This window comes from Pseudomonas sp. IPO3749, assembly GCF_013386605.1.
Taxonomy (GTDB): Bacteria; Pseudomonadota; Gammaproteobacteria; order Pseudomonadales; family Pseudomonadaceae; genus Aquipseudomonas; species Aquipseudomonas azotoformans_A.
On sequence record NZ_JACARN010000012.1, the window covers coordinates 1 to 421,105 of the forward strand.

Annotated in this window: 394 protein-coding genes, 7 tRNA genes, 1 rRNA gene, 1 other RNA gene, 5 pseudogenes and 1 riboswitch; of the genes and pseudogenes, 188 read left to right on the forward strand and 220 right to left on the reverse strand. The window is 60.2% G+C overall.

Annotated elements, in window-relative coordinates; translation table 11 throughout:
- Positions 1–73 precede the first annotated feature (73 nt).
- The 6 genes from era to lptF all read right to left on the reverse strand — a co-directional run bounded on the left by era (position 74) and on the right by lptF (position 6,810).
- Positions 74–976 (reverse strand): GTPase Era, encoded by a 903-nt coding sequence (era, locus tag HX812_RS04680; RefSeq protein ID WP_038851274.1) that lies wholly within the window; start codon positions 974–976, stop codon positions 74–76.
- Positions 969–1,658, reverse strand: a complete 690-nt coding sequence (rnc, locus tag HX812_RS04685; RefSeq protein ID WP_033902449.1) for a ribonuclease III — start codon at positions 1,656–1,658, stop codon at positions 969–971. The genes era and rnc overlap by 8 nt, the downstream gene beginning before the upstream one ends.
- Before the next feature lie 150 nt (positions 1,659–1,808).
- Positions 1,809–2,663 (reverse strand): signal peptidase I, encoded by an 855-nt coding sequence (lepB, locus tag HX812_RS04690; RefSeq protein WP_033902450.1) that lies wholly within the window; start codon positions 2,661–2,663, stop codon positions 1,809–1,811.
- 5 nt (positions 2,664–2,668) lie between these two features.
- Positions 2,669–4,468, reverse strand: coding sequence for a translation elongation factor 4 (gene lepA / locus HX812_RS04695; protein ID WP_003210439.1), 1,800 nt, complete (start codon positions 4,466–4,468; stop codon positions 2,669–2,671).
- Positions 4,469–4,619: 151 nt separating this feature from the next.
- A complete protein-coding gene (gene lptG / locus HX812_RS04700) occupies positions 4,620–5,699 on the reverse strand; it encodes an LPS export ABC transporter permease LptG (RefSeq protein ID WP_033902451.1) in 1,080 nt (359 codons plus the stop codon).
- Positions 5,692–6,810: an LPS export ABC transporter permease LptF gene (gene lptF, locus HX812_RS04705; RefSeq protein WP_028618984.1), complete on the reverse strand. Its 1,119-nt coding sequence runs from the start codon at positions 6,808–6,810 to the stop codon at positions 5,692–5,694. The genes lptG and lptF overlap by 8 nt, the downstream gene beginning before the upstream one ends.
- 283 nt (positions 6,811–7,093) lie before the next feature.
- Between lptF and HX812_RS04710 the strand changes: the two genes are divergently transcribed.
- The 5 genes from HX812_RS04710 to rlmF all read left to right on the forward strand — a co-directional run bounded on the left by HX812_RS04710 (position 7,094) and on the right by rlmF (position 13,729).
- A complete protein-coding gene (locus tag HX812_RS04710) occupies positions 7,094–8,584 on the forward strand; it encodes a leucyl aminopeptidase (protein ID WP_038851273.1) in 1,491 nt (496 codons plus the stop codon).
- Positions 8,585–8,638: 54 nt separating this feature from the next.
- The gene (locus tag HX812_RS04715; protein ID WP_033902453.1) at positions 8,639–9,067 is read left to right on the forward strand and encodes a DNA polymerase III subunit chi; all 429 of its coding nucleotides are present in this window, start codon (positions 8,639–8,641) and stop codon (positions 9,065–9,067) included.
- A 7-nt stretch (positions 9,068–9,074) separates the two neighbouring features.
- A complete protein-coding gene (locus HX812_RS04720) occupies positions 9,075–9,446 on the forward strand; it encodes a hypothetical protein (protein ID WP_038851270.1) in 372 nt (123 codons plus the stop codon).
- 213 nt (positions 9,447–9,659) lie between these two features.
- Entirely contained in the window at positions 9,660–12,506 is a 2,847-nt protein-coding gene (locus tag HX812_RS04725) for a valine--tRNA ligase (RefSeq protein WP_038850049.1), read from the forward strand.
- Between the two features lie 203 nt (positions 12,507–12,709).
- Positions 12,710–13,729 (forward strand): 23S rRNA (adenine(1618)-N(6))-methyltransferase RlmF, encoded by a 1,020-nt coding sequence (gene rlmF / locus HX812_RS04730; protein ID WP_038850047.1) that lies wholly within the window; start codon positions 12,710–12,712, stop codon positions 13,727–13,729.
- Between the two features lie 64 nt (positions 13,730–13,793).
- On the opposite strand, the gene HX812_RS04735 is transcribed toward rlmF, so the two are convergent.
- Positions 13,794–14,075 (reverse strand): HU family DNA-binding protein, encoded by a 282-nt coding sequence (locus HX812_RS04735; protein WP_003188840.1) that lies wholly within the window; start codon positions 14,073–14,075, stop codon positions 13,794–13,796.
- Between the two features lie 396 nt (positions 14,076–14,471).
- On the opposite strand from HX812_RS04735, the gene yejK reads away from it, so the two are divergent.
- The gene (gene yejK, locus HX812_RS04740) at positions 14,472–15,476 is read left to right on the forward strand and encodes a nucleoid-associated protein YejK (RefSeq protein ID WP_038850045.1); all 1,005 of its coding nucleotides are present in this window, start codon (positions 14,472–14,474) and stop codon (positions 15,474–15,476) included.
- Positions 15,476–15,826, forward strand: coding sequence for a glutaredoxin family protein (locus tag HX812_RS04745; protein ID WP_038850043.1), 351 nt, complete (start codon positions 15,476–15,478; stop codon positions 15,824–15,826). Before yejK ends, HX812_RS04745 begins: the two co-directional genes overlap by 1 nt.
- On the opposite strand, the gene HX812_RS04750 is transcribed toward HX812_RS04745, so the two are convergent.
- Genes HX812_RS04750 through HX812_RS04770 form a run of 5 tightly spaced genes read right to left on the reverse strand, consistent with a single transcriptional unit; the run spans position 15,827 to position 19,575 of the window.
- Positions 15,827–16,804 carry a FecR family protein gene (locus tag HX812_RS04750; RefSeq protein ID WP_038850040.1) on the reverse strand — a complete coding sequence of 326 codons (978 nt, stop codon included), beginning with the start codon at positions 16,802–16,804 and terminating at the stop codon, positions 15,827–15,829.
- Positions 16,801–17,367, reverse strand: a complete 567-nt coding sequence (locus HX812_RS04755; RefSeq protein ID WP_038850039.1) for an RNA polymerase sigma factor — start codon at positions 17,365–17,367, stop codon at positions 16,801–16,803. Before HX812_RS04755 ends, HX812_RS04750 begins: the two co-directional genes overlap by 4 nt.
- Before the next feature lie 7 nt (positions 17,368–17,374).
- A complete protein-coding gene (locus HX812_RS04760) occupies positions 17,375–17,701 on the reverse strand; it encodes a DUF3325 domain-containing protein (protein ID WP_038850037.1) in 327 nt (108 codons plus the stop codon).
- Positions 17,702–19,276, reverse strand: coding sequence for a PepSY domain-containing protein (locus HX812_RS04765; protein WP_038850035.1), 1,575 nt, complete (start codon positions 19,274–19,276; stop codon positions 17,702–17,704).
- Positions 19,273–19,575, reverse strand: a complete 303-nt coding sequence (locus HX812_RS04770) for a DUF3649 domain-containing protein (protein WP_038850033.1) — start codon at positions 19,573–19,575, stop codon at positions 19,273–19,275. Before HX812_RS04770 ends, HX812_RS04765 begins: the two co-directional genes overlap by 4 nt.
- A gap of 170 nt (positions 19,576–19,745) precedes the next feature.
- On the opposite strand from HX812_RS04770, the gene HX812_RS04775 reads away from it, so the two are divergent.
- From HX812_RS04775 to fecA, 3 genes are all read left to right on the forward strand, one after another.
- Positions 19,746–20,234, forward strand: a complete 489-nt coding sequence (locus HX812_RS04775; RefSeq protein WP_038850031.1) for a sigma-70 family RNA polymerase sigma factor — start codon at positions 19,746–19,748, stop codon at positions 20,232–20,234.
- Positions 20,231–21,172: a FecR domain-containing protein gene (locus tag HX812_RS04780; protein WP_038850030.1), complete on the forward strand. Its 942-nt coding sequence runs from the start codon at positions 20,231–20,233 to the stop codon at positions 21,170–21,172. The genes HX812_RS04775 and HX812_RS04780 overlap by 4 nt, the downstream gene beginning before the upstream one ends.
- A 91-nt stretch (positions 21,173–21,263) precedes the next feature.
- Positions 21,264–23,600, forward strand: coding sequence for a TonB-dependent Fe(3+) dicitrate receptor FecA (gene fecA / locus HX812_RS04785; protein WP_038850028.1), 2,337 nt, complete (start codon positions 21,264–21,266; stop codon positions 23,598–23,600).
- A 64-nt stretch (positions 23,601–23,664) separates the two neighbouring features.
- Here the strand turns inward: fecA and HX812_RS04790 are convergent, their stop codons facing one another.
- Positions 23,665–24,075, reverse strand: coding sequence for an HPF/RaiA family ribosome-associated protein (locus tag HX812_RS04790; protein WP_016978251.1), 411 nt, complete (start codon positions 24,073–24,075; stop codon positions 23,665–23,667).
- Positions 24,076–24,287: 212 nt separating this feature from the next.
- Entirely contained in the window at positions 24,288–25,235 is a 948-nt protein-coding gene (locus HX812_RS04795) for a LysR substrate-binding domain-containing protein (protein ID WP_016978250.1), read from the reverse strand.
- A gap of 137 nt (positions 25,236–25,372) precedes the next feature.
- Here HX812_RS04795 and HX812_RS04800 point away from each other — a divergent pair, with 137 nt between their 5' ends.
- From HX812_RS04800 to HX812_RS04810, 3 genes are all read left to right on the forward strand, one after another.
- Positions 25,373–26,749, forward strand: coding sequence for an L-serine ammonia-lyase (locus tag HX812_RS04800; RefSeq protein ID WP_038850026.1), 1,377 nt, complete (start codon positions 25,373–25,375; stop codon positions 26,747–26,749).
- A gap of 62 nt (positions 26,750–26,811) precedes the next feature.
- Entirely contained in the window at positions 26,812–28,101 is a 1,290-nt protein-coding gene (locus HX812_RS04805; protein ID WP_038850024.1) for a serine/threonine transporter, read from the forward strand.
- A 217-nt stretch (positions 28,102–28,318) separates the two neighbouring features.
- The gene (locus HX812_RS04810) at positions 28,319–28,633 is read left to right on the forward strand and encodes a DUF3509 domain-containing protein (RefSeq protein WP_038850023.1); all 315 of its coding nucleotides are present in this window, start codon (positions 28,319–28,321) and stop codon (positions 28,631–28,633) included.
- Here HX812_RS04810 and HX812_RS04815 read toward each other — a convergent pair.
- A complete protein-coding gene (locus tag HX812_RS04815; RefSeq protein ID WP_016978246.1) occupies positions 28,630–29,118 on the reverse strand; it encodes a phosphate-starvation-inducible protein PsiE in 489 nt (162 codons plus the stop codon). The two genes, HX812_RS04810 and HX812_RS04815, sit on opposite strands and share 4 nt — an antisense overlap.
- Positions 29,119–29,392: 274 nt before the next feature.
- Between HX812_RS04815 and HX812_RS04820 the strand changes: the two genes are divergently transcribed.
- The gene (locus tag HX812_RS04820; RefSeq protein WP_016978245.1) at positions 29,393–29,653 is read left to right on the forward strand and encodes a YebG family protein; all 261 of its coding nucleotides are present in this window, start codon (positions 29,393–29,395) and stop codon (positions 29,651–29,653) included.
- An 89-nt stretch (positions 29,654–29,742) separates the two neighbouring features.
- On the opposite strand, the gene HX812_RS04825 is transcribed toward HX812_RS04820, so the two are convergent.
- On the reverse strand, positions 29,743–30,456 hold the full coding sequence (locus HX812_RS04825) for a dienelactone hydrolase family protein (RefSeq protein WP_038850022.1): 714 nt from the start codon (positions 30,454–30,456) through the stop codon (positions 29,743–29,745).
- A gap of 246 nt (positions 30,457–30,702) precedes the next feature.
- Here HX812_RS04825 and HX812_RS04830 point away from each other — a divergent pair, with 246 nt between their 5' ends.
- Entirely contained in the window at positions 30,703–32,010 is a 1,308-nt protein-coding gene (locus tag HX812_RS04830) for an acetamidase/formamidase family protein (protein ID WP_038850020.1), read from the forward strand.
- An 8-nt stretch (positions 32,011–32,018) separates the two neighbouring features.
- Here HX812_RS04830 and HX812_RS04835 read toward each other — a convergent pair whose 3' ends face one another.
- Complete coding sequence (locus tag HX812_RS04835) at positions 32,019–33,038, reverse strand: Glu/Leu/Phe/Val dehydrogenase dimerization domain-containing protein (RefSeq protein ID WP_038850018.1); 1,020 nt, start codon at positions 33,036–33,038, stop codon at positions 32,019–32,021.
- 187 nt (positions 33,039–33,225) lie between these two features.
- Here HX812_RS04835 and HX812_RS04840 point away from each other — a divergent pair, with 187 nt between their 5' ends.
- On the forward strand, positions 33,226–34,029 hold the full coding sequence (locus tag HX812_RS04840; protein ID WP_038850016.1) for a SirB1 family protein: 804 nt from the start codon (positions 33,226–33,228) through the stop codon (positions 34,027–34,029).
- Here HX812_RS04840 and HX812_RS04845 read toward each other — a convergent pair.
- From HX812_RS04845 to hmgA, 4 genes are read right to left on the reverse strand one after another with little or no spacing between them, the layout of a single operon-like run.
- Positions 34,026–35,393 carry an aromatic acid/H+ symport family MFS transporter gene (locus HX812_RS04845; RefSeq protein WP_038850014.1) on the reverse strand — a complete coding sequence of 456 codons (1,368 nt, stop codon included), beginning with the start codon at positions 35,391–35,393 and terminating at the stop codon, positions 34,026–34,028. The genes HX812_RS04840 and HX812_RS04845 overlap by 4 nt on opposite strands.
- A gap of 39 nt (positions 35,394–35,432) precedes the next feature.
- Positions 35,433–36,074, reverse strand: coding sequence for a maleylacetoacetate isomerase (maiA, locus tag HX812_RS04850; protein WP_038850013.1), 642 nt, complete (start codon positions 36,072–36,074; stop codon positions 35,433–35,435).
- Positions 36,075–36,086: 12 nt separating this feature from the next.
- Entirely contained in the window at positions 36,087–37,373 is a 1,287-nt protein-coding gene (fahA, locus tag HX812_RS04855) for a fumarylacetoacetase (protein WP_038850012.1), read from the reverse strand.
- A 3-nt stretch (positions 37,374–37,376) separates the two neighbouring features.
- The gene (gene hmgA, locus HX812_RS04860; protein ID WP_038850011.1) at positions 37,377–38,660 is read right to left on the reverse strand and encodes a homogentisate 1,2-dioxygenase; all 1,284 of its coding nucleotides are present in this window, start codon (positions 38,658–38,660) and stop codon (positions 37,377–37,379) included.
- Between the two features lie 120 nt (positions 38,661–38,780).
- On the opposite strand from hmgA, the gene HX812_RS04865 reads away from it, so the two are divergent.
- A complete protein-coding gene (locus HX812_RS04865) occupies positions 38,781–39,560 on the forward strand; it encodes an IclR family transcriptional regulator (RefSeq protein ID WP_038850009.1) in 780 nt (259 codons plus the stop codon).
- A 1-nt stretch (position 39,561) separates the two neighbouring features.
- Here the strand turns inward: HX812_RS04865 and dacB are convergent, their stop codons facing one another.
- From dacB to HX812_RS04905, 8 genes are all read right to left on the reverse strand, one after another.
- Positions 39,562–41,007, reverse strand: a complete 1,446-nt coding sequence (dacB, locus tag HX812_RS04870; protein WP_038850007.1) for a D-alanyl-D-alanine carboxypeptidase/D-alanyl-D-alanine-endopeptidase — start codon at positions 41,005–41,007, stop codon at positions 39,562–39,564.
- 51 nt (positions 41,008–41,058) lie between these two features.
- Positions 41,059–43,479 carry a TonB-dependent receptor gene (locus HX812_RS04875; RefSeq protein WP_080642435.1) on the reverse strand — a complete coding sequence of 807 codons (2,421 nt, stop codon included), beginning with the start codon at positions 43,477–43,479 and terminating at the stop codon, positions 41,059–41,061.
- Between the two features lie 109 nt (positions 43,480–43,588).
- Entirely contained in the window at positions 43,589–44,524 is a 936-nt protein-coding gene (locus tag HX812_RS04880) for a glutathione S-transferase family protein (protein WP_038850004.1), read from the reverse strand.
- A 75-nt stretch (positions 44,525–44,599) separates the two neighbouring features.
- Positions 44,600–44,875 (reverse strand): GIY-YIG nuclease family protein, encoded by a 276-nt coding sequence (locus HX812_RS04885; RefSeq protein ID WP_038850002.1) that lies wholly within the window; start codon positions 44,873–44,875, stop codon positions 44,600–44,602.
- Positions 44,876–44,912: 37 nt separating this feature from the next.
- Positions 44,913–45,383, reverse strand: coding sequence for a nuclear transport factor 2 family protein (locus HX812_RS04890; RefSeq protein ID WP_038850000.1), 471 nt, complete (start codon positions 45,381–45,383; stop codon positions 44,913–44,915).
- Positions 45,384–45,480: 97 nt separating this feature from the next.
- Positions 45,481–46,131, reverse strand: coding sequence for a DUF1120 domain-containing protein (locus HX812_RS04895; RefSeq protein WP_038849998.1), 651 nt, complete (start codon positions 46,129–46,131; stop codon positions 45,481–45,483).
- Between the two features lie 197 nt (positions 46,132–46,328).
- Complete coding sequence (locus tag HX812_RS04900; RefSeq protein WP_038849997.1) at positions 46,329–46,964, reverse strand: response regulator transcription factor; 636 nt, start codon at positions 46,962–46,964, stop codon at positions 46,329–46,331.
- A gap of 181 nt (positions 46,965–47,145) precedes the next feature.
- A complete protein-coding gene (locus HX812_RS04905; protein WP_235165494.1) occupies positions 47,146–47,901 on the reverse strand; it encodes a hybrid sensor histidine kinase/response regulator in 756 nt (251 codons plus the stop codon).
- Between the two features lie 385 nt (positions 47,902–48,286).
- Here HX812_RS04905 and HX812_RS04910 point away from each other — a divergent pair, with 385 nt between their 5' ends.
- The 10 genes and pseudogenes from HX812_RS04910 to HX812_RS04955 all read left to right on the forward strand — a co-directional run bounded on the left by HX812_RS04910 (position 48,287) and on the right by HX812_RS04955 (position 57,439).
- A complete protein-coding gene (locus tag HX812_RS04910; RefSeq protein WP_038849993.1) occupies positions 48,287–48,916 on the forward strand; it encodes a DUF1120 domain-containing protein in 630 nt (209 codons plus the stop codon).
- A 119-nt stretch (positions 48,917–49,035) separates the two neighbouring features.
- Positions 49,036–49,650, forward strand: coding sequence for a DUF1120 domain-containing protein (locus HX812_RS04915; RefSeq protein WP_038849991.1), 615 nt, complete (start codon positions 49,036–49,038; stop codon positions 49,648–49,650).
- Positions 49,651–49,686: 36 nt separating this feature from the next.
- Positions 49,687–50,307, forward strand: coding sequence for a DUF1120 domain-containing protein (locus tag HX812_RS04920; protein WP_038849989.1), 621 nt, complete (start codon positions 49,687–49,689; stop codon positions 50,305–50,307).
- 81 nt (positions 50,308–50,388) lie between these two features.
- Complete coding sequence (locus tag HX812_RS04925) at positions 50,389–51,015, forward strand: DUF1120 domain-containing protein (RefSeq protein WP_038849987.1); 627 nt, start codon at positions 50,389–50,391, stop codon at positions 51,013–51,015.
- Between the two features lie 2 nt (positions 51,016–51,017).
- Complete coding sequence (locus HX812_RS04930; RefSeq protein ID WP_177128128.1) at positions 51,018–51,764, forward strand: fimbria/pilus chaperone family protein; 747 nt, start codon at positions 51,018–51,020, stop codon at positions 51,762–51,764.
- Positions 51,765–51,901: 137 nt separating this feature from the next.
- Positions 51,902–54,337, forward strand: coding sequence for a fimbria/pilus outer membrane usher protein (locus tag HX812_RS04935; RefSeq protein ID WP_080642434.1), 2,436 nt, complete (start codon positions 51,902–51,904; stop codon positions 54,335–54,337).
- A gap of 11 nt (positions 54,338–54,348) precedes the next feature.
- Positions 54,349–55,472 (forward strand): annotated as a pseudogene (locus HX812_RS04940) (DUF1120 domain-containing protein).
- A 10-nt stretch (positions 55,473–55,482) separates the two neighbouring features.
- On the forward strand, positions 55,483–56,127 hold the full coding sequence (locus tag HX812_RS04945; RefSeq protein WP_038849985.1) for a DUF1120 domain-containing protein: 645 nt from the start codon (positions 55,483–55,485) through the stop codon (positions 56,125–56,127).
- 37 nt (positions 56,128–56,164) lie between these two features.
- On the forward strand, positions 56,165–56,785 hold the full coding sequence (locus HX812_RS04950; protein ID WP_038849984.1) for a DUF1120 domain-containing protein: 621 nt from the start codon (positions 56,165–56,167) through the stop codon (positions 56,783–56,785).
- A 30-nt stretch (positions 56,786–56,815) separates the two neighbouring features.
- Positions 56,816–57,439: a DUF1120 domain-containing protein gene (locus HX812_RS04955; protein WP_038849982.1), complete on the forward strand. Its 624-nt coding sequence runs from the start codon at positions 56,816–56,818 to the stop codon at positions 57,437–57,439.
- On the opposite strand, the gene HX812_RS04960 is transcribed toward HX812_RS04955, so the two are convergent.
- Positions 57,436–58,689, reverse strand: coding sequence for a CynX/NimT family MFS transporter (locus HX812_RS04960; RefSeq protein WP_038849980.1), 1,254 nt, complete (start codon positions 58,687–58,689; stop codon positions 57,436–57,438). The two genes, HX812_RS04955 and HX812_RS04960, sit on opposite strands and share 4 nt — an antisense overlap.
- Positions 58,690–58,865: 176 nt before the next feature.
- On the opposite strand from HX812_RS04960, the gene HX812_RS04965 reads away from it, so the two are divergent.
- Both HX812_RS04965 and HX812_RS04970 read left to right on the forward strand, forming a co-directional pair.
- On the forward strand, positions 58,866–59,177 hold the full coding sequence (locus tag HX812_RS04965; protein ID WP_038849978.1) for a type II toxin-antitoxin system MqsR family toxin: 312 nt from the start codon (positions 58,866–58,868) through the stop codon (positions 59,175–59,177).
- Positions 59,174–59,665, forward strand: a complete 492-nt coding sequence (locus HX812_RS04970) for a type II toxin-antitoxin system MqsA family antitoxin (RefSeq protein WP_038849976.1) — start codon at positions 59,174–59,176, stop codon at positions 59,663–59,665. Before HX812_RS04965 ends, HX812_RS04970 begins: the two co-directional genes overlap by 4 nt.
- 52 nt (positions 59,666–59,717) lie before the next feature.
- Here HX812_RS04970 and HX812_RS04975 read toward each other — a convergent pair whose 3' ends face one another.
- The 4 genes from HX812_RS04975 to HX812_RS04990 all read right to left on the reverse strand — a co-directional run bounded on the left by HX812_RS04975 (position 59,718) and on the right by HX812_RS04990 (position 63,887).
- Positions 59,718–60,482, reverse strand: coding sequence for an amino acid ABC transporter ATP-binding protein (locus HX812_RS04975; protein ID WP_003171943.1), 765 nt, complete (start codon positions 60,480–60,482; stop codon positions 59,718–59,720).
- An 11-nt stretch (positions 60,483–60,493) separates the two neighbouring features.
- Complete coding sequence (locus HX812_RS04980; RefSeq protein WP_038849974.1) at positions 60,494–61,591, reverse strand: amino acid ABC transporter permease; 1,098 nt, start codon at positions 61,589–61,591, stop codon at positions 60,494–60,496.
- Positions 61,592–61,601: 10 nt separating this feature from the next.
- On the reverse strand, positions 61,602–62,783 hold the full coding sequence (locus HX812_RS04985) for an amino acid ABC transporter permease (RefSeq protein WP_038849972.1): 1,182 nt from the start codon (positions 62,781–62,783) through the stop codon (positions 61,602–61,604).
- 72 nt (positions 62,784–62,855) lie between these two features.
- A complete protein-coding gene (locus HX812_RS04990; RefSeq protein ID WP_016978213.1) occupies positions 62,856–63,887 on the reverse strand; it encodes an amino acid ABC transporter substrate-binding protein in 1,032 nt (343 codons plus the stop codon).
- A 346-nt stretch (positions 63,888–64,233) separates the two neighbouring features.
- On the opposite strand from HX812_RS04990, the gene HX812_RS04995 reads away from it, so the two are divergent.
- Positions 64,234–64,890 (forward strand): alpha/beta hydrolase, encoded by a 657-nt coding sequence (locus HX812_RS04995; protein ID WP_038849971.1) that lies wholly within the window; start codon positions 64,234–64,236, stop codon positions 64,888–64,890.
- A 96-nt stretch (positions 64,891–64,986) separates the two neighbouring features.
- Positions 64,987–66,441, forward strand: a complete 1,455-nt coding sequence (rhlB, locus tag HX812_RS05000; RefSeq protein WP_200864551.1) for an ATP-dependent RNA helicase RhlB — start codon at positions 64,987–64,989, stop codon at positions 66,439–66,441.
- Between the two features lie 84 nt (positions 66,442–66,525).
- Here the strand turns inward: rhlB and HX812_RS05005 are convergent, their stop codons facing one another.
- The 7 genes from HX812_RS05005 to HX812_RS05035 all read right to left on the reverse strand — a co-directional run bounded on the left by HX812_RS05005 (position 66,526) and on the right by HX812_RS05035 (position 76,586).
- Positions 66,526–71,250: an RHS repeat domain-containing protein gene (locus HX812_RS05005; protein ID WP_038849967.1), complete on the reverse strand. Its 4,725-nt coding sequence runs from the start codon at positions 71,248–71,250 to the stop codon at positions 66,526–66,528.
- Positions 71,251–71,298: 48 nt separating this feature from the next.
- Positions 71,299–72,333, reverse strand: a complete 1,035-nt coding sequence (locus HX812_RS05010) for a hypothetical protein (protein ID WP_152514754.1) — start codon at positions 72,331–72,333, stop codon at positions 71,299–71,301.
- Between the two features lie 127 nt (positions 72,334–72,460).
- Positions 72,461–72,922, reverse strand: a complete 462-nt coding sequence (moaE, locus tag HX812_RS05015) for a molybdopterin synthase catalytic subunit MoaE (protein ID WP_038849962.1) — start codon at positions 72,920–72,922, stop codon at positions 72,461–72,463.
- Positions 72,923–72,924: 2 nt separating this feature from the next.
- Positions 72,925–73,167: a molybdopterin converting factor subunit 1 gene (gene moaD / locus HX812_RS05020; protein WP_038849961.1), complete on the reverse strand. Its 243-nt coding sequence runs from the start codon at positions 73,165–73,167 to the stop codon at positions 72,925–72,927.
- Positions 73,164–73,637, reverse strand: coding sequence for a cyclic pyranopterin monophosphate synthase MoaC (moaC, locus tag HX812_RS05025; RefSeq protein WP_038849958.1), 474 nt, complete (start codon positions 73,635–73,637; stop codon positions 73,164–73,166). Before moaC ends, moaD begins: the two co-directional genes overlap by 4 nt.
- Before the next feature lie 88 nt (positions 73,638–73,725).
- The gene (locus tag HX812_RS05030) at positions 73,726–75,120 is read right to left on the reverse strand and encodes a PhoH family protein (protein ID WP_016978207.1); all 1,395 of its coding nucleotides are present in this window, start codon (positions 75,118–75,120) and stop codon (positions 73,726–73,728) included.
- 341 nt (positions 75,121–75,461) lie between these two features.
- Positions 75,462–76,586, reverse strand: a complete 1,125-nt coding sequence (locus tag HX812_RS05035; protein ID WP_038849956.1) for a polysaccharide deacetylase family protein — start codon at positions 76,584–76,586, stop codon at positions 75,462–75,464.
- Between the two features lie 120 nt (positions 76,587–76,706).
- Between HX812_RS05035 and yaaA the strand changes: the two genes are divergently transcribed.
- The 13 genes from yaaA to HX812_RS05100 all read left to right on the forward strand — a co-directional run bounded on the left by yaaA (position 76,707) and on the right by HX812_RS05100 (position 94,616).
- A complete protein-coding gene (gene yaaA / locus HX812_RS05040; protein WP_038849954.1) occupies positions 76,707–77,486 on the forward strand; it encodes a peroxide stress protein YaaA in 780 nt (259 codons plus the stop codon).
- Between the two features lie 899 nt (positions 77,487–78,385).
- Positions 78,386–79,702: a nucleotide sugar dehydrogenase gene (locus HX812_RS05045; RefSeq protein ID WP_033899577.1), complete on the forward strand. Its 1,317-nt coding sequence runs from the start codon at positions 78,386–78,388 to the stop codon at positions 79,700–79,702.
- A gap of 83 nt (positions 79,703–79,785) precedes the next feature.
- Entirely contained in the window at positions 79,786–81,267 is a 1,482-nt protein-coding gene (gene alg8 / locus HX812_RS05050) for a mannuronan synthase (protein WP_161630253.1), read from the forward strand.
- 48 nt (positions 81,268–81,315) lie between these two features.
- Positions 81,316–82,482: an alginate biosynthesis protein Alg44 gene (locus HX812_RS05055; protein WP_038850058.1), complete on the forward strand. Its 1,167-nt coding sequence runs from the start codon at positions 81,316–81,318 to the stop codon at positions 82,480–82,482.
- A gap of 2 nt (positions 82,483–82,484) precedes the next feature.
- Positions 82,485–83,879, forward strand: a complete 1,395-nt coding sequence (gene algK, locus HX812_RS05060) for an alginate biosynthesis TPR repeat lipoprotein AlgK (protein ID WP_033899571.1) — start codon at positions 82,485–82,487, stop codon at positions 83,877–83,879.
- Complete coding sequence (locus HX812_RS05065; RefSeq protein ID WP_038849953.1) at positions 83,876–85,363, forward strand: alginate export family protein; 1,488 nt, start codon at positions 83,876–83,878, stop codon at positions 85,361–85,363. The genes algK and HX812_RS05065 overlap by 4 nt, the downstream gene beginning before the upstream one ends.
- Positions 85,363–86,952, forward strand: a complete 1,590-nt coding sequence (gene algG, locus HX812_RS05070) for a mannuronan 5-epimerase AlgG (RefSeq protein ID WP_038849951.1) — start codon at positions 85,363–85,365, stop codon at positions 86,950–86,952. The genes HX812_RS05065 and algG overlap by 1 nt, the downstream gene beginning before the upstream one ends.
- Before the next feature lie 11 nt (positions 86,953–86,963).
- Positions 86,964–88,412, forward strand: a complete 1,449-nt coding sequence (locus HX812_RS05075) for an alginate O-acetyltransferase (protein WP_038850057.1) — start codon at positions 86,964–86,966, stop codon at positions 88,410–88,412.
- 8 nt (positions 88,413–88,420) lie between these two features.
- Complete coding sequence (locus tag HX812_RS05080; protein WP_152514753.1) at positions 88,421–89,530, forward strand: mannuronate-specific alginate lyase; 1,110 nt, start codon at positions 88,421–88,423, stop codon at positions 89,528–89,530.
- Between the two features lie 133 nt (positions 89,531–89,663).
- Positions 89,664–91,205 (forward strand): MBOAT family protein, encoded by a 1,542-nt coding sequence (locus HX812_RS05085; protein WP_038849948.1) that lies wholly within the window; start codon positions 89,664–89,666, stop codon positions 91,203–91,205.
- 11 nt (positions 91,206–91,216) lie between these two features.
- Positions 91,217–92,386 carry an alginate O-acetyltransferase gene (locus HX812_RS05090; RefSeq protein WP_038849947.1) on the forward strand — a complete coding sequence of 390 codons (1,170 nt, stop codon included), beginning with the start codon at positions 91,217–91,219 and terminating at the stop codon, positions 92,384–92,386.
- Between the two features lie 16 nt (positions 92,387–92,402).
- The gene (locus HX812_RS05095; protein WP_021491856.1) at positions 92,403–93,059 is read left to right on the forward strand and encodes an alginate O-acetyltransferase AlgF; all 657 of its coding nucleotides are present in this window, start codon (positions 92,403–92,405) and stop codon (positions 93,057–93,059) included.
- Positions 93,060–93,164: 105 nt separating this feature from the next.
- Positions 93,165–94,616 (forward strand): mannose-1-phosphate guanylyltransferase/mannose-6-phosphate isomerase, encoded by a 1,452-nt coding sequence (locus tag HX812_RS05100; protein ID WP_038849944.1) that lies wholly within the window; start codon positions 93,165–93,167, stop codon positions 94,614–94,616.
- Between the two features lie 93 nt (positions 94,617–94,709).
- Here HX812_RS05100 and HX812_RS05105 read toward each other — a convergent pair whose 3' ends face one another.
- The gene (locus tag HX812_RS05105) at positions 94,710–95,168 is read right to left on the reverse strand and encodes a hypothetical protein (RefSeq protein WP_152514752.1); all 459 of its coding nucleotides are present in this window, start codon (positions 95,166–95,168) and stop codon (positions 94,710–94,712) included.
- Between the two features lie 129 nt (positions 95,169–95,297).
- On the reverse strand, positions 95,298–95,711 hold the full coding sequence (locus HX812_RS05110) for a hypothetical protein (RefSeq protein ID WP_152514751.1): 414 nt from the start codon (positions 95,709–95,711) through the stop codon (positions 95,298–95,300).
- Between the two features lie 180 nt (positions 95,712–95,891).
- On the opposite strand from HX812_RS05110, the gene HX812_RS05115 reads away from it, so the two are divergent.
- The 5 genes from HX812_RS05115 to HX812_RS05135 all read left to right on the forward strand — a co-directional run bounded on the left by HX812_RS05115 (position 95,892) and on the right by HX812_RS05135 (position 99,064).
- Positions 95,892–96,356 (forward strand): hypothetical protein, encoded by a 465-nt coding sequence (locus HX812_RS05115; RefSeq protein WP_038849941.1) that lies wholly within the window; start codon positions 95,892–95,894, stop codon positions 96,354–96,356.
- 14 nt (positions 96,357–96,370) lie between these two features.
- On the forward strand, positions 96,371–97,183 hold the full coding sequence (locus tag HX812_RS05120) for an SDR family oxidoreductase (RefSeq protein ID WP_038849939.1): 813 nt from the start codon (positions 96,371–96,373) through the stop codon (positions 97,181–97,183).
- Positions 97,183–97,584, forward strand: a complete 402-nt coding sequence (locus HX812_RS05125) for a hypothetical protein (protein WP_038849937.1) — start codon at positions 97,183–97,185, stop codon at positions 97,582–97,584. Before HX812_RS05120 ends, HX812_RS05125 begins: the two co-directional genes overlap by 1 nt.
- Positions 97,585–97,689: 105 nt before the next feature.
- Positions 97,690–98,616: a hypothetical protein gene (locus HX812_RS05130; RefSeq protein WP_050572488.1), complete on the forward strand. Its 927-nt coding sequence runs from the start codon at positions 97,690–97,692 to the stop codon at positions 98,614–98,616.
- The gene (locus HX812_RS05135) at positions 98,606–99,064 is read left to right on the forward strand and encodes a hypothetical protein (protein ID WP_235165492.1); all 459 of its coding nucleotides are present in this window, start codon (positions 98,606–98,608) and stop codon (positions 99,062–99,064) included. Before HX812_RS05130 ends, HX812_RS05135 begins: the two co-directional genes overlap by 11 nt.
- Positions 99,065–99,070: 6 nt before the next feature.
- Here HX812_RS05135 and HX812_RS05140 read toward each other — a convergent pair whose 3' ends face one another.
- Genes HX812_RS05140 through HX812_RS05155 form a run of 4 tightly spaced genes read right to left on the reverse strand, consistent with a single transcriptional unit; the run spans position 99,071 to position 103,834 of the window.
- Positions 99,071–99,934 carry an HlyD family secretion protein gene (locus HX812_RS05140; RefSeq protein ID WP_038849936.1) on the reverse strand — a complete coding sequence of 288 codons (864 nt, stop codon included), beginning with the start codon at positions 99,932–99,934 and terminating at the stop codon, positions 99,071–99,073.
- Positions 99,935–99,944: 10 nt separating this feature from the next.
- Entirely contained in the window at positions 99,945–100,145 is a 201-nt protein-coding gene (locus tag HX812_RS05145; protein WP_012722318.1) for a DUF1656 domain-containing protein, read from the reverse strand.
- A complete protein-coding gene (locus HX812_RS05150; RefSeq protein WP_038849935.1) occupies positions 100,135–102,312 on the reverse strand; it encodes an FUSC family protein in 2,178 nt (725 codons plus the stop codon). The genes HX812_RS05145 and HX812_RS05150 overlap by 11 nt, the downstream gene beginning before the upstream one ends.
- 10 nt (positions 102,313–102,322) lie before the next feature.
- A complete protein-coding gene (locus tag HX812_RS05155; protein ID WP_038849932.1) occupies positions 102,323–103,834 on the reverse strand; it encodes an efflux transporter outer membrane subunit in 1,512 nt (503 codons plus the stop codon).
- Positions 103,835–104,062: 228 nt separating this feature from the next.
- Here HX812_RS05155 and HX812_RS05160 point away from each other — a divergent pair, with 228 nt between their 5' ends.
- The 6 genes from HX812_RS05160 (at position 104,063) to HX812_RS05185 (ending at position 110,686) form a co-directional block, all read left to right on the forward strand.
- A complete protein-coding gene (locus HX812_RS05160; protein ID WP_038849930.1) occupies positions 104,063–106,264 on the forward strand; it encodes a hypothetical protein in 2,202 nt (733 codons plus the stop codon).
- Between the two features lie 97 nt (positions 106,265–106,361).
- Positions 106,362–107,330: a LysR family transcriptional regulator gene (locus HX812_RS05165; RefSeq protein WP_016974978.1), complete on the forward strand. Its 969-nt coding sequence runs from the start codon at positions 106,362–106,364 to the stop codon at positions 107,328–107,330.
- Between the two features lie 62 nt (positions 107,331–107,392).
- A complete protein-coding gene (locus HX812_RS05170; protein WP_038849928.1) occupies positions 107,393–108,367 on the forward strand; it encodes a D-glycerate dehydrogenase in 975 nt (324 codons plus the stop codon).
- An 86-nt stretch (positions 108,368–108,453) separates the two neighbouring features.
- A complete protein-coding gene (locus HX812_RS05175; protein ID WP_016974976.1) occupies positions 108,454–109,356 on the forward strand; it encodes a chemotaxis protein CheV in 903 nt (300 codons plus the stop codon).
- Entirely contained in the window at positions 109,353–109,835 is a 483-nt protein-coding gene (locus HX812_RS05180) for an N-acetyltransferase (protein WP_038849927.1), read from the forward strand. Before HX812_RS05175 ends, HX812_RS05180 begins: the two co-directional genes overlap by 4 nt.
- Positions 109,836–109,942: 107 nt before the next feature.
- Positions 109,943–110,686, forward strand: coding sequence for a YkgJ family cysteine cluster protein (locus HX812_RS05185; protein WP_038849926.1), 744 nt, complete (start codon positions 109,943–109,945; stop codon positions 110,684–110,686).
- Positions 110,687–110,737: 51 nt separating this feature from the next.
- On the opposite strand, the gene HX812_RS05190 is transcribed toward HX812_RS05185, so the two are convergent.
- The gene (locus tag HX812_RS05190; protein WP_038849924.1) at positions 110,738–111,508 is read right to left on the reverse strand and encodes a transporter substrate-binding domain-containing protein; all 771 of its coding nucleotides are present in this window, start codon (positions 111,506–111,508) and stop codon (positions 110,738–110,740) included.
- Between the two features lie 164 nt (positions 111,509–111,672).
- Positions 111,673–111,906 (reverse strand): hypothetical protein, encoded by a 234-nt coding sequence (locus HX812_RS05195; protein WP_038849921.1) that lies wholly within the window; start codon positions 111,904–111,906, stop codon positions 111,673–111,675.
- A 214-nt stretch (positions 111,907–112,120) separates the two neighbouring features.
- Between HX812_RS05195 and HX812_RS05200 the strand changes: the two genes are divergently transcribed.
- The 6 genes from HX812_RS05200 (at position 112,121) to HX812_RS05225 (ending at position 121,615) form a co-directional block, all read left to right on the forward strand.
- Positions 112,121–113,290, forward strand: coding sequence for an efflux RND transporter periplasmic adaptor subunit (locus HX812_RS05200; protein ID WP_038849919.1), 1,170 nt, complete (start codon positions 112,121–112,123; stop codon positions 113,288–113,290).
- Positions 113,287–116,385 (forward strand): multidrug efflux RND transporter permease subunit, encoded by a 3,099-nt coding sequence (locus HX812_RS05205; RefSeq protein WP_038849918.1) that lies wholly within the window; start codon positions 113,287–113,289, stop codon positions 116,383–116,385. Before HX812_RS05200 ends, HX812_RS05205 begins: the two co-directional genes overlap by 4 nt.
- A 31-nt stretch (positions 116,386–116,416) precedes the next feature.
- On the forward strand, positions 116,417–117,094 hold the full coding sequence (locus tag HX812_RS05210) for a heavy metal response regulator transcription factor (protein WP_033899495.1): 678 nt from the start codon (positions 116,417–116,419) through the stop codon (positions 117,092–117,094).
- Positions 117,084–118,448 (forward strand): heavy metal sensor histidine kinase, encoded by a 1,365-nt coding sequence (locus HX812_RS05215; RefSeq protein ID WP_038849917.1) that lies wholly within the window; start codon positions 117,084–117,086, stop codon positions 118,446–118,448. Before HX812_RS05210 ends, HX812_RS05215 begins: the two co-directional genes overlap by 11 nt.
- 264 nt (positions 118,449–118,712) lie before the next feature.
- Positions 118,713–120,035, forward strand: coding sequence for an OprD family porin (locus HX812_RS05220; protein WP_038849916.1), 1,323 nt, complete (start codon positions 118,713–118,715; stop codon positions 120,033–120,035).
- 86 nt (positions 120,036–120,121) lie between these two features.
- Positions 120,122–121,615, forward strand: coding sequence for a sensor domain-containing diguanylate cyclase (locus HX812_RS05225; protein ID WP_038849914.1), 1,494 nt, complete (start codon positions 120,122–120,124; stop codon positions 121,613–121,615).
- Between the two features lie 64 nt (positions 121,616–121,679).
- Here HX812_RS05225 and HX812_RS05230 read toward each other — a convergent pair whose 3' ends face one another.
- The 20 genes from HX812_RS05230 to rsmI form a co-directional block, all read right to left on the reverse strand.
- Positions 121,680–122,684 carry a hypothetical protein gene (locus tag HX812_RS05230; RefSeq protein WP_152514750.1) on the reverse strand — a complete coding sequence of 335 codons (1,005 nt, stop codon included), beginning with the start codon at positions 122,682–122,684 and terminating at the stop codon, positions 121,680–121,682.
- Positions 122,677–123,150 (reverse strand): CesT family type III secretion system chaperone, encoded by a 474-nt coding sequence (locus HX812_RS05235; RefSeq protein ID WP_050572487.1) that lies wholly within the window; start codon positions 123,148–123,150, stop codon positions 122,677–122,679. The genes HX812_RS05230 and HX812_RS05235 overlap by 8 nt, the downstream gene beginning before the upstream one ends.
- Positions 123,151–123,485: 335 nt before the next feature.
- Complete coding sequence (gene lpxC / locus HX812_RS05240; RefSeq protein WP_003171886.1) at positions 123,486–124,397, reverse strand: UDP-3-O-acyl-N-acetylglucosamine deacetylase; 912 nt, start codon at positions 124,395–124,397, stop codon at positions 123,486–123,488.
- Positions 124,398–124,509: 112 nt separating this feature from the next.
- Positions 124,510–125,715: a cell division protein FtsZ gene (gene ftsZ, locus HX812_RS05245; protein ID WP_016974964.1), complete on the reverse strand. Its 1,206-nt coding sequence runs from the start codon at positions 125,713–125,715 to the stop codon at positions 124,510–124,512.
- A gap of 64 nt (positions 125,716–125,779) precedes the next feature.
- Positions 125,780–127,042 carry a cell division protein FtsA gene (gene ftsA, locus HX812_RS05250; protein WP_010213031.1) on the reverse strand — a complete coding sequence of 421 codons (1,263 nt, stop codon included), beginning with the start codon at positions 127,040–127,042 and terminating at the stop codon, positions 125,780–125,782.
- A gap of 15 nt (positions 127,043–127,057) precedes the next feature.
- Positions 127,058–127,927 (reverse strand): cell division protein FtsQ/DivIB, encoded by an 870-nt coding sequence (locus HX812_RS05255; protein ID WP_033899483.1) that lies wholly within the window; start codon positions 127,925–127,927, stop codon positions 127,058–127,060.
- Positions 127,928–127,931: 4 nt separating this feature from the next.
- Complete coding sequence (locus tag HX812_RS05260; RefSeq protein ID WP_038849910.1) at positions 127,932–128,888, reverse strand: D-alanine--D-alanine ligase; 957 nt, start codon at positions 128,886–128,888, stop codon at positions 127,932–127,934.
- Positions 128,885–130,330: a UDP-N-acetylmuramate--L-alanine ligase gene (gene murC, locus HX812_RS05265; protein WP_038849909.1), complete on the reverse strand. Its 1,446-nt coding sequence runs from the start codon at positions 130,328–130,330 to the stop codon at positions 128,885–128,887. The genes HX812_RS05260 and murC overlap by 4 nt, the downstream gene beginning before the upstream one ends.
- A complete protein-coding gene (gene murG / locus HX812_RS05270; protein WP_038849908.1) occupies positions 130,323–131,393 on the reverse strand; it encodes an undecaprenyldiphospho-muramoylpentapeptide beta-N-acetylglucosaminyltransferase in 1,071 nt (356 codons plus the stop codon). Before murG ends, murC begins: the two co-directional genes overlap by 8 nt.
- Entirely contained in the window at positions 131,383–132,606 is a 1,224-nt protein-coding gene (ftsW, locus tag HX812_RS05275) for a putative lipid II flippase FtsW (protein ID WP_016974959.1), read from the reverse strand. The genes murG and ftsW overlap by 11 nt, the downstream gene beginning before the upstream one ends.
- The gene (gene murD, locus HX812_RS05280) at positions 132,603–133,949 is read right to left on the reverse strand and encodes a UDP-N-acetylmuramoyl-L-alanine--D-glutamate ligase (RefSeq protein WP_038849905.1); all 1,347 of its coding nucleotides are present in this window, start codon (positions 133,947–133,949) and stop codon (positions 132,603–132,605) included. Before murD ends, ftsW begins: the two co-directional genes overlap by 4 nt.
- A 6-nt stretch (positions 133,950–133,955) precedes the next feature.
- On the reverse strand, positions 133,956–135,038 hold the full coding sequence (mraY, locus tag HX812_RS05285; protein ID WP_028618893.1) for a phospho-N-acetylmuramoyl-pentapeptide-transferase: 1,083 nt from the start codon (positions 135,036–135,038) through the stop codon (positions 133,956–133,958).
- The gene (gene murF / locus HX812_RS05290) at positions 135,038–136,408 is read right to left on the reverse strand and encodes a UDP-N-acetylmuramoyl-tripeptide--D-alanyl-D-alanine ligase (RefSeq protein WP_038849903.1); all 1,371 of its coding nucleotides are present in this window, start codon (positions 136,406–136,408) and stop codon (positions 135,038–135,040) included. The genes mraY and murF overlap by 1 nt, the downstream gene beginning before the upstream one ends.
- Entirely contained in the window at positions 136,401–137,864 is a 1,464-nt protein-coding gene (locus HX812_RS05295) for a UDP-N-acetylmuramoyl-L-alanyl-D-glutamate--2,6-diaminopimelate ligase (RefSeq protein ID WP_038849901.1), read from the reverse strand. Before HX812_RS05295 ends, murF begins: the two co-directional genes overlap by 8 nt.
- The gene (locus tag HX812_RS05300; RefSeq protein ID WP_177074857.1) at positions 137,864–139,606 is read right to left on the reverse strand and encodes a penicillin-binding protein 2; all 1,743 of its coding nucleotides are present in this window, start codon (positions 139,604–139,606) and stop codon (positions 137,864–137,866) included. Before HX812_RS05300 ends, HX812_RS05295 begins: the two co-directional genes overlap by 1 nt.
- Complete coding sequence (gene ftsL / locus HX812_RS05305) at positions 139,606–139,899, reverse strand: cell division protein FtsL (protein WP_016974953.1); 294 nt, start codon at positions 139,897–139,899, stop codon at positions 139,606–139,608. Before ftsL ends, HX812_RS05300 begins: the two co-directional genes overlap by 1 nt.
- Positions 139,896–140,843 (reverse strand): 16S rRNA (cytosine(1402)-N(4))-methyltransferase RsmH, encoded by a 948-nt coding sequence (gene rsmH / locus HX812_RS05310; protein WP_016974952.1) that lies wholly within the window; start codon positions 140,841–140,843, stop codon positions 139,896–139,898. The genes ftsL and rsmH overlap by 4 nt, the downstream gene beginning before the upstream one ends.
- A complete protein-coding gene (gene mraZ / locus HX812_RS05315; protein WP_003171868.1) occupies positions 140,840–141,295 on the reverse strand; it encodes a division/cell wall cluster transcriptional repressor MraZ in 456 nt (151 codons plus the stop codon). Before mraZ ends, rsmH begins: the two co-directional genes overlap by 4 nt.
- Positions 141,296–141,649: 354 nt before the next feature.
- Positions 141,650–142,003: RNase P RNA component class A (rnpB, locus tag HX812_RS05320), an RNA gene on the reverse strand.
- Positions 142,004–142,099: 96 nt separating this feature from the next.
- A complete protein-coding gene (rsmI, locus tag HX812_RS05325; protein WP_161630252.1) occupies positions 142,100–143,005 on the reverse strand; it encodes a 16S rRNA (cytidine(1402)-2'-O)-methyltransferase in 906 nt (301 codons plus the stop codon).
- Positions 143,006–143,181: 176 nt separating this feature from the next.
- Here rsmI and HX812_RS05330 point away from each other — a divergent pair, with 176 nt between their 5' ends.
- The 4 genes from HX812_RS05330 to HX812_RS05345 all read left to right on the forward strand — a co-directional run bounded on the left by HX812_RS05330 (position 143,182) and on the right by HX812_RS05345 (position 146,628).
- Entirely contained in the window at positions 143,182–144,993 is a 1,812-nt protein-coding gene (locus HX812_RS05330; protein ID WP_038849897.1) for a penicillin-binding protein activator, read from the forward strand.
- Positions 144,993–145,364: a YraN family protein gene (locus HX812_RS05335; RefSeq protein ID WP_061435353.1), complete on the forward strand. Its 372-nt coding sequence runs from the start codon at positions 144,993–144,995 to the stop codon at positions 145,362–145,364. The genes HX812_RS05330 and HX812_RS05335 overlap by 1 nt, the downstream gene beginning before the upstream one ends.
- 92 nt (positions 145,365–145,456) lie before the next feature.
- Positions 145,457–146,050 (forward strand): phosphoheptose isomerase, encoded by a 594-nt coding sequence (locus tag HX812_RS05340; protein ID WP_007904374.1) that lies wholly within the window; start codon positions 145,457–145,459, stop codon positions 146,048–146,050.
- Positions 146,047–146,628, forward strand: coding sequence for a BON domain-containing protein (locus HX812_RS05345; RefSeq protein ID WP_016974948.1), 582 nt, complete (start codon positions 146,047–146,049; stop codon positions 146,626–146,628). Before HX812_RS05340 ends, HX812_RS05345 begins: the two co-directional genes overlap by 4 nt.
- A gap of 58 nt (positions 146,629–146,686) precedes the next feature.
- Here the strand turns inward: HX812_RS05345 and HX812_RS05350 are convergent, their stop codons facing one another.
- The 7 genes from HX812_RS05350 to HX812_RS05380 all read right to left on the reverse strand — a co-directional run bounded on the left by HX812_RS05350 (position 146,687) and on the right by HX812_RS05380 (position 157,353).
- A complete protein-coding gene (locus HX812_RS05350; RefSeq protein ID WP_012722283.1) occupies positions 146,687–147,460 on the reverse strand; it encodes an OmpA family lipoprotein in 774 nt (257 codons plus the stop codon).
- 192 nt (positions 147,461–147,652) lie between these two features.
- Positions 147,653–148,297: an MBL fold metallo-hydrolase gene (locus HX812_RS05355; protein ID WP_038849891.1), complete on the reverse strand. Its 645-nt coding sequence runs from the start codon at positions 148,295–148,297 to the stop codon at positions 147,653–147,655.
- An 85-nt stretch (positions 148,298–148,382) separates the two neighbouring features.
- Positions 148,383–151,112 carry a LuxR C-terminal-related transcriptional regulator gene (locus HX812_RS05360; protein ID WP_038849890.1) on the reverse strand — a complete coding sequence of 910 codons (2,730 nt, stop codon included), beginning with the start codon at positions 151,110–151,112 and terminating at the stop codon, positions 148,383–148,385.
- Between the two features lie 186 nt (positions 151,113–151,298).
- Entirely contained in the window at positions 151,299–152,663 is a 1,365-nt protein-coding gene (locus tag HX812_RS05365; protein ID WP_177074784.1) for a DUF1329 domain-containing protein, read from the reverse strand.
- 43 nt (positions 152,664–152,706) lie between these two features.
- Positions 152,707–154,575 carry a DUF1302 domain-containing protein gene (locus HX812_RS05370; protein WP_038849886.1) on the reverse strand — a complete coding sequence of 623 codons (1,869 nt, stop codon included), beginning with the start codon at positions 154,573–154,575 and terminating at the stop codon, positions 152,707–152,709.
- Positions 154,576–154,906: 331 nt separating this feature from the next.
- The gene (locus tag HX812_RS05375; RefSeq protein ID WP_016978296.1) at positions 154,907–156,589 is read right to left on the reverse strand and encodes a fatty acid--CoA ligase; all 1,683 of its coding nucleotides are present in this window, start codon (positions 156,587–156,589) and stop codon (positions 154,907–154,909) included.
- Between the two features lie 131 nt (positions 156,590–156,720).
- Positions 156,721–157,353: a LysE family translocator gene (locus HX812_RS05380; RefSeq protein WP_010213066.1), complete on the reverse strand. Its 633-nt coding sequence runs from the start codon at positions 157,351–157,353 to the stop codon at positions 156,721–156,723.
- Positions 157,354–157,438: 85 nt separating this feature from the next.
- Between HX812_RS05380 and HX812_RS05385 the strand changes: the two genes are divergently transcribed.
- From HX812_RS05385 to HX812_RS05395, 3 genes are all read left to right on the forward strand, one after another.
- On the forward strand, positions 157,439–158,404 hold the full coding sequence (locus HX812_RS05385) for a 2-hydroxyacid dehydrogenase (RefSeq protein ID WP_038849884.1): 966 nt from the start codon (positions 157,439–157,441) through the stop codon (positions 158,402–158,404).
- Between the two features lie 30 nt (positions 158,405–158,434).
- Positions 158,435–159,433: a class I SAM-dependent methyltransferase gene (locus HX812_RS05390; protein ID WP_038849882.1), complete on the forward strand. Its 999-nt coding sequence runs from the start codon at positions 158,435–158,437 to the stop codon at positions 159,431–159,433.
- A gap of 51 nt (positions 159,434–159,484) precedes the next feature.
- Positions 159,485–159,604: riboswitch (yybP-ykoY riboswitch) on the forward strand.
- 89 nt (positions 159,605–159,693) lie between these two features.
- Positions 159,694–160,278, forward strand: coding sequence for a TMEM165/GDT1 family protein (locus HX812_RS05395; RefSeq protein ID WP_016978300.1), 585 nt, complete (start codon positions 159,694–159,696; stop codon positions 160,276–160,278).
- A 135-nt stretch (positions 160,279–160,413) separates the two neighbouring features.
- Here HX812_RS05395 and HX812_RS05400 read toward each other — a convergent pair whose 3' ends face one another.
- Positions 160,414–161,232: a M48 family metallopeptidase gene (locus tag HX812_RS05400; protein ID WP_038849881.1), complete on the reverse strand. Its 819-nt coding sequence runs from the start codon at positions 161,230–161,232 to the stop codon at positions 160,414–160,416.
- A gap of 1,321 nt (positions 161,233–162,553) precedes the next feature.
- Here HX812_RS05400 and HX812_RS32305 point away from each other — a divergent pair.
- Both HX812_RS32305 and HX812_RS32310 read left to right on the forward strand, forming a co-directional pair.
- Positions 162,554–162,754, forward strand: a pseudogene (locus HX812_RS32305) (HAMP domain-containing protein); the annotation flags it as partial.
- 114 nt (positions 162,755–162,868) lie between these two features.
- Positions 162,869–163,612, forward strand: a complete 744-nt coding sequence (locus HX812_RS32310) for a methyl-accepting chemotaxis protein (protein WP_370590777.1) — start codon at positions 162,869–162,871, stop codon at positions 163,610–163,612.
- Here the strand turns inward: HX812_RS32310 and HX812_RS05410 are convergent.
- Genes HX812_RS05410 through HX812_RS05420 form a run of 3 tightly spaced genes read right to left on the reverse strand, consistent with a single transcriptional unit; the run spans position 163,609 to position 164,719 of the window.
- The gene (locus HX812_RS05410; RefSeq protein ID WP_016978303.1) at positions 163,609–164,229 is read right to left on the reverse strand and encodes an SOS response-associated peptidase; all 621 of its coding nucleotides are present in this window, start codon (positions 164,227–164,229) and stop codon (positions 163,609–163,611) included. The two genes, HX812_RS32310 and HX812_RS05410, sit on opposite strands and share 4 nt — an antisense overlap.
- 36 nt (positions 164,230–164,265) lie before the next feature.
- Positions 164,266–164,526, reverse strand: coding sequence for a putative signal transducing protein (locus HX812_RS05415; protein WP_033899411.1), 261 nt, complete (start codon positions 164,524–164,526; stop codon positions 164,266–164,268).
- A gap of 10 nt (positions 164,527–164,536) precedes the next feature.
- Complete coding sequence (locus HX812_RS05420) at positions 164,537–164,719, reverse strand: CPXCG motif-containing cysteine-rich protein (RefSeq protein WP_010213079.1); 183 nt, start codon at positions 164,717–164,719, stop codon at positions 164,537–164,539.
- Positions 164,720–164,851: 132 nt separating this feature from the next.
- On the opposite strand from HX812_RS05420, the gene HX812_RS05425 reads away from it, so the two are divergent.
- Positions 164,852–166,015: a 1-acyl-sn-glycerol-3-phosphate acyltransferase gene (locus tag HX812_RS05425; protein WP_177128126.1), complete on the forward strand. Its 1,164-nt coding sequence runs from the start codon at positions 164,852–164,854 to the stop codon at positions 166,013–166,015.
- Positions 166,016–166,018: 3 nt separating this feature from the next.
- Here HX812_RS05425 and HX812_RS05430 read toward each other — a convergent pair whose 3' ends face one another.
- Entirely contained in the window at positions 166,019–166,276 is a 258-nt protein-coding gene (locus HX812_RS05430; RefSeq protein ID WP_038849876.1) for a hypothetical protein, read from the reverse strand.
- A gap of 182 nt (positions 166,277–166,458) precedes the next feature.
- On the opposite strand from HX812_RS05430, the gene HX812_RS05435 reads away from it, so the two are divergent.
- Entirely contained in the window at positions 166,459–166,668 is a 210-nt protein-coding gene (locus tag HX812_RS05435; RefSeq protein ID WP_033899405.1) for a hypothetical protein, read from the forward strand.
- Between the two features lie 57 nt (positions 166,669–166,725).
- Here HX812_RS05435 and HX812_RS05440 read toward each other — a convergent pair whose 3' ends face one another.
- Complete coding sequence (locus HX812_RS05440) at positions 166,726–167,313, reverse strand: YajG family lipoprotein (RefSeq protein ID WP_038849873.1); 588 nt, start codon at positions 167,311–167,313, stop codon at positions 166,726–166,728.
- Between the two features lie 194 nt (positions 167,314–167,507).
- Between HX812_RS05440 and HX812_RS05445 the strand changes: the two genes are divergently transcribed.
- Together HX812_RS05445 and mqo are read left to right on the forward strand one after the other, a co-directional pair.
- The gene (locus HX812_RS05445) at positions 167,508–167,741 is read left to right on the forward strand and encodes a hypothetical protein (protein WP_033899399.1); all 234 of its coding nucleotides are present in this window, start codon (positions 167,508–167,510) and stop codon (positions 167,739–167,741) included.
- A gap of 718 nt (positions 167,742–168,459) precedes the next feature.
- Positions 168,460–169,968 (forward strand): malate dehydrogenase (quinone), encoded by a 1,509-nt coding sequence (gene mqo / locus HX812_RS05450; RefSeq protein WP_038849871.1) that lies wholly within the window; start codon positions 168,460–168,462, stop codon positions 169,966–169,968.
- A gap of 63 nt (positions 169,969–170,031) precedes the next feature.
- Here the strand turns inward: mqo and HX812_RS05455 are convergent, their stop codons facing one another.
- From HX812_RS05455 to HX812_RS05470, 4 genes are all read right to left on the reverse strand, one after another.
- Entirely contained in the window at positions 170,032–170,319 is a 288-nt protein-coding gene (locus HX812_RS05455) for a PA4642 family protein (protein ID WP_016976601.1), read from the reverse strand.
- Positions 170,320–170,393: 74 nt separating this feature from the next.
- A complete protein-coding gene (locus HX812_RS05460; protein WP_016976600.1) occupies positions 170,394–170,879 on the reverse strand; it encodes a hypothetical protein in 486 nt (161 codons plus the stop codon).
- Positions 170,880–170,914: 35 nt separating this feature from the next.
- Complete coding sequence (locus HX812_RS05465) at positions 170,915–171,382, reverse strand: WbuC family cupin fold metalloprotein (protein WP_038849869.1); 468 nt, start codon at positions 171,380–171,382, stop codon at positions 170,915–170,917.
- A 3-nt stretch (positions 171,383–171,385) separates the two neighbouring features.
- Positions 171,386–171,943, reverse strand: coding sequence for a hypoxanthine-guanine phosphoribosyltransferase (locus tag HX812_RS05470; protein ID WP_038849867.1), 558 nt, complete (start codon positions 171,941–171,943; stop codon positions 171,386–171,388).
- A gap of 164 nt (positions 171,944–172,107) precedes the next feature.
- Between HX812_RS05470 and upp the strand changes: the two genes are divergently transcribed.
- Entirely contained in the window at positions 172,108–172,746 is a 639-nt protein-coding gene (gene upp / locus HX812_RS05475; protein WP_010213094.1) for a uracil phosphoribosyltransferase, read from the forward strand.
- Between the two features lie 2 nt (positions 172,747–172,748).
- Positions 172,749–174,023 (forward strand): uracil-xanthine permease family protein, encoded by a 1,275-nt coding sequence (locus HX812_RS05480; protein ID WP_038849865.1) that lies wholly within the window; start codon positions 172,749–172,751, stop codon positions 174,021–174,023.
- A 130-nt stretch (positions 174,024–174,153) separates the two neighbouring features.
- Here the strand turns inward: HX812_RS05480 and hisC are convergent, their stop codons facing one another.
- The 10 genes from hisC to HX812_RS05530 form a co-directional block, all read right to left on the reverse strand.
- On the reverse strand, positions 174,154–175,206 hold the full coding sequence (gene hisC / locus HX812_RS05485; protein WP_016976595.1) for a histidinol-phosphate transaminase: 1,053 nt from the start codon (positions 175,204–175,206) through the stop codon (positions 174,154–174,156).
- 3 nt (positions 175,207–175,209) lie between these two features.
- On the reverse strand, positions 175,210–176,532 hold the full coding sequence (hisD, locus tag HX812_RS05490; protein ID WP_033899389.1) for a histidinol dehydrogenase: 1,323 nt from the start codon (positions 176,530–176,532) through the stop codon (positions 175,210–175,212).
- Positions 176,533–176,660: 128 nt separating this feature from the next.
- Entirely contained in the window at positions 176,661–177,296 is a 636-nt protein-coding gene (gene hisG, locus HX812_RS05495) for an ATP phosphoribosyltransferase (protein WP_003188599.1), read from the reverse strand.
- Positions 177,297–177,537: 241 nt separating this feature from the next.
- A complete protein-coding gene (gene murA, locus HX812_RS05500; RefSeq protein WP_010213103.1) occupies positions 177,538–178,803 on the reverse strand; it encodes a UDP-N-acetylglucosamine 1-carboxyvinyltransferase in 1,266 nt (421 codons plus the stop codon).
- 23 nt (positions 178,804–178,826) lie between these two features.
- Entirely contained in the window at positions 178,827–179,066 is a 240-nt protein-coding gene (locus tag HX812_RS05505) for a BolA family protein (RefSeq protein ID WP_003188597.1), read from the reverse strand.
- Positions 179,067–179,180: 114 nt separating this feature from the next.
- On the reverse strand, positions 179,181–179,486 hold the full coding sequence (locus tag HX812_RS05510; protein ID WP_016976200.1) for a lipid asymmetry maintenance protein MlaB: 306 nt from the start codon (positions 179,484–179,486) through the stop codon (positions 179,181–179,183).
- Complete coding sequence (locus tag HX812_RS05515; protein ID WP_016976201.1) at positions 179,483–180,130, reverse strand: phospholipid-binding protein MlaC; 648 nt, start codon at positions 180,128–180,130, stop codon at positions 179,483–179,485. The genes HX812_RS05510 and HX812_RS05515 overlap by 4 nt, the downstream gene beginning before the upstream one ends.
- Before the next feature lie 11 nt (positions 180,131–180,141).
- Positions 180,142–180,609 (reverse strand): outer membrane lipid asymmetry maintenance protein MlaD, encoded by a 468-nt coding sequence (mlaD, locus tag HX812_RS05520; protein ID WP_003171814.1) that lies wholly within the window; start codon positions 180,607–180,609, stop codon positions 180,142–180,144.
- Positions 180,609–181,406 carry a lipid asymmetry maintenance ABC transporter permease subunit MlaE gene (mlaE, locus tag HX812_RS05525; protein ID WP_028618862.1) on the reverse strand — a complete coding sequence of 266 codons (798 nt, stop codon included), beginning with the start codon at positions 181,404–181,406 and terminating at the stop codon, positions 180,609–180,611. The genes mlaD and mlaE overlap by 1 nt, the downstream gene beginning before the upstream one ends.
- Entirely contained in the window at positions 181,406–182,215 is an 810-nt protein-coding gene (locus HX812_RS05530) for an ATP-binding cassette domain-containing protein (RefSeq protein WP_003171811.1), read from the reverse strand. Before HX812_RS05530 ends, mlaE begins: the two co-directional genes overlap by 1 nt.
- Positions 182,216–182,512: 297 nt before the next feature.
- Between HX812_RS05530 and HX812_RS05535 the strand changes: the two genes are divergently transcribed.
- The 10 genes from HX812_RS05535 to HX812_RS05580 all read left to right on the forward strand — a co-directional run bounded on the left by HX812_RS05535 (position 182,513) and on the right by HX812_RS05580 (position 189,522).
- Complete coding sequence (locus tag HX812_RS05535) at positions 182,513–183,487, forward strand: KpsF/GutQ family sugar-phosphate isomerase (protein WP_033899378.1); 975 nt, start codon at positions 182,513–182,515, stop codon at positions 183,485–183,487.
- The gene (locus HX812_RS05540) at positions 183,488–184,012 is read left to right on the forward strand and encodes an HAD family hydrolase (RefSeq protein ID WP_010213109.1); all 525 of its coding nucleotides are present in this window, start codon (positions 183,488–183,490) and stop codon (positions 184,010–184,012) included.
- A gap of 8 nt (positions 184,013–184,020) precedes the next feature.
- Positions 184,021–184,593, forward strand: coding sequence for an LPS export ABC transporter periplasmic protein LptC (gene lptC / locus HX812_RS05545; RefSeq protein ID WP_038851048.1), 573 nt, complete (start codon positions 184,021–184,023; stop codon positions 184,591–184,593).
- On the forward strand, positions 184,580–185,113 hold the full coding sequence (gene lptA / locus HX812_RS05550; RefSeq protein ID WP_038851047.1) for a lipopolysaccharide transport periplasmic protein LptA: 534 nt from the start codon (positions 184,580–184,582) through the stop codon (positions 185,111–185,113). The genes lptC and lptA overlap by 14 nt, the downstream gene beginning before the upstream one ends.
- Positions 185,113–185,838 carry an LPS export ABC transporter ATP-binding protein gene (gene lptB, locus HX812_RS05555; RefSeq protein WP_003171806.1) on the forward strand — a complete coding sequence of 242 codons (726 nt, stop codon included), beginning with the start codon at positions 185,113–185,115 and terminating at the stop codon, positions 185,836–185,838. The genes lptA and lptB overlap by 1 nt, the downstream gene beginning before the upstream one ends.
- A gap of 185 nt (positions 185,839–186,023) precedes the next feature.
- Positions 186,024–187,517 (forward strand): RNA polymerase factor sigma-54, encoded by a 1,494-nt coding sequence (locus HX812_RS05560; RefSeq protein WP_038851046.1) that lies wholly within the window; start codon positions 186,024–186,026, stop codon positions 187,515–187,517.
- Between the two features lie 75 nt (positions 187,518–187,592).
- Positions 187,593–187,898, forward strand: a complete 306-nt coding sequence (gene hpf, locus HX812_RS05565; RefSeq protein WP_003171804.1) for a ribosome hibernation-promoting factor, HPF/YfiA family — start codon at positions 187,593–187,595, stop codon at positions 187,896–187,898.
- Positions 187,899–187,908: 10 nt separating this feature from the next.
- Positions 187,909–188,373 (forward strand): PTS IIA-like nitrogen regulatory protein PtsN, encoded by a 465-nt coding sequence (gene ptsN, locus HX812_RS05570; RefSeq protein ID WP_038851044.1) that lies wholly within the window; start codon positions 187,909–187,911, stop codon positions 188,371–188,373.
- Between the two features lie 2 nt (positions 188,374–188,375).
- The gene (rapZ, locus tag HX812_RS05575) at positions 188,376–189,233 is read left to right on the forward strand and encodes an RNase adapter RapZ (protein WP_028618857.1); all 858 of its coding nucleotides are present in this window, start codon (positions 188,376–188,378) and stop codon (positions 189,231–189,233) included.
- 16 nt (positions 189,234–189,249) lie between these two features.
- Positions 189,250–189,522, forward strand: coding sequence for an HPr family phosphocarrier protein (locus HX812_RS05580; protein ID WP_016974292.1), 273 nt, complete (start codon positions 189,250–189,252; stop codon positions 189,520–189,522).
- A 37-nt stretch (positions 189,523–189,559) separates the two neighbouring features.
- Here HX812_RS05580 and HX812_RS05585 read toward each other — a convergent pair whose 3' ends face one another.
- The 6 genes from HX812_RS05585 to pmbA all read right to left on the reverse strand — a co-directional run bounded on the left by HX812_RS05585 (position 189,560) and on the right by pmbA (position 194,817).
- The gene (locus tag HX812_RS05585; protein WP_016976208.1) at positions 189,560–190,453 is read right to left on the reverse strand and encodes a ZIP family metal transporter; all 894 of its coding nucleotides are present in this window, start codon (positions 190,451–190,453) and stop codon (positions 189,560–189,562) included.
- Between the two features lie 33 nt (positions 190,454–190,486).
- Complete coding sequence (locus HX812_RS05590) at positions 190,487–191,098, reverse strand: superoxide dismutase (RefSeq protein WP_038851043.1); 612 nt, start codon at positions 191,096–191,098, stop codon at positions 190,487–190,489.
- Position 191,099: 1 nt separating this feature from the next.
- On the reverse strand, positions 191,100–191,528 hold the full coding sequence (locus HX812_RS05595) for a hypothetical protein (protein ID WP_016976210.1): 429 nt from the start codon (positions 191,526–191,528) through the stop codon (positions 191,100–191,102).
- 27 nt (positions 191,529–191,555) lie between these two features.
- Positions 191,556–192,932 carry an aspartate ammonia-lyase gene (locus HX812_RS05600; RefSeq protein WP_038851042.1) on the reverse strand — a complete coding sequence of 459 codons (1,377 nt, stop codon included), beginning with the start codon at positions 192,930–192,932 and terminating at the stop codon, positions 191,556–191,558.
- Positions 192,925–193,320 carry a hypothetical protein gene (locus HX812_RS05605; protein WP_038851040.1) on the reverse strand — a complete coding sequence of 132 codons (396 nt, stop codon included), beginning with the start codon at positions 193,318–193,320 and terminating at the stop codon, positions 192,925–192,927. The genes HX812_RS05600 and HX812_RS05605 overlap by 8 nt, the downstream gene beginning before the upstream one ends.
- Before the next feature lie 150 nt (positions 193,321–193,470).
- Positions 193,471–194,817, reverse strand: a complete 1,347-nt coding sequence (pmbA, locus tag HX812_RS05610; RefSeq protein ID WP_038851036.1) for a metalloprotease PmbA — start codon at positions 194,815–194,817, stop codon at positions 193,471–193,473.
- A gap of 108 nt (positions 194,818–194,925) precedes the next feature.
- On the opposite strand from pmbA, the gene yjgA reads away from it, so the two are divergent.
- A complete protein-coding gene (gene yjgA / locus HX812_RS05615; RefSeq protein WP_033899348.1) occupies positions 194,926–195,447 on the forward strand; it encodes a ribosome biogenesis factor YjgA in 522 nt (173 codons plus the stop codon).
- A gap of 47 nt (positions 195,448–195,494) precedes the next feature.
- On the opposite strand, the gene tldD is transcribed toward yjgA, so the two are convergent.
- The 8 genes from tldD to mreB all read right to left on the reverse strand — a co-directional run bounded on the left by tldD (position 195,495) and on the right by mreB (position 206,685).
- Positions 195,495–196,937, reverse strand: coding sequence for a metalloprotease TldD (gene tldD, locus HX812_RS05620; RefSeq protein ID WP_038851034.1), 1,443 nt, complete (start codon positions 196,935–196,937; stop codon positions 195,495–195,497).
- Positions 196,938–196,953: 16 nt separating this feature from the next.
- Positions 196,954–197,802: a carbon-nitrogen hydrolase family protein gene (locus tag HX812_RS05625; RefSeq protein ID WP_038851033.1), complete on the reverse strand. Its 849-nt coding sequence runs from the start codon at positions 197,800–197,802 to the stop codon at positions 196,954–196,956.
- Positions 197,803–197,850: 48 nt separating this feature from the next.
- The gene (locus tag HX812_RS05630; RefSeq protein WP_038851030.1) at positions 197,851–201,666 is read right to left on the reverse strand and encodes a YhdP family protein; all 3,816 of its coding nucleotides are present in this window, start codon (positions 201,664–201,666) and stop codon (positions 197,851–197,853) included.
- A gap of 76 nt (positions 201,667–201,742) precedes the next feature.
- Positions 201,743–203,200 carry a ribonuclease G gene (gene rng, locus HX812_RS05635; RefSeq protein ID WP_003171790.1) on the reverse strand — a complete coding sequence of 486 codons (1,458 nt, stop codon included), beginning with the start codon at positions 203,198–203,200 and terminating at the stop codon, positions 201,743–201,745.
- Between the two features lie 70 nt (positions 203,201–203,270).
- A complete protein-coding gene (locus HX812_RS05640) occupies positions 203,271–203,867 on the reverse strand; it encodes a nucleoside triphosphate pyrophosphatase (RefSeq protein WP_038851027.1) in 597 nt (198 codons plus the stop codon).
- Positions 203,868–203,918: 51 nt separating this feature from the next.
- On the reverse strand, positions 203,919–204,407 hold the full coding sequence (mreD, locus tag HX812_RS05645) for a rod shape-determining protein MreD (RefSeq protein ID WP_016976217.1): 489 nt from the start codon (positions 204,405–204,407) through the stop codon (positions 203,919–203,921).
- Complete coding sequence (gene mreC, locus HX812_RS05650; RefSeq protein ID WP_080642464.1) at positions 204,407–205,507, reverse strand: rod shape-determining protein MreC; 1,101 nt, start codon at positions 205,505–205,507, stop codon at positions 204,407–204,409. The genes mreD and mreC overlap by 1 nt, the downstream gene beginning before the upstream one ends.
- 140 nt (positions 205,508–205,647) lie before the next feature.
- Positions 205,648–206,685: a rod shape-determining protein MreB gene (gene mreB, locus HX812_RS05655; RefSeq protein WP_002555108.1), complete on the reverse strand. Its 1,038-nt coding sequence runs from the start codon at positions 206,683–206,685 to the stop codon at positions 205,648–205,650.
- Between the two features lie 210 nt (positions 206,686–206,895).
- Between mreB and gatC the strand changes: the two genes are divergently transcribed.
- From gatC to HX812_RS05685, 6 genes are read left to right on the forward strand one after another with little or no spacing between them, the layout of a single operon-like run.
- Entirely contained in the window at positions 206,896–207,183 is a 288-nt protein-coding gene (gatC, locus tag HX812_RS05660) for an Asp-tRNA(Asn)/Glu-tRNA(Gln) amidotransferase subunit GatC (RefSeq protein WP_010213142.1), read from the forward strand.
- A gap of 16 nt (positions 207,184–207,199) precedes the next feature.
- Positions 207,200–208,651, forward strand: coding sequence for an Asp-tRNA(Asn)/Glu-tRNA(Gln) amidotransferase subunit GatA (gene gatA / locus HX812_RS05665; RefSeq protein WP_038851025.1), 1,452 nt, complete (start codon positions 207,200–207,202; stop codon positions 208,649–208,651).
- A 10-nt stretch (positions 208,652–208,661) separates the two neighbouring features.
- The gene (gene gatB / locus HX812_RS05670; RefSeq protein WP_033899327.1) at positions 208,662–210,107 is read left to right on the forward strand and encodes an Asp-tRNA(Asn)/Glu-tRNA(Gln) amidotransferase subunit GatB; all 1,446 of its coding nucleotides are present in this window, start codon (positions 208,662–208,664) and stop codon (positions 210,105–210,107) included.
- Between the two features lie 48 nt (positions 210,108–210,155).
- On the forward strand, positions 210,156–210,527 hold the full coding sequence (locus HX812_RS05675; protein ID WP_016976221.1) for a septal ring lytic transglycosylase RlpA family protein: 372 nt from the start codon (positions 210,156–210,158) through the stop codon (positions 210,525–210,527).
- A gap of 47 nt (positions 210,528–210,574) precedes the next feature.
- Positions 210,575–211,630, forward strand: a complete 1,056-nt coding sequence (locus HX812_RS05680) for a calcium/sodium antiporter (protein ID WP_080642463.1) — start codon at positions 210,575–210,577, stop codon at positions 211,628–211,630.
- On the forward strand, positions 211,627–212,007 hold the full coding sequence (locus HX812_RS05685) for a carboxymuconolactone decarboxylase family protein (protein ID WP_017530104.1): 381 nt from the start codon (positions 211,627–211,629) through the stop codon (positions 212,005–212,007). The genes HX812_RS05680 and HX812_RS05685 overlap by 4 nt, the downstream gene beginning before the upstream one ends.
- Here HX812_RS05685 and HX812_RS05690 read toward each other — a convergent pair.
- The 5 genes from HX812_RS05690 to kdgD all read right to left on the reverse strand — a co-directional run bounded on the left by HX812_RS05690 (position 212,004) and on the right by kdgD (position 218,565).
- Complete coding sequence (locus HX812_RS05690; RefSeq protein ID WP_033899317.1) at positions 212,004–212,945, reverse strand: AEC family transporter; 942 nt, start codon at positions 212,943–212,945, stop codon at positions 212,004–212,006. The two genes, HX812_RS05685 and HX812_RS05690, sit on opposite strands and share 4 nt — an antisense overlap.
- Before the next feature lie 182 nt (positions 212,946–213,127).
- Positions 213,128–214,681 (reverse strand): galactarate dehydratase, encoded by a 1,554-nt coding sequence (gene garD, locus HX812_RS05695; RefSeq protein ID WP_038844917.1) that lies wholly within the window; start codon positions 214,679–214,681, stop codon positions 213,128–213,130.
- An 11-nt stretch (positions 214,682–214,692) separates the two neighbouring features.
- Positions 214,693–216,057 (reverse strand): MFS transporter, encoded by a 1,365-nt coding sequence (locus HX812_RS05700; protein ID WP_038844915.1) that lies wholly within the window; start codon positions 216,055–216,057, stop codon positions 214,693–214,695.
- Positions 216,058–216,153: 96 nt separating this feature from the next.
- The gene (locus tag HX812_RS05705; RefSeq protein ID WP_038844913.1) at positions 216,154–217,599 is read right to left on the reverse strand and encodes an aldehyde dehydrogenase family protein; all 1,446 of its coding nucleotides are present in this window, start codon (positions 217,597–217,599) and stop codon (positions 216,154–216,156) included.
- A gap of 54 nt (positions 217,600–217,653) precedes the next feature.
- Positions 217,654–218,565, reverse strand: coding sequence for a 5-dehydro-4-deoxyglucarate dehydratase (gene kdgD, locus HX812_RS05710; protein ID WP_016976228.1), 912 nt, complete (start codon positions 218,563–218,565; stop codon positions 217,654–217,656).
- A gap of 234 nt (positions 218,566–218,799) precedes the next feature.
- Between kdgD and HX812_RS05715 the strand changes: the two genes are divergently transcribed.
- A complete protein-coding gene (locus HX812_RS05715) occupies positions 218,800–219,957 on the forward strand; it encodes a phosphatidylcholine-hydrolyzing phospholipase (protein ID WP_038844910.1) in 1,158 nt (385 codons plus the stop codon).
- A gap of 187 nt (positions 219,958–220,144) precedes the next feature.
- On the forward strand, positions 220,145–220,336 hold the full coding sequence (locus HX812_RS05720; RefSeq protein ID WP_152514711.1) for a hypothetical protein: 192 nt from the start codon (positions 220,145–220,147) through the stop codon (positions 220,334–220,336).
- 13 nt (positions 220,337–220,349) lie between these two features.
- Here the strand turns inward: HX812_RS05720 and HX812_RS05725 are convergent, their stop codons facing one another.
- The 8 genes from HX812_RS05725 to rplM form a co-directional block, all read right to left on the reverse strand.
- Positions 220,350–221,099: a FadR/GntR family transcriptional regulator gene (locus HX812_RS05725; protein WP_038844908.1), complete on the reverse strand. Its 750-nt coding sequence runs from the start codon at positions 221,097–221,099 to the stop codon at positions 220,350–220,352.
- A 158-nt stretch (positions 221,100–221,257) separates the two neighbouring features.
- Positions 221,258–221,677 (reverse strand): ClpXP protease specificity-enhancing factor, encoded by a 420-nt coding sequence (locus tag HX812_RS05730; RefSeq protein WP_038844907.1) that lies wholly within the window; start codon positions 221,675–221,677, stop codon positions 221,258–221,260.
- 17 nt (positions 221,678–221,694) lie between these two features.
- Positions 221,695–222,312 (reverse strand): glutathione S-transferase N-terminal domain-containing protein, encoded by a 618-nt coding sequence (locus HX812_RS05735; RefSeq protein WP_033899297.1) that lies wholly within the window; start codon positions 222,310–222,312, stop codon positions 221,695–221,697.
- Positions 222,313–222,461: 149 nt separating this feature from the next.
- On the reverse strand, positions 222,462–223,241 hold the full coding sequence (locus HX812_RS05740; RefSeq protein WP_010213166.1) for a cytochrome c1: 780 nt from the start codon (positions 223,239–223,241) through the stop codon (positions 222,462–222,464).
- The gene (locus tag HX812_RS05745; protein ID WP_003188526.1) at positions 223,241–224,452 is read right to left on the reverse strand and encodes a cytochrome bc complex cytochrome b subunit; all 1,212 of its coding nucleotides are present in this window, start codon (positions 224,450–224,452) and stop codon (positions 223,241–223,243) included. Before HX812_RS05745 ends, HX812_RS05740 begins: the two co-directional genes overlap by 1 nt.
- Complete coding sequence (gene petA, locus HX812_RS05750) at positions 224,452–225,045, reverse strand: ubiquinol-cytochrome c reductase iron-sulfur subunit (RefSeq protein WP_038844905.1); 594 nt, start codon at positions 225,043–225,045, stop codon at positions 224,452–224,454. Before petA ends, HX812_RS05745 begins: the two co-directional genes overlap by 1 nt.
- Positions 225,046–225,311: 266 nt before the next feature.
- On the reverse strand, positions 225,312–225,704 hold the full coding sequence (gene rpsI / locus HX812_RS05755; protein WP_002555064.1) for a 30S ribosomal protein S9: 393 nt from the start codon (positions 225,702–225,704) through the stop codon (positions 225,312–225,314).
- Between the two features lie 14 nt (positions 225,705–225,718).
- The gene (gene rplM / locus HX812_RS05760; protein WP_003188508.1) at positions 225,719–226,147 is read right to left on the reverse strand and encodes a 50S ribosomal protein L13; all 429 of its coding nucleotides are present in this window, start codon (positions 226,145–226,147) and stop codon (positions 225,719–225,721) included.
- A gap of 248 nt (positions 226,148–226,395) precedes the next feature.
- Between rplM and HX812_RS05765 the strand changes: the two genes are divergently transcribed.
- On the forward strand, positions 226,396–227,436 hold the full coding sequence (locus HX812_RS05765; protein WP_038844903.1) for an NADP(H)-dependent aldo-keto reductase: 1,041 nt from the start codon (positions 226,396–226,398) through the stop codon (positions 227,434–227,436).
- A gap of 113 nt (positions 227,437–227,549) precedes the next feature.
- Here HX812_RS05765 and HX812_RS05770 read toward each other — a convergent pair whose 3' ends face one another.
- A complete protein-coding gene (locus HX812_RS05770) occupies positions 227,550–228,686 on the reverse strand; it encodes an acyl-CoA dehydrogenase family protein (RefSeq protein WP_177128123.1) in 1,137 nt (378 codons plus the stop codon).
- A 220-nt stretch (positions 228,687–228,906) separates the two neighbouring features.
- On the opposite strand from HX812_RS05770, the gene HX812_RS05775 reads away from it, so the two are divergent.
- Entirely contained in the window at positions 228,907–229,827 is a 921-nt protein-coding gene (locus HX812_RS05775; protein WP_177074854.1) for a GlxA family transcriptional regulator, read from the forward strand.
- A gap of 130 nt (positions 229,828–229,957) precedes the next feature.
- On the opposite strand, the gene zapE is transcribed toward HX812_RS05775, so the two are convergent.
- The 3 genes from zapE to HX812_RS05790 all read right to left on the reverse strand — a co-directional run bounded on the left by zapE (position 229,958) and on the right by HX812_RS05790 (position 233,141).
- Complete coding sequence (zapE, locus tag HX812_RS05780) at positions 229,958–231,052, reverse strand: cell division protein ZapE (protein WP_038850901.1); 1,095 nt, start codon at positions 231,050–231,052, stop codon at positions 229,958–229,960.
- Positions 231,053–231,131: 79 nt separating this feature from the next.
- The gene (locus HX812_RS05785; protein WP_038850900.1) at positions 231,132–232,487 is read right to left on the reverse strand and encodes a tryptophan--tRNA ligase; all 1,356 of its coding nucleotides are present in this window, start codon (positions 232,485–232,487) and stop codon (positions 231,132–231,134) included.
- A 24-nt stretch (positions 232,488–232,511) separates the two neighbouring features.
- A complete protein-coding gene (locus HX812_RS05790) occupies positions 232,512–233,141 on the reverse strand; it encodes an alpha/beta hydrolase (protein ID WP_038850899.1) in 630 nt (209 codons plus the stop codon).
- Between the two features lie 147 nt (positions 233,142–233,288).
- On the opposite strand from HX812_RS05790, the gene HX812_RS05795 reads away from it, so the two are divergent.
- Positions 233,289–233,726 carry a YhcB family protein gene (locus tag HX812_RS05795; RefSeq protein ID WP_003171734.1) on the forward strand — a complete coding sequence of 146 codons (438 nt, stop codon included), beginning with the start codon at positions 233,289–233,291 and terminating at the stop codon, positions 233,724–233,726.
- Between the two features lie 66 nt (positions 233,727–233,792).
- Here the strand turns inward: HX812_RS05795 and HX812_RS05800 are convergent, their stop codons facing one another.
- The 3 genes from HX812_RS05800 to HX812_RS05810 all read right to left on the reverse strand — a co-directional run bounded on the left by HX812_RS05800 (position 233,793) and on the right by HX812_RS05810 (position 237,440).
- Positions 233,793–235,514, reverse strand: coding sequence for an ABC transporter ATP-binding protein/permease (locus HX812_RS05800; RefSeq protein ID WP_038850897.1), 1,722 nt, complete (start codon positions 235,512–235,514; stop codon positions 233,793–233,795).
- A 110-nt stretch (positions 235,515–235,624) separates the two neighbouring features.
- A complete protein-coding gene (locus HX812_RS05805; RefSeq protein ID WP_003171731.1) occupies positions 235,625–236,185 on the reverse strand; it encodes a response regulator transcription factor in 561 nt (186 codons plus the stop codon).
- On the reverse strand, positions 236,178–237,440 hold the full coding sequence (locus tag HX812_RS05810) for an ATP-binding protein (RefSeq protein WP_038850895.1): 1,263 nt from the start codon (positions 237,438–237,440) through the stop codon (positions 236,178–236,180). Before HX812_RS05810 ends, HX812_RS05805 begins: the two co-directional genes overlap by 8 nt.
- A 205-nt stretch (positions 237,441–237,645) precedes the next feature.
- On the opposite strand from HX812_RS05810, the gene HX812_RS05815 reads away from it, so the two are divergent.
- The 10 genes from HX812_RS05815 (at position 237,646) to HX812_RS05860 (ending at position 251,051) form a co-directional block, all read left to right on the forward strand.
- Positions 237,646–238,359: an SIMPL domain-containing protein gene (locus HX812_RS05815; RefSeq protein ID WP_033903376.1), complete on the forward strand. Its 714-nt coding sequence runs from the start codon at positions 237,646–237,648 to the stop codon at positions 238,357–238,359.
- A 90-nt stretch (positions 238,360–238,449) separates the two neighbouring features.
- Entirely contained in the window at positions 238,450–240,051 is a 1,602-nt protein-coding gene (locus HX812_RS05820; RefSeq protein ID WP_038850893.1) for an ABC transporter substrate-binding protein, read from the forward strand.
- Positions 240,052–240,309: 258 nt separating this feature from the next.
- A complete protein-coding gene (locus HX812_RS05825) occupies positions 240,310–241,938 on the forward strand; it encodes an ABC transporter substrate-binding protein (RefSeq protein WP_038850891.1) in 1,629 nt (542 codons plus the stop codon).
- A gap of 332 nt (positions 241,939–242,270) precedes the next feature.
- Positions 242,271–243,848, forward strand: coding sequence for an ABC transporter substrate-binding protein (locus tag HX812_RS05830; protein ID WP_370590778.1), 1,578 nt, complete (start codon positions 242,271–242,273; stop codon positions 243,846–243,848).
- 170 nt (positions 243,849–244,018) lie between these two features.
- Entirely contained in the window at positions 244,019–245,413 is a 1,395-nt protein-coding gene (locus HX812_RS05835; protein WP_038850888.1) for an OprD family outer membrane porin, read from the forward strand.
- Between the two features lie 80 nt (positions 245,414–245,493).
- Entirely contained in the window at positions 245,494–247,092 is a 1,599-nt protein-coding gene (locus HX812_RS05840) for an ABC transporter substrate-binding protein (protein ID WP_038850886.1), read from the forward strand.
- A gap of 76 nt (positions 247,093–247,168) precedes the next feature.
- Complete coding sequence (locus HX812_RS05845; RefSeq protein WP_017739471.1) at positions 247,169–248,179, forward strand: ABC transporter permease subunit; 1,011 nt, start codon at positions 247,169–247,171, stop codon at positions 248,177–248,179.
- A 10-nt stretch (positions 248,180–248,189) separates the two neighbouring features.
- Positions 248,190–249,101 (forward strand): ABC transporter permease subunit, encoded by a 912-nt coding sequence (locus HX812_RS05850; RefSeq protein WP_033903370.1) that lies wholly within the window; start codon positions 248,190–248,192, stop codon positions 249,099–249,101.
- A gap of 10 nt (positions 249,102–249,111) precedes the next feature.
- A complete protein-coding gene (locus HX812_RS05855; RefSeq protein ID WP_028618822.1) occupies positions 249,112–250,080 on the forward strand; it encodes an ABC transporter ATP-binding protein in 969 nt (322 codons plus the stop codon).
- Complete coding sequence (locus HX812_RS05860) at positions 250,080–251,051, forward strand: peptide ABC transporter ATP-binding protein (protein WP_016976250.1); 972 nt, start codon at positions 250,080–250,082, stop codon at positions 251,049–251,051. The genes HX812_RS05855 and HX812_RS05860 overlap by 1 nt, the downstream gene beginning before the upstream one ends.
- Positions 251,052–251,165: 114 nt before the next feature.
- Here HX812_RS05860 and HX812_RS05865 read toward each other — a convergent pair whose 3' ends face one another.
- The 6 genes from HX812_RS05865 to HX812_RS05890 form a co-directional block, all read right to left on the reverse strand.
- Positions 251,166–251,420, reverse strand: a complete 255-nt coding sequence (locus HX812_RS05865) for a hypothetical protein (RefSeq protein ID WP_038850885.1) — start codon at positions 251,418–251,420, stop codon at positions 251,166–251,168.
- Positions 251,421–251,516: 96 nt separating this feature from the next.
- Positions 251,517–251,762, reverse strand: a complete 246-nt coding sequence (locus tag HX812_RS05870; protein WP_038850904.1) for a hypothetical protein — start codon at positions 251,760–251,762, stop codon at positions 251,517–251,519.
- Between the two features lie 156 nt (positions 251,763–251,918).
- Positions 251,919–253,016 carry an MFS transporter gene (locus tag HX812_RS05875; protein ID WP_371318377.1) on the reverse strand — a complete coding sequence of 366 codons (1,098 nt, stop codon included), beginning with the start codon at positions 253,014–253,016 and terminating at the stop codon, positions 251,919–251,921.
- Between the two features lie 91 nt (positions 253,017–253,107).
- Positions 253,108–254,148, reverse strand: a complete 1,041-nt coding sequence (locus HX812_RS05880) for a hypothetical protein (protein ID WP_080642460.1) — start codon at positions 254,146–254,148, stop codon at positions 253,108–253,110.
- An 18-nt stretch (positions 254,149–254,166) separates the two neighbouring features.
- Positions 254,167–255,546 carry a DUF6002 family protein gene (locus tag HX812_RS05885; protein WP_218174313.1) on the reverse strand — a complete coding sequence of 460 codons (1,380 nt, stop codon included), beginning with the start codon at positions 255,544–255,546 and terminating at the stop codon, positions 254,167–254,169.
- 246 nt (positions 255,547–255,792) lie between these two features.
- Positions 255,793–257,376, reverse strand: a complete 1,584-nt coding sequence (locus HX812_RS05890) for a peptide chain release factor 3 (protein WP_010213196.1) — start codon at positions 257,374–257,376, stop codon at positions 255,793–255,795.
- A 295-nt stretch (positions 257,377–257,671) separates the two neighbouring features.
- Here HX812_RS05890 and HX812_RS05895 point away from each other — a divergent pair, with 295 nt between their 5' ends.
- The 5 genes from HX812_RS05895 to HX812_RS05915 all read left to right on the forward strand — a co-directional run bounded on the left by HX812_RS05895 (position 257,672) and on the right by HX812_RS05915 (position 262,790).
- Positions 257,672–258,424, forward strand: coding sequence for an ABC transporter permease (locus HX812_RS05895; RefSeq protein ID WP_306173374.1), 753 nt, complete (start codon positions 257,672–257,674; stop codon positions 258,422–258,424).
- 9 nt (positions 258,425–258,433) lie between these two features.
- Positions 258,434–259,330, forward strand: coding sequence for a glycine betaine ABC transporter substrate-binding protein (locus HX812_RS05900; protein WP_038850879.1), 897 nt, complete (start codon positions 258,434–258,436; stop codon positions 259,328–259,330).
- 11 nt (positions 259,331–259,341) lie between these two features.
- Positions 259,342–259,995, forward strand: a complete 654-nt coding sequence (locus HX812_RS05905; protein WP_010213201.1) for an ABC transporter permease — start codon at positions 259,342–259,344, stop codon at positions 259,993–259,995.
- The gene (locus HX812_RS05910) at positions 259,992–261,149 is read left to right on the forward strand and encodes a betaine/proline/choline family ABC transporter ATP-binding protein (protein WP_003171711.1); all 1,158 of its coding nucleotides are present in this window, start codon (positions 259,992–259,994) and stop codon (positions 261,147–261,149) included. The genes HX812_RS05905 and HX812_RS05910 overlap by 4 nt, the downstream gene beginning before the upstream one ends.
- 477 nt (positions 261,150–261,626) lie before the next feature.
- Positions 261,627–262,790, forward strand: coding sequence for a type III PLP-dependent enzyme (locus HX812_RS05915; RefSeq protein ID WP_010213203.1), 1,164 nt, complete (start codon positions 261,627–261,629; stop codon positions 262,788–262,790).
- A gap of 123 nt (positions 262,791–262,913) precedes the next feature.
- On the opposite strand, the gene HX812_RS05920 is transcribed toward HX812_RS05915, so the two are convergent.
- Both HX812_RS05920 and HX812_RS05925 read right to left on the reverse strand, forming a co-directional pair.
- Positions 262,914–263,666, reverse strand: coding sequence for a tetratricopeptide repeat protein (locus HX812_RS05920; protein WP_038844741.1), 753 nt, complete (start codon positions 263,664–263,666; stop codon positions 262,914–262,916).
- 1 nt (position 263,667) lies between these two features.
- A complete protein-coding gene (locus HX812_RS05925; protein WP_038844739.1) occupies positions 263,668–264,348 on the reverse strand; it encodes a Fe2+-dependent dioxygenase in 681 nt (226 codons plus the stop codon).
- A gap of 204 nt (positions 264,349–264,552) precedes the next feature.
- On the opposite strand from HX812_RS05925, the gene HX812_RS05930 reads away from it, so the two are divergent.
- Together HX812_RS05930 and HX812_RS05935 are read left to right on the forward strand one after the other, a co-directional pair.
- Positions 264,553–266,838, forward strand: a complete 2,286-nt coding sequence (locus HX812_RS05930) for a TonB-dependent siderophore receptor (protein WP_038844736.1) — start codon at positions 264,553–264,555, stop codon at positions 266,836–266,838.
- A 136-nt stretch (positions 266,839–266,974) separates the two neighbouring features.
- Positions 266,975–269,500, forward strand: coding sequence for a sulfite reductase flavoprotein subunit alpha (locus HX812_RS05935; RefSeq protein WP_038844734.1), 2,526 nt, complete (start codon positions 266,975–266,977; stop codon positions 269,498–269,500).
- A 131-nt stretch (positions 269,501–269,631) separates the two neighbouring features.
- On the opposite strand, the gene HX812_RS05940 is transcribed toward HX812_RS05935, so the two are convergent.
- Genes HX812_RS05940 through ptsP form a run of 4 tightly spaced genes read right to left on the reverse strand, consistent with a single transcriptional unit; the run spans position 269,632 to position 276,718 of the window.
- On the reverse strand, positions 269,632–271,173 hold the full coding sequence (locus HX812_RS05940) for an alkaline phosphatase (protein ID WP_038846813.1): 1,542 nt from the start codon (positions 271,171–271,173) through the stop codon (positions 269,632–269,634).
- Positions 271,174–271,217: 44 nt separating this feature from the next.
- The gene (locus HX812_RS05945) at positions 271,218–272,927 is read right to left on the reverse strand and encodes a PTS fructose-like transporter subunit IIB (protein ID WP_038846814.1); all 1,710 of its coding nucleotides are present in this window, start codon (positions 272,925–272,927) and stop codon (positions 271,218–271,220) included.
- 11 nt (positions 272,928–272,938) lie between these two features.
- Positions 272,939–273,859, reverse strand: coding sequence for a 1-phosphofructokinase (pfkB, locus tag HX812_RS05950; RefSeq protein WP_038846816.1), 921 nt, complete (start codon positions 273,857–273,859; stop codon positions 272,939–272,941).
- On the reverse strand, positions 273,860–276,718 hold the full coding sequence (ptsP, locus tag HX812_RS05955) for a phosphoenolpyruvate--protein phosphotransferase (protein ID WP_038846819.1): 2,859 nt from the start codon (positions 276,716–276,718) through the stop codon (positions 273,860–273,862). It abuts the gene before it with no gap.
- Between the two features lie 293 nt (positions 276,719–277,011).
- Here ptsP and cra point away from each other — a divergent pair, with 293 nt between their 5' ends.
- The gene (gene cra / locus HX812_RS05960) at positions 277,012–278,007 is read left to right on the forward strand and encodes a catabolite repressor/activator (RefSeq protein WP_038846820.1); all 996 of its coding nucleotides are present in this window, start codon (positions 277,012–277,014) and stop codon (positions 278,005–278,007) included.
- 2 nt (positions 278,008–278,009) lie between these two features.
- Positions 278,010–278,786 carry a TatD family hydrolase gene (locus HX812_RS05965; protein ID WP_038846822.1) on the forward strand — a complete coding sequence of 259 codons (777 nt, stop codon included), beginning with the start codon at positions 278,010–278,012 and terminating at the stop codon, positions 278,784–278,786.
- Here HX812_RS05965 and HX812_RS05970 read toward each other — a convergent pair.
- The 6 genes and pseudogenes from HX812_RS05970 to HX812_RS05990 form a co-directional block, all read right to left on the reverse strand.
- A complete protein-coding gene (locus tag HX812_RS05970; RefSeq protein WP_038846824.1) occupies positions 278,733–279,164 on the reverse strand; it encodes a hypothetical protein in 432 nt (143 codons plus the stop codon). The genes HX812_RS05965 and HX812_RS05970 overlap by 54 nt on opposite strands.
- A 126-nt stretch (positions 279,165–279,290) precedes the next feature.
- A complete protein-coding gene (locus HX812_RS32315) occupies positions 279,291–280,220 on the reverse strand; it encodes a methyl-accepting chemotaxis protein (protein WP_372848186.1) in 930 nt (309 codons plus the stop codon).
- Positions 280,197–281,288 (reverse strand): annotated as a pseudogene (locus tag HX812_RS32320) (methyl-accepting chemotaxis protein); the annotation flags it as partial. The pseudogene HX812_RS32320 and the gene HX812_RS32315, both read right to left, overlap by 24 nt.
- A gap of 146 nt (positions 281,289–281,434) precedes the next feature.
- A complete protein-coding gene (gene ampE / locus HX812_RS05980; RefSeq protein ID WP_028618802.1) occupies positions 281,435–282,271 on the reverse strand; it encodes a regulatory signaling modulator protein AmpE in 837 nt (278 codons plus the stop codon).
- On the reverse strand, positions 282,268–282,831 hold the full coding sequence (gene ampD / locus HX812_RS05985; protein ID WP_038846828.1) for a 1,6-anhydro-N-acetylmuramyl-L-alanine amidase AmpD: 564 nt from the start codon (positions 282,829–282,831) through the stop codon (positions 282,268–282,270). Before ampD ends, ampE begins: the two co-directional genes overlap by 4 nt.
- Before the next feature lie 61 nt (positions 282,832–282,892).
- The gene (locus HX812_RS05990; protein WP_038846831.1) at positions 282,893–285,016 is read right to left on the reverse strand and encodes a DUF1631 domain-containing protein; all 2,124 of its coding nucleotides are present in this window, start codon (positions 285,014–285,016) and stop codon (positions 282,893–282,895) included.
- 190 nt (positions 285,017–285,206) lie between these two features.
- Here HX812_RS05990 and nadC point away from each other — a divergent pair, with 190 nt between their 5' ends.
- Complete coding sequence (nadC, locus tag HX812_RS05995; protein WP_038846834.1) at positions 285,207–286,055, forward strand: carboxylating nicotinate-nucleotide diphosphorylase; 849 nt, start codon at positions 285,207–285,209, stop codon at positions 286,053–286,055.
- Positions 286,056–286,227: 172 nt separating this feature from the next.
- Here the strand turns inward: nadC and HX812_RS06000 are convergent, their stop codons facing one another.
- From HX812_RS06000 to HX812_RS06015, 4 genes are all read right to left on the reverse strand, one after another.
- Complete coding sequence (locus HX812_RS06000; RefSeq protein ID WP_010213230.1) at positions 286,228–286,533, reverse strand: DUF6388 family protein; 306 nt, start codon at positions 286,531–286,533, stop codon at positions 286,228–286,230.
- Between the two features lie 145 nt (positions 286,534–286,678).
- A tRNA-Thr gene (locus HX812_RS06005) sits at positions 286,679–286,751 on the reverse strand.
- Positions 286,752–286,799: 48 nt separating this feature from the next.
- Entirely contained in the window at positions 286,800–288,200 is a 1,401-nt protein-coding gene (locus tag HX812_RS06010; RefSeq protein WP_038846836.1) for an O-antigen ligase, read from the reverse strand.
- A gap of 35 nt (positions 288,201–288,235) precedes the next feature.
- Positions 288,236–288,649 (reverse strand): pilin, encoded by a 414-nt coding sequence (locus HX812_RS06015; RefSeq protein WP_038846868.1) that lies wholly within the window; start codon positions 288,647–288,649, stop codon positions 288,236–288,238.
- A gap of 202 nt (positions 288,650–288,851) precedes the next feature.
- Between HX812_RS06015 and HX812_RS06020 the strand changes: the two genes are divergently transcribed.
- The 4 genes from HX812_RS06020 to yacG are packed head-to-tail and all read left to right on the forward strand — an operon-like array spanning position 288,852 to position 291,740.
- Entirely contained in the window at positions 288,852–290,060 is a 1,209-nt protein-coding gene (locus tag HX812_RS06020; RefSeq protein ID WP_038846838.1) for a type II secretion system F family protein, read from the forward strand.
- The gene (locus HX812_RS06025; RefSeq protein WP_038846840.1) at positions 290,057–290,923 is read left to right on the forward strand and encodes an A24 family peptidase; all 867 of its coding nucleotides are present in this window, start codon (positions 290,057–290,059) and stop codon (positions 290,921–290,923) included. The genes HX812_RS06020 and HX812_RS06025 overlap by 4 nt, the downstream gene beginning before the upstream one ends.
- Positions 290,920–291,543, forward strand: coding sequence for a dephospho-CoA kinase (gene coaE / locus HX812_RS06030; RefSeq protein ID WP_038846843.1), 624 nt, complete (start codon positions 290,920–290,922; stop codon positions 291,541–291,543). Before HX812_RS06025 ends, coaE begins: the two co-directional genes overlap by 4 nt.
- A complete protein-coding gene (gene yacG, locus HX812_RS06035) occupies positions 291,540–291,740 on the forward strand; it encodes a DNA gyrase inhibitor YacG (RefSeq protein WP_003188437.1) in 201 nt (66 codons plus the stop codon). The genes coaE and yacG overlap by 4 nt, the downstream gene beginning before the upstream one ends.
- On the opposite strand, the gene HX812_RS06040 is transcribed toward yacG, so the two are convergent.
- The 4 genes from HX812_RS06040 to HX812_RS06055 all read right to left on the reverse strand — a co-directional run bounded on the left by HX812_RS06040 (position 291,737) and on the right by HX812_RS06055 (position 294,816).
- The gene (locus HX812_RS06040; RefSeq protein WP_003171680.1) at positions 291,737–291,952 is read right to left on the reverse strand and encodes a hypothetical protein; all 216 of its coding nucleotides are present in this window, start codon (positions 291,950–291,952) and stop codon (positions 291,737–291,739) included. The two genes, yacG and HX812_RS06040, sit on opposite strands and share 4 nt — an antisense overlap.
- Positions 291,953–292,018: 66 nt before the next feature.
- Positions 292,019–292,708: an energy-coupling factor ABC transporter permease gene (locus HX812_RS06045; protein WP_038846845.1), complete on the reverse strand. Its 690-nt coding sequence runs from the start codon at positions 292,706–292,708 to the stop codon at positions 292,019–292,021.
- A 52-nt stretch (positions 292,709–292,760) separates the two neighbouring features.
- Entirely contained in the window at positions 292,761–294,617 is a 1,857-nt protein-coding gene (locus HX812_RS06050; protein WP_050572443.1) for an autotransporter outer membrane beta-barrel domain-containing protein, read from the reverse strand.
- Position 294,618: 1 nt separating this feature from the next.
- Entirely contained in the window at positions 294,619–294,816 is a 198-nt protein-coding gene (locus HX812_RS06055; RefSeq protein WP_038846848.1) for a hypothetical protein, read from the reverse strand.
- 253 nt (positions 294,817–295,069) lie between these two features.
- Here HX812_RS06055 and HX812_RS06060 point away from each other — a divergent pair, with 253 nt between their 5' ends.
- From HX812_RS06060 to HX812_RS06070, 3 genes are read left to right on the forward strand one after another with little or no spacing between them, the layout of a single operon-like run.
- On the forward strand, positions 295,070–295,699 hold the full coding sequence (locus HX812_RS06060) for a DUF1780 domain-containing protein (protein ID WP_033903339.1): 630 nt from the start codon (positions 295,070–295,072) through the stop codon (positions 295,697–295,699).
- A 55-nt stretch (positions 295,700–295,754) separates the two neighbouring features.
- Entirely contained in the window at positions 295,755–295,928 is a 174-nt protein-coding gene (locus HX812_RS06065; RefSeq protein WP_016976295.1) for a DUF3094 family protein, read from the forward strand.
- A 60-nt stretch (positions 295,929–295,988) separates the two neighbouring features.
- Positions 295,989–297,287, forward strand: a complete 1,299-nt coding sequence (locus HX812_RS06070; protein ID WP_016976296.1) for an NAD(P)/FAD-dependent oxidoreductase — start codon at positions 295,989–295,991, stop codon at positions 297,285–297,287.
- Positions 297,288–297,478: 191 nt separating this feature from the next.
- Here the strand turns inward: HX812_RS06070 and HX812_RS06075 are convergent.
- The 7 genes from HX812_RS06075 to rluD all read right to left on the reverse strand — a co-directional run bounded on the left by HX812_RS06075 (position 297,479) and on the right by rluD (position 302,582).
- Positions 297,479–297,555 (reverse strand) — tRNA-Pro (locus tag HX812_RS06075).
- A 94-nt stretch (positions 297,556–297,649) separates the two neighbouring features.
- Positions 297,650–297,725, reverse strand: a tRNA-Lys gene (locus HX812_RS06080).
- 5 nt (positions 297,726–297,730) lie between these two features.
- Positions 297,731–297,807 (reverse strand) — tRNA-Pro (locus HX812_RS06085).
- 10 nt (positions 297,808–297,817) lie between these two features.
- Positions 297,818–297,893 (reverse strand) — tRNA-Asn (locus HX812_RS06090).
- Between the two features lie 308 nt (positions 297,894–298,201).
- Entirely contained in the window at positions 298,202–300,766 is a 2,565-nt protein-coding gene (gene clpB, locus HX812_RS06095; protein WP_033897004.1) for an ATP-dependent chaperone ClpB, read from the reverse strand.
- Positions 300,767–300,897: 131 nt separating this feature from the next.
- Positions 300,898–301,623, reverse strand: a complete 726-nt coding sequence (pgeF, locus tag HX812_RS06100) for a peptidoglycan editing factor PgeF (protein WP_038846852.1) — start codon at positions 301,621–301,623, stop codon at positions 300,898–300,900.
- On the reverse strand, positions 301,620–302,582 hold the full coding sequence (gene rluD / locus HX812_RS06105) for a 23S rRNA pseudouridine(1911/1915/1917) synthase RluD (RefSeq protein WP_016976299.1): 963 nt from the start codon (positions 302,580–302,582) through the stop codon (positions 301,620–301,622). The genes pgeF (HX812_RS06100) and rluD overlap by 4 nt, the downstream gene beginning before the upstream one ends.
- A gap of 149 nt (positions 302,583–302,731) precedes the next feature.
- Here rluD and HX812_RS06110 point away from each other — a divergent pair, with 149 nt between their 5' ends.
- Together HX812_RS06110 and HX812_RS06115 are read left to right on the forward strand one after the other, a co-directional pair.
- Complete coding sequence (locus tag HX812_RS06110; protein ID WP_038846854.1) at positions 302,732–303,757, forward strand: outer membrane protein assembly factor BamD; 1,026 nt, start codon at positions 302,732–302,734, stop codon at positions 303,755–303,757.
- A gap of 125 nt (positions 303,758–303,882) precedes the next feature.
- A complete protein-coding gene (locus HX812_RS06115) occupies positions 303,883–304,116 on the forward strand; it encodes a PP0621 family protein (protein WP_033896999.1) in 234 nt (77 codons plus the stop codon).
- Here the strand turns inward: HX812_RS06115 and thiO are convergent.
- The 5 genes and pseudogenes from thiO to pilV form a co-directional block, all read right to left on the reverse strand.
- Positions 304,103–305,212: a glycine oxidase ThiO gene (thiO, locus tag HX812_RS06120; RefSeq protein ID WP_038846856.1), complete on the reverse strand. Its 1,110-nt coding sequence runs from the start codon at positions 305,210–305,212 to the stop codon at positions 304,103–304,105. The genes HX812_RS06115 and thiO overlap by 14 nt on opposite strands.
- Positions 305,213–305,274: 62 nt before the next feature.
- Positions 305,275–305,676, reverse strand: a complete 402-nt coding sequence (locus HX812_RS06125) for a type IV pilin protein (protein WP_033896998.1) — start codon at positions 305,674–305,676, stop codon at positions 305,275–305,277.
- A gap of 11 nt (positions 305,677–305,687) precedes the next feature.
- The gene (locus tag HX812_RS06130; protein WP_038846858.1) at positions 305,688–306,218 is read right to left on the reverse strand and encodes a PilX N-terminal domain-containing pilus assembly protein; all 531 of its coding nucleotides are present in this window, start codon (positions 306,216–306,218) and stop codon (positions 305,688–305,690) included.
- Positions 306,219–306,225: 7 nt separating this feature from the next.
- Positions 306,226–306,933, reverse strand: a complete 708-nt coding sequence (locus HX812_RS06135; protein WP_038846861.1) for a PilW family protein — start codon at positions 306,931–306,933, stop codon at positions 306,226–306,228.
- A pseudogene (pilV, locus tag HX812_RS06140) lies at positions 306,930–307,415 on the reverse strand (type IV pilus modification protein PilV). The gene HX812_RS06135 and the pseudogene pilV overlap by 4 nt, the downstream one beginning before the upstream one ends.
- A gap of 192 nt (positions 307,416–307,607) precedes the next feature.
- Here pilV and HX812_RS06145 point away from each other — a divergent pair.
- Positions 307,608–308,180, forward strand: a complete 573-nt coding sequence (locus HX812_RS06145) for a GspH/FimT family pseudopilin (protein WP_038846864.1) — start codon at positions 307,608–307,610, stop codon at positions 308,178–308,180.
- Here the strand turns inward: HX812_RS06145 and ispH are convergent.
- From ispH to murJ, 6 genes are all read right to left on the reverse strand, one after another.
- Positions 308,143–309,090: a 4-hydroxy-3-methylbut-2-enyl diphosphate reductase gene (gene ispH / locus HX812_RS06150; protein WP_038846865.1), complete on the reverse strand. Its 948-nt coding sequence runs from the start codon at positions 309,088–309,090 to the stop codon at positions 308,143–308,145. The two genes, HX812_RS06145 and ispH, sit on opposite strands and share 38 nt — an antisense overlap.
- 179 nt (positions 309,091–309,269) lie before the next feature.
- Complete coding sequence (fkpB, locus tag HX812_RS06155; protein WP_177128135.1) at positions 309,270–309,707, reverse strand: FKBP-type peptidyl-prolyl cis-trans isomerase; 438 nt, start codon at positions 309,705–309,707, stop codon at positions 309,270–309,272.
- A 7-nt stretch (positions 309,708–309,714) separates the two neighbouring features.
- The gene (gene lspA, locus HX812_RS06160; RefSeq protein WP_016976310.1) at positions 309,715–310,224 is read right to left on the reverse strand and encodes a signal peptidase II; all 510 of its coding nucleotides are present in this window, start codon (positions 310,222–310,224) and stop codon (positions 309,715–309,717) included.
- On the reverse strand, positions 310,217–313,048 hold the full coding sequence (ileS, locus tag HX812_RS06165) for an isoleucine--tRNA ligase (protein ID WP_038844670.1): 2,832 nt from the start codon (positions 313,046–313,048) through the stop codon (positions 310,217–310,219). Before ileS ends, lspA begins: the two co-directional genes overlap by 8 nt.
- A 14-nt stretch (positions 313,049–313,062) precedes the next feature.
- Positions 313,063–314,001: a bifunctional riboflavin kinase/FAD synthetase gene (gene ribF / locus HX812_RS06170; RefSeq protein ID WP_010213269.1), complete on the reverse strand. Its 939-nt coding sequence runs from the start codon at positions 313,999–314,001 to the stop codon at positions 313,063–313,065.
- Between the two features lie 119 nt (positions 314,002–314,120).
- Positions 314,121–315,659 carry a murein biosynthesis integral membrane protein MurJ gene (murJ, locus tag HX812_RS06175; protein WP_038844672.1) on the reverse strand — a complete coding sequence of 513 codons (1,539 nt, stop codon included), beginning with the start codon at positions 315,657–315,659 and terminating at the stop codon, positions 314,121–314,123.
- Positions 315,660–315,912: 253 nt separating this feature from the next.
- On the opposite strand from murJ, the gene rpsT reads away from it, so the two are divergent.
- Positions 315,913–316,191 carry a 30S ribosomal protein S20 gene (rpsT, locus tag HX812_RS06180; RefSeq protein WP_003188401.1) on the forward strand — a complete coding sequence of 93 codons (279 nt, stop codon included), beginning with the start codon at positions 315,913–315,915 and terminating at the stop codon, positions 316,189–316,191.
- 285 nt (positions 316,192–316,476) lie between these two features.
- On the opposite strand, the gene HX812_RS06185 is transcribed toward rpsT, so the two are convergent.
- Positions 316,477–316,962, reverse strand: coding sequence for a peptidylprolyl isomerase (locus HX812_RS06185; protein ID WP_016976314.1), 486 nt, complete (start codon positions 316,960–316,962; stop codon positions 316,477–316,479).
- Between HX812_RS06185 and HX812_RS06190 the strand changes: the two genes are divergently transcribed.
- The 3 genes from HX812_RS06190 to HX812_RS06200 all read left to right on the forward strand — a co-directional run bounded on the left by HX812_RS06190 (position 316,961) and on the right by HX812_RS06200 (position 320,324).
- Positions 316,961–317,251 carry a DUF3565 domain-containing protein gene (locus HX812_RS06190; protein ID WP_080642382.1) on the forward strand — a complete coding sequence of 97 codons (291 nt, stop codon included), beginning with the start codon at positions 316,961–316,963 and terminating at the stop codon, positions 317,249–317,251. The two genes, HX812_RS06185 and HX812_RS06190, sit on opposite strands and share 2 nt — an antisense overlap.
- Before the next feature lie 79 nt (positions 317,252–317,330).
- Positions 317,331–319,430, forward strand: a complete 2,100-nt coding sequence (gene pta, locus HX812_RS06195; RefSeq protein ID WP_033896986.1) for a phosphate acetyltransferase — start codon at positions 317,331–317,333, stop codon at positions 319,428–319,430.
- The gene (locus HX812_RS06200; RefSeq protein ID WP_038845726.1) at positions 319,431–320,324 is read left to right on the forward strand and encodes an acyltransferase; all 894 of its coding nucleotides are present in this window, start codon (positions 319,431–319,433) and stop codon (positions 320,322–320,324) included.
- A gap of 58 nt (positions 320,325–320,382) precedes the next feature.
- Here HX812_RS06200 and cysN read toward each other — a convergent pair whose 3' ends face one another.
- The 3 genes from cysN to HX812_RS06215 all read right to left on the reverse strand — a co-directional run bounded on the left by cysN (position 320,383) and on the right by HX812_RS06215 (position 324,103).
- Complete coding sequence (cysN, locus tag HX812_RS06205; RefSeq protein WP_038845728.1) at positions 320,383–322,281, reverse strand: sulfate adenylyltransferase subunit CysN; 1,899 nt, start codon at positions 322,279–322,281, stop codon at positions 320,383–320,385.
- A gap of 9 nt (positions 322,282–322,290) precedes the next feature.
- On the reverse strand, positions 322,291–323,208 hold the full coding sequence (gene cysD, locus HX812_RS06210; RefSeq protein ID WP_005784641.1) for a sulfate adenylyltransferase subunit CysD: 918 nt from the start codon (positions 323,206–323,208) through the stop codon (positions 322,291–322,293).
- Positions 323,209–323,344: 136 nt separating this feature from the next.
- Positions 323,345–324,103, reverse strand: coding sequence for a Nif3-like dinuclear metal center hexameric protein (locus tag HX812_RS06215; protein ID WP_033896983.1), 759 nt, complete (start codon positions 324,101–324,103; stop codon positions 323,345–323,347).
- A 101-nt stretch (positions 324,104–324,204) separates the two neighbouring features.
- Between HX812_RS06215 and algW the strand changes: the two genes are divergently transcribed.
- Complete coding sequence (gene algW, locus HX812_RS06220; protein ID WP_028618771.1) at positions 324,205–325,359, forward strand: Do family serine endopeptidase AlgW; 1,155 nt, start codon at positions 324,205–324,207, stop codon at positions 325,357–325,359.
- Between the two features lie 112 nt (positions 325,360–325,471).
- Complete coding sequence (locus tag HX812_RS06225) at positions 325,472–327,568, forward strand: TonB-dependent siderophore receptor (RefSeq protein WP_038845731.1); 2,097 nt, start codon at positions 325,472–325,474, stop codon at positions 327,566–327,568.
- Here the strand turns inward: HX812_RS06225 and hemH are convergent.
- Positions 327,563–328,588 (reverse strand): ferrochelatase, encoded by a 1,026-nt coding sequence (hemH, locus tag HX812_RS06230; protein ID WP_038845734.1) that lies wholly within the window; start codon positions 328,586–328,588, stop codon positions 327,563–327,565. The genes HX812_RS06225 and hemH overlap by 6 nt on opposite strands.
- 14 nt (positions 328,589–328,602) lie before the next feature.
- Complete coding sequence (locus HX812_RS06235; RefSeq protein ID WP_038845736.1) at positions 328,603–329,502, reverse strand: TIGR01777 family oxidoreductase; 900 nt, start codon at positions 329,500–329,502, stop codon at positions 328,603–328,605.
- Between the two features lie 197 nt (positions 329,503–329,699).
- Here HX812_RS06235 and HX812_RS06240 point away from each other — a divergent pair, with 197 nt between their 5' ends.
- From HX812_RS06240 to HX812_RS06295, 12 genes are all read left to right on the forward strand, one after another.
- Positions 329,700–330,686 (forward strand): NAD(P)/FAD-dependent oxidoreductase, encoded by a 987-nt coding sequence (locus tag HX812_RS06240; protein ID WP_038845739.1) that lies wholly within the window; start codon positions 329,700–329,702, stop codon positions 330,684–330,686.
- Entirely contained in the window at positions 330,683–330,898 is a 216-nt protein-coding gene (locus HX812_RS06245; RefSeq protein WP_038845743.1) for a TIGR02450 family Trp-rich protein, read from the forward strand. Before HX812_RS06240 ends, HX812_RS06245 begins: the two co-directional genes overlap by 4 nt.
- A gap of 112 nt (positions 330,899–331,010) precedes the next feature.
- Positions 331,011–331,970: a DUF523 and DUF1722 domain-containing protein gene (locus HX812_RS06250; protein WP_038845745.1), complete on the forward strand. Its 960-nt coding sequence runs from the start codon at positions 331,011–331,013 to the stop codon at positions 331,968–331,970.
- A gap of 3 nt (positions 331,971–331,973) precedes the next feature.
- Positions 331,974–332,903: a MerR family transcriptional regulator gene (locus tag HX812_RS06255; protein WP_038845747.1), complete on the forward strand. Its 930-nt coding sequence runs from the start codon at positions 331,974–331,976 to the stop codon at positions 332,901–332,903.
- Positions 332,904–334,349 carry a deoxyribodipyrimidine photo-lyase gene (phrB, locus tag HX812_RS06260; protein WP_038845750.1) on the forward strand — a complete coding sequence of 482 codons (1,446 nt, stop codon included), beginning with the start codon at positions 332,904–332,906 and terminating at the stop codon, positions 334,347–334,349.
- On the forward strand, positions 334,342–334,764 hold the full coding sequence (locus tag HX812_RS06265) for a nuclear transport factor 2 family protein (RefSeq protein WP_038845752.1): 423 nt from the start codon (positions 334,342–334,344) through the stop codon (positions 334,762–334,764). The genes phrB and HX812_RS06265 overlap by 8 nt, the downstream gene beginning before the upstream one ends.
- On the forward strand, positions 334,761–335,543 hold the full coding sequence (locus HX812_RS06270) for an SDR family oxidoreductase (RefSeq protein ID WP_038845754.1): 783 nt from the start codon (positions 334,761–334,763) through the stop codon (positions 335,541–335,543). The genes HX812_RS06265 and HX812_RS06270 overlap by 4 nt, the downstream gene beginning before the upstream one ends.
- Positions 335,540–336,787 (forward strand): NAD(P)/FAD-dependent oxidoreductase, encoded by a 1,248-nt coding sequence (locus tag HX812_RS06275; RefSeq protein WP_038845757.1) that lies wholly within the window; start codon positions 335,540–335,542, stop codon positions 336,785–336,787. The genes HX812_RS06270 and HX812_RS06275 overlap by 4 nt, the downstream gene beginning before the upstream one ends.
- Positions 336,784–337,593 (forward strand): DUF1365 domain-containing protein, encoded by an 810-nt coding sequence (locus HX812_RS06280; protein WP_038845760.1) that lies wholly within the window; start codon positions 336,784–336,786, stop codon positions 337,591–337,593. The genes HX812_RS06275 and HX812_RS06280 overlap by 4 nt, the downstream gene beginning before the upstream one ends.
- Positions 337,580–338,851 carry a cyclopropane-fatty-acyl-phospholipid synthase family protein gene (locus HX812_RS06285; RefSeq protein WP_038845762.1) on the forward strand — a complete coding sequence of 424 codons (1,272 nt, stop codon included), beginning with the start codon at positions 337,580–337,582 and terminating at the stop codon, positions 338,849–338,851. The genes HX812_RS06280 and HX812_RS06285 overlap by 14 nt, the downstream gene beginning before the upstream one ends.
- Positions 338,844–339,329 carry a DUF2878 domain-containing protein gene (locus HX812_RS06290; RefSeq protein WP_038845765.1) on the forward strand — a complete coding sequence of 162 codons (486 nt, stop codon included), beginning with the start codon at positions 338,844–338,846 and terminating at the stop codon, positions 339,327–339,329. The genes HX812_RS06285 and HX812_RS06290 overlap by 8 nt, the downstream gene beginning before the upstream one ends.
- 52 nt (positions 339,330–339,381) lie before the next feature.
- Positions 339,382–339,687: a YkgJ family cysteine cluster protein gene (locus HX812_RS06295; protein ID WP_177128121.1), complete on the forward strand. Its 306-nt coding sequence runs from the start codon at positions 339,382–339,384 to the stop codon at positions 339,685–339,687.
- Positions 339,688–339,814: 127 nt separating this feature from the next.
- Here the strand turns inward: HX812_RS06295 and HX812_RS06300 are convergent, their stop codons facing one another.
- The 6 genes from HX812_RS06300 to hemA form a co-directional block, all read right to left on the reverse strand.
- Positions 339,815–340,333 (reverse strand): acyloxyacyl hydrolase, encoded by a 519-nt coding sequence (locus HX812_RS06300; RefSeq protein WP_038842863.1) that lies wholly within the window; start codon positions 340,331–340,333, stop codon positions 339,815–339,817.
- Positions 340,334–340,445: 112 nt separating this feature from the next.
- Entirely contained in the window at positions 340,446–341,240 is a 795-nt protein-coding gene (gene murI / locus HX812_RS06305) for a glutamate racemase (RefSeq protein WP_038842859.1), read from the reverse strand.
- A complete protein-coding gene (locus HX812_RS06310; protein ID WP_038842856.1) occupies positions 341,233–341,988 on the reverse strand; it encodes a molybdopterin-synthase adenylyltransferase MoeB in 756 nt (251 codons plus the stop codon). The genes murI and HX812_RS06310 overlap by 8 nt, the downstream gene beginning before the upstream one ends.
- Positions 341,982–342,812: a peptide chain release factor N(5)-glutamine methyltransferase gene (gene prmC / locus HX812_RS06315; protein WP_038842853.1), complete on the reverse strand. Its 831-nt coding sequence runs from the start codon at positions 342,810–342,812 to the stop codon at positions 341,982–341,984. Before prmC ends, HX812_RS06310 begins: the two co-directional genes overlap by 7 nt.
- Positions 342,813–343,895 carry a peptide chain release factor 1 gene (gene prfA / locus HX812_RS06320; protein WP_038842850.1) on the reverse strand — a complete coding sequence of 361 codons (1,083 nt, stop codon included), beginning with the start codon at positions 343,893–343,895 and terminating at the stop codon, positions 342,813–342,815. It lies immediately after the preceding gene.
- The gene (gene hemA / locus HX812_RS06325; RefSeq protein WP_033896957.1) at positions 343,892–345,181 is read right to left on the reverse strand and encodes a glutamyl-tRNA reductase; all 1,290 of its coding nucleotides are present in this window, start codon (positions 345,179–345,181) and stop codon (positions 343,892–343,894) included. Before hemA ends, prfA begins: the two co-directional genes overlap by 4 nt.
- A gap of 182 nt (positions 345,182–345,363) precedes the next feature.
- On the opposite strand from hemA, the gene HX812_RS06330 reads away from it, so the two are divergent.
- The 19 genes from HX812_RS06330 to HX812_RS06420 all read left to right on the forward strand — a co-directional run bounded on the left by HX812_RS06330 (position 345,364) and on the right by HX812_RS06420 (position 359,738).
- Positions 345,364–347,088, forward strand: coding sequence for a tetratricopeptide repeat protein (locus HX812_RS06330; RefSeq protein ID WP_038842848.1), 1,725 nt, complete (start codon positions 345,364–345,366; stop codon positions 347,086–347,088).
- Positions 347,089–347,092: 4 nt separating this feature from the next.
- Positions 347,093–347,710 (forward strand): lipoprotein insertase outer membrane protein LolB, encoded by a 618-nt coding sequence (gene lolB, locus HX812_RS06335; RefSeq protein WP_038842845.1) that lies wholly within the window; start codon positions 347,093–347,095, stop codon positions 347,708–347,710.
- A gap of 49 nt (positions 347,711–347,759) precedes the next feature.
- Positions 347,760–348,563: a 4-(cytidine 5'-diphospho)-2-C-methyl-D-erythritol kinase gene (ispE, locus tag HX812_RS06340; RefSeq protein WP_218174321.1), complete on the forward strand. Its 804-nt coding sequence runs from the start codon at positions 347,760–347,762 to the stop codon at positions 348,561–348,563.
- A gap of 36 nt (positions 348,564–348,599) precedes the next feature.
- Positions 348,600–348,674 (forward strand) — tRNA-Gln (locus HX812_RS06345).
- 45 nt (positions 348,675–348,719) lie between these two features.
- Positions 348,720–349,661 (forward strand): ribose-phosphate pyrophosphokinase, encoded by a 942-nt coding sequence (locus tag HX812_RS06350; RefSeq protein WP_003171603.1) that lies wholly within the window; start codon positions 348,720–348,722, stop codon positions 349,659–349,661.
- Between the two features lie 137 nt (positions 349,662–349,798).
- A complete protein-coding gene (locus HX812_RS06355) occupies positions 349,799–350,395 on the forward strand; it encodes a 50S ribosomal protein L25/general stress protein Ctc (RefSeq protein ID WP_038842836.1) in 597 nt (198 codons plus the stop codon).
- A gap of 168 nt (positions 350,396–350,563) precedes the next feature.
- Positions 350,564–351,148, forward strand: a complete 585-nt coding sequence (gene pth, locus HX812_RS06360) for an aminoacyl-tRNA hydrolase (protein WP_010213318.1) — start codon at positions 350,564–350,566, stop codon at positions 351,146–351,148.
- A gap of 21 nt (positions 351,149–351,169) precedes the next feature.
- Positions 351,170–352,270 carry a redox-regulated ATPase YchF gene (gene ychF / locus HX812_RS06365; protein WP_033896952.1) on the forward strand — a complete coding sequence of 367 codons (1,101 nt, stop codon included), beginning with the start codon at positions 351,170–351,172 and terminating at the stop codon, positions 352,268–352,270.
- Positions 352,271–352,575: 305 nt separating this feature from the next.
- Entirely contained in the window at positions 352,576–353,499 is a 924-nt protein-coding gene (locus tag HX812_RS06370; RefSeq protein ID WP_038842834.1) for a sigma-54-dependent Fis family transcriptional regulator, read from the forward strand.
- 161 nt (positions 353,500–353,660) lie between these two features.
- Positions 353,661–353,867 (forward strand): type III secretion protein, encoded by a 207-nt coding sequence (locus HX812_RS06375; protein ID WP_152514684.1) that lies wholly within the window; start codon positions 353,661–353,663, stop codon positions 353,865–353,867.
- A gap of 86 nt (positions 353,868–353,953) precedes the next feature.
- The gene (locus HX812_RS06380; RefSeq protein WP_152514683.1) at positions 353,954–354,361 is read left to right on the forward strand and encodes a type III secretion protein; all 408 of its coding nucleotides are present in this window, start codon (positions 353,954–353,956) and stop codon (positions 354,359–354,361) included.
- Between the two features lie 5 nt (positions 354,362–354,366).
- Positions 354,367–355,167 (forward strand): type III secretion system inner membrane ring lipoprotein SctJ, encoded by an 801-nt coding sequence (gene sctJ / locus HX812_RS06385; protein WP_038842872.1) that lies wholly within the window; start codon positions 354,367–354,369, stop codon positions 355,165–355,167.
- Positions 355,157–355,762, forward strand: a complete 606-nt coding sequence (locus tag HX812_RS06390) for a hypothetical protein (protein WP_038842829.1) — start codon at positions 355,157–355,159, stop codon at positions 355,760–355,762. Before sctJ ends, HX812_RS06390 begins: the two co-directional genes overlap by 11 nt.
- The gene (gene sctL / locus HX812_RS06395) at positions 355,740–356,333 is read left to right on the forward strand and encodes a type III secretion system stator protein SctL (RefSeq protein ID WP_038842826.1); all 594 of its coding nucleotides are present in this window, start codon (positions 355,740–355,742) and stop codon (positions 356,331–356,333) included. The genes HX812_RS06390 and sctL overlap by 23 nt, the downstream gene beginning before the upstream one ends.
- Positions 356,334–356,420: 87 nt before the next feature.
- Positions 356,421–356,639, forward strand: coding sequence for a hypothetical protein (locus HX812_RS06400; protein WP_038842824.1), 219 nt, complete (start codon positions 356,421–356,423; stop codon positions 356,637–356,639).
- On the forward strand, positions 356,640–357,032 hold the full coding sequence (locus HX812_RS06405; protein ID WP_038842822.1) for a hypothetical protein: 393 nt from the start codon (positions 356,640–356,642) through the stop codon (positions 357,030–357,032).
- A 14-nt stretch (positions 357,033–357,046) separates the two neighbouring features.
- The gene (gene sctC / locus HX812_RS06410) at positions 357,047–359,188 is read left to right on the forward strand and encodes a type III secretion system outer membrane ring subunit SctC (protein WP_038842820.1); all 2,142 of its coding nucleotides are present in this window, start codon (positions 357,047–357,049) and stop codon (positions 359,186–359,188) included.
- Positions 359,185–359,388, forward strand: a complete 204-nt coding sequence (hrpT, locus tag HX812_RS06415) for an HrpT family type III secretion system protein (protein WP_038842818.1) — start codon at positions 359,185–359,187, stop codon at positions 359,386–359,388. The genes sctC and hrpT overlap by 4 nt, the downstream gene beginning before the upstream one ends.
- Positions 359,385–359,738 (forward strand): transcriptional regulator, encoded by a 354-nt coding sequence (locus HX812_RS06420; RefSeq protein WP_235165391.1) that lies wholly within the window; start codon positions 359,385–359,387, stop codon positions 359,736–359,738. Before hrpT ends, HX812_RS06420 begins: the two co-directional genes overlap by 4 nt.
- Here HX812_RS06420 and sctU read toward each other — a convergent pair whose 3' ends face one another.
- Genes sctU through sctW form a run of 11 tightly spaced genes read right to left on the reverse strand, consistent with a single transcriptional unit; the run spans position 359,739 to position 369,875 of the window.
- On the reverse strand, positions 359,739–360,836 hold the full coding sequence (gene sctU / locus HX812_RS06425) for a type III secretion system export apparatus subunit SctU (protein WP_038842812.1): 1,098 nt from the start codon (positions 360,834–360,836) through the stop codon (positions 359,739–359,741).
- Positions 360,833–361,621 (reverse strand): type III secretion system export apparatus subunit SctT, encoded by a 789-nt coding sequence (sctT, locus tag HX812_RS06430; protein ID WP_038842809.1) that lies wholly within the window; start codon positions 361,619–361,621, stop codon positions 360,833–360,835. Before sctT ends, sctU begins: the two co-directional genes overlap by 4 nt.
- A gap of 9 nt (positions 361,622–361,630) precedes the next feature.
- On the reverse strand, positions 361,631–361,894 hold the full coding sequence (gene sctS / locus HX812_RS06435) for a type III secretion system export apparatus subunit SctS (protein WP_033896937.1): 264 nt from the start codon (positions 361,892–361,894) through the stop codon (positions 361,631–361,633).
- A 7-nt stretch (positions 361,895–361,901) separates the two neighbouring features.
- A complete protein-coding gene (gene sctR / locus HX812_RS06440; RefSeq protein WP_038842806.1) occupies positions 361,902–362,555 on the reverse strand; it encodes a type III secretion system export apparatus subunit SctR in 654 nt (217 codons plus the stop codon).
- Entirely contained in the window at positions 362,552–363,565 is a 1,014-nt protein-coding gene (locus tag HX812_RS06445) for a FliM/FliN family flagellar motor switch protein (protein ID WP_038842803.1), read from the reverse strand. Before HX812_RS06445 ends, sctR begins: the two co-directional genes overlap by 4 nt.
- Complete coding sequence (locus HX812_RS06450) at positions 363,562–364,020, reverse strand: type III secretion system HrpP C-terminal domain-containing protein (protein WP_038842800.1); 459 nt, start codon at positions 364,018–364,020, stop codon at positions 363,562–363,564. The genes HX812_RS06445 and HX812_RS06450 overlap by 4 nt, the downstream gene beginning before the upstream one ends.
- Entirely contained in the window at positions 364,017–364,445 is a 429-nt protein-coding gene (locus HX812_RS06455; protein ID WP_038842797.1) for a YscO family type III secretion system apparatus protein, read from the reverse strand. Before HX812_RS06455 ends, HX812_RS06450 begins: the two co-directional genes overlap by 4 nt.
- The gene (locus tag HX812_RS06460; protein WP_038842794.1) at positions 364,432–365,790 is read right to left on the reverse strand and encodes a FliI/YscN family ATPase; all 1,359 of its coding nucleotides are present in this window, start codon (positions 365,788–365,790) and stop codon (positions 364,432–364,434) included. Before HX812_RS06460 ends, HX812_RS06455 begins: the two co-directional genes overlap by 14 nt.
- Entirely contained in the window at positions 365,787–366,686 is a 900-nt protein-coding gene (locus HX812_RS06465) for an FHA domain-containing protein (protein ID WP_038842870.1), read from the reverse strand. Before HX812_RS06465 ends, HX812_RS06460 begins: the two co-directional genes overlap by 4 nt.
- Positions 366,687–366,720: 34 nt before the next feature.
- The gene (gene sctV / locus HX812_RS06470; RefSeq protein WP_038842791.1) at positions 366,721–368,814 is read right to left on the reverse strand and encodes a type III secretion system export apparatus subunit SctV; all 2,094 of its coding nucleotides are present in this window, start codon (positions 368,812–368,814) and stop codon (positions 366,721–366,723) included.
- Entirely contained in the window at positions 368,811–369,875 is a 1,065-nt protein-coding gene (gene sctW / locus HX812_RS06475) for a type III secretion system gatekeeper subunit SctW (protein WP_038842788.1), read from the reverse strand. Before sctW ends, sctV begins: the two co-directional genes overlap by 4 nt.
- A gap of 262 nt (positions 369,876–370,137) precedes the next feature.
- Here sctW and HX812_RS06480 point away from each other — a divergent pair, with 262 nt between their 5' ends.
- The 5 genes from HX812_RS06480 (at position 370,138) to idi (ending at position 374,830) form a co-directional block, all read left to right on the forward strand.
- Positions 370,138–370,689 (forward strand): RNA polymerase sigma factor, encoded by a 552-nt coding sequence (locus HX812_RS06480; RefSeq protein WP_038842785.1) that lies wholly within the window; start codon positions 370,138–370,140, stop codon positions 370,687–370,689.
- Between the two features lie 191 nt (positions 370,690–370,880).
- Positions 370,881–370,957 (forward strand) — tRNA-Met (locus tag HX812_RS06485).
- Between the two features lie 300 nt (positions 370,958–371,257).
- Positions 371,258–373,453, forward strand: a complete 2,196-nt coding sequence (locus HX812_RS06490) for a cytochrome P450 (RefSeq protein ID WP_050572372.1) — start codon at positions 371,258–371,260, stop codon at positions 373,451–373,453.
- Positions 373,450–374,256 carry a class I SAM-dependent methyltransferase gene (locus HX812_RS06495; protein WP_038842782.1) on the forward strand — a complete coding sequence of 269 codons (807 nt, stop codon included), beginning with the start codon at positions 373,450–373,452 and terminating at the stop codon, positions 374,254–374,256. Before HX812_RS06490 ends, HX812_RS06495 begins: the two co-directional genes overlap by 4 nt.
- Before the next feature lie 31 nt (positions 374,257–374,287).
- Positions 374,288–374,830: an isopentenyl-diphosphate Delta-isomerase gene (gene idi / locus HX812_RS06500; RefSeq protein ID WP_038842777.1), complete on the forward strand. Its 543-nt coding sequence runs from the start codon at positions 374,288–374,290 to the stop codon at positions 374,828–374,830.
- Positions 374,831–374,832: 2 nt separating this feature from the next.
- On the opposite strand, the gene HX812_RS06505 is transcribed toward idi, so the two are convergent.
- Positions 374,833–379,125 carry an AvrE-family type 3 secretion system effector gene (locus HX812_RS06505; protein ID WP_038842774.1) on the reverse strand — a complete coding sequence of 1,431 codons (4,293 nt, stop codon included), beginning with the start codon at positions 379,123–379,125 and terminating at the stop codon, positions 374,833–374,835.
- 179 nt (positions 379,126–379,304) lie between these two features.
- Here HX812_RS06505 and HX812_RS06510 point away from each other — a divergent pair, with 179 nt between their 5' ends.
- The 3 genes from HX812_RS06510 to pgeF (HX812_RS06520) are packed head-to-tail and all read left to right on the forward strand — an operon-like array spanning position 379,305 to position 382,702.
- A complete protein-coding gene (locus HX812_RS06510) occupies positions 379,305–380,084 on the forward strand; it encodes a PhzF family phenazine biosynthesis protein (RefSeq protein WP_038842771.1) in 780 nt (259 codons plus the stop codon).
- Between the two features lie 36 nt (positions 380,085–380,120).
- A complete protein-coding gene (ggt, locus tag HX812_RS06515) occupies positions 380,121–381,950 on the forward strand; it encodes a gamma-glutamyltransferase (protein WP_050572371.1) in 1,830 nt (609 codons plus the stop codon).
- A gap of 26 nt (positions 381,951–381,976) precedes the next feature.
- Entirely contained in the window at positions 381,977–382,702 is a 726-nt protein-coding gene (gene pgeF / locus HX812_RS06520; protein WP_038842769.1) for a peptidoglycan editing factor PgeF, read from the forward strand.
- Here pgeF (HX812_RS06520) and ddlA read toward each other — a convergent pair.
- Genes ddlA through HX812_RS06540 form a run of 4 tightly spaced genes read right to left on the reverse strand, consistent with a single transcriptional unit; the run spans position 382,692 to position 385,295 of the window.
- On the reverse strand, positions 382,692–383,786 hold the full coding sequence (ddlA, locus tag HX812_RS06525) for a D-alanine--D-alanine ligase (protein ID WP_038842766.1): 1,095 nt from the start codon (positions 383,784–383,786) through the stop codon (positions 382,692–382,694). The two genes, pgeF (HX812_RS06520) and ddlA, sit on opposite strands and share 11 nt — an antisense overlap.
- A gap of 44 nt (positions 383,787–383,830) precedes the next feature.
- Positions 383,831–384,469, reverse strand: coding sequence for a LysE family transporter (locus tag HX812_RS06530; protein WP_038842764.1), 639 nt, complete (start codon positions 384,467–384,469; stop codon positions 383,831–383,833).
- 33 nt (positions 384,470–384,502) lie between these two features.
- On the reverse strand, positions 384,503–384,724 hold the full coding sequence (locus HX812_RS06535) for a helix-turn-helix transcriptional regulator (protein ID WP_038842762.1): 222 nt from the start codon (positions 384,722–384,724) through the stop codon (positions 384,503–384,505).
- 7 nt (positions 384,725–384,731) lie between these two features.
- The gene (locus HX812_RS06540; protein WP_033898428.1) at positions 384,732–385,295 is read right to left on the reverse strand and encodes a DUF2975 domain-containing protein; all 564 of its coding nucleotides are present in this window, start codon (positions 385,293–385,295) and stop codon (positions 384,732–384,734) included.
- A gap of 198 nt (positions 385,296–385,493) precedes the next feature.
- Between HX812_RS06540 and HX812_RS06545 the strand changes: the two genes are divergently transcribed.
- Positions 385,494–386,315 (forward strand): AraC family transcriptional regulator, encoded by an 822-nt coding sequence (locus HX812_RS06545; protein WP_038842759.1) that lies wholly within the window; start codon positions 385,494–385,496, stop codon positions 386,313–386,315.
- Here the strand turns inward: HX812_RS06545 and HX812_RS06550 are convergent.
- Positions 386,292–387,629: an MFS transporter gene (locus HX812_RS06550; RefSeq protein WP_152514685.1), complete on the reverse strand. Its 1,338-nt coding sequence runs from the start codon at positions 387,627–387,629 to the stop codon at positions 386,292–386,294. The two genes, HX812_RS06545 and HX812_RS06550, sit on opposite strands and share 24 nt — an antisense overlap.
- 122 nt (positions 387,630–387,751) lie before the next feature.
- On the opposite strand from HX812_RS06550, the gene HX812_RS06555 reads away from it, so the two are divergent.
- Entirely contained in the window at positions 387,752–388,636 is an 885-nt protein-coding gene (locus tag HX812_RS06555) for a LysR family transcriptional regulator (protein ID WP_038842753.1), read from the forward strand.
- 3 nt (positions 388,637–388,639) lie between these two features.
- On the opposite strand, the gene HX812_RS06560 is transcribed toward HX812_RS06555, so the two are convergent.
- The 4 genes and pseudogenes from HX812_RS06560 to HX812_RS06570 form a co-directional block, all read right to left on the reverse strand.
- A complete protein-coding gene (locus tag HX812_RS06560; protein ID WP_038842750.1) occupies positions 388,640–389,215 on the reverse strand; it encodes a flavin reductase family protein in 576 nt (191 codons plus the stop codon).
- A 53-nt stretch (positions 389,216–389,268) separates the two neighbouring features.
- Positions 389,269–389,700: a methyl-accepting chemotaxis protein gene (locus HX812_RS32325; RefSeq protein WP_370590784.1), complete on the reverse strand. Its 432-nt coding sequence runs from the start codon at positions 389,698–389,700 to the stop codon at positions 389,269–389,271.
- Between the two features lie 108 nt (positions 389,701–389,808).
- Positions 389,809–390,627 (reverse strand): annotated as a pseudogene (locus tag HX812_RS32330) (PAS domain-containing protein); the annotation flags it as partial.
- 63 nt (positions 390,628–390,690) lie between these two features.
- Positions 390,691–391,023: a DUF2790 domain-containing protein gene (locus tag HX812_RS06570; RefSeq protein WP_038842744.1), complete on the reverse strand. Its 333-nt coding sequence runs from the start codon at positions 391,021–391,023 to the stop codon at positions 390,691–390,693.
- Between the two features lie 226 nt (positions 391,024–391,249).
- Here HX812_RS06570 and HX812_RS06575 point away from each other — a divergent pair, with 226 nt between their 5' ends.
- From HX812_RS06575 to HX812_RS06585, 3 genes are all read left to right on the forward strand, one after another.
- The gene (locus HX812_RS06575) at positions 391,250–392,569 is read left to right on the forward strand and encodes an OprD family porin (RefSeq protein WP_038842742.1); all 1,320 of its coding nucleotides are present in this window, start codon (positions 391,250–391,252) and stop codon (positions 392,567–392,569) included.
- A 344-nt stretch (positions 392,570–392,913) separates the two neighbouring features.
- Positions 392,914–393,588: a heavy metal response regulator transcription factor gene (locus tag HX812_RS06580; protein ID WP_010213373.1), complete on the forward strand. Its 675-nt coding sequence runs from the start codon at positions 392,914–392,916 to the stop codon at positions 393,586–393,588.
- Positions 393,585–395,021, forward strand: a complete 1,437-nt coding sequence (locus tag HX812_RS06585) for a heavy metal sensor histidine kinase (RefSeq protein WP_038842737.1) — start codon at positions 393,585–393,587, stop codon at positions 395,019–395,021. Before HX812_RS06580 ends, HX812_RS06585 begins: the two co-directional genes overlap by 4 nt.
- Here HX812_RS06585 and HX812_RS06590 read toward each other — a convergent pair.
- From HX812_RS06590 to HX812_RS06600, 3 genes are read right to left on the reverse strand one after another with little or no spacing between them, the layout of a single operon-like run.
- Positions 394,945–398,082 (reverse strand): CusA/CzcA family heavy metal efflux RND transporter, encoded by a 3,138-nt coding sequence (locus tag HX812_RS06590; protein WP_038842734.1) that lies wholly within the window; start codon positions 398,080–398,082, stop codon positions 394,945–394,947. The genes HX812_RS06585 and HX812_RS06590 overlap by 77 nt on opposite strands.
- An 18-nt stretch (positions 398,083–398,100) precedes the next feature.
- Positions 398,101–399,207, reverse strand: a complete 1,107-nt coding sequence (locus HX812_RS06595; protein ID WP_038842731.1) for an efflux RND transporter periplasmic adaptor subunit — start codon at positions 399,205–399,207, stop codon at positions 398,101–398,103.
- A gap of 18 nt (positions 399,208–399,225) precedes the next feature.
- Complete coding sequence (locus tag HX812_RS06600) at positions 399,226–400,446, reverse strand: TolC family protein (protein WP_038842728.1); 1,221 nt, start codon at positions 400,444–400,446, stop codon at positions 399,226–399,228.
- Between the two features lie 242 nt (positions 400,447–400,688).
- Between HX812_RS06600 and HX812_RS06605 the strand changes: the two genes are divergently transcribed.
- A complete protein-coding gene (locus HX812_RS06605) occupies positions 400,689–402,059 on the forward strand; it encodes a gluconate:H+ symporter (RefSeq protein ID WP_033898410.1) in 1,371 nt (456 codons plus the stop codon).
- 3 nt (positions 402,060–402,062) lie between these two features.
- Here HX812_RS06605 and HX812_RS06610 read toward each other — a convergent pair whose 3' ends face one another.
- A complete protein-coding gene (locus tag HX812_RS06610; protein WP_038842725.1) occupies positions 402,063–403,352 on the reverse strand; it encodes an MFS transporter in 1,290 nt (429 codons plus the stop codon).
- Between the two features lie 184 nt (positions 403,353–403,536).
- Between HX812_RS06610 and HX812_RS06615 the strand changes: the two genes are divergently transcribed.
- Positions 403,537–404,955, forward strand: a complete 1,419-nt coding sequence (locus HX812_RS06615) for a short-chain fatty acid transporter (RefSeq protein ID WP_033898403.1) — start codon at positions 403,537–403,539, stop codon at positions 404,953–404,955.
- A gap of 36 nt (positions 404,956–404,991) precedes the next feature.
- Here HX812_RS06615 and HX812_RS06620 read toward each other — a convergent pair whose 3' ends face one another.
- Together HX812_RS06620 and HX812_RS06625 are read right to left on the reverse strand one after the other, a co-directional pair.
- Complete coding sequence (locus HX812_RS06620) at positions 404,992–405,336, reverse strand: DUF86 domain-containing protein (RefSeq protein ID WP_038842723.1); 345 nt, start codon at positions 405,334–405,336, stop codon at positions 404,992–404,994.
- On the reverse strand, positions 405,333–405,623 hold the full coding sequence (locus HX812_RS06625) for a nucleotidyltransferase family protein (RefSeq protein WP_038842721.1): 291 nt from the start codon (positions 405,621–405,623) through the stop codon (positions 405,333–405,335). Before HX812_RS06625 ends, HX812_RS06620 begins: the two co-directional genes overlap by 4 nt.
- A gap of 240 nt (positions 405,624–405,863) precedes the next feature.
- On the opposite strand from HX812_RS06625, the gene HX812_RS06630 reads away from it, so the two are divergent.
- The 4 genes from HX812_RS06630 (at position 405,864) to HX812_RS06645 (ending at position 409,931) form a co-directional block, all read left to right on the forward strand.
- The gene (locus HX812_RS06630) at positions 405,864–406,184 is read left to right on the forward strand and encodes a hypothetical protein (protein ID WP_038842718.1); all 321 of its coding nucleotides are present in this window, start codon (positions 405,864–405,866) and stop codon (positions 406,182–406,184) included.
- 82 nt (positions 406,185–406,266) lie between these two features.
- Positions 406,267–407,967, forward strand: a complete 1,701-nt coding sequence (acpA, locus tag HX812_RS06635) for an acid phosphatase (protein ID WP_038842715.1) — start codon at positions 406,267–406,269, stop codon at positions 407,965–407,967.
- A gap of 122 nt (positions 407,968–408,089) precedes the next feature.
- The gene (locus HX812_RS06640; RefSeq protein ID WP_038842712.1) at positions 408,090–409,259 is read left to right on the forward strand and encodes a hypothetical protein; all 1,170 of its coding nucleotides are present in this window, start codon (positions 408,090–408,092) and stop codon (positions 409,257–409,259) included.
- 147 nt (positions 409,260–409,406) lie between these two features.
- Positions 409,407–409,931, forward strand: a complete 525-nt coding sequence (locus HX812_RS06645) for a hypothetical protein (RefSeq protein WP_038842710.1) — start codon at positions 409,407–409,409, stop codon at positions 409,929–409,931.
- On the opposite strand, the gene can is transcribed toward HX812_RS06645, so the two are convergent.
- Positions 409,928–410,572 (reverse strand): carbonate dehydratase, encoded by a 645-nt coding sequence (gene can / locus HX812_RS06650; RefSeq protein ID WP_003188288.1) that lies wholly within the window; start codon positions 410,570–410,572, stop codon positions 409,928–409,930. The two genes, HX812_RS06645 and can, sit on opposite strands and share 4 nt — an antisense overlap.
- Before the next feature lie 139 nt (positions 410,573–410,711).
- Here can and HX812_RS06655 point away from each other — a divergent pair, with 139 nt between their 5' ends.
- A complete protein-coding gene (locus HX812_RS06655; RefSeq protein WP_038842706.1) occupies positions 410,712–411,014 on the forward strand; it encodes a hypothetical protein in 303 nt (100 codons plus the stop codon).
- Positions 411,015–411,025: 11 nt separating this feature from the next.
- Here HX812_RS06655 and rimI read toward each other — a convergent pair whose 3' ends face one another.
- Positions 411,026–411,478: a ribosomal protein S18-alanine N-acetyltransferase gene (rimI, locus tag HX812_RS06660; protein WP_005784514.1), complete on the reverse strand. Its 453-nt coding sequence runs from the start codon at positions 411,476–411,478 to the stop codon at positions 411,026–411,028.
- Positions 411,471–412,217, reverse strand: coding sequence for a hypothetical protein (locus tag HX812_RS06665; RefSeq protein ID WP_050572370.1), 747 nt, complete (start codon positions 412,215–412,217; stop codon positions 411,471–411,473). The genes rimI and HX812_RS06665 overlap by 8 nt, the downstream gene beginning before the upstream one ends.
- A 187-nt stretch (positions 412,218–412,404) precedes the next feature.
- Between HX812_RS06665 and mksB the strand changes: the two genes are divergently transcribed.
- The 3 genes from mksB to mksF are packed head-to-tail and all read left to right on the forward strand — an operon-like array spanning position 412,405 to position 417,216.
- Positions 412,405–413,682: an Mks condensin complex protein MksB gene (gene mksB, locus HX812_RS06670; RefSeq protein ID WP_033898394.1), complete on the forward strand. Its 1,278-nt coding sequence runs from the start codon at positions 412,405–412,407 to the stop codon at positions 413,680–413,682.
- Positions 413,672–414,379 carry an Mks condensin complex protein MksE gene (mksE, locus tag HX812_RS06675; RefSeq protein WP_012722059.1) on the forward strand — a complete coding sequence of 236 codons (708 nt, stop codon included), beginning with the start codon at positions 413,672–413,674 and terminating at the stop codon, positions 414,377–414,379. Before mksB ends, mksE begins: the two co-directional genes overlap by 11 nt.
- Positions 414,376–417,216, forward strand: coding sequence for an Mks condensin complex protein MksF (gene mksF, locus HX812_RS06680; RefSeq protein ID WP_038842696.1), 2,841 nt, complete (start codon positions 414,376–414,378; stop codon positions 417,214–417,216). The genes mksE and mksF overlap by 4 nt, the downstream gene beginning before the upstream one ends.
- Before the next feature lie 61 nt (positions 417,217–417,277).
- On the opposite strand, the gene HX812_RS06685 is transcribed toward mksF, so the two are convergent.
- The 4 genes from HX812_RS06685 to rrf all read right to left on the reverse strand — a co-directional run.
- Positions 417,278–419,581: a PqiB family protein gene (locus HX812_RS06685; RefSeq protein WP_038842694.1), complete on the reverse strand. Its 2,304-nt coding sequence runs from the start codon at positions 419,579–419,581 to the stop codon at positions 417,278–417,280.
- Positions 419,574–420,197: a paraquat-inducible protein A gene (locus HX812_RS06690; protein WP_033898388.1), complete on the reverse strand. Its 624-nt coding sequence runs from the start codon at positions 420,195–420,197 to the stop codon at positions 419,574–419,576. The genes HX812_RS06685 and HX812_RS06690 overlap by 8 nt, the downstream gene beginning before the upstream one ends.
- Positions 420,184–420,843 carry a paraquat-inducible protein A gene (locus tag HX812_RS06695; RefSeq protein WP_038842691.1) on the reverse strand — a complete coding sequence of 220 codons (660 nt, stop codon included), beginning with the start codon at positions 420,841–420,843 and terminating at the stop codon, positions 420,184–420,186. Before HX812_RS06695 ends, HX812_RS06690 begins: the two co-directional genes overlap by 14 nt.
- A 158-nt stretch (positions 420,844–421,001) precedes the next feature.
- Positions 421,002–421,105, reverse strand: a 5S ribosomal RNA gene (gene rrf / locus HX812_RS06700); the annotation flags it as partial.

Below are 421,105 nucleotides of genomic sequence, written 5' to 3' on the forward strand. Positions count from 1 at the left end.
GCAAGCCCGCTCACCACAAACAGCCCGCTCACCACAGCAAGCCCGCTCCCCCATTTTTGGTCCAGCGGTGTTCTTACAGGTCGCCGTAGCCCAGGGAGCGCAATGCACGCTCATCATCGGACCAACCACCCTTCACCTTCACCCACAGGTTGAGCATGATCTTGGAGTCGAACAGCAATTCCATGTCCTTGCGCGCTTCGGTGCCGATACGCTTGATGCGCTCGCCCTTGTCGCCAATGATGATTTTCTTCTGGCCGTCACGTTCGACGAGGATCAGCGCATGGATGTGCAAGGTCTTGCCCTGCTGCTTGAACTCTTCGATTTCGACGGTGATCTGGTACGGCAGCTCGGCGCCCATCTGGCGCATGATTTTCTCGCGCACCAGTTCGGCGGCGAGGAAACGACTGCTGCGGTCGGTGATCTGGTCTTCCGGGAAGAAGTGCTCGTTCTCCGGCAAGTGCTCGGCGATCACACGCTCCAGAGCCTCCAGGTTGTGACCGTGCTGGGCCGAGATCGGGATTATCTGCGCGTTCGGCAGTTGTTCCTGCAGCCAGCTCAGATGCGGCATCAATTCGGCTTTGTCTTCGATGCGGTCGGTCTTGTTCAACGCGACGATCAGCGGGCCGGTGACGTACTGCACACGCTCCAGGACCATTTGGTCTTCGTCGGTCCACTTGGTGCGGTCGACCACGAAGATCACCACGTCGACGTCTTTCAACGCCGCCGAAGCGGTCTTGTTCATGTAGCGGTTCAGGGCTTTCTCGCCACCTTTGTGCATGCCTGGGGTGTCGACGTAGACCGCTTGCACGGTGCCTTCGGTCTTGATGCCCAGCATGTTGTGGCGGGTGGTCTGCGGCTTGCGCGAGGTGATCGCGAGCTTTTGGCCGAGGATGTGGTTCAGCAGCGTGGACTTGCCCACGTTCGGGCGGCCGACGATGGCAACATAGCCACAGCGTGTTGCGGTTGAATCAGTCATGGCCATTCTCCACGCCCAGGGCAATCAGTGCTGCAGCGGCCGCTACCTGTTCGGCAATACGACGGCTCACACCCTGACCTCGGCTTTTTTCGTTCAGTAAGGTGATTTCACATTCCACGAAAAACACGCGGCAATGGGGCTCACCCTGGATATCCACCACTTCGTAGCGTGGCAGTTCGCAACCACGGGACTGCAGGAATTCCTGCAGGCGGGTCTTGGGGTCTTTGTTGGTGTCGACCAGCGTGAGGCTTTCGATCTCGGAGGTCAGCCACGCGGTGACGCGCTCCTTGGCTGCTTCCATGCCTGCATCGAGGTAGATGGCACCGATCAGCGCTTCGAGGGCGTCGGCCAGGATCGACTCACGGCGGAAACCACCGCTCTTCAGTTCACCGGACCCCAGGCGCAGGTACTCGCCCAGGCCGAAGCCACGGGCCAGCACCGCCAGGGTCTCGCCCTTCACCAGGCGTGCGCGCAGGCGCGACAGCTGGCCTTCACGGGCTTGGGGGAAGCGTTCGAACAGCGCTTCACCGGCGACGAAATTGAGGATGGCATCACCGAGGAATTCCAGGCGCTCGTTGTTGCGCCCTGCAAAGCTGCGGTGTGTGAGGGCAAGGACCATCAATTCCTGGTCCTTGAAGGTGTAGCCGAGCTGACGCTCGAGACGACTTAGAGAAACGGTCACGGTTTACCCATATCTGTTTGGTGGCACCGGCGGCCATCGACGATTGACGCAGTGTTCAAATTCAAATCCTGGTTGGTACAGCATGAGGCAGGACAGATTTGTCCCCACCCCAGAAAAGCATTCGGCGCTGTGTTCACAGCGCCGCCTGTATTACTTGATCAGCCCGACCCGCGAGAAGTTCGGCAGGTGGCTGAGTTTGGGTTCCGGCCAGCTCATCCAGACCGCGAAGGCCTTGCCGACGATATTCTGGTCGGGAACCATGCCCAGCAGGTCCTTGGGAATGTTGGGATCATCCCAGTACCGGCTGTCATTGGAGTTGTCGCGGTTGTCGCCCATCATGAAGTAGTGCCCGGCCGGCACTGTCCACTGGCCGTCAGGCTGGGCACGGTAGCGGCTCATTTCCTTGCGGATTTCGTGCTCTACCGTACCGAGTTTTTCCTGATACAGCTCAGCGCTGCCCAGGCTGTTCGGCTCGGAGCCGATCAGTTTCTCGGCCACCGACTCACCGTTGATGAACAAGCGCTTGTCGCTGGTGTAGCGGATCACGTCGCCCGGCAGGCCAACCACACGCTTGATGTAGTTGACGTTCGGGTCGCTCGGATAGCGGAACACCATCACATCGCCGCGTTGCGGATCACCGACTTCGATGACCTTCTTATCGATCACCGGCAGGCGGATCCCGTAGGAAAACTTGTTCACCAGGATGAAGTCGCCCACGTCCAGGGTAGGTTTCATCGACCCCGAAGGAATCTGAAACGGCTCTACCAGGAACGAACGCAGCACCAGCACGATGAACAACACCGGGAAGAACGACTTGCCGTATTCAACCAGCAAAGGCTCTTTGTTCAGCTTCTCGATCACCACGCCATCGGGCTGGCTGACGCTGCCCTGATAGGACGCGATAGCCGCCCGCCGACGCGGGGCGAAGAACACCAGATCGAGCAACGCCAAGAGACCGCAAACGGCAACGGCGATGACCAGCAACAGCGGGAAATTTAGCGACATAGGACCTAACTATCCAACCTGAGCACCGCAAGGAAGGCTTCTTGTGGAATTTCCACGTTACCTACTTGCTTCATGCGTTTTTTACCGGCCTTTTGCTTCTCAAGCAGCTTGCGCTTACGGCTTACGTCACCACCGTAGCATTTGGCCAGTACGTTCTTTCTGAGTGCCTTGACGGAGGTCCGTGCAATGATCTGCCCGCCAATGGCGGCCTGGATCGCGACGTCGAACATCTGGCGCGGAATCAGTTCTTTCATCTTCTCGGTCAACTGGCGACCTTTGTAGTGCGCGTTGTCCTTGTGCACGATGAGTGCCAGGGCATCGACCTTGTCGCCGTTGATCAGCACATCCAGTTTCACCAGATTAGCCGATTGGTAACGGTCGAAATGGTAATCCAGCGAAGCATAGCCGCGACTGGTGGATTTGAGACGGTCGAAGAAGTCCAGCACCACTTCGTTCATCGGCAAATCGTAGGTCACTTGCACCTGGGTACCGAGGAACAGCATGTCGTGCTGTACGCCACGCTTTTCGATACACAGGGTAATGACGTTGCCCAGGTGTTCCTGCGGCACAAGAATATTGGCGCGCACGATCGGTTCGCGCATGTCTTCGATGGAAGACAGGTCTGGAAGCTTGGACGGGTTGTCGACGTAAATCGTTTCACCGGTTTTCAGCGCCAACTCGAAAATAACCGTCGGCGCGGTGGTGATCAGGTCCAGGTCGTATTCGCGCTCGAGGCGCTCCTGGATGATCTCCATGTGCAGCATGCCGAGGAAGCCGCAACGGAAGCCGAAGCCCAGGGCGTCGGAGCTTTCCGGGGTGTACTGCAACGACGAGTCGTTGAGGGTCAGCTTTTGCAGGGCTTCGCGGAAGTCTTCGAAGTCGTCGGAGCTGACGGGGAACAGGCCGGCGTAGACTTGCGGCTGGATGCGCTTGAAGCCCGGCAGCACGTCGACGTCAGGGGTGGAGCTCAAGGTCAGGGTGTCACCGACTGGCGCACCGTGGATGTCCTTGATACCGGCAATGATGAAGCCTACTTCGCCGGCTTTCAGATCAGTGGTCGCGGTGTGCTTGGGGTTGAAGACACCGACGCTGTCCACCAGGTGGATCTTGCCGGTGGACTTGACCAGGATCTTGTCGCCTTTCTTCACACGGCCATGGCGCACGCGGACCAGGGAAACAACGCCCAGGTAGTTGTCGAACCAGGAGTCGATGATCAACGCTTGCAGCGGATCTTCGTAGTTGCCGGTTGGCGCAGGAATGGTCTTGACCAGGCGCTCGAGCACTTCGTCGACGCCCAGGCCGGTCTTGGCGCTGCACTCGACGGCGTCGGTGGCGTCAATGCCGATGATTTTTTCGATTTCTTCTTTGACGCGGTCCGGATCGGCTTGTGGCAAGTCGATCTTGTTCAGCACCGGCATCACTTCCAGGCCCTGCTCGATAGCCGTGTAGCAGTTGGCGACGGACTGGGCTTCAACGCCCTGGCCCGCGTCCACCACCAGCAACGCGCCTTCGCAGGCCGCCAGGGAACGGCTGACTTCATAGGTAAAGTCGACGTGGCCCGGGGTGTCAATAAAGTTCAGCTGGTACTTGATACCGTCTTTGGCGGTGTAGTACAGGGTGACGCTGTGGGCCTTGATGGTGATCCCGCGCTCGCGTTCGAGGTCCATGGAATCCAGGACCTGGGCTTCCATTTCACGCTCGGCAAGGCCGCCGCACATCTGGATGAATCGATCGGCCAGCGTCGACTTACCATGGTCAATGTGGGCGATGATGGAGAAATTGCGGATATGACTCAAATCACTCACGGATCAACACTCAAAAAGGCTGCAGGCAGATTGCCCGCTGAAAAATAGCCGGGAATTGTACCTGATGCTCAGGCCAGACGTCATCTTTGCTGACCAGAACAAAAATGCCCCGATCTCTCGACCGGGGCATTTTTTGTTCATAAGCGCGGTATCAACCGGCCCGGCGCAGTAGCCAGAACCCGGCCAAGGCGCAGATGGCCGTGGGCACGAGCACCGCAAACAGTGGCGAAAAGCCAAACACCAGGCTCGACGGGCCAAGCAGGTCCTGGGCGATGCGGAAGGTGAAGCCCACCAGCACGCCGGTGAATACGCGCTGGCCCAAGGTCACGGAACGCAGCGGGCCGAAGATGAAGGAAATCGCCATCAGCACCAACGCGGCCGTCACCACCGGCTGCAACACCTTGACCCAAAATGCCAACCAGTAGCGGCCATTGTTCAGACCCTGGTCCTTCAAGTAGTGGATGTAACCCCACAGCCCGGAGATCGGCAGGCTTTCCGGGATCATCACCACGGTATTGAGCAATTGCGGCTTGAGGGCGATGTCCCACTCTTCGCTCGGCACATTGATCACTTCGGTGCTGGCGTTGGAGCCTTTGTCGATGTTGCGGAAATACGTAGTGGTAATGTCGCTCAGCTGCCACTTTTCGCCACTGTATTGCGCACGTTTGGCGAAACTCGACGACAGCAGGTGGCGCTCTTTGTCAAAGGTGTAACGCGTCACACCAATCAACAAACCGCCCGGCTGTACGGCGTTGATGTGGATAAATTCATCGCCCTGACGGTGCCACAGGCCGTGCTTGGAGCTTTGGGCGTCGCCCGAACCCTGGGCCAGGGCACGATTGGCCTGGGCCGTGGTTTCGGCCGGCGGCGCGACGTATTCGCCGATCAGCACGCTGCACGCCATCAGCAGCAGCATGGGCTTCATGACCGCCCAGACGATGCGACCGATGGACACCCCAGCGGCGCGCATGATGGTCAGCTCGCTGTTGCTGGCCAGGCTGCCCAGACCGATCAGGCAGCCGATCAGCGCGGCCATCGGCATCATGTCGTAGAGGCGGCGTGGCGCGGTGAGGGCCACGTAGCTCAGCACGTCCCACACGGTGTAGGTGTCGGTGACGTTGCCCACTTCATCGATGAAGGCGAACAACGACGCCAAGCCGAGGATGATGCCCAACACCGCCAGGATGGCGATCAGTACGCTGCTACCAATGTAGCGATCGAGCTTAGCCACGAGCCAACTCCTTCTGGCCACGACGGCTCATCATTTTCAAACGGATCGGTTCCCAATAGAGCAGGCCCAGGCCAATCACCAGGAAGATCCCGTGCACCCACCACAGGCCCAGGGTCGGCGACAGCTTGCCTTTCTCAAGGGAGCCACGGGCGGAAATCAGGATGGTGAGGTAAGCCATGTACAGCAGGATCGCCGGCAACAGCTTGAGGAAGCGGCCCTGACGCGGGTTGACGCGCGACAGCGGCACCGCCATCAAGGTCACGATAAACACCAGCAGCGGCAGGGAAATCCGCCATTGCAGCTCGGCAATCGAGCGCAGCTCCTTGCTGCCGAACAGCTCGGTGGTCGGGATGGCGTCGCGGTCGGTGACTTCGTCGCTGATATCCGGACGGGCCAGCATCACGCCATAGGTGTCGTACTTGATCGCACGGTAATCGGCCATGCCCGGGCTGCCATCATAGCGATAGCCATTTTCCAGGATCAGGTAGCGACTGCCGTCAGGACGCACTTCCTGGCGACCGGAATCGGCCACCAACACGGAAATGCCCCGGTCCTTCTTGTCCTGCCCCAGGCGCTTCTCGGAGATGAACACGCCGCCCAGGTTGGCGCGATCGTCGGTCAGGGTTTCGGTGTAGGTCACCCGTGAACCGTCATTGAGCGCCTGGAAGCGGCCCGGCTCGAGGGTGTCGAACTCGGTCATCGCGTCCTGTTTATTCAGTACCAACTGGAACTGCATGGCGCCCTGGGGAGCCAGGCTCAGGCTCAGCCAGGCCACGATCAGCGCGACGCCGGCAGCCGGAATCATGGTCATGCCCAGCAGGCGTTGCTGGCTCATGCCGGTGGCCGAGAGCACGGTCATTTCGCTTTCGAGGTACAGGCGGCCGTAGGCCAGCAGGATCCCGAGGAACAGGCCGAGCGGCAGGATCAGCTGCAGGAAGCCCGGCAGGCGAAAGCCCATGATCAGGAACAGCGAGCCCGGATCCAGTGCGCCGGAGGCAGCCTGGGCCAGGTATTTGACGAAACGACCACTCATGATGATGACCAGCAACACCGCACTCACGGCACTCAGGGTCAACAGGACTTCGCGGGACAGATAACGGAAGACGATCAAACCAGACACTCCAGGGTTGTCAGGCTAAGGCGGCCAAACAAGCAAGCATACCGAGTCAGCCCGTTTACACGGGCCGGCTAAAAAGATGGCGCATTATCCTGTGATTGACCGCGCCTGTCACGGAGCTTGCTCATACACGTGCACAAAGCGGGTGACAAGGGTTGTCAGGCTCCGCCGGCGAGGTTCAAACTGCGGCCTTTGTCGCCGGCGGTTTACACAGCTGCCTGGTATTAAAGCCGGAGTACAGACTCCTGGCTAACCGACCTTTATAAGGGACCCGAAAATGGAATTGGTTGTAAAAAGCGTTAGCCCCGAAACGTTGAAAACCGCCACCCTCGTGGTCGCCATCGGCGAAGGCCGCAAGCTCGGCGTTGCCGCCAAGCAACTCGACGAACTCAGCGGCGGCGCCATCAGCGCAGTGCTCAAGCGCGGCGACCTGGCCGGCAAAGTCGGCCAGAGCCTGCTGCTGCAGAGCCTGCCCAACCTCAAAGCCGACCGCGTATTGCTGGTCGGCGTGGGCAAGGACGCCGAACTGGGCGACCGTCCGTTCCGCAAAATCGTCAGCGGCATCCTCACCATCCTCAAGGGCCTGGGCGGCACTGACGCCGCGCTGGCGCTCGATGAAGTCGTGGTCAAAGGCCGTGACAGCTACGGCAAGACCCGCCTGCTGGCTGAGAGCCTGGTGGACGGCGGCTACCTTTTCGACCAGTTCAAGAGCACCAAGGCCGAACCCCGCGCCCTGAAGAAAATCACCCTGCTGACCATCAAGGCCGCCCAGGCTGAAGTTGAGCGCGCCGTAACCCACGCGACCGCCATCGCCAACGGCATGTCGTTTACCCGTGACCTGGGCAACCTGCCGCCGAACATCTGCCACCCGACTTTCCTCGGCGAACAAGCCAAGGCACTGGGCAAAGAGTTCAAGGGCCTGAAAGTCGAAGTGCTGGACGAGAAGAAGATCAAGGAACTGGGCATGGGCTCGTTCTATGCCGTGGGCCAGGGCAGCGACCAGCCGCCCCGCCTGATCGTGATGCAATACAACGGCGGCAAGAAGTCCGAGAAACCTTACGCCCTCGTCGGCAAAGGCATTACCTTTGACACCGGCGGCATCAGCCTCAAGCCGGGCCTGGGCATGGACGAAATGAAGTACGACATGGGCGGCGCCGCCAGCGTGTTCGGCACCCTGCGCGCGGTGCTGGAACTCAAGCTGCCGATCAACCTGGTGTGCATCCTGGCCTGCGCCGAGAACATGCCGAGCGGCGGCGCGACCCGTCCTGGCGACATCGTCACTACCCTGAGCGGCCAGACCGTCGAAATCCTCAACACCGACGCCGAAGGCCGCCTGGTGCTGTGCGATGCCCTGACCTACGCCGAGCGTTTCAAGCCACAGGCGGTGATCGACATCGCGACCCTGACCGGCGCCTGCATCGTCGCCCTGGGTTCGCACACGTCGGGCCTGCTGGGCAACAGCGATGAGCTGATCGAGCAACTGCTCAGCGCCGGTAAAGCTGCCGACGACCGAGCCTGGCAACTGCCGCTGTTCGATGAGTACCAAGAGCAGCTGGACAGCCCGTTCGCCGACATCGCCAACATCGGCGGCCCGAAAGCCGGCACCATCACTGCGGCCTGCTTCCTGTCGCGCTTTGCCAAGAACTTCAACTGGGCGCACCTGGACATCGCCGGCACGGCCTGGACCAGTGGCGGCAAGGACAAGGGCGCAACCGGCCGTCCGGTCCCCCTGCTGACCCAGTACCTGCTGGATCGCGCCAAGGCCTGAAACTGAAGACGCCGGGGTGGTGATTGTCTCACCGCCCCGGCCTCAGGAACCGCAATGACCCAAGTCGACTTCTATATATTGCCCAGCGCCGACCCGCTCGCGCGCCTGGACTTTGCCTGCAAACTCACCGAAAAAGCCTGGCGCATGGGCCACCGCATCTACCTGCATTGCAGCGATGCCGCCCAACGCGATGAGCTGGATGCCCGCCTGTGGCGCTTCAAGGGCGAAAGTTTTGTGCCTCACGGCCCCGCAGAATCCGAACCCGACGGCCTGGTTGTCCTGGGTTTGGGGGACAGCTGTGGCGATCACCAGGACCTGCTGGTCAACCTGGACCTGAAAGTACCGCCGTTCGCCAAGGCCTTCGCCCGTGTGGCGGAAGTGGTGGTGGAAGACCCGGCGATTCGTCAGGCCGCGCGGGAGAGTTTCCGTTTCTACCGCGAACAGGGCTATCCTCTGCAAGATCACCGGCTACAACGACTTTGAGTACATGATGGACAATCCCAACCCTATAAAAAAAGACGACCACCTGCTGGACGACCTGGAGTCGATCCGTCAGTTGCTCGGTGATGATGACTTGCAACCGCCGCTGTTGACCGAATCGGTCGAGGGTGAGGTACAGATTCCGCTGTTGTTCGACATGGTCGGCGGCAAACCCGTCGCGCCGGAGCCTGTGGCTGTCGAGCCTGCTCCCGCCGAAAAGGGCCCCGACGCCCTGCTGCTGCACCTGGACAACGAACTTCGCGCCGCTGCGCAGTTGATCATGCAAGACGTGATCGACGACTTTGCCCCGCATATCGAGACCGAGATCAAGCGCCGTTTGGATGCGCGGATGGAGCGGTTGCTGAGCCAGTACCAGAATTGAAGCCAACGCAGATCCCCTGTGGGAGCGGGCTTGCTCGCGAAAGCGGTGTGACCGTCAGCACATGCATTGGCTGATCCACCGCTTTCGCGAGCAAGCCCGCTCCCACATTTGCCGCCCATACATTTCAAGCCCGTCTTCGCCTCGCCCTGCGCCCTATCCCCCGTTATACTTGCCGGCTTTCCTGAATAAATGCCAACTAGGGTCCCGCCGCGCATGGATAAGACCTACCAGCCGCACGCCATCGAAACTTCCTGGTACAACACCTGGGAATCCGAGAATTATTTCGCCCCGCAAGGCGCGGGCGATTCCTACACCATCATGATTCCGCCACCGAACGTCACTGGCAGCCTGCACATGGGCCATGGCTTCAACAATGCGATCATGGATGCGTTGATCCGTTTCCGCCGCATGCAGGGCCGCAACACCCTGTGGCAACCGGGTACCGACCACGCCGGTATCGCCACCCAGATGCTGGTGGAACGCCAACTCGAAGCCACCGGCCAGAGCCGTCATGACCTGGGCCGCGAGAAATTCCTGGAAAAGATCTGGGAATGGAAAGACCAGTCCGGCGGCAACATCAGCCGTCAGATCCGTCGCCTGGGTTCGTCCGTAGACTGGAGCCGCGAGCGCTTCACCATGGACGACGGCCTGTCGGAAGCCGTGAAAGAAGCCTTCGTGCGCCTGCATGAAGACGGCCTGATCTACCGCGGCAAGCGCCTGGTCAACTGGGACACCAAGCTGCACACGGCAATTTCCGACCTCGAAGTGGAAAACCACGACGAGAAAGGTTTCCTGTGGAACCTCAAGTACCCGCTGGCCGATGGCGCCAAGACCGCTGAAGGCAACGACTACCTGATCGTCGCCACCACCCGTCCGGAAACCATGCTCGGCGATGCCGCCGTCGCGGTTAACCCGAACGACGAGCGCTACCAGGCGCTGATCGGCAAGTTCGTCGAGCTGCCATTGGTCGGCCGCCGCATCCCGATTATCGCGGACGACTACTGCGACCCTGAATTCGGCACCGGCTGCGTGAAAATCACCCCGGCCCACGATTTCAACGACTACGAAGTCGGCAAGCGCCACAACCTGCCGCTGCTGAATATCTTCGACAAAAACGCCGCCGTACTGCCAGCCTGCCAGGTCTTCAACCTGGACGGCACGCTGAACGAGAGCATCGACGGCAAGATCCCGGCTGAATACGCCGGCCTCGACCGTTTCGAAGCGCGCAAGCAGATTGTTGCCGCCTTCGACGCCGCTGGCCTGCTGGTCAGCGTTGACGACCACGGCCTGAAAGTGCCAAAGGGCGACCGTTCCGGTACCGTGATCGAGCCGTGGTTGACCGACCAGTGGTACGTGTCCACCAAGCCGTTGGCAGAACCTGCCATCGCCGCCGTGGAAGATGGCCGCATCCAATTCGTGCCGAAACAGTACGAAAACATGTATTTCTCGTGGATGCGTGACATCCAGGATTGGTGCATCAGCCGTCAGTTGTGGTGGGGCCACCGCATTCCGGCCTGGTACGACGAGTCGGGCAAGGTCTATGTAGGCCGCGACGAAGCCGAAGTGCGCGCCAAGCACAACCTCGGTGCCGACGTTGCGCTGCAACAGGACAACGACGTACTGGACACCTGGTTCAGCTCGGGCCTGTGGACCTTCTCCACCCTGGGCTGGCCGCAGCAGACCGAATTCCTCAAGAAATTCCACTCCACCGACGTACTGGTCACCGGTTTCGACATCATTTTCTTCTGGGTTGCCCGGATGATCATGCTGACCATGCACCTGGTGAAGAACGAGGATGGCACGCCGCAGGTACCGTTCAAGACCGTGTACGTGCACGGCCTGGTGCGTGATGGCCAGGGCCAGAAGATGTCCAAGTCCAAGGGCAACGTCCTGGACCCGCTGGATATCATCGACGGCATCGACCTGGAAACCCTGGTACAGAAACGCACCTCGGGCCTGATGCAACCGAAACTGGCGAAGAAGATCGAAAAGCAGACCCGCGAAGAATTCGCCGACGGCATCGCCAGCTACGGCACCGACGCCCTGCGCTTCACCTTCTGCTCGCTGGCGTCCACCGGTCGCGACATCAAGTTCGACATGGGCCGCGTCGAAGGCTATCGCAACTTCTGCAACAAGATCTGGAACGCCGCGCGCTACGTGCTGGACAAGGGCGAAGACTGCGGCCAGAACGGCGAAACCTATGAGCTGAGCCTGGCTGACCGCTGGATCATCTCGCAGTTGCAGCGCACCGAAGCCGAAGTGACCCGCCAACTCGACCAGTTCCGTTTCGACCTGGCCGCACAGGCTTTGTACGAGTTCATCTGGAACCAGTATTGCGACTGGTACCTGGAACTGTCCAAGCCAGTCTTGTGGGACGAAAACGCGCCGGTCGAACGCCAGCGCGGCACCCGTCGCACCCTGGTACGCGTGCTGGAAGTGGCGCTGCGTTTGGCACACCCGTTCATGCCGTTCATCACCGAAGAAATCTGGCAGCGCCTGGCGCCGCTGGCCGGTATCGAAGGCAAGACCATCATGCTGCAACCTTGGCCAGTGGCCAACGAAGCGCGCATCGATGAGGCGGCCGAAAGCGATATCGAATGGCTCAAGACCCTGATGATGGGCACGCGTAACATCCGTGCCGAGATGAACATCGGGCCAGGTAAGCCATTGGCGGTGTTTGTGAAGAACGCCAGCGCTGAAGACCAGCGTCGCCTTACCGAGAACGATGCGCTGCTCAAGAAGCTGGCGAAGCTGGAGTCGATCACCGTATTGGCAGCTGATGCAGAAGCACCGCTGTCCGCCACCGCACTGGTCGGCGAGATGGAAGTGCTGGTGCCGATGGCCGGCCTGATCGACAAGGGCGCCGAACTGGCACGTCTCGACAAGGAAATCGGCCGCCTGCAAGGCGAAGTGCAACGCGTGGGCGGCAAGCTGTCCAACGCGGCCTTTGTCGACAAGGCACCGGCTGAAGTGATCGAGAAAGAACGCGCCAAGCTGGCCGAGGCTGAACAGGCCCTGGGCAAGCTGGCGGAGCAACATGCGCGGATTTCCAGCCTGTAAGGTGTAAACCGTGTGAAAAAAGAGACCTTCGGGTCTCTTTTTTTTGTCTTTTGTGGGAGCTGGCTTGCCTGCGATGCAGGCAACTCGGTCCTTCAAGCAGACCGAGGTGATGCCATCGCAGGCAAGCCAGCTCCCACAGTTGACCGAGTTAGGTCCAAGATGTGTGACAATGCCCACCACTTTGAGCCAACACCAGAATCATCATGACCGCCCCCAGCACGCCAAAACCTCCGCGCAAGAAGCCTAAAACCGCCGCCACGGCCAAGCCCGTCGTGCCACGCAAAGAGGCCACCCTGCACCCGCGCAACCGCCACACAGGTCGTTACGACTTCCCGGCGCTGATCAAGACCACGCCGGAACTGGCGAAATTCGTGATCATCAACCCCTATGGCAAAGAGAGCATCGACTTCGCCAGCCCGGATGCGGTGCGGGTGTTCAACCGAGCGCTGCTGAAAGCCTTCTATGGCATCCAGCACTGGGACATCCCGCAGGACTACCTGTGCCCACCGGTGCCGGGGCGTGCGGACTACGTACACTTCCTGGCTGACCTGCTGGCCAGCACCAACGATGGCAAGATCCCGCGCGGTTCTATCGTCAAGGTGCTGGACATCGGCATGGGCGCCAACTGCGTCTACCCGCTGATTGGCTACATGGAATACCGCTGGAACTTCCTGGGCTCGGAAGTCGACCCTATTGCCGTGGCCGCCGCCAAGGCCATCGTGCAGTCCAATGACCTGAGCAAGGTCATCCAGCTGCGCCAGCAAACCAATCCCAAGCAGATCCTGCTGGGCCTGCTGGAGCCGGGCGAGCGTTTTGACCTGACGATGTGCAACCCGCCGTTCCATGCGTCCATGGATGAGGCCACCAAGGGCAGCGAACGCAAGTGGCGCGCCCTGGGCAAAGCCGATCCGAAACGCAAGTTGCCGGTGCTGAACTTCGGTGGCCAATCGGCCGAGCTGTGGTGTGAAGGCGGCGAAGCGCGGTTTGTGACGCAGCTTATTGCTGAAAGTGCGCATTTTGCCCACAAGGTGTTGTGGTTCAGCACCCTGGTGTCAAAAGCATCGAACTTGCCCGCCATCGAGACCGCCCTGAAAAAGGCCGGTGTCCTGGAAAGCCAGGTCGTGGAAATGTCGCAGGGTCAGAAGCAAAGCCGATTTGTGGCGTGGACCTTCCAGACCAAGAACGAGCAACAGATCTGGCGCCAGCGCTGGATTCGCGACTGACAAATCGCAGGCAACAAAAAACCGTGCCCGGATCGCTCCGGAGCACGGTTTTTTTTGCTGCGTCTTACTTGTTAACAGCGTCGGTCAGGCCTTTGGCCACAACCAGCTTGATAACTTTCTTGGCAGCGATTTCGATGGCAGCGCCAGTCGAAGGGTTACGGCCAGTACGGGCAGGACGCTCGGTCACTTTCAGTTTGCCAACGCCTGGCAGAGTGATTTCGCCGCCGTTTTCCAGCTGGTCAGCAACAACTTGGCTCAGTTGGTCCAGCAGAGCGCGCACGGTGGTTTTCGGTGCGTCTACTGCTTCAGCCAGGTCAGCGATCAGTTGGTCTTTAGTAATAGCCATTGTGGTGTTCCTTCCCTATCAAATTCATATGGATTGCAGAGTGCAGTGTCAGCCGTCGAGCCCGACCGTCTAGGCCTGGCACCCCCGGCTATAACCACGGAGATCGGGGTTATAGATGCTTGAAACGGGGATTGGTTCGACCTGACAGATGCTGAATGCACGCTTATCGCCGAGACTTGGCGTAAGACGGGGCAAAACTAGCACAGAGACGGGGAAATATCCGCTTCTACCTACCCATTTGGTCAGCTTTATCGCTCTAAACCGTGAAAAAAAGGCATATGGCCCGTCGGACGGCGACCAAAACACCCTTCGAAGCCCGTCTCGGCCAATGGTGCGGTACACTTGGCGACTTTTCGGGGAGGCCCACCGCTCCCCGCTCAACCAGCCGAGAAGCCTATGCCGATCCGTCATTGCATCGTCCACCTGATCGACAAAAAACCCGACGGCACACCTGCAGTTCTCCACGCCCGCGACTCCGAGCTTGCCGAGTCGGCCGCCATCGAGAACATGCTTGCCGACCTCAACGAGAGCTATAACGCCAAACAAGGCAAGGCCTGGGGTTTCTTCCATGCCGAGTCCGGCGCGCACCCGTTCAGCGGCTGGTTGAAGGAGTATTTCGACGGTGGTCAGGATTTCACCACCTTCAGCCGTACGGCGGTCGAGCATCTGCAGAAGCTGATGGAGGAGTCCAACCTCTCCACCGGCGGCCATGTGCTGTTCGCCCACTACCAGCAAGGCATGACCGATTACCTGGCCATCGCCCTGCTGCACCACAGCGAAGGCGTGGCGGTGACCGACGAGCTGGACGTGACCCCGTCGCGCCACCTGGACCTCGGCCAATTACACCTGGCGGCACGCATCAACGTGTCCGAGTGGCAGAACAACAAGCAGTCCAAGCAGTACATTTCCTTTATCAAGGGCAAGAACGGCAAGAAGGTCTCGGAATACTTCCGCGACTTCATCGGCTGCCAGGAAGGCGTCGACGGCCCGGACGAGACCCGTACCCTGCTCAAGGCGTTCAGCGACTTTGTCGAAAGCGAAGACCTGCCGGACGAATCCGCCCGCGAGAAAACCAAGACTTTGGTGGATTACGCCAGCAGCCAGGCCAAGCTCGGTGAACCGATGGGGCTGGAGGAACTCTCGGGGTTGATCGATGAAGATCGGCCTAAGGCGTTCTACGACCACATCCGCAACAAAGACTACGGCCTGTCGCCGGAAATCCCGGCGGACAAGCGCACCCTCAACCAGTTCCGCCGCTTCACCGGCCGCGCCGAAGGCTTGTCCATCAGCTTCGAAGCGCACCTGCTGGGCGACAAGATCGAGTACGACGAAGCTGCCGGCACCTTGATCATCAAGGGTCTGCCGACTCAACTGACTGATCAGCTCAAGCGCCGTAACTGATGCTCGGCGGGGTTTTCAAGAAAGTCCTGCTGGTGTTGCTGGTCGTGGTGGTGATCCAGAACTGGGGCAAGATCGAGCGGGTGTTCAACCCGTCCCAAGTGGTATCGGAACAAACCCGCGCTTCAGCGCGGGTGGTGCTTTATTCCACCGAGTGGTGCGGTTACTGCAAGCAGATCCGCCGCTTTCTGGACCAGAAAGGCATTCCCTACCAGGCGGTCGATATCGAGAAGGATGCCCAGGCGCGCAAGGCGTATGAAGCGTTGGGCGGCGGCGGAATTCCGTTCGTGGACGTGAACGGCACGCTGATTCGCGATTACGACCCCGAAAAGATCATGGCGGCGCTGAAATAATCAGCGCACCACGATCATCCGTCCCAATACTGTATGCAGCTCAAAGCCAAGCACGGCCTGCAAGGCATTCAACACCGCCTGCGGGTCCTTGCTCGGGAAACTGCCGCTGACGCGCTTGGCGCCCATCTCTTCGTTGAGCAACAGAATGCGGCCTGGGTAGTAACGCTCCAGGTCCTTGACCACGTCCGCCAACGGCGCCTTGTAGTAGTTGAGCCAGCCGTCGCGCCAGGCCAGGCGTGATTCGCTGTCCACCGCGTGCAGAGGGTCAGCAACGCCGTCTACGTAGGCCACTTGCTGTCCCGCCGTAAGAATTTGCTGCGCACCTTGCTTGGACGGCGTCACGCCAACCCGCCCGGACAACACCGTTACCTGAGCGCCTGCCGGTTGCAGGCGCACTTCGAATTGCGTCCCCAGCACCCGCGCTTCACCACTGCCCGCCTCCACCACAAAGGATTGCCCGGTGTGGGTCACGCTAAAAAATCCGGCACCGCGACGCAGCTGGATATGCCGTTCGCCATGGTTGAAATCCACGGCAATCGCACTGTCAGCATCAAGGGTGACTTGGGAATTATCCGCCAGCGTGACGGTTTTGACTTCACCCGGCGCAGTCACGTAGTCGGCACCGAAATCATCGACCCAGCGTGACGGCTGCCAGCCGGCGCCCATGGACACCATCAACAGCAGGCACGCGGCCATCGCCAAGGCGCCGGACCAACGCACCACCCGCGAGCGTTTCGGGGCGTTCATGGCATTGAGGTAGCCCTGCAACACCAACGAATCCTCGTCCGCCAGCTTGCGCGCTGGCACTTCGCTCAACTCCCACAACACCTGGGCCTGGGAATAGGCCTCGACGTGCGCCGGATCTGCCCGCAACCACTGGCTGAAAGTGGCCTGGTCGCCACTGCTGGGCTGGTCATGCAGCAGGCTCAACCAGGCCAGTGCGGCTTGTTCCTGGGCGGGCGTAGGAGTGACGTTCACGGTGCTTTCCCTGGCGATGGTTCGCGAAGGCTGGCTTTGCAGGCTTCGAGGGCACGCATCATATGTTTTTCCACGGCACTTCGGGACAGGCCCATGGCCTTGGCGATTTCTGCGTACTTGCGGCCGTGGATGCGGTTGAGCAGGAAAATCTGCCGCGTGCGTTCGGGAAGGCCGCGCAAGGCGGCTTCGACGTGGCGCAGGTCATTGCCGGCTTCCAGTGCCGCCTGGGGTTCAGAGCCTTGGTTGTCTTGCTGCTCAGGCAGCCAGCCTTCACTGCTACGCACCCGTGCGCCTTCGCTGCGCAGGTGGTCGATGGCGATATTGCCGGCGCAGCGCAGCAGGTAGGTGCTGAGTTCTTCGACCTGCACCAACGGCCGGCGCCAGAAACGCAGGAACAGATCCTGCACCAGGTCGGCCGCCGTGGCGCGGCAGCCCACGCGGCGACTCACCAAGGCTTCCATCTGCGAACGCTGGGACAAAAACACCTGCAGGAAATGCGCACGTCCACCCGCCGCGTCAGCGTGCGGGCTGTCCTGGGATTCGGGGGGCGTGCTGATCATCATGACGGGCTCAGAAAGTGGCGAAGGCTGCAACGGGGCTGGCAAGCAGGCCGACGCCCGCCAGGATCAAGGCCAGCCTTGGCCGGTACGGCAACAACAGCACCAGCAGCAACGCGCTGAGCATCAGCACGGCGCACCACTCCACCAGGCCCCGGCCCCAACCGGCGACATCCACTGCCGGCCAGATCGACACCACCAGCAGCAACCAACCAATTACACGCAAACCCAGGCGCCGACCGGGCGAGGGTTTGCTGTGCAGCAACTCGCCGTGGTGACGGTCAGTGGACAGACACAGTGCAGTGAACCCGGCGTAGCACATCAGCAGCGCGAGCAGCATTCAGTTCGCCTCCTGCTTCAGCGTCAGGGGGCGTGCGCGCTCTGCTTTAGGCGCAGGCGCGGTGCGACGCTGCATCTTCCAGGCGGCCCAGCCGAGGAAAACGCCACTGGCCAGACAGGTCAAGTCGAAGCCAGCCATGGCCCAGTCGCCGGTTGCCAGCGAAACGCCCAGGTGATGCGAAGTCGTCAATGCATTGAGCAGCGGGATCGCGATAAACAGCAACGCGCCGAAGCTCAGTTGCTCGACCCAGCCCTGGCGACCGCGACGCAGCATGGCGTGCAACAGGCTCAGGCCCCAGGCGATAAAGAAGGTTTGCACTTCCCAATCGGAACGCTCGGCAAAGCTTGCCGGCAACAAACGGTTGGCCCAGAAAAACGCGGCGATGGCGATCATCAGCCCGGACATGCTGGCGATGTTCAACACTTCCACCAAGCGCAACTCAAACGGCATGACCGCAGCCTTGGCATGTTTGAGCTGGCGCTTGCCGAGCCAGATCACCAGCCCGGTGCCAATCATCGCCGTGCCCGCCAGGCCGCAGATAAAGTACAACCAGCGCAACACCGGACCGGCGAAGTGGCCCATGTGCAGGCCATAGAAAGTACCGCCGATAGCAGAAGGCAACGACTGCCCGCCACTGACCCGCACCAGCTCGCCGGTGGTGCCGTTGAAGGACACGGTGCTGCCAAAATCATGCACCACGCTGTCGGAACCCGCGCGGAACACATTGACCGAGGCGTTCACATCGCTGGGGTTATTCACGGCGACGCGCCCCACATGACCACCGGCCCATTGCGCCCGCGCTTGCTCGTACATCGGCATCAGCGGCAGCAATGTGCCTGGCTGACCCGTCGCCGGCGCGTTGTTGGTATTCGGGAACACTTCGCTGAAGAACGCTCGGGTGTCTCCCCCATAGGAAGCCAGGATCGGCGCCGGCATCACCATGCTCATAAAGATCACCAGGCTGCTGTAGGTGATCATCAGATGGAAGGGCAACACCAGCACGCCGACCGCGTTGTGCCCGTCAAGCCAGGAGCGCTGGCCCTTGCGGGGGCGGAAGGTGAAGAAGTCCTTGAAGATTTTCTTGTGGGTGATGATGCCGGTGATCAAGGCGATGAACATCACCATCGCGGCGATAGTCGACAGCCAGCGGCCCCAGGGATGGGGCATTTGCAGCTGGAAGTGGAAACGATAAAAGAAATCGCCGCCCATGCTTTCACGGGCTTGCACGGCCTGGCCGGTGACGGGGTCGAGGGTTTTCTGGATGAAGTTTCCGCGTTTGCCAGGGTCGACCTTGTCTTGCCACATCACCGACAGGCCGGGGTCGCGGCTGTCCGGCAGGGTGATAAACCAGCGTGCAGCGGTCGGCGCGACTTGCTGCAGATAGGTCTGGGCGACCGTCAGGCTACGCGCGTCGTCCAGGGGGCGGGCCTGCACTTCAGGCTGCATCCAATGGCTGATCTCATCCTTGAAATACGCCAAGGTGCCCGTCAGGAAAATCGCAAACAGCAGCCAGCCAAAGATCAGCCCTGCCCACGTGTGCAACCAGGCCATGGCCTGGCGAAAGCCCTCTTTCATGTGCGTGCCATCCAGAAGCCCACACCCGCCAGGGTGGCAAATATCGCGCTCGGCAGCATCACGCCAAACCAGGCGCGCGCGGCGCTGCGGCAAGCGAAACACCAGAGCACGGCCAGCAGGTAGAACACGAAAGAACTCATCATCCCAGTGATCACTGCGTCAGTGCGGGACGTCGGCATCCACAGCGCCAGGCAGATGCTGGCCAGGGAAGCCATCAGATAGCCGCCCACCACGGCAGCCAGCACGCGCGAGGTAACGGCGAGGCGATAGGAGACAGGCAGCGAGGTTTTGCTTTTCATGCGGGAGGCGCCAGGTTCATCAGGCCGCAATATTAATGATAAATATTCTCATAAGCAAAACAGAACGGATGAAAGACCTGCCCCGACGGATTGCCGAAGCCCGTCGCGGGCCCTACAATGCGAACAATTCTTGTTCTCTAAAGCATGGCGATGCTTGTGGAGTGTCCGCGTTGAGCCCGTCCAATACCGTCGAAGTGTTGTACAACGACCATCACCACTGGCTCACCGGCTGGTTGCGTCGCAAGCTCGGCTGCCCGGAAAGCGCTGCCGACCTGGCCCAGGACACCTTCATCCGTGTGCTCACCGCGCGGGAAACACCCACGCTGGTCGAACCCCGCGCGTTCCTCACCACGGTCGCCAAGCGTGTGCTCTTCAACTTCTACCGCCGCCAGGACCTGGAGCGCGCCTACCTCGACGCCTTGGCGCAGATGCCCGAGCACGTGGCACCGTCGGAAGAAGAACGCGCCATCATCCTGCAAACCCTGGTGGAGTTGGACCAACTGCTCGACGGCCTGCCCGTCCAGGTCAAGCGTGCGTTCCTGCTGGCCCAACTCGATGGCCTGACCTACGCACAAATCGGCACTGAACTGGGTATTTCCATCGCCACCGTCAAACGCCACCTGAGCAAAGCGGCTATGCGCTGCTACTTCGCCCTATGAACTTCTCCACCCAAGTCGCCGAACAAGCCGTGCACTGGCTGATGGAAATGCAGCAAGGCGCGCTCAACCCGCGCCAGCAAGCCGCCTGGCAACAGTGGTTGAACGCCCACAGCGAACACCAGCGTGCCTGGGATCACATGCAGCGCGTCAATCAGCGCCTGCGCGGCATGCCCTCGCCCCTGGCCCATGCGGCGTTGAATGCGCCAACTTCCACCAGCCGTCGCCAGGCGTTGAAGTTGCTGTTGATCCTCGGCGCCGGTTCGGCTGCCGCCTGGAGCCTGCGCCAACAGCATATTTTGCCGCCGCTGACCGCCGACTACCGCAGTCCCGTCGGCCAGCGACGCAAGGTGCAATTGGCCGACGGCAGCCAGTTGCAGCTCAACACCGGCACCGCAGTGGATGTGCATTTTGATGGCCAGCAACGGCTGATCCGCCTGCTGGAAGGCGAGATTCTGTTGACGGGTATTACAGGCAGCACACCGTTGCAGGTGCTGACCGGCCAGGGCCTGCTCACTAGCCAGGCGGCGCGTTTTAATGTGCGGCAGTTCAACGATCACACCCAACTGGCGGTATTCGACGGACAAGTCGACGTGATGCCCAACACCTACACCGGCCTGCCGCTGAGCGTCCAGGCCGCGCACCAGGTCAACTTCACCCGCAAAGGCTGGGACACCCCGCGCCCCACCGACGCCAACAGCGGCGCTTGGGCCGACGGCATGCTGGTTGCTGCCCACATGCGCCTGGAAGATTTCCTCGGCGAACTCGGCCGTTATCGCCGTGGCCAGGTCAATTGCGACCCACAGGTAGCCAACCTGCTGATCTCCGGCAGCTACCCGCTGGATGACAGCGAGCGCATTCTCGACCTGCTGGAAGTGAGCCTACCGGTGAAGGTACGGCGCTTTACCCGCTACTGGGTGACCGTGCAGGCGCGCGCCTGAAATTAATTCAAAAAACAGTGAGCCGTTTTCCACCCCTCGCGTGACAGAGAAGGAAAGCCACCTTGATCCTTCCTTCTCAGGACCGCTCTTCATGCCCCAGCAACCGACGCTTCTTGCCCGCACCGTGCGCCAACTCCTACTCGGCGCCAGCCTCAGTCTGACTGTGCTGCCCCCGGTGATGGCGGCCGACGCCAAGCCCTATCACATCGCCCCGACGTCGCTGGAAGCAGCACTGAACCAGTTTGGCCGCGAAGCCGGCGTGTTGATTTCCTTCGGCTCCGAAGTCACGGCGGGTATGCAGAGCCGTGGTTTGTCCGGCAACTACGGCGCTGCGGACGGCCTGCAAAAATTGCTGGAAGGCACCGGCCTGCAAGCCCGTGCCGAAGGCGACAATGCCTACAGCCTGCAACCGACCACGGCACCGGCCAGCATTGAGTTGGGCACCTCCAGCGTGGTCGGCGACTGGCTGGGCGACGCAGCGCAGACCAATGTGTTCGAACACCCCGGCGCCCGCGATGTGATCCGCCGTGAAGAATTCGAACGCCAGGGCGCCACCCAGGCCAAGGACGTGCTCAACCGCATTCCCGGCGTCAACGCCCCGGACAACAACGGCACCGGCAGCCACGACATGGCACTGAACTTTGGCATTCGTGGCCTCAACCCGCGCCTGGCGTCGCGCTCCACCGTGCTGATGGATGGCATCCCGGTGCCGTTCGCGCCCTACGGCCAGCCGCAACTATCCTTTGCACCGATCAGCATGGGCAACATGGACGCGGTCGACGTAGTGCGCGGCGGCGGTGCGGTGCGCTACGGCCCGCAGAACGTCGGCGGCGTGGTCAACTTCGTGACCCGCGCGATCCCGGATGCACCGACGGTCAAAGGCGGCTTGCAGACCGAAACCAGCCCATCTTCCAGCCACGACGGCTTCAAGACCACCGGCAACCTGCTGGCCGGCGGCACGGCTGACAACGGCCTGGGCGGGGCGATTCTGTACTCCGGCACCCGTGGCGGCGACTGGCGCGAAAACAGCAATACGCGTATCGACGACCTGATCCTCAAGGGCAAATATCAACTGGATGACGCCAACAGCTTCAACGCCATGGCGCAGTACTACGAGGGCCAGGCCGATATGCCGGGTGGCTTGAACGTCGCGGACTACAAGGCGGATCCCTACCAGTCCACCCGCCCCTACGACAAATTCTGGGGCCGCCGTACGATGTTCAACGTCGGCTATCGCTATGAGCAGGACCGCCGCGAGTTCACCGTGAACAGCTTCTTCACCAAGACCTTGCGCAGCGGTTACCTGGACCAGGGCACGTTCCTTTCGCTGTCCCCGCGTGAATACTGGGTGCGTGGCATCGAGACCCGCTTCGCCCAAGGCTTTGACCTGGGCCCGACCAGCCACGAAGTCGGCGTCGGCTACCGCTACATCAACGAGGCCGGCCACGAACTGCGTTACCGCACGCCGATTGCCGCCAACCAGCAGATCCCCACCACCGACAGCCGCAACGACCGCGACACCCGTGGCGGCACCGAAGCCAATGCGTTCTTCATTGATGACCGGATCGATATCGGCAAGTGGACCATCACGCCGGGCGTGCGCTACGAGATGATCGAGTCCCAGCAGACCAACAACCTGACCAACGTCAAATACAAAGGCGACTACAACACCGCGCTGCCGGCACTGAACGTGCTGTACCACCTCAGCGACAGCTGGAACCTCTACGCCAACACCGAAGGTTCGTTCGGCAGCGTGCAGTACAGCCAGATGCCGAACCGCGTGACCAGCGGCGAAGTGAAACCGGAAAAAGCCCGTACCTGGGAACTCGGTACCCGCTACGACGACGGCGCCTTGCGTGCGGAAATCGGCGCATTCCTGATCAACTTCGACAACCAGTACGAAAGCAACCAGACCAACGACTCGGTGATTGCCCGTGGCGAAACCCGCCACCAGGGTATCGAGACCAGCGTCAACTACGCGCTCGACGGTTTGAGCCCGGCGCTGGCTGGCTTTGATGTGTACGCCACTTACGCCTACGTCGACGCGACCATCCGCGAAGACGGCCCGAACAAAGGCAACCGCGTGCCCTTCTCGTCCAAGCACAAAGGCACCCTTGGCGTGGGCTACACCGAAGGCCGCTGGAAGCTCAACCTGGACAGCAGCTACCAGAGCAGCCAGTTCGCCGACAACGCCAACACCGAGAAGGAAACCGCCAACGGCGCCAACGGACGCATCCCTGGCTACATGTTGTTCAGCAGCCGCGCAGCCTATGACTTCGGCCCGCAGCTGTCGGATTTGAATGTGGCAGTGGGTGTGAAAAACATCTTCAACACCCAGTATTTCACCCGTTCGTTCGACGATAACAATAAGGGTAAATACGTGGGAGAACCACGCACGGTCTACGTGCAGACCTCCATTGCGTTCTAACGCCACCCAAACGAAAACGGGCCTGCAAATGCAGGCCCGTTTTTAGTGGAGCGTGAGAAAGCTATCAGCCGTTGAACACGGCGCGTTCTTTTTCCAGAAACTCCTGCTCAAGCTCATCTTCGTTGACTTTGGTGGTCGGCTGGTTTTTCCCGGCAGCGCGTGGCTTGCCTTGCAGTTTGCCGAACAGATGTTCCAACGCATGGTCCAGCTTGGTCGCCGCACCGTCGATCGCCTGTTCCAGGGTATCGGCTTTGTGCAGCACGGACAGCGGTTGATGGCCTTTTGGCCGCGCTTCCAGGCGGCAACTTAAATCGTGGGGACCGGGCTTGTCGCCGTTCTCATCCCGCAGGTAGACCTCCACTCGGGTCAGGTCTTCTTCGTAACGTTCGAGCGTGCTCTCAATGGTAGTACGTACCCACTCCTCCAGTCGGATGCTGCTTTCAATATGGTTATCGCTATTGACTTGGATTTGCATAGTTCTTCCCTTATTTCAGCTAGCTCGCGAGAGGTCACAACTGCAACACCGGGTCGGTGAAACCATGACCTCTTGATTACACAATTGAGCAGTCAGCAGAACAATTCAACCCCTTTGCAAAGATAAATCCCACATTACAAATTAAGTCTGACTACGAGCAAAAACGCTGTTAGGGTGGGGAGTTGGTTACATCTTCTTATGCCCAGCCAACCTCACAATTGCCCCTCTCCCAACGGGTGCAATCCGCGGAAAATCCCTGCTTCTTCAACCAACCAATCGTGCACCGCGCGTACGCCCGGATGGCTCAGTGCGCCTGGTGCATACAGCAACACGTAACGTTTGTGGTTAGGCACGGCCAGGCCGAAGGGCACGATCAAGGTGCCGCGCTCCAACTCATCGTTGAGCAAGGTGCGCCGCGCAATGGCCACGCCCATGCCGGCGATGGCGGCTTCGATGGTCAGGTGGTTGCGGTTGAAGGTGTGGCCACGGCGCACGTCGGCGTGGTGATAGCCGATAGCATTCAGATAAAACTCCCACTCGGCGTACTCATAACTCCCACGCCAGGCGGTGATGTCGTGGAGCAGTGGGAAATGCACGAGGTCGGCGGGACCATGCAGCGGTGGCCGGCCGCGCAGAAGGCTCGGGGCACAGACCGGGAAAATCTGCTCATCCAGCAGGGCTGTGGATAACAGGCCAGGGTAGCTGCCGTCGTTCAAGTCAATGGCCAGGTCGAAGTCACCCTCATGCAGGGCGATGCTGCTGTCCTCGGCGACCATGCGCAATTGGATATCCGGAAAGCGCTGCTGCAAGCGCGGTAACCGAGGGGTCAGCCACTTGCCGAGAAACGAAGGGATCGAGCGCAGGCGCAGAGTGCCGCTGATCATCCCCGCGTCCAGGCGCTGCAACTCCGCGTCGATGCTGCCGTAGGCCTCCCCCACCGTTGTCGCCAATCGCTGCCCTTCGGCACTCAGCTCCACCCCACGCGCGCGCCGATGAAACAAGCGGAAACCCAATCGCTCCTCCAACTGACGGATCTGCTGGCTCACCGCGCCCGGCGTGATGTGCAGTTCCTCGGCGCAGCGGGTGAACGACAAATGCCGTGCAGCACAGGAAAAAACGTGCAGCCAGACATACGTCTGGCCATGAAGGGGCCGGGTCATAGCGTTTAGTCCTGCTAAAGGGTGTCTTAGGATAATTCGTTGGTCAGTGCCGTTCCAGAGGCTCAGTATCGCGCCAATTCCGCTCGCTCTACAAAACATGGCAGCGATTTCTACTCCATTGCTTGTAAGGCTTTAGCATGGCTATCAGTGTTTTCGATCTATTCAAAGTGGGCATCGGCCCTTCCAGCTCCCACACCGTCGGCCCAATGCGGGCGGCGGCGACCTTTTCCCAAGCCCTGATCGATCAACAACTGCTGAGCGACACCCGCCGTGTAGAAGTGCGCCTGTACGGCTCGTTGTCCGCCACCGGCGTCGGCCACGCCACCGACCGCGCCTGCGTAATGGGCCTGATGGGCGAATGGCCGGACCGGGTCGACCCCACCTCGATCAACGCACGTATCCAGCAACTGCGCGAATCCGGCCGACTGCTCCTCGCAGGTCAGCAGGACATTGCCTTCAACTGGAAGCACGATCTCCTACTGCTGGACGAAAGCCTGCCCTACCACCCCAACGCCATGTCCCTGCACGCCTACGGCGAAAACGGCCTGCTGAGCGAGCAGACCTACTACTCGGTGGGCGGCGGTTTCATCATCGAAGCGGCGGAAGCGGCCTCGGGCATTGCGCCGACCAGCGATGTGGAATTGCCCTACGACTTTTCCAGCGCCGTGGAACTGCTGGCCTTGTGCAACAAGCACGGCCTGCGGGTTTCCGAGCTAATGATGGCCAACGAACGCGCGTGGCGCAGCGACGCCGACATCCGCAGTGGCCTGTTGCACATCTGGTCGGTGATGCGCGAATGCGTGGAACAAGGCCTGCGCGATGAAGGCATCTTGCCGGGCGGTCTGGACGTACCGCGCCGCGCGGCGAAATTGCACCGCAGCCTGCTGGAAATCGGCAAACCGAATGTCATCACCTCGACCTTGTCGGCCATGGAGTGGGTCAACCTGTTCGCCCTCGCCGTCAACGAAGAAAACGCGGCCGGTGGGCGCATGGTCACTGCACCGACCAACGGCGCGGCAGGAATCATCCCGGCGGTGCTGCATTACTACATGAAGTTCAACGCCGACGCGTCTGACGACGACGTGGTCAATTTCTTCCTGGCCGCCGCCGCCGTCGGCATTCTCTGCAAGAAAAACGCCTCGATCTCCGGCGCCGAAGTTGGCTGCCAGGGCGAGGTGGGTTCGGCCTGCGCCATGGCTGCAGCAGGGCTTGCCGATATTTTGGGCGCTACTCCAGAGCAACTGGAAAACGCCGCCGAAATCGGCCTGGAACACAACCTCGGCCTTACCTGCGACCCGGTCGGCGGCCTGGTGCAAGTGCCGTGCATCGAGCGCAATGCCATCGCGGCGGTCAAGGCGATCAACGCCACGCAAATGGCCCTGCGCGGTGACGGCAAACACTTCATTTCCCTCGACCGGGTGATCCGCACCATGCGCGATACCGGCGCCGACATGCATGACAAATACAAAGAAACTTCACGGGGCGGCCTGGCGGTCAGCTGGGTGGAGTGCTGATCGGAGCACTGCTACCCGCCCCTTACGTGAGCCCGCGCAAAAATAATAACGAGGCAATAACGATGACCGATGTACGTACACCTGCTGCTGAAAATCCTGCTGCTACACCAACAACCGTGACCACCGGCTGGACCAAACACGATACCACCTGGATGCTGGGCCTCTACGGCACCGCCATCGGCGCCGGCACGTTGTTCCTGCCGATCAATGCCGGCGTCGGCGGCTTCTGGCCGTTGATCGTGCTGGCCCTGCTGGCCTTCCCGATGACCTTCTTCGCCCACCGTGGGCTGACGCGCTTTGTGCTGTCAGGCAAATCCGGTGACATCACCGAAGTGGTCGAAGAACACTTCGGTGTCGGCGCGGGCAAGCTGATCACCCTGTTGTATTTCTTCGCCATCTTCCCGATCCTGCTGGTGTACAGCGTGGCGCTGACCAACACCCTGAGCAGCTTCATGGAACACCAACTGCACATGGCCCCGCCCCCTCGGGCGATCCTGTCGCTGGTGCTGATCCTCGGCCTGATGGCTATCGTACGATGCGGCCAGGGCGTGATCGTCAAGGCCATGAGCGTGCTGGTGTACCCGTTCGTCGCCGCCCTGCTGTTGCTGGCGTTCAGCCTGATCCCCAACTGGAATGGTGCATTCTTCGCCTCCGCGGGTGATGGCATGCCCCTGCCGCTGTTCTTCAAGACCCTGTGGCTGGCGATTCCGGTGATGGTGTTTTCCTTCAACCATTCGCCGATCATCTCCGCCTTCGCCGTCGACCAGAAACGCGTGTACGGCGCCCAGGCCGAGCGCAAAAGCAGCGGCATCCTGGCCACGGCCCACGGCATGATGGTGCTGACCGTGATGTTCTTCTGCTTCAGCTGCGTACTTGCACTGTCGCCAGCCGACCTGGCAGCGGCGAAGGCGCAGAACATCTCGATCCTGTCCTACCTGGCCAACCACTTCCAGACGCCGGTGATCGCCTACGCCGCACCGTTGATTGCGCTGGTAGCTATCACCAAATCCTTCCTCGGCCACTACATCGGCGCCAGTGAAGGTTTCCAGGGCCTGATCGTCAAATCCCTGCGCGGGCGCAATCGCTCGATGTCGGCCAAATGGCTGGAACGCTGCACCGCACTGTTCATGGTGCTGACCTGCTGGGCCGTGGCTACCTTCAACCCGAGCATCCTGGGCATGATCGAAACCATGGGCGGGCCGATCATCGCCTGCCTGCTGTTCCTGATGCCGATGTACGCCATTCGTCGCGTGCCATCTCTGCGCCAGTATTCGGGCCAGGTGTCGAATGTGTTTGTAGTGGTGATCGGGCTGATTGCGCTGTCTGCGATCGTTTTCTCGGTACTGCCCTGAAATAGATCACCCAACAAAAAGGCGAACCTCGGTTCGCCTTTTTTTGTCCCGCAATAAAGGCTCGGCGCCTTATACGGCACGGCCTTTGCTGTACAGCTGTAGAGGGAAACGGACCTTGTGAAAACCTCAGCGACGGAGTGGCCGATGGTCAGGAGACGCGAACTAATCCCGACACCGGTCGTCAATGACTGCATGTTCTTATCAGGCGGTACGCACCATGGACAATCCTTTTCAGATCATCACCGACACCTTCACCCCTGAATACCGCGTCAACTTGAGCATCCAACGGCTGGACGGCAGCATCATGCTGACCCTCTCGAACGAGCAAGGCGTAGTGGCCAAGCGCATGATCAGCGCCGAACAACGCAATGATCCAAAGCGGCTTAAACGCTTGGTGCAAAGTATCCAGTTCGGTATTGCCATCGAGCAGGGCCACAGCGCCATGGAGATCCTGGCGGTGATGACGGATGGCGATCACAAAGTCCTGCAGCGACCGCCGACCCGCGCCCTGCCGTTCAGCGTCGGGCTTTAAAGCTCGCCCTTCTCGGTTTCCAGGCTCGCCTCGCCCTTGCGACGCGGGCCTTCGACCTTCACCGAAGGGAAGGCCGACGAGGCGTAGCGCACCACCAGAATCGCGAACGCCAACAGCAGAATCCCACCGCACAGGTAGATGATTCCCACGTCCGGCGGATTGTGGTGCGACACGTTGGAGATCAGCAGTCGCGTCAACGCGGTGATTGCCACGTAGATCAGGAAGCGTACCGGCATGTGGTTGGTCTTGAAGTAAATCCCGACCATCGCACCCAATTCCAGGTAGATGAACAGCAGCAAGATGTCATCGATCTTGATGTGCCCGTTCTCCAACATCCCCAGAAACTCCATCACCGCCGCCCAGGCCGTCACCGCACCAATGGCGAACAGCGCCAGGTAGTGGAACGACTCGACGAACAGGTTACCCAGGGATTCGGCCAGCCCGTGGACTTGCTGACGCAGCCTTTCGGCCCAGTTGATTTTCACGATGATGCTTCCTTAGGTCGACTCGACCGGATAATGCGGGTTGGACGTGACGGTTGTTCTGCATGCAGAAAAAAGGCCAGGGGCAGGTATATGATGATGGCGGGGTGACATGAGGCACTCCAAACCTGTATTTACGGACTACATTAAAAAACTGCTATCCAAATCCGATGGTTTGGCTTAACCTTTTTACTGTATATAAATACAGCATTCCAGCAACACCCGAACACAAGGGCTACTCCCCTTCACTACTGCACCCTGATGACGAGGCCAAAAAATGGCTGTTGAAACCCTGTATCGCAGTACCCGCGACTTGGAGACTACATTCGTGGATCGCAAACTTGCCGACGCACACGACCAGATGCTTGAACTGGCAGAGTCTCTGATGGATGTCCTGTTGAAAAACGTGGAAGGCTTGACTGAAAAGCAGGCAGAAGACGCCGGTATTTTCATGGCCAAGAACCGCGCCGCCTTTGCAGCAGCATTCAAGAACAACGCCAGCGCCCTGGCCGAGATCGGGCAGCCGGAGGCAGAGTAAGGAGGCCGGCCCGCCTCCGTTGATTCAGGGTGAACCAATGGGTTCAGGCAGACCGGCGATTCATGGTTTTACCAAAGGCTATTCGCGCCTTACGCCTGCCACAAGGTTTTACCGAAGAAGGTCAACGTGCGGTCCCACGCCAGTTGCGACCATGCGGCGTCGTATTGCGTGTCGGGGATACGGCCATGGCCGATCGCCGTTTCGTTGGCAAAGGCATGGCGCGCCAGGTAGCGATAAAACGTAGCGTCAACACCGGCCGCGTGCAGCGTTGACTCCAGCTCCGCGACGGTTTCGATATTGAAAAAAGCATCCTGCGTGCCCCAATGGCCAATCAGCGGTGCTTTGATTTTTGCCGCATCCAGGTACTCAAGCGGCGGGAAGCCATACCAGACCACACCCGCGGCCAGTTCTGGAATTGCATTGAGCGCCAACAGTGTCAACGCCCCGCCCATGCAGTAGCCGGTCACGCCCACTTTTTTCGAGTCGGCCTGCAGGTAACGCACTGCGCCTGTGATGTCCTGGGACACCGCATCGCCAAAATCCAGGCTGTCCATCAGGTGATGGGCTTCTTCCTCTTCCACGGTCGAGGCGCCGCGATAAAGGTCCGGCACCAGCACCCGGTAACCGCATTCGGCCAGGCGGATGGCCACGCCCTTGATCTGCTCGTTAAGCCCCCACCACTCTTGAATCAATACGATGGCCGGCGCCCCTTCCAGCACAGCCGGGCTGGCCAGGTAGCCGTTGACTTCGGCACCGTCAGGGCGCTTGAACGTTACGGAATGCGCTGTTGCTTGATTGGACATGAAGACTCTCCGCGGCAAGTAGGAAAACGATGGCGGGCAAGCACCGAAAAGCGCCCGCCTTCAGAACCCTATCAGGATTTTCAAGCTGACAAACCCTCCTCTCCCCTCGTTATGTACCACTGTGTATTAGCGCACCCGCGCGACATATTCGGGATACAAATCACCGGTCTACTGGGCCTGCCTGAACCTTCACTGATCAATACGCCGTGACCGAAGGTTCAATCACATAGGACCCGGAGAATAAAAATGCACGACTCAACACCGGTTGATCGCCTGATCGTCAACACCTACACCAATGGCCTCATCGGCCCCAGCCAGAAGATGCTCGGCCCGCTCGCCGATGGCGGCACCCTCATCACCGGAACTCCACCCGGGTGTTGGGGCCCGATGATCACGCCCGCGTTTGAGGGCGGCCATGAGGTGACTCAACCCGTATTCATCGCCGGCGCCGAAGTCGGTGACGCCGTGGCCCTGAAGATCAAACGCATGCGCGTAACGTCGCTGGCCACTTCGTCAGGCGTCATGCGCTTTGTTGAGGGGCGTTATCACGGCGATCCCTTTGTCGCCAAGTTCTGCTCCAACTGTGGGCAGGAGCATCCCGCCAGCCATGTCGACGGAATCGGCGCCGACGCCATTCGTTGCAACGCCTGCGGGGCGGAGGTCAGCGCGTTTCGTTTCAGCCATGGCTACGTCATCGTGTTCGATGCCGAACATCAGGTGAGCCTGACCGTGAACCAGGCGGTAGCCGACCGCCTCGCCGGCCAGGCACCGGATATGGCGGCGTTGCCGGAGATGTCCGCGCAACATTCGATTCTGTCCCTGGCCCGCGCCGATATCCCCGGCCTTGCCGCGCACATGCGGCCTTTCCTGGGCAATATCGGCACCACGCCTTCACGGGATCTGCCGGATTCCCACAACTGTGCCGACTTCGGCCAGTATCTGGTCGGCGCGCCCCACCGCTACGGCATGACCCATGACCAACTGCATGCGGCGAAAACCGACGGGCATATGGACACCAACTCCGTACGCGAAGGTTGCGTGCTGATTTGCCCGGTGAGAGTCCCCGGTGCCGGGGTGTACATGGGCGATATGCACGCCCAGCAAGGCAATGGCGAAATTGCCGGGCATGCCACCGATGTGTCGGGCGAAACCGAACTCACTGCCCACGTGATCAAGGGGTTGAACCTCAAAGGCCCGATCCTGCTGCAAAACCTCGATGACCTGCCGCCCATGGCTCGCCCGATGACCGCCGAGCAACGGCTGCACGTCAAGGCACTGGGCGAGCACTGGGGGCAGTTCGAGATCGAAGACAACGGGCCCATTACCTTTATCGGCAGCGGCGCCGACCTCAACCTGGCGACGGAAAACGGCCTGGAGCGCGCGGCGGAGGTCACGGGCCTGTCGATGGACGAGGTGCGCAACCGCGCAACGCTTAACGGTTCGATTGAAATCAGCCGGTTGCCGGGAACCGTTCGCGTCACGCTCCTGTGCCCGATGCACATTCTGGATCGCATGGGGGTCGGCTCACTGGTGCGTGAGAAGTATCAACTCTGATCGGTGTATCAGCGGTACAGCAAGCGCTCGGCCAGCTCATCCGCCACCCGAGCGGGTGAGCGTTTTTCCGCCTGGGCGTGGGCGAAGATCTCAGTGAGACGCGTGCCGATGTTGGACAGGTGCGCGGTGATGGTCGGCAGTTCCGCCCCGCTGTGCTTGAGCGCGACGTAGATCAGGCCGCCGGAGTTGATCACATAGTCGGGCGCGTAGAGGATGCCGCGCCCTTCCAGTTGATCGGCCACTTGCAGGTTGGTCAATTGCGCACTGGCGGAACCGGCGACGGCGGCGCAGCGTAACTGGCCGACGCTCTGGCGGTTGAACACGGCGCCGAGACCACAGGGCGCCAGGATGTCGCACGGCGTGCTCAGTAACGCGTCGTTGGCGATGGGGTGTGCGCCCAGTTGTTCCATGGCCAGTTGCACCTTGCCGTGGTCGATGTCGCTGACCAGCAATTCCGCACCGGCAGCGTGCAGTTGTTCAGCCAGGGCGTAGCCGACATTGCCCAGGCCTTGGATCGCCACACGCAAGCCTTCAAGGTTATCGCTGCCCAGGCGCGCCATCGCGGTGGTGCGAATGCCGGCGAACACGCCCATGGCGGCATGGGGCGATGGGTCGCCTGCGGCGGTGGTGCTGGTGACGTAACGGGTGTGCTGGGCGATGCAATCCATGTCGGCCACCGAAGTGCCGCTGTCGGTGGCGGTGATGTAGCGCCCGTCGAGTTGTTCGATGCAACGGCCAAAGGCTTCAAACAATGCCGCGCGGTTTTCCACGTGGCCGGGACGCAGGATCACAGCGGTGCCACCGCCCACCGGCAGACCGGCCAGTGCCGCCTTGTAGCTCATGCCTTGGGCCAGGCGCGCGGCATCAGCCACGGCACTTTCGTCGTCGGGGTAGGAAAGGTAGCGACAGCCACCGAGAGCAGGCCCCAGGCGGCTGTTATGAATGGCGATGACCGCCTTCAGCCCAGTGGCCGGGTCGATGCTCAAGTGCAGCGATTCAAGGCGGGTGCTGTGCATGAGAGCAAACATCGTCAAGCTCCCGAATCACTTCTAGTAGTGGGCCAAGTATAGGCTTGCGGCAGAAAACTGCCGGACCAGGCTGGAATAAGCCGCCCGATTTCGCAGATCTTGCGACATAAGCACGCAGGATATTTTCCAAGCCACTGGACGAAAATTCCCAGCAAGGCTAAAACGGGAGCATCTGCCGGAGAATGCAATGAATCCCCGCAACGCCTTTTTCGCCTGCCTGGAACGCTCCCCTCCCGCGCTGTTTGAAGCGGCGTTGTGGATTGCTGCCGAGCACGATCCGGCCGTAAAGCCCTCGCAGATCCTGCAGGAACTGACCTTGCTGCAACAACAGGTGAGCCTGGGCATGCCGCTGTTGCCGGCGGATGAACTGGGCCAGCCGCTGTTACGGCGCTTGAATGACCTGGGGTTTGCCCAGGATGAATTCACGCCCCTGCGCCCCGCCGCCGCCCTGCTGGACAAAGTCTTGCAGCGCAAACGCGGACAACCCCTGGCCATGGGCCTGATTGCCCTTGAGCTGGCGCGGCGCCTGGAGATTCCCATGGTTGGCGTGAATTTCCCCGGCCATTTCCTGTTGCGCGTGCCCGGCGCCGATCATCTGCTGGACCCCTGCGGCGGTCGACGGTTGTACCCCAACGATTGCCGCGACCTGTTGCAGCGCCAATACGGCCCCAACCTCAAGTTGCAGGCTGATCACCTGCACACCGCCGACCCGCGTTCGATCCTGCAACGGTTGTCCCGCAACCTGCGCCAACTGCACCTTTCCAACGACGTTCCGCTCCAGGCCTTGATCGACGCCGAACGCGTGCTGGAACTGGGCAACGCCAGCGCCGCCGACTACCTCGCACGGGCCAGCCTGTATCAGCGCCTGGACTGCCCCAACGCCGAGCGCTTCGACCTGGAACACGCGCTGATGCTCAGCGAAGACCCGATCCAACGCCTGCGCCTGACCGAACGCCTGGGCCACCTGCCGCCCAATTCAGTGGTGCATTAAGCCTGCGGTGTCTTGAGAATATCGCCCGGCAGCGGACTCTTCGGCACCTCGATTCCAGGCGAACGCACCTGAATGATCAACAACGCCGCAATCACCGCCGGTATCGCGCAGAAAAAGAAAATCTGCTGCACCGGAATATGCATCGCCAGCAACAGACTGCCAAACAGCGGCCCCAGGATTGAGCCAAATCGCCCTACACCCAGCGCCCAGCCTGTGCCGGTGGCGCGCACGTGCGCCGGGTAGAAGTTACTGGCGAAGGCATTGAGGGTCAGTTGACCACCGATGATGCAAAACCCGGCCGCAAATACACAGGCCACCAGATAGCGCGGGTTGTCATGGTTGAGGCCGAGCAGAAGAGTGCACGCCGCAGCCGCGGCCAGTACGCAGGACAACAGGCGCACTTTGCTTTTCAAGCGGTCGGCGAACCAGGCCATACCAATGGCGCCCACGGTGCCGGCGAACAGGAACATCGAGGTCACCAGGTTGGCTTCTTTCAACGCCAAGCCACTTTCCAGCAGCAGCGACGGCAACCAGCTGATCATGAAATACAGCAGGATCAGACTGACGAAGAAAGTCGCCCATATCAGCAACGTCGGGCGTGCGTAGCCATTACGGAACAACTCCACCACTGTTAGCTTGCTGCCCTGTTCCTGCTGGTTTTGCGCCTCGGTCGCCAGAGGCGGGTGCCAGCCCGGCAACATGCGTGAGGTCACTTTCTGTAGCCTTGCGTAGGGCGGCGCATCACGCAGCAAACGCGGCAAGGATTCCGGCAACAACCACACCAGAAACGGGAACAACAGCAATGGCGTCACGCCCCCCGCTAGAAACACCGCCTGCCAGCCGAAGCCTTCGATAAACCCCGCCGCCACGAACCCGCCCGCTGCGCCGCCGAACGAAAAGCCACACGCCGCCAGGGTCACCATCAACGTACGCAGGCGCGGCGGCGAATATTCCGACATCAAAGCCATCGCACTCGGCATCGCGCCGCCCATGCCGATGCCGCAGATAAACCGCGCGGCCATCAGCGTGTTCAGCGAATTGGCAAAGACCATCAGCACCGTCAGCGTGGCGTAGATCAGAACGCAGCCAAGCAGGATGCGACGCACGCCGAACCGATCCGCCAGCGGCGTCACCAGCAACGAGCCCAAGGTCAGCCCCAGCAGGTTGGCGCTGAACACCGGGCCGAATGCAGCCTTCTCCAGCCCCCAATCCTGGGCCAGCGCCGGCACCACGTAACCCAGCACCTGGGCGTCATAGCCGTCGGTCACCAGCAGCAGCGCCAGCAACAGGAGAATCAGCCACTGATAGCGCGACACCGGGCGGGCGTCGAGTGCCGCGCGAAAGCTGGCAATCTGATTGTGCATCGCAAGTACCTGTTTTTTATTGTTATGGAACAGCAAGCGTCAGGCGGCAGGTGTATCTGGCTGGTTGGCCGGATGAGCCTGCACAAAGGCCGGATGCTGCGCTGCCAACGCCGCGACCCGACCAATGCGCGGGTACGCCGCCAGCGGCACCTTGAAACGCTCGGCCGCATACAGTTGCGGGATCAGGAAGGTGTCGGCCAACCCCGGATGCTCGCCGAAGCAAAACCCTTGGTCGCCGATCAACTGCTCCACCGCGCCCAATCCCTGGCTGATCCAGTGCCCAATCCACGCCAACAGTTGCGCCTCGTCATGCCCCCATTGGCGTAGCAGGTTCTGGGTGCTGGAGTTATGCAGCGGATGGATATCGCAGCCGATGATCGAGGCCACCGCACGCTCATGGGCGCGGGTCGCCAGGTCCTTGGAGAGCAGCGGCGCCTGTGGATAACGTTCCTCCAGGTATTCAATGATCGCCGGCGACTGAATCAACAGTTCGCCCTCCTCGGTACGCAAGGCCGGGACGCGACCTTGCGGGTTGATCGCCAGGTACTCGGGCTGACGATTGGCGCCGCCCGCCGGCACAAGCAGGTTGACCGGCACCGCGGTGAAATCCAGGCCCTTGAGCGCCAGGGCAATACGCACCCGGTACGACGAAGTGGAACGATAGTAGGTGTAGAGTTCCATTACCCTGCCCTCCTAGCGCGCCGCGATCACGGTGCCACGGCATTCGCCGAAACCGATGGAGGCAAACCCCTCACGGTTGCAGCGCGCACGCAGGATGATTTCGTCGCCATCTTCAAGGAACTTGCGCACTTCGCCGGACGGCAATTCAACGGCTTTTTTGCCGCCTTCAGTCATTTCCAGCAGGCTGCCGAATTGACCGGCTTGCGGACCGGACAAGGTGCCCGAACCAAACAGATCACCCGCCTGCAATTGGCAACCGTTGACGCTGTGGTGGGCCACCAATTGCGCAACCGTCCAGTACATGTGCAGGCTGTTGCTCAAGGCCAGGCGATGGGCCGGCAGGTTCTGCTCGCGCATGGCGGCGGTGGTGAGCAGCACTTCCAGCTCGATGTCCAGGGCACCTGCGGCCTGGTCACGTTTATCCAACAGATACGACAGCGGTTGCGGGTCGCCCTCAGGGCGCGCCGGTTGCGCTTTGCGGAACGGTTCCAGGGCTTCAGCCGTGACCACCCAAGGCGAAATGGTGGTGATAAAGCTTTTCGACAGGAACGGCCCCAACGGCTGGTATTCCCAGGCCTGGATATCCCGTGCCGACCAGTCATTGAGCAGGCAGAAACCGGCGATGTGATCGGCCGCGTCACCAATGGCAATCGAATCGCCCATCTCGTTGCCCTGGCCGATCCAGATGCCCAGCTCCAATTCGTAGTCCAGGCGCGCACACGGGCCGAAGGTTGGCTCGGTTTGCCCGGCCGGCAGGGTCTGGCCTTTGGGGCGGCGCACGTCGGTGCCCGAGGTGCGAATAGTCGAAGCGCGGCCGTGGTAACCAATCGGTACGTACTTGTAGTTCGGCAGCAGAGGATTATCGGGACGGAACAGCTTGCCGACGTTCTGCGCATGCTCGATGCCGACGTAGAAGTCGGTGTAGTCATTAATCCGCGCCGGTACCTGCATCTGGCAATCGGCGGCGCGGTGCAGCACCTGCGCTTCGCGGGTGTGCAGCTTGCTGCCTTCGGCCAGCAGTTCCAACAGGCGCTCGCGCAAGGCCACGCGCGGGCCGCGGCCCAGTTCAAAAAAGGCGTTCAATTGGCCACCGGCGGTCGCTTCGACGGCGCGACGGGCTTCACCGTCGAATTCATCGATGGCGGCGTGCAGATCCAGGATCGAGTCGCCAATCGCCACGCCCGCGCGCGGGGCCGAGCCGTTGATGCTGAACACGCCCAACGGCAGGTTTTGCAGGGGAAAATCGGTGTGACCATTGGCGGAGGCCACCCAGCTGCGGGTAAGTGTGGGCTGAGTCATGGGTTATCTCCGGTTCGGGTTGAAGGTGGCGGGCAGCGAGGCCCAGCACGCGTCATAAGTGGTTTGCAGTTGTGGGCAGTCCAGGGCGAACTGGGTGGGACGCAGCACTTGGCTGGTCTCGAACATGAAGGCCATGGTGTTGTCGATCTTGTGCGGTGCCAGCTCTACGTTGATGGCCTTGGTACAGGTCTCGCCGTCCGGACCATGGGCGCTCATGCAGCTGTGCAGCGATGCGCCGCCGGGCAGGAAGCCTTCGGCCTTGGCGTCGTAGGCGCCCTGGATCAGGCCCATGTATTCGTTCATCAGGTTGCGGTGGAACCACGGCGGACGGAAGGTGTTCTCGGCCACCATCCAACGCGGTGGGAAGATCACGAAGTCGAGGTTGGCCAGGCCGTGGGTGCTGGTGGGCGAGGTCAGGACGGTGAAGATCGACGGGTCCGGGTGATCGAAGCTCACGGTGCCAAGGGTGTTGAAGCGGCGCAGGTCGTATTTGTACGGCACGTTGTTGCCGTGCCAGGCGACTACGTTGAGGGGTGAATGGTCCAACTCACAGGCCCAGAGTTCGCCGAGGAATTTCTGCACCAGCGTTGTCGGTTTCTTCACGTCTTCGTAGTGGGCGACTGGCGTCAGGAAGTCGCGCGGATTGGCCAGGCCATTGCTGCCAATAGGGCCCAGGTCCGGCAGACGCAGTGGCGCGCCGTGGTTTTCGGCGACGTAACCACGCGCCTGAGCATCCAGCAGCTCGACGCGGAATTTGAGGCCGCGCGGCAGCACGACGATTTCCAGCGGCTCCACGTCCAGCACACCCAACTCGGTGGCGATGCGCAAGCGACCTTGCTCGGGAACGATCAACAACTCGCCATCCGCGTTAAAGAACACACGCTCCATGGACCGGTTGGCGCGGTAGTTGTAGACGCTGATGCCAGAGGGCTTTTCTGCCGCCGAGTTGGCGACCATGCCTACAAGCCCATCAATGAAATCCGTCGGTTCACTCGGCAAATCCAACGGGTTCCAACGCAAGCGATTGGGCGTCACCGCCCCCAACGGCCCACCGGCCAATTGCCGCTCCAACTTGATGAAAGCAGGATGATTGGCCGACGGCTGGATGCGGTACAGCCAGGTGCGCCGAGCTTCGCTGCGCACCATGGTGAACGCGGTGCCGGAGAACAGTTCGGTGTACAGCCCGTAGGGCGCTTTTTGCGGGGAGTTCTGGCCGACCGGCAGTGCGCCGGGCAAGGCTTCGCTGGCGAATTCATTGCCGAAGCCCGACAGGTATTCGAGGTTCATGGATCGTCCTCTGTACGGAAGTTGTTTTTATCGTAATCCAGTTACGCATAACGTAATTTGATCACTATCGACCGTCAAGCTATAAAGACGCCCATTCATCTCTCGGATTCTCGCCCCTCCATGGAAAAGCCTCGCGACACCGGTAAACAAAAAGTCCGCTCGGCCGAAGTGGGCACCGATATCCTCAAGGCCCTGGCCGAGTTGTCCCCGGCCACTTCGCTGTCGCGCCTGGCCGAACATGTGCAGATGCCGGCAAGCAAGGTGCACCGCTACCTGCAGGCGCTGATCGCCTCGGGTTTCGCCGAACAGAACACCGCCACCAACCACTACGGTTTGGGCCGCGAAGCCTTGCGCGTGGGCCTGGCGGCGCTGGGCAGCATGGATGTATTGAAGGTCGGCGCAATGCCCCTGGCGGAACTGCGCGATGAGTTGAATGAAACCTGCTTTCTGGCGGTATGGGGCAACCAGGGCGCGACCGTGGTGCAGATCGAACCCGCCGTGCGCGCCGTCACCGTGGTGACGCAATTGGGTTCGGTGCTGCCGCTGCTCAGTTCGTCCACCGGGTTGGTGTTCAGCGCCTTTCTACCGTCGCGGGAAACCGTGGAACTGCGTGAACGCGAAATCCAGGCCGGCACTGCCCATGCCCTGGCAGACGACCAGGCCTACGCTACCGCCTGCGAACAGATCCGCCAGCGTGGCCTGCATTTTGTGCATGGTTTGCTGATGCCCGGCGTCGATGCGTTATCCGCGCCGGTCTTCAACGCCATCGGCCAAGTGGCGGCGGTGATGACCGTGGTCGGCCCCACCTCGTTGTTCCATGCCGATGAAGACGGCCCGGCGGCGCAGCACTTGCTGGCAGCGACCCGGGCCGTGAGTTGGCGCATGGGCTATCAGCCCTGAATTAGTCGTGCCACTGCACCAAGGCCAGTGCCACACGGTTTTCCAAGGCGCGGATCGGTGCGGCAGTGCTCAGGTAGTTGTTGCTGATCATTGAAAACACCAGGCGCCGGCCCTGGGCGTCGCTGATGTAGCCACTCAACGAAGACACGCCGGCCATGGAGCCGGTCTTGGCGTGCAGGTTGTTTTCTGCTGCCGTCCCGCGCAGGCGATACCGCAAGCTGCCGCCGCTCATGCGATCGGTGTTACCGGCGATTGGCAAGGCGTTGTACCAGACGTCGAACCAAGGCTGCTTGGCCGTCGCCAACAGCAGATCGGTGAGATTCTGCGACGACACCAGATTGCGCCGCGACAAGCCCGAACCGTCGACCTGGCTCAGCGTCAGCGGGTCCAAGCCCTGGCGGCGCATGAAGTCCGCCACCTCTGCGACACCGGCCTGCGCCGTCCCTGCATTGGACGCCTTGCGGCCCATGGTCTTTAGCAACGCTTCGGACATGTTGTTGTTCGACAGCTTGAGCAGCGGCGTGATCAGTTCTTGCAACGGCGCCGATTGGTGCTCGGCCAACACCCTGGCCGTTACTGGGCTGACCCCACCGATCACACGTCGCCCAAGTACCTGAATGCCCTGCTGCGCCAACGCCTGCTCAAACAGATTGGCCACCAGCTGCGTCGGCTCCCACACGCTCACCCACTGCCGGCTTTGCTTGCCCGGCGCCAATGCGCCAGTGAGTTGCAGCAGATTGGTACCGTGCTGGCGAGTGATGCCGTAATTGTTGCCGGGGCCGCTGACAGCACGGTTGCTCAGTTGCACGTAGTCGGTAGACGGGCTCACCACCACGCTGACCGGTTGGCCAACCATGGCGGGCGCTTTTGCCGTGACCAGTAGCGTGCCCGCATCAAAATCCGTGTTGGGCGATACGGTCAGCGCGGAAATCTGCGCGCCGTAGTAGGTGCTTTCATCGTCGTGTGCCCAGTCCACACCCAGGCGTTCGGCGTCGAAGAAGGTATCGTCGAATACCAAGTCGCCCTGGATCTGGCGCACGCCTTGGGCTGCAAGTTGCGCCGCCAACGCCTGGTAATCGGTGAATTGCGTGGTCGGATCGCCTAACCCTTTTAGATACAAGTTGCCGGTAAGGCGCTCGCCTTGCTGCGTGCCGTTACTCAGCAGCTGTGTGGAGAAGCGATACTGCGGCCCCAACACATCCATCGCCGCTGCGGTGGTGAGCAACTTGAGATTGGAGGCGGGAATCAGGCGGGTTCGCGGGTTGTGTTGATAGAGCGTGCTACCGCTACGGGCATCACGCACCATCAGGGAAACCGTGGCGCCGTTGAGGGCCGGGTCAGCCAGGAGTTGCTCCAGGGTTGCCGGGGTGGAAGTCGGTGAAACACTCGCGCACCCCCCCAGCAAAACGCTCAAGCACAGCAGATGTAGCCATCGTCCAAAATGCATCAGTATCGTTTCCGCCAAGACATCAGTGGCGGCAACGCTACCACAAACCCTTTAGAACTCCAGGGTGCTGGACACCGACACCTGCCGCGCATCGCCCATGGACACAAACAAGCGGCTGGCCGCCGAGGTGTAGTAAACGCGGTCGAACATGTTCTTCACGTTGAGCTGGAACTTGACCTTTTGCCCATCGATCTTGGTGTCGTAGGTGGCGAACGCATCCGCCACCGTGTAACCCGGCAAGGTGAAATCGTTGGCCGCATCGCCTGCCCGTTCACCGACGTAACGCGCACCGGTGCCCACCCGCAACTGGTCGCCGCCAAAGATGTTGCCGAAGTCATAAGCCACCGCCAGCGAGCCGGTGTGCTTGGCGACGTTTTGCAGGCGGTTGCCTTCCAGGGCCGGGTCCTTGTCCTTGACGTCCAGTGCATCGGTGTAGGCGTAGCTGCCGATCAGGCTGACCTTGTCGGTCAGTTGGCCGGTGGCATCCAGTTCCAGGCCACGGGAACGCACTTGGCCGGCGATGCTGTAGACGGTGTTGGCACCGGAACCAACGGAGACCAGCACGTTGCGCTTGTCGATATTGAACAACGCGGCGCTGGCGGTGATACGTCCCGGAATGTCGAGCTTGGCCCCCAGTTCCCAGGACTTGGATTCCTCGGGCGTCAGGTCGCCGGTCAAGGTGCTGCCATCGGCCAAGGCGGCGATGGTGGAGTTGGGTTTGAACGATTCGGTGTAGCTGCCGTAGAACGACAGTTCATCGGTGTAGCGATACACCAGGCCCGCACGCGGCACCCAGGCTTGGCCGTTGCCGTTGGTGTTGGCCTTGAACGGCACACCTTTGCCAGCATATTGGTCGTACATCTGGTAGCGCGCACCGGCGACGAAAATCCACTGTTCGTTCAGGTGGAGGGCGTCCTGGAAGAACAGCGAATCGCTGCGCAGCAGGTCGGTCTGCGCGCTGTCCGCGGGGCTGACGGTAGTGCCTGCGACTTCGTTGCCATACACCGGGTTGTTGTAGTTGAAGCTGGTGGCACGCGAATTCTGGCGAATCAGGTCGGCGCGGTAGATCTTGCGGTACTCGTCATCCAGGCCGAACACCACATCGTTTTGCAGGCCGAACACATTGACCTTACCTTCCAGGCTCGCCGTGGCGAAACGGTCCGTGGTGATTGCCCCTTTGGTGCCGTCCATCTTGCGGGTCAGGGTGCCGTTGGTGTTCACCGCGCTGACGCGCACTTGGCTGGCGTCGTAGGTCTCGCGGTTCCAGCTGTAGCCGAAATGGGCTTTCCAGTCATCGTTCAGGTCGTGATCAGCCTCGAAGCGGTACAGGTCGGAGCGGCCTTCCATATTGTTGAAAGGTTCATCCAGACGCCGAGTGGCCGGGATATCCAATGGGTGGTTGGACTTGTCGATGGCCGTGCCACGGTCGAACGGCGTGAGAAATTCACGGTGTTCGTAGGCAAACAGCAACTTGGTGCTGTCGCCATACCAGGCCAGGGACGGCGCGATCAGGCTCTCACGGTGAGTACCGAAGTTACGCCAGTAGTCTTCATCTTCATGGTCGACGATCAGGCGATACGCCAGGCCGCTGTCGCCAATCGGACCAGTGGTGTCGAGGCTGCCGCCGCTGCCGTTCTTGCCGTCGCCAAAGGTAGAGCCGCGCACGGTCAGGGCAGTGGACTGCACCAGTTCCGGCTTTTTGCTGACGATATTCACCACGCCGCCCGGATCCTGAATACCGTAGAGCAGCGACGACGGGCCCTTGAGCACTTCCACGCGCTCCGCCGTAGCATTCAATGCACGCCCCTGCACGATGGGCATGCCGTCGCGCATGATCGAGCCGTTACGGTTATCACCAAAGCCGCGCAGCATGACCGCGTCCTGGGTGCTGGCCAAGGTGTTGGCCTGGGTGATACCGCTGACGTTGGCGAGGGCATCATCCAGATTGCGCGGGGTCTGGTCGCGCAGTACTTGGGCGGGCACCACGTTGACGGTCTGCGGGGTTTCCAGCAGCAGCGCGTGGGAGCGCATCACCGAACTGGTGGGCGGCGGCTGGTAGCTGGTGTTGTCCTGGGCCTGGCCGACACCGCTGATGGTGGTGGCGCCGAGGTTGACCGCGCCTTCGGTGGGCAGCGGTTCAAGGGCCAGGGTGCGGTCATCGATCTGACGGAAAGTGAAGCCACTGTTGCCCAGCAGGTGTTGCAGCGCCTGGTTTGCACTCATCTGCCCGCTGACTGCCGGGGCGCTGAGGCCGTAGGGCGCTTCGTCAGTGTAGATCACGCTCATGCCGGTGACCCGGCTGAAGTCGCTCAAGGCCTGGGGCAGCGGTTTGGCCGCCAGGGCAAAGTTGAACTGGGCGCTCTGCTGCTCCTGCGCCTGCGCAATGCTCAGGGGCAGCAACGCCAACCCCGATACCGCCAATACCGAGGCTCCCAGCCACTGTTTAACCCAACCGCCCGCCGTCGACTTCATGCTGTGAGAACCCGTGTAGAAAACGCTGTTAATGCGAATAGATCGCAGTTTCAAGCACTACACGGATGGGCGGTGGATTTACCTCACCTTTATTTGCAAAATATTTTATTTATTGCGCCTGGATACGAAACCCCATGCGTGGGAAATGCACATGCACGGTGCCGGCACGTTCGTCGCTGCGGCGCAGGATCAGCTCTTCGCGCCCGGCAAACAACAGTTCGCCCGCGACCGGGTCGGTGCCGTAGTCGGTGGCGCAAATGGTCACCTGCTGGCCGGCCTTGAAGCCGTTCAAGTCCTCGAAGACTTCTTCAGGCAAAACCGCCGGTGCCGCATTGCGCGATACATCCAAGGCCTGTTCGGCGCTCATCTGGGTGCAAGTGCCATAGCCGAAACCCAGCACGCGATCCAGCCAGGCGGCGACGGCGGGATAGGCGTCCACCAACGGCGACGTCACCGAAGAGCCTTTGAGGAACCACAGTGGATGGGCCAGGGCAAAGTCGGCAATCGACGGCTCGCCGAACAGGAAATCCCCCGCCTGGTGCTGCAATTGCTGATGGATGCGATGGATGATCGTCGGCCATTGGTGCTTGGCTTGCTCCAACTCCACACGGGTTGCCGTGCCTGCGCTGAACAATTTGCTGCGGTCAGCGACTAGCACCTGAAGCATTTCCGGTGGCACCTTGGCGAATTTCACCGCCAGGGATTCCGGCTGGAACACCAATGCCACGGCATGGGAAAACACCACCGAATCGGCCCAGGCGGCGAAGCCTTGGGTGACCAGTTCCAGGCCCTGGGGAAACAGCGCCGGTGCGGATTTTTCCTGCTCCAGGCGTCGCGCGATCAAGGCGGTGTCGCAGTAGATATCCGCGCCGACTTGCAACACCGGCGTCTTGCGATAGCCGCCGGTGAGGGCGGTGAGGTCCGGCTTGGGCATCACCGGCGAGATGTGCACCGAGCGCCAGGACAAGCCCTTGAAGCCCAGCAACAGGCGGGCTTTTTCCGCGAAGGGGGATTGTGGGTAGTGGTGCAAAATCAACTCGGACATGCCGGACTCCGCTTTAGAAGTGAGCCGCTAGCTTAGCCTGTCAAAACCTGATTGGGGACGATGGGAACCCATCAGTCAAATCAATGAGCCACTGGCCGCGAGGCATTCCTTGGCGCTTTTCTTCAACTTCTTGATCAATCGTTCCTGGCGCAGCGCCTCGCCCTTGCTTGCGCATTGCTCGGTGTATACCAGCGCCACCGCCGGGCTGGACAGGAAAAACCGCGCGCCCTTGCCGCTCTGGTGAGTGGCAAAGCGGCGCACCGGGTCATTGCTGATGCCGCAGTAGAGCGAGCCATTGGCAGCGCGCACCAGGTAGACGAACCAGGGCTTGGGTTCAGAAGGATCAGTCACGAGTAGATTCGGCTAAAACACAGGAGCGCCAAGCTTATCAACGACTGGCCTGGAATGCCTTCAAACCACGCAGCGCCTGGGTACGCACGGCGTTTTTGACGACAGGCGTCCAACCCAGCAACAGGCCTTTGGTACCCAGGGCCTGACGCGACCAGCGCCATAGGTCAAAGCTGTCATGGTGCTCGCAGATCTTGCCGTCGCGAAACACAAAACGCGCCTGGATGTCGTTGACCACCGTGTTACCGGTGGCACTGAACAGGTAGGTGGCGACCCAATGCGCACCGCCGCTGCGTTCATCGCTGCGCACGTTGTCGAAGGTCAGGGAGAAGTCCTTGGCGCGGGTGGTGAGCATGCGCCACATATCGCCGGCGTCGCGCCCGTGCAGTTCGCCGAAGGCAGGGTCGCTGAACACCACGTCGTCTGTGTAGCAGGCCGCCATGGCCTCGGCGTCCAGGCGCTGGAAGGCCTGGTAGAAATGGTTGATCAGGGCGGTGTGGGCATCACTCATGGGCAGACTCCGGGCGCTGTTGTTATCCGGTTTGCACGATAGTCTGCCCATGGGCGCAAAGCCATGCCCATTTGCTGCGTAAATGAGGAAGGTGCGTTTAGAGGTAGACCACGTCCAGGGTGGCGCTGCCGTCCAAGGGAAGTTCCTGGCCCAAGGATGGTAGATGTTGAATCCTGACGATCGTCGTTTCGACCTGAATGTCCATCGTCATCACTTGCAGGGGCAAAGGCGTCGCGACACCTCCAGTCAGCGTCCCCAGGGTTCGCATGCCATTGACCTGCCAGACCAACCCCGGGTGCGTGGCATCCGACCAACTTGTACCGTTGTTGGATTCAATCATCGGCCGTCCCACGCCATCGGCCATTCCATTAACGGTTTTCAGCAGGTACCAGCCAACTTTTTTATCACCATTGACCAACCCCAGGCCAAAGTTACGTCCAATAATTGTCTCCTCGCCTGAACTGCCGGCTCGATTGTCGTGACTTTTGACGGCTAGCAATGTTGGCCCGGTGCAATCGACACGTAATTGCAAGGTTGCGACCGGCAGAGGTGTTGGCTTGTTCTGCTGGTCCAAGTCTTTACGGGATATTTTTCCGTGATCCACCACTCCAGCGTTGGATAAAGCCGGCGTACACGCCGCCGGCGTAATACTCCCCTTCACGCTCAAATCCACACTAGAGGCCGCCACGACCTGCCCAACGCTGGCAAATGCAATAACGGCCGTCATAAAGCTTACTAACTTCTTCATTTTTTAAGTGCTCACAGGCGCTCGTTGTTATTGCCGGGCATCCGGCACATCACTGCACAAGACGCCGCAATAAATACGAAGCTTTTAATTGAACTAGGGATTTATGCCCCACCACCATGAGTGCTAGAACATGCACGCACTTTACCCCTTGCACCCTACGCACCCAATACACGTTTTACGACTAACCACTTACTTAACTAAGGCACCATCCCAACATCCCGCGCATAAGCATATAAGTCCACATCAGTGGATATACACAACCGATTCATCGCCGTGCTCTTCTGCTTACTGATCGTGGAAATACTACGATTGACCCGCGCCGCAATCTGGCTGACGGTCATGCCACTGGCGAGCATGCGCACCACCTCCTGCTCCTTGCCAGACAACTTGGGTGCCTGGGTCGGCTGCTCCAGGCAGGCCTGGTCGAGTTGTGCGCGCAGGCACTCGCTGACAAATTGGCGCCCCTGCACCACGGTTTTCAGCGCCATGGGCAGCTCCCGGGCCGACGCGCTCTTGGCGATGACCCCTCGCGCACCATGGCCAAAGGCAGCCCGTAGGGTGGCGATATTGGCGAACATGGTCACCAAAATCACCGGCACATCCGGGTACTGACGGTTCAGCAAACCCAATAACCCGTAGCCGTCGGCTTGTTGATTACCGGGCATGGCAAAATCGGTCACGATCACGTCACACGGTATACGGCTGACCAACTCCAAAAGCTGATCCGGGCCATCGGCCTCGCCCACTACTTTGTACTTACCACTCGCCTCAATCACCACTTTCTGGCCTACACGAACAATAGGGTGATCGTCAGCAATAATGATGCGGATCATCGGCTTTTCCATGATGGCAATTTGAGACTGGCAAAATAACGCGATCGTGTTTTTGCAACAATAGGTAATAAATCATCGATTTAGTGTTCCGCCCCGCATTTAAAGGGGCTGGCACAATTGCCTACACAATTAAGAGAAATTACATACGGAAAAGTACTACATCACAGAGGTATATATTCCTTCACAGATGCGCCAGATAATTCAGATACTGCTCGACATCATGGCGAAACTCTTCCAGCGCCGACCGGCTCAGCGCCATGCCGGTCAACTGCACATTCTTGATCAGCTCCACTGCCCCCCCTTCCAGGCCGGTTTCCCCCAGAAACGCCACGCTGCCTACCAGGCGATGCAAACACTGGGCAGCCAGCTTGGCATCCAGAACGACTTGGGCATGAATCAGCAAAGCCAGGTCTGCATGCGCCTCCTGGATCAGGCTGAACAGCATCGGCTCGACTACGTCCCACGAACCAAAGGCGTCAATCAGACTGGTACGGCTGGGAAAAGTACTGTTAAGCCTCGATGGGGCAACGGTAAGCCTGCCGGGTTCAAGCGGTAGCCAGCAACGCAACACCTCGCGCAATTGCGCAAAGCCGATGGGCTTTATCAACCAACCGTCCATCCCGCACGCCACACATTGGCGAATTTCTTCCGGCCCCAGGCTGCCGGTCAGGCCCAGAACGACCGTGGCCGGTCGGCGCTCAGCCTGCTCGCGCAGGCGCAATTGGCGGGTCATGGCGTAACCGTCCATCACCGGCATGCGACAGTCGCTGATCACCAGGTCGAATCGCTCTGCTGCCAGTGCATGCAACGCCTGTTGCCCATCACTACAGCACAGATGGGCGACGCCGAGTTTTTCCAGCAGTGAGCCTAATAGCAGGCGATAGGTGTAATGGTCGTCCACCACGAGCACCCGGACTTCAGGCAGTGGCCCGGACAAACATCGGTCTGGAAAGTGGCCAGGCATGCAGCCCCAAAGAGAGCGATCCGCTCACCCTAATTTTTCGCAAAATAAGACGACTAACCAAACCCAAATGAATGGTTTCAGAAAATCAAAGATCGCGAAAAATATCCGAACGAGTGACCAGCAGCGATACAAGAACTACGACAACCACGGCGTAAAACGCTTTTTTTCACGCCACAACCCCTTTATGTCATTGCCACCCTGTCATTCGTAATAGTTGCATTTGCGCCCCTCCCTCCCGGCGCTAAATTCCTCCCCGCTTCTCCCTGAAGCGGCGCGCGCCCTCCACAACCATAAAACCCATGGGCAACTTCACCGCGCCAATCTGTCCCCTAGTCCCTGCATAGGAATACCTGTTGTGATGAAAGACTCTCTCGCGGCCCTTGCGGGCCTCCTACTGATTGCCCACACCACCGTGGCGCTCGCGGCCAGCAGCGTGGACTTATCAGTCAAAGGCGCCATTACCCCAAGCGCCTGTACACCCAGCCTGAGTAACAACGGAGTGGTGGATTACGGCAAGATTTCTGCACAAGACCTCAACCCGACCGGTCTCACCGAACTGCCAAAAACCTTCTTCAAATTGGCGGTCAATTGCGAAGCACCGAGCTTGTTTGGGCTGGTCCCCCAAGACAACCGATCATCAATAGCAGGCTCCAAAGTCTCATTCGTACTGGGCCGTATCAGCCCGACAAATTGGATTGGTACCTATTACCTGAGCATGGAAAACGTCATTACTGACGATCCCACCGCTTATCCGATCTACTCCGTCGATAACGGATCGACCTGGCTGTTCAACCCTTACAACGACGTACCGGCAAATACGATTACTGCTTTCGGCAACCAATTGTCAGGCACACGGGCACCGATTCCTCTCGCTGACGTGTCTCTGGACTTGGTGGTCACGCCCTATATTTTTCCGAAAAACCAGATCCCCGCGGGTGAAACCATCCCGCTCGACGGCTCCGCCACCTTTGAGCTGCGCTACCTATGAACCGCTGGCTCCTGCAGCCTTCGCCGCCTGCAGCGTCGACCTATCGATCCGCGACGGCTCCGCCACGCTGGACATGATCTACCTGTAACGCCCCTCCACACTCACAAGGAACTGTGCCCATGGATAAACCCACCCTCGCCTTACTGCTCGCGACGCTTGCGCCCGGCGCCTTTGCCGCCAGCAGTACCGACTTGAATGTCTCCGGGACGATCACCCCCAGCGCCTGCGCGCCCGTGCTGTCGAATGGCGGCGTGATTGACCACGGCAAGATGACCTCCAAGGATTTGCTGCCGTCCTCCCCCACCCGGCTCAATCCGGCGGAGATGCACCTTGAAGTGCTGTGCGAGGGTGAGACCTTTTTCACCCTGACCACCGTGGATAACCGCGCGGGCACTTCCGCCATCAACCCGAGGCATCACGGCCTGGGGATGACCGCCGAAAAAGAAAAACTCGGCAGCGTGGCGTTCTCGCTGTTCGACCCGGTGGCCGATGCAAGGCCGGTCAAAGTCATCACCTCCAGCAATGGCGGCGCCACCTGGGCGCCATCGATCTACCTGGGGCACGAGGCGCTGACCTCGTTCGCCGCCCTCGACGGGCCCAACACCCCCATCGCCCTGAAGACCCTGAATGCGCGGCTGCGCGCATTCACCATCATCGTGCCCGCGACCGACCTGACCCTGCTCGATGAGGTGCCGCTCGACGGTCAGGCCACGCTGCAACTCAAGTACTGGTAAGCCACTTTTTTGTCCCCCCTAGTTAGGAGTAACACCATGAAAACCCTCAACGCCCTGTTCGCCACTTTGCTGCTCACCGGCGCAAGCCAAGCCTTCGCCGCGTCCAGTGTGGACTTGACCGTGCGCGGGTTGATCACCCCGAGTGCCTGCGAACCGACCCTGTCCGGCGGCGGCAATGTGGAGGTCGGCAAGATTTCCGCCAAGGATCTCAATTCTGATAACTACACCCGGCTGGCCGACCAATCACTGCAACTGACCGTCACCTGCGACGGCGCAACCTTGATGGCGATCGAGCCCAAGGATAACCGCGCGGGTTCGAACTCCGAGGTCGATGACGCGGCCTTCGGCCTGGGCCTGGTCAACGGCAGTGAGAAACTCGGGTTCTTCAACATGATCCTGCAGGCCGCCGTAGCTGACGGTACGGAAGTCGATCCCATCGCCTCCCGTGACAACGGCCTCACCTGGACCAGCCTCACGTACCTGATCAACAACGGCATCACCTCTGTGGCCAATACCACGGCCGTCGCGCCGGTGCCGGTGCAGATCCTGGTCGCCGACCTGCTGATCAACCCCTTCATCGCCCCGGCCAACAGCCTGACCCTGACCGAAGAAGTGCCCATCGATGGCTCGGCGACCCTGACCGTCAAATACCTGTAACGGAAAACCGGCGCAGCGTCGTGCGTTGCGCCCATCGCTGTTCCCACGGATGTCTCCTCAACACGGTTCCAACCACAGACCATGAACACGCTCTCACGCCGCTTGATGACGCTCTGTCTATGCCTGACCGCCACGCCCGCGCTGTGCGCCTCGAAGGTCGATGTCACCTTGACCGGCAGCATCACCCCCAGCGCCTGCACGCCGACCCTGTCGCCCAGCGGCACCGTCGATCACGGGCGGGTGCCGGCCCGTTCGCTCAATCAATATGAGTTCACTGAGCTGCCCCTCAGGACGCTAGACCTGACCGTGAGCTGCAACCAGCCGGTGCTGTTCGTGTTGGTGGGTGTGGATAACCGTGCCGAGTCATCCGTGGGCCCCGGCTTCTATTACGGCCTGGGCAACAACGTCCATGCGCCGACTGAACGCCTGGGCTCGGTCGCCCTGGCCATTCGTGAAGCGATGGGCGACGGGCAGCGGGCGATTGTGCTGGCCTCAAGCAACCGGGGCCTGACCTGGTTTCCCGAAAGCAACGCCTACCCGGATAACTACATGGGCTTTGCGCACCCCGGCACCCTGGTCCCGGACCCGCACAGCGAGCTCACCGCCAAGCTGGAAATCAAAACGTCCATCAACGCTGCCGTCTACCTGACCCTCGACCAAGAGGTGCCGCTGGACGGCTCCATCGTGCTAGACCTGAGGTATCTGTAGTCATGCTCCCTTCTCCTAGCGCTGCCTTGATAACACGGGTGTTCAACCTGGTTCGCTATACCTGTCTCTACCTCGCGGCATTGGCCCTGACGCTGTGGGGGCCAACGCTGGTACTCGCCGACGGCATGGTGCCAGACACCTCGGTAGTGATCGTCAACGAGGCCGATGGCGAAGCCTCGGTGTCGGTGACCAACACCGACGCCAAACTCGCCCTGCTGCACGTCACCCTGGAAGACATTCCCGAAGACCCGGCGCCGTTGCTGTTCGTTACACCACCACTGACGCGGGTCGAGCCGGCCAAGAGCCAGCTGATTCGTTTTATTCTGCAATCGCCCACGCCCCTGACCACCCAGCGCCTGAAACGGGTGATTTTCGAGGGTATGCCTCAAGGTCGCGCCGCGGGCCAGGCCGGCCATGCGCGAGTGGGTGTGACGGTGCGCCAGAACCTGCCGGTGATCCTGCACCCCAAGGGGCTCGCGCCCAATCGAACGCCCTGGACCGGGTTGGTCTGGAGCCTGAAAAACCAGCAACTGAGCGTAAATAACCCGACGCCCTATGTCGTGCGGCTGGCCCAGGAGCTGACACTGCTGCCCGGCAAAGGCTCAGCGTTGCTACCGCGCACCTACGTACTGCCCGGCGAGACCCTGAGCGTCGCTGCCAGCCAATCCCAGGCCAGTACCGTGCAGATGCAACCCGCCACCGTCTACGGGTTTGCGGTAGCGCCGTACGAAGCACCGATCACCCTTTGATCGCAGCGCCGGCGGGATCAATGCCGGCGCCTTGATAACGAAGTGGCCTCCCATTGAAGGCCACCGGGAGCTTGCCCCTGCGAAGGAGTGGCGCGGGCCTGCCTCCACCTATTCGAGTACGACTTGTGAGCACAGTTATGACTGATCGCGACGGCGAAGCCGTGCCTGGGGTTTCATCCCCACGGGTACGTAGACTGCTGGCGAGCCTTGCGCTGACCCTGGGCACCGCGCTGCCAACGAATGAACCCTTGGCCGACGAAACCGCCGGCTCGTTTGACCCGCAAACCTTGTCCCAACGCGGCATCGACCCGCAACTGGCCAACCTACTGCTGGAAGCGCCACGCTTTGCGACGGGCCACCATGCCCTCAATCTCAACGTGAACGGCCAGCGACGTGGCCGCGTCGATGTGCTGTTCAACGGGCAGGGCGCGCTGTGTTTCAACCAGGCGCTGCTGGACGCGGGCAATTTGCGTGTGCCACCCGGTGAGGGCGAATGCCATGCCTTCCTCGACGCTTACCCACAGACCGTGATCGAACAAGACCCAGCCACCCTCAGCCTGTCGCTGGTGGTACCCACCGATGCGCTGCGCCCGGCCGTGCGCGACGTGTCCGGCTACCAGACCGGCGGCTTTGCCGGGTTGCTCAACTACGATTTGAGCGGTCTGTACAACGAGTACGGCGACGACAACAGCCGCTTCGGCTCGGCCAATACCGAGGTTGGTTTCAACGCCGGCGACTGGATCGTGCGCAGCCGCCAGGTGCGCACCTGGCAAGATAAGGTGTCGCGCACCACCCACCTGGACGCTTATGCCCAGCGCACCTTTGCCGAACAACAGGCGGTGTTCCAGGCCGGGCAGATCAACCTGTACAACCCGGTGCTGGCCGGCGCGCAAATCACCGGCGCCCAGGTGCTCACCGAAACCGCGCTGCAAGACCAGAACCAGGGCGCGACCATCACCGGCATCGCCAACAGCCCGGCGCAGGTGGAGATTCGCCAGAACGGCACGCTGATTCACTCCACCGTGGTGCCCGCCGGGCCGTTTTCCCTCACCGATGTGCGGCGCTTGAACAGCCGCTCCGATGTGGAAGTTACGGTCAAGGAAACCAGCGGCGAAGCGCGCCGCTTCACCGTGCCCGCCGCCATGCTTGGCCTGGGCTTGCCGGCGCCGGGTTACTCGGTGGCGGCCGGACGGGTGCGCAAGATCGGCGCCAGCGAAGGTGCCGAACCCTGGGTGGTCAGCGGCGGCTGGAGCGGCGCGCTGCACCCGCAGGTCAGCGTTGGCGGCGGCGTGTTGGCCGCTGAGGATTACCGCGCGGTGGGGGCGAACCTGGGCTGGCTGCCGTGGCAGGACAGCCAGTTCCAGGTGTCGAGCCAAATCGCCCAAGCCACCCGTGAGGGCAACGAGCGCGGCGTACAAACCGACCTGTCGTGGTCGCAGCGCCTGAGCGAAAACTGGGCGATTACCACCGCCGGTTCCTGGCGCACCTTGGGCTATCGCGACCTGGAGGACTCGACCTACACCACGCAAACCCGCGAGCAACGTCGCTCCCGGTATCGCGACCAGCAAAGTGCCACGGCGTCCTGGTCGCACCCGCTGCTCGGCGCGTTCAGTGCCGGGATCTCACGCTCGTCCTCGTTTACCGGCGAAAACAGCAGCCGCGCACTGGCGTCATGGGGCACCAGCTTCGGACGCGTGTCGGTTTCCGCAAGTGCCGAGTGGCAAGTCGGTGGCCGCCAGCAAAGTGATGACAGTGTTTACCTGAACATCAGCGTGCCCTTGGGCGAAAACCGCCGAGGCCGCGCCTGGGCCCGAAACTCCGGGGGTGATCACCGCATCGGCGCGGGGGTCAGCGAGCAGCTCAACGACCAGTTGAGTTACCAGGTCGGCGTTGAGCGCGACAGCCGCGACCAGGAAGTGGAGTCGTCCATCGGCGTCTCGGCGCTGCCCTATTACAGCCAGTTGGACTTCAACTACACCCGCAACAACCAGGAGCGTTCCAGCTATCAGGGCGGCGCGCGCGGCGGCGTGGTGCTGCACGGCGACGGCGTAACGTTTTCGCCCTACCCGGTGCGCGAAACGTTCGCGGTGATGGCGGTGGGCGACATGGCCGGGATCAAGGTCAGCACCCCCAGCGGCCCGGTGTGGACCGACTGGCAAGGCCAGGCCGTAGTGCCGCAACTCAGCCCGTACGGACGCAGCCCGGTAGAAGTGCAAACCCGCTCGTTGCCGCGCAACGCCGACATCAGCAATGGCCTGGCAGTGCTGTCGGCCGGGCGTGGCGCGGTGGACCGGGTCGAGTTTGGCGTGGCGCTCACTCGCCGTGTACTGCTCACCGTCACCACCGTAGACGGCCAGTCGTTGCCCCGTGGTGCAGCGGTCAGCACCGCCGACGGCGAGTTCGTGACCCTGGTACAGGAAGGAAGCCAAGTGTTTTTGCCGGACGTACTCGACCGCCGCGAACTGTGGATCAGTGCACCCGGCCAACCCCGTTGCCGCTTGAGTTACACACTGCCCGAGCGCGGCGACCCCGAGGTGTATTTCGAAACCGCACCGGCGCGGTGCCAACCATGAGGAGCCTCACCATGGGCCTGAAACCTGCCTTGTTGTCAGTGAGCCTGTTGCTGGCCGCGAACGCCTGGGGCGTGGACGAGTGCCAGTTGAACCTGAGCGAAACCCGCGTCGATTTCGGCCAGATGAACCGCGCCGTCACGCCGGGTACGCCGCCGGAACGCCTGCTGGGTGAACGCCGTGTGAGTCTGGCCTTGAACTGTCCCAACCCGACCGACTTGAGCCTGTTCTATCGCGGTTTGGCGGCGGGCAGCGAGCGCTTCCAGTTTACTCAGCGCGGCAGCTACAGCCTGCGGGCCAGCGATGCGCTGGTCGACGGCCAGGCTGTGGAGTTGGGGTTGTTGCCCGGCAGCGGCCAACCCCCCGTCAGCACCGGTTCAACGCTGCGCTGGCGTCCTGAGCACGGCATTGTGCCGATGCGCGCCGGCATACCGGTCAGCGGGCGAAGCCTGTCGCTGCAACTGGACCTCAGCGCCTGGGCCACGGACGACGCCTTGCGCGTCAGCGATGCGGTCACCTGGGACACCAGCGGCCTACTCGATGCGATCAACGCCGGCCGCTCGCGGGAGTTGCGCCTGCAAGCCCGCTTCGCCCCGGCAGCCTGCACACCGAGCCTGTCCAACGGCGGCACGGTGGCGTTCGGCAAGTTGTCGGTGATGGACCTCAATCCAGACAAGGAAACCGTCCTGCCCGCCCCCTGGTGGTGAGCGTGGCCTGCGACGCACCTGCCGCTTTTGCCCTGCGCATGCAGGACAACCGCCAGAACTCGGCCACCGGTCCCAGTGACGAAACCACTTACGGCCTGGGGCTCGATGCGCGCCAGCAGAAAGTCGGGCGCTATCGGTTGATCTTCGACCCGACGCGCGCCACCGCCGATAGCTACCCCCAGCTCTACGGCACCGACTCCCCCACGGGCGCACAGCCCTGGAGCAGCGCGAGTACCAGGTCGACAGCGATTGGTGCCAGCCGCTTTTTCGGTTTCAGCGACAGCGCCGGCAGCACCAGCGGCCCTGCGCCGATTCAACAACTCAGTGCCACGGCGAGCCTGGAAGCGGTGATCGCACCGCTGGGTTCGCTGGACCTGGGCAATGAGGTGCGCCTCGACGGCGCCGCAACCCTCGAAATCCACTACCTCTAGGAGCGTTTGCATGAACAACATCCTGCTGTCTTTGGCCTCTTTGGCCCTGCTCTGCGGCAGCGCGCACGCCGCGTCCACCGTCGACCTGGCCGTCACCGGCCTGATCACGCCCATGGCCTGTACGCCGCTGCTGTCCGGCGGCGGGCTGGTGGACTTCGGCAAGATCTCGCGCAACGACCTCAACGTGACCAACGGCACCCGCCTGCCCCACAAGTACCTGACCCTCACGGTCAACTGCAACGCCGCCGGGCGCTTCGCCCTGCGTATGCGCGATAACCGCGACGGCACCGCCCACGTCAACAGCGAGATTTTCTACGGCCTGGGGCTGGACACCAGCGGCAACAAGATCGGCGTGTACTCAGTGAGCTTCGACCCCAAGCAAACCGTGGTCGATGACCTGGCGGTGGTGTACGGCACCGAATCCACCACCGGTGGCCTGGCGTGGCGCACCGCCAACCTCAACCCCATCGACGTCGGCTCGCGCAGCCTGCTCGGCTTTACCGACGTGGTGGGCAGTACGGCCGGCCCGTCGGCCATTCAAACCCTGACCAGCACCCTGAAGCTGGAGGCCACGATCAACGCCCGGCAGAACCTGGACCTCAGCGTGGAAACGCCGATGGACGGGTCGGCCACGTTGGAAGTTGTGTACCTGTAACCCTTGTTTTTTCCCTAAACCCTGTAGGAGCAACACCATGAGCATCATCCGTAACGTTCTGATCACGGCACTGCTGGTCAACACCGGCCATGCCGTCGCGGCGTCCAGTGTCGACCTGAGTGTCAAGGGCACGATTACCCCGAGTGCCTGCACACCCGCCCTCTCCAACGGCGGCCTGGCGGATTTCGGCAAGATTGCCGCCAAGGATCTGCGACCGACGCTACCCACCTACCTGCCTAGGCAGGACATGGAGTTCAGCGTGACCTGCGATGGCGCGACGCTGTTTGCCATCGAGTCCAAGGACAACCGTGAAGGCAGCGAATACAACATCGACTACTACAACTTCGGCCTCGGCCTGATCAATGGCAGTGAAAAACTCGGCTGGGTCGGGGTAGCTATGTCGGGGCCGGTGGCCGATGGGGTGAATGTGCGCGCCATTGGCTCGCGGGACGGTGGCGTCACCTGGGACCGTGAGAGCTCATTCATGGACGACGGCATGAGTACTGTCGCCGAACTGAACACCTTGGTCCCGATCCCGGTGCAACGCCTCACGACAGCCCTGCAGGTCGCAGCCGGCATCGCGCCCGCCCAGAACCTGACCTTGACCAATGAGGTGCCTATCGACGGTTCCATCACCATGACGGTTCGCTACCTGTGAGCCTCGACTTTCCGGACATAGGAGCGACACGTGAGTAAGTCCCTCAATACCCTGATCGCCAGCTTGTTGTTAGCGGGCAGCGGCTCCAGCTTCGCGGCCTCCAGCATCGACCTGAGCGTGCGCGGTTTGATCACGCCCAGCGCGTGCGCCCCCAGCCTTGGCAATGGCGGCCAGTTTGATGTCGGCAAGATTGCCGCCAAAGACCTCAAGGTCAACGAATACACACTGATTGATGAAATGCTCACGCAACTGACTGTGACCTGCGAAGGGCCAACCTTGATGGCCATTGAGCCAAAGGATAACCGGGCAGGTTCGCAAGTTACGGGCGACCCACTCGACTTTGGCCTGGGGTTGATCAACGGCAATGAAAAGCTCGGCGCAATCTCGACACTTGTCGAGTATGCGACCGCCGATGGCGTCGCTGGCAGGGCAATTGATTCCGCCGATGGTGGCGTAACATGGGGCCGCCACCGCTCCCTGAGCCCAGGCCAACTCACTTCGGTTGCCAACACCACGACCTACGCCCCGATCCCGGTGCAAGTGTTCGAGACACGAATGAGCGTGACAGTGCTCATCGCACCGGCTAGCAGCTTGACCCTGACCGAGGAAGTGCCGATCGACGGTTCGATCACGTTGACCGTGCGCTACCTCTAAACCCTCTCGCTGGTCACCCCGACGTACAGGGCCCGACCCGCACCCAACCCGGCGATGATCGCGCCCAGGCCGATCACGCCGAACACCCAACCGGTGGCTCCCCAGCCACCGGTCCAGTCATGCAGCACGCCCACGGCCAACGGCCCCATGGACGCCAACGTATAGCCGATGCCCTGGGCCATGCCCGACAGGTTGGCAGCCACGTGGGAGTCGCGCGAGCGCAACACGATCAGGGTCAGCGCCAGGCTGAACGTACCGCCCTGGCCCAGCCCCAGCAGAATCGCCCAGCCCCACAACCCTTCCAGCGGCGCAAACAGACAGCCAAACAAGCCGCCGAGGGTGAGCAGCATCACCACCACAATCGCCAGGCGCTGGTCCTTGCCCCGCGTGGCCAGCCACGGTGCGGTCAACGCGCTGAGCAATTGCACGATGATCGAACCGGACAGCGCCAGGCCGGCTTCGGTGGCACTCAGGCCACGGCTGATCAGAATCGACGGCACCCAGCCGAACACGATGTAGGCCAGTGACGATTGCAGGCCCATGTACAAGGTGACCTGCCAGGCCAGCGGGTCCCGCAGCAACCCCTTCACCCGATAGGCCACTTGATGGGCGCCGTGTTTTTGCCCGACTTGCGGCAACCAGAACAGCGCCGCCACCAGCGCCGGCACGATCCAGAAGCCCAGCCCGAGGGTCCAACTGTCACCGAAATAATGACTCAATGGCACTGTGGCCCCTGCCGCCAATGCCGCGCCGAGGCACAGCGCCATGGTGTAGACACCGGTCATGGTGCCCGCCTGTTTGGCGAAGTCGCGCTTGACGATCCCCGGCAGCAGCACGCCGATGATACCGATGCTCGCGCCTGCGATCAGACTGCCGGCAAACAACCCGGCCTCACCGAACGCACTGCGCACAATGATGCCTGCGGCCAGCGTCAGCAAAATCCCCAGCACCACGCGCTCGGCGCCAAAACGCCGCGCCAGGATCGGCGCCAGCGGCGCGAACAGGCCCAGGCACAGCACCGGCAAGGTGGTCAGCAAACCGGCCCTGGCGGCCGACAGCCCGAGGCTGGCCGACACGTCACTGAGCAACGGCGACAAGCTCGACAGCGCCGGGCGCAGGTTCATTGCCACCAGGACCAGCCCCATGATCAGCAACCACGGGCGGCTCACCACCGGCGGGCGGTGTTGCACCACTTCGTCGTCGGCTTCGGCGTCGATCAACAGTTCTTCAAGCTTGGTTTCAGAGGTCATGGATCAACTGCCGGCAGAGGGATGGGCGTTTGCCCTGATCACTGGATGAAAAGCCCCACAGCCTATTCGGACGCGCCTACAAGAGCAACGCACTAGGGTTCTTAGGCAGGAAAAGGAGCAGTATTTTCGATTGGTAAAATTACCCTCTGAGGGTAATTATTGGACTCAGGTGTCTTATGGAAAAGTACACACCTCATTACGATTTGGCGGTGATAAAGGCGGATGTGAGGCGGCTTGGCAGGAGAGCGTTTACCCAGACAGCACAACGGTGCGGCCGGGAACTCCACTTCAGTATCAAGGAGATGCAGCATGCCATCTATGAGTTACAAAACTGGATGTTGTACAAGTCGATGACCACTCATAGGGACCATCGAATTTGGCAGGACGTGTATCACACGCACTCAAAAGATAGGGAGATTTACATCAAGGTCACTTACTCTCCGGACGGTGACCCTCCGGTGATCTCCTTCAAGGAGAAGAACCTATGAAGGTAAAAAATTGCTACATCTGTGGCGCCCCCGACGCGTTGCATTATTTTGAGGGCCGTAGTGAAACAATCAGGGTCAAAGGTATGGAGCGCCGGGTAGACAATCTTTCTGGCTGGGAATGTCACGTATGCGGCGACGGCTTTTGGGACCCTGATACCGATAGTGCGGACCGTTATGGAGAAGCAGGCGATGAACTCGTCATAGCTGCCCAAAAGATGATTGGCGCGGAGATGAAACGTATCCGCCGCAAATTGCACCTTACCCAAAAAGAGGCGGTGAAATTGCTGTCCGGTGGCGGCCACAACGCCTTCTCTCGCTACGAACGTGGCGAGCTTCTTCCCCCCAAGCCGCTGGTATTACTGATGCGGTTATTGGATCGTCACCCGCATTTGCTGGCGGATGCAGAAGTCTTAGCCGAAGGCGCTGACATGCGTGGCGCCTTCACCTACATCGTGGACAACGACGCAGAAGCACTCAAAGCGTCCTAGCCCCAAAAAAACAAACCCGGCACAGGGCCGGGTTTGTTTGTTCAACCCTCGATCAATGCAAAATCTGGCTCAAGAACAACTTGGTCCGGTCATTCTGCGGGTTGTCGAAGAAGTCATTCGGCGCCGCCTGTTCGACGATCTCGCCCTTGTCCATGAAGATCACGCGGTTGGCCACGGTGCGCGCAAAGCCCATTTCGTGGGTCACGCACAACATGGTCATGCCGTCTTCCGCCAGGCCGATCATGGTGTCCAGTACCTCTTTCACCATCTCCGGGTCGAGTGCCGAGGTCGGCTCGTCGAACAGCATGATTTTCGGCTTCATGCACAAGGCACGGGCGATCGCCACACGCTGTTGCTGGCCGCCGGACAATTGCCCCGGAAACTTGTGGGCCTGCTCCGGGATGCGCACGCGCTCCAGGTAGTGCATGGCGATTTCTTCGGCCTTGCGCTTGGGCATCTTGCGCACCCACATCGGTGCCAACGTGCAGTTCTGCAGGATGGTCAAGTGCGGGAACAGGTTGAAGTGCTGGAACACCATGCCGACTTCGCGGCGGATCGCTTCGATCTGCTTGAGGTCGTTGGTCAGTTCCACACCGTCCACCACGATGCGGCCCTGCTGGTGTTCTTCCAGGCGGTTGAGGCAGCGGATGGTGGTGGACTTGCCCGAACCGGACGGGCCGCACAGCACGATACGCTCGCCCTGCTTGACGTTGAGGTTGATGTCTTTCAACACGTGGAACTGGCCGTACCACTTGTTGACGCCCTGCATCTGGATAATGCCTTCAGGGCTCACAGGCTGTTTGATCGCTTCGCTCATAACATCAACTCCTAACGCTTGTGGCCTGTGTCGAGCTTGTGTTCCAAATGAATGGAATAGCGCGACATACCAAAACAGAAAATCCAGAACACCAGGGCGGCGAACACGTAGCCTTCAGTGGCCATGCCCAACCATTTAGGGTCGGCGGCGGCTTGCTTGACGCTGTTGAGCAGGTCGAACAGACCGATGATGATCACAAGGCTCGTGTCCTTGAACAGCGCGATAAACGTGTTGACGATGCCGGGGATCACCAGCTTCAGGGCTTGCGGCAAAATCACCAGGCCCATCGAACGCCAGTAGCCCAGGCCCATCGCAGCAGCCGCTTCGTATTGGCCTTTGGGAATCGCCTGCAAGCCGCCGCGCACCACTTCGGCCACATAGGCCGATTGGAACAGGATCACGCCGATCAGTGCGCGCAGCAGCTTGTCGAAGTTCATGCCTTCGGGCAGAAACAACGGCAGCATCACCGACGCCATGAACAGCACGGTGATCAACGGTACGCCTCGCCAGAACTCGATGAAGGTCACGCAGAGCACACGAATCGCCGGCATGTTCGACCGTCGCCCCAACGCCAGTACGATGCCCAGCGGCAATGCACCGGCGATGCCGACAGTGGCGATGACCAGGGTCAGCATCAAGCCGCCCCATTGGTTGGTAGGCACGTTGGCCAGGCCAAGGATGCCGCCGTGCAACAGGAAGAACGCGATGATCGGATACAGCACGAGGAAGCTCAGGCCATAAACCGCCTTGCGCTGGAAGCGCGAAATGAACAACGGCGCTGCGCCGACAATCGCCAGCCACACGGTGAGGTCCACGCGCCAGCGCAGGTCGACCGGGTAATAGCCGTACATGAACTGCCCGAAGCGCTGTTGGATAAACACCCAGCAGGCGCCCTCCTTGGTGCAATCGGCTTGGGTGGTGCCGATCCAGTTCGCGTCGAAAATGGCCCACTGCAAAAGCGGCGGTACCACCAAATAGACCAGGTAGATCGCCAGCAACGTCAGCAGGGTGTTGAGCCAACTGGAAAACAGATTGGCGCGCATCCATGCCATCGGGCCGAATACCTTGGCCGGAGGCTGCATGTCAGGTTTGAAAGTATGCGTACTCATGGGTGTTTCCTCACCGCTCAATCAGCGCAATGCGCTTGTTGTACCAGTTCATCAGCAGGGAAATACTGATGCTGATCGCCAGGTACACGCTCATGGTGATGGCAATGACTTCAATCGACTGGCCAGTCTGGTTGAGCACCGTGCCGGCAAACAACGAAACCATCTCCGGGTAACCAATACCGGCGGCCAGCGATGAGTTTTTCGCCAGGTTAAGGTATTGGCTGGTCAGCGGCGGAATGATCACCCGCAGGGCCTGCGGGATGATGACCTTACGCAGCGTCGGCCCCGGGCGCAGGCCCAGGGAGCGTGCGGCTTCGGTCTGGCCGTGGCTCACCGATTGAATACCCGAGCGCACGATCTCAGCGATAAACGCAGCCGTGTAGACGGTCAGCGCAAGGGTCAGCGCCAGCAGTTCGGGGATCAATACCCAGCCGCCGACAAAGTTGAAACCTTGTAACTTAGGCATTTCCCAGTGCAGGGGTGCACCGAACACCAACGCGCACAACGTGGGGATCACGATGAACAACGCCAGGCCCGCCCAGAATTTATGGAACGGTACGCCGGTGGCCTCAAAACGCTTGTTGGCCCAACGCGCCATCAGCACGATCGCCACGATCGCCACGACAACGCTGACCACAAACGGCCAAAAACCTTCAGCCGCCAGCGCGGCCGGCATATTCAAGCCCCGAGCGCTCATAAAGAACGTGTCGGCAAAGTTATGGCTGTTGCGCGGCAACGGCATGGTCAAAAACACTGCGAAATACCAGAACAGGATCTGCAGCAGCGGCGGGATGTTGCGGAACACTTCCACATACACGGTGGCGAGCTTGTTGATCATCCAATTCGGCGACAATCGCGCCACGCCAATGATGAACCCGAGCACTGTTGCCAGGATTACGCCGATAAAGCTCACCAGCAAGGTATTGAGCAATCCGATCACAAAGACTCGGGCATAGCTGTCCGATTCGGTGTAGTCGATCAAATGCTGCGCGATGCCAAACCCGGCACTGCGTTCAAGAAAGTCGAAACCCGAGGTGATGCCTCGGTGTTGCATGTTGGTCTGGGTATTGTGGAAGAGGTACCAGCCCAGCGAGACCACCGCCACAATCGTGATGATCTGGAAGAGCCACGCACGCACTTTAGGGTCGCTGAAGCTGAGCTTCTGCTTGGGTGCGCCGATTTGTTTTTGCATGAAATGCCCCGAAAATAATGGAACAGAACATCACCCGGCGGTTGGCCCACCGGGTGACAGAACCATCAGCGATCAGCGCACAGGGGGTGCGTATTGAATGCCGCCGTTGTTCCACAGCGCGTTCAGGCCACGGTCGATTTCCAGCGGGGTGCTCTTGCCCAGGTTGCGCTCGAACACTTCACCATAGTTACCGACTTGCTTGACGATCTGTACAACCCAGTCTTTCTTCACTTTCAGGTCTTTGCCGTATTCGCCGTCGGCACCGAGCAGACGTGCAACGTCCGGGTTCTTGGTGGACTTGGCTTCAGCTTCAACGTTTTTCGAGGTGATACCGGCTTCTTCAGCGTTGAGCATGGCGTAGCCAACCCAGCGCACGATGGCCAGCCACTCGTCGTCGCCGTTACGCACGACTGGGCCCAATGGCTCTTTGGAAATGGTTTCCGGCAGAACCACGTAGTCCTTCGGCGCGGCCAGCTTGCTGCGCTGGGCGAACAGTTGGGACTTGTCGGAGGTCAGCACGTCGCAGCGCCCGGATTCCAGCGATTTGGCGCTTTCGTCGGAGGTGTCGAAGGTGATCGGGGTGTATTTCAGGTTGTTGCCGCGGAAGTAGTCGGAAACGTTCAGCTCAGTGGTGGTACCGGCCTGGATGCAGATGGTTGCACCGTCCAGTTCCTTGGCACTTTTCACGCCCAGCTTGTTGTTTACCAGGAAGCCGATGCCGTCGTAGTAAGTGATGAAGCCTGGGAATTTCAGGCCCATGCCGGCATCGCGGGAGCTGGTCATGGTGGTGTTACGGGACAGGATGTCGACTTCGCCCGACTGAAGCGCGGTGAAACGCTCCTTGGCGTTCAACTGGCTGAATTTGACCTTGGTCGCGTCGCCGAAAACGGCAGCGGCCACAGCGCGGCACACGTCAGCATCGATCCCGAGGATCTTGCCGCTGGCATCCGGCACCGAGAAACCCGGCAGGCCGTCACTCACGCCACATTGCACAAAGCCTTTCTTCTGCACGGCATCCAGGGTGGCGCCGGCTTGGGCGAAACCGCTGACACCCAGTACAGCCGCCGCAGTGACGATGGCCAGGGTGGATTTCAATACCTTCATTCAAACCTCCAGTTTGCTCTTGTTGTGTCGGAGCTCGAACCTCAGCGCACCCTTATGAGGCGATATCGACCCGTGTTGGCTTTTTTTAGGGTCAAGCGGCATGAAGTTGTCGCAGTAATTCCAGTTGCTATCCCACAGGCGGCAGTCACTGATAGTGTTACCGTCCCGAGATAGCGCTGACATCGTTCAACACATAGCAAGGCGCGTACCAGAGTGTCGGCTGAGCCGATTCAGCCCACGGTCAATAGAAAAAGATTCAACCGTGCGACATCTTCTTAACAGATCAACCTGTCGCGCACCGTTCCGTCGCACTTAATCGGAGCGCGCGCACATTAATGGAGCAGACATGACCGACCCCTTGATTCTTCAGCCCGCCAAGCCCGCAGACGCCTGCGTTATCTGGTTGCATGGCCTGGGTGCCGATCGCTACGACTTCCTGCCGGTGGCCGAAGCGCTGCAGGAAAGCTTGCTGACCACCCGTTTCGTTTTGCCCCAGGCACCGACCCGTCCGGTGACGATCAACGGTGGCTACGAGATGCCCAGTTGGTACGACATCAAGGCCATGAGCCCCGCGCGCTCCATCAGCCTGGAAGAGCTGGAAGTCTCGGCCAAAATGGTCACGGATTTGATCGAAGCGCAGAAGAGAACCGGAATAGACGCGTCGCGCATTTTCCTCGCCGGTTTCTCCCAAGGCGGCGCCGTGGTTTTCCACACCGCATTCCTGAATTGGGAAGGCCCGCTGGGTGGCGTGATCGCCCTCTCCACTTATGCGCCGACCTTCGGTGATGAACTCGAATTATCCGCCAGTCAGCAGCGTATTCCGACGCTGTGCCTGCACGGTCAATACGACGACGTGGTGCAAAACGCCATGGGCCGCAGCGCCTACGAGCATCTGAAGACCCGTGGTGTCACCGTGACATGGCAGGAATACCCAATGGGCCACGAAGTGTTACCCGAGGAGATACGTGATATCGGTGCCTGGTTGACCGCTCGCCTGGGCTGAAAACCACGGTTTATGTAGCCGTATGACAGACGCACTACGCCGCGCCCGATTCTTGCATTACACTGGCCGGCGTACATTCCTTAACCAATTAATGAGATCACCGTGCTCGAAGCACTCAAGAAGATGTTCGGCAAAAGCGAGGCCGAGCCGCTCGCGCCTGTTCCCACTGCTCCTGTCCCTACTGCCGGCAGCCGCAATGACGGTAAACAGCCCGAGCGAGCTGCGCCTGTCGCCCAGCCGTCGACGCCTACGGTGACCGCGCCTGAACCGGCAACAGAAGCCGCACCGGCCCCCAAGCCACGCCGCGAACGTGCGCCCAAACCGCCCGTGATTCCTTGGAAACTCGAAGACTTCGTCGTCGAGCCCCAGGAAGGCAAGACCCGCTTCCACGACTTCAAACTGGCCCCGGAACTGATGCATGCCATCCAGGACCTGGGTTTCCCGTACTGCACGCCGATCCAGGCGCAGGTGCTGGGCTTCACCCTGGCCGGCAAAGACGCCATCGGCCGTGCCCAGACCGGCACCGGCAAGACCGCCGCGTTCCTGATCTCGATCATCACCCAGCTGCTGCAGACGCCGCCACCGAAAGAGCGCTACATGGGTGAACCGCGCGCGCTGATCATCGCCCCGACCCGCGAGCTGGTGGTGCAGATCGCCAAGGACGCCGCCGACCTGACCAAGTACACCGGCCTCAACGTCATGACGTTCGTCGGTGGCATGGACTTCGACAAGCAGCTCAAGCACCTCGAAGCCCGTCACTGCGACATCCTGGTGGCGACACCGGGCCGCCTGCTGGACTTCAACCAGCGCGGCGACGTGCACCTGGACATGGTCGAAGTGATGGTGCTGGACGAAGCCGACCGCATGCTCGACATGGGCTTTATCCCACAAGTGCGTCAGATCATTCGCCAGACCCCGCCGAAATCCGAGCGTCAGACCCTGTTGTTTTCCGCAACCTTCACCGAAGACGTGATGAACCTCGCCAAGCAGTGGACCACCGACCCGTCCATCGTCGAGATCGAAGCGGAAAACGTCGCCAGCGAAAACGTCGAGCAACACATCTACGCCGTGGCCGGTGCCGACAAGTACAAGCTGCTCTACAACCTGGTCAACGACAACGGTTGGGAGCGCGTGATGGTGTTCGCCAACCGCAAGGACGAAGTGCGCCGCATTGAAGAGCGTCTGGTGCGGGATGGGGTCAACGCTGCGCAACTGTCCGGCGATGTGCCGCAACACAAGCGCATCAAGACGTTGGAAGGCTTCCGCGAAGGCAAGATCCGCGTATTGGTGGCCACCGATGTGGCGGGGCGTGGGATTCACATTGATGGCATCAGCCATGTGATCAACTTCACCCTGCCAGAAGTGCCGGACGACTATGTACACCGCATTGGCCGCACTGGCCGTGCCGGGGCGGCGGGTGTGTCGATCAGCTTTGCGGGTGAGGATGACTCATATCAGTTGCCGTCGATCGAGACGCTGCTGGGGCGCAAGATCAGCTGCGAGACGCCGCCGACGCACTTGCTGCGGGCGGTGGAACGTAAGCGGCCTTAAGCTTTGCTCCTGATAGAAAAGCAGGCCTGTGAGCGCCTGCTTTTTTTCGCTTTTTTTCAGCCGCCATGAATCATACCGACGAGCTCATGACGTTTGTTGGTAAGCCTCAGCTACAATCGGCTTGCGGATACGCCTCGTCTCAGCCCAGAAGGACTGATAAAAGCGGCTGGCGCTATGCGACATATCAACGAATTGCCGCATCGTCATCTGTGGCTGTTGTTGTCCTCCACCCTCGTCAGCAACCTCCTGCGACTCTGACGCCAGGGCAACATAGCGCGCATTAAAAGAGCGCATCAAATTCGTCGTTCTAATGAAGGCTCGGATGGAACCAAACGCTTTGCTGCCGGGACTTATTCGATTATTGATTTTAAAAGTGCGACCGCTGAATGACTTGATCAGACTTCTCATGCCCTCGCGTGCTGGAAGGTCGGTCCCCGCCGAAAAAGCGCTTCGCCTCCCAACATCTACAGCTCTTTTCCCAGCCTGATAGGCTTTGCTCGCAGCCCCCCAAGCGTTGTACGTGCTGGCGCTCCATGAAGCCATTGAAAAGCCGAAAGCTGCCCACCCCAAATTACGGATGTGATGGGAACGGTCCCACCCATTCGCCCCATCTACCGCCTCGATGCCCAATGCCGCTACCCCTAACGTGCTGCCGATGACACCCATTGCCGTTCCGACGGTCCCCACTATCTGGGCTGCAGTAGCAGCGGCTAAACCGATTGCTGCAATGCCTGCCACACCAATCCCCAGCGCAACAACCCCTAATGCCAGCGCCGCGCCAGTGAACACCCACTTCAACCAATTCGGAAACAACCCGCTGGGGTCGCTTTGGTTGATCGGGTCACCGTTGCAGTAGCCGTATGCGTTGATGCCCGCATGGAAGGGGCTTAGCGGATCGGGGGACAAGAACATCTTTAGATCCGGGTCATAGGCGCGCTGCCCATTGCCCAGATGATAGAGGCTCACCGACAAGTCAAATCGCTCGCCGTTGAAACCGGGGACTTGAAGGTCTGCCAAAGTGCGCACCTTGCCATCGTTGAGGGGGATGGTCGTATCACCGTAGGCGGTGCAATTCCGGCTGACATGAGGCTGACCTGGCGCAACCAAACCACGCACACTTCCAGCAGCGTCGTTCACATGCAGTTGAGGGCCATCCACTCCCCCACTGCGTAACACCAAATGCTCCGCAGCCTCAAAATAACGCACCTTTTTACTGCCCTCGGCCAGCGTATCGAGACGATCGCCCACATAAGCCAGGCTCACGGCTGGCTCCGCGCCACGGGTAGCAACTACCTGGCGGCCTTCTGCGTTGTACTGGTAGCGAATGCTTTGCGTATTGTTTTGCACGTGGATCAACTGATCATACCCGTCGAATGTGTACACCTGACCTTGCTGGCCGCTTAGCAAGTTGCCCGCGGGGTCATAGGTCAGTGTCTTATCCTGAACAGGATTGGTATGGGTCAGACGCATCAGTTGGGTCGGATCCGGCCCTGTGAAAAAACGCTGACACACGTCTTGAGAGCCACCGACAAACGTCGTGACCACACGCGTGAGGTTATCGAGGGAATCAAAGGTAAACTGTTGCCCGGTAATACCACGCCCCTGTCGGTCAAGCGGGTGCTCGCTACCTTGGCACTTATAGTCCTTCAACCGTCCAAAAGCGTCGTACTCGTACGATTCACCAGTCACCACCGTCCCGTTCGCCCCCCGCATAGACCGCGTCGCCAATAAGCCACTGGGGTGATAGGTGCTGGTCAAGGTCTTTAACAAGACACCATTTTGCTCAAATCGACGTTCACCTTCACGCCCCAACAAGTCAAAGGTGATTTTAGTGTCAACCCGTGTGGTGCCATGCGTAGTGATCAGGGTATCGGGCTGTCCGAAAGCATTGTAGCGCTGCTCCACGATAAGCGATCCAGCAGTCATCTTGATAAAACGTCCTTGCAGGTCGTAATCATATTGACTGCGCTGACCATCAGCAGCGGTGTGGTGCAGCATACGTCCTGCTGGAGAGTGGCTATATCCAACCGTTAACACACTACCGTTGGCCGTATGAACTTCGCTCTTGGGAAAGCCGGATTTATCATAGAGCAACTCGTGGACCAAGCCTGCCGAAGTGGAGCGCTTCAGGCTGGCATCGGTAGGATTGAACAGAAAATCCTGGTCGGGATGCCCCGCCAGTTTCACCTGCTCAACCACATCAAGCTGTTTGTCATAGAGCAGCGTTTGGACAGCACCTTGAGGAGACGTCCGAGTGACCGGCTCCGTCCAGTTGGTTTCATAGCCGAAGGTTGTTGCAGCCGCCTTGCCCCTGGCTTGCGAGGTCAATCGCCCAAGGCTGTCGTAGCTGCGTGTAGCCACTTCTATGCCGTTGATCGTGATGGCTGTTACGTGATCCTCGCTGGTTCCGGACGCGTAGGCCATTACCTGCTCTCGCACCGGGCTCCCATCGGCGGGCACTTCACGGACCCGCACTACTCGGTCGAAAGCATCATAGAAAAAATGATCAGTACGTTTATTGCCTTTGTCTTCACGGGTAGTGCAACGGCCCAAACCGTCGTAGGTGCTGGACTCCATCTCAACGGAATTATCTTGGGTATCAAGGCGATTGACCTTAGCCGGTTGGCCAAATTCATTGAAAACCGTCTCTTGCCTTTCGCCACCGACGGTACCTGTCAGCCTACGGTTAAGCTGCGGATCGTAGTCGTCAATCGATACGCTGCCATCCGGATTAATGGTGCTGCTGCTATCGCCCCAAGGGTTATAGGTATAAAGGCTCTTCAGCGTCCTGGTGCCGTCTGGCAGATGATCCGTCTTTACTGACTCAACCTGTCGCCCTTGTGCATCATAAGCCCACGACCCCGCATGAACCTCTACGTCACCCGCCAGCAATTCAGCCTCCGATACCCGGCGGCCTATACCATCAAAATAGGTGATCGCACGATTGCCTTGCGCATCGGTTGTCACCAGATGGGCGTTTTTCTGACCTGCCTTGAAATGATAGGCATACGTGCGCCCAGCCTGCTGCGGTGTTCCGGCAGAGGTTATCTCCGACACCATCCGCCCACTTGCATCGAACACCATCGCCAAAGAGCAATTACCGTCCCCTGTCACCGACAGCAGATTACGGGTGACCAACGAGAGGGTACGCACCGACTCCAGCGATTGCCCCTCACGCCCCACCAGCTCGCGCGTTTCTGTCAGCGTGTCACCGGTAACGGTGTAGCTGAATTTGCTGCACAGTGACTGTCCGTCGATAGTGCAGGTGCTGGTCTTCAACCGACCGGCAAGTGCCACGGGCGTGTCGAAATAGGTTTGCTGCTGGCTGAACGCTGCGGCCTGAGTAATCGACTGCTGCACAACAACGTAGAGGGTGCCTGTCGCCGGCACGCGGGTGTGGGTGTACTCGGTGAGTCGGGCAGCAGGCGTGCCCCCTACAGGGATCAAGCGTTCTTGCTTTATGTAGTGCTGGAATAGATTGTGGGGATCGGCCGGGCACTTGCCGGCCTCTCCAGCGACCGGGTAATAGATGGATTCAGTGCAAACTCCAGATTCTTCAGTACGACTTATCTCATTACCGTAGTCGTCAATCGTTATTTCAACCTTTGTCTCCCGCACCTTACCGCCTGCCAAGAGTGCATAGCGTGTTGTAATGAGTTTGGGCAACTGGAAATTCACGGGCTGCGCCGGAAAGAGCCCGGGCACCACGTTATATTCAATGAGCTTAGTCGTCTCGGTGCCTTCGCGCAGAACGTATTGCTCGGTCAGCAGATGGTATTTGTTATAAGTGTTACGGGTGGTGACCAATATTGAGTCGTTGGGCCCTAAGCATTTCTCTTCAACCGTGTATATATAGTCGCCGCCTATCGTATACGCATTATCTTCATCTTTGTTATAACCACCTATGAAAGGATATCCCGTGAAGCCTTCAGGCGTGCTATAACCGTAGGTTCGAGTCATCGGCGGCTGAAAGGCAGCAGGCGTTACTACCCAACGATTAACCCGCGGAATAAACTGATTCTGCGCGTACGGGTGGCCTCGTTCAGTGTACGTTATCAGTTCGTCCCCACCCGTCGGCGACTGTACTCGCGTAATCGCAATCAAGCCATTGCTGAATTCCGCGTATTGAAACGCATAACCTGCACTTTCGGGCGCGCCACCAACTTCATAAGGTGCCGTGATATTCATGAGACGGCTGCCTGTTACCGTAAAGAGCATACGAGCATAACGACCACCATCGATGCGCGTATCAACGGACTGAATCCGACGCCCAGAATAAACCAACTTCAACAGTACAACTTGATCATCATCCAGCACCTGTTCAAGCGCATCATTGTCATCGTAACGAAAATGCAAGCGCTCTCCGCTTTCAAACTCGATTAACGAAGTTCTATAGGGTGCAACACTACTGGTACGTGTTAACACCTCACGAACACCATCTTTATAAACAACATGCAATGTACTAGCATCGGGCCGCGTCACGACCAAGTCTTTGAGCTTACGATCTTTGAACTGCAGTGTATTACCCACCGACGGAAGTCCGTGAGTGCTGAATCGCTCACCGGTGGACAAGGTAAATTTTGAGGTATCAAGTTCGAACTGAGTAATACCTATCCTCCATCCCGCACCATAGAATGTATGATTGGGGCTCATCATAGAGAACGATAGAACAACCTCCCGACTCAGCTCTAACGCTCCCTTGGGATAAAGCGTCGCCAGGAGAATACGGGACACATACTGGCCCGTACGGGGGTCAACCTGGCCCTGAAAATACCGACTATGACTAAATGCCTGAGAGTGAAGTTCCATACCACCTCCGAACAGTCGGCTAAGCACACCCACCCAGACGACGCATACTTAAAAACTAGTAAATTCGTAGGAAACCCCTTTATTCTGCGTCGAAATCCTAAGCCTAATTACATTACCAAAATTATCCACTGCACTTAACACCCCACGATTACCTGAATCAGTATAAGGAAAAAGCTCCTGAGTCACTCTTATCGCTCGTAGATTGGTATTAAATTTTCCGTAACTTACACGATGATGGGCTGGCGCCGGATATTGACTAGACCATATATCAGAAATCAGAATATCTTCAAATGAATTATCCTTCCCAAAAAGAACCCCCATCTTATTGGCTTTCTCACCGACAAAAGCGCCCTGATTGCAAAAAATACTCAGAAGATATTTACCCCCTTCACCATCAGCACTTATATATTCATCAAGCGCCAACGTCTCTAAAATCGTCAACCCTGCTGGCAGCAAAATATAATATACCGTAACATTAAAATAAGGACCAACGTATGCACTTTCATCAACATTAACTACAAGCCTGGAAGAGGGCAAAAAATATGGTCTGATGGGCGTAGCTGTAATCGATGAATCTGATGCAGTAGTATAAAAAAGATTACCTTCTATGGCCAGTCTACCCATCAATCGCTGGGGCGTTATAATCGCACTTTCGTCAGCCATCAGAAAAAAATCAAAGATTTCGATAGCAGGATCTATAACATCCAGATCTGCCTTTGCGCCTCCTTCTTCTACTCCACCATCCTGCCATAACCCCGTATCATAGCGATTTTTAGTACGCGATGACGTCCAGCCATCGGGGAGCGCATATGAGCCCGGAACTCCATACCTCAGAATCACTAAGAATTTTTGCTGTGACTCCGTTAAATACCTACGCACCCAGGCCCCATCTTCGAGTTGCTGCTCAATAATCAAATGAAGTTGAACGGGCAACTGATGCCGACCGTTAATATAGGGACCATTAACCACCGTACCACCACTAGGAAGCTCTATCCTAAAGTGCGGAAGCCTATATTTACCTACGAAAGAGTGAGGCACTTTTTTAGTTTTTTCTTTTTTAACGACCTGTTTTTTATTAGTCATATCGCCATCGCCATAGTTTTATTTATGACCTATTAAGCGGGGTGAATTAGACGACAACAACTGTCAACGTTAACAGCAGCCAAGAACCATTCGAAATAAAACCCACAACCGGAGCAGTATATTCGTCCTAAAGAACCCCATGCTTCCAACGATGTGCCGCCGCACGATCGCTGTCCCGCCCGTCCACCCAGCGCGGCCCTTCGCTAGTATTTTCCTTCTTCCAAAACGGCGCCCGCGTCTTCAGGTAATCCATCACAAACGCACAGGCATCAAACGCCGCCTGGCGATGGGCACTGGCGGCCGCCACAAACACAATCGGCTCCCCCGGCTCCAGCGCGCCAATGCGATGCAACACTTCCAACTTGAGCAACGGCCAGCGCTGCTCCGCTTCCACCGCGATCTTGGCCAATGCTTTCTCGGTCATGCCCGGATAGTGCTCCAGGAACATCCCCGCCACATCGAGGCCATCGTTGAAGTCGCGCACATAGCCGACAAAGCTCACTACCGCGCCAACGCCGACATTGGCCGCGTGCATCGCATTCACCTCGGCGCCCGGATCGAACGCCTGGGCCTGCACCCGAATGGCCATGATCAGCCTCCGGTCACGGGTGGGAAGAACGCCACTTCGTCACCCGCCTGCACCGGCTCATCGAGGCTGCACAACTCTTCGTTGCGCGCGCACATCAGGCTGGTCTCGTTGAGCACTGCAAACTCCGGGTCACTGGCCAGCGCGAGGCGAACCGCATCGACGGTGGCGAAATCACCTTCCACTTCCAGCGAATCAAAGCCTACCGCCTCGGCGTAACGCGCAAAAAACAATACGTTGATGCTCATGCCTGGTCCGCCTTGAAATGCCCGCTTTTGCCGCCCAGCTTTTCCAGCAGGCGAATGCTTTCGATGGTCATGCCGCGATCCACCGCCTTGCACATGTCGTAGATCGTCAATGCCGCGACGCTGGCGGCGGTGAGGGCTTCCATTTCCACGCCGGTCTGGCCGGAGAGTTTGCAGCGCGCCAGGATGTGCACCGAGTCTGCGCCGTCGGCGCTCAGTTCGACCTTGACGCCCGTCAACATCAACGGGTGGCACAGCGGGATCAAGTCACTGGTTTTTTTCGCCGCCTGGATCCCGGCGATGCGGGCCACGGCAAACACGTCACCCTTGGGATGGGCGCCGTCGACAATCATTTTCAGAGTCTCGGGCAACATGCGCACGCGCGCTTCGGCCACCGCCTCGCGGAACGTCACAGACTTGTCGGTGACGTCGACCATATGGGCGCGACCTTGGGAATCGAGGTGAGTCAGCACAGGGATACTCCTGATCAGGAGCAGCGATTGTAAACCTTACACACAATAAATGTGGGAGCTGGCTTGCCAGCTCCCACTGTGGCTGTGGTTACAGATGGGATTCGGCGTATTCAGCCAGGATCGAACGTGGAACCCCTTGCAGCGCAATGTGCACGCCGTTCGGGAAGTCTTTGAAGCGTTCCGTCAGGTAGGTCAGCCCGGAGCTGGTCGCGGACAGGTAAGGGGTGTCGATCTGTGCCAGGTTGCCCAGGCACACCACTTTGGAACCAGCGCCGGCACGGGTGATGATGGTTTTCATCTGGTGCGGGGTCAGGTTCTGGCATTCATCGATCAAAATCAGGCTCTGCTGGAAGCTGCGACCTCGGATGTAGTTGAGGGATTTGAACTGCAACGGCACTTTGCTGAGGATGTAGTCGACGCTGCCATGGGTGTTTTCGTCATCCATGTGCAAGGCTTCGAGGTTGTCGGTGATCGCCCCCAGCCACGGTTCCATTTTTTCCGCTTCGGTGCCGGGCAGGAAGCCGATTTCCTGGTCCAGGCCCTGCACGCTGCGGGTGGCGATGATGCGGCGATAGCGTTTGGTCACCATGGTCTGCTCGATGGCGGCAGCCAGGGCGAGGATGGTCTTGCCGGAACCGGCAGCACCGGTCAGGTTGACCAAGTGGATGTCCGGGTCGAGCAGCGCGTACAGCGCCAGGCTCTGGTAGATATCACGCGGTTTCAGGCCCCAGGCTTCCTGGTGCAACAGGGGTTCCTGATGCAGGTCGAGGATCAGCAGCTTGTCGACCTGGATCTCTTTGATCCAGCCCACGAAGCCCTGTTCGTCGACGATGAATTCATTGATATGCACCGCGGGCAGATTTTCGATCAGCTGCACCTGGTGCCAGGTACGGCCATGGTCCTGGCGGGTTTCGACCTTGCTGACGCGATCCCAGAACGAGCCAGTGATCATGTGATAGCCACGGGACAGCATCGACACGTCGTCGACCAGTTGGTCGGTACTGTAGTCCTCGGCCGCGATCCCACACGCTCGGGCCTTGAGGCGCATATTGATGTCTTTGGTCACCAGCACTACGCGCAGGTCCTTGTCGCGGGCGTGCAGGTCGATCAATTGGTTGATGATTTTGTTGTCGTTCAGATTCTCCGGCAGCAGGCTGTTGGGCTCGCTGCGCTTGCTCATCAGAATCGACAGCAAGCCCTTGGGCCCGCCTTTGCCGCGCTGGATCGGTACGCCGACTTCGACGTCCTCTGGCGACGCTTCGCCCAATGTCTTGTCGATCAGGCGGATGGCCTGGCGACATTCGGCGGCAACGCTGTGGTGCCCGCTTTTGAGTTTGTCGAGCTCCTCAAGCACGATCATCGGGATGGCGACGTGGTGTTCTTCGAAGTTGAGCAGTGCGTTTGGATCGTGGATCAATACGTTGGTATCAAGCACATAAAGGATTGGCTGGTCGGAAGAAGGGTTACGTCCATGATCATCCATACTCGGTCACCTTTTGTGGGAGCCAGTCGACGCAATACCTGGGCGGTGCTGCGCCTCGATTCGACCACCGACTGCACCTTAAGTGACGTCAAGCGCAGTGCCCACCTGAGGAGTCTTGGAAGACGCCACCTGTGCTGCAGGTTTCGGCGATCTGACTTCGTAATACCGCAAAACGTGTGACAGAAAAAAGCACTTTGACGCTTTTTTGAAGTTTATTTTTCAGGATGACGAATAGCACTAGCCGAGTACCCCGTACCCCGCTAAAGTCGGAAGTCCGCCTGCTTCGAAATGTCGCACAAAATCACCCCGAAAACGCCTCATCCCCAACAGGAACGGGCATTTCAGCGAAACGCCTCCCGGCAGTCCTGCCAACCCAGCCCACTCTGCGCCGTCGCCTGCAACAGCATGGGTAAAGCCACCCGCGCCTTGTCCTGGGTGTCGTGAAACACAATCACCCCTTTGCGCCACAGCAGCATCAAGGTCAGCACCCGTTGCGCCGATTCATCGGCCTTGAGCTTGCCCGGTTCGTCCTGGGAATCGATGTCCCACAGTGCCACCTGCAAGCCCTGGGCTTGAAAGAAGCCCTGGCTGTCCGCACGACGTTGACCATAGGGCGGACGGAACAGCGGCACGTAGTTTTCCGGCATGAGGTTTTGCGCCAGTGACGCACTGCGGGTGATGGAACTCTGCCAATCCACCCAATGGCTGTGTGAACGGTACTGCCAGCCTTGGGTGCCAACGCACTGGCCCTGGTACAACGCCTGCACATCGGCCACCGAACTGCGCTCGACACGGGTTTGCAGGCTGCTGCCGAGGGCGAAGAACGTGGCGTTCATCTTTTGCTTGCGCAGGTAGTCGGTGAGCCAGTCGGTATTGCCGCTGACCGGCGCGGGGCCGCCGTCAAAGGTAAGCAGGAACAGGCGATCGTTGAATTCATCGCCATTGCGCTCATGGTCGCCGAACCGTGCGATTTCGCTGCTGATCTGCGGGAACAGCGCGGCCTTGCGCAGCAGCTCGTCCAGGTAGCGCTCATGGAACACATGGCTGGGGTTGGCCCAGCCTATATAGAAGGAGTCTTCACTCACCTCGAACTTGCCGGCCTGCTCACGCAGGTCGTCCATGTTCTCTACCAGATAGCAGAACGAGGCGTCGACTTCGCAGCTCTGCTGGGCATACGTGTAGTTCTCCAGCAACCGCTGCCAGAGCTGGCGACGCAGGTCGTCGATGGCGGACAGGTTGATGATCTTCAGGCCCAGGCGCTGCTTGAGCGCGGCGTCATCCTGGTTCTCGCTGGCCAGCAGGCTGTGGGCGAACATGAGGATTTCGGCGCGTGAGGCCACGTCGAACAGCGCCGGGCTGCCGAGTTTTTCGGGCCAGGTGCCACGGTCCAGGCTCGCCACATCCATCGGCGCCGCCTGGGCATTCAGGCATAGCAGGCAAGCCGACAACAAAAGTGCTATTCGCACACGGGGTCTCCCTCTCCAGAGTCACCGGCCATCATAGCGGATCATGCCTATCGCCATCATAGGTGGAGTCAAAACGCCCCAGCCCCTAGAATCCCTCCCACGATTACAGGAGACGACTTCATGCTGATGGTGATTTCACCCGCCAAGACCCTCGATTTCGAGACTGCGCCTGCGACCCAGCGCTTTACCCAGCCGCAGTACCTGGACCATTCCCAGGAGCTGATCGAGCAACTGCGCGCGTTCAGCCCGGCGCAAATCAGCGAATTGATGCACGTATCCGACAAGATCGGCGGCCTCAACGCCGCGCGTTTCGGCAGCTGGACGCCTGCGTTCACGCAGGAAAACGCCAAGCAGGCGCTGCTGGCCTTCAAAGGCGACGTGTACACCGGCCTGAATGCCGAGACGTTCAGCGACGCCGACTTCACCTATGCCCAGGACCACCTGCGCATGCTCTCGGGCCTCTACGGTCTGCTGCGCCCGTTGGACCTGATGATGCCGTATCGCCTGGAAATGGGCACCAAACTGCCCAACGCCCGTGGCAAGGACCTGTACGCCTTCTGGGGCACGCGCATCAGCGAATGGCTCAACGAAGCGCTGGCCGAACAAGGCGATGACGTGTTGCTGAACCTGGCCTCCAACGAGTACTTCTCGGCGGTCAAGCGCACGGCGCTGAACGCGCGGATCATCAACACCGAGTTCAAGGACCTGAAGAACGGTCAGTACAAGATCATCAGCTTCTACGCCAAGAAAGCCCGGGGCATGATGAGCCGCTTTGTGATCGAAGAACGTATCAACGACCCGGCCAAGCTGAAGGAATTCGACGTGCAGGGCTATCGCTTCAATGCGGAGCAGTCGAAGCCGGATAACCTGGTGTTCCTGCGCGATCACGCACCGGAATAAAGCCGAACCCGCCTCTTAAGGCAATGAGATCCAAATGTGGGAGCGGCGGTGCGACGATTCGACTTGCTCGCGAATGCGGCGTGTCAGTCGATAGATTCTTCTCTGATCCACCGCATTCGCGAGCAAGCCCGCTCCCACAGTTTTGATTGCATTTCAACTTCCGAATCGCCATTTTTTTGGCGTCAAAAAATATCTTGATGCATCTCTAACAATTCTTTCACTCGACATCCGTCGTTTTTTTTCGTAGTGGCACCACTTTTTTTAAACACTAGTGGCACAAAACTATCTCCCTCGCCCAACTCCCCACAACTACTGGCCCAAATAGCAAGTGCTATCAATATAATACCAGTGCCATCTTTCCTAATATTTCAAGAAATTTCCGGAAACAGGATGAGCGGCCTGGAACTTCGTCTAAACGCACGGCTCATACCACCGGTAACGAAATTCTCTGTTTCTGTAAGAGATGACTTACATAACGACCCAAGGAAGTAGCGAAGTTGCCCCATCAACTTTGACTCATGGGTCATATCATCAACTGATATGAGTTGAGGGCGGCGATAAGGATGAATTGCTATCCCCTATAGGCCAAGGCAGCGCTTACCTAAATGTGTCAGTGATGACACCCAAGGTGCTGATAAATAAAGGCTTTAAGCCTCTATCTGCACCCTGCGGCACTGGCGTCGGCACCTTCCCCCAGGAAGGCCGGCTGCATTTCAGGGCAAGCCCCAATAACAAGGCCAAGTTGCGCACAACTTGAGTGCAATAGTTAGTCACTCACTAATTAACATGCCTGCACGCGGTAAGTCGGCGTCTATTCGCCCAACTTTCGTGGCATCAGTGACGCTTGCAAACATGAACTCCGGCCAATTATTGGCATGATTAACACAGAGGTAAATGCGATGCGCATCAGCATATTTGGTTTGGGTTACGTTGGCGCAGTGTGTGCCGGTTGCCTGTCTGCCCGTGGCCACGAAGTGGTGGGCGTAGACATCTCCAAGGACAAGATTGACCTGATCAATGCGGGCAAATCGCCAATCGTTGAACCCGGTCTGGGCGAGCTGTTGAGCCAGGGTATTCAGAACGGCCGGCTGCGCGGTACTACCAACTTCGCCGAAGCCATCCGCGACACCGACCTGTCGATGATCTGCGTCGGTACGCCAAGCAAGAAAAACGGCGACCTGGAACTGGATTACATCGAAGCGGTATGCCGCGAAATCGGCCTGGTCCTGCGTGACAAAACCACCCGCCACACCGTGGTCGTGCGCAGCACCGTGCTGCCAGGCACCGTGGCCAACGTGGTGATCCCGATCCTCGAAGACTGCTCGGGCAAAAAAGCCGGCGTCGACTTCGGTGTCGCGGTCAATCCGGAATTCCTGCGTGAATCCACCGCCATCGCCGACTACGACCTGCCACCGATGACCGTCATCGGTGAATTCGACAAAGCCTCCGGCGATGTCCTGCAGTCGCTGTACGAAGAGCTCGACGCACCGATCATCCGCAAGGACATCGCCGTTGCCGAGATGATCAAGTACACCTGCAACGTATGGCACGCCACCAAGGTGACCTTCGCCAACGAGATCGGCAACATCGCCAAGGCCGTGGGCGTCGATGGTCGTGAAGTGATGGAAGTGGTCTGCCAGGACAAAACCCTCAACCTGTCCCAGTACTACATGCGCCCAGGCTTCGCCTTCGGTGGTTCGTGCCTGCCCAAAGACGTGCGCGCCCTCACCTACCGTGCCGGTTCCCTGGACGTGGAAGCGCCGCTGCTCAACTCGCTGATGCGCAGCAACGAATCCCAGGTACAGAACGCCTTCGACATCGTGTCCAGCCACGACAAGCGCAAAGTCGCCCTGCTGGGCCTGAGCTTCAAGGCCGGTACCGATGACCTGCGCGAAAGCCCATTGGTCGAGCTGGCCGAAATGCTGATCGGCAAGGGCTACGACCTGAGCATCTACGACAGCAACGTCGAGTACGCCCGTGTCCACGGCGCGAACAAAGACTACATCGAAGGCAAGATCCCGCACGTGTCGTCCCTGCTCAACTCGGACTTCGACGACGTGATCAACAACTCCGACGTGATCATCCTGGGCAACCGCGATGAGAAATTCCGTGCCCTGGCGCAGAACGCACCGCACGGCAAGCAAGTGATCGACCTGGTGGGCTTCATGTCCAAGGCCACCAGCACGAGCGGTCGTACCGAAGGCATTTGCTGGTAACAGCAACGGCCAGTTCCAAGCTGCCAGCGTACTAATCCCCAGCGCTGGCAGCCTGGAGCCTTCTTCACCTTCGGATGACGCTTATGTCCAAGTTAAAACACATATTGCTCCAATCCGCCGGCTGGCTGTTCTTCCTCAGCCTGCTGATGGGACTCGCCCTGCTGCTACCGGCGAGTACGTTCGACTCCGAGTCGAAGAATTTTATTTTCCTGATTGGCGCCGTCGGCATCTGGCGCTACTCGATGGGTGCTACGCATTTCTTTCGCGGCATGCTGTTCCTGTACGTGGTCTACCCGCACCTGCGCCGCAAAGTGCGCAAGCTGGGCAAGGCTGCCGACCCGTCCCACGTGTTCCTGATGGTCACCAGTTTCCGGATCGATGCGCTGACCACCGCACAGGTCTACAGCTCGGTGATCCGTGAAGCCATCGAATGCGGCTTCCCGACCACCGTGGTCTGCTCGCTGGTGGAAATGTCCGATGAGCTGCTGGTGAAAAGCCTGTGGGAACGCATGAACCCGCCGGAACACGTGAAGCTCGACTTCGTGCGTATCGCCGGTACCGGCAAGCGCGACGGCCTGGCCTTTGGTTTCCGCGCCATCTCCCGCCACCTGCCGGATGACCGCGCAGTCGTTGCGGTGATCGACGGCGACACCGTGCTCGCCGAAGGCGTGGTACGCAAGACCGTGCCGTGGTTCCAATTGTTCGGCAATGTCGGCGGCCTCACCACCAACGAATTCTGTGAAGTACGCGGCGGCTACATCATGAGCGAGTGGCACAAACTGCGCTTCGCCCAACGCCACATCAACATGTGCTCCATGGCCCTGTCCAAGCGCGTACTGACCATGACCGGTCGTATGTCGGTGTTCCGTGCCAGCGTGGTCACCGACCCCGGCTTTATCGCCGACGTGGAAAGCGACTCGCTGCAACACTGGCGCCTGGGCCGCTTCAAGTTCCTCACCGGTGACGACAAGTCCAGCTGGTTCAGCCTGATGCGCCTGGGCTACGACACGTTCTACGTGCCGGACGCGGCGATCCATACCGTGGAACACCCGCCGGAAAAGAGCTTCATCAAGGCCAGCCGCAAACTGATGTTCCGCTGGTACGGCAACAACCTGCGCCAGAACTCCCGCGCCTTGGGCCTGGGTGTACGCCGCCTGGGTCTGTTCACCAGCGTGGTGTTGTTCGACCAACGCGTGTCGATGTGGACCTCCCTGCTCGGTCTGACCGTGGCAATCATCGCCACCTTCAAGTACGGCGGCGCGTTCATCCTCGCCTATCTGCTGTGGATCGGCATCACCCGCCTGATTCTCACCCTGTTGCTGTCGTGCTCCGGCCACACCATCGGCCCGGCTTACCCCGCGATTCTCTATTACAACCAGATCATGGGCGCGCTGGTGAAAATCTACGTGTTCTTCCGCCTTGATCAACAGTCCTGGACCCGCCAGGACACCAAACTGACCCGCGATTTGGCCAGCTTTCAACGTTGGTTCAACACCTGGTCGTCTCGGACCATGACCTTCTCCGCCGGCAGCATTTTCGTCGCCGTGTTGCTGATGATGGTCTGACAGCCAAGCCTGAATTAACTAGGAGCTACACCTATGAGTCAGAACACCATGAACAGCCAAGCAAACGTCAACGTTGTCCACGAATCCGAAGCCCAGCGCCAACATGCCCGCGTGAAAATCCCGGCCAAGCTGCGCTTCTTCAACACTGACCGCACGCCGACCGAAGCCCGGGTGATCGACCTGTCCGCCGGTGGCCTGGCCTTCACCTCGACCCAACCGTTGACCGTCGGCGAAGTGCACAAGGGCCGCCTGCAATTCGTGATCGATAACCTGGGCCTGGCCATGGACGTGGAGCTGCAGATCCGCTCCTACGACCGCCAGACCGGCCGCACCGGTTGCCAGTTCCAGAACCTGGAACCCCAGGATATTTCTACCCTGCGCCACCTGATCACCTCGCACTTGTCCGGTGACATCGTGACCATGGGCGACGTGCTGGCGACCCTGCAACGCGACAACTTCACCAAGGCGCGCAAGGTCAAGGACGGCGGCAGCAACATGACCGCCGCCGGCCGTCTACGCGCCGTGGTGTTCAGCGCAGGTATCTTCATCGTCGGCCTGGCCGCGTTCGGATTCATCTTCAAATCGGTGTACGGCATGTACTTCGTCAGCCACGCCCAGGCCGGCCTGGTCAGCGTACCCGGCATGAACGTGACCATGCCGCGCGACGGTACGGTGCAAAGCCTGCTCAAAGGTGACGGGATCGCCGCCAAAGGCGCGCCGCTCGCCACCTTCAGCACCAGCATGCTCGACGTGCTCAAGGGCCATTTGGATGAAGACCAACTGCAACCGGCCAAGGTCGAAGAGCTGTTCGGCAAGCAAATGACCGGCACCCTGACCTCGCCTTGCGATTGCGTGGTGGCCCAGCAAATGGTCGCCGACGGTCAGTACGCCAACAAAGGCGACGTGATCTTCCAACTGGTACCCCGCGGCAGCCTGGCCAATGTGGAAGCGCGCTTCACCTATCGCCAGTTCGCCGATGTTCGCCCAGGCACGCCGGTGAGCTTCCAAGTGGCCGATGAAGAACAGATCCGCACCGGCACCATCGTCAGCAGCACCAGCCTGAACAGCGCCGACCTGTCCTCCGACATCCGCGTGCAGATCAAGCCTGACGCACCGCTGGACAGCACCTACGCCGGTCGCCCGGTAGAAGTGACCAGCGACCGTGGCCCGTCGCTGAACTGGCTGATCGATAAAGCCATGGCTGCGGGTCTTTAATCATGAGCGCCCTTCGAAACCTGCCGGTGCCCCTGGCGCTGGCCATCGCCCTCGCCGGTTGCGCCGGCCTGCCCGACCAACGCCTGGCTAACGAAGCTTTGAAACGTGGCGACACCGTCACCGCGCAGCAGAATTACCAGCAACTGGCAGACCTGGGCTACAGCGAGGCCCAGGTGGGCCTGGCTGATATCCAGGTAGGCACCCGCGATCCGGCGCAAATCAAACAGGCCGAAGCCACCTACCGCGCGGCGGCGGACACTTCGCCCCGCGCCCAGGCCCGCCTCGGTCGCCTGCTGGTGGCCAAGCCTGGCAGCACCGAAGCCGAACACCATGAAGCCGAGGGCCTGCTGAAAAAAGCCTTTGCCAATGGCGAAGGCAACACCCTGATCCCGCTGGCGATGCTGTACCTGCAATACCCGCACAGCTTCCCGAATGTGAATGCGCAGCAGCAGATCAGCAAATGGCAGGCAGCCGGTTATCCGGAAGCTGGCCTGGCCCAGGTCCTGCTGTATCGCACCCAAGACACCTACGACCAGCATCTGGATGACGTAGAGCGCATCTGCAAGGCCGCGCTCAACACCACCGACATCTGCTACGTCGAACTGGCCACGGTCTACCAGAAAAAAGCTGAACCTGAGAAACAGGCCGAGCTGCTCAAACAGATGGAAGCCGGTTACAGCCGTGGCACCGTCACTGCACAACGCGTCGACAGTGTTGCCCGCGTACTCGGCGACGCCACGCTCGGCCAGCCGGACGAAAAAACTGCCCAGGCCCTGCTGGAAAAAATCGCCCCTGGTTACCCGGCGTCTTGGGTCAGCTTGGCGCAACTGCTCTACGACTTCCCGGAACTGGGTGACGTCGACCAGATGATGAAGTACCTGGACAACGGCCGCGCCGCCGACCAACCGCGCGCTGAACTGTTGCTGGGCAAGCTCTACTACGAAGGCAAGTGGGTGCCGGCTGACGCCAAGGCCGCCGAAGCGCACTTCGAAAAAGCCGTGGGCAAGGAAGTGGCCGCCGATTACTACCTCGGCCAGATCTACCGCCGTGGCTACCTGGGCAAGGTCTATCCGCAAAAAGCCCTGGACCACTTGCTGACCGCTGCGCGCAACGGCCAGAACAGCGCTGATTTCGCCATCGCCCAGCTGTTTTCCCAAGGCAAGGGCACCAAGCCCGACCCATTGAATGCCTATGTCTTCAGCCAGTTGGCCAAAGCCCAGGACACGCCAGAAGCCAATGACTTGGCCACGCAGCTGGAAACCCCGCTGACGCCTGAGCAACGCGCCCAAGGCCAACGCCTGGTGCAACAGGAACTGGCCGCCCGCGGCACCCTGGCCCAGAGCACGCTGCAACTGCACGCCCTGGATGAAGAAGACGACGGCGAGGAATCCCTATGAAGCTCAACCCATTCGTCAAGGCCGGTATCGGCCTGACCTTCGCCCTGCTGTGGTCGTGCCCGACCCTGGCTGCGCTGACCGAAGCCAAGAACTTCGGCCTGGAAGTCAAAGCCACCGCGCAGTCCGAAGACGACCGCGACCTGGGTACGCAGAAAGGCGGCGACGTCAACGGCGTCGGCCTCGACCTGCGCCCGTGGATCTACGGCGAAAGCGGCGCGTGGAGCGCCTACGCCATGGGCCAGGCCGTGGTCTCCAGCGACATCATCGAGACCGACCCGCTGCAGCAGTCGGCCGATGACGAAAACCAGCAGACTACCAACAACGACCGCAAGACCAAGAAAAACTACTTGGCCATGCGTGAGTTCTGGGTCGGCTACAGCGGCTTCACGCCCTACCCTGGCGAGATCCTCAAGCTGGGTCGCCAACGCCTGCGCAACGACGACGGTCAATGGCGCGACACCAACATCGAAGCGCTGAACTGGACGTTCGACACCACCCTGCTCAAGGCCAATGTCGGCGTTGCCGAACGCTTCAGCGAATACCGCACTGACCTCAAGGAACTGTCGCCCAAGGACAAGGACCGCCAGCACCTGTACGCCGACGCCGCCTACCAGTGGACGCCCGGCCAGTGGATCGGCCTGCGCGGTCACCATACCCATGACAACGGCAAGCTCGACTACCCGCAACCCGGCGTGCCGACCGATTCGTTGGACAAGCGTGAGAACGGCGACCTGAGCTGGCTCGGCATCGAAGCCAACAGCGACGCCTACAACTGGCGCAACACCAACACGGTCAACTACTGGGCCAGCGTCACCGGCATGCGTGGCGACCGCGACACCGTCAACGCGCTGAACGCCGATGGCACTCGCCCAACCAATGCCAAGCGCAGCGATGACGTGAGCGGCTGGGCCACCGACCTCGGCGTGCGTCTGCGCCTTGATCCGCAGTGGCAAGTGGGCGCGGCCTACTCCCGCGCCAGCGCCGAGTACGAGCAGAACGGCCTGCAGAGCAACCGTTCGAACTGGACCGGCACCCAGTCCCGCGTGCACCGCTTCGGCGAAGCCTTCCGTGGCGAGATGAACAACATGCAGTCCATGAGCCTGTTCGGTTCCTGGCAGCTGCGCGAGGACTACGACGCCAGCCTGGTGTACCACAAGTTCTGGCGCGTCGACGGCAACAAGCCGGTGGGCAGCAACGGCATCGATGCGGTGCAGAACAACACTGACGACGTGACCGGCGCGATCCTGTCCAGCACGTCCCTGCCGCTTGAAGACGGCAAGAAAGACCTGGGCCAAGAGATGGACCTGGTGGTCACCAAGTACTTCAAGACCGGCCTGTTGCCGGCTGCGCTGAGCCAGTCGATCGACGAGCCGTCGGCCCTGGTGCGTTTCCGTGCCGGTGTGTTCAAGCCGGGTGACGCCTATGGCAGCCAGGTCGATTCGTACATGCATCGCGCCTTTGTCGACGTGATCTGGAAGTTCTGATGGGAGCCTGCGCAATGAACCCTCAAGCCCTCAAAGGCTCGGTCCTGTTGGCGGCAGCGATGCTGCTGGCAAGCGGTGCTGCCCTGGCCGATGTCGCGCCGCAGGCGAAAGCGCCGACCATCGCCAAAGAGCTGCAACAGGCCAAGACCTACACCATCTCCAGCCCGCCGACCGCGCCGCTGGAAATGGCCAAGCCGACGCTGCCGGATCTGTCGGGCTACACCGATGCGGCAATGGAAAAGAAAATCGTCAGAGGCAAGCCAGGCAAGGTCAGCCTGCGCCGCATGATGCAGGAAGACGCCCTCAAGGACTTCATCGGCGGTGACAACAAGATGGCCGAATGGGTGGTGCGCCAGCACGGCATTCCCCAGGCGATCTTTGTCGACGACGGCTACATGAACCTCAAGGACCTGCTGGGCAAGGTGCCCAAGCAGTACCTGAGCGAGACCTCGCCGGGTGTGATCGTGGCCAAACTGCCGATCGTGGTCGGCCGCAAGGGCATCCTGGAAATCGACAAGAAGACCCAGGAGCTTCGCCTGTCCCAGGAAGCCGGTTCGTTCCTGATCAACGACGGCCAGTTGTTTGTGCGTGACACCAAAGTCACCGGCTGGAGCGAAAAGGCCAACGGCCCGGCGCTGTTCAAGTCGCCGAAAGAATTCCGCCCGTTCCTGCTGGCCTGGGGCGGCACCGAGACGTACATCTCCAACACCAAGATGGCCAGTTTCGGCTACGCCAACAGTAAGTCTTACGGGGTGAGTATTTCCCAATACACGCCGAACATGGCCAAGGTGCTCAAGCGTGCGGAGCCGACCGGCTGGATCATCAACTCCGAGTTCTCGGACATGTGGTACGGCTTCTACTGCTACGAGACCACAGGCTTCGTGATCAAGGGCAATACCTACAAGGACAACATCGTCTACGGCATTGACCCCCATGACCGTTCCCACGGCCTGATCATCGCGGACAACACCGTCTACGGCACCAAGAAGAAGCACGGCATCATCATTTCCCGGGAAGTGAACGACAGCTTCATCTTCAACAACCGCAGCTACGACAACAAGCTCTCGGGCTTGGTGCTCGACCGTAACAGCGTCAACAACATCGTGGCCGACAACGAGTTCTACCGTAACCACACCGACGGCATCACCCTCTATGAGAGCGGCGACAACCTGCTGTGGGGCAACAAGGTGATCGCCAACCGTCGCCACGGTATCCGCGTGCGTAACAGTGTGAACATCAAGTTGTACGAGAACACCTCGATGGCCAACGGCCTGACCGGGCTGTACGGCCACATCAAGGACTTGACCGACACCGACCGTGACATCGCCCTCGACCCGTTCGACGCCAAGGTCTCGCTGATCGTGGTCGGCGGTGAGCTGGCGGGTAACGGCAGCGGGCCGCTGTCCATCGACTCGCCGTTGAGCGTGGAGCTGTATCGCGTGTCGATGCTGGCGCCGACCAAATCCAGCGGCATCAGCTTCAACGGCGTGCTGGGCGATCGCCAGGAAGAGATTCTCGACCTGCTGGTGCGCCAGCAGAAAGCCGTGCTGATCGACCCTGTCGAACGCCAGACCGAATTGCAGGACTGAGGATGACCCTTATGCACCCACACATGATCAAATTGCTGAGCCTCTCGGGTCTGACCCTCGGCCTGCTCGCGGCCAGCCAGGGCGTGCGCGCCGACGAAATCAAGGCGCCGACCTTCACCGCCGAGCCGTGCTGCAGCCTGTGCCCGGCCGCCCATGATGCGAAGAACTACACCACGCGCTACCAGCAGAACTTCACCACCCTGGTGCAAGCCCAGGGCGACTGGCTGTTCCGGACTCAGGAAGACCTGCGCACCGAGTTCGACACCACCCCGTCCGGCTACAAGCGCATGCAGCAGTTGCACGATGCGTTCAAGGCCAAGGGCGTGGAACTGGTGGTGGTCTACCAGCCGACGCGCGGCCTGGTGAACCGCAACAAGCTCAACCCAGAAGAGAAAGCCAAGTTCGATTTCGACAAGGCGCTGGGCAACTACAAGACCATGCTCGGCCGTTTCGCCAAGATGGGCTACGTGGTGCCGGACCTGTCGCCGTTGACCAATGAGCAGTTGCCGGACGAGTTGCCGGCCCACGACTTCTACTTCCGTGGTGACCAACACTGGACCCCGTATGGCGCCCAGCGCACCGCGAAAATCGTTGGCGAGAAAGTACGCGCCATGCCTGAGTTCGCGGATATTCCCAAGCGCGAATTCGAGACCAAACGCTCCGGACGCATGGGCAAGACCGGCACCCTGCACAACATGGCCGGGCAACTGTGCGGCACCAGCTACGCGATCCAGTACATGGACCAGTTCACCACCGAGCCCAAGGGCGAAGCGGGCGACGGCGACCTGTTCGGCGACTCGGGCAACCCGCAGATCACGCTGGTGGGCACCAGCCACAGCGGCAAGAACTACAACTTCGCAGGGTTCCTGGAGCAGGAAATCGGCGCCGACATCCTCAACGTCGCCTTCCCTGGCGGTGGTCTTGAAGGCTCGATGATCCAGTACCTGGGCAGCGACGAATTCCAGAAGACCCCGCCAAAAATCCTCATCTGGGAGTTCTCGCCGCTGTATCGCCTAGACCAGGAGACCATCTACCGCCAGATGATGTCGCTGCTGGACAACGGCTGCGAAGGCAAGCCGGCACAGATGACGGCCAGCACTTCGTTGAAGCCGGGCAAGAACGAATTGATGGTGAACAGTTCGAACAAAGACCTGCGTAATGCCAATCACCAGGTTGATATCCGCTTCGCCGACCCGTCGGTGAAAACCCTGCAAGCCACCCTCTGGTACATGAACGGGCGCCACGAGGACATCAAGATCGAGAAACCCGAAACATCCGATACAGACGGGCGTTTCGCCTTCGAACTGCGTACCGATGAAGACTGGGCCTCGCAGAACTTGCTGGCCGTGGAAGTCCAGGGCCCGGAAGCGGGCCAGGCTGCGCAGAAGGTTGAAGCGAAAATTTGCACACGCAACGTATTCCCAGCGGGCGGTCAACAGACTGCCTCGACAGGGCAATGAGGTTACCTATGCAGAAGTTATTGATTCCAACGCTGCTGGGCCTGGCGATGTTCGCCGGTTCAGTCAACGCCGCCGCCCCACTGCGTCCACCCCAGGGCTATTTCGCCCCAGTGGAAGCGTTCAAGACCGGCGACTTCAAGAATGACTGCGACGCCATGCCGGCGCCGTACACCGGCTCGCTGCAATTTCGCAGCAAGTACGAAGGTTCGGACAAAGCCCGCGCCACCTTGAACACCCAGTCCGAAAAAGCCTTTCGCGACAGCACCTCCGACATCACCAAGCTGGAAAAAGACACCAGCAAGCGCGTGATGCAGTTCATGCGTGACGGTCGCCCGGAGCAGCTGGAATGCACGCTCAACTGGCTGACCAGCTGGGCCAAGGCAGACGCACTGATGTCCAAGGACTTCAACCACACCGGCAAGTCCATGCGCAAATGGGCGCTGGGCAGCATGGCTTCGGCCTATGTGCGCCTGAAGTTCTCCGACTCGCACCCGCTGGCCAACCACCAGCAGGAATCGCAGCTGATCGAAGCCTGGTTCAACAAACTGGCCGATCAGGTGGTGAGCGACTGGGACAACCTGCCGCTGGAAAAAACCAACAACCACTCCTACTGGGCCGCCTGGTCGGTGATGGCCACGTCCGTCGCCACCAACCGTCGCGACCTGTTTGATTGGGCCGTCAAGGAATACAAGGTCGGCGTGAACCAGGTCGATGACCAGGGCTTCCTGCCCAACGAATTGAAGCGCCAGCAACGCGCGTTGTCGTACCACAACTACGCGCTGCCGCCGCTTTCGATGATCGCCAGTTTTGCCCTGGTCAACGGTGTGGACCTGCGCCAGGAAAACAACGGCGCGCTCAAGCGCCTGGGCGACAAGGTGCTGGCCGGGGTTAAGGACCCAGAGATCTTCGAACAAAAGAACGGCAAAGAGCAGGACATGAAGGACTTGAAACAGGACATGAAATTCGCCTGGCTCGAACCTTTCTGCACCCTCTACACCTGTGCGCCGGATGTGCTCGAGCGCAAGCACGGGATGCAGCCCTTCAAGACGTTCCGCCTCGGGGGTGACCTGACCAAGGTCTACGACCCGACGCACGAAAAAGGCAACAAAGGCTCCTAAGGCTCAATGGATTACCTGTAGTGAGCGGGCTTGCCCCGCTCACCACAAAAAGCTGCATTGCCGTCCATGGAAACCATGGGGGGTTTGGGGGGGCTGTAGCCCTTGACTGTTGGTTAAACATGGAGAGATCGGGATGGTTTTCTCGTCCAATGTGTTCCTGTTTCTGTTCTTGCCGATCTTTCTCGGCTTGTACTACTTGAGCGGGCAACGCTATCGCAACTTGCTGCTGCTGTTGGCCAGCTACGTGTTCTACGCCTGGTGGCGAGTGGACTTCCTGGCACTGTTCGCCGCCGTGACACTGTGGAACTACTGGATCGGCCTCAAGGTCGGTGCGGCCGGCGTGCGCACCAAGCCGGCCCAACGCTGGCTGCTATTGGGCGTGGTGGTTGACCTGTGCATTCTCGGCTACTTCAAGTACGCCAACTTCGGCGTCGACAGCATCAACGTCATGATGAAGTCGGCCGGCCTGGAGCCGTTCATCCTGACCCACGTGCTGCTGCCGATCGGGATCTCGTTCTACATCTTCGAGTCCATCAGCTACATCATCGACGTGTACCGTGGTGATACCCCGGCGACCCGCAACCTGATCGACTTTGCGGCGTTCGTGGCGATCTTCCCGCACTTGATTGCCGGCCCGGTGTTGCGCTTTCGCGACCTGGCCGACCAGTTCAACAACCGCACCCACACCCTCGACAAGTTCTCCGAGGGCTGCACGCGGTTCATGCAGGGTTTCATCAAGAAGGTGTTCATTGCCGACACCCTGGCAGTGGTGGCCGACCATTGCTTTGCCCTGCAAAACCCGACCACGGGCGACGCCTGGCTCGGCGCGCTGGCCTACACCGCGCAGCTGTATTTCGACTTCTCCGGCTACAGCGACATGGCCATCGGCCTGGGCTTGATGATGGGCTTCCGCTTCATGGAGAACTTCAAGCAGCCGTACATCAGCCAGTCGATCACCGAGTTCTGGCGGCGCTGGCACATCAGCCTGTCCACCTGGCTGCGTGACTACCTGTACATCACCCTGGGCGGCAACCGCAAAGGCACGCTGACCACCTACCGCAACCTGTTCCTGACCATGCTGCTAGGTGGCCTGTGGCACGGTGCGAACATCACCTACATCGTCTGGGGTGCGTGGCACGGCATGTGGTTGGCGATTGAAAAAGCCATCGGCCTCAACACTTCGCCGCGCAGCTTCAACCCGGTGCGTTGGGCCTTCACCTTCCTGCTGGTGGTGATGGGCTGGGTGATCTTCCGCGCCGAGAACCTGCACGTCGCCGGCCGTATGTACGGTGCGATGTTCAGCTTTGGCGAGTGGTCGCTGTCGGAACTCAACCGCGCCAACCTCACCGGCCTGCAAGTGGCCACCCTGGTGGTGGCGTACGCAACCCTGGCGTTCTTCGGCCTGCGCGACTTCTACACCAACCGTCCTGCCGAGAAGACCGAGAAAGCCCAGCCAGCCGACCCGAGCCTGATCAAGGCCGTACCGGGCGACAACCCAGGCAGCATCCACGAACCCGGCTTCACCGTGGGCCAGGATGCCGCCGTGCAACCGGCCTACTGGACCGCTGACTGGCCACGCTACGCCATGCGCGCTGCGGTGCTGCTGCTGTTCGTGGCGTCGATTCTCAAACTGTCGGCGCAGAGTTTCTCGCCGTTCCTTTACTTCCAATTCTGAGGGAGCCGACCATGACCCGTTCATTACGCGTCCTCTATATCGGCCTGTTCCTGGTGCTGCTGCTGGCCCTGGGCGCATGGTCGCTGCGCAGTTTCTTCGGTTTCAGCACCAATGCCGACGCCACCGTGCTCAACGGTCGCTGGACCAAAGCCGTCGAGACCCACTACGACGACGAGTTCCCGATCAAGCGCATCGGCACCAACCTGTGGGCGGCGCTGGACTACAAGCTGTTCAACGAAGGCCGCCCTGGCGTGGTGCTGGGCCGCGATCACTGGTTGTACAGCGACGAGGAGTTCAACCCCGCCGTCAACGAAGACCAGAACCTGCAAGGCAACTACGCGCTGGTCGAAGGCGTGCGCCAGAAGCTCAAGGCCCAGGGTATTCAACTGGTGATGGCGATCGTGCCGGCCAAGGTGCGCCTCTACCCGGAACACCTGGGTGAAGTGAAACCGGCGAGCATCCACGCCAACCTCTACGACGACTTCCACGCCCGTGTCGCGGCCGACAAGATCATCGCCCCGGACCTGCTCGGCCCGCTGCAACAGGCCAAGCTCGGCGGTAAGCAGGTGTTCCTGCGCACCGACACCCACTGGACCCCGGACGGTGCCGAAATCGCGGCCAAGCAATTGGCCAAGACCATCGCCGACAAGACGCCACTGAGCGGCGAGCCGCAGCGCTTTGTCACCGAGGCCGAGCACACCGCGCCGCACAAAGGCGACCTGCGTCTGTTCCTGCCGCTGGACCCGCTGTTTGAAAACCTGATGCCGCCGAAAGAGCCGCTGGAAAAACGCGTGACGCACCTGGCCGAAACCAAAGGTGACGACGCCCTGTTCAGCGACAGCGAAACCCCAGTGGCCCTGGTCGGCACCAGCTACAGCGCCAACCCCAACTGGAACTTCGTCGGCGCCCTCAAGCAAGCCTTGGGCAGCGACGTGGTCAGCTACGCCGAAGACGGCCATGGCCCGATCCTGCCGATGCTCAGCTACCTGAAAAGCGATGACTTCAAGAACAGCCCACCCCAGGTGCTGATCTGGGAGTTTCCTGAACGTTATCTGCCCGTGAACAACGAAATCGGTGATGCCGACCCCGCGTGGGTTGCGCAGCTTAAACAAGCCGGTTCGCGCCAACAGAACATGGCTATCAACACTAAATCCGAGACGCCCGACCGGGCGCAAAACTGAAAGAGAGGTAACTCACATGACTTTCACTACAACTCCTCGTCGTCTCGCTAAAACCCTGGCTATCGCGGCCGGCCTGAGCTTCGTTTCGATGTCCGCCTTCGCCGGTGGCGACGCGGCCCTGTACGGCCCTACCGCGCCAAAAGGCTCGAGCTTCGTGCGGATCTACAACGCCAGCAACCAGGAAGTCAGCGCCACCGTCGGCGCCACCAACCTGAGCGACGTTGCACCACTGGCCAGCAGCGACTTCAGCTTTATGCCCGGCGGTGACTACAGCGCCAAGGTCGGCAGCCAGACCGTACCGGTCAAACTCGCAGCCGACCACTACTACACCCTGGTCAACAGCGGCAGCGGCCAGCCACAACTGATCGAAGAGCCACCGTTCAAGAACAAGCAGAAGTCCCTGGTGCGCGTGCAGAACCTCAGCGACAAGGCCCTGACCTTGAAGACGGCTGACGGCAAGACCGATGTGGTCAAGGCCGTTGCGGCCAAAGGGCGTGGCGAGCGTGAAATCAACCCGGTGAAGGTGAGCCTGGCGTTGTATGACGGTGACAAGAAAGTTGGCGATGTGAAGCCGGTGGCCCTGGAGCGTGGTGAGGCAGCGGTGCTGTACGTCACCGGTTCTGGGTCGAGCCTGTCGCCAGTCTGGGTGAAACGCCCCGTGTCGACCCGCTAAACCATTTTCCGGGTTGGTTAAGACCAACCCGGACCGAGACAAAAACAAGAGTGAAACGACAAACCTTCGTAGCTCTGACCCAAATCGATTCAAGGAGAAACACCCATGATTCCAGTAATCCTTTCCGGTGGTAGCGGCTCACGTCTTTGGCCGCTTTCCCGTAAACAGTTCCCTAAACAATTTCTGGCCCTGACCGGCGAGCACACGCTGTTCCAGCAAACCCTGGAACGCCTGGTGTTCGAAGGCATGGACACCCCGATCGTGGTCTGCAACAAGGACCACCGCTTTATCGTCAACGAGCAGTTGGCCGCGCGTAAGCTGGAAAGCCAGCGCATCCTGATGGAACCGTTCGGCCGCAACACCGCGCCGGCCGTGGCCCTCACCGCGATGATGCTGGTCAATGAAGGCCGCGACGAGCTGATGCTGGTGCTGCCCGCCGACCACGTGATCGACGACCAGAAAGCCCTGCAACGCGCGCTGGCACTGGCCACCGTGGCCGCCGAGCGTGGCGAGATGGTGCTGTTCGGCGTACCGGCCACCCGTCCGGAAACCGGTTATGGCTACATCAAGTCCACCAACGATTCGCTGCTGCCCGAAGGCGTGAGCCGCGTCGAGCAGTTCGTGGAAAAACCCAATGAAAAACGCGCCATCGAGTTCGTCAAAAGCGGCGGTTACTTCTGGAACAGCGGCATGTTCCTGTTCCGCGCCAGCCGCTTCCTCGAAGAACTGAAAAAGCACGATCCGGACATCTACGACACCTGCCTGCTGACGCTGGAGCGCAGCGAACAGGATGCAGACACCGTGTCCTTCGACGAAGCCACCTTTGCCTGCTGCCCGGACAATTCCATCGACTACGCCGTGATGGAAAAAACCCAGCGCGCCTGCGTGGTGCCGCTGAGTGCCGGTTGGAGTGACGTGGGTTGCTGGGCGTCGTTGTGGGCCGTCAACGACAAAGACGTGCACGGCAACGTGAGCAAAGGCGACGTGGTGATCCAGGACAGCCGCAACTGCATGATCCACGGCAACGGCAAACTGGTGTCGGTGATCGGCCTGGACAATATCGTGGTGGTGGAAACCAAGGACGCGATGATGATTGCCCACAAGGACAAGGTCCAGGGCGTCAAGCAGATGGTCTCGACCCTCAACGACCAGGGCCGCAGCGAAACCCAGAACCACTGCGAAGTCTATCGTCCGTGGGGCTCCTACGACTCGGTGGACATGGGCGGGCGTTTCCAGGTCAAGCACATCTCGGTCAAGCCGGGCGCATGCCTGTCACTGCAGATGCACCACCACCGCGCCGAACACTGGATCGTGGTCAGCGGCACCGCCGAAGTGACCTGTGACGAGAACGTGTTCCTGCTCACCGAGAACCAGTCCACCTACATCCCGATCGCCTCGGTGCACCGCCTGCGCAACCCGGGCAAGATCCCGTTGGAGATCATCGAAGTGCAATCGGGCAGCTACCTGGGCGAAGACGATATCGAGCGCTTTGAAGATATCTACGGTCGCTCGACGCCGGTTGAACGTGGCGTGTCGGTGAAAACTATCGCGCAGTAAAAGAGTCGTACAAGAAGCCCCCGTCCAGCCGACTGCGTCCCCTATCCGCAGCCGGTTGGGCGGGGGCTTTTTTAGTTCACAGGCCGTCTAAGCCTATGCGCGACCGCCCCAGTTATTGGGGTCATAGGCGTTGTAATTCCCTGTATTGTTAGTGCTGTCATTCGCGCTGCCATATTTATCCTTGCCATACTCCTCAACCGCCCTGCCCCCCCAGACCATCGCCCCGCCGACAACCTTCGCCGCTGCGCCACCACTGTTCGCAACTTTCGCTCCAAGCCCCTGCATTGCCGCGCCTGCCACCGTTATCGCTGCCCCCTTTGTCTCATCACTAACATGCATCGCCGTTGAAAAGTGCGAATTGACGTGGTTGCTGATGCCTCGCATAACCGTTTGGCGAAGGTTCGTCAGCCCCATATTTTGCATACGCGGTAAATGCGTGCCGACTTCTTCCTTCGGCGTTTGAGGAATTGCTCCCGGCGCAGCGGATGCGGGCACGGGTACAGGGGGGACAAAAGGAGTGAGTACAGCTGCAAGCGTGTTTGATACGGTCATAGAACATCTCACTTCGTAAGACTACGGTTGGTTTCCTTCATGGGCTACCATGCATGTCCGTGCTCAAACTAAGTGTAAAAATGTTCCAGACCAGTTCCTCGGATAAAGCCCTACGTGCTGTATAGGCCGTTACGCTCTTGCAGCGCCGGCGAATTTGTCGGCACCGACCTCCTGGGCAACCTTACCCCCCACGATCATCGCGGCGCCCAAGACTTTGGACAACGTACCACCGTTGTTGGCCATCTTTTGTCCCGCCTCTTGGGCTGCCATGCCGCCCACTGCAATACCGAACCCTTTGGCGTGCTTGACGTTCATGCCGCTGTTGCGTAGTTCCGTTGAAGGTGCTTGCAGCAGGGTTTGCCCCAAGCTTGTAAGCTTCTGGTTCTGCATACGACCAGACGGGAGTGAGCCCGGCTCTTTATACACTGGCTTGGACGCTCCGGCAGCGTCCGCCGTGGGCGCTCGCTGGGCTGTAATAAGAGAGGTCACTACCGAAGCAAGGGCAGTGGTGACGGCCGGTACAAGAATGGCTGAAGCAATCATAGTGAGTCTCGCTTGATCAGACTGTGGTTAACATCGTCCTGGATAATCTGGAATTTCCCTATGCTGGTTTTGTGGAACAGATCGGTTGTCAGGTTCCCTCACAAACGAAAACTGATACTGCGATAGGCGTCGGGCCCAACCCGCAGGTAGGATGTTTTATCCGCATATGAGGTTGTCATCATGTTCTTCGGCGTCCTACTGATCATCACCTGGCTGGTCCTGCTGCTGCGCTACCCAGCCAAAGCCTTGCCGGTGTCGTTGGCTGCCGCCGTCGGCCTGGGGTTCGTGGCGATCTGGGTGGTCTGGCTGGACAACCGCGAAGCCTCCCAACTGGCCCGCCTGGAGCTGCGCATCATCTACGCCGTCGACGAATGCCCCGCCGACCGCCCGCTCAAGTTGACCTTGAACAACGGCAACGACGTGCCGCTTACCGAACTACGCTGGCGCGTCGCCGCGTATGCGCCGGGCGATACGGTGAACCTCGCGGACAACGTCTATGCTGCCCCACGCTATCGCGGCCCCGGTGAGTTGCAAGCCGGCGCCACCTGGGAAGACTGCCTGCCCACTCCGCCCTTGCGCCCCGGCTACCGCGCGCAAACCCTGGAATTTCGTGCCGAGCACCTGCAAGGCAGTTTCTCGGACTGATTAAGGATCGATCCATGCCCAACGTACTCATCACCGGTTGTTCCAGCGGCATTGGCCGTGCCTTGGCGGATGCCTTCAAAGCAACCGGCTACACCGTCTGGGCCAGCGCCCGCCGCCCGGAGGATGTCGCCGCCCTCGCCGCCGCGGGCTTCAACGCCGTTGAACTGGATGTCAACGACAGCGCTGCCCTGCAACGCCTGGCCGAGCAATTGGGCGAATTGGATGTACTGGTCAACAACGCCGGTTATGGCGCCATGGGTCCGTTGCTCGACGGCGGCACCGAAGCAATGCAACGTCAATTCGAAACCAACGTGTTCTCCATCGTCGGCGTGACCCAGGCGTTGTTCCCGGCCCTGCGCCGCAGCAAGGGATTGGTAGTGAATATTGGCAGTGTTTCCGGTGTGCTGGTAACGCCGTTTGCGGGCGCCTACTGCGCATCGAAAGCGGCCGTGCACGCCTTGAGCGATGCGCTGCGCATGGAACTGGCACCGTTTGGCGTGCAGGTGATGGAGGTGCAGCCAGGGGCCATTGATACGAGCTTCGCCAAAAACGCCGGGGCCCAGGCTGAATTGCTGATCAACGAACAGTCCCCCTGGTGGCCGCTGCGCGACGGCATCCGCGCCCGCTCCCAGGCCTCGCAAGACAACCCTACCCCAGCCCACCGGTTTGCCGCGCAAGTGCTCAAAGGCGTACAGCACCTCGCGCCACCGCGTTTGCTGCGCGCCGGAAATGGCAGCCGAGCGTTACCGTTGATGGCCGCGTTACTGCCCAAAGGTTTATTGGAGCGCGTTTTGAAGAAACGCTTTGGATTGGAACGGAGTTTGTGATGATCGACTACAGCGACTTTTTTGAAGAAGTGATCCAGACGCACGTCGAGATCGAGCAATGGTTTGCCGGGGTTGCACCCGAGGGCACCTTGCAAAACCTGCTCGCCCGTTTCTCCCCGGAATTCAGCATGGTCGCCCCGGCCACTGGCGCTCGGGTCAACGCGGCCGGGGTCAATGCCCTGTTTACACGGTTGGGCGGCATGCGCCCGGGGTTGAAAATAACCTTGAGCGAAATGGCCGGCATTGATCGCCATGCGCGTGGCGCCACGGTGACCTATCGCGAACATCAGGTGGATGCCAGCGGTACACAGACGGACCGCCGTGCCACGGTGGTGTTCGAGAAGCAGGCCAGTGGTGCGTTGCTGTGGCGGCATCTGCATGAAACGTTTATCGCGCAATGACATAGCTATCAGGCCATGTCCTACAAAAAACAGCGAACAGCCTGACATCACTTAAAGGAATCAATCCCCAGGCTCTTTCACCTCTGTCTGCTCACAGGTGAAAGGATGCCTAGGGATTTTCTGCAAAGCGGTGTGCCGCAAGCGCACACCACCACTCGCCAGCGGCTGAACAGCCTGCTGGACCTCCCCAAACTCTATCGAACAATCGACGCCGACCCGGGCATCGTCGGCGCCGGCGTGGTGCATATCGGCAGTGACTACCAAGTGACGGTGCTGCGTGAATTTGTGCCGTTGTGCAGCATCAGGCCCAAACGTGTGATTTTGCGGGAGGTGTCGGGGCCTGTGATGACTGGGGAGGAGTATGCGCAGTTGGCGGCGGGGTCGCCGCGTGAGTCTCAGCTGTGGCGGGAGGCGTCGGGGATGGCTCTATCCTGCGCAGGGGCTGCGATTGGAATCGTGGTGGCAAAGGCAGGCATCGCGACGGCTCCACTCAGTGCAGGTTCCAGCCTGACCGTCTCTTATATTGCCTACACAGCCGCCGCTACCAGTGGTGTGCAATGTGCCAATGGCTTATGGCGAACCTACAAAGAACTCACTAACCCGGCAGAAAACGATTATTACGACAGCCTGAGCTGGTATCAGACAATGACCTTGGCCCTGGACGGCATCTCATTGGTGGGCGCAGGTAGCACGACATTTGTCACGATAAAGACAGTCATGATGGTCAAAAGCACAACGGGCCGCGATCTGACTGACATTTTGAGGCGAATGAGCCGCCAGGAACGCGCAAAGCTGACAAACGAAGTGCTGCGCCTGCAAAACCCTCGTCACCCCCGCGAAATGATCCGTTTAAAGCAGCTGGCCGGAAAACTTCCCAAACGTTTCAGCAATGCCCAGATACGTCAGGACATTCTCATTCAAATTGCCGATCAGTTGGCTGGCGCTTTTGCTGTAGCCGGCAGCGTTCTATCAGGAAACATCAACCACCTCGTCATCGCACTCTATGAGGAGTTCGACAGCCATGAGCACTAAAAACGGCCCGATGCCAGCACCGGGAACATTGAGCAGTTACACCAGGCGTTTTGCTTTCACGGCAGGGACTGCGGTGGCCATGATCTTGGCCAGCAGTTCAGGCAACCTGTCACATAGCCTGTCCTACTACGCCCGAATCAACTACCTGCCCAGCGAATATGCGATAGCGGCGTGCTTTTCATTGATATTGGCAATGTGCATCGGGTTAGCGCTGGTCGCGGCGGGCTTACGTTCAGGGCCTCCTCTACTGGTGGGCGTCGCAACATTGAACGCGTTACTGTCGACTGGCTACTTAGGGAATCATCCCATTACTCTGTTTGCAGTATTTCCGTTGTTTCAATCTCTGGTTTGCCTGCTGATGCTCAACACAAGAAACCACCGCCGATACGTCAGTATGTTGAGGGTCAAACGCCGTCGCAAAGTCAGAACCAAAATGCTCTGGCAATAACCGACCTCAATCTGCTGATAACTCCCGCACGATCACCGTGCAAGTAATCCCCGCCGCCAACAACACCCCTTCCGGCACTTCGTCGATATGAATCCGTACCGGCACCCGCTGGGCCAGGCGCACCCAGTTGAAGGTCGGGTTCACATCGGCAATCAGTTCGCGGCTTTCGGGGTTGTCGCGGTCGTAGATGCCTCGCGAGATGCTTTCCACATGCCCCTTCAAGGTCTCGCCACTCATCAGTTGCATATCGGCTTTATCACCGACCTTGACGTGGGGCAGCTTGGTTTCTTCGAAGAAGCCATAAACCCAGAACGAGTTCATATCCACCACGGCCATCTTGGCTTCGCCGATGCGGGCGTAGTCGCCGCGATGCACATTGAGGTTGGTGACGTAACCATCGACGGCCGCCACCACTCGGGTGCGTTTCAAATTGAGTTCGGCCGCTTCCAGTTGCGCCAGTGCGTGTTGGTAATCGGCCAGCGCCGAGTCGGCGATGTTGCTGGCGTCGTCGCGGTTTTCCTTGGAGATCACCAACGCATCGAGGTCAGCCCGACGGTGAGCATTGACCTTGCGCATTTCCCACGTGGCTTTGCGCGACGCCACCAGCGATTGCGCCTGCTTGACCGCAATGCGGTAGTGCTCGGGGTCGATCTGCATCAGCAGGTCACCCTTTTTCACCAACTGGTTGTCACGCACCGGTACGTCGACCACCTCACCGGTGACGTCGGCGGCGACGTTGATGATATCGGCACGCACACGGCCGTCACGGGTCCACGGGGTTTGCATGTAGTGCACCCACAGCGTGCGGCCAATCCAGATGGCCAAGGCCAATACCAGCAAGGTCGCGAGCAGGCTGAAAAACTTTTTCATCGGGGCATTCTCAACGGTAGACGGTCAGCGCCAGGGCGCCGAACAGGCAAACGAACAGGCTCAGGCGCAGCAACGCCGGGTGCCAGAAAAAACGGTACAGGTCGAAGCCGGCCAGGAAGCGATCAAGCGCCCAGGCCAATACGGCTGCGATCAGGAACATCAGGGTCATGGTCGGCATGTACACGCCGTGGAACGCGATTTCACGGGGCATGCGAGGATCCTTTTAGAGCGGCCAGCGGCGATTGCGGGTCCAGCAGCGAGGTGCGGATAAAGTGCAGGTAGCTTTTCACCCGGCGCAGGGCCGAGGTGTCGAAGTGCGGGGCGAAGGGTTCGTCGGTGGCCTGCACGCGGCTGATCGCATGGTCGACCGCGATCAGGCCACGCTCCAGGTTGCTCGCGCTCGGTTGCAGGAACAGCCGCACCAGCGAGCGGCCCATCACGCGGATCGCCTGGCGCCACGGCTGGGATTCGGCGTACGCCGGATGCACCGGCAGAATCGCCTGTTCCTTGCGCAACTCGATGATCGCGTGGCCGACTTCCAGCACCACGAACATCCAGCGCAGCAGGTCGCGCTGTACTTGCGGCTGGCCGACGGCAAGACCGTAGGCCTGGTGCAGCAAATCGCGAGTGCGGCTTTCGAAACTCGACGCCAGGCCCTTGAGCTTGCCGCTGATCGCGTATACCACTTGCTCGCGCAGGTCCTGCTCCAACCGGCGCCACAGCCAGCGGCTGTTGGGCGGCAGGATGATCGCCCCCGCCGCCGCGCACACCAGCATGCCGATGACCATGGCGATGTAGTCGTTGATGAAGGTGTAGGGGTTGTAGATCGTCAGGTTGTCCGGCACCGAGCCGGTGCTGAAGAAGATCAGCAGCCCCACGCCGACACCCGCGTATTGCGGGCGCGAAGCGAGGAACGCGCCAAAGATGATCACCGGGGCAAGCATCACGCACAGCAGTGGGAAACCGTCGATCCAGGGGAACACGAAGAACATTTCGACAAAGCCCACCAGGGCCCCGATCAAGGTTCCGCACGCCATCTGGAACGCCATGCGTTTCGGGTTCGGCGTGGCGGCGGACAAGCCCACCGTGGCGGCAGCGATCAGGGTCATGGTCGCGCCGCTAGGCCAGGCGGTGGCCACCCAATAGCTGCCCAAGACGATGAGGATGAATGACGCGCGAATCCCCGAGGCGGCGCAGGCCAGCCAGTTGGTCTTGGGTATGAAGGTTTCGTCCCACTGCTCGCGCTCATGGCTGTGGTCAGCCAGGGACGCGTGGGTTTGCGCGTAGTTGTGCAAATCATCTACGAAGCGATAAAGCAGCTCGTAGGCGGTGTGGAAATCCAGCTGTTCGGCTTCACTGGGATTCTCTTCCTGGAAAGCCGCACGCAGGCTGCGGACCTTGGCGGGCAGGCCGTCCTTGTAGGCGCTCAGTTGGTTGACCAAGCGTGCCGCGTCCGGGCTGGTGAGCGCACGGCCGGAGAAGCCATCGAGCAGTTCGGCAAGATCCTGCAGGCCGGGTTTGATGGCCGCGACCACATGGTCCGCCTCATCCGTGCGCAAGCGCTCCAGCAACTGATGCAAGGCATTGAAGCGTGTGGTGATGCTCATGAACTCGCTGTTGAGGCGACTGAGCCGGCCGTTGCGCCGACGCATGTGCGGGTCTTCAAACACCGTGATGCTGCGCAGCCCTTCCAGGCCCACGGCTTCGGCGATAAAACGCACGTTGCTGGCCTCGAAACCCTCACGCTGGCTGCGCCCACGCAGGCCGTCGGTGACGAACAGCGCAAACACGCCGAAGCGCTGGTACAAGGCGTTGCGCATGGCGGCACTGCTGGTTTGCGGCAGGATCGCGGCACTCACCAGGGTGGAACACAGAATCCCCAGGGAGATTTCCAGCACCCGCCACACCGCCGCCATGAAGGCGCCGTCCGGATGCGCCAGGGCCGGCAGCCCGACCATCGCCGCCGTATAACCGGCCAGCACAAAACCATAGGCGCGAAAGTTGCGGTTGCGCGTGGCACCGGCGGTGCAGATGCCCACCCAGATCGCCAAGGCGCCGAGGAACAACTCGGTGTTCTGCGCAAACAAGGCAATCAACAACACCATCACCGCCGACCCCGCCAAGGTGCCAAGAAAGCGATAAAAGCTCTTGGCGAACACCTGGCCGCTTTGCGGTTGCATGACGATAAACACGGTGATCATCGCTGTGCGCGGTTGCGGCAGTTCCAGGCGCATGGCCAGCCACAACGTCAGGAACGCGGCGACCAGTACCTTGAAGATATACACCCAGGTCACGCCGTCGCTGCGTGCCCAGTCGAAAAAGCCACGGCGCCACTCAAGGGCATGCAGCCAGCGCAGCGGTGCAGGCAAGGGAGTCATCGCATCCTACTCAGTGATCAAATACGGCCAGCGCCGCTGGGGTCTTGCTCGGAAGGGTCTTGGCGTCTTGCGGCACATCGTTGCCAGCGCCGAGGCCGCCGCCCAGGGCCGTCACCAGTTCGGCGTGGGCGCTCAGGCGAGCGGCCTGCACCTGTTGCTCGATCTGTTGCTGATGAAACAGCAAGGTCTGCGCATTCAGCACATTCAGGTAATCGGTGAGGCCACGTTGATAGGCGATCATCGCGATGTCGTAGGTCTTCTGCGCCGAGGCCACCGACTGCGCGGCGAAGGCGGCTTGCTTGTCCATCGATTCGCGGCGAATCAACTGGTCGCTGATGCCCTTGAGCGCATTGACCAGGGTCTGGTTGTACTGGGCGACGGCGATGTCATAACCGGCGCTGGCTTCGCCCAGTTCCGCACGCAGGCGGCCACCGTCGAAGATCGGCAAGGTGATCGCAGGTCCCACGTTGTAGTTGAATTTCTTGCCCGCCAGGAATTCCAGCATACCGCCACCGGTGGCCATGTAGCCGAGGCTGCCGACCAGGTCGACGTTGGGGTAGAAACCGGCGTGGGCCACATCGATGCCACGGGCCTGGGCCGCAACTTGCCAGCGGCGGGCAACCACGTCCGGGCGTTGGCCAAGCAATTGCGCGGGCAGGCTCGACGGTAATTTCAACGGTGCGGCCAGGGACAGGCTCGGGCGTTGCAACTGCGCGCCTTCCCCCGGGCCTTTGCCCGCCAGGGCCGCCAGCTGGTTACGGCTCAGGGCGATCTCTTCGTCGAGCGCGTCCAGTTGGCGATGGGTTTCCGGCAACGGGGTTTCGGCCTGGCTGACGTCGAAGTGGGTGCCGATCCCGGCATTCAAGCGCTTGTTGGCCAGGTCGAGGATCTGCTGCTGTTGCGCCAGGGTCGCCGCGACGATATCGCGGTTGGCGTAATGCAACGACAACTGGATATAGGCGCGCACCACGTTGTTCTGCAATTCGAGCTGGGCCTGGCGCGCTTCGGCAACGCTCATGTGCGCCAGGTCGACCGCACGCTCGGTGGCATTGCTTTCGCGGCCCCACAAGTCGAGGGCGTAACTCAGGCCCAGGGACGCATTGTTGTCCCAGGTGTTGGCACCGCTCAGCTCGCCGGGACCATAGAACTGATCCTTCGGCCAGTTGTGGCGCTTGAGGGTGGTGTCGCTGTTGATCTGCAGCGACTCGGCCGACTCGGCAACCCCGGCCATGGCCCGCGCTTCACGCACTCGCGCGGCGGCCATGGCCAGGCTCGGGCTGTGTTGCGTGGCCAGCTCGACCCAGCGATTAAGTTGCGGGTCGCCGTAGGCTTGCCACCATTGCCCGGTGGGCCAGCGGGCGTCCTGGGCGGCGCTCTGGATGGCTTCGTCGGTGGCCAGGTGGTTGGCGTCGAGAGACTGGCCTTGTGGGGCGATTCCTCCGGTTCCGATGCAGCCGCTGATTGCTAACGATAGAGCCCAGACACTGAGAGTCTTAAGCTCTCTGTTGATGCGACGCGGCACGGCAAGCGACTTCCTGAGGTGGTGGTGCGGGGTAGGTGGCGCAATTCTAGGGGGCGGCATGAAGGACGATAAGCGGGTATTCCTGTGAATCTTTGTTACCGTTCAGGCGATAATCCGGGCCGACTCGAAGAATGGGTATATTCATCCCGCCCCAGGCGCATTCCCCTACAGCGAGTTTGATCACCCGCCAGCAGAGTAGCGAGCATTCCCCCCTTCTGGAGTGCCTGAATGTTTTTAGCCGTCAGCACACAACCCGTCGTAGCGTCGAGACCTTCGTCCTCACAAGAAACCGCTGACGCGCTGAGCATACAGCTACATCGTTCGCCTGGGCGCCGTCCCCCCGGTAGTTGCCCCCTGCAACGTGATGCGCGCTGGATCGCCGACCTTGTGCTGGAAAAGCTGACGCCCCTTGCAAGCTTTCATCGTGATCAAGCGGCGATTGAGGCGCTGTACCAAAAACTATCGACCAGCGAGCCAAGCCTGGAGGTGTCAGTCGAGGAGCTATCGGACTACTACGCGTTGTTCAAAAAAGCCGAACACCTGCTTCGCCGACATCGCACGGACGAAACGCCGAACATCGAAGCCGACTACACCCTGTGTCGTGCCCTCAAATGGCAGTTTCGAGCAGCCGTCAGCGATGCCAGACATCAGCGCCTGACACAACAGTTATTGCCGGCACTTGCTTATGTTCGCAACGGCGGCGAACGCAGCAACCACCGTCAAATCGGCTACAACTACGCGTTGGACCCAACACTGCAGAACAGTACCGGGCCCCAACTGACAGTCGACTCTCGTCTGGAAATCACTGCCGACCAGCGCGTCAAAAGCACGCGTGCCATCAGCCTGAAGGCCCAGTTGAAGTCGTCGATCGATGAGCAATTCAAGACCCGCAGTCAACTCGGTATTGGCTATGTGTCGCTTCGCGAGTACGCAAACCTGGAACAGTATGCCGATGCCCGCAGCCATTCTGTGCGCACCTCTCTAAGTGAGAGCATTCGTCGCACCGTAAAACACCTGCCCCATTTACTGCATGACAGCCACAGCCTGCAGAGACACCTCGCCTACTCTGCGCTCAGCCAACCTTATGTCAGGGATGCCCTGTCCAGCGCCGGCCTGACCGATGTTGAATTACCTAGCGTGGAAAATACCTCCCAACCGCTTATCACCGAAAGAGGTATCACCCTAGTTGCGAGTAACAAGGTGACAATGGATGTCTTCGACACCCTAAAGGTCAACACCACCTTTAAGCCAACCCTGCAACACACTCACCGACACAGAACCCTGGATATCCTGGGCCTTTACGAAACAGCTCCTGAGCTTGCAAAACTTCGTCTGGCCTCGCACAAACACTACAACGATGACCCTGTGACACTGTTAACCGACATCAAAAACCATATAGCCACCAGCAGCAAACAATTCACCCAACGGATCTGCACACCCGTGCCAGCATTCAAGTTCTGCACCGCCCGGCACTCAAGAAACAAACAAGCCCAATCATTGTTGGAGCGCTATGTGCTGCTGAAGACACAATCGCGTCTCGATGTGCAACAGGGTAAGGAAATACGTACGCTGATTCAGCACAACCGTGCACACCTGCGACCCGACGCACTCAATGTCCACAAACTCACAGCTCGTGCCAAAACACTAAGTTTCTCTGCCGGAGTAACGGCTTCGTCGCAGACCGAAACAGGCAAAGGCATATCGATTGAAGTCAGCCATCGCACGCTCGACGATCCACACCTGAGCGGTGATTACCTGACAATCGATATCGCGCCTTTAAAGTCCCGGGAAATCGTAAAAAAGATGTTGCGCCAAGTACTCTCTATCATTGGCGAGCAGACGTTCGACTGGGAAACCCTGATCTGTTCAATCAGCGAATCGCTGCTTGATACCGTCAGGCCGTCTGCCACCCAAGTACTGGTCAAAATAAAGCACGGTCAACCGGTGATGTTGTATACCCGGCGCACAGTAGTCAAAAACCGCGACTTGGAGCTACCCGGGCCGTTTGCACAGATCAGTGGAATAGAGGCGCAGTCGTTGCGGGCTCGGCATACCTTGCGCAACGAACAGCTGGGCTGCGAGTCGTTGGATCACGTCTTACCAATCGCCCGCCGCTATCTGGAAAATCCTGATGAACGGCCGGGCTGGGACGATTACGTAGAACAGCACACCGATGATTTTCACACCTTGCTCGATACCCTTGGCGGGCAGGCTCACGCTACGATGCTGACCGCAGAGATTGACGCGCTCAAACGCATCAGCCCGGCACTCACCCGAGCCGCAAACACCCTGATACAACAGGCCCACACCGCCCTTCAAGCCCCTACCCGCGCAAATCGCGCCAACGCGCAGGCGGCATTTAATCAATTACTGACGGAATATATGCCGCACTACGGGGCTAAAGTCCGTGAGGCCTGGACCTTGTCCTGATTTTCCGCCAGCGATGTCCGGGGAGAGCAGCGCCCAGCGGATACACACCTGCGCGCAACTTCATGTCACAATTTGGCATCTCCCCTGAGAACACTCCATGGACACTTTGCAAAACATGCGCGCCTTCAGTTGCGTGGCCGAAGCCGGCAGCTTCACCGCCGCCGCCGTGCAACTGGATACCACCACGGCCAATGTGTCGCGCGCGGTCTCCAACCTTGAGGCCCATCTGCAAACCCGCTTGCTCAACCGCACCACCCGCCGCATCGCGCTGACCGAAGCCGGCAAACGTTATCTGCTGCGCTGCGAGCAGATCCTGGCCTACGTCGAGGAAGCCGAGGCCGAAGCCAGCGACGCCCACGCGCGCCCCGCCGGGCAGTTGAAAGTGCACACCATGACCGGTATCGGCCAGCACTTTGTCATCGATGCGATTGCGCGCTATCGCCGTACTCACCCGGACGTGACCTTCGACCTGACCCTGGCCAACCGTGTGCCTGACCTGCTCGATGAGGGCTACGACGTCTCCATCGTGCTGGCCAGCGAGTTGCCGGACTCGGGTTTTGTCTCCCAGCGCCTGGGCATTACTTACAGCATCGCGTGTGCCTCGCCGGATTACGTCAAGGCCAAAGGTTGCGCGCAGCGCCCACAGGACTTGCTCAACCACGCCTGCCTGCGTCTGGTCAGCCCGGTGATCCAGTTGGATAAATGGACCTTCAACGGCCCTGAAGGCCAGGAAAGCGTGGCGATCAACACCTCGCCGTTCCTGGTGAACTCCGCCGATGCGATGAAAACCGCGATCACCAGCGGCATGGGCGTCGGCCTGTTGCCCGTTTACGCGGCCATCGAAGGCCTGCGCAACGGCACCCTGGTGCGGGTGATGCCCAACTACCGTTCCCAGGAACTGAACCTGTACGCCATCTATCCGTCGCGCCAATACCTGGATGCAAAGATCAAGACTTGGGTGGAATACCTGCGCGGCTCGCTGCCGGAGATCCTGGCGGCACACCAGGCGGAACTGGTGGCGTATGAGTTGAGTGGCAGCCTCAGCGGCGTGCGGATGGCGAACTGACAATCCGCAACAGGAATGTTAGCGTGCTTGGCATTCTTCCGTAGTCGATGAGCCCGCCTGCAATGAAAAAGACTGTCCTCGCCTTCAGCCGCGTCACCCCGGAAATGATCGAACGCCTGCAACAGGATTTCGAGGTGATCGCGCCCAACCCCAAGCTGGGCGACCTCAACGCTCAATTCAATGAAGCCCTGCCCCACGCCCACGGCCTGATCGGCGTGGGCCGCAAGCTGGGGCGCGAACAGTTGCAGGGCGCGAGCAAGCTGGAAGTGGTGTCCAGCGTGTCGGTAGGCTACGACAACTACGATGTGGCGTACTTCAACGAACGCGGGATCATGCTCACCAACACCCCCGACGTGCTCACCGAAAGCACCGCCGACCTGGCCTTCGCCCTGCTCATGAGCAGCGCCCGCCGGGTGGCCGAGCTGGACGCCTGGACCAAGGCCGGCCAGTGGAAAGCCAGCGTCGGCGCGCCGTTGTTCGGTTGCGACGTGCATGGCAAAACGCTGGGCATCGTCGGCATGGGTAACATCGGTGCGGCCGTGGCGCGGCGTGGGCGCCTGGGTTTCAACATGCCGATCCTGTACAGCGGCAACAGCCGCAAGCCAGCACTGGAGCAGGAACTGGGCGCACAGTTTCGCAGCCTGGATCAGTTGCTGGCCGAGGCGGATTTTGTCTGCCTGGTGGTGCCGTTGAGCGACAAGACCCGTCACCTGATCAGCACCCGCGAGCTGGGCTTGATGAAGTCCAGCGCGATCCTGATCAATATCTCCCGTGGCCCGGTCGTCGACGAGCCGGCGCTGATCGAAGCCCTGCAAAACCAGCGTATCCGTGGCGCCGGGCTGGATGTGTATGAGCAGGAGCCGCTGGCCGAGTCGCCGCTGTTCCAACTGAGCAATGCCGTGACCTTGCCGCACATCGGCTCGGCCACCCACGAAACCCGTGAAGCCATGGCCAACCGCGCCCTGGACAACCTGCGCAGCGCCCTGCTGGGCCAACGTCCGCAGGACTTGGTGAACCCGCAGGTGTGGAAGGGCTGACTTTAAGGGCCCATGCCCCTAAAGCATGGGCCTCTCAAGTCGATAACCTTCCATAGATCGTCATCCCTGATCCACAGAAGGTTTTTATGTCCACCACCAAAGCCCGCGCAGACTCACTTTCGCTTCTGCTCTTTACCTTGCGCAGCGGCAAGCTGATGGCGATCAACCTGCTGAAAGTCAGCGAAATCATTCCCTGCCCGCCGCTGACCAAGCTGCCGGAGTCTCACCCCCACGTCAAAGGCATCGCCACCCTGCGCGGTAACTCGCTGGCGGTGATCGACCTGAGCCGCGCCCTCGGCGAAATGCCCCTGGCGGACCCTGATGGCGGCTGCCTGATCGTCACCGACGTAAGCCGCTCCAAACAAGGGTTGCACGTGCAGGCGGTGAGCAAGATCGTGCATTGCCTGACCACCGACATCCGTCCACCGCCCTATGGTTCTGGCGGCAACCGCGCGTTCATCACCGGGGTCACCCAGGTGGAAGGCGGCCTGGTGCAGGTGCTGGATATCGAGAAAGTCATCCACGGCATCGCGCCGGCACCGATCGAAGCGGCGCCGACCGACCTGACCATGGAAGAAGCCGAAGTGCTCGGCAACGCGCGCATCCTGGTGGTGGACGACAGTCAGGTCGCCCTGCAGCAATCGGTGCACACTCTGCGTAACCTCGGCCTCACCTGCCACACCGCGCGCAGTGCCAAGGAAGCCATCGATGTGCTGCTGGAGCTGCAAGGCACGGTCGAGCAAATCAATGTGGTGGTGTCGGACATCGAGATGTCGGAAATGGACGGCTACGCCCTGACCCGCACCCTGCGCGAAACCCCGGATTTCCAACACCTCTACGTACTGCTGCACACCTCCCTGGACAGTGCGATGAACAGCGAAAAAGCCCGGTTGGCCGGCGCCGACGCCGTACTCACCAAATTCTCCTCGCCGGAGCTGACCAAGTGCCTGGTGGTAGCCGCTCAAACGGTGGCGCAAAAAGGCCTGTGAGCGATTATTTCCAACTGCTGCGCCGCGACCTTACTGGCAGCCTGCCCGCCCCGCAATGGCCCGCCGGGGTGCAGCTGGACCACTACCGCGACGACCTGGCGCCAGCGATTCACGCCGTGTTGCGCCTGACCCAGGAACAGGGCGGCGGCCGCGTGCCCAACCTGGAAACCTGGCAGCACCAATTCACCACCGATGCCGAGTTCGATCCCACCCTGTGCCTGGTGGTCAGCAACGACGACGGCATTCTCGGCGTGGCCCAATGCTGGACCAGTGCCTTTATCAAAAACCTCTGCATTCACCCTTGCGCCCAAGGCCAAGGGCTGGGGCGTGCCCTGTTACTGCACAGCTTCCAGGTGTTCAAGCAACGCGGTGAGCCCTATGTAGACCTCAAGGTGCTGGAGAGCAATGGGCGTGCTCGCCAGCTGTATGAAAGCGCGGGGATGAAATTTGTCCTACGCGACGTAGTCGCTCAGGACTGACACGCACTGGCGTGTAACTTGCTTCCAGAGAGCGAATCGGTGAACAGAGGTAAAAACCCGTCACCGTTCTTGCGTGCCCTCTGACCTAGCCTGGTGACAGATCCGCCATGAATACTCAATTTTCCTGCGTCGGTTGCGGCAAATGCTGCTCCGACCACCACGTGCCCCTGACCCTCGAAGAAGCCCGGATGTGGGCGGCGGACGGCGGTAACGTCATCGTTCTGGTGGAAGGTTTCCTATGCAATGGCCTGGGCCTGCCCCAGCAGCAACGCGAACACGCCGAGCGCCGTTCGGTGGTGGTGCCCAGCGGCAATACCGAGGCGTTTGTGGCAATCACCTTTGCCGCCTACAACGCCGGACGCTGCCGGAATCTTGACGACGACAACCGGTGCCGCATCTATGAGCGCCGCCCATTGGTGTGCCGCATCTACCCGATGGAAATCAATCCGCATATCCCGTTGAACCCCGCCGCCAAGGATTGCCCGCCAGAATCCTGGGAACAGGGGCCGGCGCTGATCGTCGGCGGTGAGCTGATGGACCAGGAACTGGCTGAACTGATCCGCCGCTCGCGCCAGGCCGACCGCGACGATGTGCAGACTAAAGAGGCGGTGTGCGCTTTGCTGGGCATTCGCACCACGGCGCTCAAGGGCGATGGATTTACGGCCTATCTGCCAGACATGGGCGCCTTCGCCCAGGCTATCGAGTTGGCGGTGAATCAGCCGTGCGTGGCCAATGAATGGGTGTTCCATGTGTCGGGGCTCGATATCGCCGAACAAGTGCTGGATGCCGGGGCGCAGATTGCCACCGAGGTGCCGGCCAACTATGCGTTTATCCCGTTACGCGCGGCTTAGACCGAGAACGCAAACACCGATCCGGCTCATGCTCCGTGCAATCAACAGTCATCATTGTGGGGCCAATCGATAAGGCGCAAGGATCCGTTGGTATTCGCCATTGTGCTTGAGCTGTTCGAGGGCGCGGTTGAGCTCCGTGCGTAAGGCCGTGTCGGTGTTGCGCAGCGCAATCGCTACGCCATCACCCAACATCTCGGCGGATACGGCGGCGCCCATGAAGTCGAAATCCTCGCCGGCTGCTGTGTCGAGCAACGCGCTGCGCATTTCGACGGTGCCCTGCAAAGTTGCATCGATATCGCCTGCCACCAGACTGCGGATCAATTCGTCGTTGAGCCAGAAGCTTTTGATGATCACCCCTTTTCCGGCCCATAGAGTCCGAACGAAGGCTTCGCGATTACTGCCCAGCAGCACACCGACCCGCTTGCCTTTGAGGGACTTTGTGGTCGGCATCAGCCCTGAGTCTCGGCGTGCCACCAGCCGTGTCGTGAAGGGGTAGAGGATATCGGTGAAACTCACCCAGCGTCGTCGCTTCGGGGTTGGCGCGATCCCCATGATTGCGTCGAATTGGCGGGCCTCAAGGTCTGCGAAGTTCTCCACCAGCACCTGGTCGACCCAGGTACAGCGCACATTCAACTGCTGGCAAAGGGCATTTCCCAATTCGATATTCAGGCCGACCAACTGCCCTTGCGGGTTGCGGCTCTGGAACGGCGGAAATAGAGCGGCGACGGCGAAACGGATTTCACGTCGCGGTTGATCCAGGCCCGCGACGGCATCCACTGCAAGTAACAGGGCAAGCGCTACACACAGGCGTACAAAGGCCACAGGATACGTCCTTTTCCGGAAAGAGCTCCCTCCTGCCCAGCCGGGTAAAAAATCAGGGCTGGGCAGAAACTGTGCAAGCTTTCAAGAAAGGATCGCAGGCCTACAAGCAGAAAGTTCGGCGATCAGCGTAGGCAACGTCCGTGAAACATTGCAGCGAATTATTCTTAACGTTTACCCATGGAGCGGCGAGTGCCCGGCGGTGCCATGCCTGGAGTCTTGGTATGACCGTTCTTGGCGCCGTTCTTGTACCAGGGCTGGACGTTATTCTTGCTCCCCTCCAGCTCACCCGGTTTGAAAGGAAACTTGAACGCCGGGATCTCGGCTTTTTCAACGCCATCGGCGCTGGCCGAATCGACGAGATCGGTCGCTTCAACAGGGGATTGTGTCGGGGATGTCATGAAAGCTCCGGGGCGTGCAGGAAGTGATGCGGGCACACATTAAGGGCCACGTATGTAGGAAGTATACCTGCGCAACGCAAATCTTTGACCTGCGTCGTACGAGTGGTCAGGCCTTTACTGACGCGGCTGTCAGATAGCGGTCACTTTACTGACCGGGTCCGCAGGCTATAAATACTCACCCCATCTCTTTCCCTTCGTCCTGGCGCCTTACCGCATGCACATTCCTAGAAGAAAAACTGCAGTGATCGTGGGAGTCCTCATCCTGCTGGCCGTGGCGGCCTGGGCGCTGACCCGGCCTGCCAAGACCAAGCTGGTCGCCTCCACCGCCGTGCCGGTCCGCGTGATGAAAGTGGTGGAACAGGATTTGCCACGCTACGTTACGGGCATCGGCTCGGTGCTGTCGTTGCACAGCGTGGTCATCCGCCCGCAAATCGACGGCATCCTCACACGATTGCTGGTCAAGGAAGGGCAATTGGTCAAGGCTGGCGATCTATTGGCGACCATCGACGACCGCTCGATCCGCGCCAGCCTCGACCAGGCCAAGGCACAATTGGGCGAGAGCCAGGCGCAACTGCAAGTGGCCGTGGTCAACCTCAAGCGCTACAAGGAACTGAGCGTTGATGACGGCATTTCCAAGCAGACCTACGACCAGCAACAGGCACTGGTCAACCAACTGAAAGCAACGCTACAGGGAAATCAGGCCGCCATCGACGCGGCCCAGGTACAGCTGTCATACACGCAGATTCGCTCGCCGGTCACCGGCCGCGTCGGCATCCGCAGTGTGGATGAAGGCAACTTCCTGCGCATGAGCGATGCCCAGGGGCTGTTCTCGGTGACCCAGATCGACCCGATTGCCATCGAATTCTCCCTGCCGCAACAAATGCTACCGACATTGCAGGGCCTGATCGCGGCCGCTTATCCCGCACGCGTGGACGCCTACCTCGGTGCCGATACCGAAAGTGAAAACTCCGACCTGCTGGGCCAAGGCCGCTTGAGCCTGATCGACAACCAGATCAGCGGCACCACCGGCACCATCCGCGCCAAGGCCGAATTCAGCAACAGCACGCAGAAACTCTGGCCGGGCCAGCTGGTGACGATCAAGATCCAGACCGCCCTCGACCGCAACGCCCTGGCAGTGCCGCCCAGCGTTGTGCAACGCGGCCTGGACTCGCACTTCGTGTACCGCGTCAACGGCGACAAGGTCGACATCGTGCCGGTGCAAGTGGTGTATCAGGACAGCGACCGCAATATCCTCAAAGGTGTTCAGGTCGGCGATGTGCTGGTCAGCGATGGCCAGTCGCGGCTCAAGGCCGGCGCCAAGGTCGAAATTCTCAAGGAGCCACCCCAGGCGATCCAGACCGCTGACGCCAAGGTGCAGCCATGACAACATCGCGGGGCTCGATTTCCGCCTGGTGCATCGACCGTCCGGTCGCCACCCTGTTGCTGACCTTCGCCCTGGTGCTGCTCGGGCTGATCGCCTTTCCCAAGCTGCCTATCGCCCCGTTGCCGCAAGCGGAGTTTCCGACGATCCAGGTATCGGCACAGCTACCCGGCGCTAGCCCCGACACCATGGCGTCATCGGTGGCCACCCCACTGGAGGTGCAATTCAGCGCCATCCCCGGCATGTCCCAGATGACTTCCAGCAGCGCCCTTGGCACCAGCGTGCTGACCCTGCAATTCACCCTCGACAAAAGCATCGACACCGCAGCGCAGGAAGTCCAGGCAGCCATCAACACCGCCTCCGGCAAGCTGCCCAGCGACATGCCAAGTTTGCCGACCTGGAGAAAGGTCAATCCCGCCGATAGCCCCGTACTGGTCATCAGCATCAACTCCCATGACCTGCCAGGCACTCAGCTCAGCGACCTGGTGGAAACCCTGCTCGCCCGGCAAATCAGCCAGATCGACGGCGTTGGCCAGATCAACATCACTGGCCAGCAACGCCCGGCAGTTCGTGTACAGGCATCACCGGACAGGCTCGCGGCCATCGGCTTGACCTTGGCCGACATCCGCCTGGCGATCCAGCAGTCGAGCCTGAACCTGGCCAAAGGCGCGCTGTACGGAAAAAACAGCGTGTCGACCCTGTCGACCAATGACCAGCTGTTTGACGCTGAAGAATATGGCGACCTGATCATCTCCTACAAGAACGGCGCCCCGGTGCAACTGCGTGATGTTGCGAAGGTGGTCAACGGCTCGGAAAACGCCTATGTACAGGCGTGGGCCGGGGATGTTCCGGGCGTCAACCTGGTGATCACCCGCCAGCCGGGCGCGAACATCGTCGAGACTGTCGAACGCATCCAGGCTGAACTGCCTCGCCTGGCCGCGATGCTGCCAGCGTCTGTCGAGCTCAGCGTATTGATTGACCGCACCACAACCATCCGCGCGTCCCTGCATGAAGTCGAAATGACGCTGCTGATTGCTGTATTCCTGGTCATCGGGGTAATGGCGATATTCCTGCGCCAGTGGTCGGCAACCCTGATCGTATCCAGCGTACTCGGAGTGTCGCTGATCGCCAGTTGTGCCTTGATGTACGTAATGGGGTTCAGTCTGAACAACCTCACGCTGGTTGCCATCGTCATCGCCGTGGGGTTCGTGGTGGACGATGCGATTGTGGTGGTGGAAAACATCCATCGCCATCTTGAGGCCGGGCTGGATAAACGCGAGGCGGCGATCAAGGGCTCCAGTGAAATTGGTTTTACCGTGGTCTCTATCAGTGTATCGCTGGTGGCGGCATTCATCCCCCTGCTGTTCATGGGAGGTGTTGTCGGGCGGCTGTTCAAGGAGTTTGCCTTGACTGCCACTGCGACCATCCTGATCTCCGTGGTGGTATCCCTGACGCTTGCCCCAACATTGGCGGCGCTGTTCATGAAAGCGCCGAGCCATCGCCCCCACGACAAGCCGGGGTTTGGCGAACGTCTGCTGGCGGGCTATGAAAAGTGCCTGCGCAAGGCCCTGGCCCACCAACGCACCATGCTCGGCATCTTCGGCCTGACGCTGGGCCTGGCGGTTGCCGGGTACGTATTTATTCCGAAGGGCTTTTTCCCGTTGCAGGACACCGGCTTTATCCTGGGTACCAGCGAAGCCGCCGCCGACGTGTCGTACCCGGACATGGTCGACAAGCACAAGGCCCTTGCGGAAATACTCAAGGCCGACCCAGCGATCCAGGCGTTCTCCCACGCTGTGGGCGTGACCGGTAGCAACCAGACCATCGCCAACGGACGCTTCTGGATTTCCCTCAAAGACCGTGGTGACCGGGACGTATCTGCCAGCGAGTTCATCGACCGTATCCGGCCTCAGCTGGCCAAAGTGCCAGGTGTTGTCCTGTACCTGCGTGCCGGCCAGGACATCAACCTCAGCTCCGGTCCCAGCCGCAGCCAGTACCAATATGTACTCAAGAGTAACGATGGTGCGACGCTCAATACCTGGACTCAACGCCTGACCGAAAAACTGCGTTCCGTCCCAGCGTTTCGCGATGTGTCCAACGACCTGCAACTGGGCGGTAGCATTACCCACATCACCATCGACCGCCGCGCCGCCGCACGTTTCGGCCTGACCGCCACCGACGTCGACCAGGCGTTGTACGACGCCTTCGGCCAACGCCAGGTCAATGAGTTCCAGACCGAAATCAACCAGTACCAGGTGGTGCTGGAACTGGACACCCAGCAGCGCGGCAAGGCCGAAAGCCTGAATTACTTCTACCTGCGTTCGCCGCTGACCAATGAAATGGTGCCGTTGTCGGCGGTCGCCAGTGTCGATGCGCCCACCGTCGGCCCGTTGTCCATCAGCCACGACGGCATGTTCCCGGCCGCCAACCTGTCGTTCAACCTGGCGCCCGGTGTGGCGTTGGGCGATGCGGTGATCCTGCTCAACCAGGCGAAAAACGAAATCGGCATGCCAGCCTCGATCATCGGCAACTTCCAGGGGGCGGCGCAGGCGTTCCAGAGTTCGCTGGCCAGCCAACCCTGGTTGATCCTTGCGGCGCTGGTGGCGGTCTACATCATCCTCGGGGTGCTGTATGAAAGCTTCGTGCACCCGCTGACGATCATCTCGACGTTGCCTTCGGCCGGCCTGGGCGCACTGATCATGTTGTGGCTGTTGGGCCAGGACTTCTCGATCATGGCGCTGATCGGCCTGGTGCTGTTGATCGGTATCGTCAAGAAGAACGGTATCCTGCTGATCGACTTCGCCCTGGACGCCCAGCGCACCCGGGGGTTGTCGCCCCATGATGCGATCTTCGAAGCCTGCATCACACGGTTCCGGCCGATCATCATGACCTCATTGGCCGCATTGCTCGGCGCCCTGCCCCTGATGCTCGGCTATGGCGCCGGTGCGGAACTGCGCCAGCCGCTGGGCATTTCGGTGGTCGGCGGCCTGCTGGTGAGCCAGGCGCTGACGCTGTTCACCACGCCGGTCATATACTTGTACCTTGAGAAGTTTTTCCACAAGCCCAAACCAACGCCTGCGTTGGCGGCCACACAATGAGGCTGAGGCCCCGGCCTGGAGCAAAAGGCTCATGCGCGTCCTGATTATTGAAGATGAAGAAAAAACCGCGGACTACCTGCACCGCGGCCTGACGGAGCAAGGCTACACCGTCGACGTGGCGCGCGAAGGCGTCGAAGGCTTGCACCTTGCGCTGGAAAACGACTACGCGGTAATCGTGCTCGACGTGATGCTGCCGGGCCTCGATGGCTTTGGCGTATTGCGAGCGTTGCGTGCGCGCAAGCAGACGCCAGTGATCATGCTGACTGCCCGCGAGCGCGTGGAGGACCGCATCCGTGGCCTGCGCGAAGGCGCAGACGATTACCTGGGCAAGCCGTTTTCCTTCCTGGAACTGGTGGCCCGCCTGCAAGCCCTGACCCGCCGCAGCGGTGGGCATGAACCGGTGCAGGTGACCGTCGCGGACCTGTGGATCGACCTGATCAGCCGCAAGGCCAGTCGCAATGGCTTGCGCCTGGACCTGACCGCCAAGGAGTTCTCGCTGCTCAGCGTGTTGGCGCGGCGCCAGGGCGAAATCCTGTCCAAGACCGCGATTGCGGAAATGGTCTGGGACATCAATTTCGACAGCGACGCCAACGTGGTGGAAGTGGCGATCAAGCGCCTGCGCGCCAAGCTCGACGGGCCGTTTGACACCAAGCTGCTGCATACCATCCGGGGCATGGGGTATGTGCTGGAGAGTCGTAGTGTCGGCTAACTCCATCGCCCTGCGCCTCAGCAGCATGTTCACGCTGGTAGCGGCGTTGATCTTCCTGTTGATCGGCGGCGCGCTGTATCAGCAGGTGGACCGCAGCCTGGGTTTGTTGCCGGGCGCCGAGTTGGATGCGCGCTATAGCGTGTTGGAGTCTTCGGTCAACCGCTTCGGCACGCCGGACCATTGGGTGAAGATGCAGGCCAAGCTCAAGTTGCTGGGCGAGGAAGACAAACGCATCCGTTTCTGGGTAGTGAGCAGCGATCCGAACTACGAGTATGGCAACCCCGACGCGCAGATCCGCGCCTTTGCCGAGGGGCCGACGGGCAAGCGCGACTTGCGCTTGCCGGGGCGCGAATACCCGCTCAAGGTGCTGGTGAGCCAGTTCCCGGCCAAGGATCAGCGCCCGCCGCTGCGTTTCATGATCGCCATCGACACCGAGAATTTCCGAGCCACCCAGCACCACCTGTTGGTCGCGTTGGTCAGCCTCGCATTGGTCGGCGTGGTACTCGCTTCGTTATTGGGTTTCTGGGTCGCGCGCATCGGCCTCAAGCCGTTGGGCAAGCTCTCGGATGAGGCGCAGAAACTCGCACCGCCCAAGCTCTCCGGTCGTCTGCAGCTGTCGCCGCTGCCGCCGGAACTGAGCCAGTTCGTCAACTCGTTCAACTCCACCCTGGATCGCGTCGAGCAGGCCTATTCGCGCCTGGAGTCGTTCAACGCCGACGTGGCCCATGAACTGCGCTCGCCGCTGACCAACCTGATCGGCCAGACACAGGTGGCCCTGACCCGAGGACGGTCGGCCGAGCATTACTTCGAAGTGCTGCAATCCAATCTCGAAGAACTGGAGCGGCTGCGTTCGATCATCAATGACATGCTGTTCCTCGCCAGCGCCGACCAGGGCAGCAAGGCCACCAAGCTGATCGAAAGCTCCCTGGCCGATGAAGTGGCGACCACCCTCGACTACCTGGACTTCATCCTCGAAGACGCGCAAGTCGAGGTGCAGGTACGCGGCGATGCCACGGTGCAGATCGAAAAAGCCCACCTGCGCCGTGCCTTGATCAACCTGCTGAGCAATGCGGTACAACACACCGCACCCGGACAGGTCATCGTTGTGAACATCGAGGTGCAGGAGCACCAGGTGGCAATCGGCGTGACCAACCCCGGTGACGCGATTGCCAGCGAACATCTGCCGCGCCTGTTCGAACGTTTCTATCGAGTGGACGCGTCGCGCAGCAACAGCGGGGCCAATCACGGCCTGGGACTGGCCATCGTCAAGGCGATTGCCTTGATGCACGGCGGTGATGTGTTCGTGCGCAGCGAAGGTGGCGGGAATACGTTTGGCATCACCCTGCCGGTCTAACCTCTGACTGTTGCGATTTGGGCAACAGTCATTATCTTGTTACACTCTGTATCGTACCGCTCGCCTGCGTTAATTTGACGCATCGATGAGCGCGACGGCAAAGGCAGTCTCCGCTTACCCGAATTTCCCTCGACTTTTTTCCAGGGCTCTACACTGGGAATCTGTCTTAAAGCCGCTGACTTCAGCGGCTTTTTTTTGCCGTAAAAAAGGCCAGGCACACCCAACGACATTGGCCGTTTCCGATAGACCAAAGGAGCTCCACCGGTGAAGAACTCGCTGACGTTCACCCCGTTATTCCTCGCGATTGCAGCAACGATTGCCCCCCTTGCCCACGCGGCAGACACCACCCCCGCCGACGGTTTCGTCGAAGGCGCCCACCTCAATATCAACACCCGCAACTACTACATGAACCGCGACCGTCGCGACATTCACACCGACGACAGCAAGGAATGGGGCCAGGGCTTTCTCGGCACCTTCGAATCCGGCTACACCCAAGGCACCCTCGGTTTCGGCCTGGACGCCCACGCCATGCTCGGCCTCAAGCTGGACGGCGGTGGCGGCACCGACGGATCCAGCATCCTTCCTTACGGCAGTGGCAACGGCAAGGCGCCTGGCTCGTTCTCGACGGCCGGCGGCACCTTGAAAATGCGTGGGTTCGATACCGAGTTGAAAGCCGGCGACCTGTTCCTCAACAACCCGGTGATCGCCGGCGGCATGACCCGTATGCTGCCGCAGACCTTTCGCGGCGTGAGCCTGACCAACCATAGCTTCGACGGCTGGATGTTCGAAGGCGGCCAGGCCAGTTTCACCAAGCTCTATAACCAGAGCGGCCACCGCCGCATCGGCACCAGCTACGGCGCTCTGCCGAATAATACCGACAGCCAGCACATGAACTGGGCCGGTGTGTCGTTCAGCGGCATCGAAGGGCTGACCAGCAACCTCTACGCCTCCGAACTCAAGGACGTGTGGAACCAGTACTACTACGACCTGGACTACACCTACGCGTTGAATGACCTGATCAGCCTCAACCCAGGCCTTCACTACTATCACACCCAAGACACCGGCCAGTCCCTGCTGGGGGATATCGACAACAACACCTACAGCCTGCACCTCACCGTCGGCGTGGGAAACCATAGCGTCACGGCCACCTACCAGCGGGTCAACGGCAATACGCCGTTCGACTACATTGCCCAGGGCGACAGCATCTACCTGGACAACTCCCAGCAGTACTCCGACTTCAACGGCCCCAACGAACGCTCGTGGAAGCTCAAGTACGCCTACGACTTCGCCGGCCTCGGCATGCCCGGCCTGACCTCGGCCGTGTCCTACATCAGCGGTAAGACCGACCTGACCAAGGTCGATCCGCAAGGCCGTGGCTACAGCGCCTGGTACAGCGCCGATGGCAAAGATGCCAAGCACTGGGAACGGGATATCGACCTCAAGTACGTGGTACAGGGCGGCAAGGCCAAGGATCTTGCCGTGCGCCTGCAATGGGCGACCAATCGCGGCAGTAACGGCTACTCGGCGGTGGATCGCGACGTGGATGAATACCGGGTGATCGTCGATTACCCGATCAACGTGTTCTGACGGACAGATCTTTCTTTTTAACCAAGTATTTAATTTTCATCGGGTAGAACTAAACTGCCAGCATCCTCACCGCTGAAGTCTGCCCGATGAGTCAATCCAGTTCTCGCACCCTGCCGGCACGCCCGGAGCTGTTTCTGATGCTGGGCAGCGGCCTCACTGTCGTCCTGATCGTGGTGATCGTCGCGGCGCTGCTGATCCGCGAACACGCCAGCACCCTGCAGGCCGCCAAGCGCGCCACCAGCAATATCACCCAACTGATCAATGCCGATGTGCTGCGCAACGTCGAACTCTACGACTTGGCGCTGCAAGGGCTGATCGCCGCCACCACGCGCCAGGACTTGAACCAGGTTTCGCCGGACATCCGGCACCTGGTGCAGTTTGATCAATCCACGGCGGCCCCCTTCAAAGGTGAGGTGCTGTTACTGGACGCCAATGGCGCGGTGATTGCCGACTCTTCGACGCTGTGGCCGACGCCGCGCAACTTTGCCAATCGCGATTACTTCCAGGCCCATCAACGTACATCCCAGGCCGGGTTGTTCATCAGTCGCCCATTCAAGATCCACTGTGCCTGCGACCAGGTGTGGCGCATTGCATTCAGCCGCCGGGTGTCCGGCCCCAACGGTGAGTTTGCCGGTGTGGCCGTGGCGACCATGCGCTTGGCGTATTTCGATCAACTGTTCAACCGCCTGGCCATCGGCAATGGCAGCTCTGTCAATCTGCTGAATACCCACGGCATCCTCCTGGCCCAGCAGCCCTTGCTGGAACGCGACATGATCGACAAAGACCTGAGCGATCGCCCCAACTTCAAACGCATGCTGCGCGAGGGCGAAGGGAGTTTCCGGGCGATCTCCGCCCTTTCCGGCCAGGAACGCCTGTATACGTTCAGCAACGTCGGTGAGTTGCCGCTGATTGTGGTGGTGGCGCTCTCCGCCGATGACGTATTCGCGCCCTGGCAACGCGCCGCGCTGCTGGTCAGCAGTGCCACCGGCATCCTCTGTGTCGGCTTGCTCTGGCTGACCTGGATGCTGCGCCGGGAACTGCGCCGCCGTTATCGCACCGAGCGCGTGCTGTCAGAACTGGCAGCCACCGACGCGCTCACCGGCCTGGCCAACCGCCGTATCCTGGACGAGCGCCTGCGCCTGGAATGGGACCGCGCGCAACGTTCGACCGAGCCGCTGACGGTGCTGATGATCGATGTGGACCACTTCAAGGCGTTCAACGACCGCCACGGCCATCACGGCGGCGATGAAGCATTACGCACTGTCGCCCAGGTGATCGGTACCAATATCCGCCGCCCGGCCGACCTGGCCGCACGCTATGGCGGCGAAGAGTTTGCGGTGGTGCTGCCGGTGACCGATGCCAAGGGCGCCTGGGTGATTGCCGAGCATATCCGCAGCGGTATCGAGCACTTGCCGAGGGTGGGAGGAGATGAACAGCCGATTACGGTGAGCATCGGCATGAGCACTTGGGACAAGCGCAGCCGTCAGTCGCTGGAGGCGTTGTTGCTGAGTGCGGATCAGGCGTTGTATGAAGCCAAGCATACGGGGCGTAACCGGATTGTGGATGCCAGCACTTTGTAATACATCAGCGAGCCAAGGTGTATCGCATCACCAATACGGTGCCCCGAACATTTCAAAGCTGGCGCTATGCTTTGTCATCCTTTCTGACGGAGGCCTCCATGTAATTGTCCGAGAAAAAATGCCTGGCGACCTTGATCTCAGGCCGATAGAAACCGTTGACCAGTTTATTTATAGCCACTTCATCCGTATGTTCCAGTAAACGCTGGTTTGACGCCGGGGAAAAATTTCGCAGATCCCGAATGAGGGATAACCCAATGCCCGCCTTCATGTCTTCGCCAGAAAATACCGTTTCGAAGGGTTGGAGTTTGCGCTTTGATAGCTTGGCATATTCATCACTGTCCAAGCCCTCTATATGTCGATCCAAATTGGGGGTTTGCGCAAAGCGCATTTCCACCAGACTCATCCACGCTGCATCCTTGAACGCGGGAGCGTCAAATTCAAAACGATAAGTAGTGCCGCCCAAACGACTACTTGGCTTCTTGGATTCGCTACCAGCTTCTAAGGCAAAAAATACAAAATCGTCATTACCTAAAAGCTTTATATCTTCCTGAGGCGAATTATCAGTGTTAAAAATAATATGCCGATCAATCAATTTTTGACGCGAGAACAGTGCGACGCTGTCATCTTCACGTCTTACAGGTGCCGCTGTGCTATGAGTCGCGTATAGGGGCACTTCAAAAAAAGCACCCAAAAACTTACTTTCCTGAGTAGACAGTACACCCAGCTCTTTTCGGAGCGTATGAAGGTTGTTCTTAGAAATTCCATCAATGAGACTTTTCTCTGTTCCGATGGGTGCGCCCTTCCAAAGTGACCCATTTTGAATCATCCGCTCATGGGATTTGCCACTGATGAATCCACGTAATGCCTTTACGATTTGCCGAGTTGCAACATCCTTCTGAATCGTGGAGCCATTACCCCACAAATCAGGCAGCATCCCGCCAAAGTGGCCATTAGAATTATCGATTGTTACGCGGCGTTGTAATCCATTGTTTTCCAGAACACCAGCACCCCGTATTTCCGAAAAAAGTGGTTGGACAGCGGTAGTTTCGATTGGGCTGATACTAGGCATAGCGACCTCTGCTTAGGCTAACGACAGGCAAACGAGTGGACGAAGGCAGATCGACTAATGTCTGCCGTAACCGAGTGGAGAATTGATGGGAGCACTCCAACACCCATTCAATCAGCTCATTCGATTTCATACTGAGCTTCAAAATAGACAGTTCGTCATCGGTGACATGGTTCATCGCAACCATCTCTCCTGAGGCAGCGTTGAGTCCGACGACAGCCGTATCTTTTTGCAAAAAGCTAAATTGGGCACTGAACATAAACTTTTGCCATTCATCTACTTCTGCACGACTCATCGATTGATCCGAGAGTTCGCAGAGTATCGTGATACTCTTTCTAGCCCGATTATCATAGAGTGCCAACTTAAGCCCCTCCACTCTCAACTGGCAAACCCGAGAGTCATCAAACTTCAGACCCGGCAGTCCAAGCATGCTCCCAAACGCCTGCAAAACATTATCTTCTTTATTCATACTTGAGTACGCCAAGAGAAAACACTCAAGTATGTGCCGAACACTGAATCTAAATTTAAAATCACTAGCATGAAAAGCACTCCGAAATTAATTAATCACCATTCAGAGCATCCGTGCCACACATCGCAAGCCGGCATCAGATTACGCATTTAACTAAAGCAAAGAAAACAGGGCAATCATTACTAAAAAATTCTTCACCACGCCAAAGGAACCACACCATCTGCCAAACCACAAATGCCTGCCAGCTGTCAGAACAAATATAAAATACTGAAATACAGGAAAAAAAAAGGCCACCCGAAGGCAGCCTTTCAAAACTAAAGAAAGAGAGTTGTTACTTACACCGCCGCAACGGGACGCATGTAAGAGATCGGTGCGGTGCTGGCATCTTCGAAGGTCACGACTTCCCAAGCGTCTGTCTGCTCAATCAACTTGCGCAGCAGCTGGTTGTTAAGGGCGTGGCCCGACTTGAAGCCTTTGAACTCGCCTATCAGGCTATTGCCCAGCAGGTAGAGGTCACCGATTGCATCGAGGATCTTGTGCTTCACGAATTCGTCTTCGTAGCGAAGGCCGTCTTCGTTCAGTACACCATCCGCGTCGACCACAATGGCGTTTTCAACGCTGCCGCCGAGTGCGAGGTTGTGCTTGCGCAGGTACTCGATGTCACTCATGAAACCAAAGGTACGGGCGCGGCTGACTTCTTTTACGAACGAAGTGCTGGAAAAATCCACGCTTGCACTTTGGGTGCGGTCACGGAATACCGGGTGATCGAAATCGATCTCAAAGCTCACTTTAAAGCCTTCGAACGGGACGAAGGTGGCGCGCTTGTCGCCGTCTTCTACTGTCACTTCCCGCAGAATGCGAATGAACTTCTTGGCTGCGTCCTGTTCTTCCAGGCCGGCAGATTGAATCAAGAATACGAAGGGTCCAGCGCTGCCATCCATGATCGGGACTTCGGACGCGGAGAGCTCGACGTAGGCGTTATCGATGCCCAGGCCAGCCATGGCCGAGAGCAAGTGCTCCACCGTGTCCACTTTGACGTCACCGTTGACCAATGTGGTCGACATCGTGGTTTCGCCAACGTTTTCCGCGCGAGCAGGAATCTGCACCACAGGGTCCAGGTCGGCACGAACAAACACGATGCCGGTGTCGACAGGTGCGGGCTTGAGGGTCAGGTATACCTTCTCCCCGGAGTGCAGACCTACACCTGTGGCACGGATAATATTCTTCAGGGTGCGTTGTTTAATCATGGCTTGGACCGCTTGAGCGCAAATTGCGAACTGGTATCAACAAAGGCTGGCGATAATAGCAGACCAGACCTTTGCTGAACACCAATCACCTTCATAGCCCTGATACATTCCATTAATCGGCCTGACGACGCAGGAATGCCGGGATGTCCAAGTAGTCCAGATCATCTTGCGGATTCGGGCTACGAGACGCCGCAGCACCGGCCTGAGCCTGGTTGCGCATCACGGTCGGACGGTCCAGGTCACGGTAGTTCACCGACGGCAGTTCCTGGCGCGAAGGCGCTGGAGCGGCAGCCGCTTGGCTCGCGTGGCTGGCTTGGGCGTTGTGCAGGGTGTTGTCGATCACCTTCACAGGCTTCTCGATTTTTGCACCCAGGCCGGTCGCAACCACGGTTACATGCAGCTCGTCGCGCATGTCCGGATCGATCACGGTGCCGACTTTGACCATCGCGTGCTCGGAAGCGAAGGCTTCGATGATGCTACCCACGTCGGAGTACTCACCCAGGGACAGGTCAGGACCGGCGGTGATGTTCACCAGGATGCCGCGTGCACCTTGCAGGTTCACGTCTTCCAGCAACGGGTTGCGGATGGCCGCTTCAGTAGCTTCACGTGCACGGTTCGGACCGCTGGCGCAGCCAGTGCCCATCATCGCCATGCCCATTTCGCTCATTACAGTACGTACGTCGGCAAAGTCGACGTTGATCATGCCTGGACGCTTGATGATGTCGGAGATACCGCGAACGGCACCGGCCAGTACGTCGTCAGCCTTGGCGAAGGCGGACAGCAGGCTGGCGTCCTTGCCCAGGATGGTCAGCAGTTTCTCGTTGGGGATGGTGATCAACGAGTCGACGCTTTCAGACAGCAGACGGATGCCTTCGTCGGCGATCTGCATGCGCTTGCGGCCTTCGAACGGGAACGGACGGGTCACGACTGCAACCGTCAGAATGCCCATTTCCTTGGCCACTTCGGCGATGATCGGCGCAGCACCGGTACCGGTACCGCCGCCCATGCCGGTGGTGATGAACACCATGTTGGTGCCTTGCAGCACTTCGGCAATACGCTCGCGGTCTTCCAGGGCGGCTTGACGGCCGACTTCCGGATTGGCGCCAGCGCCGAGGCCCTTGGTCACGGCTGTGCCCAATTGCAGGATGGTCCGCGCGCCGATGCTTTTCAGCGCTTGGGCATCAGTGTTGGCGCAGATGAATTCAACGCCTTCAATGTTGCTCTTGACCATGTGGTTGACAGCGTTGCCGCCGCCACCGCCGACACCGATTACTTTGATAACCGGGCTTGCGGGGATGTTGTCTACGAGTTCGAACATGTTCCCTCTCCTTTCATTTCTCTAGTTTTTTCGCCTACTGCTTACAACGGTGTCGCGGTAAATCTTAAAAATTGCCTTTGACCCATGCCTGCAGACGCTCGAACAACGGCGCTTTCGCCTCGTCGTCGCTGCGGTAGCTGTCACGGTTGCTCGGGCCCGACAGGGAAATGCCGTCGGTCTGCTTTTGCAGCCCGTACAACAGCAAGCCCACACCGGTGGAGTAAATCGGGTTGCGCACCACGTCGCCCAGGCCTTTGACGCCATGGGGCACGCCCAGGCGGACAGGCATGTGGAAGATTTCCTCGGCCAGTTCGACCGCGCCTTCCATCTTCGAGGTGCCACCGGTCAGCACGATGCCGGCCGGGATCAGATCTTCGTAGCCGCTGCGGCGCAGTTCAGCCTGGATCAGGGTGAACAGTTCGTCGTAGCGCGGCTCGACCACTTCGGCCAGGGCCTGGCGCGACAGTTCGCGCGGTGGACGGTCGCCCACGCTCGGCACCTTGATGGTCTCGCCGGCACCGGCCAGCTTGGCCAGGGCGCAGGCGTAGCGAATCTTGATTTCTTCGGCGTACTGGGTCGGCGTACGCAGCGCCATGGCGATGTCGTTGGTCACCTGGTCACCGGCAATCGGGATCACGGCGGTGTGACGGATCGCACCCTCGGTGAAGATCGCGATGTCGGTGGTGCCGCCGCCGATGTCGACCAGGCATACGCCCAGTTCTTTTTCGTCGTCAGTCAGTACCGAGTAGGCCGAAGCCAGTTGCTCAAGAATGATGTCGTCGATTTCCAGGCCGCAGCGGCGCACGCACTTTTCAATGTTCTGTGCGGCGTTGACGGCGCAGGTCACCACGTGGACCTTGGCTTCCAGGCGTACGCCCGACATGCCCAGCGGCTCGCGAACGCCTTCCTGGTTGTCGATCACGTAGTCCTGCGGCAGCGTGTGCAGCACGCGCTGGTCAGCCGGGATCGCCACGGCCTGGGCAGCGTCAAGGACGCGCTCCAGGTCGGCGGAGCTGACTTCGCGGTCGCGGATCGCCACGATGCCGTGGGAGTTCAGGCTGCGGATATGGTTGCCCGCCACGCCAACGAACGCCGAGTGGATCCGGCAACCGGCCATCAGCTGCGCTTCTTCGATGGCGCGCTGGATCGATTGCACGGTGGACTCGATGTTCACCACCACGCCCTTCTTCAGGCCCCGGGACGGATGCGTGCCAATACCGACGATTTCGATGACGCCGTCTTCCCCGACCTCGCCCACCAGCGCCACCACTTTGGAGGTGCCGATGTCGAGACCGACGATCATTTTGCCGCTTTGCACGTTTGCCATGGGTCCTGCCTCTTCTTAATTCTTCGCGACAGCGGGTTGCGCTGCCGTGGGCGCTGCCGGTTCACGCCAGCCGACGGCCAGGCCGTTGGCGTAACGCAGGTCGACGCTCGCAATGTTCGTAATCTGTTCTTTCAAGGTCTTGTCATAGATGGCAATGAAGCGGCGCATCTTTTCCACCAAGCGGTCGCGTCCCAGCAACAACTGGATGCCCGGGCCGGAACTGCCTGCCCCGGTCGTCAAAAACCAGCTACCCCGTTCACGCAGTTCCAGGCGTGCAATGGAGAAGCCCATGGGACGCAGCATCTGGCTCAAGGCCTGGTACTGCTGCATCACTTGTTGCTGCGCCCGCTGCGGCCCGAACAGCTGCGGCAGGTGCTCATAGTTGGCCAGCTCACGCGGGGTGAACGCCTGGCCCTGGTTGTTCAACAACGCTTCGTCGCCCCAACGGGCCACGGGCAGTTGTTCTTCCAGGCGGATCGTCACCTGGTCCGGCCATACTCGGCGGACTTCGGCGTGGGCGATCCACGGCATCTGTTCCAGCTCCGAGCGCATACCGGCCAGGTCGATGGTAAAGAAGCTCGCCGCCAGGTACGGGCCGATGCGCTGCTGTACCGCTTGCTGACTGATGTAGCTCAAGTCGCCCTGCACGCTGATCTTGGTGATCGGCCGGTCGGCATACGGCAACAGACGCTGCGCGCCTTCGTAGGTTCCGAAACCCAGCACCACCAGCAACACCGGCCAGAACAGCGCCTTGAGGAAACCAAAGTTGGCTTTCGGCAGGCGCGCCGACATCGGCTCTTTAGCCACCATTCGGCTGGCACCCCGTGGCACCGGCTTGCGGCTCGGTGCTTGTGGGGGCTGATGACGAAGCGATGCGCCTTTCATGTCCTTAGCCTCTTGGCTCAATGCTGTCGGCCAGGATCGCCAGCACTAACTGCTGGAAGTCCAGACCGGCCGCACGGGCTGCCATGGGGACCAGGCTGTGGTCGGTCATGCCCGGTGCGGTGTTGACTTCCAGGAACCAGAAATTCCCTTGGTCATCCTGCATCACGTCTGCCCGCGCCCAACCGGCGATACCCAGCGCCTCACAGGCTTTCGCCGTGAGGTCCATCAATTCCTGTTCTTTGCTTGCGTCAAGGCCGCACGGGATCCGGTACTGGGTATCGGAAGCCAGGTACTTGGCGTCGTAGTCGTAAAAGGTGTGGGGCGTGCCCAATGCGATAGGCGGCAAAACCTGACCACGCAGGGTGGCGATGGTGTACTCGGGACCCTGGATCCACTGTTCCACCAACACTTGCGAATCGTAGGTACTTGCCGCTTTCCATGCGTCGATCAATTCGGCGGCCGAGTTCACTTTAGCCATGCCGATACTGGAGCCTTCATGGGCAGGTTTGACGATCAAAGGCAGGCCCAGTTCCTTGGCTGCAGAAATACAATCGCCTTCGCTGCACAGAACACTGTGACGCGGGGTGGGAATGCCCAGGCTGTGCCACACCTGCTTGGTGCGCAACTTGTCCATTGCCAACGCGGAAGCAAGGATGCCGCTGCCGGTGTAAGGGATGCCGGCGCACTCCAACAAGCCCTGCATGCTGCCGTCTTCACCGCCACGGCCGTGGAGAATAATGAAGGCGCGGTCGATCTTCTCGGCCAGCAGGCGGGCGAGGAAATCATCGCCCACGTCGATACCGAAGGCATTCACGCCGGCGCTTTGCAGGGCTTCGAGCACAGCGTTGCCCGACTTGAGCGACACTTCGCGCTCAGCGCTTTTACCGCCGAACAACACCGCGACGCGGCCGAAGTCAGCGGGTGCGATTGTGGAAAACAGGGAGCCGTAGTCGTTGATCATTTCGACTTCCCCTTCGCAGCAGCAAACAGCGGGCTCGCCAGTAATTTAGGGGCAAGGCCACCAATGTCACCGGCGCCCTGGCACAGCAAAATGTCACCGGCACGCAGCAGCGGCTTGACGATTGGCGCCAGGTCCACACCACGCTCGATGTAGATCGGGTCCAACTGGCCACGCTGACGGATGCTGTTGCACAGCTTGCGGCTGTCGGCGCCCGGAATCGGTTCTTCACCGGCCGGGTACACCTCCATCAACAGCAGCACGTTGGCATCGGCCAATACATTGACGAAATCGTCGTACAGGTCGCGGGTACGGCTATAGCGGTGCGGCTGGTAGACCATCACCAGGCGGCGCTCCGGCCAGCCACCGCGCACGGCCTTGATCACGGCAGCGACTTCGGTCGGGTGGTGACCGTAGTCGTCCACCAGCATCACGTCGCCGCCTTCTACCGGCAACTGGCCGTAGACCTGGAAGCGACGACCCACGCCGGCAAAGCGCGACAGGCCTTCGACGATGGCTTCATCGCTGACGCCCTCGTCGGTGGCGATACAGATGGTCGCCAGGGAATTGAGTACGTTGTGGTTGCCCGGCATGTTCACCGAGACATCCAGCGGCTCGCGGTCGGGACGCAGCACGGTGAAGAAGGTTTGCATGCCTTCCTGGCGCACATTGATGGCGCGCACGTCGGCGTCTTCGCTGAAGCCGTAGGTCACGGTAGGACGCTTGACCAGTGGCAGGATTTCGCGCACCACCGGATCGTCCAGGCACACCACGGCTAGACCATAGAACGGCAGGTTGTGCAGGAACTCAACGAAGGTTTTCTTCAACTTGTTGAAGTCACCGTCGTAAGTTGCCATGTGGTCTTCGTCGATGTTGGTGACGACGGCGACCAGCGGTTGCAGGTGCAGGAAGCTCGCGTCGCTTTCATCGGCTTCGGCGATCAGGTAACGGCTGGTGCCCAGTTGTGCATTGGTGCCGGCTGCATTCAGGCGGCCACCGATGACGAACGTCGGGTCCAGGCCACCAGCGGCGAACACCGAGGCGATCAGGCTGGTGGTGGTGGTTTTGCCGTGGGTACCGGCGACGGCGATGCCGTGGCGATAACGCATCAACTCGGCCAGCATCTCGGCGCGCGGCACCACGGGAATGCGACGCTCAAGGGCGGTGGCCACTTCCGGGTTGGAGGTGTTCACGGCGCTGGACACCACCAGCACATCGGCTTCAGCGGCGTTCTCGGCGCGGTGGCCGATATAGATCTGTGCACCGAAGGTCTTCAGGCGATCGGTGACCGGCGACTCTTTCAAGTCAGAGCCGGACACCTGGTAGCCCAGGTTCAGCAATACTTCAGCGATGCCGCACATGCCCACGCCACCGATACCAACGAAGTGGATACGACGGATGCGGCGCATTTCCGGTTGCGGCATGGCTTTCTGATTCTCAACCATGGGCCACCTCCAGGCAGATATCGACCACGGTGCGGGTTGCGTCAGGTTTGGCCAGGCGGCTTGCGGTGCTCGCCATGCTATTGAGTCGTTCCGGTTGCATCAAAACCTCGGTCAGGCGTGCGGCCAAATCGGCGGCGCCAGTCGTTCTTTGCGGCAGCAGGAAGGCAGCGCCCTCCCCGGCCAAATATTCGGCGTTGCGGGTCTGGTGATCGTCGATCGCGTGGGGCAAAGGCACCAGCAAGGACGGCAGACCGGCGGCCGCCAGTTCACTGACAGTCAGCGCACCGGAGCGGCAGACCACCAGGTCGGCCCAGCCATAGGCGTGGGCCATGTCTTTGATGAAGGGCTGTACGTTCGCCTCGACACCGGCTTCGCGATAACGCGCGGCGGTGACTTCACCGTGATCTTTGCCAGCCTGATGGAAGACTTCCGGGCGCAATTCCACAGGGAGTTGCGCCAGCGCTTCCGGCAGCAGTTTGTTCAAAGGCTCGGAGCCCAGGCTGCCGCCCATGACCAGCAGGTGCGGCTTGCGCCCTTCCAGTGCTTCACGGGCGATGTCCATAAACAGTTCGGTACGCACCGGGTTGCCAGTGGTGCGCAGCTTGTCCGAGGCACCAAAGGTTTTCGGAAATGCTTCACACACCCGCGCAGCCAACGGCACCAGCAGACGGTTGGCGGTACCGGCGACGGCGTTCTGCTCGTGCACGATCACCGGCACACCGGCGAGCTTGGCGGCAACACCACCAGGACCGGTCACATACCCACCAAAACCGAGCACACACACCGGCTTCAGCTCACGAATGACTTTGCGCGCCTGCCACACCGCCTTGAGCAACACGAACGGCGCCTTGAGCAGGGACAACTTGCCCTTGCCACGCAGGCCGGTGACGTTGATCAAGTGCAGCGGCAAGCCGGCATTCGGCACCAATTCGTTTTCGATGCCACGCGGCGTGCCCAACCAGTGCACGGTGTAGCCACGGTTCTGGAATTCCCGCGCACAGGCCAAGGCCGGGAACACATGGCCCCCGGTGCCGCCCGCCATGATCAGCACGTTAGCGCCCATGGGTCGGCTCCTCGGCAAAATCGCTTTCGCTGAATTCCATCTCTTCGCTGCCCAAGTGGGTTCGACTCTCCCACTCGATGCGCAGCAACAAGCCCAGGCACGCGCAGCAGATCACCAACGAACTGCCGCCGTAGCTGAGGAACGGCAAGGTCAGGCCCTTGGTCGGCAACAGGCCGACGTTCACCCCGATGTTGATCAGGAACTGGCCGATCCACAGGAACGACAAGCCGTACGCCACATAAGCAGCGAAATACTGTTTGGCCTTTTCGGCCCACAAGCCGATGTACATGCCGCGTACACACACGAACACGAACAACGCGACGGTGCACAGCGAACCCACCACGCCCAGCTCTTCGGCAAGTACCGAGAACACGAAGTCGGTGTGCGCTTCCGGCAGGTAGAACTGCTTCTGCACACTGTTGCCCAGGCCCACGCCCAGCCACTCGCCGCGACCGAAGGCGATCAGCGCCTGGGTCAACTGGTAGCCGGAGCCGAACTGGTCGGACCACGGGTCGGTAAAGGTGATCAGACGCGCCATCCGGTAGGGTTGCGCCTGTACCAGAATGGTCACGGCGGCCACGGCCAGCACCACCATCAAGGTAAAGCGGAACAGGCCCACGCCGCCAAGGAACAGCATCGCCGCCGCAGCCCCCATCATCACGACGGTGGCGCCGAAGTCGGGCTCCATCAGCAACAGGCCGGCCATCGGCAGCAGCACGATGAACGGCTTGAAGAAGCCCATCCAGCTTTCGCGCACTTCTTTCTGGCGACGTACCAGGTAACCGGCCAGGTAAATCACCACGAACACCTTGGCGATTTCCGACGGTTGCACGTTGAACGCGCCGAAGCCGATCCAGCGCATCGAACCGTTCACTTCGCGGCCGATACCGGGCAGGATCACCATGATCAGCAAGCCGAACGCACCGATCAGCATCAGCCAACCCAGGCGTTGCCAGGTGGCGATAGGGATCATCATGGTGACGATGCACGCGCCGAGGCCGATCACCAGGTACACCAGGTGACGGATCATCATGTACAGGGTGTTGCCCGACTGCACGGCGGCCACTTCGGACGAAGCCGAGGTGATCATCACCAGGCCAAGGCCCAACAGCGCCAGGCAACCGGCGAGCATCGGAAAGTCGAGGTCGATACCACGCCCGGTGATGATCGGCGATGGGTACGGCTTGATGATATTTCTGAAGTTGATACTCATGCCAAGGCCTCCACGGCGGCGGCGAACAGCTGGCCGCGCTCTTCGTAGTTCTTGAACATGTCGAAACTGGCGCACGCCGGCGACAGCAGCACCGCATCGCCCGGCTGGGCCAGGGCTTTGCATTGCGCGATGGCATCGTCCAGGGAGGTAGCGCGCGCTTGCGGCACGGCATCACCCAATGCGGCGGCGATCAAATCGGAGTCGCGGCCCATCAACACCACGGCGCGGCAATGCTCGGCGACCGGGCCTTTAAGGTCCTTGAAGTCGGCACCCTTGCCGTCGCCACCGGCGATCAGCACCAGCTTGCCGTCGATATCGGCGCCAAGGCCTTCGATAGCCGCCAGGGCCGCACCGACATTGGTGGCCTTGGAATCGTTGTAATAGCTGACGCCGTCGAGATCGCGCACCCACTGGCAGCGATGCTCCAAGCCGCCGAATGTACGCAGGGCCGACAACATGGCGTCGAACGGCAGGCCCACGGCATACCCCAGTGCCAAGGCCGCCAGGGCGTTGGACTGGTTATGCGCGCCACGGATTTTCAGCTCGCGCACCGGCATCAGGTTCTGGAATTCGAAGGCCAGGTATTTCTCGCCGTTCTCTTCGCGAATGCCGAAGGCTTTAAAGTCGGGTTTGCCCAGGCCGAAGGTCCAGCATGGCAGGCCCTCGCCCATCAGCGGACGGCTCAAGGCGTCCTGACGGTTGACCACCACTTGCTTGGCGCCACGGAAGATCCGGTGCTTGGCCAGGTGGTACGCCGGCAAGCCGCTGTAACGGTCCATGTGGTCTTCACTCACGTTCAACACGGTCGCCACTTCGGCCCCGAGGTCGTGGGTGGTTTCCAGTTGAAAGCTCGACAGTTCCATCACGTACAGCTCGACGTCGTCGCTGAGCAGGTCCAGCGCCGGCGTGCCGAGATTGCCGCCCACGGCCACGCGCTTGCCGGCCGCAGCCGCCATCTCGCCGACCAGGGTGGTCACGGTGCTTTTTGCGTTGGAACCGCTGATGGCCACGATCGGCGCCTGCGCGTTACGCGCGAACAGGTCGATATCGCCCGACAGCTTCACGCCACGGGCGGCGGCGGCTTGCAGGGCCGGGGTCGCGATGGCCAGGCCGGGGCTCACGTAGAGCTCGTCGGCACGGCACAGAAACTCGACATCCAGCTCGCCACAACGCACTTCCACGTGCGGGTAGTCACGGCGCAGCGTGACCAGCTCCGGTGGATTTTCCCGCGTATCGGCCACGGCAAACGGCTTGCCCCGGTTCGCCAGGAAGCGAACCAGGGACATGCCGCTCTTGCCGAGGCCGACAACGATGCGGAAGTGGTCTGAAGCGATCAGGGACACTCGTTTCTACCTCAGTTTCAGGGTGGCAAGGCCGATCAGCACCAGAATCACGGTGATGATCCAGAAGCGGACGATCACACGCGGCTCAGGCCAGCCCTTGAGTTCAAAGTGGTGGTGAATCGGTGCCATGCGGAACACGCGGCGCCCGGTCAATTTGAAGGAGGCCACCTGGATGACCACCGACAGGGTTTCCATCACGAACACACCGCCCATGATGAACAGCACGATTTCCTGGCGAACGATCACGGCGATGGTGCCGAGGGCCGCGCCCAGCGCCAGTGCGCCGACGTCACCCATGAAGACTTGTGCGGGATAGGTGTTGAACCACAGGAAGCCCAGGCCAGCACCGATCAGCGCACCGCAGAACACGATCAATTCACCTGCGCCCGGCACATAGGGGATCAGCAGGTATTCAGCGAATTTCACGTTACCCGACAGGTAGCAGAAGATGCCGAGCGCGCCGCCGACCATCACCGTTGGCATGATCGCCAGGCCGTCGAGGCCGTCAGTCAGGTTGACCGCGTTGCTGGAGCCGACGATCACGAAGTAGGTCAGCACCACGAAGCCAACGCCCAGGGGAATGCTGGCGTCCTTGAGCATCGGGATGATCAAAGTGGTTTCCACGGCGCTTGGCGCGGTGGTGTAAAGGAAGATCGCAGCGCCGAGGCCGAACACCGACTGCCAGAAATACTTCCAGCGGCTTGGCAGCCCTTTCGAGTTTTTCTCGATCACTTTGCGGTAGTCGTCCACCCAGCCGATGGCGCCGAACAGCAGCGTCACCAACAAAACGGTCCACACATAACGGTTGTGCAGGTCAGCCCACAGCAAAGTGCTGATGCCGATGGACGACAGGATCAGCGCGCCGCCCATGGTCGGGGTGCCGGATTTGGACAGGTGCGACTGCGGGCCGTCATTACGAACCGATTGACCAATTTGCAGGTTCTGCAGGGTGCGGATCATCCACGGCCCCAGGAACAGCGACAAACACAACGCAGTCAGCACACCCAGGATCCCGCGCAGGGTCAGGTACTGAAAGACCGCGAAGCCTTTGTGGAACTGTTGCAGATACTCAGCCAGCAGCAGCAGCATTAATATTTCTCCGTACTTGAGCCACACAAGGCCGCGACGACGTTTTCCATCACCGCGCTGCGCGATCCCTTGATCAAAATGGTTGTGTGTTTGTCGTGTTCAGCCGCCGTCAGCGCCTGGATCAGCTCGGCCTGGGTCGCGAAATGGCGGGCACCAGGGCCGAAAACGCTGACGGCGTGCGCCATGTGCGGGCCGACGGCGTAAAGCGCGTCGACTTTGCCGGCGGCATAGGCGCCGACTTCGCGGTGGGACTGTTCGGCCCACTCGCCCAGCTCGGCGATATCACCCAGCACCAGCACTTTGCGGCCGTCGAAGCTTTTGAGCAGGTCGATGGCGGCGCAGATGGAGGACTGGTTGGCGTTATAGGTGTCGTCGATCACGCGCATGCCGTTGCTGGCCAACTGCGCCACGGTGCGCCCCTTGACCGGCTGCACCGCACCCAAACCTGTGGCGATACCGAACAGCGACACGCCCAGGGCGTACGCGGCAGCGGCGGCGGCCAAGGCATTGGCGACGTTATGGTTGCCCAGCAGATTCAGCTGCACGTGTTCATTGCCTTGCGGGGTGTGCAAGGTAAAGGACGGGCAGCCACGCGCATCAACGGTAATGTTGGAGGCGTGGAAATCAGCCGCGGCATTGAGCACGGCAAACGTCAGGACCTTGCGACCGGCGGCACGCACACGCCAGGTTTCGAAGGCCTTGTCGTCGAGATTCAAGACAGCAGTGCCCGATGCATCAAGACCTTCAAGGATTTCGCCCTTGGCTTCGACGATTTTCTCCGGGCCACCGAACTCGCCAACGTGGGCGGTGCCGGCATTATTGATGATCGCCACGTGGGGCTTGGTCAGCGCCACGGTGTAGGCAATTTCGCCGACGCGCGATGCGCCCAACTCGATCACGGCAGCGGTGTGTTCCGGGGCCAATTCAAGCAGGGTCAGCGGAGCGCCGAAATCATTGTTCAGGTTGCCACGGGTCGCGAGAACCGGGCCGCGTGTACGCAACACACCGGCGAGCAGTTCCTTGACCGTGGTCTTGCCGCTGGAACCGGTGATGGCTGCAACAGGCTTGTCGAAGGCCGCACGGTTCAGCGCACCCAGTTGACCCAAGGCCAAACGGGTATCGGCAACCAGCAGCTGTGGCAGTGTGGAATCCGCCACTTCGCGTTGCACCAAGGCACCGACGGCACCTTTGGCGGCGACGTCATTCAGGTAGTCGTGACCATCGAAGCGCGGGCCCGCCAGGGCGACAAACAATTGCCCTGGCTTGATGGCGCGGCTGTCGATACTGACGCCGTCGAAACTGCAATCGCTCGACAGCACACGGGCCGACAGGGCCTGGCTCAGTTCGCTGAATGTCATTGCCTTAAGCATGGGCGACCTCCCAGGCGGTCAAGGCATGGTCGGCCTCGATCAGATCGGAGAAGGCGTGGCGCTCACCGTTGATTTCCTGATAGTCCTCGTGACCTTTACCCGCCAGCACCACCACGTCGTCAGCAGCGGCGCTGGCGATCAATTGGGCGATGGCGGCGCCGCGACCGGCGACAAAGGTGGCCTTGGACACGTCTTTGAAGCCGACACGGATGTCGTCGAAAATCTGGCTCGGGTCTTCACTGCGCGGGTTGTCGTCGGTGACGAGCACGCCATCGGCCAGGCGCTCGACGATCTCGGCCATCAACGGGCGTTTGCCGCGATCACGGTCACCGCCGCAACCGAACAGGCACAGCAGCTTGCCCTTGGCGTGTGGGCGCAGGGCCACCAGGACTTTTTCCAGGGCGTCCGGTGTGTGGGCGTAGTCGACCACCACCAGCGGCTGCTTGCCGCCACCCAGGCGCTGCATGCGACCGACCGGGCCTTCCAGCTTCGGCAGTACACGCAGGATTTCGTCGAGGGCGTAATCCAGGCCGAGCAGCGCACCGACGGCCGCCAGGGTGTTGCTCAGGTTGAAGCGACCGAGCAGGCTGCTGCGCAGATGATGCTCGCCCTGCGGCGTCACCAGTGTGGCGCGCACGCCTTCGTCATTGAACTGGGCTTCGCGGCAATACAGGTACGCGCTGGAATCCTCCAGGCTGTAGCTGATCAGGCGCGACTCACGGTCTTCGGCAGCCAGTTGGCGGCCGAACGCATCATCCAGGTTTACCACGCGGCACTTGAGGTCGTTCCAGGCAAATAGCTTGGCCTTCTCGGTAGCGTAGGCTTCCATGGTGCCGTGGTAGTCGAGGTGATCGCGGGACAGGTTGGTCATCACCGCCACATCAAACGCCAGCGCAGCAACGCGGCCTTGATGCAAACCGTGGGACGACACTTCCATGGCAACCGCCTTGGCGCCGGCCTTTTTCAGGTCAGCCAGGGTCGCTTGCACGGCGATCGGATTCGGCGTGGTGTGCAGGCCGCTTTGCAGCGCGCCATAGAAACCGGTGCCCAGTGTGCCGACGATGCCGCAATGCTGACCCAGCAGGTCAAGCGCTTGGGCGATCAGTTGGGTCACGCTGGTCTTGCCGTTGGTGCCGGTGACGCCGACCAGATTGACGTGTCGACTCGGATCACCGTAAAAACGCCCGGCGATATCCGAGAGCTGCTTGGCCAGACCTTTGACCGGAATCAACGGCACGTCGGTGATCGGCAGCACGGTGGCGCCTTCCACTTCATAAGCCACGGCGGCCGCACCGCGTTGCAACGCATCCGCGATATGCGCTCGGCCATCGAATTTACCGCCAGGCACCGCCAGGAACAGGTCACCGGCACGCACATTACGACTGTCCAGGCTCAACTCGCGAATCAGTAGATCGCGACCGGCGTGGGCAAAAATCTTGTTCAGGCTAAGAGACATCAGCCGCGCCCTCCATTGGCTTTTACGGCAGCGGCCGGTGGTCCGGCGTTCGCTTGTTGGGTCGGCGGCAGGTTGTCCGGCGTGATGTTCATCAGGCGCAGGGTGCCGGACATCACTTTGCTGAACACCGGCGCCGATACCAGGCCACCGAAGTAACCGGCTTTGCTCGGCTCATCGATCACCACGACGATGGCGTAGCGTGGATCGCTCATCGGGCCGAAACCGGCGAACAGCGAACGGTAGGAGTTTTCGGCGTAGCCCTTGGTGCCCACCGAGGTTTTACGCGCCGTACCCGACTTGCCGGCCACGTGATACGCCGGCACCTGGGCACGGAATACGCCGCGCGGTGCTTCGATCACTTGTTGCAGCATGCCTTGCATGGTCTTGGCGACGTTTTCCGGGATCACCTGGGTGGCTTTCGGCGCTTCATCGACGTGGATCAGGCTCAGCGGAACCATCCGGCCATTATTCGCCAATACAGAGAAAGCGTGGGCCAGCTGGATCGCCGTCACCGACAGACCGTAACCGTAGGAAAGCGTGGCGGTCTCGGCCTTTTTCCAGTCGCGGTAGTTCGGCAGGTTGCCCACGCGCTCGCCTGGGAAATCCAGGCCGGTGGGCTGGCCCAGACCGATCTTCTGCGCCAGGTGGTAGATGGTTTCGCCGCCGATATCGAAGGCGACCTTACTCATGCCCACGTTACTGGAGTTGATCAGGATACCTGTCAAATCCAGCACCGGACCTTCGGTGCGGGACACGTCACGAATGGTGTATTTGCCCAACTGCAAGGTGCCTGGATACACCTCGACCTTGTCGCTGGGCTTCCAGCGTCCGGTTTCGAGGGCAGCACTCATGGAGATGGCTTTCATAGTCGAACCCGGCTCGAACACGTCGATCATCGCGCGGTTGCGCATCATCGCCGGTTGCAGGTTGCGGCGGTTGTTCGGGTTGTAGGTCGGCTGGTTGACCATGGCGAGGATCTCGCCGGTCTTCACGTCCATGATCACCAGGCTGCCGGCCTTGGCGCCGTTCTCGATGATCGCGTTACGCAGCTCGCGGTTGGCCAGGTATTGCAGGCGCAGGTCAATCGACAACGCCAAGGGCTTACCGGCCTTGGCGTTTTTGGTGACTTGGACATCCTTGATCAGTCTGCCGCGCCGATCCTTGATGACTTGTCGTTTGCCGGGAACCCCGGCGAGCCATTCATCGTAGGCGAGTTCCACGCCTTCGCGGCCATGGTCATCGATGTCGGTGAAGCCGACCATATGCGCGGTGGTTTCACCGGCCGGGTAGAAACGACGGAACTCCTCGATGCCGTAGACACCAGGGACTTTAAGGTCGAGCACTTGCTGGCCTTGTTCGGGGGTCAGCCCGCGAACCAGGTAGATAAACTCTTTATTGGCCTGGGCTTCCAGGCGCTCAGCCAAGGCTTTCGGATCTTGTCCCAACGCAGAGGCAAGGGCCGGCCAACGATCCTTGGCGACCTGCAATTCCTTTGCGTTCGCCCACAGGGTGGTCACCGGGGTACTAACGGCCAAGGGCTCGCCGTTGCGGTCGGTGATCAGGCCGCGGTGTGCAGGAATCGGGATATGACGCAAGCTACGGGCGTTACCCTCGCCGATCAGGAAGTCGCGATCGACCACTTGCAGATCGACGATCCGCCAGGCAATCGCACCGACCATCAATGCCAGCAAGCCGAGCATCAGGCGGAAGCGCCAGGGGTAGAGTGCACCCTCGAGTTTCATCATGGCGCCACCATGCGGACTTCAGCCGCGCCAGGAATATGCATTTTCAGCTGTTCGGTGGCTAGCACTTCGATACGGCTATGGGCCGTCCAGGTGCTTTGCTCCAGGATCAACCGACCCCACTCCGCTTGCGCCTTGTCACGCACACTCAGTTCCCCGTACAGGGTATTGAGCAATTGACGGTTGTAGTGGGCGCTGTAGGACACCGCAATCGCGGAAACCAGCACACCGACAAACAGCAGCATCATAAAGAAGCTGCCGCCCGGGAGGGGCTTGGCAAAAAGCTTGCTCACCGCAGCTTCTCGGCAACGCGCATGACGGCGCTGCGGGAACGTGGGTTGGCCTTGAGTTCGGCTTCGGAAGCGAACTGCGCTTTGCCATGGATTTTGATTTTCGGCACAAAGGCTTCGAAACGTACCGGCAGGTTGCGCGGCAGGTTGTCGGACTCACCCTTGACCAGGCGACGCATGAACAATTTGACGATGCGGTCTTCCAGCGAGTGGAAGCTGATCACGACAAGGCGACCGCCCACTTCCAGCGCCTCGAGGGCAGCCTCAAGGCCGGCCTCCAGGTCGCCCAATTCGTTGTTGACGTGAATGCGCAGGCCCTGGAACGCACGGGTCGCCGGGTTCTTGCCCTTTTCCCACGCTGGGTTGGCGACTTTCAGCACTTCGGCCAGATCAGCGGTGCGTTCGAATGGCTGGATTTCACGGCGCTCGACCACGGCACGGGCCATGCGACCGGCGAAGCGTTCTTCACCGTATTCCTTGAACACGCGGGTGATTTCTTCATGGGGCGCGGTCGCAATGAACTCCGCTGCGCTGATACCCCGAGTCGGGTCCATGCGCATATCGAGCGGGCCATCGTTCATGAAACTGAAGCCGCGCTCCGGGTCGTCGAGCTGCGGCGAAGACACGCCCAGGTCGAGCAAAACCCCGGCCACCTTGCCCGCCATGCCACGTTCGGCGACTTCAGCGCCTAGTTCGGCAAAGCTGCGCTGCACAACGACAAAGCGGCCGTCTTCGGCCGCTAGCGCTTGCCCGGTGGCAATCGCTTGAGGGTCTTTGTCGAACCCGAGGAGTTTGCCGTCGGACCCGAGCTGGCTGAGTATCAACCGGCTATGCCCGCCCCTGCCGAAGGTGCCATCCAGATAGCAGCCATCCGCGCGTACGGCGAGAGCCTCAACGGCTTCGTCAAGCAGTACGGTGATGTGGTTAAAGCCGCTATCAATAGTCACAGGATCAAATCACGCAGTTCATCAGGCATAGCGCCCGGTTGTTGAATAGCAGCCAGGTCAGCTGCAGAAACAGCATCCCAGGCATCTTCGTCCCACAATTGGAACTTGTTCAGTTGACCAACCAGCATTGCGCGCTTATCCAGCTTGGCGTACTCGCGCAGACGCGGAGGCACCAGGAAGCGACCGCTGCCATCCAACTCAAGGTCGACGGCGTTACCAATCAGCAAACGCTGCAGGCGGCGGTTCTCTTCACGCAACGAAGGCAGGGCGCGCAGTTTGGTTTCGATCAACTCCCACTCATCGAGGGGGTAAACACATAAACAAGGGTCAACGGCATCGATCGTGATGATCAACTGTCCAGAACTTCGCGAAATCAGCTCGTCACGATACCGGCTCGGCATAGCGAGACGGCCTTTTGCATCGAGACTGATAGCGTTAGCTCCGCGAAACACAGATGCGTTTCTCCAAATTTTAGCGTTTTACGTTCAAAAAACCCACTTTGTGCCACTTTCCGCCACTTGCGCACACTATAGGAATGCGCCCACCACACCGTCAAGGCGCGGATTCAAGGAAAAGCCTTACAGAACGGAGATTTAGGAGCGTAAAAGGAGGAGAAACCAGAGTTCAGCGATGTTTTTGGCCCAACAAGCACAAATAGCTCAAAGAGCTATAGCTCGAAGTTAAAGTAATTTATTAAGAGTAAGATTTTTTTGGTATTACGAAGATGCATCTGCCAATGATTCGGCAGGGAGGGATTCTTGCGTTACTACCGGTTTTCTGCCCGAGATTCGGACAGAAGGAAAAAGGTGGAGAGTCGATCTGTAAGCCGGGTTCTGTCTTGAACAGTCATTCGTCTACGATGGCCATCACTGGACATCTTTAGCAACCTACCCGGTCCCAGCGCGGGCCACGCCTTGGGACCCTATTTGGTCTTGCTCCAAGTGGGGTTTACCTAGCCACGAACTGTTGCCAGTCGTGCGGTGCGCTCTTACCGCACCTTTTCACCCTTACCGGCACCGAAGTGCTTAGGCGGTTATTTTCTGTGGCACTTTCCGTAGGCTCACGCCTCCCAGGCATTACCTGGCACTTCGCCCTATGGAGCCCGGACTTTCCTCCCCCCCCTAATTTTCATAGAGGGCAGCGACTGTCCAATCGACTCTCCGCCGCGCAGGTTAACGGCACGGCGGACTTAGGACAAGTAATAAAAGTTCAGAATTGCCATCACGTTCAGACGCAATACCGGATTAACACCGGAACTATTCGGCTTTCTGCTTATCGAGCGCCGCTTGATACAAGAGGTTCTTGCGCACACCAGTAATTTCCGCCGCCAGGGCTGCGGCTCGCTTGAGCGGCATCTCATTGAGCAGCAGGTCCAGGATGCGCATGGCCTCGCTGCCCACGGCGTCTTCGTCCTCTGGCGCGGTCCAGCCCGCCACCAGCACCACGCACTCGCCGCGCTGTTGGTTGCTGTCGCCCTCGACGAACGCACGCAGCGCTTCCAATGGCAGGCCCTTGAGGGTTTCGAAGGTCTTGGTCAGCTCGCGGGCCAGCAGCGCCAGGCGTTCGCCGCCAAATACCAGCTCCATGTCCTGCAGGCATTCAAGGATGCGATGCGGGGCTTCATAGAAGATCAAGGTGCGGGGTTCTTCTTTCAGCGCTTGAAGGCGTGCGCGACGTCCAACAGCCTTGGCCGGCAGAAAACCTTCAAAGATGAAACGGTCGGACGGCAACCCCGCCGCCGACAATGCAGCGATCAGCGCGCACGCACCCGGAACAGGCACTACATTGATACCAGCGGCCCGCGCCTGGCGCACCAGGTGGTAGCCAGGGTCGGAGATCAGCGGCGTGCCCGCGTCGGAGATCAGCGCCACATCGTCGCCGGCCAGCAGGCGCACGATAAAGCGACTGCCTTCCTCGCGCTCGTTGTGCTCATGGCAAGCCGCTAATGGCGTGCTGATACCAAAATGCTGCATCAACCGCTGGGAGTGACGGGTGTCTTCAGCCGCGATCAATTTAACCTCGCGCAACACTTTCAATGCTCGCGCACTGATGTCGTCCAGGTTGCCAATGGGCGTCGCCACGACAAAAAGCGAGCCTGCAGTGGAATTCAAAGGACCTGGAGCAGTCAAAACGCACACCTCGATGGTTGGCAAAAGCGACATTGTAGCGCGTAGGCGCCTGGAAAATATGCCATCACGGCCGATGCCTTTTCAGCCGTTTAAAGCCAACTGCAACATTTGCACGACCTAAATCGACGGTTTCACGCCAGTAACATCGCGCCTGGGCCAGTGCTTGGGTACAATTCCACGCTAATTTGATCGGTATCAGGAACACTTACATGATCGCTTGCCTGCGGCTGCTCTCCGCCCTCTGCCTCGCTGCCTTGTTGGCCGCGTGTGCCAGCTCGCCCTCGTCCAGCCTTGGCGACCTTCCACGGACCCCGGACGCCAGTATCGAGCAACTGCTCGAACAGGCCACCACCGCCAAGACGCCAGAAAAGGCCGCATTGCTGCGCCTGAGTGCGGCAGACATGGCCTACAAGCAGAATAACCCCGGCCGCTCGTCGCAGATTCTTGCGCAGGTGCCCCTGGATGTCCTCAAGCCCGCCGCGCAAGTGTTTGCCAGTACCTTGGCCGCCGAACTGGCCATGGCGCGCAACCAGCCCAAGGCCGCGCTGACCGCCCTGAACCACCCGAGCCTGCAAAGCCTGAAGGACCTGCCACCTGAACAGCAGGTCCGCACCGGCAGCGTGCACGCCCGTGCCTATGAAGCGGATGGCCAGACCCTGGCCGCCGCCCGCGAACGTGTGGCCATGGCCCCGCTGCTCACGGGCGATGCCGCCAAAAGCAACCATGAAGCCATCTGGGTATTGATCGCCGCACTGCCGGCTGAACAGCTGCAGGCCAGCGGCAACCCGACGCTCGACGGCTGGATCACTCTGGCCCAGGCGGTCAAGGGCGCCGGCACGCTGGAGCAGCAACAGGCCGCCATCGATACCTGGCGCGCGCAGAACCCGGGTCACCCGGCGGCTGTGCAGCTGCCAACGCCACTGACCAAGCTCAAGGAGCTGGCGAGCCAGCCACTGACCAAGATTGCCCTGCTGCTGCCACAGGACGGCCCGCTGGCTTCCGTCGGCAAGGCGCTGCGTGAAGGCTTCATGGCTGCGCACTACCAGGCTGAACAAGCCGGGCAGAAGCCGCCGGTCATCGAGTTCTATGACAGCTCGCGCCTCAACTCCCTCGACGACTTCTACGCCAAGGCCCAGGCGGCCGGCGTGCAACTGGTGGTCGGCCCGCTGGAAAAACCGCTGGTCAAACAGCTCAGCGCACGTCCGCAGTTACCAATCACCACCCTGGCGCTGAACTACAGCGAGACTGATCGCAGCCCGGCGCAACTGTTCCAGTTCGGTTTGGCCGCTGAAGACGAAGCCCGCGAAGTCTCGCGCCGCGCCCGTGCCGATGGCCTGCATCGCGCGGCTGCAATGGTGCCCCGTGGCGAATGGGGCGAGCGTGTCTACAAGGCCTTCCGCCAGGACTGGGAAGCCAATGGCGGCCAGGTCATGGGGGTCGAGTATGTCGATCAGCCAGTCGCCCTTGCCCAGCAAATTGCCGACCTGTTCCAACTACGTAAAAGCGAAGGCCGCGCCAAGAGCCTGCAAAGCACCGTCGGCACCGACGTCGCTGCGCAACCTTCGCGTCGCCAGGACATCGAGTTCATCTTCCTGGCCGTGACCCCACAACTGGCCCAGCAGATCAAGCCAACCCTGAACTTCCAATACGCAGGCGACGTGCCGGTCTACGCCACGTCCCACGTGTTCAGCGCCAGCGGCGACAAAAACCAGTACCTGGACATGACCAACGTGATGTTCTGCGAAACCCCTTGGCTGCTCAACACCACCGACCCACTGCGCAACCAGGTTGCCGCACAATGGCCGCAAGCCAATGGCAGCCTCGGCCGCCTGTACGCGATGGGCGTCGATGCCTACCGCCTGGCGCCGCGCCTGGGGCAGCTCAAGGCATTGCCGGACACCCGTGTTGACGGCCTGTCGGGCAACCTGGGCATCAGCGCCAACCAGCGCGTTGATCGCCAGATGCCATGGGCCAAGTTTGTCGGCGGTGAGATCCAGCGCCTGCCGGACACCCCGCGCTGATGCCCGAGCGGTCCAGCGCACAAAGCGGCAAGGATGCCGAACTACAAGCTCTGAAACACTTGCAACAACAGGGTCTGCGCCTGCTGGCGCAGAACTGGTTGTGTAAACGCGGCGAGCTTGATCTGGTCATGCTTGACGGCGATACAGTAGTATTCGTCGAAGTCCGCTACAGAAAACACGCACAATGGGGTGGCGCGCTCGCCAGTATTGACGGGCGCAAGCGTCAAAAGCTGATACTCGCCGCGCAGTTTTTCCTGCAAAAAGAGCATCGCTGGGCCGACGCCCCCTGCCGTTTCGATGTGGTTGCCATAGAAAGCACACCGTCTGGTCAGGCTGATCTGAACTGGCTGAAAAATGCCTTCGACAGCTGATTCGCCGGACATCTTCACCACACACTTTTGCTCTTTGCTTTGCGGGCTGCACATTCCTGTGCCAAACAGCCGCGCTACTTAAGGTCACACAGATGGACATGCAATCCCGAATTCGCCAGCTTTTCCAGGCCAGCATCGACACCAAGCAACAGGCGATGGACGTACTTGCACCGCACATCGAGCAAGCCAGTCAGGTCATGGTCAATGCCTTGCTCAACGAGGGCAAAATGCTTTCGTGCGGCAACGGTGGTTCGGCCGGCGACGCCCAGCATTTCTCGTCCGAGCTGCTCAACCGCTTCGAGCGTGAGCGCCCTAGCCTGCCGGCCATTGCCTTGACCACCGACTCGTCGACGATTACCTCGATCGCCAACGACTACAGCTATAACGAAATTTTCTCCAAGCAGATCCGCGCCCTGGGCCAACCCGGCGATGTGCTGCTGGCGATTTCCACCAGCGGCAACTCGGCGAATATTATTCAGGCGATCCAGGCCGCACATGATCGCGAAATGATTGTCGTAGCATTGACCGGGCGCGATGGCGGCGGCATGGCTTCGCTGCTGTTGCCTGAAGATGTGGAGATTCGCGTCCCGGCCAATGTCACCGCACGTATCCAGGAAGTCCACCTGCTGGCGATCCACTGCCTGTGCGATCTGATCGACAGCCAACTGTTTGGGAGTGAAGAATGACCGTTAACCGCCTGAGCCTTTTGGCCATCACCCTGTGCCTCGCTATCAGCGGCTGCAGCACGGCCATCACTGCAACACGCGACACCCCTATTCAGGATGACAAGGGCACCCGTACCTTCGGCAGCAAGATCGATGACTCGCTGATCGAAACCAAGGTTGAAGTCAACGTCGCCAAGGCCGCCACCGACCTGGGCAACGGCGCCTCGCGCATTGTGGTCACCAGCTTCAACGGCGTAGTGCTGCTCGCCGGCCAGACGCCACGCGCCGACCTCAAGGCCCAGGCCGAACAAGCCGCCGCCGCTGTACAGCGCGTGAAGAAGGTGCACAACGAATTGCAGGTGATGGACCCGATCACCCTGCTGGCCATCAGCAACGACGCGCTGCTGACGACCAAGATCAAGGCGCAGATGCTCACCGATAACGCGATCCCTGGCTCGCGCATCAAGGTCGTGACCGATAACGGCATCGTCTACCTGATGGGCCTGCTCACCCAGGCCGAAGCCACTCGCGCAGCCAACTTGGTGCAGGGTGTGTCCGGGGTACAGAAAATCGTCAAGGTGTTCGAGTACATCGACTGACCGAAACGACAGCCACAAAAAAGGGCGCCGCACGGCGCCCTTTTTTATCAGCGAGTGTTTACTGGTACTGCGAGTACGGGTTGCCCTGGAACTGGTTGTTCTGTTGTGGCGCCTGTTGCTGGGCACCTGGCTGGCCATACTGCTGGCCTGGGATCGGGCCGAGGTTGACTTCTACGCGACGGTTCTGGGCACGGCCGTTGACGTCGGCGTTGCTGGCAATCGGGTTATCCGGGCCAGCACCGCGGGCGCTCAGGTTGGCGCCGTTGACGCCTTGGGACGTCAGGTAGTTGGCCACGCTCTGGGCGCGACGCTGGGACAGGTCCATGTTCAACTGGCGGCTACCCGTGCTGTCGGTGTAGCCGACGATCTGGATAGTGTTCTGGTTGAACTGCTTGAGCGAGTTGGCCAGGTTGTTCAGCGGCTGGTAGAAGCTGCTGGAGATCGCGTCCGAGTTGGTCGCGAAGGTGATGTTGCCCGGCATGATCAGCTTGATCTGGTCACCCTGGCGCTGAACTTCAACACCGGTGTTGGCCATGCTTTCACGCAGTTTCTTTTCCTGCTGGTCGGCGTAATAGCCGTAACCCGCAGCGCCGGCACCCGCTACGACGGCGCCGATCAGTGCGCCCTTGCCACGGTTGTTGTGGTCGATAGCCGCACCCGCCAATGCACCGGCCAGGGCACCCAGGCCACCGTACTTGGCGGTCTTGCTCATACCGCCGGATTCATTACTCGCCTGTCCCTGGCTGCTGCCGTCATAAGGGTTAGGTGATGCGCAGCCGGACAACAGGGCTACGACGGTAGCGACAACAAGCAGACGACGCGAAGTGAACATGAAGGGAGCTCCTACTTTTGCATTCTATGGTGCAAAGGACATTGGCAATGGACCTGTGCCGAGTTTGGAACGCGACAAACGGTAAAAATTCCGTGGCTACAGAAACCGTAGCAGACGCACGCTGAACACGACCTGAGTTTTTGCGACAAGGCTTGCCTGTTATAGAACGCGTGCTTCCCGGAAATTATTCCTTTACGCCCGCACAAAAGGGTTCTCACGCATTTCATCGCCCAGTCGGGTATCCGGCCCATGACCGGTCACCACCGTCGCGCCCTCGTCCAGGGTGTACAGGCGCTGCTTGATCGAACGCACGATGGTCGCCTGGTCGCCGCCCCACAAGTCCGTACGCCCCACACCTCGACGAAACAGCGTATCGCCAGCAATCAGCAGCTTGGCATCGGCAAACCAGAAGCTCATCGATCCCGGCGTATGACCTGGGGTGTGCAACGCCACGCCACAGCCGCAGGCCAACTCCTCATCATGCTCCAGCCAGCGATCCGGCGAAGGCACCGGGATGTAGGGCACGCGAAACATCTGGCATTGCATTTCCAGATTGTCCCAAAGGAATTGATCCTCTTTGTGCAGGTGCAACGTAGCGCCGGTCTTCTCTTTCAACTGGCCGGACGCCAGGAAGTGATCCAGATGGGCATGGGTGTGGATGATGCTCACCACCTTCAGGCCCAAGGCATCGAGTCGCGCCAGGATCAGCTCATGATTGCCGCCAGGGTCGACCACGATGGCCTTCTTGCTGATGGGGTCGCCGATGATGGTGCAGTTGCATTGCAACGGGCCGACGGGAAAAGTTTCGCGGAAGAGGGTCGGCTTGGCGGTTTCCATTCAGGGTCCTGTCGTGCAAGTGAAATGTCGATTCCGGGCAAATATCGCCAGAATAATCGCACCATTAAAACAGACTGGGCCCCTCCTAGCCGATCAACCTCAGCTCTTGAGCCCTAGCCACCGCCTGGGTACGCCGCTCCACACCCAGCTTGCTGTTGATGTGGCTCGCGTGCGTCTTGACCGTGTGCAGGGAGATAAACAACCGGTTGCTGATCTCTTGGTTGGAACACCCCTGAGCAATCAATTGCAGCACCGCCAGCTCCCGCGCGCTCAACGTCTCATGGGTTGAAACAGCCTCCACCACCACGACCGACGGCAACAACGCCAGCAGACTCTGGTTCAGCAGCCCATGGGGATCTTTGGCAAGTTGCTCGCGCATCCAGTCTGGATGAGTCTCCAGCAAACGCTGGAAGGGTTGCAACGCGCCACCCATGCCGGCCTCAAGGGCCTGGGCAAATACCGGACGCGCCTTGGCCTCCTGGCCGTCCTCCAGCAGCAGTTGCACCTGCTGGGTCAGGGCCATCAGCGCGATCATCTGACGCCCGCTGTTGTGCGCCTGTTGCGCCAGTTCTTCAAGGCGCTGCAACGCTGCAGCAGGTTGGTGGCGAGTCGCGTCCAACGCAGCCTGTTGCAGCCCGATGTGCTGCGGCAGGTGTGGGTGGAACTCCGGCGCCGCGGCGGCGTGTTCGCCATTGTAGGTTTGCCCCAGGCGCGTCAACCAGGCGTCGGCCAGGTCGGTACGGCCCTGGGCCAGCCACAGCTCACACTTGATCAGGGTGATCATTGCCAGGTAGTAGATCGGCGGCACGTCCCAGATATGCATCAGGCGTTCGGCCTCGGCCAGTTCGGCGAAGGCTTTGGCAAAGTCACCCCTGCGCCCCTCGAAATTGGCGATCACACAATGGCCGATCAACACACTGATATCGCGACACGCGCGGGCTTCAGCAAGACCGGCACGCAAGCGGGCAAGACCCGCTTCGGGCTGGAGCCGCACCAGCAACAAAAAACCCTCGTAAAGCGATAACCGTGCACGCACCGCGTACAAGCGCTGCGGCGCCAGACCGTGCAGGCGTTGCAGGCCCTGGCGCACTTCATCCAGGGAACGCAGGATTTCGCCGCGCGCCTGCAACACCCGCGCACGGTCGTAATGGGCCAGGGCTTCGAACAAGGGGTTGCCGACGCGCTGCGCCAGTTCCAGGGATTCACGATTCAAGCCACGTGCACGCCACAGGTCGGCATCGACAATGGCCAGGTTGGACAGGGTCGACAAGCACATCAACCGCTGGCCATAACGCCGTTGCGGCAAGCTTTCCAGCGCCTCGCTGCAATAGCGCTGGGTCAGTTCGCGATCGCCCCGGCCACGGGCGATGATCCCGCTCAACGCCAGCCACTGGGCCAGCATCGATTTTTGCGCAGTGGCCGACGGTGCCGGCAGGAAGCGACTGAGATAGCTGGACAGTTCCTCCGCCGCATCCAGCTGACAGGCCAGGCCCAAGGCCCAGCTGTAGAGCACGATCAAGCGCGGCGTGCTGATCAGCAGGCTGTCGGGCAAGTCCATTTTCCAGCGCAGCAACATGCCTACGTTCTGCTCGGCCAGCAGCTGTTCTTCGGAAAGGTTTTGTACCAGATTCGCAGCCACATCCAGATGACCGGCGCGTAACGCCTGCTCCACCGCTTCATCGATCAAGCCTTGGGCATTGAACCAGCGACACGCGCGCAGGTGCAGGCTGGCTGCCGGCAGTACGTTGCTGCTGGCACGTCGCGTGCGCAGCAAATCCGAAAAAAGATGGTGATAACGGTACCAATGCCCCTGGTCGTCCAGCGGCACCAGGAACACTTGGTGCGCCTGCAGGTAACGCAGGATTTCGGCGCTGTCGTGAGCTTCACGCACCGCGTCGCAGAGTTCGCTGCAAAAACGGTCCTGAGGCGCGGTGTCGTACAAAAACGCCTGCACTTCGGTCGGCAGGCAGTCGATGACTTCTTCCAGCAGGTAATCGCGGATCAGCCCTTCGCCGCCGTGCAGGCTCTGCGGCAAGGCGCCGTCGCTGCCAGCCTCGGAGGCGGCCAACAGCCAGAAACGCAGGCCGGCGACCCAGCCTTCGCTGCGGCGGATCAGGCTGTCGAGGGCTTCGCCGCGCAAGGAACTGCTGTGGCGATCCAGCACGGCCAGTGATTCCTCGTGCGTCAGGCGCAGATCCTGTTCGTGCAGTTCCAGCAGGTGACGCGACAACCGCAGCCGCGCGAGATGCCAGTCCGGCCGCTGACGGCTAGTGACCAATACCACCAGGCCATCAGGCAGATGATTAAGGAAAAATTGCAGGCAACGGTCAAGCACGGGCCCCTGGGCCAGATGGTAATCATCCAGCACCAGCAATAACGGCGTGCGGGTAGACAGCTGCACCGCCAGCTCGTCGAGCAGACCATCGAGCCATTCTTCAAAGGCAAAGGGTTGATGACGCTGACGCATTTTCAGCAAGCCCAGGGATTGGGCGCCGAGTTGCGGGAAGAATTGCTGCAAGCCGTCGAGCAGGCGTTCGAGGAAACGCCCAGGGTCGTTGTCCCGTGGGCTGAGGCCCAGCCACAGGCTTTGCCAATGGGCCGGCAAGCTCTGGCAGAACTCCACCGCCAACGAACTCTTGCCGAAACCTGCCGGTGCGCTGACCAGTAACAGCCGCCCTTCCAGCCCGGCGCTCAGACGTTCGCACAGGCGCGGGCGCAGCACATAGCCGTCAGGCAGCGGTGGCCTGTAGAAGCGACCTTCCAGGGTCGGGATTACCGCACTGGCAGGCCCTTGGATTCGGGACAGATCAGTCATCGCCGGGCTCTTGTAGAAGGCTGTTGTCGGCATTGCAGATGTCCGCAGACTAGCGGTAAAAGCCGCCGGTTTGTAGATCTTTGCTACAAATGACTGAAAAAGAACTGCGACAAAAAAATACGCGCACAAAAAAGCCCCGAACCGGTCGGGGCTTCTTTGCGAGGATGCGGCCTCGGTTAACGCACGTTAGCGAACACCATCCTGGCGCAGGGCCGCCGGGGTGAAGTCGCTGGTGGTGGCGGTGAAGCCAAAGTCATACGCCTGCTTCTCTTCGTTCTTCATGCCCAGCGCCAGGTAACGGCCGGACTGCAGGTCGTAGAGGGTTTCCAGGGCGTACCACGGCACTTGCTTGTCGTAGTAGTTCTCGGCATGGGCTTCCGCCACGCGCCACAGTTGGCCACGACCGTCGTAGTGGTCGATGACCGCTGCTTGCCAAGTGTCTTCGTCGATGAAGAAGTCACGCTTGGCATAGATGTGGCGCTGGCCTTCCTTCAAGGTGGCGACCACGTGCCAGACGCGACGCAACTCGTAGCGGGTCAGGTCCTGGTTGATGTGGCCGGCCTTGATGATGTCGGCGTACTTGAGCTTCGGATCGTCGATCTTGTAGCTGTTGGAGGCGATGTAGATTTCTTTCTTGCCGTCCAGCTTCCAGTCGTAGCGATCCGGTGCACCGTTGTACATGTCGAGGTTGTCGGAGGTACGCAGGCCGTCGGCTGCGGTGCCTGGCCCGTCATAGGACACTTGCGGCGCCCGGCGCACACGGCGCTGGCCGGCGTTGTAGACCCAGGCCGAACGCGGCTCCTTCACCTGGTCCAGGGTTTCGTGCACCAGCAGCACACCACCGGCCAGACGTGCTGGCGCGGTCACTTGCTGCTTGAAGTAGAACAGCACGTTGCCTGGATTTTTCGGGTCGTAGTCCTTCATCTTGTCGCGGAACACGAACTGGTCGCGGAAGTACACCAGGCTGTAGGAGCCGTTGGTTTGCGGCGTAGCCTGGGTTACCAGACGGGTTACGCTGCCGCCGCGATAGCGGGTGATGTGGTTCCAGATCACCTCAACACCGCTTTTCGGGATCGGGAACGGCACCGCGGTTTCGAAGTTTTCCAGACCGTTGCCGCCAGACACCAGGTTGGTGGTGGTGGCGTTTTTCTTGATGGACGCAAACACCTCCGCCGGCACGGTGGCACCGCGATGGGTCGGGTAGACCGGCATTTTGAAGGTTTCTGGGTAGCGCTTGAACATCGCGTACTGCCCCGGCGCCAGCTTGTCCTTGTACTGCTCGACGTTCGCCGCGGTGATGGTGAATTGCGGTTGTTCACTGGCGTACGGGTTGGCCAGGAATCCACGGGCGTCAACGGCGCCTGCGTTGGTGGGCAGCGGCGACCATTTAGGAATGGTGCCCGCAGCGTTACCAGCCATTTCGGCGCCCATCGGGGTCAGGGTCGTGCCCAGCTTGGCGGCTTCATCCGCCGACACTGCCGCCATGACGTTGCTCGCCAGGATCGACAGCCCAAGCACACCCACGTGCAACAGACTTTTAGTTATTTTCATGCTCTGGTCTTCCTGAAAATACATGCATCTAAAAAGAGTGTGCTTAGAAGTTCACGCCAAGGCTGAGCGCAACAAAGTCTCGGTCATTCACCGTAGTGAAATCGCCACCGAAGAAGTTGGTGTAGTTCAGGCTGGCGGTGTAGGTGTTCTGGTATTCGGCATCCAGACCCAGGCTGACGGCCTTGCGACCCTCTTCGAAGTTGGCGCCTGGGCCAGGGGAGTAACCCTTGACGTCATGGGACCAGGCCACGTTCGGCTTGAGGTTCACACCCGCGAAGACATCCGGGTATTCCCAGATGGCCCGACCGCGATAGCCCCACGAAGTGGCGGTGGTGAAACCATCATTGTTGCAGTTGGTGTTCAGGCCGTTCGCGCTACCCAAGCCAGCGCCTTGAGCGGTAGAGAAGTTGAGCGCTGCACAGGCATTGTTCGGAAGCGAGCCAGGACCGAAGACCGGGTCACGACCGTAACGCACGTCCGACTTGCTTTCCAGGCCACCCACATGGGTAACACCCACTTCACCTACCAGCGTCAAGCGGCTCGCGCCCATCACTTGGTCGAAGAAGTGAGTAAAGGTGGTTTGGAACTGGGTGATTTCCTTACGACGATAACCATGCAGGTCTTGGCCTGGGCTGCCATTGAGCAACGATGCATTGCCCAATACCGGCCCGCCAATCGGCTTGACGCCAGCAAAAAGGATATCGGTAGAGTTCAGCTGTACCGGCGCGTTTGGACGGTAGCTCAACTCACCACTCCACGCGGTGCCGGTTGGCAATGTGGTGGAAAAGCTCAAGCCATAGAGCCGAATGTCTTCTGGGTACTCGATGAAGTAATTGGAGTTACCCGCGACAACCAATGGGCGCAACTGTGGCGGCAGCCCAGGCGTAGGACCGGTGTAGGCCGACTGCGGAGCACCCTGAGCACTGAAAATCGGCGCACGGCTGTGATAGTTCATGAAGTAGGCGCCGAACTCTGTGTCCAACGGCTCGAAGTTGTAATGGAACGCAACGCCGAATTGGCCACTGTCGCGCGCATCACGGTCCGGCCCACGACGAACCAGCACGCCCTCGTTGTTGACGTCCACACCCGCAGCCGCCAATCCTGGGTTAAGTGCGGCCGGTAGTGTACGGCGGCTGTTCAGCACGCGAAGGTTGTCCTTACAGCCATCAGACACGATGTCCGGTTGCGAGAAGAACGTACCGCAGTTATCGGTAACCGTCTGGTCCCATTCCAGCTGATAGAACGCTTCCGCCGACAAGTTATCGGTCAGCGTCTGCGACACATAGAACATATTGACCGGAATCAAGCCTTCCTTGACTTCAGCCCCCGGACGACGGAATGCCGACACGTCGATCGGGTTGATGGAGTTGATGCCGCCACCGATGAAGGTACTTTCGCCCCAACTCACCACCTGCTTGCCGAATCGTACGCTGCCGGGCTGGTCGGCAATTGCGTAGTTGTGGTAGATGAACGCGTCGAGAATTTGTCCACCCGAGGACTTGGCGCCCTCCTTACGGTTGTTGTCGCTGATGTCCTTGAACTCACGACTTTCATCCTTGAGTTCGAAGTCATACCAGTACTTGCCACGCACAAATACGCCGGTGTCGCCGTATTTCAGCTCCAGATCATGGATGCCCTTGAAGATTTTCGAGAACGTCTCGCCACGCTTGAAGTTCAGGTGACCGTCATCGGAGGTCTGGGACAGACCATTGCCACCATTGTTGGCGCCGATCAGATCCTGATTGGGCTTGGCTGTCGACCAACTGGCACCCACGGAAAGCGACGAGTCAAAACTCCCTTCGATTTCACCGATGTTGAAACTGACGCCGAATGCGGGCCCGGCGAGCGTAGAAGCGAGACTGACGGCCAGGGGCAGTCTTGCCCGGCGCCAGAACTGGTTTACTGAGGTCATCGACGCTACTCCATGTGCATTATTGTTATGGCAGTGAGTTCTTTCTGTGATGCGTGTAACGGCCGGAATACAACGATTCCAATGCCGCTCGGCAGCCGAGCCCCCATGGCCCGAAGCGGAACATCCTTGAAAAACTCTGGAAGGGACTATAGCCAGCAGGGGGTAGTGCTTGATCCCTCTAAAGTGTGATTTGCATCACCGACCCGTCTGCCACGACCCTTTCGCCACGTCGGCGGAAGCCGACGCGGCAAGGATGGCTGAAAATCGGCAAATCACAAGTAAAGGTGCCAGATAGAGCATTGCCGTGCCCGAACGGGCACGGCGAGAGGCGTCAGAGGGTGGACAGGAAGGTGCTGTTATTGGCCTGCCATTCGATGATGTCGATGCGGATACGTTTTTTGTCGAGCTTGCCGACACTGGTCTTGGGAATTTCAGTAACAACGGCGATCTGGCTCGGAATCGCCCACTTGCTCAAGTGGCCCAGTTCCACGAACGGCTTGAGGTGTTCCTTGAGCTCGCGGGCCCCTATCACATGGCCATCACGCACCACCAGCAACGCAAACGGACGCTCGCCCCACTGCGGATCGGCGATGCCCACCACCGCTACTTCGCGTACCGCCGGGTGACGGCTGACCAAGTCTTCGAGGGCCAGGGAGGAGACCCACTCGCCACCGGTCTTGATCACATCCTTGATGCGGTCGCGGATGTCGATCACGCCAAAGGCGTCCAGCGTGGCGACGTCGCCGGTGTGCATCCAGCCGCCTTCCCACAGCTCGGCGCCTTTTTGCGGCTCGTTGAAATAGCCTTCGCTGAGCCACGGTGCGCGCAGCACCAGCTCACCTTGAGACTCACCGTCGGCCGGCAGGAAGTTGCCGTCGCCATCAATGATCGCGGCCTCCACCAACGGCCCGGGCACGCCAGCCTTGATGCGGTAAGTGGTGCGCTCATCCTCGCTGCCAGCCATCAGTTCTTCGTTGAGATGGGCGCAGGACACCAATGGCCCGGTCTCGGACATGCCGTAGGCGGCGGTCAACTGAATGCCACGGGCCTTGGACGCTTCGTACAGCGAACGGTTAAGCGCACTGCCGCCGATGACGATTTTCCAGCCACCGAAATCCACGTCCTGAGCCGCCTTGGCGTTGAGCACCATTTGCAGGATGGTCGGTACGCAGTGGGAGAAGGTGACCTTTTCCTTGCGCCACAGCTCCACTAGGTACTCCGGGTCGTAACGGCCGGGATAGACCTGCTTCAGGCCCAACATGGTCGCCACGTACGGCAAGCCCCACGCATGCACATGGAACATCGGCGTGATCGGCATGTACACGTCGTTGGTGCCCAGCAACCGCACGCTGTCGACGCTGCCCATGATGGTCGCCACGCCCATGGTGTGGAGCACCAACTGGCGGTGGGTGAAATACACGCCCTTGGGGTTACCGGTGGTGCCGGTGGTGTAGAAGGTGGTGGCGACGGAGTGTTCGTCGAAGTCCTGGAAGTCGTACTTCGGGCTGGCGGCGGCCAGCAGGGTTTCGTACTCGCCCACCAGGTTGGGCAGTTCGGCGGTCTTGGACTCACCGTCGGTAAGCAGCAGGGTCTTGTCGACCGTGGTCAGCTGCCCGGCAATCGCCTGGTAAAGCCCCACGAACTCACTATTGACCAACACAAAGCGGTCCTCGGCGTGGTTCATGGTGTAGAGGATCTGTTCCGGCGACAGGCGCACGTTGATGGTGTGGATCACCGCACCAATCATCGGGATGGCAAACATGCATTCCAGGTAACGATGGCTGTCCCAGTCCATCACCGCCACGGTATCACCGGCTTTCACGCCCGCTTCAGTCAGCACATTGGCCAGGCGCGCAACGCGCTCGATCAGGGTGGGGTAGGTGTAGCGCAGTTTGTCGCGGTAGACGATTTCCCGGGTCTTTTCATAGCGGGTGCCGGACATCAACAGGCGTTTGATCAACAGCGGGTATTGGTACGCACCTTCGGCGGGCGGAATGACGCGGGTCTGCAACATACGAATCCCTTTTATGACTGCACGGTCTTGGCTGAAAGAACTGCACTGTAGAGCGCTTATGTTTCAGCCAAATCAGCCAAAGGAATGATTTGCAGACCCCAATGAATGCTAGCTTTGCGCCAGCATCCAGCTTACTTCATGCTGGTGAAGGCCAGCTTGACCCCAATCGCAATCAACACCGCGCCCATGGTCCGATCAAACCAGTGCCCCATCCGCGCAAACCCGGCGCGCACGCGCTGTTGGCTGAACAACATCGCCACCAGGCAGAACCACAGCGCCGTCGCTACCGCCAGGTAAACGCCGTAACCGGCCTGGATCGCCAGCGGTGTGTGGGGGTTGATCACCACGGTGAACAATGACAGGAAAAACAGCGTGGCCTTGGGGTTCAAGCCATTGGTCACGAAACCAGCGGTGAATGCGCCACGCGGGGTGCGCTCGCCCGCTTCGCGGTGCAACTCGCCTTCGGCGGCAGGTTTGGCCGGCTGGGCGCGCAGGGCTTTGAAGCCGATGTACAGCAGGTAGGCGGCGGCCGCCCATTTCAGCGCGTTGAACAACACGATGGACTGGGACACGATCAAGCCGATACCGAGCAACGAATAACCCACGTGCAGGAAAATCGCCGAACCGACGCCCAGCGCAGTCCAGGTGCCGGCGCGACGGCCGTGGGTCACACTTTCACGTACCACCACCGCGAAATCCGGGCCGGGGCTGGCCACCGCCAATAAGTGAATCAAGGCTACGGTCAAAAATTCGGCGGCGTACATGCTCACTCCAATTAAGTAACTGATTATTTCATCTGATAGGCTCGGGAGATTACGCCTTCGAACCCTGTCGCAAAAGGTACAGTTGATGACGAACAATCGCCGCGCCGTCTTTCTTGATCACCCGTCCCTGGACCTGGGGGACCTCGACCTCAGCGAGCTGCGAGGCAGCTTCAGCGAGTTGCAGTTGTTTACCGGCACCACGCCGCAGAACGTGATCGAACGCGTGCAAGGCGCCCACGTGGTCATCAGCAACAAGATCGCGCTCAGTACCGAAACCCTGGCGGCTTGCCCGGAACTCAAGCTGATCCTGGTGTCGGCCACCGGCACCAACAACGTCGACCTCGACGCCGCCCGCGCCCACGGCATCACCGTGAGCAACTGCCAGGGCTACGGCACGCCGTCGGTGGCGCAGCACACGATCATGCTGTTGCTCAACCTGGCGACGCGCTTGACGGATTATCAACGGGACGTCAGCGCCGGCAAGTGGCAGGAGGCCAAGCAGTTCTGTCTGCTGGACCACCCGATTGTGGAGCTGGAAGGCAAGACCCTCGGCCTGCTCGGTCATGGCGAATTGGGCGGCGCAGTCGCGCGACTGGCTGAAGCGTTCGGCATGCGTGTTGTGCTCGGCGCTATTCCAGGCCGGCCAGCGCGGGCCGACCGCGTGCCGCTGGATGAACTGCTGGCGCAGGTGGACGCACTCACCCTGCACTGCCCACTCAACGAACACACCCGCGACTTTATCGGCGCCCGTGAATTGGCACTGCTTAAACCTGGCGCGTTTGTGGTCAACACCGCGCGTGGTGGCTTGATCAACGAGCAGGCCCTGGCGGACGCCTTGCGCAGCGGCCATCTGGGCGGCGCGGCCACCGATGTGCTGAGCGTGGAACCGCCGGTGAATGGCAACCCACTGTTGGCCGGTGACATCCCTCGACTGATCGTCACCCCGCACAACGCCTGGGGCAGTCGCGAAGCGCGCCAGCGCATCGTCGGCCAACTGGCGGAAAACGCCCGGGGCTTTTTCAACGGCGCCCCGCTGCGCGTCGTCAGTTGATAAACTGCGCCCCTTTTCAAGGAGCAGACCATGGATCCGCGCAGTGAAGTACTGCTTCGTCAGGCCGAACTTTTTCAAGGCAACCTGCTGCTGGTAGGGTTGCCTGCCGACGACCTGCTGGGTCGCCTGCCCAATGCCCACGGCTGGTGCTGGCATGCCGGCGATCAGGCGGCACTCGACGCACGTTTCCCCGAGCGCAGCCAGTTCGGCGTGAACGCGCCTGACCGGGCGTTTGATACGGCGGTGATCTTCCTGCCCAAATCCAAGGACCTCACCGACTACCTGCTCAACGCCGTGGCCTCGCGCTTGCCCGGCGCCGAGCTGTTTTTGGTCGGCGAGAAAAAAGCCGGTATCGAAAGCGCCGCCAAGCAGCTGATCCCCTTCGGCAAACCGCGCAAGCTCGACAGCGCGCGGCATTGCCAGCTGTGGCAGATCACCGTGGCCAACGCCCCGCAGGCGGTCGAGCTGGAGAGCCTCGCGCAGGTCTTCGACGTGCCGCTGGCCGAGGGCCCGCTCAAAGTGGTGAGCCTGCCAGGCGTGTTCAGCCACGGGCGCCTGGATCGTGGTACCGAGTTGTTGCTGGAGCACTTGGACAAACTGCCCAGCGGCCATCTGCTGGACTTCGGTTGTGGTGCCGGCGTGCTGGGGGCTGCGGTCAAACGTCGCTACCCGCACAACACGGTGACGATGCTCGACGTGGATGCCTTCGCCGCCGCCAGCAGTCGCTTGACCCTGGCCGCCAATGGTCTGGAAGCCGAGGTGCTGACCGGTGACGGCATCGACGCGGCACCCATGGGTTTGAACGCGATTTTGAGCAATCCGCCGTTCCATGTCGGCGTGCACACCGATTATTTCGCCACTGAAAACCTGCTGCGAAAAGCGGCGAAACACCTGGCAAAAGGTGGCGAACTTCGCCTGGTCGCCAACAGCTTCCTGAAGTACCAGCCGCTGATCGAAGAGCACCTGGGCGTGTGCGCAATCAAGGCCGAAGGCAATGGTTTTCGCATCTACCGTGCCAAGCGCGGCTGACGGGCGTTTGAAAAAGAAGGCTTGCCGAATGGATTTTGCCTAGGCAGAATCCGCTCCGTCCTAGGGGAGTAGTCTCCCACGAGCGCCACGCTCGTCCGGCATACGTCAACATACTTGGTCAGCAGACCATGGCGTATGCGACCCAGGAGTCCGCACAGACGGACCGGGGTTTGACAAGACCTATGACACGCACACCTTACCCGGGGCGGGAAGGCTGTACGTGTCATAGCCGTGTCGACCCGCCCCTGGAAACCTACCTGATGCTGGATTCACTACTCGTTCCTACCGCAATCGTTGCCTTGGCCGAAATCGGCGACAAGACGCAACTGCTCGCGCTCATCCTTGCCGCACGCTTTCGCAAACCCTGGCCGATCATCGCCGGCATCGTCGCCGCGACCCTGGCCAATCATGCGGCGGCCGGTGCCGTGGGGGCCTGGTTCGGCAGTTTCTTCTCGGATGCGGTGTTGCACTGGATCCTGGCGGCGAGCTTCTGCGCCACGGCCTTGTGGACCCTGGTGCCAGACAAACTCGACGATGACGAAGCCAGCACCACGCGCAAATTCGGTCCGTTCCTGACCACGCTGATCGCGTTCTTCCTCGCGGAAATCGGTGACAAGACGCAGATCGCCACGGTGATGCTGGCGGCGCAGTACCCGGAGTTGTGGCTGGTGATTATCGGGACGACCCTGGGCATGCTGATTGCCAACGTGCCGGTGGTCTTGGCGGGGAATTTTGCGGCGGAGAAACTGCCGTTGACGCTGATTCGTCGACTGGCGGCGTCGGCGTTCTTCATCCTGGCGATTGTGGCGGTTTACAAGGCCATGCAGAGCAGCGGTTGGATCTAAGGCTGCAAACCCGACCCAATGTGTGAGCGGGCTTGCTCGCGAATGCGGAGTGTCAGTCACCATATGTTCTGACTAATCCACCGCTTTCGCGAGCAAGCCCGCTCCCACATATGGATCTTCACCATACCTTTCGTATCAGGATTTTTTTGCCTGCTGGTACAGCGGCATCACCTTCGGAATCGCCGCCTGCAACGAGGCGATTCGGCTGTCGGACGCCGGGTGAGTACTCATGAACTCCGGCGGCGCACCTTCCGAGGCTTTAGCCATTTTGTTCCACAAGGTGATGGCAGCGTTCGGGTTGTAGCCGGCACGGGCCGACAGCTCCAGGCCGATCAGATCCGCTTCGTTTTCATTGCTGCGGCTGTTGGGCAAGGTCATGCCGTAGTTGGCCACGGTATCGGCCAATGCCAGGCTGTCCTGGCCGAGGCCGAACAAGGCACCGGCGCCCTGCTTGGCCATCTCGATACCGTAGGCCTTGGACATGGCTTCACGGCCGTGTTCACGCAAGGCGTGGGCGATTTCATGGCCCATCACGGCGGCCAGTTCGTCATCGGTGAGCTTGAGGTTATCGATCAAGGCGCTGTACACGAAGATCTTGCCGCCAGGCCCGCAGTTGGCGTTCATCTCGTCGCTCTTGATCAGGTTCACTTCCCACTTCCATTGCGCGGCATCCGCACGGAAGGTCGGCGCCTGGGCGATCAAGCGGTTGGCGATGGCCTGCACGCGCTTGGCGTTGGCGCTGGTCTTGTCCACCTGGCCCTTGCTATTGGCTTCGCCCAACGTCTGCTGGTAGGACTGGGCATACATCTGGTCGACTTCCTGGCTCGACAGCATGCTGAACATGTACTGCTTGCGCTCAACCCCAACGGCGCCGCCGCTGGTGGTGTTGACCGACTGACACCCGGCCAGCAGCATCGCTGCAACCAGGCCGCTAACTGCCAATGACTTCTTCATGAACCTCTCCCTGAAAAAACGCCCTTAAAACATGGCGCGTATCGTAGGCGCTCGTTTGTATCGACGCCAGATACACCAGACGTGTAACCGCTGATTTTCGGATACATCCCACCGCACCCACAACGGCGGCGGGCATTCCATTTGCGACACCCCAAACATTTTTGTAGGACAACCCCTAATGCCCTGCGCGCCCGTGGCCGATACAAAAAGGCGGATTCTCTCCCCTGTGCCCGGAGCCTTCATGAAATTCAAGTCGATCCAATTTTCCGTCGCGGCACTGGCCGGGGCGATTGTCCTGAGCGTGGTCGCAGTGCTGGTGCTGTACGCCTTGTTTGCCGGAGCGCGGACCCAAGAGATGGTGCAGGATCGCACCCAAGTGCAGTTTGAACAGATCATCGAGCAGCGCCTGACCGCCCTGGCCCAGACCCAGGCCACCCTGATCCAGCGCGAACTCGAAGCACCGCTGGTGACCGCCAAGAGCCTGGCCACCGCCAACGCCCTGCTCGGCATGAAAGACGCCAAGGGCGAGCCGGCCCTGCAAGTCGGCCGAGAGCAATTGATCAACCTGCTGCATGAAACCGTGGTGCGCAACCCGAAGATCCTCGGCGCCTACATTGGCTGGGAGCCCAACGCGATCGATCATAACGACGCGGCCTATGTGAACAGCCCCATTGTCGGCATGGCCGCCGACGGCCGCTTCCTGCCGTGGTGGTATCGCAACGCCGATGGCAGCCTAGGCCTGGACAAGCTTGCCGACGTCAACGACCAGAACATCCTCTCCACCGGCGTACGCGCCAGTGAGTACTACCTGTGCTCAAAGGAAAACAAAAAGGCCTGCGCCATCGACCCTGCCCCTTATAAGGTGGGCAACGCGATGGTGATGCTGGCTTCGTTCATCGAGCCGATCATGATCGACGGCGCGTTCCAAGGCATTGTCGGTGCCGACCTGTCGGTGAACTTCATCCAGGATATGCTCACCAGCGCCGACCAAAAACTCTACAACGGCGCGGGTGAACTGGCGCTGATCTCCAGCAACGGTCGCCTGGTGGCCTACACCAAGGACGCCAGCAAGCTCGGCGAAAAGGCCAGCGACCTGCTCGACAGCAATGAACTGGCCAACCTCGGCCAGTTGAAAGTCGGCGAAGTGCGCTACGACATCGACAAGGAACACGGGCACATCGAACTGTTCCTGCCGTTCAATATCGGCCAGGCCGACGCGCGCTGGACGCTGATGCTGCAACTACCGCTCAGCGCCGTGATGGCTGATTCGCAGAAGCTGCAAAGCGACCTGGAAGCCCAGCGCAAGACCGACATTTTCGGCATGACCATCGCCGGTCTGCTGATCGCGGGTATTGGTTTGCTGGTGATCTGGCTGGTCGGCCACGGCATTGCCCGTCCGCTCAAGCAAATGGTCGCGATGCTCAATGATATCGCCCAGGGCGAAGGTGACCTGACGCGGCGCCTGACCAGTGACCGTGCCGATGAACTGGGCGCGATCGCCAGCGGCTTCAACACCTTCCTGATCAAGCTGCAAGGCATGATTACTCAGGTGGTGAGTTCGGTGCAGAAGGTCAGCGATTCCTCGGAACACACTGCCGACATCGCGATCCGTACCAACCAGGGCGTGCATAAGCAGATGGTGGAAATCGACCAGGTCGCCACCGCCGTGCATGAGATGACCGCCACTGCGCAAGACGTTGCACGCAACGCCACCCAGGCCGCCCAAGCTGCCAGCCATGCCGACCAGGCCGCGAGCCAAGGCATGCGTATTGTGCGCGACACCTCCACCTCCATCGGCGCACTGGCCGAGGAAATCGGCAAAGCGGTGAGCGTGGTGCAAACCTTGGCCAAGGACAGCGAGAACATCAACGCCATCCTCACCGCGATTCGCGGGATTGCCGAACAGACCAACCTGCTGGCGCTCAACGCCGCCATCGAGGCGGCGCGGGCCGGTGAGCAAGGTCGTGGATTTGCAGTGGTCGCCGACGAAGTGCGCAACCTGGCGCAGAAGACCCAAAAGGCCACCGAAGAAATCCAGACCATGATCCAGCAGTTGCAACAAGGCACGCGGGACGTGGTGCGGGTGATGGAGGACAGCCAGAACCGCACCGATGAAAGCGTGCAACACGCAGCCAAGGCGGCCGAAGCGCTGGAGACGATCACCCAGGCCGTCTCGGTGATTAACGACATGAACACACAGATCGCCAGTGCCGCCGAGGAACAGAGCGCGGTGGCCGAGGACATCAACCGCAACGTGATCAATATCGGCCAGGTGGCCAATGAAGTGGCGGGCGGCGCAGATGAATCCAGCGCGGCCAGTGCGGACTTGACCAAGCTGGCGGAGCAGCAGCGCCGGCTGATCAATCAGTTCAAGGTCTAAGCCGGGGTCAGGCACTCCGGCCCATTGAGCTTGGGATCGTTGACCATGTTGGCCAGCACCCGTTCGCGCAGCGCGACGGGCTCACTGGCCAGCAGGCCTTGCAATACATGCAACGGCGTCTCGGGATCGAGCCAGGCTGCCTGCCCGGCCTCATCCAGAATCAGCGGGCGACGCTGGGCCTGCGCCGCCTGGGTCACCACCGCCGTGCTCAGCCACACCTGTTCCTGCACCGGATACGCTTCCCAGATCGCGGCGAAAAACAACGTGGAGCCCTCCCCCGGCGTCAGCCAGTACGGGCGTTTGCGCTGGGTGCCGCGCCATTCGTAGAACCCATTGGCGGGCAGCAGGCAACGGCGCTGGCGGAATGCTTCGCGGAACATCGGTTGTTCGGCCAGGGTTTCGGCGCGGGCATGGGCGGGCGTGCGGGAAAGATCGGTCAACCACGGCGGCGTGAGACCCCAGCGAGCGCGGGCCAGGGTGCGCTGGCCATCGGTGACGCGCTGGATCAGTACCGAATCATTCGGGGAAATATTCCACTGGGCCTGCTGATCGGCCGGGAAGCCCGGCAAGGCAGCAAAGGCAGGGTTCCAGCGAAACAGGGCATAACGTCCACACATGGGGCAACACGACTCTTGGGTAAACCGACCGACAGCCTAACAGACCAGCACATCGGGGAAGCTGTCGGGTTCATCACCGGGCAGCGGTTGTGCGCCGATATAAGCAGTAATCAGCTCACGGGCGTCCATGGCGCGGTCGTTGTCCACCTCCAGGCCCAGCAGGCCGAAAATAGGCAACTCGCCGGTGCCGCCGAGCAAATGACGGCCCACCAGATGCGCCTCGATGCCCTCGCTGGCGAGCATCTGTTGCAGCAGTTCGCCTTCCATAAGGTTTTCCGGTTCGTAGATTCGCTGCATGGTGTATCCGTTATTCGTTTTCGCTTCGGGTTTCGAGCATCCACTCTTCCCCATGTACCTGCAGATCGAAAATGATCGGCCGGCAACAGACCTGACAGTCCTCTATATAGGTCTGGTCACCACCGGACAAATCCACAGTTGTCTCGACCACTTCACCGCAATAAGGACAATCGTACGTCGCGTTTTCCAGCATCGCAGCCTCCAAGGTGACTTGTGCGTATAATCGCCGGTCTATTGACAGGGCTATTTTCGGCTGAGGCCATTCCTCAGTCCGCCCCCTGGTATTTCCTTTACTTACCCTAGCCGTTTCTAACAAGAGAGCATGATGGGCGAATTCGATACCATCCGACCTTACAACGACAGCGAAGTCCCGGCAGTGCTGGCACGTCTGTTCAGTGACAAGGCCTTTCTGGACATCCTGACCCACTTCCGCTTCCCGCGCTTTGCCGGCGCCCTGGGCTGGCTGCTCAAGCCGATGATCGCCCGCAAACTGCGCCGTGAGTTCGCTGGCGTCACCACCGTGGCCACGCTGCAGGACAAAGTCGAGTACTACGTCGACCACACCATTGATCGGGCGACCGACGGCGTGACCTACACGGGCGTCGAGCAGCTCAAGTCCGGCATGGCTTACCTGTTCCTGGCCAACCACCGCGATATCGTGATGGACCCGGCCTTCGTCAACTACGCCGTTTACCACGCTGGCCTGCCGACGCCGCGCATCGCCATCGGCGATAACCTGCTGCAAAAGCCGTTTGTCAGCGACCTGATGCGCCTGAACAAGAGCTTCATCGTGCACCGCTCGATCACCGGGCGCAAAGAGAAGATGGCGGCCTATCAACTGCTGTCGGCATACATCAACCATTCGATCCGCAACGACGTTGCATCGATCTGGATCGCCCAGGCTGAAGGGCGCGCCAAGGATGGGGATGATCGCACCGAGTCGGCGATCCTCAAGATGTTCCACGTCAGCCGCAAGGATGAGCCGTTTGCCGAGGTGATCCAGTCGTTGAACCTGACGCCGGTATCGATCAGCTACGAATATGACCCGTGCGACTCAGCCAAGGCCCGCGAGCTGTACATCCGCGCCACCACCGGCACCTACAGCAAGGCGCCGGGCGAGGATGACGTGAGCATTGCGCTGGGCATCACCGGCTACAAAGGCCGCGTGCATGTGAACTTCGCGCCGCCGATCACCGAGCGCTTCGAAGACACCAAGCTGCTGGCCGCAGAGATGGACCGGCAGATTCTCGGCGGATACCGTTTGTTCCCGGTGCATTACTTGGCCTACGCCCAGTGGAGCGACGCCGACCCGCAATTGCAGGTGCCGACCGCCGCCGAAGTGTTCCCGGCGGACGAACTGGCCAAGGCCAAGGCGGAGTGGGAGCGGCGCTTGAACGAATGCCCGGCCGAGCACCGACCCTTCCTGGTGGTGCAATATGCAACGCCGGTGCGTAATCAGTATCGGGTCAAGGCCGGGATTGCCCTTTAAGGCTTAGAGGCGGGTGCTGAGCCAGGAGATGGCCAGCGCCAGCGCCAAACAGGCAAACCCGATGCGGTAAGCCAGACGATGCGCCCGTTCGGTGCGCACATCCAGAAACAACATCGGCTGGTCGATCGCGCGGTCTTCACCTTGCGCGGTCAGGTCGGCCAGTGCGCGCTGTTCGCGCAGGCGAGTGATGAACAGCAGCGCAGCGCCCGGGCAGGCCACTGCTAACGCAACAACATTGGTCAATAATGCGGGCAGCGCCATCGCAAACCTCGGTAAAACAGTGTTTTGGTATCGGTTCAGATACAAACCTGAACGATAGTGGCCTCCGGCGCCGTAAATGCTCCCTCCCCCATTGACGGGTAATGTATCCAGTAATTTACGCCGTCACCTGAACGTCACCTTAACAAGCCACTCTGTTGCCCTTCGACGCTTAGGAGCTTGTCATGCTGCACGCGCAAAACCAGGATCGGCTGTACCTGATCGCCCAAAGTGATGAGCAAGAAGCACTGGTCGGCGGCCTCGCCTTCAACGTCCAGGACCGCCACTGGCTGGTGTATTGCGCCCTCGGCGGACATCAGCATGCGGACCTGCCGGAGACCGATCTGCTGACAGGGGTGAGCCTGCTGGATTTCTGTATCGACAGCGCCGCATGAAACTGGAGACGAAAAAAAGCCGGGCTCATCACTGAGCCCGGCTTTTTGCTGGATCGCTTATTGCGAGCTGAGCAACGAACCGATGCTTGGATCCTTGAACAGGCGGGTCAAGGCATCACTGAGGACGTCGCTGACCAGCTTGGTGTTGGTTTCCTGGTTCGGCGACATGCCGAAGCGCTGGTTCAGGGACGCGCCATAACGACCGCTGTAGCGACGGGTGCCGGCGCTGACATCGGACTTGAAGGTCGCGCCGATGGACGCTTCGGTCACGTACAGGCCGTCTTTAGGCGATTGGTACTTCAGTTCAGCCAGGGTGATGGTCAACTGCGGCGCACCCGGTGCATTCGCGCTCGGGGTGAAACCCAGCAGACGCACGGCGGCTTCTGCCTGGGCCTGCAGTTTGGGCAGCACGTCCTGGGCATTCACCGAGACCAAGGCGGTTTCCGGGTACAGGCCACCGCGCGAGCCGAGGGTCGGCGACGGACGACCATCCACCACACGCACCGACACCGGCTGGCCGTGGCCCACTGGGGCCAGCTGCGTGGTGATTTTCGGCTCAGGGGTCAGTTGTTGCGGGCTGTTGGCGCAGCCAACCAGAGTCAAACTGGTCACAGTGATCAAACCGAACAACAGGCGTTGCAACATGCGCTTCTCTCCAGAAATCAGGATCCGACAGGCCGGCAGTATAGCGGGGCGCCACTGCGGGGAACTAGCATCAGTTACAACCTGAGACCGGTTGGCTGGGCGGCGGTTCGATGTCACCGATATGTCACACCCGTTACATGGGCTCGTCATCCCGGCCAGGCATGCTGGGTCCCAATCTAAGGAGGTTGATCGCCATGCATTTTCTCTGGTCATTGTTTACGCGCAAGCCAGCCCTTCGTCAGTTCGCCCTGCTCGATGTGCAAGGTCGTTGCCAGGCCTTCAAAGAGTGCAGCCAGCCGCCTGTTGGCGACGGTTGGGTAGAAATCGATGAAATCCGCCTGAGCTGGATGCACCACCCGCTGCCGGCCCGCGCCCGCGTCAGCCCACGTCCTGCGCGGTCGCCCCGGCATCAGCCGTTGGCCGCCTGACCGAACGCCTAATAAAAGTCATAAAACACGCCCATTTCCCTGGCGTTCTTCGCTACAATCTCCCCCCGATTATAAGGACGTCTCCTGATCGGGCCTCGCAGCATCGTTAATGCCTCGGCACTAACCCCCCAATCGCCCACAGAGAGCCGCCCACACAGATCGAGTGAAGCTGGCGCGCTTGCTGTTTTCTTTGCAAACCACCCGCCTTTACCGAATCTGCCAGAGCTGCCATTGCGCTCGGCCACTTGAGTTGTTTGCCCGTTTTGCCGCGTGTCGGCTAGGGGCCAGGTGCCAGGCTGGGGCAGCCCTTTTTTGAGGTTCACGTCTTCAAAAGAGCGTGAAAAAACGGGTTTTCACAACTTCACAAGAGTGTGGCGAGCAAATGAATAGTTTGGCGTTTGTACAAGCACCATCAGCGTCTGGAACAGCCCAACCACACAGGACCGAGCACGCCTTAAAAACCGGAGCTTGAGCCTGTCCGCTACGGATTGGTTGCACGAATCGCACGCTTTGACCATAAGTCGAATTGCCACAGGCGCCCATGAATGCGTTCATAGGCAGATTAGCCCGGCAGGAAGCGTGCGCTGAACATGCAAAGAATTGCGAATCGGACATGGCGATCCTGGCCATGGGTAACCTGGGGCAACACGTGAACCGCCCCGTCACTCCTGGCAGCCATGCCGTCAATTTGGTGCTGCAGATTTTGGAGACGCGTTAAATGGCGCATAACGAAGCAGTCGACGTAGTACTGGTAGGGGCCGGCATCATGAGTGCCACCCTGGCCGTACTGCTCAAAGAGCTCGACCCCGGCCTCAAGCTGGAAGTCGTTGAGCTGATGGATTCGGGTGCCGCGGAAAGTTCCAACCCGTGGAACAACGCCGGGACCGGCCACGCCGGGCTGTGTGAGCTGAACTACACGCCGCAGGCCGCCGATGGCTCCATCGACATCAAGAAAGCCGTGCACATCAACACCCAGTTCGAGGTGTCGAAGCAGTTCTGGGCGTACCTGACCAAAAAGGGCACCTTTGGCTCGTCCAAGTCCTTTATCAGCCCGGTGCCGCACCTGAGCTTCGTGCAAGGCGACAAAGGCGTGGATTTCCTCAAGAAGCGCTTTGAATCCCTCAGCCAGCACCACGCGTTTTCGGACATGCACTACACCGAAGACCGTAGCGAAATGGCCGAGTGGATGCCGCTGATGATGCCGGGCCGCCCGCTCGACGAAAAAATCGCGGCCACCCGCGTGATGAACGGCACCGACGTCAACTTCGGCGCGCTGACCAACCAACTGCTCAGCCACTTGACCAGCTCGCCCGACGCCCAGGTCAAGTACTGCAAGCGCGTCACCGGCCTCAAGCGCAACGGCGCGGGCTGGACCGTGAGCATCAAGGACGTCAACAGCGGCAACAGCCGTGAAGTGGACGCCAAGTTCGTGTTCCTCGGCGCCGGTGGCGCGGCCCTGCCGCTGCTGCAAGCCTCGGGCATCGAAGAAAGCAAAGGTTTTGGCGGGTTCCCGGTCAGCGGCCAGTGGCTGCGTTGCGACAACCCGGACGTGGTCAAGCACCACCAGGCCAAGGTCTACAGCCAGGCCGCCGTGGGCTCGCCGCCGATGTCAGTGCCGCACCTGGACACCCGCGTGGTGGATGGCAAGAAGTCCCTGCTGTTCGGGCCATACGCCGGTTTCACCACCAAGTTCCTCAAGCACGGCTCGTTCCTCGACCTGCCGATGTCGATTCGCGCCGGCAACATCGGCCCGATGCTCGCCGTGGCCCGCGACAACATGGACCTGACCAAGTACCTGGTCAGCGAAGTGCGCCAGTCCATGGAACAGCGCCTGGAATCCCTGCGTCGCTTCTACCCGGAGGCGAAAGCCGAAGACTGGCGCCTGGAAGTGGCCGGCCAACGGGTGCAGATCATCAAGAAAGACCCGAAAAAAGGCGGCGTGCTGCAATTTGGCACTGAGCTGGTCGCGGCCAAAGACGGCTCGCTGGCTGCGCTGCTGGGCGCGTCCCCAGGTGCTTCGGTGACGGTTTCGATCATGCTGGAATTGATCGAGAAGTGCTTCCCAGGCAAAGCGGCGGGTGAATGGGCCGCCAAGTTGCAGGAAATTTTCCCGGCTCGGGAAAAGGTCCTGGAGACGGACGCCGAGCTGTATCGCAAGATCAACGCGCAGAACAACATCAGCCTGGAGCTGGTTGAACCTGCCGCCGAGACCGAAAGCTACGCTTGAGGCACCATAAAAAACGCCCCGCTCTCAACCTGAGAACGGGGCGTTTTTTTTTGTCTCGGATAATCAGCCGCGAGCGTTTTCGATCAGTTCGATGTACTCGTCCGCGTTGCGCTGGTCCTTGATCAGGTCGACAAAGGTCTGGCCATGCTCATCCTTGCCGTCGAGGTCCAGGCCCGCTTCCTTGAAAAAGCCCAGGAACCGCTCGAAATCGTCGATACGCAGGCCACGGTAGGCCTTGATCAGTTTGTGCAGGGACGGGGAAGTCGCGTCGACCGGCTCGAAGTCCAGGAACAACTTGATCTGATCGTCGCCGATCTCGTCACCAATCACCTGTTTCTTATCTTTACGCATTACCGACTCCAGCCTGCAGACATTTACACGGGGCTTGAAGTCTACCTGCGGGGCGCGGGCTTGTGTAGGCGGGGCTACCTGGCCTTTACAGCGCCGGTGTGCAGATCCGCCCAGATGTGGCCATTGGCGTAGCTGAGAAACTGCACGTACACCGTGTCATTGCGCAGCAGGTCGACAATCACGCGGTATTGAGCCACCGGGTAGGACAGTGTCAGGGTTTTGCTCTTGTCATCGTAGGCCGGTTTTTTCAGGCTTTTGCTTTCGGCGTCGAAATTGAGCACCACTTGGGCGATAGACGCGCCTTTGTTCAGGGACTTGCCCTTGAGGCGGATCATCAGCGGCGAAGTCACCGGGATCGGCTGCTGGCTGGACTGGCGCTGGTTGCCCACCACCACCGCGTACTCGGTGACTTGCAACAATTGCTGCTGGTCCGGCGCTTCGGCGCGCAGGTTCAGGTCGTCCGAGGGCAGGAATTGGCTGTGCATCGGTGCCGGCGCCGCGGCCAGCGGCAGGCTGAGGGTCAGCGCCAGGGCGGCGCAGGTGCGTATCAACAGACTCATGGGCCGCTCCGGCAAGATGGGCCCAGCACTGTAGCTCAATCGAACTGGGCAAGCATCCAGCGTTGATACTCGGCCACGCCAGCATCGCCTTCGCGAGGGGCCCAGTCGGCCAGTTCGCCTTCGCCCACAGGGCGATACGGGCCAGCCTTGCACTCGAACATCACCGTGTCGGGCGCTAGCACCACCAGGCCGTGGAACACGCCAGGTGGAAGATCGACCCCAGCGCACTCACCGCCAGCCTGCATCACGCGCTTGGTGAGCACTTCGCCGGACTCACTGAACACCAGCAAACCCAGGCTGCCCTGCAGCACAAGCAAGGTTTCCGCCTTGTCCGCACTCAGGTGACGATGCGGTGGTACATAAGTGCTGGGTTGCAGCCCTACGGCCAGACGGTGGCAAGGTTCTTCCATCTGGTGGAAATTGTGATGGTGCCGGCCACGAGGGCTGACGCCCGCTTTCTCGGCCAGTTCGGCAAACAGCCTCTGATCCAGAAAGCGGGCCATGACTTACATCCCTTTGACGGCGTAGATGCCATTGGCGTTGCGCCAGTAGCCTTTGTAGTCCATGCCGTAACCGAAGATGTAGCGGTCGATGCACGGCAGGCCGACATAATCGGCCTTCAGGTCTGGGCGGGCTTTGCGGTCGTGGTCTTTATCGATCAGCACAGCGGTGTGCACGTTGCGCGCGCCGGCGTGTTTGCAGAAGTCGATGATCGCGCCCAGGGTGTGGCCTTCATCGAGGATGTCGTCGATGATCAGCACGTCGCGGTCGATAAACGAAACTTCCGGCTTGGCTTTCCAGAACAGGTCGCCGCCGCTGGTTTCGTTGCGATAGCGAGTGGCGTGCAGGTAGGAAGCTTCCAGCGGGAATTGCAGGTGAGTCAGCAATTTGCCGGCGAAGATCAGGCCACCGTTCATCACGCAGAAGACCACCGGGTTGGTGTCGGCCATTTCGCGGGTGATGTGCGCGCCGACCTTGGCGATCGCCTCTTCGACTTGCGCTTCGGTGTACAGGCAGTCAGCCTCGCGCATGATTTGACGGATATGCTCGAGATCAGCGGACATGGCGCTCTCCAAGGGGGTGCTGTGGCAAGAAAAGCGGGCGAAGGTACGCTTCTCGTGCGCTCCGAGCAAGCCTTAATGGACTAACGTACTAGATGTCTATAGGACAACACCCTCGGATAGATTAATCTAGGCCGGTTTTTTTGCCCGCCGCCGGAGCCTTTCCCATGCCCACTCGCGAGATCCGCCACCCGCTGATCCGACACAAGCTCGGCCTTATGCGCCGCGCCGACATTAGCACGAAGAACTTCCGTGAGCTTGCTCAGGAAGTCGGAGCGTTGCTCACTTACGAAGCCACCAAGGATTTGCCCCTGGAAACCTACGAGATCCCCGGTTGGGCCGGTCCCGTCCAGGTGGAGAAAATCGCTGGTAAGAAAATCACCGTGGTCCCGATCCTGCGCGCCGGTATCGGCATGCTCGAAGGCGTTCTCAGCCTGATCCCGGGCGCCAAGGTCAGCGCCGTGGGCGTAGCCCGCAATGAAGAGACGCTGGAGGCCCACACCTACCTGGAAAAACTCGTTCCGGAAATCAACGAGCGCCTGGCGATGATCATCGACCCGATGCTGGCCACCGGCAGTTCCATGGTTGCCACCATCGACCTGCTGAAAAAAGCCGGTTGCCGGGACATCCGCGCCATGGTCCTCGTCGCTGCGCCCGAAGGCATTGCGGCCGTCGAGAAGGCCCACCCGGACGTGCAGATCTACACCGCGTCCATCGACGAGCGCCTGAACGAACACGGCTACATCATCCCAGGCCTGGGCGATGCCGGTGACAAGATCTTCGGCACCAAGCAGAAGGACGCGTGAGCATGCAGGATGAATTCAACGACCCGCTTTGGCGCCAGATCCTGTCTGGCGCACAAATGCTCTTCGTAGCATTTGGCGCGCTGGTGTTGATGCCGCTGATCACAGGTCTTGATCCAAACGTCGCGCTGTTCACCGCAGGCCTGGGCACGTTGCTGTTCCAGGTGGTGACAGGGCGGCAGGTGCCGGTATTCCTGGCGTCGAGCTTTGCGTTTATCACACCGATCATTCTCGCCAAAGGCCAATTCGGCCTCGCGGCGACCATGGGCGGGGTGATGGCGGCCGGTTTCGTTTATACCTTCCTCGGCCTCGCAGTGAAGGTCAAAGGAACCGGTTTTATTGACCGACTGCTGCCGCCTGTGGTGATCGGGCCGGTGATCATTTCCATCGGCCTGGCCATGGCGCCCATCGCCGCCAATATGGCGATGGGTAAAGCCGGCGATGGTGCCGAGCTGATCCATTACCAGACGGCGATGATGATCTCGATGCCGGCGCTGCTGACCACGTTGATCGTGGCGGTGTTCGGCAAGGGCATTTTCCGCCTGGTGCCGATCATCTCCGGCGTGCTGGTGGGCTTTGCCATGTCGTTCTACTTTGGCGTGGTCGACACGGCGAAGATCGCCGCCGCGCCGTGGTTCGCCCTGCCCCACTTCACCGCGCCAGAGTTCAACTGGCAGGCGATTCTGTTCATCGTCCCCGTGGCCCTGGCACCGGCGATTGAGCATATCGGCGGTGTGATTGCAGTAGGCAGCGTGACCGGCCGCGACTACCTGAAGAAGCCCGGCCTGCATCGCACCCTGCTGGGAGACGGTATTGCCACCACAGCCGCCGGCCTGTTTGGTGGCCCGCCTAACACGACCTACGCGGAAGTGACCGGCGCGGTGATGCTGACCAAGAACTACAACCCGAAGATCATGACCTGGGCAGCGGTGTTTGCCATCAGCCTGGCGTTTATCGGCAAATTCGGCGCACTGCTGCAGAGCATCCCTGTGCCGGTGATGGGCGGGATCCTGTGCCTGCTGTTTGGCTCGATCGCGGCGGTGGGCATGAACACGCTGATCCGCCACAAGATCGACCTGGGCGAAGCGCGCAACCTGGTGATCGTGTCGGTGACATTGGTATTCGGGATTGGCGGTGTGCTGGTCGGCACCGGCACCGGCCCGGATGATTTCGGCCTCAAGGGCATTGCCCTGTGTGCGGTAGTAGCGATTGGCTTGAACCTGCTGCTGCCGGGCAATGATGGTTGGAAGAACAAGAAGCCGGAAGAACCGCTGCTGTAACTAACACCGCAAAACCAAAAGTGGGAGCGGGCTTGCTCGCGAAAGCGGAGTGTCAGTCGATATAGGTTTGACTGATACACCGCCTTCGCGAGCAAGCCCGCTCCCACATTTTTTTGATCTTCAGTGTGGCTTAGAGCTCACCGAGGCCATCAATCAGCGCCTGGTTCTGCTCCGGCGTACCAATGCTGATCCGCAGGAACTGCGCAATCCGCGCCTGCTTGAAGTGCCGCACGATCACACCCTGTTCACGCAACTTGGCCGCCAGGCCGGCAGCGTCGTGCTTGGGGTGACGAGCAAAGATAAAGTTCGCCGCCGACGGCAACACTTCAAAGCCCTTCGCCTCCAACTGCCCGACCACCTTGTTGCGGCTGTCGATCACCAACTGACACGTCTTGTCGAAATACTCACGGTCCTCGAACGCCGCCGCCGCACCGACAATCGCCAGGCGATCCAGCGGATAGGAGTTGAAGCTGTTCTTGACCCGCTCCAGCGCCTCGATCAGGTCCGGATGGCCCACGGCCAGGCCCACGCGCAAACCGGCCAGTGAGCGCGATTTGGACAGGGTCTGGGTCACCAGCAGGTTCGGGTAACGGTCCACCAGGCTGATCGCGGTTTCGCCGCCGAAGTCGATATAGGCTTCATCAACCACCACCACCGAATCCGGGCTGGCCTTGAGGATCTGCTCCACCGCATCCAGCGCCAGCACGGTGCCGGTCGGCGCGTTCGGGTTGGGGAAGATGATCCCACCGTTGGGCTTGGCGTAGTCCGCCACACGAATCTGGAACTGCTCGTCCAGCGGCACCGGGTCGGATTGAATGCCATAAAGGCCGCAATACACCGGGTAGAAGCTGTAGCTGATGTCCGGAAACAGCAGCGGCAGGTCGTGCTGGAACAGGCCGTGGAAGATATGGGCCAGGACTTCGTCGGAACCGTTACCGAGGAACACCTTGCCGGCATCGATCCCGTAATACTTGGCGACCGCTTGCTTGAGCAGGTCGCTGTTGGGGTCCGGGTACAGGCGCAGGTTGTCGTTCAACTCCGCCTGCATCGCCGCCAACGCCTTGGGCGATGGGCCGTAGGGGTTTTCATTGGTATTGAGCTTGACCAGTTTGGTCAGCTTGGGTTGCTCGCCGGGCACGTAAGGCACGAGGTCCTTGACGAAAGGGCTCCAGAATTTGCTCATGTCTCAGTTCCCCTTCTCTTCAAGGATGCGGTATTCGGCGCTACGGGCGTGGGCACTCAGGGACTCACCACGGGCCAGCACCGAGGCGGTCTTGCCCAGCTCGGAGGCGCCCTGCGGCGAGCAGAAGATGATCGACGAACGCTTCTGGAAGTCATACACCCCCAGCGGCGACGAGAAACGCGCGGTGCCGGACGTCGGCAACACGTGGTTCGGGCCCGCGCAGTAGTCGCCCAGGGCTTCGCTGGTGTGGCGGCCCATGAAGATCGCACCGGCATGGCGGATCGACGGCAGCCAGGCTTGTGGATCGGCGACGGACAGCTCCAGGTGCTCCGGCGCGATGCGGTTGGCCACTTCGATGGCCTGCTCCATGTCACGCACCAGGATCAACGCGCCACGGCCATTGATCGACTTCTCGATGATCTCGGCGCGGTCCATGGTCGGCAGCAACTTGTTGATGCTGGCGGCGACCTGGTCGAGGAACGCGGCGTCCGGGCTGACCAGGATCGCCTGGGCGTCTTCGTCGTGCTCGGCCTGGGAGAACAGGTCCATGGCGATCCAGTCCGGATCGGTCTGGCCGTCGCACACCACCAGGATTTCCGACGGGCCGGCGATCATGTCAATACCGACCTGGCCAAACACGTGACGCTTGGCGGTGGCGACGTAGATATTGCCAGGGCCGACCACCTTGTCGACCTTCGGCACGCTTTCGGTGCCATAAGCCAAGGCGGCGACGGCTTGGGCGCCACCGATGGTGAACACACGGTCGACACCGGCGATGCACGCAGCGGCCAGCACCAGCTCGTTGATTTCACCGCGCGGGGTCGGCACCACCATGACCACTTCGGTCACGCCTGCCACTTTGGCCGGGATGGCGTTCATCAATACCGACGACGGGTAGGAAGCTTTACCGCCTGGCACGTACAGGCCGGCGCGGTCCAGCGGCGTGACCTTTTGGCCCAGCACGGTGCCGTCGGCCTCGGTGTAGCTCCAGGAGTCCTGTTTCTGCTTTTCGTGGTAGCTGCGCACCCGCGCCGCCGCGACTTCCAGGGCTTCGCGCTGAGGTGCAGTAATGCGCGTCAGGGCCAGCTCCAGGCGTTCACGGGGCAGGATCAGGTCGGACATCGATGCGACGTCCAGGCCATCGAACTGGCGGGTGAAGTCCACCAGCGCCGCATCACCGCGCTCGCGCACGGCCTTGATGATGTCGAGCACTCGCCCGTTGACCGACTCGTCGGACACGCTTTCCCAGCTCAGCAGATGATCCAGATGATGGGCGAAATCCGGGTCGGCAGCGTTGAGTCGGGCAATTGCAGTGGACGTGGTCATAGCGAGGGCCTCAATAGAATTGGCAAAAACTCAGGCGCCCTAAACTAGCAGTCGTTTCCGCTTGGGCACCTGAGAATTCTGGCTATGAGGCGGATAGACGGGCGCAGCCTTCCGGCTACGCGGGTAAGTCAACCGCGGTGTCGCGACTCCACTGCCTTGCGCAGGGTGTCGATCAACGCCTGGATACGGGCGTGCTGCATCTTCATCGAGGCCTTGTTGACGATCAGGCGGGAGCTGATGTCGGCAATGAAGTCTTGCGGCTCGAGGCCGTTGGCACGCAGGGTGTTACCGGTGTCGACCACGTCGATGATTTTGTCGGCCAGGCCGATCAGCGGCGCCAGCTCCATCGAACCGTAGAGTTTGATGATATCGACCTGGCGACCTTGTTCGGCGTAGTAACGCTTGGCAACGTTGACGAACTTGGTTGCCACGCGCAGGCGGCCTTTAGGCTCGACATCACCGACACGGCCGGCGGTCATCAGCTTGCACAGGGCAATACGCAGGTCCAACGGCTCGTATAAGCCCTGGCCGCCATATTCCATCAGCACGTCCTTACCGGCGACACCGAGGTCGGCCGCGCCATGTTCAACGTAGGTCGGCACGTCGGTAGCCCGCACGATCAACAGGCGAACGTCGTCCTGGGTCGTGGGGATGATCAGCTTGCGGCTCTTGTCCGGATTCTCGGTCGGCACGATGCCCGCTTCAGCCAGAAGCGGCAAAGTGTCGTCAAGGATGCGGCCCTTGGACAGTGCGATGGTCAACATGGGAAACGTCAGTCCTTCATCAGGCTATTGCTGCCCGGTCGCAAACGGCGCCGGACACAGATCGAGGCCATTACAGCCTCGATTTGGAACAAATTCAGCTAACAGCAAGCACAGCCCTGTGGCGAGGGAGCTTGTCGAAACGTCGAACCGTCCCGCTGGGTCGCGAAGCGGCCCCAAAAATCTTGGGAGCGCTTCGCACTCCAGCGGGAGCAAGCTCCCTCGCCACAGGTCACTCCGGGGACTAGCCCGGTACGCGGCGGATTTTTGCGCCGAGCATCTGCAGTTTTTCTTCGATGCACTCGTAGCCACGGTCTATGTGGTAGATGCGGTCGATCAAGGTGTCGCCTTCGGCGATCAGCGCCGAAATCACCAGGCTGGCCGAAGCCCGCAGGTCGGTGGCCATCACTGGCGCGCCTTTGAGTTTCTCGGTGCCGGTGACGATGGCGGTGTTGCCTTCGACCTGGATCTTCGCGCCCATGCGGTGCAGTTCATACACGTGCATGAAACGGTTTTCGAAGATGGTCTCGATCACGGCGCCGGTGCCTTCGGCAATGGCGTTCAACGAGATGAACTGTGCCTGCATGTCGGTCGGGAACGCCGGGTATGGAGCGGTACGCACGTTGACGGCCTTAGGACGCTTGCCGTGCATGTTCAGCTCGATCCAGTCTTCACCAGTGGTGATTTCGGCACCGGCTTCGCGCAGTTTTTCCAGGACCGCTTCCAGGATGGTCGGATCGGTGTCCTTGACCTTGACGCGGCCACCGGTCACGGCGGCGGCAACCAGGTAGGTGCCGGTCTCGATACGGTCTGGCATCACCTTATAGGTAGCGGTGTGCAGGCGCTCTACACCATCGATGGTGATGGTGTCGGTGCCAGCACCGGAAACCTTGGCACCCATGGCGTTCAGGAAATTGGCCAGGTCGACCACTTCCGGCTCGCGCGCAGCGTTCTGCAGCACGCTGCGGCCTTTGGCCAGGGCAGCGGCCATCATGATGTTCTCGGTACCGGTCACGCTGACGGTATCAAAGAAGAAGTTCGCACCACGCAGGCCGCCTTCCGGCGCCTTGGCCTTGATGTAGCCGCCTTCGACGTCGATGACCGCGCCCATGGCTTCGAGGCCACGGATGTGCAGGTCCACCGGACGCGAGCCGATGGCGCAACCGCCAGGCAAAGCGACTTCGGCTTCACCGAAACGGGCAACCATAGGGCCCAGCACCAGGATCGACGCACGCATGGTTTTCACCAGTTCGTACGGGGCGATCAGGGTCTTGATGGTGCGCGGGTCGATTTCGACGGCCAACTTCTCGTCGATCACCGGCTCAATGCCCATGCGACCGAACAGCTCGATCATGGTGGTGATGTCGTGCAGGTGCGGCAGGTTGGCCACAGTGACCGGGCCATCGCACAGCAGGGTCGCTGCCAGGATCGGCAAGGCGGAGTTTTTTGCACCGGAGATGCGAATCTCGCCATCAAGGCGGGCACCGCCGGTAATAATCAATTTATCCATAAGAATCTCGACGCCTTGGGGGCTCAGGTGCGCTCGGCCCAGGCCGCGCGGCTGAAAAATTTCATAGTGACCGCATGGATGCTGCCATCGGTGATCCACGGGTTCAAATGGGCATAGATCTGCTGTTGACGCTTGACCGGGCTCAGTGCCGCCAGTTCATCGCTAATCACGTTCAGCTGGAAGTTGCAGCCTTCGCCTTCAACTTCAACGGTCGTTTCCGGCAGCTTTCCTTCAAGAAAGCTCTTAACTTCTAGGGCCTGCATGCTCAACCTCTATCGGCGCCCAGTGCGCGCGGGTCGCACATCATACAAAAAAGCCCCGCGCCTGCGAACCCCGCATAGCAGGACTCTGACGGGGGGCCTCTTTAATAATGTGTATTAAGGGTGCGCCAGCAGCTCGGTCAACCCGGAAACTTCGGCGATTTCACGCATGTCTTCGGGCATTGCACGAATGCTGACCGGCTTTTTGGCCGCTTCAGCATCGCGCAAGAAGCACAGCAGCAAGGACAAACCGACGCTGCTGGACTTGGTCACCGCCGAACAATCCAGCACCAACGCGGGCGCGGAGCTGGTCTTGATCAGTGCCTGACCCTGCTTGCGCAGGTCAGGCCCGGTGCGGTAATCCAGCACGCCGCTGATGAACAGCTCGCCGGCATTGCCTAGACGAACAGCCGCTTCAGTCATTGCGCAGGCTTCCCGGCTTCTTTGTCGGACGTTTCCTTGGCCTTGGCGACTTCACCGGCCCAACCATTGATGGTCTTGTCCAGGTCGTTGCCATTGCGCTGCATGGCGTCGGCGAACTGATCGCGGAACAGCTTGCCGATGTTGATACCGTTGATGATCACGTTACGCAGCTTCCACTCGCCGTTGACCTTCTCCAGGGTGTACTGCACCGGGTAGACGGCGCCGTTGTTGCCCTTGACGCTCATGTTGACGCTGGTGCGATCACCGGACTCATCACCGGCGGGAGCGACGGTAATGCCCTGGTTGTTGTACTCAAGCAGCGCATTGCCATAGAACTGGAAGAGGCCACGCTTGAAGTTTTCCTGGAAGGTCTGCATCTGCGCCGGGGTCGCCTTGCGCGAATACTTGACGGTCATGATGCTCCGGGAAATGCCCTCGGCATCGACGACCGGGCCGACAATGGTGTTGAGCGCGTCGTAGAACTTGCTCGGATCTTGCTTGTACTGTTCTTTATTGGCAGTCAGGTCAGCCAGCATTTTGCTGGTCGTGTCCTGCACCAGGTCGTGGGCAGAACCTGCAGCGTTAGCCATCAGCGGCAGCGCTGCCAACAACACCAGCAGGCCACGTCGCAAGGTAGAGATCATGAACAGATTCCTCATTTGGCGTCTTTATTGACCGTATTAAGCAGGAATTTACCGATCAGGTCTTCAAGCACCAGCGACGACTGTGTGTCGTGGATTGTCGAGCCATCCTTGAGCAGGGCTGTTTCCCCACCCACGCTGACACCGATGTATTTTTCGCCCAGCAGACCCGCAGTGAGGATAGATGCAGTGGAGTCAGTCGGCAGATTATCTACCTTCTTGTCCAGTTGCATGGTCACTCGCCCGGTGAAGCTGTCGCGATCCAGATCGATTGCCGTGACCTTGCCGATGGTCACACCGGCCATGGTCACTTTAGCTCTGACAGTCAAACCGGCGATATTGTCGAAGTAGGCGTAAAGTTTATAAGTGTCGGCGGTGGGGCTGGCCGACAGACCACTGACTCGCAGGGCCAACAACAGTAAAGCCAGGATGCCAGCCAGCAAGAAAAGGCCGACACCGATTTCCACAGTGCGGTTTTGCATCAGAAATCTCCAAACATCAAGGCGGTCAAAATGAAGTCAAGGCCCAGTACCGCCAGCGAGGCGTACACAACGGTCTTGGTGGTGGCGCGACTGATCCCTTCTGAAGTGGGCTCACAGTCGTAGCCTTGGAATACGGCGATCCAGGTGACGACGAAGGCGAAGACGATGCTCTTTATGATGCCGTTGAGCACGTCACCGCTGAAGGTCACGCTGTTTTGCATGTTGGCCCAGTAGGAGCCGTCGTAGACGCCCAGCCAGTCCACCGCCACCCACGAACCGCCCCAGATACCCACCACGCTGAAGATCATCGCCAGCAGTGGCAGGGAAATGAAGCCGGCCCACAGGCGCGGGGCAACAATGTACTTGAGCGGGTCCACGCCGATCATTTCCAGGCTGGACAGCTGTTCGGTGGACTTCATGTTGCCGATTTCGGCAGTCAGCGCCGAACCCGCACGCCCGGCGAACAGCAAGGCGGTTACCACCGGCCCCAGCTCACGCAACAGCGTCAGGGCGACCATCTGCCCCACCGCCTGCTCCGAACCGTAGCTGGAAAGAATATTGAAGCCTTGCAACGCCAGCACCATGCCGATGAAGACCCCGGAGACCACAATGATCACCAGGGACATCACGCCGACCGAATGCAGTTGCTTGACCAACAGGCCGAAGCCGCCGCCAATACCGCCGCGACCGAGCAGGGCGTGGAACAGGAAAATCGTCGAACGGCCGAGCACTTCGACAATGTCGATACCCGAGCGACCGAAAAGGCGAACCTTCTCGATAAGAGATGTCTTGCGCATCAGCGCTTCCCCAGAAGATCTGAGCGGTAATCCGCTGCCGGAAAGTGAAAAGGCACCGGGCCGTCGGGATCGCCGGTCATGAATTGGCGAATGCGCGGGTTGTCGGCGTTCATCAGCTCTTCCGGCGTGCCCTGCCCCAGCACCTGGCCATCGCCTACTACATAGAGGTAATCGGCAATGCTCGCGGTTTCTGCAAGGTCGTGGGAGACCACGATGCTGGTGATACCCAGCGCATCATTGAGCAGGCGGATCAAGCGCACCAGCACGCCCATGGCAATGGGGTCCTGGCCGACGAAGGGCTCGTCATACATGAGGATCTGCGGGTCGAGGGCGATGGCGCGCGCCAGCGCCACACGGCGCTTCATGCCGCCGGAAAGCTCGTCAGGCATCAGGTCGATGGCACCGCGAAGGCCTACGGCCTGCAGTTTCAGCAACACAATGTCACGAATCATTTCATCGGACAGCTGGGTATGCACCCGCAGCGGAAAGGCCACGTTCTCGAACACATCGAGGTCGGTGAACAGCGCACCGCTCTGGAACAACACGCCCATGTGCTTGCGCGCATCGAACAGATCGCTGCGCGACAGCGTCGGCAGGTTCTGGCCATTGACCCACACTTCGCCGGCGCTGGGGCGCAATTGCATGCCCATCAGGCGCAACAGGGTGGTCTTGCCGCAACCGGAAGGCCCCATGATGCCCGTGACCTTGCCGCGCGGAATGCGGATATCGACGTTATTGAAGATGCTGCGCGTCCCGCGCTTGAAGGTCAGTCCCTTCAGCTCGACCGCGTAGGCGTTATCGGCACTCATCTAAACTCCTTGGGATGCAGCCTCTCACTCAGACACCACACTTGCGACAAACGTTTGCAACCGTTGTGCAATAGTTGGCACGTGGGCTGGGCGGACCGAACTGGCGGCGAACTATATCACTGCTGGTACAAGGCGCCCAAGGCCGGAACAGCGCTTGTTCAGATTGGGGACAGGGAAAAATCGTTGCTTAGGATGAATCTCAGGCGCATTGCGAACAAACCCTGACGAACTAGCGTGAGGGAATTGATCATTACCGCTATAATCGCCGACTTTTCGTCAGGCTATACGATTTCAGACATGAGCCAATCCAGCGACCTTATTCAATCCGCACAACGCACCATCCGCCTCGAGCTTGAAGCCGTAGAAGGCTTGCTGGCGCATATCGACGCAGATTTCGTACGCGCCTGCGAGATGATTCTGGCCAGCAAGGGCCGCGTTGTCGTGGTCGGCATGGGCAAGTCGGGCCACGTCGGCAACAAGATCGCCGCCACCCTGGCCAGCACCGGGACCACTGCGTTCTTCGTGCACCCGGCAGAAGCCAGCCACGGCGACATGGGCATGATCACCAAGGATGACATCATCCTGGCGCTGTCCAACTCCGGCACCACCAACGAAATCGTGACCCTGCTGCCGCTGATCAAGCGCCTGGGCATCCAGATGATCAGCCTCACCGGCAATCCGGATTCGACGCTGGCCAAGGCCGCCGAAGTGAACCTGAATGTTCACGTGGCCCACGAAGCCTGCCCGCTGAACCTGGCACCGACCTCCTCCACCACCGCCGCACTGGTCATGGGCGATGCCCTGGCCGTGGCGTTGCTGGAAGCCCGTGGGTTTACCGCGGAAGACTTTGCGTTTTCCCATCCAGGTGGCGCCTTGGGCCGTCGCCTGTTGTTGAAGGTGGAAAATGTCATGCATTCTGGTGATGAATTGCCCCACGTCCAGCGCGGCACCTTATTGAAGGACGCGTTGATGGAGATGACCCGCAAGGGCCTGGGCATGACCGTGATCCTGGAAGCCGACGGCCGCCTGGCCGGCGTGTTCACCGACGGCGACCTGCGTCGCACCCTGGACCGCACCATTGATATCCACACCGCAACTATCGACGCGGTGATGACCCCTCACGGCAAGACCGCCCGCCCCGAGATGCTGGCAGCCGAAGCCTTGAAAATCATGGAAGACCACAAGATCGGTGCGCTGGTGGTGGTCGATGGCAATGACCACCCGATCGGCGCCCTGAACATGCACGACTTGCTGCGTGCGGGAGTGATGTAAATGACCAGCGACCTGTTGCAACGTGGCAAGAACATCAAACTGGCGATTTTCGACGTTGACGGTGTGCTGACTGATGGCCGCCTGTACTTCCTCGAAGACGGCAGCGAATTCAAGACGTTCAACACCCTCGACGGCCAAGGCATCAAGATGCTGATGGCGTCGGGCGTGCAAACGGCAATTATCAGCGGCCGGAAAACTCCGGTTGTGGAACGCCGCGCACAAAACCTGGGGATTCCTCACCTGTATCAGGGCCGCGAGGATAAACTGGTGGTTCTGGACGAGCTTCTTGGCCAACTCAACCTAAGCTATGAGCAGGTCGCCTACTTGGGCGATGACCTGCCAGACCTGCCGGTGATCCGTCGAGTGGGCTTGGGCATGGCCGTCGCCAATGCGGCGGCGTTTGTTCGCGAGCACGCCCATGGCATTACCACCGCCCGTGGCGGCGAAGGTGCCGCCCGCGAGTTCTGCGAGCTGATCCTGCGTGCGCAAGGCAGCCTTGAAGCGGCCCACGCCGCCTACTTATAGAGCGTTTTATGCTGAGCAAAAAGATTCGCAACTTCCTGCTATTCGGGGTCATCGCCGCGTTGTTCCTGGCGGTGGGCTACTGGAATATCAGCCCGGAGCGCTTTCTCGACCAGCCTGCTGCGCAGGTTGACGAAGGCGCTATCGATTATTACGCCATCAACGCCAAGAGCGTGCAGTTCCTGCCGGACGGCAAGGTGCAGTACGAGATGACCTCGGACAAAGTCGAGCACCTGAAGACCACCGAAGTCACCCTGCTGACCAACCCCGACATGAACATCTACCGCGGCACCGAGTTCCCATGGCACGTCACCAGCAAGCGTGGCGAGGTCAACCCTGACGGGACCGAGGTAGAACTGATCGACTCGGTGCGCGTTGCGCGCACCGACGATAAAAACCGTGAGACCGTGATTACCAGCAGTCGCATGACCGTATTCCCGCAGAAGCAATATGCGCAGACCGAGCAAGACGTTAGAATCGACGGCGCTGGCGGTGTATCGACTGGCAAGGGAATGAAAGCGTATTTGAAAGAAAGCAGGATACACCTGCTATCGAACGTAAGAGGACAGTATGAGGCTCGTTAAAACTCTCCCTATTTTGCTCGGCCTGGGCGCAGCACTGGGAAGCGTGAGCGCCTGGGCTCTGCCGAACGATAGCCAGCAGCCGATCCACATTTCGGCTGACGATGCGCAGCTGGATGACAAACAAGGCGTCGCCACCTATACCGGCGGCGTGATCATCACCCAGGGCTCGATGAAGATCACCGGCAACACGGTGACACTGACTCGCACCCAATCGGGCGACATTGACGTGGTGACCTCGGTGGGTAACCTGGCTTACTTCGAACAGAAGCAGTCTGCGACCGATACCGGCCCGATGAAAGGCTACGGCAAGACCATCCAGTACCACGCCCAGCAGAACCGCATTGTCCTGATTGACCAGGCCAAGGTGCTCAGCCCCGATGGCAACTCCACGGAAGGTGAAAAAATCACCTATGACACCGTGAAACAGATCGCTAACGCTGGTCGCGCCAATGGCAGCAAAGTTACCGCGCCTCGTCCACGCATCGACATGGTTATCCAGCCGAAGAAGAAGGCCGAGTAATGGCAACCCTGAAAGCCCAGCATCTGGCCAAGGCCTATAAAAGCCGTCAGGTCGTGCGCGACGTCAGCCTGTCGATCGACAGCGGCCAGATCGTCGGCTTGCTCGGCCCCAACGGCGCCGGCAAGACCACCTGCTTCTACATGATCGTCGGCCTGGTCCAGGCGGACCAGGGTCGCGTGCTGATCGACGACCTGGACGTGAGCCACCAGCCGATGCACGGCCGTGCGCGCGCCGGTATCGGCTATCTCCCGCAGGAGGCGTCGATCTTCCGCAAACTGTCGGTCGCCGATAACATCATGGCGATCCTCGAGACCCGCAAGGAGCTCGACCGTGACGGCCGTCGCAAGGAGCTGGAAAGCCTGCTGCAGGAATTCCACATCAACCACATCCGCGACAACCTCGGCATGAGCCTGTCCGGTGGTGAGCGTCGCCGTGTGGAAATCGCCCGCGCCCTGGCCACGGCACCCAAGTTCATCCTGCTGGACGAACCGTTTGCCGGCGTCGACCCGATCTCGGTCGGCGACATCAAGCAGATCATCCATCACCTCAAGGCCAAGGGCATCGGTGTATTGATCACCGACCACAACGTCCGTGAGACCCTCGATATCTGCGAAACCGCGTATATCGTCAACGATGGTCAACTGATCGCCGAAGGTGACTCAGCCACCATCCTGGCCAACGAACTGGTCAAGGAAGTGTACCTGGGTCACGAGTTCCGCCTGTAAACACCGTGGTGTCACGGCCGTTTGCCGAGGTGCGCGGGAGTCAATGAAAACCTCCGGATTTTTATTGTTACCGCGCTCTAGGCAAAGCCCCCGACATCAGGCATATAATTTGCTTATGTTTGGCGCTCACGCGCCCTGTCGTGGATGGCGCATTGCGCCGGCGAATAAGGTGTTAAGCCCCTGCCATGAAACCATCGCTAGTCCTGAGAATGGGCCAGCAGCTGACGATGACACCTCAGCTGCAACAGGCCATCCGCCTGCTCCAATTGTCGACCTTGGACCTGCAACAGGAAATCCAGGAGGCCCTGGAGTCCAATCCGATGCTCGAACGCCAGGAAGAAGGCGACGACTTCGATAACGCAGACCCGCTGGCCGATAACATCGAGCAAAAACCCAATTCCGACGTGCAGGAACCCTCCTATCAGGAAACCGCCCCTACGGTGGATAACCTTGAGGAAGGCGAATGGAACGAACGTATCCCCAACGAGCTTCCCGTCGACACGGCCTGGGAAGACGTCTACCAGACCAGCGCCAGCAGCCTGCCCAGCAATGACGATGACGAGTGGGACTTCACTACCCGCACCTCCGCCGGCGAGAGCCTGCAGAGCCATCTGCTGTGGCAACTGAACCTGGCGCCGATGTCGGACACCGACCGCCTGATCGCCGTAACCCTGATCGACTGCATCAACAACCAGGGTTATCTAGACGAGACGCTTGAAGAGATTCTCGAAGCCTTCGACCCGGAACTGGATATCGAGCTGGACGAGATTGAAGCCGTCCTGCACCGCATCCAGCAGTTCGAACCCGCCGGTATCGGCGCGCGTACCCTGAGCGAATGCCTGCTGCTGCAATTGCGCCAACTGCCAGTCAAGACACCTTGGCTGGCCGAGGCCCAGCGCCTGGTTACCGATTACATTGACCTGCTGGGCAGCCGCGACTACAGCCAGTTGATGCGCCGCATGAAGCTCAAGGAAGACGACCTGCGCCAGGTGATCGAGCTGGTACAGAGCCTCAACCCGCGCCCGGGTTCGCAAATCGAGTCCAGCGAAGCCGAATACGTGGTGCCTGACGTGATCGTGCGCAAGGACAACGAGCGCTGGCTGGTGGAGCTGAACCAGGAGTCGGTGCCACGCCTGCGGGTCAATCCGCAATATGCCGGTTTCGTGCGTCGCGCCGACACCAGCGCCGACAACACCTTCATGCGCAACCAGTTGCAGGAAGCGCGCTGGTTCATCAAGAGCCTGCAAAGCCGCAACGAAACCCTGATGAAAGTGGCCACCCAGATCGTCGAGCACCAGCGCGGCTTCCTGGAATACGGCGACGAAGCCATGAAACCGCTGGTGCTGCATGACATCGCCGAAGCGGTGGGCATGCATGAATCGACGATTTCGCGCGTCACCACGCAGAAATTCATGCATACCCCACGGGGTATTTATGAACTGAAATACTTTTTCTCCAGCCACGTCAGCACCTCCGAAGGCGGTGAATGCTCGTCCACGGCGATCCGCGCGATCATCAAAAAACTGGTTGCCGCGGAAAATCAGAAAAAGCCATTGAGTGACAGTAAGATCGCTGGTTTACTGGAGGCACAAGGCATTCAGGTCGCCCGTCGAACCGTCGCCAAGTACCGCGAGTCCCTCGGGATCGCGCCTTCCAGCGAGCGTAAGCGTTTGATGTGACGGGCGGGCCACAGCGTTCCAGTGGTGGGTATTCCTGCCCACCGCTTTATGCACTGGCAACGAAGGAGAAGCTGTATGCAAGTCAACATCAGTGGACACCAGCTGGAAGTCACCAAACCCCTGCGTGAATACACCGAAAGCAAGCTGAACAAGCTGGCGGGGCATTTTGACAAGATCACCAACGTGCAGGTCATCATGGAGGTCGATAAGCTCAAGCAGAAAATCGAGGCCACCCTGCACGTACCGAATGCAAAGCTGGTCGCCAATGCGGAGCATGAAGACATGTACGCGGCGATTGACTCGCTCTACGACAAGCTTGACCGCCAACTCATAAAGCATAAGGAAAAGAATCTGCACCTGATGCAAGGTACAGGTCGTTAACCCTCCCCCCATGATCCGACTTGAAACCATCCTGACCCCCGGCCGTTCCCTCGTGAACGTGCCGGGCGGCAGCAAGAAGAAAGCCCTCGAACAAATTGCCAACCTGATCGCGCGCGAAGTGCCGGATCTGGAGATGCAAGATGTCTTCGACGCGCTGATTGCCCGTGAAAAACTCGGTTCCACCGGTTTTGGCAACGGCATCGCCATTCCTCACTGCCGTCTCAAGGGCTGCGAAACCCCCGTCAGCGCCCTGCTGCACCTGGAAGCCCCCATCGATTTCGATGCCATCGACGGCGCCCCGGTTGACCTGCTGTTCGTTCTGCTGGTCCCGCAAGCCGCCACTGATGCGCACCTGGAACTGCTTAGGCAGATCGCCAGCATGCTCGATCGCAAGGAAGTGCGCGACAAACTGCGCAGCGCCAGCAGCAACGAGGCGCTGTATCAGGTTGTCCTGGATGAACAGAGCGGGCAGTAATCATGCGTTTGATCATCGTCAGCGGCCGCTCCGGCTCGGGTAAAAGTACCGCCCTCAATGTGCTTGAGGACAACGGTTTCTATTGCATCGACAACTTGCCCGCCGGCCTGCTGCCGGAACTGGCGGAACGCGCGTTGATCCACACCGAACTGGCGCAACCGCTGGTCGCCGTTTCGATTGATGCCCGCAACCTGCCCAGCCACCTTGAGCGATTCCCGCAATTGCTCGAGGAAGTACGGGCCAAGCACATTCATTGCGACGTACTGTACCTGGATGCCGACGAAGAGACGCTGCTCAAGCGATTCTCGGAAACCCGCCGGCGTCACCCCCTCAGCAGCCCTCACCGCTCCCTGGCCGAAGCCATCGAAGACGAAACCAAGCTGCTGGGGCCGATCATTGACCTCGCCGACCTCAAGATCAACACCACCAGCCTCAACCTGTACCAGTTGCGCGATGCCATCAAGCTGCGCCTGCTGAACCAGCCGGAGCCGGGCACGGCGTTCCTGGTGGAGTCGTTTGGGTTCAAGCGCGGCATGCCAGTGGATGCCGATCTGGTGTTCGACGTACGTTGCCTGCCCAACCCTTACTGGAAGCCGGAACTGCGTGAACAGTCGGGGCTGGATCAGCCCGTGGCCGATTACCTGGCCGCGCAACCGGATGTGGAGGAGATGTTCCAGGACATCTCCAGCTACCTGCTCAAATGGCTACCGCGTTTTGCCGCAAGCAACCGCGCCTATGTCACCATTGCCATCGGCTGCACCGGCGGGCACCACCGCTCCGTCTACTTGACCGAGCGCCTGGGCCAGGTGTTGCAACAAACCCTCAAGAACGTCCAGGTCCGCCACCGCGACCTTAGCTGAAAGGAACACCTTCGCGATGCCCGCTCTGGAAATTGAAATCATCAACAAACTGGGCCTGCACGCCCGTGCCTCGGCCAAATTCGTCGGCGTGGCCGGGCAGTTTCCCTGCCAGATCCGCGCCGGTCGCACGCCAGAGTCCATGGTCGACGGTAAAAGCATCATGGCCATGATGATGTTGGCAGCCGGCAAGGGCACCAAGATTCATTTGAAGACAGAAGGCGAGCAGGAAGACGAAGCGATGGCCGCACTGGTAGCGCTGATCAACAATTTCTTTGATGAGGGTGAGTAAGCTCACCCTTTGAGACAGGCGTGAAGCCGCAACGGCTTCACCCCAACGCGGTATCCATCACCATCATCAAGCAGAACCCGATGCACAGCCCCAGGCTGGCGAGTTTTTCGTGACCATTGCGTCGCGACTCGGGGATCACTTCGTGAGTCACCACCAACAGCATCGCGCCGGCTGCCAGGGCCAGTCCCAGCGGCAAGAGCACCTCGGCCAGGCTCACCAACCAGGCGCAGAGCACAGCAAATACCGGCTCCACCAGGCCTGATGCTGCGCCGATCAGGAACGCCTTGACCCGCGACATCCCTGCCCCGGCCAACACCAACGCAATCACCAGCCCTTCGGGTACATCCTGCAAGGCAATGCCCATGGCCAGGCTGTCGGCATCCGGCATGCCGCCGCCCGCCGAGACGCCGACCGCCATACCTTCCGGGATGTTGTGGGCGATGATGGCAAACACGAACAGCCAGATACGCGGCGGAATCACCGGTTTTTCCGGTGTGCCCACCAACATTTCCGGACTGGCGCCGGAGACCTTGCGGTCCACCAGATACAGCCCGAAAGCACCCAACATGATGCCAAAACTGATCAAACCACTCGCGCCCCAGGGCGAAAGCCCCAGACCTTCAGCTGCGGCAATGCCCGGCACGATCAGCGAAAACGCTGTCGCCGCCAGCATGACTCCAGCCCCAAACCCCAGCAGCGTATCGCTCAACGCCACCGGCATCCGTCGAATGACCAGCACCGGCACCGCACCGAGCGCCGTACCGAGTGCGCAGATGGATCCGCCCTGCAGGGCGCGCAGAATGCGCGGTTCCAGGTTCAGCCAGGCCAGCCCATGGGCCACCAGCAATGCAGTACCTGCCAACAGCAACAGCGAGCCAAACGCATAACGAAACATTCTCCCGCTGCTGATCGCCAGTGTTTCAGTGCCCATAGTCGGCCTTAGATCTTGTTATGAAGGTGAATATCAGGCCACGGCGGCCTGATAGCGTGCGGCGACTTCTGGCCAGTTGATAACACTGTAGAAGGCATTGATGTATTCCGGACGGCGGTTCTGGTACAGCAGGTAGTAGGCGTGCTCCCACACGTCCAGACCGAGTATCGGCGTGTTGCCGTTCATCAACGGGCTGTCCTGGTTACCACTGCTTTCCACTACCAGGGTCTTTTGCGGGGTGACGCTCAGCCAGGCCCAGCCACTGCCGAAACGGGTCAATGCGGCCTTGGTGAAAGCCTCCTTGAAGCTGTCGAAACCACCCAGTTGTTCGTCGACAGCCTTGCCCAGTGCGCCTTCGGGCTTGCCACCGCCTTTGGGCGACATCACCGCCCAGAACAGCGAGTGGTTGGCATGCCCACCGCCCTGATTGATCACGGCTGCGCGCAGTTTTTCTGGCAGTTGCTGCACGCTGGAGACCAGCTTCTCGACCGGCCAACCGGCGAACTCGGTGCCCTCGACGGCAGCGTTGAGGTTGTTGATGTAGGTCTGGTGGTGCTTGGTGTAGTGGATTTCCATGGTTTGCGCATCAATATGCGGTTCCAGGGCGTCATAGGCGTAAGGCAATGCAGGCAGGGTGTAAGTCATATCAATGTGCTCCGTAATGAGGAGTGGCGGGTTGCGCCGCAGCGCCACCCAACAGGCGATGGGTACGCGGGTACTCGCCGTGATCGCTGATGAAATTCAATAGCTCGACGTAGGTCTTGCTGCTCTGACGCAACGCCGCTTCGCGCAATTGCGGGCTCAGACGCGAGTCCTGCATGGTCTGCAACAAGCGCTGATGGATAGCGCACAGGTACTCCGCGCTCTCCTCCGGCTGGTTCAGGCGCAGGTGCAGGTCCGCCAGGTTGTGATGGGAAATGACGCAAGCCGCCACTGCTTCGTCGGCATCCGCCCAGCGTTCGAACAACACTTGGGCCAGGGCCAGGGCTTGCAAGTAGGCCTCGCGAGCGTCAACCAACTCGCCCGCCATAAAGCAGCGATTGGCCCGTTCGATCGTGCGTTTCCAGTGCTCCATGGTGAGCCTCCAAAGCAGGGTCGGTGATTACACGCCGCCAGCGGTGAGCTTTTCCGGGTCCAGCAGGATCTCCAGTTGGCTGCGCGGCAAGTCCGTGTGTTCAAGGGCGACGTCAATCACCGGACGGCCTTGTTGATAGGCCTTCTTGGCGATTTCAGCAGCCTTTTGGTAACCGATGATGGGGTTGAGTGCGGTCACCAGGATCGGGTTGCGCGACAGCGCTTCCTTGAGCTTGGCTTCGTTGACCTTGAAGCTGGCGATGGCTTTGTCGGCCAACAAACGGCTGGAATTGGCCAGCAGTTCGAGGCTGCTGAGCAGGTTCTGCGCAATGATCGGCAGCATCACATTCAGCTCGAAATTGCCTGACTGACCGGCGACGGTGATCACCGTGTCATTGCCGATGACCTGAGCGGCAACCATTGCCGTGGCTTCCGGAATCACCGGGTTGACCTTGCCGGGCATGATCGAAGAGCCCGGCTGCAAGCCTTCCAGCTCGATTTCACCCAGGCCGGCGAGCGGGCCGGAGTTCATCCAGCGCAGGTCGTTGGCGATTTTCATCAGCGAAACGGCGGTGGCTTTCAACTGGCCAGAGACTGCGACGGCTGTGTCCTGCGAGCCAATCAGGGCAAACAGGTTCTTACCGGGTGTGAATTTCACGCCGGTCAGGCTGCTCAGTTGCTGGCTGAAACGCGCCGCGAACTCCGGGTGTGCGTTGATCCCGGTGCCGACTGCCGTACCACCTTGGGCCAGTGCCTGCAGGCTCGGCAGAAGGTCTTGCAGGTGACCGATATTGGCCTTGAGCTGCTGCGCCCAACCGTTCAGCACCTGGCTCATGCGCACAGGCATGGCGTCCATCAGGTGCGTGCGACCGGTCTTGATGAACGGGTGAACCTCTTCGGCTTTCCGCTCGATGACCTGTACCAGGTGCAGCAGGGCCGGGAGGGTTTGCTCATGCAGGACCAGCGCGGCACTGACGTGGATCGTGGTCGGGATGATGTCGTTGCTGCTCTGGCCGCAGTTCACGTGGTCGTTGGGGTTGACCGATTCGCCGAGCAAGCGGGTGGCCAGGGTGGCAATCACTTCGTTGGCGTTCATGTTGGAGCTGGTGCCGGAGCCGGTCTGGAAGATATCCACCGGGAAATGCGGCATGAAGTCGCCTTCCAACAAGCCTTGGGCGGCGTCGACGATGGCCTTGCCCTGCCCTTCGCTGATTTGCTTGAGGTCGACGTTGACCTTGGCCGCCGCAGCCTTGGCCAGGATCAGGGCGCGGATGAATTGCGCCGGCATGCGTTGGTGACTGATCGGGAAGTTGTTCACCGCGCGCTGGGTTTGCGCACCGTACAATGCCTCGGCCGGCACTTGCAGTTCGCCCATGCTGTCGCGTTCGATACGGGTGTTACTCATCGTTAGATCCTTGCACCAGGTCGGAGTGAGAAATGGACGGCAGCAATTCGCAGGTCGCCAATCGCCACGCAAAGGACTGCCAGCGCTTGAGGCGGCAGGCGCAGTGAGAGAGCTTTTCCAGGTCGCGCAGAGGGCGCCAGGCCTGGTCCAGGCACAGGGAGCGCCAATGCCAGGGCAGCGCGATGTCGCTGGCGGTGTCGAGCAGCAGGCGGAATGAGGTTTCTGCGATCGTCCACGGATGGGTGGCGGTGCAGCACGCCAGGTATCGACCTTCATTGAGGTAATGTTCGATCAGACGCGGCTCGTTGGGATCGAGGCCACAGCGAATCTGGCGACTCATCCAGCGCCAGCTTTCCAGATAAGGATCCTCATGCAGGACAGAACTCATGATCCACGCTCATTCGGTAATGATATTTATTATTAAATGATATTGAGAATCAAAACAATAGCGGCAGATTGATCCGCTTGCAAAACGCCCACAAAAAAAGGCGCGCCACCTGATAGATGGCGCGCCTTTTTGGCTTACGCGTTAGAGGGATCAGCTGCCGGCGACAGTCATTCGCTCGATCAACACCGAACCTGTGCGAATGTTGCTGCGCAATTCCAGATCATTACCCACGGCGACGATCTGCTTGAACATGTCGCGCATATTGCCGGCGATGGTCACTTCCTGGACGGCGAACTGGATCTCGCCATTTTCCACCCAGAAACCCGCCGCGCCGCGTGAATAATCACCGGTGACCATGTTCAAGCCATGGCCCATCAGCTCGGTCACCAGCAAGCCACGCCCCATGCGCCGCAGCAGCGCAGCTTGGTCTTCATCGCCATGGGTGACGAACAGGTTGTGTACGCCTCCGGAGTTTGCGGTGCTTGGCAGGCCCAGCTTGCGACCGGCGTACGTGCCCAGCACGTAAGACACCAACTCGCCCTTCTCAACGAACGGCTTTGCATAGGTCGCCAGACCATCACCGTCGAACGACGTACTGCCCATGGCGCGCATCAAGTGCGGGCGCTCATCAATAGTCAGCCATTCAGGGAACAGCTTCTGGCCAATCGCCCCCTCCAGGAACGAGGACTTACGGTACAAGTTGCCACCGGAAATCGCCCCCAGGAAACTGCCAAACAGCCCACCGGCCAGTTCTGCCGAAAACAGCACCGGCACTTCACAGGTCGGTACTGGGCGCGCACCCAGACGGCTCGCCGCACGCTGCGCGGCGCGCTGACCAATGCTGACCGGGTCCGCCAACAACTCGCCCTGGCGGTTCACGTCGTACCAGTAATCGCGCTGCATCTGGCCATCAGCCTCGGCGATCATCACGCAGCTCAAGCTATGGCGGGTGGACGCATAGCCACCGATAAAGCCGTGGCTGTTGCCATATACGCGGCAGCCCTGGTGCGTGCTCAACGTGGTGCCATCCGCATTCTTGATGCGGGCATCGGCGTCGAACGCGGCGGCTTCGCAGATCAGCGCCTGTTCGATGGCCTGTTCGGGGGTGATGTCCCAGGCGTGAAACAGATCGAAGTCCTTCAGGTCCTTGGCCATCAGCGCCTTGTCGGCCAGGCCCGAGCTTTCGTCCTCGGAGGTGTGCTTGGCGATGGCCAACGCAGCCGCCACCGTCTCGCGAATCGCCTCCGGACCGCTGGCCGAGGTACTGGCCGAACCTTTGCGCTGCCCGACATACAAGGTGATACCAAAACCCTGGTCGCGGTTGAACTCAACGGTTTCCACTTCCCGCTGGCGCACCGACGTCGACAGCCCCTGCTCCAGCGACACCGCCACTTCACAGGCACTGGCCCCCTGGCGCTTGGCCTCGGCGAGGATCTGCTCGACTTGTTCCTGCAGTGCCGGTAACGCTTGCGGACCGACGCTTTGGGCTGCACTCATGGTTTTCTCCACTCAAATTCTGCTTTCGGTTAAGGCCATCGAGCGACCGGGCCGGACAAGCGGCCCCCGACTGGTTATCATGGCGGCGTTTCTTTGCGGACTGCCACCATGGTTGATTCTTACGACGACTCCCTCGATGGGGAGAAAAGCAAAACCCAGGTCAAACGTGAGCTGCATGCTCTGGTTGACCTCGGCGAGCGCCTTACAACGCTCAAAAAAGACTTGATTGCAAAACTGCCACTGACCGACGAAATGCGTCGTGCCCTGGCCGATGCGCCCAAGCACACCGCGAATATCGCGCGTAAACGGCACATCTCGTTTATCGGCAAACTCATGCGCGATCAGGACATCGACGCCATTCTGACCTTGCTCGATCAAACCGATGCCTCGACTCGCCAGTACAACGAACGCTTCCATAACCTGGAACGTTGGCGTGACCGCCTGATCTCGGGCGATGACGCGGTGCTGGAGAAATTCGTGGTGGACTACCCGGACGCGGACCGCCAGCAACTGCGCTCCCTGATCCGTCAGGCCCAGCACGAACTGGCGCATAACAAGGCGCCGGCCACCAGCCGTAAAATCTTCAAGTACATCCGAGAGCTGGACGAGACTCAACGCGGCCTGCGCTGATCCTCTTCCCCGGGTGGCGGTTTTCGCCACCCGAAGCTCCACCTTTCTTACGACCCCGTGCCACCCACGGTGATCGCATCAATCTTCAGCGTTGGCTGGCCGACACCCACCGGTACCGACTGCCCGTCCTTCCCGCAGGTGCCTACGCCACTGTCCAGCGACAGGTCGTTACCGACCATCGATACCTTGCTCATGGCTTCCGGACCGTTACCGATCAACGTCGCACCTTTGACCGGCGCGGTGATCTTGCCGTCCTCGATCAGGTACGCCTCGCTGGTGGAGAACACGAACTTGCCGCTGGTGATATCCACCTGGCCACCACCGAGGTTGGCGCAGTAGATACCGCGTTTCACTGAAGCGATGATCTCGGCCGGGTCGCTTTCGCCACCGAGCATGTAGGTGTTGGTCATGCGCGGCATCGGCAGGTGCGCATAGGATTCACGGCGGCCGTTACCGGTGCGCGCCACGCCCATCAGGCGGGCGTTGAGCTTGTCTTGCATGTAGCCCTTGAGCACGCCGTTTTCAATCAGGGTGGTGCACTCGGTCGGGGTGCCTTCGTCGTCGACGCTCAGAGAGCCCCGGCGACCGGCCAGGGTGCCGTCATCGACGATGGTGCAGAGTTTGGACGCAACCATTTCACCCATGCGCCCGCTGTAGGCCGAACTGCCCTTGCGGTTGAAGTCACCTTCCAGGCCATGGCCGACCGCTTCGTGCAGCAGCACGCCGGACCAGCCCGAACCCAACACCACCGGCAACGTGCCGGCCGGCGCCGGAATGGCTTCCAGATTGACCAGCGCCTGGCGCAACGCTTCACGGGCGTAACCCATGGCACGGTCGTCGGCGAGGAAATAACGGTAGTCGGTACGCCCGCCGCCGCCATGACCACCGCGCTCGCGGCGACCGTTCTGTTCGACGATCACACTGACGTTGAAGCGCACCAGCGGCCGCACATCCGCCGCCAGGCCGCCGTCGGTGGACGCCACCAAAATGCGCTCCCACACACCGGCCATGCTCACGGTGACCTGCTGGATACGCGGGTCGAGAGCGCGGGTAGCGGCGTCGATACGCTTGAGCAGCTCGACCTTTTCCGCACGGCTGATCACTTCCAGGGGGTTATCCGGCGCGTACAACTGCGCCACGTCCTGAGTGCTGAACGCCTGCACCGTGCCATTCTGCCCTGCGCGGGAGATCGAGCGCGCAGCACGCGCCGCCAGGCCCAGGGCTTCCAGGGTGATCGCGTTGCTGTAGGCAAAACCGGTTTTTTCACCGGACTGCGCACGCACGCCCACCCCCTGGTCGAGGTTGAAGCTGCCCTCCTTGACGATGCCGTCTTCCAGAGCCCAGGACTCGGAAATCTGCCCCTGGAAATACAGGTCAGCCGCGTCGATGCCCGGCCCGGCCAGGTCGCCGAGTACGGTTTGCAAGCTTTCGATGGTCACGCCACCGGGTGCCAGGAGGTGATCACTGACTGAGGACAACAACTCGCTCATAGGTATGGCCTTAAATTCATCGTTCCGAAGCAGGTCGCTGTGCGCCCTGCGAGAAAAAGCGCCGATGGTTGACCACCGGCATGCGCGCCCTTATCGACGCTTGTTCACTGCTATCGCGTGCGGCCAGCAACACCGCTTCGCCTTGATCCTGTTGTGCCAGCACCCGCCCCCAAGGGTCGACAATCGCCGCATGACCATAGGTTTCCCGTGGTCCCGGATGCACACCGCCTTGAGCGGCCGCCAGCAGGTAGCACTGGGTCTCGATGGCGCGTGCGCGAATCAGCACATCCCAGTGCGCCGCGCCGGTCACCGCCGTAAACGCCGAAGGCGCGGTAATCAATTCAGCCCCTGCCGCGCGCAACTCGCTGTACAGCTCGGGGAAGCGCAGGTCGTAACACACTGTCAGGCCCAAGCGGCCGACGGGCGTGTCCGCCACCACCACATTGCCTCCGAAAGCATAGTCGTCGGATTCGCGATAACGGCCACGGGCATCGGCGACATCCACATCGAACAGGTGCAACTTGTCGTAACGGGCAACGATTTCGCCCTGATCATCGACCAGCAACGAGCAGGCATTGGACTTGGCGTTTGGCTGGTCCTTTGGTGGCAGCGGCAAAGTGCCTGCCACTATCCATAAGGTGAGGTCGCGGGCGGTCTGTTTCAACCACGGTAGGATCGGGCCCTCGCCCAGTGCTTCGGCGCGACCGATGTCGGCCACGTCGCGGCGGCCCATGGCGGCGAAGTTTTCCGGCAAGACCGCCAGCTTCGCACCACCCGCCGCAGCTTGTTCCAGCAGGCGCCGGGCCTGAGCCAGGTTGGCCAGCACATCGCTCTGGCTGACCATTTGAATTACCGCAAAGGACATGGGCCGTCTCTCCGTCATGGGCATGCGGCCATGCTACTCCACAGGCCCTCAGTTTGGCTTTTCAAATGGCTTGTCGAAGGTGATTTTCGGGTCCTTCCACGGGCCTTCCACCTTGTATTGCACACTGGCGAAGCGCGCAACACGATCACCGATCAACTTGTCGATCAGGAACAGCGCGCCACCAATAGCCGGCGCGCCCACGATCAGCGCGGCGATCGGCAGGTTATTGGTCACCGGCAAGGTGACCAGCAGCTTGGCGTCGACACGGTCTGCGACCAAGTCCAGGGTGCCGTTGAGTTCCAGGTTAGTGGAAGGCCCGGTCATGGTGATCGGCTCACGGGTCACGAACACGCCGTTGCTCGCCGCCAGCAAGCCCTTCACACGGTCATAGCTCAAGCCCTTGCCGAGCAAGTCCGAGAAGTCCAGGCGCAGACGGCGCCCAATGGAGTTGAAGTTCAGCAGGCCAAACACCCGTAGCGCCTGGGCGCCGCCTTCCACTTCGACGAACTGGCCATTTCGGAACGCCGCATCGAGGCTGCCGGAGAAGCGCTTGGGCCCGACATAGGCTGGCGAACCAGGCCAGCGACCATCGACATCCAGGTGGAAATCCTGGCTGGTGACGGTTGGCGCATATCCCCAGCCCTTGAGTACATCGCCGATATTCTTGCCATCCAGGCGGCCTTTATACCAACTGCTGCTGTCGCCGGCCGTCCCTTCCCAACCACCGGCGCCCTTGAGCTGCATGCCCTTGAGGCCGAGGTCCAGATTATTGAAAGCCAGGCCTTTGGCCGTCGGGCGGATTCTCAGCGACCAGGCACCGATCAGATCCGGTCCTTGGAACAATTGATCAATGGCGATATCCAGCGCCGGAATGTCCTTGGGGTCGATGCCCGCCAAGGGGTCTGGCGCGTTTTCGTCAGCCTGCACCGTCGGATCCACCGCCGGCAGCTTCACATATTGCAGGTTGACCGCAATCGGTGCGCCCTTGGCGTCCGGCAGGTTGACCGTGCCCTTGGCTTGCTGACTGTCGAGTTGCAAGCCCCAGGCCGCAGGCTTACGCGCCAATTGCAAATTGACCTGATCAAACTGGGTGCCAAAACCGGTCAGCTTGCCCACCTTGAAGTCAGCGCCGCTGAGCAACTGCTTGGCGCTGCCGCCCGGATCGTTGCCCGCGTAGCGGTCTACCAGCTTCTTCCACGGATCGATATCGAGCTCAGACAGCACGCCGCGAATGCGCAAGCCCTTGGCCCCTGGCAACACGGCATCGCCATCACCCAGGAAAAGCTCACCGCGCCCTTCATTGAATTTGTCCGGCGGCGCCGCAAAGGTGAAGTTGGCCAGTTCGCCATAGTCGAACCAATAACGCCGCTCCGCCCCCTGCAAGGTCATGCGGAACACACTGTCACGCCCCTGGCTGGCCGGCATACCGAACGGTGCCGGCAGGTCCACGGCAACGCCTTTCAGGTTGGAGTTGACCATCAATTGGCTATCGGCGCCGTCGAGGGTCAATTGCAGCTGGTAGGGAATATCGCCGGACACCGGCAACGGCTGGCTGATTTTCAACCAGTCCGTCAGCCGCTTGACCGTCACCTGGCCCTTGGCATTCACCCGCGTGCTGATATTGCCCGGCTTGCCATCGGCAACGATCTGCGCGGTGATCGGCCGGTCAAACGCCTGGGCCGTGATGTTCTGGCCACTGAGGCCTTTGGCGCTGTCGAAGCGGAAATCGCCCTTGAGCTGGGTGAGGTCCAGGGTCGGTTCGGTCAGTTGCAGGCGCGATTTATCCGTCTTGAAGTCCACCACAATCTTAGGATCAGTGCCCTTGGCCAACGGCACATCCAGGTCAAGACTGCCCTGCAGGTCGCCCTCGCCCTTCCAGCCGGCAAATGTCGATGCGGTGCCGATCGGCGCTTCCTGGAGGATTTTCAAACCATCGCCCAAGCCACCGGCAAACCCGCCGGTCAGCAACAGATGGCTGTCCTTGCCCTCCGGCGCGTGGGGGATATTGACGTAGATGTCCTTGACCTTGGTGTCGAGGAGCTGGCCCTTGCTGGCCAGGATGCGCACACCGCTCTCCTCGACAAACACTTCGCCAGTGACCTTGCTCACATGCGGCCAGCCCGGCTGGAACGCCAGTTCGGCGTCATGCACCTTGAAGAACAGACTGATATTGCGCGAGGCCGGCAGTGCGTCGTGGTTCAGCGAGCCCTGGTACTGGAAGAAACCCTGGTCCACCGCGCCCTTGAGAATCGCCGTGCGCAGCCACTCATCCAACGCCGGGCTTAACACCGCCGGCAGGTATTTGGGGGTGAATCGCCCATCGCCATCGACCATGCCGACCCGTAGGTCCATATAGTCTTCCTGGTTGTGGTCAAAGTGCAGGCGAATCAAGAAATCCGCAGCGACTTTGCCCTCCTCACCCAACACCTTGATGTAGGGCGCGATCAGGGTGAAGCCTTCCTTGTCGAGCTTCCATGTCAGGCGTGCGTTGGCCTGGATGTACTGCCACGGCTTGGCAAAGATCGGGTCGAGGTGCAGGGAAAAGTCCTTGCTGTCCATGCGCAACTCGCCGTGCCCCAGGTCACCACTGATGCTGCCGGACACGTTGCGCGCGGCCGGTGCGCCAAAGTAGGCATCAAAACCGATGCGCTCGAGGTTGGCGGCGAAGCTGACTTTTTGATCGGTGGTGTCTTGAGGGCGAAAATCCACCAGCACATTACGCAGCAGGCCCGTGGCCTTGAGGTGCTGAATGGTCTTGGCAAAACCTTCCGGCAGTGGCGCCAGGGCATTGAGCAGTGGCGTGATCGGCGTCAGATCCAGACGGTCGGCCTGGAGCTTCCAGACTTCCTGATCCTTGTCGGTGGCCAGGGTTTGCTGAAGTTGCAGGCGCGATTCCCAACGGGTTTCCCCCAGGTTCATCGCCAGCGAGTCGAACAGCACCTTCAGGCCGCTATCGCTGCGTTGCAGGTAAGCCGTGAGCGCCAGGTTCTCGATATGCACAGGTTTGCGATCGGCGTAGCTGCCTTTTACCTGCGGCGAGTTGAGGCGCACTACTGCGCTCTGCACGGTGCCTTTGGCCCAGGTCAGCCAGAATTCACCGCCGGCCTTGAATTGGGTGAGCTTCCATCGCTGGGTCAGCTTGGCTGGAATCCACTTGGCCCAGTCGCTTTGCGGCAGGCTCAGGTAAGCCTGGACCTCGCCGTCCTTCCACTGGCTGGCGCGGATACGGGTACGCAGGCTCACTGCCAAAGGCTGGCCGTCGGGCAGGGTCAGACGCGCATCCAGGCGTTGGCGGGTGACGCCGGTGTGCAGGCTCAGGCCGACATACGTCAGGGTCACAGGCGCCTGGTCAAACGGCTGCAAAGTCACCTGGCTGTCGAGCAGCGACACGCGCTTGACCTTTTGCATGTTCTTGAGCAGTTGCTCAGGGTCGACAGGTTGGTCGTCCTGCACCGGCAGGCCCTGCAACGCCCATTTGCCGTCCTTGTCTTCCTTGACGCTAAGCTGCAAGCCACTGACCTGCAGATGAGCAATACGCACTTCGCGGGCCATCAGGCTGGCCCACATGTCCGGCACCACTTCGACCTGGTCCAGGCGCAAGGCACTGCTGCCCTCGCCTACCATCACATCATGGGCCCGCAATACCGGCGCGAAGCCGCTCCAGCGGCCTTCAAGGCTGCCAATGTGCAACGGCATGTCCACCGCGGCCTGAGCCTTGGCTTCGATCTCTGCACGGTACTCGGCCACCAGTGGCGTCAACTCACGACCCAGGCTCACATACACCGCTGCCAATACCAGCAGCAAGGCACAGAGGCCCAGGCCCCAACGGGTCAAAGCGGCAAAAAAGCGCATCAGACGCTCCATGTCAGGCGACCCTCAAGGCAGTAGTCGGACGGCAGATCAAGGTCTGCCCGTCTCGTAAAAAGAAAACGATTGGGGATCAGAGCAGCACCACGTCGTATTGTTCCTGGGAATACATGGTTTCGACCTGGAAGCGTATCGTGCGGCCGATAAATCCCTCCAGTTCGGCAACGTTACCGGATTCTTCGTCCAGCAGCCGGTCGACCACTTTCTGGTTGGCGAGCACTCTGTAACCCTCGGCCTGGTAGGCTCGCGCCTCTCGCAGGATTTCGCGGAAAATCTCGTAGCAAACGGTTTCCGGGGTCTTCAATTTACCGCGGCCCTGGCAACTGCTGCACGGCTCGCACAGCACCTGTTCCAGGCTTTCGCGGGTGCGCTTGCGTGTCATCTGCACCAGGCCCAACTCGGTGATGCCAATGATGTTGGTCTTGGCGTGGTCGCGCTCCAGCTGTTTCTCAAGGGTACGCAGCACCTGGCGCTGGTGTTCTTCATCTTCCATGTCGATGAAGTCGATGATGATGATGCCGCCCAGGTTACGCAGGCGCAGTTGGCGCGCGATCGCGGTGGCGGCTTCAAGGTTGGTCTTGAAGATGGTTTCTTCAAGGTTGCGATGGCCGACGAACGCACCGGTGTTGACGTCAATGGTGGTCATGGCTTCCGCCGGGTCCACCACCAGGTAGCCGCCGGACTTGAGCGGTACTTTGCGTTCCAGGGCTTTCTGGATTTCGTCTTCGACGCCATACAGGTCGAAGATCGGTCGCTCGCCGGGATAGTGTTCCAGACGGTCGGCAATTTCCGGCATCAGCTCGGCAACAAATTGCGTGGTGCGCTGGAAGGTTTCCCGCGAGTCGATGCGAATTTTCTCAATCTTCGGGCTGACCAGGTCGCGCAGCGTGCGCAGGGCCAGGCCGAGGTCTTCGTAGATCACGCTGGGCGCGCCGATGGTCTTGATCTGGGCACCGATCTGGTCCCACAGGCGCCGCAGGTAGCGGATGTCCATGAGGATTTCATCGGCGCCGGCACCTTCAGCGGCAGTGCGCAGGATAAAACCGCCCGCCTCCTTGATGCCTTCGGCCGCCACGCAGTCGCTGACCACCTTCTTCAGCCGCTCGCGCTCGCCTTCGTCTTCGATCTTCAGGGAAATACCGACATGAGCAGTGCGCGGCATGTACACCAGGTAACGCGACGGAATCGACAGTTGCGTGGTCAGGCGCGCGCCTTTGGAGCCGATGGGGTCCTTGGTGACTTGCACCACCAGGCTCTGCCCTTCGTGTACCAGGGCGCTGATGCTTTCTACCGCTGGCCCTTCGCGCAGGGAAATTTCCGAAGCATGGATAAACGCGGCACGGTCCAGGCCGATGTCGACGAAGGCCGCCTGCATGCCTGGCAAAACCCGCACCACCTTGCCTTTGTAGATATTGCCGACGATCCCGCGCTTCTGGGTGCGCTCCACGTGCACTTCTTGCAGAACACCGTTCTCTACCACCGCCACGCGCGATTCCATCGGCGTGATATTGATCAGAATCTCTTCACTCATGGCTGGGTCTCGTTCAGGCGTTTTCACAATAGTGACCGATCGCTTAAGGCTGGGCGCTGGAGTACGGCGTTCAGCGCGCGGTAAGGTTTTGCCAACAGGGTATGCCGAATTGGCCGAGCAGTTGCGCGGTTTCGCACACCGGCAGGCCTACCACGGCGGAATAACTGCCATTGAGCCCTGCGACGAACACCGAGCCCAACCCTTGGATAGCATAGCCGCCCGCTTTGTCCTGGGGCTCGCCACTGTGCCAGTAGGTGGTTGCTTCCTCGACGGAAATCTCGCGAAACCGTACATGACTGCTTACACAAACAGTCTCGCAGCGCTGGCCATCGGTGAGGGCAATGGCGGTGAGTACTTCATGCTCACGGCCCGCCAGCGCCATCAACATGGCCAGGGCGTCGGCCTGATCGACGGGCTTACCGAGGATTTTTCCATCGACGATTACGGCGGTGTCGGCACCCAACACACAGGCGTCGGAGGTGTTTTCGAGCACAGCAAAACCCGCCGCTGCCTTGCCACACGCAAGGCGCTCGACATAGGAAACAGCGGATTCGTTTGTAAGAGGAGTTTCATCGATAGCGGCACTGACCACGGTGAAAGGCACGCCGATCTGGGTCAACAGTTCACGCCGCCTCGGGGAGCCCGAGGCCAGGTAAAGCGAATTCATTGCAGACTCTCCCTGTAGGGTTCGATAACCAGGCAGAGCCTCGCAATCCATTCAATTGATTTTATAGCGACGACGCAACCCACGCAGACCGAAGCTGATCCATGGCCACAGCAAGGCACTGACCAACGCCGGCAATACCAGTGCCAGGGTTGGCTGGCGGTTACCGGTCAACGCACTCAGCCATAGCTGAACCAACTGCGCCAGGCCGAAGATCACCAGGATCACCAGGCATTGCTGCCACATCGGGAACATGCGCAGGCGTTGTTGCAACGACAGCACCAGGAAGGTGATCAGCGTCAGGATCAACGCGTTCTGGCCCAGCAAGGTGCCATAGAGCACATCTTCCGCCAAGCCCAGGAACATCGCCGTGACCATGCCGACCTTATGCGGCAGGTTCAACGACCAGAACGCCAGCAACAGTGCCAGCCAGAGCGGACGCAGGATTTCCATGAACTGCGGCAGGGGCGAAACGCTCAGCAGCATACCGATAGCAAAGGTGAGCCAGACGATCCAGCCGTTGCGCGAATGAGTACTGGCCATTATTCCTCCCTCTGCCGCGTGGTTGCCGGAGCAGTTGCCGGTGGCTTGGCAGCCGGGGTCGCGGCCGGTGGTTTAGTCACGGCGGGCTTGGCGGGGCGCGTGTTGTGAGCGGCCGGCTTGACCGGGGTGGCGACGGGCGCTGCCGGAGCCGCCGTCGGTGCAGGCGGCCCGACGAATGCCGGCTTGGGCACAGTCGCCGGAACGATCGGCGCTGTACCGTTTTGCTTGTCTTCCGCTTCCTGGGCCTGCGCGGCGTCGTTGGCGCGCTCTTCCGGCGTACGGTTGTCGCTGAACACCAGCAGCAGGTAGCGGCTGCGGTTCAACGCAGCCGTCGGCACGGCACGCACAATGGCGAACGGCTGACCGGAATCGTGGATCACTTCCTTCACCGTCGCCACCGGGTAACCCGCCGGGAAACGCTGACCCAGGCCGGAGCTGACCAGCAGGTCGCCTTCCTTGATGTCAGCGGTGTCAGCCACGTGGCGCAACTCCAGGCGCTCCGGGTTACCGGTGCCGCTGGCAATCGCGCGCAGGCCGTTGCGGTTCACCTGCACCGGAATGCTGTGGGTGGTGTCCGTCAGCAGCAAGACCCGCGAGGTGTAGGGCATCAGCTCAACCACCTGGCCCATCAGGCCACGGGCGTCGAGCACCGGCTGGCCCAGGACCACACCGTCGCGCTCACCCTTGTTGATGATGATGCGATGGGTGAAGGGGTTGGGGTCCATGCCGATCAACTCGGCCACTTCGACCTTTTCATTGACCAGCGCAGAAGAATTGAGCAACTCGCGCAGCCGAACGTTCTGCTCGGTGAGGGCCGCGAGCTTTTGCATGCGCCCCTGCAACAGCAGGTTTTCGGTCTTGAGTTTTTCGTTTTCGGCGACCAGTTCGGTGCGGCTGCCAAATTGGCTGGCCACGCCCTGGTACAGACGTTGCGGCAGGTCGGTGATCCAGTAAGTCTGCATCAACACCAGCGACATCTGGCTGCGCACGGGCTTGAGCAGTGCAAAGCGGGCATCGACCACCATCAGCGCGACCGAAAGCACGACCAGCACCAACAGGCGCACGCCCAATGAGGGGCCTTTGGCGAAAAGCGGTTTAATAAGCCGCTCCTCCCAGGCAAATGTTCTCTTTATTCATACGGCATCTAACCGGCCTGGATGCAGATTGAAGAAGATAAACGCCAACAGGCAGCACTGCAAAGTGCTGCCTGCGGGCGAAACATGGGCTAACCAGCAATGACTTATTCGCTGGAGAGCAGGTCCATGGTGTGTTTATCCATCATTTCCAGTGCACGACCACCGCCACGGGCAACGCAGGTCAGCGGGTCTTCGGCAACGATCACCGGCAGGCCAGTCTCTTGGGCCAGCAGCTTGTCGAGGTCGCGCAGCAAGGCGCCACCACCGGTCAGCACCAGGCCACGCTCGGCGATGTCGGAAGCCAGTTCCGGCGGCGATTGCTCCAGGGCGCTTTTCACCGCCTGAACGATGGTAGCCAGGGACTCTTGCAGAGCTTCCAGCACTTCATTGGAGTTCAGGGTGAAGGCACGTGGAACACCTTCGGCCAGGTTGCGACCGCGCACGTCAACTTCGCGCACTTCGCCGCCTGGGTAGGCGGTGCCGATTTCCTGCTTGATGCGCTCAGCGGTGGATTCACCGATCAGGCTGCCGTAGTTACGACGTACATAGGTGATGATCGCTTCGTCGAAGCGGTCGCCGCCGACGCGGACGGATTCGGCATACACCACACCGTTCAGGGAGATCAGGGCGATTTCAGTGGTACCACCACCGATATCCACCACCATCGAACCGCGTGCTTCTTCAACCGGCAGACCGGCACCGATCGCAGCCGCCATTGGCTCTTCGATCAGGAACACTTCACGGGCACCGGCACCAAGGGCCGATTCACGGATGGCACGACGCTCAACCTGGGTGGACTTGCACGGAACGCAGATCAGCACACGAGGGCTGGGCTGCAGGAAACTGTTTTCGTGAACCTTGTTGATGAAGTACTGCAGCATCTTCTCGCAGACGCTGAAGTCGGCGATCACGCCGTCTTTCATCGGACGGATGGCGGCAATATTGCCCGGTGTACGGCCGAGCATGCGCTTGGCCTCGGTGCCGACGGCAACGACACTTTTCTGGTTACCGTGCGTCCGAATAGCCACAACCGATGGCTCATTCAGGACGATACCGCGCTCGCGCACGTAAATAAGGGTGTTGGCAGTGCCCAGGTCAATGGAAAGATCGCTGGAAAACATGCCACGCAGTTTCTTGAACATGGGAAAGGGACCCTAGGCAACGCGTGGGTAAAAAAGTGCGGCAAACTCTAACAACGACAGGGATTTTGGGCAAGGCGCCAATGTGCTAAATTGGCCGACTTTCTGTGCACCTAACCCCACAATCGCGGCCGTAAGACCGTAGAAATGCGGTAGTGTTCCGACAATCTAACACACGGACAGCCTCCGTTCTGTTTTCCACTGGAGATTCCCATGACGCTTGAACGCTCCGACGTGGAAAAAATCGCGCACCTGGCCTCGCTTGGCCTCAATGATGCCGATCTTCCACAGACCACCGCAGCCCTGAACAGCATTCTCGGGCTGGTCGACCAAATGCAGGCCGTGAATACCGACGGTATCGAGCCCCTGGCTCACCCGCTGGAAGCCAGCCAGCGCCTGCGCGCAGACGTCGTGACCGAGAGTAATAATCGCGAGGCCTACCAGTCCATCGCGCCAGCGGTCGAAAACGGCCTGTACCTGGTTCCGAAAGTCATCGACTAAAGGGAAAGAGCCTGCAATGCATCACATGACTCTGGCCGAGATCGCCCGCGGTCTCGCCGACAAAAAGTTTTCTTCCGAAGAGCTGACCAAGACCTTGCTGGCGCGCATCGCCGAGCACGATCCAAAGGTCAACAGCTTCATCAGCCTCACCGAAGAACTGGCCCTGAGCCAGGCCAAGGCCGCCGACGCACGTCGCGCCAACGGTGAAAATGGCGCGCTGCTGGGCGCTCCAATCGCCCACAAAGACCTGTTCTGCACCCAGGGCATTCGCACCAGTTGCGGCTCGAAGATGCTCGACAACTTTAAAGCACCCTACGACGCCACCGTGGTGTCCAAGCTGGCCGCCGCCGGGGCCGTGACCCTGGGCAAGACCAACATGGACGAATTCGCCATGGGTTCGGCCAACGAGTCGAGCTACTACGGCGCGGTGAAAAACCCGTGGAACCTGGAGCACGTGCCCGGCGGTTCGTCCGGCGGTTCTGCGGCCGCGGTTGCCGCGCGCTTCCTGCCCGCGGCTACGGCCACCGACACGGGCGGCTCGATCCGCCAGCCAGCGGCCTTCACCAACCTCACCGGCCTGAAGCCGACCTACGGTCGGGTTTCCCGTTGGGGCATGATCGCCTACGCCTCCAGTCTCGATCAGGGTGGCCCTTTGGCGCGCACCGCCGAAGACTGCGCAATTTTGTTACAAGGCATGGCAGGCTTCGATCAACAGGACTCCACCAGCATCGACGAGCCGGTGCCGGACTACAGTGCCAGCCTGAACACCTCGCTCAAGGGCCTGCGCATCGGCGTGCCGAAGGAATACTTCAGCGCCGGTCTCGACCCGCGCATTGCAGAGCTGGTGCACAACAGCGTCAAGACGCTGGAAAGCCTCGGTGCCGTGATCAAGGAAATCAGCCTGCCGAACAACCAGCACGCGATTCCTGCCTACTACGTGATCGCACCGGCAGAAGCCTCTTCCAACCTGTCGCGGTTCGACGGCGTGCGTTTCGGCTACCGCTGCGAAAACCCGAAAGACCTCACCGACCTTTATAAGCGCTCCCGTGGCGAAGGTTTCGGTGCCGAAGTCCAACGCCGGATCATGGTCGGTGCCTATGCCCTGTCGGCCGGCTACTACGACGCGTACTACCTCAAGGCGCAGAAAATCCGTCGCCTGGTGAAGAACGACTTCATGGCGGCCTTTGAGCAAGTCGACGTGATCCTCGGCCCAACCACGCCGAACCCGGCCTGGAAACTTGGCGCCAAGAACGGCGACCCGGTGGCTGCGTACCTCGAAGACCTGTACACCATCACCGCCAACCTCGCGGGCCTGCCGGGCTTGTCCATGCCAGCAGGTTTCGTCGATGGCCTGCCGGTCGGCGTGCAATTGCTCGCCCCGTATTTCCAGGAAGGCCGCCTGCTCAATGTGGCGCACCAGTACCAGTTGAACACCGACTGGCACACTCGCACCCCTACCGGCTTCTGAGGAGAACACTATGCAATGGGAAGTTGTGATCGGGCTGGAGATTCATACCCAGCTCGCCACCCAATCGAAGATTTTCTCCGGTAGCGCCACCACGTTTGGCTCTGAGCCGAACACCCAGGCCAGCCTGGTCGACCTGGGCATGCCTGGCGTACTGCCAGTGCTGAACCAGGAAGCGGTACGCATGGCGGTGATGTTCGGCCTGGCGATTGACGCCGAGATCGGCCAGCACAACGTGTTCGCGCGCAAGAACTACTTCTACCCGGACCTGCCCAAGGGCTACCAGATCAGCCAGATGGAACTGCCGATCGTCGGCAAGGGCCACCTGGACATCCCGCTGGAAGACGGCACCATCAAGCGCGTCGGCGTGACCCGTGCGCACCTGGAAGAAGATGCCGGCAAGAGCCTGCACGAAGAATTCCCAGGCGCCACCGGTATCGACCTGAACCGTGCCGGTACGCCGCTGCTGGAAATCGTCTCCGAGCCGGACATGCGCAGCGCCAAGGAAGCCGTGGCCTACGTCAAGACCATCCACGCGCTGGTGCGTTACCTGGGCATTTGCGACGGCAACATGGCCGAAGGCTCGCTGCGTTGCGACTGCAACGTGTCGATCCGTCCAAAGGGCCAAGCCGAGTACGGCACTCGCTGCGAGATCAAGAACGTCAACTCGTTCCGCTTCATCGAGAAGGCGATCAACAGTGAGGTGCGTCGCCAGATCGAGCTGATCGAAGACGGCGGCAAGGTCATCCAGCAGACGCGCCTGTACGACCCGAACAAAGACGAAACCCGCGCCATGCGCAGCAAAGAGGAAGCCAACGACTATCGTTACTTCCCCGACCCGGACCTGTTGCCGGTGGTCATCGAGGACTCGTTCCTCAATGACGTGCGCGCCACCCTGCCGGAACTGCCGCAGCAGAAACGCGAGCGCTTCCAGGCGCAGTTCGGCCTGTCGGTCTACGATGCCAGCGTGCTGGCCTCCAGCCGTGAGCAAGCCAACTACTTCGAAAAAGTCGTGAGCATTGCCGGCGACGCCAAACTGGCGGCCAACTGGGTGATGGTTGAGCTGGGCAGCCTGTTGAACAAACAGGGCCTGGAAATCGACGAAGCCCCGGTCACCGCCGAGCAATTGGGCGGCATGCTGTTGCGCATCAAGGACAACACCATCTCCGGCAAGATCGCCAAGACCGTGTTCGAAGCCATGGCCGCAGGCGAAGGCAGCGCGGACGAGATCATCGAGCAGCGTGGCCTCAAGCAAGTCACCGACAGCGGCGCGATTTCGGCCGTATTGGATGAAATGCTCGCGGCCAACGCCGAGCAGGTCGAGCAATACCGTGCGGCAGACGAGGCCAAGCGCGGCAAGATGTTCGGCTTCTTTGTGGGCCAGGCGATGAAAGCCTCCAAGGGCAAGGCCAACCCGCAGCAGGTGAACGAATTGCTGAAAAGCAAGCTCGAAGGCTGACCAGCACACGCGCCCCTTCGGGGGCGCACTTTTTCGGGGACACCTTGCATGAAGCGTCTACTCGGCCTCCTGGCCTTGTTCTCCCTGTTGGCCGGCTGCGCCAGCGGCGTCATCAACCCCAACGGCTACGACGAAACCGGCACCGCCTCCTATTACGGCGCCCGGCACCATGGCAAAAAGACCGCCAGCGGTGAACCCTTCAACCAGAACGCCCTGACCGCCGCCCACCGGCAATTGCCGTTCGGCACCCAGGTCAAGGTCACCAATCTCGACAACGACAAATCCGTGGTTGTCCGCATCAATGATCGCGGCCCGCATACCCGTGGGCGCCTGATCGATCTTTCACGCAAGGCAGCCGAGCAGCTGGGTATGATCAGCAGCGGTACGGCGCGAGTGCGCGTACAAGCGCTAAGCAACTAAACGGAGCCCAGGCCATTTTCGGATTAACCGCCCTCTCGCCCTGGAGCCTGCTGGAATTGGTCAGCGGTCTGGTGCTGCTGATCATCGGCGCCGAAATCCTGGTGCGCGCCGCCGTGCGCCTGGCCGCGAGCCTCAAGGTGCGACCGCTGATCATCGGCCTGACAATGGTCGCCTTCGGCAGCAGCGCGCCGCAGATGACCGTCAGCCTGCAAGCCACCCTGGCCGGCAACACCGATATCGCCGTGGGCAGTGTGATCGGCAGCAGCATCTTCAATATCCTGGTGACCCTGGGCCTGTCGGCGCTGATCATTCCGCTGCGGGTCTCGCGCCAGCTGGTGCGCCTGGATATTCCGGTGATGATCCTGGCCGGGCTGCTGGTGTTCACCCTCGCCGCCAACGAAGAACTCACGCCGCTTGATGGCTTGCTGTTGCTGGTTGCCTTGGTCGCGTACCTCGGCGTACTGCATTACCAGACGCGCCATTCCCGCCGCCCACGCACACTGGACACCGTGGCCCGCGCGCCCTGGCTGAGCAGCGTGTTGCTGATGCTCGGCGGGCTGCTGATCCTGGTGCTGGCCGGCCATTTGTTGTTGGGCGCGGCGGTGGATGTGGCGAGCGACCTGGGCCTGTCGGAACGTGTGATCGGCCTGACTTTGATTGGCGTCGGCACCTCGCTGCCATGCCTGGCGACCTCGCTGATTGCCGCCCTGCGCGGCGAGCGGGACATCGCCGTGGGCAACGTGATTGGCAGCAACCTGTTCAACCTGCTGGGCGTATTGGGCCTGACTGCCCTGCTCGCGCCCTCGCCGCTGTCGGTATCGCCCAATGCCCTGGACTTCGACCTGCCGGTGATGCTCGGCGTGGTGGTGCTGTGCCTGCCGGTGTTCTACACCTGCTACCGGGTGACCCGCGCCGAAGGCCTGGTGCTGCTGGGCCTGTACCTGGCGTACGGGCTGCATGTAATGGCGTTCACCACGGGCATGCCCCTGGCCACCAAGCTTGAAAACCTGATGCTGTATTACGTCCTGCCAGTGCTGGTGGCTTTTCTGTTGTTCAGCACGCTGCGAGCCTGGCGCCGCCAACACAAGAGGGAATCGCAATGACCGATCAGAAAAAGCCCGGGGTTGAGATGCGTCGCCAGGTCATGGGCGATGTGTTCGTCGACCGCGCCCTGGGCAATGCCACCGAGTTCACCCAGCCGCTGCAGGATTTCGTCAACGAGCACGCCTGGGGCAGTGTGTGGAACCGCGAAGGCTTGCCGCTGAAAACCCGCAGCCTGATCACCCTCGCCGCCCTGACCGCGCTCAAGTGCCCGCAGGAGCTCAAAGGCCATGTGCGCGGCGCGCTGAACAATGGCTGTACCGTGGAAGAGATCCGCGAGGCGCTGCTGCATTGCGCGGTGTATGCCGGTGTGCCGGCGGCGATTGATGCGTTCCGCGCGGCGCAGGAAGTGATCGACACCTACCAGAAAGAAGGCTAGATCCAGCCGCCGGCCTGCAACACGAAGATTCCGATATTCGTGGTCACCGCCGCCATCAAGGTGGTGATCACGATAATCGCCGCCGCCAGCTCATGATTACCCTCGGCCGCCCTGGCCATCACAAAACTGGCAGCTGCGGTCGGCGCACCGAAGTACAGGAACAGAATCCCCAGCTCCGGCCCGCGAAAGCCCAGCAACCACGCGCCCAAGGTCGCCGCCACCGGCAGCCAGACCATCTTCATCAAACTCGCGCTCAGCGCCCTATTGCCGCTCTTGCGCAACGCTGCCAGGGACAAGGTGCCGCCAATGCAGATCAGGGCCAACGGCAAGGTGGTATCGGCCAGATACTGCATGGATTTTTCCAACCAGCCAGGCAGGCCAATCTGAAAATAAGCGAACGGCGCCGCCACGATCACGCTGATGATCAACGGGTTGGCCACCACGCTTTTGCAGATGCTCCACGGATCGGACTTGATCACCGGGCTGTACACCGCCAACACGATGGTCGACAGCGTGTTGTAGAACAGGATCACCAGCGCCGCGAGAATCGCACCGAGGGAAATCCCATAGTCGCCGTACATGCTGGCCGCCAGCGCCAAGCCAATCACGCCGTTGTTGCCGCGAAACGCGCCTTGTGTGTAGATGCCCCGGTCTTCACGCGGGCAACGAAAGATCGCCCAGCCCCAGGCCAGGGCGAAGCTGAGCAAGGTCGCAACCGCAAAGTAGATCAGCAGCCCCGGTTTGAGCGCCGAGTGCAGGTCGGCATGCAGGATGCCGAGGAAAAGCAGCGCCGGCATGGTGACGTTGAACACCAGGGACGAGGCCGTGTGGATGAAATTGTCGTTGATCCAGTTGATGCGCTTGAGCAACACCCCCAGGAACAGCATGGCAAACACCGGCGCGGTGATGGTCAGGGTCGTGAGGAAAATTGCCAGCATGCCGGGGAGAACCTTGGTGAGCGTCGTTAGGTGGCTAATGATAAGCCAGTGTAGGCCGCTTCGTCTGGTCTAGCGCTTGTGGCGAGGGAGCTTGCTCCCGCTGGGGCGCGCAGCGGCCCTAAAAACAGGCCTGCTGCGCAGTCCAGCGGGAGCAAGCTCCCTCGCCACAGGTTATTGCGGGTTCAGGTAATCGGCGCAGGGTTGAACAGGGTGATGTCGTTATGCAGCTTGTGATGCTCCGCCCACGTCTGCTTCCTGCCACTGGCTACATCCAGGTAGAAGTGAAACAACTCCCAGCCCAGTTCCTCGATGCTCGCCCGTCCCGTGGCAATACGCCCCGCGTCGATATCGATCAAGTCCGGCCAACGCTGCGCCAGCTCCGTACGCGTCGAGACCTTCACCACCGGCGCCATCGCCAGCCCATACGGCGTACCACGCCCGGTGGTGAACACATGCAGGTTCATCCCCGCCGCCAGTTGCAAGGTGCCGCATACAAAGTCACTGGCTGGCGTGGCGCAAAAAATCAGGCCTTTGCCCTTGAAACGCTCGCCTGGGCCGAGCACGCCGTTGATTGCGCTGCTGCCGGATTTGACGATGGAGCCCAGGGACTTCTCGACAATGTTCGACAACCCGCCCTTCTTGTTGCCGGGCGTAGTGTTGGCGCTGCGATCCGCCTCGCCCTTGGCCAGGTAACGGTCATACCAGTCCATTTCGCGGACCAGTTCCTGGGCAACTTCCTTGTTTTGCGCGCGAGACGTCAGCAGGTAGATGGCATCGCGGACTTCAGTGACTTCGGAAAACATCACCGTCGCGCCGGCCCGCAACAGCAAATCCGAGGCATAGCCCAGCGCCGGGTTGGCGGTGATGCCGGAAAATGCATCACTGCCGCCGCACTGCATGCCCAGGATCAGCTCGGACGCCGGCACGGTTTCCCGGCGGCGCTGGTCGAGTTTCTTCAGGCGCGTCTCGGCCAGTTCCATGATCTGCTCGATCATCTCGGTAAAGCCGTGGCTGGAATCCTGCAGCCGATACAGCCAGGGCTCACTCAGGTCAACCGAGCTGTCGTTGTCGTGCATCACCTGCCCGGCCTGCAATTTCTCGCAACCCAGACTGATGACCAGGGCTTCGCCGCCCAGGTTCGGGTTGCGCGCCAGGTTGCGCACCGTGCGGATCGGAATGTAGGCATCGGTGGCGGTGATCGCCACGCCGCAGCCGTAGCTGTGGGTCAGCGCCACCACGTCGTCGACGTGCGGGTACTTGGGCAGCAATTCATCCTTGATGCGCTTGACCGCATGGTCCAGCACGCCAGTGACGCACTGCACCGTGGTGGTGATCCCCAGGATGTTGCGCGTACCCACCGTGCCATCCGCGTTGCGGTAACCCTCGAAGGTAAACCCTTCCAACGGCGCCTGGGCCTCAGGCACCTCGGTGGACAGTGGCAAGCTGTCCAACGGCGGCGCGGTGGGCATGCGCAGTTGATCCTCCTGCACCCAACTGCCGCGCGGGATCGGTGCCAAGGCGTAACCGATGGTCTGGCCGTAGCGAATAATCTGACCGCCTTCGGGGATGTCTTCCAGGGTCACCTTGTGGCTCTGCGGGATGAAATCCACGGTCACCAGGCCGTCCGGGAACTCGGTCCCGGCCGGAACGCCCTGGTCATTGACCACGATCACCACGTTGTCGCGTTCGTGCAAACGAATCGAGCGCGGCGAGTCGGCATGTTCAATCAACTGCATCACACGGCCCCTCAGGAATGCGCTTCGGTTAGGTTGGTCAACTCTGGCCCTTTGGTAGGCGGCTCTTTGAGGACTACACGTTTGATCGGCCCAACGATGACCAGGTAGCTGAACACCGCCACCAGCGCATTGGCGCCGACGAACACTAGGGCCCATTTGAACGAACCGGTGGTGCTGATGATGTAGCCAATAACGATCGGCGTGGTGATCGACGCTAGGTTACCGAAGGTGTTGAACAGGCCGCCACTGAGGCCGGCGATTTGTTTCGGCGAGGTGTCGGACACCACCGCCCAACCCAGTGCGCCAACGCCTTTACCGAAGAAGGCCAAGGCCATGAAGCCCACCACCATCCATTCGATATCCACATAGTTACAGGCCACGATGCTGCTGGAGATCAGCAGGCCACCAATGATCGGCGCTTTACGGGCGAAGGTCAGGGAATGACCTTTGCGTAGCAGGTAATCGGAAATCACCCCGCCGAGCACGCCACCGATAAACCCGCAGATCGCCGGCAACGAGGCGATGAAGCCGGCCTTGAGGATGGTCATTCCACGGTCCTGCACCAGGTACACCGGGAACCAGGTGAGGAAAAAGTAGGTGATACCGTTGATGCAATACTGGCCCAGGTAAACGCCAAGCATCATGCGGTTGGTCAGCAACTGGCGGATGTAATCCCACTTCGGACCGTCGGTTTTCTTACCCTTGCCTTTGTCCTGGTCCATATCGACCATCGCGCCATTGGCAGCGATGTGATTGAACTCGGCTTCGTTGATCATCGGGTGCTGGCGCGGGCTGTGGATAACTTTCAGCCAGATCCCCGAGAAGACGATGCCGATCACACCCATCACGATAAACACGTGCTGCCAGCCGAAGCGGTAGACGATCCAGCCCATCAACGGCGCGAACAGCACGGTGGCGAAGTATTGCGCCGAGTTGAAGATCGCTGAAGCTGTACCGCGTTCAGCGGTAGGAAACCACGCCGCGACAATACGGGCATTTCCGGGAAACGAAGGCGCTTCGGCCAGGCCAACCATAAAGCGCAGCATAAACAGCGCAACCACGGCGGTGGAGACACCAAACTCACCGACATAGCCTTGCAGCACAGTGAACAGGGACCAAGTGAAGATGCTCAGGGCATAGACTTTCTTGGAACCGAACCGGTCCAGCAGCCAGCCACCGGGAATTTGCCCGGCCACGTAGGCCCAACCGAATGCAGAGAAGATATAACCGAGGGTGACCGCGTCGATACCGAGGTCTTTTTGCAGGCTGGAGCCCGCGATGGCGATGGTGGCCCGGTCGGCGTAGTTGATCGTGGTCACCAGGAACAGCATGAGCAGGATCAAATAGCGGACGTGGGTCGGCTTGGTCGCTTGCATGTAGAAGTACTCCCACTAATTATTTTTTTTGCGGGTAATGGTTTTCTGTTTTCAGTGTCGGACCGGCAGGCATCCGGCCCCACAAGGTGTTGCGCGTTACGAACCGATGTAGCTGGTCTTCACCACGGTGTAGAACTCTTGCGCATAGCGACCTTGCTCGCGCGAACCATAGGATGAGCCCTTACGGCCACCGAACGGAACGTGATAGTCCACACCGGCAGTCGGCAAGTTGACCATCACCATCCCGGCCTGGGAGTGGCGCTTGAAGTGGTTGGCGTACTTGAGCGACGTCGTGGCAATGCCCGCCGACAAACCGAACTCGGTGTCGTTGGCCATGGCCAGCGCCGCTTCGTAGTCCGCCACACGCACAACGTTGGCCACCGGCCCGAAGATCTCTTCACGGCTGATGCGCATGGCCGCTTCACTGTCGGCAAACAGCGTCGGCGCCAGGTAGTAGCCTTCGGTGTCACAGGTGACCAGGCCGCCACCGCTGACCAACCGCGCACCTTCGCTCTGGCCGATGTCGATGTACTTGAGGTCTTGATCCAACTGCGCCTGGGAAACCACGGGGCCGATGTCGGTGCCGCTTTTCAGCGCGTGGCCGACCTTGATCGACTTCATGCGTTCGGCCATGGCCGCGACGAACTGGTCGTGGATACCGGCGGTGACGATCAAGCGGCTGGAAGCGGTGCAACGCTGGCCGGTGGAGTAAAACGCGCTCTGCACCGACAACTCGACGGCCTGCTTGAGGTCGGCGTCGTCGAGGATGATCTGTGGATTCTTGCCGCCCATTTCCAACTGCACTTTGGCCTGACGCGACACGCAGCTGACAGCGATCTGACGACCGACACCCACAGAACCGGTGAAGCTGATGCCATCGACTTTCGGGCTATTGACCAGCACGTCGCCGACCACACGACCGCTGCCCATCACCAGGTTGAACACGCCAGCCGGGAAGCCAGCGCGGGAGATGATTTCGGCCAGGGCCCAGGCGCAGCCCGGTACCAGCTCGGCGGGCTTGATCACCACGCAGTTGCCGTAGGCCAGGGCCGGGGCGATTTTCCAGGCGGGGATGGCAATCGGGAAGTTCCACGGTGTGATCAGGCCAACCACACCCAGGGCTTCACGGGTGACTTCGACGTTGACGCCCGGACGAACCGACGGTACGTAGTCGCCAGACAGGCGCAGGCATTCACCAGCAAAGAACTTGAAGATGTTACCGGCGCGGGTCACTTCACCGATGGCTTCGGGCAGGGTCTTGCCCTCTTCACGGGCCAGCAGGGTGCCGAGTTCTTCGCGGCGGGCGAGGATTTCGCTGCCGACTTTATCCAAAGAATCATGGCGAGCCTGGATCCCGGAAGTGGACCAGGCCGGGAATGCGGCGCGGGCTGCGTCGATGGCGGCGCTAACTTGGGCAACATCCGCCTTCGCGTATTCGCCAATGACATCGGACAACTCCGACGGGTTGAGGTTGACGCAATAGTCGGCACCGGCCACCCATTGGCCATTGATGTAGTTGTCAAAACGTTGGGCTTGGGACACGAATCTTCTCCTGACGCAAAAGGCCGCTGATCTCTCAGCGGCCTTGTAGATGGGTTATTGCGCGCCTTGCTTGTCGATCAGCGCGGCCAGGGCTTCATATTCTTCCGGCAACAGGTCGGTCAGCGGCGTGCGCACCGGGCCTGCGTCGTAGCCGGCGATTTTTGCACCGGCCTTGACGATGCTCACGGCATACCCGGCCTTGCGGTTACGGATGTCCAGGTACGGCAGGAAGAAGTCGTCGATGATCTTGGAAACGGTGGCGTGATCGTCCTTGGCAATCGCGTGGTAGAAGTCCATCGCGGTTTTCGGGATGAAGTTGAACACCGCCGAGGAGTACACCGGCACCCCCAGGGCCTTGTAGGCAGCGGCGTAAACCTCTGCCGTCGGCAGGCCGCCGAGGTAGCTGAAACGATCACCGAGGCGGCGACGGATCGACACCATCAACTCGATATCACCCAGGCCATCCTTGTAGCCGATCAGGTTCGGGCAGCGCTCGGCCAGGCGTTCCAGCAGCGGCGCGGTCAGGCGGCAGACGTTGCGGTTGTAGACCACCACACCGATCTTGACCGATTTGCACACGGCTTCAACGTGGGCGGCAACGCCGTCCTGGCTGGCTTCGGTGAGGTAGTGCGGCAGCAGCAGCAGGCCTTTGGCGCCGAGGCGCTCGGCTTCCTGGGCGTATTCGATGGCTTGGCGGGTCGAACCGCCGACACCGGCCAGGATCGGCACGCTGGTGGCGCAGGTATCCACGGCGGTTTTCACCACTTGGGAATATTCGCTGGCGGCGAGGGAGAAAAACTCACCGGTGCCGCCGGCCGCGAACAAGGCGGTGGCGCCGTACGGGGCCAGCCATTCCAGGCGCTTGATGTAACCCGCCTGGTGGAAGTCACCCTGGGCGTTGAAATCGGTCACCGGGAAAGACAGCAGACCGTGGGAAAGGATGGACTTCAGTTCTTGTGGATTCATTATTCGAACACCCTGGGCGAAGACTTTCTGTCGAAAGGTTGTTGTTGGTTTTGGTGATGTCGTACGTCATCGTACAACTATAAAAAGATTCGTCAACTGCAATTCATCAGACTTCATTGTGGGCGCTGTGGATGCACGCCTTCTTGACGTAGGAATTTTTTCCTCTATGCTCAACTTAACTGTATATGCATACAGTTATTACGGAAGATTCCTACGACATAGCAAGGAGCTAACATGTCAGGTCTTGAACTCGCGGCACCCGAGAAAAACCCACCGACTCTGCGCTTCGAAGGCGGTGAACACACCGCCATCGGCGATGAGACCCTGTTGCGCTTCGCCAAGGACGCCCCGGCGATTCCCGCGCATCAAATCGAGCTGCACCTGCCCAACGGGCTGGCGCTGACCTATGGCCAGGTGATCGCCTTGGGCGGCGACTTCTATGGCATCCCCGGCCAACCAATCAGCGATGGCGCCTCCCCTGCCGACCGCGTGCAACGCTTTACCGCCGCCTTCAACAGCCTGGCAGTACTGCCCGCCTCGCGGGAAGAAGCGCACAAAATCCTCGCGGTGATGCAAAAGGAGATCACTGCGGTCAAGCAGGCGATCAAGGATGGCAAACAAGCCCATGAAGCCTACGACGCCTTGGGTGATACGTTGTCCGAGGAATGGAATCGCATCACCGGCGGTGGCAGCGCAGTTTCGGCGCTGATTCCGTTGGGACGTTACCTGAAACTGGCAGCGGACAATGCCGACCACTTTGGCGAATGGGCGCTGTCGGCCTATCTGGCGGGGCATACGGCAGCGCTGCAACAAGCCGTCGTGGCTCACCAGACCGGCACCGACCAAGCGCTGGAACTGGCGTACGCCATGAACAGTTTTGCTGATCACTTTTTGACCGATCTGTTCTCGGCCGGCCATCTGCGTGTACCGCGTAAACAACTGGCAGCGGTGGTGACACCGGGTGAGCTGGGCTCGCTGATCAGCCGCTTCATGCATGACGAAGACAGCAAGTTCGGGCTCAAGGTGCGCAATGCCCTGGGCGATCAGTGGCACGCCTATGGGGACAAGCGCTACTTCGACGCGATTGATGCGGACAATCGGGTGCAGGTCAAACGTGCCGTGCAGGCTTCGGCGGATGAAATTTTCGAAACTTTCATCAGCGGTATCGCGCCCTCCCCGGCCAATTTCAAGGCGCCGTTATATGTGCCGGACCTGAATGCGGCGCAGAACCCGGCGAATAATTTTTCGCCGCTGTTCAAGACGGAGGGAGACAAGGTGCTGCGCCGCAAGGATGTGAATGACCTGAACGACAAGCACTGGACGAATGATTGGTGGGGGTGGAGTACGTATTTGTTGTTGAAGGACTACAAGCCGAATAACCCGCAATTTTGAGGTGACCATAACCCCATGCGTGCAATCGCACGCATGGGGCCGTTCGTCGCTACTGTTAATTCTGACAGTATCACCTCATTCGAAGTCCCAATAACGTACTTCGGACTTCCCGAGAAGATCTGAGAACGAGTGAAAAAAAGCGGTTTGCAAGGGAAGCACACTACTCTTTCAATGTTTGAGGTGAACCATGGCTAACAAACCGACAGTCAAACTTAACCAAAAAGGTAAAAAACCACGCACCGTAGTTTTTGACCCCCTGATTGGTGACGAAATTATTGACCCCGTAGCAGGCTTATTTATAGTCACACGAAGAATTTGGGATGAGGCAAATGATGAACTTACAATCGTTACCGAGCCTTCTCCGAACCCACCCGTTTGAATAAAGACTCATATTACCCCCGCTGCGCCTGCGCCTCTTCATGGGCATGGCGCAGCCGCTCCCGACTATTGGTCAGATGCAACCGCATCGCCGCCCGCGCCGCGTCCGAATCCTGACGTGCAATCGCTTCGTAAATCTCTTCATGCTCACGACTCAAGCGCCCCATGTAGTGCTGCTGGTCATCATGGGCCAGGCGCGCCGAATTCAGGCGGGTGCGCGGAATGATGCTGGTGCCCAGGTGCGTCATGATATCGGTGAAGTAGCGGTTGCCGGTGGACAGCGCAATTTCCAGGTGGAATGCAAAGTCGGAGGCCACCGCATCGCCGGCGTGGGCCGCGCTTTCATTCAGGGCATCGAGCGCTGCACGCATGGCGGCCAGTTGTTCGTCGCTGCGGCGTAACGCGGCCAGGCCTGCGGATTCGACTTCCAGGCTGATCCGCAGCTCCAGGATCGCCAGCACATCACGCAGGGTCACCACGGTGGCCGGGTCGATGCGGAAACCGCTCGGGCTCGGCGTATCCAGCACAAAGGTGCCGATACCATGACGGGTCTCGACCTGCCCTGCCGCCTGCAAGCGTGAAATGGCTTCACGCACCACCGTGCGACTGACCCCATGGGCTTCCATGATCGCCGACTCGGTGGGCAACTTGTCGCCCCGCTTGAGTTGGCCGTCGCGGATCTGCTCGGACAACACCGTGACCAATTCCTGGGCAAGGCTGCGGCGCTTGCGGGGAAGACGAGGGGCGGTGTTGGCGTTTTCCATGATGGATCATCTTTCTCGGTGAGCTTGAGCACGCATCATAGCCCATGGTGGTTGTACGATCACCGTCCAGGCGCGACTTTCATCCTTATCCTTCGCGCAAAAAAATACCCCGACACAGGTCGAGGCATTTTCTCAGCGCATCCCGAGAGGGACGCGCGTTATTTCACCACTTTCAGGCTCGGCCGGCCGCTGGGGCGCGGTGGCTCGGAATCCGGTGGCGGCAGGTCATCGCCATCTTCGTTTTCGATCGTTTCGTCATCCTCGAAAGGCGACTCCAGATCGAACACCATGCCTTGGCCGTTCTCCCGGGCATAGATGCCGAGGATGGCGCCAATCGGCACGAACAGCGTATGCGGCACGCCGCCGAAACGCCCTTCGAAGCTCACGGCTTCGTTGTCCATGTGCAGGTGGCGCACGGCACTCGGCGATACGTTCAACACAATCTGCCCATCACTGGCAAAACCTTCCGGCACCTGAACCGCAGGAAATTCGGAATTGACCAGCATGTGCGGGGTGCAATCGTTGTCCACAATCCACTCATAGAGCGCGCGGACCAAGTAGGGTCGACTGGAGTTCATCAGCGGCTCCTTAAGCCTTAGCGCATATCGCGTTCGACACCAGACAGACTCGCCTGGAAAGCCTCACGCGCAAACTGGCGCTCCATGTAATCAAGCAGCGGCTTGGCAGGCCGCGGCAGTTCAATACCGAGAATCGGCAAACGCCAGAGTATCGGTAATAGGCAGCAATCCACCAAGCTTTGTTCCTCACTGAGGAAAAAAGGCTTATCGGCGAACAACGGCGAAACGCCGGTCAGGCTCTCGCGCAATTCCTTACGCGCCTGTACCCGAACGGCTTCTTTTGTACGCGAATCCAGAATCACATCCACCAGCCCGCACCAGTCACGCTGGATCCGATGGATCAGCAGGCGGCTGTTGGCACGCGCCACCGGGTACACCGGCAGCAAAGGCGGATGCGGGTAACGCTCATCCAGGTATTCCATCACCACGGTCGACTCCCACAACGCCAGGTCACGATCGACCAGGGTGGGCAAGCTGCCGTAAGGGTTCACTTCGATCAGTTTCGGTGGGTGACGACCCGCCTCCACACTGATGATCTCGGCGCTGACACCCTTCTCTGCGAGCACGATGCGCACTCGGTGGGAATAGTGGTCGGCGGGGTCGGAGTAACAGGCCAACCGATTGGTCACGCCCATGGCGGTCCTCCTCGCTTGTTGAAATTATCGAAAGCTCAAAAACGAGCGCGCCCAGAGAGCATCTCTGTAACAACCGGTTAAACCAGGTCGCTACGTATTCAGAGATGCCGCTGGGCGCGCAAGATTAACAGCAATTGCTTACGGTTGGATCAATGCACATCCTTCCAGTATTCGCGTTTGAGCAGGTAGGCGAACACGAAGAAGAACGCCAGGTACAGCAGCACATAGGTACCAATGCGCTGATGCTCCAGTTTGACCGGGTTGGCCGAGTAGGCCAGGAAGGTCACGAGGTTCTTGACCTTCTCGTCGAACTGCTCGTCTGTCAACGAACCTGGGGTTTCTATCTTCAGTTGATCGCACGCTTCATGAGTCAACGGCGTGCCGGTCAACGGATCGTATTGCTTCTTGCCGTCTTCAACGACCTGAATCTGCTTGCATCCTACCACTTGCTTGCCTTGCAGGCCGACCAGAACGTTAGGCATGCCGACGTTCGGGAACACACGGTTGTTCACGCCATACGGACGCGCCGGGTCTTCGTAGAAGGATTTCAGGTAACCATAGAGCCAGTCGGTGCCGCGTACACGGGCGACCAAGGTCAAGTCTGGCGGTGCGGCGCCGAACCAGGTCTTGGCGTCTGCAGGCTTCATGCCGATGGTCATGTGGTCGCCGATCTTGGCGCCGGTGAACACCAGTTTTTCCAGCATCATTTCATGGGGGATGCCGAGGTCATCGGCCACCCGCTCGTAACGCTGGAACTTGGCGCTGTGGCAGCCCATGCAGTAGTTGGCGAAGGTGCGTGCGCCGTCCTGCATGGCAGCCTTGTCCGACACGTCGATATCGACTTTTTCCAGTTCCGGTCCGCCGTGCTCGGCAGCGAAGGACAGTAGCGGCAAGGCCGCAAGCATCAATGCAACGAATAACTTTTTCATCAGCCAGTCACCCTTTCCGGAACCGGTTTGGTCTTCTCGAGCCGGGTGTAGAACGGCATCAGAATGAAGTAGGCGAAGTACAGGAAGGTGCAGACCTGCGACAGCAACGTACGCTCAGGAGTCGGCGCCAATACGCCCAGCACACCCAGGATCACGAAGGAGATGCAGAACACCCACAGCCAGATCTTGCTCAGCCAACCCTTGTATCGCATGGACTTGACCGGGCTTCGGTCGAGCCAAGGCAACACGAACAGCACCGCGATAGCCGCACCCATGGCGATCACGCCCATGAGCTTGTCGGGGATCGCCCGCAAGATCGCGTAGAACGGCGTGAAGTACCAGACTGGGGCAATGTGCTCAGGTGTCTTGAAGGCGTTGGCCTGTTCGAAGTTAGGCTTCTCCAGGAAATACCCGCCCATCTCCGGGAAAAAGAACACGATCGAGCAGAACACGAACAGGAACACCACCACGCCGACAATGTCTTTCACGGTGTAGTAAGGGTGGAACGGAATGCCATCCAGCGGGATGCCGTTTTCGTCCTTGTGCTTCTTGATGTCCACGCCATCCGGGTTGTTGGAACCCACTTCGTGCAGCGCCAGGATGTGCAGTACCACCAAGCCCAGGATCACGATCGGCAAGGCCACCACGTGCAGGGCGAAGAAGCGGTTCAGGGTGATGCCCGAGATCAGGTAGTCACCACGGATCCACTGCGTCAGGTCGTTGCCGATCACCGGAATCGCACCGAACAGCGAGATGATCACCTGGGCGCCCCAGTACGACATCTGGCCCCACGGCAGCAGGTAACCCATGAAGGCTTCGGCCATCAACGCCAGGTAGATCAGCATGCCGAACACCCACACCAGCTCGCGGGGCTTCTGGTACGAGCCGTAGAGCAGGCCACGGAACATGTGCAGGTAGACGACGATAAAGAACGCTGACGCGCCGGTAGAGTGCAGCAGGCGCAGGATCGAGCCGTACTCGACGTCACGCATGATGTACTCGACGGAGGCGAATGCCTCTTCCGCCGACGGGGTGTAGCTCATGGTCAGCCACACACCGGTGACGATCTGGTTGACCAGCACCAGCAATGCCAGGGAGCCAAAGAAGTAGAAGAAGTTGAAGTTTTTTGGCGCGTAATATTTGCTGAGATGGTCTTCCCACATTTTAGTGGCGGGGAAGCGCGCATCCACCCAATCCATGAACTTGCTCATCACGCGTTCTCCTTATCGAGGCCAATGACAATGATGTCGTCAGATTCGTAGTTGTGCGGAGGAACCGGCAGGTTCAACGGAGCAGGCTGGGACTTGTAGACGCGGCCAGCAAGGTCGTAGTGGGAGCCGTGGCAGGGGCAGAAATAACCGCCGACCCAATCCTTGCCCAAATCGACAGGGGCCACTTCCGGGCGGAAGGTAGGCGAGCAACCCAAGTGGGTACAGAGACCGACCAGCAGCAGGATCTCTGGCTTGATCGAACGCACTTCGTTCTTGGCGTAGGCGGGTTGGTCGGACTTCTCGGATTTGGGGTCAGACAACTGGCCTTCGATCTTTTTGAGATTCCCAAGGATTTCCTCAGTACGACGAACAATGAAGACCGGCTGGCCGCGCCATTCAGCAATCATCTGCTGCCCTGGCTCGATCTTGCTGATATTCACCTTCACCGGTGCACCTGCGGCTTTCGCCTTGGCACTGGGAAACCATGACCCCACGAACGGGACCGCAGCCCCCACCGCTCCTGCAGCACCCACCACGGATGTGGCTGCTACCAAGAAGCGACGCCGGCCTGCATTCACGCCGTCATTGCTCATTCAGTCCTCTCCCATCAGCTTTTTGGCCTGTTAAATCAGGCGTCTACTAAGTGTTGAATCTTTACTTATAAAAATTTTGCCGAATGGTAATGAAAAGCCCCACGTCTGACAAGGGAATTGCCGGGAGCTCAGCCTCCAGGCCTTGTAGTATAGGGGGTCTACGGATGTGGCAAGTTGTCACGGCGATTTTTATGCATAAATCGCAGGCAATAAAAAACGCCCAGCTCCGTGAGGAGGCTGGGCGTTTTTGTGGAACGTAAAGCGAATTAACGCTTCGAGTACTGCGGACGCTTACGCGCTTTACGCAGACCGACTTTCTTACGTTCAACTTCACGAGCATCGCGAGTCACGAAGCCAGCTTTGCGCAGAGCGCCACGCAGGGTTTCGTCGTACTGCATCAGAGCGCGAGTGATACCGTGGCGGATTGCGCCAGCTTGACCACTTACACCGCCACCGATAACGGTGACGTAGATGTCGAACTTTTCAACGGTCTCGGTCAGTTCCAGCGGCTGACGAACTACCATGCGGGCAGTTTCGCGGCCGAAGAAGTTGTCCAGGGAGCGGTTGTTAATCGAGATGTTACCAGTACCCGGACGCAGGAAAACGCGAGCGGTTGCGGTTTTGCGACGGCCAGTGCCGTAATTTTGAGTCGCCGACATAATGAACTATTCCGTTAAAACTTCAGTTCTTGGGGCTGCTGAGCAGCATGAGGGTGTACAGCGCCCGCATAGACTTTCAGCTTGCGAAACATATCGCGACCCAGTGGGCCCTTAGGCAGCATGCCTTTGACCGCGATTTCGATCGGGGCTTCAGGCTTCTTGGCAATCAGGCCTTCGAAGTTGGAAGACTTGATACCGCCTGGGAAACCGGAGTGACGGTAGTACATTTTGTCGCTTGCTTTGTTGCCGGTTACACGAACCTGCTCAGCGTTGATGATGACAATGTAGTCACCAGTGTCAACGTGAGGGGTGTACTCAGGCTTGTGCTTGCCACGCAGACGGCTGGCGACTTCAGTGGCCAGACGACCCAGGGTCTGACCAGCGGCGTCGACGACAAACCAGTCGCGCTGAACTGTTTCCGGTTTTGCAGTAAAAGTTGTCATTCTTTAATAGCCTCAGGGGCCGCCCTGTAAATTAGACGGCGGATCTTACTGAATAGTGCGTACTTTGACAAGTCAAAGGCAGCCGGATACAGACGCTATCGGGGGCTCGGGTCGGCGCGTCCGTTCAACGGCAAGATTCTTCGGCAGGCGGCGCATCACTTCCACTGCAGAAAGAGGTGGGCAATTATGCAGATTGCGAAAAAAAATTCAACCTGCTTTTATGATTGTTTTCCCTGAAGGAGTACCCGATGGATTATCGACAGCTGGGCCGTACGGATCTGAACGTGAGCGCGATAGCCTTGGGCACCATGACCTGGGGCGAGCAGAACAGCGAGGCAGAGGCCTTCGCGCAGATCGAGCGGGCCAAGGGCGCGGGGATCAACTTCCTCGACACGGCCGAAATGTACCCGGTGCCGCCCAAGGCCGACACCTATGCCACCACCGAACGCTACATCGGCAATTACTTCAAAAGCCGTGGCGACCGTGCCGACTGGATCCTGGCCAGCAAGATCGCCGGCCCCGGTAACACCATCGACTACATTCGCGATGGCCACCTGCGCCACAACCGCAAGCACATCGTCGAGGCCCTGGATGCCAGCCTCAAACGCCTGCAGACCGACTGGATCGACCTCTACCAACTGCACTGGCCGGAGCGCAGCACCAACTTCTTCGGCCAACTGAGCTACAAGCACAAGGACGAAGACGACCTCACCCCACTGGAAGAAACCCTCGAAGCGCTGGACGAGCAAGTGAAAGCCGGCAAGATCCGCCACATCGGCCTGTCCAACGAAACCCCGTGGGGCACCATGAAATTCCTGGCCCTGGCCGAAGCCCGTGGCTGGACCCGCGCGGTGTCGATCCAGAACCCCTACAACCTGCTCAACCGCAGCTTTGAGGTGGGCCTGGCGGAAGTTGCGATTCGCGAGCAATGCGGCCTGCTGGCCTACTCGCCACTGGCGTTTGGCATGCTCAGCGGCAAGTACGAGAACGGCGCACGCCCGGCCAAGGCGCGCCTGACCGAGTACAGCCGCTTCAGCCGCTACTTCAACCCGCAGTCGGAAGCGGCGTGCAGCCGTTATGTGGCATTGGCACGGGAGCACGGCCTGGACCCGGCGCAGATGGCGTTGGCGTTTGTGACGCAGCAGCCGTTTGTGACCAGCAATATCATTGGTGCCACGTCGCTGGAGCAACTGGATAGCAACATTGCCAGTGCAGACCTGAAGCTCTCGAAAGAGGTGCTGGAAGGGATTGAGGCGATCCAGAAGGATCACCCAAATCCTGCGCCTTGATTGATCTGTAGACCGCTTTCGCAGGCAAGCCAGCTCCCACATTTCGATGTGTGAACACCGTCAAATGTGGGAGCTGACTTGCCTGCGATGGCGCCCTCAAAAGCACCACATGATCAAAGCGCCCGCGCAATAATCTCCTTCATGATCTCATTGGTCCCCGCATAAATCCGCTGCACCCGCGCATCCGCCCACGCCCGTGCAATCGGGTACTCCCACATAAAGCCGTAACCGCCGTGCAACTGCACGCACTCATCGAGCACCTTGCATTGCAGGTCCGTGGCCCAGTACTTGGCCATCGCCGCCGTAGGCACATCCAGCTTGCCTTCCAGGTGCAACGCCATGCACTGGTCGACAAATACCCGACCGATCTGAATCTCGGTGGCCATCTCCGCCAGCTTGAAGCGCGTGTTCTGGAAGTCGGCAATCGCCTTGCCGAACGCCTTGCGTTCGCGGGTGTATTCCAGGGTCCATTCCAGCGCCGCCTCGGCGGATGACAGCGCGCCAATGGCTACCGTCAGTCGCTCCTGAGGCAGCTCCTGCATCAAATACGCGAAGCCCGCCCCCGCTTGTCCCAACAGGTTTTCCTTGGGCACCCGCACATCCTGGAAGAACAGCTCCGACGTGTCCTGGGCCTTCATACCGACCTTCTCCAGGCGCTTGCCCTTGTCAAAGCCAGGCGTGTCGGCCTCCACCAGAAACAGGCTGGTGCCCTTGGCGCCGGCCTTGGGATCGGTCTTGGCGACGACAATCACCAGCTCGGCCAGATAACCGTTGGTGATAAAAGTCTTGGAGCCGTTGATCACGTACTCATCACCGTCCAGCACAGCGCTGGTCTTGACCCCTTGCAGGTCGGAGCCGGCGCCCGGTTCGGTCATGGCAATGGCCGTGACCATCTCGCCAGAAATCAGCTTGGGCAGGTATTTGTGCTTCAGCGTCTCACTGCCGTAATGCAGGATATATGGCGCAACAATATCCGAATGCAGGGAAAAACCGATGCCGGTCAGCCCCAGCCGGCTGATCTCTTCGATCACCACCGCGCTGTACAAAAAGTCCGCGCCCAGCCCGCCATATTCTTCCGGCAGGTGGGAACACAGCATCCCCGCCTCCCCCGCCTTGCTCCACAAATCACGGTCGATGTAGCCCTGTTTCTCCCATTGCCCATGGAACGGCGCGGCGTCTTTTTCGAGGAAGGTGCGCACGCTCTCGCGGAAGAGTTCGTGTTCCGGGCTGAACAAGGTTCTGGGAATCATGGGTCACCTGCGTGGATTGTCGGACAAGGACGAGCCCACAGAGCCTATGCCGCGAAGGCAGCACGGGACACTGGACACATGCGACAAAAAATAAGACGATCCAGCCGTCTGGTGACCACTTTCCCCTATAAGAATAAATGAAATTATGTCTAACCAAATCTCCACGCCCCTGCGGCGCGTCAGCATTTTGGCCATTGATCGGGTATTCGCTTCAACCCTCATGCAAGCCAAGGATTTCTTCCACCTCGCCAGCCTGCGTTACGGCAAGCAACTGGGCCAGGGCCTGACCCCAGCGTTTGAAACACGCCTGGTCAGCCCCGATGGACAATCGGTACGCAGCTTCAGTGATGTGATCATGCCGGTGGACGGCGGCCTGGAAGACGCCGACATCATCGTGCTACCGGCCTTCTGGGATGACTTCGATGCCCTGTGCACCCGCTACCCGCAAGTGCTGCCCTGGTTGCGTGAGCAACATGCACGCGGCGCCGTGTTGTGCGGCGAAGCCACCGGGGTGTTCTGGCTGGCCGAAGCCGGCTTGCTCGATGGCAAGGAAGCGACCACCTACTGGCGTTTCTTCAATGCCTTCAGCGAACGCTTCCCCAAGGTTCAGCTCAACCAGGACAAGCACCTCACTGACGCCGATAACCTGTATTGCGCCGGCGGCACCACTTCGGCATGCGACCTCTATATCTACCTGATCGAACGCTTCTGCGGCGCCAACATCGCCCAGGCCGTGGCCCGCGATATCCTCTACGAAGTGCAGCGCAGCTATTCACCGGGACGCATCGGGTTTGGCGGACAGAAGCTGCACCAGGATGTGATCATCCTGCAGATCCAGCATTGGCTGGAGGAACACTTCGCCGACAAATTCCGCTTCGAAGACGTGGCCCGGGAACACGGCATGAGCATCCGCAACTTCATGCGCCGCTTCCAGACCGCTACCGGTGACAAACCGCTGCATTACTTGCAACGGCTGCGTATCGAGACGGCCAAGGGACTGCTCTCGGGCAGCCGCAAGAGCATCAAGACCATCAGTTATGAGGTGGGGTATGACGATGCGAGTTTCTTTGCGCGGTTGTTCCGGCAGCACACGGAACTGTCGCCGAACCAGTATCGGCAGCAGTTTCAGCAGGCCGCATAGATAAGGTTGAACGCGGTAAAAAATGTGGGAGCGGGCTTGCTCGCGAATGCGGTGGATCAGTCAACACTTCAAGTGACTGACACTCCGCATTCGCGAGCAAGCCCGCTCCCACATTTGATCTACATCGTTCTTACGGCTTGTGCCCACGTGACAGGAACTCATGCGACTGCATTTCCAGCAAGCGGCTCAGCGTGCGCTGGAATTCGAAGTTCAAGCGCCCGCCGGTGTACAGGTCCTTCAACTCAACCTCAGCCGAGATGATCAGCTTCACGTTACGGTCGTAGAACTCGTCGACCATGTTGATGAAACGTCGCGCGATGTCGTCGGTGGTGACGCTCATCTGCTCCACACCGCTGAGGATCACGGCGTGGAAGATCTTGCCCAGTTCGATGTAGTCGTTCTGGCTACGCGGGCCGTCGCACAGCTGGCGGAACTCGAACCAGGCCACGTCATCGCAGGTACGCAGCGCGATGATTTCGCGGTTCTCGATCATCAGCTTGTCGTTTTCCACCGCCTGGGTGCATTCCGGCGTGAGGGCGCGGAAGCTTTTTTTCAGGCTTTCGTGGGCCGCTTCGTTCAGCGGGAAGTGGAACAGCTCCGCTTGCTCCAGGTGACGCAGGCGGTAGTCGACGCCGCTGTCGACGTTGACGATTTCGGTGTTCTGCTTGATCAGCGCAATGGCTGGCAGGAAGCGTGCGCGTTGCAGGCCGTCCTTGTACAAGCCGTCGGGCACGATGTTCGAGGTGGCCACCAGGGTCACGCCGTTCTTGAACAGTTCTTCCATCAGGGTGCCGAGGATCATGGCGTCGGTGATGTCGGAGACAAAGAACTCATCGAAGCAGATCACCCGCGCTTCTTCGGAGAAACGCTTGGCGATGATGGTCAGCGGGTTTTTCTCGCCCGGCAGGGTCTTCATCTCTTCGTGCACGCGCTTCATGAAGCGGTGGAAGTGCGTGCGCACCTTTTCCTTGAACGGCAGCGCTTCGAAGAAGGTGTCGACCAGGTAAGTCTTGCCCCGGCCTACGCCGCCCCAGAAGTACAGGCCTTTGACCGGCGTGTAGTCTTTCTTGCCAAACAGCTTGCTGAACATTCCCGGCTTGTTCTGCGAGGCCGCGATCAGGTCGTCGTACAGGCGCTGCAAATGACGCACCGCATTTTCCTGGGCCGCGTCATGGAAGAATTCAGGGCGTTTCAGATCAGCTTGATATCGTTCTAGGGGCGTCATAATTTCGTTAGCAAGGCAACAAAAACGGGCCGTCACTGTAACGACGGCCCCGGATAATGGCAATCAACCCTTGGTCGGGTTAATCCTCGATGGGGGTCAACGCAACGCGCAAGGCTTGGATGGCCGCATTGCGCGACACTTCGTCGGCGAACTCGGCACTGTCGGCCACCACGGCACCGTCCAGCCATACGCTGAAGCCTAGGGCCTCAGGGCGTACGTCCAGCGCGTCGCCGCTTTGCAGTTGCTTGGTCACCGCGCCTGCCGCCTTGCCGTCGGCAAAATTGCGCGACAACAGCAGTTGCTCGCCATCGGCCGCCAACAGGCGGAAGCGGAAGCTGCCGTCGTCCTCGCGAAAGCTCACGAAGCGCGCGGCTTTGGCGGTTTTCTTCTTGGCGGCGACCGGCGCCGCAGCCTGGTTGACGAACGAACGCAGACCCACGGCTTCACGCAGCTCAGCCAGGAACGGTGCAGCCACGGCGCGCGCTTTCTTGGCGCCGATCAGCAGCAGGTCTTCCATGTCCGAAGGACGCGACATCAACTGGTGATAGCGTTCGCGGGCTTCGCCCAGTTGGCCATCCAGCAGTTGGAACAGACGGTTCTTCGCCTCGCCCCAGCCCAGCCCTTGCAACAGGTCGGCGCGGAACTCTTCTTCCTGGGCCTTGCTGGCAAATGCCTGGTACAGGGTAAACAGGTGCGAATTATCCGGGTCCTTGGCTTCGCCCGGCGCGCGGGAATCAGTGACGATCCGCGAGATCGCGTCCTTCATGTCCTTGGCGCTGGTGAACAATGGGATGGTGTTGTCGTAGCTCTTGGACATCTTGCGGCCATCCAAGCCCGGCAAGGTGGCGACGCTTTCTTCGATCAGCGCCTCGGGCATGGTGAAGAATTCTTTACCGTTGCCGAACAGGTGGTTGAAGCGCTGGCCGATATCACGGGCCATTTCCACGTGCTGGATCTGGTCGCGACCGACCGGCACCTTGTGCGCGTTGAACATCAGGATGTCCGCCGCCATCAGCACCGGGTAGCTGTAGAGGCCCATGCTGATGCCCGCATCCGGGTCTTCGCCGGCTTCCACGTTCTTGTCCACCGAGGCCTTGTACGCATGGGCACGGTTGAGCAGGCCCTTGGCGGCCACGCAGGTGAGCAGCCAGGTCAGCTCGGGGATTTCCGGGATGTCGGACTGGCGGTAGAAGGTCACCCGGTTCACATCCAGGCCACCGGCCAGCCAGGTCGCGGCGATTTCCATGCGCGAGCGCTGGATGCGCTGCGGGTCATCGCACTTGATCAGGGCATGGTAGTCGGCCAGGAAGTAGAAGGAGTCGGCATTGGCGTCCTGGCTCGCGAGGATCGCCGGGCGGATCGCACCGGCGTAGTTGCCCAGGTGCGGCGTGCCGGTGGTGGTGATGCCGGTGAGGATACGGGTACGAGTCGTCATGGGTAATCGCTTATCAGACTGCTATCAATTCGAGAGTCGCGGCAGCACCAGATCCTTCAGATCGGTGAGCTTGCCGTGAAAAAAGTGTCCGCATTCTGCCACTTTCAGCAGCTCATGGGGGCGATTCAGGGCGGCAGACCAGTCGTAGACGGTCTGTGGGTCGACCACTTCGTCGGTTTCCGGCTGGATCAGGGTCAATGGGCAACCCTGTGGCAGCGCATCGGTATCGCGCAGGCGCATCACCGCTGCGGCAACCATGAACAAATGTGACAGCTTTTCACCCTTGGCTTCCAGGCGACCGCCGAGGCTGGCGGCCACGTAGCCACCGAAGGAAAAGCCGAGCAAGGTGATCGGCAGGTCCGGGTGTTTTTCCCGCAGCCAGGTGGCGGCCGCTTCGGCGTCATCCACTTCACCGGTGCTCATGTCGTGGGTGCCGGCACTGGCGCCGACGCCACGGTAATTGAAACGCAAGGTAATCAAACCGGCATCGCGGGCGGTGCGTTGCAGGGTCGATACGACTTTATTGAGCATGGTCCCACCCTGCACCGGGTTGGGGTGGCAGATCAGCGCCAGGCCACGTGGCTCGGGGTGATCCAGGTACAGGGCTTCCAATTGGCCTACCGGGCCATCGATCAAAACGGGGGTTTCACGCATGAGCAAGAGATGAACTCCGTGACCTCACAAAGGGTCGACTCGTCTAGCTAAAAGTCTGTGCTTGGCATCATTGCGAGCTTAATCGCGGTATACAGCGCAGGTTTGAGCCGTTAACGTAAAGCAAAGCCGTTTATAGAGGAAGGACTCGTGGAACACTCGCTCTTAGTTTGGTTGTTGCCGACTCTTGCCCTGGTTGCCGGTGTCGCCATTGGTTTCCTGGTTGCTCGCTTGCTGCCGAATGCCGCGCCTAACCGCACGCAGCGTCAGCTGGATGACATTCAGGAACGTTTTGACAGTTATCAGAACGAGGTTGTTACCCACTTCAACAGCACCGCGACCCTGGTCAAGAAGCTCACCCAGAGCTACCAGGAAGTACAGGATCACCTCGCCGATGGCGCAAACCGCCTGGCCCTCGACGACATCACCCGCCAGCGCCTGCTGGCCGCGTTGCATTCCGATGCACCGCAAACCCCACGGGAGCGCCTGACCCCGCCACGGGAAAACCAGGAGCCACCACGGGACTACGCGCCAAAAACGCCGAACGCCCCAGGCATGCTGGATGAGCATTACGGTTTGAAGAAGTAACTTAATCTTCAAGCATTAAAAAGCCCGGCTGATCGATGATCAGCCGGGCTTTTTGTTGGCTGGCGTTTACACCGGCTGTTCTTGCAGCATCCCACCCTCGATCCGCACATGCCGACCATGGAAGCGCTTGAGGCTGCTGCGATGGCCGACGCTGACGATGCTCAGCCCCGGCAGCTCATCGATCAGCGCCTGATACAGCGTGGCCTCGTCCTCTTCATCCATGGCCGACGTGGCTTCGTCCATGTACAGCCATTGCGGCGCGAACAACAAGGCGCGGGCGAACGCCAGGCGCTGCTGCTCGCCCGGCGAGAGCATGCGTTGCCAGTGGTTGGCCTCCTCCAGCCGCTCAACCAGATGCGGCAGGCGGCAGGTTTCCAGGACCTGTGCATAACGTTCGGCCGGGTAGACGCTGTCGTCCTGTGGATAACTCAACACCGCCTTCAGCGTGCCAATCGGCAGGTAAGGTTTTTGCGGCAGGAACAAATAACGTTCGGCCGGCAGGCGAATAGTGCCGTGGCCGTTGGGCCACAGGTTGCCCATGGCGCGTAGCAAGGTCGACTTGCCACTGCCGGAACGCCCACTGAGCATCAGCCGCTCGCCTTCAGCCACTGTCAGGTCGGCGCCTTGCAGCAAATGCCGGCCGTCCGCCAGGTCCAGGCTCAGGTCTTTGACCTGCAAGTCGCCACCCTGGTGTTGCAAGCCAATGCCCATCGTGCGGCTTTCGTTTTCCTGCATGGCCTGGCCGAAACTCAACAGACGATCACAGGTCGCGCGCCAACTGGCCAACAGCGTGTAGGCGTCGACGAACCAACTCAGGCTGCCCTGCACACTGCCGAACGCCTGGGCCACCTGCATCAGCACGCCCAGTTCGATCTTGCCGGAAAAGTAACGCGGCGCCGCGACCACAAAGGGAAAGATGATCGCGATCTGGGAGTAACCGCTGGTAAAGAAATTAAGGCGCTTCTTGAGCTGCATGATGTTCCAGAAGTTGCTCCACACCCGTCCGAAGCGTGCGCTCAATTGCTGGTGTTCGTTGGGCTCGCCATTGAACAGCGCGATGCTTTCCGCGTTCTCCCGCACCCGCACCAGGCTGAAACGCAAGTCAGCCTCAAAGCGTTGTTGGCGATTGCTCAAGCCGATCAGTTTTCGACCGATCAAGTGGGTCAACCAACTGCCGATCACCGCGTAGATCAATGCCGCCCAGAACATGTAGCCGGGAATGGTAATGCCCCAGATTTCGATGCTGCCAGACACGCCCCACAGGATCACCGAGAACGACACCAGGCTCACCAAATTGGCGATAAAGCCCAGCCCCAGCGTGAGCGTGCTGCTGGTAAACGCGTTGAGGTCTTCGGAGATACGCTGGTCGGGGTTGTCGGTGTAACCACCGTATTCCAGGTGGTAGTAATTCTTGTGGCCCAGCCACTGGGCGAAATAGGTTTCCGTCAGCCAGCGGCGCCAGCGGATGGTGAGCATCTGTTGCAGGTAGGAGGTGAACACGCCGGTCACGATCGACACCACCGCAATCACGCTGAAGTACATCAGCAGATGGGTAAAGGCGTCGTAGTCCTTGTTTTCCAGCGCGTTGTAGAAATCACGGTTCCAGCTGTTGAACCACACCGACACGGCGACACTGAACAGCGACAACCCCAGCACTACCAACAGCAGCAGCCAGGCCTTGGCCTTTTCTTCGCTGCGCCAGTAAGGCGTGATCAACCCCCACACCCGCCGTAAAAATTGCCCACGCACCGCGTCGTTGACCGCGGAATACTCAGCGTTCTGATTCATCGTTCAGGCTCTGTAAGAAAATGTGACAGGCGTTCGAACCGATCATAGTTGATCGGTTCGAGGCTCCGTGCGGCCTGAAGCAGATTGTTCAGCTGTTGTTCAGATCAGCCTCAGCGGCGTACCGGGCGCTTCTGCAACTTGCGCTGCAAGGTACGGCGGTGCATGCCCAGGGCGCGGGCAGTGGCGGAGATGTTGCCTTCGTGCTCAGTCAGCACGCGCTGGATGTGTTCCCACTGCAGTCGGTCCACCGACATTGGGTTTTCCGGCACCAGGGTGTCCAGGTCGGCGTGCTCGGAGAGCAAGGCGGCCAGTACGTCATCGGCATCCGCCGGCTTACACAGGTAGTTACAGGCGCCGCGCTTGATCGCCTCGACGGCGGTGGCGATGCTGGAGTAACCGGTGAGGATCACCACGCGCATTTCCGGGTCGAGTTCCAGCAGCTTGGGCAGCAGCACCAGGCCGGAGTCGCCGTCCATCTTCAGGTCGAGCGCGGCGTAGTCCGGCAGGTCGGCCTGGGCGATGGTCAAGCCTTCCTCGGCCGACCCTGCGGTGCTGACACGGAAACCGCGACGGCTCATGGCGCGCGCCATCACGCGGGTAAAGGTGGCGTCGTCATCTACCAGCAACAGGTGCGGCAGTTCTTCGCCTTCGACTTGGATCTCGTCACTCATCGATATCTCCTCGTGCGACACGGGGCAGGCGCAGCTCGGTGAGCGTGCCACCTTCCTCATGACTATAGAGCTTCACTGAGCCGCCCGCGCGGGTCACGCTGGCCTTGCTCAAAAACAGGCCAAGGCCGAAGCCTTTGCCCTTGGTGGTAAAGAAGGGTTTGCCGATCTGCTCGGCAATGGCCAGCGGCACGCCCGCGCCGTGGTCACGAATGCTGATGGTCACGTCTTCGGCGTCCCAGTCCAACTCTACGCCCAACCCCTCGGGACAAGCGTCGGCGGCGTTGTTCAGCAGGTTAAGCAGCGCCTGGGTCAGGTCCGGTGGCGGCGCCATGCGCGGCACGCTGCCCTGGCCCAGCAGGTGGAAACGGTAACTGGCTTCGGGGCGCATCAGGTGCCAGCGGTTCAGGGCTTCGTCGAGCCACTGGGTCACGTCCTGCATTTCCACCGCCAGGCGACGATTGGCTTCGGCGGCGCGCACCAGTTGCTGCAGGGTCTGCTTGCACTGCTTGACCTGTTCGCGCAGTACGCCGAGGTCTTCTTGCAGCGCCGGGTCGTGATGGTCCTGAGTCATTTCGTTGAGCAGCACGCTCATGGTGGCCAGGGGTGTGCCCAGCTCATGGGCGGCGCCGGCAGCCTGGGTAGCGACAGCCAACAGTTGCTGGTCACGCAGGCCCTCTTCACGGCGAATGGCACGCAGTTCTTCCTGGCGACGCAGTTCTTCGGCCATGCGCGCCGCGAAGAAGGTGATCACCGCTGCGGACAGCGCGAAACTCAGCCACATCCCGTAAATCTGCAGGTTTTCCCGAGCGATCGGGAAGGTTTGCAGTGGGTAGAACCGCGCCAACAGCAAGGTGTAAAGCGTCAGGGCAATACCCGACAGCACCACCGAATAGCGCCACGGCAAAGTCACGGCAGCGATGGTCAGCGGCACCAGGTAATACGAAACAAACGGATTGGTGGAACCGCCGGAGAAATACAGCAACACACTGTGGATAAACAGGTCGCAGGCCAATTGCAGGGCGTATTCCAGCTCGGTCACCGGCCACGTGGTACGCAACCGGATCGCGGTAAACACACAGAGCACAGTGGAGAAACCGAGGGTCACACCCAGTTGCAGCCACGGCAGCGGCAGCAGGTCGAACCAATAGGCAAGCCCGACGGAGCCGGCCTGTGCGGCCAGTACCAGGGTACGGATGAACGTCAGGCGCCAGAGGTTCTGGCGGGTGGCGGAAGTCAGTTTTACGGCGGCGAGCATGTGCTCTCCCGGTGAGCGCTGCAGGCGGATCGGCAGGAGTATAAACGAAGCAGGCGGGCTGGCACGGCGTGTGTGGCTCTTTGCCGCAGGCCGGGCGAATGACCGTTCGTCGGCATCACCACAACTTGTAGCTAATGTGTAAACCCGAAGAACCCGATGCCACCGTCTACAGTCATACCCAACACGACTATCTCAAGGAGCTTCCATGTCTCGTTTCACTCGCAGTGCAGCCGCCCTCACCCTCAGCGTCGGCACCCTGGTCAGCCTGCCAGCACTGGCCGCTGACGCACTGAACTACAACCAGATTTCCCTGCGCGCCGAGGTCAGCCAGGAGGTGGCCCGCGACAAGATGATCGTGACCCTCTACACCGAATCCCAGAACAGCGACCCGGCCAAGCTCGCCGCCGAAATCACCACCACCATGAACAAGGCCTTGGGCCAGGCGCGCGAAGTCAAAGCAGTGACCCTGCGCCAAGGCAGTCGCAACAGCTACCCGATCTACGACAGCAAGAACCAGAAGATCACCGGCTGGCGTGAGCGCGCCGAACTGCGCCTGGAAAGCGCGGACTTCCCGGCATTGTCCAAGCTCACCGGCGAACTGCAGAGCACCCTGAAAATGGACAACATGGAGTTCTCCATCGCCGACGCCACGCGCAAGTCCAGCGAAGATGCCTTGCTCAAAGATGCCGTCGCCGCGTTTAAAGCACGCGCGCAACTGGCCACCGATGCGCTGGGTGGCAAGGGCTACAAGATCGTCAACCTGAACTTCAACACCAACGGCTACCCGATGCCGTATGCCCGTGGCGGCATGATGATGAAAGCGGCCATGGCCGATTCGGCACCCACGCCTGAAGTGGAAGCCGGCACCAGCCAGGTCAACATGAGCGCCGATGGCGTGATTGAAGTGCAGATGCCGTGACCCCTACCTGATAAACCTGAACGGCGTTACCCTCGGTAGCGCCGTTTTCGTTCGGGCAGCTTATATATGCCTGCCACTTCAGGGGTCTCCATGGAAAGAATTGCCTTAAAACCGCTCCTCCTCGCCGCCGGCCTGCTGGCGTTTATGCCACTGGCCCAGGCGGCCAGTACCCTGGTCTACTGCTCCGAAGCCAGCCCCGCCGGTTTCGACCCCAGCCAGTACACCAGCGGCACCGATTTTGATGCGTCTGCCGAAACCGTGTTCAACCGCCTGACCCAGTTCAAGCGCGGCGGCACCGAAGTCGAGCCTGGCCTGGCGACGAGCTGGGACGTGTCCAAGGACGGCCTGACGTATACCTTCCACCTGCGCGATGGCGTCAAGTTCCACACCACCGATTTCTTCACCCCTACCCGCGACTTCAACGCGGATGATGTGCTGTTTACCTTCAACCGCCTGCTGGATGCGCAAAGCCCGTTTCGCCAGGCTTACCCTTCCGAATCGCCCTACTTCACCGACATGGGCTTGAACACCACGATCAAGAGCGTCGACAAACTCGACGAGCACACCGTGCGCTTCAACCTCAATAACGTCGATGCGTCGTTCGTACAGAACCTGGCCATGAGCTTCGCCTCGGTGCAATCCGCCGAATACGCCGCGCAACTGCTCAAGCAAGGCAAGGCCGAAGAGATCAACCAGAAACCGGTAGGCACCGGGCCGTTTGTATTCAAGCGCTACCAGAAGGATTCGCAGATCCGCTACGTAGCCAACAAACAGTATTGGAAACCCGAGGATGTGAAGCTCGACAACCTGGTGTTCGCCATCACGCCAGATGCGGCGTCGCGCCTGCAAAAGCTCAAGGCCGGTGAATGCCAGGTCAGCGGATACCCGCGCCCTGCGGATATCGAGGTGATGAAACAGGACCCGAATTTGCGCGTGCTGCAACAAGCCGGTTTCAACCTGGGTTTCCTGGCCTACAACGTAACCCACCCGCCGCTGGACCAGCTCAAGGTGCGCCAGGCGCTGGACATGGCAATCGACAAGCCGGCAATCATCAAGGCCGTGTACCAGAGCGCCGGACAATTGGCGCAGAACGCACTGCCGCCTGCGCAGTGGTCTTATGATCCCGGCATCAAGGACGCGCCTCACGATCCTGCGAAGGCCAAGGCGCTACTAAAAGAAGCAGGGGTTGCACCCGGTACCACCATCAACCTGTGGGCCATGACCGTACAACGCGCCTCCAACCCCAACGCGCGTATGTCCGCACAGATGATTCAGCAAGATTGGGAAAAAATCGGCATCAAGGCCAATATCGTCAGTTATGAATGGGGCGAATACATCAAACGCGCCAAGAATGGCGAGCATGACGCCATGATTTATGGCTGGACCGGTGACAATGGCGACCCGGATAACTGGCTGGGCGTGCTCTACAGTTGTGCTGCGGTCAAGGGCAGTAACTACGCCAAATGGTGTAACCCGGCCTACGACAAACTGGTGCAGCAAGCCAAGGTCAGCAACGACCGCGAGCAGCGCATCAAGTGGTATCAACAGGCACAAAAAATCCTTAAGGAACAAGTACCTATAACGCCTATCGCGAACTCGACGGTTTTCCAACCGCTGCGAAAGGAAGTCAAGGACTTCAAGATCAGCCCCTTCGGCTTGACGCCGTTCTACGGCGTGAGTCTAGAGAAGTAACAGCGACGCCCCAACCGAGTGCGCTAGACGCCTCGGTTGGTCATTTTTGGTGCGCCGCCTGCACCGAAAAAACCCTCGAAATAGACGCAAATATGTACAAACTTTCATAATTGCGACATTCCTGTACGTTCGTACCACTGTTTTACCTCTGTAACGGTTCAGCATCTTGCAATGGGTATGGCGCCTGCATCAGTATCCGCAGGCCGACTCACGAGGTCGCCCTCACCACCAAAAATGACAACAAATCATGAGGCCAACATGCTTAAACACGCAGTCATTCCGTTAATTGTTAGCGCTGGCCTTATGGCCGCAGCTCCTTTCGCCCAAGCGGCGACTAACCTGGTGTTCTGCTCCGAAGGGAGCCCGGCCGGTTTTGATCCAGGCCAGTACACCACCGGAACAGACTTCGATGCCTCGGCCGAAACCATGTTCAACCGCCTGACCCAGTTCGAGCGCGGCGGCACCGCTGTGATTCCTGGGCTCGCCACCAGCTGGGACGTGTCCCCGGATGGCTTGACCTACACCTTCCACCTGCGTGATGGCGTCAAGTTCCACACCACCTCGTATTTCAAGCCGACCCGTACCTTCAATGCCGATGACGTGCTGTTCACGTTCAACCGCATGATCAACAAGGACGATCCGTTCCGTAAGGCCTACCCCACCGAGTTCCCGTACTTCACGGACATGGGGATGGACACCAACATCAAGAACATCGAGAAAGTCGACGAGCACACCGTCAAGTTCACCCTTGGCACTGTGGACGCCGCTTTCATCCAGAACCTGGCAATGAGCTTCGCTTCGATCCAGTCGGCTGAATACGCCGCCCAACTGTTGAAAGAAGGCAAGGCCGCGGACATCAACCAGAAGCCGGTCGGCACTGGCCCGTTCGTGTTCAAGAGCTACCAGAAAGACTCGAACATCCGTTACACCGGCAACAAGGACTACTGGAAACCTGAAGACGTGAAGATCGACAACCTGATCTTCGCCATCACTACCGACCCGTCGGTGCGTATCCAGAAGCTCAAGAAAAACGAATGCCAGATCACCCTCTTCCCACGTCCGGCCGACCTCAAGGCGCTGGGCGATGACAAGGACCTGAAACTGCCGCACCAAGCCGGTTTCAACCTGGGCTACATCGCCTACAACGTCATGGACAAGGTCAAGGGCAGCGGCCAGCCCAACCCGCTGGCCGACCTGCGCGTACGCCAGGCGCTGGACATGTCGGTGAACAAGCAGCAGATCATCGACTCCGTGTACCAGGGCGCCGGCCAGTTGGCCGTCAACGCCATGCCGCCAACCCAATGGTCGTATGACACCACCATCAAGGACGCCAAGTACGATCCTGAGAAAGCCAAGTCGCTGCTCAAGGAAGCGGGCGTCAAGGAAGGTACCGAAATCGTCCTGTGGGCCATGCCGGTTCAGCGTCCGTACAACCCGAACGCCAAGCTGATGGCAGAAATGCTGCAGAACGACTGGAAGAAGATCGGTCTCAACGTGAAGATCACCAGCTACGAGTGGGGCGAGTACATCAAGCGCTCCAAAGGTGGCGAGAACCAGGCCATGATCATTGGCTGGAGTGGTGACAATGGTGACCCGGACAACTGGCTGAACGTGCTGTTCGGCTGCGACTCGCTGCAAGGCAATAACTTCTCCAAATGGTGCGACAAGAAATTCGACGGCATCGTAAAAGAAGCCAAGGCTACGTCGGACGTCGCCAAACGCACCGAGCTGTATAAGCAGGCGCAACATATCCTCAAAGATGCTGTCCCGATGACACCTATCGCGCACTCGACGGTGTATCAACCCATGCGTTCCACCGTGCAGGACTTCAAGATCAGCCCGTTTGGCTTGAACTCCTTCTACGGCGTGAGCGTCAGCGGCAAGTAAGGATCATTGGCGGCGACGTTTCCTAACGTCGCCGTTATTGCATCCGCCTAGACCGTAGGAAACAGACCACACCCGCAAACCGTTGCGTCCTACAGCAATGAACTGCGATGCGTGACTCCGTTGCCTACAAGGTCAATCCGATTTGGTGCATTTACTGCCAGGTCCGCGACCCATAACGTCGTAGGACAGCAGAGGCAACCAGTTCGGAATGGCACTTGCTGCGTGTGGGATCAGTGATGTCACCCTGGCCAAACGCCAGGGTGATTGCTCGCTGATGACAACTACAATCAAGGATCGGGATCGTCATGCGCCATACCACCGTTCTATCCGCAATGTTTGCCACCAGCCTGCTGGCTGTGGCCACGATGGGCCACGCCGCCGACAAGCAGAGCCTGGTGTTCTGCTCGGAAGGCAGCCCGGCCGGTTTTGATACCGCGCAATACACCACCGCCACCGATAACGATGCGGCCGAGCCGCTGTATAACCGCCTGGTTGAGTTTGAAAAGGGCGAGACCGGTGTCGTACCTGCGCTGGCAACCAAGTGGGATATTTCGCCAGATGGCCTGACCTACACCTTCCATTTGCGTGAAGGGGTGAAATTCCACAGCAACAAGGAATTCAAGCCAACGCGGGACTTCAACGCCGACGACGTGCTGTTCACCTTCAACCGCATGCTTGACCCCGACCATCCGTTTCGCAAGGCCTACCCCACCGAGTTTCCGTACTTCAACGGGATGAGCCTGAACAAGAACATTGCCAAGGTCGCCAAAACCGACCCGCACACCGTGGTGATGACCTTGAACACGGTCGACGCCGCGTTTATCCAGAACATCGCCATGAGCTTCGCCGCGATCCTCTCGGCCGAATACGCCGAGCAGTTGCTCAAGGCCGGTAAGCCGAGCGACATCAACCAGAAGCCGATCGGCACTGGCCCTTTCGTGTTCCAGCGTTATCAGAAAGATTCGCAGATCCGTTATGTGGCCAACAAACAGTACTGGGACCCGAGCAAGGTCAAGCTGGACCAGTTGATCTTCGCCATCAACACCGATGCGTCGGTGCGGGTGCAAAAGCTCAAGGCCGGCGAGTGCCAGGTGACCCTGCATCCGCGTCCGGCTGACGTCGATGCCCTCAAGGCCGACCCGAACCTGCAACTGCTGACCAAGCCGGGGTTCAACCTTGGCTATATCGCCTACAACGTGCGTCACAAGCCCTTCGACCAGCTCGAAGTGCGCCAGGCGCTGGACATGGCGGTGAACAAGCAGAGCATCCTGAACGCCGTGTACCAGGGCGCCGGGCAATTGGCCGTCAATGCCATGCCGCCGACGCAGTGGTCCTACGACGACAGCATCAAGGACGCCGCCTACAACCCGGAAAAAGCCAAGGAACTGCTCAAGGCCGCCGGCGTGAAGGAAGGCACCGAAATCACCCTGTGGGCGATGCCGGTACAACGTCCGTACAACCCCAACGCCAAGCTGATGGCCGAGATGCTGCAAAGCGACTGGGCCAAGATCGGCCTCAAGGTCAAGATCGTCAGCTACGAGTGGGGCGAGTACATCAAGCGCACCAAGAACGGTGAGCACGATGTGAGCCTGATCGGCTGGACCGGCGACAACGGTGACCCGGACAACTGGCTGGGCACCCTCTACAGCTGCGACGCCATCGGCGGGAACAACTACTCCATGTGGTGTGACCCGGCGTACGACAAGCTGATCAAGCAAGCCAAGGTCGTGACCGACCGCGAACAAAGGACTGTTCTGTACAAACAGGCGCAGCAACTGCTCAAGCAGCAGGTGCCGATCACGCCCGTCGCCCACTCGACGGTCAACCAGCCGTTAAGCGCCAAAGTCGAAGGTTTCAAAGTGAGCCCCTTCGGCCGCAACGTGTTCTCGGGCGTCAGTATCACCCCATAAGAAAATAACCGGATTGCGCAAGGCGGATACCGCCTTGCTGCAAACGCGCGGCCTTTTGTTGGGAATTTTCCTACGCCAAACGTTTGCAAAGGCTTGAACGAGTTACACACCCAATAGCCGGATCACCAAAAAAGACCGGCATTAAAAAGAGAACCAAAGGAGCTTCATCAATGAAACTGAGCAGCAAAGCGCTTCTGGCCTTGGCCATCAGCAGCATCACGGCCACCGCCTACGCTGAATCCGCCAGCCAGGACTTCGTTCCTACCACACTGGCCGGCACCAGCGCCCAAAGCGAGGCCAAGGGCTTTATCGAAGATTTCAGCCTGGGCGGCACCACGCGTAACTGGTACTCCCACGAAAGCAAATACCGTGGCGGCACCTTCGAATACAAGAAACATGGCCAGACCCTGACCGACCGTAACCGTACCAACTGGGTACAGGGCACCATCATCAACGCCAGCTCGGGTTTCACCCAGGGCACCGTGGGCGTGAAGACTGAATTGGCGGTCTACAACGCCTTGGTCCTGGACCGCAGCAAACGCGACATCAAGGGCGGTTCCAACCGTACCCTGGCTGACTCCGATGGCGATGCAGTCGGCCAGTGGAGCAAACTGGGTCTGGCCAACGTGCAGTTCCGTGTGTCGAACACCACGTTGACCGCCGGTCGTCAGAACTTCAGCAGCGGCATCGTCGACACCATCGGCAACCGTGCCCTGCCGTCGAGCTTTGAGGGTGTGAGCTTCAACAGCGAAGAGTTCAGCAACCTGTCGTTCCAGGGCGGCATCTTCGATCGCGTTTCGCCACGTTCCGAGCAGAGCCTGTCGAAATTCCGTACCGAATACGGCAATGGCGCGGAAACCGACAAGGTGTCCACCCTGGGCCTGAACTACCAGCCACTGAAAAGCCTGAAAGTCAGCGTCTTCGGCGCCAACGTGAAGGACTTCTGGAACCAGTACTACTTCGGCGCAACCCACGAGTTGGGCGACGCTCAGCAACTGGCGCTGACCACCGGCTTCAACTACTACAAGACGGTCGATGAAGGCAAAAAAGAGATGGGGGAAATCGACAACGATACCTACTCCCTGTCCCTGGGCCTGGCCCACCAGGCTCACAGCCTGACCTTCTCGTACCAGGCGGTGAACGGTAACGAATACTTCGACTACCTGCACGAAACCAACGGCATCTACCTGGCCAACTCCCTGACCTCCGACTTCAACGGCCCGAACGAGAAATCCTTCCAGGTCGCCTACGGCATCAACATGGCCGAATACGGCGTGCCAGGCCTGAAGTTCAACATCTACTCGGCGCGCGGCTGGGGCATCGACGGTACCCACTACACCGGTAACAACGGTCGGGCCAAGTTCGCCTACGACGGCATCCAGAACCAAGACGGCGAAAAACACCAGGAATACGGCATCGGTGGCTCCTACGCCATCCAGAGTGGCCCGCTCAAGGCCACTACCGTGCGCGCAACTTATGTTGAGCACCGTGGCAGCGAGTTCCAGGCTGACGGCAGCATCAAAGAGTTCCGTCTGGTGACCACTGTTCCGTTCAACATTCTTTAATTAGCGCCAGGTAGACGGCGGGCTCAGGACGAGCCCGCCGTCTACGCTTGTCTGGTCCCATCGATTGCAGAGGGCTCCGAATGAAATTGCTCCCACTACAAGCCGCCATGGCTGCCGCGCTGTTGAGCGTGGCGATCGGCGTTTCGGCCAAACCACTGGTGGTCTGCACCGAAGCCAGCCCGGAAGGTTTCGACCCGGTCCTGTACACCACGGCCGTGACCGCTGACGCCGCTGCCGAGACCATGTTCAACCGTCTGGTGGACTTCAAGCCCGGCACCACCGAAGTGGTCCCGGCACTGGCCAAGGACCTGCCCGAGATCAGCGCCGATGGCCTGACGTACACTTTTCACCTGCGTGACGACATCAAGTTCCACACCACCGACTACTTCAAACCCACGCGCAACCTGAATGCCGACGACGTGCTTTGGAGCTTCCAGCGCCAGCTGGACCCGAACCATCCGTGGCATAAAAAGTCCCTCGTGGGCTACCCGTACTTCGAAAGCATGGGCTTCAAGGAACTGCTCAAGAGCGTAGAGAAGACCGACGACCACACCGTCGTCTTTACCCTGACCCGTCCTGAAGCACCGTTTTTGGCCGACCTGGGCATGGCATTCTCTTCCATCCATTCGAAGGAATACGCCGACCAGTTGCTCGCATCCGGCAAGACCGAAGACCTCAACGCCAAGCCCATCGGCACCGGCCCGTTCGTCTTCACCCGTTATCAGAAAGACGCCCAGGCGCGGTTCAAGGCCAACCCCGACTACTTCCGTGGCAAACCGCAGGTAGACCCGCTGATCCTGGCGATCTCAACCGATAACAACGTGCGCCTGCAGAAGCTCAAGGCCAACGAATGTCAGATCGCGTTGTTCCCCAAGCCGGATGACATTCCCAGCATCAAGAAAGACCCTAACCTGAAAGTCGATGAACTGGCGGCGATGACCACCAGTTACACCGCGCTGAACACCACCCACAAATACATGAGCGATGCGCGGGTGCGTCACGCGATCAACATCGCGTTCGACAAGGCCGGCTACACCGAAGCCCTGTTCGGCAAAGGCAATGCGGTAGTGGGCACCGGCCCTTATCCGCCGACCTTGCTGGGTTTCAGCGACAAGCTGAAGAACCCGCCCCGCGATCTGGACAAGGCCCGCGCCCTGCTCAAGGAAGCTGGTGTACCGGAAGGCACTGAGTTCACCTTGTTCACCCGTAACGGTGGCGGCCCGACCAACCCCAACCCGATGCTCGGCGCCCAGCGCATGCAGGCGGATCTGGCGCAGATCGGCCTGAAGGTGAATATCAAAGTCATGGAATGGGGCGAAATGCTCAAGCGTGCTAAAAACGGCGAGCACGACATGGTTTCCGCTGGCTGGGTCGGTGATAACGGCGACCCGGACAACTTCCTGACGCCAAACCTGAGTTGCGATGCAGCGAAAAACGGCGAAAACTACGCCCGCTGGTGTAACAAAGAGTTTCAAGACTTGATCGACAAGGCGCGCGCCATCGCTGAACCCGCCCAACGCGCTGCACTCTATGAACAAGCACAGGACGTTTTCGATAAGGACCAACCATGGCTTCCCATGGCTTATCCAAAACTGTTCACCGCCATGCGCAAGAACGTAGAAGGCTTCACTCAAAGCCCTCTGGGTACAAATAACTTCGCCACCACCCAGGTGAAGTAAATAAGAGAAACGCTCGGCACCGTCGACATTGGCGGTGCCGAACCTGCCTAACCGGCTGATTGAGGTACACGACAAGATGTTTAGTTTTATTGCCCGCCGACTGGGGTTATTGATCCCCACGTTTTTCGGCATAACGTTGCTCACGTTTGCGTTGATTCGCATGATCCCTGGCGACCCCGTCGAAGTCATGATGGGCGAGCGGCGCGTCGACCCCGAGATGCACGCACAGGCAATGGAACGCCTTGGCCTTAACAAGCCGCTGTATGCGCAATACCTGGATTACGTCGGCAAACTGGCCCAGGGTGACCTTGGCGAATCGCTGCGTACCCGCACCAGCGTGTGGACTGAATTCACCGCCCTCTTCCCGGCGACCTTGGAACTGTCCATGGCCGCCCTGTTGTTCGCCGGTATCCTGGGCCTGCTGGCCGGGGTGATCGCGGCACTCAAGCGAGGATCCCTGTTCGACCATGGGGTGATGGGCATCTCCCTGGCGGGGTATTCGATGCCGATCTTCTGGTGGGGCCTGATCCTGATCATGTTCTTCTCGGTCAGCCTGGGCTGGACCCCGGTTTCCGGGCGGATCGACCTGCTCTACGACATCGAGCCGCGCACCGGCTTCATGCTGATCGACACCCTGCTGGCTGACGAGCCGGACGCTTTCTTCGACGCCCTGCACCACCTGATCCTGCCGGCCATCGTGCTCGGCACCATTCCGTTGGCCGTGATCGCGCGGATGACCCGTTCGTCGATGCTCGAAGTCTTGCGTGAAGACTACATCCGCACCGCCAAGGCCAAAGGCCTGTCGCCGGCGCGCGTGGTGTTCGTGCACGGCTTGCGTAACGCGCTGATCCCGGTACTCACTGTGGTCGGCCTGCAAGTCGGCACGCTGCTGGCCGGTGCGGTTTTGACCGAGACCATCTTCTCCTGGCCCGGCATCGGCAAATGGCTGATCGAAGCCATTGGCGCGCGGGACTACCCGGTGGTGCAAAACGGCATCCTGCTGATCGCCTGCCTGGTGATCCTGGTGAACTTCGTGGTGGATATCCTCTACGGCTTCGCCAACCCACGCATCCGTCACCAGCGCTGAGATCATGACCATGACCACACCTACTCCAGTGTCAGCAGTCGATCAAAGCCTGCTGTATCCGTCCCCGTACAAAGAATTCTGGCAAGCCTTCTCCAAGAACAAGGGCGCGGTTGCCGGCCTGCTGTTCATGGTGCTGATCGTGTTCTGCGCGATCTTCGCCCCCTGGGTTGCCCCGCATAACCCGAGCGAGCAATACCGTGATTTCCTGCTGACCCCGCCGTCGTGGCTGGAAGGCGGGCAGATCCAGTTCCTGCTCGGCACCGACGAACTGGGCCGTGACTTGCTCTCACGCCTGATCCAGGGCTCGCGCCTGTCGCTGCTGATCGGCTTGTCGTCGGTGGTGATGTCGCTGATTCCGGGCATCCTGCTGGGCCTGTTCGCCGGGTTCTTCCCGCGTTTGCTCGGCCCGACCATCATGCGTTTGATGGACATCATGCTGGCCCTGCCTTCGCTGCTGTTGGCCGTGGCCATCGTCGCGATCCTCGGCCCTGGCCTGATCAACACCGTGATCGCCATCGCGATCGTGTCGTTGCCGTCCTATGTCCGCCTGACCCGCGCTGCGGTCATGGGCGAGCTGAACCGTGACTACGTGACCGCCGCCCGCCTCGCCGGTGCCGGCCTGCCACGCCTGATGTTCATCACCGTGCTGCCCAACTGCATGGCGCCGCTGATCGTACAGGCCACCTTGAGCTTCTCTTCGGCGATCCTCGATGCCGCGGCCCTGGGCTTCCTTGGCCTTGGCGTACAACCGCCAACCCCGGAGTGGGGCACCATGCTGGCTTCGGCCCGTGACTACATCGAACGCGCCTGGTGGGTGGTGAGCCTGCCGGGTTTGACCATTTTGCTCAGCGTGCTGGCAATCAACTTGATGGGCGACGGCCTGCGCGATGCGCTGGACCCGAAACTCAAGAACGCCGCCTGAGGAGATTCCCATGTCACTGTTAGAAATCAAGAATCTCAACGTGCGCTTCGGCGACAAGACCGCCGTTCCGGTGGTCGATGGCCTCGACATTTCGGTCGACAAAGGCGAAGTCCTGGCCATCGTTGGCGAGTCGGGCTCGGGTAAATCCGTGACCATGATGGCGCTGATGGGCCTGATCGAGCACCCCGGCATCGTCACCGCCGACGCGCTGAACTTCGACGGCAAGGACATGCTCAAGCTGAGCAACCGCCAGCGCCGCCAGATCGTCGGCAAAGACCTGGCGATGGTGTTCCAGGACCCGATGACCGCGCTCAACCCCAGCTACACCGTGGGTTTCCAGATTGAAGAAGTGCTGCGCCTGCACCTGAAGATGTCCGGCAAACAAGCGCGCAAGCGTGCCATCGAGCTGTTGGAAAAGGTTGAAATCCCAGGCGCCGCCAGCCGTATGGATGCCTACCCGCACCAACTGTCCGGCGGTATGAGCCAGCGCGTGGCAATCGCCATGGCGATTGCCGGCGAGCCGAAACTGCTGATCGCGGATGAGCCGACCACCGCACTGGACGTGACCATCCAGGCGCAGATCATGGAACTGCTGCTGGCCCTGCAGAAAGAACAGAACATGGGCCTGGTGCTGATCACTCACGACCTTGCAGTCGTGGCGGAAACCGCCCAGCGCGTGTGCGTGATGTATGCCGGCCAAGCCGTTGAAGTCGGCCAGGTGCCGCAACTGTTCGACATTCCAGCGCACCCGTATAGCGAAGCGCTGCTCAAGGCGATTCCGGAACACAGCCTGGGCGCCACGCGCCTGGCCACGCTGCCAGGTATCGTGCCGGGTCGTTATGACCGTCCGCAGGGCTGCCTGCTGTCGCCGCGCTGCCCCTATGTGCAGGACTCCTGCCGTGCCCAGCGTCCGGGGCTTGATCCAAAAACCAACAGCCTCGCGCGCTGCTTCTACCCCTTGAACCAGGAGGTGGCGTAATGGCCGTCGTTCTTACCGCCCGCGACCTGACCCGTCACTACGAAGTGTCCCGTGGCCTGTTCAAGGGCCACGCGCTGGTGCGCGCACTCAATGGCGTGTCCTTCGAGCTGGAAGCCGGCAAGACCCTCGCCGTCGTGGGCGAGTCGGGCTGCGGCAAATCCACCCTGGCCCGTGCGCTCACGCTGATTGAAGAGCCGTCTTCGGGTTCACTGAAAATCGCCGGCCAGGAAGTCGCCGGCGCCGACAAGGCCCAGCGCAAACAACTGCGCAAAGACGTGCAGATGGTGTTCCAGAGCCCGTACGCCTCGTTGAACCCACGGCAGAAAGTCGGTGATCAACTCGGCGAGCCGCTGCTGATCAACACCAACCTGTCCGCTGCCGAACGCCGCGAGAAAGTGCAGGCGATGATGAAGCAAGTGGGCCTGCGCCCCGAGCATTATCAGCGCTACCCGCACATGTTCTCCGGCGGTCAGCGCCAGCGCATTGCCCTGGCCCGCGCGATGATGCTGCAACCCAAAGTGCTGGTGGCCGATGAACCCACCTCGGCACTGGACGTGTCGATCCAGGCCCAGGTGCTCAACCTGTTCATGGACCTGCAGCAGGAATTCAACACGGCCTACGTGTTCATCTCCCACAACCTGGCGGTGGTGCAACACGTCGCGGATGACGTGATGGTGATGTACCTCGGCCGTCCGGTGGAAGTCGGTCCCAAGGAAGACATCTACGCACGCCCGCTGCACCCCTACACCCAGGCGCTGCTGTCGGCCACTCCGACCATCCACCCGGACCCGAACAAGCCGAAGATCAAGATCGTTGGCGAGCTGCCCAACCCGCTGAACCCGCCGCCTGGCTGCGCCTTCCACAAGCGCTGCCCGTACGCGACCGCACGGTGCAGCACCGAGGAACCACAACTGCGCGCCTTGGACAACCGCCAGGTGGCCTGCCACTACGCGGAGCAGTTCGTGGCGTGACATCGCAACAAAAATGCCCTGGGTGATCAAGCCCAGGGCATTGCCTGTGTTCTACAGCCCTTCCCATCAGGTTGCGCATCAGCCTGGCGGGAGGGGCTTTCTTTCGGGCGAAGCCTACGTCTGGCTGTCGCCTTCGGCGTCCGGATCATCGCTGTCCGGCTCGTCGGTGGTGGAGTCATCATCACCCTCGCTGCCACCCTGGTCCTTATCGCCAGGCTCCGCCTCGGACTTCGCCAGTTGCAAATCCTGGCTATGCACCGACGACACAACACCGCTCTGCACCGGGTTATGCGCCCAGGCCGACGACATTCCCAACGACAACAACACCATCACTTTTATCAACAGCACAACACGTTGAAAAATACTCATGGTTGATTCCGTCCAGTCAGTAGGTAGATCCCACGCGGTAGCCGTTCACCGCCGCCAGCGTTGACGCTAGCCCCGATGCCGGGTTTACGCCAGGCGTCAGGTTTCGCCGTCGTCGTAGGTTTCACTGTCCTCGCCATCGTTGTAGGGGTTTTCCTGGTCTTCCTTCGTGGCGGGCTGGGCTTGCGGTTTCCAGCTGCCGGAGTTGACCTCTTGCTGTTTTTTCTTGGTGACCGGGCCGGTGTCTTTCCATTGCGGCGCTCCAGCGCCCGCCAGTGCCGGGACCGTGGTCAGCCCCAGACTGGCTAACAGCATCCAGCAGATGACGCGTTTGACACTAGGCACAGCGTCTTCCTCTTTCTCAGTCAATGGGCAGTTCCTACACCCGCAACGCTAGACCCGATGTGCCACTCTCGCCACAAAAAAAACTGCATCCTTCTCCTGTAATGCTCAACGCTTAGTGGATCCTTTTGGGCCCACGGAATGCGGCACAACAAGGCCCTATGCACCTCGAGGTTCGAAACGGACGGCCAGATAGACAAAGGGTATTGAAAACAGAGCCAGTAAGGATGTGATCACCCAAATACTGTGCCCACCGAACATACCGTAAATCTGCCCTCCCAACGTGGGCGATACCAGAGCACTACCGCTCCAGCACATCGAAAAAATGCCAAAGTACTGTCCGCTTTTACCTGATTGCGCGAATTGCATAACAAGAATATTGAGCGCTGGTAAAAATAAAATCTCTCCCAGTGTCCAAAGTATTGTTGAGAGCGATACAAAAAAAAGACCGGATCCAAATGGCAACATACCGAACCCGCATGCCAGAAGCACGCAGCCTGTTAAAATCTGCTGACGCACTCCCCAATGTTCAGTCCAGTGAGAAATCGGTACTTGCAGCGCTACGATCAATAATGCATTCAATGCAAATTGCCATCCAATGACGTTTGTACCAAACTGATAGTAGTCTGCAAGGTAGTTTCCGAGCATGCTATAAACAGGTTCGAAGGCAAGCCCGAGAAAAATAGTAGCAACCAGCAACCAACGAAACTCTCGTTTTTTGTAAGGGCTCTGCTGGCCGTTACTTGATGGAGTGCTTGCATATACCTGTACGGCGCGATGCAGAATTGTACGTGCAAACCATACAAGTCCTACAACCATAAATATGGCGCTAATGAAGAACAACCAACGAAAGTCAATCTGCGCCAGCATACCGCCCATCAAACCGGCGACTGCCATACCCAAATTTGCTGCAACGCGGTTCAACGCCTGCGTCCGTTGCCTATCCGAGACTTCGCAATACTCCATGATCAAACGTTGGTGCAGTGTTCGAACAGCACCGTCAAAAATCCCCCCCATCACCAACAGTCCAGCGAGTAGATATACGTCGATCACGAACCCTAATGAAGCCAGCGCAATACTACAGGCTGATAACAACAGAACAGTAAGACGTGCAGTTGGAAAAAAGTCACTCAATATCCCACCCGCTAGTGACCCTAACAAAAGACCTGCGCCGTACCCAGACAACATCCAACCGACCCACTCAATAGGCAAATCCAGCACCTGACGGAGATACAGCGCCATGAACAGTTTGACCATGGCACTCAGTCGATTGATGAAAATAATTGACGCGAGCACCCAAGCGACTGGACTGAAATACCTTACCCACTGCATCACTATGAATTTTAATCTAGTCATATAGACTATCCAAATTGAGATATACCGCGCCATTTATTCCCTCTGAGGCATACGGAATATCTTTACGCGGACCGTTAGTTGCATCAAAGCAGTACTGCGCGTTCAACCCTCCCCGTTCATCTTCCACCAAGAGAGGATTATTTATTAAAAAATGTCGAGCCGATAGGCTTAGCGATGCAACACGGATAAGCAAACGCCAATCACCAAATTTATTTTTAGGAATAACTGCGCGCGCGCCAAAACGCTTTTTGTATTGAAATGTCCCCTTGGTCAAAAATGGCTCGCAGCCTTGAAAGTCAACACAGTCAATACTTGAGTTATGGGCCGCCCACTCTATGATTGATTGATAGACAAAGCCTTGAGAACCATCAGTGCGATATATATCACACCCCTCTTTAACGCCTATCAGCCGAGCATTAAGTATTCGACTAGATTCGTCAATTTGCGAAACACTCCCCGCGACCCACCCCTGAGTTCTGTACACGCGAAACAACACACCTTTTTTGAACAAGTCGGTATATGCCTCTGTTTCTTTCACACTTCGTGCGAGATCTCCATAACGATTCCTCATTGTTGGCAAATGCATCGAATGATAAAACTCGTAAAAATCACGATCCTCAACTGAGACATTGTAATAAAATCCCTGCGCAATACATTGAGTTCTACGTTTTTCCTCTCTTCTGGATATCTGGCTCTTTATATGATCATACCCTCGCGAGACATCGACCTCCTGATGAATACGACATACACCAACAACATCAGTTTTACACACAAACTGGCTTATGGTCGGCACAGGCGCCATCATAACCACCAACTCGCTTTTGGTGCTCCTCAAAAAACGCTCAAGATCTTTCCACTCGAAGGTGCCCTGACTTACGATCGACGAGAGATCAAAGTAACATCCTTCTATAAAAGGCTCGATATAAACTAAACCCTCACTGACACCCACGTAGGTAATCTCAACATCTTCCCCTACTTTGGAAAGACCTCTCACGACTCGAAAATGGCATAATTTATCTATCGATATACTCATAGTCAAACTTTCCCATCACTAGCGAAAATACGCTAGCATTTCCTCGACCGTATTTACATAAATCAGTCCCTCATCAGGCACGCGCTTGTAATCTTGGCTCGAGTAGGTTCCCGAAGCATGTATGGTATATCCATCAACTCCCATTAACAGCCCCCGATCAATTGCGTTCAAGCATCCACTAATCGCCATAACTAATGACCACTCCTTAAGATCCCTTGGATCAGAGGGTAATCTCACCGGCGTCTTGGCTAATAGGTGCACGCACTCGCTATAGCGTTGCAAACATTCGTGAAGAGATACAACAATGCCTGAACCACCGCTTTGTTTTATCGCTGCACTCATCTCATCAGCAGTGGCAGGATGATGCGTGTAAAAAGTCGGCTCAAGAACCTCATTAGGGCTCCAGGTGGTCGCAGGGAAATGCGGGGACTCTGATTGCACCCACAGTCCGCCCGAGACGAGCGAATAGTTAGGCGTGGACATGCCAGAAAAATCACCGTCCAACACGTGCAGCACCATGTCACTTGTAGCCAAATGTTGAACTAACAAAAATAATGGGGATGCCACGGAATGATTGCTCTTCCTTAAGGCTTTTATTCCTGACAAATACCCTAATAGACCATATGCACTAGAGACAGCATGCACATGGACTGTCTTACGATCTACATCCCATGCGTCTCCGTATTCGAAGTCAAAAAAAGCTCGCGACTGATCGGAGAACCGGTAATTTTCAAGGCGTAGCGAATGCCATAATCTTAGTCCCGTACGCTCAACACCAGAAAACCCTTCCTTAAATTCCTGACCAACAGTCTTTACCCGCTCTGGTGAATCCGTATGAAGCACGAAGATTGGATTTAACTCCCGAAGCCTCGGATTTTCATATAGCTCGTTACGGCGAATCTTTTCTACTGTCTGGACCGGAGTTAGCGTGACAATTCGCAACTGTTCTTCATGAACCAGCTTTGCTTGTAGTGCGCGCAACACCGCATCACGCAATGCAATAGCTTTATTCCCTGATGACGGTGAAAACAGTAAAATACTTTCTCCTGTCTTCTGAATATGCCGGACCGCACGGGCCACAATTAAAGTCGACGCCAGTGTTTTCGTCGTTTGAGTGTTTGGGTTACCCCTCAGGTCAAGCAACCGCAGGGGCACGCCGCCATACGTTCCAAGTTCAAAAAACTGTGCCGTTGCCACTGAAAGAAACTGACGCATACGCTCATCTAATATAGGAAGCTCCATTAAAGGCTCGAATTCGCCATTTAGACAAGACAATTCAAAGTCAGCAGCACTTTTCACAAGGAGATCATAATAGCGATCGAGAATGGCGACCCTTTTATTCTTATTGCCGTGCTCTTCTATTTTTTTTAACGCACCTAACTCATTAGCCTGACCCATCTTTAGCCTCCACAAAGTTTAAACACACTATGAAAGCTAGACGTAGCAATAGACCTTGTCGCCATAAAAATGAAAGCCAACGTCAAAAAGGAATCTGACCACTTACATTGAGTGCTTTTGCCTACGCTTATTTGGGAAAATAACTACAAGCAATATTCTATATATCTACTACACGCATTCATCAGGACGCGCCACAAAAAAGGGCGAAGCCATAACAGCTTCGCCCTTTTCTTTACCGCTCAGACCTTAATGGTGCTCGCGGGTCGCACGGAATTTCACATCCGGCCAGCGCTCTTCCATCAGCGCCAGGTTAACCCGTGTCGGCGCCAGGTAGGTCAAGTGACCACCGCCGTCCACCGCGAGGTTTTCCACAGCCTTGTTGGAGAACTCTTCCAACTTCTTCTTATCGCTGCAATCGATCCAGCGCGCGGAGTACACGGTGATCGGCTCGTAGGAGCATTCGACCTTGTATTCCTCTTTCAAGCGGCTGGCGACCACATCGAACTGCAGCACACCGACGGCGCCGAGGATGATGTCGTTGCTGCGCTCGGGGAAGAACACCTGGGTGGCGCCCTCTTCCGCCAATTGCTGCAAGCCTTGGCGCAGTTGCTTGGATTTGAGCGGATCACGCAGGCGGACGCGGCGGAACAGTTCCGGGGCGAAGTGCGGGATACCGGTGAAGCCCAGGGCTTCGCCTTCGGTGAAGGTGTCGCCGATCTGGATGGTGCCGTGGTTGTGCAGGCCGATGATGTCGCCAGCGTAGGCTTCTTCGAGCTGTTCACGCTCGGAGGAGAAGAACGTCAGGGCATCGCCGATGCGCACGTCCTTACCGGTGCGCACGTGGCGCATCTTCATGCCTTTTTCGTATTTGCCGGAGCAGATGCGCATGAAGGCGATGCGGTCGCGGTGTTTTGGGTCCATGTTCGCCTGGATCTTGAACACGAAGCCGGTGAATTTCTCTTCGACCGGTTCCACGGTGCGTTCGTTGGCGACACGGGCCAGTGGGCGCGGGGCCCAATCCACCACGGCGTCGAGCACATGGTCGACACCAAAGTTGCCCAGGGCGGTACCGAAGAACACCGGGGTCAGCTGGCCGTCGAGGAACTCCTGCTGGTTGAACTCATGGCAGGCGCCCTGCACCAGTTCCAGCTGGTCGACAAAACGATCGTACTCGTCACCCAAATGGGCGCGGGCTTCGTCGGAGTCGAGTTTCTCGATGATCTTGGTTTCGGTGCGTTCGTGACCGTGGCCGGCGGTGTAGACAATGATGTAGTCGTCGGCCAGGTGGTACACGCCCTTGAAGTCGCGGTAGCAACCAATCGGCCAGGTGATCGGCGCGGCCTTGATCTTCAGCACGGCTTCGATTTCGTCCAACAGCTCGATCGGGTCGCGGATGTCGCGGTCGAGTTTGTTGATAAAGCTGACGATGGGCGTGTCACGCAGACGGCACACGTCCATCAGCGCAATGGTGCGTGGCTCGACGCCTTTACCGCCGTCGAGGACCATCAGCGCCGAGTCCACCGCGGTCAGGGTGCGGTAGGTGTCTTCGGAGAAGTCTTCGTGGCCCGGGGTGTCGAGCAGGTTGACCATGTGGTCGCGATACGGGAACTGCATGACCGACGTGGTAATGGAAATACCCCGTTGTTTTTCCATTTCCATCCAGTCGGAGGTGGCATGGCGGTCGGATTTGCGGGATTTCACCGTGCCGGCCACCGCGATTGCCTTGCCCATCAGCAAGAGTTTCTCGGTGATGGTGGTTTTACCGGCATCGGGGTGGGAAATAATGGCGAAAGTGCGGCGTTTCGCGACTTCGGCGGCCTGGTGGGTCATGGGAAATCGCCTGGCAGGTGAGTCAAAAAAGGGCGGCGAGTATAGCGCAAACCCCAGGGGCCGGACCACCGTTCACCCGATTAGGGGTGGCTAAATGCTGCCAAGTATGGAACCTTTTAAAAGGTCGAGACGTCCACTCCCCTGCTACCGCACTCGGAACAGGGGCTGATAAATCAGCAAGTTAGCCTGACGAGGCTGCGCTCATGGCTCGATCGCATACCGCGTTGCCGGTATCGGCGAGCTGCTTTTCGCGAACTCATTCGCCGACAGCCAGGAATGGCATTGCCGCTCGGAAATGTGTTCGCCGACAAAAGAAAAAAGGAGTCCGCCTGTGGCTATTCGCTATGGCAAAGGGCTGATAGGAGGAGCGGTTGTCGTCGCCCTCCTGGCCCTGCTGGTCCACTGGATCGGCATCAACACGATCGAACTGTACCGCGACGATTTGTTGTTTTACCTGCAAGCTCACTTGATCCTCGTTCTTGTCTCCATGCTGGCGGCCCTCATTGTGGGCATCCCCGCCGGTATCCTGCTCAGCCGACCGCACATGGTCGGGCGCGCAGAACGCTTCATGCAGATCTTCAACATCGGCAACACCGTCCCTCCCCTGGCCGTACTGGCCATCGCCCTCGGCGTCCTCGGCATCGGCAGCGGCCCGGCGATCTTCGCGCTGTTCCTCGCCTCCCTCCTGCCCATCGTGCGCAACACCTACGAAGGCCTGAAAAACGTTCAAGGCTCGCTGAAAGAAGCGGCCACCGGCATTGGCATGACGCCACGCCAGGTGCTGTTTCGCGTGGAATTGCCCAACGCCGTGCCGATCATCATCGGTGGCGTGCGCGTGGCCCTGGCGATCAACGTCGGTACCGCGCCGCTGGCCTTCCTGATCGGCGCCAACAGCCTGGGCAGCCTGATCTTCCCTGGTATCGCCCTGAACAATCAGCCGCAATTGCTGCTCGGCGCCGCGTGCACCGCGTTGCTGGCCTTGCTGCTTGACGGTCTGGTGACCCTGGCCAGCCGCCTCTGGCTGGAACGCGGGCTGCGTGCGTCTTAAGGAACCGACATGAAAAAACTGACCTTGATATTGAGCTGCGTCCTGCTGTGTGCAGGCATTGCGCAAGCCGCCGAAAAACCGGTGATCCGCATCGGCGCCCGGGTGTTCACCGAACAGACCCTGCTGGCCGAAATCACCTCCCAGTACCTGCGCACCAAGGGCTATGACACCCGCGTGACCGGCGGCCTGGGCAGCAACCTGGCGCGCAGTGCCCAGGAAAGCGGGCAACTGGACCTGATCTGGGAATACACCGGCGTGTCGTTGGTGGCCTACAACCACGTTGACGAGAAGCTCGACAGCGAACAGTCCTACGCACGGGTAAAAGAACTCGACGCGAAAAAAGGCCTGGTCTGGCTCTCGCCGTCGCGTTTCAGCAACACCTACGCCTTGGCGCTGCCGGAGAAAGTTGCGGCTGAGCATCCCGAGATCAACAGCATCAGCGACCTGACTAAGGCCGTCGCGCAAGACGCCAAGAGCAACCGCCTGGTGGCCCTGGACACCGAGTTCGCCAACCGTTCCGACGGCCTGGCCGGCATGGTCAAGCTGTACGACATGAACCTCACGCGCAAAAACACCCGGCAGATGGACGCGGGCCTGGTCTACACCGCGCTGCGTAATGGCCAGGTGTTTGCCGGTCTGGTCTACACCACCGACGGTCGCCTGAACGCCTTCAAACTGAAGCTGTTGGCAGACGACAAGCACTACTTCCCGGACTACACCGCCGCGCCCGTGGTGCGTCAGGTGTATCTCGACGCGCACCCGGAACTGGCCGCTGACCTCAAGCCATTGGCCGATCTGTTCGACGACGAAACCATGCGCCAGTTGAACGCGCGGGTCGACGTCGACCATGAAAGCCCCTCCGCGGTTGCCGCCGATTTCCTGCGCCAACATCCCATCAATCAATAAGAGGAGAAGACATGGAATTCCTGAACGCCTTTTCCCATCTTGATTGGGCCCAAGTCCTACAACTGACCGGACAACACATCACCCTGGTCGGTATCGCCGTGATCCTCGCGATCCTGATCGGCGTGCCCCTGGGCATCCTGATGACGCGCTTCCCGACGCTTGCCGGCCCGCTGCAAGCCAGCGCCACGGTGCTGCTGACCGTGCCGTCCATCGCCCTGTTCGGCCTGCTGCTGCCGTTCTACTCCAAGTTCGGCCAGGGCCTGGGGCCAATGCCGGCGATCACCGCCGTGTTCCTCTACTCCCTGCTGCCGATCATGCGTAACACCTACCTCGCCCTCACGGGTGTGGAACCGGGTATTCGCGAAGCCGCACGCGGCATCGGCATGACCTTCGGCCAGCGCCTGCGCATGGTCGAGTTGCCCATCGCGGTGCCAGTGATCCTCGCCGGTGTGCGCACCGCCGTGGTGATGAACATTGGTGTGATGACCATCGCCGCCACCATCGGTGCCGGTGGCCTGGGTGTACTTATTCTGGCTTCCATCAGCCGCAGCGACATGTCGATGCTGATCGTCGGCGCCGTGCTGGTCAGTCTCCTGGCCATTTTTGCCGACCTGCTCTTGCAATGGCTGCAACGCTCGCTGACTCCAAAAGGATTGCTCAAATGATCGAACTTCAAAACCTGTCCAAGACCTTCCAAAGCAACGGCAAGACTGTCACCGCCGTGAACGATGTAAGCCTGACCGTCAATGAAGGCGAGATTTGCGTGTTCCTCGGCCCGTCGGGCTGCGGCAAAAGCACCACGCTGAAGATGATCAACCGCCTGATCAAGCCCACCTCGGGCAAGATCCTGATCAACGGCGAAGACACCACCGACCTCGACGAAGTGACCCTGCGTCGCAATATCGGTTATGTGATCCAGCAGATCGGCCTGTTCCCGAACATGACCATCGAGGAAAACATCGTGGTCGTGCCGAAATTGCTCGGCTGGGACAAGCAAAAATGCCACGACCGCGCCCGCGAGTTGATGAGCATGATCAAGCTGGAACCCAAGCAATACCTGCATCGCTACCCGCGTGAATTGTCGGGCGGCCAGCAACAGCGCATCGGTGTGATCCGTGCCCTGGCGGCCGACGCGCCGTTGCTGCTGATGGATGAACCGTTCGGCGCGGTCGACCCAATCAACCGCGAGATGATCCAGAACGAATTCTTCGAGATGCAGCGTGCGCTGAACAAGACCGTGATCATGGTCAGCCACGACATCGACGAAGCGATCAAGCTGGGCGACAAGATTGCGATCTTCCGCGCCGGCAAGCTGCTGCAGATCGATCATCCGGACACCCTGCTGGCGCACCCGGCCGACGAGTTTGTGAGCAACTTCGTGGGCCAGGACAGCACCCTCAAGCGCCTGTTGCTGGTGAAGGCCGAAGACGCGGCAGACAACGCCCCGTCGGTGAGCCCGGAAACCCCGGTGGCCGATGCGCTGGAATTGATGGACGAGCATGACCGCCGCTATGTGGTGGTCACCTGCGCCGAGAACAAGGCGCTGGGTTATGTACGACGTCGCGATCTGCACCGTCAGACCGGCACCTGCGGCCAGTACCTGCGCGAGTTCAACGCCACGGCGGCGTATGACGAGCATTTGCGCATCCTGCTGTCGCGCATGTACGAGTTCAACCGTTCGTGGTTGCCGGTGATGGATGCGGAGCGGGTGTTCCTGGGTGAGGTGACGCAGGAGTCGATTGCCGAGTACTTGAGCTCGGGTAAGTCCCGAGGTGGCAAGACCAGTATCGTTTCGCCTGCCGAGACAGCACTCGCCTGAGTTGACACCACGCGGTTAAAACTGTGGGAGCGGGCTTGCTCGCGAATGCGGTCTGTCAGTTGTAGTTGCTGTGACTGACACGCCGCTTTCGCGAGCAAGCCCGCTCCCACATTTGGATCTCTGGTGTGTCAGTTAATACCCTCAATTCCCCACATCCGGGGAACATCATTCCGTCACACCTGTCGGTTACATAAGTAGCTGCACGGGTTCGCGCGACGAACGCGTGCAAAAACGCGACATTTTTAGTTGATCTCAAGCCCCTCACGCCCTAAAGTTCGCGCCGAACGTCCATGCTGGAAACGATCCATCCGGCTCAAGTACTGACGACGAGACAGCAAGGCCAAGGGAAGCGGTTATTCCCATGGCCTTTTTGCTTTCGGCGACATGCCTTGGGAAGTAGGCGAACCAAAGTGGGGATACGGAGGACGTTCATTTGCACCCATTGATCAATTTAGTTTGCCCTTAGGAGTTCCCAGCATGTCGATCAACGTCGAAGATTATTTCGCGCGCGCCACTTTTGACAAAATGAAGGCGTTCGCCGACAAGCAAGAAACCCCGTTCGTGGTGATCGACACCGCGATGATCAGCCAGGCCTACGATGACCTGCGCGCCGGTTTCGAATTCGCCAAGGTGTATTACGCGGTCAAGGCCAACCCGGCTGTCGAGATCATCGACCTGCTCAAAGAAAAGGGTTCGAGCTTCGACATCGCCTCGATCTACGAGCTGGATAAAGTGATGGACCGCGGCGTCAGCGCCGACCGCATCAGCTACGGCAACACCATCAAGAAATCCAAGGACATCCGCTACTTCTACGAGAAAGGCGTGCGCCTGTTCTCCACCGACTCCGAAGCCGACCTGCGCAACATCGCCAAGGCCGCGCCGGGTTCGAAAGTGTATGTGCGTATTCTCACCGAAGGCTCGACCACGGCAGACTGGCCTTTGTCGCGCAAATTCGGCTGCCAGACCGACATGGCCATGGACCTGCTGATCCTGGCCCGTGACCTGGGCCTGGTGCCTTACGGCATCTCGTTCCACGTAGGTTCGCAACAGCGCGACATCAGCGTGTGGGACGCGGCCATTGCCAAGGTCAAAGTGATCTTCGAGCGCCTGAAGGAAGAAGACGGCATCCACCTCAAGCTGATCAACATGGGCGGTGGCTTCCCGGCCAACTACATCACCCGCACCAACAGCCTGGAAACCTACGCTGAAGAAATCATCCGTTTCCTCAAGGAAGACTTCGGTGACGACCTGCCGGAAATCATCCTGGAGCCGGGCCGTTCGTTGATCGCCAACGCCGGTATCCTGGTCAGCGAGGTGGTGTTGGTGGCCCGTAAATCCCGCACCGCCGTCGAGCGTTGGGTGTACACGGATGTGGGCAAGTTCTCCGGCCTGATCGAAACCATGGACGAAGCCATCAAGTTCCCGATCTGGACCGAGAAGAAAGGCGAGATGGAAGAAGTGGTCATTGCCGGCCCAACCTGCGACAGCGCCGACATCATGTACGAGAACTACAAGTACGGCCTGCCGCTGAACCTGGCGATTGGTGATCGTCTGTACTGGTTGTCGACCGGTGCGTACACCACCAGCTACAGCGCGGTTGAGTTCAATGGCTTTCCGCCACTGAAATCCTTCTACGTCTGACCCTTTAAAAACCGGCTCCCTGTGGCGAGGGAGCTTGCTCCCGCTGGAGTGCGAAGCGCTCCCAAAAAAAGTGGGGCCGCTGCGCAGCCCAGCGGGAGCAAGCTCCCTCGCCACAGCCGGTGTTTACAGATTTAGCTGAGTAGCACGCGCGTCGTAAGCCTCAGCCATCGCCCGAATCTGCGGATCATTCGCTGCCGCCAGCGCCTTCTGTGCCGTACGCAAAAACTTCAAATTCCCCCCCGTCAACGCCTTGCGCAACCACTCCAGCGCCGCATCGACCTGGCCGCTGTCCGCCAACACCGCCGCATAGCTGAACTGCCCGCGAAAATCCCCGGCTTCGGCGGAGCGTCGATACCACGCTACGGCGGCGTCCAAATCTCTCGGGCAGCATTGGCCGTCTTCCAGATAACGCCCCAGCAGGTTCATCGACTTGGCATGGCCTTGTTCCGCTGCCTGGCGGTATAGGCTCAGCGCCTGTTGCTGGTCTTCGGCCACACCGCGCCCGGTCGCCAACAGGTTGGCGTAGTTGTATTGCGCCCAATCCAAACCGGCTTCGGCGGCCAAACGGTACTCTCGCGCCGCTGCCGTTTCATCCGCCGCACCACCCCAGCCATGTTCCAAACAGCGCCCGGCCATATTGCGCGCCATTAAGTGCCCGCCCTTTGCCGCAATCTGGAACCAGCGCAACGCCAGCGCTTCATCGCGGGCAATGCCACGCCCTTCCAGCAGGATCTGCCCGAGCAGCGCCTGGGCATCGACCACGCCCTCCTTTGCCGCTATCAGGATCGCCTGGGCTGCGCGCACGGGGGAATCGTCGAGCATGCTTTGCAACTGCTCGACGTTGAGCACTTCTTCACGGCGCAACAAGAAGCCCATGTCAGACCTCGACCCAGCGGCGCAACAGGTTGTGGTAGGTGCCGGTGAGCTGGATCAGTGCCGGGTGGTCTGGCACATCGGCGCTCAGTTGCTGGATCGCACCGTCCATTTCGAACAGCAGGGTACGCTGGCTGTCTTCGCGCACCAGGCTTTGGGTCCAGAAGAACGAGGCGTAGCGCGCGCCACGGGTCACGGCGTTGACTTTGTGCAGGCTGGAACCGGGGTACAGCACCATGTCGCCGGCGGGCAACTTCACACGCTGCAGGCCAAAGGTGTCCTGGATCTCCAGCTCGCCACCGTCGTACTCCTCGGGGTCGCTGAAAAACAAGGTGGATGACAAATCGGTGCGCACGCGTTCGTGGCTGCCTTTGGGCTGGCGCACGGCGTTGTCGATGTGAAAATCGAAACTGCCGCCGGCGGTGTAGCAGTTGAGCAACGGCGGGAAGACCTTGTGCGGTAACGCCGCCGACATAAACAGCGGGTTCTGCCACAAACGTTCCAACATCGCCGCGCCGATTTCCTTGGCCAATGGGTGCCCTTCGGGTAATTGCAGGTTGTGCTTGGCCTTGGCGGACTGGTGCCCGGCAGTGATTTTACCGTCGGCCCAATCGGCGGCTTCCAGGGCTTTGCGGATGCGCTGCACTTCCTCACGAGAGAACAGGCCGGGGATGTGCAGCAGCATGGGCAATACCTGAATTCAGAGAGGCGCCAATGGTATTGATTCTTATCCGCCCTGTAAAACGCCGAGACGGATGAGTTCGTAAAAACCGTAAGCAAAAAGTGTAAAGAATGTAAATTCAGTGCAATTAGCAATGTATCGCAATTGATAGAAAGTCGTGTTCACCCTATATTCCGCCGCCTCACATCCTTGGGGAAAGGACACGTCATGTCGCGCACCATTACAAAAATACCTGCCAGTTCACCACGCATGCTGGCTTCGGCCATCGGCGTTGCTCTCAGCGCCAGCTCTGTCGCCCATCTGGCGCAAGCGGCCGAAGACACTGAACAAAAAGGCCAGCGCAACAGCATCTCCCTCGGCGCCACCAGCATTACCGGCGAAGAACAGGACGACACCTCCTACCAGGTCGAAAAAGCCTCGTCGCAGAAATACACCGCGCCACTGGTCGACACGCCGCGTTCCGTCACCGTGGTGCCGCAACAAGTGCTCAAGGACACCGCCGCCACCTCGTTGCAGGACGCCTTGCGCACCGTACCGGGCATCACGTTCGGCGCAGGTGAAGGCGGCAACCCCCAGGGCGACCGCCCGTTCATCCGTGGTTTTGACGCCCAGGGCGACACCTACCTGGATGGCGTGCGCGACACCGGCGGCCAGAGCCGTGAGATCTTCGACATCGAGTCGATCGAAGTCAGCAAGGGCCCGAATTCGTCGTTCGGCGGCCGGGGCTCGGCCGGTGGCAGCCTCAACCTGGTGAGCAAGACCCCACAAGCGCGGGACTTCACCAACGGCGGCTTCACCTACGGTTCCGACCAGACCCGCCGCTATGTGCTCGACGTGAACCGTCAGTTCCTCGACGACAGCGCCGCGTTCCGCCTGAACCTGATGAGCCACGAACAGAACGTCGCCGGTCGCGACGCGATCAATTACGACCGCTGGGGCGTCGCTCCGTCGCTGACGTTTGGCCTGGGCACCCCGACCCGCGTCAACCTCAGCTACTACCACCTGGAAAGCAACGACCTGCCGGATTCGGGGATTCCCTACGGCTACGGCTCGTCGACCGCGACGGCCCACGTGCATGACAAACCCAATGACGGCGGCGACAGCGATAACTTCTACGGTCTCAAGGATCGCGACTTCCGCAAGACCCGCGCCGACATCAGCACGTTCTCCATTGAGCACGACCTGAACGACAACATGACGTTGAAGAACACCCTGCGCCACGGCAGCACCGGGCAGGACTACATCCTGACGCAACCGGACGACAGCAAGCTCAACGTCAACAGATTCGGCACCGTATGGCGTCGCGCCAACAGCCGGGTCTCGACCACAACCACCACCACCAACCAGACCGACCTGTTCGGCAGCTTCCAGGCCCTGGGCTTCAAGCACAGCTACTCCACCGGCCTGGAATTCACCGGCGAAGAAACCCGCGTCAGCAGCTACACCATCAGCCCCAACGCCAACCCCATCTGCACCGTGGCCAAAGGCAGCCTGGGCGGCCAGTGCACCTCCCTGAGCAACCCGAACCCGGATGACGCCTGGACCGGCAGCATCGCGCGCAACTATTACGGCACCAGCACCAAGGCCACCAGCCGTGGCGCCTACGTGTTCGACACCATTGAGCTGGACCCGAAATGGTTGCTGAACGTCGGCCTGCGCTACGACACCTTCGACACCGTTGCCAACACCGACTCCGCAACCGGCCGCAGCAAAATCAAAGAAGACAGCCAATTCTTCAACTGGCAGGCCGGGCTGGTCTGGAAGCCGGTGGAAAACGCCAGCATCTATGCCTCCTACGCCACGTCGGCAACACCCGCCGGTGGCCTGGTGGGTGAAGGGTCGGACGGCAACCCATTGTCTGCCGGTGCCGCCAGCAGCGACTTGCAGCCGGAAGAAACCGTCAACTACGAGTTGGGCACCAAGTGGGACCTGTTCCACGATCGCCTGTCGCTGACCGCTGCGGTGTTCCGTACCGAGAAGAAAAACACGCGCATCCTGGTCGACGCCCTGACCTATCAGAACGCCGGTGAGTCCCAGGTCGACGGCCTGGAACTGTCCGCCAGCGGCAAAATCACCGACCAATGGCAGGTGTTCGCCGGCTACAGCTACCTCGACAGCGAACTGGTCAAGTCCGGCTTGAACGGTCGCAACGGTGTGGTCAGCTCGGGGTCGAGCAAAGGCAACCAAATGCCCAACACGCCGAAGAACACCTTCAGCCTGTGGACCACCTACGACGTCACGTCCAAGCTCACCATCGGTGGCGGCGCGTTCTACGTCGACCAGGTTTATGGCGATGCGGGCAACACCGTTTATGTACCGTCCTACACCCGCTACGACGCCATGGCCAGCTACAAGCTGACCAAGAACGTGGACCTGCAATTGAACGTGCAAAACCTGACGGACAAGCTGTATTACGACAAAGCCTTCTCGACGCACTTCGCCAACCAGGCGGCCGGTCGCACGGCGTTGTTGACCACCAGCTTCCACTTCTAAACAGCCGCACCACGCAGCAAAAAGCCCCACGCATCGGATGCGCGGGGCTTTTGCGTGTAAAACAGAATGTTTCTCGACAAGCCACGGCATAATGCGCGCCGTGCCCTACATATCCGGATAGACGAGGCGGTCAGACGTGTTGAAGAAAACCCTGTTCCAGTTGCACTGGTTCTTCGGCATTACCGCCGGGCTGGTGCTGGCCTTGATGGGGATCACCGGGGCTGCGGTCTCGTTTCAGGATGAAATCCTACGGGCGCTCAACCCGAGCGTACTGACCGTGGAAAAACGCGAAGCCGGCGTATTGCCGCCCGCCGAGCTGGTGCGCAAGCTGGAAGCCACCGAAGGCCAGACCGTGGCCATGCTGTTCGTGGAGAGCGAAAGCGGCAACGCCGCCCGCGTGTTCTTCACCCCGCCGCCCGGCGAACGCCGTGGCCAGTTGCGCTATTTCGATCCCTACACCGGCGACTACATGGGCGACGTGGTCGGCCAGGAGGTTTTCGGCTTTCTGCTGCAATTCCACCGCTTCCTGGTGATGGGCGATACCGGGCGCAACATCACCGGCGCGTGCACGCTGATCCTGGTGTTCTTCTGCCTCTCCGGGTTGTACCTGCGCTGGCCGCGCCAAGTGGCAAGCTGGCGTGCCTGGCTGACCTTGGACTGGCGTAAAAAAGGCCGTGCCTTCAACTGGGACCTGCACTCGGTGTTCGGCACCTGGTGCCTGTTGGCGTATCTGCTGTCGGCACTGACCGGGCTGTATTGGTCCTACGACTGGTACAGCCAGGGCATGACCAAGCTGTTGTCCGACGCCCCACAGAATGAACGGGTGCGCAAACGCGGCCCGGCCCCTGCAGGCCCGGCGCCCGTGGCCAATTACGATGCGATCTGGAGCAGCATCTACAGCAACGCCGGCCCCGGCTTGAGTGCCTACAACATCCGCATGCCAGCTGTCGCCGGGCAACCGGCCACCGTGTACTACCTGCTAAACAATTCGCCCCATGACCGCGCGTTGAACCAGATCAACCTGGACCCGGCGACTGGCGAGGTGAAATCCCACGACCGCTACGCCAGCAAGACCCTCGGCTCACAACTGCTGACCAGCGTCTACGCGCTGCACACCGGCAGTTACTTCGGCCTGGTGGGGCGCATCATTCTCACAGTCAGCTCGGTGCTGATGCCGCTGTTCTTCATCACCGGCTGGCTGTTGTACCTGGACCGTCGTCGCAAGAAGCGCCAGGTGCGTGACGCGCGTAAAGGCCTCACGGCCAACGCCAGCGATGCCCCGGCCTGGCTGATCGGCTTTGCCAGCCAGAGCGGTTTTGCCGAGCAGCTTGCGTGGCAAACGGCTGGCCAATTGCAGGCGGCTGGTTTGCCGGTGAAGGTGCAGTCCCTGGGCAGCGTCAGCCAGGATGACCTGCGCCAGTCGGAAAATGCGCTGTTCGTGGTCAGCACCTTCGGCGACGGCGAAGCGCCCGACAGTGCTCGCGGTTTCGATCGCAGCGTGCTCGGCCAAGACCTGCCCCTAAAGGGCTTGAACTACTCGGTACTAGCCCTGGGCGACCGTCAATACGAACACTTCTGCGGCTTCGCGCGGCGCCTGCATTTCTGGCTGACCCACCAGGGCGGCAACGCGCTGTTCGCCCCGGTGGAAGTCGACAGCGGTGACACCGCCGCCCTGCTGCACTGGCAACAACAACTCGGCCAGCTCACCGGCCACGCCCCGGCGGCCGCTTGGCCGACCGCCCAATACGAAAACTGGACGCTGAGCCAACGCACCCTGCTCAACCGCGACAGCGCAGGCGCCGATGTCTACTTGCTGGGCCTCACCTCCTCGTCACCACAACGCTGGCAAGCCGGCGACCTGGTGGAAGTGCTGCCGCGCAACTGCCCTTGGGCCATCGAGCACTTCCTGGGGGGCCTGGGCCTGGCCAACAGCGACGGTGTGTTGATCGACGGCATGGCGCATACCCTCGACCAGGCCCTGGCCACTCGCCAACTGCCGACGCATCGCGCTCACCTGGTCGGCCTGCACGCCCAGGCACTGGTGGACGCGCTGGTGCCGCTGGGCATGCGCGAATACTCCATCGCCTCGATTGCCAGCGATGGCGTACTCGAATTGATCGTACGCCAGGAACGCCACCCCGACGGCAGCCTGGGCCTGGGATCAGGCTGGCTCACCGAACATGCCGCCCTCGGCTCCAGCATCAGCCTGCGCCTGCGCCGCAACAGTGGCTTCCACCTGCCGGAAGCACCCGTGCCGCTGATCCTGCTGGGCAACGGCACCGGCCTGGCCGGCCTGCGCAGTTTGCTCAAGGCGCGCATTGCCGACGGCCAGCAGCGTAACTGGTTGCTGTTCGGTGAACGCAATATCAAGCATGACTTCCTCTGCCAGGACGAGCTGCAAGGCTGGCTGGCCAGTGGCGATCTGGCGCTGCTGGACCTGGCGTTTTCCCGCGACCAGGAGGAAAAAATCTACGTACAGGATCGTCTACGGGAGTCAGCCGAGGTACTGCGTAAGTGGCTGAGCGACGGCGCGGCGATTTATGTGTGCGGGAGCCTGCAGGGGATGGCGACTGGGGTGGATCAGGCGTTGGTGGACATCCTTGGCAGTGAAGCCGTGGAGCGGTTGATCGAACAAGGTCGCTATCGCCGCGACGTCTACTGAGATCTTACAGACGCTAAGGAACCCATGTGGGAGCGGGCTTGCTCGCGAATGCGGTGGATCAGTCAGCTAATGTGCGACTGGCACACCGTATTCGCGAGCAAGCCCGCTCCCACAGTTGATTGCGTTCCAAGTCAGGCGGGTTGGAGTTTTTGTTCGAAGACCGACACGCCATCCAGATCCCGCAAAATCACGGTCAACTCCGCCGTCTGCCCATCAATGTTCACCTCGCCAAAAAACTGAAAACCGGCGAATGGCGAGGTGTTCTGTGCCGGCGGCGCCTTCTCGAACACCACCTCTGGCCCAAAGGTCTTATCCAACGGATTAGGCCCGAAACTCCCCGCATTCAACGGCCCGGCGACAAACTCCCAAAACGGCTCGAAATCCTGGAACGCCGCACGATCCGGGTGATAGTGGTGTGCCGCGCAGTAATGCACATCCGCCGTCAGCCACACGTGGTTACTCACCTTCTGCGCCCTTAAAAAGCCCAGCAGCTCGGCAATTTCCAGCTCACGCCCTTGCGGTGCGCCTGGGTCGTTGTTGGCAATCGCTTCCCAGCGCGGCACGCCGGGACTCACTTCGCCATCAGGCACACCCAGGCCAATCGGCATGTCAGCGGCGACGACTTTCCACTGCGCCTGCGAGCCCTTGAGTTCGCGCTTGAGCCAATCCAACTGCTCGCGGCCGAGGAAGGGTTTTTCAGCGCCCAGGTTGTCATCGTTCGGCCCGCGATAGCTGCGCATGTCCAGCACGAACACATCCAGCAACGGCCCATAGCTGAGCTTGCGATAAATGCGCCCGCCGCCATCGGCGCTCTGCCGACGCATCGGTGAATATTCCAGCCAGGCCTGGCGCGCACGGCCGACCAAGGTGTTGATGTCCTTGACCTGATAACGCTCATCCAACTGCTTGCTTGGCGACCAGTTGTTCACCACTTCATGGTCGTCCCACTGCCAGATCTGCGGCACTTCGGCGTTGAAGCGACGGACGTTTTCATCCATCAGGTTGTAGCGGTAATTGCCGCGATACTCATCCAGGGTTTCGGCCACCTTGCTCTTGGCGTCGGTGGTGAGGTTGCGCCAGATGCGCCCGTCTTCGACCTTGAGCTGCGCCGGCACTGGGCCGTCGGCGTAGATGGTGTCGCCGCTGTGGATAAAAAAGTCCGGCAGGCGCAGGCGCATCGCTTCATAGATGCGCATGCCGCCGATATCCGGGTTGATGCCGAAGCCTTGGCCGACGGTGTCGCCACTCCACACAAAACGGATGTCGCGGCGCTGTTGCGGCACGCTGCGCAGGTGCCCGAACCAAGGCTCGCTGGCGACGCCGGTCTGGGCATCTTCGAAGTGCACGCGGTAGAAAATCGCCTGGTCGGCGGGCAGCCCGGTGAGTTCGACGCGGGCGGTAAAGTCGGTGCGGTTGTCGGCCAGGGGCGAAACAAATCGACGGGGGTTGCTGAAGACGCTGCGGGTGTCCCACTCCACCACCATGCGGGCCGGGCGGTCGCTGCGGCTCCAGATCATGGCGCGATCACCGAGCAGGTCGCCGGACTGCACGCCGTCGGTGAGTTGCGGCCGGTCCTTGACCGAGGCGATCACCGCCGGGGCCAGGCCCGGCAGTAACAGGCCGGCGCCGACAGCTTGCATCACGCGGCGGCGGCCGAGATCGAAGTGGCTCATGCAGGTGCCCTCTTGGTTATCAAAAGGGCCACTTAAGCATGGGGTTATGACACCGGTGCGACAGTCAGCTCGACCGCTTCCGGACGCTTGATCAGCGCATACACCAGGCCGGTCAGCACGCTACCGGCGACAATCGCCAGCAGGTACAGCAGCGCGTGGTTCATCGCATTCGGGATGACCAGCACCGCGAGGCCGCCGTGGGGCGCCGCGAGCTTGCAACCAAAGTACATCGACAGCGCACCCGCCAACGCGCCACCGGCGATGCTGGCCGGGATTACGCGCAGCGGGTCTTTGGCTGCAAAGGGAATCGCGCCTTCGGAGATAAACACCATGCCGAGAATGATCGCTGCCTTGCCGGCCTCACGCTCCGTCTGGGCAAACTTGCGGCGTGCCAGGAAGGTGGCGATGCCCATGCCGATGGGCGGCACCATGCCCGCCGCCATCACTGCGGCTATCGGCGCGCCACTATGCTCGGCAAGCATGCCGACGGAAAACGCATAAGCTGCCTTGTTGATCGGCCCACCGAGGTCGACGCACATCATGCCGCCCAACAGCACACCCAGCAGCACGGCGTTGGTAGTGCCCATATTGTTGAGGAATCCCGTCAGGCTCACCAGCATGCGCGCCACCGGCGGCCCGACCAGGTAGATCATCGCCAGGCCGGTGAACAGGCTCGCCAGCAACGGAATGATCAGGATCGGTTTCAGCGCATCCAGGCTTTGCGGCAGCTTGACCGCGCGGGTGATCAGCTTGACGCAGTAACCGGCCAGGAAACCGGCGAATATCCCGCCGATGAAGCCTGCACCCAATGTCGTCGCCAGCAACCCGCCGATCATGCCGGGGGCCAGGGCCGGACGATCAGCAATGGAGTAGGCGATGTAGCCTGCCAGCAGCGGCACCATCAACATGAAGGCCTGGCTTCCCACCGACTTCAACGCGGCAGCCAGGGTGCCTTGCTCTTCAAACGCCGTGATGCCGAACATATAGGACAAGGCAATCAACAACCCACCCGCCACCACCATCGGCAACATGAACGACACACCGGTCAACAGGTGTTTATACACGCCGGTCTTTTCTTGCTTGGCCACCGCACCGCTGGCCGCGCTTTCCACCGCACCTTCGGCCAGCGCCTTGTTGAGGGTGGCCTCGGATTGCTTGAGGGCAATGCCGGTGCCGCAACGGTAGATCTTCTTGCCGGCGAAACGCTCGGTGGCGACTTCGATATCCGCCGCCAGCAACACCACATCGGCGTCGGCGATGGCCTGCGGGCTCAAGGGCGTGCGCGCGCCGACCGAGCCTTGGGTCTCGACCTGCAAGTCGTAGCCCAGCCGCTTGGCCGTCTGTTGCAAGGCCTCTGCAGCCATGAAGGTATGGGCAACCCCGGTTGGGCAGGCCGTAATGGCGACGATACGCGGTGCATTTTTGGCCGCCTGTTGCGTAGCCACATACACCTGCGCCTCTTCAGCACCACGGCGCAACACCGCGTCGACATCCGCCAGCGCCTGGGCCGGCGTGCTCTGGAATACGCGCTTGCCGACAAACCGTTGCATATCCACCGGGGTGCTGGTGACCAACAACACCCATTCGGCGTCGTTGATCGTGGCCTGGGACAACTGGCGCTCCGGGCGCTGCACATCCACCACTTCAACGCTGGTGCTCCAGCCCTGGCGTTGCGCGGCAGCGTCCAACAAGCGGGCGCACAGCACACTGGTGACCATGCCGTTCGGGCAGGCGGTAACAATGGCTAACTTCATCACAAACCCTCTTATTGTTCTGTCAGCGCGCGCACATGGACGCCGCTTTCGAGGCGCGCCAACTGCGCGTGATCACTGATGCCGAAACCGATCTGCGTCACCGCCATCGCGGCAATCGCCGTGGCGCGGCGCAGGGTTTGCTCCGGCGTATCACCCGTGAGCAGACCGTGGAGCATGCCGGCCAGCAATGAGTCGCCAGCGCCGACGGTGCTGGCGACCGCGACCTTGGGCGGCGTGGCGTGCAGCGACACGCCTGGGCTGTACCAGCTCACGCCCGCAGCGCCGTCGGAAACCACCACGTGTTCCACACCCTGTTGATGCAATTGGCTGATGGCATCCGGGGCATTACCCAGTGCGTCGGCCAGTTCTTCGGTATTGGGTTTGACCAGCCACGGGCCAGCCTGCAAGCCGGCGCGCAACGCTTCGCCGCTGGTGTCCAGGGCGACTTTCAAGCCAAGGTTTTTCAGTTGTTCGAGCATTTTTTGAAACCACTGCGGGCTGACGCCGCGCGGCAAGCTACCTGCCACGACCACCGCATCGAATTCCGGGCCGACGATGGCGATGAGCTTGAGCAGTTCTGCTTGCGCCTCGTCACTGACCAGCGGCCCAGGCGCATTGATATCGGTGACCCGGCCATCCTGCTCGGCAATCTTGATGTTGCTGCGTGTCTCGCCCGGTACACGAATGAACGCATTGCCAAATCGACGGCGGGCGATCAGCGCGTCGAACGCCTGGGGGTTTTCTTCACCGAGAAACCCACCCACGCTCACCTGATGGCCCAGGTCGGCCAGCACCTGCGCCACGTTCACGCCCTTGCCGGCAGCATGGGTCAGCAGGGTTTCGCTACGGTTGACTTCACCCGGTTCCAGGCGCGCCAAGCGTACCGTCAGGTCCAACGCCGGGTTCAGCGTCAGGGTCAGAATCCTTGCCATCTACACGGCCTCCACTAGGGCTCTCACTGCGGCGGGCGAGCCCACCGCCAGTGCTTGTTGCGCCAGGCCCTGGGCCTCGCTCAGACTGAATTCGCGCACGCGCGCCTTCACTTCGGGGATGCTGCGGGCCGACACACTCAGCTCATCGACACCCAGGCCGATCAACACCGGCACGGCCAACGGATCAGCCGCCAGCTCGCCGCACACGCCGACCCACTTGCCATGGGCATGGGCGGCGCGCACGGTGATGTCGATCAGTTGCAACACCGCCGGGTGCAGGCCATCGGCCTGGGCCGACAGGGTCGGGTGGCCACGGTCGATGGCCAGGGTGTACTGGGTCAGGTCATTGGTGCCGACGCTGAAGAAGTCCACTTCCTTGGCCAAGACCGGCGCGAGCAACGCGGCCGACGGCACTTCGATCATGATGCCCAGTTGCAGGTCTGCCACCGGGATTTCCAGGCGCAGGCGCTCGGTCATGTCGCGCGCCGCGCGCCATTCGTCAACACTGCCGACCATGGGGAACATGATGCGCAGCGGGCGGTTGTCCGCCGAACGCAGCAGCGCCCGCAGTTGCGCTTCCATGATCTGTGGGCGCTGCAAGGTCAGACGAATGCCGCGCACGCCGAGGAAGGGGTTTTCCTCTTGGGCGATCGGCCAGTAAGGCAGCGGTTTGTCGCCCCCCACATCCAAAGTGCGCACCACCAGCGGGCGACCGGCGAGGCCATCGAGGACGCGACGGTATTCGGCTTCCTGGGTGGCTTCGTCCGGTGCTTGCGGGTGGGCCATGAAAATCAGTTCGGTGCGCAGCAAGCCAATGCCTTCGGCGCCCTGCTCCACCGCGCTGGCAACGCCGGCGCTTTCGCCGATGTTGGCAAACACTTCCACGGCATGACCGTCGCGGGTCAGGGCCGGTTCATGGCGCTGCGCCGAGGCGGCTTGCAGGCGTTGTTCGCGGGTATCGCGCTCGACCGTAGCGCGTTGCAGGGTCGCGGCGTCGGCGTCCACATGCAGGCGGCCGCGCTGGCCATCCAACAATAAGGGTGTGCCCGAGGCCAGCAGTAACACAGCCGCGCCGGCACCGACCAACGCCGGAATACCGAGGGCACGGGCGACGATGGCGCTGTGGGCCGTTGCACCGCCACGGGCGGTGAGGATCCCGGCGACGCGCGCCGGGTCCAGACGCGCCACATCGGACGGACCGACTTCGTCCATCACCAGAATGTAAGGTTCGCTCGGCTCCTGGGCGCTTTCGACGCCACACAATTGCGCCAGCACACGACGGCCGACGTCACGCAGGTCGGCGGCGCGCTCGGCGAGCAGCGCGTCCTGCAACGACTCCTGCTGCTTGGCGGCCGCTTCGATCACACTCATCCACGCCGCTTCAGCGCTTTCGCCTTGCTTGAGGCGGGTGTCGACTTCGTCGGTGAGTTCCGGGTCGTCGAGCATTTCCTGGTGGGTGATGAAAATCTCGCGGATCGCCTTGGATTGACTGCGCTCTATCAGCCCTTGGATATCACGGCGCACATCGGCCAAGGCGCCGTGCAGGCGATGGCGCTCGATGGCGGAAGACTCGCCGCGCAAGGGGTAGTCGAAGACCTGCTGCACCTGGATATGCGCAGGGCCGATGGCAATGCCCGGCGCGGCGGCGATGGCCTGGATCTGGCTGCCGGCCAAGGGTGCGCTGAGCACTGGCTCGATATCGACGACTTCAGGCGGGACGCTTTGGGTTGGCAGCGGCTCGACCTCTTCACCCAGGCCCTCTTCCACCGCCGCCAACAGCGCGGGCAGCGCGTCGCCGGCAATGGCTGGCTCGGCGACAAACTCCAGCACCTGGCCGCGACGCGCGCCGAGGCTCAGCAGTTTGCTCAGGCTTTTTACCGACACGGCGCCCACGGGGCCATCGACGATGCGCACACGCAGGTCGCCTTCAAAACCTTTCGCCAACTGCGCCAGGATCTTCGCCGGGCGCGCATGCAGGCCGTGGGCGTTGGCCAGGGTGATGCGCGCAGTGGGCCAATCTGGAGGCAATTCACCGCCGAGCACTTCAAGCACGGCGCGGCTGCTGGTGGCGCGGCCGAGTTCCTGGCCGCGCCCTTCGATGAGCAAGGCGCACAAGCGTTCGAGCAACGTCTGGTGGGCTTCGCCCAGGCTGGCCAGGCAGAACAGGCCGTTGAGCGGCTGACCGAGGTAGCGCATGGGTTTGTCCGGGGTGACAAACGCCAGCCCTGGGCGCTTGACGGTCTGCTCGCTGTGCAACCACCACAGGCCATCGCCCAGGGGCAACGCATCCACTTGCTGCAACACGGCGGCGAAACCATTGCTTACACAATCTGCCTGACGCAACAGCCGCGCACCGCGCCAAACCAGTTCTTCGAAGTCGTCGGCGGACACGCCCAGGCTGATCATCTGCGCATCCAGCGCCAGTTCCTGCGGCGCACCTTGCAACAGTTTCAACAGCGCTTCGGCACTGCCGGCACGGCGCAGGGCCTGGCCCAGGTCGGTTTCACCGAGGGCGCGGGTGAGCAGTTGCAACAGGCGCAGGTGTTCGTCGGATTTGGCGGCAATGCCGATGGCCAGGTACACGATCTGGCCGTCGCCCCAGTCCACCCCTTCGGGGAACTGCAGCAGGCGCACACCGGTGGAGAACACCTGGTCACGGGTTTCGGGGGTGCCGTGGGGGATGGCGATACCTTGGCCGAGGAAGGTCGAGCCTTGGGCTTCACGGGCTTGCAAACCGCTGAGGTAACCCTCGGCGACCAGGCCGTCGGCCACCAGTTTTTCAGCGAGCAGGTGCAAGGCAGCAGATTTGTCCACGGCCACCTGGCCCATGGAAATCTGCTCTACAGTGAGCTCAAGCATGCCGTTCTCCTAGTTAGTGCAGTGGCGCACTAGGTATTGTTTTAAACAAACAGTGTAAAGGGTGTTCAGGTTTTACTGACTGAGCAGTCAATTGGCAGTAGCCACTCAGTCGCGAACGTCGTAAAAATACGCTGGCTGAAACGTTTAATCTATAGTTTATGGAAGACTACGCGTTAATTGCGCATCCTTGAAGAACCACTCGGCGCTTGAGCCAGGACATTGGTCGTGTACAGGAATCGGTTACGATTGGAGAAAATGTCGGGGCAAGCTCCAGAAAACAAGGAAATCCCGGTTTGAAACTCAGTGATATCGCCCGTCTCGCCGGTGTGTCCGTGACCACCGCCAGCTACGTCATCAATGGCAAGGCTGAACAGCAACGCATCAGCAGCGCCACCGTCGAACGGGTGCGTGCCGTGGTCCAAGCCCATGGCTTTACCCCCAACCCCCAGGCCGCCGGGCTGCGCAGTCGGCACACGCGCACCTTGGGCTTTATCCTGCCCGACCTGGAAAACCCCAGTTATGCACGCATCGCCAAGCTCCTGGAGCAAGGGGCGCGGGCGCGCGGCTATCAACTGCTGATCGCCAGTTCCGACGATGACGCCGACAGCGAGCGCCAACTGCTGCAACTGTTCCGCGCCCGACGCTGTGATGCGCTATTTGTCGCCAGCTGCCTGCCGGCCAGTGATGACAGTTACCGTGAGTTGCAGGCCAAGGGGTTGCCGGTGATTGCCATCGACCGGGTGATGGGCGCGGATCAATTCTGCTCGGTGGTCAGCGACGACCGCCAGGCGTGCCAGCAACTGACCAGCAGCCTGTTGCAGCCATTGCCCAAGCAGATCGTATTGATCGGCGCACGGCCCGAGCTGAGTATCAGCCAGGAACGTGCCGCCGGTTTCCGTGAGGCCCTCGAAGGGTTCACCGGTGAGGTGATCGTCGAACACGGCGAAGCCTTCAGTCGCGACTGTGGCCGACAGCTGATGGAGCAACTTCTGCAGCAACTGGGGCATTTGCCTGACGCGCTGGTGACCACGTCCTACGTACTGCTGCAAGGCGTGTTCGACGCGCTGCATGACTTTCCGCTCAAATCACGGCCGCTGCGCCTGGGCACCTTTGGTGATACCCAGTTGCTGGACTTCCTGCCGCTGCCGGTCAACGCCATGGCCCAGCAACATCAACTGATCGCCGAGACCGCCCTACGCCTGGCCCTGGCCGCAATTGAAGAAGAACAGTACCAACCGGGCGTACATGCCATCGGCCGGACGTTCAAGCAGCGTATTCACGAGGCGTGAGCGTGGAGCTGATCGACACCCACACCCATTTGGACTTCCCCGATTTCGACAGCGATCGCCGGGAAGTCCTCGTTCACAGCCGAGCACTGGGCGTGCGGCGTATGGTGGTATTGGGGGTGTATCAGCAGAATTGGCAGCGGTTGTGGGATCTGGTGCAAGCGGACGAAGGCTTGTTCGCTGCCTTTGGCCTGCACCCGGTGTACCTCGATGACCATCGCCCCGCCGACCTGACGGAGTTGGGCGACTGGCTGACTCGCCTGCACGGCCACCGGCAGCTGTGCGCCGTGGGCGAAATCGGCTTGGACTACTTTCTCGAACAGCTGGACCGCGAACGCCAGCAAAGCCTGTTTGAAGCGCAGCTAAAATTGGCGGTGGACTTCCAACTGCCGGCGCTGCTGCACGTGCGTCGCAGCCACGCCGCCGTGATTGCAACCCTCAAGCGCATTCGCCTGCCCCGTGGCGGCATCATCCACGCCTTTGCCGGCAGCCGCGAAGAAGCCCGCGAATACATCAAGCTCGGCTTCAAACTGGGCTTGGGCGGCGCGGCGACCTGGCCTCAAGCCCTGCGCATGCACAAGGTGCTGGCCCACCTGCCGCTGGACGCGGTGGTACTGGAAACCGACTCACCGGATATGGCGCCCGCGATGTACCCCGGCCAACGCAACAGCCCCGAACACCTGCCGGACATCTGCACCGCGCTCGCCGAGCGCATGAATACCAGCCCTCTATTGCTGGCCGAGGCGAGCACACGCAATGCGTGCGAGCTGTTCAATTGGTAGAGAAGGCGAGACCACTTGCAGCTCCAGCGTTATCCGCTGACGGTAGCGGGCATATCGCAGCACCAGGAAATGCACCAGCAGCACGATCAGCGAAATGTTGAATTGGCCGATCACACTGATCAACCCTACCCACTCTGTCACCAGTGCCACGATCAGTGCCGTGCAGGTCAACACCACCATGCTCGGTCGCACCAGTGCCCATTGGTCCAGGGACCTGAACTGACGCAACTGCCGAGGGCAGTTCAACTGCAAGATCCACTGGCAGTACGGGCAATCGAACGGTTCTTCGATGGCGATGGCATTCAGTTGCCAAGGCTTGAGATTAAAGGTGATGTCGCAATGGGCGCAGTGCCCCTTGATGCCGATTACAGCGTTCATCGCTGTGCCTCCCCAGGACTTGAAATCGAGTGAAACAATTTTCACTCATTCAAGACCCCGGAAAAGAGACGCTGAGAAATCAGGACGAGCACCACGCCAGCAAACGACAAATCCTACATTCTGATCTCACACGCGGAACGCGCCGATCAATTGCTTCAACTCGATCACCTGTATCGACAGCTGTCGGCTCGCCGCTTCGGTCTGGTGCGCGCCCTGCGCGGCATGTTCGCCAGCCCTATTGATTTCAACGATGTTCTGGTCGATATCGTGGGCGACGGCGGTTTGCTGCTCCACGGCGGCGGCAATCTGCTGGTTCTGATCGACGATCATTCCTACAGCACCGAGGATGTTTTCTAAGGCTTGCTGGACCTTTTCCGACTGGCCCACGGTGCCACTGGCCATTTCATGGCTGCTGCCCATGGCCTTCACGGCCGCCGCCACGCCGCTGTGCAGGCTACTGATCATCTGCTCGATTTCCTCGGTGGAGTGCTGGGTGCGCCGAGCCAGAGTACGCACCTCGTCCGCCACCACCGCAAACCCACGCCCTTGCTCGCCGGCCCGTGCGGCTTCGATGGCGGCGTTCAGGGCCAGCAGGTTGGTTTGTTCGGCGATGCTCTTGATCACTTCCAACACGCTGCTGATGGACTGGCTGTCAGTGGCCAACTGGTTAATGACCTTCACCGACTGATCGATTTCCGTGGCGAGCCGCGCAATGCTGCCCTGCTGCGACTGCACCAGGCCACGGCCGCTGACCGTTTCGTCGTTGACGCTTTGGGCACTGCTGACCGCCGCCGCGGCACTACGCGCGACTTCCTGCGCGGTGGACGACATCTGATTCATGGCCGTCGCCACCTGCTCGATCTGCGTGCGCTGCCCGGAAACCGCCTGATTGCTCTGGGCCGACACTGTCTCCACCTGCCCGGCCTGTAACTCGACCTGGCTGACGGTGTGTCCGACACGCTCGATCAAGTCATGGATCTTGCTCACGGTGCCGTTGAATACCTGGCCCAGGTCACCCAGCTCATCGCGGCTATGGGCAACAAAGGTGACGGTCATATCACCGGCCGCCACCTTATCCATCATCGCGCCCAGGCGCCGCAGCGTGGTACGTGTGGACGCGTAGAAGCCCGCATACAAGTAGAAAATCAACAGGAACACCGCGCTCAGGGCCGAGACCAGCAGCACCATGTGCGTGCGGTTCTGTGCCAGGCGCTGTTCCAACTGTTGCCCGAGAAAGGTCAGCGTGGCGTCATCCAATTGGTAGGTCTGGGCCATCAACCGGCTGACATTGTCGTAGAAGTCCTGCCAGGGCGCGTCGAGGGTTTCGGCCATCACGACCTGTTCTTCAAACAACTCGCTGGCTTGCTTGAGGCTGGCGTTGCTGGCCTTGGCCAGGCTGTCGAGGGCCGCGTGCGCGGCTTTGCTGGAGCCCAGGGCATCCTGCAACTTCAAGCCATACTCGGCCTGGAGTTTTTCCAATTGCTGCAACAGCTCGTCAAAACGTGTGCTGGACGACGAGTTGAGAAAACCCTGGCCCAGGGAATACGCGCCCATTGCCCGGCCTTCGCCCAGGGTCTGGGTGACTTGCGGGGTCACACTGGTGATCAGTTCACTGAGTTGGCGCAGATCGCTTTGAGAATCGCGGCTCAAGCCGGATTGGCTGGCGATGATCTGGCTGAGCATCTGGGCCTTGTTGAGCAATTTACCGATCAGGGCACTTTTACTCAGCAGCGAGGTTTCCTGCTGTTGGGCCTTGAAGGCAGCGATCAACTCGTCGCGCTTGGCGTCAAAAGCGGCGATTTGCTCGGGCTCGGTCGTCATGGCGTTGAGGCTTTGCAGGCGGTTCAGCACGCTTTGTTCCAAAGCGCTGATCTTGCCCTCAAGGTCGCCCGCCTTACCGGACTGGCCCAACGTGGCGTTGATCTGCACCTGGTTGTTGAGGGTTTCCAGGTCGCGGCGCAGAGCCAGGCTGCTGCCGAGCAGGTCGAGGCTTTGCAGCTCGACGCGTGTGCCCTGGAATTCACGCCACGAATCACGCACCAGGTAATAGTTGGTCGCCAGCATCGGCAGCAGGAACAACACGCTGATCAGGCTGAACTTCATGCCGAAGCTCAGGCGATTCATCAGCGCGACGGCGGGATAGAGCAAGCTCTTCACAGGTGAACTCCCTTTCTTTTATTTTTATTGAGGCGCAGGGCGGCAGTTAGCCAGCATCTGTATAGCTCAATTTGAAAGGGAGTTTTGTAACTTAAGGTTAATGAGATCAGCCGTCAGGGCAGCACCGTCCAGATGGCAAACCCGGCATACCACAGCACCGCCGCGCGCAGCAGCAGTTCCCACAGTCGGTCCAGGCTGTTGATGCCATCGGGGCCGACCGCTGGAGGCGGGATTTCAGCGGCGACCAGGCCAACTTTTTCCACCAGTTGGGCAGCGCTGATGTCCCAGCTCAGCAGTTCGTGGAGCATCACACGGCCGACCGCGACGAAATTACCCACCAGGGCAAAACTGGCCGCCAGCAGGCGCACCGGCAGCCAGTCAAATGCGTGGCGCAGTTGCCCGGCCCGCTCGGCCACCAAAGGGTTCTTGCTGTGTTCACTGGCCAGTGCGAGCAGGCGATAAGCCAACGCAGCCACCGGGCCCAACAGGAAGTACCAGAAAATCACCGCAAAAAAGCTCTGGTAGGCCTGCCACAACAGATGGCCCTGGACGCGCTCGAGCAATTGTTCGCCACTGTCGGCGCTCAAGTTCAGGTCACGCTCGGCCACGTGCTCGGCGGCTTGCAGGTCGCCACGTCGCCAGGCATCGCGAAAAGGGCCAAGCCCGGCGAGCAGGTCACCACGGCCCAGGCTGTAGATCACCACCAACAGGTGCACCGGCAGTGCCAAGAGCCCGTAAGCCACCGGCTCCAACACCAGCAGCAACAACGCCAGCAACGCGACCGGCAACAACACCAGCAATGCCAGGATCAGCCAGGGCTGCTTGCCCATGCGCGGGCTCGATTCCAGCTTGGCCAATTCACGCAGCCAACCGCCATCACGCTGCAACCGCTGGCGCAAGGCCGAGAATTTCTCGATCCAGACCGCCAGCACCAACACCAGGAAACTCATCGTGCGTGTCCTCCATCCTGCAGGGCGCTGCGAAAGCGCGTCCAATCAAAAGCCGGGCCGGGATCGGTCTTGCGACCCGGAGCGATATCGCTGTGACCACAAATACGCTGGGGTGTGATGCCCGGGTAAGCCACCAGCAACTGGCGGGTCAGGTCGATCAATGACGCATATTGAGCGTCAGTGAACGGCTGGTCGTCCGTGCCTTCGAGCTCCACCCCCAGGGAAAAGTCATTGCAGGTGTCCCGCCCCTCGAATTGCGAGATCCCGGCATGCCAGGCCCGGTCGAGACAGGACACAAACTGCGTCACCGCACCGTCACGCTCAATCAGAAAATGCGCAGACACCCGTAGGTCGGCAATCCCTTCAAAGTAGGGATGTTCCGTGACATCCAGGCGGTTCTGGAAAAACTCCTGCACTTTACCGGTGGCGAACTGCGCCGGTGGCAGGCTGATGTTATGCACCACCAACAGTGAGATCTCGCCGGCGGGGCGCTCGTTGAAGTTGGGCGAAGGGCAATGACGGATGCCCTGGCACCAACCGCTGGTGGGGTCCAACTGCATACAGGTTCCTTGAACGAGACAAAGTGTGTCCAGTATGCCGCGTTCGACCCTCAGGTTGCGATCACTTGCCGTGATTGAGTTGACGCAGCTTGCCCACGACGGCGGTCAAGGCACGCTCGAACAAGGGGCCGTCGTCCAAGGTGTGCAGCGCGCCGCTTTTGAGCGCCAATGCCAACTGGCCCGCGCTTTTCTCCAACACCTTGAGCCCCGTGCGACTAGTGAAGATATAGGTGTCGGACGGTGCCATGATCGCCGTCAGACGGCAGCGCAACGTAGTGGCGTCGTCTTCCTCAAACACCACCCAACCACCGATCTTGAGCTGGTGAGCCTTGATCCGGTGGGGGTCGTTGTCCGGCAGATCGCGGACCGGGTCGGGTGACGCCGAGCTCAGCACAAAGGGTTCACACACTTCGATCCACTCGTCGACACCTTCAGGTGCCTGGACATGCAAGGCCTGCAAACGCACAAAAAACTCGCGGGTACTGAAGGGGTCGAACGCGGCACTGGTCAATCCGTCTCGCAAGGCCTTGAGCAAGCCCGGCAGTTGTTCCAGCAAAGGGTGCCCGGCTTCTGTGTCTTGCTGCAGGCCGACGCTCCAGATCAATTCATCCATGGTGCGCAGCCCCGCCTGCCATTGCACCGATTGCTCGCCATGCTTGAGGCTGGCCAGCAACAGCACCTGGCTCCAGGCCTGCTGCAGGAACTGCACGACCGGACGCGGCAGGGTCTTGCCCAACAACCGTTTGTTCAACACATCGGCTACGCGCTGGCGGGCCGCTTCGGTGCGCACGCGACCGGCTTCGGCATCGCGGGTATGCTGCTCAAGCAAGTCGCTGCGCCGCCGTTCATCCGCGCTAAACGCGCTGAACTCGGCGAGCAGCTGGGAAAAAATGGTCGCATCTTCGACAAATTCATTGAGCAAGCGCTGCACGACCTGCTCGATGCGCAGGTACAGATGGTCGCGCTGAGTGCCGCCCATGGCAGCGGTCGCGATTTCATTGAGCAGGCGCCGCGCCGGGTGGCTGGTGCGACTGAAGAGGCTCTTGTCCAGCACCGCGACTTTCAGCATGGGGATCTGCAGACGACCGATCAAGGCCTTGAAGGCATCGGGCACGGCGCGGTCGTTGAGGATGAATTCGAACAGCAGCGCGATCAGGTTGATCACATCTTCGTCCGCATCCTCCACCACCCGCGACTTGCCACTCTTGACGCTGACGCGCGTGAGCAACTGCTCAAGCTGGTTGCGCAGGTCGAAATCATCCTCGACCTCAGGCTCCGGCACGTACTGCTGCAAATGGGAGAGCAGACGCAGCAAGTCACGGGTGGCGATGGGCAACGGTTCGGCGCTGGCTTCAAGCGTCGGCGCCACGCTACCGCGTACCGCGGTGAGTAATGGCTGGAGCGCGGCGAAGGCTTCCTGGCCATTTTCGTCGACCGGCGGCAAGGTTTCTTCGCGCGCAAGCTCACGGACCGCACGCGCCTCAAGCCGACGGGACGGTACGGCCTTGAGCTCAGGCAAAACGCCGGTTGCGACCAACAACTGATTGGCTTCGCCGTACAGTTGGTCAGCATCGCTGAGCACGTATTTTTCAAACAGCTTGAGCATGATCAGCTTGACGCGGATCTCCACGCCCAGGCTGCGCCCCGCCCGCAGGAAAAACTCACACAAGAGCGCAGGCCCCAGAGGGTTTTCGCGATCATCCAGGCGGTTGCCGAGCAACGCACTCAAGCGCGCCGTGAGTTGCTCCAAGGCCAAGCCATCACGATGCCGCACCCGGCCCAGCATGGCTTCAAGCGCCACGGCTTTTTCCAGGTCATCCTTGGAAGAACCCGGGGCCGCGTCGTAGGAAACCACCGGCACCAACTGCAATTCCCCGCCCCCTGCCTGACCCAGACTGGCGAAGGCTTCAAACAGGCGCTCCATGAATACACGCTCGAAATTCTTGCGCTTGAGGCGCAAGTCGCGCATGGCTTCAAAGAAAATATGGTGATCGAGGTTGTTCCGCGCCTTGTCGGCCATTTCGAACAAGGTGTCATCAGCGTTATCGAACAGATCCTGCAGGCCCTGCTGCAACTGTTGCGCCGCCTTGTCGCGCACCTGCAGCAACACCACCGGCAGTCGGGCGAGCGGCGATGGCGTGGCGGACGCCTTGTTGAAGGGCACCACCTTTCCGTCATTGTGCATCCTGGCCTCCTGAAACGGGGTATGGGTCTGAACGTCAAAGCTATGACGCCAATTGCAAGGCGCGAGATTATCTTGCAAATGAGGGCGGTTGCGCCAGCAAACTCTGCCTTTGCGCGGTAAATGAGTAGCGAGCCTGGGTTCGAACGCGCACTGCCCCTATAATCGGGGCACTTTGTCTGTGGAGCCTGTTATGCCGAATCTCCGTCTTGCCGACCTCACCGCCGAAATCGAAGCCAACGTGCGCCGCGCACTGCTGGAAGATATCGGCAGCGGCGACATCACTGCGCAGTTGATCCCGGCCGAACGGCTGGCCACGGCGACCATCATTACCCGTGACGAAGCGGTCATCGCCGGTACGGCTTGGGTAGATGCGGTGTTCCGCCAGTTGGACCCTCGGGTCGCGGTGCATTGGCAGGTGGCCGACGGTGAACGCGTGAGCCCCAACCAGGTGCTGTTCCACCTTGAAGGCCCGGCACGTTCGCTGCTCAGCGGCGAACGCTGCGCACTGAATTTCCTGCAGTTGCTCTCCGGTGTCGCCACCCGTGCGCAATTCCTGGCGGATTTTGTCGCCAGCACCCAGGTCAAGCTGCTGGACACCCGCAAAACCCTGCCGGGGCTGCGCTTGGCGCAGAAATACGCGGTGACCTGCGGCGGCTGCCACAATCACCGGATCGGTTTGTATGACGCGTTCCTGATCAAGGAAAACCATATTGCGGCCTGTGGCGGCATTGCCCAGGCGATCACGGCCGCCCATAAGATCGCCCCCGGCAAACCGGTGGAGATCGAAGTGGAAAGCCTGGATGAACTTCGCGAAGCCCTGGCGGCGGGCGCGGATATCATCATGCTCGATGAGCTGAGCCTGGAGGATATGCGCGAAGCCGTGCGCCTGAACGGCGGCAAGGCGAAGCTGGAGGCCAGCGGCGGGATCAATGAAAGCACCTTGCTGCCCATTGCGCAGACCGGGGTGGATTACATCTCGATTGGCGCGATGACCAAGGATGTGAAGGCGGTGGATTTGTCGATGCGGCTGAGTATCTAAGTAGGAGCAAGCCCAATGTGGCGAGGGAGCTTGCTCCCGCTGGACCGGGCTAGCGCTCCAGTGCGAAGCACTCCCTATTCCGATACCGTGGATGTATCTGATTATCGGGGCTGCTTCGCAGCCCAGCGGGAGCAAGCTCCCTCGCCACAACAAGCCCGCCCATTCAAAGCGTTTAGACCACCAAGTCATTCATCTCGCAATACTCTTCCCATTCGACACCCAGCACCTCGGCCGCCTCTTTGTGCAAGGCCAGCCGTGCCGCTTCAAACGCTTCCGGGGTCGATGTGTACTTGAGGGTCAGCTCCCAAGGCTGGTAGCCCTGGCTCTCGGCCTCGTCCTCGAATGCCCACTGAATCTGGTCGCGCTGATCATCGGCGCTCAGGTCCTTGATCTCTTCTTTGAGCTGCGGCGTGTCCTCAAGGTACTTCTTGAGTGCTTCTTCGTGCCGAACTTCCTGGGTCATTTCAGTCGTGGTCATGTTGTTCTCTTAGATCGAGGAATGGGGATGCATCTGGGTCATCAAGGTTGCACAGATATAAAAGAACTGGCGCAAATGCCGGCTCGTCTGGCCTTCAGAACCATTCTGGGATCAACTGAAAACAGTGCTGCCTTTGTTGCCTTTTTGCCCGAGACAGGAATCGAACCTGCGACCTTCGCGTTACGAGTGCGCTGCTCTACCGGCTGAGCTACACGGGCGGTGGGCTAAAGCTAGCACCGCATCCCACGTCCGGCAACTTGCCGCCGTCAGCGGGCAATCACACCCTGGGCCCAGAAGCGTGGTTGCAGGTGATGGCCATGGGCGTCCAGGTACTGCCGCTGGGCTTGTTCGATATGAGGAACGTCCCGCACGGCGATCACAACCAACAGACCAACGGCCAATACACCCAATGCTTTCCAGGCGCACCAGGCCAATGGGAGCTCGGTGGTTTGCGGGCTTCGCCACACATGCAGCGCCATCAGCCAGCCTACTACCAGCGCCAGCCAGACTTGGGAATTGGGCATCACGATCACGCCGTCGACCATGGACTGCACCAGCGCACCGACCAGCGCCGCAAACAGGCAGAGCCGCAGCAGGTCTGCACGCTCGGCGCTCGGCGCGCGCTCACGCAATACGCCGACCGTGGCCCAACTTCCTCGCCAAGCCAACACCGCAACGCACAACGCCGATGGCACTCCCCACTCACTGGCCCATTGCAGGATCGCCTGGTGGGGGTGAGCGGCAATACTGTTGGCGATATCGGCGAACTGCATCGGCCCGAACCCCAGCCAAGGTCGCTCGACAAGCATATGCCAGGCCTGCCACCAGATCGGACCACGTCCCGATAACGAGGTCGTCAGGCGCTCACTGGCAATGTTGACGATCTCGATCCCCAGGTAATCCGCCAACCCTTTGAACACCAGCCCATACAACAAGAGCCCGCCCAGCATTGCGGCCAGCTGCCAACCCAACCAACGCCGACCCCATGGCCCCAGCACCGCCAACACGCCCCCCGCCACGCCCATGCCAAGCCAGGTGCCACGCGTGCCACCAGCAATTGCGATCAGCCACCAGGTGCACAGCAGCGCAAACACGGCAACCTTGAGTGAGCGAGAAAGCGTGGGGATCAACAAGGGAAGCGCCAGCAGCGGCAAGGTGAAGGTCTGGAACTGGCCGTAGAAACGCTTGTTGGAAAACCCCGACAGCAGCACGTCTGGGTCCAGCGTCGGCCCCGCGTTGATGAACGCCAGCGCACCCGCATACAGGTATTGAATCGACTTCATCAGGCACAGCAGCACTACGATCAGGATCAAGGCGCGGTCCAACGACTCACCGCCCTGATGTCGCAGCAAGGCAAACGCCACGGCAATCGCGCCGCAACTGACAAACACTGCCATTTCAGCCAGCGCCCATAGCGGCTGGTGAGCGCGCAATGACGACACCAGGCCCAGCACCATAATCAGCGCCAAGCCCAGGGCGGTGGGCCGGTCCACCAGCCGCTGAACGCGGGTGATCGATAGCCCATACAGCGCCGCGCACGCCCCGATGGCAATCTGTAGTGTCCGCTGCAAATCATGGCCACTGAACGGCGCGCAAATCCCAACAACCAACAGGCACACCACGGCCACCAGAAAAAAACCGCCACGCTGCTCTACGGATAACGCCATCGACCACCTCGACTTCCCTGTGGAGGGTTTAGCAGTTATGCACCGTCGGCGCCGCAGCCTTTGGCGACATATTTAGCATCAGCGGTGGAGGTGCATTTCCAACCGGTGGTGGCATTGCGCGTTAGATTGATGGTCTTGCCCAACACTGGCGCTGGCGCGTCGAGTATTTCGCATTGGATGGAGCCCGCGCCTGTGGCGACGTCGCCTGTCACGTCAATCTTGCAGTTGGCCGTGGGGCTGGTGCCGCCGATCAATGCCAGGGTCGGTACCGTGCCCTGGTTGAGGGTGTCTTCATAACCCGGCTTCAACGCAGTGATCTCAGCCAGGCCGGCAGTGAACTTGGCCTTGGCCTGGTGGGTGGTGTACATGGGCAGGCCAATGGTGGCCAAAATGCCGATGATTGCCACGACGATCAACAGCTCGATCAGGGTAAAACCTTTTTGACGTATCACATTCACTCTCCAGGATAGAACTCATGACAAGGCGCGTCCTGCGCCCCGTTTTGTGCAGCGGCGCCAGTGTACTCATCCGCAGGCGCTCAATCGCGCACAAGTCGCACATTCTGACATTTTATCCTGCTTCGCCAGCCTGCCCGAATCCGTCACCTGACTAAGCTATAAATCTTCGACGACCTCTGTGCGGAACCGAGACATGGACGACGCTTCAACGCTGTACGCCTGGGAAGGCATCAATCGCAAAGGACGCAGGGTGTGCGGGCAAACCACGGGGAACAATCTGGCCCTGGTCAAGGCTCAGTTGCGCCAACAAGGCATCAGCCCTGGGCATGTGCGCAAGAAATCCCTACTACTGCGGGGACTCGTATCGTCGATCAAATCGACGGATATCACCCTGTTCACTCGCCAACTGGCAACACTGCTGAAGGCCGGGATTCCCCTGCTGCAAGCCTTCGACATCATCGGCGAAGGCTTCGACAACCGCCCCATGCGTGAGCTGGCGCTAGGGCTGAAACAGGCGATTGCCGCCGGCTCCAGCCTGGCCGAAGCCTTGCGCAAACACCCGCGCCAATTCGATGAGCTGTATTGCAACCTGGTGGCCGCCGGCGAACAGGCCGGCGCACTGGAAACCCTGTTGGAGCGCGTGGCGATCCACCGGGAAAAGAGTGAGCAGTTGAGGGCGAGGATCAAAAAAGCCATGACCTATCCCATAGCGGTGTTGGTGGTGGCAGGCCTTGTCACCGGCGTTCTGCTGATCCACGTGGTGCCGCAGTTTCAGACCCTGTTTGCTGGCGTCGACGGCACGCTGCCCGGTTTTACCCTGCAGGTGATCGCCCTGTCCGAATTCATGCAGAAGGCCTGGTGGATCGTTGCGCTTGGTGTTCTTGCGGGAGGCATGGGGTTGCGCCAGGCCTATCGCTCCCTACCTGCTTTTTGTCTCTGGCTGGACGCGGGTTTGTTGAAAGCCCCACTCGCAGGCAAACTGCTGAAAAAATCGGCCGTGGCCCGCTACGCCCGCACCCTGTCCACGACCTTTGCGGCGGGCGTTCCACTGGTTCAGGCATTGGATTCTGTGGCCGGCGCCGTCGGTTCAGGGCCGCTCAAACAGGCAATCACGCATATGCGACACGACGTCTCCACTGGCATGCCGTTGAATCAATCCATGCGCGCCAGCGGCATGTTCCCTGGAATGGCGGTCCAGATGACCGCCATCGGCGAGGAGTCGGGCACGCTGGACCGCATGCTGGAAAAGGTCGCCAATCATTATGAGGCCGATGTGGACAACCTGGTCGACAACCTCACCAGCCTGATGGAGCCGCTGATCATGGTAGTCCTGGGCAGCATCGTCGGCGCGCTGGTAATCGCCATGTATTTGCCGGTCTTCCAGCTGGGGAGCGCGTTTTGATCCTGTTACTGGTTGAACACCCGTGGGCCTTTGTGGTGATGGCAGGGATACTGGGGCTGATCGTCGGCAGTTTTCTCAACGTGCTGGTGTGGCGCCTGCCGAAAATGCTCGAACGGGAATGGCGCGCCCAGGCCCATGAAGTGCTCGGTCTACCCGCCGACCCAGCCGGGCCGACCTATAACCTGATGCACCCCAATTCCTGCTGCCCGCACTGCAACCATCCGATACGCCCATGGGAAAACATCCCACTGCTCAGCTACTTGTTTCTGCGAGGTCGTTGCGCCCATTGCCAAGGGGCAATCAGCCCTCGCTATCCGCTTACTGAACTGGCGTGTGGACTGATCTCGGCCTGGGTGGCCTGGCATTTCGGCTTTGGCTGGCAGGCGGGCGCGGTACTGGTGCTGAGCTGGGGCTTGTTGGCGATGAGCCTGATCGACGCCGACCATCAACTGCTACCGGATGTACTGGTGATGCCGCTGCTGTGGCTGGGGCTGATCATCAACGGATTCGGCTTGCTGACGACATTGGCCGACGCCCTGTGGGGCGCAGTGATCGGGTATATGAGCCTGTGGAGCGTGTTCTGGCTGTTCAAGCTGGTCACTGGCAAGGACGGCATGGGCCACGGCGACTTCAAGTTACTCGCGCTGCTCGGTGCCTGGGGCGGTTGGCAGATTCTGCCGATGACGCTGTTGATGTCGTCGTTGGTCGGTGTATTCGTCGGCTTGATCCTGATGCGCCGGCACAAAGCCCAAGCGTCGGCGCCGATGCCATTTGGTCCGTATCTGGCAATTGCCGGCTGGATTGCATTGCTCTGGGGTGGTCAAATAACCGACTTCTATTTGCAGTCTGTCGGTTTCAGATGACCACTTCTGTTGCAACACCCTGGATTCTCGGCCTCACCGGCGGCATAGGCAGCGGCAAAAGCGCGGCGGCCCAGCACTTCATCGACCTGGGTATCGACCTGGTAGACGCCGACCATGCTGCGCGCTGGGTGGTCGAGCCAGGCCGTCCGGCACTGGTGCGTATCGCTGAGCATTTTGGTACAGGCGTATTACAGCCTGACGGCCAATTGGACCGTGGCGCATTGCGCAAGCTGATCTTTGAAGTCCCCGAAGAGCGCCGCTGGCTCGAAGCCCTGCTGCACCCGTTGATTGGCGAAGAGATCCGCAGCCACCTGGCGCGGGCAACCTCACCTTACGCGATCCTGGTGTCGCCGCTGCTGATCGAGTCGGGCCAGTACAGCATGGCCCAGCGCATCCTGGTGATCGACGTGCCGCAATCGCTGCAGATTCAGCGTACCCTGCAGCGCGACGGCATCAACGAGCAACAGGTACAGGCGATCCTCAAGGCACAATCGAGCCGTGAAGACCGCCTGAAACATGCCGATGACGTACTGGTCAATGACCAGGACCTCGCCTGGCTGCACAGCGAGGTCGAGCGACTGCACCACTTTTACCTTACTTTGCGTGGAGGCCGATCATGAGCCAACCCTTGACCGTCGACTGCCCAACCTGCGGCGCACCCGTGGAATGGAAAGCGACCAACCTCAACCGGCCGTTCTGCTCGGACCGCTGCAAACTCATCGACCTGGGTGCCTGGGCCGCTGAAGAACACAAGATCCCCGTGGCCCCGGATGCCGAAGATGAACTGTTTTCCGAAGACCTGCCACCGCGCCACTAAGGGCGCATAAAGGCGTATTCCTGCTGGTCGTCGAGGTTTTCTGCAAGGTATTGCAGCTCGTCGGCCAGGTCTTCGAAACTGCGCACCCCCTTGCTCTGCTGCACCACTGCACTGAGCATGGCGCGCAGGGTCAGGCCTGGGTCAAAACCGATTTCCTGTGCCGCGTCCTGGCTTCTGCGCAATTCCTGCCGTGCCCACTCGTACACACTCATGATCCGTGCTCCTGGAAAAATTCTGCAGAGCATGGGCCTGCCAGGGCGCGTGAGATTTGATCTGGATCAACGCTGCGAATCGTCATCCTTCCAGGGCGCCGAGAGGTAGCGCGTGCGGTTGAAAGTCTCCAGCCATTCCGGGCAAAACACCACCAGGGCGCTGACGACCATGCCGTTGATAAAGGCCTCGGGGAAGATGATCAGCCACAGGTAGCCAACGAAATCCTCCAGCCATTCCGGCATCGCGAAGCGGCCGTCGAACCACAGCAGCCCCAGCCCGAACAGCAAGCAGAGCAAGGCCGATAATGCGGCGGCAAAAAAACCGGAACAGAAGATATACACAAAGGGATTACGCGGTTGTGCTCGCTCGACCAGCAGCGCGCAGGCTTCAGTGACCAGCACTGGCAGCACGACCAGCAACAGGCCATTGATACCAAGGGCGGCCAGGTCCTGGCGCCCCAACAACATCAACCCAAGCTGGGCCGCAAAGCCGCCGACAATTGCCAAAGGCCAATCCAGCAAAAGGGTAACGGCGGTCATGCCAATGAAGTGATAGGACACGCCGGTGTCGAAATCCCGCCGCACCAGCCACAGCATGAACAACGCGAACACGGTGCCGAACAGCAAATGCTGGCGGCGCCGGTCAGCAAACAGTTCCACCCACGGCGAACGCAGGATCGCCCACACCAGCACTGGCGCATACAACATCCAGCCGATACCGAGGGTTTGCGGCGCTAGCATCGCGGCGCTGATCATGGCTTTATCTCACCCAAAGGTTGCTATGGGGTGATCAGTCTACACCGCCGCTTTACCACAGGTAGCGATACCCCAGGTTCACACCCCACGGCTGCTCGATGGAATTGCCTTTGGCGTACTCGGCATCCAGGGAGATCTTGCTCTTCTCGCTGACTTGCAACACACCACCAAAACCCAGCTCTACGCGATCGCCCGGCAACTTGGCATCGAGCTTATTGCCATTGACGCTGACCTTGCTGCTCCCGGCGTGCTCAGTGACATAGGAGGCCTTCACATACGGTTGCGCCTTCATGCCGTTGCTCAATGCCAGGCTACGGCCGAACAGTGAACCCACACGGCTCTGCAACGAGTCGAGATCGTCGGACTTGACCCGCAAGCCATTGCTCGCGGTGTAGTCGGCGCCTTGAGTGCGAGTCGCGGTGAGTTCGAGTTGAGGCTCGACGAACCAGCCACCTCCCAACGGAATGTGCTTGCCCACTTCGATATCCGCGCCCACTCCATTGGCTTTATACGACCCCTTCACCCGATCGCCGAGGTTCGTCGGCATCTTGATATCGTTGTCGAAGCGGCTGTACTTCAGCACGCTGTCGACGTAGATGCCGTTGTCGTGCAGGTAAGTGGCATACACGCCGAACATCTTGCTGTCGGTATTGCCCGAAGCGCCTTCACCGAAATCCTGGTCCGACCGGGCAGTACCCACCATGGCGCCGAGATACACCTTGCCGTTGCTCAGCGCCACAGCCTTGTCGGCGCCGATTTCAAGCCCGGAGATATTCTGGGAATAGGCACGGCTGGAGTGCTCGCCCACATCGAAACGCTTGCTGATGGCCCGAGTCCATACGCCCCCGTTATCCTCGCCCATGCGCAATTCGCCCAGGCGTTTGACCAGCGCGTTCATCTGCGCGCTCCATAGGCTGGCGCTGGCGGTGTGTGCAGCGATGGCGGCGTTCGCCCGCGAAGAGAGGTTCTGCGGCGACGGTCCAGAGGGCCCTTTGCCAGTACTGGCCAATACCCAATCGTCACCGTCTTGCTGCAGGCCGTATCGAAAGGCGCCGGCATCGACATGCCCGCCGTACAGATCGAACTTGGCGCTGCCGCCATGGGTATCCACCAACAGCAAACGACCCTCCGCCGTGCCTGGCTCATGGCCCGAATCCGCCACGATCAACGTATGGTTGCCGCTCGCCAATCCGGCGCCCTCCACCACCAACACATCGTTTTGCGCGTTGGCGATGTCGGTATTCATCAGGATACTGCCGCTGCCGGACAACGCATTGACGGTGAAGGTCTTGAAGGTGCCGTCGGTACTTGGCGCGAAAGCCAGGCGCCCCCCATTGAGGGTCAGCGAGTCCACGGTTTTCACGCCGTTTTCCATGACATTGACGCTACCGCCCGCGTCCGCCACCAGCCCATTGGCCTGTGCACCGCCGAAGAGGTTGACCTGGCCGCCGTTGCTGACCGTACTGTTATTGGCGGTAGCACTGTCGTAAACGTTCTGCACACCACCGCTGATGTGGGTATCGGTCGCCACGGCACCGCCCAGGATGCCGCGTTCCAGATTTTGGACGCCGCCGGTCAACACAAACGTGTTAAGTGCCGTCCCCTGATTGATCACCGTCTGCACGCCACCGTCGTTAATGACGGTGTCCGCTGCGACCCCACCAAGTGTGAGGGTTTGCACACCGCCCGCATTAATCACGGTGCCGTTGGCGCGGCTGTTTGGGGTTTGCACTGTCTGTGTGCCGCCATTCAAGACCGTACCGTTGGCGATGCCCCCGGCACTGACAACTTGAGAACCGCCGACATTGACCACTGTGCGATTGGACGTGCCGCTTTGCACCAGCTGGCGGCCATTGACCGTTGCATCATTGGAGACACCATGCTGGAAAACAGCCTGAGTGCCCGTCACCTCAATCAAAGTGTTGTTGGCCGTGCCGTTGGTGCCAATGCTCTGCTGCCCCCCCCGTCACCGTCTCGCCATCGACCACTGCGCCATTGGTGACCGTGGGTGTAAACGCCTGCGCGAGGGTAGGCTGCAGCATGAACATGGCCAGTGCCAGCGGCGAAAGGGCAAGTATCGCCGGGCGTTTCGGGTGAAGGGTGTGCATGGTTCAAAACCTCAGACTAACCGCCAAACCGGCGATAAGGACGCCGGCGGCATCCAGGTCGAGCGCGGCTGACGTTAGATCAGAGGCTCGGTGAGGGAGTGAATTTAGGGTTCGAGAAGGAACAAAAAAGTAGGAAACTTCCCCATGCTTGTAGGAAATTTCCCAGCCGCATATTCAAGAGCGCAACCTCCAAGGTGAAAATGCGCCCGACTTTTGTTTTTTTTCATCACATTTGAGCGCTAAGCTGCTAGCTATGGATGACTCAGATTACTTGCGCCTGCTCACCGTAGCGGCCGAACAAGCCAACGCATTCCTGTCCAATGCCCGCAAGTGGGAGCGTGAGCGTTGGGTCTGCCAGCGCCTGCTGCAAGGCTTGAACGTGCCTTATCGAGCCGAAGAGTTTCACGCCGCAGGGCAAGAGCCCCCGGACGTGCTTTTTCGTGACGCCAGCTTCGAGGTGTTTTTCGTACTGGATGAGGGCCGTCGACTAAACGACGAATGGCGCGACGAGCTACTGCGCCGGCGCAGTGCGTTCTCCCTGAGCCAACTGGTACGACGCGAGACCAAGCCGCGACGCATCCCCGCCCATGAGTTTCTATTGCGCCTGGCACCTACACTGCGCAAGAAAGCCCATAACTATAAAGAGCGCGGGATGGACCTGGGCGAGTTGGATATCGTCGCGTTCACCAGCCTCAAGCGCGAAGTACTCGACCTCAACAGCCATTTTCCGCCACCGACCGAATACCTGCGCCAGGGTTGGCGCTCACTGTCATTGGTGGGACCGACGTTTGCACGGGTGCTGTTCGCGCACCCGGACGCACCGGATTTCTTGCGCAACAACCTGGGCCGCAGCATAGTATTCGACGTGGGCATCAGCCTCTGATCCCCCCGGACTGTAACGTGGCGCCCTTTTGCAACGTCTACCTGACGAGGCCTTTATGACCAGCCGCCTGAACCCCGATGACCAACAGCATGTCGAAGAGTACCTGCAACTCTCCCAAAACCGAGTCGAGCGCAAGCCTTTCCGGCCATGGCTGCTCCTGGGTGTGGTGCTTGTTGTGGTGATCGGCCTGGGCCTGCTGAGCCGACTTTTGAGTTACCTGACGCTATGAGCTGCCTGGCGCTCGCGGGGGTAACTGCTCCGATTTCTTTTAGCCTTGCGAGATATCCCCATGACCCATCGTATTATTATCGTCGGCGGCGGCGCCGGCGGCCTGGAGTTGGCTACCCGCCTGGGTAAGACTCTGGGCAAGCGCGGCACCGCCAGCATTACGCTGGTGGACGCCAACCTGACCCACATCTGGAAGCCCTTGCTGCACGAAGTGGCGGCCGGCTCGCTGAATTCCTCGGAAGACGAACTCAACTATGTCGCCCAGGCCAAATGGAACCACTTCGAGTTCCAGCTGGGGCGCATGAGCGGGCTTGACCGTGAGCAGAAGAAAATCCAGCTGGCCGCCACCCTCGACGAAGAAGGCCGTGAGCTGGTGCCCGCGCGCGTGCTGGGCTATGACAGCCTGGTGATCGCCGTGGGCAGCACCACCAATGATTTCGGCACCGAAGGCGCGGCGCAACACTGCCTGTTCCTCGACACCCGCAAGCAGGCCGAGCGCTTCCACCAGCAATTGCTCAACCACTACCTGCGCGCCCATGCCGGGCAGACAGACGTGGTGGAAAAGATCAGCGTCGCCATCGTCGGCGCGGGTGCAACCGGGGTCGAGCTGGCCGCCGAACTGCATAACGCGGCCCATGAACTGGCCGCCTACGGCCTGGACCGCATCAAGCCGGAAAACATGCACATCACCCTGATCGAAGCCGGCCCACGGGTGCTGCCTGCCCTGCCGGAGCGTATCGGCGGGCCTGTGCATAAAACCCTGGAGAAACTTGGGGTGACCGTGCTGACCAATTCGGCGGTGAGCGAAGTGACCGCCGATGCGTTGATCACCAGCAGCGGCCAGGTAATCCCCGCCAGCCTCAAGGTCTGGGCCGCCGGGATTCGTGCACCAGGCTTCCTCAAGGACATCGATGGCCTGGAAACCAACCGCATCAATCAACTGCAAGTACTGCCGACACTGCAAACCACCCGCGACGAAAACATCTTCGCCTTTGGCGACTGCGCCGCCTGCCCACAACCGGGCACCGACCGCAACGTACCACCACGGGCCCAGGCCGCTCACCAGCAGGCCTCGTTGCTGGCCAAGTCGCTGAAGCTGCGCATCGAAGGCAAGGACTTGCCGAGCTACAAGTACACCGACTATGGCTCGCTGATCTCGCTGTCGCGCTTCTCGGCGGTGGGTAACTTGATGGGCAACCTCACCGGCAGTGTGATGCTGGAAGGCTGGTTGGCGCGGATGTTCTATGTGTCGCTGTACCGCATGCACCAGATGGCGCTGTATGGCTTCTTCCGCACGGCGATGCTGATGCTGGGGAGCAAGATTGGACGTGGCACCGAGCCGCGCCTGAAACTGCACTAACAACACGGTTCCGGAGGGGACTTGGTCAATGTGGGAGCGGGCTTGCTCGCGAAAGCGGTGTATCAGTCAGTACATCTGGCACTGAACCACCGCTTTCGCGAGCAAGCCCGCTCCCACATTCGTTTTGCAGTGAGTCAGATTTGCGTGCACAAAAAAAATCCCCGTATCTTGCGATACGAGGATTTTTAATATGGTCGGGGTAAGGGGATTCGAACTCCTGACATCCTGCTCCCAAAGCAGGCGCGCTACCGGACTGCGCTATACCCCGGTAAAAAAAAGGCGACCTTTCAGTCGCCTTCTTCGATCAGCGCTTTTGGCCTCTGATCTTAAGATTCGATTCCAGCGTTAACTGGTCTCAAAAATGGTGGGTCGTGTGGGATTCGAACCTACGACCAATTGGTTAAAAGCCAACTGCTCTACCAACTGAGCTAACGACCCAAATATGGTCGGGGTAGGGGGATTCGAACTCCCGACATCCTGCTCCCAAAGCAGGCGCGCTACCGGACTGCGCTATACCCCGATATTGAAATTGGCTCCGTGACCAGGACTCGAACCTGGGACCCAATGATTAACAGTCATTTGCTCTACCGACTGAGCTATCACGGAACTACATATTTCAAAGTACTACGTTGTTGCTGACTACTTTGTTGCTTCTCTTCGACTTGTCCGTATCGCTACGTTCATGTCTCTGAGGCGCGCTATTCTACAATCTTAAAAACCCCTGTCAACCCTTTAAATTGCTTTTAAGACAATGATTTGCGCTTGTTTCTGATTTCTTCTTGGGGAGAAGAAACCCGTGGGCTGACGTTGCTGCGGGGCGCACTTTACAAGCCTTTTCCTTACAGTTCAACGCCCTATCGAAAAAAAAAGGCCCCGCGATGCGGGGCCTTCTTTTATTACGCCAGTTACAGGCCTCAGTGGAAGACGATTTCGTCGTTTTCCACGGTCGCCTCGACGCTGGTGCCAGGCATAAAGCTGCCGGACAGGATCAGCTGCGCCAGCGGGTTCTCGATCCAGCGCTGGATCGCACGTTTCAGAGGCCGTGCTCCATACACCGGGTCGTAACCGACTGCGATCAGCTTGTCCAACGCCTCGCTGCTCAACACCAGGTCCAGCTCGCGCTCTGCCAGGCGACTACGCAGGCGGCCCAACTGGATCTCAGTGATGCCCGCGATCTGATCCCGTGCCAGAGGCTCGAAGATCACCACTTCGTCGACCCGGTTGATGAATTCCGGACGGAAGTGGCTGGTCAGCGCATCCATCACGGCAGCACGCTGGCCTTCACGATCCCCCACCAACTCCTGGATCTGTGCCGAGCCCAGGTTGGAGGTCATCACGATCACCGTGTTGCGGAAGTCCACAGTGCGCCCGTGGCTGTCCGTCAGACGGCCATCTTCCAGCACCTGCAGCAGGATGTTGAACACATCCGGGTGGGCCTTCTCGACCTCATCCAGCAAGATCACCGAGTAAGGCTTGCGCCGCACGGCTTCGGTCAGGTAACCGCCCTCTTCGTAGCCCACATAGCCTGGTGGTGCGCCGATCAAGCGAGCCACCGAGTGTTTCTCCATGAATTCGGACATATCGATCCGCACCATGGCCTCTTCGGTATCAAAGAGGAACTCGGCCAAGGCCTTGCACAGCTCGGTCTTACCCACGCCGGTCGGGCCGAGGAACATGAACGAGCCACTCGGACGGTTCGGGTCGGACAAACCGGCCCGCGAACGCCGTACCGCGTTGGACACCGCGACCACAGCCTCCTCCTGGCCGATCACACGTTGGTGCAACAGGCTTTCCATCTTCAGCAGCTTGTCGCGCTCGCCTTCGAGCATTTTCGACACTGGAATGCCGGTCCACTTCGAGACGACTTCGGCGATTTCTTCCTCGGTCACCTTGCTGCGCAGCAACTGGTTCTCAGGCTTGCCGTGCTGGTCGACCATCTGCAGGCTGCGCTCCAGGTCCGGGATCACCCCGTACTGCAACTCGGCCATGCGGTTCAGGTCACCTTTACGGCGCGCGGCTTCCAGCTCCTGCCGGGACTGCTCGATCTTTTGCTGGATCTGCGCAGAACCTTGCACTTCGGCTTTTTCCGAAGTCCAGATTTCTTCCAGGTCCGAATACTCGCGTTCCAGACGGACGATTTCTTCCTGAAGTTTTTCCAGGCGTTTCTTCGCCGCGTCGTCTTCTTCTTTCTTCAGGGCCTGGGACTCAACTTTCAGTTGAATCAGGCGCCGATCCAGACGGTCGAGCACTTCCGGCTTGGAGTCGATCTCCATGCGGATGCGGCTGGCCGCTTCGTCGATCAGGTCGATGGCCTTGTCGGGCAACTGACGGTCAGTGATATAGCGATGGCTCAATTTGGCCGCCGCAATGATCGCGCCGTCGGTGATCGCCACCTTATGGTGGACCTCATAACGCTCTTTCAGGCCACGCAGGATCGCGATGGTGTCCTCTTCGCTCGGTTCTTCCACCAACACTTTCTGGAAGCGACGCTCAAGGGCCGCATCCTTTTCAATGTACTGGCGATATTCGTTGAGCGTCGTGGCACCGACACAATGCAACTCGCCCCGCGCCAAGGCTGGCTTGAGCATGTTGCCCGCATCCATGGAGCCTTCGCCTTTACCGGCGCCGACCATGGTGTGCAGTTCGTCGATAAACAAAATGATCTGCCCTTCCTGCTTCGACAGCTCATTAAGCAGGGATTTCAGGCGCTCTTCGAACTCGCCACGGAACTTGGCACCGGCAATCAGCGACCCCATGTCCAGGGACAGCAGGCGCTTGCCTTTGAGGCCGTCCGGCACTTCACCATTGATGATGCGCTGGGCCAGGCCCTCGGCAATCGCGGTTTTACCCACGCCAGGCTCACCGATCAGCACCGGGTTGTTCTTGGTGCGACGTTGCAGGACCTGGATGGTGCGACGGATTTCATCGTCACGGCCGATCACCGGGTCAAGCTTGCCTTCTTCGGCGCGCTTGGTCAGGTCGACGGTGTATTTATCCAGGGCTTGGCGCGACTCCTCATGGTTGGGGTCGTTCACCGCGTCGCCGCCGCGCAGGTTGTTGATGGCGTTTTCCAGGGCCTTCTTGCTCACGCCCTGGCCCAGCAACAATTTGCCGAGCTTGCTGTTCTCGTCCATGGCGGCGAGCAGCACCAGTTCGCTGGAGATGAACTGGTCACCCTTCTGCTGGGCCAGACGGTCAGCCTGATTAAGCAGGCGCGCCAAGTCCTGGGACATATTCACGTCGCCCGTCGGGTTTTGGATTTTCGGCAGTTGGTCGAGCTCCTTGCTCAACTCCTTGCGCAGGCTGTTGACGTCGAAGCCCACCTGCATCAGCAAGGGCTTGATAGAACCACCTTGCTGTTCCAGGAGCGCCTGCATCAAGTGTGCAGGCTCGATGGCTGGGTGGTCGAGGCCCACCGCCAGGGATTGAGAGTCAGATAACGCCAACTGCAATTTGCTGGTTAAACGATCTATACGCATTAGTCACCTTCCTTTTGAGCAGGCCGGAGCTATAAAACATTCCTGAATGAAGAAACCTGCCAGATACCCTTATAGATGGGGTGGATTCTGGGAGTTTCAAGCTTCGGACAGTTGACGCAGATCAGAGGAGTCTAGCGTTCCAGCCAGATAAGGGAGGCAAACCGACCGGTGCGTGGGCTACGGCGATAAGAAAAGAAGCGCGGGTCGGTCACGGTGCAGAATCCGCCACCATAAACAGCAGTGACACCCCGTGCAGCCAGGCGCAAACGGGCCAGCTGATAGATATCGGCCATGAATTTGCCGGGATTGCGGCTGGGCACAAAGGCTTCGGCGGTGATCGGCAATTGCTGCATGAAGGCTTCACGCACTTCCGGGCCGACTTCAAAGGCTTGCGGGCCAATCGCCGGGCCAAGCCAGACCAGCACTTCGCCGGGTTCGACATCCAGGCTTTCGAATGCCGCTTCCAGCACGCCCGCCGCCAGGCCACGCCAACCAGCATGGGCTGCGGCGACGCGAGTGCCAGCACGGTTGCAGAACAGTGCGGGCAGGCAATCGGCAGTCATTGAGGTGCAAGCGATGCCAGGGGTGCTGGTCCAACTGCCATCGGCTTCAGCGGTGCGGCCTGGGTCAGCTTCGACCACGGTCACACCATGAACCTGACGCAGCCAGGCCGGCTGGATATCAAAGGCATCACTTAAACGACGGCGATTCTCCAGGACAGCCTCCAGGCTGTCCTCGACGTGATCGCCCAGGTTGAGGCTGTCGAACGGCGTCAGGCTGACGCCGCCCGCACGGGTGGTGACGCAGGCTTTCACCTGAGCCGGCGCAGGCCAGTCAGGAATCAGCCAGTCACTCATCCGATAAACGCCTCGCGATCCTGCTTGAGCAGCGACAACAACCAGACCAGATCGTCCGGCAGAGGCGATTCCCAGCTCATCCGCTTACCGCTCGTCGGATGGTCCAGTTCCAGGAAGCGCGCATGCAGTGCCTGGCGTGGGAAGGTTTTCAACGATTCAACCATGGTCTGGCTGGCCGCAGGCGGAATACGGAAGCGACCGCCGTAGGCCGGATCGCCGACCAACGGGAAGTTGATGTGCGCCATGTGCACGCGAATCTGGTGGGTACGGCCGGTTTCCAGCTTGACCCGCACGTGAGTGTGGGAACGGAAACGCTCCAGCACACGATAGTGGCTAACGGCCTGCTTGCCGCCTTCCATCACCGCCATACGCTGGCGCTGCTGGCCGTGGCGACCGATCGGGGCGTTGATCTTGCCACCCGCTACCACCACGCCGATCACGATGCACTCGTAGATCCGGCTGACGCTGCGGCTTTGCAATTGTGTGACCAACTGCGTCTGCGCCTGAATGGTCTTGGCCACCACCATCAAACCGGTGGTGTCCTTGTCCAGACGGTGCACGATGCCGCAGCGCGGGACATTGATGATGTCCGGCACGTGGTGCAGCAGGGCATTGAGCAAGGTGCCATCAGCGTGCCCGGCCGCCGGGTGAACCACCAGGCCTGCGGGTTTGTTGATGACCAGGATGTCGTCGTCTTCATAGACGATATCCAGCTCGATGTCCTGGGCGACCCATTCTCCCTGGGCTTCCTGCTCGGCAGTCAGCTCAAGAATCGCACCGCCATGGACTATGTCTCGCGGGCGGATAACCGCTCCATCCACAGTCAGGCGGCCGTCTTTGATCCAGGCGGAAAGGCGCGAGCGCGAGTGCTCAGCGAATAATTGTGCGGCGACTTGATCGAGGCGTTGGCCGCCCAATTCGGACGGCACCTCTGCGCGAAGTTCAATTTTATCGGACATGCTCAGACTAGGCGTGGCACAGCCTTTGGTTTCGGCTGCGCGCTTGTGGTTAAATACGGCGTCTTTTGCCCCGAGGCTTTCAACGGGGCGCTCATCATAACAGGACGGCCCCGCCCAAGACAGCGGCCGTCATAGGGACGCAAGCCGCCATGCAAGTGAAACACCTGCTGCTGATCGCCATCCTCGCCATGACTGCTGCTTGCTCGTCAACAAAGGAAGTCGTCGACGAAAACCTGAGCGAAGTCGAGTTGTACCAACTGGCTCAGAAAGACTTGGACAATAATAGCTTCACCAGCGCCACAGCGAAGCTGAAGGCACTGGAGTCGCGCTATCCGTTCGGGCGCTACGCCGACCAGGCCCAGCTCGAGCTGATCTACGCCAACTACAAGAACGCCGAGCCGGAAGCTGCCAAGTCCGCCGCCGAGCGTTTCATCCGCCTGCATCCGCAGCACCCGAACGTCGACTACGCCTACTACATGAAGGGCCTGACCTCGTTCGACCAGGACGTCGGCCTGCTGGCGCGCTTCCTGCCGCTGGACATGACCAAGCGTGACCCGGGCGCTGCCCGCGACTCCTACAACGAGTTCGCGCAGCTGACCAGCCGCTACCCCAACAGCCGCTACGCGCCGGACGCCAAGCAGCGCATGATTTACCTGCGCAACCTGCTGGCTTCCTACGAGATCCACGTGGCCCACTACTACCTGACCCGTCAGGCCTACGTAGCCGCCGCCAACCGTGGCCGTTATGTCGTAGAAAACTTCCAGGAAACCCCTTCCGTGGGTGACGGCCTGGCCGTGATGACCGAGGCTTACCAGCGTCTGCACCTGGACGACCTGGCCAGCACCAGCCTGGAAACCCTGAAGCTCAACTACCCGGATCACCCAAGCCTGAAAGACGGCCAGTTCGTGCCTCAGGTTGCTGAAGCCGACAACCGTTCGTGGCTGAGCAAGTACACCCTGGGCCTGATCGAATCCCGTCCACCGCTGCCGCCGGGCGAAACCCGCGCCAACCAGGACGTGATCAAGCAGTACCAGGACGCCAAGGACGCCATTCCTTCGGAGCTCAAGCCGCATGACGAGAACGGCGACGTGATCAAAGAAGAAGAGCCTGAGGCCCTGGGCAACAACCAGGATCGTTCGTGGTTCAGCTACATGACTTTCGGTGTGTTTGACTGATAGCACCCGGTGTCATCAAGAAGGAGCCTTTCGAGGCTCCTTTTTTGTGGGTGATATTTATTGCGCTGTGCGCCTGGCACGTCCTTGGCTAAACTGGCGCATTCCTTGTCGAGAAACTGCCCATCATGCTCCGTCTATTGTTCTGGATTGCCGTCATTGCCGCCGCAGTATGGTTCTGGCGCAAATTCAAAAGCCCGGCCGCCAAGCAGCATCGCGCAAGCGAGCCTGACGCAGCCTTGATGGTGCGCTGCGCCCACTGCGGCGTGCACCTGCCACAGGATCGCGCCTTGAGCTCACGCCAGGAATGGTATTGCACCCAAGCGCATCTGGAACAAGGACCGAAGTCTATCCAGCGTTGATCCGACCTTCGGGCGCATAAGGCGCGGGGTCGATGATCGGCGTACGCGCCAGCAGCAGGTCGGTAAACAACTGGCAGGACGCCGGCGCAAGCACCAGGCCATTGCGGTAATGCCCGCAGTTGAGCCACAAGCCGCTGAAGCCCGGCACTGGGCCGATGTAAGGAATGCCTTCCGGCGAACCTGGGCGCAATCCGGCCCAGTGCCCAACCACCTCGGCGCCCGCCAGGGCGGGAATCAACTCCACCGCGGATGCCTTGAGGCTTTGCAGCGCTGTTTCGGTGGGGGTCTTGTCGAAACCTTCATGCTCCAGGGTACTGCCGATCAAGATGTGCCCGTCACGCCGCGGGATCGCATAACGCCCCTTGGCCAGGACCATGCTCGACAGGAAATCCGAAGCGCATTTGTACAGGATCATCTGGCCCTTGACCGGCTCGACCGGAAGCGACAGGCCCAACGTACCCAGCAGTTCACCGCTCCAGGCGCCAGCCGCCAGTACGACCTGATCGCCGAAGATCGGCCCATTAGCGGTGTTCACCCCCACGACATTGCCCGCATCCAGAACAAACCCTGTCACTTCAGATTGCTCGTGAACGGTCACGCCGGGCAACGCCAGCAGCGCCGCCTTGAGGGATTTGACCAGGCGCGGGTTGCGCACATTGGCGACGTCAGCCATGTAGACCGCGCTGGAGTACCCGCCGCCCAGCACTGGAACGGCATCATGGGCAGCCGAGACATCCACTTTGCTCAAGGGGCGTCCTTCTCGCGCAGCCCAGGCCAAGGCTTCGGCTTCGTCGTCCAGGTCCAGCCAGTAAAGGCCGGTGGTATGCACCTCTGGATCAACCCCCGTCTGGGCGAACAGGCGCTGCGCCAGCTGTGGATAAAAGTCCTGGGACCAATGGGCCAGTGCGGTGACGGCCGGGCTGTAGCGCCACGGATACAGCGGCGAGACAATACCGCCGCCCGCCCAGGAGGACTCCTGTCCCAACCCCGCGCGCTCCAGCAGCACCACGGCTTGCCCTTGGGTCGCCAGGTTGAACGCCGTCAACAAACCGATGACCCCGCCACCGACAATCACTACCTGCTGTTGCTCTGCCATCATTTGATCCAGCCGATAAATAGGAACACGCGCACCTGGCGCCCAGTCGTCCAGCACCCTCATCATTGCCCCCAGCACAGCTTGCGCGACATGTCCGGAGCGGCGCCCGGATTGGTCCGCGCACCGGCGCTGGTCAGGCTGAAGTCGCCGCAAAGGTCGCCGGTCATCACCGAGCCGACGCCAGGCGTAGCCACCAACTGGAAATCCTGAGGGTTCAATGCAGCGGTGATTCTATAGCGATCGTTGCCCTCGCTGACGCCGCTTGCATCAATAAAAGTGCCGGCCTTCGTATAAAAACGCTCCAGGTGCTGAGCCTGGTCGGTCAATAACGCGACGATTTCAGCGCGATAGACCTTTTTCATATGGCCGGTGTAGCCGGGGTAAGCAATCCCGGCCAGCACCGCAATGATCACCACGGCGATCAGTAACTCGATCAGGGTAAAGCCCTGGCTATCCATGCCCATTTCAACGCTCCTTATTGAAGTTGCCGCCAGGCCACCCGCCGAAAATGCGAGCCGCCCTCCTCTTCTACCCGCGCATAGACGCTCTCCAGCACCGTGCGCAATTGGCCGCTTAACCCGACGGCTGTCACACGATATGCGTCGGCCACCGTTTGTGGTGGTACATGCGCCAGCCCCACCGCAGGTCCCAGGGATTGAATGCCGTACAGACCTCCGCGCAGTGCAACCCAAGTGACACCCGAGACAGGGTCCAGCCCAGCCCCAACCACCGAATAGGCGGCGGCCGGCGGTGCACAGGTGACAATCGACCGGCACGGCAGCAGCGTCGCAAATGACCGCTGCACGCTCGACTCTCCGCGTCGCAAGCCACTCTCGGCGCTTTGCAGCGACTGATTGCGGTGCCAGAGGCTAGCGGTGACCTTTTGCTGGGTGACCGCGCCTTGCATGGAGGACAGACCGATCAGCGACAACAGCAGCAACAACACCAGGCTGATCAGCAGCACCATGCCGGCCTGCCGCAGACGAATAGGTTCTTTAAGCTTCATGGCGGCGCTACCCCAGACGGTTTCGCAGCGCCGCCACGACGCTGTAGGTTTGATCCTTCACGCGTCCGGCGGGGTCTTGCAGTGTCATCAGGATGCGCACGCTGCGTATCAAGCCCAGGTCCGCCGGGCTCGCGTCGTAACGCGCCACCTCCGTCGACGAGGGTTTGGCAGCCACGCCAAAGCTGATATCGAAAGCCTGCACGTTATCCACCAGCACCGCCTTGGCCGGGGCCGCAGGCGTGCTGACTTTCAATTGACCGGCTTCGAAGGTGTAGGTGATCTGGCGCAGCGCAAAGCGGATTTGTCCGGGGGCAGGCACAGGAGAACTACCGCCGTAGGCCTGGGCGGCGCCCGTGCAGTCGGACAATACGGTCCAGTCAGCCTTGCCATTCTCGTTACCAACATCTGCCGTGACTAGCGTCAGCGACTTCGCCCCCGCCTCGATCTTCCAACTGACAGGCTGATCAAAGGCCGGCGGGGCATTGTCGATAAACGCCGTGCCCAAACAGCCAAACATGCCCGCCTGGCGAATATCCTGGGTCATCTTGCCCAGCACGAACCGTGCGTCATCCTGCAGCAACATCGCAGCCTGCTGGCTGGCGTGGGTGGCTCTGGAACCAATCAGCACCTGGGTCCCCCCCAGCACCAATACCAAGCCCATGGCCAACGCCAGCAGCAATTCCACCAGACTGAATCCCCCAACACGACGCCTCATTGCGCCCCCCTCGATTCATCGCTGACGCGACTGGTCAGGGTGAATGTTTCCCGAGCCCCCGGCCTGTTCGTGCCCCGGCTATCATCCCAACTGATGCTGACAGTCACCTCACCCGCACTGACCGACACCGAGCCTTTGGCACTCGCCCCGGCAAAGCCGAGGATATTGGCCTCGAAATCATGCAGGTCCAGATCGCGCACGCTGGCAGACGCGCTGCTGGCCGGTGCACGTTCGGCCCGGCCCTAGGAGTAGTCGACAGCGGAATTGGCGCGGATTCGGTCAAGCATGTCGTAGGCAATGAAACTGGCCTGGCTGGTCATCCTGGAACTGTCTGTGTACTTGAGCGCATTGAGCTGGATCACCGCCGCGCCCAGCAGGCCAATGGCGAGAACCAGCACGGCAACCAGCACCTCGATCAGCGTCATGCCGATTTGGTGTCGAGAAAAAACCTGGGGAAAACCGCTGTTGGGGTAGGCAAGCATTACCGTCGTCATCCGTGTCGAGGTCCGAAAAAAGCAGGGAAAATCTGCTGTGCGGGCCAAGACTAGCGTCGGTTTTTCGCTCGCGCTGCTCCCGGAACAAAGGGAAATACTTTGGACATGAAGGCCATCATTCGGCGTAACGCACGGGGCGCTATACCTAGGACTGCACCTGAATCCAAGGAGGGACGATACATGCGCCAACAAGGTTTCACTCTGATTGAACTGCTGCTCGGGCTGATCGTGAGCGGCATCCTGGCCAGCCTGGCAACCCCCGGCTTCAAGAGTTTGCTGGAATCACAGCAGCGCCAGGGGGCTGCGCAATCCCTGACCGCAGGCCTGCGCTACGCACGCACTGAAGCCATCGCCCGTAACCAACCGGTAGTCATTCATGCGCGAGAAGACGACTGGAGCCAGGGCTGGCGGGTCATTGTGGATGTGAGCGGACGTGGCTACCTGGATGACGACAACCCCGTGCTGCGGGAACATCAGGATAACGGTCGTGTGCCGATAGTCGGCAATGGGCCGGTCAAGAGCCAGGTGCGCTTCAGCGGATTGGGCGAACCGGTGTTTTCAGGGGGAGGTTTTCGCGCGGGTACTGTGCATGTATGCGAGATGGATCAGACGCAGAGCCTGTATCAGGTCGTACTCGCACCCAGCGGGCGCATCAGCCTGCGCAGCGAGCGTGCCGAGCAGGCGTTGTGCCGGGGTGGCTCCGGCACACAGGCACTCAGAGCAGCGAGCGAACCCGCAGTTCCTTGGGCATAGAGAAGGTGATGTTCTCTTCGCGACCCGCCAGTTCCTCGGCACCGGTGGCACCCCAGGCATGCAGCTGCTGGATAACGCCGCGCACCAGCACTTCCGGGGCCGAAGCACCTGCCGTGATACCAATACGCTCGACGCCATCGAACCAGCTGCGCTGCATGTCTTCGGCGCCGTCGATCAGGTACGCTGGAGTTGCCATACGTTCCGCCAACTCACGCAGGCGGTTGGAGTTGGAGCTGTTGGGGCTGCCGACAACCAGGACCACATCGCATTCATCGGCCAGTTGCTTGACCGCGTCCTGTCGGTTTTGAGTGGCGTAGCAGATGTCGTCCTTGCGTGGCCCACCAATGGCCGGGAAGCGGCTGCGCAGCGCGTCGATCACGCGGCTGGTGTCGTCCATCGACAAGGTGGTCTGGGTCACGAATGCCAGGCGCTCGGGGTTCTGCACCTGCAGGTTGGCGACGTCTTTTTCGTCTTCCACCAGGTAAATCGCCCCGCCATTGCTGGCGTCGTACTGGCCCATGGTGCCTTCGACTTCCGGGTGGCCGGCATGACCGATCAGGATGCACTCTCGACCGTCACGGCTGTAGCGCGCGACTTCGATATGCACCTTGGTCACCAGCGGACAGGTGGCATCAAAGACTTTGAGGCCACGGCCTGCCGCTTCGGTACGCACAGCCTGGGAAACACCGTGGGCGCTGAAGATGACAATGACGTCGTCCGGCACCTGGTCCAGCTCTTCGACAAAGATGGCGCCACGCGCGCGCAGGTCTTCGACCACGAATTTGTTGTGGACGACTTCGTGGCGCACGTAAATCGGCGGCCCGAAGACTTCCAGGGCGCGGTTGACGATTTCGATCGCCCGGTCCACGCCGGCGCAGAAGCCACGGGGGTTGGCGAGTTTGATTTGCATGCTGTGCCTCGTGTCTTGCAGCCACTTGGGTTCAAGCTAGACGCTAACCCACCTGACAATAGAGATCAAAGGTAGGAGCGGGCTTGCTCGCGAATGCGGTGGGTCAGTAAATAAATCTGTTGACTGACCCACCGCATTCGCGAGCAAGCCCGCTCCCACATTTTTAACCGCGTCGTTGATCAGATCGCTTTAACGTCGATGATTTCAACATCAAAGGTCAAGGTTTTACCGGCCAACGGGTGGTTGAAGTCGATGGTCACTTGCGCGTCATCGAAGGTTTTCACCACGCCAGGCAGTTCGGTATTCGCCGCATCGTTGAAGATCACCAACAGGCCTTCCGACAGGTCCATGTCCTGGAACTGCGAGCGCGGGATGATCTGCACATTTTGCGGGTTGGACTGGCCAAAGGCGTTTTCCGGCAGGATCTGCAGGGTGCGCTTGTCGCCGGCCTTGAAGCCGAACAGGGCCGCTTCAAAACCCGGTAGCAGGTTGCCATCGCCGACCTTGAAGGTGGCCGGGGCTTTGTCGAACGTGCTGTCGACCGTGTCGCCATTCTCCAGGCGCAGTGCGAAATGCAAAGTGACTTCCGTGTTCTGGCCGATGCGTTGCTCAGCCAATACCTGATCAGTCATTGACGGTCTCTCCGGTTTTCTTGCTTTTGAACATGTCCAACGCCAGCATGATTGCGCCGACGGTGATGGCGCTGTCGGCAAAGTTGAACGCCGGGAAGTACCAGCGGTTCTGCCAATGCACCAGGATAAAGTCGATCACATGGCCAAGGGCGATGCGGTCGTACAGGTTGCCCAGCGCGCCGCCCAACACCAGGGCCAAGGCAACAGCCAGCCAGGTGTCATCGCGACCAAGACGCTTGAGCCACACCACCAGCACCGCACTGACCACCACGGCGATCAGGGCGAACAGCCAGCGCTGCCAGCCACCGCCATCAGCCAAAAAGCTGAAAGCGGCACCGGTGTTGTAGGCCAGGGTCCAGCTGAAGTAATCCGGGATCACCACGATCTGCTGGAACATCTGCAGGGAGCCTTCGAAATGAGCCTTGCTGACCTGGTCGATGACCAGGACCAGCAGACTCAGTACGAGCCAGCCCAGACGTCCGAAACGGCTGGCATCAGGCATAGTGGCGAACCTCACCGGCACCCGAGATGTTGTCGACGCAGCGACCACAGATTTCCGGATGCTCAGGGTTCGCGCCGACGTCTTCACGGCAGTGCCAGCAACGGGCGCACTTAGGGAAGGCCGACTTGACCACTTTGAGCTTGAGGCCCGGCACGTCGGTGGCGACCGCATCCGCCGGGGCCTGGGCGAATGGCGCCAGGCTCGCGGTGGAGGTGATCAGCACGAAGCGCAGTTCGTTACTCAGCTTGGCCAGGTCGGCGGTCAGGCCTTCCTCGGCGAACAGGGTGACTTCGGCTTGCAGGTTGCCACCGACGGCCTTGGCCGCACGCTGCACTTCCAGCTCCTTGTTCACCGCAACCTTCACGGCCATCACGCCTTCCCAGTACTCGCGACCCAGTTCGAAGTCGGCCGGCAGTTCGGTCAGGCCTTCGTACCAGGTGTTGAGCATCACGGACTCGTTACGCTCGCCCGGCAGGTATTCCCACAGTTCGTCGGCGGTAAAGGCCAGGATCGGTGCGATCCAGCGCACCAGCGCTTCGGAGATGTGATACAGCGCGGTCTGCGCCGAGCGGCGCGCCTTGCTGTTGGCGCCGGTGGTGTACTGGCGGTCCTTGATGATGTCGAGGTAGAAACCACCCAGCTCCTGCACGCAGAAGTTGTGGATCTTCGAGTACACGTTCCAGAAGCGGTATTCGCCGTAGTTTTCCTGCAACTCGCGTTGCAGCAACAGGGTACGGTCCACGGCCCAACGGTCGAGGGCAAGCATGTCCTCGGCCGGCAGGATGTCGGTGGCCGGGTTGAAACCGGTCAGGTTCGACAGCAGGAAGCGTGCGGTATTACGGATACGGCGGTAGGCATCGGCGCTGCGTGCCAGGATCTGGTCCGATACGGCGATTTCACCCGAATAGTCGGTCGACGCAACCCACAGGCGCATGATGTCGGCGCCCAGGGTGTCGTTGATCTTTTTCGGTTCGATCACGTTCTTCAGCGACTTGGACATCTTGCGGCCCGTCTCGTCGACGGTGAAGCCGTGGGTCAGCAGTTCGCGGTACGGCGCGTGGTTGTCGATGGCGCAACCGGTCAGCAACGACGAGTGGAACCAGCCACGGTGTTGGTCGGAGCCTTCCAGGTACAGGTCGGCACGCGGGCCGGTCTCGTGACCCATCGGGTGCGAACCACGCAGCACGTGCCAGTGGGTAGTACCCGAGTCGAACCACACGTCGAGGGTGTCGCTGATCTTGTCGTACTGCGGCGCTTCATCGCCCAGCAGTTCGGCGGCGTCCAGCTTGAACCAGGCTTCGATGCCTTCCTGTTCAACGCGCTGGGCCACTTCTTCCATCAGTTCGACGGTACGTGGGTGCAGCTCGCCGCTTTCCTTGTTCAGGAAGAACGGGATCGGCACGCCCCAGTTACGCTGACGGGAGATGCACCAGTCCGGACGGTTGGCGATCATCGAGTGCAGGCGCGCCTGGCCCCAGGCCGGGACGAACTGGGTGTCCTCGATGGCTTTGAGCGAGCGGACACGCAGGGTGTCGCCGCTGGTGGGCTCTTTGTCCATGCCGATGAACCACTGCGCGGTGGCGCGGTAGATCAGCGGGGTCTTGTGGCGCCAGCAGTGCATGTAGCTGTGCTGGATGGCGGCGGTTTGCATCAGCGCACCAACTTCACGCAGTTTTTCGATGATCGGCTGATCGGCCTTGAAGATGAACTGGCCGCCGAAGAACTCCAGCGACGGCACGTACACGCCGTTGCTTTGCACCGGGTTGATGATGTCGTCGTTGACCAGGCCGTACTTCTTGCAGATCACAAAGTCGTCTACGCCATAGGCAGGCGAGCAGTGAACGATACCGGTGCCCGAACCCAGCTCAACGTAGTCAGCCAGGTACACCGGCGACAGGCGGTCATAGAACGGGTGGCGGAAGTTGATCAGCTCCAGCGCGCTGCCGGTGGTGGTGGCGATGACCGAACCTTGCAGCTCGTAGCGGGCCAGGCAGGACTCGACCATTTCTTCAGCGAGTACCAGCAGGCGGTCACCAACGTCCACCAGGGCGTAGGTGAATTCCGGGTGCACGTTCAGCGCCTGGTTGGCCGGGATGGTCCACGGGGTGGTGGTCCAGATCACGATGGCAGCCGGCTTGCCCAGGTTTGCCAGGCCAAAGGCCTCGGCCAGCTTGGCGTCGTCGGCGATCGGGAAGGCCACGTCGATGGTCGAGGACTTCTTATCTTCGTACTCGACTTCCGCTTCAGCCAGGGCCGAACCGCAGTCGAAGCACCAGTTCACGGGCTTGAGGCCCTTGAACACGAAACCGCCCTTGACGATCTCGGCCAAGGCACGGATTTCCCCGGCCTCGTTCTTGAAGTTCATGGTCTTGTAGGGGTTGTCCCACTCGCCCAGCACGCCCAGGCGGATGAATTCGGACTTCTGCCCTTCGATCTGCTCGGTGGCGTAGGCACGGCACAGTTCGCGGGTTTTGTCCGCGCCCAGGTTCTTGCCGTAGGTCACTTCGACTTTATGCTCGATCGGCAGGCCGTGGCAGTCCCAACCCGGCACGTACGGCGCGTCGAAGCCCGAAAGGGTTTTCGAGCGCAGGATCATGTCCTTGAGAATCTTGTTCAGCGCATGACCGATGTGAATCGTGCCGTTGGCATAAGGAGGGCCGTCGTGCAGGACGAATTTCGGACGATCCTTGCCAATTTCGCGCAACTTTCCGTACAGGCCAATACTGTCCCAGCGCTGCAGGATCTGCGGTTCGCGCTGTGGCAGGCCGGCCTTCATTGGGAAGGCGGTGTCCGGAAGGTTTAGCGTGGCTTTATAGTCGGTCATTTAAGGCTCTTCGGTTAGCGATGGGCGCTAGGTGCGGCTAGTGCACGGGCGGCGGCGACATCCGCATTGATCGCCGTTTTCAACGCCTCAAGGGAGGCGAAACGCTGCTCTTCACGCAGCTTCTGGTGGAAAACCACCGTCAAACGCCGGTCATACAGATCACCGGCAAAATCCAGCAGGTGTACTTCCAGGTGGGCCTTGCCATCACCTGCAACCGTGGGCCTGACGCCTATGTTGGCGACTCCGGGCCACGATTGGCCATCGATGTCGACGCTCACCAGGTAGACCCCGGTCAGCGGCACACGACGGCGCTTGAGTTGCACGTTGGCGGTTGGCGTGCCCAATTGGCGCGCCAGCTTCTGGCCGTGCAAGACCCGCCCGGCAATGCGGAACGGGCGACCGAGCAAACGCTCGGCCAAGGCGAAGTCGGCAGCGGCCAGGGCATTACGCACCTGGGTACTGCTCACGCGCAGGCCGTCCAGTTCGACGGTTTGCGCGGCTTCGACGGTAAAACCCTGGTTGACGCCGGCGTGTTGCAGGAAATCGAAATCCCCGACACGGTCGCAACCAAAGCGGAAGTCGTCACCGACCTCCAAATGCTGCACGCCCAGGCCATCGACCAGGATACGGTCGACGAACTCGGCGGCGCTCAGGCTTTGCAAACGCTGGTTGAAGGCCAGGCAGAGGACACGGTCCACGCCCTCTTCAGCCAGCAATTGCAGCTTGTCCCGCAAGCGGGCCAGGCGGGCTGGCGCGGTTTCGGGGGTGAAGTATTCCCGCGGCTGTGGCTCGAAAATCACCACGCAGCTGGGCACGCCCAACTCGACCGCGCGTTCGCGCAGCCGAGCCAGGATAGCCTGGTGGCCACGGTGAACACCGTCAAAGTTGCCAATAGTGGCGACGCAGCCCCGATGCTCGGGGCGCAGGTTGTGGAGACCTCGAACCAGCTGCATAACGCGCTTCTTGCTCATAAAGTGGTCGATTATAACCACACCCGGCCCCGGACGACAGGCAACAGCACAGGCCAAATGGATCGAATCGATAAAACAACGGTTTTATCGCGGCAAACTCTCTAACCCAGGGACTTGCGATTGAAATCCCGCAGGCGGAAGCCTTGCAGCAGCAACATCCCGAAGTACACCACCACACCCGCGACGACCAACACGCCAAGACGCATGAAGCGCTCCAGCATATGGCCTTCATCCCACGCCGGCATGAAGTGCATCAGGCCCAGCAGCACGGCCGACATCATGGCCACCGCCACCAGCAACTTGAGGGCAAACAGGCCCCAGCCTGGCTGCGGCTGGAACATCTGCTGCTTACGCAATTGGTAAAACAACAGCCCGGCGTTGATGCATGCACCGGCACTGATCGCCAGGGCCAGGCCGGCGTGGGCCAGCGGGCCGATAAACACCAGGTTGAGCAGTTGTGTGACGATCAGCGTGAATATCGCGATTTTCACCGGCGTACGGATGTTCTGCTGGGCATAGAAGCCGGGAGCCAGCACTTTGATCACGATAATGCCAAGCAGGCCGACGGAATAGGCGACCAGCGCGTGCTGGGTCATCAAGGCGTCATGGGCATCGAACTGGCCGTATTGAAACAGCGACACGGTCAACGGCTCGGCCAGGATCCCCAGCGCCAGGGCACATGGCAGCACCAATACAAAGCACAGGCGCAGGCCCCAGTCGAGAATGCGTGAATACTCCTGGCGATCCTTGCTGGCGTAGGTGCGCGCCAGGGTCGGCAGCAGAATCGTGCCCAACGCCACGCCCAGCACGCCGGACGGCAACTCCATCAGACGGTCGGCGTAGTACATCCACGACACCGAGCCGGACACCAGCAGCGAGGCGAACGCCGTATTGATGATCAGGGAAATCTGGCTGACCGATACGCCGAGGATCGCCGGCAGCATATTGCGCATCACGCGCCATACGCCGGTGTCCTTGAGGTTCAGGCGCGGCAGTACAAGCATGCCGATCTTTTTCAGGTGCGGCAGTTGGTAGAGCAATTGCGCCAGGCCGCCGGCCAGTACGGCCCAGCCCAGGGCCATCACCGGTGGATCGAAGTAAGGCGTGAGGAACAGCGCGAAGATGATCATGCTGACGTTCAGCAGGGTCGGCACGAAGGCCGGCACCGAGAAACGGTTCCAGGTATTGAGGATCGCACCGGCCAGGGATGACAGGGAGATCAGCAATATATAAGGAAAGGTCACCCGCAGCAGGTCGGTGGTCAGCGCAAATTTTTCCGGCGTATTGGCAAAACCGGGCGCCGTCGCCCAGATCACCCAGGGGGCGGCGAGCATGCCGAGGACGGTCACCAGCATCAAAACAAGGGTCAACAGGCCTGAGACGTAGGCAATAAAGGTGCGGGTGGCTTCTTCGCCCTGCTGGGTCTTGTATTCGGCCAGGATCGGCACGAAGGCCTGGGAAAACGCGCCTTCGGCAAAGATCCGCCGTAGCAGGTTGGGCAGTTTAAAGGCAATAAAGAAGGCATCCGTGGCCATGCTGGCGCCGAAAATACGCGCCAGCAGCGTGTCGCGTACAAACCCCAGAACCCGGGAGATCATCGTGATAGAGCTGACGGCGGCCAACGATTTGAGCAGATTCATTGAAAGAGTTTGCGCCTTTAGATAAAGAGCAGGCGAACAAAGCGCCTACTTATGCGATACTGCGCGCCTGCAACAGCACAGAGCCAAAGCTCGCGAGTTTACAGGTCAAGCGCCGGAAATAAATCACCCGCCTCTTCAGATCGACCACTCAGCAGTTCGCATCAGCCGCCCTTGACAACACATCAAGTCATCGGCATGATTCGCGGCCTATTTTGTTTGCTATTTCCTAAAAAGTCTTTCGAGGAGCTCGACGGTGGCCAACACACCTTCCGCCAAAAAACGTGCAAAACAGGCTGAGAAGCGTCGCAGCCACAACGCCAGCCTGCGTTCCATGGTTCGTACCTACATCAAGAATGTAGTTAAAGCCATCGACACCAAAGACGCTGAAAAAGCTCAAGCAGCTTACGTTCTGGCTGTGCCTGTTATCGACCGTATGGCCGATAAAGGCATCATCCACAAGAACAAGGCCGCTCGTCATAAGAGCCGCCTGAATGGCCACATCAAGGCTTTGAGCGTTCCTGCTGCTGCCTAAGTGGTAACAACTGCAACGCGACCCAGGTTGCGAAACAGTTAAGAAATGCCCCGTACCGAAAGGCCCGGGGCATTTTTGTTTGTGCCTCATATTCAGGAACACAGATCAAAATGTGGGAGCGGGCTTGCTCGCGAATGCGGTGTATCAGTTGATGCATGTGCTGACTGACCCGCCGCATTCGCGAGCAAGCCCGCTCCCACATTTGAAACCCGTACATTCTTTGGGCACAAAAAAACGCCCCGAACCAGTCGGGGCGTTTTTGTTAGCAACTGATTACTACATCAATCAGTGCTGGTGACCGCCTTCACCGTGGACGTGGCCGTGGGCCACTTCTTCCTGGGAAGCGTCGCGGATGGCAACGATCTTCACTTGGAAGTTCAGGCGCTGGCCAGCCAGGGGGTGGTTGCCGTCGACGGTCACGTCGTCGCCGTCCAGATCACGGATGGTCACGATCTGCATTTGGCCGTCTGGCGCGGAAGCGTGGAACTGCATACCCACTTCCAGCTCGTCAACGCCTTCGAACATGCTGCGGCTCAGGGTGCTGACCAATTCGGCCGAGTACTCACCGTAGGCATCTTCAGGTTCTACGGCAACGGTCAGCTCATCACCGACGTTCTTGCCTTCCAGAGCCTTTTCCAGGCCTGGGATGATGTTACCTGCGCCTTGCAGGTAGACCAGCGGCGCGCCGCCGGCGGAGCTGTCGATGACCTCACCAGCGTCGTTGGTCAGGGTATAGTCGATGGAGACAGCCTTGTTAGCGGCGATCGTCATGGGGCGAGACCTTTTGCATAAGAATGAAGAACGGACAAGTCTAAACAAGGATTTGCCCGAAAGCGAACAGAACCCGGACAGACGGGGTCGCACAAGCGACTCGACGGTCACCGGTTTTCATCTGGACGACGACCAGCACTGGGTCGCCGAGCTGTCCTGCGGCCACACCCAGCACCTGCGCCACCAGCCACCCTGGCAGTCCCGCGCCTGGGTACTCGACCCCGCGCAACGCCTTGAAAAAATAGGCCAGCCCTTTGCCTGCGGGTGGTGTGCGCAAGCACACGAATAACGATAACCTTGGCGCCTGATTCCCGGTAGACGTTCAACCATAGAACCTCACCGAAGCCATGCACCTTCAGAGAATTCGCATGCAGACTTTTTTTATCGCGCCCACCGATTTTGGTGTGGGTCTGACCTCCATCAGCCTTGGGCTGGTGCGCACCCTTGAGCGGGCCGGGCTGAAAGTCGGGTTCTTCAAGCCGATTGCCCAACCACACCCCGGCGATACTGGCCCTGAACGCTCCACCGAGCTGGTGGCGCGCACCCATGGCCTCAAGCCGCCACAGCCCCTGGGCCTGGCCCATGTAGAGCGCATGCTCGGCGACGGCCAGCTCGACGAACTGCTCGAAGAAATCATCACGCTGTACCAGCAAGCCGCCGTGGGCAAGGACGTGCTGATCGTCGAAGGTATGGTGCCGACCCGCAGCGCCAGCTATGCGGCGCGGGTCAACCTGCACCTGGCCAAGAGCCTGGATGCGGAGGTGATCCTGGTCTCGGCCCCGGAAAACGAAGTGCTCACCGAACTCTCCGGCCGCGTGGAATTGCAGGCCCAACTGTTCGGCGGCCCAAAAGACCCGAAAGTCCTCGGCGTGATCCTCAACAAGGTGCGCACAGACGAAAGCATGGAAGCCTTCGCGGCGCGCCTCAAAGAGCATTCGCCCCTGTTGCGCAGCGGTGATTTCCGCCTGCTCGGCTGCATTCCCTACCAGCCCGAACTCAACGCCCCGCGCACCCGTGACGTGGCCGACCTGATGGGCGCGCAGATCCTCAACGCCGGCGACTACGAAACCCGGCGCATGACCAAGATCATCATCTGCGCCCGCACCATGCGCAACACCGTGGAGCTGCTCAAGCCCGGCGTACTGGTGGTGACCCCCGGCGACCGCGACGACATCATCCTCGCTGTCAGCCTCGCCGCGATCAACGGCGTGCCCCTGGCCGGCCTGTTGCTGACCAGCGACACCCTGCCCGACCCGCGCATCATGGAATTGTGCCGTGGCGCGTTCCAGGCCGGACTGCCGGTGCTGTCAGTGAGCACCGGTTCCTACGACACGGCGAACCAGCTCAACAGCCTCAACAAGGAAATCCCGATTGATGACCGCGAACGCGCGGAGATCATCACCGATTTCGTCGCCAGCCATCTGGATGCGCGCTGGCTGCATCAGCGTTGCGGCACGCCACGGGAAATGCGCCTGTCGCCGGCGGTGTTCCGCTACCAGCTGATCCAGCGCGCCCAGGCCGCCAACAAACGCATTGTATTGCCCGAAGGCAGCGAGCCGCTGACCGTGCAAGCCGCCGCGATCTGTCAGGCGCGGGGCATTGCGCGCTGCGTGCTGCTGGCCAAACCGGCAGACGTGGAAGCGGTCGCCCGCGCCCAGGGCATCGAATTGCCCGAAGGCCTGGAGATTCTCGACCCGGACCTGATCCGCCAGCGCTACGTCGAGCCGATGGTCGCGCTGCGCAAGAGCAAGAGCCTCAACGCGCCGATGGCCGAGCAGCAGCTGGAAGACACCGTGGTGATCGCCACCATGATGCTCGCGCTGGACGAAGTGGACGGCCTGGTCTCCGGCGTCATCCACTCCACCGCCAATACCATCCGCCCTGCCCTGCAGCTGATTAAAACGGCGCCGGGCTGCACGCTGGTGTCGTCGGTGTTCTTCATGCTGTTCCCCGAGCAGGTGCTGGTATACGGCGACTGCGTGATGAACCCGCACCCAAGCGCCGCCGAATTGGCGGAGATCGCGTTGCAAAGTGCCGACTCGGCGGCGGCATTCGGCATCACGCCACGCGTGGCGATGATCAGCTATTCCAGCGGCGACTCGGCCAGCGGCGAGGAAGTGGAGAAAGTCCGCGAAGCCACCCTGCTCGCCCACGAACAGCAAAGCTCGTTGCTGATCGACGGGCCGCTGCAATACGACGCCGCCGCCAACGAAAACGTCGCGCGGCAACTGGCGCCCAACAGCCAGGTCGCCGGCAAGGCCACGGTGTTCGTGTTCCCCGACCTCAACACCGGCAACACCACGCACAAAGCCGTGCAGCGCAGCGCCGATTGCGTGAGCCTGGGGCCGATGCTCCAGGGCCTGCGCAAACCGGTCAACGACCTACCGCGCGGCGCCCAGGTAGACGACATCGTGTACACCATCGCGCTCACCGCGATCCAAGCCGCCAACCGACCTATGGATATCTAAATGCTGGATTTTCTACCTGCCGCCGTGCGCGGGGTGATTGCGTCGCTGTTGTTGGCGCTGAACACGATCCTGTTGTGCTCGTTCCTGTTCATCGTGGCGCTGTTCAAGGCGTTGCCGTTTGCCAAGCGCTTCAGCGAATGGCTGATGAACCACACCCATGAAGCCTGGGTGACCAACAACAAGGGCTGGATGAACCTGGTGCGGCGCACGCGCTGGCACCTCACCGGCCTGGAAGGGCTGGACTATCAGCACTCGTACCTGGTGACCAGCAACCACCAAAGCTGGGTCGACATCATGGTGCTGCAATACGTGCTGAACCGGCGGATTCGTCCGCTGAAGTTCTTCCTGAAACAGGAGCTGATCTGGGTGCCGGTGATTGGCCTGGCTTGGTGGGCGCTGGGCTTTCCGTTCATGAAGCGCTACACCAAGGCGTACCTGGAAAAACACCCGGAGAAGAAAGGCAAGGACCTGGAAACCACCCGCAAGACCTGTGCGAAGTTTCGCGACAACCCGGTGGGCATTTTCAACTTTGCCGAAGGCACACGGTTTACCCCGGGCAAGCATGCGCAGCAAAAGTCGCCGTTCCGTTATCTGCTCAAGCCTAAAGCCGGTGGCATTGCGTTTGTGCTGGATGCCATGGGTGAGCAGTTGAAGTCACTGGTCAATGTGACCATTCACTATCCCGCCGGTCGCCCTGGGTATTGGGATTTGCTGTGCGGGAATGTGAAGGATGTGGTGGTGCAGTTCGAAGAAGTGCAGATCCCGGCCGAGTTCATTGGCAAGAATTATGAGCAGGATGGGGAGTACCGGACGGCGTTCCAGGGTTGGATCAACCGGTTGTGGGAAGACAAGGATGCATTACTGGAAAAGCTGCATACCCAGTACCCCCGATAAGGCATGAAAAAGCCCGCCATCGATCACTCGATGGCGGGCTTTTTTGTGGCTGTGATCCTTAGATCGCGCCGCGCTGACGCAACAGCTCCAGCACTTGCTTGACGCTTTCTTCCAACGACAAGGCCTGGGTGTCGATCACCAGGTCGGCATTCAACGGCACGTCGTACGGGAAGGATTCGCCAGGGATGTTATCCCCACCCGCCGCGTACAGGCCCTGCGGATCACGCTCGGCGCACACCAACGGCGACGCTTGCACGTAGACGGTCAGCAAACGATCACTGCCAATCAGCGCCTTGGCCTGTTCGCGGCCTTCGGCATCCGGCGCCACAAACGAGGCCAGGGTCAGCAGGCCCGCTTCGTTGAACTGACGCGCCACATGTGCGGCACGACGCCAGTTCTCGGTACGCCCGGCGCGGTCCTGCGGCAAGCCCTTGTTAAGGTCGTGACGCAGGTTCTGGCCATCCAGCACGAACACCGCACGGCCCATGTCGAAGAGCTTGCGCTCAACCGCGTAGGCCAAGGTGCTCTTGCCCGCGCCCGACAGGCCACTGAACAACACGGTGGCCGGTTGTTGGCCAAAGCGCAGCGCGCGTTCTTCGGTGGCGACGTGAGCCAGCTTGCCGTGTTGCGCCGAGCTGCCGTGGGTTACCGGCGGCGCGATGATCATGCCCGCTGCCACGGTGCCGTTGGTCAAACGGTCGATAACAATGAACGCGCCGGTGGTGCGGTTGCTGTCGTAACCGTCCAGGGCGATGGCGGCGTCGAGGCTGACCTTGACCCGGCCAATTTCGTTCAGTTGCAGCGAACTCGCCGGACCTTCGGCCAGGGTGTTCACATCCACGCGATGCACGATGCTGGTGATGGAACCCGGCACGTAGCTGGTGGCGCGCTTGATGTCGTATTTCTTGCCCGGCAGCATCGGCTCTTCGGCCATCCACACCAGCATGGCGTCGAAGGCATCGGTCACTTGCGGCACGTTGTCGGCGTGTACTAGCAGGTCGCCACGGGAGATGTCGATCTCGTCTTCCATGGTCAGGGTCACGGCCTGGCCTGGGCCGGCGTGTTCCAACTCACCTTCAAAGGTGACGATGGATTTGACGCGGCTGCTCTTGCCCGACGGCAGCACCACGACTTCGTCGCCCTTATGCACGATGCCGCTCGCCAGGGTACCGGCGAAACCACGGAAGTTCAGGTTCGGACGGTTCACGTACTGCACCGGGAAACGCAGATCGGTGTAGTTGCGGTCGTTGGCGATCTCGACGGTTTCGAGGATCTCCATCAGCGACTGCCCGGTATACCAAGGCGAACGCTCGCTCTTGTTCACCACGTTGTCGCCCTTGAGCGCCGACATCGGCACAAAGGCCAGGGTGCTCGGCTTGAACGCGATACCGTCGGCGAACTTCAGGTAATCGGCCTTGATCTGCTCGAATACGCTCTGGTCGAAGCCGTTGATGTCCATCTTGTTGACGGCCACCACGATGTGCTTGATGCCCAGCAACGAGGCGATGAAGCTGTGGCGACGGGTCTGGGTCTGCACGCCATAACGTGCGTCAATCAGGATGATCGCCAGGTCACAGGTGGAGGCACCGGTGGCCATGTTGCGGGTGTACTGCTCATGGCCGGGGGTGTCGGCGATGATGAATTTGCGTTTTGCGGTGGAGAAGTAGCGGTAGGCCACATCGATGGTGATGCCTTGCTCACGCTCGGCCTGCAGGCCGTCGACCAGCAGCGCCAGGTCGATATCATCGCCGGTGGTGCCGGACTTCTTCGAATCGCGGGTGATGGCTTCCAGGTGATCTTCGTAGATCATCTTGGAGTCGTGCAGCAGGCGCCCGATCAGGGTGCTCTTGCCGTCGTCGACGTTGCCGCAGGTCAGGAAGCGCAACATTTCCTTGCGCTCGTGCTGGCCCAGGTAGGCGAGGATGTCCTCGCTGATCAAATCAGATTGATGCGACATGACAGCCCCTTAGAAATAGCCTTGACGTTTTTTATCTTCCATCGAGCCTGCACCATCGTGGTCGATGACACGGCCCTGGCGCTCGGAAGTTCGCGTCAGGAGCATTTCCTGAATGATGTCCGTCAGCGTCTCGGCTTCGGACTCCACCGCGCCCGTCAACGGGTAGCAGCCAAGGGTACGGAAACGTACTTTCTTTTTGACGATTCGGGCTTTGTCTTCGTCGGACAGGTGCTCGAGGATGCGGTCGTCGTCGATCATGATCAACGTGCCGTTCTTCTCGATCACTTCACGCTCGGCGGCGAAGTACAGCGGCACGATCGGGATGCCTTCCAGGTAGATGTACTGCCAGATGTCCAGCTCGGTCCAGTTGGACAGCGGGAACACACGGATCGACTCGCCCTTGTTGACGTTGCCGTTATAAACGTTCCACAGCTCAGGACGCTGGTTTTTCGGGTCCCAGCGGTGCTTGCTGTCGCGGAATGAGTACACGCGCTCTTTGGCGCGGGACTTCTCTTCATCGCGACGGGCACCGCCGAAAGCGGCGTCGAAACCATGTTTGTCCAACGCCTGCTTGAGGCCTTCGGTCTTCATGATGTCGGTGTGCTTGGCGCTGCCGTGGGTGAAGGGGTTGATGCCCTGCGCCACGCCGTCCGGGTTCACGTGGGTGATCAAGTCCAGGCCCAGCTCCTCGACCATCTTGTCGCGGAACTTGTACATCTCCTGGAACTTCCAGCGGGTGTCGACGTGCATCACCGGGAACGGCAGCTTGCCCGGGAAGAAGGCCTTGCGTGCCAGGTGCAGCATCACGGCGGAGTCTTTACCGATCGAGTAGAGCATCACCGGGTTGTCGAACTCGGCGGCGACCTCGCGGATGATGTGGATGCTTTCCGCCTCCAGCTGTTTCAGATGCGTCAGTTTGTCGACCATGGTTACTCACGGAAAAACGATCTTATGGACGGCCAGCGGGCCGTGTTCGAGCGGGGCATGCTAGCACAGCACCTGCTTCTATTCAGGGAGCCATCTAGATCGAAACGGTATATGAATATGCCCCCAGGTTTGGCCCTCAAATTGGGTTGGGACAATCGATGAACAGATGCTCCAGGGCAAAGCGCCGCGCCAGGTAATCGCCCAGGGCCTGTACGCCGTAGCGTTCGGTGGCGTGGTGGCCGGCGGCGATGAAGCTGATGTCGTTTTCGCGGGCGCTGTGAAAAGTTTGCTCGGAGGCTTCGCCGCTCAGGTACAGGTCGACGCCGGCGGCGATCGCCTGATCGATGTAGCCCTGCCCACCGCCGGTGCACCAGCCGACACGGCGGATCATGTCGCTGCCTTCGATCAGCAGCGGTTCGCGGCCCATGACTTCCTGCACACGGCGCGCGAAATCACGGGGCGACAAGGGCTCGGCGAGGGAGCCGACCAGGCCGACGATCTTGGGGTTGCTCGGGTCCAGCGGGCCTTCGACGGTGATGTCGAGTTGACGGGCGAGTTGCACGTTGTTGCCGACGTCGGGGTGCAGGTCCAACGGCAGGTGGTAGGCCAACAGGCTGATGTCGTGCTTGAGCAGGGTCTTGAGGCGGCGCTGCTTCATGCCGGTGATGCAGGGGTTTTCGCCTTTCCAGAAGTAGCCGTGGTGCACCAGGATCAAATCGGCCTGGGCTTCGACGGCCGCGTCCAGCAGGGCTTGGCTTGCGGTCACGCCACTGACGATGCGCATCACTTGCGGGCGGCCTTCGACCTGCAGGCCATTGGGGCAATAATCGGCAATTTTGGCGCTGCCGAGGTAGCGGTCCGCTTCCTCGACGAGGGTGGTAAGGGGGACGGCCATAAAAGACTCCTAAATATCCCGTTCGCAGGCGTCACAGCCTCGTATAATGCGCGACATTATGGGCGCTCTCTCGCCCCCTGCAACCTGTCAGGACTTACTTGATGCTCAAGGCGCTGCGTTTTTTTGGATGGCCATTGTTGGCTGGCGTGCTGATCGCGATGCTGATTATTCAGCGTTACCCCGAGCTGGTGGGCCTGCCCAGCCTGGATGTGAACCTGCAACAGGCGCCACAGACCAGCGCGGTGGTGCAAGGCCCGGTGACCTATGCCGACGCGGTCACCATCGCCGCCCCGGCGGTGGTCAACCTGTACACGACCAAGGTCATCAACAAACCGGCGCACCCGTTGTTCGAAGACCCGCAGTTCCGCCGCTACTTCGGCGACAATGGGCCCAAGCAGCGGCGCATGGAATCCAGCCTGGGTTCGGGCGTGATCATGAGCCCAGAAGGCTACATCCTCACCAACAACCATGTGACCACCGGCGCCGACCAGATCGTGGTGGCCCTGCGTGACGGCCGCGAAACCCTGGCCCGCGTGGTGGGCAGCGACCCGGAAACCGACCTCGCGGTACTCAAGATCGACCTGAAAAGCCTGCCATCCATCACCCTCGGCCGCTCCGATGGCTTGCGCGTCGGTGACGTAGCACTGGCCATCGGCAACCCGTTCGGTGTGGGCCAGACCGTGACCATGGGCATTATCAGTGCCACCGGGCGTAATCAGTTGGGCCTTAATAGCTACGAAGATTTCATCCAGACCGACGCGGCGATCAACCCGGGTAACTCCGGCGGTGCGCTGGTGGATGCCAATGGCAACCTGACCGGTATCAACACGGCGATTTTCTCCAAGTCCGGCGGCTCACAGGGCATTGGTTTTGCGATCCCGGTGAAGCTGGCGATGGAAGTGATGAAGTCGATCATCGAGCACGGCCAAGTGATCCGTGGCTGGCTGGGGATTGAAGTACAGCCGTTGACCAAGGAACTGGCCGAGTCGTTTGGCCTGACCGGACGCCCAGGCATCGTGGTCGCCGGGATCTTCCGCGACGGCCCGGCGCAGAAAGCCGGCCTGCAACTGGGCGATGTGATCCTCAGCATCAATGGCGAACCGGCGGGTGATGGCCGTAAGTCGATGAACCAGGTAGCGCGGATCAAGCCGACCGACAAGGTGGCGATCCAGGTGATGCGCAATGGTAAGGAGATCAAGTTGCTGGCGGAAATCGGTTTGCGTCCGCCGCCGGCGCCGGTCAAAGAAGAGGAGTAAAACGCCTCGTCCTGGTGCCCGTTCGTGGGCACCTGTAAGTTGATGTTTCAAAGCAATCCACTCTCATTGGTCATGTTATATTGTTTCAATATCGCTATTGGAACGCTCTATCATGCCGTCTCGAAGAATCGCCCCCTTGGCTGGCCTGGCCTTGGGTTTGCTGCTCGACCCCGCCTACGCCGAAGACAACACCCTGGAACTCGACACCATCAGCGTCACCACCGACGCCTATGAGTCCGCCACCGGCCCCGTCAAAGGCTATCGCGCCACCCGCTCGGCCAGCGCGACAAAGACCGACACCGCGATTCGTGACATCCCGCAATCCATCAGCGTAATTCCCGCCACGGTGCTCAAAGACCTGGGCAGCAACAACGTGGAACGCGCCCTGGAATTTGCCGGTGGCGTGTCCAAGCAGAACAACTTCGGTGGCCTGACCCTCTACGAATACAGCGTGCGCGGCTTCACCACGTCGGAGTTCTATCAGGACGGCTTCAGCGCCAACCGTGGCTACCCGAGCACACCGGACGCGGCGAACATCGAACGCATCGAAGTGCTCAAGGGCCCCGCCGCCAGCCTGTACGGGCGTGGCGATCCGGGCGGCACGGTGAACATCGTCACCAAGAAGCCCCAGCCTGAAGCGTTCACCACTCTGCAAACCAGCGCCGGCAGTTGGGACCGTTATCGCACCGCCGTGGACGTCAACACCCCGTTGGACAGCGAAGGCAAGGTGCTGACCCGAGTCAACCTGGCGGTGGAAGACAACCACAGCTTCCGCGACCACGTGCAGAGCAAGCGGGTATTCGTCGCGCCTTCGTTCAGTTGGCAACTGGACCCGGACACCAGCCTGCTGGTGGAAAGCGAATTCGTGCGCCACAGCTCCACTTTCGACCGTGGCATCGTCGACGCTCCCGACGTATCCCGCTCCACCTTCCTCGGCGAGCCCAACGATGGCGATATCGACAACCACAACAACCGCCTTCAGGCGACCCTCGAACACCACCTCAACGACGCCTGGAAACTGCGCCTGGCCAGCCACTACAAGCAAGGCAGCCTCTGGGGTGACGCCTCGGAAAACCGCGCACTGAACGCCGACGGCCATACGATCAACCGCCGCTACCGCGAACGCTCAATGGGCTGGCACGACAGCATTACCCAGCTGGAGCTGCGCGGCCTGTTCGACATCGGCAGCTGGCAACACGAACTGCTGGTCGGCACCGAATACGAGGACTACCGCAAGAAGGAGCGCGTGACCGCTATCGCCGGCAGCCCGTACGCCATCGATATCTACCGCCCGGTCTACGGCCAGCCCAAACCCAACGGCGCGCGCTCCGGCACCGACTTCTTCGAACAGACCAAAAGCCACGCGCTGAACCTGCAGGACCAGATCATCTTCACCGACCGCCTGCGCGGTATGGTCGGTGCGCGCTTCGAGCATTTCGAGCAGAGCATCGACGACTTCACCCGCAACCACGCCAAGAGCAAGCAGACCCACGACGCTTTTACCCAACGCGCCGGCCTGCTCTATCAGCTCACACCGCAGGTCGGGGTGTTTGCCAACGCCTCCACATCGTTCAAGCCCAACAGTGGCCTGGACGCCAACAACAAATCGTTCAAGCCCGAAGAAGGCGTGGGCTATGAAGTGGGAATCAAGAGCGAGCTGTTCGACGATCGCCTCAGCGCCACCCTCGCCGCCTTCCATATCGAAAAGGAAAACGTACTGACCCTGGACCCGGCCACCAACCTCAACCGCGCCGTGGGCAAGGCGCGCAGCCAGGGTTTTGACCTGCAACTGACCGGGCAAGTGACCGATGCCGTACGGGTGATTGGCGCGTTTGCCTATATCGATGCTGAAGTGACCAAAGGCGAGAAAGCGATTCCGGCCGGCAGCCGCATCCTTGGCGTGGCCAAGCGCAGCGGCAGTCTTTTGGGCGTGTATGAGTTTCAGGATGGCGCGTTGCGCGGCTCGGACATGGGCGCGGCGTTCACGTATGTGGGCGATCGTTCCGGTGAGGCCGGCACGAATTTCGAGCTGCCAGCCTATCACACGGTCGATCTGCTGGCGCATTACAAGGCCACGGAGAACGTCACCGTGGGCCTGAACCTCAACAACCTGTTTGATGAGAAGTACTTCGAGCGGTCCTACAGCAACTATTGGATCAACCCCGGTGAGCCGCGCAATCTCACCGTCAGTTTGACGCTGAGCCTATAGGGAACCCGGCGCTCTTTCACATAAGGTATTGAGCGCCTTCGCCCACTGCGGGTCATCATTCAGGCACGGCACCAGCACCAATTCCTCGCCCCCGGCTTCACGGAACTGCTCCAACCCGCGATCGCCGATTTCCTCCAGCGTTTCGATGCAATCGGCAACGAACGCCGGGCACATCACCAGCAGCTTTTTCACGCCTTGCTGGGCCAACGCCTCGAGGCGGGCTTCAGTGTAGGGTTCGATCCACTTCGCCCGACCTAGACGCGATTGGAACGCCACCGACCACTTGCCCTCCGGCAAGCCCAGTCGCTCGGCGAAATCGCGAGCGACGCTGAAGCATTGCGCGCGGTAGCAGGTTTTCAACACCTCAGGCGAGGCGTTCTTGCAGCAGTCGGCATCCTTGAAGCAATGCTGGCCTGTCGGGTCGAGTTTGGTCAGATGACGCTCAGGCAGGCCGTGGAAGCTCAGCAGCAGGTGATCGTAATCCTGTTCCACATAAGAGCGGACACTCGCCGCGAGGGCGTCGAGGTATTCCGGCTGGTCGTAGAACGGTTGCAAGATCGAGAACTGCACGCTCAGCTTCTTATCACGTACAACCCGCTTGGCCTCTTCAATCACCGTGGTCACGGTGCTGTCAGCAAACTGCGGGTAAAGCGGCGCCAGGGTGACCTTGCGGATGCCTTGGGCAGCAAGGCGCGTCAGCACGCTTTCAATGGACGGCTCGCCGTAGCGCATCGCCAACTCCACCGGGCCGTGGGTCCACTGTGAGGTCATCTGCTGCTGCAAACGGCGACTGAGTACCACCAACGGCGAACCTTCATCCCACCAGATGGACGCGTAGGCGTGAGCCGACTGCTCGGGGCGCTTGATCAGGATCAGCGACACCAGCAAGCGTCGCACCGGCCACGGCAGGTCGATCACATAAGGGTCCATCAGGAACTGATTGAGGTAACTGCGCACATCGGCCACCGAAGTGGACTTTGGCGAGCCCAGGTTGACCAGTAACAACGCGTGATCCGTCATGCAACATCCTATCTCTAGAGGCGGCTAGACAAGTCGTCCAAGGCCGCGCGCAACTCAGTGAACTGGAAAGTGAAACCGGCGGCCAGCAAGCGTTCGGGCACCGCCTTCTGCCCACCCAGCAACAGGCCGGACAACTCGCCCAGGCCCACCTTCAATGCAAAGGCCGGCATCGGCATGAACGCCGGACGGTGCAATACCTGGCCCAGGGTTTTCGCAAACTCGCGATTGCGCACCGGGTGTGGCGCGCAGGCATTATAAGGACCACGGGCATCCGGCTTGTGCAGAAGAAAATCAATCAGGGCGATTTGATCCTGGATATGCACCCACGGCATCCACTGCCGACCATTGCCAATCGGCCCGCCCAGCGCCAGTTTGAAGGGCAGTAACAGCCGCGACAAAAAGCCGCCCTCGGCTGCCAGCACCAGGCCGGTCCGCACCAACACGACACGAATGCCCAAGGCTTCGGCGCGCTGGGCAGTTTCTTCCCAGGCGATACACAACTGGCTGGGGAAATCGTCCTGCACCGGGCCGCTGGCTTCGGTCAATTCCCGCTCGCCGCCGTCGCCGTACCAGCCGACCGCTGAACCGGAAATCAACACCGCTGGCTTTTGCTCCAGACTTTCAAGCCATGCCAGCAAGGTTTCAGTCAGACTGATGCGACTGCTCCACAACAACGCCTTGCGCTTGTGGGTCCAGGGGCGATCAGCAATGGGCGCGCCGGCCAGGTTAATGACCGCATCCACCTGGCCGATCACCTGTTGCAGGTGTTCGACGCCTGCGACTTGAGCGCCGCATCGCTTGGCGACCTGTTCCGGCTGACGACTCCACACGGTCAGCCGATGCCCCTGCGCAAGCCAGTGTTGGCAGAGTTGGCGGCCGATCAGGCCAGTACCGCCGGTCAGCAAAATGTGCATGGGATCTTCCTCATGTAACGTTCGCCGCCCCTCACTGGTCTATTTTATAAGCAGCGAGCGTAACGTTGGATTAAGCCTCTGCTTTAACAATAGGTCACGCCGTAAGAACAGGTAAGCCAAAACTTATACCAAAAAACAATATTGTACAGCTATTGGTGTCGGCGTAGTCTGTACCCAACGGTAAAACGAGGCCTCCCATGACTGTTCCCATCGCGATCATCGGCACCGGCATCGCCGGTCTCTCCGCCGCCCGTGCGTTACGAGACGCGGGGCACGTTGTACAACTCTTCGATAAGAGCCGCGGCAGTGGTGGCCGCATGTCCAGCAAGCGCAGCGATGCCGGTTCCCTGGACATGGGCGCACAATACTTCACCGCACGCGACCGGCGCTTCGTCAACGAAGTGCAACGCTGGCAAAGCAATGGCTGGGCCGAGCAATGGAAACCCCAGCTGTACAACTTCAAGTCCGGCCAGCTGACGCCCTCCCCCGATGAACAGATCCGCTGGGTCGGCACGCCGCGCATGAGCGCGATCACCCGCGCCCTGCTCGACGACCTGCCGGTGGCGTTCGGTTGCCGCATCACCGATGTGTTCCAGGGCAAGCAACACTGGAACCTGCTGGATGCCGACGGCGAAAACCACGGCCCGTTCAGCCACGTGATCATCGCCACCCCAGCGCCCCAGGCTACCGCCCTGCTGGCCGCCGCGCCCAAGCTGGCCAGTGCTGCCGCCGGCGTGAAAATGGACCCGACCTGGGCTATCGCCCTGGCGTTCGACAAGCCCCTGGATACGCCGATGGAGGGCTGTTTCGTGCAAGACAGCCCCCTCGATTGGCTTGCGCGTAACCGCAGTAAACCGGGACGTGACACCCACCTCGACACGTGGGTACTGCACGCCACCAGCACGTGGAGCAAGGCCCACCTGGACCTGCCCAAGGAGGCGGTAATCGAGCACCTGCACGGCGCCTTCGCCGAATTGCTGCACAGCGCCATGCCCGCACCGTCGTTCAGCCTGGCGCACCGCTGGCTCTATGCGCGACCGTCCAGCAGCCACGAATTCGGCGTGCTCGCCGATGCCGACCTGGGCTTGTACGTGTGTGGCGACTGGTGCCTATCGGGCCGGGTCGAAGGGGCCTGGCTCAGTGGCCAGGAAGCCGCGCGACGCTTGATCGAACACCTGCAATGAACCGCATCAATCCGGCTAAATTGCTGCTGTCGAAATGGACAGCAGCTCATCCTCGCAACAAAGAAAAACACTTCTTGGTCACCGAATTGTTTCGGGATGAAGAGGGCGTGGTGCTGGAAATCGAGCTGCAAGCCGTCATGACCCGACGCGCCGAACGCTTCACCTGGCAAACCCTGCAAAATGCCGACGCCTGGAAAATCGGCTGGAAATAGCCGACCCGCAAAAACTTGTACAAATAATTTGACTTGTACAGCATCGAATCTATGATGAGATTTAGTTGTACAAGATTTAAGCCTTGTACAGGAATCTTGCAGAGGTTCGTTTATGTCCAGCACCTCCAAACCAAAGATCGCCATCAGCGCCTGCCTCCTGGGCGAGAACGTGCGCTTCAACGGCGGCCATAAACAATCCCTGCTGTGCAGCCAGACCCTCGCCGACTATTTCGACTTTGTGCCGCTGTGCCCCGAGGTCGCTATCGGTCTGGGCATTCCCCGCGAACCGATCCGCCTGGTGGGTGACCCGGCCCACCCGCAAGCCGTCGGCACGGTACACCGCGAACTGAACGTCACCCAGCCACTGGACGATTACGGCCAGCAGATGGCGTCGCAACACACTGACCTGTGTGGCTATATCTTCATGCAGAAGTCGCCGTCGTGCGGCCTGGAACGGGTCAAGGTCTACCGTGACAACGGCACCCCGGTCGACGGCGGCGGGCGTGGTATCTATGCCCAGGCGTTTTGTGCGCGTCACCCCAACCTGCCGGTGGAAGAAGATGGTCGACTGAATGATCCGGTGCTGCGAGAAAACTTCCTCACCCGCGTATTCGTCTACGCCGACTGGCAACAGCTACTGGCTGAAGGCCTGACCCGCCACCGCCTGCTGGCCTTCCATTCACGCTACAAATACCTGTTGATGGCCCACAGCCCGGCGCACTACAAAAGCCTCGGCCACCTGCTGGGCAGCATGACCAAAGAGACCCACCTCGATGAGTTGGCCGCCTGTTACTTCAGCGACCTGATGACCGGCCTAAGCCAATGCGCCACCCGTGGCACCCACACCAATGTGCTGCAACACATCAGCGGTTACCTCAAACAAGTCATCAGTGCCGACGACAAGCAGGAAATGCAGACCGTTATCGGCCAGTACCGCCAAGGCATCGTGCCGCTGGTGGTGCCACTGACCCTGCTCAAGCACCACTTTCGCCAACACCCGGACCGCTACATCGCGCAGCAGGCCTACCTGCAACCGCACCCGGAAAACCTCAGCCTGCGAAATGCGATCTAGCCCATGAAAGCTGCCCTGCAAGACGAACCCGGCGAAGACATCGCCCAAGCCCTCGAAGACGGCTGGTTGCCGATCCGCGAGGTGGCGCGCCAGACCGGCGTCAACGCCGTGACCCTGCGCGCCTGGGAACGCCGTTATGGCCTGATCGTGCCCCAGCGCACGCCCAAGGGTCATCGGCTGTTCAGTGCCGAACATGTACAACGCATCCACACCATCCTCACCTGGCTCAATCGCGGTGTGCCGGTGAGCCAGGTCAAAGGCCTGATCGACTCAGCACTCAGCGTTCCCGATGCCGTGGAAAACGAATGGCACACCTTGCGCCAGACCCTGGTGCAGGCCATCAGCGAATTGGCAGAGCGCCGGGTGGATGACGCCTTCAACCAAGCCATGGCGCTATACCCGCCGCGCACACTGTGCGAGCAACTGCTGCTGCCATTGCTGCAGGAGTTGGAACAACGCTGGCAAGGTCAGTTCGGCGCGCAGATGGAGCGGGTGTTTTTCCTGTCCTGGCTGCGCAGCAAGTTTGGTGCGCGCATCTATCACAACAATCGCCAGTTGCATGGCGCGCCGCTGCTGCTGGTGAATCAATCCGACCTGCCCTTGGAGCCGCACCTGTGGCTCAGCGCCTGGCTCGCCAGCAGCGCCGATTGCCCGGTGGAAGTGTTCGACTGGCCGCTGCCTGCCGGTGAGCTGGCCCTTGCGGTGGAACACCTGCAACCGCGCGCGGTGCTGCTGTACTCGAGCAAGGCGCTCCACCTGTCGACTTTCGCAAAACTTCTGGCGGGTATCAGTTGCCCAAAATTGATGGTCGGACCAACGGTGTGCATCCACCAGGCCGAGTTGACCGTATTAACCCAGGACATCCCTGAATTGTTCGTCGCCGAAGATCCGTTGTCGGCCCACCAACTGCTGATCCAGCGTGGACTCGTTTAAATGCATTTGATCTGGCTGCGCACCGACCTGCGCCTACACGACAACACTGCCCTGGCCGCCGCGAGCCAGCGGGGTCCGATTGCGGCCGTGTACCTGATCACGCCGCAGCAATGGCTGGCCCACGATGACGCGCCGTGCAAAGTGGATTTCTGGCTGCGCAACCTGCAGGACCTGAGCAAGACGCTGGGCGCGCTGAATATTCCCCTGCTGATCCGCACCGCCGCCACGTGGGACGACGTGCCTGAAGCACTGAGCAAACTGTGCCGTGAACTGTCGGTGGAGTCGGTTCACGTCAACGAGGAATACGGCATCCACGAAAGCCGCCGGGACGCTGCCGTGTCCAAGGCCTTGGAAGCCGAGGACGTGACCTTTCACACCTACCTCGATCAACTGTTCTTCCAACCCGGCAGTGTGTTGACCAAGACCGGCACGTATTTCCAGGTGTTCAGCCAGTTCCGCAAGGTTTGCTACACCCGCCTGCACAGCGCCCTGCCGCGCACGGTCGCAGCGCCAAAGGCCCAGGCGCCGATCAAGCTGAACAGCGATCCAGTCCCTAATACGGTCGATGGTTTCGAACCACCCAGCGAAGCACTGCGCGCCCTCTGGCCTGCCGGTGAAGACGAAGCCCGACGTCGCCTCGACGCCTTCGCCGACCAGCAAATCAGCTATTACAAGGACGAGCGCGACTTCCCCGCCAAGCCCGGCACCAGCCAGCTCTCCGCCTACCTTGCGGCGGGCGTGGTTTCGCCGCGCCAGTGCCTGCATGCCGCGCTGCAAACCAACGGCGGCGAGTTCGAAAGTGGCGACATGGGCGCCATCACCTGGATCAACGAACTGCTCTGGCGCGAGTTCTACAAGCATATCCTGGTGGGTTACCCACGGGTTTCCCGTCACCGCGCTTTCCGCCCCGAAACCGAAGCCGTGGCCTGGCGCAACGCGCCCAAGGACCTGGCTGCCTGGCAGGAAGCGCGCACCGGTTTGCCGATCATCGACGCCGCCATGCGCCAACTGCTGGAAACCGGCTGGATGCACAACCGCCTTCGCATGGTGGTGGCAATGTTTCTGACCAAGAACCTGCTGATCGACTGGCGCGAAGGCGAGCGCTTCTTCATGCGCCACCTGATCGATGGCGACCTGGCTGCCAATAACGGCGGCTGGCAGTGGAGCTCGTCCACCGGCACTGATTCGGCGCCGTACTTCCGGATTTTCAGCCCGTTGAGCCAGTCGGAGAAATTCGACAGCGAGGGCATTTTTATCAAGCACTGGCTGCCGGAGTTGGCCGCACTGAATAAAAAAGAAGTGCACAACCCCGAGGCCGTAGGCGGCTTGTTCGGGGTGGCCGACTACCCGCGTTCGATTGTCGACCTGAAAAAATCCCGCGAACGCGCCCTGGCCGCCTTCCGCAGCCTGCCTTCGCGCCAAGCCGTCGGGGGCGAACATGAGTGATTTCCTGCGCCGCTTCGCCCAGGCGTTCGCCACGCTGGACAAGCACAACCTGCATTTGCTCGACAACCTGTACAGCCAGGACATCGCCTTTGCCGACCCACTGCACGAAGTGCATGGCCTGCCAGCCCTGCACCGCTACTTCGCAGAGCTGTACAGCAACGTCAGCCAACTGCGCTTCGACTTCCACGGCTTCGACCAAGTGGCCGAAGGCGAAGGTTACCTGCGCTGGAAAATGAGTTTCTGCCACCCGCGCCTGGCGGGCGGCAAGGTCATCCGCGTGGAAGGCTGCTCGCACCTGATGTGGCGTGACAAGGTGTACCGCCATCGAGATTACTTCGATGCCGGCGCCTTGCTGTACGAACACTTGCCCGTACTGGGCAGCGTCATCAGTTGGCTGAAAAGGAGAATGGGATGAGCAGCACAGTGCCCCGCCGTTATTGGCTGACCGGCGCCAGCAGTGGCATCGGTGCCGCGCTGGCCGTGGAGTTGCTCAACAGCGGCGCCCATGTAGCGCTGAGCTCCCGCACCAAAGGGCCTTTGGAAGCGCTCGCGCAGCGTTATCCCGGCCAAGTGCTGGTAGTCGCGGGCGATCTGACCAACAGCCAGACCGTGCGCGAGATCGGCGAGCATATCGGTGTGGTCTGGGGTTCGCTGGACACCGTGATCCTCAATGCCGGCACCTGTGAGTACGTTGACGCACGGCAGTTTGATTCATCGATCATCGAGCACGTGGTGCGCACCAACCTGCTGGCCAGCAGTTATTGCATCGAAGCCGCGTTGCCACTGTTGCGCGCAGGGCAGACGCCGCATCTGGTGGGTGTCGCCAGCGCCGTGACCTACCTGCCGATGCCCCGCGCCGAAGCCTACGGCGCGTCGAAGGCCGGCCTGCGCTACCTGTTCGAATCCTTGCGCATCAGCCTGGCGTCGGAAAATATCGACGTCACCGTGATCAGCCCCGGGTTTGTCGACACGCCGCTGACCGAGCGCAATGACTTCCCCATGCCACTCAGTTGGCCGGCGGACAAGGCTGCGAAACATATCTTCAACAAGCTGGAGAAGCGTCCGCTGGAGATTGCCTTTCCCGCGCTGTTCATCGCCGCCCTGTGGCCGCTGTCGAAACTGCCGAACCGCGCACAATTAGCCATCGGCAAGCGCATGTTGCGCAGCCCACCGCCGAAGAAGGACGACCTGTGAAGATCGCCATCATCGGCAGCGGCATTGCAGGGCTGACCAGCGCCTACCTGCTCAGCCGCCAGCATGAGATCACGCTGTTCGAAGCGGGCGACCGCATCGGCGGACATACCCACACGGTCAACGTGACTGTCGAGGGTAAAAGCTACGCGGTGGACACAGGCTTCATCGTGTTCAACGACTGGACCTACCCCAACTTCATTCGCCTGCTGGGGCAGATCGGGGTGACGTTCAAACCCACCGAGATGAGCTTTTCGGTGTGCGACGAGCACACCCGGTTCGAATACAACGGCAATAACCTCAACAGCTTGTTTGCCCAGCGTCGCAATATTTTGTCGCCGGGGTTCTGGGGCATGTTGCGTGACATCCTGCGCTTCAATCGCCAGGCGCCGCTCGACCTGCAGGAACAGCGCATCAGCGCCGAGATGACCCTAGGCGACTATCTCGACGCCAACGGTTACGGCGAGCGGTTTATCCGCCACTACATCGTGCCGATGGGCGCGGCGATCTGGTCGATGTCCCTGGCCGACATGCTGGGCTTCCCCTTGCAGTTCTTCGTGCGCTTCTTCAAGAACCACGGCTTGCTGTCGGTGAGCAACCGCCCGCAATGGTGCGTGATCGAGGGAGGCTCCAGCCGTTACATCGAACCGTTGACCCACAGCTTTCGTGAACAGATCCGCCTCAATTGCCCTGTGCATAACGTCGAGCGCAGCGACAACGGCGTGGTTATCCACAGCCCGGCCGGCAGTGAGGCATTCGATCGCGTGGTCTTCGCCTGTCACAGCGACCAAGCCCTGGCGTTATTGGCCGACCCGAGCCAGGCCGAACAAGACATCCTCGGTGCCCTGCCCTACGCCGACAACGACGTGGTGCTGCACACCGACACGCGCCTGCTGCCCGACCGCAAACTGGCCTGGGCCAGCTGGAACTATCGCTTGAGCGGCAATGCGCAGCAACAAGCGGCGGTGACCTATGACATGAACATCCTGCAAGGCATCGACAGCGCCACCACCTTTTGCGTCAGCCTCAACCAGACATCAGTGATCAACCCGCTGAAGGTGCTTGCCCGCTATACCTACGCCCACCCGCAATACAGTCTGGCGGCGGTGGCAGCTCAAGAGCGTCGGGAAGAAATTTCGGGCGTACGCAATACCTTTTATTGCGGCGCCTATTGGGCCAATGGTTTCCACGAAGACGGCGTGGTCAGCGCCCTGCACGTGGCCCAGGCCTTTGGGGAAACCCTGTGAACAGCGCCCTGTACAGCGGCTGGATTGCCCATCGTCGGTTTACGCCCAAGGCCCATGCCTTTCGCTACCGCATCGGCTTGCTGTACCTGGATTTGAGCGAGGAACACGAAGTGCTCGGGCTTTCGCCCCTGGCCGGGCGTAGCCGCCTGGCGCCCTTCGGTTTTCGCCAGCAGGACTACCTGCGTGAATTGACGCGCACCGGCATCAGCTTGAGCGATGCCGTGCGCCAGGAAGTCGGCAAGGCACTGGGGCGAACACCCCAGGGCGTTATCTGCCTACTGACCCAGGCCCGCAGCTGGGGCCTGGCTTTTAATCCCGTGAGTTTCTTCTACTGCTTCGAGGCAGACGGACGTCTGGCCGCGATCCTGTGTGAAGTGACCAACACCCCGTGGCGCGAGCGTTATCACTACGTGCTGCCGGCCCAGGCTTTGGGCGCGGATGAGCACCAGCATTTCGCGGTGGCCAAGGCCTTCCATGTGTCGCCGTTCTTGCCGCGGGACCTGGAATACCGCATGAGCTTCAGCCCGCCCGCCGCCAGACTCGGCGTGCATATGGCCGATTGGCAGGGCGAACTGAAAGTCTTCGATGCGACCTTGAGCCTGCAAAAAGAAACGCTCAACCGTGCCAGCCTGCACCGCTACCTATGGCGTTTTCCCTGGATGACCGCCAAGACCTGCCTCGCGATCTACTGGCAGGCCCTGCGCCTGCTGCTCAAACGCACACCGATTTTTTCCCATCAGGCTGCCGATGGCGCCTCTCGCACCGCAGTCGGGTATACCAAGGATCGCCGCCATGAAATCCCCTAGCTTATCGGTCAAGACCCATCGCCTGAACGTCAACGGCATGACCGCCGCGCTGCTGCGCAAGGCCGTGCTGCGTCAACTCAGCCAATTGCGCCATGGTCAGTTGGTGGTGATCGAGGACGGCGAGCGCCAGGTCTTCGGCGCACGGGAAGCGCACCTTTTGGGCGAAATCCAGATCCTTGATTCGGCGGTGTGGGGCCTGGTGGCGGCCAACGGTTCCATTGGTGCCGGCGAAGCATTTATCCACGGTTACTGGAGCAGCCCGGACCTGACGGCGGTGGTGCGCGTGATGGTCAGCAACCTCGATGTGCTCGACGCGATGGAAGGCGGCCTCGCTCGCCTGGCACGTCCGTTCACCCAGGGCCTGCACTGGCTCAATCGCAATACACGCAAGGGCTCGCAGAAAAACATCGCCGCCCACTACGACCTGGGCAATGACCTGTTCGAAGAATTCCTCGACCCGACCATGATGTACTCGGCGGCGCAATTCCTGACCGCCGACGACACTTTGGAGCAGGCGCAACTGAACAAGCTGGAGCGCATCTGCCAGAAGCTGGCGCTCAAGCCGAGCGACCACTTGCTGGAGATCGGCACGGGCTGGGGCAGCATGGCGCTGTATGCCGCGCAGCATTATGGCTGCAAGGTCACCACCACGACCTTGTCCAAGGAGCAGTTTGCCTACACCGAAAAACGCATCGCGGCCTTGGGTTTGCAGGACCAGGTCACGCTGCTGTTGCAGGATTACCGCGACCTTACTGGCCAGTACGACAAGCTGGTGTCCATCGAAATGATCGAGGCGGTGGGCCATCGCTTCCTGCCGACCTACTTCAAACAGTGCGCGCACCTGCTCAAGAGCGATGGCCTGATGTTGCTGCAAGCCATCACCATTCGTGACCAACGCTACGAACAGGCGAAAACCAACGTCGACTTTATCCAGCGCTATATTTTCCCCGGCGGCGCTCTGCCTTGCGTGCAAAAGATGCTGCAGATCGTCAGCCGCGACACCGACATGAACCTGCTGCACATGGAAGATTTCGGCCTGCACTACGCGCGAACCTTGCGCCTGTGGCATGAGAACTTTCGCCGCGCACACGGCCGCCTTGCCGAATTGGGCTACGACGAATACTTCCTGCGGCTGTGGGAGTTTTACCTGTGCTACTGCGAAGGTGGCTTTATGGAGCGCACCATCGGCACCGCGCAATTGCTGTTGGCCAAGCCATCCGCGATCAACCCGCCGCTGCTCGGACGCTTCAGTGCTTAAGACGCTGGCCAATGCCGTGCTGTTTCAGTGCGGTTGGTTTGCGTGTGTGCTGGGTGGCGACAGTTTGTGGCTTCTCGTTGGGCTGGCTGCGCTGGCGATTCACCTGCTGTGGATAAGTTCGTGGGCTGAGGACGGCAGGTTGATCCTGGGCGTGACCTTGTTGGGCACGTTGATAGATACGTTGTTACGCAATGTGGGGTTTTTCCAGTTCAGCGAGCCTGGGCCGTTGATTCCGCTGTGGTTGATAATGCTCTGGGCGTTACTGGCGAGCACACTGCGTCATTGCCTGGCCTGGAGCACTCAGCCTTGGTGGCGTGCCGCTTTACTGGGCGCCGTGGGTGGTCCGATGTCTTACTACGCCGGCAGTCAACTTGCCGGGGTGAGCTTCGGTTATTCCTTGGGGGCGAGCCTGGTCGCATTGGCACTGCTGTGGGCTTTGCTCTTTATCCTGCTCGCAAACGCTGCCACAAAAAACTGAAGCCAGTCGGCTTTTACTTGCAGCTTGCCGCTCAAAGCTTGAAGCTGCCGCCATGCCCAACATCCCCCACACCCAAATCACCGAACCCGCCGTCACCTGCTCGACGTGCGCCGCCTGCTGCTGCCAGCTGGAAGTCATGCTGATCACCGACACCGGTGTGCCGGAACGCTATATCGATACCGATGACTGGGGCGGCGAAGTGATGTTGCGCCTGGACGACGGCTGGTGCGCGGCGCTGGATCGGGACACGATGATGTGCACGATCTACGAGCGACGGCCGCTGATCTGCCGGGAGTTCGAGATGGGGGCGCCGGAGTGCCTGACCGAGCGCGAAGGGATCGCAACGGCCTACCGCTGATCGTCTGGTGAGTGGAGCTCTAAATGTGGGAGCGGGCTTGCTCGCGAAAGCGGTGTGTCAGTCAAACATGTAGCGACTGTTACACCGCTTTCGCGAGCAAGCCCGCTCCCACAAGGGTTCTCCGGTGTTACAGCGGTAGGGTGTAGTGCACCGAGTAACTCTCTACCCCATCGTTGTTGCTGCTGATGCCCGCGTTGGAATAATGCGTGGCACGTATGCCCACTTCATGCCCACCCGCGAAGCGCAGGCCGAAACCCAAACGGTCTTCGAACTGGAAAGCCTGGCCGATGTTGTTGTCTTCCACTTTGGTGCGCGAGAACACCGCCACGCCAATCCCCGCTTCGATGTACGGCTTGACCTTCTCCCCGGCAAACTCATACACAAACACCGGCGAGAACGACAGGCTGCTGACGCTGGCGCGCTTGTCACCGTCCCAATAGGTGTAGGCGCCGCTCCAGTAGCCGGTCAGTCGACCGGTATCGCTCTGCCACCAGCTTTTGTCCCAGTCCGATGTCAGCCCCAGCCGATAGGTCATGGTCGAATCGCTGGTGCTCCCCACACCGAACTCCAGGCCAGCGGCCTGTGCCGAAACAGAGTGCCCCACTACAGCGGCTGCAATCGCGGCCAAACAGAACAAGCGCTTCATAAGAAACATCCTTTCCAAACGAAGTTATAGGGTTTTGTACAGGCTAACTCGCTATAGAAGCTGGCGAATAGACGGAAGTTCCGGCTAATAACGTCGGCATTTCACGAATTTTTCACGAAGCGAAGCTTCGCACAACGCCCGGATATTTCCATAGTGTCGGTAGGATATTTCTTAGGTGATACACATCGCCGCTGGTCCAGAACTGCGCGGGTTCAGGATTGCCGTCGGCCAGCAGGTCGCGCTCGCCCAGCAGACGCTTGAGCTGACGGGCCACGGCGGCGCCGGTATCGATGAGGATGATGCTGGGGGGTAGCATTTGCGCCAGAAGTGGCTTGAGGAAGGGGTAGTGGGTGCAGCCGAGGATGATGGTGTCGCAACCGGCGCTGAGCAGTGGTTCGATGTAACGCTGCAACAATTGCTGCAGGGCGGGGCTGGTCAGGTCGCCGCTTTCAATCAGTTCGACCAGGCCCGGGCAGGGCTGGGTGATGACCTTCACATCGGTGGCGAAACGGTCGAGCAAGGCGGCGAACTTGGCGCTTTGCAACGTACCGGTGGTGGCAAGCACCCCGACGACGCCACTGCGAGTAGCGGCGGCTGCGGGCTTGACGGCGGGCTCCATGCCCACCAACGGCCAATCAGGAAAATCCAGGCGCAAGTCGGCAGCAGCGGCGACCGTGGCGGTATTACAGGCAATCACGAACGCCTTGGCGCCCCGCTCGCGAAAAAACGCCGCCACCCGCCGCGAACGCTCAAGGATAAACGCCGGGCTTTTCTCACCGTAGGGGATGTGCCCGCAATCGGCCACGTACAGCAGTGATTCGTGGGGCAACAGCTGCTGGATTTCGTCCAGCACGGTCAACCCGCCGATACCGGAATCGAACACACCGATTGGCGCGCCCTTAACCATGTTGCGTCCCGCACACGCTGCAACCGGGGTCACGTTTGACGCGTAACTCGCGAAAACGCGTGGTCAGGGCATCGATCAGCAACAAACGGCCCACCAGGGGCTCACCGAAACCGGCCAGCAGTTTCAAGGCTTCCAACGCTTGCAGGCTACCGACCAGCCCCACCAGCGGGCCGACCACGCCGGCTTCGCTGCAGGTGAGTTCGGTATCGCTGCCGTGCCCATATAAACAGTGGTAGCACGGGCTCTCGGCGCGGCGCGGGTCGAACACCGACAGTTGCCCTTCAAGGCGAATGGCGGCACCGCTGATCAACGGTTTGCCGGCCGCGACGCAAGCCGCGTTGACCGCTTCGCGGGTGGAGAAGTTGTCACTGCAATCAAGCACCACGTCCACCGCTTCGACCGCTGCTGCCAGGGTGTCGGCATCCAGCGCGGTGCGGTGGGCGATCAGTTTGATCTCGGGGTTGATGGCCGTCAGGCGGCGCAGGGCCGAATCGACCTTGGTCTGCCCCACGCTGTCGGTGTCATGGATGATCTGGCGTTGCAGGTTGGTCAGGTCGACGGTGTCGAAGTCCGCCAGATGCAATTCGCCCACGCCCGCCGCCGCCAGGTACAGCGCAACGGGCGCGCCCAGGCCACCGAGGCCGACGATCAAGGCTCGGCCATGTTTCAGGCGCAATTGGCCGTCGATGTCGACATGCTGCAACAGAATCTGTCGGCTATAGCGCAACAGCTCCTGATCGGTCAGCACGGCCGGCGTCCCAGGGTGATGCGTTCATGGCCACCGAGGTCGATACGGCTGTGCACGTCTTCGAAACCTTCACTCAACAGCAGGTCGCGCACAGCCGGGGCCTGATCGTAACCATGCTCCAGCAACAGCCGGCCACCGGCATTCAGGTGCGACGGGGCTTGTTTGATGATCAGGCGCAAATCGTCCAACCCGTCATGGCCGGCCACCAAAGCACTGGCCGGTTCGAAGCGCACATCACCCGCTACCAGGTGCGGATCGTTGGCGGCGATGTACGGCGGGTTGCTGATGATCAGGTCGTAGGTGTGACCTTGCAGCGCGCTGAACCAATGGCTGTTCAACACAGTGGCGTTATTGAGGTGCAACCGCTGACGGTTGCGCTCGGCCAGGGCCACGGCTTCCAACACGCGGTCGACGGCGGTGACTTGCCAGGCCGGGCGTTCGCTGGCCAAGGCCAAGGCGATGGCGCCACTGCCAGTGCCTAGGTCAAGGACCTTGGCGGGCGTGACCGGTAACAATTCCAGGGCGGCTTCCACCAGCAATTCAGTATCCGGGCGCGGGATCAGCGTGTGGGGCGCGACCTCCAGGTCCAGCTTCCAGAAACCTTGCTGGCCGAGGATGTACGCCACTGGCTCACCGCCGCGACGGCGTTGCAGGTAACCGGCAAACGCCAGCGCGTGCTCGCTGCTGACGATTTTCTCGGGCCAGGTGTGCAGGTAGCTGCGGGACTTACCCAGGGCCGCCGCCAGCAACAATTCGGCATCCAGGCGCGCGGTAGGCGAGTCGGGAAGGTCGGCGGCGCGCAGCAGGCTGGCGATGATGGTCATTTATTCACCTATCGCTGCGAGTTGATCCGCCTGGTATTCGGCGAGCAACGGCTCGATCACGGCGTCTACGCCACCGGCGAGAATCTCGTCCAGGGAGTAAAGCGTGAGGTTGACCCGGTGGTCGGTGACCCGGCCCTGGGCAAAGTTGTAGGTACGGATGCGCTCGGAGCGGTCGCCCGAGCCCACCAACAGCTTGCGTTCGCTGGCAATCGCGTTGGCGGCGGCGCTGGTCTGCTGGTCGTTGAGTTTGGCCGACAGCCAGGACATCGCCCGCGCACGGTTCTTGTGCTGGGAGCGTTCTTCCTGGCATTCCACCACGATGCCCGACGGCAAGTGAGTGATGCGGATGGCGGAGTCGGTCTTGTTGACGTGCTGACCGCCAGCGCCCGACGAGCGGTAGGTGTCGACGCGCAAGTCGGCCGGGTTGATCTCGATGGCTTCCTGCTCATCCGGCTCGGGCAGCACGGCTACGGTGCACGCCGAAGTGTGGATACGGCCTTGGGACTCGGTCGCCGGTACGCGCTGTACGCGGTGCGCACCCGACTCGAACTTGAGCTTGCCGTAGACGTTGTCGCCTTCAACCCGCGCGATGACTTCTTTATAGCCGCCGTGCTCGCCTTCGTTCTCGGAGAGGATTTCTACCCGCCAACCGCGACGCTCGGCATACCGCGAATACATGCGGAACAGGTCACCAGAGAAAATCGCCGCCTCGTCACCGCCGGTGCCGGCACGGATTTCAAGGAATACGTTGCGCCCGTCATTCGGGTCTTTGGGCAGCAACATGCGTTGCAGGTCGCCTTCCAGGGCGATCAGCTTGTCCTTGGCTTCGCGGACTTCTTCCACGGCCATTTCGCGCAGGTCCGGGTCGCTATCCTTGAGCAGCGCCTGGGCGCCTTCGAGGTCGGCCTGGGTTTTAAGCCACTGCCCATAGGTGGTCACAATCGGCTCAACTTCCGCGTATTCCTTGGAATACGTACGGAACTTGGCCTGATCAGAGATGACTTCGCCATCACCAAGCAAGGCGGTCAGTTCTTCGAAACGGTCCTGGAGCACGTCCAGTTTATTGAGCAGTGACGCTTTCATTGCGGTTTTTTATCCGAAGAGCTGTCTGACGCGCCCTCACCGAGGGCAAAGAGTTCCTGGGCCATGGCCAGCGCATCGAGGCGGCCTTCGGCGGTAAGCTTTTTTAATTGTACGCTGGGCGCGTGGAGCAATTTGTTGGTGAGACCGCGGGCCAGTTGCATCAGCACTTCTTCGGCGCTGCTGCCATTGGCCAACAAGCGCTGGGCCTTGATCAGTTCCTCGTCGCGCAGGCGTTCACCCTGCTGACGATACGCCTTGAGCACATCCACCGCCGCCAATTCACGCAGGCGCACCATAAAGTCTTCGGCGCCGGTGCTGACCATCTCTTCGGCGGCCTGGGCGGCGCCCTGGCGGCTCTTGAGGTTTTCGGCGACCACTTCGTGCAGATCGTCGACGCTATAGAGGTAAACGTCGTCCAACTCGCCGACTTCGGGTTCGATATCCCGAGGAACGGCGATATCCACCATAAAGATGGGTTTGTGTTTGCGCAGCTTCAATGCGCTCTCGACCGCCCCCTTGCCAAGAATCGGCAACTGGCTGGCGGTGGAGCTGATGACGATATCGCTGCGCACCAGTTCGGCCGGGATATCCGCCAGCAACACGGCATGCGCGCCGAACTGCTCGGCAAGGATGCTCGCACGCTCCAGGGTGCGGTTGGCGACAACAATGCGCTTTACGCCCAGGTCATGCAGGTGACGGGCGACCAGGGTGATGGTCTCGCCGGCGCCGATCAGCAGGGCCTGGCTGCGCTGCAAGTCACTGAAAATCTGTTTGGCCAGGCTGACGGCAGCAAACGCCACGGACACCGGGTTTTCACCAATGGCCGTATCGGTGCGCACTTGCTTGGCGGAATTGAACGTCGCCTGGAACAGCCGGCCCAGCAGCGGTCCGACGGTGCCAGCCTCACGCGCCACGGCGTAGGCGGACTTCATCTGGCCGAGGATCTGCGGTTCACCCAACACCAGCGAATCGAGACCGGACGCCACACGCATCATGTGACGAACTGCCGCATCCTCTTCGTGCACGTAAGCGCTCGCGCGCAGGTCGTCGAGGTCCAAATGATGGTAATCGGCGAGCCAGCGCAGTACGACATCCGCTGAAAGATGTTCCTGCTCTATATAAAGCTCGCTGCGATTGCAGGTCGAAAGGATCGCAGCTTCGCGACTGTCGGTGAGCCGGCAGAGCTGCTGCAGGGCCTCAACCAACTGCTCTGGCGTAAACGCCACGCGCTCGCGCACGTCTACGGAGGCAGTCTTGTGGTTAATACCGAGTGCGAGGAAGGCCATTCAATATCGCTGATGATGTCGGGAAGCCGACAATTGTCCTACTTCGAAAGATTCAGAACAACCACCGTAAGCTATTGTCCTAATGCCTTGTGTCTATAAAGGCGCCCATTGAGACTCGGTTATGTTTGGCCGAATGCTTGTGTCATGATGATCCGACCGCAGGTTAGTCGTCCTCTTCCTATATGAATAGATCTTCCGCGTTGCTCCTTGCTTTTGTCTTCCTCAGCGGCTGCCAGGCCATGGCACCCGTGTCGCCGGACGGTACGCCGCCGGTGGAAGACAGCACCCCCGCCCCTGAAAAGCCCAAGGTTTATTCCTCGTTCACTGAAGAAACGGTGTACAGCCTGCTGACCGCGGAACTCGCCGGCCAGCGCAATCGTTTCGACATTGCCCTGGATAACTACGTGACCCAGGCCATCAACACCCAGGATCCGGGAATTTCCGAGCGCGCGTTCCGCATCGCCGAGTACCTGGGCGCCGACCAGGCCGCGCTGGACTCCTCGCTGATCTGGGCCAAAAACGCACCGGACGACCTGGAAGCACAACGCGCGGCGGCCGTTCAACTGGCACGCGCCGGGCGTTATGACGACTCCATGGTCTATATGGAGAAGGTCCTGCAGGGCAAGGGCGACACGCATTTCGACTTTCTCGCGCTGTCGGCGGCCGACACTGACCAGGACACGCGCAACGGTTTGATGAAGAGCTTCGACCGCCTGCTGCAAAAACACCCGAAGAACAGCCAGCTGATTTTCGGCAAGGCCTTGCTGCTGCAACAGGATGACGAAGCCGACGCCGCGCTGAAGCTGCTGGAGCAGAATCCGCCGGAAGAAGGCGAAATCGCGCCGATCCTGCTGCGTGCGCGCCTGCTGCAGAACCTCAATCGCGGCAAGGAAGCGATTCCACTGCTGGAAAAAAGCATCAAGAAGTATCCGGAAGACAAGCGCCTGCGCCTGACCTACGCGCGCATGCTGGTGGAGCAGGACCGCATGGAGGACGCCAAAGTGCAGTTCGCCAGCCTGGTCCAGCAATACCCGGACGATGACGAATTGCGCTATTCCCTGGCACTGGTGTGCCTGGAAGCCAAGGCCTGGGACGAGGCCAAGGGTTACCTGGAAGAGCTGATCCAGCGCGAAAGCCATGTGGATTCGGCGCACTTGAACCTTGGCCGCATCGCCGAGGAGCGCAACGATCCACAGGCCGCCCTGCTCGAATACGCCCAGGTCGGCCCCGGCAATGACTACCTGCCGGCCCAATTACGCCAGGCCGACATCCTGATGAGCAACGGTCGCACCGACGAGGCGGAAAAACGCCTGGCTGCGGCCCGCGATGCCGAGCCGGACTATGCGATCCAGCTGTACCTGATCCAGGCCGAGACCTTGTCGGCCAACAATCAGGGCGAGCGCGCCTGGAAACTGCTGCAACAAGCCTTGTTGCAATTCCCCGACGATTTGAACCTGCTGTATACCCGCGCCATGCAGGCGGAAAAACGCAATGACCTGGCGCAAATGGAAAAAGACCTGCGCCTGATCATCAAGCGCGACCCGGACAACGCCATGGCCCTCAACGCCTTGGGTTACACCTTGTCCGACCGCACAACGCGTTATGACGAAGCCAAGGTGCTGATCGAACAGGCCCACAAACTCAACCCGGAAGACCCGGCCGTACTCGACAGCCTGGGCTGGGTGAATTACCGCCTGGGCAACCTCGACGAAGCCGAACGCTTGCTGCGCCAGGCGCTGGAGCGCTTCCCCGACCAGGAAGTCGCCGCTCACCTGGGCGAAGTGCTGTGGGCCAATGGCAAACAGCGCGAAGCACGCCAGATCTGGGAAAAATTCCTCAAGGAACAACCCGAAAGCCCCATCCTGCGCGGCACCATCAAGCGCCTGACCGGATCCGAGACCCTTTAAGCTTATGTTCTTGCGCCACGTTGTTATTTTCAGCCTCATCGCCCTGCTCGCCGGTTGCGCGGGTTTCGGCGCCCGCGAATCCGTTGAAGGCCAGGGCAACCCGGCGCAATGGAAGCAGCATAAAGACCAGCTCAGCAGCATCGACGGCTGGCAGATCGAAGGCAAAGTCGGGGTTCGCGCGCCAAAGGATTCCGGCAGCGGCACCTTGTTCTGGCTGCAACGCCAGGACTACTACGATATCCGCCTGTCGGGCCCACTAGGCCGTGGCGCGGCACGCCTGACCGGTCGACCAGGACAAGTCAGCCTCGAAGTGGCCAATCAGGGGCGCTATGAAGCGACTTCGCCGGAAACGCTGCTGGAAGAACAGATTGGCTGGAAGCTGCCAGTGTCTCATCTGGTCTGGTGGGTACGCGGCCTTCCCGCACCCGACAGCAAGAGCCGTCTGAGCCTCAATGGTGACAGCCGCCTGGCCACGCTGGAACAGGATGGCTGGCAGGTCGAGTATTTGAGTTACGTAGAGCAAAGCGGTTATTCGCTACCAGAACGCATCAAGCTGCACGGCCCCGACCTTGACGTCACGCTGGTGATCAAGGACTGGCAACCGCGCAAACTGGGGCAATAACGTGACTGTAGAACGCCTGACCCTGCCCTCCCCCGCGAAACTCAATTTGATGCTGCATATTCTCGGTCGCCGCGAAGACGGTTATCACGAGTTGCAGACGCTGTTTCAATTTCTCGACTATGGCGATGAACTGACCTTCGCCGTGCGCGACGATGGCGTGATCAAGCTGCATACCGAATTCGAAGGCGTGCCTCACGACAGCAACCTGATCGTGAAGGCGGCGAAAAAACTTCAGGAGCAATCCGGATGCGGGCTAGGTATCGATATCTGGATCGATAAAATCTTGCCCATGGGCGGTGGAATCGGCGGCGGCAGCTCGAATGCCGCCACCACATTGCTGGGCCTGAATCACTTGTGGCAACTGGGTTGGGACGAAGATCGCCTGGCCGCGCTGGGCCTGACACTGGGCGCCGACGTCCCGGTTTTCGTGCGTGGGCACGCGGCTTTCGCCGAGGGCGTGGGGGAGAAACTCAGCCCGGAATACCCCGAAGAGCCTTGGTATGTCGTGCTTGTGCCGCAAGTATCTGTAAGTACAGCAGAAATTTTTTCAGATCCGTTGTTGACACGTAACTCTTCTCCCATTAAAGTGCGCCCCGTTCCCAAGGGAAACAGTCGAAATGACTGCTTACCGGTTGTAGCAAGGCGTTATCCAGAGGTACGTAACGCTTTGAATTTGTTAGGTAAATTTACCGAAGCAAAATTAACCGGAACTGGAAGTTGTGTGTTTGGGGGCTTCCCAAGCAAAGCTGAAGCTGATAAAGTCTCGGCCCTTCTTACAGAGACCCTTACAGGGTTTGTAGCAAAGGGAAGCAACGTTTCGATGTTGCATCGCAAGCTGCAAAGTCTGCTCTAAAGGAACCGAGTGTTAGGCACTCGTTGCAACAGATACAGGGGCGTCGCCAAGCGGTAAGGCAGCAGGTTTTGATCCTGCCATGCGTTGGTTCGAATCCAGCCGCCCCTGCCATTTTCTATACTCATCCAGGTTACCCTCAGCCTCTAGGTACTGCGCGTGTCCAAGATGATGGTCTTTACGGGGAATGCTAACCCCGATCTGGCTCGGCGTGTCGTACGTCAGCTGCATATCCCTCTCGGTGACATCTCTGTCGGTAAGTTTTCCGACGGCGAAATTACAGCCGAGATCAATGAAAACGTTCGCGGTAAAGACGTCTTCATTATTCAGCCGACTTGCGCTCCGACCAACGATAACCTGATGGAACTCGTCGTGATGGCTGATGCCTTCCGCCGCTCCTCAGCGACTCGAATCACAGCTGTAATCCCTTACTTTGGTTATGCCCGTCAGGATCGCCGTCCGCGTTCCGCACGTGTGGCTATCAGCGCGAAAGTCGTCGCTGACATGCTGACCGTGGTAGGTATCGACCGTGTTCTCACGGTTGACCTGCACGCTGACCAAATCCAGGGGTTCTTCGATATTCCGGTAGATAACATCTACGGCTCCCCCGTATTGGTGGATGACATCGAAGACCAGCGCTTTGAAAACCTGATGATCGTGTCCCCGGACATTGGTGGCGTCGTGCGTGCACGGGCTGTTGCCAAATCCCTGGGCGTGGACCTCGGGATCATCGACAAACGCCGTGAGAAAGCCAATCACTCTGAAGTGATGCACATCATCGGTGATGTCGAAGGGCGTACCTGTATTCTGGTTGATGACATGGTCGACACCGCCGGCACCCTGTGCCACGCGGCGAAAGCCTTGAAAGAGCACGGTGCGGCTAAAGTCTTCGCCTACTGCACACACCCTGTGCTGTCGGGCCGAGCGATCGAGAACATCGAGAATTCCGTGCTGGACGAACTGGTGGTGACTAACACCATCCCGTTGTCCGCCGCTGCTCAAGCCTGTGCGCGTATCCGTCAACTGGATATCGCACCGGTCGTTGCCGAGGCGGTCCGCCGCATCAGCAATGAAGAATCGATCAGCGCGATGTTCCGCTAAGGGTCACACCTTCGGCACATCCCACTGACGAAAAGCGCCCCGCCCCGACATTCTGTTGGGGCGGGGCTTTTTTGCCCATGTCGAGTACGGCGCTGGTCGCAAACGCCCCTCGATGATGGCTATTTTGGAGATACAAAATGACTGACTTTACTCTGAACGCTCAAGCGCGTACTGACCTGGGGAAAGGTGCGAGCCGCCGCCTGCGTCACGCCGCCAACATCCCAGCCGTTGTATACGGTGGTGACAAAGCTGCTGAATCCGTGACCATCCTGGCCAAGGAAATCGCCAAGCTGTTCGAAAACGAAGCTGCCTACAGCCACGTTATCGAACTGAACGTTGACGGCAAAAAGCAAAACGTCATCGTTAAAGCGATGCAGCGTCACCCGTCCAAGCAGTTCATCATGCACGCTGACTTCGTTCGCGTTGTAGCTGGCCAGAAACTGACCGCCATCGTGCCTGTGCACTTTGTTGGTGAAGACGCTCCGGTCAAGAAAGGCGGCGAGATCTCGCATGTCCTGAACGAAATCGAAGTGACCTGCCTGCCGAAAGACCTGCCTGAGTTCATCGAAGTCGACCTGTCGGCTCTGGAAATCGGCGCTATCGTTCACCTGTCCGACCTCAAAGCCCCTAAAGGCGTTGAGTTCGTTGCACTGGCTCACAACGATGACAAAGCTGTTGCCAACGTTCACGCTCCACGCGTTGCTCCAGAAGCTGAAGAAGGCGCTGCAGAGTAATTCACTCTGTATTGCCGGAGCTTGAGGAAACATCGCGGACCGGAACGTAGCGAGAAAGCGGGCGATAACGCGGCGTTTACTCTTGAGTAAATAGCTTCTGTCGTCCACTTTCGCCGCACACTTGGTTGCGGCGATGTTATCCACAACTCCAAAGGAAGGGCCCCTGTCGTGACTGCCATTAAACTGATCGTTGGCCTGGGAAATCCAGGCGCCGAATACGAACAGACCCGGCATAACGCGGGGGCCCTTTTTGTTGAGCGCATCGCCCACGCGCAAGGTGTGAACCTTGTGGCCGATCGCAAGTATTTTGGCCTGACCGGGCGCTTTTCGCACCAGGGTCAGGATGTTCGTCTGCTGATTCCCACCACCTACATGAACCGCAGCGGCCAGGCTGTCGCGGCGCTTGCGGGCTTCTTCCGGATCAAACCCGAAGAGATCCTGGTGGCCCATGACGAACTGGACCTGCCCCCCGGTGTTGCCAAGCTCAAGCTGGGCGGCGGGCATGGCGGGCACAATGGCCTGCGCGACATCATCGCGCAGCTGGGCAATCAGAATAATTTCTACCGCCTGCGGCTCGGCATCGGCCACCCAGGCGTTGCCAGTATGGTTTCAAATTTCGTCCTGGGTCGTGCGCCACGCGCCGAACAGGAAAAACTCGATGCCAGCATCGACTTTGCCCTCGGCGTGCTGCCGGATATCTTCGCCGGTGAATGGAACCGCGCGATGAAAAACCTGCACAGCCAGAAGGCCTGACTCTTACCGAGGGGAAACACCATGGGATTCAATTGCGGCATCGTCGGCCTGCCCAACGTCGGCAAATCCACCCTGTTCAATGCTCTGACCAAGTCCGGTATTGCAGCGGAGAATTTCCCCTTCTGCACCATCGAGCCCAACAGCGGTATCGTGGCCATGCCAGACCCGCGCCTGGCGGCATTGGCGGCCATCGTCAATCCGAAGCGCATCTTGCCGACCACCATGGAATTCGTCGACATCGCTGGCCTAGTCGCCGGCGCTTCGAAAGGTGAAGGCCTAGGCAACAAGTTCCTGGCCAACATCCGTGAAACCGATGCCATCGCCCACGTGGTCCGCTGCTTTGAAGACGAGAACGTGATTCACGTCTCCAACAGCGTCGACCCCAAGCGCGACATCGAGATCATCGACCTGGAACTGATCTTCGCCGACCTCGACAGCTGCGAGAAACAACTGCAGAAAGTCGCGCGCAACGCCAAGGGTGGTGACAAGGACGCCGTGGTCCAGAAAGGCCTGCTGGAGCAGTTGATCGCTCACTTCACCGAAGGCAAGCCTGCGCGCAGCTTGATGAAGAACATGAGCACCGACGAAAAAGCGGTGATCAAGGGCTTCCACCTGCTCACTACCAAGCCTGTCATGTACATCGCCAACGTTGCCGAAGACGGTTTCGAGAACAACCCGCTGCTCGACGTGGTCAAGGCCATCGCCGACGAAGAAGGCGCGATCGTGGTACCGGTGTGCAACAAGATCGAAGCAGAAATCGCCGAACTGGATGACGGCGAAGAAAAAGACATGTTCCTCGAGGCCCTGGGCCTGGAAGAGCCTGGCCTGAACCGTGTGATCCGCGCTGGCTATGAAATGCTGCACCTGCAGACCTACTTTACTGCCGGTGTCGAAGAAGTCCGCGCCTGGACCGTCAAGGTCGGTGCTACCGCACCACAGGCCGCTGGCGTGATCCACACCGACTTCGAAAAAGGCTTTATCCGCGCCGAAGTGATTGCCTATAACGACTTTATCCAGTTCAAGGGTGAAGCCGGTGCCAAGGAGGCGGGTAAATGGCGCTTGGAAGGTAAGGAATATATCGTTAAAGATGGCGATGTGATGCACTTCCGTTTTAACGTGTAAGCGTTAACTGCGGTTTATACCGCCCACAAAAAAACCGGTTCAGTGAACCGGTTTTTTTGTGGGCGCCGGTTTAACGAACTTTAAATTTTCACACTTAAAACACCCTGACACTTTCAGAATTTCCCTATCCACTTAATAGATCTATCTTAGAACCAATTCACATCCGAGTTAATTCAAAATTTATCCTACACAAAACTGGCCATTAACCTCATCAATGGCAAGTGACAACAGTTGTAAAATTCGATCTACTGAATCCAGCCTACACGACTACAGTGAACCAATAGCGATTATGGAGTGATCACTCAATGTCAGCCTCCGGTCATAGGGATAATGAAGCGGGTATTTCACTACTTGAAGAGTCTGATATTGAAAGCACGCTGAGCAGCACCGCCGTACTCAACATTGACATCTTACTTTTGGGGGAAACCGGCACTGGTAAGGATACCTTGGCGCAACGTATTCATCGATTGTCAGGCCGACGAGGTAGTTTCATTGCAGTGAATTGCGCGGCCATCCCGGAAAGCCTCGCGGAAAGCCAATTGTTCGGTGTTAACAGCGGCGCCTATACCGGGGCGATGCAATCACGCGCCGGTTTTGTGGAAGCCGCCCACTTGGGAACACTGTACCTGGATGAAATCGACAGCATGCCGCTGAGTCTGCAAGCCAAATTGCTGCGTGTACTGGAGTCACGCGGCGTGGAGCGTCTGGGTTCGACTCGCTTCATCCCGGTGGATATGCGTGTAATAGCATCAGCTCAGCACTCGCTGCAAGAAATGGTCGAGCAAGGCATTTTCAGGCGCGATCTCTACTTTCGCCTGAATGTCGTCAACATCCAGCTCCCAGCGTTGCGAGAACAGCACGACCGTATCATTTCGTTGTTCCTGGACATGATTCAGCAAGAAGCAGAACACTTCAACCGCCCCGCCCCGCTTCCACCCGAGATCCTGCTGCAACAGCTGCTTGTCCACACATGGCCAGGCAACGTTCGCGAACTACGCTCTACGGCGAAGCGATTTGTCTTAGGTCTGCCTGCGCTCTGTATCCCACAGCCCCCTCACCCGGGGAAAAAAATGAGTCTGAAGGTATGTCTGCAGCGAATTGAAAAGGCGCTGATTGAAGAGTCATTGCACCGTCATAACCACTGCGTAAACACGGCGGCGATTAAACTAGGTATTTCAAAGCGCACGCTGTACTACAGGATTAAACAACTGGAAATATCACTTACGTGAAGTCGATATTTTTTGAAGCGAGCAAACCATACGACACACCCAACTTGAAATATTTCGTCTTAAATCATTTGGAACGCATCGGTTACAAAACCCACACAAATAAGGCCTAAGCAAGAAAATGCTAGAGCACATTGACTAAATTCAAGCGCACTGGAGGCTATATGCCAAATGATATTGGATCAAACTATGGTGGCAACGGCTATGGTTACGGAGGTGGCTACGGAGGATATGGCACTCCGACTGCCGGCAGAGAATCAGAGGCCGAACAGATTGCGGATAAGACAGAACAGGACACCATAAAAAACGGCTGGCGAAGTGCTCAAATGAAAAACGTTAGCGAAGTAATACGCGCGTCTAAAGGTCAATAAAAAACTTCTGACCAAATGTTTACCTTTCGCACATAAACGGCGGAAGGTAACATCTTTCGTGGCTGAAGATAGCGTTATCGACTCTTATGAAAAGTTTCTACGAGCAATCATTGAGCCCACATACCATGTTAATAAAAAAAACTGACTTTTCAGATAATTCCGACAGCAGCAACTTCGCCCATTCAGCAACTGATTATTCAGTTTCCAGCAGAGATGCCAGTTTTTTTTCATCAATGCTCGAGGGATCAACCGCTAATAAAACAGTTTCTACATCGCCCGCCGCCCCCTCTCTTTTTGTTGATGCGTCAAATCAGCTCAGCGACTCGATGAAGCGTTTCATCAAACTCGCCCGCCCTCCTAAAGAAGGACTCGACTTTGAAAATTTTAAAACACTACCTCGCGACTTATTCAACGCTCAACTGATGCCGCATGTGTTGGTAAAATGCCTCGCCAAGACGACCCAGGGCGTCGACAAGATATGCAACCTGCAGTAATGAAAATGAGTGCTCCTCTTTTTGCCATTATTTTCATTGGTATTGCATCCCTATTGGGCGGATGCAGCGACCGTGTGGAACTTCATCGCCAGCTCTCTGAACAAGAGGCCAATGAAGTCGTCGCTGAATTAGCCGATAAACATATTCGCGCCACCAAATTTCTGGCCAAGGATGGAGTTGTCATCACGGTTGATACTGCTGATATCGGGCGTGCTGTAAGAACACTCGAAGCCGCAGGTCTGCCCAGAGTCGCTCGGGCCACACTAGGGAATACATTTCGCAAGGAAGGGGTCATTTCAACGCCATTGGAAGAGCGCGCACGCTACATCTATGCCTTGTCCCAAGAGCTTGAGGCCACCTTGTCCAAGATTGACGGCGTCATCGTCGCGCGCGTGCATGTGGTGTTACCGGAACGCATCGCTCCGGGGGAGCCAGTCCAGCCGGCATCTGCTTCTGTATTCATTAAGCACGATCCGCGACTAGACCCCGATAACATCAGAGCACGGATCCGTAGAATGGTGGCGAGCAGTATTCCTGGCATGTCTACAGCAGTGGACAACCTGCAAAAACTTTCGGTGGTATTCGTACCAGCGGCGGTTTACCAGGAACAGCAACGATTAGTGTACTTCGGCCCTTTTCTAGTTACCGATAATGATCTCGCTTTCTGGCGAACCAGCCTGATCGCTTTACTACTCAGCATGGCCCTCCTTCCGGTCGCCATATTGTTCATAAGCAAGCGGCGTCAGAAAGGGCTTCAAGACATGGGCTCAACAGGCAAATCAACGGTTTCTACTCATGACGCCTAGACTCGATCATCCGTTGCATGATCACCTTGCATGGGCGCGATGGTGGGCATTTCCCTGGGAGTCTGCCCACGAAGACTGGAAAGGCGGCGATTACGCTGCGATTGAAACGCTTTTTCGTCGCGGACAGTCTGCACCAGACAAGCTCACGGGTTATGCAGCTTGCTTACCTGCTGACCCGAACACCACAGTGATTCACCTGGCCCTTGCCTCAAAGGAGCAGCTCAACCTAATGCTGGCATTGGTTCACGGCACCTTTACGCCCAGGGGCTCAACCCTCTTGAGCGACAGTCATCACCAATGGTGCATGCGTCTATCCAAGGCCCTGCTCCCCGCGATGCTGCCGCCTGGTTCTGATCCGCTGCAACTGCTCCATAGCTGGGTTGAACCGACTACCTGGCAGCGTCTTAGATTGCGATTCGCTCACAAATATGTGGCTGAGGTTGAAGCAAAAAAACTTCCGTCCGAGGTCACAGGCAACCGACTGGACACTCTCTGGCAAGCCGTCGTATGGCGCGCTACGACATTGGCGAGTGATGACGTGCCCACAGCTAGCGCAAGTGAGGAGTTCAGCGATGTTATGCCGTCACAAGATTGAATTATCCAGCCCCTCGCCCCACTTGCTACTCAGCATGATCCGGCGGGAGGAGATCGCAAACTGGAAGCAGGCCAACCAACTCCTGCACGACGCGAACATCCAAGCTGAAGGGTTGATCAGGTCGACAGAGGAAAAATGCAAGGTGTTGCTGGAAAAGGCCTCGCTTCAAATCTGGCAACGCGCCGACGCTCAACTCATGCAGTGGGTGCGTGATCGGCACGCGATGTGCGAGAAGCTTGAGCATTACGCAACCGTGATCATTAACCAAGCTATTCGCCACCTGCTTGACGAGACGGTAGCCCCCCAAAGACTGGCGGCCCTTGTTAAACAATTGATAAAAAGCCAAGTCCATGAAGTTAGCGCGACGTTGATGTGCCACCCACATGACGTTGAGGAGATCACTCAATGTTTAGTTAGCCATGGCACCACGCTTTGGAAGGTTAACGCCGACAACTCTATTCGCGCCCATACGCTTGTGCTGAAGACAGACGAAGGCGATTTCCATATCAGCTGGAGCGACATGTGCGAGGCTCTTTTCCAACAGAGCAAGGATCATAAAATAGAGATCTGACCCCGCACTTATTGAACTCATGCGGGCACTCAACTTCAGCAATTACTTACACCACACTCAACAACAATCATCCATAAAGGCATGGCCATGGAATTTTATAAATCCTTCGCTTCAGAAGTCATGAGAAATAGAAAAAAAGCAGACAGCGAGTTCAACAATTTTTTTATGGAAGCATCGCCAGACAACTGGAATGACGAGGAATTCTTCAGATTATCCGTCAACAAAGAGCTGACCAATATGTTTGATCAGGAACACGCCAAAACGGTACAGCAGTCACTCAAGACCACGATTGATTTCTTCACATAAATGAAAGACTTAATTTGCGATTGGTTGCGAAAAAAAGAAGAACATATAACATTAATTGAAGATGGTAGCGAAATTACTCTTATATATCGCGGAGGTTTTTTATTGCTCGCCACTCAACTGACTTCAACTCGAGCTGACTGCGCGGCACTACAGCTTTGGGCGTGCCTGGGGGCCGCCAGCCTGGCTCATTTCCAAGGCGCTCTGGCCCAGGAACCAGACGCTGGTGCGCTTTGGCTTATACAAAGCCTGAAGGGCGACTTGGATGAATCGTCTGTGCTCAACTACCTGGCGGCCTTGCTCAACCAACGCGATACATGGCGCGCTACCTTCGCGCGTCTCAGGCGCTCCTCCCTACGCTTCAAACCCACCCCGCTACGTTCACAGTTGTACTAGTCCGAGTACTCCCCATGTATAACAATAGCCCTGAGCGCAGTAGCCTGCGTTTTGATTCGCCTGTCATTTTATCTGACCGCACTTTTTGGTGCGGCATTGGCCTGCTATGCGCGCTGTTGATCCCGGGAAAGAATGCCTTAGCTGTCGTTCCCCCCGAATGGAAAAACACCGCCTACGCCTACGAGGCCGAGCACAAACCGCTACGGGAAGTCCTCGACGACTTCGCCCAGACCTTTGGCACACAACTGCAAATCGAAGGCCTGCTGGAGGGGGACGTCAACGGCAAGATCCGCGCGAATACCCCACAGTCCATGCTGGATAGACTCGGGGTTGAACACCGTTTTCAGTGGTATCTCTACAACAACACCCTATTCATCAGCACGCTGGACCAGCAGGAATCCGCGCGCCTGGAAGTCTCCTCGGAAACTATTTCCGACCTCAAGCAAGCGCTGACCGATATCGGCCTGCTTGATAGCCGTTTCGGCTGGGGCGAATTGCCCGAAGACGGTGTCGTATTGGTTTCCGGCCCCAAAACCTACATCGAACAGATCAAGCAGTTCAGCAGCAAACGCCGCTCGGCGGACGAAAAGCAGAGCGTGCTCAGCTACCCGCTCAAATTTGCCAACGCGGCAGACCGCACCGTGGATTACCGAGGTGAAAAACTCGTCGTTCCCGGCGTCGCGAACATTTTGCGGGGACTCTTGGAACCCCGTTCGGCCTCAACGCTTTCGGGGATGAGCCAACCCGCCTCATCCCAGCCATCCCCTCTAACCCCCAACGTGCCTCGGCTGGGCAACCCGTTGCTGGGCCAAATGCTCGGTGCAAATGGCAACATAGGGCAGTTGGACGCCGGCCCCACAATGACCAAGCGGGCGCCGACATCCAACAGCCGCATCCGCGTCGAAGCCGATGTGCGCAATAATGCCGTGCTGATCTATGACCTGCCGGAACGCCAGGCCATGTACCGCGAGTTGATCACCCAACTTGACGTCGCCCGCAAGTTGATCGAAATCGATGCGATCATTCTCGATATCGAACGGACGCAATTGCGTGAATTCGGGGTGAACTGGGGTTTCCAGAACAGCCGCTTCCGCGGCGGCGTCAACATGGCGCCTGGCACCTCGTCGCAGGTGTCGATTGAAAACCGCGATCGTTTCTACGCCGATATCCGCGCGTTGGAGGCCAAGGGGCTGGCAACCATGGTCTCCAACCCGTCGGTGCTCACCCTGGAAAACCAACCGGCGGTGATCGACTTCAACCGCACCCAATACATCACCCCCGGTAGAGATTACGCAACCGTTTTGCCCGTCACGGTGGGCACCAGCCTCCAAGTGGTTCCCCGGGTAACGACGGGCCGAGGGGTTCACCAGATCCATTTGGCCATCGATATCGAAGACGGTAATTTCGACGAAACCAACCCCGAGCGAGACCCCAATCACCCCGATGTTCGACGGGGCAAGGTCAGCACGCAGGCCGTGATGCAGGAGAAGCGTTCTCTGGTAGTGGGTGGCTTCCATGTCACCGACAGTTCCGACCAGCAAAAGAAGATCCCGTTGCTGGGGGATATTCCGTTGCTGGGCAAGGCGCTGTTTTCCTCGACAGAACGCCACAACAATCGACGTGAACGCTTGTTTATCCTGACACCCCGCGTCATCGGGGACCAGGACGACCCTTCGCGCTACTTGCCACAGGACGACCAGGCCGAGTTGCAAGCAGCCCTCACACCGCTGGCCAGGCGTTACTCACCGCATCAGCCGGTGATCAAACGCAGTGACATCATCACCACGCTGGCGCGCTTGGTCAGCGGGGAAGTCCCCAAGGCTTTCAGTGCGGCACCAATGCCTCTGGCGCTGAACACCTTGTGCAGCACCCGTGATTTGCTGGCGCTCAATACCGAACGCAGCCAGTGGTATGCCGGCCCGGAATACAACGTGGCGGTTGTGGTGTTGCGCAACCAGTTCAAACGTAATGTGCGTATCGATGAAAAGGAATGCAGCAACTCGCAGACCCTGGCGGTCACCGTGTGGCCGCGTGCCTGGCTCAAGCCCGGTGAAGAAGCCGAGGTTTTTATCGCCATGCGCCCGGTGGTGAAGGATGAACACCTCAGTGTGCCCCGCCCCTCCATGATCACTCCAGCTCAGAAGGCCACACCATGATGAACCGACTGTTGTGCGTCACCTTGATCGGCGCGGCGATGCTCTTCACCGGCTGTACGCCGACGTGCAAAGGTGATTCATGCTCACGCCCGCAATCGAGCAAAGACAAAATGGTGATCTGGTGGCCGCCGCAGATGCGCGTCGAGCCCGCCCCCTCCGGTGAGCGGGCAGATTACCAAACGGTATCACTGGAACGATGAGCCCCCCGAAAATGCCCGACGACCCACGGCAGGTATTTTTCGACAACCTGGTGAGTGGCGCAGCCGCTCACCTGCCCCTGGCGTCCGGTATCAAGGTCTGCGCACAGCGCGCCGGCCAGCGACGAGGGTTGGCCTTGTGCATCGCGCGTGAGGCTTTGCAGGCCGGGCAATTACAACGGGTGCTGGAGCGACGCTTTGAGCAGGCAGTGGCGTTCGATGGCTGCTTTATCTACCTCGACCCTCAGCATGCCCTGGTGATCTGGCATGCACTGCCGGCAAGCTCCAGCACGCTCGACAGGATCCTCAGCCGGATGCTGTCGCTGGCCACCCTGCAAGCCTTGGACACGTGATCAGCGTCGCTCAAGCTCGGGAAGTTCCAGGGTTTCGCGCTTGGCCTCATCATCGAGCTCACGCAGGGTTCGGTAAATCAGCGCCACGGCCTGCAAGGTTTCGCGAGGGATACCAGCGCCCAGTTTTTTTGTGTAGAGCGTGCGCGCCAGCCAGACACACTGGATCACCGGCACGTCGGCCGCCTTGGCGCGGCGAATCAATGTGCGGGCTTCATCATCCGTCCCTTTGCTTACCAACATCGGCAGTGGTGTCTTACCCGGACGGTAATACAGCGCGACGGCAAAGTGCGTCGGGTTGACCACCAGCATGTCGGACTCCTCCAGCTTGGGCAGCTTGACCTTCGGTTCTTCCTGAGCCAACTGGTACGCCAACGAACGGCGTTGCCCTTTCACATGGGGGTCGCCCTCCATGTCCTTGTACTCTTTGACGACCTCCACTTGGGTCATGCGCATGCGCTTGGCAAAAAAGTGCTTGGACAGGATCATGTCGACAAGCGCCAGCACCAGCAGCATGCCCAGGCACACGTGCAGCAGATGACGGAACAGTGCGATCAACGCCACGATGTAGCTTTGCAGGTCACTGGCGGCCAGGTTGATCAGCGTGCCCACTGCGGGCCAGATCACCACATACAGAATCAAACTGATAAGGAAGGCTTTCGCCACGCTCATCAGCAGGTTCATCAACTGCTGGGCAGAGAACATCTGCTTGACCTGACTGACGGGGTTGAGGCGATTGAAATCCATCTTCAGGGCCTCCGGCGCGAACAGCAGTCCGAACTGCATCCAACTGCTGATCAGCTTTGTGGCAATCGCAACGCCGGCCATCAACAGGGCGAAGGAGAAGAACACCCCCAGCCCGTCGAACAGCACCTCTTCCAGCGCACGCGCGAAGGGCTGGTTCAGCCGTGACATCGGCAACAGCATCAATTGCTGGAAGCGTTGCAGGCTGGTCTCAGCGGTGGCCAAGGCAATTTCACTGATCGCCGTCAGCGCCAGCAGTTTTGCGACATCCTGGCTCTGGGCGACCTGGCCTTTCTTGCGTTGGTCACGCAGTTTCTTGGCGGACGCCGGGTGCTTTTTTTCGCCTGAGTCACTCATGGCACTGCGACCTTGAGCAAAACGCCCAATGAATGTTTAAGGTCGCCCAGCAGGCTGATACGCCCGACGATCAGATCCTGCAGCAACGCAAAGTACAACAACAGGATGCCAATGCCCGCCAGGCTCTTGACCGGTGGCGCCAGGGTACTCACCTGTAACTGCTGGCTGTAGACCCCCAACAGTGCGATGCCGAACTCCAGCAACAGCAACACCGCAATAAAGGGGGCGGCATAGAGCATCATGTGGCTGAACGTATCCCCCAGCAGGCCGATAAACACATCAAAGCCATTCACCGCAGGCAGCGGAAACCATAGGGTGGGCGGCCAGATCAGGTAACTGTCCCAGATCACCTGGGTCAGCGTGCCCAAGCCGAGACTGGTCATCAGCAGGAAAATCGCCAGTTGCTTGAACATATGTCCGATCGGCGTTGCATCCGGCCCCAGCGAAGGGTTGAGTTGCCCACCCGCCAAGGCACCCCGCTGGTTATCCAGCAGCGCCCCCACTGACTCGAACATCCAGAACGGCATCGCCAGAAGCACCCCCAGTAAAACCCCCAGGGCCACCTCCTTGAGTACCAACGCAGCCAGCATGATTGCGGAGTAATCCTGGCCGGCCAATGCAGCATGAATACCCGGTGCGGGCATCAACGCCATGACCATCACCAGGGTGTGCCGCGGCATGCCTCGGATGTGTTGAAAACAGAACGCCGCCACCAGGATGCCGCAGGGATAGATACGCGCCATGCCGATCAACAGGCTGGGCAGGTATTCGAGATAGAGCAGCATGGGCGGGCCTCAGTTCAGGGCCGAACGGCCGATCATTTCGAAGGTCAGGTTGATCAACTGGATCAACTCCACGCCAATCCAGCGGCCAGTCATGATCAGCGTGATCCCCACGGCCACCAACTTGATACCGAAGGGCAATGTCTGGTCCTGTACCTGCATCAATGCCTGCACGAGAGACGTCAACACCCCCACCACCACCGCCACGATCAACGGCGGCGCCGACAGCACCACCACCAGCAACATGCCCTGCTTGAACAGCACGATAGGTTCCATACGGCACTCAGAGGTAGGAGAGGAACAGACTGTCGAGCAACCGGGACCAGCCGGACACCATCACGAACAACAGCAATTTCAGCGGCAGGGAAATAGTCATCGGCGAGACCATTTGCATGCCCAGCGACAGGAGCAGGTTGGAGACAATCAGGTCGATCACGATGAAGGGGATATAGATCAGAAAGCCGATCTCGAACCCCGCCTGCAGCTGCGACAATACGAAGGCCGGGATCACCAGGATCAAGTCTTCGCGCTGCACCTGCTCGGCCATCTGCGCAGGCCACAAGCGCTTGGAATTCTCCAACAGGTGCGTCAGCACATCCGGGTCGATGTTGCGCAGCATGAAGGCACGTAGCGGTTTGATCGCCTCACTGCCTGTCTGCAGAAGCATTTGCACGTTGCTCAAGTCCACAGGCGAGGCTTTGACGTGCTCGGCGATTTCATACCCCACCGGGGCCATGATGAATAGCGTGGCCGCCAGTGCGATGCCATTGATGGCCATGCTGGGCGGCACCTGCTGCACACCGATGGCGTTGCGGGTGATCATCAGCACAATCACAATTTTCAGGAACGCGGTGCAGACGATCAACAGCATGGGCATCAATGAAAATGCCGCCAGGAAGACCGCGAGAACTAAGGGATCCAGCCCTTGAAGGATCATCCGCCGAACATCACGCGGGACAACTGCAGGCCAAGGCGCCCGTCGATTTCCACCAACTGCCCCAAGCCGATCGGCCGGTCGCCGTAATAGAGACCCGCCATGCCGGGCGCATAACCGGCGACACCCAGTACGGCACCAGGGGCGAGGCTGCGCAACTCGCCCAAGGTGAGGTTCAGTGTTCCGCAGCGTATGTTCAACGCCATGCTCAACTCGTCGAAGGGCTCATGGCCGAATACGTCCACAACGGGTTCATCTTCGTCATACCCCGAGTAGTGGGGAGCGATAAATTCTTCATCCATGGAGGTGCCCTCAATCGAAGTCAGTGTCAGACACAACGCGCCTGCGTCATCGTCAATACGCCCATGCAGTCGCTGCTTGCCAACCTGTACGTGGCCAGCGCCCTGGGCCTGGAAAAAATTCTGTTCCGGTATCAGCACATCCCCAGCCCGCAGGCCACGTACCTGTGCAATCGGTAATTGCAGGCGTCCAAGCGTCACGGCAATTGCCAGTTGAAACGATGCGGGCAACGGCGCGGCATTGCTGCGCCACGCCCCGGCATCACACAACGCGAGGAAGGTCTCGGCCGTCAGCCACAGGTAGCCCAATGCACGGGAGGCCCCCAGCGTCACGCTGAGTCGACAACCAAACCCCTTTGGGCGCTCGACCTCCAGCAGTCGCACATGGCCCAGCAGTGCTTGCACCTGCGGGCTCAGATGATGCTGGAACAACGCCCAGAACCAGGAATCCGGATCGTTGCCCGTCTTGGCCAAGGTCACCGGGCATTCGCCCAGCAGACTGAGCAAGGGGCCAGCCTCGGCCAGCGCCAGCACCCCGCGTGCCGTTTCGAAGCACAATGACTGGCCCGCAGTGGGCGCACGACCCGGTTCGAGCCATAACTCACCACGCTGCCCCGCGACGTCGAAGGGCAAGCGCAAGCCGCGCCCGAGACGACGGCGTGCGGCAACCACGTCACCACTGACCCGAGGCAGCGGCACTGCCGGAATCATCATGCAGCCCCGACAGAGGGAAGCGACAGGCTGACCGTTTGCCCCAACGATTGTGTAAAGCGGTCCTCAACCTGTTGTCGCACGCCGTTCAGCCAGCGCGCCGTCGCATCATCTTGTGCATCCAGGTCGATACTCCAGGCGCTCTGTTCACGGCGCACACTGGCGTTGATCCGCCCCAGACGGGGCAAGTACAACACCGCCTGCAGCGGCCACTGCGACGCGGCCTGCAGGCGAGGTACCAGTTGCTCGGCCAGCGCCTCGATCATGGCCGCAGCGCCCGACGTCTTGATTCCCGACAGCTGAGTCCCGGCACCAGAACCGTCCCCCTCACCCGCCCACAACCGGGAAAACAATCGTGTCAGCTCCGCAGGCAGGACGCCCGCTATTGCGGGCTCTCGTTCTTCTCGCGTTTCACGTGGGCGTGGACGCTCGGCGGGTTTATCTGAAACCTGGGTCATGTCGGCTCCTGCGCCAGTAAAAGAGATAACTCCTGAAGTTTTTCCACCTGCCGCAGGCAGGCGGTGACCTGCTTTTGGGCTCTGCCGACGCAGGTCTGTCGTTCTTCCTGCTGGCCCTGCAAGGCTTCCAATTGCCCCATGCCCCGCCGGGTATTGGCCGATAAGGAACGTTCCTGCGCACCCCAGGACTTCAGCGCCTGCAGGTTCAATACCTGGCCCTGGTGTTCACTGAGCAATTGGGCGCTTCGTTCAGCCTCATCACGCCGGATCTGCTCAAGTGCATCCTCGGCCTGTCGGATATTGGCAAGCAGGGCCTGCTGGGCCCGCTTCGCCTCACGCAAGGCACGCTCAGCCCGATCTGCCCGGTGCCGGCGCAGACGGCGCAGCGTCTCGACTTCGCCGAGCAGCCCATCAGAATGGGACATAGGCCGTCAGCTCCTTGAGTTGTTCAAGCGTCGTCGCCATCGGCGCAGGCTCACGCAAGTCCTGACGCAGGAAATTGTCCACCGCCTGGCGACTGTCCACCGCCAGGTCGGTCAAGGCATCGCTGCCGGGCTGGTATTCCCCCAGCTTGAGCATCAGTTCGATCTGCTGATAGGCCGACAACAAGCGGCGCAACGCCGTGCCCGCCTGGATATCCACAGGCTCGGCGACGTTGCTCAGGATCCGCGAGAGGCTCGCCAGCACATCCACGGCGGGATAGTGCCCACGTTCCGCCAACTTGCGAGACAACACGATGTGGCCGTCGAGCAACGAGCGCACTTCATCGGCCACCGGATCGTTCATGGAGTCCTGCTCGATCAACACGGTGTAGATCGCCGTGATCACCCCCTCACGGGTCAACCCGGCGCGCTCTACAAGGCGCGGCAGCAGGCTGTACACAGAAGGCGGCAGGCCACCGCGGCCGAGAGGTTCGCCGGCGGCCAGGCCGATCTCGCGTTGGGCCCTGGCGAATCGGGTGAGGGAGTCGATCAGCAGCAGCACTCGCTTGCCCTCACGCCGAAAACCCTCAGCCAGTGCCGTGGCCGTAAAGGCTGCACGGGCTCGCTCCATGCTGGAACGGTCGGACGTGGCGCACACCAGTACGGCCTTGGAACGCAGTTGCTCATCGAGTTCGTGATCGAGGAATTCACGCAGTTCCCGACCCCGCTCGCCGATCAGGCCGAACACAATGACGTCGCACTCCACGTTACGAGCGATCTCGGCCAACAGGGTGGTCTTGCCGCAACCGGCCCCGGCGAACAGGCCCACGCGCTGGCCTTCGCCTAGCGTCAACAAGCCATCGATCGAACGCACGCCGGTGGCCAAGGCGCGGTTGATACGCGGTCGATCAGTCGGCAACGGCGCCTCACACAACACGGCGCTAGAGTCCGGCGAGTCAGCCTCGACAAACGCACTCGGGCCTTCTCCCGTGATCGGCCGCCCGAAGCCGTCCAGCACCTGGCCCAGCAAAGCCTCGCTGACCTGTACGCGATGCGAGACCCCAAGACGCTCCACGCCGGCGCCTACCTGCACGCCTTCCAGATTGCCCAGGGCGCTGAGCACCGCGTCCTGCTGATCGAAACCGATGATCTCGGCCAGCATGTAGTCACCCTGCTTTTTCTCGACCCGACACAGATCACCGATACGCGCTTGAGGCAGCCGACACTGCAACAACATGCCATTGACGCGCTGGATGCGCCCCCGCATGGTCACCGGTGCGAAGGTGGCCAGCGATTGGATCTGGCGTTGCTGCCAGGCTTCCAGGCGTGCTTGCAGTTGCGCACTCACCAGCGCACCTCGTAGCGCTGTACGCCGTCGAACACCACCTTGCTGTTGTCGATCAGCACCAGGCGCAGGCCGTCGACCTCATCCCCGACAAACAGGCGGCTACCCTCCTCCAGAACCACGTGACCATTGGGCCCGCCCACGATCTGCACAATCTTGAACGGCAACGTCCCATCGCGTGCGCGCACACGGCTGATCACCGGCACGGCGCTGTCGAACTGCTCGCCAAAACGGCTGAGCATGCGCGCCAGCAGATCCACGTCGTCCTGTGAAACATCCCCACTGAGCGCAACCTGCCCATTGATCACTTGCAAGCTGACTCGCTGGTTTAGTTCACGCTCGCTGAGCATCTTCAACAACTGCTGGCGTACCTCAAACGGTGATGCCAGCTCGTGTTTTCGCTCCACAGGCGGCATCAGGGAGGCCTGGGCCTCAGGTTTCCCGGTGGACGCCATGCCCACCACGATGAAGATCACCGTCACCACCAGCACCAGCGTAATCAGACGCTTCTGCTGAGCGTGCGAAATGGCCGACAACTTAAGCACCGGCACCGGCTCACTGACCCGTGGCGACACCTCCGGTGCAGAGGCTGCAGCCTGGGGCCAGGGCTCATCGGCCAACGTGACGCACAACCGTACGTTGCCCACTAGAAACGTGGCGTTCAGCGCCAGATGCGCAATCTGCGCCAGCACCTGACCCTCTGCATCCTGCAACAACCCGGCCTCAGCCTGCACCGACCAGTTCGAGTCGATGAGCCGCAGCCGGGCATGCTGCTCGGCGATGCCTGGATCGCTCAGCACCAGGTCAGCATCGGCGTGGGCACCGATGCTCCACTGCTCTCCGAACAAGGGCAGCGCAGCCCCCTGATGCCGCCCATCAAGCACTCGCAACTCGAACATCAGCGAGCCCCCCAGGCCTGACATAGCCAAGTCTTCATGCCACCGCACCACGCATCAACTCGTCCTGGCCCAGGTCGAAACGCCCCAGCACCTTGACCTTGGAGGCGTTGCCCAGCTCAGCGAAAGACAGCACCGGCACGTGGTTGAACTCCTCCAGCAACAACGTACGCAGCGGGCTGCGCAAGTCCTGAGCAACCAGCATCACACTCCTGAGTTTGGGACGAACGGGAAAGGCTTGATTGAGCAGGCTGACCAACGTCGCGCTGTGTTCGTCATCGAGGGCGAAGAACACCCCGGTCTGGGTCTGGCGCAGCGCCTCACGCAGGATGTTTTCAGTGTGCGGCGACAGCAACCAGGCATGCAGGCCGTCGGCTTCGCTGTACTGGTGGTAGATCTGTGCCTTGAGCGCAATACGCGCGTAGTCGGCCAGCGCGTCCGGCTCGCGTTCATGCTGGCCGTACTCGATCAGCGACTCGACGATCAGCCGTACGGCGCGCAACGGCACACCCTCGCTGGCCAGGCGTTGCAGTACTGCCGAAAACCGCGACAGCGGCATGATCCGCTGCAGTTCCTGGACCAGTTCGGGTTGGTTGTGCTCCAGCCAACTGAGGATCGACTTGCTCTCCTGGATCCCCAGGAACTGCGGCCCGCTGAGCATCATCGCCTGCTTCATGCGCTCAACGATCAGGCTCGCCGAGGTGAAGCGCTCCAACTGCGGGTCATCGAGCAGCGGATCATCCGGTGCCAACCAGAGCCAGTCCTGTTCATCGCGCTCCACCAACCCTGGAATGGCATGTGCCGGCTCAACCGTCAGCGCTTTGCGCTCCACCGCCACATGGCTGACCACCGATGCCTTGACCATGGGCACTTCGTGGACACAGAAGCGCATTTCGTCGTCGTCCAGTGAGTCGTCGAGTTCCACCTCGAACGGTGGCAGCGTCAAGCCGATATTAGCGACCAGCGCATTTCGGGCCTGGCGGATCGAGTGAACAAGATCCGTCACTTCAGGCGTCCCGCGTAGCACCGGGGAGAATTGCAGCAGGTAGGGCCGCGACGGATCAAACCCACGCAAGTCCTCACGGCCGTTCTCTTCAGGACGCACCGTTTCGGCGGTTTCAGCCGCAGGTTGCTCCTGCCGTTGACGCTGGCGCATCAGGTAGTACCCCAGGCTGCCGGTGACCAGCGCGATGAGGATAAACACTCCAGTGGGCATGCCGGGTACCGCGGCAAAGGCGAGCATCCCCACCGAGGCGATCATCCAGCTCTTGGGTTCGCTGGTCATTTGCCGGGCAATTTCGGCGCCCATGTTGCTGGCGCCCTTGCGTCCGTCCGGCGCCACACGGGTGATGATCATGCCGGCGGTGAGGGAGATCAGCAGCGCCGGGATCTGTGCGATCAGGCCGTCGCCGATGGTCAATACCGAGTACAGCGTAATGGACTCGGAAGCGCTCAAGCCGTGCTGAAACATGCCGGTGGAAAAACCACCCAGCAAGTTCACCACAACGATGATCAGGCCCGCGATGGCGTCGCCTTTGACGAACTTCATGGCGCCGTCCATGGCCCCGAACAGTTGGCTCTCTCGGGACAACTGCTCCCGTTTGTCCCGCGCTTGCATGCCGTCAATCAAGCCGGCCCGCAAGTCGCTGTCGATGGACATCTGCTTGCCGGGCATCGCGTCCAGGCTGAAACGCGCCGCCACTTCGGCCACCCGTTCCGAGCCCTTGGTGATCACCAGGAAGTTGACCAGGGTCAGGATCAGGAAGATCACCATCCCCACGGCGAGGTTGCCGCCCACTACAAAGTTGCCGAAGGCCTCGACGATGTCTCCGGCGTCCTGCTCCAGCAGGATCAGGCGTGTCGTGGCAATCGACAGAGACAGGCGAAACATGGTGGTCAACAGCAGGATCGACGGGAACGAAGAGAACGCCAGGGGGCCTGGCAGGTACAACGCCAACACGATCAACAGGCATGAGATGCAGATGTTGAGCGCGATCAGGATGTCCACCAGCCAAGTGGGCAGCGGCACGATAAAAATGAACACGATGGCCATCACCACCACGGCGCCCAGCACTTCTGCGCGTTGCGCGACCTTGAGCAGAAAACCGTTGATGGCCGAAAGCGCTGTCACGCCATGACTCCCAGCTCACCCGGAAAACGCGCGGGGCCACGCGTCACCCGGTCCAGCTCACCGATCACCGCCAGAAAGCCACGCAAGGTTTCTTCGCGTACCCGCCCGTCGAGCCATATCGCCAAAGGCAATTGCTGGACCACGGGATAAAGCGCATTGAGAGCCAGCAATTGCTGAGCATTCGAACTGCCTGACAGGTCGCTTCCAAGCCGCAGGATTTCGGCAGCCGCGATACCCGCGCCCGCGTAACCCAGCAGGCGTTGCAGCAGGCTCACGGCATCATGATCGATACCCAGCCGTTGCATCAGGGCATTGCAACCGGCCAACACGCCGCTCAACTGTCCACAACTTTGCAGCCCCAGTAACAGGGTACGCAACAGCGGCGTTGGCAGTGACGACACCTTGGCCGCGATGTCGTCCGCCAAAGCCTTGCGCATCATCTTGAGCCCGTCGGCAAGCCGTTCTTCGCCATAAACCCCCAGCAACGCCTGCATCATCGTCGCCAACGATTGACGCGCGACCACACTGGCGTAGTAGAGCGTACGCAGCGCCTGGCGTTCCTGTGGATCGGTACTCGCCGCTTGCAGCGCCACGGCAATGTTCAGGCCAGCCTGGATCTCCCCTTTGAAGCGGACCTCCAGCTTGGCAATTGCATCACGCGCCAACGCTGCTTCCGACGGACGCACTTCAACGTCGGCCTGGGTTGCCACATATTTGAGTACCACGAACGCACGTGCGGGGTCTCCACCCGCCAGTTCCAGCAATTTGTCGACATGGGGATGCTGCAGCAACTGCCAGCGGATGCGGCGCGAAAGGCTCGCGAGGGTCGCCTGGGCAGGGTGACCCAACTGATCATAAATTTGCGCGAGCTGCTCGGCCGGCGGCACGCGCACGCTCATCTTGCGCTGGCTCAACGGTTGAGTGTTGTTTTGCACTTCCAGGTTGAACAGGTGGGCGAGCTCATCCATGCCAGAAGCCGGCGCCGGTGTGGAGGTCGGGCTGACGGCAGGTTGATCCAGCGACTGGACCGTTTGCACATCCGGGGAGGATTCGACTTTCATGGACAGACCTGAACAGGAAGAGTGTTTCCCTGTGTGGCAAGGCCAGCGCAAATGGTTCCAAAAAGTCAGATCACACGAAAAGTTTGAAAAGACTTGCACAGACCTTCAAGGCTCTATGCAAAAGGCTGCACAAAAAAACACTTTATAAAAAAATTTATCGATGTAAATCAGCATGTTATGAAAATTATTTTCTTGGCATAGCCAGTGCAAAAGGGGTTCCCGTCGACACCTTTTCGACTGCGTCTACACCAAGGAAACAATCATGAATATCCCTATTGAAGCTTTAGCGCACCTCGTTGGCAGCTCGCCTCAATTCATGCTTCACCTGACAGACGACCAGCAAAAAAAACTGCGGCGCTTCATTCACAAGCGCGTACTCAACCCTGAAGATGCGGATGATCTTCTGCAATTGACGTACCTGGAAGCCTGGCGCAACCGCGAGCGTTTCAGCGGCAATGCCACACTCAGCACTTGGATGTGTGGCATTGCGCAAAACCTCATCCGCAACCACTTCCGGCGCTTGTACGCCAAACCCGTGCATTGCGAGTTTGATGAGTCGCTCTGGCATGGTCAGGAAGACAACCACAATCTGGATTGGGAGTTTGAGGTCAACCGTCGCCTGGAAAAAACCCTGAGCGCTATCGATCATCTGCCGACGGAAATGCGCAAGACGCTGTACGCCTCACTGGAAACCGACGGCAGCTATCAGGACACAGCCGACGCACTGGACATTCCTATCGGCACCGTACGCTCACGCCTGTCACGGGCCCGCGAACAGCTCAAGCGCGCCACGCACAACCCGAAACACCCTTAACGTCATCGCACGCGTTGAGCGGCAGGGATATCTGCTCAACGCGATCACGTTTTGCGGGGCCTCGGCAGGGTGAATACTGATCCACTCGTCGCCAGATCCGCTGATTTCGCTTAAACAGTTGAAAGCGTAGATAAAAATTCAAAATAAATACTTGACGCATTCCCGTTCTACGCGAATAATGCGCGCCACTTGGCTACATAGCTCAGTTGGTTAGAGCATAGCATTCATAATGCTGGGGTCCGGGGTTCAAGTCCCTGTGTAGCCACCAAGTACCGATCCATAGATGTCTACAGCAGTCTATGAATCACCTCAAGAAGCCCGCCTAGTGCGGGCTTTCTTGTTTCTGGCGTTTCAAAACACCACTGCCTCACAGCGCCTTCTCCTGAACGCCCTCCTTCCTGAAACCCCATTTCGCCTTCAATTTTGCGGGGGTTCCCGCACCTCAGTCGGAAACACCTGACATCCAAAGCCATTTACTTCCAAGCATGCTCCACAGGGTTTGAATACAGCCACGTTGCCCTGAACCTCCATCACTGGAGGTTGCCTGGACATGTAACAAGGATGTCATATGACAAATAATTCAGAGGGGCGCTTCATGCCGATAGCACCGCTGATCATTCCCGAAATACTGCTTCCGTTTCCCTGCCCGCCGCCACGTTCTGACAGCCATCGGTTGCGCGAGCATGCCCTGGCCTGGGCGCAACGATACGGCTTGATCGGCCGTCGGGGTGCGCACCGGCTAAGCACCACTGCGCTGCTCGACCTGGGCATCGCGCTGTGCGGACAAGCCCCGACGCACCAGGCCGAAACCCTGGTGTGCTGGTATCTGTGGGCACTCACACTCGATGACCGGATCGATGACGGCCCCTGGGCAGAAAACGGCGTGCTGGAACGTTTCGTCGCAGCCGTGCAGGCCATAACCGAGAGCGACGGTGTCGACTCACCCGATGAAATCGGCCGGCTTGATGACCCTATGCTCAGTGTCCTGATCGATGATCTGTGGCCACGGACACGGAGCTGGGGTGACGGGCGTTGGCGGCATCGGCTTGTACGCAATTTACTCGGGCATTTGCGTGCGCAGGCGACCCTGGTGAGAATGCGCGAAACCGGCACGGCGCCCACGTTGGCCGAATATCTTCCGTTGCGACGGGATTCATTTGGTGCACTGTTCTTCTTTGATCTCATCGACGCAGCCGAAACGCTCGACCCCTACGAGCATTCAGACAACACAGAATGGTGGAACACACTCCGCGAGCACACTGCCGATATCATCACCTGGACAAACGATATCCACTCGATTGCCAAAGATGTGGTGTGTGGCGAGCGCTTCAACCTGGTCTCCGTTCTGGCGGACACCCATGGCACCGACTGGCCAGCGTCGATCGAAGCGGCCCTGCAAATGCTCAATACAGCAGTCGAGGCATTCACCCAGACCTCAGCTCAGCCCTACCGAGCGTCCGCCGCCACCGACCCGGAACGGCTGCGCCAGGTTGCCCGAGCGGCGGGCGATTGGCACAAAACCGTTTCCCGGTATCACCTGCAGGCCACCGACGCCACGGGCCAGGTCAACCGGCAGGTGGACCTGGCGTGCATCCCCCCTACCCTGAAATCCCGGCAATTCGAAATCGACCCCTACCCCCTTTATGAGCGTTTGCGTACCACGCTGCCCATTGTCTACGACGAGCCTACGGACGTGTGGCTGGTCAGCCGTTATGCGGATGTCAAAGCAGCGTTGACCCACCCCGGAACGAGCAGCAACAACTACAGCTGGCAAATCGGACCGTTGCTGGGGCACACCATTGTCGCCATGGACGGTTGTGAACACGCCCAGCATCGAGCGTTGCTGAGCCCGTCGTTCCGCAGCAAGGCCCTAACAGTCCTTGAAGCATCGGTCACCTCGGTGAGCATGGACCTGTTGGCGCAGATGCGTGGCCGCCGTCAGGTGGACCTTGTTGCCGATTTCACCTCCGTGCTGCCCGTGCGCGTGATGGCTCGCGCGCTAGGGCTCCCGGCTGAAACCCCGGAGGAAGTCGCTCGGCTGAAGAACTGGTGTGCCATCGGCTTCGCCTACATGGGCAACTACCGACAGGATCCGACCCTCTTGACCGGCGGTTTATCCAACCGTGACAGTTTCTACGACTTCATCCAGCCCCACATCGACGCCCGTCGCGCGGCACCCACCGACGATTTGATCTCACATCTTGTGGCCGCGCGGATTGACGGCCAGCCCTTGTCCGAGGCGTTCGTGCGGGCCTACTGCGCGATCTTGATGACGGCCGGCAGTGAGACCAGCCACGGTGCCTTGGCAAACCTCATCGTCAATCTGCTGAACGAGCCCGGCGTGAAAGAGGCGGTGATGGCTGATCCGGACTTGATGGACAATGCGCTCGCTGAAACCTTGCGACGCAACCCTCCTTTGCAACTCATTCTCCGGGAGGCCCGTGAATCGCTGGAGCTGCCGTCCGGAACCATTCCTTGCGGCGCGACCCTGGCCTGCCTGATCGGCTCGGCCAACCGTGATCCGCACCAGTTCACCGATCCGGACATCTTCACTCTGTCGCGCCCCAATCAGGAGACGAATCATTTTGCGTTCGGCGCAGGGCGTCATTTCTGCCTGGGATCCATGCTTGCACGGATGGAAATCACCCTCGGCGCTCGCCTGTTGCTACAGACCTTTCCAGACGTGCGCTGGGCTCCAGGGTTCCAGCCCGCCGAACACGGTTTCCTCAACCGCTGCCCTCCTCGACTGGAGGTCGCACTGTGAGTACCACTGACCCAGCCGAGGAGCCCGGCTACACCAACAGCTATCTCGGTGATCAGCATGCCGGCCAGTTGGCGCGGATGCGCACCCTGGAGCGCGCCTTTGACCCGCTGAGCCAAACAGTGTTTGGCCAACTGTCCCTTCCGGACAAGCCGACCCTGCTTGACCTCGGCGCTGGCGCCGGATCATTCGCTGGCTGGCTGAGCAAGCGCTATCCCGACGCGACGGTCATTGCCACCGACATTGACACCCGGTTTCTCAACGACATACCCGGCATTCAGGTGGTCACGCATAATGCCGTGACCGATGATTTCCCCGCCGCCTCTTTTGACGTGGTGCACGTCAGGGCCTTGTTGTGCCACCTTCCCGAGCGCGAAGACATATTCACCAGAGCAGCCACCTGGGTCCGTCCGGGCGGCTGGCTGGTGACCGAAGATGTGAGCTTGCGACCCAGCTTGAGCACGGCCAACCCACTGTTCCGGAAAATCGCCCAGGCCGGTTTCACGCTCCTGGAGCAGTCCATTGGCTCCGACATGCTCTGGGCCGATACGCTCCCCGACCGGCTAGGTGAACGGGGACTGTGCAATATCGGGTGTCGCACCCTGGAAGGCCGCATCGGCGACGACAGCCCGGCCGACGCATTCTGGGCGGCAACCACAGCACAAGCCGGACCGACGTTACTGAAGCTCGGGCTGCTCACTCAGGATGACCTTGATGCCATGGCCAGGCTGCGCGCCTCTGCGACCTTCACCGAGGCAGCGTTGACGTTCATCAGCGCCTGGGGGCAAGTGCCCGAGCGCGACTAGACAGCCGTAACTGCACAAAAGAGGACACCGAATGACAGACTCCGTGATTTTGGTCGACGCACACGATCGTCAGATTGGTGTGTGTGATAAACGCGACGCACACCTGGGGGAGGGCCAGCTTCATCGCGCATTTTCGGTTCACCTGATCGACAGTGTCGGGCGTCACCTGATTCAACGTCGTGCCGCAGGCAAAATGCTTTGGCCTGGGTTCTGGTCGAATGCCTGCTGCAGCCATCCGGCCCCTGGCGAGACTGTTCTGGACGCAGCGTGTCGTCGCCTGCGCGAAGAGCTGGGGGTCGGCGCCTCCTGCCGCTTCCTGTACAGTTTTGAATACCATGCGCGCTTTGGGGTGATCGGTGCGGAACATGAGTTATGCCATGTATTGGTTGCTCAATCTGACACGGTGGTCTCCCCGGCCGTCGAAGAGGTCAGCGAGATCCAGTGGCTGAGCCGCGCTCAAGTCTCAACCCAACTCGCAGATCCGGCAGCACACTTCACGCCCTGGTTTCGAATGCAGTGGCGCCGCCTTTTAGCGCAGCACCACTTATTCGATACGCCAACCTCTCAGGCATAAGTTCAGCTCGCTGACAGACCTTGCGTCCTCACGCGCAGGTCTCCCAGGTCAATCGTCAGATCAGGGCTTGGCAGGCTGCCCAGCGTGTCGTTCAGGTTCATTCGCAATGGCTTGTCGGGGTCCAGCCCGTATTCAAGGTCTGCATTGACGCGCGCCTGGGAATGACTCAGGCCGGCACTGCTGGAAAAACTGAGATTCGTCATAGCGGGTATCGACATGCCATGGGACTGGGTGGCGGTGTAGCTCAGACTCATGTGCTTGACCCGCAGATTGTTGCGATCACTCAGTGCGCGCTTGATCAGCCGCTCGGTACTTTCACCGGCAAGGTGACTGCGCTCTATCGCTCTCAGGACCTCTGGCTTGAGCTCCATGCCAAGGGTGACTGAAGTGCCTTCGCCACGCTGCAACTGATCGAGCACCTGGGCAAACTGCGGATCATCCTTCATCCATTGTTCAATCGCCGCTTTGTTGGCCGGCGCCACATCATCCAGCCAGGCATGGCGCCCATCGTCCCGCAAGCCGACACGGGTGACCGATGACTCAACCGACGCCAGTTGGCGCAACCCATTCCTTGCCAGGTTTTGCTGGTTCATCAGCTTGTCGAGTGATTGGTTGATCGCGTGATAGGCGTCCGGTTTTGTTGCAAGGGACGGATGAGTCGCGAGGAACTGCTGCAGAGTGGCCAACTGTTGATCCACTGTGCCCTTCGACAGCTCGGTCGATGCCAGCTCCCGCCTGAACGTCGGCGAGTAGAGCGACACGCTGTGTTTGAGCTCATCAACCTGCGACTGGCTCACCGGTTGCGGATGCTTGAAGGCAAAATTAAAGGCCTGGGATACCCCGCGATCAAACCGCACCATGACCGACAGCTCCGGCAACGCGAACGCAATCGCGCTGGGGCCACCACTGCCAGCATTGCCCAACACCAACGCGCCGAGCGGCACGATATTGGCACCTACTCCGCCCTGTCGCAGTAGCTGCGCGCCAGCGGCGCTACCGTGGCGGGTACCTTCTGCGGTACGCGTGCTTGATTGGCTCTTGTCCGCATGCGCGAGATTGAGATTGCCCACCCCACCAATGCCCGCGCGGATCACTGAGTCGAGGACGGCGATGTCCTCCTGAGGGCTGTACATCAAACGCAATTGCGCAAGTGCGTCCAGGTTAACGTCGCCACTGAGTTTCGAGCTTGTGCCGGCCGAGTGCCCCTCGCCCAGCGCCAGCAAGTCGTAGACGGTCCCGGTCTCGCCGGTCAGGATCGCCATCATCTTGCCAAAGTCTGACTCTTTCACATCAAAGCCAATGCTGGATCCCGTGTTTTTCGCCACCATTGCGCCCAATTCCGCAGCCACCCTCAAGCCTGGCCTCACCGCACCTGCCCCACCTCCCAGCGTCACACCCGAAGCCACCGAACCCACCAACCGTCGCGTGTTGTCCGTGCTGATTTCAACGCGAGCACCTTTGTCGGTACGACTGATACTCACACCGTGAGTGTGGGACGCGGATGCCTCCAGAAAAAACTCCACAGGGGCTACCGGTTTTATCCCCGTCACGATCAACCCCAGGGCTTTACCTTGGGTTCGGCTCGGAGAAAGGGTCTGGCCACTGCCCAGGTTCTGTACCTGCTGCGTCATCGCCTCTTTGATCGGCGCATCCTTGGGCAACCCCAACAGGCCCGAAAGATGCCAATGAAGCGCAGAGCCAGGCGTTCCAAGGTCCTTGGCCAACAGTTTGAAATTGCCATACAACGATTCCGCCTGCTCGTAACTGGCAATGCCTTGGCTGGCCAACGTGTGCACAGGGCTATCCTGGAACGTTTGCATGACATCGCGCAGAGACGTTTCTATACGCGTCAAGGCACTTGGGCTATAGCCGGACGTAGCGTCGAGCGCCTGTACCAGGTCCGCCAACTGCTTGAGCGTACTCGCATGATGGATCAGGTCGCCTTCGATCAATGCCGAGGGGTGATCAAGGTCGCGCTTATTCCCGGGCTTGGACGCGGGAAGCGTCAAACCCTGCCCCTCAAAGTTGGCCAGCAATGCGGCGGTCGGCTTTGGCGACGAGGACGAGACTCTTTTGAACGCTTCATATAGCTGATGCAGCGTCGAGTCAGGGTTAACTTTCGCCCTGCTCAATGTGGGCTTGGGGTCAAACGCCAAACCGTGAGCATCGCCCATGCGGCGTGCGCTTGACTGGCTGCTCTGCTCCACCTGCGTCAACGCCTGGCGGATCTGTTCGGCCAGTGCCTGTCGCGGCCCAGGTTCGCTCAGGGCAGCGAGCCGATGATTGAGATCAGCAGAAACCGGTCGGCTCTGTGCGAGTGAATTGAGTTGCTGGTGCAATCGCTGATCGTCAGCGTAAACGCTCTCCAATCCCTTGCGGCCATTGAAGTGTTGCGCAACGCCTTTAGCCTTTTGGCCGAGGGCTTCCAGGGGGTGAAAGTGTGCGCTGATGCCTTGGAAAAATGAACGCTTGAGCGGTATCCCTTCACGGGTTTGTCCCATGACATTACTGCTGACCGTCAGTGCCCCTCCGGAAAACTGCGCGCGCATTGGCGTGCTCGCCAACGTGTCGGCCAGCGACGGCGCCTGGGTCGTCAATGGCAGCGGGCCCCACTCCAACGCGCTGGAGGAAGCATTGTCCAGTTGGAAAAACTGCTTATCCCACCCTCCAATCAGGTGATGGTCAGCCCCCGTGCGCAAGGACTCCAACGGTTGGCGACCCGGTAATTCAACCCTGCTCCAACGTTGCGCGCTCGCGGTATTGCCCTGCCAGGCCTGACGATCCAACCTGAACAGCTCACCGCCCTGTGTGTGCGCATAAAGATTACCCACGTGATCCAGGGCCAGTGTTTTTATATCAATGGAAGGTGACGCGTGAAGCGGCCTGGCATCCCCGTCGTGGTGAACCTGAAGCTGGTGATCCTGATCGACGGTGACAAAATTGCGCCCGTCGACGACCGCGAATCCGGTAATGCGTCGCTGATCATTGCCTGCGAGCACTTCGTCAACAGACACGTGCGGGCGCGGAATGGGAAGCGCGGCCAAATCATGGCTGGCCCCCTCAATCAGCGGATCGCGCACGTTACCGATGGTCACCGCCTTCAGTTGCCCGTCTTGCAGCACATAGGCACGGCCATCCAACCCGCGCTCCAGATGTTCGACGCCAGATTGAGCAGTGTCTTGCCAACGTTGCGCCGCTGCGTCCCAGGTCAGCAGGCTGCCTGCATCCAACGCCACCTTGCCCCGCTGTCCAAGGTCGACCGCCGCCGCCAGTGCTTGTTGACTGGGCAGAGGCAGGCCTTTCTCAATGCCCTTGACCAGCACGTCGCTGAGGTTCCATTGCGGACGAAGATCGCTTGCTTCACGCAAGGGCACACTGTGCAATTGCTGCCGTGCGTCGCGCACCTTGGCATTGAGTTGTCCTTGATCATCGTGAAAGAAGCCTTCGACACGGACGGCCCCCTTCAGCGCTCGCTCCAGCGAGTCGACCGGCTGCCCGACCATCGGCAGCTGTTGACCTCGTGCCATACGCAGGTCTGCTTGGACCAGCTCGCCATCCGTTGTCGCACCATACAGCGTGTTTCCAGACAACCCGATACGTGCGAGCTGCACAGGCACTCCTGCCTCATCCACCGGCTGCAACGCCTGTACACTCCCGCCCTGGACCTGCACAAAAGAAGCATCCAGGGTCTGGCTCAACTGCACCGTCGTACGGCCATGCGCACTGCTGTCTGCAAAGCCTTTGGGGGTCTTCAGCAACTGCCCTTCGTTCGTTAAGCCAATGCGGCTGAGTGCACGGCTATCCGCATCGGGCACCCAGGAAAGTGTGAGCGGTTCAAAGCGAAACAGGCGCTGGCCCTCCAGGCGAAACTGCTGGCCATCCACCGTCGTCTGAACAGCGCTGACACTCCCCACATGCGCGCGCCCCGGACTCTCGCCAACGCCGCCGGTTGTATCCGCAAGACTGCTTTTGAATACCGCAGCAACAGCCGGCGTGGATTGGATGTGAAACACGTACTGGCGCTCATCCTTCATGCGCAACGTACCTGCTGCAGAAGGACCATCAGCCACATAGTGCTTATCGGGCTGGTTGAGGTGGCGGGCGATATCACGCCCGGTGAGTGTCGTATCAGCCTGCACCCTGCCATCGCGCAGGGACACATCGAACTGCATCGAAGTCGGTTGCAACGGTTGATAGTGCAACAACACGGGCGGAGGCGGTTCCTGGGCCGGCCTCTTCAAGCGTTCCACCAGGTCATGCTGCAGCTTAAAGAGAGCTTTCAATTCTGTGCGCATGGCAATACTCCCAAACAAAATTCATCACAGCTGTCTAGTGGGTATCCGCCCTGTTTGGTTCCAGGCAGGCTTTTCCATAACGGCGACTGCATGCGCAGGAAAAAACCGCTCATCTGTATTTTGACGCTTGCCTGACCCACTGTTAGTGTCCGGCTCCACCCTTACACGGAGTGCTCTCGATGAAACTGGATATCTTTCAGGTCGACGCTTTCAGTCAATCCGTCTTCGGCGGCAACCCGGCCGCTGTCTGCCCGCTGACCGAGTGGCTCAGCGATGAGCAGCTGCAAAACATCGCGGCAGAAAACAACCTCTCTGAAACCGCCTACTTCGTGCCCCGTGACGGGTTTTACGAGTTGCGCTGGTTTACGCCGGAGGTCGAGGTGGACCTGTGCGGCCACGCCACACTTGCGGCGGCATGGGTGTTGATTCACCAACTGGCGGATGCACCTGAAGTGTTGCGCTTTGCGACACGCAGCGGCGAACTGCGGGTGACCCGCAACGGCGACGAACTGGCGATGGACTTCCCGGCAAAGCAACCCCAACCCTGCGAACCACCCGACGGAATGTTGAGCGCGCTGGGCATTGAACAGGCCGACGTGTTCAGCACCGATGACTACATCGTGTTGCTAGAAGACGAAGCGCAAGTCGCCGCACTGAAGCCGGATTTCGCCAGCCTCAAAGGCTTGCCGAAACGCGGAATTGCAGTGACCGCCAAAAGCGCGCGATTTGATTTTGTTTCGCGCTGGTTCGGTCCCAACGTGGGTGTGAATGAAGACCCTGTCACCGGCTCAGCCCACACTTCACTGGCGCCATTCTGGGCCGAACGCTTGGGCAAGTCGCAACTCACAGCGGAACAAGGCGGAACACGTCGTGGCCAACTGCGCTGCGAACTCAAGGGTGACCGCGTGATCATTTCCGGCCATGCCGTGCTCTACCTTCAAGGCACGATTTATCTGTAAGAAGCAGTACCCCAAGGACAACAGATCATTCTCAAAATGAACGGAGTTCAGCGCGTGTTTTCGATTTCCCGCCTTCAACTGTCGGTGATTGCCGCAGCCCTTGCCCTGGCTGCATGCAACACTTCTGTCAACGAACAGCCCCCGGCCCCCGAACTGGGTTCAGGTTATCGCACCGACCTCATCACCCAACACGCCGAGCGCCATATGGCCGCCGCTGCCAACCCCCTGGCGGCCGAGGCTGGACGCGAAATGCTGCGCAAAGGCGGTTCGGCGATTGATGCAGCGATTGCGATGCAGGCGGTGTTGACCCTGGTGGAGCCGCAGTCATCCGGCATCGGCGGTGGTGCGTTCATCATGCTGTGGGACGGTAAAAACGTGCACGCCTATGACGGCCGCGAAACCGCGCCGGCCGGGGCGACGGAACAGTTGTTCCTGAAGGCCGATGGCAAGCCGATGGCATTCCCAGAGGCGCAGATTGGTGGGCGTTCGGTCGGCACGCCTGGCGTATTGCGCGCACTGCAGATGGCACACAAGAAGACCGGGCACCTGCAATGGGCCGAGCTGTTCGAGCCGGCGATCCGCTTGGCGGAACAGGGCTTCGCGATTTCTCCACGCCTGCACAGCCTGATTGCGGCCGACCGCTATATCGCACAGTCGCCGGACATGGCGGCGTATTTCCTGAACGCCGATGGCACACCAAAAGCCACTGGTACCCTGTTGAAAAACCCGGCACTGGCCAACGTATTCAAACGCATCGCCAAGGAAGGCCCGGATGCGCTGTATCAAGGGCCGATTGCCGATGAGATCGCACGCAAGGTGCAAGGCCATCGCAACGCGGGCAGCCTGTCCCAGGCGGATCTCAGGAGCTATACCGCCAAGGAGCGTACGCCGCTGTGCACCGACTACAAACAGTGGAAAATCTGCGGTATGCCGCCACCGTCATCGGGCGGAGTTGCCATTGCGCAAATCCTCGGCACCTTGCAGGCGCTGGAGGCCCGCGATCCTGCCCTGGCCATCGCTCCCATGCTTCCAGTGAAAAGCCCGTCGTCAGCCGGCCTTGAGCCCACACCGGAAGCCGTGCACCTGCTGGCCGAAGCCGGGCGCCTGGCGTTTGCCGATCGCGCGCTCTATGTCGCCGACGCGGACTTCGTCCCCGTGCCCGTGGCGGGCCTTGTCGCACCGGATTACCTGGCCAAGCGTGCGGCCTTGATCGGCGAGCGCAGCATGGGCATCGCCAAGCCGGGCGTACCTGCGGGCATCCAGGTGGCTTACGCGCCGGACCGCTCGCCGCTGCGCATTTCCACCTCGCAAGTGGTCGCCGTGGATGACCTGGGCGGCGCCGTGTCGATGACCACCACGGTGGAAGCGGCATTCGGCTCCCATGTGATGGTGCAGGGCTTCTTGCTCAATAACCAGATGACCGACTTCTCGTTTATCCCTGAAGAAAATGGTCAGCCCGTCGCCAACCGCGTCGAGCCCGGCAAACGCCCGCGTTCGGCCATGGCGCCAACCCTGGTGTTCGATCGCAACAGCGGCGAGTTACTGGCCACGGTCGGCTCGCCCGGCGGCTCGCAAATCATCGAGTACGTGAGCAAGTCCCTGGTGGCGATGCTCGACTGGAAACTCGACCCGCAAACCGCCATCAGCCTGCCTAACTTCGGCAGCCGCAATGGCGCGACCGAACTGGAAACCGGCCTGTTCAGCCCCGCGCTGAAACAGGCCCTCAAGGACAAAGGCCATGCGCTGAGCGAAATCGATATGACCAGCGGCATCCAGGCCATCGTCCGCACGCGGGATGCCCAGGGCAAGCTGTCGCTGAGCGGCGGCGCCGACCCTCGGCGCGAAGGCGCAGCGGTTGGCGACTGACGATTCAATCAACGGAGAATGCGCTCTTGCAACAGGCAGATAATCTCGGCGCCATTCCTGGCGTCGACCACGGTTTTTGTTCGATCAATGATCCACGGCGCCCGCAAGAAGTGTTTATCTGCAAGCAGGTACACAGCGCGTCAGTGATTGAATGGCAAGCGGATCAGGTGCCCAACACGGTAGAGGCAGATGGCGTGTGCACCGGCGAGCATCAGCCCATCGCCGTGATCACCGCCGATTGCCTGCCCATTCTCATTGCCTCAAAGAATGGCGAGAAAGTCGCCGCAGTGCATGGCGGATGGAAGGGGTTACACGCAGGGATTATTGCTAACGCCGTGCAGCGCTTCGCGGATGAGGGCATTGCCGCCGACCAGTTGCGGGTGGCGATAGGGCCGTCGATCAAGCCGTGTTGTTATGAGGTGAGCGAGGCGTTTATCGCACAGTTCCAAACGGATCAGGGGCACTTGTGGTTAAGCGGGCGAGCGCCGTGGAGCGTTGTGCAACCCGCGCCGTTGCTGGCGCCTGAAATCGCACCACCCCATGCCCGGCAAGCCGCAAGTGCGTGGTTTGATTTGAGTGGTTATGGCGTGATGTTGCTGCAAGCGGCCGGCCTGCGGCGGGATCAGATCGAGGTGAGTGAGGTGTGCACTTACTGCACGTCACCCACCTTTGCCAGCTACCGCCGAAGGACGCATCACCCGGAGGAGGTGAAGACGCTGATTTACTCGTGGATTGCTCGCATCACCGACTGATCTTCAACCCCTTGCGCCCCGCATGCCGCTCCAACGCCAGCTCGATCAGCCGGCTCACCAGCTCGCTGTAGCTCATCCCCGCCGCCTGCCACAGCTTGGGGTACATGCTGATGCGGGTGAAGCCAGGCAGTGAGTTGATTTCGTTGATCAGCACTTCACCCTCGTCGGTGAGGAACACGTCGACCCGTGCCAGACCGGAGCAGCCCAGCACCTCGAACGCCTCGATGGCCAACCCGCGAATGCGCTCACTGGCTTGCAGGCTGATGTTGGCCGGCACCACCACCTGGGCCGCCTGGTCGTCGATGTATTTGCTGTCGTAGGAATAGAAACCGCTGCTCACCACGATCTCGCCGCAACCGCTGGCGATGGGGTTTACGTTGCCGAGCACGGCGCATTCGATTTCACGACCTTTTACGGCGGATTCGACCAACACTTTTTCATCAAAACCCAGGGCTAGTTCAACAGCCGCGTGGTACTCGGCTTCGTCGCCGACTTTGCTCACGCCTACCGAAGACCCCTGGTTCGCGGGTTTGACGAACATGGGCAGGCCGAGCTTGTTCACCGCAGCCTCGAACGAAGTACGCGCCGTGTTGCTGCGGGTCAAGGTGATGAACGGGGTGACGGCAATGCCGGCATCGCGCAGCAGGCGCTTGCTGATGTCCTTGTCCATGCACACTGCCGAGCCGAGTACGTCGGAGCCGACAAAAGGCAGGTCCGCCATGCGCAACAGGCCTTGCAGGCAACCGTCTTCGCCGAGGGTGCCGTGGACGATGGGGAAAATCACATCCACATGTTCCAGCAGGCCCGAACCCGAGGTCTCCACCAGTTGCTGGCTGGCCTTGCCGGGCACCACCGCCAGCTCGCGGTTGGACTGGTTGAGGGCGATCAGGGCCGGGTTTTCCTGGTTGAGCAGGAAGTTCGACGTATCGTTGAGGTGCCAATGGCCGGCCTTGTCGATACCGATCAACACCGGCTCGAAACGGGAGCGGTCCAGCGCGTCAACAATGTTGCGCGCCGATTGCAACGAGACTTCGTGCTCGGCCGACCGGCCACCAAAAATAATACCTACCCGCACCTTGCTCATGACCCGGCCTCACTGTTGAAAGTAAGGCTTCTTACCACGGGCGGTCAGCGATTCGCTACCAGATGTGCACCGAACAGCAGGTAGCAGCCACCGGCAAAGCGGTCGAGCCACTTGCGCGAGCGGCTGTAAAGGTCAGCCATGCGCTCACTGGAAAACACCAGGGCCACGCAGGAATACCAACTGAACGACAAGGTGGCCATGGTCATGACCGCCAGGGTCAGCAGCATCGGCGAGGGAGACGGCGGCATGGTGGACGCGAAGATGGTCGCCACAAACAGGGCAGCCTTGGGGTTGGACAAGTTACCCAGCAACCCCAGGCGCCAAGCGGAGAACAGCGAGCGCCGCGCCTCGTCCGGCAGCACACTCTGGCTCATGGCCGGTGCCGAGCGTTTGAACAGTTTCAGGCCGAGATAAATCAGGTAGCAACCGCCGATGATCTTGAACGCCATGTACAGCATGGGCGCGGCGGTAAACAGCGACTTGATGCCCAAGCCGCCCGCGAGCCCCCACATGACAGTCCCGGTGGCCACTCCGGCCGATGCCACCACGCCATGGCGACGTGAGCAACTGGCCGCCAGTTGTGCGGTGTTGAAAAAGTTGGGGCCCGGTGTCACCACCGCGACCGTCCAGAGCAGGGCCAACGACAACAACGGCGCCGCGTAGGGCAGGTTGGAAAGCAGCATCGAATGATCCTTCTTCGCAGTGTTGATAAGGCCCTACTGGTCGGCGGCCGGCTCTGGCATATGAACCAGCAAATCGCCGGGCTGACAATCCAGGTAAGTACAGATGGCATCCAGCGTCCCGAGCCTGATGCCTTTGACCTTGCCCTGCTTGAGCAAGGAAAGGTTCTGTTCAGTAATCCCGATGGCCGCCGCCAGGTCCTTGGACTTGACCTTGCGCCGGGCAAGCATGACATCCAGCTCAATCACAATGGGCATGTCGATCTCAAACAAAAGTACGGTTTTCAGAATCCACTTCACTGGCCTGTAACAGGATACGCGCGATTACCGCAATACAGGCAGCCAGAAACAGGGCAACAAAGCTGGGCGCCGTCACGCTCAGGCTGATCATCCGCTGGCCGACCGGCTCGTTCATGGTCACCCAGACGCTCAATAGTGGCTCACATAAGAAATCCAGCAACACCCAGATCGCAACGGCCTTACCAACCTTACCCAGATGCAACGCTGCCGCACTGGAGAAATACTCGCCCCGCGCATAATTCTTGAACAACTTGCGCAGGTGATTCAGACCGGACGCCAGCGCCATCAAGGGAACACTGGACAACACGATCCCCCCCAGGATCTGCCAGAAGGGAAACAACGCCACCTGCTCGGCACGCCCTTGAATCTGGCGGTCGCTCAGTGCGAAGCCAAACCCAAGCCCGTCGGCCGAAGAACTCAATACCGGAAACAGCCAGACAGCCGCGTTGAGCACCAACATGCTGATGATCAGCAGGAGGGTGATCATCGACATACGCTGGCTGAGTTGAGCAAGACGTTGGGTATTCATGAAAGGCCTCTCTGAAGGAATGTCGAGGCAAGATAACCACAAAATTATCGTAAAACAATAATAATTCATTATAAAACAATACAAAAATAACCCTTTGACACTCATAAACAGAAACCCGCACGATCATTCAAGACTCGGCAGACAACCCGCGCCAGACTGGGTTAACGTACTTCCCTCTCTTTTTTGTGACACACCACCATGGGCAAACCCACCGCCACCCTCGACTGGCTTCACCGCGCCCCGCATGCCAGTGGCCTGGACCGTATCGAGGCGTACTTTGCCGGCTTCGCCTTCGACCCGCATCGCCATGACACCTACGCCATCGGGCGGACGTTGACGGGTGTGCAGAGTTTCCACTACCGCGGCGACATGGTCCACAGCCTGCCCGGCACCACCATGGTGCTGCACCCCGATGAGACCCACGACGGCCACGCAGGCAGTGATGAGGGGTTCAAGTACCGGATGATTTATGTCGAGCCGTCGCTGATCCAACAGATCCTCGGCGGCAAGCCACTGCCGTTTATCCCCAATGGTTTGTCCACCGACCTACGGCTGTTTCGCGCCAGCGAAGTGTTGCTGCAGAACCTGGATAACCCCATCGACCCGTTGCAGGAACAGGACGCCCTGTTCGACCTGGCCCACGCCTTGAGCAACGTCTCGGGCGGGATCATCAGCCGCAAGACGTTCGACTACGTAGCCGCCGAGCGTGCCCGGGAGTTTATCCACAGCGCCCTGGGCCGCAGCATCACCCTGGATGAAATGGCCGACCATGCCGGCCGCGACCGCTGGGCCTTGTCGCGGGATTTTCGATTGCTGTTCGGCACCAGCCCCTACCGCTACCTGACCATGCGTCGGTTGGATCTGGTGCGCAGCCTGTTGGCCCAAGGCCAATCATTGGTCGACGCGGCAATGACCGCCGGTTTCACTGACCAGAGCCATATGACCCGGCAATTTCGCAGCACCTACGGCATGCCACCGTCGCGTTGGGTAAAAATGTCAGACCGTTTCCAGAACAGATAACCCGGCCGGTTGCCTGAGACACAGCGCCAACACCGCGCCTGCCAGGGCGATCGCCGCGCTCCACCACAACGCCTGCTCGATGCCACCGGCGCTCGCTACCGACACCAGCACCGCCAGCCCCAACGCCCCGCCGATCTGCTGGCTGGTGGACGCCATCCCCGCCGCCACGCCCTGCTCCCCTGGCCGGATACCCAGGCCCGCCGCCACCCACATCGCGGTCCAGGTCATGCCTTGCCCGACACTCAGGATGAAAATCCCCGGCAGTAACGACCAGAACCCCACGCCGGTCGGCAGCGCCCATACCACCAGCGCAATGCCCACCGCCCCCGCCAGTTGCCCGCAGACCAAGGTGTTGCGCAAACCCAGCCGAACCAGCGAGCGCTCCGCCAACCAGATACCGAACGTACACACCAACGTCGCCGGCAAGAACGCCAGCCCCGCCTGCAATACGCTGTAGCCGTAGACCTGCTGGTAATACACCGCGAGGAAGTAGTACTGCACGCCAAAACTGCTCATGAACACCGCCGTCAGCACCATGGCCATGCGCAGTTCGCGGTAAGCAAGCAGGCGCAGCGGCATCAGCGGGTCGCGGCCTCGATGCTCGATCCAGGCGAACAGCCCGAGCAGTGCCAATGCCAAGGCCAGGCAACCGAGGGTGGACGGGGCCGTCCAGCCCCATTCCGGGCCTTGTACCAGGGCAAACACCAGTAACGTGCCGCCGACGGTCACGGTCAACGCGCCGCTGATATCGAAGTTGCGTCCACGCGCACGCTCACCATCAGCGGGGATCCAGTACCGCGCCGCCCACGCACAGCCGCCCGCCAGAGGCACGTTCACCAGAAATACCGCTTCCCAGCCCCACACCTGAGTCAGCACGCCGCCCAGCAACGAGCCCAACGCCAGCCCGGCCGCCGACGCCGCACTCCACACGGCAAACGCACGGTTGCGCGCCGGCCCTTCGGCGTAGTGGGTGTTGATCAACGCGAGCGTGGCCGGGAACAGCATCGCGCCGCCCACACCCTGCACCGCCCGCGCCAGTACCAGCAATATCGCGCTGCCGCCCAGCACAGCCGCCAGGGAAGCCAGGGCGTAGAGCGACTGCCCCACCCGGTACAAACGTCGTTTGCCGAGCAAATCGGTGGCCCTGCCACCCAACAGCAAGAACCCGCCAAATGCCACGCTGTAGGCGCTGACCACCCACTGCAGTTGTTGGGCGGAAAAATCCAGGTGCATGCCGATCCGCGGCAGGGCAACAAACACGATGGTGGCGTCCAGCGCAATGATCAATTGCGCGGTGGCCAGCAACGTCAGCATCCAGCCTGAGGGTCGAGAAGGAGACATCACAGCGTCCTGTCCGAAAATAAGAGAGCATCAGTTTCTTTCATGCCTGATCGATGATAAATACCGATATCACTCTTTCAGTAATGACTTTAATCATGGATCTGAACGCTGTTCGCTTGCTGGTCCGCGTGGCCGAAACCCGCAGTTTCACCCGCGCTGCCGGTGACCTGGGGCTGACCCAGTCCGGTCTGTCCCGTGCCATTTCGCGCCTGGAAAGCGAGCTGGGGGTTCGCCTGCTGCAACGCAACACGCGCAGCGTCAGCCTCACCCCCGACGGGCAGATGTTGTACGAGCGCAGTGCACCGTTACTGGCGGAACTGGCCGAAGCCGAAAAACTGATGCTCGACCGACGCAGCAACCCGTCTGGCCTGTTGAAGATCAGCACGCCGTCGTTGTTCGGACGCAAAGTGGTGATGCCGGTGATCGGCGAATTGACCCTGCGTTACCCCGAACTGCGCATCGAGGCAGTGATGACCGATCGCCTGGTGGATATCGTCGATGAAGGTTTCGATGCCTTGCTGCGTACCGGCGAGATCCAGGACCAGCGCCTGATCGCCCGCGCCCTACCGCCACTGCGTTGGGTCACGGTCGCCGCACCCGCTTATCTCGCACGTTTCGGCACTCCGAACTGCGTCGATGACCTCAAGCACCACAACTGCCTCACCGTACGCAACCTACGCAGCGGCCGCCTGGTGGATTGGCAGTTCATGATCGACGGCAGGGTGCAGGATGTCAGCGTCGAAGGGCGACTGATCTTCGATATCGGCGATGCGCTGGTGGACGGCGCCGTGGGTGGTTTTGGCGTTGCCCAGGTAATGGACTTTGCCGTGCGCGACGACCTCGCGGCCGGGCGCCTGGTTCCGGTGCTGGAAGACGTCGCCGGGCGCAGTCGGGCGATCTCGCTGGTCTATCCGCCGTCCCGGCAGTATTCCCCGAAGTTGATGGCGTTTGCCGAAGCACTGGCAAACGCACACTGGTAAGGCTTAGAGCTGACGGCCATCAATCGGCTCGCCTATCGTGAGGAAATGCCCGCCCGCCACATGGTGCAAGGTGCGCAGGTCATCATGCCCCTCGAAATGCCAGCGGCCGTCGCTGAATACGCGCTCGTCGGCATAGGCCGCGACCACTTCACCGAGGAACAGATCGTAGGTCTGCTGATTGTGAGGCTCGGGCAGCAGACGGCACTCCAGCCAGGCCACACAACCTTCCAGCAACGGCGCTTCGGTGTGTTCACCCTTGAACGTCTGCAAGCCGTAGGCGGCAAATTTGTCAGTGTCGGCGCCGGTGGTGTTACCCACGGTTTGCACAAGATCGGCCTGGGCCACGCAAGGCACCTGGAGCACAAAGGTGCCAGCGCTTTCGAGCAGTTGGCGGGTCCAGGTAGCCTTGTCCAGCACCACGGCGACTTTCGGCGGTTCGAAATCCAGCGGCATGGCCCAGGCAGCCGCCATGATGTTGCGTTGGCCGTTGTGCGCGGCGCTCACCAGCACGGTCGGGCCGTGGTTGAGCAAACGGTAGGCCTTGGACAGCGGAACGGGGCGACGGTGGGTAGGGCTCATGGACGGTCGGCTCTTCATGCAAGAAAGCGCCTACGATACCTGAAGCCCCAGGCTCAACTCGACAGTTGGTTGGCGAACTGCCCTACCGCACTGACCACCTTTTGCGCGCCGTCCTGGATCTCCACGATCACCGTGCCCGCCTCGGCCGCCAGGGCCAGGCCTTGCTCGGCTTGCAGGCGACCCTCCGTCATCAGGCTGACAGCATCGCGCGCCATGTCCTGGTTCTGACGCACCACGCCGACAATCTCCTCGGTCGCCTTACTGGTACGCGAGGCCAACTGCCGCACTTCATCGGCCACCACCGCAAAACCACGCCCCTGCTCGCCTGCACGCGCCGCTTCAATGGCCGCGTTGAGCGCCAGCAAGTTGGTCTGCTCGGCAATGCCGCTGATGGTCTTGACGATGGTCCCGATCACCTGGGATTGAGCATTCAGCGCCTCGATGCCCTCGCCAGCCTGTTGCATGTGCTTGGCCAGGTCGCGCATCACATCCACTGCCTGGGTCACCACGGTAGTGCCGCGTTGGGCGCTGTTATCGGTTTGCAGCGAAGTGCTGTAGGCAATGTTCGCGGCCTCGGCCACCGCCTGTTCCTGATTGACCTGATCGGTGATCACCGTGGCGAACTTGACGACTTTGTACAGCCGGTCGGTGGCATCCATCACCGGGTTGTAGGTGGCTTCCAGCCAGACGACGCGGCCGTGGCTGTCCACTCGCTTGAAACGCGCCGCAACGAACTCACCGGCGTTCAGGCGCTTCCAGAAGTCCTGGTACTCGGTGCTGTTGTATTCCTCCGGCTCGCAGAACATGCGGTGATGTTTGCCCTGGATCTGCGCCAGGCTGTAACCCATGCCGCCCAGGAAACGGTCGTTCGCGGTCAGCACGTGGCCACCGAGGTCGAACTCGATTACAGCGGTGGAACGCACCAGCGCGGTGATCAGGTTTTCATGCTCGCGAGAGGCCTCGATGGTGCGGGTGAGGTCGCTGGAGTAAATCGAAAAATGCTTGATGCGCCCATCGGAACTGCGCACCGGTTGCACAATCGAGCGCAACCACACTTCCTGGCCGTTGCCACGCATCAGGCGCACCGTGCCAGCGAAATGTTCGCCGCGCACCAGGGCGTTCTTGAAGCGCTGCTGGAATTCATCCCGACGCACATGGACCGGCTCCAGATCTTCGATCTTTCGCCCCAGCAGTTGGCCGCTCTGATAGGCCAACTCTTGCAGGAAGTTGGCATTGGCCCACTCCACCCGGCCTTCGGCGTCCAGCGTCAGGCACAGCATTTCGCTTTCCAGGCTCTCCTTGACCTGATTCAAGCTGGACAATTCTTCGCGAAGAGCCGACAGCTCCTGCTTCAAACGGGTGTTGAACATGGGGCACCGATGGTCAAATGGGGAGAGTGATCTGACCTGCATCGGCGCTGTCGGCGTTTTCTGAAGAGGGCTTTAGCCCCAGGCCCAACTATATTTTTGGATCCATCAACTGCCATTGTTTCGGCACACCCCCATCACTTGATATTCAAGGGTATTGAGCTTGCCGCTGGAGTCTTCGTAGGTCATGCGCGACGGCACCGGATTGCACGAACGGATCGGCGGCGTGACGTTGACCACCTTGGCAATGTCCAGCTCCAGGCCATAGCGATACACCTGGACCTCGGGCGCCGGCTTACCCTTTTTGGCGGCATAGTCGGCCATGGCTTTCTCATTGCGCTCCATCATCAGTGCGAACGTACGATCCCCCCCGCCCTCGGCCAAGGCACCAAAAGACAAAACTGCCGTTAACACGCCCAACGCGATTTTATAAAAATTCATGGTTAGTTCCTCGATTGAAAAGTTCAGTACCGAGACTAACCAACGGACCCTGACGCAATCTTCACCAGAACATTACTTATTTGTTAGATAACCGTGAGCTTCCAGAATTGTAATGTTCACGCCACTTCTTCGTTATCCACGGTTTGCAACTATCAGCCCGGGCCAGATCAATAAGAACGCCCACTCCCATAAGAAGCTGAACATTGCCAGTACCCAGGAGCGAACCATGCGTATCCGTCACTACAGCCTTCCCCTTTCACTGTGCGCCGCCTTGCCCTTGACCGCCGTGGCTGCGCAGGAGCCGCCCGAGGGCTTTATCGAAGGCAGCAGCGTTAACGTGCTGGCACGTAATTTTTACTTCAATCGCGATGATCGCAAGGGCCAGTCCAGCCCCACCGGCAACGGCTATTCAGAAGCCTGGGCGCAGGGATTGATTGGCCGATTCGAATCCGGTTTTACCCAGGGCACCGTGGGGTTCGGCCTGGACGCATTCGCCATGGTCGGCGTGAAGCTGGATTCGGGCACCGGTCGCAGCGGTGGCAAAGGCTCGTTCGGCGTGCTGCCGGTGGACAGCAACAACCACCCGGAAGACAACTACAGTAAATTTGGCGGCGCCGCGAAACTACGCGTACTGGACACCGTGATCAAAGCCGGCGATGTATTCCCGCTGACGCCGGTCGTGGCGTACGGTGATTCACGTGTCTTGCCGGAAAGCTTTCGTGGGGTCACCGCGCAAAACACCAGCCTTGAGGGCCTGAGCTTGCAGGGCGGGCGTTTGAGCGGCATGAGCCAGCCGACGCAAAGTGGCATGGACAAGGGCTTTGCCACCTTCTACGCGGGCCCGGTCGACTCGCCCTGGATTGGCTATTTCGGCGGCGACTACACCGTCAACGAAAACCTCAGCGTCAGCCTCTACAGCAGCCGCTTGAAAGACGCCTGGGACCAATACTACTTCGGCACCGCCGGCAACTATCCGCTGGGCGAAGACGTCTCGCTGTTCGGCGACTTCAACTACTACAAGGCCGTGGACGAAGGTAAAAAATTGCTGGGCGAATTCGACAACAACATCTGGAGTGCCAGGCTCGGGGTCAAGGTCGGCGCCCACAGCCTGGCCGTCTCGCACCAACGCAACAACGGCGATGACGACTTCGATTACCTGCGCCAGTCCGACTCGATCTTCCTCAACAACTCGATCCAGTACAGCGACTTCAACTCGCCCAAGGAACGTTCGTGGATGCTGCGCTATGACCTGGACATGCAAGCGTTCGGCATTCCTGGTTTGTCGTTCATGACCCGCTACGGCAAAGGCACCGGCGCTGACTACAGCAACGCCAACGCGGTGTACATGCGCCGTGACGCGGCCGGCAACCCGCTCACCGATCAGCGCCGCTGGGAACGGGACATCGAGGCCAAATACGTGGTGCAAGGTGGCCGCTTGAAGGACTTATCGCTGCGACTGCGCCAGGCGACAGTGCGCTCAAGTGCATTTGAGTCGGACCTGGAAGAAGTTCGCTTGATTGTCGAGTATCCCATTGCAGTACTTTAAGGGAGGCCAATTACATTCACTTGCCGATGCGCTACATCTGTTCACAAGTTGAAGTCTGTCAGAACTGTAATATTGGCCTCACCTTCCCGTTAAGTTGCACTTTTTACACTGCACATCGAACACAACTCATCTCTGCGGCTTTTGTGTAGCTCCTTTGGAACAGAGATGAACTTTTTGCGCCCCGATTGGGGCGTTTTTTTTGTGTGCTGGGTCAGTGACGAATCGTCGCACCCGCCTGACGCAGCTTGACCCTAAAGCTACTTCACGCTTCAGAGTTTTCCTACAGCCTACTCAGCCTCGCCATGAGGCCATGCCCCTTTTCGTTTTCTTTGAAGGTAACCCCCATGCGTATCCTTGTGGTTGAGGACGAACAAAAAACCGCCGACTACCTGCAACAAGGCCTGACCGAAAGCGGTTATGTGGTCGATTGCGCCGCCAGCGGCATCGATGGCCTGCACCTGGCCAGGCAACACAGCTATGAATTGGTGATCCTCGACGTCAACTTGCCCAACACCGACGGGTGGGAAGTGCTGGAGCAACTGCGCCGCGACGGTAACCAGCGCGTGATGATGCTGACCGCGCGCGGCCGGCTGGCCGACAAGATCAAGGGCCTGGACATGGGCGCCGATGATTACCTGGTAAAGCCCTTCGAATTTCCCGAGTTGCTCGCCCGTGTGCGCACTTTGTTGCGACGCAGCGAGCACATCCCGCTGCCAGACGTGCTGCGCGTCTCCGACCTGGAACTGGACCCCCGCCGACACCGCGCCTATCGCGGCAACCGTCGGATTGACCTGACTACCAAGGAATTCGCCCTGCTGCACGTACTGATGCGCCAAGCCGGCGAAGTGATGACCCGCACGCAGATCATCTCGCTGGTGTGGGACATGAACTTCGATTGCGACACCAATGTGGTGGAAGTCTCCATCAGCCGCCTGCGCGCCAAGGTCGATGACCAGAGCGAGGTGAAGTTGATCCATACCATTCGCGGTGTGGGTTATGTGCTGGAGGCGCGCCCATGAAGACCAGCAGCCTGTCGATGCGCCTGGGGCTGACGGTCAGCCTGATGGGCGCCGGGTTGGTGGTGCTGCTGGCGAGCCTGGCGTACCTGGCCCTGACGCACGAGTTGGACAAGCTTGCGCGCAAGGGCCTGGAAAACAAAATGGAGCAACTGGCCCATACCCTCAACCAGGGCCTCGATGAACACCGCATCACCAACCGTCCTCATTCACTGCTGGACCTGGTGATGGGCCACGACAACATCTACCTGACCATCCTCGGCGCAAGGCCCGATGCACCGGTACTGCTCAGCGTCGGCGCCAAGCCCCAGCAACCGCTGCTGCTAGACGTGCCCACGGGCAAGAACCTGGCCTATTTGAACTGGGTCGACGGCCAGGGCAATCGCATCCTCAGTGCGACGCGCCTGATGCCCTTGCAAGGTGGCGAGTATGTCCGCGTGCTGCTGTCGCTGGACCGCTCCGATGATGAGGCGCTGCTCAGTGCCTACCTGCGCTCAACCGTGATCGCCCTGCCGATGCTGTTGATCCTGATCGGCATGGGCGCCTGGTGGCTGGTGCAACGCGGGCTCGCGCCGTTGCAACAGTTCAGCCGTGTTGCGGCCAAGGTCACCACCCAGGACCTGACCCATCGCCTGTCCCTGGACAACCTGCCCAAGGAGCTGGGCGAACTGGCCGAAGGCATCAACGTTATGCTGCATCGCCTCGACGCCGGGGTGCAGCAACTGTCGCAGTTCTCCGACGACCTGGCCCACGAACTGCGCGCGCCTTTGACCAACCTGATGGGCAAGGCCCAGGTGACCTTGTCCCGCGAGCGGCCTTCGCAGGAATACAAAGCCGGCCTGGAATCCTGCACCGAGGAAATGGAGCGCCTGTCGCGGATTGTCTCGGACATGTTGTTCCTCGCCCAGGTCAGCCACCCCGCCGCGCGCGCCGGTTTTGCCCCGGTGTCGCTGGCACAGGAAGCACAGCGGGTGATGGAGTTGTTCGCCCTCAGCGCCGAAGACAAGCACATCACCCTGAGCCTGCGCGGCGATGCCTGGGTGATGGGGGATCGCCTGATGATCCAGCGCGCCATCTCCAACCTGCTGTCCAATGCCATTCGCCACACACCCGATGCTTCCAGTGTGTTGCTGCTGGTGGAAAGCTACGACCAGAACGTGTCGCTGTCGGTGGGCAACCCCGGGCGTGGTATCGAAGCCCATCACCTGCCCCACCTGTTCGAACGTTTCTACCGCGCCGACAACAGCCGCGCCCGTGCCGAAGGCGGCACCGGCCTTGGGCTGGCGATTGTGCAGTCGATCATGCACCTGCATCAGGGGCACGCCGACGTCAGCAGCCAGCCGGGCCGGTTTACACGGTTCAGCCTGGTGTTTCCTCTTCTTTGCGATGGGCCCACTGATACAACGCCGGCAGCACCAGCAAGGTCAGCAACGTAGAGGAAATGATCCCGCCGATCACCACCGTCGCCAGCGGCCGCTGCACCTCAGCGCCGGTGCCGGTGGCGAGCGCCATGGGGATAAATCCAAGGGACGCCACCAACGCGGTCATCAACACCGGACGCAGCCGGGTCAGCGCGCCTTCGTTGATCGCCATCGACAACGAGCGCCCTTCCTCGCGCAGGTTGCGGATGAACGCAATCATCACCAGGCCGTTCAACACCGCCACGCCGGACAAGGCAATAAAGCCCACCCCCGCCGAGATCGACAGCGGAATATCCCGCAGCCACAACGCCATGATCCCACCGGTCAAGGCGAACGGAATGCCGGTAAACACCAGCAGGCCATCCTTGAGGTTGTTGAACATCATGAACAGCAAACCAAACACCAGCAGCAGCGCCACCGGCACCACGATGCGCAAGCGCTCGGAGGCTTCCTTCAGCTGTTCGAACTGGCCGCCCCAGGTGGTCCAGTAGCCCGCTGGCACTTTCACCTGGGCGAGGATGGCCGCCTCGGCTTCCTCGACGAACGACCCGATATCCCGTCCACGCACGTTGGCGCTGACGATCACCAGGCGCTTGCCATTCTCGCGGCTGATCTGGTTCGGGCCGAGCACCAGGTCCAGGCTGGCCACTTGGGACAAGGCGATGAAACCCAACTGGCCAGACGCATTCCCCGGCACCGGAATCAACAGCCGCGACAACCCGTCGATATCGGTGCGCAACGCGTCGGACAAACGCACGACCATGTCGAAACGCCGGTCGCCTTCGTACAGCGTACCGGCCTGACGCCCGCCGACAGCGACGGCAATGGTGTCCTGCACATCACCCACGTTCAGGCCAAATCGTGCGGCCTTGTCGCGGTCGATATTGATGGTCAGCACCGGCAGGCCGGAGGTTTGTTCTACCTTGACTTCCGATGCGCCATTGAGCTTTTGCAGGGTCTCGGCGATTTCCCCGGCGGTCTTGTTGAGCACCGCCATGTCATCGCCGAATACCTTCACCGCCACATCGCTGCGCACGCCGGAAATCAGCTCGTTGAAACGCAGTTGGATCGGCTGCGACAACTCGTACGCGCTGCCCGGCACAATCGCACTGGCACGCTGGATATCAGCGATCAGGGTTTCGCGGGACTTCTTGGGATCCGGCCATTGGTCCTTGGGTTTGAGCATCACGTAGCTGTCGGAAATGTTCGGTGGCATCGGGTCGGAAGCAATTTCTGCAGTGCCGGTGCGCGCAAATACCCGCTCGATTTCCGGCACCTGGGCCATCAAGGTTTTTTCCAGTTGCTGTTGCATCTGCACCGACTGCGTCAGGCTGGTGCCGGGCACGCGCAGGGCCTGTTGGGCAAAGTCGCCTTCACTGAGGCTGGGGATAAATTCGCTGCCCATGCGGCTGGCGACAACGCCTGAAGCGACGATGGTCAACACGGCCAAGCCAAACACCAGCGGCCGACGCGTCATCACCCAATCCAGCACGGGCGCATAGACCCGACGCGCGCTGCGCATGACGATATTTTCTTCTTCCTTGACCTTGCCGGTGACGAACAGCGCAATCGCCGCCGGCACGAACGTCACCGACAGAATCATCGCGCCCAGCAGGGCAATCACCACGGTAAACGCCATGGGATGAAACATCTTTCCGGCCACGCCGGTGAGGGCGAAGATCGGCAGGTACACCACCATGATGATCAGTTGGCCGAAGATCAGCGCCCTCCGTGCTTCCTTGGCGGCGGCGAACACTTCGTGCAGGCGCTCGCTGCGCGTCAACAGTCGCCCGTGACGCTGCTGTGCGTGAGCCAAGCGGCGAATGGCGTTCTCGACGATCACCACCGCGCCGTCGACGATGATGCCGAAATCCAGCGCGCCGAGACTCATCAAATTGGCGCTGACCTTGTTGGTGAACATTCCGGTAAAGGTGAACAGCATCGCCAGGGGAATCACCATCGCGGTGATCAGCGCGGCGCGGATATTACCGAGGAACAGGAACAGCACTGCGACCACCAGCAGCGCACCTTCGAAGAGGTTTTTCTTCACGGTGGCGATGGCTTTTTCGACGAGGTTGGTGCGGTCGTAGACGGTGACGGCGACCACGCCTTCGGGCAGAGAACGGTTGATCTCTTCAAGCTTTTTCGCCACGGCCTGGGACACGCTGCGGCTGTTTTCGCCGATCAACATGAATACCGTGCCCAGCACCACTTCGCGGCCATTTTCGGTGGCGGCACCGGTACGCAGCTCGCGGCCGATCTCGACCTGGGCCACGTTGCGCACGCGAATCGGCGTGCCATCCGAACTGGTGATGACGATATTGGCGATGTCGTCGATGGACGCCAATTGCCCCGGCGCGCGGATCAGCAGTTGCTCGCCGCTGCGCTCGATATAGCCGGCACCGACGTTGGCGTTGTTGCGTTCCAGCGCCGTGACCAGGTCATTCAAGGTCAGGTTGTAGGCGGCCAGGCGCTTGGGGTCGGGTGCAATCTGGTATTCCTTGGCGAAGCCGCCGATGGTGTTGATCTCGGCCACGCCCGGCACATTGCGCAGTTGCGGCTTGATGATCCAGTCCTGGATAACCCGCAGGTCGGTGGGTGTGTAGGGCGTGCCGTCGTCCTTGAGTGCGCCGTCCTTGGCCTCGACGGTCCATAGGAAAATTTCCCCCAGCCCGGTGGAAATCGGCCCCATCGCCGTCTCGATGCCCAGGGGCAATTGCTCACGGGCGACTTGCAGGCGCTCATTGACCAATTGGCGAGCGAAGAACAGGTCCGTGCCGTCCTTGAAGATCACCGTGACCTGGGACAAACCGGAACGCGACAGCGAGCGCGTCTGCTGCAAACCGGGCAAGCCGGCCATGGCGGTTTCGATGGGAAAGGTGATGCGCTGCTCGGTCTCCAACGGTGAATACCCGGCCGCTGCCGAGTTGATCTGTACCTGCACGTTGGTGATGTCGGGCACCGCGTCGATGGGCAGTTTCTGATAGCTGGCGATGCCGACACCGGCCATCAACAGCACCGCCAACAGCACGATGATGCGCTGCTCGATGGCAAATTGGATAAGGCGCTCAAACATGAGAAGTCACTCGCGGGATCAATGGGCGTGTTCGGCCGAGCCTTTGCCCAGTTCGGACTTGAGGATGAAGCTGCCAACGGTGGCCACCTGTGCGCCGGCGTCGAGACCTTGGCGCACTTCGACGTAGCCGTTTTCGCTCGCGCCAAGCTCCAGGTGACGGGTGACAAACCCGTGTTCGGTGCGCATGAACACCGAAGGTTTGTCCTCGACGGTCTGGATCGCCTCCTGGGGGACGGTGACCTTGGCCTGGAACGTGTCGGTGGCCAGTTGCACACTGACAAACAAACCAGGACGCCAAGCATCGTCAGGGTTGGGCACGCTCACGCGCACAGTGGCCGTACGGGTTTGTTCACCCAGCAGGCTGCCGACATAGGCCACAGTGCCCTGCACTTCAGTGCCCATTTCCGTAGAGCTGACCTTGACCGGCTTGCCGACTCGCACCTTGTTCAAATCCTTGGGAAACACGCCGAACGTCACCCACACCTGGGACAAGTCCGAAAGGGTGAAGGCGTTAGTGGTCTCACTCACGACCTCACCGACACCCAAGTGTTTTTCCACCACCACGCCAGCGAACGGCGCACGCAGCTCATAACGATTGCCGCCCACCCATACGGCGCTGCCACTGAGGGCCGTCATCTTCTGGCGGGCATTGTTCAGGGCGATTTCGGCTTCCTGCAGCGTCTGGCGCGCCAGCAGGTAATCCTGCTCGGCGGAGATCTTGTCTTGCCACAATTGGCGTTCGCGCTGGAAGGTGGTGCGTGCCAGTTCGACCCGTCTCTCGCTGGCCGCCAATTCGCTGCGCTGGTCGGAAATCTGCTGGCTGGCGATCACCGCCAACAGCTCACCTTTCTTCACCGATTGGCCGAGGTTGACCTTTACCGACTCCACCACGCCCGCCGTACGCGGGAGGATGTGGGAGGTTCGATCTTCGTCAAAGCGCACTTCACCCGGCAGCACCAGCAACGTGCTGATCGATCGCGGTTGTGCCTGTGCGACCTGAATGCCAGCGGCCTGAATCTGCTGCTCGGTGAGTTCAAGCTCGCCTTCTTCTTCGTCGGCCTTTGCAAAGCTGGACAGCATCAGGCTCAAGGCGACGGCAAGCGCCACGCCATGTTTGTTGTTCATAAAGGACTCCAGGAAAAATCAAAACCGGGCGAGGTCGCCGTAAATCCGTTCGATACGCACCCAGGCATCGGTGGCCTGGGCGGTGGCGTTGAGGTATTGGGTGCGGGCCGCGATCAGCGTGCGCTGGGCGTCCAGCACGTCGAGGAAGCTGAACTTGCCCATTTCGAAACCACGGGTGGCGCTGTCCACCGCGCTTTGGGCGGCGGGCAGGATCTGCTGGTTGAACGCGCGCACCTCGGTATTCGCGGACTGCCACAGGTCCAAGGCCTGGCGGGTTTCGGTGCGCAGGCGCAGTTCGGTGGCGTTGCGCAGGTCGCGGGCCTGATCGGCGCGGCGGGTAGCGGCGAGAACGTTGCCCTGGTTGCGGTTGAACAATGGGATCGGCATCGACACGCCCACCAGGTTCACCCGCTCGCGCACGCTGGCGTCGTACTGGCTGCCGATGGACACGTCGAGGTCGGGAATGCGCTGGGCTTTTTCCAGGCCAACGCTGGCTTCGTTTTGCAGGATGCTCAGTTCGGCCAGGCGCAGCTCGGTGGTCTGCTCAAGGCGCGCCAACAACTGGGTGGCCGACGGCACGGTCGGTGTTGACGGGTTTTGTGTGGCGACGGCCTGGAAGTTCGGCGCGGCGCTGCCAGTACTGGCGGCCAGGCGACGATAGGCATCGGTAAGGCCAATCTGCGCGCGGTCAAGTTCCAGGCGAATCTCTGATAGCTGCACTTGGGCCCGAGTGGCCTCCACCGGTGAGGCCTTGCCTGCTGTCACCCGACCGTTGGCGACAACCAGCCCGCGCTCGGCCACAGTCATGGAACGCTGCGCCAAGTCGAGGCGTTCCTGGGCACGCAAAGCGCCGTAGTAGTTGTCGATGACTTCGGCGCGCAGGGTGTTGCGACGTTGCTCCAAGGTTAGCGCCGCGGCGTCCTGGGCGCGGGACGCCACGTCGATTCGCGCACCGCGTTTGCCGCCCAGTTCCAGGGCCTGGCTGATCTTGATGCTGGTGGTGCGGGAGTCACGGCGGGTGTCTTCCACATCCCAGGAGGCCACCGGATTGGGGATCAACCCGGCCTGCTGGCGCCCCCCCTGGGCAATGTCGATGTCCCATTGTGCCGCCGCCAGGTCGGGGTTGTGGCTGAAGGCGGTTTGCAGGGCTGAATCGAGGGTGAGGGTTTGTGCCTGGCTCGCGCTGGCAACCACCCACAACACGCCCGCCCCCAGAAGTTTTCTAACGGAAATTGCCATAACGAGAGTTCCACGCCCATGAAGTACAAGCGGGGGCAATGTAGCTGTCACGACTTATCAGGGCGGTGGAGCAAAGATTACAAATCCGACAGCAATGGCTCTGCGGCGGGCCTCACGGCGCCATACCGCTGATCGCACCAAAACGGCACATAAGCACTTGGCCATCGCGGGATCAGGTATGCTTTTCGGGCAGGAAACAAAAAGAAACAATTTCCCCAACCTGTTCGATAAGGAGTCCCGTTTTGGAGTTATCGACTGCCGCGTGGATGGTTCACGACACCCGCCTTATGTTCTGTGTACTGCTAGCCATCGCCAGCATCATCGTGCTGATCAGTGCGACCAAATTGCCGCCATTCCTGTCGATCCTGATCGGCACGTTTATCGCCGGGGTCGGCGCGGGCCTGCCGCCTGAAGAAGTGGCCAAGGCGTTCAGTAAAGGTGCCGGCGCGATCCTCGGTGAAGCCGGGATCATCATCGCCCTGGGCTCGATGCTCGGCGCGCTGATGGCGGAATCCGGTGCAGCCGACCGCATCGCCACGACCTTGCTCGGGTTGGGCAAGGGCAAGTCATTGCCCTGGGTGATGGCGCTGGTCGCCATGGTGATCGGCTTGCCGCTGTTCTTTGAAGTGGGCCTGGTCATGATGGTGCCGATCATCTTTGTGATGGCTAAGCGCTCAAACCAGCCGCTGCTAAAAATCGCCATCCCGGCACTGGCGGGCATGACCACCCTGCACGCCCTGATGCCACCCCATCCAGGGCCACTGATTGCGGTAGGCGCGCTGCACGCCGACCTTGGCCTGACCATGTTGCTGGGTTTCTGCATCGCGGTGCCGGCGGTGATCCTGGCGGGGCCTATCTACGGCAACTGGCTGTCCAAGCGCCTGCATGTGGATGAGCCAGCGGATATCGGCGCGCTGTTCAGCGCACCGCCCAAGGCACCGCGCCAGCCGAGTTTTGCAGTGTCGTTGTTGATTATTCTGTTGCCGGTGATTCTGATGTTGGGCAGCACCTTGGCCAAGGTCGCGCTGCCGGCTGAAAGCACCCTTGGCCTGACCCTGAAATTCCTTGGCGAACCGCTGATCGCCCTCGGCCTGGCCGTGATCGCCGCCGTGATCTGCCTGGGCTGGGCCGCCGGCATGCCGCGCACCGAGGTCGGCAACACCCTGCGCAAGGCCCTCGCGCCCATCGCCGTGTTGCTGCTGACCATCGGCGCCGGCGGCGGCCTGAAGCAAACCCTGTTGGATGCCGGCGTGAGCCAGACCATCAGCAAGGTCGCCGAAGGCGCGCACATGCCCTACCTGCTACTCGCGTGGTTGATTGCAGTTGCGCTGCGCCAAGCCACTGGCTCGGCCACGGTGGCTACCACGACGACCGCAGGCATCCTCGCGCCGATGATGGCCGGGCTGGCGGCGACGCAGAGTTCGTTGGTGGCCTTGGCGATTGGCGCCGGCTCGGTGTTCTTCTGCCACGTCAACGACGCCGGGTTCTGGATGGTGCGTGAGTACTTCGGCTTGCAGTTGAAGCAGACGATCTGGGTGTGGTCGGTGTTGCAGACCATTGTTTCGGTGGTTGGCTTGATCGGTACGCTGCTGTTCTGGCACTTCCTGACTTAAAGTCTAGGCGGCCAAGGTGTGGCGCTTGCCGAACAGCGCCACACTCACCACCCCCACCGCCCCCATCACCGCGCAATACCCCACGCAAATCCACGGGCTGGTCGGCATCAGCGCAATCAGCAACAACGGCGTGGTACTCGCCCACAGCGCGTAGGCAATGTTGTAGGTGAAGGAAATCCCGGACACCCGCACCTGCGCCGGAAACAGGCCGACCATCACCGACGGCACCGCGCCCACCACACCACAGCTCAAGCCCGCCACGGCGTACGCCGCACCCAGCCAGATACCGCCGCTGATCAGGCTGGCATACAGCACCGCAATCCCCACCGGCAGCAACAGGCTGTAGACCAGCACCGCGCGCCAGGCGCCGATGCGGTCGACCAGCAAGCCGGCCAGCACACAGCCGATATTGAGGAATACGATGCCCAAGGCGCTCAAGGCGAAGGTGTGGCTGGGGCTCATGCCGAAGGTTTTCTGCATCATGGTCGGGGTGATGACCACCAACACCACCACGGCGGAGGTGAGCACGCAGGTGAGGATCATTGCCGGTAACAACACGGCGCGGTGGTCACGCAACACGGTGCGCAGGGGGAGTTCGGCGGCGGCCTGGCGGCGGGCCTGCATTTCGAGGAACACCGGGGTTTCGCTGAGCCAGCGGCGCAGCCACACGCCAATCACGCCGAACACGCCGCCGAGCAGGAAGGGAAAGCGCCAGGCGTAGTCGAGGATTTCGGCCGGGGTGAAAACTTGCGCCAGCAGGGTCGCCGTCAACGCACCGAGCAGATAGCCGAAGGTCAGGCCGGCTTGCAGGAAGCCCAGGGCGTAACCGCGATGGTGGGGTGGCGCGTGTTCGGCGACGAAGGTCCAGGCACTCGGCACTTCACCGCCCACCGCCGCGCCTTGCAGCACGCGCAACGCCAGCAGGATCAGCGGTGCGAAATAACCGATTTGCGCGTAGGTCGGCATGATCCCGATCAGCAGGCAGGGCAGCGCCATCATCAGAATGCTCAGGCTGAACACGCGCTTGCGCCCCAGATGATCGGCAAAGTGGGCCATCAGGATGCCGCCCAGCGGGCGCGCCAGGTAGCCAGTGACAAAAATGCCAAAGCTTTGCAACAGGCGCAGCCACTCGGGCATTTCCGGCGGGAAGAACAGCTGGCTCAAGGTCAGCGCGAAAAACACGAAGATGATGAAGTCGTAGATTTCCAGGGCACCGCCCAGGGCGGCCAGGCCCAGGGTTTTGTAGTCGGAGCGGGAAAAACGCTGCGCCTGTGCAGGAAGGGTGGCAGTCATGTGGAGGCTCGGCAGACAAACAAAATGGCGTGCAGGTTATGAGCTGAGCCCATTGATGGCAATCACGACAGATATATTTGTTTTCCTCATGGATCGATGAAGATAACTGCATTCCCATATCAATGGCCGTAGCGGAACATGCCGGAAAATTGCCTGCACCTAATAACTATAAGAGGAAAGACTCGTGGCCGACGCTATCGAAGAAAGCCGCTATGCCCGCTTTGCCCTGCGTTGCTCCAACTTCGCCGAACGCTGGTTCCCCGACTCCTGGGTGTTTGCCGCACTCGCCGTGATCATCGTCGCCGTGGCGACCCTGGGCATGGGCGCCGCGCCGACCGAGGCCGCCAAAGCGTTCGGTGACGGGTTCTGGAGCCTGATCCCGTTCACCATGCAGATGGCCTTCGTGGTGATCGGCGGTTATGTGGTGGCCAGTTCGCCGCCCGCGGTGAAACTGATCGACCGCCTGGCGCGTATCCCCAAGAACGGCCGCTCCGCCGTGGCCTGGGTGGCGTTGATCTCGATGGTCGCCTCCTTGCTGAACTGGGGCCTGTCCCTAGTGTTCGGCGGTTTGCTGGTACGGGCGCTGGCGCGTCGTACGGATTTGAAGATGGATTACCGCGCGGCCGGTGCCGCGGCGTATCTGGGGCTGGGCGCCGTATGGGCGCTGGGGTTGTCGTCGTCCGCCGCGCAGTTGCAGGCCAACCCGGCCAGCCTGCCGCCGTCGATCCTGTCGATCACGGGGGTGATCCCGTTCACTGACACCATCTTCCTGTGGCAATCCGGCGTGTTGCTGCTGGCGTTGATCGTGGTCTCGCTGATCATCGCCTACGCCACCGCGCCCGGCCCGAACAGCGCGCGTGATGCCAAGGCCTGTGGCGTCGACCCGGCGTTCAACCTGCCAAAGATTCAAGCACCGACGCGACCCGGTGAATGGCTGGAACACAGCCCGTTGCTGACCATCCTGCTGGCGCTGCTGGCGGCCGGTTGGCTGTTCCATGAGTTCTCGACCAAGCCGGCAATCAGTGCAATTTCGGGGCTGAACACCTACAACTTCCTGTTCATCATGGTCGGCGCCCTGCTGCACTGGCGCCCGCGCAGCTTCCTCGATGCGGTGGCCCGTGCGGTACCCACCACCACCGGCGTGCTGATCCAGTTCCCACTGTACGGCTCGATTGCCGCGCTGATGACGGTGGTGAAAGGCGGCGACGGCCAGACTCTGGCCCACCACATTTCGACCTTCTTCACGTCCATCGCCTCCCACGACACCTACGCGCTGCTGATGGGCGTGTACTCGGCGGTACTCGGTTTCTTCATTCCGTCGGGCGGCGGCAAGTGGATCATCGAAGCGCCCTATGTGATGCAGGTGGCCAATGACCTGCAATATCACCTGGGCTGGGCGGTGCAGATCTACAACGCTGCCGAGGCGCTGCCAAACCTGATCAACCCGTTCTATATGCTGCCGTTGCTGGGCGTGCTGGGGCTGAAGGCGCGGGATTTGATCGGGTTTTCGTTCGTGCAGTTGCTGGTGCACACGCCGCTGGTGTTGTTCTTGCTGTGGGCGTTGGGGACGACGTTGAAGTATTTGCCGCCGGTCATGCCCTGATCAACGGATGAAGCACCTGTTGTTGCAACGGGTGCTTCATACAGCTGCGACGGGAAGACGCTCCAATAAATCAGGTAAAGCGCTCTGGATCGTGTCCCAAACCACATCAAGGTTAATATCGAAGTAACCGTGGGCGATTCGGTTGCGCATTCCGCGCATGCTACGCCATGGTACTTGTGAGTGAGCTGCCGCAAAATCCGGGTACTGGTCCATGATTTTCGTCGACGCCTCACCAATGATGATCAAGCTCATAATCACGGCTTGTTGGGTACGTCTGTCTTCCAGGAATTCATCTTTGCCCAAACCCTCGACAAAGGTGATCGCATCTGTAGCCGCTTGCCGAATGTGATTCAAATAATCTTCAAGACGGTTCATTGTCATACTGGCCGCGCCTCTGCCAACACTTTTGCGCGAAACTTCAACGGCAAATCTGCGGGCGTCAGCAAGTCCACATTGACCCCGAGCAGATCCTCAAGCTCGACCTGCAGCCCGCCAAGATCAAAAAGCGTCGTTCCAGGCGGTGCATCGACCAACAAATCCAGATCACTGCCCTCTTGGTCGGTCCCCAGCAACACAGACCCGAATACTCTTGGGTTTGAGATGCGAAAGCGTCCGACCACTTCTCTGACGGCGGCTCGCTGTTGGTCAAGGGCGGTTGAAGGTTTCACGGTTCACCTCAATGGCATCCATTATCCAACCAGTCTAGCAGTGCAGGCCGCCAGTAGACACATGCATACCGCCCGTTAAAACACCTGACCCCGAATACAATCGACAAGATGAAAGCCAGTTCTCTGACCAAACGCGTAGGCTTATCTCACTCAGATGGATGGCCCTTCCTGACTCCTCCCATCAACGCCTTTGATTAACCTGTCTCGGATTCCTCCTCACCTGAAACCAAGGAAAATCCGATGACGCCCCTCTCCAAATCACTGGAAGAACTGATCACTGATATCTACAAGGACGACAACGTTTCGGTCACCGAATACCGAACCTTGCGCGACGAAGCCGACCGCCGCATGGCCGCCGTGATCAAGGAGTTCGGCCTGCATAACAACATCACCGCGTTACAGAAATCGATCGACGTGGCGATGCAACTGTTGCAGACCAGTGTCATCGATGCAAAGAAGGCCAAGCTGACCGACACCGGCGAGGCCATCGTCAAGGATGCGGTGACGGCCCAGGTGGAGTACTTGCGCGCGGGCAGCCAGCTGGCACTGCGCCTGCTGTGAAATCAGTGTCTTCGTTCCGTCACATTGCATTGCTACCGTCCTGCGAAATATCTTGCAACATCTCGCCAAGGACTCCCCCGCAATGAGTGACGAGCACGAAGACCGCCCTGCCCCCGATTCCGCCGCCCCACCACCGGTCGACACCAGCCGCCGGCGCTTCCTGGGAGGCGCGGCGGTATTGGGGGTCGGCGCGACGTTAAGTGCCTGCGGCAACACCAGCGAAGCGCCGGGCAAACCGGTGGCACGTCCGCTCACGTCGCAAGAGTTGGACAAGGCACTGCACGACCAGGTGAAAACCGTGGTGGTGATTTATGCCGAGAACCGCAGCTTCAATAACCTGTTTGCAGATTTCCCTGGTGTGGAGAAGCCGCTGTCGGCGCTGTCCGCCGCCGATACCCAACAACGCGACCGCGACGGAAGCCTGCTGACCACCCTGCCACCGGCCTGGGGTGGCGTGCTGCAAGTCGGGCCGCAATCGGTGGACGGGGTGATCTATCCCAGTGAAGTGCAATTCCAGGAAAACCTGCCCAATGCGCCCTTCGCCCTCAAGGGCCCGAACGCCGAAGACCTGCCCCTGAGCCTGGTCACCCGCGACTTGTGGCACGTGTTCTACCAGAACCAGATGCAAATCAATGGCGGTAAAAACGACAATTTTGTCGCCTGGGCCGACTCGGGTGGGCTGGTAATGGGTCATTACGCCCAGAGCCGTTATTCCCTGCGCCTGTGGGACGTTGCCAAGGAATTTGTACTCTGCGATAACTTCTTCCAGGGGGCATTTGGTGGCTCGTTCCTCAACCACCAGTACCTGATCAGCGCCACCGCGCCGTTTTACCCGAATGCCGCGCAATCGGTGGCCAAGGCGCAGATCGCCACGCTGCAAAGCGATGACCCCACCGACCCGCGCCTCAAGCCGCTGGACAAGTCGCCAGCCAGCGCCATGACCGGCCCACCGCAGTTCGGCCCCAGCGCGTTGACCCCAGACGGTTACGGCGTGAATACCTTGGCCCCGCCCTACTGGCCGACCTGGATCCGCGACCCGGAAAACCCGGATTACTCCAAACCCGACCTGCCCAATGTGCTGGTGCCGCAAACCCACGAACACATTGGCGACAAGCTGTCGAAAAAGAATGTCGACTGGGCCTGGTATGCCGGTGCGTGGCAAGCCACCCTGGATCAGTTCAAGGATTCGGGCGGTATTCCGAAGATCCCCAACTTCCAGTATCACCACCAGCCGTTCAACTACTTCAAGCAGCAGGGTCCTGAGAATCGTGTGGAGCGTGACAAGCGCCTGCGCGATGGCGGCCTGGGTGACGAGTCCAGCACCAACAAGTTCTTCGCTGACGCGCAAGCCGGCAAGCTGCCTGCCGTGACCTTCTACAAGCCCCAGGGCAACCTGAACATGCACGCGGGTTACGCCGACGTGGCCTCGGGCGACCGCCATATCGCCCGCGCCCTGAAGGTGCTGCAAGAAAGCCCGCAGTGGAAAAACATGGTGGTGGTGGTGACCGTCGATGAAAACGGCGGCTGGTGGGACCATGTGGCACCGCCCAAGGGCGACCGTTGGGGCCCTGGTACGCGGATCCCGGCGATCGTGGTGTCGCCGTTTGCACGCAAGGGCACCGTTGACCATACGGTGTACGACACGGCGTCGATCCTGCGCTTGATCACCCGCGTATTCCAACTGGAGACCTTGGATGGCCTCAAGCAACGCGATGACGCGATGACCGCCCGTGGCCAGAAACCCATGGGCGACTTGAGCAACGCGTTGCAGTTCAGCCTGTAGGTTTTCTTATCCAATAGCGACACACCTGGCGATTTAGCACGCGGTTTTCCTGGTCAACCGCTACTGTGTGGAGGTGGGCTTTCACCCCGCGCAGACGGGCTTTCGCTGACAAGGAAACAACAATGTTTAAACCGACCAGGTTGTCCTTCACCCTGGCCGCACTGATGGCGAGTGCGGTCGTACAGGCCGACATCGAGGTGCCATTGGGGAGTACGCAACGCGTGACCCAACTGTTCGCCTTCCCCAACAATTGCAATGTGATCTGCTTTCGGCCATGGACGCTGGAACAGACTGCCGAGCATTACTTGAACCAGAGCCTGCAGCGGGATGGCTACAGCCGCGCAAAAGTCAGCGTCAAGACCCATGACGGGCAGGTGTCAGCGACCTTCAGCGGTGTGCCTGACAATTACGGCCAACCCCTGACCACGTTGCTCAATACCGCCGACCTGGCCTATCAAGGCGCCAACAAACTCAACACTGAGGGCAAGTGGGCCTATAACTGGTACCTGTTCCTGCCGTTGGGCATGGCCCTGGAAAACCGCAAGAGCATCGAGCTACTGCACTTTCCACCGGATTATTCGCTGACCCAGGCCCAGGATTACCTGGAATCAGCCACCACCGACCGCTGGGCCACGTTGCTCACGGATAACGGCATCCCGGCCACCGAAACGCCGGCTTACCAGACCATCATCGATATTGCGCCTATCGCCGCGCCTTCCAACGCGGGCAAGGACCTGGAAACCGTCTACAGCTACTTCACCGACTACCAGACGCGCATGGTCCAGGAACTGAGCCTGTCCGCCAAAGGCGCGTTGCCGATGGTGGCATTTGGCGCACCGGTACGCAGCTGGATCAAGCAGCAGTATGGGCAGACCGTGAACGTGCTGAGCCTGGCGCAGATCAGCCCGACGCCGGGCAAAAGCGTGTCAGTGCTGGGCGCCAACCACCCGAGCTATATCTGGTATGCCGCAAGCCCCGACACCTACGATGGCAACGAGCAGAAAGCCGACGAGGCCGGCTTGAAGGTGATGGGTCAGGATTTGAGCGCCGCCTGCTGGCAGGCCGGCATGGGGCAAAAACCTGCAAGCGATCCAAACGTATTGCTCAAGGCGTGCATGAATACGTGGCAGGTAACGCGCAAGGAACAGACGTGCGAATTGTTCTACACCTCGGTGCGCAACATGACCTCGGTGGATGCCAATGCAAAATGCGCCACACCGGCCATCAAGGGCCAGTTGAAACAGCTGAAAAACGCCGCCCCAGCCCCCGCCATCACAGCGCCTGCGCTGTAAATCGCACAAAAAGTGACCGATTTCTACTGTCAACATTGACAGTAGAAATCGGTCCAATGTTCGGAGAGTCTTGAGCCTCGCTCACCCGCTGCAAGACTGGTAGTCAGACACCACCCGCAGATCGATGCAGCCTAACCCAGGAGAGTTATGAAAACTCAGGCCATGGATAAGGCTAAAACTGCTGTGAATGACTGCCTTTACCCTTTCGCGAACCTATCTCTTGCAAGCGGCTACCCCTCAAGCCGCGAGTTTCAAGTGGTTAACAACCGAGAAGGTGAGTCCATAGGGATCAAGGCTCGCGTCAGTTTTGACAGTCAGACGTGTATTGCCAGGTTATCCGGCTATGCGTTGAGTGAACTGGGGCAACATGCGTTCCAGATTTCTTCGCGCATTTACCTGTATGACCGATGGTTCATGGGCCTGATTCGTCACTCGTGCGCGCCCAATACGTGTGCCGACACTGACTACCTGGAGCTGTGGACAGTGGCAAAAGTCAGCGCCGGCAGCTGGATCACACTCGACTTCACGTTGACGTTCGACAGCTTGCACCGCCAATTTTCTTGCCATTGCGGCGCCCATCATTGCAGAGGCTGGATCAAAGGAGGGAAGCAACAAATCAACACAGAGGGGCTGCGCTTCCTGGAACAGAAGCGCAGCCCCGGCGGCGCTTAGGCTTCACCCAACGGACGCAGGCGATACTGCGGCGGCAATTGCTCGAAGCCACTTATGGTGGTGTTCAAGCTCTTCCAGCGCCCATCCTTGATGCCGTAGATGCAGCCATGGATCGACAGGCTCTGCCCACGGTGCCAGGCGTTTTGCACAATGCTGGTGTGGCCGACGTTGGCCACTTGCTGGATCACGTTCAGCTCGCACATACGGTCGACGCGCTCTTCTTCGGTCGGCAACTGAGCCAGCACATCACGGTTTTCGTAATAGAGGTCACGAATGGTGCGCAGCCAGCCGTCGATCAGGCCGAACTGACGGTCCTGCATCGAGGCGCGCACGCCGCCGCAGCCGTAGTGGCCGGTAACGAGGATGTGTTTGACCTTGAGCACGTCCACTGCGTACTGGATCACCGACAGGCAATTGAGGTCGGTGTGCAGCACTACGTTGGCCACGTTGCGGTGCACGAACAAATCCCCCGGCAGCATGCCGACGATCTCGTTGGCCGGCACGCGGGCGTCGGAACAGCCGATCCACAGGTATTCCGGAGTTTGCTGGCGGGCGAGCTTGGCGAAGAATTCGGGATCTTCCTGTTTGATCGCGTCCGCCCAGCGTTCATTGTTATCAAGCAGGTCTTGTAGTTCGTTCATCAGGGAAAGCCTCAGGAATGATGCGCAGTTTTGTGACTGACAACCCCACGTCCAGGTCACGCCGCGCGTGAATTAGCTTGAATCTTTGGGCCGCGCAGCCTGTCCACACACTATAAGCCCCACAGTATGAGGATAGGCCATGACTGAATCACGACGTCCCTACGGCGCTACGCAGCCCGAACCCATTGATGACAATGAAGATCGCATGGGTTCGATGCGTGAGCTGGATTTTGACCAGGATGAGCCCACGGCGCAGACCGGTGACGATTTAACCCCGGAAACCTTGATCCCTGAGGATGGCGCACGGGATGCCAGGGAGGAAGGCGAAGACAATCCGGCGGATTACGACCTGAGTATCGTGGACGAGGACGAGATTGGCGGCGGCAATGGCCTGGATGAGGCGGAATTGGCGAAGCGGGATCCGCTGGACGGAAACCGCTAGGTCAGGCGCGGTCAGTCGACCAGGGTACAGGCCATGACGACCGCGTCTTCGCGGCCTCCCACGGCGGGGTAATAATCCCGCCGACGGCCGATTTCGTTGAAGCCATAACGCTCATAGAGGCGGAACGCGCCGGTGTTGCTGTCGCGCACTTCCAGGAAGCACTCACGCGCACTGGCGGCGTAGGCGCGGGACATCAGGTGCTCCAGCAGCGCCAGGCCAAGGCCGCGTCCCTGGTTTTCCGGTTTGACGGTGATGTTCAGCAGGTGAGCCTCATCAAGGATGATCTGCACCACACCATGCCCTACCTGCTGCTCACCTTCGAACATCAACCAGATCTGGTATTTGCCCAGCCCATCGAGAAAGATCCCACGGGTCCAGGGGTGGCTGAACGCCGCGTATTCGATTTTCAGCACGGCGTCGAGGTCAGCCTCGGTCATCGGGCGAAAGGATAAAGCCTCACTCATCGGTTGTTTTCCAGCGCGCCATCAGCCGGCGCATGGCTTGCCAGACATCAGCCTTACGCTGTGGCTCTTCCATTAATAATTCCAGGCCCGGCAGGGCCCATACCGAACCCAGGCCTTCGACCTGCAGTTCGCGGTACCAGGCTTCGGCATTGGCTTCGCCGGCAAAGCGCACGGCGGGTAGTCCGATCAGCCACAGGCATACGCAGGGTTCGTCTTCCAGGCGCGCAGACACAAAACCTTGCACAAAATCCCTCGCGGCTTCCGGGCCCTGGTCCATGTTGCCGCGCACCAGCAGCGGCCAGCGCACCGGGTCGCCGACGATTTGCGGGCTGTCGGGCAGGCCGGCGGCGCGCAGCATGTCCTTGAGCAGCATGTAGGCGGGGTCGCGGGTCTGGAAACGTTCGCCGGTGGGCAACTCGACCAGCAGCAGGCAGCGCCCGGCCCGTAGCAACTGCAGGGCGAAACGCGGCGGCGGTACCACTGGGGCCTTGACCACCGGGGCCGCCTCTTCCACGACTTTGGCCGCCTTGGTCACCGGCGACGGACGCGGCACTTCGACCTTGGCCCGTTCGACGACCGGGCGCGCTTCAGGCGCAGGCTTGACCACCGCCACTGGCGCGGCCGCCTCCTCGCCGGACGACTCGAACGCCTCATAGGGCTCAAGCGCCTGCAACAGCTCGGGCCGCGACGGCGCGGCAAACGGCAGTTCGGTGCGGGGCAGCCAGTTGACCACCTGCATGGCGGTCAAGTAAGCGCGACGTCGGGACTCGATAAGCACAGCTCGGCCACTTGTGGATAACTAAAGAGCGGGGATTCTACCGCTGTTCGGCAACAATCGCCCACTGCGCACTGACCGGCTGTGGATAAATCCCGCGTCCGATGCAGTACAATCGCGACTTTTAATCGCCAACCAGCCGGCCATTCCGATGATCGAACCCAAGCGCGTCTTGCGCGCCCTCGCCGAACACTGGGCCCTGCTTGAGCCACTGTGCGAACACTTCGACCAAGGCACCTTGAGCCTTGGCGAGTTGCGCGCGCAACTGGCGGCCCAACAACTGGACAGCACGCCGCAGGACATTACCAGCCTGCTGGACGTGTGGATTCGCCTGGATATCCTGGTGCCTGTCGCCAAAAGCCCGAACCGTTTCGAGCTCAACGCACAGATCCACGACTTCCTGGCCTATCTTCGCAAGGAGCACCGGCTTGGCCTGTGCCTGGAAATCGAAGCCTACCTGCGCCATCTCGAGCGCCTGGCGGGTTATATCCAGGACGCCTTCGACATCCGTGATGGCCACGACCTCGCCCGCCAACTGCGCCTGCTCGATATGCGCGTGCGGGACGTGCTGAAGAAACTCGCCAACGACGAACAGGCCCTCGCCGCCGTGGCAGACCGGGCCAAGACCAGCGACCGGCAGATCCCGTTGCGCCAGCGTTACGCCGAAGTCCTGGCGACCTGGGACGAATACGTCGAACCGATGATCCAACTGGTGAACGCCGACGGTGCCTTCGAACAAGGCGTGCGCAAGGTGGAAAATGTGCTGCTGCGCATGCTCACCGAGCAACAGCGCCTCGGCCACCTGGTGGACGATGACATGCTGCTGCGCACCCATGCGCGCATCCTCGAAATGCAGACCAGCGCCCAGCTGACCTTGCGTCATGCCCGCGAACTGCTGCTGCCGCTGCGTGAAGAAGCGCGCCGGCACAACGCCGTGACCCGTGGCGCGGCGCTGGCCCTGTCGGCCATCCGCCGTAAAGGGCTGGACGCGGTGCCGCAAGCGGCGATGCCGATGTTCACCCGGCCGCAAAGCACCTTTCTCGGCAGTGCCAGCCAGGTGGAAGCTTATGTGTACGCCCTGGCGAACTTTGAGCCGAAACCGGCAAAATTCCCCAAGGCGCACAAATCCCACAAGGGCGACGCCCAGCGCGCACCGCGTACGGTCAAGGAAATGCTCGAACGCTGCGAAGACGCGCTGCCGATGCCAGACCTGATGACCTGGCTGCTGGAGCAGGAACCGGACGGCGCCACCGACGAATTGCTGTACTGGTTCTCGCGCCTGTCCCGCGAAAAACGCTTCAAGCGCGAACGCCTGGAACGCCGCGAGTACCACACCACCGAGCACCAGGTCAGCCTGCGCTCCTTCGCCCTGCTCCCGGTCGGTTCCGACGCCGCCGAGCACTCTGCGAGTACACCCCATGCATCTTGATCTATCCGAACTGTCCCAGCTGGCGCCGATCTTTCGCGAGCTGTTCAAGGGTTACCACGTCAGCCGCCGCGACCCGGAGCTGTACGCGCAACTGTCGAACTTCCAGGACCAGTACCGCACGCTGTTCAAGGCCCTGGGCTTTGAACTGGTGTGCGATACGCGGGGTTTCTACTACTTCGTGCCGGACTCCGCCATCGCCAGTGCGCAGGTGAACAAGACCGCCCAGCGCCTGGCGTTGTTCACCTTCATCATCGTCGAGCATTTGGCCGACCAGGGCCGCGACCCGATTGCCGTGCTCGATGGTGGCAGCCTCGGCCGGGATGAGCTGCCGTCGCTGCTGGAGAAGTACCGCGACCTGTTTATCCAGGCCGAAGTGCAGACCCAGGAAGAACTCGAAGAAAAAATCATGCGCCGCATGACCCAGCTGGGTTTTGCCAGCGAAGACAACGGCATCTATCGCTTCCTGCCGCCGATGCACCGCTTCCTCGATGTGTGCCTGTCGGTGCAGCAAGACCGTGACCTGGCGGCCAGCGTCCACAGCGTGTTGCCGCTGCCGGCACCGGTGATCATCGATGAAGACAGCGATGAGAAATTGCTGAAGACCGATGACCCGCTGGACTTGAGCGACTTTGCCGACGAAAGCGAAGAAGACGCCCTGGCCCGTGCTATTGCCGAAGAACAGGAGACCGACGCATGAGTAAGGAACGCTACGGCATCCGCCGCTTCGCCCTATTGAACACCGCCGGATACAGCTTGGGCTTGTTCCCGCTGGAGGAACCGCTGTCGGTGTATGGCGCGAACAACCTGGGTAAATCCGCGTCGATCAACGCCTTGCAGTTCCCGATCCTGGCGCGCATGTCGGACATGAGTTTCGGCAAGTACACCCTGGAACAATCGCGGCGCTTCTACTTTGCCACCGACACCAGCTACATCCTGGTGGAAGTCTCGCTGCCCCACGGCCCGCACGTGATCGGGGTGGTCGGGCGTGGCCCGGGCGGTGGTTTCGGTCACCAGTTCTTTGCCTATGCGGGCAAGCTGGACCTGGCTCACTACCAGAAGAATGACACCTGCCTGCGTCAGAAAGAGTTGTTCACCAACCTTGAGCGCGAAGGCCTGAAAGCCTACGAACTCAAGCCGGATGAACTGCGTCGTTTGCTGGTGGGCGGCCACACGTCGATCCCATTGGACCTGACCCTGATTCCGCTGCGTTCCACCAGCGAGCAGAGCCTGAAGACCTTCCGCGCACTGTTTATCAACCTGCTGCACATGCGCGAAATCACCGCGGCCAAGCTCAAGCAGCTGTTCCTCGATGCGTTCGAACACAGCCTGCGCTCCGGTAGCGTGGATTACATTGCGGCGTGCGAAGAAGCCTTCCGTGATGTGCGACGCATGGAACAGGACTACAACTCGCTGGTCGCCGCCGGCCCGTTGGTTGAAGCCCTGTCCAATGGCGTGCGCCTGCGCGACGTGTTGCGCGGCAAATTGCATCGCCTGTCGCCGCTGTTGGATTCGTTGCTGGGCACCTGGTCGGACTACGCCAGTGCACGCAAGGAAGAGCTGACCATCCAGGCCGAGCACTACCGTAACGAGCAGGACGCGTTGCAGAACGACCAGCGCGGCGGCACCCAGGAGTTGATGCGCCTGGAGCGGGAAATCAGCGGGATTCAGCGTTGGTTGGGCGAGCTGTCGGTACTCAAGCATCGCTTTGCGTTGGTGGATGACGTGAAGGTGCTGGAACAGCAGTTGCTGGCGGCCAAGGATGCTCATGATGAACTGGCGGGCGCGTTGGCGCAGTCGCGGCAGTTCAGCGCTGAGGACCTGGACGAGCGTCTACGCGACTTGGAAAAACGCCTGAAGTCGGTCAAGCAGCAACTCGACCACGCCGACAACAACAGCTACGCCAAGCTGCGGGAAGAATTCTCACAGCCGGATGTCGAGCGTCTGATGCGCCTGTTCAACAGTTCGTTGTTCAGCCTGCCATTGGGCGCGCATGGCATCACGCTGGACGAGGATGGCCTTTGGGTTAAATCCCTGGAGCAGATCCTCGATGGCTTCAAAGGTGAGCGTTTTGAAGTGCCGGGGCTGTCCATCGACATCTCCCACATCGAACCGCCTGCGTTGCAAGCCTTGGCAGACCGCGCGGCGTTGCGCGACCAGAAAGAACGCCTGGAGAAAGAACTCAAGCAGCTGAAAACCCAGCAGGCTGTCGCGTCTGACCGCGCTGCGAGCAAGACCCAGACCGAAGCGTTGTACCAGCAGGTGCTGGATGCGCAAAAGGCCCTGGAAGATTTCCGCCGCGCACAAACCCTGAGCGCAGAAGAAGGCGAGAAGCTGGAAAACCTGGCGCAGATGGAAGCAGCGCAGGACGAATTGAAGCGCTCCAGCGATGCGTTCACCGAGCGTGTCCAGCAACTGTCGGCCAAGCTGCAACTGGTGGGCCGCCAGATCGGCGATATGGAAGCCAAGCAACGCACGCTGGATGACGCGCTGCGCCGTCGTCAACTGTTGCCGGCGGACCTGCCGTTCGGCACACCGTTCATGGACCCGGTCGACGATTCCATGGACAACCTGCTGCCGCTGCTCAATGACTATCAGGATAGCTGGCAAGGCCTGTTGCGCGCTGATGGCCAGATCGAAGCGCTGTATGCCCAGGTGCGCCTCAAGGGCGTGGCCAAGTTCGACAGCGAGGATGACGTTGAGCGTCGCCTGCAGTTGCTGATCAACGCCTATGCACACCGTACCGATGAAGCCCTGACGTTGGGCAAGGCACGCCGTGCGGCGGTCACCGACATTGCGCGGACCCTACGCAATATCCGCAGCGACTACGACAGCCTTGAACACCAGTTGGCGTTGTTCAACCGCGAGATCAACAAACGCCAGGTCTCCAACCTGCAAAGCTTCCGCATCGTGCTGGCGCCGAACAAGGAAGCGCTCAAGCACATCGACCAGATCATCCACAGTGCCGGTCAGTATGAGGAAGGCGAAACGCTGTCGGTGTTCGACCTGAGCCAGAGTGCCGAGCAGGACAACAAGAACGAAGAAGCCAAGGAATACCTGGCTCGCCTGGTGGCCGCCAACCATAACCAGTTGGGCCTCAAGGACTTGTTCGAGCTGGCGTTCGAGATCACCAAGGTACATGGCCAGCCGGTGATTCACACCGACATCGATGGCGCGGCATCCAACGGCACCACCATGACCATCAAGGCACTGACCAACATGTACTTGTTGCTGCACTTGATGGACCGTGACCAGGCCGGGCGCGTGCGCTTGCCGTACTACCTCGATGAGGCGGCGGATATCGATGAGAAGAACCAGGCGGCGCTGCTGGAAACCAGCTTGCAGCTGGGCTTTGTGCCGATTCTGGCCAGTGTGAAGCCGCAGGTGTCGGCGCAGGTGGCCATCGACCTGGAAGGCGGCAGCGGGCCGAACGGGATCTATATCGATGAGGCGGACTGGAAGTACATCCGTCGCCACGATGTGGTGAAGGCGACGATGAATGTGCAGGCGGACGAGCCGGAGCTGGATGAAGTCTGATTTGTTTCGCTGAAATGCAAAAGGCCGCGATCTTCTGGATCGCGGCCTTTTTTATGAGCGCTTATTTGCCGAGTGGAATTTTAGGTGCCCAGGTCAGCCATTCATCTTCGAACTTGTCGAACAGCGGGAAGGTTTGTTGTGGGCGGGCGGCGTTGCCCATGCGTTCGCCGTCGGGTGTGGCGAAGGCGATACCGCCGGCGACCAGGGTTTCCAGGGACTCCGTGCGTACGGTGGCACCTTTGAACAGACCGAAGTCGAGGCCAAAGCCGCTGGTGTTCCAGAAGCGGCTGCCGCTGCGCACCAGTGGTGCATATTTAGGCTCGATCAGGATATGGATCAGTACGCGGTCTGCGGTCTGGCCCAACTCGTACCCGGTGACCTTGCCCACGGTGACTTCACGGTAAGTGACCGGTACACCTTCCTTCAGCGAACCACGGCGTGCGGCGCTGAGGGTCAGGCTCAGGCCAGCTTCCTGATGCACAGCTTCAGGCGGCTGGTCCAACGCGACGAAGCTCTTTTGCGGGCCGGCGTTTTTCGCCGCCGGTTGTACTTCGATGTATTGCCCGGTGACCAGGGTTTCCAGGTTGGAAGTTTTCATCAGGCCCAGTTCAGGCTTTACCACCCAGAACTGGCTGCCGACGCGTGCAATGCGGTCCGCCACTTGATTGATACGGGCGCTGAGCAGTACCGACTGCATGTCGGCGCTGAGATCGACACTTTCAATCTTGCCCACGTCCAGGCCTTTGAAACGCACGGGGGTGCCAGGGCGCAGGCCGTCGGCACGGTCGACCTTGATGGTCACCAAGGTGCCGTGTTGGTTGGCGGCTTCGCGGTCGGCAAACAGACGGAAACGCGGGATGCGCTTTTTCAACGGGACATTCGGTTCCGGGGTTTCGAAGGCGATACCGCCGGCCATCAGGCTGGCCAGCGACTCACTCTTGACCTGAATACCACCGGTGAGGCCGCCGGTCAGGGTGACGCCGCTGGCATTCCAGAAGCGCGTCGAGCCGTTGACCAGGTTCTCGTATTCCTTCTCGATGTGGACGCCGATCACCAGTTGCTTGTTCTTGCGCGAAAACTGGTAGCTCTGCACCGACCCGACCTTGACCTGCTTGTAGAGGATCGGGCTGCCGACATCCAGGGAGCCAAGGTTGTCAGTGAACAGCACCATGTGCAGGCCAGGGGAACGCAGGTCCAACGGCGGCGCCTTGGCGCGGGCAACGTACTCTCGTTGTGGAGGGCTGCCTTTGTCGCCTGGGCGGATGGCGATGTAGTTACCCTTGACCAAGGCTTCAAGACCAGTGATACCTGCCAGGGAGATAGACGGTTTGACGACCCAGAATTGAGTGTCCTGTACCAAATAGTCTTCGGCCAGGGGATCGAGCGTCAGTTCTGCGTTGGCACTGGAAAGGTCAGGGTTGATCTTCAGGGTTTTCAGGCTGCCGACTTGAATGCCTTTGTACATGACTGGCGTACGCCCCGCCTGTAGGCCTTCGAAATCGGTGAGCTTGACCTTGACCCTGATGCCGGCCGCGGCCGCGTCGAAATCTTCGTACAGACGGAAGGGCAGGCTCGGATCAGTCGGCGGACTGTCCTTACGATTCTCCGGCGTGGCAAAGGCGATGCCGCCGGCGACGATGCTGGAGAGTGATTCACTGCGGACTTTCACACCGGAAAGATTGGCGTCGATGCTGATGCCGCTGGCGTTCCAGAACCGCGTGTGTTTGCGCACCAGGCTGGCATAGGTCGGCTCGATATAGACCTTGATCTCGACAGTACTCTGGTCTTCGGAGAGCAGGTAGCTTTTGACCTGGCCGACCTGGATCTGCTTGTAGAACACCGGACTGCCACGGTTGAGCGAGCCGAGGCGGTCGGCCTTGACGGTCAGGTGCAGGCCGGGCTTGGCATCGGACAAAGGCGGCTCTTCAGAGAGCGCTTTGAATTTGCGTGTGGGCTCACCATCGCCTGGGCTGGCAGCAATGTAGTTACCTGACACCAGGGTTTCCAGACCGGTGATACCGGCGAGGGTGACGCTCGGTTTGACCAGCCAGAAGCGCGTATTGGTCTTGAGGTACTGGTCGACGTCCTTGTTCATCTCGATGGTGGCGATCACCCCACGATTGTTGCCCTCGTCGTCCAAGGCCAGAGCCTTGACCTTACCCACCGGCATGCCTTTGTAGACCACTTCGGTCTTGTTGACCTGGATGCCTTCACCGCTTTCAAAGCGCACCTGGATATCGATGCCCTGTTGGGAATAGGCACGCCACCCCAACCATCCACCGATGATCAGGGCAATCAGGGGCAGCACCCAAATAGCCGACCAGTTAGAGGCTGGGCGGGTTTTAGCTTTAGGCAAATCACTCATGGTCGTCGTCCGACTCCGTGTTATCCCAAATCAGTCGGGGATCGAAAGTTACTGCGGCAAGCATCGTCAAGATCACCACACTGGCGAACGCTGCAGCACCGAGATTGGCCTCGACACTGGCAAGTCGCCCAAAGTTTACAACCGCCACCAGGATGGCGATCACGAAGATATCCAGCATGGACCAGCGGCCAATGAATTCGATAAAGCGGTACATCACGATGCGTTGTTGCGCGGACAGCGGTTGGCGACGCTGCACCGAGAACAGTAGCAGACCTATGCCGACCAGCTTGAACGTGGGCACCAGGATACTGGCGATGAACACCACAGCGGCGATGGGGAACATGCCGTGCTGCACCAATTGGATCACACCGGCCATGATGGTACTGGGATCGCCCTGACCAAGGGAATTGATGGTCATGATCGGCAACAGGTTGGCGGGAATGTACAAGATGGCCGCCGTGATCAGCAGCGCCCATGTGCGGGCAAGGCTGTTGGGGCGACGAGCATGGATCAGTGCACCACAACGCGTGCAGATTTGCTCGTCGCTGTCGGCATCTTGTTTGTTCAACTCATGGCATTCGGTACAAATCAGAATGCCTGCATCAATCGCCCGCATGTTCATCCTCTCCTGACAACGCTTGCCAGATCTGGTGGGGCGACATCACCACCTCAAGCAACACCTGAACCATTAACAAGCTGACAAAGCAGACAAGACCCAGGCCTACCGTGATGGCGGCCATATCCGCGAGTTTAACGATGGCCACCAGGACGCCCATCAGATAGACCTCCAACATGCCCCAGTCTTTCATGTGATGGTAGATGCGGTACAACAGCAGTCCATAACTGCGGCCGATGTTCCAGCGAATACTGAGCAACACTGCTAACTGGCAAAGCAGCTTGAGCAAGGGAATCCCCATGCTGCACAGGAAGACAACAGCGGCGACGCCTTGCATGCCGGTATCGAACAGGCCGACGACGCCGCTCCACACGGTGTCTTCAGAGGACTGCCCAAGTAGATTGAGCTGCATGATCGGCAGAAAGTTCGCGGGGATGTACAACAGCAACGCCGCCAGCACCAGGGCGAGACTTCGCTCAACGACGTTGTGGCGGTGAGCGTACAGCTCGTAACCGCAACGCGGGCATTGGGCTTTTTCGCCGAGGGCGAGCACTGGTTTGCGCATCAGCAAGTCGCACTCATGGCATGCCACCAGGTCGTCCAGTGGTAAATCCGATACCTCACGGGCATCAACCGGATCGGGCATAAAGTAGGGCTCGGACTCTAAAAAAGGTTAGGTGCCTATTCTAGTGGTCTGGTTCAGAAATAACTGTGCAAATTTGTCGGGGGATTCGCGCTGCTGAAGTTTTCGCCCGCCCAAAACAAAACCCCATCTGCTTTCGCAAATGGGGTTTCGGAATTTAATCTTGACGATGACCTACTCTCACATGGGGAAACCCCACACTACCATCGGCGATGCATCGTTTCACTGCTGAGTTCGGGATGGGATCAGGTGGTTCCAATGCTCT

What these genes read in the sequence shown, in the direction of transcription:
- era (WP_038851274.1), bottom strand. Translation starts at nt 976, where the DNA reads ATGACTGATTCAACCGCAACACGCTGTGGCTATGTTGCCATCGTCGGC.
- lepB (WP_033902450.1), bottom strand. Translation starts at nt 2,663, where the DNA reads ATGTCGCTAAATTTCCCGCTGTTGCTGGTCATCGCCGTTGCCGTTTGC.
- HX812_RS04710 (WP_038851273.1), top strand. Translation starts at nt 7,094, where the DNA reads ATGGAATTGGTTGTAAAAAGCGTTAGCCCCGAAACGTTGAAAACCGCC.
- HX812_RS04715 (WP_033902453.1), top strand. Translation starts at nt 8,639, where the DNA reads ATGACCCAAGTCGACTTCTATATATTGCCCAGCGCCGACCCGCTCGCG.
- HX812_RS04720 (WP_038851270.1), top strand. Translation starts at nt 9,075, where the DNA reads ATGGACAATCCCAACCCTATAAAAAAAGACGACCACCTGCTGGACGAC.
- HX812_RS04725 (WP_038850049.1), top strand. Translation starts at nt 9,660, where the DNA reads ATGGATAAGACCTACCAGCCGCACGCCATCGAAACTTCCTGGTACAAC.
- rlmF (WP_038850047.1), top strand. Translation starts at nt 12,710, where the DNA reads ATGACCGCCCCCAGCACGCCAAAACCTCCGCGCAAGAAGCCTAAAACC.
- HX812_RS04735 (WP_003188840.1), bottom strand. Translation starts at nt 14,075, where the DNA reads ATGGCTATTACTAAAGACCAACTGATCGCTGACCTGGCTGAAGCAGTA.
- yejK (WP_038850045.1), top strand. Translation starts at nt 14,472, where the DNA reads ATGCCGATCCGTCATTGCATCGTCCACCTGATCGACAAAAAACCCGAC.
- HX812_RS04745 (WP_038850043.1), top strand. Translation starts at nt 15,476, where the DNA reads ATGCTCGGCGGGGTTTTCAAGAAAGTCCTGCTGGTGTTGCTGGTCGTG.
- HX812_RS04755 (WP_038850039.1), bottom strand. Translation starts at nt 17,367, where the DNA reads ATGATGATCAGCACGCCCCCCGAATCCCAGGACAGCCCGCACGCTGAC.
- HX812_RS04760 (WP_038850037.1), bottom strand. Translation starts at nt 17,701, where the DNA reads ATGCTGCTCGCGCTGCTGATGTGCTACGCCGGGTTCACTGCACTGTGT.
- HX812_RS04765 (WP_038850035.1), bottom strand. Translation starts at nt 19,276, where the DNA reads ATGAAAGAGGGCTTTCGCCAGGCCATGGCCTGGTTGCACACGTGGGCA.
- HX812_RS04770 (WP_038850033.1), bottom strand. Translation starts at nt 19,575, where the DNA reads ATGAAAAGCAAAACCTCGCTGCCTGTCTCCTATCGCCTCGCCGTTACC.
- HX812_RS04780 (WP_038850030.1), top strand. Translation starts at nt 20,231, where the DNA reads ATGAACTTCTCCACCCAAGTCGCCGAACAAGCCGTGCACTGGCTGATG.
- fecA (WP_038850028.1), top strand. Translation starts at nt 21,264, where the DNA reads ATGCCCCAGCAACCGACGCTTCTTGCCCGCACCGTGCGCCAACTCCTA.
- HX812_RS04790 (WP_016978251.1), bottom strand. Translation starts at nt 24,075, where the DNA reads ATGCAAATCCAAGTCAATAGCGATAACCATATTGAAAGCAGCATCCGA.
- HX812_RS04795 (WP_016978250.1), bottom strand. Translation starts at nt 25,235, where the DNA reads ATGACCCGGCCCCTTCATGGCCAGACGTATGTCTGGCTGCACGTTTTT.
- HX812_RS04800 (WP_038850026.1), top strand. Translation starts at nt 25,373, where the DNA reads ATGGCTATCAGTGTTTTCGATCTATTCAAAGTGGGCATCGGCCCTTCC.
- HX812_RS04805 (WP_038850024.1), top strand. Translation starts at nt 26,812, where the DNA reads ATGACCGATGTACGTACACCTGCTGCTGAAAATCCTGCTGCTACACCA.
- HX812_RS04810 (WP_038850023.1), top strand. Translation starts at nt 28,319, where the DNA reads ATGGACAATCCTTTTCAGATCATCACCGACACCTTCACCCCTGAATAC.
- HX812_RS04820 (WP_016978245.1), top strand. Translation starts at nt 29,393, where the DNA reads ATGGCTGTTGAAACCCTGTATCGCAGTACCCGCGACTTGGAGACTACA.
- HX812_RS04825 (WP_038850022.1), bottom strand. Translation starts at nt 30,456, where the DNA reads ATGTCCAATCAAGCAACAGCGCATTCCGTAACGTTCAAGCGCCCTGAC.
- HX812_RS04830 (WP_038850020.1), top strand. Translation starts at nt 30,703, where the DNA reads ATGCACGACTCAACACCGGTTGATCGCCTGATCGTCAACACCTACACC.
- HX812_RS04835 (WP_038850018.1), bottom strand. Translation starts at nt 33,038, where the DNA reads ATGTTTGCTCTCATGCACAGCACCCGCCTTGAATCGCTGCACTTGAGC.
- HX812_RS04840 (WP_038850016.1), top strand. Translation starts at nt 33,226, where the DNA reads ATGAATCCCCGCAACGCCTTTTTCGCCTGCCTGGAACGCTCCCCTCCC.
- HX812_RS04845 (WP_038850014.1), bottom strand. Translation starts at nt 35,393, where the DNA reads ATGCACAATCAGATTGCCAGCTTTCGCGCGGCACTCGACGCCCGCCCG.
- maiA (WP_038850013.1), bottom strand. Translation starts at nt 36,074, where the DNA reads ATGGAACTCTACACCTACTATCGTTCCACTTCGTCGTACCGGGTGCGT.
- fahA (WP_038850012.1), bottom strand. Translation starts at nt 37,373, where the DNA reads ATGACTCAGCCCACACTTACCCGCAGCTGGGTGGCCTCCGCCAATGGT.
- hmgA (WP_038850011.1), bottom strand. Translation starts at nt 38,660, where the DNA reads ATGAACCTCGAATACCTGTCGGGCTTCGGCAATGAATTCGCCAGCGAA.
- HX812_RS04865 (WP_038850009.1), top strand. Translation starts at nt 38,781, where the DNA reads ATGGAAAAGCCTCGCGACACCGGTAAACAAAAAGTCCGCTCGGCCGAA.
- dacB (WP_038850007.1), bottom strand. Translation starts at nt 41,007, where the DNA reads ATGCATTTTGGACGATGGCTACATCTGCTGTGCTTGAGCGTTTTGCTG.
- HX812_RS04875 (WP_080642435.1), bottom strand. Translation starts at nt 43,479, where the DNA reads ATGAAGTCGACGGCGGGCGGTTGGGTTAAACAGTGGCTGGGAGCCTCG.
- HX812_RS04880 (WP_038850004.1), bottom strand. Translation starts at nt 44,524, where the DNA reads ATGTCCGAGTTGATTTTGCACCACTACCCACAATCCCCCTTCGCGGAA.
- HX812_RS04890 (WP_038850000.1), bottom strand. Translation starts at nt 45,383, where the DNA reads ATGAGTGATGCCCACACCGCCCTGATCAACCATTTCTACCAGGCCTTC.
- HX812_RS04895 (WP_038849998.1), bottom strand. Translation starts at nt 46,131, where the DNA reads ATGAAGAAGTTAGTAAGCTTTATGACGGCCGTTATTGCATTTGCCAGC.
- HX812_RS04900 (WP_038849997.1), bottom strand. Translation starts at nt 46,964, where the DNA reads ATGATCCGCATCATTATTGCTGACGATCACCCTATTGTTCGTGTAGGC.
- HX812_RS04910 (WP_038849993.1), top strand. Translation starts at nt 48,287, where the DNA reads ATGAAAGACTCTCTCGCGGCCCTTGCGGGCCTCCTACTGATTGCCCAC.
- HX812_RS04915 (WP_038849991.1), top strand. Translation starts at nt 49,036, where the DNA reads ATGGATAAACCCACCCTCGCCTTACTGCTCGCGACGCTTGCGCCCGGC.
- HX812_RS04920 (WP_038849989.1), top strand. Translation starts at nt 49,687, where the DNA reads ATGAAAACCCTCAACGCCCTGTTCGCCACTTTGCTGCTCACCGGCGCA.
- HX812_RS04925 (WP_038849987.1), top strand. Translation starts at nt 50,389, where the DNA reads ATGAACACGCTCTCACGCCGCTTGATGACGCTCTGTCTATGCCTGACC.
- HX812_RS04930 (WP_177128128.1), top strand. Translation starts at nt 51,018, where the DNA reads ATGCTCCCTTCTCCTAGCGCTGCCTTGATAACACGGGTGTTCAACCTG.
- HX812_RS04935 (WP_080642434.1), top strand. Translation starts at nt 51,902, where the DNA reads ATGACTGATCGCGACGGCGAAGCCGTGCCTGGGGTTTCATCCCCACGG.
- HX812_RS04945 (WP_038849985.1), top strand. Translation starts at nt 55,483, where the DNA reads ATGAACAACATCCTGCTGTCTTTGGCCTCTTTGGCCCTGCTCTGCGGC.
- HX812_RS04950 (WP_038849984.1), top strand. Translation starts at nt 56,165, where the DNA reads ATGAGCATCATCCGTAACGTTCTGATCACGGCACTGCTGGTCAACACC.
- HX812_RS04960 (WP_038849980.1), bottom strand. Translation starts at nt 58,689, where the DNA reads ATGACCTCTGAAACCAAGCTTGAAGAACTGTTGATCGACGCCGAAGCC.
- HX812_RS04965 (WP_038849978.1), top strand. Translation starts at nt 58,866, where the DNA reads ATGGAAAAGTACACACCTCATTACGATTTGGCGGTGATAAAGGCGGAT.
- HX812_RS04970 (WP_038849976.1), top strand. Translation starts at nt 59,174, where the DNA reads ATGAAGGTAAAAAATTGCTACATCTGTGGCGCCCCCGACGCGTTGCAT.
- HX812_RS04975 (WP_003171943.1), bottom strand. Translation starts at nt 60,482, where the DNA reads ATGAGCGAAGCGATCAAACAGCCTGTGAGCCCTGAAGGCATTATCCAG.
- HX812_RS04980 (WP_038849974.1), bottom strand. Translation starts at nt 61,591, where the DNA reads ATGAGTACGCATACTTTCAAACCTGACATGCAGCCTCCGGCCAAGGTA.
- HX812_RS04985 (WP_038849972.1), bottom strand. Translation starts at nt 62,783, where the DNA reads ATGCAAAAACAAATCGGCGCACCCAAGCAGAAGCTCAGCTTCAGCGAC.
- HX812_RS04990 (WP_016978213.1), bottom strand. Translation starts at nt 63,887, where the DNA reads ATGAAGGTATTGAAATCCACCCTGGCCATCGTCACTGCGGCGGCTGTA.
- HX812_RS04995 (WP_038849971.1), top strand. Translation starts at nt 64,234, where the DNA reads ATGACCGACCCCTTGATTCTTCAGCCCGCCAAGCCCGCAGACGCCTGC.
- HX812_RS05005 (WP_038849967.1), bottom strand. Translation starts at nt 71,250, where the DNA reads ATGGAACTTCACTCTCAGGCATTTAGTCATAGTCGGTATTTTCAGGGC.
- HX812_RS05010 (WP_152514754.1), bottom strand. Translation starts at nt 72,333, where the DNA reads ATGACTAATAAAAAACAGGTCGTTAAAAAAGAAAAAACTAAAAAAGTG.
- moaE (WP_038849962.1), bottom strand. Translation starts at nt 72,922, where the DNA reads ATGGCCATTCGGGTGCAGGCCCAGGCGTTCGATCCGGGCGCCGAGGTG.
- moaD (WP_038849961.1), bottom strand. Translation starts at nt 73,167, where the DNA reads ATGAGCATCAACGTATTGTTTTTTGCGCGTTACGCCGAGGCGGTAGGC.
- HX812_RS05030 (WP_016978207.1), bottom strand. Translation starts at nt 75,120, where the DNA reads ATGGATGATCATGGACGTAACCCTTCTTCCGACCAGCCAATCCTTTAT.
- yaaA (WP_038849954.1), top strand. Translation starts at nt 76,707, where the DNA reads ATGCTGATGGTGATTTCACCCGCCAAGACCCTCGATTTCGAGACTGCG.
- HX812_RS05045 (WP_033899577.1), top strand. Translation starts at nt 78,386, where the DNA reads ATGCGCATCAGCATATTTGGTTTGGGTTACGTTGGCGCAGTGTGTGCC.
- alg8 (WP_161630253.1), top strand. Translation starts at nt 79,786, where the DNA reads ATGTCCAAGTTAAAACACATATTGCTCCAATCCGCCGGCTGGCTGTTC.
- HX812_RS05055 (WP_038850058.1), top strand. Translation starts at nt 81,316, where the DNA reads ATGAACAGCCAAGCAAACGTCAACGTTGTCCACGAATCCGAAGCCCAG.
- algK (WP_033899571.1), top strand. Translation starts at nt 82,485, where the DNA reads ATGAGCGCCCTTCGAAACCTGCCGGTGCCCCTGGCGCTGGCCATCGCC.
- HX812_RS05065 (WP_038849953.1), top strand. Translation starts at nt 83,876, where the DNA reads ATGAAGCTCAACCCATTCGTCAAGGCCGGTATCGGCCTGACCTTCGCC.
- algG (WP_038849951.1), top strand. Translation starts at nt 85,363, where the DNA reads ATGGGAGCCTGCGCAATGAACCCTCAAGCCCTCAAAGGCTCGGTCCTG.
- HX812_RS05075 (WP_038850057.1), top strand. Translation starts at nt 86,964, where the DNA reads ATGCACCCACACATGATCAAATTGCTGAGCCTCTCGGGTCTGACCCTC.
- HX812_RS05080 (WP_152514753.1), top strand. Translation starts at nt 88,421, where the DNA reads ATGCAGAAGTTATTGATTCCAACGCTGCTGGGCCTGGCGATGTTCGCC.
- HX812_RS05085 (WP_038849948.1), top strand. Translation starts at nt 89,664, where the DNA reads ATGGTTTTCTCGTCCAATGTGTTCCTGTTTCTGTTCTTGCCGATCTTT.
- HX812_RS05090 (WP_038849947.1), top strand. Translation starts at nt 91,217, where the DNA reads ATGACCCGTTCATTACGCGTCCTCTATATCGGCCTGTTCCTGGTGCTG.
- HX812_RS05095 (WP_021491856.1), top strand. Translation starts at nt 92,403, where the DNA reads ATGACTTTCACTACAACTCCTCGTCGTCTCGCTAAAACCCTGGCTATC.
- HX812_RS05100 (WP_038849944.1), top strand. Translation starts at nt 93,165, where the DNA reads ATGATTCCAGTAATCCTTTCCGGTGGTAGCGGCTCACGTCTTTGGCCG.
- HX812_RS05105 (WP_152514752.1), bottom strand. Translation starts at nt 95,168, where the DNA reads ATGACCGTATCAAACACGCTTGCAGCTGTACTCACTCCTTTTGTCCCC.
- HX812_RS05110 (WP_152514751.1), bottom strand. Translation starts at nt 95,711, where the DNA reads ATGATTGCTTCAGCCATTCTTGTACCGGCCGTCACCACTGCCCTTGCT.
- HX812_RS05115 (WP_038849941.1), top strand. Translation starts at nt 95,892, where the DNA reads ATGTTCTTCGGCGTCCTACTGATCATCACCTGGCTGGTCCTGCTGCTG.
- HX812_RS05120 (WP_038849939.1), top strand. Translation starts at nt 96,371, where the DNA reads ATGCCCAACGTACTCATCACCGGTTGTTCCAGCGGCATTGGCCGTGCC.
- HX812_RS05125 (WP_038849937.1), top strand. Translation starts at nt 97,183, where the DNA reads ATGATCGACTACAGCGACTTTTTTGAAGAAGTGATCCAGACGCACGTC.
- HX812_RS05130 (WP_050572488.1), top strand. Translation starts at nt 97,690, where the DNA reads ATGCCTAGGGATTTTCTGCAAAGCGGTGTGCCGCAAGCGCACACCACC.
- HX812_RS05135 (WP_235165492.1), top strand. Translation starts at nt 98,606, where the DNA reads ATGAGCACTAAAAACGGCCCGATGCCAGCACCGGGAACATTGAGCAGT.
- HX812_RS05140 (WP_038849936.1), bottom strand. Translation starts at nt 99,934, where the DNA reads ATGAAAAAGTTTTTCAGCCTGCTCGCGACCTTGCTGGTATTGGCCTTG.
- HX812_RS05145 (WP_012722318.1), bottom strand. Translation starts at nt 100,145, where the DNA reads ATGCCCCGTGAAATCGCGTTCCACGGCGTGTACATGCCGACCATGACC.
- HX812_RS05150 (WP_038849935.1), bottom strand. Translation starts at nt 102,312, where the DNA reads ATGACTCCCTTGCCTGCACCGCTGCGCTGGCTGCATGCCCTTGAGTGG.
- HX812_RS05160 (WP_038849930.1), top strand. Translation starts at nt 104,063, where the DNA reads ATGTTTTTAGCCGTCAGCACACAACCCGTCGTAGCGTCGAGACCTTCG.
- HX812_RS05165 (WP_016974978.1), top strand. Translation starts at nt 106,362, where the DNA reads ATGGACACTTTGCAAAACATGCGCGCCTTCAGTTGCGTGGCCGAAGCC.
- HX812_RS05170 (WP_038849928.1), top strand. Translation starts at nt 107,393, where the DNA reads ATGAAAAAGACTGTCCTCGCCTTCAGCCGCGTCACCCCGGAAATGATC.
- HX812_RS05175 (WP_016974976.1), top strand. Translation starts at nt 108,454, where the DNA reads ATGTCCACCACCAAAGCCCGCGCAGACTCACTTTCGCTTCTGCTCTTT.
- HX812_RS05185 (WP_038849926.1), top strand. Translation starts at nt 109,943, where the DNA reads ATGAATACTCAATTTTCCTGCGTCGGTTGCGGCAAATGCTGCTCCGAC.
- HX812_RS05195 (WP_038849921.1), bottom strand. Translation starts at nt 111,906, where the DNA reads ATGACATCCCCGACACAATCCCCTGTTGAAGCGACCGATCTCGTCGAT.
- HX812_RS05200 (WP_038849919.1), top strand. Translation starts at nt 112,121, where the DNA reads ATGCACATTCCTAGAAGAAAAACTGCAGTGATCGTGGGAGTCCTCATC.
- HX812_RS05205 (WP_038849918.1), top strand. Translation starts at nt 113,287, where the DNA reads ATGACAACATCGCGGGGCTCGATTTCCGCCTGGTGCATCGACCGTCCG.
- HX812_RS05210 (WP_033899495.1), top strand. Translation starts at nt 116,417, where the DNA reads ATGCGCGTCCTGATTATTGAAGATGAAGAAAAAACCGCGGACTACCTG.
- HX812_RS05225 (WP_038849914.1), top strand. Translation starts at nt 120,122, where the DNA reads ATGAGTCAATCCAGTTCTCGCACCCTGCCGGCACGCCCGGAGCTGTTT.
- HX812_RS05230 (WP_152514750.1), bottom strand. Translation starts at nt 122,684, where the DNA reads ATGCCTAGTATCAGCCCAATCGAAACTACCGCTGTCCAACCACTTTTT.
- HX812_RS05235 (WP_050572487.1), bottom strand. Translation starts at nt 123,150, where the DNA reads ATGAATAAAGAAGATAATGTTTTGCAGGCGTTTGGGAGCATGCTTGGA.
- lpxC (WP_003171886.1), bottom strand. Translation starts at nt 124,397, where the DNA reads ATGATTAAACAACGCACCCTGAAGAATATTATCCGTGCCACAGGTGTA.
- ftsZ (WP_016974964.1), bottom strand. Translation starts at nt 125,715, where the DNA reads ATGTTCGAACTCGTAGACAACATCCCCGCAAGCCCGGTTATCAAAGTA.
- ftsA (WP_010213031.1), bottom strand. Translation starts at nt 127,042, where the DNA reads ATGGCAAACGTGCAAAGCGGCAAAATGATCGTCGGTCTCGACATCGGC.
- HX812_RS05255 (WP_033899483.1), bottom strand. Translation starts at nt 127,927, where the DNA reads ATGAAAGGCGCATCGCTTCGTCATCAGCCCCCACAAGCACCGAGCCGC.
- HX812_RS05260 (WP_038849910.1), bottom strand. Translation starts at nt 128,888, where the DNA reads ATGATCAACGACTACGGCTCCCTGTTTTCCACAATCGCACCCGCTGAC.
- murC (WP_038849909.1), bottom strand. Translation starts at nt 130,330, where the DNA reads ATGGTTGAGAATCAGAAAGCCATGCCGCAACCGGAAATGCGCCGCATC.
- murG (WP_038849908.1), bottom strand. Translation starts at nt 131,393, where the DNA reads ATGGGCGCTAACGTGCTGATCATGGCGGGCGGCACCGGGGGCCATGTG.
- ftsW (WP_016974959.1), bottom strand. Translation starts at nt 132,606, where the DNA reads ATGAGTATCAACTTCAGAAATATCATCAAGCCGTACCCATCGCCGATC.
- mraY (WP_028618893.1), bottom strand. Translation starts at nt 135,038, where the DNA reads ATGCTGCTGCTGCTGGCTGAGTATCTGCAACAGTTCCACAAAGGCTTC.
- murF (WP_038849903.1), bottom strand. Translation starts at nt 136,408, where the DNA reads ATGCTTAAGGCAATGACATTCAGCGAACTGAGCCAGGCCCTGTCGGCC.
- HX812_RS05295 (WP_038849901.1), bottom strand. Translation starts at nt 137,864, where the DNA reads ATGTCTCTTAGCCTGAACAAGATTTTTGCCCACGCCGGTCGCGATCTA.
- HX812_RS05300 (WP_177074857.1), bottom strand. Translation starts at nt 139,606, where the DNA reads ATGAAACTCGAGGGTGCACTCTACCCCTGGCGCTTCCGCCTGATGCTC.
- rsmI (WP_161630252.1), bottom strand. Translation starts at nt 143,005, where the DNA reads ATGTCGCTTTTGCCAACCATCGAGGTGTGCGTTTTGACTGCTCCAGGT.
- HX812_RS05330 (WP_038849897.1), top strand. Translation starts at nt 143,182, where the DNA reads ATGATCGCTTGCCTGCGGCTGCTCTCCGCCCTCTGCCTCGCTGCCTTG.
- HX812_RS05335 (WP_061435353.1), top strand. Translation starts at nt 144,993, where the DNA reads ATGCCCGAGCGGTCCAGCGCACAAAGCGGCAAGGATGCCGAACTACAA.
- HX812_RS05340 (WP_007904374.1), top strand. Translation starts at nt 145,457, where the DNA reads ATGGACATGCAATCCCGAATTCGCCAGCTTTTCCAGGCCAGCATCGAC.
- HX812_RS05345 (WP_016974948.1), top strand. Translation starts at nt 146,047, where the DNA reads ATGACCGTTAACCGCCTGAGCCTTTTGGCCATCACCCTGTGCCTCGCT.
- HX812_RS05350 (WP_012722283.1), bottom strand. Translation starts at nt 147,460, where the DNA reads ATGTTCACTTCGCGTCGTCTGCTTGTTGTCGCTACCGTCGTAGCCCTG.
- HX812_RS05355 (WP_038849891.1), bottom strand. Translation starts at nt 148,297, where the DNA reads ATGGAAACCGCCAAGCCGACCCTCTTCCGCGAAACTTTTCCCGTCGGC.
- HX812_RS05360 (WP_038849890.1), bottom strand. Translation starts at nt 151,112, where the DNA reads ATGACTGATCTGTCCCGAATCCAAGGGCCTGCCAGTGCGGTAATCCCG.
- HX812_RS05365 (WP_177074784.1), bottom strand. Translation starts at nt 152,663, where the DNA reads ATGAAAATAACTAAAAGTCTGTTGCACGTGGGTGTGCTTGGGCTGTCG.
- HX812_RS05370 (WP_038849886.1), bottom strand. Translation starts at nt 154,575, where the DNA reads ATGACCTCAGTAAACCAGTTCTGGCGCCGGGCAAGACTGCCCCTGGCC.
- HX812_RS05375 (WP_016978296.1), bottom strand. Translation starts at nt 156,589, where the DNA reads ATGTTGCAGACCCGCGTCATTCCGCCCGCCGAAGGTGCGTACCAATAC.
- HX812_RS05380 (WP_010213066.1), bottom strand. Translation starts at nt 157,353, where the DNA reads ATGTACGCCGCCGAATTTTTGACCGTAGCCTTGATTCACTTATTGGCG.
- HX812_RS05385 (WP_038849884.1), top strand. Translation starts at nt 157,439, where the DNA reads ATGACGAACAATCGCCGCGCCGTCTTTCTTGATCACCCGTCCCTGGAC.
- HX812_RS05390 (WP_038849882.1), top strand. Translation starts at nt 158,435, where the DNA reads ATGGATCCGCGCAGTGAAGTACTGCTTCGTCAGGCCGAACTTTTTCAA.
- HX812_RS05395 (WP_016978300.1), top strand. Translation starts at nt 159,694, where the DNA reads ATGCTGGATTCACTACTCGTTCCTACCGCAATCGTTGCCTTGGCCGAA.
- HX812_RS05400 (WP_038849881.1), bottom strand. Translation starts at nt 161,232, where the DNA reads ATGAAGAAGTCATTGGCAGTTAGCGGCCTGGTTGCAGCGATGCTGCTG.
- HX812_RS32310 (WP_370590777.1), top strand. Translation starts at nt 162,869, where the DNA reads ATGGTGGAAATCGACCAGGTCGCCACCGCCGTGCATGAGATGACCGCC.
- HX812_RS05410 (WP_016978303.1), bottom strand. Translation starts at nt 164,229, where the DNA reads ATGTGTGGACGTTATGCCCTGTTTCGCTGGAACCCTGCCTTTGCTGCC.
- HX812_RS05415 (WP_033899411.1), bottom strand. Translation starts at nt 164,526, where the DNA reads ATGCAGCGAATCTACGAACCGGAAAACCTTATGGAAGGCGAACTGCTG.
- HX812_RS05420 (WP_010213079.1), bottom strand. Translation starts at nt 164,719, where the DNA reads ATGCTGGAAAACGCGACGTACGATTGTCCTTATTGCGGTGAAGTGGTC.
- HX812_RS05425 (WP_177128126.1), top strand. Translation starts at nt 164,852, where the DNA reads ATGGGCGAATTCGATACCATCCGACCTTACAACGACAGCGAAGTCCCG.
- HX812_RS05430 (WP_038849876.1), bottom strand. Translation starts at nt 166,276, where the DNA reads ATGGCGCTGCCCGCATTATTGACCAATGTTGTTGCGTTAGCAGTGGCC.
- HX812_RS05435 (WP_033899405.1), top strand. Translation starts at nt 166,459, where the DNA reads ATGCTGCACGCGCAAAACCAGGATCGGCTGTACCTGATCGCCCAAAGT.
- HX812_RS05440 (WP_038849873.1), bottom strand. Translation starts at nt 167,313, where the DNA reads ATGTTGCAACGCCTGTTGTTCGGTTTGATCACTGTGACCAGTTTGACT.
- HX812_RS05445 (WP_033899399.1), top strand. Translation starts at nt 167,508, where the DNA reads ATGCATTTTCTCTGGTCATTGTTTACGCGCAAGCCAGCCCTTCGTCAG.
- mqo (WP_038849871.1), top strand. Translation starts at nt 168,460, where the DNA reads ATGGCGCATAACGAAGCAGTCGACGTAGTACTGGTAGGGGCCGGCATC.
- HX812_RS05455 (WP_016976601.1), bottom strand. Translation starts at nt 170,319, where the DNA reads ATGCGTAAAGATAAGAAACAGGTGATTGGTGACGAGATCGGCGACGAT.
- HX812_RS05460 (WP_016976600.1), bottom strand. Translation starts at nt 170,879, where the DNA reads ATGAGTCTGTTGATACGCACCTGCGCCGCCCTGGCGCTGACCCTCAGC.
- HX812_RS05465 (WP_038849869.1), bottom strand. Translation starts at nt 171,382, where the DNA reads ATGGCCCGCTTTCTGGATCAGAGGCTGTTTGCCGAACTGGCCGAGAAA.
- HX812_RS05470 (WP_038849867.1), bottom strand. Translation starts at nt 171,943, where the DNA reads ATGTCCGCTGATCTCGAGCATATCCGTCAAATCATGCGCGAGGCTGAC.
- upp (WP_010213094.1), top strand. Translation starts at nt 172,108, where the DNA reads ATGCCCACTCGCGAGATCCGCCACCCGCTGATCCGACACAAGCTCGGC.
- HX812_RS05480 (WP_038849865.1), top strand. Translation starts at nt 172,749, where the DNA reads ATGCAGGATGAATTCAACGACCCGCTTTGGCGCCAGATCCTGTCTGGC.
- hisC (WP_016976595.1), bottom strand. Translation starts at nt 175,206, where the DNA reads ATGAGCAAATTCTGGAGCCCTTTCGTCAAGGACCTCGTGCCTTACGTG.
- hisD (WP_033899389.1), bottom strand. Translation starts at nt 176,532, where the DNA reads ATGACCACGTCCACTGCAATTGCCCGACTCAACGCTGCCGACCCGGAT.
- hisG (WP_003188599.1), bottom strand. Translation starts at nt 177,296, where the DNA reads ATGTTGACCATCGCACTGTCCAAGGGCCGCATCCTTGACGACACTTTG.
- murA (WP_010213103.1), bottom strand. Translation starts at nt 178,803, where the DNA reads ATGGATAAATTGATTATTACCGGCGGTGCCCGCCTTGATGGCGAGATT.
- HX812_RS05505 (WP_003188597.1), bottom strand. Translation starts at nt 179,066, where the DNA reads ATGCAGGCCCTAGAAGTTAAGAGCTTTCTTGAAGGAAAGCTGCCGGAA.
- HX812_RS05510 (WP_016976200.1), bottom strand. Translation starts at nt 179,486, where the DNA reads ATGACTGAAGCGGCTGTTCGTCTAGGCAATGCCGGCGAGCTGTTCATC.
- HX812_RS05515 (WP_016976201.1), bottom strand. Translation starts at nt 180,130, where the DNA reads ATGATCTCTACCTTGCGACGTGGCCTGCTGGTGTTGTTGGCAGCGCTG.
- mlaD (WP_003171814.1), bottom strand. Translation starts at nt 180,609, where the DNA reads ATGCAAAACCGCACTGTGGAAATCGGTGTCGGCCTTTTCTTGCTGGCT.
- mlaE (WP_028618862.1), bottom strand. Translation starts at nt 181,406, where the DNA reads ATGCGCAAGACATCTCTTATCGAGAAGGTTCGCCTTTTCGGTCGCTCG.
- HX812_RS05530 (WP_003171811.1), bottom strand. Translation starts at nt 182,215, where the DNA reads ATGAGTGCCGATAACGCCTACGCGGTCGAGCTGAAGGGACTGACCTTC.
- HX812_RS05535 (WP_033899378.1), top strand. Translation starts at nt 182,513, where the DNA reads ATGAGCCAATCCAGCGACCTTATTCAATCCGCACAACGCACCATCCGC.
- HX812_RS05540 (WP_010213109.1), top strand. Translation starts at nt 183,488, where the DNA reads ATGACCAGCGACCTGTTGCAACGTGGCAAGAACATCAAACTGGCGATT.
- lptC (WP_038851048.1), top strand. Translation starts at nt 184,021, where the DNA reads ATGCTGAGCAAAAAGATTCGCAACTTCCTGCTATTCGGGGTCATCGCC.
- lptA (WP_038851047.1), top strand. Translation starts at nt 184,580, where the DNA reads ATGAGGCTCGTTAAAACTCTCCCTATTTTGCTCGGCCTGGGCGCAGCA.
- lptB (WP_003171806.1), top strand. Translation starts at nt 185,113, where the DNA reads ATGGCAACCCTGAAAGCCCAGCATCTGGCCAAGGCCTATAAAAGCCGT.
- HX812_RS05560 (WP_038851046.1), top strand. Translation starts at nt 186,024, where the DNA reads ATGAAACCATCGCTAGTCCTGAGAATGGGCCAGCAGCTGACGATGACA.
- hpf (WP_003171804.1), top strand. Translation starts at nt 187,593, where the DNA reads ATGCAAGTCAACATCAGTGGACACCAGCTGGAAGTCACCAAACCCCTG.
- ptsN (WP_038851044.1), top strand. Translation starts at nt 187,909, where the DNA reads ATGATCCGACTTGAAACCATCCTGACCCCCGGCCGTTCCCTCGTGAAC.
- rapZ (WP_028618857.1), top strand. Translation starts at nt 188,376, where the DNA reads ATGCGTTTGATCATCGTCAGCGGCCGCTCCGGCTCGGGTAAAAGTACC.
- HX812_RS05580 (WP_016974292.1), top strand. Translation starts at nt 189,250, where the DNA reads ATGCCCGCTCTGGAAATTGAAATCATCAACAAACTGGGCCTGCACGCC.
- HX812_RS05585 (WP_016976208.1), bottom strand. Translation starts at nt 190,453, where the DNA reads ATGGGCACTGAAACACTGGCGATCAGCAGCGGGAGAATGTTTCGTTAT.
- HX812_RS05590 (WP_038851043.1), bottom strand. Translation starts at nt 191,098, where the DNA reads ATGACTTACACCCTGCCTGCATTGCCTTACGCCTATGACGCCCTGGAA.
- HX812_RS05595 (WP_016976210.1), bottom strand. Translation starts at nt 191,528, where the DNA reads ATGGAGCACTGGAAACGCACGATCGAACGGGCCAATCGCTGCTTTATG.
- HX812_RS05600 (WP_038851042.1), bottom strand. Translation starts at nt 192,932, where the DNA reads ATGAGTAACACCCGTATCGAACGCGACAGCATGGGCGAACTGCAAGTG.
- HX812_RS05605 (WP_038851040.1), bottom strand. Translation starts at nt 193,320, where the DNA reads ATGAGTTCTGTCCTGCATGAGGATCCTTATCTGGAAAGCTGGCGCTGG.
- pmbA (WP_038851036.1), bottom strand. Translation starts at nt 194,817, where the DNA reads ATGAGTGCAGCCCAAAGCGTCGGTCCGCAAGCGTTACCGGCACTGCAG.
- yjgA (WP_033899348.1), top strand. Translation starts at nt 194,926, where the DNA reads ATGGTTGATTCTTACGACGACTCCCTCGATGGGGAGAAAAGCAAAACC.
- tldD (WP_038851034.1), bottom strand. Translation starts at nt 196,937, where the DNA reads ATGAGCGAGTTGTTGTCCTCAGTCAGTGATCACCTCCTGGCACCCGGT.
- HX812_RS05625 (WP_038851033.1), bottom strand. Translation starts at nt 197,802, where the DNA reads ATGTCCTTTGCGGTAATTCAAATGGTCAGCCAGAGCGATGTGCTGGCC.
- HX812_RS05630 (WP_038851030.1), bottom strand. Translation starts at nt 201,666, where the DNA reads ATGGAGCGTCTGATGCGCTTTTTTGCCGCTTTGACCCGTTGGGGCCTG.
- rng (WP_003171790.1), bottom strand. Translation starts at nt 203,200, where the DNA reads ATGAGTGAAGAGATTCTGATCAATATCACGCCGATGGAATCGCGCGTG.
- HX812_RS05640 (WP_038851027.1), bottom strand. Translation starts at nt 203,867, where the DNA reads ATGAATTCGCTTTACCTGGCCTCGGGCTCCCCGAGGCGGCGTGAACTG.
- mreD (WP_016976217.1), bottom strand. Translation starts at nt 204,407, where the DNA reads ATGGCCAGTACTCATTCGCGCAACGGCTGGATCGTCTGGCTCACCTTT.
- mreB (WP_002555108.1), bottom strand. Translation starts at nt 206,685, where the DNA reads ATGTTCAAGAAACTGCGTGGCATGTTTTCCAGCGATCTTTCCATTGAC.
- gatC (WP_010213142.1), top strand. Translation starts at nt 206,896, where the DNA reads ATGACGCTTGAACGCTCCGACGTGGAAAAAATCGCGCACCTGGCCTCG.
- gatA (WP_038851025.1), top strand. Translation starts at nt 207,200, where the DNA reads ATGCATCACATGACTCTGGCCGAGATCGCCCGCGGTCTCGCCGACAAA.
- gatB (WP_033899327.1), top strand. Translation starts at nt 208,662, where the DNA reads ATGCAATGGGAAGTTGTGATCGGGCTGGAGATTCATACCCAGCTCGCC.
- HX812_RS05675 (WP_016976221.1), top strand. Translation starts at nt 210,156, where the DNA reads ATGAAGCGTCTACTCGGCCTCCTGGCCTTGTTCTCCCTGTTGGCCGGC.
- HX812_RS05685 (WP_017530104.1), top strand. Translation starts at nt 211,627, where the DNA reads ATGACCGATCAGAAAAAGCCCGGGGTTGAGATGCGTCGCCAGGTCATG.
- HX812_RS05690 (WP_033899317.1), bottom strand. Translation starts at nt 212,945, where the DNA reads ATGCTGGCAATTTTCCTCACGACCCTGACCATCACCGCGCCGGTGTTT.
- garD (WP_038844917.1), bottom strand. Translation starts at nt 214,681, where the DNA reads ATGCAGTTGATTGAACATGCCGACTCGCCGCGCTCGATTCGTTTGCAC.
- HX812_RS05700 (WP_038844915.1), bottom strand. Translation starts at nt 216,057, where the DNA reads ATGCAAGCGACCAAGCCGACCCACGTCCGCTATTTGATCCTGCTCATG.
- kdgD (WP_016976228.1), bottom strand. Translation starts at nt 218,565, where the DNA reads ATGAATCCACAAGAACTGAAGTCCATCCTTTCCCACGGTCTGCTGTCT.
- HX812_RS05715 (WP_038844910.1), top strand. Translation starts at nt 218,800, where the DNA reads ATGTCAGGTCTTGAACTCGCGGCACCCGAGAAAAACCCACCGACTCTG.
- HX812_RS05720 (WP_152514711.1), top strand. Translation starts at nt 220,145, where the DNA reads ATGGCTAACAAACCGACAGTCAAACTTAACCAAAAAGGTAAAAAACCA.
- HX812_RS05725 (WP_038844908.1), bottom strand. Translation starts at nt 221,099, where the DNA reads ATGGAAAACGCCAACACCGCCCCTCGTCTTCCCCGCAAGCGCCGCAGC.
- HX812_RS05730 (WP_038844907.1), bottom strand. Translation starts at nt 221,677, where the DNA reads ATGAACTCCAGTCGACCCTACTTGGTCCGCGCGCTCTATGAGTGGATT.
- HX812_RS05735 (WP_033899297.1), bottom strand. Translation starts at nt 222,312, where the DNA reads ATGGGCGTGACCAATCGGTTGGCCTGTTACTCCGACCCCGCCGACCAC.
- HX812_RS05740 (WP_010213166.1), bottom strand. Translation starts at nt 223,241, where the DNA reads ATGAAAAAGTTATTCGTTGCATTGATGCTTGCGGCCTTGCCGCTACTG.
- HX812_RS05745 (WP_003188526.1), bottom strand. Translation starts at nt 224,452, where the DNA reads ATGAGCAAGTTCATGGATTGGGTGGATGCGCGCTTCCCCGCCACTAAA.
- petA (WP_038844905.1), bottom strand. Translation starts at nt 225,045, where the DNA reads ATGAGCAATGACGGCGTGAATGCAGGCCGGCGTCGCTTCTTGGTAGCA.
- rpsI (WP_002555064.1), bottom strand. Translation starts at nt 225,704, where the DNA reads ATGTCGGCGACTCAAAATTACGGCACTGGCCGTCGCAAAACCGCAACC.
- rplM (WP_003188508.1), bottom strand. Translation starts at nt 226,147, where the DNA reads ATGACAACTTTTACTGCAAAACCGGAAACAGTTCAGCGCGACTGGTTT.
- HX812_RS05765 (WP_038844903.1), top strand. Translation starts at nt 226,396, where the DNA reads ATGGATTATCGACAGCTGGGCCGTACGGATCTGAACGTGAGCGCGATA.
- HX812_RS05770 (WP_177128123.1), bottom strand. Translation starts at nt 228,686, where the DNA reads ATGATTCCCAGAACCTTGTTCAGCCCGGAACACGAACTCTTCCGCGAG.
- HX812_RS05775 (WP_177074854.1), top strand. Translation starts at nt 228,907, where the DNA reads ATGCAAGCCAAGGATTTCTTCCACCTCGCCAGCCTGCGTTACGGCAAG.
- zapE (WP_038850901.1), bottom strand. Translation starts at nt 231,052, where the DNA reads ATGACGCCCCTAGAACGATATCAAGCTGATCTGAAACGCCCTGAATTC.
- HX812_RS05785 (WP_038850900.1), bottom strand. Translation starts at nt 232,487, where the DNA reads ATGACGACTCGTACCCGTATCCTCACCGGCATCACCACCACCGGCACG.
- HX812_RS05790 (WP_038850899.1), bottom strand. Translation starts at nt 233,141, where the DNA reads ATGCGTGAAACCCCCGTTTTGATCGATGGCCCGGTAGGCCAATTGGAA.
- HX812_RS05800 (WP_038850897.1), bottom strand. Translation starts at nt 235,514, where the DNA reads ATGAATCAGAACGCTGAGTATTCCGCGGTCAACGACGCGGTGCGTGGG.
- HX812_RS05805 (WP_003171731.1), bottom strand. Translation starts at nt 236,185, where the DNA reads ATGAGTGACGAGATCCAAGTCGAAGGCGAAGAACTGCCGCACCTGTTG.
- HX812_RS05810 (WP_038850895.1), bottom strand. Translation starts at nt 237,440, where the DNA reads ATGCTCGCCGCCGTAAAACTGACTTCCGCCACCCGCCAGAACCTCTGG.
- HX812_RS05815 (WP_033903376.1), top strand. Translation starts at nt 237,646, where the DNA reads ATGTCTCGTTTCACTCGCAGTGCAGCCGCCCTCACCCTCAGCGTCGGC.
- HX812_RS05820 (WP_038850893.1), top strand. Translation starts at nt 238,450, where the DNA reads ATGGAAAGAATTGCCTTAAAACCGCTCCTCCTCGCCGCCGGCCTGCTG.
- HX812_RS05825 (WP_038850891.1), top strand. Translation starts at nt 240,310, where the DNA reads ATGCTTAAACACGCAGTCATTCCGTTAATTGTTAGCGCTGGCCTTATG.
- HX812_RS05830 (WP_370590778.1), top strand. Translation starts at nt 242,271, where the DNA reads ATGTTTGCCACCAGCCTGCTGGCTGTGGCCACGATGGGCCACGCCGCC.
- HX812_RS05835 (WP_038850888.1), top strand. Translation starts at nt 244,019, where the DNA reads ATGAAACTGAGCAGCAAAGCGCTTCTGGCCTTGGCCATCAGCAGCATC.
- HX812_RS05840 (WP_038850886.1), top strand. Translation starts at nt 245,494, where the DNA reads ATGAAATTGCTCCCACTACAAGCCGCCATGGCTGCCGCGCTGTTGAGC.
- HX812_RS05845 (WP_017739471.1), top strand. Translation starts at nt 247,169, where the DNA reads ATGTTTAGTTTTATTGCCCGCCGACTGGGGTTATTGATCCCCACGTTT.
- HX812_RS05850 (WP_033903370.1), top strand. Translation starts at nt 248,190, where the DNA reads ATGACCACACCTACTCCAGTGTCAGCAGTCGATCAAAGCCTGCTGTAT.
- HX812_RS05855 (WP_028618822.1), top strand. Translation starts at nt 249,112, where the DNA reads ATGTCACTGTTAGAAATCAAGAATCTCAACGTGCGCTTCGGCGACAAG.
- HX812_RS05860 (WP_016976250.1), top strand. Translation starts at nt 250,080, where the DNA reads ATGGCCGTCGTTCTTACCGCCCGCGACCTGACCCGTCACTACGAAGTG.
- HX812_RS05865 (WP_038850885.1), bottom strand. Translation starts at nt 251,420, where the DNA reads ATGAGTATTTTTCAACGTGTTGTGCTGTTGATAAAAGTGATGGTGTTG.
- HX812_RS05875 (WP_371318377.1), bottom strand. Translation starts at nt 253,016, where the DNA reads ATGGTCAAACTGTTCATGGCGCTGTATCTCCGTCAGGTGCTGGATTTG.
- HX812_RS05880 (WP_080642460.1), bottom strand. Translation starts at nt 254,148, where the DNA reads ATGAGTATATCGATAGATAAATTATGCCATTTTCGAGTCGTGAGAGGT.
- HX812_RS05885 (WP_218174313.1), bottom strand. Translation starts at nt 255,546, where the DNA reads ATGGGTCAGGCTAATGAGTTAGGTGCGTTAAAAAAAATAGAAGAGCAC.
- HX812_RS05890 (WP_010213196.1), bottom strand. Translation starts at nt 257,376, where the DNA reads ATGACCCACCAGGCCGCCGAAGTCGCGAAACGCCGCACTTTCGCCATT.
- HX812_RS05895 (WP_306173374.1), top strand. Translation starts at nt 257,672, where the DNA reads ATGTGTTCGCCGACAAAAGAAAAAAGGAGTCCGCCTGTGGCTATTCGC.
- HX812_RS05900 (WP_038850879.1), top strand. Translation starts at nt 258,434, where the DNA reads ATGAAAAAACTGACCTTGATATTGAGCTGCGTCCTGCTGTGTGCAGGC.
- HX812_RS05905 (WP_010213201.1), top strand. Translation starts at nt 259,342, where the DNA reads ATGGAATTCCTGAACGCCTTTTCCCATCTTGATTGGGCCCAAGTCCTA.
- HX812_RS05910 (WP_003171711.1), top strand. Translation starts at nt 259,992, where the DNA reads ATGATCGAACTTCAAAACCTGTCCAAGACCTTCCAAAGCAACGGCAAG.
- HX812_RS05915 (WP_010213203.1), top strand. Translation starts at nt 261,627, where the DNA reads ATGTCGATCAACGTCGAAGATTATTTCGCGCGCGCCACTTTTGACAAA.
- HX812_RS05920 (WP_038844741.1), bottom strand. Translation starts at nt 263,666, where the DNA reads ATGGGCTTCTTGTTGCGCCGTGAAGAAGTGCTCAACGTCGAGCAGTTG.
- HX812_RS05925 (WP_038844739.1), bottom strand. Translation starts at nt 264,348, where the DNA reads ATGCTGCTGCACATCCCCGGCCTGTTCTCTCGTGAGGAAGTGCAGCGC.
- HX812_RS05930 (WP_038844736.1), top strand. Translation starts at nt 264,553, where the DNA reads ATGTCGCGCACCATTACAAAAATACCTGCCAGTTCACCACGCATGCTG.
- HX812_RS05940 (WP_038846813.1), bottom strand. Translation starts at nt 271,173, where the DNA reads ATGAGCCACTTCGATCTCGGCCGCCGCCGCGTGATGCAAGCTGTCGGC.
- HX812_RS05945 (WP_038846814.1), bottom strand. Translation starts at nt 272,927, where the DNA reads ATGAAGTTAGCCATTGTTACCGCCTGCCCGAACGGCATGGTCACCAGT.
- pfkB (WP_038846816.1), bottom strand. Translation starts at nt 273,859, where the DNA reads ATGGCAAGGATTCTGACCCTGACGCTGAACCCGGCGTTGGACCTGACG.
- ptsP (WP_038846819.1), bottom strand. Translation starts at nt 276,718, where the DNA reads ATGCTTGAGCTCACTGTAGAGCAGATTTCCATGGGCCAGGTGGCCGTG.
- HX812_RS05970 (WP_038846824.1), bottom strand. Translation starts at nt 279,164, where the DNA reads ATGAACGCTGTAATCGGCATCAAGGGGCACTGCGCCCATTGCGACATC.
- HX812_RS32315 (WP_372848186.1), bottom strand. Translation starts at nt 280,220, where the DNA reads ATGACCGTCACCTTTGTTGCCCATAGCCGCGATGAGCTGGGTGACCTG.
- ampE (WP_028618802.1), bottom strand. Translation starts at nt 282,271, where the DNA reads ATGAGTTTCCTGGTGTTGGTGCTGGCGGTCTGGATCGAGAAATTCTCG.
- ampD (WP_038846828.1), bottom strand. Translation starts at nt 282,831, where the DNA reads ATGCAGTTGGACCCCACCAGCGGTTGGTGCCAGGGCATCCGTCATTGC.
- HX812_RS05990 (WP_038846831.1), bottom strand. Translation starts at nt 285,016, where the DNA reads ATGCACAATGACGGAAAGGTGGTGCCCTTCAACAAGGCGTCCGCCACG.
- nadC (WP_038846834.1), top strand. Translation starts at nt 285,207, where the DNA reads ATGCCGAATCTCCGTCTTGCCGACCTCACCGCCGAAATCGAAGCCAAC.
- HX812_RS06000 (WP_010213230.1), bottom strand. Translation starts at nt 286,533, where the DNA reads ATGACCACGACTGAAATGACCCAGGAAGTTCGGCACGAAGAAGCACTC.
- HX812_RS06010 (WP_038846836.1), bottom strand. Translation starts at nt 288,200, where the DNA reads ATGGCGTTATCCGTAGAGCAGCGTGGCGGTTTTTTTCTGGTGGCCGTG.
- HX812_RS06020 (WP_038846838.1), top strand. Translation starts at nt 288,852, where the DNA reads ATGGACGACGCTTCAACGCTGTACGCCTGGGAAGGCATCAATCGCAAA.
- coaE (WP_038846843.1), top strand. Translation starts at nt 290,920, where the DNA reads ATGACCACTTCTGTTGCAACACCCTGGATTCTCGGCCTCACCGGCGGC.
- yacG (WP_003188437.1), top strand. Translation starts at nt 291,540, where the DNA reads ATGAGCCAACCCTTGACCGTCGACTGCCCAACCTGCGGCGCACCCGTG.
- HX812_RS06040 (WP_003171680.1), bottom strand. Translation starts at nt 291,952, where the DNA reads ATGAGTGTGTACGAGTGGGCACGGCAGGAATTGCGCAGAAGCCAGGAC.
- HX812_RS06045 (WP_038846845.1), bottom strand. Translation starts at nt 292,708, where the DNA reads ATGATCAGCGCCGCGATGCTAGCGCCGCAAACCCTCGGTATCGGCTGG.
- HX812_RS06055 (WP_038846848.1), bottom strand. Translation starts at nt 294,816, where the DNA reads ATGCACACCCTTCACCCGAAACGCCCGGCGATACTTGCCCTTTCGCCG.
- HX812_RS06060 (WP_033903339.1), top strand. Translation starts at nt 295,070, where the DNA reads ATGGATGACTCAGATTACTTGCGCCTGCTCACCGTAGCGGCCGAACAA.
- HX812_RS06065 (WP_016976295.1), top strand. Translation starts at nt 295,755, where the DNA reads ATGACCAGCCGCCTGAACCCCGATGACCAACAGCATGTCGAAGAGTAC.
- HX812_RS06070 (WP_016976296.1), top strand. Translation starts at nt 295,989, where the DNA reads ATGACCCATCGTATTATTATCGTCGGCGGCGGCGCCGGCGGCCTGGAG.
- clpB (WP_033897004.1), bottom strand. Translation starts at nt 300,766, where the DNA reads ATGCGTATAGATCGTTTAACCAGCAAATTGCAGTTGGCGTTATCTGAC.
- pgeF (WP_038846852.1), bottom strand. Translation starts at nt 301,623, where the DNA reads ATGAGTGACTGGCTGATTCCTGACTGGCCTGCGCCGGCTCAGGTGAAA.
- rluD (WP_016976299.1), bottom strand. Translation starts at nt 302,582, where the DNA reads ATGTCCGATAAAATTGAACTTCGCGCAGAGGTGCCGTCCGAATTGGGC.
- HX812_RS06110 (WP_038846854.1), top strand. Translation starts at nt 302,732, where the DNA reads ATGCAAGTGAAACACCTGCTGCTGATCGCCATCCTCGCCATGACTGCT.
- HX812_RS06115 (WP_033896999.1), top strand. Translation starts at nt 303,883, where the DNA reads ATGCTCCGTCTATTGTTCTGGATTGCCGTCATTGCCGCCGCAGTATGG.
- thiO (WP_038846856.1), bottom strand. Translation starts at nt 305,212, where the DNA reads ATGGCAGAGCAACAGCAGGTAGTGATTGTCGGTGGCGGGGTCATCGGT.
- HX812_RS06125 (WP_033896998.1), bottom strand. Translation starts at nt 305,676, where the DNA reads ATGGGCATGGATAGCCAGGGCTTTACCCTGATCGAGTTACTGATCGCC.
- HX812_RS06130 (WP_038846858.1), bottom strand. Translation starts at nt 306,218, where the DNA reads ATGAAGCTTAAAGAACCTATTCGTCTGCGGCAGGCCGGCATGGTGCTG.
- HX812_RS06135 (WP_038846861.1), bottom strand. Translation starts at nt 306,933, where the DNA reads ATGAGGCGTCGTGTTGGGGGATTCAGTCTGGTGGAATTGCTGCTGGCG.
- HX812_RS06145 (WP_038846864.1), top strand. Translation starts at nt 307,608, where the DNA reads ATGCGCCAACAAGGTTTCACTCTGATTGAACTGCTGCTCGGGCTGATC.
- ispH (WP_038846865.1), bottom strand. Translation starts at nt 309,090, where the DNA reads ATGCAAATCAAACTCGCCAACCCCCGTGGCTTCTGCGCCGGCGTGGAC.
- lspA (WP_016976310.1), bottom strand. Translation starts at nt 310,224, where the DNA reads ATGCCTGATGCCAGCCGTTTCGGACGTCTGGGCTGGCTCGTACTGAGT.
- ileS (WP_038844670.1), bottom strand. Translation starts at nt 313,048, where the DNA reads ATGACCGACTATAAAGCCACGCTAAACCTTCCGGACACCGCCTTCCCA.
- ribF (WP_010213269.1), bottom strand. Translation starts at nt 314,001, where the DNA reads ATGCAGCTGGTTCGAGGTCTCCACAACCTGCGCCCCGAGCATCGGGGC.
- murJ (WP_038844672.1), bottom strand. Translation starts at nt 315,659, where the DNA reads ATGAATCTGCTCAAATCGTTGGCCGCCGTCAGCTCTATCACGATGATC.
- HX812_RS06190 (WP_080642382.1), top strand. Translation starts at nt 316,961, where the DNA reads ATGGGGCGAGACCTTTTGCATAAGAATGAAGAACGGACAAGTCTAAAC.
- HX812_RS06185 (WP_016976314.1), bottom strand. Translation starts at nt 316,962, where the DNA reads ATGACGATCGCCGCTAACAAGGCTGTCTCCATCGACTATACCCTGACC.
- pta (WP_033896986.1), top strand. Translation starts at nt 317,331, where the DNA reads ATGCAGACTTTTTTTATCGCGCCCACCGATTTTGGTGTGGGTCTGACC.
- HX812_RS06200 (WP_038845726.1), top strand. Translation starts at nt 319,431, where the DNA reads ATGCTGGATTTTCTACCTGCCGCCGTGCGCGGGGTGATTGCGTCGCTG.
- cysN (WP_038845728.1), bottom strand. Translation starts at nt 322,281, where the DNA reads ATGTCGCATCAATCTGATTTGATCAGCGAGGACATCCTCGCCTACCTG.
- cysD (WP_005784641.1), bottom strand. Translation starts at nt 323,208, where the DNA reads ATGGTCGACAAACTGACGCATCTGAAACAGCTGGAGGCGGAAAGCATC.
- HX812_RS06215 (WP_033896983.1), bottom strand. Translation starts at nt 324,103, where the DNA reads ATGGCCGTCCCCCTTACCACCCTCGTCGAGGAAGCGGACCGCTACCTC.
- algW (WP_028618771.1), top strand. Translation starts at nt 324,205, where the DNA reads ATGCTCAAGGCGCTGCGTTTTTTTGGATGGCCATTGTTGGCTGGCGTG.
- HX812_RS06225 (WP_038845731.1), top strand. Translation starts at nt 325,472, where the DNA reads ATGCCGTCTCGAAGAATCGCCCCCTTGGCTGGCCTGGCCTTGGGTTTG.
- hemH (WP_038845734.1), bottom strand. Translation starts at nt 328,588, where the DNA reads ATGACGGATCACGCGTTGTTACTGGTCAACCTGGGCTCGCCAAAGTCC.
- HX812_RS06235 (WP_038845736.1), bottom strand. Translation starts at nt 329,502, where the DNA reads ATGCACATTTTGCTGACCGGCGGTACTGGCCTGATCGGCCGCCAACTC.
- HX812_RS06240 (WP_038845739.1), top strand. Translation starts at nt 329,700, where the DNA reads ATGACTGTTCCCATCGCGATCATCGGCACCGGCATCGCCGGTCTCTCC.
- HX812_RS06245 (WP_038845743.1), top strand. Translation starts at nt 330,683, where the DNA reads ATGAACCGCATCAATCCGGCTAAATTGCTGCTGTCGAAATGGACAGCA.
- HX812_RS06250 (WP_038845745.1), top strand. Translation starts at nt 331,011, where the DNA reads ATGTCCAGCACCTCCAAACCAAAGATCGCCATCAGCGCCTGCCTCCTG.
- HX812_RS06255 (WP_038845747.1), top strand. Translation starts at nt 331,974, where the DNA reads ATGAAAGCTGCCCTGCAAGACGAACCCGGCGAAGACATCGCCCAAGCC.
- phrB (WP_038845750.1), top strand. Translation starts at nt 332,904, where the DNA reads ATGCATTTGATCTGGCTGCGCACCGACCTGCGCCTACACGACAACACT.
- HX812_RS06265 (WP_038845752.1), top strand. Translation starts at nt 334,342, where the DNA reads ATGAGTGATTTCCTGCGCCGCTTCGCCCAGGCGTTCGCCACGCTGGAC.
- HX812_RS06270 (WP_038845754.1), top strand. Translation starts at nt 334,761, where the DNA reads ATGAGCAGCACAGTGCCCCGCCGTTATTGGCTGACCGGCGCCAGCAGT.
- HX812_RS06285 (WP_038845762.1), top strand. Translation starts at nt 337,580, where the DNA reads ATGAAATCCCCTAGCTTATCGGTCAAGACCCATCGCCTGAACGTCAAC.
- HX812_RS06295 (WP_177128121.1), top strand. Translation starts at nt 339,382, where the DNA reads ATGCCCAACATCCCCCACACCCAAATCACCGAACCCGCCGTCACCTGC.
- HX812_RS06300 (WP_038842863.1), bottom strand. Translation starts at nt 340,333, where the DNA reads ATGAAGCGCTTGTTCTGTTTGGCCGCGATTGCAGCCGCTGTAGTGGGG.
- murI (WP_038842859.1), bottom strand. Translation starts at nt 341,240, where the DNA reads ATGGTTAAGGGCGCGCCAATCGGTGTGTTCGATTCCGGTATCGGCGGG.
- prmC (WP_038842853.1), bottom strand. Translation starts at nt 342,812, where the DNA reads ATGACCATCATCGCCAGCCTGCTGCGCGCCGCCGACCTTCCCGACTCG.
- prfA (WP_038842850.1), bottom strand. Translation starts at nt 343,895, where the DNA reads ATGAAAGCGTCACTGCTCAATAAACTGGACGTGCTCCAGGACCGTTTC.
- hemA (WP_033896957.1), bottom strand. Translation starts at nt 345,181, where the DNA reads ATGGCCTTCCTCGCACTCGGTATTAACCACAAGACTGCCTCCGTAGAC.
- HX812_RS06330 (WP_038842848.1), top strand. Translation starts at nt 345,364, where the DNA reads ATGAATAGATCTTCCGCGTTGCTCCTTGCTTTTGTCTTCCTCAGCGGC.
- lolB (WP_038842845.1), top strand. Translation starts at nt 347,093, where the DNA reads ATGTTCTTGCGCCACGTTGTTATTTTCAGCCTCATCGCCCTGCTCGCC.
- ispE (WP_218174321.1), top strand. Translation starts at nt 347,760, where the DNA reads ATGCTGCATATTCTCGGTCGCCGCGAAGACGGTTATCACGAGTTGCAG.
- HX812_RS06355 (WP_038842836.1), top strand. Translation starts at nt 349,799, where the DNA reads ATGACTGACTTTACTCTGAACGCTCAAGCGCGTACTGACCTGGGGAAA.
- ychF (WP_033896952.1), top strand. Translation starts at nt 351,170, where the DNA reads ATGGGATTCAATTGCGGCATCGTCGGCCTGCCCAACGTCGGCAAATCC.
- HX812_RS06370 (WP_038842834.1), top strand. Translation starts at nt 352,576, where the DNA reads ATGTCAGCCTCCGGTCATAGGGATAATGAAGCGGGTATTTCACTACTT.
- HX812_RS06375 (WP_152514684.1), top strand. Translation starts at nt 353,661, where the DNA reads ATGCCAAATGATATTGGATCAAACTATGGTGGCAACGGCTATGGTTAC.
- HX812_RS06380 (WP_152514683.1), top strand. Translation starts at nt 353,954, where the DNA reads ATGAAAAGTTTCTACGAGCAATCATTGAGCCCACATACCATGTTAATA.
- sctJ (WP_038842872.1), top strand. Translation starts at nt 354,367, where the DNA reads ATGAGTGCTCCTCTTTTTGCCATTATTTTCATTGGTATTGCATCCCTA.
- HX812_RS06390 (WP_038842829.1), top strand. Translation starts at nt 355,157, where the DNA reads ATGACGCCTAGACTCGATCATCCGTTGCATGATCACCTTGCATGGGCG.
- sctL (WP_038842826.1), top strand. Translation starts at nt 355,740, where the DNA reads ATGTTATGCCGTCACAAGATTGAATTATCCAGCCCCTCGCCCCACTTG.
- HX812_RS06400 (WP_038842824.1), top strand. Translation starts at nt 356,421, where the DNA reads ATGGAATTTTATAAATCCTTCGCTTCAGAAGTCATGAGAAATAGAAAA.
- HX812_RS06405 (WP_038842822.1), top strand. Translation starts at nt 356,640, where the DNA reads ATGAAAGACTTAATTTGCGATTGGTTGCGAAAAAAAGAAGAACATATA.
- sctC (WP_038842820.1), top strand. Translation starts at nt 357,047, where the DNA reads ATGTATAACAATAGCCCTGAGCGCAGTAGCCTGCGTTTTGATTCGCCT.
- hrpT (WP_038842818.1), top strand. Translation starts at nt 359,185, where the DNA reads ATGATGAACCGACTGTTGTGCGTCACCTTGATCGGCGCGGCGATGCTC.
- HX812_RS06420 (WP_235165391.1), top strand. Translation starts at nt 359,385, where the DNA reads ATGAGCCCCCCGAAAATGCCCGACGACCCACGGCAGGTATTTTTCGAC.
- sctU (WP_038842812.1), bottom strand. Translation starts at nt 360,836, where the DNA reads ATGAGTGACTCAGGCGAAAAAAAGCACCCGGCGTCCGCCAAGAAACTG.
- sctT (WP_038842809.1), bottom strand. Translation starts at nt 361,621, where the DNA reads ATGCTGCTCTATCTCGAATACCTGCCCAGCCTGTTGATCGGCATGGCG.
- sctS (WP_033896937.1), bottom strand. Translation starts at nt 361,894, where the DNA reads ATGGAACCTATCGTGCTGTTCAAGCAGGGCATGTTGCTGGTGGTGGTG.
- sctR (WP_038842806.1), bottom strand. Translation starts at nt 362,555, where the DNA reads ATGATCCTTCAAGGGCTGGATCCCTTAGTTCTCGCGGTCTTCCTGGCG.
- HX812_RS06445 (WP_038842803.1), bottom strand. Translation starts at nt 363,565, where the DNA reads ATGATGATTCCGGCAGTGCCGCTGCCTCGGGTCAGTGGTGACGTGGTT.
- HX812_RS06450 (WP_038842800.1), bottom strand. Translation starts at nt 364,020, where the DNA reads ATGACCCAGGTTTCAGATAAACCCGCCGAGCGTCCACGCCCACGTGAA.
- HX812_RS06455 (WP_038842797.1), bottom strand. Translation starts at nt 364,445, where the DNA reads ATGTCCCATTCTGATGGGCTGCTCGGCGAAGTCGAGACGCTGCGCCGT.
- HX812_RS06465 (WP_038842870.1), bottom strand. Translation starts at nt 366,686, where the DNA reads ATGTTCGAGTTGCGAGTGCTTGATGGGCGGCATCAGGGGGCTGCGCTG.
- sctW (WP_038842788.1), bottom strand. Translation starts at nt 369,875, where the DNA reads ATGAAAGTCGAATCCTCCCCGGATGTGCAAACGGTCCAGTCGCTGGAT.
- HX812_RS06480 (WP_038842785.1), top strand. Translation starts at nt 370,138, where the DNA reads ATGAATATCCCTATTGAAGCTTTAGCGCACCTCGTTGGCAGCTCGCCT.
- HX812_RS06490 (WP_050572372.1), top strand. Translation starts at nt 371,258, where the DNA reads ATGACAAATAATTCAGAGGGGCGCTTCATGCCGATAGCACCGCTGATC.
- idi (WP_038842777.1), top strand. Translation starts at nt 374,288, where the DNA reads ATGACAGACTCCGTGATTTTGGTCGACGCACACGATCGTCAGATTGGT.
- HX812_RS06505 (WP_038842774.1), bottom strand. Translation starts at nt 379,125, where the DNA reads ATGCGCACAGAATTGAAAGCTCTCTTTAAGCTGCAGCATGACCTGGTG.
- HX812_RS06510 (WP_038842771.1), top strand. Translation starts at nt 379,305, where the DNA reads ATGAAACTGGATATCTTTCAGGTCGACGCTTTCAGTCAATCCGTCTTC.
- ggt (WP_050572371.1), top strand. Translation starts at nt 380,121, where the DNA reads ATGAACGGAGTTCAGCGCGTGTTTTCGATTTCCCGCCTTCAACTGTCG.
- ddlA (WP_038842766.1), bottom strand. Translation starts at nt 383,786, where the DNA reads ATGAGCAAGGTGCGGGTAGGTATTATTTTTGGTGGCCGGTCGGCCGAG.
- HX812_RS06530 (WP_038842764.1), bottom strand. Translation starts at nt 384,469, where the DNA reads ATGCTGCTTTCCAACCTGCCCTACGCGGCGCCGTTGTTGTCGTTGGCC.
- HX812_RS06535 (WP_038842762.1), bottom strand. Translation starts at nt 384,724, where the DNA reads ATGCCCATTGTGATTGAGCTGGATGTCATGCTTGCCCGGCGCAAGGTC.
- HX812_RS06540 (WP_033898428.1), bottom strand. Translation starts at nt 385,295, where the DNA reads ATGAATACCCAACGTCTTGCTCAACTCAGCCAGCGTATGTCGATGATC.
- HX812_RS06545 (WP_038842759.1), top strand. Translation starts at nt 385,494, where the DNA reads ATGGGCAAACCCACCGCCACCCTCGACTGGCTTCACCGCGCCCCGCAT.
- HX812_RS06550 (WP_152514685.1), bottom strand. Translation starts at nt 387,629, where the DNA reads ATGCTGACGTTGCTGGCCACCGCGCAATTGATCATTGCGCTGGACGCC.
- HX812_RS06555 (WP_038842753.1), top strand. Translation starts at nt 387,752, where the DNA reads ATGGATCTGAACGCTGTTCGCTTGCTGGTCCGCGTGGCCGAAACCCGC.
- HX812_RS06560 (WP_038842750.1), bottom strand. Translation starts at nt 389,215, where the DNA reads ATGAGCCCTACCCACCGTCGCCCCGTTCCGCTGTCCAAGGCCTACCGT.
- HX812_RS32325 (WP_370590784.1), bottom strand. Translation starts at nt 389,700, where the DNA reads ATGCGCGACCTGGCCAAGCACATGCAACAGGCTGGCGAGGGCATCGAG.
- HX812_RS06570 (WP_038842744.1), bottom strand. Translation starts at nt 391,023, where the DNA reads ATGAATTTTTATAAAATCGCGTTGGGCGTGTTAACGGCAGTTTTGTCT.
- HX812_RS06575 (WP_038842742.1), top strand. Translation starts at nt 391,250, where the DNA reads ATGCGTATCCGTCACTACAGCCTTCCCCTTTCACTGTGCGCCGCCTTG.
- HX812_RS06580 (WP_010213373.1), top strand. Translation starts at nt 392,914, where the DNA reads ATGCGTATCCTTGTGGTTGAGGACGAACAAAAAACCGCCGACTACCTG.
- HX812_RS06585 (WP_038842737.1), top strand. Translation starts at nt 393,585, where the DNA reads ATGAAGACCAGCAGCCTGTCGATGCGCCTGGGGCTGACGGTCAGCCTG.
- HX812_RS06590 (WP_038842734.1), bottom strand. Translation starts at nt 398,082, where the DNA reads ATGTTTGAGCGCCTTATCCAATTTGCCATCGAGCAGCGCATCATCGTG.
- HX812_RS06595 (WP_038842731.1), bottom strand. Translation starts at nt 399,207, where the DNA reads ATGAACAACAAACATGGCGTGGCGCTTGCCGTCGCCTTGAGCCTGATG.
- HX812_RS06600 (WP_038842728.1), bottom strand. Translation starts at nt 400,446, where the DNA reads ATGGCAATTTCCGTTAGAAAACTTCTGGGGGCGGGCGTGTTGTGGGTG.
- HX812_RS06610 (WP_038842725.1), bottom strand. Translation starts at nt 403,352, where the DNA reads ATGACTGCCACCCTTCCTGCACAGGCGCAGCGTTTTTCCCGCTCCGAC.
- HX812_RS06620 (WP_038842723.1), bottom strand. Translation starts at nt 405,336, where the DNA reads ATGACAATGAACCGTCTTGAAGATTATTTGAATCACATTCGGCAAGCG.
- HX812_RS06630 (WP_038842718.1), top strand. Translation starts at nt 405,864, where the DNA reads ATGACGCCCCTCTCCAAATCACTGGAAGAACTGATCACTGATATCTAC.
- acpA (WP_038842715.1), top strand. Translation starts at nt 406,267, where the DNA reads ATGAGTGACGAGCACGAAGACCGCCCTGCCCCCGATTCCGCCGCCCCA.
- HX812_RS06640 (WP_038842712.1), top strand. Translation starts at nt 408,090, where the DNA reads ATGTTTAAACCGACCAGGTTGTCCTTCACCCTGGCCGCACTGATGGCG.
- HX812_RS06645 (WP_038842710.1), top strand. Translation starts at nt 409,407, where the DNA reads ATGAAAACTCAGGCCATGGATAAGGCTAAAACTGCTGTGAATGACTGC.
- can (WP_003188288.1), bottom strand. Translation starts at nt 410,572, where the DNA reads ATGAACGAACTACAAGACCTGCTTGATAACAATGAACGCTGGGCGGAC.
- HX812_RS06655 (WP_038842706.1), top strand. Translation starts at nt 410,712, where the DNA reads ATGACTGAATCACGACGTCCCTACGGCGCTACGCAGCCCGAACCCATT.
- rimI (WP_005784514.1), bottom strand. Translation starts at nt 411,478, where the DNA reads ATGAGTGAGGCTTTATCCTTTCGCCCGATGACCGAGGCTGACCTCGAC.
- HX812_RS06665 (WP_050572370.1), bottom strand. Translation starts at nt 412,217, where the DNA reads ATGCAGGTGGTCAACTGGCTGCCCCGCACCGAACTGCCGTTTGCCGCG.
- mksB (WP_033898394.1), top strand. Translation starts at nt 412,405, where the DNA reads ATGATCGAACCCAAGCGCGTCTTGCGCGCCCTCGCCGAACACTGGGCC.
- mksE (WP_012722059.1), top strand. Translation starts at nt 413,672, where the DNA reads ATGCATCTTGATCTATCCGAACTGTCCCAGCTGGCGCCGATCTTTCGC.
- mksF (WP_038842696.1), top strand. Translation starts at nt 414,376, where the DNA reads ATGAGTAAGGAACGCTACGGCATCCGCCGCTTCGCCCTATTGAACACC.
- HX812_RS06685 (WP_038842694.1), bottom strand. Translation starts at nt 419,581, where the DNA reads ATGAGTGATTTGCCTAAAGCTAAAACCCGCCCAGCCTCTAACTGGTCG.
- HX812_RS06690 (WP_033898388.1), bottom strand. Translation starts at nt 420,197, where the DNA reads ATGCGGGCGATTGATGCAGGCATTCTGATTTGTACCGAATGCCATGAG.
- HX812_RS06695 (WP_038842691.1), bottom strand. Translation starts at nt 420,843, where the DNA reads ATGCCCGATCCGGTTGATGCCCGTGAGGTATCGGATTTACCACTGGAC.